The 461,373-nt window shown below is 66.5% G+C and carries 308 protein-coding genes, 2 tRNA genes and 1 pseudogene (2 of these 311 only partly in view); 113 read left to right on the top strand and 198 right to left on the bottom strand.

The window, feature by feature from the left end; genetic code table 11:
* Together SD37_RS10275 and SD37_RS10270 are read right to left on the bottom strand one after the other, a co-directional pair.
* On the bottom strand, positions 1 to 2,126 hold the beginning of the coding sequence (locus tag SD37_RS10275; RefSeq protein WP_044850998.1) for an SDR family oxidoreductase. Its footprint begins 3,400 nt before the window's first position; 2,126 of the gene's 5,526 nt are visible here — the first part of the coding sequence; the start codon lies at positions 2,124 to 2,126; its stop codon lies beyond the left edge, outside the window.
* Complete coding sequence (locus SD37_RS10270; RefSeq protein ID WP_044850997.1) at positions 2,123 to 3,469, bottom strand: acyltransferase domain-containing protein; 1,347 nt, start codon at positions 3,467 to 3,469, stop codon at positions 2,123 to 2,125. The genes SD37_RS10275 and SD37_RS10270 overlap by 4 nt, the downstream gene beginning before the upstream one ends.
* Before the next feature lie 364 nt (positions 3,470 to 3,833).
* On the opposite strand from SD37_RS10270, the gene SD37_RS10265 reads away from it, so the two are divergent.
* The gene (locus tag SD37_RS10265) at positions 3,834 to 5,024 is read left to right on the top strand and encodes a helix-turn-helix transcriptional regulator (protein ID WP_044850996.1); all 1,191 of its coding nucleotides are present in this window, start codon (positions 3,834 to 3,836) and stop codon (positions 5,022 to 5,024) included.
* A 273-nt stretch (positions 5,025 to 5,297) separates the two neighbouring features.
* On the opposite strand, the gene SD37_RS10260 is transcribed toward SD37_RS10265, so the two are convergent.
* From SD37_RS10260 to SD37_RS10245, 4 genes are read right to left on the bottom strand one after another with little or no spacing between them, the layout of a single operon-like run.
* On the bottom strand, positions 5,298 to 7,526 hold the full coding sequence (locus SD37_RS10260) for an SDR family NAD(P)-dependent oxidoreductase (protein ID WP_044850995.1): 2,229 nt from the start codon (positions 7,524 to 7,526) through the stop codon (positions 5,298 to 5,300).
* A gap of 8 nt (positions 7,527 to 7,534) precedes the next feature.
* A complete protein-coding gene (locus SD37_RS10255) occupies positions 7,535 to 8,209 on the bottom strand; it encodes an O-methyltransferase (RefSeq protein ID WP_044850994.1) in 675 nt (224 codons plus the stop codon).
* The gene (locus SD37_RS10250; protein WP_236725320.1) at positions 8,206 to 9,024 is read right to left on the bottom strand and encodes an L-tyrosine 3-hydroxylase; all 819 of its coding nucleotides are present in this window, start codon (positions 9,022 to 9,024) and stop codon (positions 8,206 to 8,208) included. Before SD37_RS10250 ends, SD37_RS10255 begins: the two co-directional genes overlap by 4 nt.
* Positions 9,009 to 10,529, bottom strand: a complete 1,521-nt coding sequence (locus SD37_RS10245; RefSeq protein ID WP_236725319.1) for an HAL/PAL/TAL family ammonia-lyase — start codon at positions 10,527 to 10,529, stop codon at positions 9,009 to 9,011. The genes SD37_RS10250 and SD37_RS10245 overlap by 16 nt, the downstream gene beginning before the upstream one ends.
* Before the next feature lie 300 nt (positions 10,530 to 10,829).
* Between SD37_RS10245 and SD37_RS10240 the strand changes: the two genes are divergently transcribed.
* Positions 10,830 to 11,780, top strand: a complete 951-nt coding sequence (locus tag SD37_RS10240; RefSeq protein WP_044850993.1) for an ATP-grasp domain-containing protein — start codon at positions 10,830 to 10,832, stop codon at positions 11,778 to 11,780.
* Positions 11,781 to 11,929: 149 nt separating this feature from the next.
* On the opposite strand, the gene SD37_RS43650 is transcribed toward SD37_RS10240, so the two are convergent.
* Positions 11,930 to 12,115, bottom strand: a complete 186-nt coding sequence (locus tag SD37_RS43650; protein ID WP_236725504.1) for a hypothetical protein — start codon at positions 12,113 to 12,115, stop codon at positions 11,930 to 11,932.
* A 6-nt stretch (positions 12,116 to 12,121) separates the two neighbouring features.
* On the opposite strand from SD37_RS43650, the gene SD37_RS10235 reads away from it, so the two are divergent.
* On the top strand, positions 12,122 to 13,060 hold the full coding sequence (locus SD37_RS10235) for a sedoheptulose 7-phosphate cyclase (protein ID WP_335622506.1): 939 nt from the start codon (positions 12,122 to 12,124) through the stop codon (positions 13,058 to 13,060).
* Here SD37_RS10235 and SD37_RS10230 read toward each other — a convergent pair whose 3' ends face one another.
* On the bottom strand, positions 13,061 to 13,825 hold the full coding sequence (locus SD37_RS10230) for an SDR family NAD(P)-dependent oxidoreductase (RefSeq protein WP_256376590.1): 765 nt from the start codon (positions 13,823 to 13,825) through the stop codon (positions 13,061 to 13,063).
* Positions 13,826 to 13,969: 144 nt separating this feature from the next.
* On the opposite strand from SD37_RS10230, the gene SD37_RS10225 reads away from it, so the two are divergent.
* On the top strand, positions 13,970 to 15,139 hold the full coding sequence (locus SD37_RS10225; RefSeq protein ID WP_044850991.1) for a M24 family metallopeptidase: 1,170 nt from the start codon (positions 13,970 to 13,972) through the stop codon (positions 15,137 to 15,139).
* Positions 15,136 to 15,891 (top strand): HpcH/HpaI aldolase family protein, encoded by a 756-nt coding sequence (locus SD37_RS10220; protein WP_044850990.1) that lies wholly within the window; start codon positions 15,136 to 15,138, stop codon positions 15,889 to 15,891. Before SD37_RS10225 ends, SD37_RS10220 begins: the two co-directional genes overlap by 4 nt.
* A gap of 332 nt (positions 15,892 to 16,223) precedes the next feature.
* Here SD37_RS10220 and SD37_RS10210 read toward each other — a convergent pair whose 3' ends face one another.
* Positions 16,224 to 16,610, bottom strand: coding sequence for a hypothetical protein (locus tag SD37_RS10210; RefSeq protein WP_044850988.1), 387 nt, complete (start codon positions 16,608 to 16,610; stop codon positions 16,224 to 16,226).
* A 417-nt stretch (positions 16,611 to 17,027) separates the two neighbouring features.
* Here SD37_RS10210 and SD37_RS42525 point away from each other — a divergent pair, with 417 nt between their 5' ends.
* The gene (locus tag SD37_RS42525; protein WP_145926575.1) at positions 17,028 to 17,255 is read left to right on the top strand and encodes a hypothetical protein; all 228 of its coding nucleotides are present in this window, start codon (positions 17,028 to 17,030) and stop codon (positions 17,253 to 17,255) included.
* A 212-nt stretch (positions 17,256 to 17,467) separates the two neighbouring features.
* Here SD37_RS42525 and SD37_RS10205 read toward each other — a convergent pair whose 3' ends face one another.
* The 21 genes from SD37_RS10205 to SD37_RS10105 form a co-directional block, all read right to left on the bottom strand.
* The gene (locus SD37_RS10205) at positions 17,468 to 22,420 is read right to left on the bottom strand and encodes an SDR family oxidoreductase (protein ID WP_044850987.1); all 4,953 of its coding nucleotides are present in this window, start codon (positions 22,418 to 22,420) and stop codon (positions 17,468 to 17,470) included.
* A 21-nt stretch (positions 22,421 to 22,441) separates the two neighbouring features.
* Complete coding sequence (locus tag SD37_RS10200; RefSeq protein WP_083254920.1) at positions 22,442 to 25,414, bottom strand: SDR family oxidoreductase; 2,973 nt, start codon at positions 25,412 to 25,414, stop codon at positions 22,442 to 22,444.
* Entirely contained in the window at positions 25,411 to 26,664 is a 1,254-nt protein-coding gene (locus SD37_RS10195) for an acyltransferase domain-containing protein (protein ID WP_044850985.1), read from the bottom strand. The genes SD37_RS10200 and SD37_RS10195 overlap by 4 nt, the downstream gene beginning before the upstream one ends.
* Positions 26,665 to 26,838: 174 nt before the next feature.
* Positions 26,839 to 33,156: a non-ribosomal peptide synthetase gene (locus tag SD37_RS10190; RefSeq protein ID WP_236725317.1), complete on the bottom strand. Its 6,318-nt coding sequence runs from the start codon at positions 33,154 to 33,156 to the stop codon at positions 26,839 to 26,841.
* The gene (locus SD37_RS10185; protein ID WP_044850984.1) at positions 33,153 to 34,733 is read right to left on the bottom strand and encodes a (2,3-dihydroxybenzoyl)adenylate synthase; all 1,581 of its coding nucleotides are present in this window, start codon (positions 34,731 to 34,733) and stop codon (positions 33,153 to 33,155) included. Before SD37_RS10185 ends, SD37_RS10190 begins: the two co-directional genes overlap by 4 nt.
* Positions 34,730 to 35,932 carry a cytochrome P450 family protein gene (locus tag SD37_RS10180; protein WP_044850983.1) on the bottom strand — a complete coding sequence of 401 codons (1,203 nt, stop codon included), beginning with the start codon at positions 35,930 to 35,932 and terminating at the stop codon, positions 34,730 to 34,732. Before SD37_RS10180 ends, SD37_RS10185 begins: the two co-directional genes overlap by 4 nt.
* Before the next feature lie 25 nt (positions 35,933 to 35,957).
* Positions 35,958 to 37,799, bottom strand: coding sequence for an asparagine synthase (glutamine-hydrolyzing) (gene asnB, locus SD37_RS10175; protein ID WP_044850982.1), 1,842 nt, complete (start codon positions 37,797 to 37,799; stop codon positions 35,958 to 35,960).
* A 12-nt stretch (positions 37,800 to 37,811) separates the two neighbouring features.
* Positions 37,812 to 40,106: a class I SAM-dependent methyltransferase gene (locus SD37_RS10170; protein ID WP_052674868.1), complete on the bottom strand. Its 2,295-nt coding sequence runs from the start codon at positions 40,104 to 40,106 to the stop codon at positions 37,812 to 37,814.
* Entirely contained in the window at positions 40,103 to 41,101 is a 999-nt protein-coding gene (locus SD37_RS10165; RefSeq protein ID WP_044850981.1) for a hypothetical protein, read from the bottom strand. Before SD37_RS10165 ends, SD37_RS10170 begins: the two co-directional genes overlap by 4 nt.
* Complete coding sequence (locus SD37_RS10160; RefSeq protein WP_044850980.1) at positions 41,098 to 42,843, bottom strand: ABC transporter ATP-binding protein; 1,746 nt, start codon at positions 42,841 to 42,843, stop codon at positions 41,098 to 41,100. The genes SD37_RS10165 and SD37_RS10160 overlap by 4 nt, the downstream gene beginning before the upstream one ends.
* Entirely contained in the window at positions 42,840 to 44,561 is a 1,722-nt protein-coding gene (locus SD37_RS10155) for an ABC transporter ATP-binding protein (protein WP_044850979.1), read from the bottom strand. The genes SD37_RS10160 and SD37_RS10155 overlap by 4 nt, the downstream gene beginning before the upstream one ends.
* The gene (locus tag SD37_RS10150; protein ID WP_044850978.1) at positions 44,558 to 49,756 is read right to left on the bottom strand and encodes a non-ribosomal peptide synthetase; all 5,199 of its coding nucleotides are present in this window, start codon (positions 49,754 to 49,756) and stop codon (positions 44,558 to 44,560) included. The genes SD37_RS10155 and SD37_RS10150 overlap by 4 nt, the downstream gene beginning before the upstream one ends.
* Positions 49,753 to 51,270, bottom strand: a complete 1,518-nt coding sequence (locus SD37_RS10145; protein WP_044850977.1) for an ABC transporter ATP-binding protein — start codon at positions 51,268 to 51,270, stop codon at positions 49,753 to 49,755. Before SD37_RS10145 ends, SD37_RS10150 begins: the two co-directional genes overlap by 4 nt.
* Complete coding sequence (locus SD37_RS10140; RefSeq protein ID WP_044850976.1) at positions 51,267 to 52,055, bottom strand: ABC transporter permease; 789 nt, start codon at positions 52,053 to 52,055, stop codon at positions 51,267 to 51,269. The genes SD37_RS10145 and SD37_RS10140 overlap by 4 nt, the downstream gene beginning before the upstream one ends.
* Positions 52,052 to 52,999, bottom strand: a complete 948-nt coding sequence (locus SD37_RS10135; protein WP_044850975.1) for an ABC transporter permease — start codon at positions 52,997 to 52,999, stop codon at positions 52,052 to 52,054. Before SD37_RS10135 ends, SD37_RS10140 begins: the two co-directional genes overlap by 4 nt.
* Positions 52,996 to 54,549 carry an ABC transporter substrate-binding protein gene (locus SD37_RS10130; RefSeq protein WP_044850974.1) on the bottom strand — a complete coding sequence of 518 codons (1,554 nt, stop codon included), beginning with the start codon at positions 54,547 to 54,549 and terminating at the stop codon, positions 52,996 to 52,998. The genes SD37_RS10135 and SD37_RS10130 overlap by 4 nt, the downstream gene beginning before the upstream one ends.
* 20 nt (positions 54,550 to 54,569) lie before the next feature.
* The gene (locus tag SD37_RS10125; protein WP_065912785.1) at positions 54,570 to 55,214 is read right to left on the bottom strand and encodes a VOC family protein; all 645 of its coding nucleotides are present in this window, start codon (positions 55,212 to 55,214) and stop codon (positions 54,570 to 54,572) included.
* Entirely contained in the window at positions 55,211 to 56,281 is a 1,071-nt protein-coding gene (locus tag SD37_RS10120; protein ID WP_044850972.1) for a Gfo/Idh/MocA family oxidoreductase, read from the bottom strand. The genes SD37_RS10125 and SD37_RS10120 overlap by 4 nt, the downstream gene beginning before the upstream one ends.
* On the bottom strand, positions 56,278 to 57,615 hold the full coding sequence (locus SD37_RS10115) for a salicylate synthase (RefSeq protein WP_044850971.1): 1,338 nt from the start codon (positions 57,613 to 57,615) through the stop codon (positions 56,278 to 56,280). The genes SD37_RS10120 and SD37_RS10115 overlap by 4 nt, the downstream gene beginning before the upstream one ends.
* Positions 57,612 to 58,298 carry a thioesterase II family protein gene (locus tag SD37_RS10110; protein ID WP_236725316.1) on the bottom strand — a complete coding sequence of 229 codons (687 nt, stop codon included), beginning with the start codon at positions 58,296 to 58,298 and terminating at the stop codon, positions 57,612 to 57,614. Before SD37_RS10110 ends, SD37_RS10115 begins: the two co-directional genes overlap by 4 nt.
* A 791-nt stretch (positions 58,299 to 59,089) precedes the next feature.
* The gene (locus tag SD37_RS10105) at positions 59,090 to 59,770 is read right to left on the bottom strand and encodes a TetR/AcrR family transcriptional regulator (RefSeq protein ID WP_044850969.1); all 681 of its coding nucleotides are present in this window, start codon (positions 59,768 to 59,770) and stop codon (positions 59,090 to 59,092) included.
* A 74-nt stretch (positions 59,771 to 59,844) separates the two neighbouring features.
* Here SD37_RS10105 and SD37_RS10100 point away from each other — a divergent pair, with 74 nt between their 5' ends.
* Positions 59,845 to 61,029, top strand: coding sequence for an FAD-dependent oxidoreductase (locus SD37_RS10100; protein ID WP_044850968.1), 1,185 nt, complete (start codon positions 59,845 to 59,847; stop codon positions 61,027 to 61,029).
* A 939-nt stretch (positions 61,030 to 61,968) separates the two neighbouring features.
* Positions 61,969 to 78,321, top strand: coding sequence for a toxin glutamine deamidase domain-containing protein (locus tag SD37_RS10095; RefSeq protein WP_145926574.1), 16,353 nt, complete (start codon positions 61,969 to 61,971; stop codon positions 78,319 to 78,321).
* Between the two features lie 647 nt (positions 78,322 to 78,968).
* Here the strand turns inward: SD37_RS10095 and SD37_RS10085 are convergent.
* From SD37_RS10085 to SD37_RS43050, 3 genes are all read right to left on the bottom strand, one after another.
* Positions 78,969 to 81,293 (bottom strand): hypothetical protein, encoded by a 2,325-nt coding sequence (locus SD37_RS10085; RefSeq protein ID WP_236725315.1) that lies wholly within the window; start codon positions 81,291 to 81,293, stop codon positions 78,969 to 78,971.
* Positions 81,294 to 81,311: 18 nt separating this feature from the next.
* Complete coding sequence (locus tag SD37_RS10080; protein WP_236725314.1) at positions 81,312 to 81,686, bottom strand: SsgA family sporulation/cell division regulator; 375 nt, start codon at positions 81,684 to 81,686, stop codon at positions 81,312 to 81,314.
* Between the two features lie 121 nt (positions 81,687 to 81,807).
* On the bottom strand, positions 81,808 to 81,966 hold the full coding sequence (locus SD37_RS43050; protein WP_167369625.1) for a hypothetical protein: 159 nt from the start codon (positions 81,964 to 81,966) through the stop codon (positions 81,808 to 81,810).
* Positions 81,967 to 82,539: 573 nt separating this feature from the next.
* On the opposite strand from SD37_RS43050, the gene SD37_RS10075 reads away from it, so the two are divergent.
* Complete coding sequence (locus SD37_RS10075) at positions 82,540 to 83,883, top strand: amino acid permease (RefSeq protein ID WP_236725452.1); 1,344 nt, start codon at positions 82,540 to 82,542, stop codon at positions 83,881 to 83,883.
* A gap of 50 nt (positions 83,884 to 83,933) precedes the next feature.
* Here the strand turns inward: SD37_RS10075 and SD37_RS10070 are convergent, their stop codons facing one another.
* Together SD37_RS10070 and SD37_RS10065 are read right to left on the bottom strand one after the other, a co-directional pair.
* Entirely contained in the window at positions 83,934 to 84,677 is a 744-nt protein-coding gene (locus SD37_RS10070) for a GntR family transcriptional regulator (RefSeq protein WP_236725313.1), read from the bottom strand.
* A 25-nt stretch (positions 84,678 to 84,702) separates the two neighbouring features.
* A complete protein-coding gene (locus SD37_RS10065; protein ID WP_145926500.1) occupies positions 84,703 to 85,983 on the bottom strand; it encodes an IS701 family transposase in 1,281 nt (426 codons plus the stop codon).
* Between the two features lie 436 nt (positions 85,984 to 86,419).
* On the opposite strand from SD37_RS10065, the gene SD37_RS10060 reads away from it, so the two are divergent.
* The 3 genes from SD37_RS10060 to SD37_RS42515 all read left to right on the top strand — a co-directional run bounded on the left by SD37_RS10060 (position 86,420) and on the right by SD37_RS42515 (position 88,003).
* A complete protein-coding gene (locus SD37_RS10060; RefSeq protein ID WP_044851438.1) occupies positions 86,420 to 87,055 on the top strand; it encodes a helix-turn-helix transcriptional regulator in 636 nt (211 codons plus the stop codon).
* 92 nt (positions 87,056 to 87,147) lie between these two features.
* Positions 87,148 to 87,768: a response regulator transcription factor gene (locus SD37_RS10055; RefSeq protein WP_044851437.1), complete on the top strand. Its 621-nt coding sequence runs from the start codon at positions 87,148 to 87,150 to the stop codon at positions 87,766 to 87,768.
* A 58-nt stretch (positions 87,769 to 87,826) separates the two neighbouring features.
* Positions 87,827 to 88,003, top strand: a complete 177-nt coding sequence (locus tag SD37_RS42515) for an Lsr2 dimerization domain-containing protein (RefSeq protein ID WP_145926573.1) — start codon at positions 87,827 to 87,829, stop codon at positions 88,001 to 88,003.
* 670 nt (positions 88,004 to 88,673) lie between these two features.
* On the opposite strand, the gene SD37_RS10050 is transcribed toward SD37_RS42515, so the two are convergent.
* Positions 88,674 to 88,907, bottom strand: coding sequence for a hypothetical protein (locus SD37_RS10050; protein WP_236725312.1), 234 nt, complete (start codon positions 88,905 to 88,907; stop codon positions 88,674 to 88,676).
* A gap of 730 nt (positions 88,908 to 89,637) precedes the next feature.
* On the opposite strand from SD37_RS10050, the gene SD37_RS10045 reads away from it, so the two are divergent.
* The 3 genes from SD37_RS10045 (at position 89,638) to SD37_RS10035 (ending at position 97,067) form a co-directional block, all read left to right on the top strand.
* Positions 89,638 to 90,075 (top strand): hypothetical protein, encoded by a 438-nt coding sequence (locus SD37_RS10045; RefSeq protein WP_044851436.1) that lies wholly within the window; start codon positions 89,638 to 89,640, stop codon positions 90,073 to 90,075.
* Between the two features lie 216 nt (positions 90,076 to 90,291).
* The gene (locus tag SD37_RS10040) at positions 90,292 to 93,402 is read left to right on the top strand and encodes a BTAD domain-containing putative transcriptional regulator (protein ID WP_052674933.1); all 3,111 of its coding nucleotides are present in this window, start codon (positions 90,292 to 90,294) and stop codon (positions 93,400 to 93,402) included.
* On the top strand, positions 93,399 to 97,067 hold the full coding sequence (locus tag SD37_RS10035; RefSeq protein WP_044851435.1) for a BTAD domain-containing putative transcriptional regulator: 3,669 nt from the start codon (positions 93,399 to 93,401) through the stop codon (positions 97,065 to 97,067). The genes SD37_RS10040 and SD37_RS10035 overlap by 4 nt, the downstream gene beginning before the upstream one ends.
* Here SD37_RS10035 and SD37_RS10030 read toward each other — a convergent pair.
* From SD37_RS10030 to SD37_RS10005, 6 genes are all read right to left on the bottom strand, one after another.
* Positions 97,028 to 98,416 (bottom strand): GH1 family beta-glucosidase, encoded by a 1,389-nt coding sequence (locus SD37_RS10030; RefSeq protein WP_044851434.1) that lies wholly within the window; start codon positions 98,414 to 98,416, stop codon positions 97,028 to 97,030. The two genes, SD37_RS10035 and SD37_RS10030, sit on opposite strands and share 40 nt — an antisense overlap.
* 10 nt (positions 98,417 to 98,426) lie before the next feature.
* Positions 98,427 to 99,269 (bottom strand): carbohydrate ABC transporter permease, encoded by an 843-nt coding sequence (locus tag SD37_RS10025; RefSeq protein ID WP_044851433.1) that lies wholly within the window; start codon positions 99,267 to 99,269, stop codon positions 98,427 to 98,429.
* Entirely contained in the window at positions 99,269 to 100,126 is an 858-nt protein-coding gene (locus SD37_RS10020; protein WP_052674932.1) for a carbohydrate ABC transporter permease, read from the bottom strand. Before SD37_RS10020 ends, SD37_RS10025 begins: the two co-directional genes overlap by 1 nt.
* A 46-nt stretch (positions 100,127 to 100,172) precedes the next feature.
* A complete protein-coding gene (locus SD37_RS10015; RefSeq protein WP_044851431.1) occupies positions 100,173 to 101,441 on the bottom strand; it encodes an ABC transporter substrate-binding protein in 1,269 nt (422 codons plus the stop codon).
* 39 nt (positions 101,442 to 101,480) lie between these two features.
* Positions 101,481 to 102,107 carry a helix-turn-helix transcriptional regulator gene (locus SD37_RS10010; RefSeq protein ID WP_044851430.1) on the bottom strand — a complete coding sequence of 209 codons (627 nt, stop codon included), beginning with the start codon at positions 102,105 to 102,107 and terminating at the stop codon, positions 101,481 to 101,483.
* 117 nt (positions 102,108 to 102,224) lie between these two features.
* On the bottom strand, positions 102,225 to 103,052 hold the full coding sequence (locus SD37_RS10005) for a GntR family transcriptional regulator (RefSeq protein WP_236725311.1): 828 nt from the start codon (positions 103,050 to 103,052) through the stop codon (positions 102,225 to 102,227).
* Between the two features lie 524 nt (positions 103,053 to 103,576).
* Here SD37_RS10005 and SD37_RS43635 point away from each other — a divergent pair.
* Positions 103,577 to 103,729 carry a hypothetical protein gene (locus SD37_RS43635; protein WP_236725310.1) on the top strand — a complete coding sequence of 51 codons (153 nt, stop codon included), beginning with the start codon at positions 103,577 to 103,579 and terminating at the stop codon, positions 103,727 to 103,729.
* Position 103,730: 1 nt separating this feature from the next.
* Here the strand turns inward: SD37_RS43635 and SD37_RS09995 are convergent, their stop codons facing one another.
* Positions 103,731 to 104,678 (bottom strand): alcohol dehydrogenase catalytic domain-containing protein, encoded by a 948-nt coding sequence (locus SD37_RS09995; RefSeq protein WP_236725309.1) that lies wholly within the window; start codon positions 104,676 to 104,678, stop codon positions 103,731 to 103,733.
* Positions 104,679 to 105,012: 334 nt separating this feature from the next.
* Between SD37_RS09995 and SD37_RS09990 the strand changes: the two genes are divergently transcribed.
* Entirely contained in the window at positions 105,013 to 105,699 is a 687-nt protein-coding gene (locus tag SD37_RS09990) for a hypothetical protein (RefSeq protein ID WP_044851427.1), read from the top strand.
* A gap of 518 nt (positions 105,700 to 106,217) precedes the next feature.
* On the opposite strand, the gene SD37_RS09985 is transcribed toward SD37_RS09990, so the two are convergent.
* On the bottom strand, positions 106,218 to 107,129 hold the full coding sequence (locus SD37_RS09985) for a lipoprotein (RefSeq protein ID WP_044851426.1): 912 nt from the start codon (positions 107,127 to 107,129) through the stop codon (positions 106,218 to 106,220).
* Positions 107,130 to 107,291: 162 nt separating this feature from the next.
* Positions 107,292 to 107,582, bottom strand: a complete 291-nt coding sequence (locus SD37_RS09980; protein ID WP_236725308.1) for a hypothetical protein — start codon at positions 107,580 to 107,582, stop codon at positions 107,292 to 107,294.
* 224 nt (positions 107,583 to 107,806) lie between these two features.
* Here SD37_RS09980 and SD37_RS09975 point away from each other — a divergent pair, with 224 nt between their 5' ends.
* Entirely contained in the window at positions 107,807 to 110,626 is a 2,820-nt protein-coding gene (locus SD37_RS09975) for an AfsR/SARP family transcriptional regulator (protein ID WP_044851425.1), read from the top strand.
* A 58-nt stretch (positions 110,627 to 110,684) separates the two neighbouring features.
* Here the strand turns inward: SD37_RS09975 and SD37_RS43630 are convergent, their stop codons facing one another.
* Together SD37_RS43630 and SD37_RS09965 are read right to left on the bottom strand one after the other, a co-directional pair.
* Positions 110,685 to 110,864: a hypothetical protein gene (locus SD37_RS43630; protein ID WP_236725307.1), complete on the bottom strand. Its 180-nt coding sequence runs from the start codon at positions 110,862 to 110,864 to the stop codon at positions 110,685 to 110,687.
* A gap of 491 nt (positions 110,865 to 111,355) precedes the next feature.
* On the bottom strand, positions 111,356 to 112,117 hold the full coding sequence (locus tag SD37_RS09965; protein ID WP_052674931.1) for a DUF1996 domain-containing protein: 762 nt from the start codon (positions 112,115 to 112,117) through the stop codon (positions 111,356 to 111,358).
* A 263-nt stretch (positions 112,118 to 112,380) separates the two neighbouring features.
* On the opposite strand from SD37_RS09965, the gene SD37_RS42510 reads away from it, so the two are divergent.
* Both SD37_RS42510 and SD37_RS09960 read left to right on the top strand, forming a co-directional pair.
* Positions 112,381 to 112,617 (top strand): hypothetical protein, encoded by a 237-nt coding sequence (locus SD37_RS42510; RefSeq protein ID WP_145926571.1) that lies wholly within the window; start codon positions 112,381 to 112,383, stop codon positions 112,615 to 112,617.
* 33 nt (positions 112,618 to 112,650) lie between these two features.
* A complete protein-coding gene (locus tag SD37_RS09960; RefSeq protein WP_044851422.1) occupies positions 112,651 to 113,676 on the top strand; it encodes an alcohol dehydrogenase catalytic domain-containing protein in 1,026 nt (341 codons plus the stop codon).
* Positions 113,677 to 115,040: 1,364 nt separating this feature from the next.
* On the opposite strand, the gene SD37_RS09955 is transcribed toward SD37_RS09960, so the two are convergent.
* The 6 genes from SD37_RS09955 to SD37_RS09930 form a co-directional block, all read right to left on the bottom strand.
* Positions 115,041 to 116,285 carry an aminotransferase class III-fold pyridoxal phosphate-dependent enzyme gene (locus SD37_RS09955; protein WP_044851421.1) on the bottom strand — a complete coding sequence of 415 codons (1,245 nt, stop codon included), beginning with the start codon at positions 116,283 to 116,285 and terminating at the stop codon, positions 115,041 to 115,043.
* Positions 116,286 to 116,309: 24 nt separating this feature from the next.
* Positions 116,310 to 118,409, bottom strand: a complete 2,100-nt coding sequence (gene tkt, locus SD37_RS09950) for a transketolase (protein ID WP_044851420.1) — start codon at positions 118,407 to 118,409, stop codon at positions 116,310 to 116,312.
* A gap of 2 nt (positions 118,410 to 118,411) precedes the next feature.
* Positions 118,412 to 119,173 (bottom strand): SDR family NAD(P)-dependent oxidoreductase, encoded by a 762-nt coding sequence (locus SD37_RS09945; protein WP_044851419.1) that lies wholly within the window; start codon positions 119,171 to 119,173, stop codon positions 118,412 to 118,414.
* A gap of 361 nt (positions 119,174 to 119,534) precedes the next feature.
* A complete protein-coding gene (locus tag SD37_RS43045) occupies positions 119,535 to 119,861 on the bottom strand; it encodes a hypothetical protein (RefSeq protein WP_044851418.1) in 327 nt (108 codons plus the stop codon).
* Positions 119,862 to 119,908: 47 nt separating this feature from the next.
* Entirely contained in the window at positions 119,909 to 120,889 is a 981-nt protein-coding gene (locus SD37_RS09935; RefSeq protein ID WP_236725306.1) for a LysR family transcriptional regulator, read from the bottom strand.
* Positions 120,890 to 120,966: 77 nt separating this feature from the next.
* A complete protein-coding gene (locus SD37_RS09930; protein WP_083254918.1) occupies positions 120,967 to 121,734 on the bottom strand; it encodes a helix-turn-helix domain-containing protein in 768 nt (255 codons plus the stop codon).
* 242 nt (positions 121,735 to 121,976) lie between these two features.
* Between SD37_RS09930 and SD37_RS09925 the strand changes: the two genes are divergently transcribed.
* Genes SD37_RS09925 through SD37_RS09915 form a run of 3 tightly spaced genes read left to right on the top strand, consistent with a single transcriptional unit; the run spans position 121,977 to position 125,706 of the window.
* Positions 121,977 to 122,642, top strand: a complete 666-nt coding sequence (locus tag SD37_RS09925; protein ID WP_044851416.1) for a response regulator transcription factor — start codon at positions 121,977 to 121,979, stop codon at positions 122,640 to 122,642.
* Entirely contained in the window at positions 122,639 to 123,856 is a 1,218-nt protein-coding gene (locus SD37_RS09920) for a sensor histidine kinase (RefSeq protein WP_052674930.1), read from the top strand. Before SD37_RS09925 ends, SD37_RS09920 begins: the two co-directional genes overlap by 4 nt.
* 32 nt (positions 123,857 to 123,888) lie before the next feature.
* Positions 123,889 to 125,706 (top strand): glycoside hydrolase family 9 protein, encoded by a 1,818-nt coding sequence (locus SD37_RS09915; RefSeq protein WP_052674929.1) that lies wholly within the window; start codon positions 123,889 to 123,891, stop codon positions 125,704 to 125,706.
* Positions 125,707 to 125,900: 194 nt separating this feature from the next.
* On the opposite strand, the gene SD37_RS09910 is transcribed toward SD37_RS09915, so the two are convergent.
* Positions 125,901 to 126,800, bottom strand: a complete 900-nt coding sequence (locus tag SD37_RS09910; RefSeq protein ID WP_044851414.1) for a LysR family transcriptional regulator — start codon at positions 126,798 to 126,800, stop codon at positions 125,901 to 125,903.
* A gap of 62 nt (positions 126,801 to 126,862) precedes the next feature.
* Between SD37_RS09910 and SD37_RS09905 the strand changes: the two genes are divergently transcribed.
* The 5 genes from SD37_RS09905 (at position 126,863) to SD37_RS09885 (ending at position 131,658) form a co-directional block, all read left to right on the top strand.
* Complete coding sequence (locus SD37_RS09905; protein WP_472239611.1) at positions 126,863 to 127,978, top strand: alcohol dehydrogenase catalytic domain-containing protein; 1,116 nt, start codon at positions 126,863 to 126,865, stop codon at positions 127,976 to 127,978.
* 72 nt (positions 127,979 to 128,050) lie between these two features.
* Complete coding sequence (locus tag SD37_RS09900; RefSeq protein WP_236725305.1) at positions 128,051 to 129,118, top strand: glycoside hydrolase family 26 protein; 1,068 nt, start codon at positions 128,051 to 128,053, stop codon at positions 129,116 to 129,118.
* A 275-nt stretch (positions 129,119 to 129,393) separates the two neighbouring features.
* Positions 129,394 to 130,182, top strand: a complete 789-nt coding sequence (locus SD37_RS09895) for a 2OG-Fe dioxygenase family protein (RefSeq protein ID WP_044851412.1) — start codon at positions 129,394 to 129,396, stop codon at positions 130,180 to 130,182.
* Complete coding sequence (locus SD37_RS09890) at positions 130,179 to 131,093, top strand: DMT family transporter (protein WP_044851411.1); 915 nt, start codon at positions 130,179 to 130,181, stop codon at positions 131,091 to 131,093. The genes SD37_RS09895 and SD37_RS09890 overlap by 4 nt, the downstream gene beginning before the upstream one ends.
* Before the next feature lie 130 nt (positions 131,094 to 131,223).
* Complete coding sequence (locus SD37_RS09885; protein ID WP_044851410.1) at positions 131,224 to 131,658, top strand: hypothetical protein; 435 nt, start codon at positions 131,224 to 131,226, stop codon at positions 131,656 to 131,658.
* A gap of 362 nt (positions 131,659 to 132,020) precedes the next feature.
* On the opposite strand, the gene SD37_RS09880 is transcribed toward SD37_RS09885, so the two are convergent.
* The 4 genes from SD37_RS09880 to SD37_RS09865 all read right to left on the bottom strand — a co-directional run bounded on the left by SD37_RS09880 (position 132,021) and on the right by SD37_RS09865 (position 138,449).
* Positions 132,021 to 134,528: a helix-turn-helix transcriptional regulator gene (locus SD37_RS09880; protein WP_236725304.1), complete on the bottom strand. Its 2,508-nt coding sequence runs from the start codon at positions 134,526 to 134,528 to the stop codon at positions 132,021 to 132,023.
* 142 nt (positions 134,529 to 134,670) lie between these two features.
* Positions 134,671 to 136,125: a pyridoxal phosphate-dependent decarboxylase family protein gene (locus SD37_RS09875; RefSeq protein WP_083254916.1), complete on the bottom strand. Its 1,455-nt coding sequence runs from the start codon at positions 136,123 to 136,125 to the stop codon at positions 134,671 to 134,673.
* Positions 136,125 to 136,847 (bottom strand): tryptophan 2,3-dioxygenase family protein, encoded by a 723-nt coding sequence (locus SD37_RS09870; RefSeq protein ID WP_044851408.1) that lies wholly within the window; start codon positions 136,845 to 136,847, stop codon positions 136,125 to 136,127. Before SD37_RS09870 ends, SD37_RS09875 begins: the two co-directional genes overlap by 1 nt.
* Positions 136,848 to 137,594: 747 nt before the next feature.
* On the bottom strand, positions 137,595 to 138,449 hold the full coding sequence (locus SD37_RS09865) for an alpha/beta fold hydrolase (RefSeq protein WP_052674927.1): 855 nt from the start codon (positions 138,447 to 138,449) through the stop codon (positions 137,595 to 137,597).
* A gap of 421 nt (positions 138,450 to 138,870) precedes the next feature.
* Between SD37_RS09865 and SD37_RS09860 the strand changes: the two genes are divergently transcribed.
* Positions 138,871 to 139,092, top strand: coding sequence for a hypothetical protein (locus SD37_RS09860; RefSeq protein ID WP_065912782.1), 222 nt, complete (start codon positions 138,871 to 138,873; stop codon positions 139,090 to 139,092).
* 195 nt (positions 139,093 to 139,287) lie between these two features.
* On the opposite strand, the gene SD37_RS09855 is transcribed toward SD37_RS09860, so the two are convergent.
* The 4 genes from SD37_RS09855 to SD37_RS09840 all read right to left on the bottom strand — a co-directional run bounded on the left by SD37_RS09855 (position 139,288) and on the right by SD37_RS09840 (position 142,902).
* Complete coding sequence (locus SD37_RS09855) at positions 139,288 to 140,067, bottom strand: S1 family peptidase (protein WP_083254915.1); 780 nt, start codon at positions 140,065 to 140,067, stop codon at positions 139,288 to 139,290.
* A gap of 58 nt (positions 140,068 to 140,125) precedes the next feature.
* A complete protein-coding gene (locus SD37_RS09850) occupies positions 140,126 to 140,308 on the bottom strand; it encodes a hypothetical protein (protein WP_044851407.1) in 183 nt (60 codons plus the stop codon).
* A gap of 110 nt (positions 140,309 to 140,418) precedes the next feature.
* The gene (locus tag SD37_RS09845) at positions 140,419 to 141,420 is read right to left on the bottom strand and encodes an aldehyde dehydrogenase family protein (protein WP_145926569.1); all 1,002 of its coding nucleotides are present in this window, start codon (positions 141,418 to 141,420) and stop codon (positions 140,419 to 140,421) included.
* A 177-nt stretch (positions 141,421 to 141,597) separates the two neighbouring features.
* Positions 141,598 to 142,902 carry a nucleotide disphospho-sugar-binding domain-containing protein gene (locus SD37_RS09840; RefSeq protein ID WP_044851406.1) on the bottom strand — a complete coding sequence of 435 codons (1,305 nt, stop codon included), beginning with the start codon at positions 142,900 to 142,902 and terminating at the stop codon, positions 141,598 to 141,600.
* Between the two features lie 241 nt (positions 142,903 to 143,143).
* On the opposite strand from SD37_RS09840, the gene SD37_RS09835 reads away from it, so the two are divergent.
* Positions 143,144 to 145,675 carry an alpha/beta fold hydrolase gene (locus SD37_RS09835; protein ID WP_167369623.1) on the top strand — a complete coding sequence of 844 codons (2,532 nt, stop codon included), beginning with the start codon at positions 143,144 to 143,146 and terminating at the stop codon, positions 145,673 to 145,675.
* Positions 145,676 to 145,678: 3 nt separating this feature from the next.
* Here SD37_RS09835 and SD37_RS09830 read toward each other — a convergent pair whose 3' ends face one another.
* The 4 genes from SD37_RS09830 to SD37_RS09815 are packed head-to-tail and all read right to left on the bottom strand — an operon-like array spanning position 145,679 to position 149,045.
* Positions 145,679 to 146,305: a LysE family translocator gene (locus SD37_RS09830; RefSeq protein WP_044851405.1), complete on the bottom strand. Its 627-nt coding sequence runs from the start codon at positions 146,303 to 146,305 to the stop codon at positions 145,679 to 145,681.
* Positions 146,302 to 147,030 carry an HAD family hydrolase gene (locus SD37_RS09825; protein WP_044851404.1) on the bottom strand — a complete coding sequence of 243 codons (729 nt, stop codon included), beginning with the start codon at positions 147,028 to 147,030 and terminating at the stop codon, positions 146,302 to 146,304. The genes SD37_RS09830 and SD37_RS09825 overlap by 4 nt, the downstream gene beginning before the upstream one ends.
* A complete protein-coding gene (locus SD37_RS09820; RefSeq protein WP_236725451.1) occupies positions 147,023 to 148,048 on the bottom strand; it encodes a beta/alpha barrel domain-containing protein in 1,026 nt (341 codons plus the stop codon). Before SD37_RS09820 ends, SD37_RS09825 begins: the two co-directional genes overlap by 8 nt.
* 46 nt (positions 148,049 to 148,094) lie before the next feature.
* A complete protein-coding gene (locus SD37_RS09815; protein ID WP_044851445.1) occupies positions 148,095 to 149,045 on the bottom strand; it encodes a dihydrodipicolinate synthase family protein in 951 nt (316 codons plus the stop codon).
* Between the two features lie 650 nt (positions 149,046 to 149,695).
* Here SD37_RS09815 and SD37_RS09810 point away from each other — a divergent pair.
* Positions 149,696 to 150,889, top strand: a complete 1,194-nt coding sequence (locus tag SD37_RS09810; RefSeq protein WP_044851444.1) for a phthiocerol/phthiodiolone dimycocerosyl transferase family protein — start codon at positions 149,696 to 149,698, stop codon at positions 150,887 to 150,889.
* Positions 150,890 to 151,150: 261 nt separating this feature from the next.
* Here the strand turns inward: SD37_RS09810 and SD37_RS09805 are convergent, their stop codons facing one another.
* Complete coding sequence (locus tag SD37_RS09805) at positions 151,151 to 151,447, bottom strand: WXG100 family type VII secretion target (protein WP_044851403.1); 297 nt, start codon at positions 151,445 to 151,447, stop codon at positions 151,151 to 151,153.
* Between the two features lie 44 nt (positions 151,448 to 151,491).
* A complete protein-coding gene (locus SD37_RS09800; RefSeq protein ID WP_145926568.1) occupies positions 151,492 to 151,821 on the bottom strand; it encodes a hypothetical protein in 330 nt (109 codons plus the stop codon).
* Between the two features lie 280 nt (positions 151,822 to 152,101).
* Here SD37_RS09800 and SD37_RS09795 point away from each other — a divergent pair, with 280 nt between their 5' ends.
* The 3 genes from SD37_RS09795 to SD37_RS09785 are packed head-to-tail and all read left to right on the top strand — an operon-like array spanning position 152,102 to position 155,095.
* Positions 152,102 to 152,923, top strand: a complete 822-nt coding sequence (locus tag SD37_RS09795; protein ID WP_044851401.1) for an SDR family NAD(P)-dependent oxidoreductase — start codon at positions 152,102 to 152,104, stop codon at positions 152,921 to 152,923.
* Entirely contained in the window at positions 152,895 to 153,866 is a 972-nt protein-coding gene (locus tag SD37_RS09790) for an aldo/keto reductase (RefSeq protein ID WP_044851400.1), read from the top strand. Before SD37_RS09795 ends, SD37_RS09790 begins: the two co-directional genes overlap by 29 nt.
* A gap of 20 nt (positions 153,867 to 153,886) precedes the next feature.
* Positions 153,887 to 155,095 (top strand): cytochrome P450, encoded by a 1,209-nt coding sequence (locus SD37_RS09785; RefSeq protein ID WP_044851399.1) that lies wholly within the window; start codon positions 153,887 to 153,889, stop codon positions 155,093 to 155,095.
* 87 nt (positions 155,096 to 155,182) lie between these two features.
* Here the strand turns inward: SD37_RS09785 and SD37_RS09780 are convergent, their stop codons facing one another.
* On the bottom strand, positions 155,183 to 155,770 hold the full coding sequence (locus tag SD37_RS09780; protein WP_044851398.1) for a DinB family protein: 588 nt from the start codon (positions 155,768 to 155,770) through the stop codon (positions 155,183 to 155,185).
* 56 nt (positions 155,771 to 155,826) lie between these two features.
* On the opposite strand from SD37_RS09780, the gene SD37_RS43440 reads away from it, so the two are divergent.
* Positions 155,827 to 156,657, top strand: a complete 831-nt coding sequence (locus SD37_RS43440; RefSeq protein WP_201788879.1) for a helix-turn-helix domain-containing protein — start codon at positions 155,827 to 155,829, stop codon at positions 156,655 to 156,657.
* 522 nt (positions 156,658 to 157,179) lie between these two features.
* On the opposite strand, the gene SD37_RS09770 is transcribed toward SD37_RS43440, so the two are convergent.
* The 4 genes from SD37_RS09770 to eccD all read right to left on the bottom strand — a co-directional run bounded on the left by SD37_RS09770 (position 157,180) and on the right by eccD (position 163,123).
* Positions 157,180 to 159,588: a large repetitive protein gene (locus tag SD37_RS09770; protein ID WP_236725503.1), complete on the bottom strand. Its 2,409-nt coding sequence runs from the start codon at positions 159,586 to 159,588 to the stop codon at positions 157,180 to 157,182.
* Positions 159,589 to 159,771: 183 nt separating this feature from the next.
* Positions 159,772 to 160,095 carry a hypothetical protein gene (locus SD37_RS09765; protein ID WP_044851396.1) on the bottom strand — a complete coding sequence of 108 codons (324 nt, stop codon included), beginning with the start codon at positions 160,093 to 160,095 and terminating at the stop codon, positions 159,772 to 159,774.
* Between the two features lie 212 nt (positions 160,096 to 160,307).
* Positions 160,308 to 161,729: a type VII secretion protein EccB gene (gene eccB / locus SD37_RS09760; RefSeq protein ID WP_044851395.1), complete on the bottom strand. Its 1,422-nt coding sequence runs from the start codon at positions 161,727 to 161,729 to the stop codon at positions 160,308 to 160,310.
* Positions 161,729 to 163,123 (bottom strand): type VII secretion integral membrane protein EccD, encoded by a 1,395-nt coding sequence (gene eccD, locus SD37_RS09755; RefSeq protein ID WP_065912781.1) that lies wholly within the window; start codon positions 163,121 to 163,123, stop codon positions 161,729 to 161,731. Before eccD ends, eccB begins: the two co-directional genes overlap by 1 nt.
* 71 nt (positions 163,124 to 163,194) lie before the next feature.
* On the opposite strand from eccD, the gene SD37_RS09750 reads away from it, so the two are divergent.
* On the top strand, positions 163,195 to 163,449 hold the full coding sequence (locus SD37_RS09750) for a Smr/MutS family protein (protein ID WP_044851393.1): 255 nt from the start codon (positions 163,195 to 163,197) through the stop codon (positions 163,447 to 163,449).
* Between the two features lie 20 nt (positions 163,450 to 163,469).
* Here SD37_RS09750 and SD37_RS09745 read toward each other — a convergent pair whose 3' ends face one another.
* Entirely contained in the window at positions 163,470 to 163,961 is a 492-nt protein-coding gene (locus SD37_RS09745) for a YbaB/EbfC family nucleoid-associated protein (RefSeq protein ID WP_044851392.1), read from the bottom strand.
* Positions 163,962 to 164,190: 229 nt separating this feature from the next.
* Here SD37_RS09745 and SD37_RS09740 point away from each other — a divergent pair, with 229 nt between their 5' ends.
* Positions 164,191 to 166,914, top strand: a complete 2,724-nt coding sequence (locus SD37_RS09740) for an AAA family ATPase (RefSeq protein ID WP_044851391.1) — start codon at positions 164,191 to 164,193, stop codon at positions 166,912 to 166,914.
* 21 nt (positions 166,915 to 166,935) lie between these two features.
* On the opposite strand, the gene SD37_RS09735 is transcribed toward SD37_RS09740, so the two are convergent.
* Entirely contained in the window at positions 166,936 to 167,490 is a 555-nt protein-coding gene (locus SD37_RS09735) for a type VII secretion system-associated protein (RefSeq protein WP_044851390.1), read from the bottom strand.
* 25 nt (positions 167,491 to 167,515) lie between these two features.
* Positions 167,516 to 167,986, bottom strand: coding sequence for an SsgA family sporulation/cell division regulator (locus SD37_RS09730; RefSeq protein WP_236725303.1), 471 nt, complete (start codon positions 167,984 to 167,986; stop codon positions 167,516 to 167,518).
* A gap of 649 nt (positions 167,987 to 168,635) precedes the next feature.
* Between SD37_RS09730 and SD37_RS09725 the strand changes: the two genes are divergently transcribed.
* A complete protein-coding gene (locus SD37_RS09725) occupies positions 168,636 to 170,036 on the top strand; it encodes a DHA2 family efflux MFS transporter permease subunit (RefSeq protein WP_052674935.1) in 1,401 nt (466 codons plus the stop codon).
* Here the strand turns inward: SD37_RS09725 and SD37_RS09720 are convergent.
* The 8 genes from SD37_RS09720 to SD37_RS09685 all read right to left on the bottom strand — a co-directional run bounded on the left by SD37_RS09720 (position 170,026) and on the right by SD37_RS09685 (position 178,023).
* Entirely contained in the window at positions 170,026 to 171,096 is a 1,071-nt protein-coding gene (locus SD37_RS09720; RefSeq protein WP_236725302.1) for a cytochrome P450 family protein, read from the bottom strand. The genes SD37_RS09725 and SD37_RS09720 overlap by 11 nt on opposite strands.
* 47 nt (positions 171,097 to 171,143) lie before the next feature.
* Positions 171,144 to 171,452, bottom strand: coding sequence for a MoaF-related domain-containing protein (locus SD37_RS09715; protein WP_044851388.1), 309 nt, complete (start codon positions 171,450 to 171,452; stop codon positions 171,144 to 171,146).
* Positions 171,453 to 171,627: 175 nt separating this feature from the next.
* Positions 171,628 to 173,157, bottom strand: coding sequence for an FAD-binding oxidoreductase (locus SD37_RS09710; protein WP_044851387.1), 1,530 nt, complete (start codon positions 173,155 to 173,157; stop codon positions 171,628 to 171,630).
* Complete coding sequence (locus SD37_RS09705; RefSeq protein WP_044851386.1) at positions 173,154 to 173,477, bottom strand: MoaF-related domain-containing protein; 324 nt, start codon at positions 173,475 to 173,477, stop codon at positions 173,154 to 173,156. The genes SD37_RS09710 and SD37_RS09705 overlap by 4 nt, the downstream gene beginning before the upstream one ends.
* Positions 173,474 to 175,138: an aromatic amino acid ammonia-lyase gene (locus SD37_RS09700; RefSeq protein WP_044851385.1), complete on the bottom strand. Its 1,665-nt coding sequence runs from the start codon at positions 175,136 to 175,138 to the stop codon at positions 173,474 to 173,476. The genes SD37_RS09705 and SD37_RS09700 overlap by 4 nt, the downstream gene beginning before the upstream one ends.
* A gap of 26 nt (positions 175,139 to 175,164) precedes the next feature.
* Entirely contained in the window at positions 175,165 to 176,343 is a 1,179-nt protein-coding gene (locus tag SD37_RS09695; protein ID WP_044851384.1) for a cytochrome P450, read from the bottom strand.
* On the bottom strand, positions 176,340 to 177,038 hold the full coding sequence (locus SD37_RS09690) for an O-methyltransferase (RefSeq protein ID WP_044851383.1): 699 nt from the start codon (positions 177,036 to 177,038) through the stop codon (positions 176,340 to 176,342). The genes SD37_RS09695 and SD37_RS09690 overlap by 4 nt, the downstream gene beginning before the upstream one ends.
* Before the next feature lie 16 nt (positions 177,039 to 177,054).
* The gene (locus tag SD37_RS09685) at positions 177,055 to 178,023 is read right to left on the bottom strand and encodes an aldo/keto reductase (protein WP_044851382.1); all 969 of its coding nucleotides are present in this window, start codon (positions 178,021 to 178,023) and stop codon (positions 177,055 to 177,057) included.
* 137 nt (positions 178,024 to 178,160) lie between these two features.
* Between SD37_RS09685 and SD37_RS09680 the strand changes: the two genes are divergently transcribed.
* Complete coding sequence (locus tag SD37_RS09680; RefSeq protein WP_052674922.1) at positions 178,161 to 179,339, top strand: cytochrome P450; 1,179 nt, start codon at positions 178,161 to 178,163, stop codon at positions 179,337 to 179,339.
* On the opposite strand, the gene SD37_RS09675 is transcribed toward SD37_RS09680, so the two are convergent.
* From SD37_RS09675 to SD37_RS09665, 3 genes are all read right to left on the bottom strand, one after another.
* Complete coding sequence (locus SD37_RS09675; RefSeq protein WP_044851380.1) at positions 179,248 to 179,961, bottom strand: response regulator transcription factor; 714 nt, start codon at positions 179,959 to 179,961, stop codon at positions 179,248 to 179,250. The two genes, SD37_RS09680 and SD37_RS09675, sit on opposite strands and share 92 nt — an antisense overlap.
* A complete protein-coding gene (locus SD37_RS09670; protein ID WP_083254913.1) occupies positions 179,958 to 181,211 on the bottom strand; it encodes a cytochrome P450 family protein in 1,254 nt (417 codons plus the stop codon). The genes SD37_RS09675 and SD37_RS09670 overlap by 4 nt, the downstream gene beginning before the upstream one ends.
* A gap of 318 nt (positions 181,212 to 181,529) precedes the next feature.
* A complete protein-coding gene (locus SD37_RS09665) occupies positions 181,530 to 183,212 on the bottom strand; it encodes a WXG100 family type VII secretion target (protein ID WP_044851378.1) in 1,683 nt (560 codons plus the stop codon).
* Between the two features lie 252 nt (positions 183,213 to 183,464).
* On the opposite strand from SD37_RS09665, the gene eccCa reads away from it, so the two are divergent.
* Positions 183,465 to 187,448 (top strand): type VII secretion protein EccCa, encoded by a 3,984-nt coding sequence (gene eccCa / locus SD37_RS09660; RefSeq protein ID WP_065912780.1) that lies wholly within the window; start codon positions 183,465 to 183,467, stop codon positions 187,446 to 187,448.
* Between the two features lie 690 nt (positions 187,449 to 188,138).
* On the opposite strand, the gene mycP is transcribed toward eccCa, so the two are convergent.
* The 9 genes from mycP to SD37_RS09615 all read right to left on the bottom strand — a co-directional run bounded on the left by mycP (position 188,139) and on the right by SD37_RS09615 (position 267,591).
* Positions 188,139 to 189,380: a type VII secretion-associated serine protease mycosin gene (mycP, locus tag SD37_RS09655; RefSeq protein ID WP_044851440.1), complete on the bottom strand. Its 1,242-nt coding sequence runs from the start codon at positions 189,378 to 189,380 to the stop codon at positions 188,139 to 188,141.
* A gap of 115 nt (positions 189,381 to 189,495) precedes the next feature.
* Positions 189,496 to 190,149, bottom strand: coding sequence for a type VII secretion system-associated protein (locus SD37_RS09650; RefSeq protein WP_044851376.1), 654 nt, complete (start codon positions 190,147 to 190,149; stop codon positions 189,496 to 189,498).
* Positions 190,133 to 217,966: a hypothetical protein gene (locus SD37_RS09645; protein ID WP_145926567.1), complete on the bottom strand. Its 27,834-nt coding sequence runs from the start codon at positions 217,964 to 217,966 to the stop codon at positions 190,133 to 190,135. The genes SD37_RS09650 and SD37_RS09645 overlap by 17 nt, the downstream gene beginning before the upstream one ends.
* 62 nt (positions 217,967 to 218,028) lie before the next feature.
* A complete protein-coding gene (locus SD37_RS09640) occupies positions 218,029 to 258,645 on the bottom strand; it encodes a hypothetical protein (RefSeq protein ID WP_065912778.1) in 40,617 nt (13,538 codons plus the stop codon).
* A complete protein-coding gene (locus SD37_RS09635) occupies positions 258,597 to 259,073 on the bottom strand; it encodes a hypothetical protein (RefSeq protein ID WP_065912777.1) in 477 nt (158 codons plus the stop codon). Before SD37_RS09635 ends, SD37_RS09640 begins: the two co-directional genes overlap by 49 nt.
* Positions 258,979 to 262,239: a WXG100-like domain-containing protein gene (locus SD37_RS09630; RefSeq protein WP_065912776.1), complete on the bottom strand. Its 3,261-nt coding sequence runs from the start codon at positions 262,237 to 262,239 to the stop codon at positions 258,979 to 258,981. The genes SD37_RS09635 and SD37_RS09630 overlap by 95 nt, the downstream gene beginning before the upstream one ends.
* Before the next feature lie 61 nt (positions 262,240 to 262,300).
* Positions 262,301 to 262,654 (bottom strand): WXG100 family type VII secretion target, encoded by a 354-nt coding sequence (locus SD37_RS09625; RefSeq protein WP_044852750.1) that lies wholly within the window; start codon positions 262,652 to 262,654, stop codon positions 262,301 to 262,303.
* Between the two features lie 54 nt (positions 262,655 to 262,708).
* Positions 262,709 to 265,135: a hypothetical protein gene (locus SD37_RS09620; RefSeq protein WP_044852749.1), complete on the bottom strand. Its 2,427-nt coding sequence runs from the start codon at positions 265,133 to 265,135 to the stop codon at positions 262,709 to 262,711.
* A 56-nt stretch (positions 265,136 to 265,191) separates the two neighbouring features.
* Complete coding sequence (locus SD37_RS09615; protein WP_044852864.1) at positions 265,192 to 267,591, bottom strand: right-handed parallel beta-helix repeat-containing protein; 2,400 nt, start codon at positions 267,589 to 267,591, stop codon at positions 265,192 to 265,194.
* A gap of 518 nt (positions 267,592 to 268,109) precedes the next feature.
* Between SD37_RS09615 and SD37_RS09610 the strand changes: the two genes are divergently transcribed.
* From SD37_RS09610 to SD37_RS09565, 10 genes are all read left to right on the top strand, one after another.
* Positions 268,110 to 269,150 carry a beta-ketoacyl-ACP synthase III gene (locus SD37_RS09610; RefSeq protein WP_044852748.1) on the top strand — a complete coding sequence of 347 codons (1,041 nt, stop codon included), beginning with the start codon at positions 268,110 to 268,112 and terminating at the stop codon, positions 269,148 to 269,150.
* 43 nt (positions 269,151 to 269,193) lie between these two features.
* Entirely contained in the window at positions 269,194 to 269,430 is a 237-nt protein-coding gene (locus SD37_RS09605; RefSeq protein WP_044852747.1) for an acyl carrier protein, read from the top strand.
* Positions 269,427 to 270,647: a beta-ketoacyl-[acyl-carrier-protein] synthase family protein gene (locus SD37_RS09600; RefSeq protein ID WP_174567830.1), complete on the top strand. Its 1,221-nt coding sequence runs from the start codon at positions 269,427 to 269,429 to the stop codon at positions 270,645 to 270,647. Before SD37_RS09605 ends, SD37_RS09600 begins: the two co-directional genes overlap by 4 nt.
* Positions 270,648 to 270,671: 24 nt before the next feature.
* Positions 270,672 to 272,651 (top strand): acyl-CoA dehydrogenase family protein, encoded by a 1,980-nt coding sequence (locus tag SD37_RS09595; protein WP_044852746.1) that lies wholly within the window; start codon positions 270,672 to 270,674, stop codon positions 272,649 to 272,651.
* A gap of 55 nt (positions 272,652 to 272,706) precedes the next feature.
* Positions 272,707 to 277,953, top strand: a complete 5,247-nt coding sequence (locus SD37_RS09590; RefSeq protein ID WP_044852745.1) for an ATP-binding protein — start codon at positions 272,707 to 272,709, stop codon at positions 277,951 to 277,953.
* An 826-nt stretch (positions 277,954 to 278,779) separates the two neighbouring features.
* A complete protein-coding gene (locus tag SD37_RS09585; protein WP_044852744.1) occupies positions 278,780 to 280,138 on the top strand; it encodes a cation:dicarboxylate symporter family transporter in 1,359 nt (452 codons plus the stop codon).
* 131 nt (positions 280,139 to 280,269) lie between these two features.
* Positions 280,270 to 281,676, top strand: coding sequence for a helix-turn-helix transcriptional regulator (locus SD37_RS09580; RefSeq protein WP_044852743.1), 1,407 nt, complete (start codon positions 280,270 to 280,272; stop codon positions 281,674 to 281,676).
* Positions 281,677 to 282,678: 1,002 nt separating this feature from the next.
* The gene (locus SD37_RS09575; protein ID WP_044852742.1) at positions 282,679 to 282,933 is read left to right on the top strand and encodes an ATP synthase subunit c family protein; all 255 of its coding nucleotides are present in this window, start codon (positions 282,679 to 282,681) and stop codon (positions 282,931 to 282,933) included.
* Between the two features lie 370 nt (positions 282,934 to 283,303).
* The gene (locus SD37_RS09570) at positions 283,304 to 283,987 is read left to right on the top strand and encodes a response regulator transcription factor (RefSeq protein WP_044852741.1); all 684 of its coding nucleotides are present in this window, start codon (positions 283,304 to 283,306) and stop codon (positions 283,985 to 283,987) included.
* Complete coding sequence (locus SD37_RS09565; RefSeq protein ID WP_044852740.1) at positions 283,984 to 285,435, top strand: HAMP domain-containing sensor histidine kinase; 1,452 nt, start codon at positions 283,984 to 283,986, stop codon at positions 285,433 to 285,435. The genes SD37_RS09570 and SD37_RS09565 overlap by 4 nt, the downstream gene beginning before the upstream one ends.
* A gap of 17 nt (positions 285,436 to 285,452) precedes the next feature.
* Here the strand turns inward: SD37_RS09565 and SD37_RS09560 are convergent, their stop codons facing one another.
* A complete protein-coding gene (locus SD37_RS09560; RefSeq protein ID WP_044852739.1) occupies positions 285,453 to 287,600 on the bottom strand; it encodes an MMPL family transporter in 2,148 nt (715 codons plus the stop codon).
* A gap of 176 nt (positions 287,601 to 287,776) precedes the next feature.
* Between SD37_RS09560 and SD37_RS09555 the strand changes: the two genes are divergently transcribed.
* Together SD37_RS09555 and SD37_RS09550 are read left to right on the top strand one after the other, a co-directional pair.
* The gene (locus tag SD37_RS09555; RefSeq protein ID WP_201788878.1) at positions 287,777 to 288,988 is read left to right on the top strand and encodes a monooxygenase; all 1,212 of its coding nucleotides are present in this window, start codon (positions 287,777 to 287,779) and stop codon (positions 288,986 to 288,988) included.
* A gap of 13 nt (positions 288,989 to 289,001) precedes the next feature.
* Positions 289,002 to 290,021 carry a Rieske 2Fe-2S domain-containing protein gene (locus SD37_RS09550; RefSeq protein ID WP_145926566.1) on the top strand — a complete coding sequence of 340 codons (1,020 nt, stop codon included), beginning with the start codon at positions 289,002 to 289,004 and terminating at the stop codon, positions 290,019 to 290,021.
* 16 nt (positions 290,022 to 290,037) lie between these two features.
* Here the strand turns inward: SD37_RS09550 and SD37_RS09545 are convergent, their stop codons facing one another.
* From SD37_RS09545 to SD37_RS09490, 12 genes are all read right to left on the bottom strand, one after another.
* Positions 290,038 to 290,703 carry a response regulator gene (locus tag SD37_RS09545; protein ID WP_044852737.1) on the bottom strand — a complete coding sequence of 222 codons (666 nt, stop codon included), beginning with the start codon at positions 290,701 to 290,703 and terminating at the stop codon, positions 290,038 to 290,040.
* Between the two features lie 696 nt (positions 290,704 to 291,399).
* Positions 291,400 to 292,719, bottom strand: a complete 1,320-nt coding sequence (locus SD37_RS09540; RefSeq protein WP_052675030.1) for a helix-turn-helix transcriptional regulator — start codon at positions 292,717 to 292,719, stop codon at positions 291,400 to 291,402.
* 52 nt (positions 292,720 to 292,771) lie between these two features.
* Positions 292,772 to 293,947, bottom strand: coding sequence for a serine hydrolase domain-containing protein (locus tag SD37_RS09535; protein WP_236725300.1), 1,176 nt, complete (start codon positions 293,945 to 293,947; stop codon positions 292,772 to 292,774).
* 20 nt (positions 293,948 to 293,967) lie between these two features.
* Entirely contained in the window at positions 293,968 to 294,660 is a 693-nt protein-coding gene (locus SD37_RS09530) for an ABC transporter ATP-binding protein (RefSeq protein ID WP_167369622.1), read from the bottom strand.
* 82 nt (positions 294,661 to 294,742) lie between these two features.
* A complete protein-coding gene (locus tag SD37_RS09525; protein WP_044852734.1) occupies positions 294,743 to 295,741 on the bottom strand; it encodes an ABC transporter ATP-binding protein in 999 nt (332 codons plus the stop codon).
* The gene (locus tag SD37_RS09520) at positions 295,731 to 296,600 is read right to left on the bottom strand and encodes an ABC transporter permease (protein WP_052675028.1); all 870 of its coding nucleotides are present in this window, start codon (positions 296,598 to 296,600) and stop codon (positions 295,731 to 295,733) included. Before SD37_RS09520 ends, SD37_RS09525 begins: the two co-directional genes overlap by 11 nt.
* The gene (locus SD37_RS09515) at positions 296,597 to 297,532 is read right to left on the bottom strand and encodes an ABC transporter permease (protein WP_052675027.1); all 936 of its coding nucleotides are present in this window, start codon (positions 297,530 to 297,532) and stop codon (positions 296,597 to 296,599) included. The genes SD37_RS09520 and SD37_RS09515 overlap by 4 nt, the downstream gene beginning before the upstream one ends.
* 75 nt (positions 297,533 to 297,607) lie before the next feature.
* On the bottom strand, positions 297,608 to 299,125 hold the full coding sequence (locus SD37_RS09510) for an ABC transporter substrate-binding protein (protein WP_145926565.1): 1,518 nt from the start codon (positions 299,123 to 299,125) through the stop codon (positions 297,608 to 297,610).
* Positions 299,126 to 299,537: 412 nt separating this feature from the next.
* On the bottom strand, positions 299,538 to 300,812 hold the full coding sequence (locus SD37_RS09505; RefSeq protein ID WP_065912774.1) for an FAD-dependent oxidoreductase: 1,275 nt from the start codon (positions 300,810 to 300,812) through the stop codon (positions 299,538 to 299,540).
* Between the two features lie 79 nt (positions 300,813 to 300,891).
* Positions 300,892 to 302,034: an amidohydrolase family protein gene (locus SD37_RS09500; protein WP_052675026.1), complete on the bottom strand. Its 1,143-nt coding sequence runs from the start codon at positions 302,032 to 302,034 to the stop codon at positions 300,892 to 300,894.
* Positions 302,035 to 303,540: 1,506 nt separating this feature from the next.
* Positions 303,541 to 304,464: a phosphotransferase family protein gene (locus SD37_RS09495; RefSeq protein ID WP_236725449.1), complete on the bottom strand. Its 924-nt coding sequence runs from the start codon at positions 304,462 to 304,464 to the stop codon at positions 303,541 to 303,543.
* A gap of 130 nt (positions 304,465 to 304,594) precedes the next feature.
* On the bottom strand, positions 304,595 to 305,353 hold the full coding sequence (locus SD37_RS09490) for an SDR family oxidoreductase (protein WP_065912773.1): 759 nt from the start codon (positions 305,351 to 305,353) through the stop codon (positions 304,595 to 304,597).
* Positions 305,354 to 305,612: 259 nt separating this feature from the next.
* Between SD37_RS09490 and SD37_RS09485 the strand changes: the two genes are divergently transcribed.
* Positions 305,613 to 306,404, top strand: a complete 792-nt coding sequence (locus SD37_RS09485; RefSeq protein WP_044852729.1) for an enoyl-CoA hydratase/isomerase family protein — start codon at positions 305,613 to 305,615, stop codon at positions 306,402 to 306,404.
* 11 nt (positions 306,405 to 306,415) lie between these two features.
* On the opposite strand, the gene SD37_RS09480 is transcribed toward SD37_RS09485, so the two are convergent.
* The 3 genes from SD37_RS09480 to SD37_RS09470 are packed head-to-tail and all read right to left on the bottom strand — an operon-like array spanning position 306,416 to position 309,836.
* Entirely contained in the window at positions 306,416 to 307,627 is a 1,212-nt protein-coding gene (locus SD37_RS09480) for a CaiB/BaiF CoA transferase family protein (protein ID WP_044852728.1), read from the bottom strand.
* Positions 307,624 to 308,697 carry an acyl-CoA dehydrogenase family protein gene (locus SD37_RS09475; protein ID WP_052675024.1) on the bottom strand — a complete coding sequence of 358 codons (1,074 nt, stop codon included), beginning with the start codon at positions 308,695 to 308,697 and terminating at the stop codon, positions 307,624 to 307,626. Before SD37_RS09475 ends, SD37_RS09480 begins: the two co-directional genes overlap by 4 nt.
* On the bottom strand, positions 308,691 to 309,836 hold the full coding sequence (locus tag SD37_RS09470) for an acyl-CoA dehydrogenase family protein (protein ID WP_044852727.1): 1,146 nt from the start codon (positions 309,834 to 309,836) through the stop codon (positions 308,691 to 308,693). The genes SD37_RS09475 and SD37_RS09470 overlap by 7 nt, the downstream gene beginning before the upstream one ends.
* 374 nt (positions 309,837 to 310,210) lie before the next feature.
* On the opposite strand from SD37_RS09470, the gene SD37_RS09465 reads away from it, so the two are divergent.
* The 6 genes from SD37_RS09465 (at position 310,211) to SD37_RS09440 (ending at position 319,035) form a co-directional block, all read left to right on the top strand.
* Positions 310,211 to 311,872 carry a flavin-containing monooxygenase gene (locus SD37_RS09465; RefSeq protein WP_065912772.1) on the top strand — a complete coding sequence of 554 codons (1,662 nt, stop codon included), beginning with the start codon at positions 310,211 to 310,213 and terminating at the stop codon, positions 311,870 to 311,872.
* A 43-nt stretch (positions 311,873 to 311,915) separates the two neighbouring features.
* On the top strand, positions 311,916 to 313,382 hold the full coding sequence (locus SD37_RS09460) for an aldehyde dehydrogenase (RefSeq protein ID WP_044852725.1): 1,467 nt from the start codon (positions 311,916 to 311,918) through the stop codon (positions 313,380 to 313,382).
* A gap of 86 nt (positions 313,383 to 313,468) precedes the next feature.
* On the top strand, positions 313,469 to 314,194 hold the full coding sequence (locus tag SD37_RS09455; RefSeq protein WP_167369621.1) for an IclR family transcriptional regulator: 726 nt from the start codon (positions 313,469 to 313,471) through the stop codon (positions 314,192 to 314,194).
* A gap of 154 nt (positions 314,195 to 314,348) precedes the next feature.
* Positions 314,349 to 315,692, top strand: coding sequence for an aspartate aminotransferase family protein (locus tag SD37_RS09450; RefSeq protein WP_052675022.1), 1,344 nt, complete (start codon positions 314,349 to 314,351; stop codon positions 315,690 to 315,692).
* Entirely contained in the window at positions 315,689 to 316,918 is a 1,230-nt protein-coding gene (locus tag SD37_RS09445) for an acetyl-CoA C-acetyltransferase (protein WP_044852724.1), read from the top strand. Before SD37_RS09450 ends, SD37_RS09445 begins: the two co-directional genes overlap by 4 nt.
* Entirely contained in the window at positions 316,915 to 319,035 is a 2,121-nt protein-coding gene (locus SD37_RS09440) for a 3-hydroxyacyl-CoA dehydrogenase NAD-binding domain-containing protein (RefSeq protein ID WP_044852723.1), read from the top strand. The genes SD37_RS09445 and SD37_RS09440 overlap by 4 nt, the downstream gene beginning before the upstream one ends.
* 24 nt (positions 319,036 to 319,059) lie before the next feature.
* Here SD37_RS09440 and SD37_RS09435 read toward each other — a convergent pair whose 3' ends face one another.
* A complete protein-coding gene (locus tag SD37_RS09435) occupies positions 319,060 to 319,542 on the bottom strand; it encodes an Lrp/AsnC family transcriptional regulator (protein ID WP_044852722.1) in 483 nt (160 codons plus the stop codon).
* Positions 319,543 to 319,851: 309 nt separating this feature from the next.
* Between SD37_RS09435 and SD37_RS09430 the strand changes: the two genes are divergently transcribed.
* The 6 genes from SD37_RS09430 (at position 319,852) to SD37_RS09405 (ending at position 326,221) form a co-directional block, all read left to right on the top strand.
* Positions 319,852 to 320,634, top strand: a complete 783-nt coding sequence (locus SD37_RS09430) for an IclR family transcriptional regulator (RefSeq protein WP_052675021.1) — start codon at positions 319,852 to 319,854, stop codon at positions 320,632 to 320,634.
* 442 nt (positions 320,635 to 321,076) lie between these two features.
* The gene (locus tag SD37_RS09425; protein ID WP_044852721.1) at positions 321,077 to 322,060 is read left to right on the top strand and encodes an alpha/beta hydrolase; all 984 of its coding nucleotides are present in this window, start codon (positions 321,077 to 321,079) and stop codon (positions 322,058 to 322,060) included.
* Positions 322,061 to 322,099: 39 nt separating this feature from the next.
* Positions 322,100 to 322,474 carry a RidA family protein gene (locus tag SD37_RS09420; protein ID WP_083254910.1) on the top strand — a complete coding sequence of 125 codons (375 nt, stop codon included), beginning with the start codon at positions 322,100 to 322,102 and terminating at the stop codon, positions 322,472 to 322,474.
* Entirely contained in the window at positions 322,471 to 323,445 is a 975-nt protein-coding gene (locus SD37_RS09415; RefSeq protein ID WP_052675019.1) for a threonine ammonia-lyase, read from the top strand. The genes SD37_RS09420 and SD37_RS09415 overlap by 4 nt, the downstream gene beginning before the upstream one ends.
* 77 nt (positions 323,446 to 323,522) lie before the next feature.
* The gene (locus SD37_RS09410) at positions 323,523 to 324,737 is read left to right on the top strand and encodes an amidohydrolase family protein (RefSeq protein WP_052675018.1); all 1,215 of its coding nucleotides are present in this window, start codon (positions 323,523 to 323,525) and stop codon (positions 324,735 to 324,737) included.
* Between the two features lie 119 nt (positions 324,738 to 324,856).
* Positions 324,857 to 326,221, top strand: a complete 1,365-nt coding sequence (locus tag SD37_RS09405) for a helix-turn-helix transcriptional regulator (protein ID WP_145926563.1) — start codon at positions 324,857 to 324,859, stop codon at positions 326,219 to 326,221.
* A gap of 511 nt (positions 326,222 to 326,732) precedes the next feature.
* On the opposite strand, the gene SD37_RS09400 is transcribed toward SD37_RS09405, so the two are convergent.
* The 4 genes from SD37_RS09400 to SD37_RS09390 all read right to left on the bottom strand — a co-directional run bounded on the left by SD37_RS09400 (position 326,733) and on the right by SD37_RS09390 (position 329,320).
* Positions 326,733 to 327,101 (bottom strand): hypothetical protein, encoded by a 369-nt coding sequence (locus tag SD37_RS09400; protein WP_044852718.1) that lies wholly within the window; start codon positions 327,099 to 327,101, stop codon positions 326,733 to 326,735.
* Between the two features lie 39 nt (positions 327,102 to 327,140).
* Positions 327,141 to 327,764: a helix-turn-helix transcriptional regulator gene (locus tag SD37_RS09395; RefSeq protein ID WP_044852717.1), complete on the bottom strand. Its 624-nt coding sequence runs from the start codon at positions 327,762 to 327,764 to the stop codon at positions 327,141 to 327,143.
* Between the two features lie 544 nt (positions 327,765 to 328,308).
* Positions 328,309 to 328,446, bottom strand: coding sequence for a hypothetical protein (locus SD37_RS43040; RefSeq protein ID WP_167369620.1), 138 nt, complete (start codon positions 328,444 to 328,446; stop codon positions 328,309 to 328,311).
* 88 nt (positions 328,447 to 328,534) lie between these two features.
* The gene (locus SD37_RS09390) at positions 328,535 to 329,320 is read right to left on the bottom strand and encodes a response regulator transcription factor (RefSeq protein ID WP_052675017.1); all 786 of its coding nucleotides are present in this window, start codon (positions 329,318 to 329,320) and stop codon (positions 328,535 to 328,537) included.
* A 711-nt stretch (positions 329,321 to 330,031) separates the two neighbouring features.
* Here SD37_RS09390 and SD37_RS41890 point away from each other — a divergent pair.
* Positions 330,032 to 330,736 (top strand): sigma-70 family RNA polymerase sigma factor, encoded by a 705-nt coding sequence (locus SD37_RS41890; protein ID WP_083254908.1) that lies wholly within the window; start codon positions 330,032 to 330,034, stop codon positions 330,734 to 330,736.
* A 240-nt stretch (positions 330,737 to 330,976) separates the two neighbouring features.
* On the opposite strand, the gene SD37_RS09380 is transcribed toward SD37_RS41890, so the two are convergent.
* From SD37_RS09380 to SD37_RS09320, 13 genes are all read right to left on the bottom strand, one after another.
* Positions 330,977 to 331,561 carry an NADPH-dependent FMN reductase gene (locus tag SD37_RS09380; RefSeq protein WP_044852716.1) on the bottom strand — a complete coding sequence of 195 codons (585 nt, stop codon included), beginning with the start codon at positions 331,559 to 331,561 and terminating at the stop codon, positions 330,977 to 330,979.
* 37 nt (positions 331,562 to 331,598) lie between these two features.
* Entirely contained in the window at positions 331,599 to 332,378 is a 780-nt protein-coding gene (locus tag SD37_RS09375; RefSeq protein ID WP_052675015.1) for a class I SAM-dependent methyltransferase, read from the bottom strand.
* Positions 332,375 to 333,055, bottom strand: a complete 681-nt coding sequence (locus tag SD37_RS09370) for an antibiotic biosynthesis monooxygenase (RefSeq protein WP_044852715.1) — start codon at positions 333,053 to 333,055, stop codon at positions 332,375 to 332,377. The genes SD37_RS09375 and SD37_RS09370 overlap by 4 nt, the downstream gene beginning before the upstream one ends.
* Entirely contained in the window at positions 333,052 to 333,912 is an 861-nt protein-coding gene (locus SD37_RS09365; protein ID WP_201788877.1) for an NAD(P)H-binding protein, read from the bottom strand. The genes SD37_RS09370 and SD37_RS09365 overlap by 4 nt, the downstream gene beginning before the upstream one ends.
* 340 nt (positions 333,913 to 334,252) lie before the next feature.
* Positions 334,253 to 335,557, bottom strand: coding sequence for an MFS transporter (locus SD37_RS09360; protein WP_236725447.1), 1,305 nt, complete (start codon positions 335,555 to 335,557; stop codon positions 334,253 to 334,255).
* Positions 335,558 to 335,610: 53 nt separating this feature from the next.
* The gene (locus SD37_RS43625) at positions 335,611 to 337,890 is read right to left on the bottom strand and encodes an SDR family oxidoreductase (RefSeq protein WP_044852712.1); all 2,280 of its coding nucleotides are present in this window, start codon (positions 337,888 to 337,890) and stop codon (positions 335,611 to 335,613) included.
* Positions 337,891 to 337,892: 2 nt separating this feature from the next.
* Complete coding sequence (locus SD37_RS09350) at positions 337,893 to 339,389, bottom strand: FAD-dependent monooxygenase (protein ID WP_044852711.1); 1,497 nt, start codon at positions 339,387 to 339,389, stop codon at positions 337,893 to 337,895.
* A gap of 54 nt (positions 339,390 to 339,443) precedes the next feature.
* Complete coding sequence (locus SD37_RS09345; RefSeq protein ID WP_065912770.1) at positions 339,444 to 340,388, bottom strand: aromatase/cyclase; 945 nt, start codon at positions 340,386 to 340,388, stop codon at positions 339,444 to 339,446.
* Positions 340,389 to 340,421: 33 nt separating this feature from the next.
* A complete protein-coding gene (locus SD37_RS09340; RefSeq protein ID WP_044852709.1) occupies positions 340,422 to 341,204 on the bottom strand; it encodes an SDR family NAD(P)-dependent oxidoreductase in 783 nt (260 codons plus the stop codon).
* A gap of 34 nt (positions 341,205 to 341,238) precedes the next feature.
* Complete coding sequence (locus tag SD37_RS09335) at positions 341,239 to 341,508, bottom strand: acyl carrier protein (protein ID WP_044852708.1); 270 nt, start codon at positions 341,506 to 341,508, stop codon at positions 341,239 to 341,241.
* A gap of 39 nt (positions 341,509 to 341,547) precedes the next feature.
* Positions 341,548 to 342,777 (bottom strand): ketosynthase chain-length factor, encoded by a 1,230-nt coding sequence (locus SD37_RS09330; RefSeq protein ID WP_044852707.1) that lies wholly within the window; start codon positions 342,775 to 342,777, stop codon positions 341,548 to 341,550.
* The gene (locus tag SD37_RS09325) at positions 342,774 to 344,051 is read right to left on the bottom strand and encodes a beta-ketoacyl-[acyl-carrier-protein] synthase family protein (RefSeq protein WP_044852706.1); all 1,278 of its coding nucleotides are present in this window, start codon (positions 344,049 to 344,051) and stop codon (positions 342,774 to 342,776) included. The genes SD37_RS09330 and SD37_RS09325 overlap by 4 nt, the downstream gene beginning before the upstream one ends.
* Entirely contained in the window at positions 344,048 to 344,374 is a 327-nt protein-coding gene (locus SD37_RS09320) for a TcmI family type II polyketide cyclase (RefSeq protein WP_044852705.1), read from the bottom strand. Before SD37_RS09320 ends, SD37_RS09325 begins: the two co-directional genes overlap by 4 nt.
* Before the next feature lie 557 nt (positions 344,375 to 344,931).
* On the opposite strand from SD37_RS09320, the gene SD37_RS41885 reads away from it, so the two are divergent.
* Positions 344,932 to 347,610, top strand: coding sequence for a helix-turn-helix domain-containing protein (locus SD37_RS41885; protein ID WP_145926562.1), 2,679 nt, complete (start codon positions 344,932 to 344,934; stop codon positions 347,608 to 347,610).
* Entirely contained in the window at positions 347,552 to 347,878 is a 327-nt protein-coding gene (locus tag SD37_RS44270; RefSeq protein WP_418189807.1) for an SDR family oxidoreductase, read from the top strand. Before SD37_RS41885 ends, SD37_RS44270 begins: the two co-directional genes overlap by 59 nt.
* A gap of 177 nt (positions 347,879 to 348,055) precedes the next feature.
* On the opposite strand, the gene SD37_RS09315 is transcribed toward SD37_RS44270, so the two are convergent.
* The 5 genes from SD37_RS09315 to SD37_RS09295 form a co-directional block, all read right to left on the bottom strand.
* The gene (locus SD37_RS09315; protein ID WP_044852848.1) at positions 348,056 to 348,319 is read right to left on the bottom strand and encodes a hypothetical protein; all 264 of its coding nucleotides are present in this window, start codon (positions 348,317 to 348,319) and stop codon (positions 348,056 to 348,058) included.
* A 357-nt stretch (positions 348,320 to 348,676) separates the two neighbouring features.
* Complete coding sequence (locus SD37_RS09310; protein ID WP_044852704.1) at positions 348,677 to 349,456, bottom strand: helix-turn-helix domain-containing protein; 780 nt, start codon at positions 349,454 to 349,456, stop codon at positions 348,677 to 348,679.
* A gap of 1,998 nt (positions 349,457 to 351,454) precedes the next feature.
* Positions 351,455 to 352,198, bottom strand: a complete 744-nt coding sequence (locus SD37_RS09305) for an SDR family NAD(P)-dependent oxidoreductase (protein WP_044852703.1) — start codon at positions 352,196 to 352,198, stop codon at positions 351,455 to 351,457.
* 9 nt (positions 352,199 to 352,207) lie between these two features.
* Positions 352,208 to 353,281, bottom strand: a complete 1,074-nt coding sequence (locus tag SD37_RS09300) for a threonine aldolase family protein (RefSeq protein ID WP_044852702.1) — start codon at positions 353,279 to 353,281, stop codon at positions 352,208 to 352,210.
* A gap of 2 nt (positions 353,282 to 353,283) precedes the next feature.
* A complete protein-coding gene (locus SD37_RS09295) occupies positions 353,284 to 354,297 on the bottom strand; it encodes a TauD/TfdA family dioxygenase (RefSeq protein WP_201788875.1) in 1,014 nt (337 codons plus the stop codon).
* A gap of 882 nt (positions 354,298 to 355,179) precedes the next feature.
* Here SD37_RS09295 and SD37_RS09285 point away from each other — a divergent pair.
* From SD37_RS09285 to SD37_RS09270, 4 genes are all read left to right on the top strand, one after another.
* Entirely contained in the window at positions 355,180 to 356,394 is a 1,215-nt protein-coding gene (locus SD37_RS09285) for a cytochrome P450 (RefSeq protein WP_044852846.1), read from the top strand.
* Between the two features lie 33 nt (positions 356,395 to 356,427).
* Positions 356,428 to 357,663, top strand: a complete 1,236-nt coding sequence (locus SD37_RS09280) for a cytochrome P450 (RefSeq protein ID WP_052675013.1) — start codon at positions 356,428 to 356,430, stop codon at positions 357,661 to 357,663.
* Between the two features lie 82 nt (positions 357,664 to 357,745).
* Complete coding sequence (locus SD37_RS09275; RefSeq protein ID WP_044852701.1) at positions 357,746 to 358,201, top strand: PaaI family thioesterase; 456 nt, start codon at positions 357,746 to 357,748, stop codon at positions 358,199 to 358,201.
* On the top strand, positions 358,198 to 359,187 hold the full coding sequence (locus tag SD37_RS09270; protein WP_044852700.1) for an aldo/keto reductase: 990 nt from the start codon (positions 358,198 to 358,200) through the stop codon (positions 359,185 to 359,187). Before SD37_RS09275 ends, SD37_RS09270 begins: the two co-directional genes overlap by 4 nt.
* Positions 359,188 to 359,203: 16 nt before the next feature.
* Here SD37_RS09270 and SD37_RS09265 read toward each other — a convergent pair whose 3' ends face one another.
* Positions 359,204 to 360,061 (bottom strand): LLM class F420-dependent oxidoreductase, encoded by an 858-nt coding sequence (locus SD37_RS09265; RefSeq protein ID WP_044852844.1) that lies wholly within the window; start codon positions 360,059 to 360,061, stop codon positions 359,204 to 359,206.
* A 310-nt stretch (positions 360,062 to 360,371) separates the two neighbouring features.
* Here SD37_RS09265 and SD37_RS09260 point away from each other — a divergent pair, with 310 nt between their 5' ends.
* Entirely contained in the window at positions 360,372 to 361,469 is a 1,098-nt protein-coding gene (locus SD37_RS09260; protein WP_044852699.1) for a phenylacetate--CoA ligase family protein, read from the top strand.
* The gene (locus tag SD37_RS09255) at positions 361,469 to 362,854 is read left to right on the top strand and encodes an aldehyde dehydrogenase family protein (RefSeq protein WP_044852698.1); all 1,386 of its coding nucleotides are present in this window, start codon (positions 361,469 to 361,471) and stop codon (positions 362,852 to 362,854) included. The genes SD37_RS09260 and SD37_RS09255 overlap by 1 nt, the downstream gene beginning before the upstream one ends.
* 489 nt (positions 362,855 to 363,343) lie before the next feature.
* On the opposite strand, the gene SD37_RS09250 is transcribed toward SD37_RS09255, so the two are convergent.
* The 8 genes from SD37_RS09250 to SD37_RS42490 all read right to left on the bottom strand — a co-directional run bounded on the left by SD37_RS09250 (position 363,344) and on the right by SD37_RS42490 (position 368,519).
* Positions 363,344 to 364,987 carry an ATP-binding protein gene (locus SD37_RS09250; protein WP_044852843.1) on the bottom strand — a complete coding sequence of 548 codons (1,644 nt, stop codon included), beginning with the start codon at positions 364,985 to 364,987 and terminating at the stop codon, positions 363,344 to 363,346.
* Positions 364,987 to 365,439 carry a hypothetical protein gene (locus SD37_RS09245; protein ID WP_145926561.1) on the bottom strand — a complete coding sequence of 151 codons (453 nt, stop codon included), beginning with the start codon at positions 365,437 to 365,439 and terminating at the stop codon, positions 364,987 to 364,989. The genes SD37_RS09250 and SD37_RS09245 overlap by 1 nt, the downstream gene beginning before the upstream one ends.
* Positions 365,436 to 365,681: a hypothetical protein gene (locus SD37_RS09240; protein ID WP_044852697.1), complete on the bottom strand. Its 246-nt coding sequence runs from the start codon at positions 365,679 to 365,681 to the stop codon at positions 365,436 to 365,438. Before SD37_RS09240 ends, SD37_RS09245 begins: the two co-directional genes overlap by 4 nt.
* A gap of 8 nt (positions 365,682 to 365,689) precedes the next feature.
* On the bottom strand, positions 365,690 to 366,586 hold the full coding sequence (locus tag SD37_RS09235; RefSeq protein ID WP_236725299.1) for a conjugal transfer protein: 897 nt from the start codon (positions 366,584 to 366,586) through the stop codon (positions 365,690 to 365,692).
* Entirely contained in the window at positions 366,583 to 366,828 is a 246-nt protein-coding gene (locus tag SD37_RS42495; RefSeq protein WP_145926560.1) for a hypothetical protein, read from the bottom strand. The genes SD37_RS09235 and SD37_RS42495 overlap by 4 nt, the downstream gene beginning before the upstream one ends.
* Positions 366,829 to 366,892: 64 nt before the next feature.
* Positions 366,893 to 367,726, bottom strand: a complete 834-nt coding sequence (locus SD37_RS09230) for a helix-turn-helix domain-containing protein (protein WP_044852696.1) — start codon at positions 367,724 to 367,726, stop codon at positions 366,893 to 366,895.
* Positions 367,727 to 367,900: 174 nt separating this feature from the next.
* Positions 367,901 to 368,101, bottom strand: coding sequence for a ubiquitin-like protein Pup (locus tag SD37_RS41870; protein ID WP_145926559.1), 201 nt, complete (start codon positions 368,099 to 368,101; stop codon positions 367,901 to 367,903).
* A 13-nt stretch (positions 368,102 to 368,114) separates the two neighbouring features.
* Positions 368,115 to 368,519, bottom strand: coding sequence for a hypothetical protein (locus tag SD37_RS42490; RefSeq protein WP_145926558.1), 405 nt, complete (start codon positions 368,517 to 368,519; stop codon positions 368,115 to 368,117).
* Positions 368,520 to 369,193: 674 nt separating this feature from the next.
* On the opposite strand from SD37_RS42490, the gene SD37_RS09220 reads away from it, so the two are divergent.
* The gene (locus tag SD37_RS09220; protein ID WP_145926557.1) at positions 369,194 to 369,442 is read left to right on the top strand and encodes a hypothetical protein; all 249 of its coding nucleotides are present in this window, start codon (positions 369,194 to 369,196) and stop codon (positions 369,440 to 369,442) included.
* A pseudogene (locus SD37_RS43620) lies at positions 369,439 to 370,506 on the top strand (recombinase family protein); the annotation flags it as partial. The gene SD37_RS09220 and the pseudogene SD37_RS43620, both read left to right, overlap by 4 nt.
* Positions 370,507 to 370,755: 249 nt before the next feature.
* Here the strand turns inward: SD37_RS43620 and SD37_RS43615 are convergent.
* The 4 genes from SD37_RS43615 to SD37_RS09195 form a co-directional block, all read right to left on the bottom strand.
* The gene (locus tag SD37_RS43615) at positions 370,756 to 371,025 is read right to left on the bottom strand and encodes a hypothetical protein (RefSeq protein WP_044852691.1); all 270 of its coding nucleotides are present in this window, start codon (positions 371,023 to 371,025) and stop codon (positions 370,756 to 370,758) included.
* Positions 371,026 to 371,339: 314 nt separating this feature from the next.
* Positions 371,340 to 371,412, bottom strand: a tRNA-Glu gene (locus tag SD37_RS09205).
* Positions 371,413 to 371,543: 131 nt separating this feature from the next.
* Positions 371,544 to 371,615 (bottom strand) — tRNA-Gln (locus SD37_RS09200).
* A 51-nt stretch (positions 371,616 to 371,666) separates the two neighbouring features.
* Positions 371,667 to 372,401: an HAD family hydrolase gene (locus SD37_RS09195; protein ID WP_044852840.1), complete on the bottom strand. Its 735-nt coding sequence runs from the start codon at positions 372,399 to 372,401 to the stop codon at positions 371,667 to 371,669.
* 558 nt (positions 372,402 to 372,959) lie between these two features.
* Here SD37_RS09195 and SD37_RS09190 point away from each other — a divergent pair.
* Positions 372,960 to 374,198 carry an FAD-dependent oxidoreductase gene (locus SD37_RS09190; RefSeq protein WP_044852690.1) on the top strand — a complete coding sequence of 413 codons (1,239 nt, stop codon included), beginning with the start codon at positions 372,960 to 372,962 and terminating at the stop codon, positions 374,196 to 374,198.
* A gap of 72 nt (positions 374,199 to 374,270) precedes the next feature.
* On the opposite strand, the gene SD37_RS09185 is transcribed toward SD37_RS09190, so the two are convergent.
* From SD37_RS09185 to SD37_RS09160, 6 genes are all read right to left on the bottom strand, one after another.
* Positions 374,271 to 375,041 carry a fumarylacetoacetate hydrolase family protein gene (locus SD37_RS09185; protein ID WP_037304895.1) on the bottom strand — a complete coding sequence of 257 codons (771 nt, stop codon included), beginning with the start codon at positions 375,039 to 375,041 and terminating at the stop codon, positions 374,271 to 374,273.
* Between the two features lie 9 nt (positions 375,042 to 375,050).
* On the bottom strand, positions 375,051 to 376,685 hold the full coding sequence (gene cimA / locus SD37_RS09180) for a citramalate synthase (protein ID WP_044852689.1): 1,635 nt from the start codon (positions 376,683 to 376,685) through the stop codon (positions 375,051 to 375,053).
* Positions 376,686 to 376,987: 302 nt separating this feature from the next.
* Positions 376,988 to 378,031, bottom strand: a complete 1,044-nt coding sequence (locus tag SD37_RS09175) for a 3-isopropylmalate dehydrogenase (protein WP_037304890.1) — start codon at positions 378,029 to 378,031, stop codon at positions 376,988 to 376,990.
* A 235-nt stretch (positions 378,032 to 378,266) separates the two neighbouring features.
* Positions 378,267 to 381,671, bottom strand: a complete 3,405-nt coding sequence (locus SD37_RS09170; RefSeq protein ID WP_044852688.1) for a S8 family serine peptidase — start codon at positions 381,669 to 381,671, stop codon at positions 378,267 to 378,269.
* A 312-nt stretch (positions 381,672 to 381,983) separates the two neighbouring features.
* Positions 381,984 to 383,582: a phosphoglycerate dehydrogenase gene (serA, locus tag SD37_RS09165; protein ID WP_044852687.1), complete on the bottom strand. Its 1,599-nt coding sequence runs from the start codon at positions 383,580 to 383,582 to the stop codon at positions 381,984 to 381,986.
* Between the two features lie 140 nt (positions 383,583 to 383,722).
* A complete protein-coding gene (locus tag SD37_RS09160; protein WP_044852686.1) occupies positions 383,723 to 384,289 on the bottom strand; it encodes a TetR/AcrR family transcriptional regulator in 567 nt (188 codons plus the stop codon).
* A 95-nt stretch (positions 384,290 to 384,384) separates the two neighbouring features.
* Here SD37_RS09160 and SD37_RS09155 point away from each other — a divergent pair, with 95 nt between their 5' ends.
* The 6 genes from SD37_RS09155 (at position 384,385) to SD37_RS09130 (ending at position 390,326) form a co-directional block, all read left to right on the top strand.
* Entirely contained in the window at positions 384,385 to 385,293 is a 909-nt protein-coding gene (locus SD37_RS09155) for a TIGR03620 family F420-dependent LLM class oxidoreductase (RefSeq protein ID WP_044852685.1), read from the top strand.
* Positions 385,290 to 386,126, top strand: coding sequence for a TIGR03620 family F420-dependent LLM class oxidoreductase (locus tag SD37_RS09150; RefSeq protein WP_044852684.1), 837 nt, complete (start codon positions 385,290 to 385,292; stop codon positions 386,124 to 386,126). Before SD37_RS09155 ends, SD37_RS09150 begins: the two co-directional genes overlap by 4 nt.
* Positions 386,110 to 387,066 carry an ankyrin repeat domain-containing protein gene (locus SD37_RS09145; protein WP_044852683.1) on the top strand — a complete coding sequence of 319 codons (957 nt, stop codon included), beginning with the start codon at positions 386,110 to 386,112 and terminating at the stop codon, positions 387,064 to 387,066. The genes SD37_RS09150 and SD37_RS09145 overlap by 17 nt, the downstream gene beginning before the upstream one ends.
* Positions 387,067 to 387,216: 150 nt before the next feature.
* Positions 387,217 to 388,158, top strand: coding sequence for an NADP-dependent oxidoreductase (locus tag SD37_RS09140; RefSeq protein ID WP_044852682.1), 942 nt, complete (start codon positions 387,217 to 387,219; stop codon positions 388,156 to 388,158).
* A gap of 58 nt (positions 388,159 to 388,216) precedes the next feature.
* Positions 388,217 to 389,344 (top strand): hypothetical protein, encoded by a 1,128-nt coding sequence (locus SD37_RS09135; protein ID WP_044852681.1) that lies wholly within the window; start codon positions 388,217 to 388,219, stop codon positions 389,342 to 389,344.
* A 100-nt stretch (positions 389,345 to 389,444) separates the two neighbouring features.
* Entirely contained in the window at positions 389,445 to 390,326 is an 882-nt protein-coding gene (locus SD37_RS09130; RefSeq protein WP_044852680.1) for a nuclear transport factor 2 family protein, read from the top strand.
* 8 nt (positions 390,327 to 390,334) lie between these two features.
* On the opposite strand, the gene SD37_RS09125 is transcribed toward SD37_RS09130, so the two are convergent.
* The 4 genes from SD37_RS09125 to SD37_RS09110 all read right to left on the bottom strand — a co-directional run bounded on the left by SD37_RS09125 (position 390,335) and on the right by SD37_RS09110 (position 394,107).
* On the bottom strand, positions 390,335 to 390,598 hold the full coding sequence (locus SD37_RS09125; protein WP_044852839.1) for a DUF397 domain-containing protein: 264 nt from the start codon (positions 390,596 to 390,598) through the stop codon (positions 390,335 to 390,337).
* Between the two features lie 75 nt (positions 390,599 to 390,673).
* Positions 390,674 to 391,687: a ketol-acid reductoisomerase gene (gene ilvC, locus SD37_RS09120; protein WP_037304787.1), complete on the bottom strand. Its 1,014-nt coding sequence runs from the start codon at positions 391,685 to 391,687 to the stop codon at positions 390,674 to 390,676.
* A 42-nt stretch (positions 391,688 to 391,729) separates the two neighbouring features.
* On the bottom strand, positions 391,730 to 392,236 hold the full coding sequence (ilvN, locus tag SD37_RS09115) for an acetolactate synthase small subunit (RefSeq protein ID WP_034315713.1): 507 nt from the start codon (positions 392,234 to 392,236) through the stop codon (positions 391,730 to 391,732).
* Positions 392,233 to 394,107, bottom strand: a complete 1,875-nt coding sequence (locus SD37_RS09110; protein ID WP_044852679.1) for an acetolactate synthase large subunit — start codon at positions 394,105 to 394,107, stop codon at positions 392,233 to 392,235. The genes ilvN and SD37_RS09110 overlap by 4 nt, the downstream gene beginning before the upstream one ends.
* Before the next feature lie 321 nt (positions 394,108 to 394,428).
* Here SD37_RS09110 and SD37_RS09105 point away from each other — a divergent pair, with 321 nt between their 5' ends.
* Complete coding sequence (locus SD37_RS09105) at positions 394,429 to 394,899, top strand: PH domain-containing protein (RefSeq protein WP_044852678.1); 471 nt, start codon at positions 394,429 to 394,431, stop codon at positions 394,897 to 394,899.
* Positions 394,900 to 394,970: 71 nt separating this feature from the next.
* Positions 394,971 to 396,815 carry a dihydroxy-acid dehydratase gene (gene ilvD, locus SD37_RS09100; RefSeq protein ID WP_044852677.1) on the top strand — a complete coding sequence of 615 codons (1,845 nt, stop codon included), beginning with the start codon at positions 394,971 to 394,973 and terminating at the stop codon, positions 396,813 to 396,815.
* 134 nt (positions 396,816 to 396,949) lie between these two features.
* On the opposite strand, the gene SD37_RS09095 is transcribed toward ilvD, so the two are convergent.
* The 3 genes from SD37_RS09095 to SD37_RS09085 form a co-directional block, all read right to left on the bottom strand.
* On the bottom strand, positions 396,950 to 397,492 hold the full coding sequence (locus SD37_RS09095) for a DoxX family protein (RefSeq protein ID WP_044852838.1): 543 nt from the start codon (positions 397,490 to 397,492) through the stop codon (positions 396,950 to 396,952).
* 89 nt (positions 397,493 to 397,581) lie between these two features.
* Positions 397,582 to 398,406, bottom strand: a complete 825-nt coding sequence (locus tag SD37_RS09090; RefSeq protein WP_044852837.1) for a DUF72 domain-containing protein — start codon at positions 398,404 to 398,406, stop codon at positions 397,582 to 397,584.
* 42 nt (positions 398,407 to 398,448) lie between these two features.
* A complete protein-coding gene (locus SD37_RS09085; protein WP_044852836.1) occupies positions 398,449 to 399,354 on the bottom strand; it encodes a 2-hydroxyacid dehydrogenase in 906 nt (301 codons plus the stop codon).
* Positions 399,355 to 399,416: 62 nt separating this feature from the next.
* Between SD37_RS09085 and SD37_RS09080 the strand changes: the two genes are divergently transcribed.
* The gene (locus SD37_RS09080; protein WP_044852676.1) at positions 399,417 to 400,643 is read left to right on the top strand and encodes a PQQ-dependent sugar dehydrogenase; all 1,227 of its coding nucleotides are present in this window, start codon (positions 399,417 to 399,419) and stop codon (positions 400,641 to 400,643) included.
* Positions 400,644 to 400,687: 44 nt separating this feature from the next.
* Here SD37_RS09080 and SD37_RS09075 read toward each other — a convergent pair whose 3' ends face one another.
* The 5 genes from SD37_RS09075 to gatC all read right to left on the bottom strand — a co-directional run bounded on the left by SD37_RS09075 (position 400,688) and on the right by gatC (position 405,987).
* Positions 400,688 to 402,088 carry an alpha/beta hydrolase family protein gene (locus SD37_RS09075; protein ID WP_044852675.1) on the bottom strand — a complete coding sequence of 467 codons (1,401 nt, stop codon included), beginning with the start codon at positions 402,086 to 402,088 and terminating at the stop codon, positions 400,688 to 400,690.
* Between the two features lie 84 nt (positions 402,089 to 402,172).
* Entirely contained in the window at positions 402,173 to 402,679 is a 507-nt protein-coding gene (locus tag SD37_RS09070; protein ID WP_044852674.1) for a hypothetical protein, read from the bottom strand.
* Positions 402,672 to 404,177, bottom strand: coding sequence for an Asp-tRNA(Asn)/Glu-tRNA(Gln) amidotransferase subunit GatB (gene gatB / locus SD37_RS09065; RefSeq protein WP_044852673.1), 1,506 nt, complete (start codon positions 404,175 to 404,177; stop codon positions 402,672 to 402,674). Before gatB ends, SD37_RS09070 begins: the two co-directional genes overlap by 8 nt.
* Positions 404,174 to 405,691, bottom strand: coding sequence for an Asp-tRNA(Asn)/Glu-tRNA(Gln) amidotransferase subunit GatA (gatA, locus tag SD37_RS09060; protein WP_044852672.1), 1,518 nt, complete (start codon positions 405,689 to 405,691; stop codon positions 404,174 to 404,176). The genes gatB and gatA overlap by 4 nt, the downstream gene beginning before the upstream one ends.
* Positions 405,688 to 405,987 (bottom strand): Asp-tRNA(Asn)/Glu-tRNA(Gln) amidotransferase subunit GatC, encoded by a 300-nt coding sequence (gene gatC, locus SD37_RS09055; protein ID WP_044852671.1) that lies wholly within the window; start codon positions 405,985 to 405,987, stop codon positions 405,688 to 405,690. Before gatC ends, gatA begins: the two co-directional genes overlap by 4 nt.
* Positions 405,988 to 406,245: 258 nt before the next feature.
* On the opposite strand from gatC, the gene SD37_RS09050 reads away from it, so the two are divergent.
* Entirely contained in the window at positions 406,246 to 406,899 is a 654-nt protein-coding gene (locus SD37_RS09050) for an ACT domain-containing protein (RefSeq protein ID WP_037304773.1), read from the top strand.
* A 132-nt stretch (positions 406,900 to 407,031) separates the two neighbouring features.
* On the opposite strand, the gene SD37_RS09045 is transcribed toward SD37_RS09050, so the two are convergent.
* The 5 genes from SD37_RS09045 to SD37_RS09025 all read right to left on the bottom strand — a co-directional run bounded on the left by SD37_RS09045 (position 407,032) and on the right by SD37_RS09025 (position 411,745).
* Positions 407,032 to 407,217, bottom strand: a complete 186-nt coding sequence (locus SD37_RS09045) for a PIN domain-containing protein (protein WP_044852670.1) — start codon at positions 407,215 to 407,217, stop codon at positions 407,032 to 407,034.
* A gap of 112 nt (positions 407,218 to 407,329) precedes the next feature.
* Positions 407,330 to 407,830 carry a GNAT family N-acetyltransferase gene (locus tag SD37_RS09040; RefSeq protein ID WP_044852669.1) on the bottom strand — a complete coding sequence of 167 codons (501 nt, stop codon included), beginning with the start codon at positions 407,828 to 407,830 and terminating at the stop codon, positions 407,330 to 407,332.
* Positions 407,823 to 410,000 (bottom strand): NAD-dependent DNA ligase LigA, encoded by a 2,178-nt coding sequence (gene ligA, locus SD37_RS09035; RefSeq protein ID WP_418189806.1) that lies wholly within the window; start codon positions 409,998 to 410,000, stop codon positions 407,823 to 407,825. Before ligA ends, SD37_RS09040 begins: the two co-directional genes overlap by 8 nt.
* Complete coding sequence (locus SD37_RS09030) at positions 409,981 to 410,685, bottom strand: hypothetical protein (RefSeq protein ID WP_044852667.1); 705 nt, start codon at positions 410,683 to 410,685, stop codon at positions 409,981 to 409,983. The genes ligA and SD37_RS09030 overlap by 20 nt, the downstream gene beginning before the upstream one ends.
* A 22-nt stretch (positions 410,686 to 410,707) precedes the next feature.
* Positions 410,708 to 411,745, bottom strand: coding sequence for a methionine synthase (locus SD37_RS09025; protein ID WP_044852666.1), 1,038 nt, complete (start codon positions 411,743 to 411,745; stop codon positions 410,708 to 410,710).
* A gap of 121 nt (positions 411,746 to 411,866) precedes the next feature.
* Here SD37_RS09025 and SD37_RS09020 point away from each other — a divergent pair, with 121 nt between their 5' ends.
* The 3 genes from SD37_RS09020 to SD37_RS09010 all read left to right on the top strand — a co-directional run bounded on the left by SD37_RS09020 (position 411,867) and on the right by SD37_RS09010 (position 414,350).
* Positions 411,867 to 412,673, top strand: coding sequence for an LURP-one-related family protein (locus tag SD37_RS09020; protein WP_044852665.1), 807 nt, complete (start codon positions 411,867 to 411,869; stop codon positions 412,671 to 412,673).
* A gap of 199 nt (positions 412,674 to 412,872) precedes the next feature.
* Positions 412,873 to 413,910, top strand: coding sequence for an MBL fold metallo-hydrolase (locus SD37_RS09015; RefSeq protein WP_044852664.1), 1,038 nt, complete (start codon positions 412,873 to 412,875; stop codon positions 413,908 to 413,910).
* Positions 413,907 to 414,350: a GNAT family N-acetyltransferase gene (locus tag SD37_RS09010; protein ID WP_044852663.1), complete on the top strand. Its 444-nt coding sequence runs from the start codon at positions 413,907 to 413,909 to the stop codon at positions 414,348 to 414,350. Before SD37_RS09015 ends, SD37_RS09010 begins: the two co-directional genes overlap by 4 nt.
* Here SD37_RS09010 and mnmA read toward each other — a convergent pair.
* The 4 genes from mnmA to SD37_RS08990 all read right to left on the bottom strand — a co-directional run bounded on the left by mnmA (position 414,347) and on the right by SD37_RS08990 (position 419,506).
* Positions 414,347 to 415,438, bottom strand: coding sequence for a tRNA 2-thiouridine(34) synthase MnmA (gene mnmA, locus SD37_RS09005; RefSeq protein ID WP_044852835.1), 1,092 nt, complete (start codon positions 415,436 to 415,438; stop codon positions 414,347 to 414,349). The two genes, SD37_RS09010 and mnmA, sit on opposite strands and share 4 nt — an antisense overlap.
* Before the next feature lie 5 nt (positions 415,439 to 415,443).
* Positions 415,444 to 416,640, bottom strand: coding sequence for a cysteine desulfurase family protein (locus SD37_RS09000; protein ID WP_044852662.1), 1,197 nt, complete (start codon positions 416,638 to 416,640; stop codon positions 415,444 to 415,446).
* 157 nt (positions 416,641 to 416,797) lie between these two features.
* Complete coding sequence (locus SD37_RS08995; protein WP_044852661.1) at positions 416,798 to 418,216, bottom strand: MFS transporter; 1,419 nt, start codon at positions 418,214 to 418,216, stop codon at positions 416,798 to 416,800.
* A gap of 33 nt (positions 418,217 to 418,249) precedes the next feature.
* Positions 418,250 to 419,506 (bottom strand): helix-turn-helix transcriptional regulator, encoded by a 1,257-nt coding sequence (locus SD37_RS08990; RefSeq protein WP_044852660.1) that lies wholly within the window; start codon positions 419,504 to 419,506, stop codon positions 418,250 to 418,252.
* Positions 419,507 to 419,641: 135 nt separating this feature from the next.
* Between SD37_RS08990 and SD37_RS08985 the strand changes: the two genes are divergently transcribed.
* On the top strand, positions 419,642 to 420,532 hold the full coding sequence (locus tag SD37_RS08985) for an NADP-dependent oxidoreductase (protein WP_044852659.1): 891 nt from the start codon (positions 419,642 to 419,644) through the stop codon (positions 420,530 to 420,532).
* Between the two features lie 87 nt (positions 420,533 to 420,619).
* On the opposite strand, the gene SD37_RS08980 is transcribed toward SD37_RS08985, so the two are convergent.
* From SD37_RS08980 to SD37_RS08965, 4 genes are all read right to left on the bottom strand, one after another.
* Positions 420,620 to 421,504 carry a lysophospholipid acyltransferase family protein gene (locus SD37_RS08980; protein WP_044852658.1) on the bottom strand — a complete coding sequence of 295 codons (885 nt, stop codon included), beginning with the start codon at positions 421,502 to 421,504 and terminating at the stop codon, positions 420,620 to 420,622.
* Entirely contained in the window at positions 421,501 to 422,283 is a 783-nt protein-coding gene (locus SD37_RS08975; protein ID WP_044852657.1) for a GNAT family N-acetyltransferase, read from the bottom strand. The genes SD37_RS08980 and SD37_RS08975 overlap by 4 nt, the downstream gene beginning before the upstream one ends.
* A gap of 171 nt (positions 422,284 to 422,454) precedes the next feature.
* Positions 422,455 to 423,414: an electron transfer flavoprotein subunit alpha/FixB family protein gene (locus SD37_RS08970; protein WP_044852656.1), complete on the bottom strand. Its 960-nt coding sequence runs from the start codon at positions 423,412 to 423,414 to the stop codon at positions 422,455 to 422,457.
* Between the two features lie 26 nt (positions 423,415 to 423,440).
* Positions 423,441 to 424,226 carry an electron transfer flavoprotein subunit beta/FixA family protein gene (locus SD37_RS08965; protein WP_016336566.1) on the bottom strand — a complete coding sequence of 262 codons (786 nt, stop codon included), beginning with the start codon at positions 424,224 to 424,226 and terminating at the stop codon, positions 423,441 to 423,443.
* Positions 424,227 to 424,469: 243 nt separating this feature from the next.
* Between SD37_RS08965 and SD37_RS08960 the strand changes: the two genes are divergently transcribed.
* Positions 424,470 to 425,321: a DegV family protein gene (locus SD37_RS08960; RefSeq protein ID WP_083254903.1), complete on the top strand. Its 852-nt coding sequence runs from the start codon at positions 424,470 to 424,472 to the stop codon at positions 425,319 to 425,321.
* Here SD37_RS08960 and SD37_RS08955 read toward each other — a convergent pair.
* Positions 425,302 to 425,724, bottom strand: coding sequence for a hypothetical protein (locus SD37_RS08955; protein WP_044852655.1), 423 nt, complete (start codon positions 425,722 to 425,724; stop codon positions 425,302 to 425,304). The two genes, SD37_RS08960 and SD37_RS08955, sit on opposite strands and share 20 nt — an antisense overlap.
* Before the next feature lie 171 nt (positions 425,725 to 425,895).
* On the opposite strand from SD37_RS08955, the gene SD37_RS08950 reads away from it, so the two are divergent.
* From SD37_RS08950 to SD37_RS08930, 5 genes are all read left to right on the top strand, one after another.
* Positions 425,896 to 426,669: a class I SAM-dependent methyltransferase gene (locus tag SD37_RS08950; RefSeq protein ID WP_044852654.1), complete on the top strand. Its 774-nt coding sequence runs from the start codon at positions 425,896 to 425,898 to the stop codon at positions 426,667 to 426,669.
* Entirely contained in the window at positions 426,666 to 428,177 is a 1,512-nt protein-coding gene (locus tag SD37_RS08945; protein ID WP_044852653.1) for a 1,4-alpha-glucan branching protein domain-containing protein, read from the top strand. The genes SD37_RS08950 and SD37_RS08945 overlap by 4 nt, the downstream gene beginning before the upstream one ends.
* A gap of 13 nt (positions 428,178 to 428,190) precedes the next feature.
* A complete protein-coding gene (locus SD37_RS08940) occupies positions 428,191 to 428,679 on the top strand; it encodes a glutathione peroxidase (RefSeq protein ID WP_044852652.1) in 489 nt (162 codons plus the stop codon).
* A 281-nt stretch (positions 428,680 to 428,960) separates the two neighbouring features.
* Positions 428,961 to 430,022, top strand: coding sequence for a chymotrypsin family serine protease (locus SD37_RS08935; RefSeq protein WP_083255258.1), 1,062 nt, complete (start codon positions 428,961 to 428,963; stop codon positions 430,020 to 430,022).
* Positions 430,022 to 430,243 carry a hypothetical protein gene (locus tag SD37_RS08930; RefSeq protein WP_044852651.1) on the top strand — a complete coding sequence of 74 codons (222 nt, stop codon included), beginning with the start codon at positions 430,022 to 430,024 and terminating at the stop codon, positions 430,241 to 430,243. Before SD37_RS08935 ends, SD37_RS08930 begins: the two co-directional genes overlap by 1 nt.
* A 1-nt stretch (position 430,244) precedes the next feature.
* Here the strand turns inward: SD37_RS08930 and SD37_RS08925 are convergent, their stop codons facing one another.
* A complete protein-coding gene (locus tag SD37_RS08925) occupies positions 430,245 to 432,008 on the bottom strand; it encodes a glycoside hydrolase family 2 protein (RefSeq protein ID WP_044852832.1) in 1,764 nt (587 codons plus the stop codon).
* Between the two features lie 119 nt (positions 432,009 to 432,127).
* Between SD37_RS08925 and SD37_RS08920 the strand changes: the two genes are divergently transcribed.
* Positions 432,128 to 433,381, top strand: coding sequence for a glycosyltransferase family 4 protein (locus tag SD37_RS08920; protein WP_044852650.1), 1,254 nt, complete (start codon positions 432,128 to 432,130; stop codon positions 433,379 to 433,381).
* A 137-nt stretch (positions 433,382 to 433,518) separates the two neighbouring features.
* Here SD37_RS08920 and SD37_RS44085 read toward each other — a convergent pair whose 3' ends face one another.
* The 3 genes from SD37_RS44085 to aceA form a co-directional block, all read right to left on the bottom strand.
* Positions 433,519 to 433,650: a hypothetical protein gene (locus tag SD37_RS44085; RefSeq protein ID WP_256376574.1), complete on the bottom strand. Its 132-nt coding sequence runs from the start codon at positions 433,648 to 433,650 to the stop codon at positions 433,519 to 433,521.
* A gap of 357 nt (positions 433,651 to 434,007) precedes the next feature.
* Positions 434,008 to 435,612, bottom strand: coding sequence for a malate synthase A (gene aceB, locus SD37_RS08915; RefSeq protein WP_044852649.1), 1,605 nt, complete (start codon positions 435,610 to 435,612; stop codon positions 434,008 to 434,010).
* Between the two features lie 102 nt (positions 435,613 to 435,714).
* The gene (aceA, locus tag SD37_RS08910; protein ID WP_037304722.1) at positions 435,715 to 437,001 is read right to left on the bottom strand and encodes an isocitrate lyase; all 1,287 of its coding nucleotides are present in this window, start codon (positions 436,999 to 437,001) and stop codon (positions 435,715 to 435,717) included.
* Positions 437,002 to 437,229: 228 nt separating this feature from the next.
* On the opposite strand from aceA, the gene SD37_RS08905 reads away from it, so the two are divergent.
* Positions 437,230 to 438,657, top strand: coding sequence for a short-chain fatty acyl-CoA regulator family protein (locus tag SD37_RS08905; RefSeq protein WP_044852648.1), 1,428 nt, complete (start codon positions 437,230 to 437,232; stop codon positions 438,655 to 438,657).
* Positions 438,658 to 438,732: 75 nt separating this feature from the next.
* A complete protein-coding gene (locus SD37_RS08900; RefSeq protein ID WP_044852647.1) occupies positions 438,733 to 439,557 on the top strand; it encodes an NAD(P)H-binding protein in 825 nt (274 codons plus the stop codon).
* A gap of 82 nt (positions 439,558 to 439,639) precedes the next feature.
* Here the strand turns inward: SD37_RS08900 and ilvA are convergent, their stop codons facing one another.
* On the bottom strand, positions 439,640 to 440,896 hold the full coding sequence (gene ilvA / locus SD37_RS08895; protein ID WP_065912766.1) for a threonine ammonia-lyase IlvA: 1,257 nt from the start codon (positions 440,894 to 440,896) through the stop codon (positions 439,640 to 439,642).
* A 93-nt stretch (positions 440,897 to 440,989) separates the two neighbouring features.
* Here ilvA and SD37_RS08890 point away from each other — a divergent pair, with 93 nt between their 5' ends.
* Entirely contained in the window at positions 440,990 to 441,556 is a 567-nt protein-coding gene (locus SD37_RS08890) for an NADAR family protein (RefSeq protein ID WP_174567828.1), read from the top strand.
* 54 nt (positions 441,557 to 441,610) lie between these two features.
* Here SD37_RS08890 and SD37_RS08885 read toward each other — a convergent pair whose 3' ends face one another.
* Positions 441,611 to 442,369, bottom strand: coding sequence for an acyltransferase (locus tag SD37_RS08885; RefSeq protein ID WP_044852646.1), 759 nt, complete (start codon positions 442,367 to 442,369; stop codon positions 441,611 to 441,613).
* 53 nt (positions 442,370 to 442,422) lie between these two features.
* Between SD37_RS08885 and SD37_RS08880 the strand changes: the two genes are divergently transcribed.
* The 3 genes from SD37_RS08880 to SD37_RS08870 are packed head-to-tail and all read left to right on the top strand — an operon-like array spanning position 442,423 to position 445,056.
* Positions 442,423 to 443,382, top strand: a complete 960-nt coding sequence (locus tag SD37_RS08880) for a nucleoside hydrolase (RefSeq protein WP_044852645.1) — start codon at positions 442,423 to 442,425, stop codon at positions 443,380 to 443,382.
* The gene (locus SD37_RS08875; protein ID WP_044852644.1) at positions 443,382 to 444,506 is read left to right on the top strand and encodes a C40 family peptidase; all 1,125 of its coding nucleotides are present in this window, start codon (positions 443,382 to 443,384) and stop codon (positions 444,504 to 444,506) included. Before SD37_RS08880 ends, SD37_RS08875 begins: the two co-directional genes overlap by 1 nt.
* Before the next feature lie 19 nt (positions 444,507 to 444,525).
* Positions 444,526 to 445,056: a hypothetical protein gene (locus SD37_RS08870; protein WP_044852643.1), complete on the top strand. Its 531-nt coding sequence runs from the start codon at positions 444,526 to 444,528 to the stop codon at positions 445,054 to 445,056.
* Position 445,057: 1 nt separating this feature from the next.
* On the opposite strand, the gene SD37_RS08865 is transcribed toward SD37_RS08870, so the two are convergent.
* Complete coding sequence (locus tag SD37_RS08865) at positions 445,058 to 446,194, bottom strand: FAD-dependent oxidoreductase (RefSeq protein ID WP_044852642.1); 1,137 nt, start codon at positions 446,192 to 446,194, stop codon at positions 445,058 to 445,060.
* 117 nt (positions 446,195 to 446,311) lie between these two features.
* Complete coding sequence (locus SD37_RS08860; protein WP_044852641.1) at positions 446,312 to 446,683, bottom strand: VOC family protein; 372 nt, start codon at positions 446,681 to 446,683, stop codon at positions 446,312 to 446,314.
* A 57-nt stretch (positions 446,684 to 446,740) separates the two neighbouring features.
* Here SD37_RS08860 and SD37_RS08855 point away from each other — a divergent pair, with 57 nt between their 5' ends.
* The gene (locus tag SD37_RS08855) at positions 446,741 to 447,196 is read left to right on the top strand and encodes a MarR family winged helix-turn-helix transcriptional regulator (RefSeq protein WP_044852640.1); all 456 of its coding nucleotides are present in this window, start codon (positions 446,741 to 446,743) and stop codon (positions 447,194 to 447,196) included.
* Between the two features lie 10 nt (positions 447,197 to 447,206).
* Here the strand turns inward: SD37_RS08855 and SD37_RS08850 are convergent, their stop codons facing one another.
* Positions 447,207 to 447,641, bottom strand: a complete 435-nt coding sequence (locus SD37_RS08850) for a hypothetical protein (RefSeq protein WP_044852639.1) — start codon at positions 447,639 to 447,641, stop codon at positions 447,207 to 447,209.
* 128 nt (positions 447,642 to 447,769) lie between these two features.
* On the opposite strand from SD37_RS08850, the gene SD37_RS08845 reads away from it, so the two are divergent.
* Together SD37_RS08845 and lexA are read left to right on the top strand one after the other, a co-directional pair.
* A complete protein-coding gene (locus SD37_RS08845; RefSeq protein WP_236725298.1) occupies positions 447,770 to 448,231 on the top strand; it encodes a nuclear transport factor 2 family protein in 462 nt (153 codons plus the stop codon).
* The gene (gene lexA, locus SD37_RS08840; RefSeq protein WP_044852637.1) at positions 448,209 to 448,865 is read left to right on the top strand and encodes a transcriptional repressor LexA; all 657 of its coding nucleotides are present in this window, start codon (positions 448,209 to 448,211) and stop codon (positions 448,863 to 448,865) included. Before SD37_RS08845 ends, lexA begins: the two co-directional genes overlap by 23 nt.
* A gap of 10 nt (positions 448,866 to 448,875) precedes the next feature.
* Here lexA and SD37_RS08835 read toward each other — a convergent pair whose 3' ends face one another.
* Positions 448,876 to 449,223, bottom strand: a complete 348-nt coding sequence (locus SD37_RS08835) for a DoxX family protein (protein ID WP_044852636.1) — start codon at positions 449,221 to 449,223, stop codon at positions 448,876 to 448,878.
* A 135-nt stretch (positions 449,224 to 449,358) separates the two neighbouring features.
* Between SD37_RS08835 and SD37_RS08830 the strand changes: the two genes are divergently transcribed.
* From SD37_RS08830 to SD37_RS08810, 5 genes are read left to right on the top strand one after another with little or no spacing between them, the layout of a single operon-like run.
* On the top strand, positions 449,359 to 449,988 hold the full coding sequence (locus tag SD37_RS08830; RefSeq protein WP_044852635.1) for a TetR/AcrR family transcriptional regulator: 630 nt from the start codon (positions 449,359 to 449,361) through the stop codon (positions 449,986 to 449,988).
* Entirely contained in the window at positions 449,969 to 450,625 is a 657-nt protein-coding gene (locus tag SD37_RS08825; protein ID WP_044852634.1) for an enoyl-CoA hydratase/isomerase family protein, read from the top strand. The genes SD37_RS08830 and SD37_RS08825 overlap by 20 nt, the downstream gene beginning before the upstream one ends.
* Positions 450,626 to 450,642: 17 nt before the next feature.
* Positions 450,643 to 451,671, top strand: coding sequence for a sigma-70 family RNA polymerase sigma factor (locus SD37_RS08820; RefSeq protein WP_044852633.1), 1,029 nt, complete (start codon positions 450,643 to 450,645; stop codon positions 451,669 to 451,671).
* 58 nt (positions 451,672 to 451,729) lie between these two features.
* Complete coding sequence (locus tag SD37_RS08815; protein WP_083255257.1) at positions 451,730 to 452,581, top strand: DUF4436 family protein; 852 nt, start codon at positions 451,730 to 451,732, stop codon at positions 452,579 to 452,581.
* Positions 452,582 to 452,594: 13 nt separating this feature from the next.
* Positions 452,595 to 453,389, top strand: a complete 795-nt coding sequence (locus tag SD37_RS08810; protein WP_044852631.1) for an alpha/beta hydrolase — start codon at positions 452,595 to 452,597, stop codon at positions 453,387 to 453,389.
* Between the two features lie 5 nt (positions 453,390 to 453,394).
* Here the strand turns inward: SD37_RS08810 and SD37_RS08805 are convergent, their stop codons facing one another.
* The 5 genes from SD37_RS08805 to SD37_RS08785 form a co-directional block, all read right to left on the bottom strand.
* Positions 453,395 to 454,381: an acyl-CoA desaturase gene (locus SD37_RS08805; RefSeq protein WP_174567827.1), complete on the bottom strand. Its 987-nt coding sequence runs from the start codon at positions 454,379 to 454,381 to the stop codon at positions 453,395 to 453,397.
* A gap of 459 nt (positions 454,382 to 454,840) precedes the next feature.
* Positions 454,841 to 455,698: a nitroreductase/quinone reductase family protein gene (locus tag SD37_RS08800; protein WP_044852630.1), complete on the bottom strand. Its 858-nt coding sequence runs from the start codon at positions 455,696 to 455,698 to the stop codon at positions 454,841 to 454,843.
* A 340-nt stretch (positions 455,699 to 456,038) separates the two neighbouring features.
* Entirely contained in the window at positions 456,039 to 456,929 is an 891-nt protein-coding gene (locus SD37_RS08795) for an aminoglycoside phosphotransferase family protein (RefSeq protein ID WP_044852829.1), read from the bottom strand.
* A 55-nt stretch (positions 456,930 to 456,984) separates the two neighbouring features.
* Positions 456,985 to 457,419, bottom strand: a complete 435-nt coding sequence (locus tag SD37_RS08790; RefSeq protein ID WP_044852629.1) for an acyl-CoA thioesterase — start codon at positions 457,417 to 457,419, stop codon at positions 456,985 to 456,987.
* Between the two features lie 27 nt (positions 457,420 to 457,446).
* Entirely contained in the window at positions 457,447 to 458,223 is a 777-nt protein-coding gene (locus SD37_RS08785; RefSeq protein WP_044852828.1) for a helix-turn-helix domain-containing protein, read from the bottom strand.
* A 67-nt stretch (positions 458,224 to 458,290) separates the two neighbouring features.
* On the opposite strand from SD37_RS08785, the gene SD37_RS08780 reads away from it, so the two are divergent.
* Positions 458,291 to 459,010: a hypothetical protein gene (locus SD37_RS08780; RefSeq protein WP_044852628.1), complete on the top strand. Its 720-nt coding sequence runs from the start codon at positions 458,291 to 458,293 to the stop codon at positions 459,008 to 459,010.
* Positions 459,011 to 459,299: 289 nt separating this feature from the next.
* Here the strand turns inward: SD37_RS08780 and SD37_RS08775 are convergent, their stop codons facing one another.
* The 3 genes from SD37_RS08775 to SD37_RS08765 all read right to left on the bottom strand — a co-directional run.
* Positions 459,300 to 459,674 carry a DUF427 domain-containing protein gene (locus tag SD37_RS08775; RefSeq protein ID WP_044852627.1) on the bottom strand — a complete coding sequence of 125 codons (375 nt, stop codon included), beginning with the start codon at positions 459,672 to 459,674 and terminating at the stop codon, positions 459,300 to 459,302.
* A gap of 64 nt (positions 459,675 to 459,738) precedes the next feature.
* Positions 459,739 to 460,503 (bottom strand): HAD family acid phosphatase, encoded by a 765-nt coding sequence (locus SD37_RS08770; protein ID WP_044852626.1) that lies wholly within the window; start codon positions 460,501 to 460,503, stop codon positions 459,739 to 459,741.
* An 11-nt stretch (positions 460,504 to 460,514) separates the two neighbouring features.
* On the bottom strand, positions 460,515 to 461,373 hold the 3' portion of the coding sequence (locus tag SD37_RS08765) for a class I SAM-dependent methyltransferase (protein ID WP_044852625.1). The gene runs 311 nt beyond the window's last position; only the last 859 of its 1,170 coding nucleotides appear in the window; its start codon lies off the right edge, out of view; its stop codon occupies positions 460,515 to 460,517.

The raw sequence follows: 461,373 nt of genomic DNA, 5'->3' as shown, positions 1-461,373 counted from the left end.
AGATGTCCGTTGGTGCCGCCGAAGCCGAACCCCGAGACACCCACGGTGCGCGACGACGCGGGCAGTGGCGTGTCCCGTACCGGGACGGTGACCCGCCGCGCCGCGAGCAGCTCGGCTTCGTCGGCGATGGGCCGTTGTGCGGGTACGACGCCGTTACGCAGACCCAGCACGGCATGGATCACGGAGACGGCGCCCGCGGCCCAGCCGGTGTGCCCGACCAGCGTCTTGTTGGAGGTGCACAACACCGGAACCGCTGGGGCGGCCTCGTCGAGAGCGGAGAGTTCGACGGCGTCGCCGGCCGCCGTACCGGTGCCGTGCCCGACGATCCAGCCGATCTCTTCCGCGGGCACCCGCGACGCCGTGCCCGCCCTGGCCACCGCCAGTCCCTGGCCACGCGCGTTCGGCGCGGCGATGGCGCGGCCCCGGCCATCCGCGGCGGCACCGAAGCCGGCGACGACGGCGAGGACTTCGTCACCGTCGCGCCGGGCGTCGGAGAGCCGCCGCAACGCGACGACGGCGGCACCGTCGGAGAACAGCGTCCCGTCGGCCGACCGCTGGTAGGCGGCGACCTTGCCCGTCTTGCTGAGCCCGGAAAGCTTGCCGAACAGCACGTTGAAGCGTGGAGTGACCATGAAATACCCGCCGCAGAGGGCCAGTTCGGACCGGCCGTCGAGCACCGCGGACATACCTTGGTCGAGCGCATAGAGCGACGACGAACAGGCCGTGTCCACCACCGTGTACGGAGTGTTCCCCGGAAGAAGGCCGTCGATCGCGTGCCGGACGATCCCGTCCGGCAGATGTCCCGCGGCGGGCCCGCGATCGAGGTCGTAGCGGGTCCGCAGCGCGGCACGGAGTTCGTCGAGTGAGACCGGATCGTCGCCCGGCCATTGTTCGGCGAGCCGCCGGGCGTAGCCCTCCACCACCATCGCCTGTTCGAAGTGCTGGTCGCCGTCGGAGCAGGCCCCGATGTGACAGCTGGTCCTCAGGCCACGGGCCGCCGAGGCGGGCATGGCTTGCCGCAGGGCCCTGCGCAACCAGGACGCGGACAGGCTCGACTCCGGTGCGAGGTCGTCGGACCGCCCGGCCCGGACGAAACCGGACACACCGGCGTAGGTGCGGTCCCGTTCTCCCGGCGACGCCGCCCAGAAGGTCTGCTCCGGGTAGCGGTCGCCCGGTGCGGAGAATGCGGGTGTACCGGTCCGAAGCAGATTCCAGAACTCGTCCGGAGACTCCGCTCCTGGGACGACCATGCCCATGCCCACGATCGCGACGCAGTCGTCCTCGGCCTCCTCGGTCACCGGCTCGGTGCGTGCCGGGGCCACGACCCGCGCTCGTCCGCCCCAGGTGCCACCGGCGCGGATCAGCGCGCCGCCCAGCCGGAGACCTCCGTCGTTGACGACCTCTTCGCCGGTCATCCAGGACGACTGATCCGACGCCAGGAACGCGACGAGTTTGGCGTTCTCGTCGAAGGTGCCCAGACGGTTCAGTGGAGTACCCGCGACGGTGGCCTCGAGCACCTTCTCGCTGTCGGGGAAGAGCTCGACGGTCCTGCTCTCCAGCATTCCGGCGGACGCCATGTTGACCCGGATGCCGTACGGCCCGAATTCGACGGCGAGATACCGGGTGAGCTGTTCCAGCGCGCCCTTGCAGACGGCCGGGCAGAGGTAGTTGTCGATCACCACGCTGGTGCCGATCGAGCCCAGATTGACGATCGCGCCGCCGTGTTCCCGCATCAACGGGAAAGCGGCCCTGGAACAGCGGCGGGGCCCGTGCACGTTGGTGTCGATCGCGCGTTCCCAGTCGCGTTCGGTCAGCACCTCCGGCGGTTCGAAGACGCCGCGGGCGGCATTGTTGACCAGAACGTCGAGGCGGCCGTGGCGCTGCCCGATCTCGGCGAACATCGCGTCGACGGACTCGGCCTTCGCGACGCTGGCGCGCAGGCCTTCCGCCGAGCCACCGGCGGAGACGATGGCCTCGACGGTTTCCTCGGCCGCGTCCCGGTCATGGAACCAGTTGACGATGACGTGGGCACCCCGTCCGGCCAGTTCATGCGAGATCGCCCGGCCTTGCCCCTTCGAACCGCCGGTGACCAGACAGATCTTGCCGTGGAAGTCCCGATCGTTCACACCCGCTCACCCTGGCCTTTCAGTTCGACGATCAGTCCGGCGATGGATTCGAGGGTCGTGTAGTCGGTGATCCGGATGTGGTCGGCTTCGGGAACGTCGTAACGTTGCCTGGCCCGTTGCAGGAGTTCGGTCTGGCGGATGGAGTCGATGCCGAGATCGGCCTCGAGTTCCACGCCTGTCTCGAAGACGTCGGCGGGATAACCGACGGCGTCGGCGTAGAGGGTCTTGAGCTCGTCGAGTACGTTCGGCGCGGAGAGTTCCCCTCCCCCGTCATCGGTTTCGATCGACACCGAGGTGTCCCGCTGAGTGGGCAGCGGTTCGACGAACGCCGCCTCGACAGGCCTCGGCTCGGCTGGTGTGACTGGAACAGGCGCGAGCCGGCGCACCTCGTCCAGTACACCCGCGTCATCGGCACGGCGGCGGAACGGAGCACTGGTGCTGGTCCCGGCCACCGTCGCGTTCACCAGGTCCACCAGCGTCGACCGCGCGCCGCACTCCACGAACCGGGTGACACCTTCCCCGCGGATCTCGTGCAGGGCGGCGAGGAAGCGCACCGGCCGGACCAAATGGCTCGACAGCACCTCTGAGACGTCTCCGGGCGTTTCGACGCGACGTCCGAGCACCGGCGAGAAGACGTCGACACGCGGAACGCGGGGATCGACCGTGGCGACCGTACGAGCGAACAGTTCGTTGGCTTCGCCGAGGAGCCGCCGATTGTGGAACGGGTAGGGCACCCGGAGAACGGTGGCTTTGACACCCAGCGCGCCGGCGACGGACGCGAGACGGGCGACGGCCGGCTCGGCTCCGGAGACCACCACCTGGTCGTAGGCGTTGTCCGCGGCGACGGCGAGGCTGCTGTCGGCCGTCGCGGCGACGAGGTGTTCCACTCGTCGCAGGCCGGCTTCGATGGCGACCATTCCCCCGGACACGCCAGAGGCCCGTAGCGCGCGGTCGCGTGCCACCACGAGGGTGACCCCTTCTTCCAGGGTCAAAGCGCCGGAGACCACCAGAGCCGCGAACTCGCCGAAACTGTGGCCCATGAGCAGTGCGGCCGAAAGGCCGAGCTCCTCCCGGTAGAGCCGTGCGGCCACGATCTGGGAGGCGAAGATCGCCAGGCTCAGGGCCGGGACGTCGCTCTCCAAAAGCCGGTCCAAGGTGGGGGAAGCGGGATCGGTGAGCAGGGAGGTCACCCCAGGACCACCTGCTCGCAAAGAATACTCGTCCACTCGGGCGAGTTCGGCGGCGATGCCGGGAAAGGCCTGCCGACTGGCACTGAAGACGCCGGCCAGGTAGGCGCCTTGGCCCGGAAAAAGGAATGTCGAGGGAAGGTGGTCTGCCTGCACGGGGGTCTCCGATGGCTCGATTTACGCATTTCACACCAAAGGGAGCGCTCGGCTCGCACAAAAGACGTTAACACCGTGGCGTGATGAAGGAAATTTTCAGATCATTCTGTATACCGCCAAAGGAAAAACGTGCAACCGTGTTGCATCGTCACCGCGGCGCATGCCACGGCGTCTCCCGTGGTCACAAGGCGCCAGCCAGCCGACGCGGCGAAGAATTTTACACGCGGATCATTTCTTCGTCAAATCACGAACAGGGAACACCGGGTTCTGCGAATCGTTCCGCGAAGCCCTCGAACTTCACCCGAATAGACACCTGAGAATGCGCTCGGTCGTGAAGAATGGCCCGAGAGAGCCTGGAGGCCACATGACGCTGGAGCACGCGGGACCCGATGCGCCTGGTTGCCAAGCCAGGACGGCGTTGGAGATGCTCTCGCGGGGGACCGATCGGCTGGGGACCGCCTCGCAGGCGGAACTCGTGTTCACCGACAAGGCCTGTTCGCAGGATGTGCGCTGCGTTTGGCACGGGATGACCATTCTCCTGCGTGCCGGTGAACTCGAGAGCGCGGACGAACACCTGTGGAGGCTGGAGCACGATCGACGGGGTTGGTGGGACGATCACGTCACCTTGATGCGGGCCGAACACGCGATGCACGCCGGGGATCTGGTGGGGTCACGGGCGGCTTTGGCACGGCTTACCGCTACAGCGCTCCCCGAAAGCCTGCGCGACCTCGCACTCCCCTGCTACCTCGAAGTGCTCGTCGCGGTCAACGAGGCCGAGCTGGCGAACCAGGTCCTTCGTCAGCACGACTTCGATCTGCTTCAACGGAAATGGCCGACCCTGTACCCTCTGCTACTGGCAGTACGCGGCTGGCTTCATCTGATCTCAGGACGGACGGAGCAGGCTTACCGGGATTTGCGCAAGTGTTCGCGGCTTCCCGCCACCGAGGTGGCAGCCACGTACTCGGTCGCACGCCGCAGAGGTGTGCTCGCCCTGGCGGCCGCCGCCACCGGCGAGCACGAAGTCGCCCTCGCCGCGGCCACGCAGGAGTACGAGGTCGCGAAGGCGTGGCGGTCCCACGCCCATCTGGCGTGGGGGCTGTATGTCCTCGAGATGATCGAGGACTCCGATCAACCGTCCGACCGCTTCAGAGATGCCATCGACCTGCTGGAACTCGCCAGATCCCCGTCCGGCATCGCGACCGTCTGTTACGAACAAGGCAAGAGACTGCTGGCATCCGGTGAGCACAGCAAAGGAAGGGCTCACCTCCTCCGAGCCGAAAAGTCGGCTCGGAGGATCGGTGACGCGGTCTTGACGGAGAAGATCGAGAAGCTGCTCTGCGAACTCACCAATTCGGAACAGCGAACCCCGCTGACCATGCAGGAACTGCGGATCGCCGAATTGACACAGAATGGCTACAGCAACAAACAAATAGCCGATCGTCTGGTCCTGACCGTGCGTACGGTCGAATTTCACCTTTCCAATGTTTACCGGAAGCTCGAGATCCCCGGGAGACGCGCGCTGGCCGCCGAAATCCTGCCGTCACGACTGAACTGAAGGGCGCTTTCCCCGCACCGCATGACGCTGTCGGGAAAGTCGGATGGCGGTGACACCGGAGTGACTGCCGGCGGCGACCAAGTGTCCTTTAAGGACTTAAATCGTGACCCTTATGACCGTTTTACCCGCGAATATCCTGTTATGGAGGTCCGTGAAGGCCTCCTTCCCTACCTTGAGAGTAGGGAAGGAGGCCTTCACGGACTTGACGAGGGAAGATCACCGAACCCGCCACCACTTTCCCAACAGCGTCATCGCATGCGGTGAAAGTCCCCCTCACCCTTCAGCACGGCGGACAGGCCGGGAAATCACGTCCTCCACGGACACATAGCCGCCGTTCAGGTGATCCGCCGCTCCGGTGACGACGGCGACCAGCGCACCGGCAGCGTCCTCGGTGGAGGTGAATTTCCCGGCTTCGCGGGCTTTCAGTGTCCACGCGAGGATTTCGTCCTCCCAGTGGACACCTGTCCGACCACGGTCCAGATGAGCCCTGGTGATGCCGGCGTCCACCAGTCCCGGGTCGAACGCGACCGAGACCCGGCCGGTTTGGCCGAGTTCTCCTGCCAGACTGGCGGTCAAGGAGATCAAAGCCGCTTTCGACGCCGCGTAGGCGCTCGCGTTCGGCCAGCTGGTCCGGCCGGCCCGGCTCACCACGTTCACCACCCGACCGGTGAGCGCGGGGGTCACGGCCCTGGTCACGATCGCCGAACCGAACAGGTTGACTTCGACCGTGCGCCGCCACTCCCGCTCGTCGACCATCGACAAGGGGCCGGTCGGACCGGGGATACCGGCGTTGTTGACCAAGACGTCGAGGCCGCCGCACTCATCCAGCATTCGGGTGACGCCGCGGTTCACGTCAGCCTCGTCGGTGATGTCGAACGCCACGTGTGTAGCGGTTCCACCGGCCTCATGGATCTCGAGGACGGTCTTGACCAGGGCATCCTCATCGCGGCCGGCGACGATCACGTTCGCGCCCGTGGCGCCCAGTGCGAGGGCGAATATCCGCCCGAGCCCGCGCCCTCCGCCGGTGACCAGCACGCGCACAGCCGGTGGCCGCACCCGTTTACCGGTAGAGGATCGCGGGATCGCTTGGACCCGTTCGATCGCCCGCACACGTTTGTGCGGAGCGACCCGCTCGGCGACGTATGAGGTGATAGCCGAGAGCGCGACGCTCTCGGCGAGGACGACGAAAGCCTTCGGAATCTCGCCCGCGACCGCGTCGGGCACACCCACGACGTGGGCTTCGGACACGGCGGGGTGGCTCGTCACCACCTCTTCCAGCTCCGCCGGTGAGACCTGATGGCCCTTGTACTTGATCAGGGCCTTCGCTCGCCCCGTGATCCGCAGGAAACCGTCCGCGTCGCGGGTCACCAGGTCACCGGTACGCAGCCAGCCGTCCGCGTCCGCCGAACCCGGGGCGATCTGCGGTCCGCGCAACCACAGTTCGCCGGACTCGGTCCCGTCCTCGGAACCGAGGAACTTGACCTCGGTGCCCGGAACCAGTACGCCGGTGGAACCCTCCGGCACCTCCACACCGTCCGGGCTGAAGCTCACGCACCCCGCTTCGGTCATCCCGAAGCCCTGCACCACCGGCGTGCCGAGGGCCTGGGCACAGCGGGCCCCGTCGGTCGAGGGAAGTGGCGCGCCCCCCGAGACGATCGTCCGCAGCGACGGAAGCGGCCGTCCGGTCTTTCCCAGCTCGGCGATGACGCTGGGGACCAGATAGGCCAAGGAGACCCCTTCTTCCGTGACGGTCCGATGGAAGTCTTCGGCCGAGAACGGGGTGGCACCGATCACCAGGGTCGCCCCGGCCCGCAGTGACGGGTTCATCGCCATTTGCATTCCGTAGACGTGCCGCAGCGGCGGCACCGACAGCACCACGTCGTCACCGTGTACGCGGTGCAGGTGGTCGATCTGGCCGAGGTTCGAGGTGAGGTTGCGATGGGTCACCCGGACGAGTTTCGGCACGCCTTCGGTACCGCTTGAACTCATCAGTACCGCTGTGCGATCACCCCCGGGTGGGTGCTCCGACACCGGTTCGGCCGCGATCGCGTCTTCCCAGGCCGTACCTCCCGGAGTCGACGCGCCGACGCAGACGACCGGCAGCGCGGACTCCGGCGGTCCCAAGGCCGGTTCGGCGATCAGCGCCTTCGCGCCGCTGGAGTCGATCGTGGCCCGCCAGCGGTCCGGGGTGTCCCGCGGGTCGAGCGCGAGCACCGCCCCGCCCGCCGCCAGGATCCCGTGATAGGCGATCACGAATTCGGCACTGTTCTCGGTCAGCACCACCACGACGTCGTCGTCGGTGATCCCGGTACGCCGCAGCCAGCCCGCGAGCCCCGCGACGGCCGCCCGGAACCGCGCGTATGTCCATTCGCGGCGGGAACCCCGGGAGAGATCCACTATCGCGAGATGATCTCCCTTCGCCGCGGCGGACCGCACGACGTGATCATGGAGATTCACGCAGGCGTCCACTTCCCACGCCGCGACCTCCTGTGCCGTTTCCACGGATCTCCTCAATTCTTCTTGCGTGCCAGGGTCAATCCGTCCGCGACGGTGAGCATGACCGACTCGACCCGGTCGTCACTCAGCACGTGCTCGTTGAACGCGCGGATCGCGCGGGCGTTGCCTTCGGCGTCGCGTGACGCCGCCTCGCCCGCGTAAAGCACGTTGTCGGCCGCGATGAGTCCGTTCGGCCTGATCCTCGGTACCAGCGCTTCCCAGTAGCCGATGTAGCCGACCTTGTCCGCGTCGATGAACGCCAAATCGACGAAAGGCTCGTCGGGAAGCTTCCCGAGGGTCTCCTGCGCGGGCCCGACCAGGGTTTCCACCCGGTCGGCCACGCCTGCCTTGGTCCAGGCGCCGACGGCGATCTCCAGCCAGCTGTCGTTGATGTCGCAGGTGATCACCTTGCCGTCCGCACCGACCCCCTCGGCCAGCGCGAGCGTCGAGTATCCGGTGAACGTGCCGACCTCGACGGCGACGCGCGCCCCGGTGAGCCTCGCCAGCAAGGTCAAAAGTGCGCCCTGTTCCGGTGGAACCTGCATCTCCGCCACTCCGCCCAGCGCGAGTGTGGCGTCGATCAGCTCCCGCTGGACGTCGGTGAAGGGCGGCAGCTGGGCACGCACGTATTCGAGCACTTCGGGGGTGAGCAAGACCGCCTTCTCCGGCTGTGTCCCTGCACTCGTCATGCGTTGACTCCTTCCAAGAGTGTCGCCTCGGCGATCGAGACAACGCGGCTGATGTGCTCCGGCAGGTCTTCCTGGAAACGGTTCACCACTTGCCGGTCGTAGATTTCCGTCACCGGGTTCAAGCGTGCGTCCGCGATGATCGCCGAAATCCGTGCTCGCAGAGCAGCCACGAAACCGGCCACGCAGTTCGGGGCCCGGTCCATCAGAAAGAAGTCGTCGACGATCTCCTGCTCCTCCTCGGTTGGCGCCTCGTGGACGTCGTGGCCGGCATCCCGCAGAAGAGACTTTCCGATCGGCACCAGGCGATGGGCGACCGTCATGTGCACAAGCCGGTTGAACTTCAGCGCTTCTTTCAGCGTCGAGCCGCTTTCGGGAACGAATTCGGACAGCTGCGCGGTGATGTGGCGATAGTCGCGCGCCCACGTACCGCTCATCGCCGGGTGCCGCGCCATCATCCGGGGCCGGATCACCGTGGCATAGACCGCCGGTGTACAACTGCCGGCATAAAGAAGCAAGGCCGAGTAGGCGTCGAAGAGGGCGGCGGCCTCGTCGGTGTCGCGACGATCGAGCGCCGAGGACAGCAGCCGCCAGGCCACGAAGGATCCGTGATGGCCGAGAATCCAGCGGTACCAAGCGAACTCGGCCTCCGAGCCGGAGGGCGGTGGTGGCACGGGCTGCACGTTCAGCGCCGCCGGGCAAGTGGCCGCACGCTGGCGTGGCAGCGCACCCGCCGGGATGGCACTTTCCGCCTGACACGGACCGAACTCGTCGAGCGGCAGCGGAACGACGAGCCGAGGGATCACCGGTACGACCATGGCTTCGTCTCCACCTGTCTGTCGAGCACGTCCGCGGCGATCCGGATGTCCTCGTCGAGCGGCCGGTCGTGGATGATCGGATCGATCCGTTCGGACAAGGCGGCCACCAGGTCGGTGCAGCGCGAAGCGGTCGAACCACGATTGTCGAGGTGAGCGGCCTGCCGCAGCGCGACTCCGAGGGCCCCATGCAGCAGGCGTAGCTTCTGGGCCTGCTCGTAGGCGGTCACCGCCGCCTGGGTGCCGAACGGGACCACGTCCTGGTTGTGCAGATTGGTGGGCAGGCTCTGCATGGCCGCCGGTGTGCAGGCCCGCCGCATCGCCGCGACGAGCGAGGTCGACATCACCTGCAGGCCCTGGATCGAGTGCTGCCTGCCCGGCTCGGAGGCGAGCATCGGCGGCCGTCCGCCGTTACGCCCCGGGTCCACCAGCATGTCGATCTGACGCTCCGCGAGGTTGCCGACCTGCGTCACGGCCGAGCTGAGCAAATCGGAGGCGAACGCGGAGGGCTGGCCGAAGAAATTGCCACCGTGGGCGACGAGATCCTCGTCCTCGAAGAACAGCGGGTTGTCGCTTACTCCTCGCAGGTCGTGCGAAACCGTCTCGATGGACCACCCGATCGCCGACCGTGCCGCTCCCAGCAGCTGTGGTGTACAGCGGACGCTGTAGGGCTCCTGCAGGGGCCGGTCCGGGGACGGCGTCGTCCCTTCCAGCCACCACGCCAGTTCCTGTCCGGTGGTCGCGACATCGGGGTGGCCGAAGGCCTTCAGCAGAGAGGGTGCGACGAACGCGGGCGTGGCACCGAGCAGGTCGGCGAGGACCGCGGTCAGCGCGGTCGCGACCTGGAGCGAACGCCGTGCGGACAGCGCCGCCAAGCCGGCCGCGGCCGTCGTCACAGACGTGCCGTTGACCAGGGCCAGTGCGTCACGGCCGTCCAGTTCCAGTGGTGTCAGCCCGGCGACGCCCAGCGCGTCCCGCGCGGGCATCCGCTCGCCGTCGACGTAGGCGTGTCCGACCCCGCGCAGGCTTTGGACCGCGTGGGCGAGCGGCACGAGATCCCCGCTCGCCCCGACCGAGCCCCAGATCGGGATGACGGGCGCGAAACCCGTGGAAAGCATCCGGCATAGCGCATCCACCGTGGACAGAGACGCGCCGGACAGCCCATGAGCCAGCGACCGGGCACGCACGAGGATCGACGCTCGCGCGATGGGGATCGGCAGGTCGGCCCCCTGTCCGACCGTGAGATGCTGCAGGACGTTGTCGCACTGTTCGGTGGCGCTGTCCCGTCCTCCGAAGACGACCAAGGGGCCGAAGCCGGTGGTCGCGCCGTAAACGGGCCGTCCATTGCGGCGGAGCACACCCTCGACGAACTCGCGCCCGCGCGTGACTTGCGCGATCGCATCCTCCGACAACTCGATCGTCGTCGGACGTCCGATGAGGTCCAGCTGCTCCAGCTCGAACGGAGTGGAAGGGTCAAGGACTATGGCTGCGGTTTCAATCGGGCTCATCTGATCAGTCGCCCCTAGCGCTCTCGAAGTGGTCCCTGACCAGATCTTCTGCCAGGATTACCGGCTTTCGCGCAGATCCGCGCGTTTCGTCCAAGGCGATTGCCCGAACAGCCTCACCGGGCCTGTCGGGCGGGCTTTCGGTGTAGCTTCACGCCGAACGAGACGCTCCTGACCGCCCGCCGAAGCCAAGGTCCGAGCGATGTTCCAGTTCGTGGAATCGGGGTTGCAAACCGCTTCCGCAGGTGAACACCTTCGCCGTTCGCCGAGCAAGGCGATCATGAACATAGGGAGAGGCAACCCGTGGACATCGCACTCGTGACCTCCGGCGCTTTTCCCGGCAAAGACTGGTCCGACCGGGACACCCCCTTGCTTCAAGCCTGTCTGGAAGAACAGGGATGCGGCACGCGGATCCTCTACTGGGACGATTGCGCCGGCGTGGACTGGACCGCCTTCGATCTGGTCGCCGTGCAGTCACCCTGGAGCATGTGGCTCAAGCTGGATCAATTCCGCGAATGGGTGGAATCCCTGCACAGCCAGGGTGTGCGACTGGCGAACCCGTATCAGGTCATCGTGGGCGGAATGAGCAAGGAGTACCTGCCGCTGGTCGAGCAGCACGGAGCCAGGACCATCCCGACCACGGTCGTCCGGCCAGGCGAAAGCCTCGGCACGGTCGCGGCGGAGGCGATCGCCGGCGCGGAACGTGACTTCGGCGAACGAGCCGTCGTCGTCAAACCCATCTCGTCCGGAGGCACACTCGGCGCCGCGCGGGTCACCGACGAGCGCGAACTGGTCGCGAAGCTGGCGGACTTCGATCGGGCCGGGGTGACCGCGTGTGTGCAGCCCTACATCCCCAGCATCGACTCCTTGGGCGAACACGGGATCATCATGATCGACGGCGAATTCTCCCACGCCATCACCAAGGACGCCATTCTCTCGGCGGGGCGCGCCGGGACACAGTTCCATCCGAACGCCCGCGCGGGCTATGCCTCACACAGCGAGGATGGCGCCGATATCGACGCCACCTACGAGGCCTATTTGAAGACCGTCCCGGTTCACCCGGTATCGGTACGGCTGGACTTTCTCCGTCATCCCACCACCGGCAGGCTGCTGCTGTTGGAAGTCGAATCGGTCGCACCGGTGAAGTTCTTCCATCTCTACCCGGCCGCGGTGGCACGCTATGCCCGGTCCCTGATCGCCGTCGCGGCCGAGCGCCGAGCCTCGTCCGGACTTGACCGGGCAACTTTCGCTTGAACTCACAAGAAGACCAGGGGGCGAAAATGCCTAATCCATCGAGGTATCACGAAGGCTCGCCGAGCATCATCGCACCGCCTGCGCAGCGGAAGCCGATCAGGAGGAAGTTCAGTCCCAACGCCGGGAATCCCTCTTGGCACGTCAAGGCCTCACAGCCGGTCAACTACGAGGTACGACTGTGCCACCGGGTCTTCGATCTGCGCCGCACCGACCTCCTCGAGGCCGGCGGCCCAGGCGATGGCCGAGCTCGCCGCTTCGTCGTGGTGGACGAAGCCGTGGACAGGGCGTACGGAGCAGAACTCCGGCAGTACCTGGATCACCATGACGTCACGCACGAGATAATGGTCGTGCAGTCAGGTGAGGTGCGCAAAGAAGTCGATATGGTACTGCGTCTCGTGGAGCGGCTCGACACGTTCGGGATCGATCGAAGACGTGAACCGATCATCGTCGTGGGTGGCGGCGTCCTCATGGACATCGTGGGACTCGCCGCGAGCCTCTACCGGCGCGGCACACCCTTCGTGCGTGTCCCGACGACCCTGATCGGTCTGGTCGACGCCGGGGTCGGGGTGAAGACCGGAGTGAACTTCAACGGCCACAAGAATCAGCTGGGCACCTACGCGGCCGCGGAACTCACCTTGCTCGACCGGAGCTTCCTCTCGACACTGAGCCGCCGTCACATCAGCAACGGTCTCGCGGAGATCTTGAAGGTCGGTTTGATCAAGGACGAAGCACTTTTCGGCCTTCTCGAGCGCCACGGCCGGCTCGTCCTGGACGAGAACTTCCAAGGTCTCTCACCCGAGGGAGACGGTGCCGCCACCGCGATCCTCGAAAGGGCGATCAGCGGCATGCTGGAAGAACTCGAACCGAATCTGTGGGAAGAGACGCTGGAACGCAGCATGGACTACGGTCACACCTTCAGTCCCTCGGTCGAAATGCTCGGCCTTCCTTCGATGCTTCACGGTGAAGCCGTCTGTCTCGACATGGCACTGAGCACCGCGCTCGCGTGCGGGCGCGGACTCATGAACGAGGACGAGTGCGGCCGTGTGTTCGCGGTGATGTCCGATCTCGGCCTGCCCACCTGGAGCCCCTTGCACACGCCGGAGGTGCTCGGGCGGGCCCTCCACGCGACGGTCCGGCGGCGCGACGGGCAGCAGCGGCTGCCACTGCCCGTCGGCATCGGGAAGACCCTGTTCGTCAACGATGTCCGCACCGGGGAACTGGCCTCGGCCATCGCGTTGCAACGGGAAATGGCCCTGCGCGGTTCCCTGGAAGCAGCGTGACTACCACAAGGTCTGGCCGCCCTCGATCGCTAGGTTGTGCCCGGTCATGTAGTCGGAGACCTCGCCGGCCAGGTAGACGACAGCGCCCTGAAGATCGGCGACCTCGCCCAGGCGTCCGGCCGGTATGTTCGCGACCCATTCGTCCACCAGGGGAGCGAGCGCCTCGGATTCCTCGATCAGGGCGGTCCTGATGATTCCCGGCGATATGCAGTTCACCCGGATCCCGCGGTCGGCCCATTCCGCGGCCAGGGTGCGGGTCAGACTCACCACCGCGCCCTTGGAAACGTTGTACGACACCTGTTTCTGGGGGTGAGGAACTATCAGCGAAGCCATCGACGCCGTATTGATTATTTTTCCATATCCATTCGGGAACATCGCCTTCGCTTCGTGCTGACAGGCGATGAACACGCCCCTCAAGTTGAGGTTGTGCACCATGTCCCATTCGTCGAGCGTTGTTTCCTCGGCCGCCGAGTTGAGGTTGATCCCCGCGTTGTTCACCGCGATATCCAGCCGGCCGAACGTCTCGACCGTGGTACGTACGAAGTCTTCGATGGAACGTTCGTCGGCGGCGTCGCCGTGGACCGGGATCGCTTCCGCGCCCTTGTCCCGCAACTCGACGGCGACCTCCGCCGCACGCTCCGCGCTGAGGTCGACGACCGCGACCTTCGCACCCGCCTCAGCGAGGGCATGCGCGAAGGCACGGCCGATCCCCTGTCCCGCTCCGGTCACCATGGCGGCCCTGCCGGTCAGCCGGAATCGGTCCATGATCGATCGGCCCGCGGAAGTGGCCTGCGCGCCACCGGATGATTCGTTCATATCTGCACTCGATTCTCGATCGAAGGGTGAACTGCCCGGTCGAACTATACCGAGACGCCGCGCTTTTCCACAGGAATTTCTTTGAGGAGTGTCATGGACCTGCCTTTCGATCAGAGCCGCATGGACGCGCTCATGGACAATTCCGGCGCCGAGGCGATGATCGCCACCACTCGCGTCTCCATCCAGCACTTGCTCGGCGGATACCGGTATTTCTTCTTCGCCAATTTCGATGCGATCGGCGTGTCGCGGTATCTCCCGGCACTCGTCTACTTCAAGGGCGCACCCGAGAAATCCTTTTACGTCGGCTGCGGTAATGAGGAATGGGGGACCTCCGTTTTCCCGCTCTGGGTTCCCGACGTCCGACATCTGTCCTGGTCGAGCGTGGACACGGCCCACTCGATCGTCGACGGGTTGCGGGAGCGCGGGCTCGAGGGAACGACCATCGCCCTGGAGAAGGCTTTCCTTCCCTTCGATGCCGGCGAAGTGCTTCGAACCGAGCTGCCGGGGGCGACCTTCGTGGACGCTCATCCGATCCTCGAAGGTGTCCGCGCGGTCAAATCCGCTCAAGAGCTCGATCTGGTGCGGACCGCTTCGATCGGGATCATCGATTCCATGGCGGCCACCTTCGCCGCATCCCGTCCAGGTGAAACGAAGGCTGAGATCGTCGAGCGGTTTCGCCGGGAACAGACCGATCGTGGACTGGTGTTCGACTACTGCCTGGTGTCGTGCGGCAATGAGTTCAACCGCGCGCCCTCGTCGAGAGTCTGGCAGGAGGGTGAACTGCTTTCACTCGATTCCGGCGGTATGTACCAGGGGTACATCGGCGATCTGGCCCGGATGGCGGTGGCGGGTGAGCCGACCGGTTTGATGCGGGATCTGCTGGCCGAGGTCGAAACGGTGCAACAGAGTGTGCGCGCCGCGGTGGCACCCGGCAGGCGGGGTGGTGATGTCTTCGCCTTGGCGGACAAGGCGCTGGCCGAGTGTCCCCACGCGAGCGAGATGTTCTTCGTCGGCCACGGCATGGGCCTGATCACGCACGAGGTACCTCGGTTGACCGGCACCGGCCCGGTCCCCTACCCCGCCGATCACGCGGAAGCCCCGCTCGAACCGGGGATGGTCCTGTCCTTGGAGACGACACTGTCCAATCCCGAAGTCGGCATCGTCAAATTGGAGGACACGCTGATCGTCACGGAGGACGGCTGGGAAGCCCCGGGTGACGAGGCACGTGGCTGGAACCGTCCGCTTCCGGGCGGCACACGGTGAGTCTGCGCTCCCGCGTCGTCGACGGCGAGCCACTACTCGGCCTGATCCTCAAGATCCCGTCTCATTCCGCGGTGGAATTGGCCGGGTATCTGGGTTTCGACTTCGTATTGCTCGACACCGAGCACGCGTCCGCCGAGACGGTCGAAGTGGAACACCACGTCCGGGCGGGCGACGCCGCCGGTATTCCCCTGCTGGTGCGTGTCGCCGGAAGCGACCCTTCGTCCGCGCTGCACGCGCTGGACGCGGGCGCGGCGGGCATCGTCGTGCCCCATGTGTCGACTGCCGCCGACGCCGAGGCGGCTGTCCGCGCCGCGCACTACCCGCCCCGGGGGACCCGCAGTCTCGCGGTGAGTACGCGGGCCGGCCGCCACGGCACCTCGACCCTGGACGAACATTTGGCCAGAGCCGCGAGCGACACCGTCGTGGTGGTTCAAGCCGAAGACCGGCACTCTGTCCGGAACTGCGCCGCGATAGCCGCGACCGAGGGCGTCGACGCCGTCTGGATCGGCCCGACCGACTTGTCGCTCTCGCTGGGCATACCGGGGGATTTCGAGCATGCCGAGTATCGATCGGCCGTGGACCGGATCACCGAGGCGGTGAAGTCCGCGCCTCGGTGTTCCTTGTGCGCCCTCGTGCATCGGCCCGAGCAGATCAAGGAATGGCGAAAGCGCGGGGCCGGCATCCTCCTGTTCAACTACAACACCGTGGTGGTGGACGGTTTGCGGGACATCGTCGACCGCGCCCGGCAATAGCGGGGTGTGTTACCGGTCAGTGGCAACCACTTAATCATGTTCATGCCACCACATCTCGAGCAGGCGATCAGCGCGGCCGGTCGGTGTGGGAGCCGTGCCGCTGTCGTGCTTGGAGGCGGATCTCGCGTGATCGGACGCCGAACAACGCGAGATCCGCTTCCAAACACGTGAGTCCCGTTTCCACGGTCCCACGAAGACGACACGTTCGGCTTTCGGCTCAGAACATCGGTACTCGGTGAAAATGCCGGTCGCCATCGACGACCAGATCCGCGGCATCGTCCCCCAGTTTCCTCGGCTCAGCCGAGGGAGGGGGCCTTCACGCGCGAAGACGACTATCGTGAGTTCGAGTGCAAGACTCGAACCGCACCGTCCAAAGAGGTGGGCCATGCCTTGATAACGGCCTCCCATGCCCACCTCAGTGGAACCCGTCCGGCCAGCAGCAGAAGCGGCGGATCCCCCCATCGGGTCGCCACGACGGAACCGACACGGTCCGGCTCACCGGAGATCGGCACGTCGTCCGGCAGGAAGTCCAAAGTGTACTTCTGACCACTGACGGTCAGATCGTCCCACAAGCCCGCCGCCGCGCAGGTGAAGCTGCGCACACCACCGCGAGCGTCGCCCGGACAGGGCATCCGCGCGTAGGGATACGCGACGTTGTACTCGCCGATGGTTTCGAACACCACGAACGACGCGTTCTTTTCCTGGTACGCCACAACCATCGGCCGAGCATAGAAGCGACGGCCGCGGGACGCGGAAGGCTGTGCAGGTTCTGCCCGAAGTGGACACCCGTCCTGACCTAGAACACCAGAAGTCCCGATCCGGATGGGCCGAAGGCGGATGCGGACGGCGCGGCAGGCGAGGCGACGGCTCAACCATCTTCGGCTTCGGGTCGAGTTCGACGGAGGGGCCTGCGACCAGCGCGGTTCTGTTCGATGCCAAGAACAGGTGTGGCCTGCCCTTGGTCCATCTCGGTCTTATGGCCGGTAGTTATTGATCTCCACATCTCCCGCTCATGAGTGAAAACCCGACAAGATCGAGGTGTTGGGACAACTTTTCGCGTAGGGGCAGTACGTCATGACATCGTTTGATTCACACAGGGATCATCGCCCTGTGCTTGTCGACACAACGGAGAGACAATGATCAAGAAATCACTCGCCGGAATTCTGCTGGCCGTCGCAGCGTTGGCCATGGCGGCTCCCAGTGCCTCCGCCACGGAAGAAATGGTTTCTCGCGGAACTTACCCCAGTCAAGCGGTGGCGGAGGCAGCCTGTGAAGGTGGAATCCGGGACGGTGCGTGGGATCTGTGCCGCTACCGCATGGCGAATCCGCAGTCCGGAACCGTTGAGTTGCTGACCAATCGCTGATCGGCACCTGGCGAATATCGGCGCCGCGATCACCAACCGGCTGGAACATCATCACGTTCGCCAGAGGCGGCCAGGTGGTGTTCCAGCCGTCGGTCGCGTGTCGTCCATCTGATCACGTGTGTCGTCCCTGAAGTCACGCGAAACCGCCCGACTGCAGGTAATTCGGCTCGCCAACGCGGCGCCGCCAGCACGACGCGAAGGGGCCCGTCAATTTAGTAGTCGATCCCATGGAGCTCCAGCACCGCACGTCCGTCCAGAACCGCGCTTCCCCTGGACGTACCGGTACGCACGAACCTGGCTCCCCGGCATCCCGGAGTGGCAACGAGCCTGGCGATCCGCAGTTCGTCCGGGAGCCGCCCCACCGGTGCGGCGGCCGCGAGAATCGCGGACAGCGCCGGATGTGGCAGGCACGCCGCCGGGGTCGGCGTTCCGCACCACAGATCCTCGTCGGCGTGGGCTCGCACCGCTGTCGACGGCCCCTCGGGAACGGAGGACGGCTCCGGCGGGCGCTCACCGTACTCGAGCACCGCGGTCGCCACCGGGCCGAAGTCGCCGGTCACGGTCACCCGCACTTGCCAGACATTGTCGGCCCATCCGCCGCAGGCATCGAACTCCAACGCCAGCGATTCGCCTTCCGGCCGCAACCGGGCGAGTCGTACGTCCACATCGGACACCGAGAGCAAGTGCTGACGCGGGTGTCCCTCCGGGCGCACCCAGTCGGCGGCGGCGAGGACGTACTCGAGGAGCATGGGCACCGAGAGCTCACCGTCACTCAGGTGCGGGTGTTCGGCCACGAACCACCGATGGCTGGCCCGGAATCGTTCGTGCTCGACGAATCGGTCGACCTCGCCGAGGAACGCCAGTCCGGTGTCCACCCGGAGCCGGTCAGGACTGCCCGCCGGCCAGGCCATCGCGCGCAGTTGATGCGGCCGGGACATCACGCCGAGCCTGCCGAAGTAGCCGGACTCGCCGCTGTGCCCGGTATTTCGACTCACCTCGGCCATTTCGGCGAGCCAGTGCGTGGTTCCCTCCACCGGGTCCATTGTGGAGCCGTACCGGGCGGCGCCGAGGTAGTGCACTATATTGCCGGTGCGTTCCCAGGTCGGCCAGCTGACCGTGTGGATCGGCACACCAGTGCGCCGTGCCGCCCACAGTCCGAGCCTGCTCAGCGCGCCACTGCCCGCCGCGTACGCGGTGTGCCCGACCATTCCGCCGCTCGCCGACATGGACCCCGCACAGGAGACGAAGCGCAACGGCCGCTCCGTGGACGCGCGGGCCGACACTGCATCGAACAGGGTGGTGAAGCCGGTGACCTTCACCTCGACCGCCCGCACCACCTCCTCCGGCGAAAGCCGCGAAAACCGGACTCCTCGGTAAGTGGCGGCGTTGTGCACGAGCACGGTCGGACTCCGTTCCAGCCCGGCCACCAGCCGCTCGACCTGATTCCGGTCGGTGACGTCACAGGGTTCATAGCGGATCAGCGCCCCACGGCCGGCAGCGGCGGCGAGGTTGGCCAACGCCGTCCGTACGAACTCCGCGTCCTCGACGGCACGAAGGCCTTCACGCACGCCACTGGCTGACCCTGCCGCTTCGAGCAGCCGTGACTTGCGCCATGCGGAGAAGCCGGCATCGTCCAGCTCCGCACCGGGTCCGGTCAAGGGGCGCCTGCCAGTCACCACCACGTCCGCCCCGAGCCGAGCAAGTTCTTCGGCCAGTGCGAACCCGACACCTCGGCCGCCGCCGGAGATCAGCACGCAATCGTCCGGGCCCACTGGCGGCTCAGAAGTGGGGTCCGGAAGCGAGGCGGTGATGAGAACGCGCTGAACGTGACGGACGGAATCGCGATAGCCGACCTCCTGCTGTCCGGGCAGACCGGCCTCGATGTCGAGCACCCGGACGATCTCGGCGGGGTCGGCACGGTCGAGATCGATGCTTTTGGTGACGAGCCCGGGCAGCTCGACCATGAGGTTCCTCGCCATCGCTCCCCAGGCGCCTGCCAACGGCTGCGGCACTTCGGTACCGGATCGGCCGAACAGACCATCACCATGGCCGACCGTCAGGTACTGGAAACGGTCCGCCCGCGCCGAGCCCAGCCAGTGGTCGTAGACCGCCTGGAGCGCGGCGGTGGTGGTCGAAAGTGCCTCCCTCCACGCCCCATCGCCCAGCTCGTAGTCCGGCAGACCGGTGAGTGTGAGGTCGACGATGACGTCCCACTCGGCCGCCTCCGCCGACAACTCGTTCACTCGCACGGCCGACCCGGCCGAGGTCACGATGGCTCCGCGGGCCGTGAGCCGCTCCATCACCGCTTCGGTCGTGGGTGTGTGCGCTCCCAACAGAAACACTCTTCGCCCACGGAGACCGCCGGAGACCGGTTCCATCGGGCACGGCACCGGCTCGGTCACCCAGCGCTGCACCGGCCGGGAGAACGAGGTCGTGTCGTAGGCGACCAAGTGTGGGCGTACGGCCGGTTCGTTCTCCTCACCGTCTTCGGCAGGCCGGATTTCCGGCGGCGTCGAAGGAACGGGGTGTTCGTCGAGCGTCCGTACCAGCCCGCTTTCCTGGTGCACGTAACCCAGCACTTCGCCGGTCGCACCGGCGATCCGCAGGACGAGCCGCCCGTCGGCGGCGAACACCGCGCCCCAAAGCCCGGTGTCCGGTCCGGAAGTGGCGCGTAGAGTCAGCTCCTCCCCAGCCAGCGCGACGTCGTTGAGCCCGCCGTAGAAGTCGATCCGACGGACCGCTCGCGGCACCGCTACCGGGCTCCATCCGTCCTGGGCCGTCGTAGCCATCACCTGCGCCAGTGCGTCACAGGCCGCGGAGGGCAGTGCCGCGTGCTCGAACCACCGGCCCACCTCGCGGGCGTCGAGCGTCATTGTGGCCAGCTTCCCCTCAGGACCAGCCTGGACCTGGTTGTTCGCAGCGAAGATCCCGGACAACTCGATGAACGGGTTCGGCAGCTGATAGGGATTGGCCAGCTCCTGTGCTCCGGCGGCACGCGGAAGCCGATCCGCCGCCGGTCGCGGGCACTCGCGTGGCCGGTCACGGAGCACCACCGACATCCGGCAGTGCTCGCGGTCAGTGGCCAGCACCGTCCCGTCCGGAGCCACCACGTCGGTCAGGATCCGGACCCGCACCAGGGTTTCGCCGTACTCACCCGGCACATCCTCTTCGATCTCCGCCACGATCTTCTTCCGCTGTGGTCGCGCCGAAGACCGGAAGACGCGGATGAAGCGGTCCAGAACGAGGTCTCGCACGCCGACCGGCACCCGTCCCGGCACCAGGGCCTTCGCCGCCTGCGCGGCGAGTTCCAGTGCGACCATCCCCGGCACGGTCGGATGGCCGCCGACCAGGTGGTGCTCCAAGTACGAATCTCGACCGATGTCGAAGTCCCGGTAAGCGGAAAGGTTCCGAGGGCCACGCTCGACGATCTCGTCGAACGGCGGCTCCGGTTCGGATTCTCGTTCCGCGGCCGCCCAGATCGCCGTCCGCCGCGGACGCCGCTCGCCCATGACGCGGCGTTCCACCGCACCGAAGTAGGCGAGGGTGGGCACGGCTTCCGTCCTGCTCAGCTCGGCGAGGAAGTGTGCGATGCCCTCCTCCACAGGCATCCGCGACAGATGCCGGTCGAGGACCTCGGCCACGAGTGGTTCGGTGGATCGGGTCGTCCCGTCCCACAGGCCCCAGCCGAAGGTGGTCTCGACCGTCCCCTCCGAGACACCCGCGGCGGTGTAGAGGAAGTCGTTGGCCGCGGCGTAGTCGGTCTCGCCCTGGATGCCGAACAATCCGGCCCCGGACCCGGCGTTGACCCAACGTAGTGGTGGCTTTTCGGCGAAAGCATGTTTGAGCGCGTGATAGGTGTCCACCTTGATGTCCCGCACGGCGCGGAAGTTCTCCAGCGTCTTCGCGGGCAGCTCGGCCGAGCGGATCAGCCCGGAGAAGTTCAGCAGCAGATCGACCGGTCGTCCGCCGTGCGTCGCCAGGAGTTCCTCAGCCACCTGCCGCACCTGAACCGGATCCCCGGAGTCGCACACGTGGTAGTGCACCTTGCCTTCGCCACAGAGCGCCGTGAGACGGGCCAGGGAAACGTGCACCTCCCGTGCCTGGGAGAGCCTTCGCAGCCTGGCGTTGACCGCCGGGACTCCCCCGTTCTCGCCTCGCGCGGCTGCCATCAATACCGCCCGGCGACGGAACCGGTGCGCTTCGTCGTCCTCAGTCAGTTCTTCGTTCTCGTAAAGGGAAAGGTCATTGGTGCCGAGGATGTGGATGACGGGACGGCAGGTCTCGGCGAGGGCGAGCAAGGTGACCATGCCGATACCCCGGCTCGTACCGGCGCCGAGCACGATGGCGTCCGCACCCAGTACCGGCCCTCGCGCCGGCGGCACCGGGGCGAGCCGCGCCCGCTGCACCCAGCGCTGGCGATCGCCGAGTACGACTCCCGGCAGGGCGTGCCACACGCGCATCTCCTCGGCCAGCTGCGCGATGGCCGCGCCCGCCTCCGCGGCGGTCAGGACCACGCAGAAGCGTGCCGTGGTCAGCACCGGCTCCAGCTCCAACGCCTTGACCAGGCCGGTGAACAGGCCCGCATACGGGTGAACCGCACCGTTCCCGTCTGCGCCACCGGCGAGGGCGATGCCGTACGTCTCCAATCCCACGGCGGCTTTGGCGGTCAGGAAACAGGCATCATGCAGCCGGCGTACGGCCGCCGGAGCGGATCCGCGCGCGAGCCAGTCGCTCCACGGCTCCAGGGTCGCGAGAACGCGCACGTGACGGTAGGACCGCCCGGCCAGCATCGCGAGCAGCTCCTCGCCGTCGGTCAGCCGTCGGCCGTCGAGCCACCAACCCGTGTCGTCGCAGCGGAGGACGACCGCGTCTTCCGGCATGGCCTCCGGCACCGGCGCGTGCTCGTCGAGGACCACCAGCGTGCCGGCGGGGAACAGCGGTCCGGCCGGCAGTTCTCGTCTGCGCTCCTCCTCCTGCCAAGACAGCTCGTAGCGTTGCAGCACGGTGTCCGGCATCGACGGCGAGCTGACCCGCAAGCGAGCCGTCCGGCCGTCCGACTCGCGGGCGATGAGCTGCTCGGATGCCTTGCCTGCCAAAACGTCGAGCAGCTCGCGCGCCCCCTCCGCGCCGTAGAGACGAGGAACGCCCCGGTCCCGAATGGTCATGACGTCTCCCAGCGATCTGCGTCAAGGTTCGATGTGAGCGAGCGCGGGAAGAGACCATTCCCGGGCCTTCTGCGACGACGTGACGGCGAAGAGGTAGGCGCCTTCGGCCTCGTCCGTCTGTTCCGACGACCGGTTCCGGAGTGATCGGATCCACGCCGGGTGCGGGTTGGCGCTCACTCCCCCGACCAAGGCCAGCTCCAGGTCACCCACCTCGAGGAACCGGGCGGCGGTTTCGAAGGACCGCAACAGGGACGCCTCTCCCGCGTCGACCACCAGGTTCAGGCCCCGCAGATCGAACTGGTTGGCGATCCGTGAAGCGATCACGTTCGGCATCACCCCTGGCTGGGTGTCCGCGCTGATCGCGGGCCAGGTGCGGTCCACCTCCGACCACATCTTGTCGAGGAAGTCCGCCACCGCGGGCGAGGCTTCCTCGCCCACCGCGGCGCGGATGTCGTCGAAATGGACTCTCAGTTGGGCGCCGTGCATCGCGGAGGTCTGGCCCATGACCCCGAACACGACCCCGGTGTGGTCGCTGTGTCGCGCACACAGTTCCCGCACCGGCTCCGGCAGCCGCGACATGCATTCGAGTGCCAGCAGCTGCGCCCGGTCGATCCGCCTCATCATCGGTGGCGGCAGCGCGACCCCGGCTATCGGGTGAACCGGATAGACCGAGCCGAAAGATGTCTCGCCGTCGGCCGGCTCACACGCCGACCAGCCGATCACCACCAGGGGCTCGGCCCGGGCGGGCTCCGGGGCGGTGGCACGCGGTCGCCACCGCGCGGGCAGGTATTCCGAAACCACGGCCGTCGCGTTCGTACCGCCGAAGCCGAAGGCGGCCACCGCGCCGGTCCGCGCCCGATCACCGGGCCGTGGCCGCCAGTCCGCGATCTGTCGCGGCACCTCGATCATCGATGTCCGCTCCGAAACCCGGGCGGGCAGGCGTTCGAATCGGTGTTGCGGCGGAATCCGGTCGTGACGCAAGCACAACAGGAGATGGATCAACGACACCACACCGGCGGGCCAGCCGGTGTGCCCGATGACGGACTTGTTGGACACGACGGTGACCGGCCTGTCGGCCGCGTACACCTCCGCGAGACCGAGCAGTTCGGCGGTGTCCCCCGCGGGGGTACCGGTCGCGTGGGCGATGACGACGTCGACCTCGCCCGGGCGGGCACCGGCCTTGGCCAGCGCTCGCCGGGCCGCCATGACCTGGCCCGTGGTGGCGGGTGCGTTGATGGCTTTACCCTTGCCATCCGCGGAGAGACCCACTCCACGGACGACGCCGAGAACCGTGTCGCCGTCGGCCAGTGCCCGGGACAGTTTCTTCAGGACCACCAGGCCCGCGCCGTCGGAGAACAGCACACCGTTGGCTTTTTCGTCCAGCGAACGGACTTCGCCGGTGGGCGAGAGGCCGCCCATCTTCGAGAAGGCGACCATGTTGGTGACCTGCATGACCGCCGAGCCACCGCATACGGCGACGTCGCAGCGCCCGGAGGTCAGCTCCCGGATGGCGCGGTCCAAGGCGTACAACGACGACGAACAAGCGGTGTCCACCACATGCACGGCGGAGTCGCCGGGAAGAATCCCCTCGATCGCCTCCTTGGCGATGGAATGCGGCAACGACCGTCCGGCCTCGCCACCGCCACGCCGGAACCGGTCGAGGACACTGCGCTCCACCCGGCCTTTCTCCTCGGCGGTCAAGCCTTTCGCGTGTGGTCCGCCGAGCGCTTCCCGCACCGCGGACACGACCTGCGTCTCGGACAGGTGCTGGCTGCCGTCCGCGGTGAGCCCGACGCAAAAGGCGACGCTGTCGCTCGGACCGATGCTGGTGTGCTCGAGAGCCTGATACAGGCTGTGCCGCAACCACAGGACGCTGTAGTCGGTCGCCGTATCGTCCGGTGCCTCGGCCGCGAGCCGGGGATGCGGACGGAAGCCGGTGATGAGCCCGGATACAGGTTGTTTTCCCTTGTCGGGCACGTCCTCGCGATCCGGGCTGAACGCGGCGGTCACCCACCGATCCGGAGTGGCTTCGGTGAAGAGCTTCGGCCCTTCGACCAGCACGTCCCAGAACTCGTCCGGACTCGACGCACCGGGAACCGCCATCCCCATCCCCACGACGACGACCGGGTCTTCGGTGCTTGCTTCGACCTCCGACGGTTCCATCGGAAGTGGAGGACTTTGCGGCGTCGCCCAGGTTTCGGTGCCCTGCCCCGGCAGCGGACCGCAGACCAGGTCGGCGCCGCCGTCGGCGCTGATCGTCTGCCCGGTGATCCATCGGGAACGGGGTGAGGCGAGAAAGGCGATCAGCTCCGCGAGCTCGTCGGCCTTGCCGAGCCTGCCGCCCAGTGGTGTCCGCGAACGCATCGCCGAGGCGAATTCGGGAAAATCTGGGAACATCCGGCCGCCCGCGGTGTCCAGCAGCCCACCGGAGGCGGTGTTGACCCGGATTCCGGCCGGCCCCAGTTCCACCGCGAGGTACCGGGTCATCGCCTCGAGCGCCGCCTTGGTCACTCCGATCGCGAGATAGTCCCGCATCACCGAGCGAGCACCCACCGAAGACACGTTGACCACGCTGGCCCGGCCGCTCGCGGCCAGCAGCGACCGTGCCCGCTGCACGCAGCGCAGCGGGGCTTTGACGTTCATCGTGAGGGCACGGTCGAAATCCTCCTCGCTGATCCCCGCCGCGGTGCCGAAGATTCCGAGGGCGGCGTTGTTGACCAGGATGTCGAGACGTCCTTCGGCCGCCCCGATTTCGTCCACGATCCGTCCGACGTGCTCGTCCTTGGCCACCGAACCGCGCGCGAGCCGGACGTCCAGCCCCTCCGCCGTCAACCGCCCGACGATCTCTTTGCCTCGCTGAAAGGAGTGGAAGCAGTTGAGATAAACCACCGCCCCCCGGCGCGCGAGCAGGTCCACGACAGCGGAGCCGACCCCTCCCGCGCCACCGGTCACCAGGGCCACAAGGCCCCGTAGCTCCCCCTCCGGAGGAATCATCTACTGCCACTCGTCACGTAGTCGGTGACCTTGGCGAGGGTATCCAGATCGGTACTGCGGAACCCCGGCGCCGGCGCGGGCAGGTCGAACAGCATCCTGGCCTTGGTCAGCAACTCCGTCTGGCGCATCGAGTCGACCCCGAGGTCCGCCTCCAAGGCGGCGTCCTCGGTCAGTACTTCGACCGGATACTCCAGAGCCTCCGCATACAGCTCCTGCAGGCGGGAGAGGACTTCGTGCCGACCCTGGCGCGGCTTCGGCACCGGCATCCCGGCCTGAGCCGTCACCGGAATCGGCAGCCGCGGTCGAGGAACCGGAGCGGGCTGCTCGATGTTCACCAAAGTGGTCACCGCGGACGCGAGCGGAAAGGCGGCACGGACCAGTTTGGTGAGCGTGTCACCCGCGCCCAGTTCCACGAAATACCGTCTTCCCTCGTGATAGAGGCCCAACAGCGTTTCACGGAAAAGGACCGGATGAGACAGATGGAGCCCCAGCAAAGTGGCGAGGTCATCGTCATCGCGGTACCGGCGGCCGAGGATCGGAGAGTGGACCGGTGTGGTGAATGGTGCCGTCTTGTACTCGGCGATTTTCCCGGCCAGCGCCCGTCCCGCCGGCACGAGAGCATCATTGTGGAATCCGTAAGGGGACGAAACCTCGCTGACGCCGATTCCGATCGCTTCCGCCACCGCACGTGCGGTGGCCAGCTCTGCCGAAGGCCCGGACAGCACAGTCTGCTCGGCGGCGTTGTCGACCGCGAGAGCCAACCCCGGCCTTCCCAGGAGCGAAAGCAAGAGTTCGCTCCTGGCCTTACCGCACCGTAAGGCCAGCATCGCCCCTTCCGCGGCGAACGAACGCAGGACATCGCCTCGATCGCAGACGATCGAGGCACCGTCGGCCACCGAGTAGGCTCCCGATGCCACCAGGGCCGCGATCTCGCCGAAACTGTGCCCTACCAACAAATCCGGACTGGTGCCCTGGGTCGCGCGCAGGCGATGAGCGGTGACGGAGACACCATAAATGGCCAACTGGAGTTCGTCGGGATGGCGCTCGAGCATTTCCGCGAGCGAAGGCGCCTCTGGAGCGAATACCACCGAACTGACCGTGCGGCCGGTGCGGAATCGATAGACCTCGTCGATGGTGTCGAACACCTCGCGCACCGTTTCCTCGCCACGCTCCCATGACTCGGCGAGTGTGCCGGGGCGGTAGGCTCCTTGGCCGGGAAACAAACCGACTTCATTCTGTCCGAGATTCATCGTCCGAATCTTCCTTCCGACCGACGCGCGTACCGCAAAGCAGGAAGGCGCGAGACCTTCGATGGTCGGACGGTATCGGACAGCTCTCCACTCCACAGCGATCCATGCCCGAAGAGCGCACCGGATCGCCCTTTCGTCACGCTGTTTCCCGCAGTCGGACCAGCCGGGCCGCACTCAAACCATCCTTTCTTCCATTTCCGCGTCGAGCGTGACCTGAGCGGAGACGGCGCGCGCGACGCCCTCGACCGTCGGCGCGGCGAACAGCGCGGAGAAGGTCGGGGTCACGCCGAGCATGGTCCGTAGCTCCGCGATGAGCCTCGTAGCACGAAGGCTGTCCCCACCGAGGCTGAAGAAGTTCCGGTCACGGCCGACATGGTCGAGGTGAAGCACCCCGGCCCAGATCTGGCCGATCGCCATTTCCACCGCACCCGTGGGCGCCGGTGAATCGTCATGATCCCCGGGCCGGGCGAGCGTCGCGATCGCGGCGCGGTCGACCTTGCCGTTGGCGGTGAGCGGCAGGCTCGCCACCTCGGCCACCCGTTCCGGGAGCATGTGGGCGGGCAAGAGCGTCGCGACGTGAGACCGGATCCGGTCACCGGGAGCGCTGGTCACCACGGCGGCGACCAGCCTGCGTTCGGCGGTCACGGCGGCGGCCGCGCGACGGACCCCCGGCGCGGATTCGAGCGCTGCTTCGATTTCGCCGAGTTCGACGCGGTGGCCGCGGATCTTCACCTGCTGGTCGGCCCGGCCGAGGAACTCCAAAGTGCCGTCCGGCCAAGAACGCCCGAGGTCTCCGGTGCGGTACCAGCGCTCCCCCCGCCGATCGTCGACGAAGCGGGCGGCCGTCAGTTCGGGCGCGCCCCGGTAGCCTTCCGCGACGCCGTCACCTCCGATCCACAGTTCGCCGGTGACCCAGTCCGGGCAATCCCGGCCGAGGTCGTCCACGACGCGGAACCGCTGGTTGCGCAGCGGCGTTCCGTAGGGAATCGAAGTCCAGGCGGGGTCGATCCGACCGACTTCGAACCAGTTCGACCAGATCGCCGCCTCCGTGGCTCCGCCGAGCGCGATGAACCGGCAGTCCGGCGCGGACGCGGCCAGACGTCCCGGAAGGTCGAGCCCGACCCAATCGCCGGACACCAGCACGACTCGCAGCGGCAGGGCCTCACTGGTGGCGGTGAGGAGCATGTCGAGCAGCGCTGGGACGGTGTTCCAGATGGTAACGCCGTGCGCGGTGACCAGCTCGCGCCAGCGGTGCGCGTCACGGCGGTCGTCCTCCTCGATCGTGACGACGGCCCCACCGACCGACAGCGGACCGAAGATGTCGTACACCGACAGGTCGAAGTCGAGCGCGGACACGGCCAGCACCCGGTCCTCGGGGCCGACGGCGAAGCGCTCGTTGATGTCGGCGATCGTGTTCAGCGCCGCCCGGTGGGTGGTCTCGACGCCCTTGGGCTCGCCGGTCGAGCCGGATGTGAAGATGACGTACGCGAGATCGGCCGGAGGCAGGCAGGCGGGTAACGGGTCCGCTCTCGTGGTGAGCAGTTCGGCGGTGACGACCAGGCAGGTTCCCGCCAGGGCGAGCACCCGGTCCCGGCGGGCGGGTGGCTGGTCGATCCCGATCGGCACGTAGGTGCATCCGGCGGCGAGCACCCCGAACACCGCCACCAGCTGGTCCGGTCCCTTGGGCAGCGAGATCGCCACCGTGTCACCGGGCTTCACTCCCCGCGTTCCCAGCAGGGCCGCCAGCCGCAGCGCCCGGTCGGCGAGTTCGCCGTAGGTCAGCGCGCCGACGACCGCGACCCGGTCCGGCGATTCGGCGGCCAGGCGGAAGAACTCGCTGTGCAGCGCGCCCTCGGGCACCGGGCCCGCGGTCGCGTTCACCGCGGCGCGCACCTCCCGCTGCCGGGAGGGCAGAAGATCCGGGACCGGTTCCTGCCAAGGGATTACGGCGAGCCGGTCCACCAGCGACACATAGGCCTCGAACATGTCGTCCAGCAGGCCTGGCGGGAACAGCTCTTCGACCGCGTCCCAGTTCAGGTGGACACCGCCGTCGACCTCAGTGACCTGGTGATCGAGCCACACCTGCGGTGTCTGGGAGACACCCCATACGTTGTCGGCGAAGAGCGTGCTGTCCTCGGGCGGGTCCGCCGAGACGCCCAGGGCGCTGGTGAACACCACCGGCATGGTCGTGTCCGGGTCCCCGCCTGCCCGGGCCAGTTCCCGCAGCACCCAGACGGCCGAGACGTCGCGATGGTCCAGCGCCCCCCACAGCTCCTCCTGGACCTGGCGCACCCGGTCGAGCCAGCCGCCGTCCGGGCCGGGCCGGTAGGCGACCAGCAGCAGCGACGTGAAGTCGCCCAGTACCCGGTCGATGTCCGGATGGACCTCCTTGCGGTCGAACAGCGTGATGTTCAGGGTCAGCTCCGTCCGGGCGCTCCACCGGCCGAGTACCTCGGCGAACGCGGTCAGCAGCACGGCGGACGGCGTCAGCCCGTGCTCCCTGGCCCGATCCACGATCACGCGCCACCTTGCGGGCTCGACGCGCGCGAAGCGCCGCTCGAACCGGGGAGCGGTCACCTCCGCCGGATCCTTGGCCAGCGGGAGCCGCGGCGCCGGCGGAAGGTCCGGCAGCAGCCGACTCCAATAGGCCTCGGCTTCGGCCGTCCCGGCACGTTCGACGCCGAGCACGTAGTCACGGAACGACACCCCGATCGCCGGGAGTTCGAGGTCCGGGTTTTCGTACAGCGAAGCGAGTTCGGCATAGAAGATCAGGATGCTCAGCGCGTCGAGCACGAGATTGTCCATACCGATGGCCAGCCTGGTCCGCCTGCCCGAACGGGCCGCGCGCACGGTGAACAACGGCCATTCGGCCGGATCGAACACGGTATGCGAGGTCGTGTCGCGGAGTTCGTCGAATCCACCGTCGATCAGCTCCACCCGGAACCACGGCACTTCGGGCAGCACCCGCTGATCACCGCGTTCGTCGAAGACGGCCCGCAACATCTCGTGCCGCCGGACGAGCCGGTTCACGGCGGCCTCGAGCCGGGGAAGGTCCAAATCGTCGACGTCGTACTCGCGGTAGAAATGGCACCCGACTCCGCCGAGGGTGAAGCCTTCGTCGCGGCCGAGCCAGTACGCACGCTGGACTTCCGTCGGCGGAAACGGTTCGTACCGCTTTGCTGGGTCGGCCACGAGCGCGAAGCAGGCGCCGTCCACTGAGGACAGTGTGAGCCCGGCGGCGAAATCGGCCAGCACAGGCCGGGCGAACAGATCGCTCAGCGACACACCGGACAGCCCGGCCGTCCGCAGCTTGCCGATCAACCTGGTCGCCAGCAATGAATCGCCGCCGAGGGCGAAGAAGTCGTGCTCGCGCCCGACTTCGCGGCCTTGCAACACCTCCGACCACACGGCCGCGACCGAACGTTCGACCTCGCCGACGGGTGCGGTGATCGACATCCGTTCGCCATCGTGATGATCGTCCAGCGTGCGGGAAAGCAGCGCACGATCGATTTTGCCGTTCGGAGTGAGCGGCAGCGACGGCAGCACCGCGACGACTTCGGGCCGCATCGGCATCGGCAACCGGTCGATCAGGAAGTCCTTCAGCGACGAAGGGTCCGCCGTCCCGGTCACCGCCGCGGCCAGCCTGCCTCCGGTGGTCAGGACCACCGCGGCGGCGGTGACGGAGGGGTGCGCGATCAGCGCCGCCTCGACCTCGCCGAGTTCGACGCGATGGCCACGGATCTTGACCTGATGGTCGTCGCGGCCGAGGAACTCCAGGCATCCTTCGGGTGTGTACCGCACGCGGTCACCGGTCCGGTACCAGCGCGTGCCCGCGAACTCGACGAACTTCTCCTTGGTGCGCAAGGGATCACCTCGATAGCCGCGTGCGACACCCGCGCCGCCGATCCACAGTTCTCCGGGAACCCGGTCCGGCCGGTCACGACCGAGCGGATCGACCACACGGCACCGGACATTGTCCAAAGGCATGCCATAAGGCACACAAGTCCACTGTGGATCGACGACGTCGACCTCGCAGACCGTGGAGTGGATGGCGGTCTCGGTGGTGCCGCCCAGCCCGGCGAAACGGCAGTCCGGCGCGTACTTCGCCAGCCTCCTGGGCAGGTCGACGGGGATCTTGTCACCACCGAGCAGCACCACGCGCAGCGGCAGCGGTCCGTCCGCGACGGTCAGCACCATGTCGAGCAGCGCGGGGGCACAGTTGAGCACGGTGGCCCGATACCAGGTCAGCAGGCCGACCCACGCGGAGGCGTCGCGACGGCCGGAATCGCGGACGCACACCACGGCGCCGCCGGCCGAAAGCGGACCGAACAGGTCGTAGACCGACAGGTCGAAGTCCACAGAGGACAGCGCCAGCGTCCGGTCGTCCGCGGCCATCCCGAAGCGGTGATTGAGGGCGTCGACGGTGTTGACCGCCGCCGCATGAGTGATCTCCACCCCCTTGGGCTCACCGGTCGACCCGGAGGTGTAAATGACGTAGGCGAGCGCGGAAGCGTTGCCGCATACGGGTTCCGAGAGTGGCCGGATCCACTCGACCGGTTCGAGGTCGTCCAGCACCAGGCTCACCCCGGCGGTCTCCAGGATGCGCTCACGGCGTGCGACGGGCTGGTCCACGCCCAGCGGCAGGTACGCCGCGCCCGCGGCGAGCACACCGAGGACGGCGGCCACCTGGTCCGGGCCCTGTGGCAGCGAGACCGCCACCAGATGGCCGCGCCCGGCGCCCTTGGCGATCAGATGCCCGGCGACCCGCAGCGCCCGCGCAGCGAGTTCACCGTAGGTCGTGGATCCCTCCTCGGCGAACAAGGCCGGCGCGTCGGGGCACGCGGCGGCGTGGGCGAAGAACGAATCGTGCAGGGTCCGTGGCCGCCGGACGACAGTCGTGTCGTTGACCTCGGCACGCACGAGCAAGTGCGCTCGCGGGACCAGGTCCACCGGCTCCGACCAGGCGGCTTCGTCTTCGATGAGCCGGTCGAGCAGCGCGCAGTAGGCGGCGAACATGGCGTCCGGCACCCCTGGCGGGAAGACGTCCTCGCGGACGTCCCAGTTCACCAGAAGGCCGCCGTCGAGTTCGGTCACTTGCGCGTCCAGCCACACCTGCGGACCCTGGGAAATGATCCACGCGGGCTCGCCGAAGGCTCCGGTGACCTCGGGGGCGAACAGTTCGCCGAGGCCGAGTGCGCTGGTGTAGACGACGGGAGCGAGGATCTGCTCGCCGTGCAGGCGGGAAAGATCGCGCAGCACCTCGACGCCGGAGTAGGCGGTGTGCGCCACGTCGGCGTGGAACCGCTGCTGCAGCAGGGACGCGCGGTCGGCGAAGTGGCCGGGAGCGGCCCCGTCCCATTCCAGCAGTACCGACGAGGTGAAGTCACCCACCAGCGAGTCGACCTCGTCGTGCAGGGGTTCGCGGTCGAACAGCGGCAGGTTGAGCAGGAAGCGCGGTTCGGCGCTCCAGGCGGTCAGCGTCTCGGCGAACACCGCGGCCAGTGCCATCGCGGTGGTGAGCCCGTGCCGTCGTGCCGAACGCTCGACCGCTCGCACCATCGATGGCCCGAGCCGGCGATGGCGCCGCACCACGGTGGGCTCACCGTCCGACTCCGCGACCGGAAGCCGAGGAGCTCCGGGCAGCGTCGGCAGCCGGGCCGCCCAGTGGTCCCGCGCCGTCTCCTTGCCGTCGTGCCCCCGCTCGGCCAGGTAGCGGGGATAGCTGTAGCTCAAGGGAGGCAGTGTCTCTCCCGCGTAGGCGCGGGAGAGGTCGGCGAGCAGGACGCGCAGGCTCAGCGCATCCGCCGCGATCATGTCCAGGTTGACGTGCACCCGCGTGCGGCCCTCCGGCAGCAGCGAAAGCTGAACGTCGAAGACCTCACCGGAGGCGACGTCCATCCTGCGGTGTGAAAGCGAGGTACGGCGTGCGTCCAGTGTGGACTGATCCGTCCAAGGGTGGACGCGCAGCCCCGGCCACGGAGTTTCGTCGAGCACGCGCTGGGTCCCGTCGTCCAGTACGGCCACACGCAGCATCGTGTGCCGGGCGAACACCGCTCGTACGGCGTTCTCCAGCCGCTGCGGGTCGACCTCGGCGCCGTCGAACTCGTGGTAGAAGTGCGCGTCGACGCCGCCGACCCGCTGCCCCGGCGCGCGGCCGACCCAGTAGGCGTGCTGCATCAGCGCCAACGCGAACGGCGCGGTCTCGTCGATTTCCGCTTCCGCTCGGGTGGTCTGGCCGGTGTCGACGGCCAGCAGGGCACTCCACGCGGCGAGCGTCGGCGTGGCGACAAGATCGGCGAAGGTGACGCTTGCACCCGCCTTTCGCCAGGCTCCGGCCAGCCTCATCATGGTGATCGAATCCAGCCCCAGCTCGATCAGGTTCTCGTGCTCACCGATGGTCTCGCCGGACAGGTCGAGGAGACCGGCGAGCAGCTGCGGGAGATCTCGCGGCGAGATCCGGCCTGGACGGAGGTGGGAACGGTTCACGGTCACGATCGGATCTCCAGTGTGGACAAGGATTCGCGGTCGACTTTGCCGACGGCGGTACGGGGGAACGACTTCAGGACGCGGACCTTGTCGGGCAGTTTGAAAGCCGCGACACCGTGTTCGCGCAAATGTGCCAGGAGTTCCTTGCGGGTGGGTGACGTGCCGCGCGCGATCACGAAGGCACAGCTGCGTTCGCCCATCACGTCGTCGGGGATTCCGACGACCGCGACGTCGTGCACGGCAGGATGACACAACAGGAGGTTCTCCACCTCTTCGACGGGGATCTTGTCGCCGCCGCGGTTGATCACGTCCTTGACCCGGCCCTCGACGACGAGCTCCCCGCTCGGCAGTCGGCGGACGAGATCCCCGCTGCGGTAGAAACCGTCGGCGGTGAACGCGGCTGCGTTGTGCTCTGCGGCCCTGTAATAGCCGCGAATGGTGTACGGACCCCGGACGAGCAGTTCGCCGGAAGCGCCCGCGGGGACCGGCTCGTCGTCCGCGGTCACGATCCGCACCTCGTCGTCCATGCAGAGCGGCCTGCCCTGCGTTTCGTTGACGATGGCTTCCGGATCGCGGAAGCGCGTGTAGTTCAGCAGCCCCTCGGCCATGCCGTAGACCTGCTGAAGGACACAGTCCAACACCGGACCGACCCGGCGCGCGGCTTCAGCCTTGAGCCGGGCACCGCCCGCTTGGAGGAGGTTCAGGCTCGAAATATCCGCTGTCGCTTCTTCGGACTCCTCGGCCGCGTCAAGCCACACCAGTACCAGCGGAGGTACGAGAGCCGTCGCGGTGACACGCTCCGCCTCGATCAGCGGGAACGCCGTCCGTGGGTCCGCGTCCGCGCACAACACGACCGTTCCCCCGGCCGACAAGGTTCCCAAGACGCCGGGACAGGCGAGGGGGAAGTTGTGTGCCATCGGCAGGGCCGCCAGGTAACGCGTATCGCTGTCGAAACCGCACAGCTTGGCACTCGCCCGCAGATTGAATTCGTAGTCGTTGTGAGTACGCGGGATCAGCTTGGGAAGTCCCGTCGTGCCACCGGACAGCAGCAGCACGGCGACGTCGTCCGGCCCGGGTCCGGGGCCCGGATCCCCCTCGTCCGCCACGTCGTCCAGTGCGGTGAACTCGCCTGGCTCGCCGACGACGAACACGTGCTCGATCTCCGGGACTGCGTGCGCCAGGTCCCGGAATTCGGAGGCCACGACATAAGCCACCGGGGTCGCGAGCCGGGCGAGATGCACGATTTCGGTCCGTCGATGCGGTGGCAGCGCGAGTACCGGGATCGCGCCGTTCCGGAACAGCGCGAACATCAGCGACAGGAACTCGGCCAGGTTGGGCAGGTGCACCAGTACCCGGTCGCCATGCCCGATCCCGCGGGCGCGGAGGCCGGCGGCGAGCCGGATCGCCTTCTCGTTCAGTTCGGCATAAGTCCAGCGGCGGTCACCGTCGACGACCGCCGTCCGGGTGGGCCACCGACGCACACCATCGTCGAGCAGCGTGCCGAGGGTGCGGTCCCGCCAGTATCCCCGTGCCCGATAGCGCTGGGCGAATTCAGGCGGCCACGGTGTGAAGTCGTCGGTCATCGCAGCCTCAGCACCAGCGATTCGAGACCGTGCATGGCCGTGCTGTCACGCCAGCGCAGATCCTCCACGGCGGAGAGCACCTCGATGTCGGCGAACCGGTCCAGCAAGCGCCCGAAGGCGATCTCGCCCTCCATCCGGGCCAGCGGTGCCCCGAGGCAGAAATGAATTCCGTGTCCGAACGCGAGGTGACCACCTCGTGGCCGGGTGATGTCGAGCCGGTCCGGGGCAGCGAAGCGGGCCGGGTCTCGGTTGGCGGCCAGCCACGACACCATGACGAAGCCGCCCGCCGGGATCACCACACCGGCGATCTCGACCTCTTCGGTGGTGTAGCGGGGTGAAGACAGGATGTTCGGGGTCTCGTGCCTCAGGAACTCCTCGATCGCGGTCGGCATCAGGCTTCGGTCCGCCCGCAGCAGCGCGAGCTGACCGGGGTTCCGGGACAGGCTGAGGACACCGCCACTGATCAGGTTCACCGTGGTCTCGAAACCGCCGATGAGCAGGACGACGGACACCGCGATCAACTCCGACGAGGAAAGCCGTTCGCCGTCCTCACCTTCGTGCACGAGCTGGGAAAGCAGGTCGTCGCCGGGATTCTCGCGCTTGGCCGCGACCAACGAGTGCAGGTAACCCGCCATCCGCATGGTCGCCGCGCCTGCCTCCTCGGTCGCTCCGCCGTCGACCATCGTCTTCGACCACGCTGTGAACTCGTCGTGGTCCTCGAACGGCACCCCCAGCAGTTCGGTGATGACCCGGATCGGCAGCGGGTAGGCGTAGGACTCCAGCAGTTCCACTGAATCGCGGCCCATCATCGCGTCGAGCAACTCGTCCGCGATCTGCTCGACACGCGGTCGCAGCGACTCGACGGTCCGGCCGGTGAACGTCCTCGCGACCAGTTTGCGCAGCCGGGTGTGGTCCGGTGGATCCAGGTTGAGCAGGTTCATCGCGAAGTCCTCGGAGAACGGGCTCTCCTCGTCATCGCCCAATGCCATCCGATGCATCCGGTCGTATACGCGGTGGCTGCTGAAGCGAGGATCGGCCGCGACGGCTCTGGCTTCCTCGTACCCTGTCACCAGCCAGACGGGCATACCGCTGGGCAGCACGACAGGGCGGATCGGTGCGCTATCCCGTAACTTCGCTCCGACGCTGTGCGCATCTTGGACGAAATCGTCTCCGAGCACGAGCGGTCCGGTTGTGGTCATCACATTCTCCTTGTCCGGCAACGATTCAGCCGAGCCGGAGCTCGGGTCGGTAGAGGTCGAACCAGTGGTAGAGATCCAGTACCCGTTCGAGGCCGGTGCGCAGCCTGCCGGTGACCGCGGCGGGTGCCAGGGCGGCCGCGCCGCGGACCCACCCCGCGTCGAAGATCTCGAACAGCGGATGCCCGGCTTCGGCGAGCACGTCGTTCGCCTGCCGTTGCAACGCTTCGGCGTAACCCGTGTCCTGTGTGGACGGATACGGGCTCTTGACGCGCTCGACGACCACACGGGGCAGCAAGCCGGCGACCGCGCCGCGCAGCAGGCTCTTTTCCCGGCCGCCCTCGGCTTTCATCGACCATGGCGCGTTGTAGACGTACTCGATGAGGCGGTGATCGGCGAAGGGCACCCGCACCTCCAGCCCGACGGCCATGGACATCCGGTCCTTGCGGTCGAGCATCGCGCGCACCAGCCTCGTCACGTGCAGATGACTGCTGCGGCGCATCCGGCGCTCCAGGGCGTCCTCGGTGTCGAGATGGTCGATGGCGGCGACGGCGGTGCGGTATTCGTCGGCGACGTAGGTGCCGATGTCCAGGTCTCGGCCGAGTTCGGGTCGCAGCATTTCGGTCCGATCGCCGGTGTAGGCGTTGCTGAACGCCAGCCAGGGGAAGGTGTCGGCGTCGCGGGCCGCCGGGTGATGGAACCAGGCATACCCGCCGAACAATTCGTCGGCGAACTCGCCCGACAGCGCCACCGTGCACTCGGCCCGGATCGCCTGGAACAACAGGTACATGGAGGAATCGATGTCACCGAGCCCGATCGGCATGTCCCGCGCCGCGACGACCGCGCGCCGCAGGGCGGGATCGGCCAGGGTACGAGAGTCGAGCACGATGTCTCGATGCAGCGAGCCGACATGCGCCGCGACCTCACGGACGTACGGCGAGTCCGGCGTCTCCCGCAATTCGTCCGGGCGGAAATTCTCCTCGTACCCGGCGAAATCCACCGAGAACGTGCGGGCCTTCTCCCCACGCATGCGCAGTTCAGCGGCGGCGAGCGCGGTGACGGCGCTGGAGTCCAGACCGCCGGAAAGCAGGACGCACTGCGGCACGTCGGACACCGTCTGCCGCCGCACCGCGTCTCCGAACAACTCGCCGACCTTCTCCACGGTGGTCGCGAGGTCGTCGGTGTGCGGCGCGGTCTCCAGCCGCCAGTAGGTGGCGTGCCGGATGCCCGCACGGGACACCGTCACGACGGTCCCCGGCTCGACCTCGTGCATGTCCTTCCACAGTGACCAGCCGGGGGCCTTGGTGAAGCCGACCAGCTCACGCAGGCCGCCGGTGTCCACCACGCGCGGGAAACGCGGATTGGCGAGGATCGCCTTCGGCTCGGAGCCGAACAACACCCCGTCGGAGGTGCGGTGGTAGTAGAGCGGCTTCACGCCGACCCGGTCGCGGATCAGCACCAGCTTGCCGTGGCGCTCGTCCCACAACCCGAAGGCGTACATGCCGTTGAGTCGCTCGGCGACCGCCTCGCCCCACTCCAGGTAGCCCCGCAGCACTACTTCGGTGTCGCCGCGGGTGGTGAACCGGTGCCCCCGGCCCTCGAGTTCGGCGCGCAGGTCCTGGAAGTTGTAGACCTCGCCGGAAAACGTGAGCGCGACGGTCCCGGACGGGGCCCGGGCCTCCATCGGCTGTGTCCCTCCTGGCAGGTCGATGACCGCCAGGCGGCGGTGCCCCAGCGCGACATGGGTGCGGATCCAGATCCCGCCCGCGTCCGGGCCGCGGTCGCTCAGTGTCTCCGTCATCGCCTCGATGACGGGCACGGTCGTGGTGAGGTCGCTGTCGAAGGCGACCCAGCCGGTGATTCCACACATGGTTCGTCGTCCTCAAAATCGGTTCGGCACGCGTGCGACGAACACGCGATGGCCGAGGGGGGTCAGGGGATGGCCGTCGCCGGGCAGGCCGAGCACCCGGTCGAGTCCGGCGTTGTCGAGAACGTCGTTCCACTGCGGCAAGGTCAGGAAGGTCGCCCCGGTCGCGGAACGACCGTCACCGGCCTCGGCCATCAGGAACGCCTGCGAGGTCAGGATCCAGAATTCCTCGACGGTGGGTTCGGTGAGCACCAGCCAGCCACCGGAGTCCAGCAGGCCCACCAGCCGGCGCACCGAAGCGTCGGTGTCGGCGGCCGCGTTGAGGACACCGCCACCGAGCACCACGTCGAACGAACCCGGCGGCAGGTCCGGGTCGACGTCGATGTCGAATCTGCCGAACCGCACCCACGGGTACTCGCGCGACCGGATCGCCGCCTGGTCGAGGAACGCTTTCGAGACGTCCGTGTAGAGGTAGTCGACCTCGATCTCGGCCGACGCGAGAGCGGGCAGCACCCGTTCGGTGGTCGCGCCCGTGCCCGCGCCGACCTCCAGCACCCGCAGCGGCCGGTCGGCGGGCCAGCGCCGCGCCAACCCGCCGATGAACGCGCTGACGGCGCGGTGCTGGTACCGGCCGGTCACGTTCTCCCGGTAGACCGCTTCGGCGAGATCCGTGCGCCCTTCGGGGAACAACAGGGTGACCGCGTCACAGGAGCCGTCGAGCAGGTCGGGCAGGCGTTCGGCGTTGGCTCGGGCGTACTCGACGGTGCCGTCCGATCCGGTCGTCTCCCGCCAGGCCCGAGCGGCCTTCGTCCAGGCCCGGTCGAGCGCGGCATCGGAGTAGTCGTCAGCGGAGGGCACCGCGACCAGAAGGCCGTTTTCGCGGCGCAGCAAGCCTTCCGCGATGAGTACGTCGAGCCACCGGCGGATCAGCTTGGGGTGGGCGACGCCCGCCAGCAGTTCGTCCTCGGTAGCGCCGCGGCCGGCGATGGCCCCGCGTCGGCGCAGCGCGTTGAGCATCGACAGCAGCGCGGTGCGACCGAACTCGTCCACCGCGGCGACGGCGGCCGGCAGATCGAGACCGGCCAGTTCGAGGTCGGCTTCCCTGGCGATCCCGGCAAGGAAGTCCTCACCGACATCGACCGGTTCGATCCGTTCGAGTTCGACGCCGAGCGCGGCGCGCACCCCGTCGTCGACCTCGCCGCCGTGATAGCGGACGCGCGTCAGCGCCGACAGGTCGGCGAGCGGGAGCGACGGTTCACCGGCCAGCGCGCGCACGACGGCGGCCGACAGTGTCACTTCGGTGGCACGAGTGCGTTCCAGATGGGCCAGCACCTTGGCGGCGGGCCAGTCCACGGGGATGCCGACCGCCGTCGCGGAGAAGAGTTGCTGTCCCGCGACCGCGAGCGGGGACGACGGATCCGGCAGCGTCGGTCCCGGTGCGAAGCCCGCCTTCACCAGCGCCGCGCGCCATTCCCCAGCGCTCAGGAACGGAGTGCGGTCACGAGGTTCCCGACGGGACAACAGGAACTGCACGGAAGTGAGTGTCGTCGCGGTGTCACGGATCGATTCGGTGAAGACCAGCAGCCCACCCGGTGCGAGCACCCGGCGGATACGGCGCAGTGTCCGGTCGAGATCGGTCGCGTTGTGCAGGACGTTGCCCGCGAGCACCACGTCCACGGTTCCGTCGGCGAAACCCTGTCCGGCGAAACCGGCGTCGATGTCGAGCGGACGGCACGAGAATCCGGGGTCGTCGCCGAACCGTGCGGCGGCCGCGCGGACGGCCGACGGGGACAGATCGGTGAAGGTGTACGCATACTCCTGACCGTGCAACGCCGCCAGCGCGGCCGCGGTACTAAGCCCCGCTCCGCCACCGAGTTCGAGCACCCGCGGCCCCGCCTGCCGGACGATCTCGGCGCACGCGGCGTTGAGATACCCGGTGAACACATTGTCCTGATAGGCGGCTTGCACGTCGCCCGCGCGCAGCATCAGGTCCCGTAGGGGAACGCTATCGTCGAGCAACTGGGGAAGCCGCGCCAGCGTCTCGCGGTGGAAGCGGGCCATCACAGGCGGGAACCCGAGGTCCGCGTAGGCGCGCTCGAACTCCTCCCCCGGCTCGCGGTACTCGCCGGGCGTACTTTCCGGCAGCGCCAGCCGCCAACGGTCCACGAGCCAGCCGTGGCGGGGTGCGACGGCACCAGACGCCGCAGCCATGGCCCGCAGGCCGGCTTCCTCCAGGATCTCCATCGCGGCACGGAAGGTGCCGGGGTCCCGGTCGCCGAGCGCCACGAGCCCGGCCTCGTGGGCGCTCACAGTGCCCCCACTTCGACCGAGGGCACACCGTCGACCACGAAGGGTTCCGCCACACCGCACTCGGCGAGGCGGCCGATCGTGACCTCGGGATCCAGGACGTCGGCCGCGAAACGCCTGCCCTCGGGCACCTCCCGCCGGATCACCGCGAGCACGGCCAACGCGGTCAGCGCACCGGTCAGCGCACCGTTTCCCCTGCCGCGCAGAACGGCCGTCCTGGTGACCGGCTCGCCCGCGCGCACGCCGTCCATCCGCGCCGTCAGGACGACGTACGGTTCACGCCCGGCGAGGTCGAGCTCGCCGGCGCGGCACAGCGCCGCCACGGCGTCGGCCCGGCCGAGGGAATGGACGCGGTCGAAGGCGGCCCGGACATGCTCGCCGGACACCACCGAATACCAGTCGCCCTTGGCCAGCCCCAGCTCTTCGGCCATCCGGACGTTTTCGGCGTCGAGGTAGGGCAGCAGCGACACTTCACCGGGGAAGAACGGCAACGTCATGCCGGTTCGCCGGGTCAACACGCCCGGACGTTTGCCGTGGCGCCACGCGGCCAGCGCCTCACCGTCCCCCACGGCCGCCAGATAGTCGTCGGCGGCGGTGCGGGTGAACCGGTCAAGCACCCCGAGATGCGCGACCAGGCCGTGCACGGTGTCGAATTCCCTTCGCGCCAGCCAGCGTGGCAGCACTCCGGTCAGCCCCGGGCGCAGTCCCGCCCCGAGGACCACGCGGCCGTCGTCCGTCGTACCTTCCGGCTCCGACGCGTCCACGTGGTCGGCTCCCGCCCGGGCCGCGGCCTGGGCGACCCGATCGCCGACCAGGCGGGCGGGCCCGGCGCAGTTGACCAGTACCCGGCAGCCCTCGGCGAACCTGTCCAGTGACGTCTCGTCCCGGTAGTCCACCTCCCGGCTTCCGCCGGTCCGCAAGGGCCCGAGGCCGAGCGTGCGCAGCGTCCGGACGGCGTGCGAGCCGACTTCCCCGGTGGCTCCGACGATCCCGATCATTTCGTCTCCTCTGTGGACACCAGCCGCCAGCCCTGGGTGCGGCGGCGTTCGGTCCAGAACTCGGTGTAACGGCCGTTCGCGGCCAGCAACTCCTCGTGCGTGCCTGCCTCGGCGACACCCCCGTCGTCGAGCACGAGGATCCGGTCGGCGGCGACCACGGTCGGCAGCTTGTGGGCGATGACCAGCAAGGTTGATCGGTCCATCAGGGTGCGCAGCATTTCCTGCACATACCGCTCGTTTTCCGGGTCGAGGGCGGCCGTCGCCTCGTCCAGCAGCACGATCGGCGCGTCCTTGAGCACAGCCCTGGCCACGGATACCCGCTGCCGCTCACCGCCGGAGAGCGACGCGCCCCCCTCGCCGACCTTGGCCGACCAACCGCCGGGCAGCCTGGCCACGATCTCGTCGACGCCCGCGATCCGGGCCGCCTCACGGACTTCTTCGACGGTGGCCCAGGGCTTGCCCACGCGGATGTTCGCCTCCAGCGTGTCGTCGAAGAGGTACACGTCCTGCAGCACGACCGAGAGCTGGGCCATCAGGTCCTTTGTGGACTGTTCGCGCACGTCCACCCCGCCGACGGAGACCGTTCCGGAATCGACGTCGAAGAGCCGCATGATCAACCGTGTGACGGTGCTCTTGCCGGAGCCGGACGGTCCGACGATGGCGGTCATCCCGCGGGCGGGTACGCGGAACGAGATGCCTTTGAGCACCGGAACGCCCGGCTGGTAACCGAAGTGCACGTCCGTCAGCTCGATCTCGCCGGGTTTCGTCGCCGTCCGGGAGACGGCGGGTTCGTCCGCGGGCCGCTCGTCGAAGATCGAGGCGAGCCGCCGCAGATCGTTGGCGGCCATGCGGGTCATGCCGCTGTGCGCGGCGACTTCGGCCAGAGGCCCGACGAACCGGGCGGCCAACGCGATCAGCGCGATCAGGGTCACCGGGTCGAGGACACCGTTCACCGCGAGCACGAGACCGAACGCGATCACGGCCACGAACGCGAGCTGGACACCGAGCCCGTTGGCCAGCAGCCGCGGTGCCGCCATCAGCAGCAGCCTCCGGCCGGCGGTCTTCTGCCCCTCGATCGCCTCTTCCAGTGGCCGGTATCCCTCCGTGGTCCGGCCGAAGGCACGCAGCACCTGCTGGTCGCGGGCGAACTCCACGACCCGGTTGCCGGCTTCGGTCCCCGCGGCGTCGGTGAGTTCTTCGCCGCGTCCGACCGAGTTCACCGCCCACCTGTGCGTGAGCCACAGCACCGGCGCGCACGCGCAGGTCGCCAGCCCCAGGCGCCAGTCGAGCACGAGCATCGCCGCGACGACGACGGCCGGGGTGAGGATCCCGCTCACCAGCGGGGTGAGCATATGCGCGGTCACGTTGGTGACCATCAGCGTGCCGGTGGTGGCGCTGCGGGACAGCCTGCCCACCTTCTCGGAGGTGAACCAGCCCAGCGGCAGCGACGCCACGTGGTCGCCCAGCCGGTGGTGAAGGCTGGTCAGTGTGACCAGCGAGAGGGTGAAACCGTGCATCGCCTGCTGGTAGCGGGCGACGCAGGTGGCGATGACGGCGGCCAAGACCACCGCCAGCCAACGCCACGCCGTGTCGACGTCACCGGTCAGTAGCGCTCGCAGCACCGGTACCAGCGCGACCATCGCCACGCCTTGAAGCAGCGAGTAGGCCAGAAGCCAGCTCAAGTACACCTTCACGGCACGGTGGTGTTCCGGGCCGAGGATCTTCATCAGGTCCCGGATCATCGGGTGCTCCCGTCGGTGTAGGCGTCCCACATCCGGGCGTAGCGGCCGTTCGCGGCGAGCAGTTCGTCCTGGGTTCCCTGTTCCACCACGACACCGCCGTCCAGCACGACGATCCGGTCGACGCCGGCGATGGTGGAGAGCCGATGCGCGATCACGAGGACCGTCCGGCCCCGGGCGAGCACGGACAACGCGTCCTGGATCCGCGCCTCGGATTCCGGATCGGCGTAGGCGGTGGCCTCGTCCAGTACCAAAATCGGCGTGTCGGCGAGCAGGGCTCGCGCGATCGAGAGCCGCTGCGCCTCACCGCCGGAGAAGACGGCGTCTTCGCCGACGACGGAGTCGTAGCCCCTGGGCAACGCCAGGAGGCGGTCGTGGATGCGGGCGGCCGTGGCGGCGGAAACCACCTCCACGTCGGTCGCGTCCGGACGGCCGAGGCGAAGGTTCTCCGCGACCGTGCCATGAAGCAGCCGCACGTCCTGGAGCACGAAGCCGACCTTGCGGTACAGAACCTCGGGGGCGATGCGGCGTACGTCGACACCACCGACCCGGACCTCGCCCGAATCGACGTCGTAGAACCGGGGCACCAGCTTGGCGAGGGTGGATTTCCCTGCCCCGGAGCCGCCGACCAGCGCGGTGACCGTGCCGGGCAGGCAATGCAGGCTGACACCGGACAGGACCGTGTCCGTTCCCTCGTAGGCGAACGACACGTCGACGAACTCGACGTCGTGGCCGAGGGGTTCCAGGGGTTCGTTGGGCACGGGCAGTGGCGGGGTGTCCAGCAGTGCCGCGATCCGGTCCGCCGCGGCGATCGCCTTGCGCTGCGCGGTGATCCCTTGGTTCAGCACGAGCAGGGTGGACGGGATGATCATCGCGACCAGGACCTCGGCCAACGCTTCGACCGGCGTCACCCAGCCCTCGGTGACGAACCAGATCCCGCCCGCGAGGCTGACCAGCGCGACCACCGGCGCGGACAGCGCCAGGGAGGTGAGGGCCTCGAGCCTGAGCATCGGCCGCACCCAGCCCGCGTACTTGTCGCCGAACTCGCCGACGGCGTCGTCATAGGCGCGGTGCGCCCGGTTGACCTGCCCGAACACCTTGATCACGGTGATGCCGTGCACGAACTCCACGATCGCCGCGCTGACCCTGGCCACCCCGGCGTCCAGTTCGGCCATCTTCCGCCCGAAACCGCGCATCATGGAGCCGTAGGCCACCAGGTAGACCGGCAGGGTCGCGACGGCGAGCAACGCGAGCCGCCAGTCCAGCCAGCACAGGTAGGCGATACCGCCCAGTGGCAGCACGACCGCACCGGTCATCTCGACATCGTGGTGCGCCACCAGGTGGTGCAGGTCGTCGATGTCGTCCTGGGCGGCTTTGCGGACCAGACCGGAACTGGTGTCGGAGTACCAGCCGAGCGGCACCCGGCCGAGCCGGTGCACGATCCGGCGGCGCAGCATGGCCTGGAGCCGGTGATCGGCGACATGCGTCACCGACAGGCCGCCGCCGTTGGCCGCCCACCCGATCACCAGCGCGAGGGCGATGATCCCGGCGATCGACCAGACCTCGCCATCGTCGACTGGCCCGGGGGCCAGTAAAACCCGGCCCAGTTCGGCGATGCCGACGAACGGCACCAGCGTGGTGAGCGCGCCCACGGCGGCCAGCACGACGCCCAGGCGGGTCAGGCCCGCCACCGGCGCACGCAACTCGCGCAACGCGCTCATGTGCGTGCTCCCCGGCTGATCGCGGCGCCGAGGTGATGCGCCACGGTATCGACATGGGGCGGCTCGATCACGCTGAAGTGGTTGCCGGGTACGTCGAGCACCGTGAACTTCCCGAGGCAGGTCTCCTGCCAGAACGGTGCGGCGAGGTGGCCGACCCCCGCGGTGATCCCGAACGACTGCTGTTCGGTGGCACGCAGGAAGGTGATGTCACCGGCGTAGGGCTCGGGGTCGAACCGGGCGGCCCGGATGCTGTGCCGGCTGACTTCGAACAGGGCGGGTACCAGTTCCGGGCCGATCGGGATCCCGGCCTGATGCGCGGCGGCCTCGGCGTAGGAAGCGAGCCGTTCGGCCTGGGTGCGTTCGTGTTGCCGTCGCACGGCGGCGGCGACCTTCTCCAGACCGGGGTCGCCGGTCAGCGCGGCCATGGCCCCGGCGGGCACCATGCGGTCGTGCTCGGTCATCAGCTTGTCGATGGCGCGATACACGTCCGCACCGTCCACATCGGACCCGAACACCGCGGCGACCGGATCGAGGTTCAGATTGGGCACGAAAATGGCCTCGTACGCCAGTTCCTCGTCGGTCTCGAGGAACATCGGGATGCTGTCGACCAGGGTCAGGTCCGCCACCACCGCGCCACGTTCGAGCAACCGCCGGGCGACTTCGGTCGCCAGCAGCCCGCCGAGGCAGTAGCCGATGAGCTGGAACTCGGTATGTCCTTCGGCCAGCAACCGGCCGGTGTAGTCGTCCGCGAGCCGCCCGATGAGTTCCTTGGCGTCGATGGACAGGTAGCCGTCGGTGTCGGCGACGGCGATACCCACGACCGGCCCGAGTTCCTGCGCCACCAGCGCGTTCGCCAGCGAGTGGAAATAGTCCATCGTGCCCAGCGCCGAGTGGAAGAGCACCCGGACCGGCCCGTCACCGCTTCCACCGAACGGCACCAGCAGCGAGTTCCCGTTGTCACCGCGCGACGCGATCGACGCCGGGCGGTCCTTGGCGCGCAGGGACGCGGCGAGCGCCGCCACCGTCGGCTCATTGAGCATCTGCCGGAGCAACGTGTCGTAGGCGACGTCCGCCGCTTCCGGCACCTCTTCGCGCAACCGCCCCGCGACACGCGCCAGGATCAACGAGTCGGCGCCCCGCTCGTAGAAGTTGTCGCGCCGCCCGATCCTGGCCAGGCCGAGAGCCTTCGCCCACAGCGCGCCCAGCCGGTCCTCCAGTTCGTCCGGGGTCGCGCCGCCTTCGTCACCCGCGTCGCCGGTGGCGGCGGGACGCCAGCCCGCCAGCGTCTTGCGGTCGACCTTGCCGTTGCCGGTGAGCGGCAGTTCGTCCACGACCTGCAGATGCGAGGGCACCATATGCGCGGGCAGCCGCCGGGCCAGGAACGAGGCCAGTTCGTCCGCCGCGACCGGCGCGCGGTCGGCTTTCACCCGCTTCGCGAACAAGTGGATGCCTTGTGCCGCCTGCGGATGGTCGTCGCCGGGCAGACACAGGTCCACGCCGCCGACCAGGTCGAGCCATTCCTGACGGCCACGCAATGCCGGGCCGTCCATCATGAAACCCTGTGTCAGCAGGATATGCGGATGCTCGACGGTGGGTTCGGTGAACACCAGCCAGCCGCCGGGTCCCACCAGGTCCAGCACCGCTTCCGGCCGCCGCACGCTGTTGAGCACGCCGGCGCAGAGCACGACGTCGAACGAGTTCGGCGCGAAGCCCTGTGACCGGTGGTCCTGGTCGAGATCGAACAACCCGAAGCGCACACCGGGTCGCTCACCGAAGCGTTCCCGGGCCTCGGCGAGGAAGAACGGTGACACGTCGGTGAACAGGTAGTCGACTTCGTGGCCGGCGAGCATCGGCAGTACGGCGTCGGTGGTCGACCCGGTGCCCGCGCCGACCTCCAGTACCCGCAGCGGTCCGCCGGTGTGCGCCGTGGCGATCCGGTTGAGCAGCGCGGCGACGGCGGCGTTGAGGTAGCGGAAGATGGGGTTGTCCCGGTAGATCGCTCGTGCCGGGGCCATGTCGCCCTGGGGGAACAGCAGCTCGAACGGATTCTGCTCGTCGTCGAGCAGTTCGTGCACTCGCTCGACGTGAGCTCGATGGAACGCGAGGAACTCCGGCGTGCACAGGGGATCGTCCTCGAGCAGCCCCCACGCCTCTTCGGCGCTGATTCCCAAGGCGTTGATCTCCGGCGCTTCGCCGAGCAGGTCACGCCAATGGCGAGCCAGCCACTGATGCCGTTCGTGCACCTCGGGGTGACACGCAAGCGCTTCCCGCATCGACGCGAGCGCGGCCTGGTGCAGAAGCCGGACGTGCCTGGCGACCTGAGCGGCGTCGAAGTCCGCGACCTCCCGGTCCGCGAACCGGCCGACCATGGCGAGATCCGGCGTGGCGACCGGTTCCGTCAGTCGGGCGGGTTCGACGAACGCGAGCAGCGCCCGCTCACCGTGACGCTCCCCCGCCACCACCGCCGCTGCCGCGCCCACGGCGTCGTGGGCCAGGAGCGCGGCCTCGACCTCGCCCAGTTCGACGCGGTGGCCCCGGATCTTGACCTGCTCGTCCTCGCGGCCGAGGAACTCGATCTCACCACCGGGGAGATACCGGCCGAGGTCGCCGGTGCGGTAGAGCCGCTCCCCCGCGACCGTGACGAACCGCGCCGCGGTCAAGGTTTCGTCGCCGAGGTAACCCGTCGCCAGTCCGGCGCCGCCGATGTACAGCTCGCCGGTGGTCCACACCGGACAGTCGCGATTTGCCCCGTCCAGCACCCGGAAACTCTGGTTGCCCAGCGGGACACCGTAGGGAATGGAGGTCCAGTGCGGCGGCACCCGGTCGATCGGATGGTGAATGGACCAGATCGCGGCCTCGGTCGCGCCGCCGAGACCGATCACCTCCAGCGCGGGGGCGAACGCCCGGATCTCGCCGGGAAGCGTGACCGGGATCCAGTCACCGGACAGCAGCGCGAGCCGCAATGCCGGAATCGGCACCGACTCCGACGGCAGATAGTGCGCCAGCATCTGCAGTTGCGCGGGCACCGAATTCCAGATCGTGACGCCGTACTCGGCCACGAGCCGCGCCCAATGCGACGGGTCGGCCGGGCGGGCCGGGTCGGGCAGGACGAGCGCGCCACCCACGGCCAGCAGGCCGAAGATGTCGTAGACCGAGAGGTCGAATCCGAGCTGCGCCAGGCCGAGCACCCGGTCGGACGCGGTGACGCCGAACCGGCGGTTGACGTCTTCCACGGTGTTCAGCGCCGCCCGGTGGGAGATCATCACCCCCTTGGGATCGCCGGTCGAACCGGAGGTGTGGATGACGTACGCGAGCGAATCCGGATCGCCCGCGGCCGCCGAGGGGATCTCCGCGGCGGGTACGACGCCGTCGAGCCAGGTCCGGGTCACGACGTGGCCGGCCGCTCCGATGAGCTTGTCCCGCCGCAACGGCGGCTGGGTGGTGTCGACCGGCAGGTAGGCCCCGCCCGCGAGGAGAACCCCGAGTACCGCGGCGATCTGGTCCGGCCCCTTGTCCAGGTTGACCGCGACCGGTTCGCCCGGTGTGACGCCCTGGGCTCGCAGCGCTTCCGCGATCCCGCCTGCCCGGCGGGCCAGTTCGCCATAGGTCACCGTGCCTGCCGGTCCGGTGACCGCGACGGCGTCCGGGGTACGAGCGGCCTGGTCGAACACCTCGGTGTGCAGCAACGCCGACGGCAGCGGAGCGGCGGTGTCGTTGACCCGCGCGCGTTCGCCGGCCTGCCATCTGGGCAACGGCACCAGTTCGGTGCTCAGCCACGCTTCGGGCGATTCCGCAAGCCGGAGCAGGGTGACGTCGAGCGCGGCGAACATGTCCTCGATCAGGCCGTCGGGGAAGATGCCCTGCCGGACGTCCCAGTTGACTTGGAGGCCGTCCGTGTCGTCGGTGACCTGGCAGTCGAGGAAGACCTGCGGGGTCTGGGTGATGCCGGAGCCGGTGCGGCCGCCGAGACCGATCGCGCTGGTGAACACGACCGGCATCAGCGCGGCGTCGCGATCACGGCGGCGGGCGATCTCACGCATCACCTCCACCCCGGAGTACAGCCGGTGGTCGAGGTCCTCGAACACTTGCGCGCCGGTTCGCGCGGCCCATTCGCCGAACGGGATACCGGCCGCGTCCTCCACGGCCAGCAGGCTGACCGACGTGAAGTCGCCGACCAGCCTGTCCACCTGCGGATGCAAGGGGTGCCGGTTGAGCAGGGTGAGGTTGAGGCCGAATCGGGGACGGCGGGACCACCGGCCCAGTACGGCGGCATAGGCGGCGAGGACCGCCGTCGACGCGGTGACGCCGTGGAGGCGGGCCTGCTCCCTGAACGCGTCCCACCGCGACGCGTCGAGTCTCGTGTGATGACGGCGAAAGCGGACCGGCCCGGTCTCGGTGGTGCCGAGCATCGGCAGTTCGGGCGCCGCGGGCAGGTCGTCGACCCTGGCTTGCCAGTACTCCCGGTCCTCGCGGTAGCGGGCGGTTTCGCGCAACCCGCGTTCGGCGAGCAGATAGTCGCGGAACGTGATGTCCAGCGCTGGGAGGACCGCGTCCGGGTCCGCCAGCAGGAGGTCCAGTTCGTCCAGCAGCACACCCGCGCTGGCCCAGTCCGCGATCAGGGAGTCCATCGAGATGTGCAGCAGGTCGCCGTGCGGCTGCCGGGTGACGCGCAGCTGGAACAACGGCCAGACGTCGGTTTCGTAGTGGCGGTGCCCCAGTTCGGCGCGGACGGCTTCCGGTGAATCGGCCAGCGGGACCGGGCATCGCGGCACCTCGGGCAGGACGTGCTGATAGCCGTCGCGCTCCACGACGGCGCGGAGCATGTCGTGCCGTCGTACCAGCTTGTTCCAGGCCTCCTCGACCCGCGCCGGATCCAGCTCGGGGTAGAACACCTCCAGGTAGCCGTGGCAGGCGACGCCGCCGTGACCGAACGATTCGCGCCTCCCCAACAGGTAAGCCGTCTGCACGTCGGTCAACGGGAACGGCTCACAGCGGGCGTCCGCGTCGTGGGTGACGGCCGCGGTTTCGCCGTCACGGGCGAGGAGATCCACGATCTCGTCTTTGTGCGACCGCAAGGTGGCGCGCCACTCGTCGGTGAGCACCCCTCGGGGAGCGCGGAAGCGGATCCGGCCCGCTTCCTGCCAGAGGTCCACCCCCAGCGTCCGCAGCTCGGCCACGATCTCGGATGCGCTCATGCCGGTAGAACTCCTTCGGGGATAGAGGGAACGAGCAACTGGGTGACGAGCACTTCCGGGTCTTCGCCGGAGGGCAGCAGCTCGGCGGTCGGGCCGGACGCGACGACGCGACCACCGGCCAGCACCAGAACGCTGTCCGAGGACGTCGCGGCGACCCACGGGTCGTGGGTGATCAGCAGGAGCGCGAGGCCGAGTTCGGCGCGCAGTCCGGCGAACAGGTCCAGCATTTCGGCCTGGGTCACGGTGTCCAACGCGGACGTGGCTTCGTCGCAGATCAACACCTGGGGGCCGGCCGCGAGCGCCCGTGCCAGCGCGACACGCTGGCGCTGGCCGCCGGACAGCTCGGCGGGTAGCCGGTCCGCCATCCCCGATGGCAGACGGACGGCGTCGAGCAGGCGGGCGATCTCGGCGGCCTGCCCGGCCCGCGAGGTAATGCCCCGCAGCCGCCGCAGGGGTCGGGCGAGGGCGGTGCGGACGTCCTGGCGTGGGTGCAGCGCCTCGGCTGGATTCTGCGGCACCGAACCGATCGCGGCCCGTTCCGCGGTGGACCGCCGTCGGACCTCGGGCGGCAGCTCGGCACCGTGCAACAGCACGGATCCGCTCTCCGGGCGATGCAGCCCGGCCAGGCACCGGGCGAGCGTGCTCTTCCCGACGCCGGACACCCCGAGCACGGCGAGACATTCGCCGCCGCGGACGTCGAAGTCCACATCGGACAGAACTCGTCGACGACCGTAGCCTGCGGTCAGCGACCGTCCACTGAGGACTGCTTCGCGACCGGCGATGCTGTTCCCTCGAGTGGCCGGCAATACTGGCGCGATCGGCATTTCGGCGACGGGGCGGCCCTCGGCGACCTTGCCCCCGTCCAGCACCACGACCCGGTCCACCAGCGCGCGCACGGTGCCCAGGTCGTGGCTCACCCACAACAGGGCGACCCCGGCGGCGCGCAGCCGCCGGATCTCGTGCAGGACCTCGGCTTTCGCGACCAGGTCGAGTGCCGTGGTCGGCTCATCCAGAACCAGCAGACGCGGTTCGCGCGCCAAGGCCGCCGCGAGGGCCACCCGTTGCTGCTGGCCACCGGACAGCTGGTGCGGGTAGCGGCGAGCGAACTCGTCCTCCTCGGGCAATCCGACCCGGCCCAGCAGACCGCGAACCCGTTCGGCCCTGGCGGCGCGCGGGGTCGTACCCGCCGCCGTGAGCAAAATCGAGGAGATCCGGGCGTAGGGATTGAGCGACGCACCGGGATCTTGCCCGAGGTAGCCGATCGTGTCACCGCGGACACCCGGCGCCGGTTCGGGCAGCATGTCCTTTCCCCGCACCGAAATCCGTCCGCCATCGTGCCGGACGCCGGACCGCAGGTGTCCCAGCACCGCCAGAGCGAGCGTCGTCTTGCCGGAACCGGACGCGCCCACCAGGCCAACCGATTCCCCTTCCGCCAGTGCGAGATCGACGCCGTCCAGCACCGGCCGGTCACCGGCCAGCAGCCGCAGACCGGTGATCTCCACGAAAGCGTTCATCCGAGCAACCCCCTGGATCGCCGGGTCAGCGCGTCGGACATGAGGTTGGCGGTCACCGCGACCAGTGCGATCCCGGTGACCGGGGCCAGCAGTGCCCACGGTTGCAAAGCCGCCCCTGGCAACGCTTCCACGATCAGCAGGCCCCAATCCGAAGCCGACGTGCCCAGCCCGAGGAAACCGGCCGCGGCGACCAGGTACACGGCACCGACGAAACGGATGCCGAAATCGGCCAGTACGGTGCCCGCCACCAGCGGCAGCACCTCACGGCCGAGGAGCCACGCCCAGCTTTCGCCACGGGCGACGGCAGCCTCGACATGCGCACGGCCCGTCACCTGTTCCGCCGCCGCACGGGTGATCCGCGCCGACAGCGGCAGACTCGAAAGCGCGACCGCCAGCACGAGCCCCGCCCGGTTCGGCGCCGCGGTGAGCACCAGCAGCAGCACCAGGATCGGCGGGACGGCGGCGAGCAGGTCCAGCGGACGCGCGAAGACCGCTTCCACCCAGCGCCTGCCGGGTGCGGCGAGCGCGGTGAACAACCCCGTCGCCACGCCGGCGCCCGAGCCGATCAATGCGGCGAGCACGCTCGTGAGCAGCATCGGGCTGCCACCGTGCAGCAGCCGCGACAGGACGTCACGGCCGAGCTGGTCGGTGCCGAGCAGGCCGCTCGTCCCCGGCGGGGCGTACGGCGGACCGACCGGCGCCGTCGGCGCATACGGGGCCAGCCAAGGTCCACAAAGGATGATCAGGGCCGCGAGGCCGAAGACGGCCCACTTCGTCTTGGTCACGAGGCGCTCGTCCGCAGTCTTGGCGTCAGCAGCACCACGGCGAGATCCGCCAGCACGAGTGCCGCGAGCATCGCCGCCCCGAGTACCAGCACCAGGGCCTGAACCACCGGGAGATCTCCGGACTGTACGGACGCGACCAGCGGTTCGCCGATTCCCGGATAACCGAAGACCTTTTCCACCAGGACAGCCCCTCCGGCGAACGCGACCCCGGTCACCAGCCAGACCTGCACCGCGACCGGCAGGACCGCTGGGACGACGGCGCGGCGCAGCACAGTCCCTCTCGAAGCGCCGCTCAGTCGCAAGCACTCCACATGCGGGCTGTCCAGCACGCTGCACGCCGAGGCCCGGATCACCCGCACTGCGTAAGCAAGTCCCACCAGCAGCAGGCTGAGCACCGGCAGCACGAGCACGTCCGGATGATTCAGCGAGCTCTCGCCCACCGGAACCAGTGACACCGCGGGTACCAGCCGGAGGCTCACCGCGAAGACCAGCACTAGCGCGCTCGCCACGACGAATTCCGGCACAGACACCAGTAGCAGAGCGCCGGCCGACAAGACCTTGTCCGCCGTCCGGCCCCGCCACGAGGCCGCCGCCAGACCGAGCACGAGGGACAGCGGGACGAGCAGCAGCACCGAAAGGGCGGCCAGGACGGCGGAATTGCCGATCCGGCCGGACAGAATGTCCACGACCGGACGCCCGGACGCGGAGGTGCCGAGGTCACCGCGGAACAGGCCGGTGACCCATTCGCCGTAGCGGGTGAGCACCGGCCGGTCGAGCCCGAGGTGCTGTTTCAGTTCGGCGACGCGGTCGGGAGAGGTGTTCGGGCCGAGCCTGCTGGTGACCGGATCACCGGGCAGCAGATCGACTCCGACGTAGACGACGAACGTCAGCAGCGCGAGCAGCACCGCGCCGGTCGCGAGCCGTCTCGGAATCGATCGGATCACGCCGGCCCGGCCTTACCGAGGTAGGGATACTTGGCCTGATCACGGATCTCGATGCCCGCCACCGTCTTCCGGGCGAGGCTCAGCACGTCGGCCAGTCCCCACACCACGGTGTTGCCCCGGTCCGCCATGACGTCCTGGACGACGCCCCACGCCTTGGCCCGTTCGGCCTCGTCGGCGCTGCCGATGGCCGTGCCGAAAGCGGCGGTGAACTCGTCGTCGGCCAACGCCAGCGGCGGATAGGCGCTGAGCCTGCCGTACATCACGGCCAGGGGAACGGCGCCGCTGGAGAACGCGACCGCGTTCGCCGCCTGGACACCGTCGGGTTCGAAGAACTCCGTCGGACTCACGATGTCCGCGCGAGCCTTGAGCCCGATCTCCTTGAGCTGCTCGACCAGCAGCTGGGTCGAGACGTTGTAGCCGGCCTCCCACTCCGCCGTGCGCAGCACGATCTCCTCGGCGTCGGCGCCGGATTCCTTGACCAGCCTCCTGGCCTGGTCGAGGTCGCGAGCGAGCGGCTGACGCGGCGTGAAGTACTCGGCACCGGCGCACAGCAGGTCGCTGCCAGGTGTCCCGAACCCCAGCAACACGGTGTCCACCAGGGCCTGCCGGTCGATCCCCAGCCGGACCGCCTTGCGGGCCCGCGGATCGTCGAACGGCTTGATGGTCGAGTTGAGCACCCAGCCGTACGCCGTCCGGCTCTGCTCGCCGGCGGTGCGCACCTCGAAATCGTCCCCCGCGACACCGGTTTTCCCTGTGGTGAAGGGAATGTCGCTCGCGTAATCGGCCTGGCCAGTGAGGACCGCATTCACCTTGGCCTGCGGATCGGACAGGCTGAGCAGCACGATGCCGTCCGCCGGAGACTGACCCGCCCAATGCTCGTCGAACCGTTCGAGCCGCGTTTCACGACCCGCCTCGAACGCGGTCACGCGGTACGCGCCGGTCCCGACGGCGGTGGCGCCGCCGAACGTCGCCCCGTTCTTCACCATCTTTCCGGGGAACGCGGCCAGGAACAGTGCGGGGTCACCGACCGGTTTCCGGGTGGGCACCACGAGCGTGAGCGGATCACGAACCCGCACCGCCTCGAAGTCGAAGTACGCGGAGAGCTGGCTGGGGTAGGCACGGTCGGGAGAACTCATGAAGCGGAAGCTGTAGGCGACGTCCTCCGCGGTGAACGGCGAGCCGTCGTGCCATTTCACCCCTTCCCGCAACTTCAGCACGAACGAGCCGTCCCTCGGGCCTGCCTCGACCCCGGTCGCGAGCGCGGGCACGACCTCGCCGCCCCGCAGCATGAACAGCGAGTCGAACACGACATCGCTCCGGACGAGGTCGGCGGGCGAGCCGCCGCCGAACGGATCCAGGCTTTCCGCGGCGCCTCCCCCGGTGAAGACCGCGCGCAGCGTGCCTCCCCGGCGGGCAACGGCCGGTCCGGTGTTCCGTACCGGCCCGGAGGCGGGGGCCGCCGTGCCACAGGCGTTGAGGAAGACGCCCGCTCCTGCCACGCCGGACGCGAGCCAGGCGGTCCGGAACAGGACGCGACGATTTATCGACATGGGATTCTCCTCCGGGTGGCTCAACGAGGCAGGAAACAGGCGCCGTGCAGCAAGGCAGGATCGAGTTCGGCCTTCAGACCGGCCAGTTCCACGGCGCGGATCGCCGTCACGTCCGCGGTGCGGAGCTCGAACTCACCGCCGGCCGTGAGCCGGTCGAACGCGGCGCTGTCCGCGGAAGCGACATCGACGATGACGCGGCTCACCGCTTCGGCGCCGTTGGCGTGCACGACCTTCTCCGGATGTTGCGGCGGCTCGTACGGGGGGACCAGGAACGGCGCCCGATCCTCACGCGGGTAGGTGAACGCGAACTTCGTCGTGGAACCGTCCGGTTTGGTGCGCTTCCAGTCCACGACCCGCCCGGCGCGCCGGAGTTCCTCACGTCCGGCGAGCACCGCGGCGTCGCAGAACCCTTCCGCGGCACGAGCCCAGCGCGTCATCCTCGGCCCCCCGCCCCGGCCGAAGGCCAGGTTCAGCGGCAGCGCCATCAAGGACGCTCCGGGGGGCGTGGTGAGCAGCTCCACGATCGGTCCCGTACGAAACCAGATATGGGCGTGCCGGGCCTTGCGCTCGGCGGAGGCGTAGTCGACGGTGAACCCGAGTTCCCGGAAGTCCCGCACCGCCTGGTGCAGGTCGTCGACCTTCAGCAGGACATGGCTGCACTTCATGCGGGGCCCTTCGAGCCGAGGAGATCGGCCAGCGGGATCGGTTCCGGCTCCGGTGGTTCCACGAGTTCGGGTAACCCGATCCGGGCGGTGAGGTCACTCCACATCCGGGAGACGCCCAGTGCCCACTGCCCTTCTGCCATCCGCCTGCCCGGCTCGGTGGCGTCCTGGCGAAGGTTTCGCAGGCTTCGCGCGACGGCGTCGGGCCAGAGGTCGGCGAACACCTGGTGATAGGTGCCGGGCGGCTCGTCACCGACCACGACCGTGCTGGGCACGTCGAGACGTTCGGTACCCGGCCCGGCCATCACCAGCCTGCCGGTCTCGTCACGGGGCGAGTGCAGGCGCGGATTCCACAGCACCGGGCCGTGGGTGTCGGCCAGCGTCAGCACTCCGCCTTCGCAGCCCACGGAAATCCGATGGAACAGATGGGAGTGATTGTCCGGATCGCCGGGGTGCACCTGGTTCTGCACTCGCACCGTGACCGGCACCCCGCCGACTTCGGCATGCAGACTCACGAACGGTTGCCGCCGCGCGACGTGCACGTCGCCGAACGTCCACGGCCGCAGCCCGCCGGTCATCCGGCCGAGCACGTCCAGCAGCGGGTAGGCGACCTGGCTGTTGCAGGCGGCGTCGATGAAGTCGAGTCGCTGCCTGCTCCGCAGCACGCCGACGGCGGCCAGGAATCTCCGCACCGGCCGGAGGTTCGGGTACAGGGTGTTGACCGCGTAGGCGGCATCGCCCGCTCGCGCGACCCGCAGGTTCGCGGCGATTTCGTCGGCGTGCACCGGATGTTCCTGCAGGACGTGTACACCCCGGCGCAGAAACGCCTGCGCCAAACCGGTTCCCGGCCCGCCGAGCGCACCGGACCGGACGACGACGCAGGCGATTTCCACGTCGTCGGGCACCTCCTCGGCGGATCCGAACAGTGGCACGTCGTAGCGCACGGCACAGGCCCGCGAGTGGTCGCTGCCCCGCGCCAGCACTCCCGCCAGGGTGAAGTCGGGCGCCCCCACCACCGCTTCGAGGTAGATCCGCCCGAACGACGTCCCCGCCACCACCACGCGGGTCACGAAACGCGAGCCGGGACGCGGGCGGGCACCGACGGCACGAGAAAGCGCGACACACTGCGCAACTTCTCCGCCGTCTCTTCGAACTCGCGGTCCGGAGTGGACTGAGCCACGATTCCCGCTCCCGCGCGCAGCCACGTACGTCCGTCGCGGCGGAAGACAGTGCGCAGCACCAGAGCGGCATCCAGCGAGCCATCGGAATCGAGGGTGAGCACGGCCCCGCTGTAGAGCCCGCGGGCGCCGGATTCGTTGCGGCGAATCGACTCGCAGGCCTCCGCCTTCGGGATTCCCGACGCGGTGACCGCCGGGAACAATGCGGCCAGAGCGGCCCACGCCGTCCGGCCCGCCGTCAGCCTTCCGGCCACTTCCGAGGCGAGGTGCTGCACGCTTCCGCGTTCCTTGACCGCCATGAAATCGGCGATGTGCACCGATCCCGGTGCACAGACCCCGGCCATTTCGATGGCGGCGAGCCGCACGGAAATGGCGTGTTCGAAGACTTCCTTGGCATCGCGGTACAACTCGTCACGACGTGCCGAATCGACCGGCGTGTCGCCGTCGAACGCTCGCGTCCCGGCCAGCGGCTGGGTGCGGACGATCCCCTCGGCGCCGACCGCCGCGACGATCTCCGGACTGAACCCGGCGGCCTCCCAGCCACCCGAACGCAGCAGGAAAGAACGCGCGGGCGCGTTCCCCCGGCGACCGGCCACATAGGTGGCGGGCAGGTCGAGTTCCTGCTCCACCGGCACGACACGGGACAGGATCACCTTGTCCAGCAGACCCGACCGGATTTCGGACACGGCCGCCGCCACCGCTTCCCGGTACCCGGACGAGTCCTCGTGTTCGTCGATCGCCACCCGGTCCGGTGTCACCGGGGCCGCCGCCGCGGTCACCGCGTCGGCAAGCCGTCGCTCCAGTATGTCCACTTCGGACTCACTCGCCGCTCGCAGCGTCGCCACGCCGTTCGAGAACCGGATCTCTCGGCGCGGCACCGCGAGATGGGCCAGCTTGCCGTCCGTCTCGGCGGGTTCACCCCCGTGCAGCAGGTGACTCCATTCGTAACCGGCCCACCCGTAAGCCCGCCACCGCGGAACGGTGATGGCGCCGAGCGCCGCCGCCACCGCCGCGTGCGGCCGGTCCTCCGGGAATGCGCTCCGCTGTCCCTCGACGGTCAGTGTCGCGCCCGACGCGTGCACGCTGACGACCGCGGACTCTCCTTCGGCCCAGCTGACCGAGTTCTCGTTCTCGTAGACCATGTGGGGTTCGGTGGAACCGGCGGCCAGCGCGGCCGCGATCTCCACGTGGTCCGGCTCGATACGGACCCGGCGTTCGAACGTCACGAATTACCTCTCTTCGCGGGGAAGGGACGGGCAAGGAGATCCAGCACGGCCGCGGCTTCCTCCAGCAGATAGAAATGCCCTCCCGGCAACACGTGCAGGTCGAACGACCCGGTCGTGTGCGTGGCCCAGCGCTCCGCCTGTGCGGCGTTCACTTCGCTGTCCTCACTCCCGATCACAGCGGTGATCGGGTTGCTCGGCTCCCCACCGGGCAGGTGCCGGTAGGTCTCGGCGAGCCGGAAATCCTCACGAATCGCGGGCAAGAAGACCGACCGGGCGTCCGGGCCGGCCAGCAGAGCACCGTCCGTACCCCCTAGCCCGACCAATTCGGTCACCACCGCGTCATCGGACATCCGATGCACCGCTCCACCCGGTGAATCCGACGGTGCCCGCCGTCCGGACACCACAAGCCGCGCGGGGGTGACGCCGTGGCGGAACTCCAGGGTTCGCGCCACCTCGTACGCCACGAGCGCGCCGAGGCTGTGTCCGAAAAGGACGATGGGTCGATTGTCATACGAGACCAGCTCCGACGCGATTTCCTCGGCGAGAGCGGACATCCCGGTCGCGAACGGATCACCCAGCCGGTCTTCACGGCCCGGATACTGCACGGTGACGACCTCGAAGGCCGGCGTCATGGCGGCCGCCCAGGAATTGTAGAAACTGGCCGCGCCTCCGGCGTGCGGCAAACAAATCACCCGTGCCTCGGCCGCAGGACGAGGCAGGCGGCAGCGTAACCACCTGGACCTCACGCTCATGACTGCCCTCTCGTAGGTCACACACAGTGTCCAGGACTTCATCCGGCCGTCAGCTTATTAACAACGATTATCAGTTTCGATAGAGTGTGGCGACTGACACCATCCCACTCGTCGACTCAGCCTCGCTGGAGAATGTCTTTGCACGCCAAAGACTGACGCGCTCAACTCGAGCGTGCCAGTTGTGGCTCACCGTTGAAGTTAGGCTCCCCTAAGCATGAGAGCAACTAGTTACACTCCGTCAAGTACCTTCGGGCAGAGATCGCCACCACGAAGGCACGATGCCCAAGAGGTCCGTTGGACCGAATGGCGTATGCCTTACCGTCCGGCCGCCGTGAAATGACGTTTCGAATGCGCGCGGACGGGCCCCGTGTACACCCGGATCGACAGAAGCGGTGCGGCGTCTCTCTTCGCGGCGGAGCTGGACCGTCCATCGCAATGAAGGTCGAATCCGTTGACTTACAAAGAAAGGAGAACATCACCTACGTGCGCACCGCCGGCGGCGTCCCCCAAGCGTTGCGAAAGCCACTTTCGCAACCTTCAACGTTGCGAAAGTGGCTTTCGCAGCACCCGAGGCGGCGGGCGAGCGACCCACCCGAGAACACGCCACGTTTGCCTTGCCTCTCTATAACAACCCTGGCGTTCCGCGAATCGCGACCTGGGATCCCGCCGCCGATCGGGCGTTTCGCGAGTCTCGCACAACTGGTCATTGGCGAGAACGCCGGCTACGGCGCCTGGCGCTGTGCCGTGACGCCCGCGAGGATGAGGTCGATTCCGGCGATGAACTGTGCGCGGTCGTCGTGTCCGGGCAGTTGTGAGGCGATATCGGTGACGAAGGGGTACTCGGAGGGATTGAGCTGCTCCCAGCGCGCGGCCTGCTCGCCGAGGAATGTGGACGGGTCACCGTGCTGCAGGACCAGGCGGGCGCCCGCGGCGTACTGGCATGCCAGGCCGAGGACGTGGTTGAGAAGAGCCGTTGCGACGTTGAACTGCGACTCCGGTGGGACGCCGAGTGCTCTGATCTGCTCGCCGAGGCTGTCGAAGATGCGGAGCATTGCGGGCTGCCACGGCTCACGGGCGAGTTGTGCGCCGATCCAGGGGTGGGCCGCGATGACGTCGAACACCTCGGAAGCGATCGCGAACAGTGCCTCCCGCGGGGTGACGCTTCCCGCGACGCCGGTCACGGCTCGCCCGACGACATCGGCGGTCACGGCGGCCAGCAACCCGTCCTTGTCCCCGATGTGCCAGTAGATCGCACCTGATCCGGTCGCCAACCGCGCAGCCAGAGCACGCACTGTCAGCCCACGCTCACCTTCGGTGTCGAGAATGTCGATTGCCGCATCGACGATGCGCTCCCGAGACAGCGCGTCGGTGCGCCTCGTGGTCCGTCGCCCGGTCGTGGTCATGGCTTCATCTTGACACGTATGGAACCGTGCTCCAATATGGAACACGGTTCCAATGCCTAGGAGATGGAGACGTCATGGCTGACTTCGACACCGCAACGCCCTCTTCCGCGAGTCCCGTGACGATCATCGGGGCGGGCCTCGGTGGGCTCACCCTCGCCCGTGTCCTGCACGTCCACGGCATCCCGGCGACGATCTACGAGGCTGAACCGTCGGCGGATGCCCGCACCCAGGGCGGCCAGCTCGATCTGCACGAGTACAACGGACAGCGTGCGATCGCTGCGGCCGGTCTCACCGATGAGTTCCGCGCGATCGTCAACCTCGGCGGCGAAGCATCACGGGTGGTCGACCCGAACGGGGTGATCTTGCTCGACGAGCCCGACGACGGCACGGGCGAGCGTCCTGAGGTCCTGCGTGGCGATTTGCGTCGCATCCTCCTCGACTCCCTGCCCGACCAGATGATCCAGTGGGGCCACAAGGTCACCAGCGTCCGCTCGCTCGGTGAGGGCCGCCACGAGCTGGGCTTCGCCGACGGGTCCACCGCGACGACCGGTTTGCTCATCGGCGCGGATGGCGCCTGGTCGAGGGTTCGTCCGTTGCTGTCTGCGGCCACACCCGAATACACCGGCATGGTGTTCATCGAGACTTACCTGCATGACGCTGACGAGAAGCACGCTGCCACGGCCAAGGTGTTTGGCGCGGGCAGCTTCCTGGCCGTCGCGCCCGGCAAGGGCATCGTCGGGCACCGGGAACGCGACGCCGTCCTGCATGCCTACGTCGCGGTGACCAAGCCGCAGGAGTGGATCCGCGAACTCGAACACAGTGATACGGCGACGATCATCGAGCAGGTCGCTGCCGAGTTCGCCGGGTGGGCGCCGGAACTCACCGCGTTGATCACCGACGCCGACACCGCACCTGTTCTGCGGGCGGTGAACAAGCTGCCGATCGGCCACCGGTGGGACCGGGTCGCGGGTGTCAGCCTGCTGGGTGACGCCGCCCATCTCATGTCGCCCTTCGCCGGGGAGGGTGCCAACCTGGCCATGTTCGACGGCTCCGAACTCGCAGCAGCGATCATCGCGCACCCCGGCGATGTCGAGGCTGCGCTCGCGGAGTACGAGAAGGCGTTGTTCACTCGCAGCGCGCAGTTCGCCGCCGACTCCGACGGCAACCACAAGCTGATGTTCGCCGACGACGCGCCCCAGGGTCTGCTCGCGCTGCTCACCGGCACGGCTGCGTCGGTGATGTCCAGCGCGGACGAATAAATCGCGCAGGTGACGGCCAACTCGTTGAACCCTTCGGCCTCGTTCGTGATCGCGGTGATCTGCTCCCGCAGCTGCAGATCGTTCAGAAAACGCCGCAGCGTGACCACCCGAGTCCGCGAACGCACGATAGAGCCGGTTCTTACGCGAGCGATGTGGCCCGCCGTCGCATCGGGCCGGTGGAAATTCAGGTCCGCCCAGCTCCGAATCCTCGGCGACAGATCGAACCCGAGCAGGCCGGCGAGCCCGGACACCGGGCAGCGACTGCCCTTGCGTTTCGGCGTGAATGGTGTCGGGGTCGAAGTCGTTGTTCAGCAGCCCGTCGACGCTGTGGATCGCCTCCCACGTGGTTTTCCTACCTGTCGATCTGCGAACCGTCGACCGTCCCGTCACCCCCACCCCCGCGACGTCCAGCTCCGCGAGCGCGTTTTTTTCCACGGTGGAGATCTCGTGCGCCGATACGGCGCCGGCCGGTCAGATAGGCGATCCTGACGACGCCGGCATCGGGTGGTCTCGGCGGCGACGTGGGGAACACGCACACCGCTAGCTGCCGACGTGCCACCATGCCTGGCTTGTGCTTGTGCAGAAACACTTTCCGCTACGCGTGGGACGCGAAGGTCCTACGCGACCTGGACGGCGTCCGGGATCCACTCGGCACGCTTGTCCCGCGTGGACCGCACGAACTCCAGGGCGTCCAGCACGTCCCGGTCCGCGCTCGTGGCGACTAGCGCCGGTGCGGCGGAGAGAACACGAGCTGCCGACAGATTAGCGCCATTACCAGGTGTTTGTGGGTAATACGATGTCACGCGGGCAAGGTGGTTGTCAGTTCGCACCTGTCTTTTCCAGGTCTGCTTGTGATGATGAGCGATCTTTGGCGACACTTGGTGGTGCTCTTTCTCCGTCAGGCTGTTGTCGGCCGTTGCAACTGTGGGTAGGTGACCGTTGCTGCTGAGTGGCCTGCCGGTTTTGACGGGGCTTGATGGCAGGGATGTCACGCTCTTCTCCTGGAATGTGGGGGAGGTCGTCGTGCATGCTTCTTTGCCTGAGTTCGCTGGCGTTGCAGGGATGCCGGCTCCTGGTTCCGCGGTGTACGGTGCCGGCGGTTACTACCGTGTTGGGCCGCTGCCGGCGGTCTCGGTTCCATGGGCCGCGGGGCAATCCCAGGTGCGTGTGGTGTGGCGGGCGTGGCCGTGGTTGCCGGCGCTCAATCCGTTTCTTCTCATGGCGCATTCGTCTCCGGCGGACAAGCTGTTCCTGGTGGTGGATGGTGTGGCGCAACCGGTCACGGATCGGGCACTGGGTTCGTGGTTGCGGCTGTTGCCGGAGCTGAGTGTGTCGGTCCGGCCGGTCGAGGACCCGCTGGTGCTGCTGACCTGTAGCAGTGGTTTGCTGCGCCAGCGGCTCGCGAATCAGGTCGGACGCGTGGTCTGGTTCCCGCATGGTGGCATGACGGTGGGTCCCGGGCCGCAAGACCCGGCCGGTGGCGCGAGGTGGGTCACGCCACGGATAGACCTTCACTCGGGTCCGGATGGCCGTGGTGGGCGGTTCAGGTCGGTCTATCCGCAAGGTCCGGCCGGTGACCGAGTGCGGTGGGCCTACCGATCCCGGTTCGGCTCCGATCCCGCCGGCTGGCTGGTCGAGCACTCCGCCTCTCCCGGCAACCGGGCCCCGGCCCGGTCACGCCCGTATTTGTTCGGTGGTGGGAGTGTCCGCGGTCTGTGCTATTTCGACCGGCGTGACTACCAGTCCCGTTCGTCCGCTTTGAACGCACCGCTTGTGGGGTCGTCCCATGTGGCGTGGACGCCGGATGACGCCTACCAGCCGGGGACGGGAACGTCGCGTGCGGTTACGGGTCCTTGGCACAGCCGGGAGCTGGGTCCGCTGCCGTTCGGTCTCGGGAATGTGGCCGTGGTGGTCGGCTATTTCGCCGGTGGCCGGTTCGCCGTCGCCGACCGGCGGGGTGTCAGCTATTGGGAGACGCCCGAGGCCTTCGGCCGGCGTGCGCGTCAGGATCTGGCCAGGACCCGGGGGCCGCTGCCGTCGCGGGTGCTGCTGCTGACCGATTTCGACACCCTGCCCGCGATGGCGCGTGAGCAGGTCGCGCGCGGCCTCGGCGGTGCGGAGCTGATCACCGTGAACGCGCCGTCGACCCTGTTCCTCGACGAAGACACCGGCGGCGTTCCCGCCGCGCGTATCGCGTTGTTGCCCGCGACCAGCGGCGCCACCTCGCCGGCATGGACGGTCACGACCTCTACCGGCAGGTCCACCACACTCTCCCCGGCCCCAGACCGCCGGCGACCAACGCCTTCCACCCAGACACTGATCCAGGACACCGCAAACCCCCAGCCCCGGAGAGTGGGCGGTGCCGGGATACCGGCCGCGCAGCGGCTGCTGGCATGGGCCCCGAAACGCGCCGAACAGCGGCAGGCGGCGCTGGCCCGCGGCGCGGATCTCGCCGATGATTGCGTGCCACTGGCGGCGGAAGGGTTCGCGGCCGCGTACGGACGGACAGGGAACCGCCGCGCGGAGGCCGAGGACGTCACCGGCCAGCAGGTGATCGCCAGCAAGAACTGGCTCGGGCTGATGAACCTCCTGCAAGCCGTCCCCGAGCCCTGGCCCGATCCAGCCACCGTGATCAAAACCTTGGTACAGGGCCCGGAAAGGCTGGCGGTGGTACGCCTGGCCCGGCCAAACAACCATGACCACGTGATCCTGGTCGTGCACGGCAGAGACCCCGAACACCCAGACCGGACAGGGATCTGGCAGGTCGATTTCGCCACCGCACCCGCGGAACGCCGCATCACCCCGACGGAACTGGCCACACTGCTCAGCCACGCATCCGCCGTGGCGTTACTGGACGGCAACGGCCTGCCACTGAGCCTCTCCGACACCGCAGACCGGAACATCCCCGACCGGGCCGCACTCCCCGACCCCGGCGCAAGCCCGGCCGCAACCGGCAACCAACCAACCCCCAACCCCCACGACAACACGGAAACGCCCTCCACCCACACACCGGACGATGCACCAGCCCACACCGGCCCCCCACAAAACAAAGAGCGCCTCAAGCGGCGGCTGGTGGCCTGGCGAAAAGGCACGGACGGCTTCCAAACCCTGAGCGAATACATCACCGCCGACAAAGAACTCCGCACCGCCTTCCCGCTGACCAAGAACAAGAAAAAATTCACCATCCCTGAAACAAGGGAAGCGGTAGAAGAATGGATCCTAGAATTTCTAGAGACACTGCACCCCGGAACTCAACACCCGATCACCCAAAAAGATGTTGCAGCCTGGTCGGGAGGCATCATCTCGAAGGCCACCGTGGGGAGGACATGGACGGCTGCCGACGGACCGGCGACGGAGGCGCCGCCTGAGTTGGTCGCGCGGTTGGTGGCGTGGCGAAAAGGCACGGACGGCTACGACACTCTGAGCGAATTCATTACCGGAGAAGAAGAACTCCGCGCCGCCTTCCCGCTGACCAAATACCAGAGCGGCAAACTCAAAAGTTCTGCAACAAGAAACGCAGTATACAAATGGATTCTCGAATTTCGGGGAATGGAGAAGGACGAAGTCGGCAGCGTGATCACCCGGGACGAAGTCGTGGAATGGTCCGGGGGCCTCATCTCTCAGGACACTGTGTCGACGGCGTGGGCGGCTGCCGGCGTGGCAGGGGCGGAGGCGGCGCCTGAATTGGTCGCACAGTTGACGGCTTGGCGAAAAGGCGACGGCGACTTCGACACCCTGCCGGCATTCATCAAGGGCGACGACCAGCTCCGTGCTGCCTTCCCGCTGGACAAATTCGAGAACGGCATGTTCGTCAGCTCTGCAACAAGAAAGGCAGTACACGAATGGCTCCTCGCATTGAAAGGATGGGTGGTTGACGCCGAAACCGAACGCGAGATCACCCAAGAGGAGGTCGTGGCCTGGTCCGGGGACCTCATAGTTCAGCGCACCGTGTCGAACGTGTGGCAGGCTGCCGGTGGGTCGGACGCGGAGGCAGCGCCTGAATTGGTCGCACAGTTGGCGGCTTGGCGAAAAGGCGACGGCGACTTCGACACCCTGCCGGCATTCATCAAGGGCGACGACCAGCTCCGCGCCGCCTTCCCGCTGAACAAATTCAAGAACGGCATGTTCGTCAGCTCTGCAACAAGAAAGGCAGTACACGAATGGCTCCTCGCATTGAAAGGATGGGTGGTGGTCGACCCCGAAACCGAAACCGAACGCGAGATCACCCAAGAGGAGGTCGTGGCCTGGTCCGGGGACCTCATAGTTCAGCGCACCGTGTCGAAGGTGTGGCAGGCTGCCGGTGGGTCGGACGCGGAGGCAGCGCCCGAGTTGGTCGCGCAGTTAGTGGACTGGCGAAGAGTCAAGGGCGGCCGGCGCACTCTGCGCGCATTCATCACTCGTGACGAAGAACTCTGCGCCGCCTTCCCGCTGGCCAAAAACAGCAAGGGCATATTCACCAGCCCTGCGACAAGAAAGGCAGTACGCGATTGGATCCTCGCATTGAAAGGAATGATTGACCCCGAAACCGAACGCGAGATCACCCCGGAGAAGGTCGAGGAATGGTCCGGGAAGGTCCTCGTGTCTCGCCACACCGTGTCGGAGGTGTGGGATGCGCAGTCGGCGGCAGCGGCGGAGTTGGGCTTGCGTCTGGTCGATGTGGCGCTGGATGGTGATTGTTTTTATGCGGCGGTGCTGCGAACGGTACCGCGCTCGATGTGGGGGCCGCGGTTGGAATCGCTGGACAAGGAGCAGTCGCCGGCGGGCTTGCGTCAAGCTGTCGCGGATGCATATCGGCGGTCGCGTCCTTACGATGTGGCGCTCATTGCCGTGGACGGTCCCGGTATCGAGGACAGAATCCGGACGCCGGGGCACTGGGACAGCGAGAGTGGCGACATCGCGGTGCGACTCGTTCCTGACGTTCTAGATGTGAACCTGAAGACGATCACTCGTGCGGGCGATGTGTCGACCGAGGACGTGACAGTCCACGCCGACCGTTCGACCTACTATCTCGCCCACAACGGCGGCAACCATTATCTCGGCACCGAGCCTCTGACACCGGCCACCGACCAGGCCTCTCACGCAACCAACCCGCGCGAGCCGATCATGGCTGAGCACATCGAGGGGGTGGTGCCGTCGTTGGCCGGTGGCGTTGAGTCTGAGGTGGGCTCGGGGTATCCGCCTTTGCCGGTGGAGGGGGGGAGGATGCGGCGGGGCACCGTTGAGCCTGCCGTAGACGTGGACAAGTGGGTGACCGGGCCGCCGTTGTCCGAAGTGAGCGGCGATGAGTGGGAAGAGTTCAAGAAGCGTTATGCCGCCACGGTTAAAGCCGCGGTCAAGGGCGATGAGGCGGGTAGGCCGCTGGAACTTCCGGACGTGCGCTTGCACCGCTATATCAAGGCATTTCCGGATTCCCATGGCGATGCCGACTTCACACGGGTGGAGGAGCAGTTACGTGCCGCGGCCGAACTCGGCAGTCGGGGGCTTGACACGCGGAAGCTGACCTTCGACCGGCTGACGACTACCAAGCGCGGCGGCAGGCTATTCGAGTTCAAGGTTTACGCCTCGAACAAGAGCGAGCAGTTCTACCGGGCGGCGCGTGAGTTGAATCTGCCCCTCGCTGACCCGAGACAAGAGCATGTGCTGCCTCCCGTCGAAAAGCGTCGTTTGCGGCTGCTGGTTGAAGGGCTTGTTCAGCGGGTGCCGGACAACGCGGACTCGAGGGCGCAGGTGCGTCTCGAGTTGGCTCTGGTGACACTGGCAACCGTCGGAGCGGCTGAGCGGCGGAGGTCGGGGGTGACGGCGGAGGTCGGGGTGACGGCGGAGGTCTATGAGGCGGTGAGGGCGGCTTTGACGGGGGACGCGCCCGACGAGGTACCCGATGCGGAAATAGTGGCGTTCGTTGCGGGGCATATCGCGTTGCAGGTGACCACCACGGAACACAAGGACAAGGTCGGTCTTTTCGCCACGGTCACCGGCCCCTGGCATGAACTGGATGCTCACGTCGAGCCTGAGACGCAACAGGCGGGAGACACGCAACTGAAGCTGCTGCCCAGCAAATATTCCGACCGGGCCTATAATCACCGCGCCGCCCCTCCAGTCGTCGCTCGTCGGAAATTCCCGGCATCTGCGCTGGATTCCCCGATCCCTGATGATCTTTCCTCATTTCTTGATGCGCTGGCAAAAGAGATCAAACGCCGCGATAAGCACGATTTTCAAGCCGTGGATATCAGGTTGCACGTGTCGAGATGGGGTGTACTTATGCCGCCCGATGCTCGCCTGGCTGAGCACGCCCGGCTAGAAGAACTGGTGCTGCGGGCGGCGGGTAAGCATGACGAGGGCGCACGTAAGCTGAACTTCACGTACATTTTTCATCGTCTTGATAAGACGATGCCGACACAGCTGGAAATCGCCAGGCATCTGACTCCGGATTTGAGGGAGGCGCATTATCGGGCGGCTACGTCTTTGACCGAGGGTTTCGTTCCGAAACATACCTTCTTGCCGGCAGCGGGCAGTGAACGAATCGCTCTGCTGGTGTCGGGTTTCGTCGACGGGCTCCGGCGCCAGCAGGCCACCCCCAAGAACCTCCGTATCGCGGTCGTCAACAGGGCCAGTGTAGGTGTCGAAGCTCGTGTCAAGAGTGTGCAGAAAATCGTCCGGGCCGCAGTCGAGAAGATGCTGCCCGGCCCTGAGAACGCTCCCTCTGTCAACCGGATCATGACTGAGTCGGTTCAGATCACCCCGTACCTGGCTGAGCAGAAGGTGGCAGCCGTGGTTTTGGTGGATGTGGTGGCTGATGACGGGGTGGGGGTTTCACCTGGCTCGCCGCTTGCTGGGGTGCAGGACCAGCGGGCACCTTTTGACCGGGAGCATCGTGCCACTGGTCTTCCTGCGGGAGAGCCGACCGAAGTGGTGCCGTTGTCGGTTGATGATATTGAGTCCGAGTTGGGCGCGATGGTCTTCGCGTCACTGCCGGCCGAGGATCCGGCGGGGTGGCGTCGTGGTGAGGATGAGGCGAGTGCGCCGATGTCGGTGGAGGATTTGGGCTTGCCGCCGGTCCCGGATGGTCATGATGGTGCGCTGGAATGGCTGGGCGTGGCGAGCCAGTGGGCTTTGAAGGTTTTTGGGAAGCGGCCTGAGGAGGAGGTTCGGCCTCACTTTGCGACGGCTCGTGGGATTGTGTCGCAGTATCACCGTCTCCTGGCCGCGGAGGAGAACCCGGTCCTGGACGACGTGGAAGTCGACACCCTGACCGGGGCACTGACGAAAGTCATGACAGGCCTTCTGGTCAAGCGCCTTCCTGAGATGCAAGCTCGAGGCGTGTCCGAGACACTCGCACACGCGCTGGGCACATCACGGATGTCCCCAGTCGCGGACCCGTCGCGAGCAAGAAATACATCAGCCGCAGCACCGGCTTCCGCGTCGCAGGGCGCGACCGTGTCGTTCACGGGTGCCGGCAGACCGGTGCCGGTTCAGACGGGGCGGCCCGCGTTCGCGGGGAGCGTCGGACGGCAGCGGCAGGCTTCGGAGGAAGCGTTGTCGTTGGCGCCGGACTGGGTGACGGAGTGGTGGCCTGATTTGTCGCCGGGCTCGCCGACTACGTTGATCGAGTTCCTCGTCGCCAACGACAACATGCTTCCTGAAGACGTGTCGCCGGTACCTGATGAGAACGGTGTTCTTCAGGGGACGGTGCTGATCTGGATACGTGCCTGGTTCCTGAAAGCGCTGAAGACCAGGGGCGAGGAGATCGGCTGGATTGATGCACGCGATGTTGCGGCCGTCATAGAGCTTGTTTCCGCGCAGCCGGTGACGGGCGTGCTTCCAGGCGGAGAGGACGTGTTCTCGGTTCCGGGATCGTTGTTACACGCTGCTCCTGACTCGTCCGTGGTGCCACCGGGAACTCGCGCGGAGGCGCAGGCGGCGATGGCGCGAGGCCGGCAGGAATCGCGGGCTCGTGTCGAGGACAGCGATGATGTGGAGATGGTGGATGCGCCGGCGATGGACGCTTCGCCGCGGGACGGGACAGGCGGTGACACGGATGCGGACACGGGTGGATCGCCTGTCACGGGGGTGCTGGGGTTGCTGAGGGCGTTGGGAGAAGCGGCGGAGGGCGGGGCGACTCATGAGCTGGTCCTGCCTGGGCACGCGCCCAGGCTTGTGGAATGGGCTCCGGACAGGGCGGGGCGGATCATTTTGTCCGGGGTTGGATTGGAGTGGGTGGTGGACGCTTCCGGGCGGTTGCTGTCGGAGGAAGTGGACCTTCCCACGGAGAAGACTTATGGGCATGACCTGGTCGTGCGATGGAATGGCGGCACGGGTGAACTGGTGGTGACCGATCATGGCGAGCCCGCACATGGCTTCACCGTTGCCCGGTATGGAGGAGGGTGGTTGCTTACCGAGACCGGTGGGGACTTCGCGGGCAGCGTCAAATTGTATGACCGGGTGGGGCGGTCTCGCCCGATCGGGGTGGTGGCCGGGACGGTGTTTTCCGGTGCGCGACAGTCGTTGGATGAGGTCCGCGTGTATGGCGAAGGTGGGGTGCGGCCGGTGCCGGACACGTATCAGGCCAGGCTGGAGAACGCTTTCCCGCAGGGGAAAGATGGTTTGTTCCGGGTGCACGCGCGGATACGCACAGCGAAGAAAAACCCAGCTCCGTGGCTGGCGCGAATCAACCCCAAGAGGGATAACTTCACGTTCCGCCGGGATAATTGTTACGATACGGCGTTGGCGCTTGAGCAGACGTGGCGAGGTCAGCCGACGGTCGCGGCCGCTTTATACGCCGAAAACGACGAGCAGGGAAATCTGGTCTTTCCGGAAGAGCCGGTGTCGAAGCTGGATCGTTTCGCCGGTAAGCATCAGGACTTCGAAGGTGAAAGCCTGCGTGATCTGCGCCAAGTGGGTGTCAAGCTTGAGCGATTGGGGCCCGGGGCCAGCGCGGTCGTCACCTTCGATTACGAGGACGCTGAGGGCGAACGGCACGGGCATGCGATCAACATCGTCAACGATGAGGGCACGCTCGTGTATCTCGACATCCAGAATGGTGACATCTGGGCCGACCAGCCCGGGCTTCCTGAAACCCTGTATGCGCAAAGCGAGTACGCGTCATGGGAAATGTATAATCTCAGTGGTTTCTACTCCCACGTGTTCGATCGTGATGGCAACACGATGCTCTACGTCCCGCCTGGGACGGCCATCGTGCCGGGTGAACTGGCCACGCTGCCAAGTCACGCCTCCGCCGTGGCGTTACTGGACGGCAACGGCCTGCCGCTGAGCCTCTCCGACACCACGGACCGGAACATCCCCGACCGGGCCGCACTCCCCGACCCCGGCGCAAGCCCAGCCGCAACAGGCAACCAACCCACCCCCCACGACCACACAGAACAGCCACCCACCCACACACCGGACGAAGCACCAGCCCACATCAGCCCCACACAAAACAAAGAGCGACTGAAACGACGACTGGTGGCCTGGCGAAGAGACACAGACGACCGCTACCACACCCTGAGCGAATACATCACCAACGACGACGAACTCCGCACCGCCTTCCCACTGACCACGAACAGGGCCGGCATACTCAAAGACCTCGAAACTAAAAAAGCAGTAGACGAATGGGCCCTCGCATTACGAAAGACAAGGAACCTCGAAACCAAAGGCCTGATAACCCGCAGGGACGTCGTAGCATGGTCGGGAGACATCATCTCGGAGACCACCGTGTGGAGGATATGGAAGGTTGCGGATGCGGATGCGGATGCAGCGTCTGACTTGGTCGCGCGGTTGGTGGCCTGGAGAAGAGGCACGGGCCCCTACCGCACCCTGAGCGATTACATCACCGGTGACGACCAGCTCCGCGCCGCCTTCCCGCTGGCCAAACACGGTAACGGCGCACTCGTCAGCTCTGCAACAAAGAATGCAGTAATCGAGTGGGCCATCGCATTGAAAGGAATGGCGAGCGAGGCGGAGATCGAGGTATGGTCCGGGTACCTCATAACTCGCTACGCCGTGTGGACTGCGTGGAATACCTCTGCTGGTGGAGGAGCGCGGGAGGTTTCGGGTGGGGGTACTGATGTGGGTGAGGGGGGCAACCATTATCTCGGCACCGAACCTCTTACACCAGCCACCGACCAGACCGCTCACGCAACCAACCCGCCCGCGCGGTCCGTCAGTGGCGCTCCACGGCCGGCCTCAGCCAGGCCGGAACCGGGAAGTTCGGAATCGGAGAACGTTGTCGTTGCTGGGCCGATCACGGCTGAGCACTTTCAGGTCACCCCGGACGTTCGCGAGGGGTATGCAGCCGTGGCTCCGGTGGATGTGGTGGCTGCTGCTGACGGGGCGGGGGTTTCACCGGGCGCCGAGGAGACGGCTGGGGCGGATGTGGTGAACCGGATCGCGGTGTTGGGCTCGCCGCTTGCTGGGGTGCAGGACGAGGGGGCGCCTTCTGTCCGGGAGCGTGGTGCCGCTGGTCCTCTTGCGGGAGAGCCGCGTGGGGTGGTGTCGTCGTTGGTTGGTGATGTTGAGTCTGAAGCGGGCTCGAGTTATCCGCCTTTGCCGGTGGAGGAGGGTGCGGTGCGGTGCGGCACTGTTGAGCCGGCCGTAGAGGTGGACAAGTGGGAGACCGGGCCGCCGTTCTTCGAAGTGGACGGCGAAGGGTGGAACGATTTCAAGAACCGTTATGCCGCCAGGGTTAAAGCCGCGGTCGAGGGCGATGGGGCGGGTAGGCCGCTGGAACTTCCGGTCGTGCGCTTGCACCACCGTTACAGGACAGTTCCAGTTTCCGGCGATGCCGACTTCATACGGTTCGAGGAAGAGTTACGTGCCGCGGCCAAACTCGGCAGTCGGGGGTTTGACGCGCAGAAGCTGACCTTCGACCGGCTGGCGACTACCACGCGCGGCGGCAGGCTATTCGAGTTCAAGGTTTACGCCTCGGGCAGGACTGAGCAGTTCTACCGGGCGGCGCGTAAGTTGGATCTGTCCCTCGCTGACGCGAGGCAAGCACGCGAGTTGGATCAGTCCCTCGCTGACGCGAGGCAAGCACAGGTGCTGCATGCCGTCGAGGTGCGTCGTTTGCGGCTGCTGGTGGAAGGGCTTGTTCAGCGGGTGCGGGACAACGCGGGCTCGAACGACCCGAGCGAGCAGGTTCGTCTCGTGTTGGCTCTGGTGACAAAAGCCGGACCGCTTGAGCGGCGGAGGTCGGGGGTGACGGCGAAGGTCTATGCGGCGGTGAGGGCGGCTTTGCCGGGGGAACCGACCGATAAGGTAATAGTGGCGTTCGTTGCGCGGCATATCGCGTTGCAGGTGACCACCACGACCAACAACGACAAGGTCGGTCTTTTCGCCACAATCACCGGCCCCTGGCATGAACTGGATGCTCACGTCGAGCCTGAGCCGCAACAGGCGGAAGGCACGCAACTGAAGCCGCTGCCCAACCAATTTTACCGCCGGGTCAGCAATCGCCGCCCCGCCCCCCCAGGCGTCGCTCGTCGGAAATTCCCGGTATCTGCGCTGGATTCCCCACTCTCTGATGATTTGTCTTCATTTTTAAAGGCGCTAGCAGCGGAGATCAAACGCCGCGACGAGTACGATTATCAAGCCGTGGATATCAGGTTGCACGTGTGGAGCTCGGGGCATGTAGAGCCCGATACTCGTCTGCCTGAGCACACCCGACTTGAAGAACTGGTGCTGCGGGCGGCCAAGCGTGACGAAGGCGCCCGCAAGCTGAACTTCACGTACGTTGCCCATCGCGATAAGAAGGTGCCGGAGACGCAGCTGGAAATCGCCAGGCATCCGACTGCAGATTTGGGGGAGGAGCATTATCGGGAGGCTACGTCTTTGACTGAATATTTCGTTCCGTATACTTATTTCTTGCCGGCAGCGGGCAGTGAACGAATCGCTCTGCTGGTGTTGGGTTTCGTCGACCGACTTCTGCACCCGCAGGCCACCCCCAAGATCCTCCGTATCGCGGTCGTCAATCCGTCCAGAGTGGGTGCCGACGCTCGTGTGGATGATGTGCAGACAATCGTCCACGCCGCAGTCGAGAAGAGGTTGCCCGGCACTGAGAACGCTCCCTCTGTCAAGCGGATCATGGATGAGTCGGTTCAGGTCATTCCGTACGTGGATCGGAAGGCCGTAGGCGCGGTTTTGGTGGATGTGGTGGCCGATGACGGGGTGAGGGTTTCACCGGCTGTCGACGAGACGTCTGCGGCGGAACGGATCTTGGCGGATGCCGCGGTGTCGGAGCATCGGGAGCGGGAGCCGCTGGGCATCCCGTTGAGGTTGGCTGAGGGGGCTGATGTCGAGCCTGAAGCGGATGTGGTGGGGTGGCGCCCCGATACTGGCGGAGCGAGCACATTGAAGGAGTTCTTGACGAAACCGGGTCAAACGGATGTGGCGGTGAACCCAAGCCTGTTGCGTCAATGGGTGGAAAGTGTGCAGCGGGAGTCTGTGGAGCAGACCGGTACGCGTCTGCCAACGGCCATAATTATTGCCCTGTCCGGCAATCTGGTAAACCGCGGGCAAGTATTGAAATGGAACGAGACCGTTCCCGCGTCCAAATCTGATGATGAGATCAGATTGAATCTTCCCCCTCTGGTCGAGAAGTTCCGACCAGGGAAGGGAGCGGGACGCGTCTCTGATCTGTGGACTTTCTTTCGCAAGAAAGAGGCCGACCTGCCCTTGGCCATCCGACTGGGCCTCGAGAAAGGTCATCGGAACGAAGGGCCGATATTTCAATGGACCCTTGCATGGGCGAGAATTGTCCAGGAAGAGTCCATAAGGCTGACCGGAATGCGAATTCCGACTAATAGGCTTTCGACTTCAATCGGCGTACCCATCGACCTGGGCGTGTTGAAGAAATTGTCCGCCAGCGTGAGGAAAAGTGATTCTGTCAAAGCGTTGGAGATGGCTCCAGATTGGGTTAAGAAATTCCGGCCAGGTCGCGATTTCCGTCACCTGCTGTCTCTGCTGAAGTCGAAGGACGCAGCCGGCGAGTTGCCGCTCGCTGTCTCGCCGGACCCCGATAACGAGAGAGGACGATACTCGCAAGCAACGATGGCGTGGGCGCGTGCGTGCGTTCTGGCTGTGGCCGAGGAAGATCGGCAGAAAGGCCGACCAAGGCGCTCTACGGAGGCGCTGTCGAAGCTGACCGGGGGCATCGCGAGCCCGGGGGCTGTGAACGAGTGGCTGCAAGCCGCGGAAAGGGTGACAGCGGCTCGTGTGGGGGAAGGCTCTGGGGAACCGCTCAAAACCCTCGGGCCCGTCGGGGCTCAGGGTGGAGGAGGTGCTTTGGGTGCAGTCGGGGGCAGCAGGCTGGGTCACACCGGTTCGGTGTCTTTCGGTTCGGTGTCTTTCGGTTCCGACGGTGCGCCGTTTGCGGTCGACCAGGCGAGGGAGGATCTGCAGGTATCGCAACCTGAAGCCATCGTCAGCGCAGGAAGCGATCACGATGTGGAGGACCAGCGGACGTCCTCTGACCGGGAGCATGGTGAGGGTGAGTCGAGTGCGCCGATTTCACTGGAGGATTTGGGCTTGCCGCCGATCCCTGATGCTCATGACGGTGCGCTGGAATGGCTGGGCGAGGCGAGCCAATGGGCCCTGAGGGCGTACGGGAAGCGGCCTGCGGAGGAGGTTCAGCCTCACATTGCGACGGCTCTTCGGATTGTGTCGCAGTCTCACCGTCTCCCGGCCGGTGAAGAGAACCCGGTCCTGGAAGAGGTGGAAGTCGACACCCTGACCGGGGCACTGACGAAAGCCATGACAGGGCTTCTGGTCAGAGGCATTCATGAGATGCAAGCTCGAGGCTTGTCCAAGAAACTCGCACACGCGCTGGGCACGTCACGGGTGCCCCAGGCCATCCAGGACCCGTCGCGAGCAAGAGACACGTCAGCCGCAGCACCAGCTTCCGCGCCGCAGGACACAGCCGTGTCTTTCACGGGTGCGGGCAGACCGGTGCCGGTTCAGACGGGGAGGCCTGCGGGAGAGAACCGCGGAGCAGGGGCGGTCGTGGAACCCACGGAGCCTGCCACTGTTGCCGTGGCAGCCGTCGAGCCTGCGGACGTGGTGAGGTGGCGTCCTGGTGATGGCGGGGTGGACTCGTTGAAGGCGTTCTTGGAGTCCACCGGCCGGTCGGCCAGCGATTCGAAACTGCTGCTGCGTGAGTGGGTGCTGAGTGTGCAGCAGGAGTCTGTGGAGCGGACTGGTATGCGGGTGCCCGAGTGGGTTGTGGTGGCGTTGTCGGGTGGGGTGCTCACCTTTGCGAAGGCGAGGGCGCACAGCATTGACGCTCCACAGGAGCGGCCGGGCTCGATTGCCGAACTGGTTCCGCAATGGGTCAAAGACTTCCGGGCAACCTCGGGAACGACGCAGCTCTTCGATCCGTTCTTGGATTTCCTGAAAGCGAATAAAAAAAGCTTGCCGATCAGCATCTGGCTGGAGCCCATCAAGGGGCAGTATTCGAAGCCGTTGATGCGGTGGTACCGGGCGTGGACGAGGTGGCTGCAGGAAGAGCAACGGCGCCTGGAGGAAGCGTTGTCGCTAGTGCCGACGTGGGTGACCAGATGGGGACCTGGTTCTCAGCATGATCGGCTGATGGATTTCCTCGTGACGAACAAGCATAGGCTCCCCGACAGTGTTTCACTGGTGGCGGATGAGAACGGTGTTCTCCCTGAGCCGACTTTGATCTTGATACGCGCTTGGTTCCTGAACGCGCTGGATCATGGTATCGACGAGAACGGCCAGATTAGCCGGGAGGACGTTTTCGAGCTCCGGGAACTCGTCTCCGATCAGCCTGTCAAGGGACAGCTTCCCAACGGGGAGGATGTGTTCTCGATTCCGGAGTCACTCTCAGCGATCGGACCAAAACGTCGTGCGGAGGCGCAGGCGGCGATGGCGCGAGGCCGGGCGCGATCGCGGTCTGGTGCCATCGGAGAACGCGATGTGCCGATGCGGGATGCGCCCACCCTGGTCGCAGGCGCTGCCACCGCTGGGCCCGCGAACGACCCGGCGACGGTCACGGATGTGCCGACCGAACTGGCGCACGGCTCGCTGACTGACATCGGATCCGCTCCAGAGGATGCGGATGTGGTGGGGTGGCGCCCCGGCACTGGCAGAGGGAGCACATTGAAGGAGTTCTTGACGAAACCGGGTCAAACGGATGTGGCCGTGCAGCCGAGCCTATTGCGTCAATGGACGGAAAGTGTGCAGCGGGAGTCTGTGGAGCAGACCGGTACACGTCTGCCACCGGCCGTAATTATTGACCTTTCCGGTGATCTGGTAGATAGCAGACAAGTAGTGAAATGGAACCTGAACGTTGCCAAGTCCAAATCCGACGATGAGGTCAGATTGAATCTTCCCCCTTTGGTCGGGAATTTCCGGCCGGGGAAGGGGGCGGGACGCTTTTCTGATCTGTGGAAGTTCTTTCGCGAGAAAGAGACCGACCTGCCCTTGGCTGTCCGGCTGGGTCTCAGGGAAAGTTATCGGAACGAAGGGCCGATATATCGATGGACCCTTGCATGGGCGAGAATTGTCCAGGAAGAGTCCATACGCCTGACCGGAATGCGAATTCCGAATAATAGGCTTTCGGCTTTACTTGGCACTTCCATCAACCCGAGGGTGTTGTACAAATTGTCCGCCAGCGTGGGGTCCAGTGATTCTGCTAAAGCGTTGGAGATGACTCCAGATTGGGTCAAGGAATTCCGGCCAGGTCGCGATTTCTCTAACCTGCTGTCTCTGCTGGCGTCGAAGGACGCAGCCGGCGAGTTGCCGTTCGCTGTCTCGCCGGAAAGCGATAACGAGGGGGGACGATACTCGCAAGCAACGATTACGTGGGCGCATGCGTACGTTCTGGCTGTGACCGAGAAAGATCAGCAGGAAGGCCGACCAAAACGCACCGCGGAGGCGCTGTCGACGCTGACCGGGGGCATCGCGAACCCGCGTACTGTGAGCGATTGGCTGCAAGCCGCGGAAAGGGTGACAGCGGCTGGCGTGGGGGAAGACCCTGGGGCGCCGCTCGAAACCCTCGGGCCCGTCGGGGCTCAGGAAGGAGGTGCTTTGGGCGCAGTCGGGGGCAGCGACCTGGGTGACACCCGTTCGGTGTCTTTCGATTCCGACGGTGCGCCGTTTGTGGTTGGGCCGGTGAGGGAGGATCTGCAGGTATCGCGATCTGAAGCCAGTGCAGGAAGCGATCACGATGTGGAGATGGAAGATGCGCCGGATGCTTCGCCGCAGGACGGGACGGCCATGATGGCGGGTGAACAGTCCGGTGCCGGTGACGTCAGCGGAAGTGTTCCGGTTCCCGTTGAGCACCGGGTCCTTGACAAGGGCAGGCAAGAAACCGTGTGGGGCGGCTCCGGGCTCGAGATCGACGAGGGAGCGTACATGTTGCGGGCGGTGAGGCACCAGGTCGAACCTTTCCCGGGCATGGACGACCTGTTCGTCTTGCGTGATAGCCGTGATACGAGCCGGGTCGACGAGCCCTACGCCGACGACAACGGTAACGTGCATCCCACAGTAAAAAGAGGCGCCAATCGGATCACCGCCAAGATGGCGGAGGGCATGTCAATGCTCAGAGGCATCGCCGAGAACGAAGACGGTTCCCGGTTGCCCAAGAAGCTGGCGCAGAAGATGCCTGCCGTGCAACAATTCCTGGAAAAAGGGGTGAAGGAGGAACTGAAAAGGGTGGTTCTGGGTAAATCGTTAAAGTCGCCCCGACTCGAGGTGAGCCTGGTGCTGGAGAAACATGTCAAGAAGCACAGCCGGGGGCTGGCCGACGGGAAACAGCGAGGGGTGCAACTGAGCGCCACCGAGGCGGCCAAGCCCGGGAGGCGCGCCCTGGCAGGGAGCAGAATCGCCGTGAAGGGTTTGTACCTGGGCGGGGTGTTGAGAACACTCGAAGCCCAGAGAAAGTGGCCAGAGAGATACCTGCAGGCCCCGCACTATACTTTCGCCACGCGTTCAAGGGGGACGAACGTCCCCTACATCGCCGGGGAAGGGATGACCAACTCCGTCGGTTTCATCAACGCACCGACCGTACCGGACGTGTTTCCTCTGGAAATCGACCACAGTGCGGTCAACTCACTGCTCATCCCCTTCCAGGTCTTCATCCCGGACAAAAACGACAAAGACCGGGAAGACATGGTCATCGCGTTGATCGTACTGGACAACGCATACGACTCCGTGGATAACGAGGACCGCGTGCTCTGGGCCGAGTACAGTCACGAATTCTTCGACGGGCATCCAGACATCGACGAGGACAGGCTTCCAGTCATCAAAGAGGAAGAGGAATCCGAAGAGGAATCCGAATAAGCCAGGACATCGACTCTGGCATCTGGAAACACCGCGGTTACCGGTGCGCGACGACACCACCCTGCCCGGCTGGGCGCGACGGCTACTGAAGCGCCAATCCCCTGACACCCAACAGCAAGGACAAACCCGAACTGGCTCACCGTGTGTCCTCTGTGGTGAGTTTTCGGAGTTTCGTGAGACGGATGATGGCGTCTCCGAGTTGGAGGAAGGCGAGGAAGTGTTCGGCTTTGCGTTCGCCATGCGGGCGATCCGCACGCCGATGCGCTGCCGCCCGGCGTCGCAGCGCGGGCTGGTCGTAGGCCTTGTCCGCGTGCAGCTCGCCAGGCCGGGCCCCGCCGGGGACCATTGCGGGATCTCACCGCGGGGATGGCCATCATCAGCGGTTTGAGGGCGAGCGGGTCGTGGGTGTTCGCGGCGGAGATCGCGACCGTGACCGGTCAGAGATCCCCTTTTTTGCGCGAACACAGGCGCCGTCCACGATAGCGCGACTCCGGCCGAGCAAACCTCTGTTCCCGAGTTCGTCCAGGCCCCCAACACCGGGATCAACGGCTCACCGAGCCGGTGGACGTGGCTTAGCGCGAAAGAGTTTCCCTTCACCAATGACCTGCAAAGCGAAGGGACGTGCCTCGCGCGCTTGCCACTCAAAGTCACTGAGCCAGCGGCAAATCCTGTGCCTGAGCTTCGTACTTCCGATCCGGCGGGTCCACGATTCCCGGGATTCGGCCCAGCCGGTTCGCCCTGTTACCGGGCGCCCGTCGAGACCTAGTGCCGCCCGAACGACTCGCGAACCGCCGCAACGACGCCCGGATGAGGTCGTCCCGGGCCTGGGAACCGGCCTTGCCACCGTCCGCGCCGAGTTCCGATTCCGCCAGTTCTCGCATCAGGATTCGCCCCCGCTTCTTTTCCTCGGGTTCGACGACTTCGAGTACTTTGAAGGCCGTGCCGGGCAGGAAGACCACCCGGTGCGACAGCCCCTCCTTCGGCTCGATCGACGCGGTGAGCCGTCCGGTCGCCGACCAGACGACCAGATCCGTAGACCCCGTCTCCTCGTCATCGGGCGCGGTCAGCAGGTTGAGAAAGCTCCATTCCGTCAACACGACGCCGTCGTGGAGCAACTCCCACGATCCCGGCACAGGGTCGACGACCGTCGTCGCGACGTTCCGATGCACCGGAAGCTTCTGCAGACCCGCCGCGACGCAGCGGCCGAAGTCCACGTGGGGTCCCTCCGCTCCCCCTCGCAACCCCTCATCGAGGTCAGGATCGTCACCGGCCAGGTACAACCCGGCTGCCACCGCCTCGGTCAGCCCGCTCTCCGACATGGTGCGGTTCGGCGCGAAGCGACGCCATGTCTTCTCCATCTGCTCGGACAACACATCGAATGCCTGCTCCCTTCCCGCTCGTACCGACTCGGGGTCGGCAACGAACTCGGAGGGCAGAGGCCAAGCACGTGCTTCGGGTCGTGGTGAGGGTTGAACGGTAGGCCGGCCGACCTCGACCGAAGGCCCGGATTCGGTTTCGGTTCCGGGCTCCATTTCCGGAACAGGCTCCGCGTCCGGAAGGTCGGGCGGCGATACCGCGTCGGCGGAAAGTTCCACCGGGAGATAGGGGACGTCCGCCGCGGGCTCCGGTGGCTTGGTCTCCTCGGCGAGGTTCCGCAGGAGACGGGAAAGCCGGGGCAACGGCGTCAGCGGTGTGGTGAGATCCGCCGCGAACGGAAGCTCCGCTCGTCGCGATTCCGGTGCCGACGGGACTGGGAACAGCTTTGCGCCGGCCCGGATCGAACTGTCCAGACGATCGAGCAGCTTCGCCGCGAGCGCGTCGTGCCCGTCCAGCGTGGGGTCGAAGAAGACACGGAAAGCTCCGGGGTCGCACGACATCAACCTGACCTCGGCCGCCCGCGCCGGTTCACGATCGGTGCGGAGCCACAACCCCGCCTGCACGACCTCGACGACCGAATCCTGCTCGTACCAGTAGACCCCCGACCCGAGTTCGATCAGTCCGGGGAAAGGCAGACGACTTCGGCGGATCTGCGGAGCCGCGGCCTTGTCCGCATTCCGCCGCGGTGAGAAGGTGATCTGCTCGGCGAAAGTCCGGTAACTGTGCGAGCCGTCTTCGCGCAGCGTGAAGAACTCAGGTGTCTCGGGCGGCCCCACCGGGAGACCGCCGCACAGCACGATCTCCTCGCCGAGGGCGTCCGCCAGTGCCTGCCCGAGTGTCGTATCCGAGGGCACCGAAACATCCCCAAAGCTCAAGAAACGCGTCCTGGCCTGGGTTTCCGGAGGTACCAGAGCCCACCACCCGACGACGTCCTCCAGCGTCACCGGCGGTATACCGTGCCCGCCGAGGACGGCGGTCAGTTCCCGGGGACGTACGCTGAGCCATCGGGTGAGCCGGGCACGATCGGCGTCCAGCCACCGCTGCGGACCATCGGAACGCAGCCAGACTCCCGCGGGCAGCGGTTCGACCAGGAGAGACCGTCCGGTTCGGAGGGGGTCGACGGTGATCGGCACTTCCCACTCCGGCGCGGGGTATCGCCTGCCCAGCCGGGCCGGTTCCCCGCCCGGTCCGCAGCCGACCCAGCCGTTGGCTTCGAACGGCGGCAGGAAGCACCCGCCCGAGCCGTGCGTCAGCACCATCCCATCGGCGTAGATCACCGTCCGGTCGATCCGATCCGCGAGTTTTCGCGCGGTGTCGAGGGTGATGCCCCCGGCTTCGGCGGAGGGGATCAAGCGAAGAGGCCGCGCCTCTTCACCGAGTACCGTCCTCACCGCGTCCGCGATCGAGGGGGCACTGGCACCGGGGTGATCCACGACGACGACGGCGTACTCGGGATCGGCTGCGATCGACGACGCCAGAACCCGTGCCTGCGCCGTGACCTCCCCCGGCCCGTGCACGACCAGCGAGGCACCGATACGCGTGCAGGCCAGTCGCGTCTTGCGTCGGCGGAGGCGGGGCAGCTTGAGGGCCGGCATCGGATTCACCTTTCAAGGTCAAGTCTTGGGAAGGTCATCAGGGCCTTCGGAGAAGAACCGGGCGATCGACGCGTCGATCTCCATCCACTCCGTTTCCTGACCGAACGGCACCAATTCGACCGTGCAGTCGAGAAACTCGGTCAGCTGACGACGGCAGCCGGTCAGTACCGCTCGCCCGCCGGGTGTTTCCAGGTGCAACCACACGAGTCCGGGGTCGTCTTCGCCCGGGTAAATACGGACGTCTCCATCACCCACCAGGAGCGTCATGCCTCCCGCCAAGAGATCGCGCCCCACCACCCAGTCGATGATCCGATCGACTTCGCCGCGGCGAAAGCACAGAGTGACGACCAGTGGGTCCTTGGTGTCATAGTTCAGATTCGCTTCGACCGGCACCGGAGCACACCCCGGGGACCGAACCGTGAAGTCGGCGCGGTGAGAGTGCCTGGAGTGGCCGAGCCGCCCGGCCGCGAGCACCTCGTCCGGCCGACTCCCGTGCCGGTGGCAGCCAGAGCCCTCAGGCGCCGATGACATCGGATCGCCGTTCCTGATTCGACGGCTTGCCGCTGCCCGGCAGACCGGACACCACGGTCGGGCCGGCGGCACGACGATCCTCGAGGCGGCTCGCGAGTTCCGTCTTCCGTCCCGGCTGTCCGCCACGTCGTCGTCGCACCATTTCGCAGTCCCTCCGACCTCGGCCTTCCCGGAATAGGACCGATTTCAGCAAGGACGACTCAACGATTTCTTTATCCGCGCCGTGCATGGGTATCTTCGGGCAGCGGCGACGGACAAGCGCGCCGACCTCGGACCCGCGCTGTTCCGCGAGTGGTAGGGGAACCCGGCTCACGTGACAGGGGTCGCGGGGCGCGCGGTCCCTGGCTGCAACGGCTTCACGAACGTCGAATGCGACCTGACTCACAATAAACCTCAAGTCTTCCTTAAATCGAACTCGAAAGTAGCTCCATCGCTTCCCCTGGAAACTTCTCTTGTTATCCAGAAGTTCAGATTGTCGGCCGAGGCATTGACCCGGCATTCGCATGGCTTCACAGTTCTCTCGCGAGCCACCGACAAGCTCGCCGGCTTGGCACCTTCAATGCTCAGCGGGGCGGCCAGGCCGTCCGTAACCACAGGACAAGAGGCTGAATCCCTGATGCGAACCTCAGGAAAAGAGGGCGTGGCCGCTGCCGGCGTCTCCCACGATGCAGGCGACGAAGGCTATAGCAAATCCCTGAAGCCAAGGCATATCAGCATGATGGCGATCGGTGGCGCGATCGGCACCGGCCTGTTCCTCGGCGCGGGCGGCAGGCTGAACTCGGCTGGCCCCGCGCTCGCGATCGTCTACGCTGTCTGTGGTCTATTCGCCTTTTTTGTGGTTCGCGCCCTTGGCGAACTGGTGCTGCATCGTCCGTCGTCCGGCGCCTTCGTCTCCTATGCACGTGAATTCCTGGGCGAGAAGGGCGCCTTTGTCGCAGGCTGGATGTACTTCTTGAACTGGGCGACGACCGGAATCGCCGACATCACCGCGATAGCGATCTACGCGCATTACTGGTCGATGTTCTCGGATATCCCCCAATGGATCTTGGCACTCGTCATGCTCGCGGTCGTGCTGATCTTGAACCTCGTCTCGGTGAAGATCTTCGGTGAGATGGAGTTCTGGTTCGCCATCATCAAGGTCGGTGCCGTGGTGGTGTTCATGGCGATCGCGATCTTCCTGCTGGTCACCGGCACGCCGGTCAACGGGCATACGCCGGGGCCCCAACTGATCGCGGACGGCGGCGGCATCATGCCGCACGGTCTTCTACCGCTGGTCCTGGTCGTACAGGGCGTTGTCTTCGCTTACGCCGCGGTAGAACTCGTGGGCGTCACCGCGGGTGAGACCGCCGAGCCGGCGAAGGTGATGCCGAAGGCGATCAACTCGATCATGTGGCGGATCGGCGTGTTCTACGTCGGTTCGGTCGTGCTGCTGTCCATGCTGTTGCCGTCGGACGAGTACCGCGCGGGTCAGAGCCCCTTCGTCACCGTCCTGTCCAGCATCGGCGTACCAGCCGCCGGCGACGTGATGAATCTCGTCGTGCTCACGGCCGCGCTGTCCAGCCTGAACTCGGGCCTCTACGCCACTGGCCGCATCCTCCGTTCGATGGCGAAGACCGGTTCCGCGCCCGGGTTCACCGGCGTGATGAACAAGAGCCAGGTGCCCTACGGCGGCATTCTGCTCACCGGTGGCGTTTGCGTGCTCGGCGTCGGCCTGAACTACCTGGTACCGGCAAGCGCGTTCGAGATCATTCTCAACTTCTCCGCGGTCGCGATCGTCGCCACCTGGGGATTGATCGTCATTTGTCACCTTGTCTTCGTGAAGCGCTCGAAGACGGGCTCGGTCGATCGCCCGGGCTACCGGCTGCCGTGGACCCCAGTGACTCAGTACGTCACCCTCGCCTTCCTGGCATCGGTGCTCGTGCTGATGTGGTTCGACGAAGGCGCCGGCCGGGTCACCCTGCTGTGCCTGCCGATCATCGCGGCCGCACTCGTCGTGGGCTGGTTCGCCAGCCGGCGCAAGCGTGAGCAGCTCGCGGGAACCAGCGAGGAACCGGAGTAGCCGTGAGGAGCCTTCCCGGCCTCTGTGCTGGGAAGGCTCCTCACGCGGTATCAGCCAGGCCGCCGATCGACGTCCACGGGCGCCGATCGGTCCCGGTAGACCGTCTCACTCAAGGCGACGACGCGGCCGCGGGTGTCACGGCTCCGCCGCTCGACCCGGAGAACGGGCGCACCGACTTCGACGTCCAGGAGTTCGGCCTGCGATGGTTCGGCCAAGCCCGATTCCGCCGTCTCTCGTACGGTCCGTACGACTATCCCGAACCGTTCTCGCAGCAGCGGGGAAAGGTCGGGAACCGCCAGGTCGGCGGGCACAAGGCCGGGAAGGAGGCCCTCCGGCAACGCGAGATGCTCTATCGCGACCGGTGCGTCCCCTTGGCGCAGGATCCGTACGACGTTCAGTACGGGCGCGCGGTCCTCGAGTTCCAGCCGCGCGGTCCGGGACGGCGTGGCGAAGGGACGCGTGAATGCGAGCACCCGGCTCGACCATCCAGCCTCGCCGATCTCGTGCACCGCACTCGGGGCGGCGACGGGCGCTTCGGCGGCGTCAAGGTTCGAGCCGACGAACGTGCCACGACCGAGCCGGCGGATGACCACTCCTTCCTCGGCCAGTTCTTCGATGACGGCGCGGACGGTGGGACGGGACACCCCCAGCTCGGCCGCGAGGTCACGTTCGGCGGCCACCACGAAGCCGGGGACTGTGTCTTCGAGGAGCCTTATGACATGGCGGCGCACCCGCTCCCGTTTCGGGGAGTAGCGCCGGCTCGATGCCTCGCCGCCGACGGTCACGACAGACACTCCTGCATCGGAGGTCGTGATGGTCTTAATACTCCAGCTGTAGATCGTGATCTTGGTGTCGTCGCTGGTAGTGGCTTGTTTTGGCTCGGTGCTGGTGTCGGCGTCGCCATTGCGACCAGCCCAGGGTGTCGATGGTGGTGTAGGCCGGTTCGATGACGAGTTTGCTGTAGAGGTGCCTGATCTCGTTGCGTGTCAACGAGATCAGGCCCGGGGTGGTGTCGGCGCGGGCGTGAGCGCTGGCGATGGCGAGGAAGGCGTGCGCGAGCATGACCAGGGTGGTCCAGCGATACCAGGAGGTCCAGGTCCTCACCTGATGCTGGTCGAGGCCGGTGAGTTCTTTGCCGGTCTGGAAGGTTTCCTCGATGGTCCAGCGGCGCCCCGCGATCCGGGCGAGCTCGGGCAGCGACGCCGGATGCGGGCTGTAGCAGCGGTAGAACGCGGTCTCGCCGGTCCGCTGGTTCCGGCGCATCAAGGCCCAGTGATGCCCGGATTTCCCGGCCGGGTTCAGTCGGATCCGTGTCCAGAGGTAGTAGCGATGTCCTTTCGCGCCGGGCCCGGCGGAGAGTTTCTGCCACGCTCGTTTCGGGAGCCGGCCGGCCAGCTCGTCGACGCGGACGTTGCTCGGGCCGGGAACACGGTGGTCACAGGCCACGGCCAGCACATAGGCCTGTTCCCGGGTCTCGAGCGGATCCCGCAGCCCAGCGCCGTCTTTGCCGTAGGCCTCGTCCCCGGTCACCCATTTCGCGGGCGTGCCCGCGTCCAACGCACGGATGATCATCGACAAGGCGAGCGCCGACTTCGTAGCGAACCCGGTTCCGGCCGGGACACCCGCGCGTTCCCGCCGCACCGGGTCCTCGGCCCAGCTCTGAGGAAGGTAGAGCTCCCGGTCGATCAGCGTGTGCCCACGCCGCGCGGAATAGGTCAGAAACACCGACATCTGCGAATTCTCGATCCGCCCCGCCGTGCCGGTGTACTGCCGCTGCACCCCGACCGTCTCGGTGCCTTTCTTCAGATCCCCGGTCTCGTCGATGACCAGCACCGCATCCGAATCGGCGAGGTGCTCCAGCACCCAGCCACGCAGGTCATCACGGACGCCGTCGGCATCCCAGCTCGCCCGCGACAGCAGATGCTGCATCCCGTCCGGGGTCCGTTCCCCGACCCGCTCGGCGATCGTCCAGCAATTCACCCGCGACAGCCCCGACAACAGGCCCGCCACGAACCGGCCCGCTCGCCGACGCGGCTCCACCCGCGCGAACCGGCCCGCAACACGACCTAAACCCTCACCCAGCAACGCCTGCCACCGCACAACCTCTACGCTGACAGCCGCGGCCACCACACGATCTTGAGTTGTCCTCACAAACACCCATGATCACTGCGGTGGCCGCACCCATCTCAGCGGGTCACCCAGCACCATCACGAACTACAGCTGGAGTATTAAGACTCGAAGAAGGGAGAAGTTCACATGACTACTCTCCGCCACCATGCTGTGGAGCTGCCAGAGTCTTCGAGGCAGAATCCAGTGCCGAAACTCTCTCGCTCACGTTTGCCGCGATATACCGTTTGATCAGCGCCTAGACTTGCCTTCAAGACGCGGCCGGCGGCGTCGTAGGCGGCTCCGGCAAGGGGATTCCCGCCAACGACGTGCCGATGATCAAGGTCGCGAAGGGTAATAAAGCGCTTATGAAGTAGACGGAGTCACTCTTCCTCATGTCCTGAGACGGGCGGGAGAGAAGGTCGGCACCATGGAAGCCGTGAAAGTCCTGGTACACGCGAGTGACGAGTTCACCGCGGCCGGAGCCAAGACCATGCTGGGCGCCAGTGAGCAGCTTCACCTGCTGCCCAGCGCCCAGGCCGGGACTCCGGACGTGATCGTGGCGGTCGTGGACGGGGTCGTGGGAAGCAGCACCTTCGCGTTTCTGCGTCAGTTCCAGGGCGCCGGCGTCACATCGGCACCCCGTGCGGTGGTCGTCGCCGACCGGTTCCGCGCGGAAGATCTCCTGGTCGCGGTCGAATGCGGGGTAACGGCGTTACTCTCCCGGGCCGAGATCAAAGAGGGCACTTTGCCGTCGGCGGTCCTCGCGGTGGCCCGCGGCTCCGCGCTGATGTCCCACCGGCTTCAAGGCATTCTTCTCGACCAGCTCACCCAGCTCAGGTTCCAGGTACTGGCACCGGCGGGTCTGACGCTGTTCGGGTACGAGACGAGGGAGCGTGACGTGCTCCAACTTATCGCCGAGGGCTACCAGACCGACGAGATCGCCAAGAAACTCGCCTATTCCGAAGGCACGGTCAAGAACGTGCTGTACGGGCTGATGAACCGGTTACGGCTCTCCACCCGATCCCAGGCTGTCGCCTATGCCATGCGGGCCGGCCTGATCTGACCTGCGCGCCAGGGGCAGGGCGTCTGCCGCTGGCCCGATCGAAGTACGAACAGCGACCCGATAGAGGTCACGGCTGATGATGGAGGGTCGAAATGGAACCGGTACGGGTAGCCGTCCAAGCGACGGATTCGATCACGAAGACCGGGTTGACGAGCTTCCTCGAGACCCGTTCCGAGGTCGTCGTCACCGAGGTCGACGAGGTGACCGAGCAGGACGTGCTCATGATCCAAGCGGACCGGATGACCCCCCAGATCGTCGCGGGCCTTCGGCAGGGCTCGTTGGCGCTGATTCCCAAAGTGCTCCTGGTCGGCGAGTTGCGCGAGAACGACGTCCTCAGTGCCGTCGAGTGCCGCGTGGTCGCGGTGCTCCCGCAACCACGCACGTCCGGTGATCGGCTGGTCGAAGCCATCGTGACCGCGGGTTCCGGACGCGGCCTGTTGCCGCCGGACCTGCTCGGCCACCTGCTGGACAGCGTGCGTCGGCTGCAGCACGACGTGCTCTCCCCCAGGGGCCTGAGCTCGGCCGGCCTCACCTCGCGGGAGGTCGATGTCCTCAGGCTCATGGCGGATGGCTGGGATACCGGGGAGATCGCCGAGAAACTGTGCTACTCCGAGCGCACCGTCAAGAACGTGATCTACGAGTTGACCAGCAGGCTCAACCTGCGCAACCGGCCGCATGCCGTCGCCTACGCGATGCAGGCAGGCATCATCTGACCCGGTACGCGTCCGGCGGCTTCGGCCGTCGTCCCCGTCACTCGAAAGCAGGTTAGCGATGAACGAAGCGGGTACGCCTCCCGGGATCATCGAGACAGTGCCGTTTTCGCTCGATGACGTCGACTACGAAATCGACCTTCCCGCCGACCGTGCGACCTGCCTGCGTGAACTTTTGGAGCGATACATCAGGGCGGGGCGACGCAAGCCGGGCTATTACTTCTCTCGCAAGCTGTGACTTCTTTCTTCGGGACCGAGCCGCCACTTGCCAGAGCGGGGCCGTGAATGGCATTCGCAGACTGTGAATGGTCGGTGATGTTCCAACCAGAATAAGGCGACGGTGCAGTGTTCGCAATCGTGGCCGGTCGCTCAGAGCGTGAGCCTCCCTTCTCGCCGTCTGTTGCGGAGACGGGAGCCTTCAGCCCTGGTCAAGCAGGGTCGCGAGTGGCAATGATCGTTCTATTGAAGGGGTAAGCAAGGTGCGTGTCGCGAAAGCCACTTTCGCGACGTCTGATGTCCCGAAAGTGGCTTTCGCGACACGAGCGCGGCCGGGTCCGCCACGAGCCGTCCGCCTGGACACGCGTGTCGTCCGTCTGATCACGTGTGTCGCCCCTACAGTCACGCGAAACCGTCCGACTGTAGGTCGCTGAGACACGGTTGGTTCTCTTGCCCCTAGGGCAAAGGTGGCGCCACGATCGGTGGCGCCACCGGAAAGACGCGAAGGGGCCCGTCACCGCATCAGACGCAGTGAAAGCCCCCTCAGCCCAGCTGACGAGCACACTACCCTTGCCTTACCCCTCGAGTATCCGTCCTTGCCGCTCTCGAACCCGACCAGCGTTAATGCGACTGAGCCGAATCCCCCGTCGGCCACCGACACGGCCATTGCTTCCGGCGCAGAGGTCGCGAACCTAATGAGCGGCGTACGCGAACCGCTCCAGGTCGACCCCCTCCAGGAGGTGGAGCGCCGACCGAAGCATCTCCTCGGCGGATTCGTGATCACAGCGCTCAGAAGTGCGAAGCGCTTCGGCGGCGTTCGACAGGCCGACCATGAGATCCACACGCTGATCTTCGGCCAGCGCGTCGGACTTCCCGGTATCAGCGCGCACCAGCCTGTCGACGTATCGCTCGAGCCAACTCGCCAATTCCAGATGAGGCAGCAGCGCACCCGTGGGCCTGGGCGGGGCCACGGGCAGCTTTCGATTGCTCTTCAAAGGTCGACTACCGATCCCCTGCGAACTCACGATATCCATCCCTCATTGTCGTCGTCCCCGGGCAGACCGAACCCTGTTGTAGAGCAAGGACTTCCTGCCCATGCGGTCGTTCACGACCATTTGCTGTATTGGCAGGTTAGCAGAAGGAAGAACGACTTGAGCCGGAAAACATGTCAACTGCACTAAACGGTGAACAATCCGACGGATATCGAACCATTTCGCCGGATTTAGTTGTCGCACCAGTAGGTAAGACACTTTTCCGCGGCAAGCCAAAGGGACCGGCATCCTGACCGGAACGGAGTAATACAATAGAGCTACTGTGCTACTTCCCATCCTTCCACTCGGATATCAAGAAGTAGCACTGAACCCGACAGAAAACCCGCCGGTACCGAACATTCCATCACCATTTGCCACTCGGCGGACGAGCTCCACGGTTCACGGTGACCGTCGCCCCGGGCCGCGCATCACACTTCTCGCGCGCGAGCAACAACCCGATCGACTGAATGACGCTACGCGCTCACCCCGGCACGCACGCCACGAATCCGAGTGTTCCTCCCCGTGACGCCGGGCCTCGGACCGGCATGAAGAAAATCTTAAGACTGAACATGGAGCCTTCGTCTTGTCCGCACCGACACGGCCCACGAGCGAAAGGGGCGCGATCATGACGAGCTCCACACTGTCCTTGGCCGGAACCGCCAAGGATGTCCGCGACGCCGCCTTGCACTACTGGAGCTGCTTCGGCTGGCCGGTACGGACCAGTTACACCGAAGTTCTCCTCACCCTCCAGCGAGACATGCTCGCGGTGGTCATGGACACCGACCGCGGCGGACCGCTGCTCCGGGAACTGGAGGCAGCGGGGTCGCGTGGCTGCGTGCTGAGCCTGCGTGGCAACGGGGAACCGTGGTGGGCCTTTCTCATCACCGCGCCGGAATCGCGGCGAGTCGCGCTGCCGCCGGGCGTGTGGGTATTGAGCGAAGGCACGGATCTGCCCCTCCCCCAGGGTTCGACCCCGGCGAACGGTGTCGGCTGGATACGCGAGCCCGTCCCCGGCGGAACGCTCTTCGACGGCGACTTGTTACTGGACACCGCAGCCGTCTGAACCATGACAAAACGGCAGGTACGCGAAGGGACCCCGGGCAACCTGGGGTCCGACCACAGTATCTCGCCCAGAAGTTTCGCTTACAGGGCGTAATCGGCAGATCATCACTTCAGGTCATCAGGCCGATCGGGTGAGTTGGTTGGCAAGGCGGCCCTCGAACGACCTGCGGTAGCTGACTCAACCATCGGTACTCGTGAGCACACGGCGGAGGCGAAGATGCACTTGCAACTCGACCTCTTCGGTCCAGTACGAGCCTGGCGCGGCGGCGACGAGATCGTGCTCGGGTCGGCCCAGCGCCGGACCTTGCTCGCGGTACTGGCGTTTCAGGCGAACCAGGTCGTCACCCGGCCGGACCTCATCGACGCGATCTGGGGTGACAAGGCACCGGCGAGCGCCAACGGCAGCATCTACACCTACGTATCCTCGCTCCGTTCCGCCCTCGACCCCTCTCGCACGCTCCGTGACGCCGCCGATGTCCTGGCTTCGAGTGGTCCCGGCTACTGCCTGCGTGTCGACGCGGACGCGATAGACGTCGTCCGATTCGAGAACCTCCGCGAACGAGCCCGGCTCTGCCTGCGCGGGCAAGACGTCGACGGCGCGCTCGCCGCGTTGGACAATGCGATCGGACTCTTCAAAGACGAGCCGATGGCCGGCTTGTCCGGCCCGTACGCCGAAAACCAGCGTGAACGGTTGAGGGAACTCCGGCTCGACGTCGTCGAACGCCGCGCAAGGATCATGCTCGACGTCGGTGAGCATCAGCAGGTGCTCACCGATCTGACGCCGGTCGCCGCCGCGCACCCTGTGCGTGAAGGCCTGCAGAGTCTTCACCTGCTCGCGCTCTACCGTTGCGGGCGCCGCGACGAGGCGCTGGGCGCGTTCGAGCGGCTCCGTGCCACCACGATCGATGAACTCGGCGTCGAGCCGGGCAGCGAGCTCACCACACGTTACGAGCAGATCCGAGCCGATGACCCGGCGCTGTGGAACGGGCAGGTCACCACTCCGCGCGCGACGGTCAGCGCCCCGGCACCCAGTCCCGAGCCTCGCGAACCCTTCGTGGGCAGGCACTGCGAACTGGCCGCTATCCAGACAGCGGTACACGAACTCGGTGCGGGACACGGCTGTTCCGTGTGGCTGGAGGGCGAACCGGGCATCGGCAAAACCGCGCTCGTCGCCGAAGGGCTCGCGCAAGCCGGAGCCGGCAATGTCGCCATCACCGGAGCGGACCGGTTGGAGCAGGACGAACCGCTCCAGGTGGTGTTCGACTGCCTCGACGTCAAAGAGAGCTCGGTGGACGGTAGACGCCGCAAGGTGGCGCGTGCGGCCCGCGATCTCGTCGAAGGGGATGAAGCGGGGGCTGACGAGGTGATCGATCTTGTCGTCGGCCTCGTCGGAGAGTTGTGCCGTGAACGGCCCTTGGTCCTGGTGATGGATGACCTCCAATGGGCGGATCCGGCCAGCCTCGAAGCCTGGCGACGCCTCGCGCTCGAGGCCGACCGGCTCCCCCTTCTCCTCGTCGGTGTGAGCAGGCGGGTGGCCGCCGATCACCGGCTCACCGCGTTGCGCACCCGTGTTTCCATGATGGACACGCACATCCACAAGCTGGCGCCACTTTCGCAGCAGGAGGTCCACGATCTCCTCGCCGCCCGTACCGGTGCCGTCCCGGGCCCGGCGCTGCTCGAACTGGCCGGTACCGCGGCGGGGAACCCGCTCTTCGTGCGGGATCTCGTCACCGCATTGGCCGGGAACGAACCGGCGGAGACCGCGTCCACCGAGGGCGTTCCGGTCGTCCCCCAGCCCGCGCTGGAAGCGGTCGGCCGCCGTCTGGGCTTCCTCTCCGCCGCCGCCTCGGAGCTGCTCCGGTGGGCTGCGCTCCTGGACGGGTCGTTCACTCGCGACGATCTCGCCGCGGCGTTGGGCAGGCCCGCGGCCGAGCTCGATCATGTCGTCGCCGAGGTGGAGGCGGTCGGCCTGATGACCTGCACCCGGGGCAAGCTCGGCTTTCGGCATCCGATCGTCCGCGAGGCGCTCTACGCCCGGACTCCGACCGCGATCCGGCTGGCCTTGCATCGGCAGCTCGCGGAAGCGCTCGCCGACGTCGGCGCCCCCGTGGAACGCGTGGCGTTCCAATTGCTCGCCGCTCCCATCCCGGTCGACAATTGGTTCTGTACCTGGGTGGCGCGTGAGATCTACCAGCTGGCGCCGCGATCGCCGCTGGCGGCGATCCGGCTGCTCCAGCGGGTGAACACCTCCGGGAGCATTCCCCCGGCCCTGCGGGAACCGCTGGGGATCGCGACGGCGCGGATCAAGCTCTGGCTCGAGCGGGACCTCACCGCGGAGGCCGGCCAGGTCGCCGCCCGGACCGAAGACCCCGAAGTGCTCGCGGAGATGCGCTGGCTGCTCGCCTTCTCTCGGCTCCTCCGGGGCAATACCGACCAAACCGTGCAGGGTGTCAAGGAGGCACTGGAAGACCACCGGCTCCCCTCGGCTTGGCGTGCCCTGAACGAGGCCATGCTGGCGCGGGTCCGGACCGGTGGCTGGCCGGCGGACGGGAATCCCACCGAGGAACCGTCTCCTGCCTTGATTCCCTACCAACGGACGATGCCCGCCCTCGATCCCGTGGAGTCCTACTGGCTCGGCCGCTGGGACGCACCACAGAAGGACCTCACACGCCGGCTTCGCAGCGGGGTGACCCTCGCGCGGCACACGCTCGAGAGGTCCGGGGCTTTGCGCCGTCTCTCGGGTGTCGCCGCGGTGATCGCCGCACATCGGGGCAAGCCGGACGACGCGCGTACGCATCTGATGTCCGTATGGGCCTTGGCTCCCGCCGGCGCCATGGGTCACGACGGTGCTGAATTCATGCTGGTGGCCAACGCGATGCTCGCCGAGGCGGAGGGACGGCCGATGGCCGCGTTCGACCTGTTGTCGGGGCTGTTGGAGTTCGAGGACGAAGCACGCTGCCCATGGCTGCCCGGCCTGGTGCGGATCGCGATGGATCTCGGTGAGTACGAGGTCGCCGAGCTGGCGACTTCGTTGTGCGAAGGCGCGCCGGGATACCGAATCGAGGCCCTTCGGTGCCGAGCCCTCGTCGACGGGGATCCCATGACCGCGTTCGCCGCCGCCAAACACCTGCGAACGGCGGCGAACCGTTTCGGTCAAGCACAAGCCTTGGAAGACGCCGCCGCTCTCCTCGTCCGGCAAGGCAAGACGGTCAAGGCCGACGCGGCCTTACGGATCGCTTTGAGCGGTTACGACGGCCTGGGCGCGATCGCCGACATCCAGCGGGCCGAGAAGCGCTTCAGCCACGGCCGCGAGCGGGCCCGCCGATGAGCGAAAAGCCGTTCAGGGTGCAGGCGCTCGGCTCTCTGCGTGCCTGGCTCGGCGACGACGAACTCGAGCTGGGGCCGGCCCGTCAGCGCGCCGTCTTCGCCGCATTGGCGACCAGGGCGGTGACCAGGCCGATCACCAGGGCCGAGCTGATCCAGGCGGTCTGGGGTGACGCCGCGCCGGCCAGCGCGAACGGCAGCGTGCACACCTACATCTCGGGGTTGCGCCGCATCCTGGAACCGAGCCGGACCCGCTGGTCCACCGATGGTCTGCTGGTGTCGGACTCCGCGGGCTACCGGCTCCGGCTCGCTCCCTCGGCACTGGACATCGGCGAGTTCGACACGCTGCGCGAGACCGCTCGCGCGCACTGGCAGGAAAACGACGCCGCCGGCACGGTCGAAACGCTGGACCGCGCGCTGGCACTGTGGAGCGGGGAAGCGCTGACCGGTGTCCCCGGGCCCCATGCCGAGTCGCTGCGCGCCGGTTTGGCCGAACAACGGCTCGCCGCACTCGAACTCCGGGCGGCCGGCCTGCTGGCCTTGGGAGCCCACGAGGACCTCGTCTCCGAACTGACCCTTCTCGTCCGCGAGCACCCGTTACGGGAGCCGCTCTGGCATTCCTTGATGATCGCCCTGCACCGCGGTGGCCGGACCACCGAGGCGCTGGACGCCTTCCGCATGGCTCGCGAGATCCTGCGTGACGAGCTGGGTGTCCAACCTGGACGGCAACTCGTCGAGATCCACCAGCGGATCCTCGTCAACGATCCGGAACTGGCCCCGCCCGTCGCACGTGCGGCAGCCGTCGAGACACTGTCGGTGCTCCCGGGCCCGGTCGCTCACGCTTTCGAGACCCGGAGCGAGACATCGCCCGTCTGTCACGGTCGCGAAGAAGAAGTCGCTGTTCTTCGGCAGCTGGCCGAAGACGTTCTCGACGGCCGCGGCCGGACGGTGTGGATCGAGGGCGAACCCGGCATCGGGAAGTCCGAACTGCTCACCTGTGCGCTCGCGGACGTCCGGGATCGCGGCTGCCATGTCGCCTGGGCCGCCGCCAGTGAACTGGAGCAGTTGTTCCCCTTGCAAGTGGTCCTGGGATGTCTCGGGATGGACGCGAAGCGTATCGGAGGGGAGGCGTTGGCGAACGGCGTTGACCCGGTGGCGGCGACCGCGGACCAGATCCTCGCCCACGTCGACCGGCTGTGCGCCACCGCGCCGCTGGTGATGGTCATCGATGACCTGCAATGGGCGGACGAGGCGAGCGTGCTGATGTGGAACCGGCTCTCCGCGGCCACGAGGCAACTTCCGCTGCTGCTGATCGCCGCGTCACGCCCGGTGCCACGGCGGGAGGAACTGGTGCAGGCGCGCAATGCCGCGGAGGCCCGCGGGCTCGAGATGATCACCCTCGGTCCGCTCACCGTGCCCGCCGCCGAAGACGTCCTCGGTGACCTCATCGGCGCACGTCCCAGCAAGGAACTGTGCTCGCTCATCATCAAGGCCGCGGGTAATCCGCTCTACCTTCGCGAGGTGACGGGTGCCCTGATCCGCGAAGACGCCCTCACCATCGTCGACGGAGTCGCGCACGTGCGGGCGGGTACCGACTTGAACGCACCGGAATCCCTGCGGGACGCGGTCGCCCGGACGCTGGACCTGCTCGGAGACCTCTCCAGGGAGACGGTGCGCCGGGCGGCGGTGCTGGGCATGGAGTTCGGCCTGGCGCAGGTGGCCGCCACGATGGGAAAGATGCCGTCCGAACTGCTCGGTGTCTTCGAAGAAGTGATGGAGCTGCGGATCATCGTCGACACAGGGACACAGTTGGCGTTCCGGCATCCGATGCTCCGTTGGGCGCTGTACAACGAAATTCCCGAGAGAGTCCGGGCCGAGTGGCATCGCCGCGCCGCCGAGTCGCTGGCGAAGATCGGTTCGGGGGTCGAACAGGTCGCCCAGCAACTCGCCGCCGTTCCCGCGGCGGTCGACGACTGGGTGATCAGCTGGCTGGCCGACCATCACGAGTCCCTCGCCAACCGTGCTCCTTCGATCGCCGCCGTCCTCCTGAACCGGGTAGTGGACGAATGTCCGGCCGACGACCCTCGGCGCGAGGCGCTGCTCTCCGCCTACGTTCTCGTCTTGTTCCGGCTCGACCAGGAGCCCTTCGAGCTGGCGCGAGAAGCCATGCTCACCAGCCGTGACCCGGACCGCGCCGCGGAGATGCGTCACCTCGCGGCGGCGATGGCGTACCGCCGCGGGGATACGGAAGCCGCGACGCTTCTTCTGGAGCGCAACGCATCCGGGGAAACCCCGCCGATCTGGCGGGAACGGCGACGCGCCCTGCTGGCGAACTTCGAGCGCGGGACCCTCGACGATCTCGAAGAGGCTTTCAGCAAGGCCTTGCGTTCCTATCGGCGGGCGCTCGCGGTCGGCGAGCCCTATCCGATCGGACACGCGCTGCAGACACTCTGGCTCGTGAAGTCGATCGAGCGCGACCACGAAAGCGCGCTGCGCCATATCGAGCACGCCATCGAAGCCGTGGACGGTCATCGAGAGCACGCGGGGTTCTACTTCGACCTGCTCGACAACCGCCTCTTCACCTTGCAGAATCTCGACCGGCTGGACGAGGCGGGTATGACGCTGCGCATTGCCCGGCGCGCGGCCGCCAAGTATTCACTTCCTCATGGGCTGCAGGTCTCTTCCGCCGTTCACGATTATTGGATCGGCGAATGGGACGACGCGCTGGCGGAGCTGGACACCGTCACCGAGGACGGGCCTGCGATCACCTTCCACGGTCATCGGGAACCCGGCGCGGCCGCCTTGTTGCTGCACGGTGTCGCCGGGTTGATCCACGGACGCCGAGGTGAGCCCGAGCAGGCAGCGGCCCATCTGTATGCCGCCGAAGAGCACATTCCGGTCACCGACTCCGAACGGGAGAGTTGCGACTTCCTGCTGATCGCCCGTTCCATCCAGGCCGAACAGCGTGGCGACCCTGGTCAGGCCGTCGCTCTCCTCAGCCCGATCATGGACACCACCTACGCCGCGATGATGCTGCGGCATCAATGGCTTCCGTGGCTCATCCGGCTGGCCACGGCCCAGGGCGACGACGAAATCGTCACGAGGGCCCTCGGCGTCTGCCGGGAAGAGGCCGCGAAAGAGGGCGTGCCCGCACGTGCGACCGCGGCCGCATGGTGGTGCGAAGCCCTCGTCTCCGGCGACCCCGAGCCCTTGCTGAACGCCGTCGACCACTATGACAAGGTCGGTCGACGGATGGAGCTCGCGTCGGCGCTGGGTGACGCCGCCGTCCTGCTCGCCGGAAAAGGCAGGCTGGACGAGGCGCAGGCGGCGGCCAACGACGCTGTGGCCGGCCTGGACCGTTTCGGCGCGCAATGGGACGTCGAGGCCCTCGAACAGCGCCTGCGAAAGTACGCGATCGTCCCCGGACGGCCGGAGAAAGCCGTCGCGGCGGGCTGGTCTTCCCTGTCCGCCATGGAGCGGGCGGTCGCGACCTTGGCGGGACAAGGCCGCTCGAATCCGGAGATCGCCACCGCGCTGGCGCTCCCCCGCCGCACCGTGCAGGCGCACGTCACTCACGTCCTCGCCGAACTCGGCCTGAAGTCGCGCAACGGTCTCGCCGGATTCACCGATCAACCAGGCAACGCGTTCATCTCGATGACACGCGCGTAGTAGCGGGCACTGTCCTTCACGGTTCGGCGCAGTCCATTGTCGAAGTCGACTCTGACCAGCCCGAACCGCTGCGAGTACCCGAGCGACCATTCGAAGTTGTCCAGGAGCGACCAGACCACGTAACCGCGCACATACGCTCCCGCCTCGATCGCCGCGTGAATCGCGTGTAAATGATCGTGGAGGTACTGCTCACGCTCGATGTCCCGGATCCGGCCGTCCTCATCGACCCGGTCTTCGAAGGCTGCGCCGTTCTCCAAGACCTGTGTCGGCAGTCCTCCCGTGTGCTTGTGGAGCCAGACGAGGAGATCCGTCAACGAATCGGGCGACTGTTCCCACCCGATCGACGTCAGCGGCCCCCTCGGCGGGGTCACATCCACCCCGCGCAGGCTCGGCAACCCGCAGTTGCTCACGGCGTTCACGTCCTCCAGCGGGGTGACCCGGGCCGGGGCGTAATAGTTGACCCCGAGCCAGTCCATCGGCTGCGCGATGGTCTCGAGGTCACCGTCGTGAATGACCGACGTCCAATCACCGAGGTGCCGGCTGTCGGCCAGGACATCCTCCGGATAGCCGCGGCCCAGGGCGGGGTCGAGGAAGAAACGGTTGTGCAGGCCGTCGAACTTCCGCCTCGCCTCGCGATGCCGTTCATCGTCGACGTCGACGAGCGCGGGGGCGAAGTTCAAGGCCAGACCGAACTCCTGCCCCGGCCTGGCCCCCGCGCGCAAGGCCTGCATGGCGAGGCCGTGGGCGAGCATCAGGTGGTGCGCGGCACGCATCGCGAGCACCTCGTCGGTGTGCCCGGGAGCGTGCAGCCCGGTGCCGTAGCCCAGGAACGCCGCGCAAAACGGCTCGTTGACCGTCGTCCAATGATCGACCCGGTCGCCGAGCAATTCCTGGACCAGCGCCGCGTAGTCGGCGAAGCGATAAGCCGTGTCCCTGGCAGGCCAACCGCCGTCGTCCTCGAGCGCCTGCGGCAGGTCCCAGTGGTAAAGCGTCACCGAAGGAGTGATTCCCCGGTCCAGCACGGCGTCCACCATGCGGTCGTAAGCCCCGAGCCCGCGCGCTTCCAGGGTGCGCCCGTCCGGCATCACGCGCGGCCACGAGATCGAGAACCGGTAACCGGGGATACCCATCCCGGCGATCAGTGCGAAATCTTCTTCGTAGCGGTGGAGGTGGTCGCAAGCCACGTCCGCGACATGCCCGGAGTGGATCTTGCCTTCAGTCGCCGTGAAGGTGTCCCAAACCGACCGGCCACGCCCGTCTTCCGTGACACCGCCCTCGATCTGGAAGGCCGAAGTGCCCACCCCCCAGCGGAAATCGGGTGGGAAACGGTACGGCTGCGCATCGTTCATCGGGGTCCTCTCATCTCTTCAAATCCGGGTTCGGCACGCCGCGTAAGGCGCCCTGGACTATGTGCCGCGCCAGCAGGACGAACAGCGCGATCACCGGGATCACCCCGAGTGTCGCGCCGGTGAGCATCAGCGCGTAGTCGGTGTAGTAACCGCTGGCCAATGTCGACAACGCCACCTGGACGGTGGGACTGTCATGCGGGTCAAGGACGACGAGCGGGAAGAAGAAGTCGTTCCAGGCCGCCATGAACGTGAGCATCGCCAGTACGGCCGCCTGGGGCCGGATGGCGGGCAGCCCGACATGCCAGTAGCCCCGGAGGATCGAGCACCCGTCCATGGTGGCCGCGTCGAGCAATTCACGGGGAATGGCTTCTTCGCAGGCCTGACGCATCCAGAACACGCTGAACGCGCTCACCAGGCCCGGCACGATCACCGCCGGGAGCTCGCCGTACCAGCCCAGTTCGCTCACCACCATGTACAGCGGGATGATCCCCAGCTGGGTCGGCACCATCACGGTGCCGATCAGCAGCAGGAACAGCGTGTCGCGGCCCCGGAACCGCAGTCTGGCGAAGGCGAATCCGGCGAGGCTCGACAGCACCACGTTGGACACCGTCACCGTGCCCGAGACGATGAGCGAATTCTGCATCGCGAGCCAGAAATCGACCTTGTCGAAGACCTCACGCACGTTGTCCAGGAGATGTCCGCCAGGAGTCAGCGGCGGAGTCCGCTCGGCGATCGCGGATCCGTCCCTGGTGGACACCACGAACGACCAGTACAGGGGGAAGACCGATCCGGCCACGACCGCCAGCAGCGCACCGTAGACCAAGAAGCCGGGCCGGCGGCGTCGTTCCGCCATCACGACCTCCCGGGGATCCGGCGGGCGAGGACGACACAGGCCGCCGCGAGCGCCGCGCAGACGAGGAACACCACCCAGGCGATCGCCGCCGCGTAACCGGCGTCGAACTGCCCGAACCCCTTCTCGTACAGGTACATCACGATCGTCTGGAACTGCCGGTCGTCGCCGCCGATGCCTGCCACACCGTTGGTGTCGAACAGCTGGGGTTCGACGAACAGCTGCATTCCGCCGATGGCCGAGACGATCGCGGTGAACAGGATCGTCGGCCGGATCGACGGCAACGTCACGGAGAAGAACTGCCGCAGCCGGGAAGCGCCGTCGAGTTCCGCGGCCTCGTACAGCTCCGCGGGCACGCTCTGCATCGCCGCCAGGTAAAGCAGCGCGTTGTAGCCCGCCCACCGCCAGACGACGATCAACGCGATCGCCGCCTGTGCGGACCACCCCTGGGCGTGCCAGTCGAGGGGTGGCACACCGACGAGGCCCAGCAGCCAGTTGATGACGCCGAAGTCGCGTCCGAACAGCTGCCCGAACACCAAGGCGACCGCGGCCACGGAGACCACGTTCGGCAGCAGGACCGCCGATCGCCAAAAGGTCTTGGCGCGCAACGGCCGGTCGAGCAGGGCCGCGATGCCGAGCGCCAGCACTATCTGTGGCACCGTGGCCAGTAACAGCAGGGTGAGCGTGTTGCCGAGCGCGTTGTAGAACTTGGCGTCGCTGAACAGTGCGGAGTAGTTGTCCAAGGCGACGAAACCTTCGTCGCCGTTGATCAACTGCCAGTCGTGCAAGGACACCCAGAGCGTGTAGAGCAGCGGGAACAGCCCGAACACCGCGAAAAGCGCGAAGAAGGGCATGACCATCAGGATCGGCGTGACCCGCCGATCCCATCGAGCCGAGAATCCCCGCTCACGAAGCTGCGGCACGGGCTTCCGTGACCGCTTGGTCCCAAGCCGCGTCGAGTGCCTGCTTGCCGGATTCCACCCGGCCCAGCGCCGTGCCGAACGTCGGGCGCACCTTGGCGTCCTTCAAACCGCGGTAGTTGGGCTTCAGGCTGTCGGCCGACGCCGCGTAGATCCGGCCGATGGGCGCTCCGCTGAAGTACGGGTCGGTCTTGCCGAGGACCTCCGGCGCACCGTAGGCGACCGGTTCGCTGGGCAGGATGTTGGACTCGGTGAACAGTCGTATCTCCTGCGCCGGCTCGGTCAGCCACTTCGCCAGGTCATAGGCCTCGCGCTGATGTTTGCTCTGCGTGGGCACGGTCAGGAACGATCCGCCGTTGTTGCCACCGCCGCCGGGCACCGCGGTGACGTCCCACTTGCCCGCGTTCTCCGGGCCGCCCGCCTCCTGGATCTGCGTGAGCATCCACGCGGGACAGGCGATGGTGGCGAACGAACCCTGTTTGATGGCGACGTTCCACGGTTGGGTGAACGGGGTCACCCGCGCGGTCTGTCCCTTCGCGCCGATCTGCCCGGCGATGGTGAACGCCCGGCGCAAGGCGGGGTTCTGGTCAGCGATGAAGGAGTCGTCCTTGGCCGAGAAGAAGTTCTCCGGTGACTGGTTCAGGATCGCGGTGTAGATACCGCCCGCCGAGTCGGCGAACTTGGCCGAAGGAACCTTGCCCGAGAACAGGTCCCCCGTCTTCGCGTAGTCCTCCCACGTGGGCCATAACGCGGCCACGGCGGCACGCTCGGTCGGCAGGCCCGCCTGGGCGAAGTAGTCTTTGCGGAAGCACATGGCGAGTCCGCCCATGTCCGTGCCGAGGCCCATCACGGTGCTGCCGCCGTTCGCCAGCCCCTGTTCCCACTTCCACTGCGGCCACTGGTCACGCAGCGCGGCGGCGCCGAAACCGGTGAGGTCGACGAACTTGTCCGCCGACTGACGGAACTGCGGCATGTACTGCTCTTCGATCGCCACGACGTCGGCAGCGCCGCGACCCGCGGCCAGCTGGGTCGCGATGCCCTTGTGATGCGCCTCGAAATCAGCGACCCGGCTCTGGATCTTGACCCCGGGATGAGCCGCCTCGTACTCCTTGAGGAGAGGGCCGTAGCCGAACTCGCCGAAGGTGGCGATGCTCAGGTCGATCTCCTTGTTCTCGGGCGGGCTACTACACCCGGCACCCACCATGCCCGCGAGGGCGACGACCACGATGAAGCGTTTACGCCAGCCGGAAGTCATTCCGTTCCTTCCCTGTCACCACGTCACCCGAAAAGACCTTCAAAGCACTCCGGCACGCATCGCGTAAGCGACCGCGTGCGGACGGTTCCGCAGCTTCAGACGGTTGGTCAGCCCGTAGATCACGTTCTTCACGGTCCGCTCCGAGTAACAGAGCTTGTCCGCGATCTCGACGGTGTCGTGACCTTCGGCCATCAACCGCAGGACATCGACTTCACGCGGCGTCAGACCGGCGGAGTCCGGCCCACGCGAGACCAGTGCCTCCCGCTGCAGCCGCCGCACACCATCGAGCAACTGTCCGAGCAGGTCCGCCGGCAGCCGACCTCGGCCCGGCACGACGGACAGAATCGTTTCGACGAGACGATCGCCCGAGGTCTGCGCTCTCGCCAGTACCGCCACCACCCGGCACTCGACCGCCGACAAGATGTCGTTCTCTCTCAGCTCGCTCGCGACCAGCACCTTCGAAACGTGGCCAATGACCGGGTCACCTCGAAGTTCGGCGGCCGTGTGCTGGGTCATCCGGTCGATGTGCACGACCAGGACGTCACACTCGGTCAGCTCGTGCCGGCCGACCACCATCAGTTCGGGGCGGGTTCGCAGGAAACTCGTCAAGCCCGCTTGCATGATCGTGTCGGTCGCCTGCACCGCGACACGTACCGGTTCCGCCATGTGTCCCTCCGAGTTCGGTACCCCGTGCGTGATGAGGATGCGAAATCGGACTTCACGATCTCTTAACGCCCAGGCCAGAGCATGTTTCGAGCACCCGGTCGAACTTCGCGCGGTACCCTAGCCCCCGTGCGGACCACCGTCGGCCAGCCCGTCGAGCAGGCCACGCAGGCCGAGGTCGAAGAGCACATCCGCGTCGTTCACCCAGGTCTGCCCGAGGCACGTCAAGTACCATGCCCCGTCTGGTCCCGCTCCGTCGCCGAAGAGGTCCGCTGCCAATCCGCGGACGAGCGCGTGCAGCAGGACGCGGTGGTGCAGCGCGGTCGACGAACCCTCTTCCTGCTTGACCGGTTCAGTGACCTCCTCGCCCTGCTCGGCGAGCCACGACAGCGGCCCTAAACCGCTCACATCGAACCGCGTCAGCCACGGATACCGCCGATACGCCGCCCATAGCGATCGTGCGGACGATTCGAGCCGGGACCGGCCTCGCAGACCTTCGTCCACAGGCGCGATCCCGGCCAGAACGGTCTTCGCCATCAGGGTGACGAGCTCAGAACGGCCTTTCACGTGGTTGTACAGCGACATCGTCGCGCCACCCAGCCTGGTCGCGACGGCTCGCATCGACACCGCGTCCAGGCCTTCCTCGTCCGCGATCTCGAGCGCGGTGACGACGATGCGCTCACGGGAATTGTCCCGCCTGCGCCCGCTGCCCGGCCCACCGGCGACCACGGTGTACGCGCCGGGGATGGTTTCGACCAGCCCTTCCGTACGAAGGATGGCAACGGCTTTGGTGGCAGTGGCATGCGCTACCTGCCACTCTTCCGCGATCTTCCGGATCGACGGCACCCGGTCACCGGGCTTGAGCTCGCCGTCGCCGATTCGGCGTCGGATCCCGTCGGCGATCTCCCCCGACCACGTTCTCGGCGCCGTCCCTTTCCGCTGCTGCAAAACGCTCCCATACGCCACGATCGACAACGAGTATCCAACAGACAGTTGTGTTTCCGTCCTGGCTCGGTAAAGCGGTTTCGGGAAACTCGGGACAGCAGGGCACAAACACAGACGACCAGGGCAACACCGATCCTTTTCCGGCAGGGGCCCGGGTGTGCCGCGTCAAGGCCCATAAGTCACGGATTTCCTGCCTCGACAGGAAGGCCGGGCTTCTGAAACCTTGAAAGGTGCCCAGCTTCTCGACGACCCGAAATTCGCCTTCACCGATGAACTCGACTTCTCCGGCAAGTTCGCCTCCGAGTACTGACGAAGCCGGCAGGCCGCACTGCAGATGCCTGTCTCGTTCCGGTCGCGCTTGCAAGGGTGTCGTCCGCTATTCCGCGCCCCTGCGCCGTTACGCGCCCTCATGTCGGCAGCACATGCCGCACGAGGAGCGAACCGCTTTCGACCGAGATCCTTTGTGGTCCTCCGTCGGCCAGGTGATCTGGTTGCTCCGGCAAGCCGAACAAGACCATCGTCCTCCGTTGCGGACGATCGAGGTGGCCGGCGCGATGCGGATCCACCACAGCCGCGCGTCCGAACTGCTCAACGATCTGCAGAAACTCCACCGGGTGAGCGCGAAGAAGACGGGCCGTCACGTCAGATGGTCACTCGGCCCCGTGGAACTGCGATCCTGATTCAGGGCCGAAGCAGCAGTCGGCGCGGGTCGTCCTCGTGCTCGCGCACCTTGGTGAGCCCTTCCGCGATACGCGTCAGTGGAAGAATCGCGCCGATGGAAGCAGAGACGTCCAGCCGCCCGCGCTCGGCGAGTTCGACCAGGTCCCGCAGATGACGGACGCGGTATCCGGTATGGGCGATCACGGTCCGGCCTTCGTCGCCCTCGGAGAACGTCCGCATGCCGAATGATCCCTCGGACGCCGTCTTCACCATGACCAGCCGTCCCCGTGCGCCGAGGGCGGCATGCGCCTGGTCGAACGTCGAATCGCTGCCCACGAAATCGAAGGCCACATCCAGCCCCCGGCCTTTGGTGATCGCCCCGATGTAGGAGGCGACACGGTTGTTCGCCGGATCCAGAGCGACGTCCGCACCCTGTTCGAGCGCCCGTTCGCGACCCTCGGGGCGCCGGTCAAGGGCAAGGATCGGCGAGGCACCGCAAATCCGGGCCAGCCGGACCAGGTGATTGCCGATTCCGTCCGAACTCCAGACGCCGACGGCTTCGGCAGGCCGCAGCCCCGCGGCGTCGATGGCACCGTACGTGGTGGACAACGCACCGGAGAGAACCGCCGCGTGCTCGAGCGGCATGGCACCGGGAACGGCGACCAGCGCCGTCGCCGGAGTGACCAGATATTCTGCCAGCGCCCCGTCGTAGTGTTCGCCCATGAACCGCAGGTCGGAGCAGTTGTCCGCGCTGAGACCCTTCCGGCACTCGGGGCAGTTCCGGCATGCCCGGCCGTCCGCGACGACCACCCGGTCGCCGGGTGCCCACAACGCCACGTCTTCCCCGACCTCGGCGATGACACCTGCCGCGCCATGACCCGGCGTATAGACGGGCGTCCGTGGTGCCGGGGAAGCGTCGAACCAGGCCAGATCGGATCCACGGATCCCGCAGGCGGCGACCCTGACCACGACTTCATCGCGCCGTCGCGCCGGCACTGGGACTTCCGCTACTTCCGGATTCCCGGTGACGGGACTGAACCGGACCGCCCGCATGGTGAGGGGAAGTCCATGCTGGATACTCACGGCTTTCGCAGCCCTGCCGCGCCACGCGGGAGGAAACTCGTCAAGGTCACCGGCGCTCCCCTCGATATGGCGCAAAGCCGACGATTCCCAAGTTCGTCAGCGGGCAACTGGCACGGTAACACAGGGAAGACCTGCCATCCGCACGGAAGAAAAGGCACGACGGTTGACCGTTGGGACATTCGGCCGGGCAAGACCCCCAGCCCTCGTCGTACCGTGGGGCATGGCCACGGAAACCAGTGAATCACTCGATCACCTACGCCGTTGCGCCATCGACGGATGCGCCTGGCGCGGTTTGTGTCCCGATCATGACATCGACGTTCACATCGACGCCGACCTCAACCGGCTGATGCGGCTCAGGCCCTTCGGCGCGGGACGCAAGCACCAGCGCTCCGCCGCCCACTACGCCCAGAGCCACCGGGGCAAGTTCGCCGTCACCGTGACCACCATCGAAGAGCGCCGGAAGAATCCGCCGGTGACCGTCCGGCGAAAGCGTCGCATCGTACATCCGGACACGCTCGCGGCAATTCGTGAGCTGACCGCGTCTCTCCGCTATCAGCGCACTGACCCGAGTGCTTCTCCGCGCACTGAAGCGCAGCAGGTAGCCGAAGAGCGAGACCAGGTCTCTCCTGCCGTCGAACCGGTGTTCGTGGAAAGTCAGCCCGACTCGATGCAGGAGCCGGAGCCGGTGAAGCCGAGTCCCGCTCTGCTCGCCCACCTGCGACGGCCGGTCGCGGACGAGCCGGCCCCCGCTCCCGCACCCGCGCCCGCCCCGATCGCGCTTCCCCCTGAGGTTCGGTTCGAGGAACCCGCTTCACTCTTGACCCTCGCCGGTTCGTCCTCGTCCGCCGCGCTGAAGTCGGCGATCGCGGCGATGCGCAAGGCCAGGACGCAACCGAAGCATTCCTGAGCCGCAAAGCCGTAAGCGGCGTTCCAGAGCACGCGAGTGCGGCACTGCCTTTGCCGCACTCTCAGGGCCCCGGCAAAGTCGTTATGGCTGGTCGGCGGGTGAGATTAAGGGGTACGTCAAATCTGGCACACCTTCCCCGGTACATGATGGCCTCCTTCCTTGCGCCAGGCGCAAGGAAGGAGGCCATCATGTACTTCGAGGGATGCCTTCACTACCGTCTGGGCCGACCACCCCCCAGCTGACGTTGCGAAGAGGTCTTTCGCAACCTGCCACGTTTGCCCTACCCCTCAAGAGAACCCTCATTACCACTCACGACCCAGTCGCAAAGCCACGCAAAGCACCTGGATCGGGCACTGCAGCCTCGGAGAGTGTCCCTTGTGGACAGCCGAGAACGCGTCCCCAGGCGTCGCCCGACCAGCGGCAACGACTTTGCCGGGGAGGTTGCCCCACTCGCCGGTATCCGGCAGTCGCCCGCCACGGAAGCCTTCGGATCCGTGGCGGGCGATCTGGTCCATCCGTCAGCCGAAGAAGACCGATGCGACCGCGTTGTCGAAGCCGACGCCGGCGAGGTCGGCGACATCACCGTCGATGACCAGTGATTTGCCCTTGCAGTCCCTCGCGCTCCAGATCTTCAAGGAACCCGCGGCGGCGATCGACGAGGCGACCCCTACTCGGGCGACATTCTTGCAACCGCTTCCGGCCACCCCCTGCGAGGCTTCGTTGTCACTGAAGTCCTTGGCATCGAACAGGACCGCACTGGTCGCCGGCTTCTGCCCCTCCGACGCCGGCGGGGGCGTCTCGCCTGCCGGGGCGCCTTGTCCCGCCGCCTTCCGGCCGTCAGGTGCGACACCGAACCAGGTACCACCGACACCCTGCCCCTTCGTATCACCGGGTGCGGTGTCCTTGGCGAACCGGTACACCGGCCAGCCGCCGATGGTCACCTGCAGGGAACCGTCACTCCGTCGAACCGTGCCCACCGCGGACTTCTTCACTCCGGCGAGAAAGACCTTGCTTCCGGCAGTCACCAGAACCGGCGGCCAGGTCTTCGCGCATTCACCGTCACAGGTGGACTTCGACGGCTTCGCGGTGTCCTTGTCGAAACGGTAGAGCGTAAGGCCGGCACCGTTCACGACGACCGGGCTCAGGTCGCCTGCCTTGGTGGCCTTGAGCTGCACCCACTTCCGGGCGGTGGTCCGCTCCGCGGTGTTCGGTGTCCCGTCCGAGCCGGTGGCCCAGTCCCCCGTCTTCTCTTCCGCGTTGTTCGCCTTGGCCGTGCCGGCCAGCAGCGTGGGGCCGCTGCCGCCTTCTTCGGCCTGCACGGGTGCGGCCGGGGCCGGCGCGGGCTGCGGCGCCGGTGAGCCACAAGCCGCCAACGAAAGCGCACCCACGGTCATCAAGACGGAAATCGACACGAGTCGTTTGCTGAACAATTTGATCTCCCTACACCTGTCCTCCAGGCCTTCCGGAGGAACCCATGCCACCCACACGGATCGATGACCGCGGTGGTTCAAAGGAATTTGACTTTCTCGCGATGATTCCAGCCTGCGACACTGTCAAGAAATCAGTGACTCAGGGGAATGAGCTCGATATTTTCAGGCACCGGATGCCCGGCGAGAGTGTTCCGTGGCTTCGGCGAGCACGGCTTCACCCAGTCTCGTGATCACCGCGGGGGTCGGCTGACCGTACGCCACCTGGTGTTCTTTCTCGATGAGTCCCGCGGCGAGGAGATTGTGCACCGCGGCGTGATCACACCAGCAGCCGTCGATCGTGAGAGCCGGTTCACAGCTGGAGACGAGAACGCCACGCCCGGCAGCGACGGCCCGTAGCATCGCCCGCTCTCGCCGGTTCAATTCGATGCGGACACCGGTCATCACGATCACCATCCCACGCGGTCACCTTTACATTGCTCCAGCTTGAGACGAAAACCTTCATTCTTTCTTCACCAGCCGAAAAGAAGATCACGAGCCTGCTCCGGCATTCGTGACCACGCGACTCCAGGGTGAACGAAAGTCCAGAATCCCGGGTAAGAAGGGGCACACCAGGCCGCCATCGGCCCGGCTGGCCCATAGGGATGCGCGACTCTGGTCCTGCGGGAGGTTTGAGTGCCGTGGCCGGTGTAGAGCAGACCATGTGGATAGAGCTACTAGGTGAGGTGAAGGCCCAGGCGGGAGACCACGAGATCGTGCTGGGGCCACCCCGGCAGCGTGCCGTCCTCGCCATTCTCGCCCTGCGCGCCAACCAGACTGTTTCGCGGGCGCAGCTCATCGACGGAGTATGGGGCGATGCCGCGCCCGCCTCCGTCGAAGGCAGTGTTCACACTTACATTCACGGCCTCCGCCGGGCCCTGTCGATCGCGGACGACGTAGTTCTGACCCGATCCGGGGCGGGCTATCAGCTTGCCGTCGGGGAGCACGAGCTCGACGTGTCCGTGGTCGAGTCCCAGCTCTCCGATGCGCGCGAGCTCGCGCGAGCGGGGCGAGGGTCCGCGGCGGCCGACCTGATAGGTCGCTGTCTCGCACTGTGGCGAGGGAACCCGCTGTCCGGCTTGCCTGGGCCGTTCGCGGAGTCGGAACGGGTCCGCCTCTCGGAACTGCGCTACCAGCTCGTCGAAGAGCGGGCGGAACTCATGCTCGCCTGCGGAAGGCATCGCGAACTGATCTCGGAGCTCTGCGAGGCCGTGGAGGCCGCGCCCTTCCGCGAAGGCCTGCGCGCTCAGCTCATGCTGGCCCTCTACCGCAGCGGCCGGCGCGCGGACGCCTTGACGGAGTTCGAGGCGGCTCGCCGCGTGCTCGCCGACGAGCTTGGTCTCGATCCCGGCCCCGCTCTCACGGATCTGCATCTGCGCATACTGCGCTCCGAGCCGGAACTGGACACGCCGACGGAGACACCGGCGCGGACTCGATCCCCGGTTCCCGCTCAGCTCCCGCACGAAGCGCCGGACTTCATCGGCCGGACGGAAGAACTGGACCAGCTCGAGCAGTGGTGCTCGACCACCCGAGCGAGCGGCAAGGCGCTCGTCATCTCGGCGATCGACGGCGCGGGCGGGATCGGCAAGACCACTCTCGCGGTACGGTTCGCCAGAACCGTCCTCGAAAACTACCCGGACGGTCAGCTGTACCTCGACCTCCGGGGTTTCGACCCCAATCGCGCGCCGCTCAGCACCAGTGACGCGCTCGGCCATCTACTCTGGGCTTTGGGCAGCGCGCGCCGGCGATCCGAACCGGATGCGCTGGCCTCGATGTACCGGACCCTGCTCTCCGACAAGCGGGTGCTGATCCTGCTGGACAACGCCGTCTCGACCGAGCAGGTACGTGACCTGCTCCCTGGCACGTCGAACAGTCTGGTGCTCGTGACCAGCCGCAATCGGCTCAGTGGCCTGGTCGCCAGGGACGGGGCACGCCGGCTGACCCTGGGCCTCTTGACCGAAGCCGAAGCGCTGGAGCTCCTTCGGAATACGATCGGCGGTCAGCGAGTCGACGACGAAGTGACGTACGCTGCCGAGCTCGTGCGTTTATGCGGTTACCTGCCACTGGCCTTGCGGGTCGCGGCCGAAAAGATCTCGGGAGATCCTGACACGAGCCTGCGCGAACTCGTCGAGAACCTGCACGCCGTACAGGACCGGCTGGACAACCTCCACGTCGATGACGACGAGATGACCTCCGTGCGCAGTGTCATCTCCTGGTCGTACACCACTCTCGATACCGAATCGGCCAGGGCTTTCCGCCTGCTAGGCTTGGTCCGCGCCCCGCGGATCGACGTTCACGCGGCGGCCGCCCTGATCGATCGTCCGCTCACCGAAACCAGCGAGATCCTCCATGCGTTGAGCGAACAACATCTGCTCGAACCCGACGCGAACCGGTACGGATTCCACGACCTGATCAAGGTCTACGCCGGTGAGATGGCCGAGATCGGGGAGACGGCGGAGATGCGCCGCCGAGCAAGCCGCGAACTCATGGTCTGGTATCTGCACGCCATGCGCGCGGCACTCCTTCGGCTCATCAAGGACTATCCGCTACCCGCTCTGCGGATTCCGCCATCGGCGCATTCGTTGCCGGAATTCGAGACACGTGAGTCGGCACTGACCTGGTACGAGTACGAAACCAAGAACATCGTCGCCTTGATCGAACATGCCGCAGAGCTGGGTGAACATGAGCTCGTCTGGCAGCTGGCCTGGTGCACCTACAACAGCTTCTATTCGACAGGGCTGATGTCGGAATGGATCCAGCTTCTCACCATCGCACTTGCATCCACCGAAAAACTGCCGAACCCCGGAGCACGGGCTCGCATCCTGATGTTCCTCGGCATCGGAAACTCCCGGCTCGGACGGAACGATCTCGCCGTGGCACATCTGAAACGTGGACTTGCGGCAGTCCGCGAGATCGACAATTCCCACCTGCATTCCAGCATGCTGGCCAATCTGGCATCGACACTGCGCGAAATGAAAAGATACGAAGAAGGTATCGCCTACGCCCTCGAGGCGGTCGAATTGACGACGCACGAATCATCACATTACCAGAAGGCCGGCTGCATCGACTCACTCTGCGAACTTTACGTCGAGTCCGGGCGACCGGAACAGGCGTTACCGTACGCGGAAATCGGCCTGCGAGCCGCTCGCGCCTGCGACGCGGTCTTGCTCGAGGCCAACATGATGGTCAACGTCGCCCACGCGTACCGGGACATGGGCGACTCCTCGAAGGCAATGCATGAATACGAAGCGACACTGGAACTCTGCAGAAGATTGGGTGATCGGTACCACGAAGCTCTCGCCCTGCTGGGAACCGCAGAACTGCACCGCCGGGCGAATCGCTACCCGCCGGCCAGGAAATTCGCGCTTCTGGCATTGGACATCTTCGTCGAGCTCGACGGGGAAGAGGCGGACGTGGCGCGCGAACTCCTCTCTTCCCTTGACGCAGAAGCAGCGTCCTGACCGATCAGGACGGAGATACGGTCACTGAAACGGGCTCACGACCGCCCAAGAGGACGCCTCAGACGCCCAGGTTCAAGTCCGCGACGTACCAGGCCCCATCCCGCTTCTCCACGTTCAGCGTCAGAGTGAACGACTTGCTGTCGCCACTGCCACCGATGAGTTCGAGACTGCGCAGGGTGCGGCCGTCCAGGGTGATCGCCGTGTCCGGAACGGTGATCACGGGTCCATCACCGGTCACACCGATCACCTCGACCTTTCCCCGTGGCGGCAACTCGACACCCGGCTTGGCCCAAGCGTCGCGCAAGGACTTCGCCGTTTCCAAGACAGCCGGGTCATTACACGAAGTTTCGGGATCCTGGTCCGGGGAAGCCACGGGTGCGCTCGCAAGGCAAGCTTCGGTGAAACGCCCCGCCAGAATCAGCGTGACCCAGCGCTCGACCGCGGCTGCAGGACTTCCCGCCCCGGCGGAACTCGAGGATCGGGAGGCGCCGCTTGTGGTCGCGGACGCCTGAGTGGTCGCGCCGGCCGCGCTACTCGCGCCTCCCTTCGCCTGGCCATCGGTTTGGGCGGTTCCGCAGGCGGCGATGCCGAGTGTCATCGCCAACACGGCCCATAGAGAATTCCACCGCGGGGTACCGCGCGTTGAGCCCTTCATTGCACAGAAGCCTCTCTAGTCATACGTACCTCGACCTCGCCATGTTCGCGGGTGACCGGCGCCCCGTCCCTACCTCAACAATTCAGCCCTTCGTTGAGGCACCGGACGACTTCCGCCATCAGGGCATCGGGCATCACGTTGATGAAATCGGCATGGTCGCTCGAGGAACTGCCTTGTTCTTCGCGGAAAGTGTCGATGACATAGTTGGCGTCGACCGGAATATCGTAGGCTACCTCAAGATGCAGCTGAGGGACCGCCAAAGTGTTCGCCGGGCAAGCGCCCGTGGCCATCGGATACACGACATGCGCGCGATGATTCGCGCTGTCGACGGCCGTCCCGTTCCAGCAGCTCGGAAAGTCGAAGACTCGCACCACCTGCTGGCCGGCGGGACAACGTGGATACAGCGTCGTCGTACGTTCACGGCTTCCCGAGCAGGTCCAGTTGGCACTGGCGATCGTCTTGCCCGGCTGGGTGTACGCCTGTGGGTTGCCGACCACGATGCGCAGGAAGGGCGGCATGGCCACGACTGCCGTCGTGAGATTTCCCCGGTACTGGACAAGAACGGAGGAGGGAGTCAGGACGGCCTCCGGATCCTGGTGCCCATGATCACCCGGGACGCGCAACACTGGCCAGTAGTAGCTGGATCGGTCGTTGTCTTGGCAGGTCGTCGGCGCGATGGTGAGGCTCTGTTCTGTCGCGAAGGCGTTCGAGGCCATGTTGCCGACGTAGTCGTGCAAGTGGTGCGCTCCGCCGGCGACACCGGGTCGCGTGATCAAGTTGTCGGAGTTGCGTACGCCCTCGGCGTTGCGCCCGCAGTCGAAGCGCCGGGTCCCCATGGACGCGCCAGGTCGTGGCCGCGCGAGCACGGCCGTCGGTTGCGCCGCGGCTATGGCCAGGAATCTCGCTCCGGCAGGCCGGGCATGCTCCGCGCTCGACCGGCCTGGAAAGCCGAAACACCAACCACTCACGGCGATGGCGGCGAGCACCACGACAACGGCGCCCGCGAGCCACGTACGCCTTGGCCGCTTTTCACCCTGTCGACCACTCACCATTCGACTATGCATGACGGCCGGGAAGAGGGCGCCTCGATTCTGCCTCAATGGCCTGCAAACTTGTCGGACCGACCAAGTTCGAGCGGGAAACCGATGCCTGGCTCGAAAGTCCGGTGGATTCGTCTACCATCATCGCCCGAAAGGACTCCGAGGCCGACGGGAACTACTGGCCGCAGGTCACAGGACAAACACAGGTTTCGCGGGCTGGAACGTACCTGACCTTCGGCCACGGGATTTCCTATATTCCTCATATCACACCAAACGTCACCTTGCCGAAAGGGTGACGACCGGCCGGTTCCGCCTCAGGAGGCAAGAGCATGAGGGCAGCGGTACTTCGTGGAACCGGCCGGGTGACCGTGGATCAGGTACCCGACCCCAAAATCGAGGAGCCTACGGACGCCGTCGTGCGCGTAGTTGCTTCCGGGATCTGCGGGACCGATCTGCGTGGCTATCTCGGCAGGCCAGGACCGGTACGGGGACCGCGTTGCGGACACGAGTTCATCGGCGTGGTGGCCAACGTGGGTTCGTCGGTCCGGTCGATACGTCCGGGAGAACTGGTGGTGGCACCGTTCATGTTCTCGGACGGTGAATGTCACCGCTGTGTTCACGGAGCACAAAGCTCGTGCGCGCGGGGCGGGATGTTCGGTGTCGCGGCGGGTGGCGCACAGGCGGAAGGGGTACGTGTGCCGTTCGCCGACGGCACTCTCGTGCCTGTGCCGTTCGACGAGCACGACGAGCGGATTCCGGCCGTGCTGACCCTCGCGGATGTGATGGCGACCGGCCAGCACGCCGTGCACGCCGGTGGACGGCCCACACCCAAGACGATGGCCGTCGTAGGCGACGGCCCGGTGGGATTGTGCGCGGTCCTCGCCGCGAGTCGGCTGGGCATCGAGCGGATCTTCCTGCTGGGGCACCACGAAGACCGGTTGCGGATCGGACAGAAGTTCGGTGCCACCGACCTCGTCAGCTTGAGAGGCGCCGAGGGCCGGGCCCAGGTGATCGAAGCGACCGAGGGCGCCGGGGCCGGTCTGGTGGTGGAAGCCGTCGGTGAGCAGGACGCGCTGGACACCGCCATGGCGATCTGCGTCGACGGCGGCGCCATCAGTGTGGTCGGAGGGCCACATGGCACCTTGGACTCGATGGCCTGTTCATCGCGGAACATAACCGTCAGCGGCGGCCCGGTCCCCGTCCGCGCCTACCTCCCGGCACTGCTCGGCGAAGTCGTCACCGGCAAGCTGGATCCGAGCGCGGTCTTCGACCGGACCCTCAAACTCGCCGACGTCGGCCACGGTTACCAAGCGATGGTGGACCGCCATGCGACCAAGGTCCTTATCACCTTGTGAGCGTTGGTGAAACCTCGGCCAGAAGCCGCACAGATACGCATCGGACACATATTCGCCTGTCATAGGCACGACGAGCTCGGCAGGACAGGGGAAAAGGGGGGCAAAGACCTTATCTTCATGTACATGAGATCGCCCGATGGGGTTCCACCATGGCCTCGACTATCGGGTATGACAGTGGCCCGCTCCTGCAAGCCGGGGTCCGGAGCGCAGGAGCGGGCCACTGGTTTTCCTTCACTGTCGCGTGACACCTCAGGACGGGCGCTACCTCGGCAAGAGCAACCGAGGGCCACGCTATGCCCACATTACGTCACCGAGACGGGGGCGCGTGGGCAGACAATGTGGACGACAATCCCTGTGGTGTGGGATGAGGAAGCCCCCGACTAGGGCAACGACTCCCTAACCGATCGACGCGGGGGCTTCCTCGCTCACCACTCTCCGGCGCCACATACGAGGTAGTCAAGAGGAAACTGGCCCGGCTGCCCATAGTGATCGACGCTTTGCCCGGGCATGCCCTGCCCCGAGCGTGGTCACTTCAGCCTGAAGTTGACCGTCACCGCTGAACCAGGCGAGAAACGGCAGCGGCCCGCTCTGCTAGCCGGGGCCTTCCGGCGAGAACGGACCGCTGCCCTCCCTATCTCCTCCACGTGGCTACCCCCGAGTGTGGGTGTGCAAGGGGGGCATGCCCGCCACGTGACAATCACCCTAACCCAACCGCCAGTGTCAATATGGGCAGAAAATCATGGCAGACGTCCCTTCCCGGCAGCGCCAGGAAGGGGCGCGAGATCACGGTGCCCGGGTGGGTCGTGAGTGGCGATTCGTGTTCTATAGAGGGGTAAGGCAAACGTGGCGTGATCGGGTCGCTGCCGTGAAGGTCCCCCTTGTCTGCCCTCACGGTAGCGAAGAGGGCTTTCACTACCGTGTGCCCGGCGAGGGGTTACCCGAGGAGGCGGGGCGCGCCTCCTGACTGTCCATAAAGGACAGTTTCCGGCGAATCGCTGTCCGATTGGTGCTTATTCGTCCGGTCCTGGACGGGGTCGTGAGTGGCAATGAGGGTTAGAACGCTATTTGCCACTCACGACCACCTTGCGATACCGGGCAAACTGCTCAGGTCGGACATTTATCGCCGGGAAAGTGTCCCTTGTGGACACCCGGTCGTGGCCCGGCTTCCGTCAGCCAGTCCGGACCCGCACCGGGACGCGCCACATTTGGCTTACCCCTCAATAACGCGACTTGCCACTCACGACCAACCCGACCCAGGCCTCGCCGCCGCCTCCCCTCTGGTACCTGCGGTCGCTCAGAGTCGAGGGGTTTCCACATCGGACGCGCCACCGGCCTCCGATGTGGACTGTGCTGCCTTCGGGCGGTCAGCCCTGGGACAGCAGGCTGCCGAGATCTCGTGAGACGACCGCGAACGCGTCCTCGGTGCGCTCGAGTATTTCGTCGATGTCAGCCGCGGTGTGTGCCGCGGAAAGGAACCAGTTGTGCGTGGGATGCAGGTACACCCCGCGCTGCACGGCCTCGCGGGCCCAACGCGTTCCCACCGAAAAGTCGGTGTCTCCGGCGAAGGTCAGCAAGGGCATCTGCACCGGGCCGGTCTGATTGACTTCGAAACCGTGCCGCGCGGCCTGGGCGTCCAGGCCTGCCCGTAGCCGCTGCCCCGCGCTCTCCATCCTGCTCAGCGCATCGGTTTCCCGAAGCTCGGTCAGCGTCGCGATCGACGCCGCCATCGAAACGGCCGAGTACCAGAAAGAACCGGTGACGTAGACTTCGGACGCCGCTTCGCTGAGTGCGCCGATCCCGGTGACGGCGGCGAGCGCGTAGCCGTTCGCCATCGCCTTCGACCACGCCGCCAGGTCCGGCCGCACCCCGAGTGGTTCCCAGCTGCCACCGAGACTGAGGCGGAACCCGGCACGGACGTCGTCGAGGATCATCGTCGCGCCGGTGCGGTCGCACAGGGTGCGGACGGCACGCGCGAACTCGGGATCGGCCAGCTCCTGGTCCTGTCGCACGTCGTGCCGGAATGGACAGACGACGATCGCCGCGAGGTCGTCGCCCGCCCGGTCTACGGCTCGCCGAAGTGAAGCGATGTCGTTGTACTCGAAGTGGTCGACGTGTGCCCTGTCCTCGGCGGTGACACCGCTCGATCCGGGAGTGCACCATGGGACCGCGCCGTGATAGGCGCCGTGGGCGGTGAGTACCTTGCGACGTCCGGTGGCCGCCCGCGCGATCGTCACACAGGTGGTGGTCGCGTCGGTGCCGTTCTTCGCGAACATGGCCCAGTCCGCGGACGGAATCGTCTCCACCAGCAGCTCGGCCAGTTCCACCATCACCGGTGAAGCACCGTTGACACAGTCGCCGAGTCCCGCCTGAATGTCGGCGGCCCGCCGCACCGCAGGATGGGCGTAGCCGAGCACAACCGGCCCCCAGCCGCACATGAGGTCCAGGTATTCCCGGCCGTCCGCGCCGGTGAACCGGCAGCCGTCCGCGGCCGTCACGTACTGCGGATGGTCTTCGCTGAGCAACGCGCGCGTCATGTGGCCGTACATGCCACCGGGAATCACCGCCGTCGCGCGGCGGCGCAGCGACGTCTCCAGGATTTCGTTCGTCATTGGCGTACTCCGCTCCGGAACGTTTCAGATGGTCGTGTGGACACGTGCGGCTTCGATGGACTCGCGTGCGTTGGCGACCACTGCCTCCGGTGTCAGGCCGAAGTGCCGGTACAACACCTCGTAGGGACCGCACTCGCCGAACCGATCGATGCCGATGATCCGGCCGGCATCGCCGACGAAGCGATGCCAGCTCAGTGTGGCCGCGGCTTCGATCGCGACGCGAGCCCGCACCGCGCTCGGCAGGACGGATTCCCGGTACTCGGCGGGTTGCTCATCGAACCATTCGACGCAGGGCATCGAGACGACACGCGCCGGAGTTCCCTCGGATTCCAGGATTTCCCTCGCCAGCAGAGCGATTTGTACCTCGGATCCAGTGGCGATCAGGATGACCTCGGGGTCTTCGCTCGCCTCGCGCGCCACGTAGCCGCCGCGCGCCGCGTCAGGGTCGAACGGCAGCACCGGAGTGGGTTGCCTGGTCAGCGCGATGCCGTGCGGTGCGGGGTCCTCGAACTGCCTGCGCAGCACCTCCTGCCACACCAACGCGGTTTCGTTGGCGTCAGCGGGCCGCACGACTTTGAACCCTGGCATGGCACGCAGTCCGGCCAGCTGCTCGATCGGCTGGTGGGTCATACCGTTCTCACCGACCCCGATCGAATCATGCGACCAGAGGTGGACCACCGGAAGCCCCATCATCGCCGCCATGCGCAACGCGGGCCGCATGTAGTCCGCGAAGACCAGATACGTACCACCGTAGATCTTGGTGCCGCCGTGCAACGCGACGCCGTTCATGATCGCGGCCATCGCATGTTCCCGTACGCCGAAGCTGACCGTCCGGCCGTACGGGTCGGCGCCCGTGAGCGGACTGCCCGCCGGGAGGAAATGTGAGCCGTCGTCGATCGTGGTGTTCATCGAGGCGGCCACGTCCGCGGCGCCACCCCACAGTTCAGGCAGCACCCCGCCAAGCGCCGCGATCACCCTGCCGGAGGCCACACGCGTAGGAATGTCTTGGCCTGGCTCGAAAATCGGCATTTCGGTGTGCCATCGCCCAGGCAGCCGCCTCGCCTGAACGCGGTCGAACTCCTGCGCTCGCCGCGGCTGGTCCTGACGCCACTGCTCGAACCGTTGTTCCCACGACCGTCGCATCGCGCGGCCGCGTTCACGCGCGCGCCGGGTATGCTCGAGCACCTCTGCGTCGACGTTGAAGTGCCGGTCGGGATCGAAGCCCAGCAGCCGCTTGGTGGCCGCCAGCTCGTCGGCCGAAAAGGGTGTGCCGTGCGCGGTGGAAGTGCCGCCGACGGTGGGAGCGGGCCAGCCGATGGTCGTGCGCAGGACGATCAGCGACGGCCGATCGCGCACGGACTTTGCCTCGGTGAGCGCGGCGAACAGCTCCCGCGGGTCGATGTCCCCGGATGGCGCCGGTCCCACTTCGCGCACGTGCCAACCGCACGCCTCGTGTCGCGCGACCACGTTCTCGGACCAGGACGCGAGCGTCTCGCCGTCGTTACAGATCCGGTTGTCGTCGTAGATCACGACCAGATCGCCGAGTTTCTGATGGCCGGCGAGTGAGGTCGCTTCCAGGTAGACACCCTCCTGCAGGTCGCCGTCGGAGGCCATCGCCCAGATGGTGTGGTCGAAGACCGACTCGCCGGGTTCCGTGTCCGGATCGAACAGACCACGCTCGTAGCGGGCGGCCATGGCCATGCCGACCGCGATCGCCGCGCCTTGGCCGAGCGGACCGGTGGTGGTCTCGACTCCGGCGGTGAGGCCGAATTCCGGATGGCCGGGTGTGACGCAGCCCCAGGTCCGGTAGGCCTCGATGTCGGCCAGTGCCAAGCCGTACCCGGTCAAATACAGCTGGATGTACTGACTCAAGCAAGCGTGACCCGCCGAGAGCACGAACCGATCTCGCCCGCTCCAATCGGGCTGTCCTGGATCGTGCCGCATCACGGCCTGAAACAACACGTGGGCCGCCGGAGCCAGGCTCATGGCGGTGCCGGGATGGCCGCTGCCTGCCCGGTTCACCGCGTCCATCGCCAGTACCCGCGCCGTGTCGACGGCCCGGTGGTCCAGCGCGGACCAGCTCAATTCCTCCACGATTTCCTTTCTCGACGAGAGTGGGATCATGGTCAGCGCAGGTAGAGCCCGCCATTGATGTCGATCGTCGCGCCGGTGATGTACCCGGCTTCGGAGCCGCACAGGAATGCGACGGCCGCCGCGACTTCTTCCGCCGTGCCCATTCTGCCGACGGGAATACCGCTGACCACTTCGGCGATGAGCGCTGGATCGACCTCGCCTCGGATATCGGTGTCGATCAATCCTGGTGCCACGGCGTTGACGGTGACCCCCGCGTGCGCGAATTCCCGGGATACGGCGCGGGTCAGGCCGGCCACCGAACTCTTGGCGGCCGCGTAATGAGCGCCGCCGAACACCCCGCCGCCATTCTGCGCGCTGACCGAAGTGATGTTGACAATGCGGCCGGAATTTCGGCTGAGCATGTCCGGAAGCGCCCTCCGCATCATGTTGAACGTGCCCACCACGCTGACGTCCACCACGGAACCCCAAGTGGCCCCGCCGATGTCGAGGAACCTGCTCGGGTCGGTCGTGCCCGCGTTGTTGACCAGGACGCCGATGGGCCCCAGCCGTGCACTCGTCTCGCGGACGGCTTCGTCGACCGATGCGGGGTCCGTCACATCACAGTGCAATCCCAGTGCGGGAACCCCGTATTTGTCCGCGATCTTCGTCGCGTAGTCGTGGGCGGCGGCCGGGTTCCGCCCGAGCAGCGCCACCGGATGACCGTTCTCGGCGAGCCTCACCGCGATGGCACGACCGATGCCGCGGGCCGTGGTCGCTCCAGTGACTATCGCCGTAGGAATTTCCGTGACGTCCACCGCGTTTCTTCCTTTCCGTGCGTTGGGGACTTTTTCGCCCGGCTGAGGATCGCACGAATGGAGAGACGGAAAAAGCTTTCATTCCGTTTAGCGGAACAGCGGACTCTTGGCGTTCTGAATGGTGGAACAGTGGCTTGGCAACTCGATTCTTCAGTGTCACTGTGCACCGTGTTTAGCGACGTTTCATGAACAGGAAAGAGCCCATGTCAGTCACCGACCTCGTCGGCTATGCGGCTGGAGTCAGTACCGCGGCATCGCTCGTACCGCAGATTTTCCGCATCATCAGGACGACGCGCAGCGCCGGCCAGTTGAGCAGCGCGTTCCTTGTCGTCCAAGGCGTCGCGATCGGCTTGTGGCTGGTCTACGGGCTCAGATTCGGGCAGGCGCAAGCCTTCCAGTACGCGCAGATCGCCGCGATCGGGCCGGTCTTGATCCTCGTGTACCTGACCGTCCGATTCGGCACCCGGTCGCCAGGGAAGGCGATGTCGGACATGGCGGCGATACTCGGGCTTCCCGCCGCCGTGCAGGTGGCCGGGTTGCCGACCGGACAGCTCGGCTGGATCGCGGTGACGGCGACGGCCACCGCGCTGGTGCCGCAGGTGATCCGACTGCGATCCCTCGCGAGTTCGGACGAGATCTCCGGGTACTTCATGGCTTTGTTCGGGGCGAGGCTGTCACTGTGGTTCATCTACGGGGTTTCGCTGGGAAACACGATCTTGTGGGTCTCCCAGCTGGTCACCGCGCCCGCGCTGCTGTACTTCGTGCTGCTGGTCGCGCGCCGGCGGGGCCTGCCGGTCTCCCGTACCCGGCGGCGGGTGGGCGCGGGCCAGGGCAGATCTCGTCGAGCACCGCGAGCACGGCCGACATCATCGGAGCCGTCTGTGCCTTCCGCCAGGCCAAGGCCAGCTGAACGGGCGGCACCCCGGTGAGATCCCGGAACGCGATGCCCGGTATCGGCAACGCTCGCGCCGATGCCGGTACGACGCCGACTCCCAAGCCGCCCGCGACGAGCGCGAGCAACGCCGCCGTGCTGGACGCGCGATGCCCGTCTCGGGGAGTGAAGCCGGCATCCGAACACCCGCGGGCCACAGCCTGGTCGACCGCCGGATCCGCTTCTCGGTAGCTGACGAAATCTTCGTCACGCAGGTCGGACATCAGCACTACCGGCCTCCCGGCTAGCCGGTGGTCCGCACGCATCACCACGATCAGCGGCTCGCTCGCGATCACCTTGGTTTCAAGACCGTCGCCCGCGAACGGCGGGTGGAGCATCCCGATGTCCATCGTATCGTCGCGCAGCCTGTCACACTGGCTGGAACTGGCGAGATCGTCGTGGATCTCCACCTTGGCCTTCGGCAGTCGCCGCTTGACCGCTTGGATGATCGTGGAGAGGTAGAGGAGAGCGGACATTCCGGTGAAACCGATCCGGACGAGTCCCAGTCTGCCGTCGCCGATCAGCCGGACACTGCGGATGCCCAGATCCACCCCTCGGAGTATTCGTTGCGCTTCAGTCAGGAAGAACTCGCCCGCCGGCGTCAGGCGGACCTGCCGTGTGGTGCGGGTCAGCAAGGACACGCCTAGTTCGTCTTCCAGCTGGCGGATCGCGAGGGACAGGGTGGACTGGGTCATGTGCAGCAGCTTGGCCGCCCTGCCGAAGTGACACGTGTCCGCCACCGTCGTGAAGTAACGCAGGTGCCGCAGTTCCACCTTGGTCCTCATCGGTTCCGCCCTACCTCCTGGCCGTGCGCCAGGAGGCACATTTCTCCGGGGCGGGCGAAGGAAGCAAGGAATTTGCCTCAAAAGGCAGTGACGGGATGCGTTTTCGCCAGCGCGAAGCCGCCGGAAGTGAGTCGACAGGCCAATCGTCTGTGTTCGTATTCACACCGGCGTGAGATGGAAAGCATCTTCTCCCGTATTTCGGCCCGCGACATCGCCGCACGCGGTCCTGAAAGTGAAATGGCGGCGAGTCCGCCGCCGCGGATCGTGATGGGTACAGCGGCGGTGAGCAGGCCCGCATTCGTCATGCCGTCATCGTAGGAAAGCCGGAGTGCGGAAGGTTCGGCCTCGGGACGCGGAGACCCGGCGAACAGCAGGACTTTTCCGGAAGCCACCCGCAGTGCGGGCCACCGCCGCCCGAAATCGATCGGCAGGCTGAGCATGCTTTCACCCGGTGGCTCGAACTGGTCGATGCAGCGAACCGAGTCGGCCTCGACGACCATCAGCTGCACCAGCATGTGCGTCGACTCGTACAGTGAAAGCATTCCCTTCAGCGCATGACGGCGCACGATCGCGTGACCGTCGCCTGCCAGGCCCATGGTCGAGTGTCGTTCGCGCAGTTCGTAACCAGCGCTGGTGCGGCGTACTACTCGCTCGGCCTCGAGGGCGCGCAGGAGGCGGTGCGCCGTTGTCTTGGCCAGGCCTGCCTCCCTGGCCACCTCGGCGAGTCCGCATGGAATGTCTTTCCCGCCCAGAAAACGAATTACCCGAGTCACCTTGCCTATGACGCCACGCGATCTCTTCGCTGGATCAGAATCCTTGAGAACGGTCGTGTCCGCGATGGGCATACGGGTATCCGACAATTTCGCTCCCGGTGATTTCGCGCATGAGGCGCTCGCCTGGCGCGGCGCCTTACGACCGTAACATGCGGCCGACAAACGAAGCCAGAGTGAAATATCGATACATTGACGAGAGCGATCAACCGATATTCATCGCCGAAATATGTCCCACTCGTGCTGTGCGGGACAGCCGGATGCCGCCGCGACTTGCCGAGTGGCGGGTCCGCGCCGGGCGCTATTAGTGTGGCGGCATGCGTGTGCTGGTCCTGGAGGACGGCCCGGAACTCGGTGCGGAGATCGCCGGAGGCCTGCGGTCACTCGGGTATGCGGTGGACCTGGTGGCGACGATCGCCGATGCCGATCTCTCGGTCACCGTCAACGACTATGACTGTCTTGTGCTCGACCGGGTCTTGCCGGACGGCGACGGGCTGAAGCTGGTTCGCGCGCTTCGCGGCGCGGGATCGAGGGTGCCGGCGCTGATGCTGACCGCGATGGACACGGTCGGCGACCGCGTCGGCGGGTTCGCCGACGGCGCGGACGACTACCTCGTCAAACCCTTCGCGTTCGCCGAACTTGCCGCCAGGGTCGGCGCGCTGTGCAGACGGACCGAGCAGCCGCGGCCCCCGGTACTGCGCGCCGGCGGTCTGGAAGTGGATACCGCACGCAAGCGTATCCGCCGTGACGGCGTCCTTCTTTCCGTCGGCGCCAAGGAGTTCGCGGTTCTCGAGCTGCTGATGGTCCGGGCGGGTCAGGTCGTCTCCCGCGCTGAGCTGATCGAACACTGCTGGGACGAGCAGGCGGATCCCCTGTCGAACGTCGTCGACGCGGTGATCGCGCAGCTGCGCCGCAAGCTCGGTGCCCCGGTGATCAGCACGGTCCGCGGCGCCGGATATCTGATCGACGGCCCGGCCACGTGACCACCCACGCCCGCATCCGGCTGCGACGGCTGCGGTGGCGGCTCACCGGCTTGTATGCCGTCGGCACAGCGGTGTGCCTCGTGGTGCTCGCGGGGATCGCTTCGGGCATCGACGCGGATTCACGTTCGTCCGAACTCGACAAAGACGTCGACCGGACCGCCACGGCGTTGTCCCGCGCGCTCTATTACGACGACGGCGGTTTCCTGCATCTCGAACCGTTGCGTGAGGATGTGCTGGCAGCGGGTTCGGTGCCCGTCGCCGTGCTCGAGTGGACCACCGGCGGACTGGCCGAACGGTTCCCCGGCGGTGGCGCGGTGGCGCCGGACGTCGCCGCCGTGGCCGAGGGCGCGCGCGGTGGGGAAACAGCGCTGGGCGACGTCAGTGTGAGCGGACAGAGCCGGCGCCTCGCCGCGGCAGGCGTCTGGAACGGTGACCGGATCGGCGCGGTGGTCGTCGCCTACGGTGACCCGGCGGCCGGGCTGCGCGATCACGACGTGCTGGTCCGATGGCTGATCTTCGGCTGCGCGGGCTTGGTGCTGCTCGCCGCGGCGGCAGGCCACCTGCTTTCCGGCCGGAGCATGAGGCCGGCGGTACTGGCCCTCGACCAGCAGGAGCAGTTCCTGGCCGAGGCCGCCCACGAACTGCGTACGCCGTTGGCCACGCTCCAGCTGGTCACCGAAAGCGGCCTGCGTGAACCTGAGCGGGCTACCGAAGCACTGCGCCGGTCGGCCAGGCTGACCGCGGAACTCGGCAGGCTGGTGAGCGGCTTGCTCGTCCGTGCCCGGCTGGCGGCGGGCACGGTCACGGCGGAGCGAGAGCCGCTCCGGCTGGACCTGCTGGTCGAGCAGATCCTCGAAGGTTACGCGGTCCACCTCGTAGCCGAACCCTGCATTGTCCTCGGCGACCCGGATCTGCTCGGGCAAGCGGTGCGAAACCTGGTCGACAACGCCGTGCGCCACGGCGGCGGTACCCCGGTGTCGGTCACGGTCGCCGAGGGGCGGACCTCGGTTCGCGACCACGGCCCCGGCGTCGCCGCGGCGGACCGGGAGCGGATGTTCGAGCGAACCGTGGCGGGAGAGGGCGGTGGTACCGGTATCGGTCTGTCGATCGTGCGCTGGGTGGCCGAACTGCATGGTGGTTCGGCGCGCCTGCTCGCCGCGGACGGCGGCGGCACGGTGGCCGAGCTGGTGCTGCCCGTCCATGCCGTCTCATGATCTTCTCATCGAGGTCTTGCCAAACTCCTGCCATGTCCAAGCTCGCGTTGTCCCTGGCCGCTGTCCTGCTCGCAGCCTGCACCACGGCGTGCGTCTCGCACGTCAGCGCCCCGCCGCCGACCGGCTTCGTCCGAGTCGACCAGGTCGGCTACCGCGCCGACGAAGCCAAGCATGCGTTCCTGATGGGCACCTCCGGCGACACGACGTTCCACGTCGTCGACGAGTCCGGGCGGAAGGTGTTCGCCGGTGTCGCCGGTCCGCGGACCGGCGACTGGAACGAGGAGTTCGCCACGGTGCGGGCGCTGGACTTCTCGGCCTTGACAACCCCTGGCAGCTATCGAATCCTGGCCACCGGAGCGGCGCCGTCGCCGGTGTTCCGCGTCGGTTCGGGGGCCGAGCTGTTCGGTACCCAGGTCGCCGCCAATGTCCGTTTCTTCCAGGCACAGCGTGACGGCGCGAACGTTCTTCCGTCGACGGTGAACCGGAAGCCATCGCACCTCAACGACGCCACCGCGACCGTCTACGCGGTGCCGCGTTATGACGAATCCGGGGGTGAATTGCTCGACGAGCGGCTCACCCCGGTCGGTGGCCCGGTCGATGTCGCGGGCGGCTGGTTCGACGCCGGCGACTTCCTCAAGTTCACCCACACGGCCGCCTACAGCACGGCACTGCTCCTGCTGGCACAGCGGGACGCCCCGGTGGCCGGTCCCGGCCTGGCGGCCGAGACCCGGCACGGCATGGCATGGCTGGACAAGATGTGGGACGACAAGACCGGCACGCTGTACTCCCAGGTCGGCATCGGCGCGGGCAACGAGAACGTGCGCACCGACCACGACGTCTGGCGCCTGCCCGAAGCCGACGAGGCGCCGGGCGCGGACCCCATGCTGGCGCGCAGGCCGGTGTTCCGTGCCGCCGACCCGGGCAAGCCGATCAGCCCCAACCTGGCGGGGAAGGTCGCCGCGGCCTTCGCGCTGACGGCCCAGACCACCACCGGCGACGCCGCTCGCCGTGCGCTCGACAAAGCGGCGAAGATGTACGAGCTGGCCGATCGCGAGCCGGACGCGCTGGTCACCGCTTACCCGCACGCGTTCTACCCCGAAGCGTCCTGGCAGGACGATCTCGAGTTCGCCGCCACGGAACTGGCCTTGGCGGGCAAGGCACTCGGCGACCCGCGCACGGACGGCTGGGTCCGCGACGCCGGGCACTGGGCGACGGCCTACCTGAGCTCGGACACGCGCGGCACCCTGGGTGTCGGCGACGTCAGCGCTCTCGCCCACGCCGACCTGGTCAAGCTTCTCGATGGCGGCGGCACGGCCGTCGAGACCACCCGCGACCGCCTCACCGGCGATCTCGCCCGCCAGCTCGACGACGGCAGGACACGGGCGGACCGCGACCCCTTCCGTGCCGGTGCCGATTACCTCGAGTTCGACGCCGTGCCGCACACCTTCGGCCTCGCCACGACGGCGCTGCTGCATCAGCAAACCACCAAGAACGACACCTACGCCGCATTCGGCACTCAGCAACGGAACTGGGCGCTCGGCGCCAACGCGTGGGGATCGTCCTTCGTCATCGGAGCGGGCAGTGTGTACCCGCGCTGCCCCGAACACCAGGTCACGAACCTCACCGGGCAGCAGCTGACCGGCGCGGCCGTCAACGGACCGAACGGGGCGAACCGATTCGCCGAGCTGAACCGGTTCCCGACCATGCGCCCTTGTGTGGCTGGAGACTTCGCCCGCTTCGATGGTCATGGCGCGCGCTTTCTCGACGACGTCGGCGCCTGGCAGAGCGTCGAACCCGCCGACGACTTCACCGCCACGGCGTTGCTGACGTTCGCGCTCGCGAGCCGCTGATCTCACGAGCCGTGCGACACGGCCGCCCCTTGGGTGGCCGTGTCAGGTGGATGTGAGCGGAGCTCCAAGAGTCGACGATGTCCCCAATGCCACATTGGAGACGCTCAGTGTCTCCAATGTGGCATTGGGGACATCGGGCCGCACCGCGGCGCCGCCGCCATACCGCACCCGTAGAACCGCGCTCAGGCCTGTCGTCACGGGCGGACGGCCATGGCGATCGCCTGAGTGACCTCTGTGATCGCCGGCGTGGCGGTTCCGGGGAGCCGGGCCACGAGAACCCTGCGGATCTCCGGTGGCGCGCCCTGGACCCGCAGGGAAATCACGTCGGGCGAGGCAACCGGCGTCAGGCCTTCCGGAATCGTGGTGACGCCGAAACCTCCGGCGACCAAGTGCAGCTTCGTCAGCCAATCCCTTGCCGTGTGGGCGATGCGCGCTCGGCCCGGCAGGCCCGGCCAGACACCGAGCAGTGGCTCCGAGCTCGATGAGGGGCCGGCGATCCAAGGTGCGTCGACCAATTCGTCGGCGTGTACGGACGTGCGGCCCGCGAACGTGCCGGTGGCCGACGCCGCCACGAGAAGCTCGATGTCCTGAACGGCCGTGATGTGCAGGCGTGGTGACTCGCCGTCCGGTGGCCGGTGCGGTGGGCGAGAGGTGAGCACGGCAACGTCGATCGAACCGGCGCGCAGGGCTCGAGCCAAACTGGGCGTGGTGCCTTCGCGGGTGGAGACCCGAATCCGTGGCGCTGTCCTGGCGAGCCGGGCGAGGGCGGCGGGCAGGATCACCGGTCCGGCGCTGAGAACCGACCCGAGCCGCACCTGGTCCGTACCGCAAGTCTCACCGGTCAGCTCGCGCTCGGCCACGTCGACCGACTCCAAGATCGTTCGGGCATGGCGCAGCAGCGTCAGTCCGCGCTGCGTGAGCCGTACCCCGTCGGTCCGCCGCTCGAACAGCGTGGCTCCGACGCCGCGTTCGAGCGCGATCGCCTGGCGTGAGACCGCGGACTGCGTGTAGCCCAGTTGCGCGGCGGCCGCGGTGAAGCTGCCCGACTCAGCGATCTGACACAGCACCCGGAGGCTCGCACTCGACACGTCCATGCTGACTACGCATACCAGATATGTCAGATCATCGCTTCCCGCATGCCTCCGCCGTGCCTAGCGTGGTGGAGGACGAGACAGAAAGGCTTTCCATGCGAGCAGCGACACTTACCGCGTTCGGCTCCCCGCTCACGGTGCACGACGTACCCGACCCGCGAACCGGTACTGGCGAGGTACTGGTCGAGGTCCTTGCGACCTATGTGCCGCCGTACGCGGCCGAGGTGTTCAGCGGTGAACGGCGCTATCCGTTGGAACCACCTGTCATACCGGGAGTCGGCGGCATCGGCCGAGTGGTGAACGTGGGACCGGACGCGACCAAGCTGAAGAAGGGCGACCTGGTGTGGTGCGACTCGACAGTCCGCGCCCGCGACGACGCCCTGACACCGGATGTCACGCTGCAGGGCTGGAGCTCTCGTGGCGAGGGTGGCGCCAAGCTGGCCCGATACCTGCATGACGGACCATTCGCCGAACTCATGCGGGTTCCCACCGAGAACGTGTATCCCCTACCGGCGGGGACGGCAGCCGATCCCGCACGGTGGTCCGCACTGAGTGTGCACACCATTCCGTACGGAGGGCTGCTGGCCGGCCAACTCGCGGCCGGAGAGACGGTGTTGATCAGTGGGGCCACCGGTAATCTCGGCAGCAGCGCGGTTGCCGTCGCGATCGCCATGGGTGCCGGGCACGTCGTGGTCCCGGGCCGTAACCGGGCCGTCCTCGACCTGCTCGCCGACCGATTCGGCCCGCGGGTGACCCCAATCGAGCTCAGCGGAGACGAAGACACCGACCGCTCCGCCATGGCCGCGGCCACCGACGGCCCCATCGACATGGTGCTCGATCTCCTGCCGCCCCAGGCCCCCAGTTCGGTGACACGCGCGGCAGCCATGACCGTGCGCGAGTACGGACGGGTCGTGCTGATGGGCGGCGTCGGCATGCTCGGCGGCGCGGATCTCGCCCTTCCCTACCCCTGGCTCATGCGCAATTCCGTAACCGTACGCGGCCAATGGATGTATCCGCGCACGGCGAACGTCGGCATGATCCGGCTCATCGCGACGGGTGCGCTGGACCTCACCCCCGAACACCTCACCCGATTCGATCTCGACCAGGTCAACGACGCGATCACCCACGCGGCCGAACACGGCGGGCCCTTCGACCGCACCGTCCTCACGCCACTGGTCTAAACCCTCGCAAAAGCCGTGGCAGCCTACTGGTGACGGGGCCACACTGCCGTTTCGGGCAGTGTGGTTGCCGCCGTGTCCCCACTCGGCCCGAACCTCGGCTCTCTTTCGACGATCGCGCCTAAGCTCACGATTCCGCGCGGCATCGCCCGTGCCTCCGTGGTTCTATCGCAGCAGGGGTCAGTGATGAGAGCGGTCCACCGAACCGTCGTCCTCGTGTTGTCGTTGGTCGCCATCACCGCCGGATGTTCCGGCACCGACGATCTGCCACCCCTCCCGGCGCCGCCGGCCAAGAGCGCAGCCGACCGCGGTGACATCCTGGTGCCCCCGCGGGGTGTGCTCCTGGGGCACTACTACGGCACCGGGAGTATCGAGGAGACCGACGCGCGGATCGGGCGAAAGCCGGCCATCCACCTGTCGTACTACGACTGGTCGACTGATTGGGCCACGTCCGCGGCCACGCGGGCTGATCTCGCCGACGGCCGGATACCGTTGATCAACTGGGAGCCGTTCGGCGTCTCCTTCGATGACATCGTCGACGGAAAGCTGGACGGTGACATCGAGGCGCGTGCCGACAGCGCGAAGGCTCTCGGCAAGAAGGTACTGCTCGATTTCGCCGCGGAGATGAACGAGAGTGCGAGCTGGGGTGGCCACTCCCCCGACAAGTACATCGCCGCCTACCGGCGGGTCCACGATATCTTCGTGAGCCGCGGCGCAGAGAACGTCGTGTGGATCTGGTGCCCCAACAACACCGACAGCCCGAACAGCCCGCCCGCGATGTCCTACTACCCCGGCGACGGTTACGTCGATTGGACAGGCGTCGACGGATACAACTGGGGTACCTCCGAAGAAGGCTTTTCGTGGCAAAGCTTCGAAGAGGTCTTCGCCGCCGCGTACGAGCAACTCGCAGGCTTGCGAAAACCGATCATCATCGGGGAAATGGCTTCCGACGAGGTCGGCGGCAGTAAAGCACAGTGGATCAACGAGGTGGCGCCCACCTTGCGGCAGAGGTTCCCACTCATCAAAGCGGCGGTATGGTTCGATGTCGCCAAGGAGCGGCACTGGCAGGTCAACTCGTCACCGTCTTCCCTCGCGGCCTATCGAGACCTCGCGAAGGACCCATACTTCAACCCGCGCGGGTAAGAGCTCAGCGAGAATTCCTTTCCTGACAGCGAACGAACACGTTGGGCCGTGACACGTTTCACAAATCCGGTGTATACGGAAATTCTTCTCTGAACGTTCGGGCACAGACCGTCACGAGCGGCCAATCGGCTGGTAAAAATAGTCTTTCCACTCGATGCCCGCCAAGGGAACGCTGGCAACCGCCGCGATTTACTATGCGTGTTCACCTTGTCACGACTTTCGGTGGCAGTCAAGCGTCGACGCCCCAGCGCCAGCAATTCAAGGAAGGAACAGTAATGCAATCCAGCCTGCTCACCTCGAAACTCCAAGACTGCGGCTACGAACGCTATAGCCTGGGCTCGATGCTCGACACCGCCTTCACAGACGAGCCACTTCACGATCTGACAGCGCAGTTCGAACAACTCCCGGTGGATCCGTACTCGAAGAACGAAGGCCGTTACCGTCGCTATGGCCGAGGAGTCCTGCTTCCCTGGAACAACCGGTTTTACTGGATGCCCGATGCGGTCGCGGACATGCCGGACGGTTCGAGCGTCAGCTTCAACGACTACCAGCAAGGGCGGCACAACCCGGAATTCGCCGGCGTGGTGAGGCACATGCCTGGACTCACCGAAGCGATCAAGCGGAATTCCCTGCTGACCGAGCTGATCAGGTTCGACTTCGCGCGAACGACTTGGGAAGAGGCCGAACTCTGCCGGCCGTTCCAGGTGGGTGTCCATCTGCTCAAGCTCTCGGTGGACGACCCGGGTGGCCGAGCTGTCGCGTCTCCCGACATGCTGCATCAGGACGGGGAGCCTTACACGTTCGCGCACTTGATCTACCGGCGCGACGCGGAAGGTGGCGAGAACGTGATCGCGACTCCGGCGTCCGCCGGGAGCTCCCCGGACGACGTCGCGACGGAAAATGTACTGGACCGGTTCGTGCTACGCCGACCCCTGGACTCGTATGGGGTCAAGGACGATCTGGTCAGCCATTACGTAGCGCCGATCACTGTCGCGGCCGGCGCTGAGTCGGCTGAGCGCGCGGTACTGCTGATCGACTTCACTCCGATGACGCAGCGCACATGACGAAGCCGCTCGCGCTGGTCGCTCTGGTGGTGGTCGCAGCTGTCTGGGGCGGGACATTCGTCGTCGTCAAGGACGTGACGCAGCAGGTACCACCGATGGACTTCCTGGCCGTGCGGTTTCTTCTCGCGGCAGGCCTGCTGGCGCTGTGGCGTCCCCACCGCTTGCTGACGTTGAGCCGAAAGCAGTGGGGATACGGTGCCCTTTCCGGGCTTTTGCTGAGCATCGCCTACATCGCGCAGACCTTCGGCCAACAGCACACATCGGCTTCGATGTCCGGCTTCATCACTGGAATGTCCGTGGTGTTCACGCCGGTGATGGCGGGCCTGCTGCTCAGGCAACGGCTCGGAACGGCGACCTGGGTCGCCGTGATCGTCGCCACCGCCGGGCTGGGAATCATGACGATACGTGGATTCGCGATCGGTCCCGGCGAGGGACTCACCCTGCTGTGCGCGCTTTTCTTCGCGCTGCACATCGTCGCGCTGAGCAAATGGTCCACCGCCGACCGCGCCTATGCGCTGACCGTGGTGCAGCTGGGCGTGGTCGGAGTGGTTTGCCTCATCCTGGGTGCGCCGAGCGGCATCGACCTTCCGGGTGATCGGAGTTTCTGGATTCCGGTCATCGGGCTGGCGGTGGTGGCGACAGCGGGTGCCTACCTGGTCCAGACTTGGGCACAGGCCAGGCTGCCCGCGGTCGCCGCAGCGCTGGCCCTGACGATGGAGCCGGTCTTCGCCAGCTTCTTCGGCGTCCTGTTCGACAACGACGAGCTGACGATCCGCATCGTGCTCGGGGCGATCCTGGTTGTCGGCGCCATGGCGCTCACCGAGTTCCGCGCCGTCGCGCCGAGCGCGAACCCCCTCGCGGTCGAGCCGGACGCGGCATCGGACGCCGCGGAACGGCGTGACCGGGTGTAACACCGCTCGCCACTGGTGAAGGATACCCCTCCGAATTCTTGACGAGGATCAACTGTCGCGATCAGAAGCGGACAACGCGTTACCGTCAACTGGGGGCACAGCCATGGCAGTAAGCAGCTAAGGAGTTCCAGTGGCCACGAAAATCGATGCCAACGCCGTCCGCGGGGTGGCCGACAACATCCTCAAGATCATGGCCGAGCACAGGGCGACCTTCGAGGCGCTGAAACGCCATTGGCCGAATGCGGGAAAGTTTCCGCTCGCGGTGTGGCTTGAAAGGGTTGCCGATGACCGGCGCAACGCCGTTGGCGCGCACGCTGAGCACCTTGAACTCGCCTTCTTTGGCATGGGCGCGAAGCTGAAGACTCTCGCGGACAAGTTCCAGAACACCGACGGTGAAAACGCGACGGCGATCAAAAATCTGCTTTCCGGTCTTGAAAAGGAGGTTTCCGGGATGATCTCGACCTCCGACCAGAAGACCGAAGAGAAGCAGAGGAACTACTCCGGAAAGGGAACACCTTCGGACGGCGACGGCTACAATGACAATCTGAGTCAGGAAGTCCGTTAGCCCGGAACAACGAACAATGTGAATCACAATCCCAAGCCGAATGCGAACGGCTGGGTTTCGTGGACATGCCTCCAGCAGCCTGTATCCGATCTGTTCGGCAGGAGGTCGACCGCGCTGAGCCGCCCTTCGGTATCCGTACCGAAGGGCGGCTCAGCGCGTTGGACGGGTCAAGTGAGGCCATAGCCGTAGCGCGCGAAGAACACCGCCATGTCCTTGCTCGAAGCTTCGCCGTACAGATTTCGGCTCAGCTTGTCCGCCGCTCGAAGTGCGGACCGATGAGTTCCTCGCACTCAGGTGCCGGCTCAGGTTCGACCGTGTCGTCGAAGCCGCGTGGAAGCCGAGACCGGCGGCAGCCGAAACCCTCAGGCGCCGATGACATCCGAGTGCCGCCCCAGCTTCGACGTCGCCAGGCCGTACCTGGTCTGGCAACCCGCTTTGACGAACAACCTCGTCAGGTGCTTCTCGACGGTTTTCTCGCTGATCCGGACCGCGCGGGCGATCTGCCTGTTGGTCCGTCCGGTACGCACCAGCGCGAGAATGCCGAGCTCGGTCTCCGACAAGGGTTCGCGACCGACTGGCCCGGCAGCCGCCGTGTCCCTGTCGTTTTCGCGCCGCGGTTCCGTGGGGACCTGGCCCAGTTCGGCGAGCACCCGCTCAGTGGAGGTGGCCCCCGCTTCGCCGCTTACCAGCGTCCGCACTGCCTCAGGGAGCGCGGAGAAGCGCGGTGTTCCCTTGCGGGCGAACCATTTTTCCGCCGCTTCGACGACCTCGTCGTATCGAGAGACGTCGCGGTCGCGGTGAGCAAGGCGGGCGAGCCGCAGAAACAGCCGCGACGCACCCAGCTCGTCGCCGGAATCGCGGTGAGTCCGCAGCGCCCGCCAACCGAGTTGGAACGCGTCCTGACCTTCTCCTGTTTCGTAGAGGGCGCCGACCTCGACCCAGGCCCGCAGCAGCGGAAGGTCGCCGTTCGTGGGAACCGTGGCCAGCCACCCGGCAGCGCTGCCTGCTTCGCCCTGCTTGGCGCAGGCCTCCGCCGCGAGCAGCCGAGTGTGCTCGCGCACCAGAATATCGACCGTTGGGTGTGCTTCGAGTTCTTCCACCGCGTCCAGCACCTCCGCCCAAAGACCTTTCGCGTGGGCGGTCCTCGCCCGGTGGTGCGCGGCCAGCGGACCGGCGTGCGGGGTCTGATAGTCCCGGCCCAGCACCGCACGGAACAGGGGCACGAGGTCGCGAACGGCGCAGGCTTCGGCGAGTTCGTCTTCCGGCAGCCTGCAACGCCTGCCCGGCGCGGGCGCCGCGAAGCTGACCTGCCGCCAGATCGGCAGCAGGGAAAGCTCCACGTCCTCCGGTACTATCCGCCTGCCGTCGAACCAGCGGTCGGCGAACCCCACCGTCGCCTCGTCACTCACCAGCATGTCCCTGACGGGTACCGATACCGGACGCCCGAGATGCACGGCGGCAAGGACCGCCGCCACGGCGAGTTCGGCGCGCTCGCCCGCTCCCGGCTCGCCGGCCAGTGCCTCGTGGGTGAAGGTCTCCAACCTCGGGTAATCGGCGGTGCGGACCAGGTGACGGAACAGTTCGGTCTGGCTCTCCGCTCGGTCGGCCGTCCGGCGGGTGTGCCACCAGATCGCATGAAGGTGCGTGGCGCGCTCGGTCGAGTCGGCGGTGAGCGCGCACTCGGCGGACCGCAGCACGCCGACGTGGTCCGCGTCGGGCGGCATTTCACCGCCTGCCGCGGCGATGTGGCCGGCGAGCGGTTGCCGATGCGGGCCGGTCACCTTGCCACTACCCAGCATGCCTTCGGCGACACGGCGATGCAGCCGCCGGACATCGAGTCCACTATGGACCATGGAGGAGCCGATACCGGGTACTCGGCACCGGATACGCCCGTCCGGAGCGCTGTCCAGCAACCCGGCCCTGATGAGCGTGTCGGCCGCGCGGCCCGCTTCCTTCCCCTCCTGGTCACCGTCTTCGAGATGACGGACCTCGTCGAGGAGCACCCCTGGAGGACTCGCCGCGAGCGCGACCAGACGCTTGCCGACCTCCCCGAAGCCCTCGATCAAGTCGGAGAAGGGATGGCCGTCCGGCACCGCGATGGGGCATTCCTCGTCTCGCAAATGGACGAGACCATCGACGACCTCGAGCCGCTCGTCGCGGCGCAGGCCACTCACCGTCGAAAGGATCGCCGCGGGATGCCCCCACAGCGGTCCCAGCGCATGCTGGACCGCCTGCGCCAGCGCGGGCGCGACTCGCGCACCGGCCGCCCGCCGCAGCAAGGCCGTAGAGTCGTCCGGCGAGAGCGGGCCCAGCTCGAGCGTGCGGCACTGTGTCCCGCGGAACGGATCTGAACGGCCTGGCGGCGGCGTGCGACACGACGCGATGACCGTGTGGCCGGCGCGGTGCATCGGCGCCACGGCGAGCGCGGGATCCGGAAGATGGTCGGCGCCGTCGAGCAGGACCGTCACCGGCGCGATGGTTTCGAGCCGGGTGAACAGCGTGCTCATCGCGTGCAACAAGCAGAAGCGCGACCACGGATCGGCGTAGGCCTCTTCCGTGCACGACCCGCCCACGCGCTCCAAGGACTCCGGCAACCTCGAATCGGTTTCGAACTGCTCGTACTGCTCGCGGATCGCCGCGAGCACCGGCCGGAAGCCGAACAGGTCCCACTCGGGCCGCTCGGCGGGGAACGACACGCTGAGCACGGGTGTGCCGCTCGCGGCGAGTGTCCGGCGCACTTCGTCCAGCAGGGCCGACTTGCCACTGCCCGGCGGCCCGGACACCACGGTCAGGCCCGCGGCACGACGGTCCGCGACGATGGACGCGAGTTCCGCTTTCCGTCCCACCAGTCCGCCACGTCGTCGCGACATTTCGCAACCCCTCCGGCCTCGGCATTTGTGGATATCGCCGATTCCAACAAGGACGACTCAATGATTTCTTTATCGGTCCCGCGGGCCGGTGTTTCCGGGCAGACGCGATGAACGGACGCACCCGCCCGGAAAGCGCTCACGCTCAACGACCGAGCGTGGCACGTGCTGCCACCACCGCCTCGACGAGTGCGTCGACATGTTCGCGGCGAGTGGTGTGGTTGTTGATCGCCACCCGCAGATAGACCTCGTCATTCGGGCGACAGACCGTGAGGTGGAAGTCACCGCGCCGGATCAGCTCACGGTGCAGTGCCGTGTTGTAATCGTCGCTGTCAGCCCCCGGGGGCGGAGTCGCCCGGAAACAGCAGATGGGAAGCACAGGGTCGGCGAAGAGTTCCAGACCGTCTGTCGCGAGCACCCGCTCGGCGAGCCGGGCCGCGACGTCGAGATTGCCCATGAGCAGGCGCTCGTAGCCGTCTCGGCCCAGGTGCCGCAGTGCCAGCCACAACCCGAGTGACTTCCACGGGCGAGCGCCCTCCGGGCCGAGGTGGACGAAGTCGGTACGACTGTCATGGCTCCAGTAGTGTGCTTGGTCGGAGAAGCTGCCCGAAAGCCGATCCGGGTCGCGGACCAGCAGGCATCCCAGCCCGTACGGCAGGAACAGCCACTTGTGGGGATCCAAGGTCACCGAATCCGCCAGCGAGAGACCGTTGAACCGCGCCCTGGTCCGCGCGAGATCGGCGAAGACGGCCGCAGCCGCACCGTCGATGTGGAACCACATGCCGTGCTCGGCCGCGATCGCGGCCAGTTCGGTCAGCGGATCGATCGCGCCGGTGGCGGTCGCGCCCGCCATGCCGACGACCGCGACCGGCCGGTGCCCGGCGCGCCGATCGTCGCGTATCCGCTCGAGCAGGGTGCCGACGAGAATTCGCCCGGCCCGATCGGTCGGGACGAGCCGGAGCGAGCGTCTGCCCAGGCCCAGCATGTCCATCGCCCGGGAAAGGGAGTAATGCGCCTCGGCCGAGGCATACACCGTGGCGCGGGGGCCGTCACCGCTGATGCCCCTCTCCCGCACTTCTTCCCCGAGCACGGCGTCTCTCGCCAGCTTCAACGCCGAAATGTTAGCCAGCGTCCCACCCGAGGTGAAGATTCCCGCGGGCAGTGCCGAACCCACCGCGCCCCGGTACCCGATGAAGTCGGCCACCCAGGCAAGGGTCCGCACTTCCATCGCGGTCGCGGCCGGGCCCATCCGCCATGCCGCCGGGCTCTGGTTGAGCAGGGAGGCGATGCTGTCCCCGAGGACGGCCACCGGCAGCGGACGCGGGTGGAAATAGCCGAAGTAGTGCGGATGCGCACCGTTGAGATAGCCGCGGTCCAACACATTCGAGATGATCTCGTCCAGCAGTCCCGGCAAGGGCGTGCCCACTGCGGGCACGGGTCCGGGCACCCGTGAACTCTCATAGAAGCTGTCGTCGTCGGTGAGGACCGGCCGGGCGTTTGGCGTGCGCTGCGTGTCGACCAGCGTGCTGAGGTAAGGACGCACGGCCTCGATGAGATTCTCCCAGTCCACCGCGGACGCGGGTGAAGGTCGGTCCATCATCAACCCTGCTGCTGGCGCGGGACGAGGCCCGGTGAGGTGAGCCGCTTGCCGGCCTCGTCGGTGAGCTGTGACCGGATCCGCCAGAGGTCCGGGTAGAACTGCCGTGTGGTCAGTTTCGCCATGACCTCGATCGACGTTCCGGCCAGCCCGATCGCTTCGGCTCCGATGGTGCGCTCGATGACCTTGAGGTGCCTTGTGCGCCACAGCATGCAGTCGGAGTCGAGATCGACAAGGCCTTCAGTGAGCTGGTAGAGATCTTCGAAACGGCTGTGGTGGACGTAAATCTCACGTAGCGAGACACCCCGCCTGCTCAGCAGCGCGAAGAACTCCGTGCCCAGCAGGCGGGCGACTTTCCGGGTCGCCGACCAGCCGGGCGAGGAGAAACCCGAGCCGTCTTCCAGCTGCGTGCGGATGTGCTGATACGACCACGGCGGGATGTGATCGAGTACATCGAGCTGCCCGATCAGGTGCCCCAGACAGGAATGTGCCCGGCGGAGGTGGCGGATCGCGGACAATGTCGAGCCGGTCCTGGTCGAGACCACAGCGGACTCGAGTTCGTGGGTCAGCAGCTTCAGCCACAGCTCCGACGACTGCTGGACGACAAGGAAGATCATTTCGTCGGGGTGGACGAGCTCACCTGACCGCTGCAGGCTCAACAGCCGATCCGTCTGCAGATATCGCTCATACGCCGTGGACACCTGCCCGTCTTCGACCGGCGTCATGTTCGCTCCTCCGGGAATCGGCGCCCCGCGGCGACCCGGGGCAGGGCCGATCAGGCTTCTGGCGCCACGCTAAAGAGCCCTGAACTGGCCGGGCAAGGCGTGTTCCACCTGAGGGAACGACTTCGGAAACCGATTTCCGCCGTCCGGCAAAGGATACGCGGCTACGACGACGAACCGGGGACTCCGGCGCGGCCACACCCGTGGATCACACGGTCGGCAACGGCCTTGCCTGGTGGAGCCGACCACGCGCCCGATCGGTGACCGGCTGCGCCACACCATCCACCATCAGGAACAGCTTGTCCGCCGGAGACGAATGCGCCATCGGAAGAAACGGATTGAGCGCCGGACACCGTGGAACCAGGATCCGGCATTCCCGTAACGCCAGCGAACTCAGGCAGAGACGTATGCACGACAACCTCCCCCAATTTCCAGGAGAAGAGCGTGACATCCCTGCCATCAAGCCCCGTCAAAACCGGCAAGCCACTCAGCAGCAACGGCCACCTACCACAGTTGCAACGGCTCAGAACAGCCAAAACGGAGAGACAACGATCAAGTGTCACTAAAGGCCGCGCACCATCACAAGCAGACCCAGAAAAGACAGGTGCGAACTGGCAACAACATTGCCCTCATGTGGCATCGTATTACCCACAAACACGTGGTATTGACGCACCTCTGCGAGCTTCTCACCGCTCGATCCGGCGGGTGAGGACGGCTATCCAGACACCAAGATCGCTCCACCTTCGATCTTTAAGCTGCGAAGTGGCTGGGGTTGGGCGTCTTGTCTGTGGCGACCCGTGTAGTCCCGGTGAGGGCGGCAAGTTCCTCGACGACGGCGTACAGGCTGGCTGGGTCCCAGATCAGTCCGCCGTGGCTGGTAGTGACCTCGTGGTGGCGGGCCGCGGGATCAAGGCAACTCCGCCAGTCGACGATGCGATCGTCTCGAGAGTAGATCGACAGGAACGGCACCGTGTGAGGAAACGGGCCGGTGAGGTCGGCTCGTAGTCGCGCGCAACACGCGCCCCACAGGCAGCCAGGGCGCAGCAGGCCCGGCGCACCGATAGCGCCGACGGCACCCAGTGCGGCGATGTGGGCCTTGAGGAGCGGATGCACGGCAAGCATCCGTGTCAGCGGAGAGCCCAGAGTGATCAGGCCACGCAGCAGTTCGGGTCGGCGGACCGCGACAGCGCGGGCGAACTGCCCACCCCGGCTGTGCGCGATCACCACGACTGGGGTCGAGGCGGACTCGACCAAGTCCGCCAGGGCGCCCTCGACCATGCTGGTGGTGGCTTCGCCGCAGCCGACGCCGAACCGGACGGGAGCCACCCGCACCCGGCACTCGAGCCGCCTCAGCAGCTCCTGAAGTGGGGATAGCAGCGTCGGGGTGCTGCCCATGCCGCCGACCAGCAGCACCGGCAGCCCGGCCACCTCCAATGGCGGGATGTCCCACAGGGGATGCCGCTCGACCTCGCGCCGTTGACGGAAGGCCTGCGCCTCGTGCCACAACGGGACCCGTAGCGCGGCCGCCAACCGGGAGAACACGCTTGTGCCCACCGCCGCACTGATCTGCGATGAGCACGGCACCATGATGTTTCGCGTCACCATGCTTGCCTCCTCGACGTCGACTGCCCGATCTGCGTCACACCGACTGGAAACTCTTCATCGGGACACCCACAGCAACAGTGACAGGTTCGCCCCCATCGCAAAACGCAGCAAGCGACGAGGTGCGCAAACGTGAGGCGACCCTGCACCAATGTCACATTCGTGACGACACGCCACCGCAGCGGTCTCGGACGGACGACCTTCGCACCGGAGTCCACACTGAAGTACCGACGGTCGCGCGGAATAGAGCGCCGCCTTGTGGAGAGCAAAGACAACGTACTCGCGTGGAGCGCGGGAAGACGGCTCGCCGAACAATTCCCGCCGCCAGGACACCGGCCCTTGCTACGACACCTTCAACCGGTTCGAAACGGTGCTGCTAGAGCGCCGCCCGAGCACGCCTCACCAATACGGTGCGCTGGTCGCCGTGCGGTCCACGGACCGTAACAAAAGAGCCGGCTCCCGGCTGCTCGACCACCACCATCGAATCCTCGACGAGCGCGGTCAAGACGTGTACGGCGAAGCCTCGAGCAAGGAACTGGTAGGTTTCTTCGCCCGGCACGGTTACAGCAAGCTCGGACAGCCAGTCACTCTCGACAGACAAGACCTGGTCCAGCCGATCTGGCGCGAAGCCCGCCGCACCGACTGACCATGACAGAGCACTCGTACACCGTCGGCGCCGATGGCGAACTGACCTGGACACGGCAAAGAACCACGGACAAGCCGAGGAACATAATCTCGAACCTGCACAAGGCGTCACTGTCCTCTTTGGAGGAACTCGCGCCCCGATGACCGATCGCGGCGAACGGACGAGGACGGTCGCGTCACCGTCCCCGCCCGTTTGTCACGCCACGCTGCTCGCCTGCTGCTCGGCGATCCAGTCCCGGTACACCGTCACGTCGGTCCAGATGCCCAGACCGCTGGCGCACTTCGGGTCCGCGTCACCGTCGCGGCTGGTGGCGCCCACCAGTTCCCACTCGCCCGGCCTGCCCTTGATCTGCGGTCCGCCCGAGTCGCCGTAGCAGCCCATCGCGTCCGGCGTGTCGGAACCGGTGCAGATCTCCTTGCCCGTGGCCAGATTTCGGCAATCCTCCCCCGGCCTGACCTTGGTGTCCAGCTCCTGGAGGATCTCCGGCACCCCGCAGTTCTCGTCGGCGCAGTGCTCACCCCAGCCGAGGATCCGGGTCGCCGTCCCCGTGCCGCCCACCGCCCCGGCGATCTTGATCGGCTTCTCGGTCACGGGTTTGTCCAACCGCACCAACGCGATGTCCCCGCCCGGCGGGTTATGCCCGGCGAAGTCGGGGTGCACGATGATCCGGCTGACGCCGGTCTCGGTGCCCCCGCTGTTGTGCTTTCGCGCCCCGATCCTGGTCCTGATCTCCCCCGGCTGCGCTTTCCTCACGCAATGCGCCGCGGTCACCACCCAGTTCTCGCTGATCAGCGAACCGCCGCAGAAATGGTTCCCGCCCTGTTGCAGCGACACCATGAACGAGTAGTCCTCGGTCGCGTCGTGCCCGCCGATGACGAAGGGCGTCGGCCCATCGGCTGCCGAGGCGACCCCCGGGATCAGCATCGCTCCCGCCGCGGCCAGCCCGACCGCCAAAGTCCCTGTTTTGCGAAGCATTGTCGCGACCTCCCCGCAGACGACGACTTACTACGTTCATCACACTATAGGGCGAAGATCATGACCGGATCGGCTCAGCGGCCGGGTCGATATCGGCCGAATAGTCGACCCGGCGTGACCGCTCCGCACGACTCGGTGTCCCCTTGCAGTCCGCCGCGACGGGCTTGCCACCGGCATCGGCGCCGACCGCGCCGTCGGGGAGAAAGTCGTGGCCGTCCGGACGCCGGGTCGCCGCGTCCAACCGGGCGTTCCTCCGCCGTGCTCCTTGATGTCACCGGCCCCGCCCAGGAAGGCGGCTTCGCCCATCGGGCGGATGGTCTCCCAGATGACGTCGCCGTGGAGGCGGCACGCTCATGCCGTCTCGCGTCGCTCGGAACCCTGCCGCAGGTAGTCCGCGACCGCCTTGGAGACGAGTAGCGGCTCGGCCGTGCGCCTGCCACCGAAGGCCACGTAGTTCGCGATGATCCCACGTCCGCCCATCGGCGCGTTGCCGTTCTCGGTCTGCAGCAACGTGGTGTCGAGGCACACCTCGTGACGCTTGGCGAGCAGTTCGACGGTCTCCGGAAGGTCGCCATACACCATCGCGCCCATCGCGCGTTCGTCGAAGAAGGGCGAGGAGAGGACGGCGTGCAACTCCTCCTGACCGGTGTACCGCAGCACGTTGAAGATCGGCGCGAACAGCTCCTCGAAGTTGGTCTTGACCCCGGCGAGGTCCCGGCTGAGCACGGTCGGTTCCAGGTGCCGCCCGCCGACGTCGACGCGCCCGCCGCGCACGATGTGCGCCGCGTTGCCGTGCAGGTATTCCAGCGCGTAGCCGAACGCCTGCTCGTAGTGCATCGGGCCGTAGTCGGCGTCCGGGTCGTCGTTGGCGCCGAACTTCAGCTCGTCGATCCGCTTGGCCGGCAGGGAGTGGAACTCCTCGCTGACCGATTCGTGCACGAAGAAGACGTCCGGGCCGAAGCAGTCCTGGCCCGAGTTCAGCAGGCGGATGTCCACGGCGTCGCGGGCGGCCAGGTCGATGTCCGCGCCCGGCCCGACGATCAGCGGGTTGATGCCCTGTCCGAAGTAGACGAACAGCTGGGCACCGGCGATCCGGGTCCGGATCTTCTCCGCGTTGGCGTTGGTGCCGGTGAACACGACGAGGTCGGCTTCGGCGACCGGGCCGGAGACGAACTCGCGCTGTGTGCTGACGGAAAGCTGGATCGGCAGTCCGTGCACGGCCGACAGCAGTTCGTGCAGGCGGCCCAGCGCGCCGCGGATGTGGCTGGATGGCCGGAAGACCACGTTCTCGCTGTACAGGCTGGGGATCAGCAGGTACAGCACGCAGGCGTAGTGCGGGATGTTGGACGGCATGAACACGGCCGTCCAGTGGGCGAGAACTCCGTTTCGACCGGCTCGCGCAAGGCTTTCATGTCGACCTTTCCGGTGCGGTCCGATTGAATGGTCCGCGAGATTCTGGACAGCGTGACTGAGCCCGTTTCCTGACACAGGGAAGGAGCGGAGGCGGAGACCTGGATCGCGAGCCGTGCGTCAGCCGCGCCGCGCCCCGGCCAGGAATCGTTCAATGGTGGCCTGGACCTGGTCCAGAGCGTCCCGTTCCTCATACTCGCGTTGGATCCGGCACGCGGTCCGCCGGTAGGCAGGGTCACCGAGGACGGCGTCCACCGCGTTCTTGAGGTCCTCCGGCGCCGGGTGGCCCGTCCGCAGGTTGACGCCGGCACCCGCCCACTCGACCCTGGCGGTCACATCGGGTTTGTCTTCGGTCTGTCCGGCGACGATGAGTGGCACCCCCGAGGAGAGCGCGGTGTGCACCCCGCCGAAGCCGCCGTTGCTGATCATCACGTCGGTGAACGGCAGGACCGCGCGGTAGGGCAGGTAAGACGCGACCCTGGCGTTCGCGGGAACCACGAGCGATCGCGGGACGGGCCTGCCGCCCAGCGTCACGACGACCAGCGCGTCCTCTCTTTCCAGAGCCGTCATGGCGGGTGTGATCAGCTGGTCGAGATCGCTGTTGTTCACTGTCCCCTGTGTCACGAAGATGACCCGCTCGGCCTGCTCGACGTCAACCCACCAGTCCGGTGGGGTGAACTCGCCGACCGTGTCGGGAACGCGCCCGATGAACCGGATGTGCTCGGGCATCCCCGCACGGGGATATTCGAGAGCGGGCGGTCCCATTTGAAGGGTGGCCTGTGGCAGCAGGGAATGCCCGTCCCAATAGAATGGCGCTTTTCTCGTGGCGCCGAGTTCGGCGAGGGTTCGGTCGAGTATCTCCTGAACCGGAATGTACTTCTGGTACTCCGCTTCGTAGAGACGCTTGTTTCGCTGAATTCCTTTCGCGGAGGTGTCCGGCAACATGCCGAGACCGTACGGCGCGGTGTCCTCACTGCCCAGAGCGAGAACGGAAACACCCAGGCCGATCACCCCGGCAGGCCGGATACCAGGGGCACCGAGCAGAGTGGGCCACGTGCCGTGGAAGAAGACTTCGTGGGCGACGACCGTGTCGGCAGGGTCTCCCTCAGCGAGGATGTCCTGCAGTGCCGTGAACTGGTCGGGAATCGGCGGGATGAAGATGTCTTTCGCGGCGAAGTCGTTGTTGTCACCGGATTCGCCGGCCCGCACGAACGCGGGGAAGAGCTCGGGCACGTTGTTCCCGTCGAAGTCCGCCACACCGGGCAAGGCCCGGAAGCGGGCTCCGGTCGGTTCGATGTGATCACGCATGACCCTGCCACTGAGAAAGGTTACGTCGTACCCGAGTTCGACCAGGCCGCGGCAGATCGGCAACAGCGGGAGCGTATGCCCCAGCAGAGGAGTGGACGCCATGATCACTCTACTCATCGTCAGCTCCAGATCGCCTCGGCCGCCGGTTTCCGCGAGGTGGCCTTCACCATCATCGAGTTCGCCATCCGTCAGCGCAACATCACGCGTTTCCAGGCAGGTCGCCGATCGAGATTCAAGGCACTTTCGGATAATCATCTTGACCTTAAGTGCATATCAATTTTCCGCCCTTGCCGCGGTCTGACGGATCACGAAGTATCAGATCCCTGCGGGCACGCGAATTCTCGACGGGCGGGTAATGATGGCGATCACCAGCTCCGACTATCTCCTCGAGCCGCCTCGGACCTCTTTGCTGGGATTGACGTTGCCAGGCCTGCTCGCGGCCAGGGCCGCGAGTGCGCCTGCCGCGCTCGCGGCGACGACCGGCGATCGGCACTGGACGTTCCGGCAATGGCAAGTGGAAACCGACACGCTCGTGGCTGGGCTGCAGCGGCGCGGCGTGCGTCCTGGTTCCGTGGTGGCGGCCCGGCTGCCCAACAGCTGGGAGTTCCTGACCCTGCATACGGCCGTGGCCGCGGCCGGGGCGGTACTGGTGCCACTGCACACCGCATACGGGAAGGCCGAGGTCGACTCGTTGCTCGACCGGGTGACTCCGGAACTGTTCGTCGACCAGCAGGTCTGGTCGCAAGTGCTGGCTGACGGGCAGGGTTGCTCAGCGCGCCCGGTCGAAGTCGACCCGAGCTCGCCGCTCTTGGTCGTGCCTTCCTCCGGTACCACGTCCAATCGGCCGAAGTTGTGCTTGCACAGCCATGACGGCCTGCTGTCCAACGCCGCCGCGGTCGCGGCCGACGCGTCGGTGGACGGCTCGGACGTCGTGCTCAGCGCCGGCGCTTTCAGCCATCTGTTCGGGCTCAGCGCACTGCACGTGAGCCTGGTGGTGGGCGCCGGGCAAGCACTGCTTCCGGCATGGGACGTAGCCCATTTCGCCACGCTGGCCGCAGCCGCCGGCGCCACCGCGCTGTACGCCGTCCCAGCCCAGGTGGCCGACCTGATCACCAGGCAGGCCGAACTGGCGCAGGTGCGCCTGCGAAGCGTGCGCACCGCGGGTGCGGCGACGCCGCCGAAGCTGCGCGACGATGTCCGCCGGACGCTCGGAGCCGAGTTGATCGTGCAATGGGGCATGTCCGAGGTCGGCGCCGGCACGTTCACCCGCACGGAGGACCCCGACGTGTCTGGCTATGTAGGCAAGCCGATCGACGGTGCTCAGGTGCGTGTCGTCGAAGGCGAGCTGCAGTTCCGAGGCTCGTCGCTGTTCCACGGCTACCTCGGCGAGCCGGAGATCACCGAGGTGGCCATCACCGCGGACGGCTGGCTGCGCACCGGTGACCTCGCCCGGCTGGAGCCGGACGGCGGCGTGGTCTGTCTGGGCCGGTCGAGCGAGCTCATCAACGTGGGCGGGCGCAAGTTCGCCGTCCGCGAGGTGGAGGACCTGCTGGCGGAACTGGATCTGGGGCGCATCGCCGTGGTGGGCAAGGCCGACGACCGGCTGGGTGAGTACCCATGCCTGGTCGTGGAACAGCCCGGCGTCGAACTCGACGACGTCGCCGGCGCCCTGCGCGCCGCGGGTCTGGCCGAGTACAAGATCCCGCTCGAAGTGGTCACCGTGGACGAGATTCCGACCACGCCGACGGGGAAGCTGCGCCGCAAGCTGCTCGCGAACCTGATCGCCACCACCCCGGACAATGCCTCCCGCCCGGCTCCGGTGCCGGATCCGCTGACACTCGTTCGCACCTGCGCCGCGCGCGTACTCGGCAGGACCGACCTCATCGCACCCGGCACGACGTTTCACGACTACGGATTCGATTCCGCCGACGCGATCCGGTTCAGCATCGAGTTGAGCAGGGCAGGCGGCAGGTCGCTGCCGACCAGCGTCGCGTTCGACCACCCGACGCCACTGGCGCTGGCGAACCGGCTGCGCGTGGGCGAGCGGTCGGAACTGCCCGAGGATTTCGAGCAGGTCTACCGCCTTTTGACGGACACGAATCCGACGGCCGCCGCCTCGCTGCTGCTGGCCGCGGCGCGGCTGCGGGAGGTCTTCACCGAGGACGAAGCGGCGACGTCTGAGGTGCAGTGTCTCGCCGAAGGGCCGGACTCGCCCATGGTGATCTGCTTCCCGCCCATTCTTCCCCTCAGCGCTCCCACCGACTATGCGGAGTTCGCCGAAGAACTGGCCGGAGCCCACACCGTGTACGCGCTCGAGAACCCCGGCTACACGGTGGGACAGCGGCTGCCCGCCGACCTCGCCGCGCTGGCGGCGGCTCACGAGAGAGCGGTCACCGGCCTGGTGGACGGCGGCCGTCCGTATGTCTTGTGCGGACATTCCTCCGGCGGATGGATCGCCCAGCTGGTCGCCACGCGTCTGGGCGAACGGCCTCCCGTGGGCGTGGTGCTGCTCGACTCGCCTTGGCCTGCTCCCGAGGTCTTCCGTGAAGAGTTCCCCGTGGTGCTGAACATCGCCGTCGACCGGGAACGGTCGCTGGGTGTCAGCGCGGTGGGCATGACGAGGTTGAGTGCGACGGGCAGCTACCTGCGACTGCTGCGTGAGTGGGCCTCGCCCGCCCTCTCGGTGCCGATCCTCTACGTATCGGCCGAAGACTCGCCTTTCGACTGGTCACCGGCACAGCCACATTCCCGCACCGTGGTACCGGGCCACCACATGACAATGCTCCGGCCTGCCGCGAGAGCGATCTCGGATTGGCTCGGTCGTCAGCCGAACCAGGGAGTGCCCGTCGGGCGCGTGCCGACCGCGACCTGTGCCCCAGCAGGCGACTGAGGTTCAGGCGATGGATGCGACGAGGGCGACGCCGAGGCCGACGAGTACCGCTCCGAACACTCTGTTCATGAAAGGTTTCAGCCGACTGTAAAACGATTGGACAGCGGCAGTCGAAAAGATCACGGCAACGAAAGAATGCCAGCACAGCGAAGACACGACGATAGCCAGTGTCGCGGCCACGCGGAGCGCTGAGGACGCCGATGGCGGCACCAGTGTGGTGAGCACGCTGCCGAAGAAGATCACTCCCTTGGGGTTACTCAGCACCGTGACCATACCTGTCAGATAAGTGCGCTGAGGCGAGGCGCCCTGCTCCTTATTGAACTCTGTCACGCCCCTGCGCGCGCCGCGCCACAATTTGACACCCAGATACGCGAGGTAAAGCCCGCCCGCCGCGTGCAGCACGACGTCGAACACCGGCGACCGTCCCAGCAGAGCGGCTGTTCCGAGTGCTCCCAGGCTGGCCAGCACCAGTGTGCCGGTGGTCATTCCGAGGGCCGCGCTGAGGGCAATTCGTCGCGGGCTCGTTGAGGCGATACTGGTCAAGTAGACGAAGTTCGGCCCGGGCGTCATGGTGGCCGCCAGATACACGAAGGTCACCGAGAACAAGGTGGCCGACGTCGAGGTGTTCATGCCCGCCCCGGAGTGTGCCGGCCACGAGGCGGGACCGGCGCGTCCGGGTCGAGGTCGGCGACGACGAGATCGTCGCGTCCGGCGCGGCCCCGAAGGACCTCTTCGGGCGGGAAGAATCCATACCGCGAGACGAGCACGAAGTCGCACCCTGCCTCGTCCGCGGCCAGCGCGTCCTGCCGCGTGTCGCCGAGCAGTACGGCCTCGCCAGGCGCCACGCCCGAGGTTGCCAGGATCTGCTCGATACGCCGGGCCTTGGGCTCTTCGCCCCCGAGAACCGAGTGGAAGGCGGCTCCGAGGCCGGCATGCTTGAGAACGGCGTTCGCCTCCGCAGTGAGTGTGCCGGTGGCCACGTGAAGCGGGACTCCGCGGGTTGACAGGCGAATGACCAATCGGTCCGCGTGGGCGCATAGCGGCGCCCTTGGGTAGGAGGTGGCCAACAGGTTCGCGTAGATGCCGGCGTATGTCAGGTAGAACTCCTCGGCGTTTGCCTCGGCGAGCCCGTGCCGGATGCTTCGGGAGTGGAACCACGAGAAGTGCTCCCGCCGTGATCGGCCGAAGGTGCGGCGGAACTCCTCAACGAACTCGCCGACAAGTTCTTCGGGAAAGGCGGCGAACGTCGCGCGTATGCACTGCGCTTTCATTTCGTTGGAGTCAACGAGAACCCCATCGAGATCGAATATGACGACAGCATGGGCGGCCAGTACATCCTGCAGGCTGTCAGTCACGAATGGACCCAAGCGCGTAATCCAGCGTATCGACGGTGAAGCGGTGCGCCGCCGAACCGGCCAAGAAAGCCATCGCCCGCAATTTCTCTTCGGGCCCGAGGGTAGCGTTCCGCTCGATCCGCTGGACGTATGTGGGGTGTATCCGGTGAAGCCCCGCGAGGACGTACAGTCCGCTCGCACCCCAGCGGTAGTCCTCCATGAGAGGGTGGAAGTGGCGGACGATCAGGTCCAGCAGCGGCTGCAGCTCGTCCGGGCCTGATCCGAGCAGAACCAGGAGCTGTTCGGTGCGAGTGTTGCCCGCGCCGCGCCCCATCCCGTGCACCGTCCCATCCACCCATCGCGCACCTGTTTCAATGGCGACCTGAGTGTTGTGCAGCGCGAGGCCCTGATTGTCGTGGGCATGGATGCCGACCGGTGCGGCTTGCCCAGCGCAGAAGGCACTGACGAGCTCGATCGTGCGTGCTGGGGTCAATGAACCGAGTGAGTCGGCAAGGTAAAGAGCCTCCAGCGACCCCATGTCGCGGGTCGCAGCCAGGCACTGGACGACTTCCCGGGTCGAGGCGAGGTCGATCTGCATGAGGTTCAGACAGACGCGGAAACCGGCGTCTCGGACAGCGGCGACCGCCTCGGCTACAGCTGCCATTTTGTCGTACCGCACAGCGATCCGCACCACGTCCACGGGGAGCGCTCCAGTGGCGAGCTTTTCGGCGAGTCTACGACCTGCCTCTGCCCCAGGCACGCACGCAAAGTCCTCCGCGTCGACCATCGCCGCGAAGCGCAGTCGGTGGTCTGTGGGGAGCGCGGTACGCAGATTCGCGGTGAGCCCCTTGGGCAGCTGTCCATATGGCCCCGCCCGATTCGCAGTGAACCGCACGTAGCCCAGCTCGACCACGTCGATCCCGAGGCGCGGGCAAACAGCCAAGTACTCCTCGACCAGGGAGCGACCAAATTCCCAATTGGTGTGATAGCCACCGTCGCGCAGAGTACAGTCCACAATGGTCAGTGACTCTCGCGACATCTCAGTCACTTCCCCTCCATGTCAGGGAGCAGTCCGGTGAAGGTTGTCACCGGAGCTCCTCGGCGGTCGCCAAGAGATCTGTGTAGGTGCGATAGGTCTCGGCCCACGTCTCGTCGTCCACGACGTGCCGGCTGGGCCCGCGGACGTGCGTGGAACGGATCAGCCCGCGCTCTTTGAGAAAGCGCTTGGCCAGGGCCAGGTAATGGTCAGTGCTGTTCAGCATGTGACACATGAGGTAGGCGAGCGGATGGCCAAGACGTTCCGCATCCCGGCGTCGGCCCTCGTGAAGCAGCCGCCACAGCGTCACCGTGATCTCGGCGATCTCGGTGGCCGGGATCACGCCCGCCAGGCCGCGCCGGTGGCTGTCGAGGAGCATCATGCCGCCATCGCCCTCGAAGATCCGTGCCCGGCCGGCGGTGGCGTCGCGCAGGGCACTCACCCTGGGTGGCGTTGGCTGCGCCTCGGGCTTGAACATCACCCGCTCCTCGCCGTACCGCTCCAGCAGGCGCACCTGCGCGTTGATGGTGAGGGGCCGCTTGGCGAGATTCGGGGCGTGGAAAACCAGCACCGGGATGTCCACAGCCTCGATTACCTGGCTGTAGTAGTCGACCATGCCGTCGTCGTCGAGGGCGACGGTCGCCGGATGCATCACGAGGAGCGCGTCAACCCCGGCGTTCTGGGCGTGCCGGGAGTACTCCACAGCCGCTTCAGGACTTTCTGCCCCTGTACTCATCACTGAGACGCCCCGCCCCTGAGTGGCCATGCCGCACAGTTCCGCGACGCGCAGACGTTCGGTGTGGGTCAGCCGGAGCACCTCGGATACCTGGCCCACGACGAATCCGTCGCAGCCCACGTCGAGATTGTGTGCGGCCTGAGCGAGAAAGTCGTCCTCATCGACCGCGGAACCGTCCTCGGTGAAGGGCATCAGGAGAACGGGTAGCACCCCTGCGACCTTCTGGATGCTCTGGACAGCCCTGTCAGGCAACTCGACCGCCATATCGGACATTTGACCTCTCAAAGTATTTCCGCTCTGGCACGAGACGTCGCAGCAGCATCGAAATGCGCTGCGCCAGAGGTACGATGACCGGTCAAGTGTTCGACAGCGGACACCGAGAGGTCAATGATCGCGCTGGTAATGTGCACCTTCCACCAAAGAGAAAGAACAAAAGCCCGTGTAGTTGATGCAAAGTCAAGAAATGAAAACCTGCTACCCCAAGGGTTCGGCACCTGATCACCAGATTCATCGCCCGGGGTCGCCGACGCTGCCCAGTACTCCAGTCACAGTTCGTGACGATCATGGTTCGTGGGTCGACTATCACTGGTACTGGCCTTGTTACCCGGATACTTCAAAGCGGCGTGACGTCACGGACGGCTTCTACCGAACCGGCGACATCATGGCCGAGGCCGGACCGGACGAGTTGGCCTGGGTCACAGGACAGTAATTCAGAATAAACCCAGGCCCCGGGGAGCGAAGGCAATTTTACCCTTTCGTTCATTTCCTTTGGACGAACGCTCACGCGGGGCCGACACGACTGGTCATCCGTTCGGGAAAACCGGGCAGGTTTCAGCCAGGGGCGTTGCGAGTGCCTCGGCATTGGGGGAGGTTCCAGCCGGCGGCTGCCGGCCATGAGCGACAAGAAGGAACCGATGACCACCACCGAACGGGCGCTGACGGTCAGCGAGACGGCCTTCATCCTCGCGGGGTTCGGCCCGGTCGTGGTCCGCACCTCGTTCACCGGGCATTTCGAGCCGGTGGTGCTCGAAAGCGCGTGGCAGCGGCTCAGCCACGAGTACCCGCTGTTGCGCTGCGGGATTCTCGGAGGCCCAGACGGTTTCCGGCTCGCACTGCGAGACAGCATGCCGAAGGTGGCCAAGGGCGCTGACACGTTCGAGTACGACATCGCTCAACGTCACGAGGACGGTGCGATCAGCCGGTTGTCGCTGTACGAAACGGCTGACACGACGGAACTGACACTCGCCGTCGACCATGCCGTTTCCGACGGGCGCCTGGTGCACATACTGACGCGCACTCTTCTCGACATCTACGGCGCCTTACTGCGCGGCGAAGTCCCGCGGTCCGCACCGCGCCCGGTGTTCGAACCTGGGTTGGAAGAACGCTTCTACGGGCACTACCCGCACGGATGGCCGGAGCCTGCCGGTGTGCCCGGAGAGACAATGGTTCTTTCCGGCAGTGCCGCCACCCCCTCGTCCGGCTTCGGAGTACACCACATCGAATTCGATCCCGGACCGACGGCCGAGGTCGTCGCACTGGCCCGCGCGAGCCGGATCTCGGTCACGGATCTGTTGTGCGGAGCCGTGTCCACCGCGGTGCGAGCACGGCTTCGGGCAACCAGCGACCCCCAGCCTGCGACCTTGTGCATCCCGGTGGATCTGCGCGAACGGCTTGTCCCGCCGATAGAACCGGACGCCCAGCTCTGCGGCGCACTGCCTTGCCTGGTCACCGTCCCGGTCACCACGGACGACCTGCCTGCCGACGTCGGGTCGCGCGTGGCCGAAAGCCTGCGCATGGCTCTCGAACGGGACGAACCACAACGCGCCCTGCTGGCGCAGTGCGTCGCACCCGCGCCCCCGCCGCCCATGACGTTCATGGTGTCGAACATCGGTGTCGCGGAGGATCCCGTGCTGCCCGACGGCCTGCGCCTCACCGGCAGCCGCGTCGCCGCCACACTGCACGGCCCGGTGCCCGCCATGTTCGCGGCCACGGTGAGCGGGCGGCTCATGCTCGATGTGGTCTACGACCGCGCTTTCCACGATCCGGTGGAGATCGGCGCGGTCGTGTCTTCGGTCGAGGCCGCGCTGCGCTCACGCGTGAGCAGCTGACGAGGCGGCGACTACGCCACTCGCCCGGCTTGCCCGAACGAACGTTCCGATGCCGATGATCGGGCAGGTTTCGGTGGTCAGGCGTTGCTTGGCACTTTTCCGCTGCTGGTCCGCGCGCGCAACGCGCTGCAGGCCGACATGTCGTCCATCATCCGCCCGAGCAACTGTCGGCAAACCGGACCATAAGGGGAAGACACGGCGCCGGGCGACGGAAACGCCCGATGCCGTGTCTTCCTGGACAAGTTCAGATGCGGCGTGTCATCAGAGGGAAACCCTCTTCGAGCCATCGGCGTCTGCCTGCTGCATACGCGCGGCACCTTCATGCGCGGTCTTCTTCAGGACCAACAGCGATTCCAGGTTGCCGTCCATGTCCTTGTCGAGGTCATTGCACAGCGACTGGTAGGCGTCCGCGGTGTTACCGTGCCAGTCCGCCATCACACTCCGGACCTGGGAACGCTGGTCGTCGAGGGTCTGTTCGACCTGCGCCACGATCTTCACCAGCTCTTCGAACGCCAATTCGAGCTTTTCGTAGTCATACTTGATAGCGTCGTCAGCCATCGATATTTCCTTTCAAAGACCTGTGCGTCGTTGGGTAGGGGCTCTTAGTTGCCCAGGAAGGCCGACGTGGCGATCGGGAGGTTGTTGACCGCCTTCACGTTTTCCTCGTCGGCCTGGTTCTGATCGGACGCTGCCCTGCGGATGTTCTCCGCCATCGCGGTCATGTGCGCGAGCACCGACTTCCGCACCGCCGTGGTCCACCTCTCGCCCGCCTCCGCAAGCGCCATCGTCAGGCCACTGCGGCTCGACGCCTTGACCTCGTTGATGGTGTGGAGGACGTTGTTGAGCCTGTCGCCGATTTCGTCGCGCTTGGCCTCGTGCATTTGTGCCTGCGCATTGACTGTTGTTTCGCTTACCTGTGTTCCCTTGGGCATGATTCTCCTTGGTGTTCGGTGCGAGACACGTCTACAACCGTCACGTTAGATTTCGAAGTGCCGTGTGGGTGACCATGCGAGTGGAGAGCGGCGAAGGGGCGGAACTCCCCCCATGAACCGCCGGCCCTGGAATCGGCCGAGCGTCTGACGTGCCCGAACGAACGTTCCGATGCCGATGATCGGGCAAGTTCGGTTGCCTGGCGCTTTTTCCGCTGTGAGGGTCACCCGGAACGGGATCGAACCTGGCCGGCCCCACCGACACCGACGGAGGCCTCATCTCATGCGGGACTCGACGGTGCTGATCACCGGTGGCGGCAAGGGACTGGGCCGCGCGTTCGCCGAGGCGCTGGGGCAGGCGGGCGCGCGGGTGTTCGTCACCGGGCGGGATGCCGTGGCGCTGGACGAAACCGTCGAAAAGCTGACCGGGGACGGCATCCTCGTCGAGGCGATCCGCGCCGACGTCGCGGACGGCGGCGCCATGCGTGACGTCGTCGCACGGATCATGGACGGCACCGGCAGGCTGGACGTGCTCGTCAACAACGCCGTCGACCCCGGGCCGGTCGGGCCGACCGCCGAGGTCGACTTCGACGCCTGGTGGCGTGCCCAGCAGGTCAACGTCGCCGGTCCGCTGGTCAGTGCGCAGGCCGCCTTGAAAGTGATGATCCCGGCGCGCCGAGGCCGGATCATCAATCTTGTCAGCCCTGCCGGAATCAAACGCTGGCCATACGCCACCGCCTACTCGGTGTCCAAGGCAGCCTTGGTGAAACTCTCAGAGAACCTGGCCGCCGAACTGCGCTCCTCGGGTGTCACGGTGCTCAGCTACAACCCTGGGATGGTCGACGCCGGGCTCACCAGCGCGGGCATGCGGTTCGCCGGTGACGCCGATCCCTGGCTGAACCGAATCGCCCGTTGGGCGATCGAAGCCCGCGACTCCGGCGCCTTCGTCCCGCTCGAAACCGTCGTCGGTTGCTTGGTGCGCTTGGCACGCGGGGACGCTGACGTTTTGACCGGACACGTCATCAACGCCGAGGACGACCTCGACGCGCTGGTTCACGAGCGAAGGGCTTCGTCAGATGGAAAAGTCACGCAGGCTCGGCGGTAGCGACCTGATCGTCTCGCCACTGGGTCTCGGCAGTTCGACCTGGGGCACGACCACCGACTACGACTCCGCACGTAGCCAACTGGCCGCCTACCTCGACACCGGCGGCAACCTGCTGGACACGGCGGACGTCTACGGCGCCGGTGAAGCCGAACGGATGATCGGCCGGATGTTCGGTGCAGGTGTACCCCGGGATTCCCTCGTTCTGGCCACCAAATCCGCGGGCGTCATCATCGACGGGAGGCCGTCCGCGAACGCCTCGAGCGCTTACCTGCTGAGTGCCTTGAACGCTTCACTTTCCCGGTTGGGCACCGATCACGTCGACCTCTGGCAATTGCACGCGTGGGACAAGAAGGTCCCGATGGAAGAGACCCTCGAAGCCGTCGACACGGCGATCATCTCGGGAAAAGCCCGCTATGTCGGGGTGTGCAACTATTCGGGCTGGCAGACGGCCGCCGTCGCGGTCAGCCAGGCGGGCAAGAACACCGGTCCGCTGGCCAGCGCGCAGGTGGAGTACTCCTTGCTCGAACGAGGCGTCGAACGGGAGGTGGTGCCGGCCGCGACGAACCTGGGTTTCGGCATTCTCCCCTGGGCTCCGCTGGGCAGGGGCGTGTTGAGCGCGAAGTACCGAGACGGCGTACCGGAGGAGCGGACGAACAGCCGGTACTTCAAGTGGTACGTGGGCAGGCATCTCAACGATCGAGCGGCCCGCATCGTCGAGGCCGTGGTGTCCGTCGCCACCGAACTCGGCGTGAGCCCGGTCGTCGCGTCCTTGGCCTGGCTTCGTGATCGTGCGGGCGTGGTCGCCCCGCTGGTCGGCGCGCGGACGACCGAGCAACTCGATGAGACGCTGGCCGGCGCGGACTTCTGCATGCCCGAGGAGCATCGGCGCAGGCTCGACGAGATCTCCGCGCCGCGGAGAGGCTATCCAGAAGTCAGCATCTGACCTGTGGGCAGGACATCGTCATGGCAGAGAACCGACCGAAGTACCTCGCGACATCCCAATACACCGCCTGTCCTTATGCGGTCTTCGACGGACTGCGGGACACGGCTCCCGCAGTACCCGTCCAGGTCAACGGGTTCCGGATGTGGGTCGTCACCGGATATGCCGACGCCCGCACGAGTCTCGCCGATCCCAGCGCGTGCAAGGACATCGTGCAGCACCGGAAGAGAGTGGTCCCGCAGTCCATTCTCCGGCCCGACCACAGCGCCAAACTCGCGCACCGGTCCCGTCGCAGCCTGCTCGATCGCGACGGCGCCGACCACCGCAGGCTCCGGGCGCAGCTGAGCGGAGAGTTCAGCCCGACCCGCGTGGCCCGCCTGCGGCCTGCCATCGAACGCACCGCCACGGCACTGCTCGACCGCCTTCCACTGGGCGAACCGGTCGACCTGATCGCGGCTTATGCCCGGCCGCTGGTCACCACCGTGCTCGCCGACCTGCTGGGACTACCCGCACACGAGCGCGAGGGGTTCCCTGATTGGCAGATGTCGATGCTGACCGGCAGCAGCGTCGCCGAGGCGGAAGACGGCGCCCACCGCCTCCACGAACTCGCACTCCGCATGATCGAACTGAAGAAACACGAGCCGGGAGACGATCTGTTCACCCGGCTGCTGCGGATACACGAGGCGGAAGGCACCATGGACGCCGACGAGCTGGCCTCCACGTTCGTGGTACTGCTCATCGGCGGCTCCGAACCGGCGACCGCCATCGGGACCGGGCTCGCCTTGCTTTTCGACCGGCCGGGCACGGTGCGGAAACTGCTGGCCTCGCCGGATCTGTTCGGCCCGGCCGTCGAAGAGATCGTGCGCTACGAGTCACCGTTCAAGCTGCTGCCCCCGCGATTCTCCGAGAAGCCCCTCGAGTTGAGCGGCGTGGCGATCCCGGCCGGTGAGATGATCGCGGTCTCCCCCGGCGCGGCGAATCGTGACCCGGCCCGGTTCCCGGACCCGGACAACTTCGACATCGAACGCGAAACGCGCGGGCATCTGGGGTTCGGCCATGGGGCGCATCGCTGCCTCGGCGCCGGCTTAGGCAGGCTGGAAACCGAAACGGCGCTGCGGACGCTGCTCACCAGATTCCCGCGAACCCGACTCGCGAAGCCTTTCGCAGACCTGACCTGGCGGCCCGGATCGTTCATGCGCCGCCTTGACGGGTTGCCCGCGATACTCGACTGATCCAGCGACTTCGCGTGCGCGCGACCAGCAAGACGCGAAGGGGCCCATCACCGCATCAGAAGCGGCGAAAGCCTCCTTCAGCCCAGACTACGTGTCCAACGCGCGGTCGCCGGTGATACGGGCCGCCTCACGTGCCGCGATCTCGACACGATCGTGGAACTCGGACCACCCGTCGGGAAGGTTGCTGACCGTGGGGTGGAAGCCGGCGCGGCCATCGATGAGCTCGCGGACGATGTCGGCGTGACCAGCGTGCCGGCAGGTCTCAGTGATCATGTGGACGAGCATCCACTGCAAGGTCACATCGCGCATGCCTTCGGGAAAATGGGGCACCTTGCCGGGTGAGTCGAGATCGAGTGCCGCGATGGTGGCGTCAGCGTGCTCCCACGACCGTTTGTACTCCGCGATGATGTCCTCGCGTGTCTCCTCGGGACGGGCGAGGAAATCCTCTGATTGAGCGCGGTCGACCAGCCACTCCCCCGCGTGGGCGGGTCGGTCGAACACTTCGCCGAAATAGCCGAACTCGTTGCCCGTCAGGTGTTTCACCAGTCCGAGCAGATTCGTTCCGGTCGGGGTGAGCGGACGGCGCGCGTCGTACTCGGACAGGCCGTCGAGTTTCCACACCAGGACGTCGCGCACCTGCTGCAAGTACAGGTGTAAATAGATTTTCGGATCCACGTCTCGACCTTACCTTCCGCGACGGCTGGGAAGCACAGATCGGCGACGGTTTCACGTTGCCCGCTTTCCAGCACGAAGCCACAGCCGGAGCCGCCGTTCGTGGCCTCACCTCCCGCGTCGGGGACTCAGTCATCACAGACTTCGAAACCGCCACGCGCGTACGGGTCGATTCCGCCTTTCCCGACACCGGCGAACTGCGGCTCTACGTGGTGCATCGTGGCACCTACATCCTCAAACGTGAACGCGACACGATAACTGTCGACGCCGGCCAGTTCCTGCTGAGCCGCTCGACCGGGTTCACCGGCTACGACGTCGCCGCGGGCACGACCGCCCAGGTGATCGGGCTGCCCGCCGAGGCGCTGGGCTTGTTCGCCGACGGCACGCAAGCGACCGGCCCGGCCGCCGCCGCGGAAGTTCAAATGCTGCTGGCACACACGAGTGTTGTCCACGCGACACGCGGCGACCTCAGCGATGGTGGCGTCCACGCCAGCCGCAACGCATTGGTGGAGCTGGTCCGCGGGGTTTTGCACGGATATCTCGACGGCGCCGAACCCGGTCTGGCCGTCCCGCTGGTCCACGCGGCCGGCAACCTCGCCGATCAGCTACTCACCGACCCGGACCTGACACCAGCGCTGCTGGCGCGCCACCTCAAGGTCTCGCTGCGAACGTTGCATCGGGCCTTCGCGTCAACCGGCGAGCCTGTCGCGGCGTACATCCGCCGACGTCGCCTCGAGCAGGCGCGTCGCGCACTCCTCTCGCCGTCCCACCCCACGGTTTCGGAGATCGCGGCACACTGGCAGTTCGCCGACAGCAGCCACTTCATCCGGATGTTCCGTCGCCACTACGGCCAGACGCCGGCCCAGTTCGCCCGCGATCACCATCACTGAGCGTTTTCCCCAGGCGCGTATTTCACGCTTTGAGACCTAGCGTCCTGCACCGGAAATTCGTTCTGTAAGTCTGCGGGGGTCGTGAGCGGTTCGCCAGGAGACAGATGTGCCCGATTTGAGAAGTTTGCGTGGTTTCAGGAAGGGTCGTGAGTGGCAATGAGGGTTAGAACGCTCATTACCACTCACGACCGTGCTCAAAAACCGTACACCTAGGCATAGAACAGGCATTTCGTCGTGAGTAGACGTCCTTGGTAGACAGTCCGCGGGATGAACCCGGCCCGAATAGGCTCCTGCCGCGTTTAGTCGACTACCTGCGTCCACGAGGCGGGCCCGGACCTAGACCACGAATTGACGACGCAGGATACTGGACCGCCGCCATTCAGCTGTATTTCCACGCTCGCACATGACCGGCTGAACACCCGGCGCCACGAACAGCCGAATGGGGCGGACCTCCACGGCCCGCCCCATTGACAACCCGACACGCACGAAGGCCGCGAAAGCCTCCTTGAACGCGGGTGCGAATCAGCTCCTGCCCAGTACGTGGCTTTGCGAGTCGTCGTCCTCGCCCCAAGCGCCCTTATCGGCCTGGATCCAGATCTGCGGTTCCCGTTCCTTCTCCTCCTGACCGCCGGGGCTGCCACCCATTCCGCCACCCATGGGTCCCATCGGACCCATCGGCATACCGCCCTGCTGGCCCGTGCCCAGCCCGGCGGGAGCGCCGGTGAGAGTCGGACCACCCTGCGTGCTGATCGGTGCGGCCGCGGAAAGTGGCTGGGTGTCGAACTTGGCGGCCGGGGCCCCGCCCGAGGTCGCGGTGCCCCCGCCGCCGGTCGCGCCGCCGCCGGTCGCGAGGCCCTGCCCGGTCGGCGTGGACGGCGCCAGGAAATCGCGCGTCGAGCTGCCGCTGCCACCACCGCTGCCACCAGCGGTGCTGCTGCCCCCGATGGCGTCGATGGCCTTGTTCGCCGCGGTCTTCGCGTCGGCGAGAGCCTGGCGTTCGGCGGGGCTGTCGTCGGGCCGGGACAATCCGTCGATCGCCTTGGCCGCGTCCTCTTTCGCTTGCGCCAGTGCCTTGTCGTGCTCGGGACCGGTGAGCTCGGGTGAGTCGTTGATCCGGTCGATCGCGTCGTTCGCGGCCTCCTTGGCCGCGGCGAGTTGCTCCTGCCGCTGTGCGTCGTCACCCGGCGAGCCGAGTCCGTCGATCGCCTTGTCAGCGGCGAGTTTCGCGTCCTGGATCTGCCCGAAGTGTTCCGGCGCGGCCATCTTGTCGATCGCGGAATTCATCGCGTCCTTGGCGTCCTCGAGTGCCTGCTTGCGCTCGGGGTCGTCGGTTTCGCAGATGAGGTCGTCGATCGCCTTGTTCGCCGCCTCCTTCGCGTCGAGCAGCTGCGCACGCTCGGCCGAGGCGGCGGGGTCGGTGCCCTCCTGGCCCAGGATGCCGTCGACGGCGTCCGAAGCCGCATCCTTCGCGTCGTCGAGCGCTTGCTGCCGTGCTTCGGAGTCATCGGGCTTCGAGAGCCCATCGATCGCGTCGGCGGCGGCGTCCTTGGCGTCGGCCACGGTGGGTTCGCCGGGGCCGCCGGTGAGGCTGCCCGGCGCTCCCGGGCTGGTCAGCCCGTCGATCGCCTTCTCAGCGGCCCTCTTCGCGTCGTCCAGCGCCTGTTTCCGCTCCGGGTCATCGGTCTTCTTGCCCAGATCATCGATCGCCTTGCTCGCGGCCTTCTTCGCGTCCGCGAGCCCTGCCATCGACGGCGCGAGCCCGCCACCGGCGCCTGTACCCGGATCCGGCGCCCCTCCAACGCCACCCGCGCTTCCAGTGCCGCCGGCCTCGCCCGGCGCGCCGCCGGTCAGGCCGTTGATGGCTCCCTGCGCGGCGTCCTTCGCGTCTTGCAACGCTTGCTTGCGATCAGGGTTATCCGTTTTCGCGGCCAGACCGTCGAGTGTGTCGCCGACGGCCTTCTTCGCGTCGCCCAGCGCAGCGCTCGCGTCCGGTGACAACTTGCCGCCCCCTGTGGGAGCGGCACCGGAGACGGGCGGCGTTCCCGTTGCCGGCACCGGCTCGACTGGTCCCGAGGCGAAGCCCGACGGCTGTTCGCCCTGGCCTGGCTGCGTTCCTTTGGCCGGTACCGGCTCGACTGGTCCCGAGGCGAAGCTCGGCTGCTGATCGCCCGGGCCTGGCTGCGTTCCCGTGGCCGGCACCGGCTCGACTGGTCCCGACGCGTAGCCGGAGTCCCCCTGGGTAGGCCCCGACACGACCGGATCAGGCAACTTGCCCGGGTTGTTCTGGTTGTTCTGGTCGCTGTGGCGATTCCTCGTCTGCGCCTGGTAGCTGTCACCGGGCGCCGCAGTGGTCGTGTCGCCATCCGAGATGTAGAGCGGGACGAGATCCGCGCCGCGGGCGTTGTAGGCGTTTCCGAGCGTGCCCAGAGCGTTCTGCAGATCCTTCAACAAGGCCGCGTCCGACGTCTGCTTGATCTGGATCACCTGGAGCGGCAGCTGCGCGACGACCGCCGCGGCCGCGGCCTGATCCGTGGCGGCGTCGATTTTCCGCTGGGCGTCCGCCTTGAGCGCGGCCACTCGCTGTTCGTAGACCTGTTTCCCGGCTGCCTGAACCTGCCACCAGGTGTTCACGAAAGCTTGCGAAGCACGGCCGATGTTTCCCATGGTCACGTCGAACTGCTTGCCGGTCAGGGTGTCGTACACTTCGTTGCTGGTGTTCAGAATCGAGGTGGCGTATTTCGTGAACGCCTCACCCGTTTCGCCTTCCAGGGCGTCCCCGACGGCCTTGATCTGCTTCGCGAACTTCTCGTTGATGGCCGAGATCGCCCCCATGGCCGCCTTCATGTCCTTTTCGAGATTGTACCAAGCGGTGGTGGCCGAACCGTCCTTGGCGTTGATCAGATCGCTGACAGCAGCCGTGAGCGATTCCAATGAAGTGTATTGTGCAGGGTCGAGCGCGGGCGGAGCAGCCGCGTACTGACCGACCATAGGAGTCTTAGCTTGAGAAGCGGACATACTTAGAGATCCCTGTCTAGACAGCCAGCACCGAGGTCGTCGAACGCGGATTCACGCGGACCGCCCGGTTCCGTTCCCGGCGAATGGTTCATGTGTTGACTACGTCGCGTACACAGTACCTTCGAGACCCGCGATCACGTTCTGGATCTCTTCGGCGTTCTGTCCGTCGGTCTTCTTGTAACGGCTTGAGATCTCCTTGAGTTTCGTCTCCATGTCAGCGAAAACGGCCTTGAGGTGATCTGCGTGCGCGACCACGGCGCCGCGCTGTCCGTCCATGATCCGCTCCAGCCGGGCCGCCGGTTCGAACTTCCCCGCGGTCGGCCAAGGCTGTTTCAGTGCCTCGAAGGCACTCGTGTCGTTCAGCAGCAAGCCGATGTTCTGGCCGGCGGTCGCGATTGCTTCGGCATCGAACTTCGTCGACACGTCAACTCCTTGCTCTCGGGACGGCACTGGCCGTCAAACTCTGTTCACCGTTTCCTTGCACTTGGCGGCCTGTTCGAAGATTTCCTGAACATTTGAGCTTTGCGAAAGCACGACCACTGTTCAAGGATAAATTCCGGACGTCGACCGGAATTCGGTTTTCCGATTTTGGGCGCACACGATAGGGATTCCCCTTGCGAGCGGGCGGTCTGCGATCACGGCCGCGCACCCTGGGCCTGACGCGCCGCGTCGGCACTGAGCACCGGGCCGGTCGGCAGCAGGTCGAGCAGCCGCATCGGCACCCCGACCGCGGCGGACTCGCTGTAGCCGAGCGCGGTGATCGTCGCAGCGTCGGCCAAGGGATACTTCTCCCCCACTTCGGTCACCAGATACGTCACGCCGGCGGCGGCACCCGGTGCGGACTGATCATGTGCGAGCACGCCCCTGCCCGCCGGTATCGCGACCCGGTCTGCCGTCGTCCCTGCCTCGTGTGTGCCCAGTGGAACCGAGGCCTGCGCGACCTGACCGTCGGGGAGCCACTCGGCCACTGTCTGTCCCGTACCCGGGTCATGACGAGCGCAGGGTTGCGAACCCGGCGGCGGGGCGACGATGTCAGGGGGGCTCGGTGGCAGGTCGTTCGCGATACCGGTCGTGGTGGAGATCGCGAGGCCGGTCAAGGCATCCGGGGTGATCTGGATGGCCTCGATCGGCCCATCCGGATAGGCCTGCCGGGTACTCGGCGCGGTCAGCAGGAGTGCCGCGGCGGTGCGGCTGAGCGCGGCCAGGCCGTCCTGGCGCACAAGGTAGTTCTGTTCGGTGCCGATCGCCGGGTTACGCGCCTGGTAGATCTGCCCCACCACACTGGGCCGCCCGCCGATCGGCGGTCCCGGCCGGCCGAGGCCGGGCACCGGTGGCGCGACGAAGTCCGGGCCTTGGGGGATCGTGTTCAGCCACAGCGAAGGCACTTCAAGTGGACGTAGCGCGCCATAGCCGAGGGCGACCGCGGCCGAATCACTCGGCAGTTTGAAGCGCTTCCCACGCGTCACCAGATAGAGCTCCCCGCCGGGAGCGGACACGTAGTACGCCTGACTTTCGGAAAGCGCAGCACCAGGCGAATGTCCTAAAAGGACGCTGACGACCACGTTCTGCGTGGTGGAAGCGGAACCAGGACGCTGCGTGCACACCGTCCACGGAGCGCCGGTCACCTTGTCGGCCGCCGGCAGCGAATCCGGAGCTCCCGCGATCCCGACCGGCTGACCGACCGGCGTTCCGGCGAGTGCCGCCGGTGAGACCGAGGTGAGCTGGCCGCCGGAATTGCCCGCCACCAGCCGGGCGGACGAATAGTTGAGGACGGGGCGAAGCTGACCGGCGAGGTACACGTAGCGGGCACCGCTCGTCTCGTCCATCACGATCGCGCCATCCTGCTTCCAGGAGGAGTTGCCGGAGGAGGGCACGAACAGGCCGAATATCCCGAACACGCCCATGGTCACCGCGGCCAGCACGAACCCGAGAACCATCCCGGTCGTCATCCGCTTGCTCGGCGACTCCAGGTTGTCCGGCTTGCCGTGCGTCACGGCGGCCGCCAGCCGTCCGACGACGAAGAAGTAGGCCTGTACCTGGTCTTTGCGTGATTTCATCAGCCGGCCAGGTGTCGCATGACGCTGTAGACGCCGAGAACCTGCAGGAGGATGGGCAGCACCGCGATGGCCGTGAGCAGTTCGAAGATCTCCACTGCGCGGCCCCAGTAGGGCCGGAACCGCCTACCCGGCAGGCGTTCGCCGCCGAGCAGCAGCAGTCCGGCGACGAGTACCAGCGGGACCACGATCACGAAGCGAGACTCCACCGGCCGGGCCAGACCGAGCCAGGCGGCGACGAGAAGCACGACGAGCGCGGCGGGGGCCAGCACGGCCCAGCGCTGGATCATGCCGCTCGGGTGGCGGGACCGAAGCACCAGCAGCAGGGAGACGACCAGTGCGAACGTGAGATGCCAGCCGTCGGCGCCGCTGTCCAGCATCGGCAGGAGCACGACCTGCGCCGCTCCTCCCCCGACATGCAGTGCCGTCGAGTAGCCGAAGGTCGCCGCTCCGCGATCCACGACCACCTTGTGCGACACCGCGTCGATGTCTTCGTGCAGTTCCTCGGCGCCCGTCGGCAGCATCGGCAGGCTCAACCCGGAAAGGCGGAACGCGGTCGTCGGGATGAACAACATCAAGATCAGCGAGATCACCAAGCCGATGGCGCAAGCCTGCCCGGGGGAGGCCGGGGTGACCGAGCCGATCAAGCCGGTGACCAGCAGCACGACGGTACACAGGATCGCCCCGGCGAACACCGCCGCGCCGTCCGCGACCACCATCACCCCGGCCAGCAGAGCCAGCAGAGCGCCCGCCGCCGCGCCGGTGCCGCCCGTCATGGCGGTGGCCGACGGATCGAGCAGCAGGATCAGATAGTAGCCGGACACCGTGGCGAAACCAGCACTCGCTCCGGCGAGGATCACCGCCGGCACGGGCTTGGCGGCACCACGAGCGACCAAGGCCGCCGCGGCGAGCAGCACCACCGAGAGCCCGGCGGAGAGCAGCACCTGAGCTCCTACAGGCGCGTCGGCCTGCACTAGCCACCAGGCGACCAACAGTACCGCGACGGCGCCCAGCCGGAACATCCAGCCGACCCGGGCCGGAGTCAGCGCGCCAGGGTGCTCGCGCACCTGCTCCGCCAAACCGTCGACCAGGTCGTCGTAGTCGATCGCGGCGAGCTGCTCGGCGCGGGGACGTAAATGAAGGCTCTCGCCGTCCACGGCGCTCAACTGGAGCAGGGTTCGGTCTCCGTCCAGCGCGGCTTCGCCGATTCGCTGAACGATCCAGCCCTCGTGCTCGGCCCCCTGCTCGATCGTCTCGGCGCCGAACTGCGCGAGAATCGCGGGCAGCAGATCGGCGAGCGGAACCTCGACGGGCAGCGCGAGATCCCTGGTCTGTCCATTGAGGACGAATCGTAGGCGCGCCGAACTCGTTGTGCGATACTGTGTTTGCTCTTCCATCAGGTCTCAGGCCCTTCCTGCCGGGTATAGACCCGTGTCCAGCACAACCATTCATCAGGAAAGAAGGTTCCATGCCGGAGAAGCTGACCGTGGATCTGCACCCGGTCTTCCGCAGCGACAGGGACATCGACAAAGCGGTGCGCAACGCGCTGCTCCGTGGAGCCGCGACGCGCGTGGCGGTGGTGGAGATCATTCCCGGCAAGGGGTCGGGCAAACTCACGAACCGGGTGCTCGCGATGCTGCGGCAAGCACATCTGAAGAAGCTCTACCGGCGAGTGGAGATGGCTCCCGGAAACGACGGGAAGATCCTGGTACACCTGTCTTGACAAGCGAATCCCGGAATGGGTCAGCCGCTCTTCTTGTCGCTCTTCTTGCCGCTCTCCGGCTCGGTCTCGTCGAAGGAAAGGGGAACCTTCATGCCGAGACCGTCGAGCCCTTCGATCATCGGCCCCAGCAGCGAGTTCACCATCTCGATCGGGTCGACCTCGCCACTGGCGACCGCGGAGAAGTCCAAACCCGTCATCCCGCTCGTGCCCATGACGCTTTCCACCTTCGCCATCGCCTCGGCGCGGCCTTGGCGCATGACGGCCACGATCTGATGGGCCAGCTGGGCGGGCGCCAGTGAACGATACTTCGATCCGTGGAACGACAGCTCCGACACTTCACCGCGTCCGTCGAACGTCATCGAGAACGAATTGTCCTTCGCGCGGACGGTGGTCGTGCTCTCCTGCCAGATCTTGCTGACCTCGCGCAGCCTTTGCTTTTCGCGCTCGAGGTCGGCCAACGCCTGCTCGACACCCAGATCAGCGTCGTTCAAAGCCGCTGCCCAATCCGTCATCGCCGCTCCTTGCTCGTGAATACCGATTACCTCTTCACGATCGCAGACAAGCCGTTCGAACCGATCGCCATGCCACGGACACGGCCTTTTTTACGGCGATCGCTGCCCTGGGACCCCTTGGTTCAGGCGCATCGCCGGTACCCGGCGCACAGGGGAACTTCGGGCACGATGCCGGGCCGGTTGACCTTTCCGGCTCGGCTCACCGTTGATCCGCCTCGATGATGAAGACGTGGAGAACCACCTCAACGCCGTTCTCGAGGCGGAGAAGCCACTGGTCCTGGTCACCGGGCTCACCGGCACCGGTCGGACGACCCTGCTCGCCCGGCTTTCCGAACGCTATGAGGCCGACCACAGGCACGTCTCGGCGATGCGTTTCACGCCGAGCGGCGACGCCGTTCCGGCCCGGTTCGTTCTGCCGTCCGACGACCGTCGGGGTGAGCCGGCCACCAGGCTTCGGGGCCCGGTGTCCGGCGAACCCGCCTGGGCGACGATCGGCCCGGTCGCGGGTGCTGCCGTGGAACCGGCAGTGGCGCGGCGCGCGGCGCGCGCCGCGACTGCCGCCCTGCATCGCGCAGGCGACAGAACCGTACTGCTGCTCGACGACCTGCAATGGATCGACCGTGACTCCCTCGCGGTGCTCGCAGCTTTGATCCCCTTGCTCGACGGCCGCCGGTTCTCTTGTGTCGGCGCGCTCCGGATTCCCGCCGGTGACGTCGCCGCCCGCTACGGTCCCGAAGCTTTGAACGCCCTCCGCAAGGAGAACCTGGTGCACACGCTCCGGCTGCCTCCGCTGACCAAGGATTCGCTGGCGGACAAACTGAGAAGGTCGCTGGGCGCCACCCCCCACTCCTCGCTCGTCGACCATGTGCACGCACTGACTCGCGGCGTGCACAGTGCGGTCGCCGAGGCGATGGACATGCTGCGCCAGTGCGGCGCGATCCGCGTGGTAAACCGATGCGCGTACTTCGTCCCGGCGATGACGGCGAAGAATTCGACCCCGGCCTGTGAAGCCGTCATGTCGGCATACGCGCTGGGCGAGGCGGAGTGGGACGTGGCGAAGGTCATGGCCTTGCTGTCCCCACTCGGCGATCGCGCGCCCCGGTTGACGGGCACGGTGATCGGTATACCCGAGCAAGACGTGCTGGATCGTCTGGAAGTCCTGCGCCGCGCGGGTGTGCTCCATCGGGCGGGCACGAGCTGGCGCTTCGCCATCCCGCTGCACGCATCCGTGCTGGCCGAGGCCTGCGGGCCGTTCGAACGACGGATGGTGGCCACGCACGCTGTCGAAGCGCTCTGGTCGGGCACCGCGACCTGCGCCGACCTCGAACACCGGGCGAATCTGCTGGCCGCGGCCGGCCGGTCCGTGGATCCGGGGCGGGCGGCGGAGGAACTGATCCACCGGGCGATCGAAGCCGCGGAGGACCAAGCGGCGTCGACGCTCCACTGGCTCGACGCCGCGGTCGAACTGGCCGGTGACAGAGCACAGCGGGCGAAGACGCTTTTGCTGCTCGCCACGGCCTATCACCACAACGGCGACTATGAACAGAGCCTGCGCATACTCCGGCTGGTGCTCACCGACTTCGCGGACGTGGTGAACGCCGACGCAGCCTTCGAGGCTCGCACGCTGCTCCTCCGCGGCCTCAGCGGCTGCGAAGACACCGAACCGCTGCGCGAAATCGCCGACGGCGACCGCCGCGCGCCCGGGGATCCCGGCTTCAGGGCCGCGCTCAGGGCGACCGCCTGCACACTGCTCGACCGGTGGGCGGAAGCCGTGCGCTGGGCGGATACCACTACGCCTATTGTCCACCATGGACGTTCTCACGCCGTTGCCTCGCGTCTGGTCACAGCGCTCGGCGGCCTCTGGCAAGGGCAAACGGAGTTCTTCGAGCGGAGCCTCACGGAACGCGGGCAGTGGCCACTGCGTGAGGTCGCGCGGTTCCACCTCGAACAGGTCGACGCACATCTCACCGGCCTGCTGCTGAACGGCGATCTGGTCCGGGCCGAGAAACTGCTGGCCGACGAGGGGCTTTCGTGGAACGACGCGGGGCCGGCGAACCGGGCGACGGGCGCCGTGCTGCGCGGCGACTTCCCAACCGCGACCGAGCTGGCCTGCCGGAGTGTGGCTTGCCGGTCGGCTCCCGGCTTCGCGGCCGCGACGACCGGGATGTTCTACGCGACGGTCTCGGCTGTGGTCTCCCAGGGCCGCCTCACGACCGCACGCGAGCTGGTGAGCGCGGCCAGGGAAGGCTCGCCGGTCCTCGGCCACTTGGTCGACTTCGCCGAAGCGCTGATCGATCGTGCGCTCGGCGACACAGTGCGAGCGGCCGACAAGCTCCGAACCGCGTTGCGCAAGGCCGACAAGCGCGGCTTGGTGGTCGGCTGCGATGTCGCCCGCGCGGAACTGGCCGACCTGGCTCTCGAACTCGATGACACGAAAACCGCCGAGCGGTGCCTTGTGGAGGCCGACCGGCTGGCGCACACCTTGCGCACGGGCAGGGCCGCACTCCTCGCGTCGTTCGTGCGCGCGGCGGTCACCAAGGACCCGGACGCGGCGACGGAGAGCCTGCGTTCGGCCCATGTGCGCGGTCAGCCATTCGAGCTGTCGGTCCTCATCACGCGGCTTGTGAAGCACGAGATGGCGGACCCTGCTCAGCTCAACGAAGCCTACGAACTGATGGCCGGTCTTGACGCGCTCATGCACCGCGCGAACACCCGCACTCTGATGCAGCTCAAGGGCATCGTCGTTACAGGCCGCCGAAACACACTCGAGGAGAACGAGAGGTTGCTTGCGACGCTCGTCGGCGAGGGGCTGAGCAACAAGCAGATCGCCGCGGCGCTGGTCACGAGTGAAAAGAGCGTCGAAGGGCGGCTGAGCCGGCTGTTCATCCGCAGCGGCTACCGTTCCCGCATCGAACTGTCGAACGCGATCGTCAACGGCGAACGACGCCTTTGACCGGCGGCACCGCCCGGCCGATCACTGATCCTCCGCTTCGGCCGCCGCACGGATCGCGTCGGCCAGTACCCGCATCGACGCCGGTGAACCGGGGTTCAGCAGCACGTCGACCCCGTGCTGGGGCAGCGCGTCGGCCAACTCCTCGACAGTGACGTCCAACCAGCGCACGTCGTCCCCGACTCGCGCGCGATGACCGAAGGAAGTGGCCACCTGGACCGACGGCACGCCGTCAGGGGCAGGTTTGATCAGCGCCGAGCCCTGCTCGTCCGTGGCGATCCCGAGCACGGTGTCACGGAGCACGACGGAGAACTGGTCAGCGACGTCCTGGCCGTCGGCAAGGGCGCGGAGCACGGCGTCCACGGGGTCGAGCGGGGAGCCGGGTGTGCTGGGACGGTACTCCGGATTCGGATGGAAGCGGCTCGGGGCGCCGGTTTCACCGACGATCCACGCGCCAAGGATGACATGCGGTGGCAGGTCGCGCTGCTCCTCGTTCATCCGGAACTCGGGATCGAGCAGCAGCAGCAAACGGGAGTCAGTGGCGTCAGCTGACGCGCTCTCCTCGGATCCTTCGCTCATGAGTTTCCTTTCCCAGCGGTCGCGGTCAGTCGAAAACGTGACGATGGAGCTCGAATTCGAAGTCGATCCACAGGTCTTCGTGACCGCGCGGCACCATCGTGTGACTGCACTCCAGAAAGTCCGTGAAGTCCTCGGCGCAAGCTGTGAAGTGTGCCGCGCCGTCGGGCGTGTTCAGGTCGATCTGCACCGTTTCGGGCGAGTGCGCCGACGGGCTGATCCGGACGTCGCCCTCCCCCACGGGCGCGTCCAGGCCCGCCGTCAGGAGTTCGCGTGAGAACAACCATGTGATCTGATTCGGGGTGTCACGCAGGAAGCATGCCTTGATCGCGAACGGGTCACTGGTGTCGTAACACAGTTCGACATCGACGAGCACATCATCACCACCCGGGATCGCCCGCACGATAACAATGTCGTGGCTGTGTGTCACGTGCTTGATCGAGTGGTTCCGGGATGTCGACGGGGTTGCCTCGTTGTTCATGGTGCCCAGTGTTCCCACCGAGTCTTCATTTCCCCTAAACACGCCGCTCCTGGCCACAGAACCGCCAAATGGTTACCCATGATCGTCACGCTGCGTCACGACCCTGCTCAGCCGCTGCCCCAGCCGCCTGGACCCGACCGGGACCGGCCGCGCCCGATGGACGATGCGCTGGATGCCGGTCGTCAACGCGGGGTAAGTCAAACATGGCGTGGTCGGCGCCGGCGTGGTCGCGAGTGGCGTTTCGGGTTCTATCTGAGCGGTAAGGCAAATGTGGCGTGTTGCGTGCCGGGGACCGGCCAGTCGGGCTGATCACGACCTCAACCGTCCACAAGGGACACCAAGACTCCCCTGATTGCCCGATTTGAGTGCTTTGTACGGGGGTCGTGAGTGGCAATGGTCGTTCTAACCCTCTTTGCCACTCACGACCTCCACCAGAACCGGACATTATGGCACCAATCGGGCACGCAATCGGCGTGAGATGTCTCTTGTGGACACTCCGCACCCCGGAGTGAGCTCGCGCGGCCTGTGCGACAGGGTTCGATCACGCCAGGTTTGCCTTACCTCTCTAAAGTCGGGAAAGCTGTTTCACCTGGCGGTACGAAGCCTGCGGACCGTGCTCGACCGCCACTACGGTTTCGGAGCCGATCCACTAGTGTCGAGGGGCGACGTGACCGACTCAGAGGGCAAGCCGTGGGGCGCCTTGGCCGCGCTGTGCTCGGGGGTGTTCCTCTTCATGCTCGACACGGCGATCGTGCCGGTCACTGTTCCTGTCATGGTTCGCGAGTTGTCGGCAAGCCTGAACTCCGTGGTCTGGGTGACCAGCGTGTACCTGTTCGCGTCGGCGGTGCCGATGCTGTTCACCAGCAAGCTCGGCACGCGTTACGGGCCCAAGCGGGTGTTCGTCGCCGGCCTCGCTCTGTTCACCGCGGCCTCGGTCGTCTGTGGTGCCGCCACATCCATCAGCACGCTCATCGTGGCCCGCGGCTTGCAGGGTTTCGGTGCGGCGCTCATGACACCGCAGACCCTGACGCTGCTCACGCACCTCTTTCCGCCGTCGAGCCGCGGTGTGGCGATGGGTGTCTGGGGAGCGGTGTCGGGTCTGGCGACCGTGACGGGCCCGTTAGTCGGCGGCACACTGGTGGATTCTCTCGGCTGGCCGTGGATCTTCTACATCAACGTGCCGATCGGTGGCCTGGCGCTGATCCTCGCGGTGATGCTGATACCGGACTGGCGACCGCGCGACACCGGACGTTTCGACGTGCCGGGAATCGTGCTTTCCGGGGCGGGTTTCCTGTTGTTCGTGTTCGGGGTGCACAACGGGCAGCGATTCGGATGGGGTGAGGTGTGGGGCGGGGTCACCGTGTCGCAGGTCATCGTGACCGGGCTGATCCTGTTGGTCGCGTTCGCCTGGTGGCAACGAGTAGCCCGGTTCCCCTTGATGCCACTGAGGATGTTCGCGAACCGGGACTTCTCCGTCGGCGTGGTGACGTTGCTCCTCTTCAGTTTCGCCGTGACCGGCATGTTCTTTCCGTTGATGATCTATTTTCAGACCGTGCTCGGTCTCTCGCCTTCGACCGCGGGGATGTTGACGGCGCCCATGTCGTTGTTGTCCGGCACGGTCGCACCGCTCGGCGGTTGGCTGGCCGGCCGGTTCGATGCGAAGATCCTATTGGTGGCCGGTCTTACGCTGGTCGCCGGTGGGTTGACGGTCATCGCGACGATGGTGGCCGCGGGCACAGGCCCCTGGTCGCTTTTGCCAGGGCTCCTCTTGTGCGGGACTGGCATGGGAATCGTGTTCTCGCCGATGAGTACCTTGACGATGGGTTCGGTCCGGCCTGAATTCCTCGGGCCCGCCTCCGGCACTTTCAACATGGCCTTCCAGGCCGGTGGCGTGCTCGGCAGCGCCACTGTAGGCGTGTTGTTGCAGGCGAGGATCGCAGCGGTCCACGAGACCGATCTTGCGACGGCGGTAAAGGAAAGCTTGTGGCTGCCGGTCGGAGTACTGCTGGCGGGTGCGCTGGTCGCGACCGGACTACGCTCCGCCCGGCAGCGGATCGTCAGTCCGTAGAAACGAACCGGACCGGCAGCGAAGTGAGCAGATGCATGATGCCGCCCGGTTGCCACCGGACTCCGTCCTCTCGCACCGTGATCGCCGAACTGGATTGGCGACGAAGAAGGGCGGAGACGGCGGCTTCCGTCTCGACGCGCGCCAGGTTGGCGCCCAGGCACCGGTGGATACCGAAGCCGAACGACAGGTGCGCGTTGTCCATGCGACGGATGTCGAAGGTGTCGGGATCGGGGAATCGGTCCGGGTCGCGATTGATGGCGGGCATCGAGCAGATGACGATTTCCCCGACCGGGATGGTGACGCCGTCGAGTTCGAACGGTTCCGTGGTCATGCGGAACGCGGTGACGTCCAGTGGCGATTCGAACCGCAGCGCTTCGTCCACCATGCCGGGCAGCAGTGACTCGTCTGCCCGCACCGCGGCCAGCTGATCCGGATGTGTCAGCAGCAGGTGCGCCGCTTTGGCGATCAACTGGCTCGCGGCGGTCTGTCCCGCGATCAGCAGGACGAACACCATCGAGCTCAACTCGTCGTCGTCCAGTTCGGCGGCGATCAACCGGGACAAGAGGTCGTCGCCAGGGGCAAGGCGTTTACGCCGCACCAGTTCGGTCGCGTACTGGCTCAACCACTCCGCCGACGCCTGCAGCTTGTCACTGATCAGCAACAGCTCCGAGACGAAGGTGTCCGACCAGTACTGGACGTCCGCGCAGTCCTCTTCCGGGATCCCGATCAGTGCGCCGAGAACGAGAGTCGGCAACGGCTGCGCGTACTCCGGGACGAGATCCACTTCCGTCGAAGTATCCACTTTGGACAACAGGCGGTCGGCGATCTCGTTCGCGAGCGGCCTCATTTCCTGCACACTGCGAACGGTGAAGTTCTGCGCGACCAGCTGCCGCAACCGGGTGTGCTTCGGCGGATCGGTGTTGAGCATGTCCTTCGCCATCACTTCCCGCACGGAAGCGGGAAGCGCGGCAAGCGGAGCCTTCTCGCCCATCCGTGAAGTGTCGTTGGACAGCGTGGTGTCGCTCAGCACCTTCTTCGCGAGGGCGTACTTGGTGACCATCCAAACACTTCGCCCATCGGGGAGTTCGATTTGGCTGACCGCCGACATCAGCCGTCGACCCTGCTGATCTTGCCGGTGAAGTTCATCATGGAACTGTCGTGGTGGACGAACATCGTCGTGTTGACGGTGTTCGCCGCAAGGTCCTCGATGGCGACCATCGACGCGTACCCGCCGTCTTCGAACCGGAGCAGATAGAGGTCTTCTCGTAGTTCGGTCACCGCCAGATCGACCGTCATGGTCGAGCCGTCGGTCGGCAGCACGAAACTGAGCTTGCCCGGTACCCGGTAGTCGTGCTCGAAGGCGATCTCGCCGTAGTCGATACGCCAGATCTGGCCGGTCAGCGGGAAGTCGTTCATGATTCTCTCCCAAAGGGTTGTCGGTGTTCAGGACTGTGGTTTTCACCTGCGGTGGGATCTCGTTTCCACACCAGCGCGAACGAGCCGAAAGGCAGGATCCACACCCACGCCTCGATCTCGTCCGCGCGCCGCGTGGTCGACGTTGTGCGCCGAGCGCAGCGGCGCCTGGGCACGATCATGAAGACTCCTCCGCCGTGGCGTGTACGGACAACCTGTGCCGGAACACGTCGTTGGGGTCCCAGCGTGCCTTGACCCGTTGCAGCCGTGCGTAGTTCTCCTTGTGGTACAAGGCGTGCCAGGGCACACCCGAGGTGTTCCACACCGGATCGGCCAGATCCGCGTCCGCGTAGTTGATGTAGGCTCCGTCGCTCACCTCGCCCGGCACCGGTACTCCGCCTGTCTCGCGGTAAACGTCCCGATAGAACTCGCGAACCCACCGCAAGTGAGAGTCGTCCTCGTCGGGCTGTGTCCAGTTGACTCCGAAAAGGACCTTCAGCACGGAGTCGCGCTGGGCCAGAGAAGTGGCCGTTGGGGCGACCGCGTTCACCCTCCCGCCGTAGGACACCAGACAGAGGTAGGCCTCTGGGTGGGCGTAGTCCGCTGTGGTGAGGTGCGCGTGAACGGTGGCGAACTGGTCGTCGGTGAAGCTTCGGCGCAGATACCCGGATTTGACCTTGGCCCGACTCTGGGCGTCCTGCGGGATCGGATCCTTCGAGACCGTGGTGGCGAGCATGCCCTGCCACCACGACCGGACGGCCCGTATCCGCAGGCTCGGCTCCGCCACCCCCGACGCGAGCGCGTCGACCAAGTCGTCCGCGAGCTTTTCCGCTCCAGGCGCCGAAGCGTCAGTCTGCACATCGAGAACGATCTTGCCCGCGGCCTGATGCGGAATCATCAGGACGCTGTGCAGGGCCGTGGCGGCGGAATCGGGATCGCTGTTCCGCTCGGACCATTTCCCGTGGTTGGCCATGAAGCGCACGAACACGTCTTGGGCAGCCAGATCCGGCCAGTCCCACATCACCAGGTCGCACTGGATCGCCGACGGCGGGGCGGGTAGCGATCGTGCCGGGGCCTCATCGGCCGCGGTCGCCGACCGCAACCAATATCGGGTCACCACACCGAAGCTGCCACTCCCCGCACCGGTGTGGGCCCACCAGAGATCGTGGTGAGGGTCCTTCGGGTCGCGTGTGGCGACGACGGCGCGGGCCTCGCCTTCGTCGTCGACCACGACGACTTCCACCGCCTCGATGTACTCGGCGACCGTGCCCAGGCTCCGAGACAGCGCCCCGAAACCTCCTCCGCCGAAATGCCCGCCGGCGCCCACCGAAAGACAGACGCCCCCGGGGACCGTCACACCCCAGCCGAAGTACAACGTCCGGTAGACCTGTTCCATCGTCGCGCCCGCCTCCACCATGAAGGCACGACGCTCGTGGTCGAAGTCCACATGCGACATCTGCGAGATGTCGATGAGCACCTGGACAGCCGGGTTGTCGACGAGATCTTCTCCGCAATGCCCTCCGCTGCGTACCGCGATCCTCCGGCCCGCCCGTACCGCGTCGGCGACCACCCGGACCACCTCATCGGTCGACCGCACCGGGTGGACCTCGTCCGGACGGTGCGCGAACCGCGGGTTGTGGCCCCGCCGGATCAGATCCTCGTAGCGCGGGTCGCCGGGGACGACCGCGGAGGTGGTGAAGGCGGTCACGGTTCCACCTGGCTCAGTACGCCGCTCATGTGCAGCAGCGTGTGGTCGCGCAGGATCATCGTCGAGGAGACTCGATGTGTCGACAAATCCTCGACCGCGACCACCGACGCGTCCGCGTCCTGGAAGGCGAGTACGAACACATCATCCCTGACGCGTGTCACCGTGAGATCCACCGTGAGCCTCGTGCCGTGTTTCGACACGAAACTGATCTTGCCTGGCTCCCGATAGTCGTGCTCGATCACCAGATCGCCGTAGTCGGCCTGCCAGATCTGCCCAAGGAGAGGGAACTCGGCCTGTGCCGTCGCGTCGATCTCGGTCATCGTCCGCCTCCGTGTCCGTTGAGTCCGGCAGCGGCCGGCGACGTGACGTCGATGAGCGCACCGGACCTGATCAGGTCGACGACCGCGTGGATATCGCTCTCCATCGCCCGGTCGTTGTCGACGAAGGGCGCCCGTTCACGGACCAAGGCATGAGCGGCCTTGGTCCGGCTCGACGCCAGTGCCAACCCACGCAGATCCAAGGCCTGGCACAGGGCGAGCAGGTGGATCGCGGCGACCTCTTCGGCCATCGAGACGACCTGGAAGGCATCCCGCGCGGCGATCGCGGACATGCTGACCTTGTCCTGGTTGTGCGCCTCGGTGGACCGGGAGAACACACTCGCGGGAGCGCTGGTCTTCAAGGCCTCGGCGGTGATCGAGGAGCACGCGATCTGCATTCCCTTGAACCCGTGGTGCAGTCCGGCGCGCCAGTCCGACGAGGTGTGGCGGGGGATCAGGTTCGGCGTCAGCCCGTTGTTGAACTTCTCGTCCACGACGAGTTCGAGCTGGCGGTCCAGCAGGTCCGCGATATTCGCCACGGCCACCTTGAGGGAGTCCATCGCCTGCGCGACATGCCCGCCGTAGAAGTTGCCGCCGCTGTGCACTTCCCGTGCGGCCACGTCGAACAGCGGGTTGTCGTTCGAGGAGTTGATTTCGATCTCCACCCAGCGACGTGCCCAATCAAGCGTGTCCCGCAGGACTCCGACCACGTGTGGAGCGCACCGTACCGAGTACCGGTCCTGAATGGACCTCTTCAGCTCCGCGTATTCCTTGTCTCCCAACCCACCGGTCAGCTCGATGACCTGGCTGTGGTCCAGCGCCAGGTTCGAATCGGACAGCAGCCGGGCGATTTCTCGCGCGGACGCGAGCTGGCCGGGATGTGGCTTGGCCTGATGGATGAACTCCGCGAAGTGTCCTCGGTTGCCCAGCAACGCCTCGGAGGCCATCGCCGTGCTCAGCTCGGCGATCCGGGCCAGCCGGGTCGCCCCCAGGCAGGCCAGCGCCGCGAACGCCGACGAGAACGACGTTCCGTTGATCAGCGCCAGACCTTCCTTGGCCTCCAACGTCAACGGAGCGAGGCCGACCTCGGCGAGCACGTCGCCGGTCGGTCGCAACCGCCCTTCGTAGGTGACGTCCCCCTCGGCGAGCAGGCTGGCGGCGAGGTGGCACAAGGGCACCAGATCACCGCTGGCGCCGAGTGAACCTCGCTGCGGCAGGCGGGGCAGAATCCCCAGATTGAGCTGTTCCACCAGGCGTGTGACGACCTCCGGCCGGACTCCGGAGTTGCCCTTGGCCAGGCAGTTGGCCCGGATCAACAGGGTCGCGCGTACCACGTCGGGCGGCGTCGACGGCCCTGTTCCGTTCATGTGATAGCGAATCAGATTGTGCTGCAGTTCCGCCGACTTCACCGGCGCGACCTGCCGGATCACGCTGTCCCCGAAACCCGTGGTCACGCCGTAGATCGCCTGACCGCCGGCGACGAGATCGACCTTCAGATCGCGTGACCGGCTCATCGCGCGGACGGACTCGTCCCGCAACTCGACGCCACCGCCTTTCACCGCGACAACGTGCAGGTCTTCGAGAGTCAACGTGCTCCCGTCGATCACGGTCGGCGCGCCGGCTTCCCAGGTTCCGTCGAGGGCCGTCTTCACATCCACAGTCATCGAAGCTCCGTTCACTGATGCCGCGCTCACCATCCGACTGGCAAGGCTCGTAACCCGCGTATGCCCATCTCGGTGTTCCACACCGCCTCCCCTGCCGGACGAAGCGTGGGTATTCGCCTGATCAAGGCGCTCAGTTCCTCGTACAACGCCATGCGGGCCAGTTGGGCGCCGAGGCAGAAATGAATGCCGTGCCCGAAACCCAGGTGGCGGTTGTCCTGCCGGTCCAGGACGAGGCCGTCCGCGCCCGCGAACACCGACGAGTCACGGTTGGCCGACGCCATCGATACGAGAACAGGTTCTCCGGCTCGGACGAGTACGCCGCCGACCTCGATGTCCTCGGTGGCGTATCGGGGGAATGGCGCGCCCTCGACGAGTGGCACGAACCGCACCAGCTCTTCGATCGCGCTCGGAAGCAGGTGCGGTTCGGCGACCAGCTTCTCCCACGCACCTGGTTGCCGCATCAGCGCGGTGACGAAATTCGGTACCTGGCTCTGGTAGGCGGGTAGCAGGATGTCGATGCATACGTTGACCAGTTCTTCCTCACTGAGCCGGTCCTGGAGATCACGAGCCGCGATCAGTGCGGTCATGAGATCGTCGCCGGGTTCGTGCCGGCGACGGTGCACCAACTCGGCCATGTAGCCGTTCAACTTGACGTGGTTCGCCCCGAACTCCTCCGCGGACATCGCACCGGTGGAAAGCACGCCCTCGCAGAGCCCTCGGAAACCGTTCCTGTCTTCCGGCGGGATGCCGAGCAGTTCGAAGATGACGGTCGACCGTGCCGGTTTGGCGTAATCCTCGACGAGGTCGATCGGCGGTGTCCTCGAGGCGATCCTCTCGGCCAGGGTGTCGGTGAGCTGGTGGACTTTCGGCCGCAATGCGGCGACCTGCCGCATGGTGAACGCCTTCGCCACCAGCCCGCGGATGCGGGCATGGTCCTGGCGGTCCATGAAGAGAAGACCGCCCCGCTGCACTCCTTCTGTCGTCCGTGGACAGTTCTCGGTCATAGACATGGCTCTGGAGAAACGGGGATCCGCGAGCACGAACCGGACGTCCTCGTACCGGGTGGCCAGCCAAGCGGCCTCTCCATAGGCTTGTTGCACGCGGACGAGGCCTTCGGCGGTGCGAGCCCGGCGATAGGACTCGTTGAGTTCCAAGCCTTCCTCGTCGAACGGGAAGGCCCACACGTCCGCATCCACCGCTGTCATTCCTGGTCCTTCTTGCGGGCGATGGTGAGACCGTCGGACAGCGGCAGCATGACGGTTTCGAAGCGATCGTCCGCGGCCAGGCGCGTGTTGAGATCGCGCAGGGCGGCCGACGCACCCCGGATCAGTTCCGAGGGCGCCAGTTCCGGTGCGAGCACGTATCCGTTGAACAGCGCGTTGTCGACCAGAAGCAGGCCGCCAGGGCGCAGCATCGGCTCGATGAGGTCGAAGTAGACCCCGTAGTTCTCCTTGTCCGCGTCGAGGAACGCGATATCGATCCGGGTCTCCTCCTCGGCGAGTGCTTCCAGCGTCGCCGCGGCCGGGCCGAGCCGGAAATCGATACGGTCGTCGACGCCGGCCCATTCCCAATGGTGACGCGCCACGTCGAGGTGCTTGTCACTGATGTCGCAGGTGATCACCCGGCCGCCGGCGGGGACGCCGCGGGCGAACGCGAGCGCCGAGCAACCGGTGAACGTTCCGAGATCGAGTACGGTCTCGGCCGAGTGCACCTTGGTGAGCAGGGTCATCAGATTCGCCTGCTCCTCGGGCACGAGCATGATCGAAAGTTCGCTCACCTCCTGGGTTCTGTCCACCAGGCTCGTCATCACCGGATCCAGTGGTGTGCCGCTGTGCAGGACGTACTCGCGCAGCACCGGGCTGATGGGAAGATGTTTGAATTCGCCGAATCGACGGCCCATGGTCGCTCCCTAGTAGTCAGACAAGCCGCTCGGGATAGCCGATGTACGGTGTCGAGACCTCGTCCAGCCGGGTCCTGATCTCCTCCGGCAACTCGAGTGATTCGGCGGTCAGAGAGTCCCTGAGCTGCTCCACGGTCCGCGCTCCGACCACGGGAGCGACCACCGACGGCCGATCCCGGACCCACGCCAGCGCGATCGCGACCGGGGCGACATCGAGCTCGGCGGCCGCCGACGCGACGGTGTCGACGATCTCACCGGTGCGAGGCGCGTTGAGGTGATGGCCGACGTACCACCGGAAGAACGAGCTCTTGGTCCTCTCCTGCGGCACACCTGACCGGTACTTGGCGGTGAGCACTCCCCTGCCGAGTGGGGCCCACGGCAACACGCCCAGCCCCAGCGCCGCGGCAGCGGGGACCACCTCGCGCTCGGCGCCACGTTCCAGCAATGAGTACTCGACCTGTGTGCTCACGAGAGATGGTCCGCCACCCAGCCGCTTCCTGGCGGCGAGAGCGGTTTGCCACCCCGCGTAGTTGCAGATTCCGGCGTGCCGGACGCGTCCACTTTGGACTGCGGTTTCGATCGCGGACATCGTCTCGTCGATCGGTGTCCGGTCATCCCATACGTGCATTTGCCACAGGTCGACGTAATCCGTCCTGAGCCTGGTGAGTGACGCGTCGAGCGCGGAAAGCAGCGATTCCCTTCTGGTGTCGGCATCGCCCGGTTTGCCTCCGGCCACTCCGCCGGATTTGGTGGCGAGCACCACCGACGAGCGTGGAACGACCGCTCCGAGCAGTTCGCCGATCACGCGTTCACTCGCGCCCTCGCCGTACACGTCGGAGCTGTCTACCAGGTCCCCGCCCGCTCCCACGAATTCTTCGAGCTGTTTGGCGGCTTCGTCGCGGTCTGTGGTGAGCCCCCAGGTCGCCGTGCCCAACCCCATCCGGGAGATCTTGAGTCCGCTGTGTCCCAGCTCTCGTCGTTTCATGACGGCTCCTGTTGTGGAGTGTTTTCTGTGCCTGAACCGTATCCGTAGCTCCACCGGCGCCGTCGATAGCAAATCGGCCAGTCTGAAGTAGACGAACGGCCAATGAATGCGACGGCCACCTCGGCGATACTGAGCCGATGAGCGCTGCGACGGTGAGTTCGCCCGGTGTCACTCGTGTGGAGCTGCCGGATGGCCGTACCGTGTGGATGGTCACGAAGCACGGCTTGGCGCGGCGGTTGCTGAGCGACCGCAGGCTCACCAGTGATTCGTCCACAATGGGCGCGATGGCTCCACTCGCGTCGCTGCCCACCGATGTCAGGCGGATCATGGAACGCGACATGCTGAGCCAGGATCCGCCGGTGCACACCAGGATGCGCAAGCTGGCGGCGCCGGGTTTCACGACGGGTGCGGTCGCCGCGGTAAGACCCGCCATCGAGCGTATGTCGAGGGAGCTGGCGCAGCGGCTGCGGACGGGGGCGGAGGTGGACCTGGTCGCCGACTTCGCCGTGCCGCTCCCGACCTTGGTGCTGGGCGAGATCTTCGGGATCCCCGCGGACGAGTGCGCACAGGTGCGCAGCTGGTCGGACGTCTTCGCGGCCGGGCTTCTCCCGATCAAGGACACCCTGCGGCCGTCGATCATGTGGCTGAACGACTACGCGAAGAACCTCGCCCGGCAACGGCGGGTGGACCCGGACGACGGCCTCATCACGCGTTTGACCGCGGACCTTGACGACGACGAGGTCAGTTCGATGGTGTTCCTGTTACTGGTGGCGGGCCAGACGGCGACCACGCAATTGATCGCCAAAGGTCTGAGTCTGCTGCTGACCCATCCCGATCAACTCGACCGGTTGCGTGGCGACAGGGCCGTCTTGTCCAGTGCGGTCGACGAGATGCTGCGCTACGACCCGCCGTTGCGCGTGACGGCGTTCCGGATGGCTGTCGAGCGTATCGAAATCGAAAGCGTCGCCATCGACGCCGGCGATGTCGTGATGTGTTCCCTGACGGAAGCGAATCGTGACGGAGAGCGGTTCGCCGAACCGGACCGGTTCGACCTCGGCCGTCAGGACAACCAGCACTTGGCGTTCGGTCACGGCATTCATCGGTGCCTTGGCGCGAATCTCGCCAAGGCAGAGGCCGAGATCGCCTTCGCGACGCTGCTCGACCACTTCGATCGGATCGAGCTCGCGGTGCCGGTCGGCGAATTGAAATGGGAAGATGTGGGAATCATGAACCAGTTGACCGCGCTGCCGGTTCGGCTTCAGAGGAGGAACGCTGATCGGGAACGGGCTCGAACAATCCCGAGTCGCAGGCGATGATCGCCGCTTGGACACGGTTGGCGCAATTCAGTTTGGTCAGCAAATGGCTCACGTGTGCCTTGACGGCGCCCTCGCTGAGGTACAACCGCTGCGCGATCTCCGCGTTTCCGCACCCCTTGGCGAGATGAGCCAGCACTTCACGTTCACGGCTGGTGAGCGCGTCGATCCGGTCTTGGGCGTGGGAGACACGGGTCCGGTTGTACCGAAGAAATCCGTCGGTCATGCGCTGAGCGATGGACGGGGAAATGATCAGCGAGTCCCCGGCGACGACCGCCTTGACGACGTTGATCAGTTCCCGCGGAGGTACCGGCCCCTCGAGCAGGCCTGCCACCCGCCCGGTCAGCGAGAAGTACGCCACCTCGTTGGTCCCCACCGGAGTGATCACCACGATGCGCGTGGCGGGTAGTTCGCAGCGCAGGTTGCGAACGGCGCGCGTCAGCATTCTGTCCTTTGTGGTCAGATCGACTATGACCACATCAGGTCGATGGGTGACGACGAGAGCCGCCAAGCGGCTCGTTCTTCCGGTCTGTGCCGCCACCTCGATGGTGCCGGGGATGCTGAGCACGGCGCACATTCCGGCGCGAAAGATCTCGTCGCCGCCGGCGATAACGACCTTGATCATGTGACTCCCAGTCCGAATTCCGTACTCGCCTGTCGTGGTCGTCCGACCACGACAGGCAGTGAGTCGAGCCTCCGCATGAACATTCCTGGCCGCCAGCGGATCTCGTCGTCCGACGCGGCCAACTGGATTTCGGGGAAGCGGGCGAAGAGTGCCGAGAGCCCGATCGCGGTCTCCAGCCTGCCCAGTTCGGCTCCGAGGCACCGATGGCTGCCGTGGCTGAAGCCCAGGTGCTTGGCCGTGTCACGGGTGATGTCGAACCGGTCCGGATCGACGAACTGAGCAGGGTCGCGATTGGCGGCCCCCGTGGAGATCAGAAGGAGTTCGCCCGCGGGGACGGTGACGTCGTTCAGTTCCAGTGGGTGGTCGAGATAGCGCGGCGTGAGCATCCGGAACGGTGTCTCGAACCGGAGGACCTCCTCGACGCAGGCGGCGATGAGATTCGGGTCGGCGCGCAACCGATCCAGCTCGTCCGGATGTCCCAGCAACACGCGAACGCCACTGCCGATCGCACTGGCGGGTTCGAGTCCGGCGATGAGCAACAGCGTGATCATGGAGATCAGTTCGGCGTTGCTCAGTGCGCCGTCCGAGCCGGCTTCGACCACCGTGGTGAAAAGGTCGTCCTTCGGTTCCGATCGTTTGAGTGCGATCATCTCCTCGGCGAAACTCCGCATCCGGCGTCCGGCGTCCTCCACCTCGGCTTTGGTCGGCGCGGTGAGGATCGCTGTCTCCCATACCGGGAACTCACCACGTGAGCCTTCGGGAACGCCGAGCATTTCGGACAGACAGGTGGCTGAGAGGGGCCGCGCATACGCGTCGATGATGTCGACGGGTTCGCCTACCGGCAGCCGATCCAGCAACTGGTCGGCGACCTGCTGGATCCTCGGCCGCTGTGTGGCCAGCCGGGACGGAGTGAAATACCGTGCCACCACGGAACGCATCCGCCGGTGATCCGCACCGTCCTGATCGAGCATGCTGCGTCGCAGTTCGCGTGGCAGCTTCGGTTTACGCTCGGCGTCGACCAGGTTTCGCCCGACGACCTCGTGACGGTGTTTGACCAGATCGCGATGGAGGGTGGAATCCGCCAGCAGGGTTCGCGCATCCTCGTATCGAGTGATCACCCACATCCGGAAGCCGCCGTTCTCGACGGGCACCGCCGCGTGACTCTTCCGCAGAGCCGCGAGCTTGGGGTAGGGGTCGCGCATGAAGGATCGGCTGAGCAGCGGCATTGGATCCTTGTCCAAGACGGTCACTCCCTCTCGGCGCACGCGCCTGGACTGGATGGTCCGAGTCCACGTGACGTGCAGGACTGCCCGGACTCTACCGAGGCGGCCTTCTCGTACTTGGCGAGGTTTCACCCCTCGGAACTCAGGAAACGTCGAAGTCCGCGACTTGGCCTGAAGCCCGATGTGTCCGTGCTCGACGTTCGGTCCGGTTCAGTCGCTCACCCGCCGCCTCGGGTGCTGCGAAAGTGGCTTTCGCAACGCTTGGGGGACTCCGCCACCCGCGGGCAGAAGTCCGACAGGACACCTTTGCCCTACATTTCGCCGGCGGCTCGCGGCACGCCGTTCTCACTCGGCGGCTGGATCGTCTTCCTTGTGCTCTGAGCGGCCCAGCACGGAGTCCACCATGTCCATGGCCTTCTTCTTCGCGGCGTCGAGATCGGAGGACTCCGCCAGTGGTGCCGAGGCCCGGCGCCCCAGCACATGGGGCACACTGCCCGACCCCTCCCAGATCTTGGGATCGACTCCGAGCAAGCCTGCCGGCTGCCGATCATTGTCCGTTTCGTGGGCACCGCCGAGCATCGGTGCCATGAAACCGCCTGCGGCGCCGTGCATCGTCTCCCCCGGTATCCGGGCAGGCCCGCCTCCGCCCGGGATCACCGGTGTGAGCCCGATCGTGGAACTGGCGTCGAAGGCGCCGGTCACGGGGCGGAAGGCAGGTGAGGCGGGCAACGCACCAGGCAGCGAGGCGTCGCCCACCGGGACACCGGGCGTCACCGGAGTGGCATTGCCGGGAAGCCCCGCACCGGAACCGGGCGGCAACGGGTGCGTTTTCCCGATCTCGGCCGGCGTCGTCGCCGTTCCCGGCAACGCGGACGGTGCGGCGGGTGTGGCAGGTGCGGGTGGGGATGCCACCGTCGCGGTGGCGTGGGCCGGAGCCTTCACCGGTTCGGGGCTCGCGGGCACCGTGGCCGGGGCGTCCGCCGGGATCGGCCCGGCGCTCGCCGCGACCTCCACCTTGGGGACGGACCCCGCGCGGGTCGAAGGGCCATGGGAGGTGATGTCCGCGTTCGGCGCCTTCGGAGTCACCCGTGACTCGTCCGATTCAGAAGCCGTGCTTTCGCCCTCAGACCTTTCCCTCGGCTTTTTCCGCCCTTGATCACGCGTAGCGGCTTGGGTTCCGCCCGGCCGGCCGAGCACCGCGACCAGCGCCCCGGCTTCTCGCCCGTCAAGTGTCACGTCACCCGTTTCGCCCGGTACGACCGGCGCGACCGGCATGCCCTTGCCCAGCACCGCGGGCACCACGTGCTGGGATGCGCAGTTGTCTGAATCGTCCAGCGCCCCCGGCCGGGCGTCTCCGTGCCGATCGGCCTCTCCTGCCGGCAAGGAACCATTCGACGGCACCGTGGCCATGAGGGGCACGATCGCACCGCCACCGTGGGTGCCTGCGCTGTCACCGAATCGGCCGGCGTCACCCTCGATCGGGAGCCGAACGCCGCCCATGACCGGCGTCGCACCGGTCGAAGCGGCCGGAAGCACTCCCTGGTCATTCGCGGCGATACCGATTTCCGCGCCGGGCAACGGAGTGATCGCCGCGCCGACTTCCTGATATGCGATACCGAGTTCGTGCACGATCTGACGCGCGGCCTGGAGATCGCCTTCGCGCTTCTGCGCCTGCAGATCACGGATACGTTGCTGGGCAAGGGTGAGCGCTTCACCCGCCCGGCGAAGTGTCGCGCCGCAGCCAGGGCTGGCCAAGGCCTGGATCACCGTGTTGCCCTGCGCGGAGACTTCACGAACGGCTTCGGCGAACGAGTCGGCGCCCGCGCCCCGCCATGCGTCCCACAGCTCACGGGTCGCGTGTGCGAGGTCGTCCTGCACCTGCTCCAGCCGTGTCACCGCCGCGTCGAAAGCCCGCGCACGCTCGTAGAAGACCTCGGGACTGATCTCGTTGACCAGCTGCGCTAGCTGCTCGAAGGTCAGTGTTTCGAGTGCCGGGTCCACGGTCGGCACCGGTTCGGACGCCGTCACTGATCAGCCCCTGTCAGTACGTTTTCGATGTCGGCCGGAGAACCGGCCGGCTTTGTCCTGTCCTCCGAAATGGACGGTGGCTTCACCGCGTTCGTTGTGCGATGCTGTATTCGCTCTTCTTCAGATATGGCCCTTCCCGCCAGGTCCAGGCCTCATTCCCGGCATCGACGTTAACGTCGGCCGCACCGCGGACGGCCGCGCCGTATCGAGATCCCCGCGATGGGGGGAGAACCACTCACCAAGGGAGAGCCTGTGAGCACCACCCTGTTCGCCCGGCGCGCGCGGCGACCGAAACCGCCTGCCCCCGAGACCGAAACCGAACTTCAGCCACCTCCCGGCGTGCCCGAGAACGCCGGTGGTGGCATCAGCAGCATCTTGATGTACGCGCCGATGGCACTCGGCTCCCTCGCCATGGTGATGATGTTCGTCCGTCCCGGCGCGGGCGCGTTCGCCTACATCGGCGGTGGCCTCATGGTGGTGTCGGCGCTCGGCATGCTCGTCACACAGATGATCCGGAACTCGGTGACCCACAAGCAGAAACTGAACGGGCACCGGCGCGACTACATCCGCTACCTCGGCCAGCTCCGCAAACAGGCCCGCGACGCGTTGAGCGCCCAGCGGAAAGCCGCGCGCTGGATCCACCCGGATCCGCACGCACTGTGGTCGATGGCGATGGGCTACCGGCTGTGGGAACGGCGCCCCGCGCACGACGACTTCGGTGAGGTCAGGCTCGGCCTGGGTACCCAGCGCTCGACGTTCAAGCTCGTCGCCCCGAACAGCCAGCCGATCGAAGACCTCGAACCCCTCGCCGCGCACGCGCTGCGCCGGTTCATGCGCGCGTACAACACGCTCCCGGACGCGCCGATCGCCGTCTACCTACGCGGTTTCGGGCAAATCCAGTTCTCCGGTGACGATGAAGCCGTACTCGGCCTGACCCGGGCGATCCTCGCCCAGCTGGTCACCGCGCACGCTCCCGGCGACGTGCGTGTCGCGGTCTGCGCCACCGACGAGCGCCTGGACCGCTGGGACTGGCTCAAGTGGCTACCGCACCACCAATGCACCGAAAGCCGCGACGCCGCCGGGGCCCGCAGGCTCGCCGCCGGCGAGATCACCCAGGCCGAACTCCTGCTCGGCGGCCCTTCCTTCCCCGGGCGGCCGCGTTTCGAGGCCGACACGCCGATCACCGCGTCCGAGCCTTTCGTCATCCTCTTGCTCGACGGCGTCTCGGTGCCTGCCGACCACCGGCTCGCCGACGAGGGTTATCGCAACACCGTGGTCGTGGACGTCTCCGGATCGCTGCCATGGCAACAGCGGGCCGGGGCGTTGTTCCTGGAGGTCGACGCGGACGAGGTCAGGACCGTCTCGTTCGACCGGGTCGGGAAGCAGCAGACCGCCCGGCTCTGCCGCCCCGACCAGCTGAGCGAGATCGCCGCGAACGCGCTCGCCAGGACGATGGCCCGGTTCCGCATCGGTGAGGTCTCCGAGGACGACGAGCCCCTCGCCGTCGACTACGACCTGGCCACCCTGCTCGGCATCGGCGACGTCGCCACCTTCGACCCGGTGAAGTACCGCCGCGACCGGATGACCGCCAAACGGCGGCTGCGCGTGCCGATCGGGATCGCCGGAACGGGCTCCGCGCTGGAACTCGACATCAAGGAGTCGGCCGAAGACGGTATGGGGCCACACGGGCTGTGCGTCGGCGCCACCGGCTCCGGCAAGAGCGAGCTCCTGCGCACGCTGGTGCTCGCGCTCGCCACCACCCATTCCCCGGAAGACCTGAACTTCGTACTGGTGGACTTCAAGGGTGGTGCTGCGTTCCTCGGTTTCGATCAACTGCCGCACACCTCGGCGGTGATCACCAACCTCGCCGAAGAGCTCGAGCTGGTCGACCGGATGCAGGACGCGCTGACCGGCGAGATGAACCGGCGCCAGGAACACCTTCGCGCGGCGGGCAACTACGCCTCACGGCGGGACTACGAGGCCGCCCGAGCACAAGGCGTGCCGCTCGAGCCGATGCCCGCACTGTTCATCGTGGTGGACGAGTTCAGCGAGATGCTTTCGAGCAAGCCCGAATTCATCGACGTGTTCGCCATGATCGGCAGGCTGGGCCGCAGTCTCGGCGTACACCTGCTGCTCGCTTCGCAGCGGCTGGACGAAGGCCGGATCCACAAGGTCGAGACCCACCTTTCCTACCGGATCGGTCTGCGTACCTTCTCCGCGATGGAGAGCCGCAGCGTCATCGGCGTACCGGACGCCTACGAACTGCCCAACAGTCCCGGAAACGGCTATCTGCGACCGGACACCCAGACCCTGGTGCGGTTCAAGGGCGCGTTCTCCTCGGCCCCCTACCGGCCGAAGCGGCGGCAGACCGGACTAGCCGTCGAGCAGCACATCGTCGCGTTCGGACAGCGGTACATCGAGCCGACGGTGGCCCCGGCTCCCGAGCCTGTCGAAGAGGACCAGCCCAACGAAGCCACCGAGACCATGATCGATGTGCTGATCGGCAGGCTGCGCGGCATCGGCCCACGGGCGCACCAGGTATGGCTGCCGCCGTTGAAGACGTCGGCGACACTGGACCAGTTGCTACCACCGCTGGTGGACCATCCGACGTACGGTCCACGGCCGGTCGGCAACCTGGACACCGCGAACCTGGCCGTGCCCGTCGGGCTTATCGACCTGCCCGCGCAGCAACGGCGTGAACTGCTGGTCGCCGACCTGTCGGGCAGCAGGGGCAACGCGGCCGTGGTCGGTGGACCGCAGAGCGGCAAGAGCACGATGCTGCGCACGCTGATCTGCGGGCTCGCGCTCACCCACACCGCCGAGCAGGTCCAGTTCTACTGCCTGGACTTCGGCGGGACGCTGTCCTCACTCGCGGCGATGCCGCATATCGGCAGCATCGCCAACCGGCTCGACCGCGACCGCGTGACCCGCACCGTACTGGAGGTCACCAACCTGATGGCACGGCGTGAGGGCATCTTCGCCGAGCACAACGTCGACTCGATGGCCACTTACCGGCGGGCGCGGGCCGAGGGCCGCTTCCGTGACCTCGACCCCTATGGCGACGTCTTCCTCGTGGTCGACGGCTGGTACACGATCCGCCAAGACTTCGAGGAGATCGAGGACAACTTCACGGAACTGGCCGCGCGGGGGCTGAGTTTCGGGATCCACCTCGTCGTCGCGTCCAACCGCTGGTCGGAGATGCGGCCGTGGCTGCGCGACGTCATCGGCACCCGGTTCGAGCTCAAGCTCGGTGACCCGGTCGACTCGGAGATCAACAGCCGGTTCGCCGCGACCGTGCCGTCGATCCCCGGCCGCGGCATCACCCCGGACCGGCTGCACTTCCTCGCCGCGCTCCCCCGGATCGACGGCGACGCTCGCACCGACGACCTCGCCGAGGCGACCATGGAAGTCGCTGAGTCCTTGGCGATGCCCACGGCACCGCGCGCACCGCAGGTGCGGCTCCTGCCGCAGACACTGCATGCCCGCGAGCTCCCGTCACCGCACGCCCCCTCGGCAGCGGCGGAGATGCGGATGGCCCTCGGCCTCGAGGACCAGCATCTCGAGCCGGAGTGGCACGACTTCGACGCCACACCGCACCTGCTGATCTACGGTGACGCCGAGTCGGGCAAGACCAACATCCTCAAACACGTCGCCCGCTCGATCGTGGCACACCACAGCAGCGAAGAAGCCCGGATCATGTTCGGCGACTTCCGCCGGGAACTGCGGGACTCCATCCCCGCCGAGTACCAGCTGGAGTACGCCGTGGGCGCCGAAGCGCTGACGACGTCGATCACCGGCGTGGCCACGCTCATCGAAAAGCGCATACCCGGGCCGGAAATCAGCCCGAGCAGGCTGCCACTGCGAGACTGGTGGACGGGCGGGCGGCTCTACATCATCATCGACGACTTCGAGCTGACGGAATCCGCCGGCAGCTACGGCCCGTTGCAGGCGTTGATGCCGATGCTCGCCCAGGCCGCCGACGTCGGCGTGCACATCATCCTCGCGCGCAGCACCGCGGGCGCGAGCCGGTCGATGAGCAACCCGGCGATCCGCCGCATGTGGGAGCTCGGCACGCCCGCGCTGCTGCTGTCCTGTCCCAAGGATGAAGGATCCTTCCTCGGCAACCTCCGGCCCAGGGTGCTGCCGCCGGGACGCGCGCAGTTCATCAACCGCCGCCGGTCGGTCCGGCTCGTCCAGACACCGCTGGTGGAGGACGGCTCACCGGCGACGGGCTGACGTTATGGAGAGGTAAGGCAAACGTGGGGTGTCGCGTACCGGAGGCCGACCAGCCGGACCGATCGTGACCCGCTGGGTCGTGAGTGGCAATGGTCGTTCTATTGAGGGGTAGGCAAAGGTGTCCTATCGGATGCCAAGTCCGTGAAGGCCTCCTTGAGGGACTCTGGGTCTCTCAAGGAGGCCTTCATTTGTGTACGTACGTCCGACCTGCGTGGGAGCGAGAGTCCGGCTGTCGTCGTGGTGGCTGTCCTGGTCTTGAACCTTGATCGTGCCGGTCGTGCCTCGGGGTGGACGACCGAGTGGGGAAGATCCTGGACGTTGGACGGCCGGAATCTTCCCCACTCGCCCAAGACGACAGCCGGCATCAGTTTCACTGCCCGCTTGCCTCACCGGCGGGTCAGCAAATACAGGTTCACCAAGGAGGCCTTCACGGATTTCTGCTCGCGGTGATCAGCGGGGCGAAGGGGACTTTCCCCTCATCGCACGACGGGAAAGTCCCCTTCACCGCAGCTCTTGCGTCCTCGCGGGCGGCGGAGTCCCCCAAGCGTTGCGAAAGCCACTTTCGCAACCTTCAACGTTGCGAAAGTGGCTTTCGCAGCACCCGAGGCGACGGGCGAGCGACCCGCGCTTGACCAGGACCGGAGGCTCCCTTCACCGCATTAGACGCGGCGAAGGGAGCCTTACCCCACGTCAAATACCCGTGCGACGCGAGAACTCGACCACCCGGGCCCGCTTCCACCGGCGGCGCTTGCCGCCGGTGAAAAGGCGGAACACCAGCATTCCGAACAGCGCGATCACCGGCACGGAGACCGCGGCGGTGACCGCGACGGCCTCGCCGGGCCCCTCGGGCCGGACGGGCACCGGAAGCGGCGCGGGCTCGGCCGCGACGACCGGCCCGGCGGTGCCGGCTTCCCCGGGTAGCAGCATTGTCACGGCGGCCAGAGCGTTGACCGTTCCCCAGCCCAGTTGGGCGTCGGGCAGTGCCGCGGCGGGATGGTCCGCGGTCGCCTCCAGCCTGCGCTTGACCTGCTCGGCGGACAGCTCAGGCCGGTAGGCGCGCACGAGCGCGGCGACGCCCGCCACGAACGGCGCGGCGTAGCTGGTGCCGCTGCCCACCCAGTGCCCGGCGCCGCCGGGGCCGATGCTCGTGACCGCGACGCCGGGAGCCATCAACGAGAGGAACTTGCCGGTCTGCGAGAACTCGGCCCTCTTGCCCGTCATGTCGATCGCCCCGACGGCGATGACGGTCGGGTACGACGCCGGATAGGTGACCGGATCTCCTTGCTGTGCGCTGTTCGCCGCCGAGGCGACCAGCACCACGTCGCGACGGGCGGCGTAGCGCACAGCATCGGCCAGGCCTTCGTCAGGGGTATCGGTACTGGCCGAGATGTTGATCACCCGGGCGCCACCGTCGACGGCGGCACGGATGCCGTTGGCCATCTCGACCGCGGTCAGCACGGGTGGCGAGCCGTCCGCCGTGGTGACCGCACAGCGGATCGGCAGGATCGTGGCTTCGGGCGCGACACCGGCGAATCCGGTGCCCGGCCGGACGGCGGCACCGATGATCCCGGCGACGAACGTGCCATGACCGAAGCAGTCGTCGTTCGCCGGCTTGCGCTCCGCGGTGGTGACGTCGACACCGGGTTTCACGCGTCCACCGGACAGCTGCGGACTGTCACCGTCGACCCCGGTGTCGACCACCCCCACGGTGACGCCCGCGCCTTTCGTCAGCGACCACACCCGGTCGACGGCCATCCGCTGCTGAGCCCACGGCACGCCGGTCTCGGAGCTCGCGGGCGGCGGGAGGCACCCCTTCTGCGCGGTCGGCAACGGGGCGGGCGGCTGCTGCGCGGCGGCGGGCGACGTCCACATCGGACTCGCGGCCAGCATGAGTACCAGAACGCCGTAGCGTCCCGCCTTCCCGTTGCCCATCGGAAGTCCTCTCGAGTCCGCTTCGCCGCACCGGTCCCGGACGGCGTACTGGTCCACTACACAGTGGACCCGACGGGACTCAAGGAAATCTTCATCCTCGTGCAGCGCACGCCGCTCACTTGTCGTCCGCCGGCGCGGGCTCGGCCGTCGGATCCCAGGTCACCACGCGCAGGCCGGAAGGGTCCTGGATGTTCTTCGCATAGAGCGCGGTGACCTGCTCGTCGTCCATCTCCAGCGTCTCGCGCATGAACTCACCGGTCAGCCGCACCGCGGCCGGGCCTGCCGGGTTGAACAACACGTCGACCTCATCGGCGAGCAGGCCGACCAGCTCGCCGAGGTCGATCCGCCGCCAGTCCGGCGAGGCGATGCGCTGACGGTGCGGCTCGCCGGTCGCCACGACGACGCAGGGGATGTCGTCCGGCGACCTCGTGACCAGCGGGTTGCCGTCACCGTTCATCGCGATGTCGAACAACGTGTCCCGCAACATCAGCTGGATGTGCTCGGCCTCGGCCTGGCCGCGCATGACCAGCCGCAGTACCGCGTCCAGCGGATCCGACGGCGAATTCTCGTCCGTCGGCACATAGTCCGGGTTGGCCCGGAACTTGCCGAGCTTGCCCTCCTCTTCCACCGGCCACAGGCCGACGACGGCCTCGATCGGCGGCGGGTCGTTCTCGGCGGCCGGACGCCACGCGGGGTCCATCAGCAGGAACCAGTTCTCCAGCGGCCCCTCCGCCTGCGTGCTGTCCGTGGCCTCAGTCATCGTGACCATGATCTCCTTCGTTCTCGGGTGTGCTTTCCGGCCGGTGATCCGGATCGAGTGCGGAATCGTGACGTTGGACGGGCTTCGGCTGGGCGCTGCCGGGGCCGGTACCCGTCCGGGAGCGGTCGGCCGGCACGGTATCCACGTAGGGAGCCGTGGCCGGGTTGTTCGCGAGCTGTCCCGGCGCGAGGGGCGCGAACACCTCGTTGAGCGCTCGAATGGCCGCATATCCCTTGTCCGTCGCCGTCCGGGCGATCTCCTTCTCGCCGAGTTCCGCGGGCGGAAGCAAGACGTCCAGCGTCGCGCAGTCCGCGTCCAGCACCGGGTGCCGAGTCCCACCGGCCGGAACGACGTGGACGATGACGTCCTTATGGCCGATGGGCAAGCCCAAACCGGTCATCCGCAGTGCTTCGGACTTGGCTTCGGCCGAGAACACGGCGACGATGTCAGCACGATACTGGCCGTCGAATCCGGCGATCGTCACCTCGGGCAGGGCGACTCCGTTGCGTCGCCGCCATGCCGCCGCCCTGACCACCCGCCGGGCCATGTCGCGGACGTCTTCGTCATCGGCGAGCTTTCCGACGTCGCCGATGAATCCGACCATCACCGGCCCGATCGTGCTCGCCGCGAGATCACCCAGCGGTATCGGCGGGTCTGCTTTCTCGCCGTCCGCCAGTGCTTCGGTGAAGAAACCGCCGTTGCTCACAGTGCGGGTGCTGGTCTGGTGCGCCACGCGGACTATCTGATCGGCGCCGAAGGTCTTGACCGGCCGGTTGACCAGTCGCCCCCACTCCACCCCGTATCCTCGGGCGACCGTTTCGGATTCGCCGCTCACCAGCACGTTCACCAAGCACTGCCCGAGCGCGGTCGGGCTCTCGGGGTCCGGGTCTGCCCGGCGATAGACCTCGCTACCGTACACGATACGTGCGGCCGACCTGCCCGATAGAACTACGATGTCCCCGATGTGCTGCGGCCGATCGGTCTTCAGCGCGACCAACATCGACGTCGCCAAGCCATGGCCATCGACGTGCCACGGCCGGTATGTGCTGCCGACCCATGGCGAGAGATATGGCGTCCACCGGGTGATCGTCGCGCCAGCCGCGTCCCGTTCGGTGGTTTCTCGGAAGAAGTACGACTGCCGCACCGCGGAGTCGTTGAAGGCAGGCAAGAACATCTCGTGCGCGTCTTTTTCGTCGAGTGGGAAGAACTGTCCGTGGACACCGAGAATGTCGTTGGTCATGGCGTAGCTGAGCACTTCGTCCGTTGTGAGAGGGAGCGGTTTCTGGACCTCGAATACGCTCCCGGCAACAGTGATTCGTCCGGTGGACGACAGTTTCACCCAGCCTTGGGGCTGGTAGATGAACCGTGCGTAGCCTCCGCGCCGCAGACCGCGGGCGATCTCCGCCAGCCCGACGGCCGTGCCGTTCAGTGCGGCGACCACCAGCGGCCTGTTCGTGGCGGCCGCCTCCCCCCGGCCCAGCATCTTCCGCAGGGTGGTGTCGGCACCGAAGATCTCGGCCAACTCCGCTGGGGTGAGCGACAGGCGCTTCCCGTCCTTGCGGAGCGCCTTATACCCCTGCGGACCCGCCCCGGTCAACAGGAACCCCGGAAGCCCCTTCCATGGGGAGTTCTCCGTGTAGGGGGCATGATGACCGTTTTCGACAAGGAATTGTTGCAGGACGTCCGCGGTGGCGCTGGCGGCCCACCGCGCGGCGCGCGCGTAATCGGCTTCGTCGCCGGGGAAGCGAACGAACAACGCGACCGTTTGGCCGTCGACATTCTTCAACACCGCGGTCCGCAGATCCCCGGCCCGCAAACGCGACACCTTCACGAAGCCGGACTGATCAGCGGTGGCGATCCGATCCGCTTCCACCCGCGAGTCTCCCGTGGTCGCGTACACGTCAGGGTACAAACCGCTGTCGTGCAGGGCTCCTGCGAGGTCGAAGCCCAGCCCGCCGAAATTCACCCGCTTACCGCCGTCCCGCGCGACCAGCACCACCGGCCTTGCCGGGTTCGTCTTTATCGCATACCGGAACAGTGGGTCGCTCAACAGGAGCCGCCCGAGTCCTCGGCCGTCCAGCTCCAGCAGCGCACCGGCGTTACCGCGAATCCTGGCGAAGGTGCCGTCCGGTGAATCGACAGCCACGATCAGCGGTTTCTCCGTGCCCCATACCCCGTTGGGACGATCTATACCGCTGTCCGCGGCGCCGAGGAATTCCTCTAGCACCGCAGTTTCCAGCACACCACCTGGCACCGGGAAGCCCCATACCGATTCCGACGCCACGAGCGTCACGTCCCGCCAGGTGGGCACACCGCTTTCGGTGATCTTCCCGCCCTGGGGTAATTCCACCATCATGTTCCTCGCGAAATCATAGGTGCCTGCGTAGTCGTAGGCCTCCCACGGTCCGGCCAGCTCACGCAACCTCGCCAGCAGCCGGGCGTTGGCCCTGCTCGACCTGCCGATCGGCGCTCGCGGGTTCTTCGTGAACAAGAGGAGGGGCGGACGAACCACCTCCCCTGTCATCCGCCGGAACATCGAAGACCCGTAGAGCAGTTCCCCCACCATCGACGGGCTGACCTGCTGGAGGCTGCCATCGGTCAACGGAGTGCCAAACCTGGAATACTCCTTGTCGAGCAGAACCATGATCGGACGGGTCCGGACTCCGTCCGTCGCAGGCGCCCACGGCTGCATCGTGAACGTCGAACTGCCTCCGCTGACCTCGGCCGTGGAGCGCAGGGTGTGGTCGTTCATCACCAGCACCTCATCTCGCAGCCCCCTGGCGCGACGGCCTTTCGAGGCGAAGGCCATACCGAACTGACGCCTGTCCGCGCCTCTCAACGGAATCCACTCGACGTCGTCAGGCCGGATTTCGGCCACCAAGGCGATCTCTCCACCTTGTACGGGCATCGCCCACCCGGTGGCGTCGATGGCCAGCGGCCGGGAGGCCGCTCGCACGGTGCGGAACCGCCCGTCACCCCGCAAAGCCTCAGCGAAGTCCTTGGCCGCCCGCTCGGTGGCGTCCGGGTTCGCCGGATCCGCACCGATCAGCGTCACCGGTACTCTCGGATCCTTAGCGAGCGCACGGAACTTCGGCGTGTTCATCACGTGCCTGGCCAGCGTCGCGCCGTCGACGACGGTGCCGTTGAGAACGAATCCGCCGCCACGCCCCTCGACGAAGACCCGGAACGTCTTGCGGTCGTCCTCCGCCGGCATCGCCTGGTGCAGGCGCTCCCAGCGGACGCTTTCCGACGTGGCCGCCGAGTCGAAACCGACCGCGCCGACGGACGACGCCGTGGGCCTGTGTGCCGATCCGTTTGGCGCGGTCCGCACCGTCACATCGACGGTGACCACGCCCAGCAGGGCATGCACGGCCATGACCTGGGGCATCGGCTCGACACCGGCCAGTTTCCCGCGGAGCAGGCCTGCGACGTACTCGGCTCCCGGCCCCCGGATCACCACGCGCGGCAGCGGTAGTCCGTCGGCGCGCTGGAACCCGATGGCGGTTTTCAGTGCGCTCGCCAGGGTTTCCAGCTCATCCCGAGCACCGGGGCCGTTCAGGCACAGAGGCCGGCCACCCACGTCGAACACGTGCTGACGTCCGAGTTCGGCGTATACCGCGTCGCGCCGGGCCTGTTCGCGGTCTACAAGCGGCTGAACCGACGAGGCCACGCCGGGGGACAAAGCCGGGGACAGCAGGGCGGGCCTCGACGTCACGCCCAAATCGGCGATGTCCCGCACCGGCGCGGACCTCGACGTCACCGTCGTTGGAGGGTGCGCCTCAGGCACACCGACAACGTTCGCGCCGGCCACGAGCCGGATGCCTCCGCCGCCGCGCGTGGGATACACGGTGCCGGTGTACTCGACCGGTGTGGGCGGAGCCTGCCCCGGACGCAGCACCTCGGTGAAGTCACCGCGGCGGACCTCGATCGCGACGGTATCGCTGTGGCCGACAAACCCGTTCGACGCGAAGACGGAAACCGGACCCTCGCCCAGTTGCCAAGCGAGCTTCAGCAGATACGCGGGCGTCCTGCCGCCGGAGGCACCCCGGGTGTCATGCGTCGAGCATTGCAGCAGCAGCAGGTCACTCGCCGGGGACGGATTGTGCGCGCGGTAGATCTTGCTCTGGTACATCATCCGCGCCATGTATTCACCTGAAACCGCCAGTACGTCACCGCGCACGAATTCGTCGTGGGTCTGCATCGCCACGGCGTAGGCGCGTGCGCTGCCGTGTCCCATCGAGATCCAGGTCCGGCGCCCGGCCCAAGGCGATCGGAACAGTTCACGCAGCATGCGAACGCCGTCCCAGGTGACCTTGGTGTAGTAGTCGTGCATTCGGGCATCTCTGGTGTGAAGGCCGAGCAGTTCCATCGCTCCCGCGTCGAAATCCTCGCTGGGGAAGTACTCGCCGAAGGTGCCCCGCCGGGAATTGGTCAGCGAGCGGCTGACCAACTCCCGGGATTCGGGCATCTTCGGCTGATACCGTTGAACCTCACCGCTGATCCGGATCTCTCCATTGGGCAGAAAAGAGACCGGCCCGGTGATGCGGTAGAAGACGCGCCGGTAACCACCGGGCACCATCCCGTCGGCGAACGTGACCAAATCCGCACGATCTGAGCCTTGATCGATCAGCACTACCGGGGTCTTTGCCCCCGATAGCCCGGCCTCTCGTCCCAGCATTGCACGCAAGGCCTTGTCGTCGCGCTGTGAGAGGGCGAGTGCGCCGGCTGGCAATGCTGCCGACCGAGCGTCACTCCGGACGAACAAGTACCCCGCTTCCGGGTGCCGGGCGGCCACCAAGAGCAACGGTGGTTCGCCCGAACCCCAGGGTAGAGGCACGGGCATACCGTCCGGGCCGATGAATCGCAGGGTTTTGGCGGTGACGCTGTTCGCCCAGATGAGAAGGCGTGCCATGGCCGCCTCGTTATCCGGCCAGTGGACGACCCGTGCGAGAGGGCCACCGTCGGCACCATGAAGCGAAGTGACTTTCACGTCACCCGCACGCAAAACCGACACCCGGGTGAACCCCTCACCTGGCGGAAGACGCAGGCCATTGCCCTCCACCGACACCGCGGAGGTAGGGGCGAAAACCTGGTTGAAGAACCTGTGCTTTCTCAGCATGCCGGCGAAGTCGAACCCGAAACCGCCGTGGTCGACCCGGCGTCCGGTGCTGTGCCCGAGCAGGACGACAGTCCGGTTCGGATCCCGTATCAATGCCCTGAATTGGGGAAGCTCCAGCAAAATCGTCGCCGCCGACGCACCGCCGACCTCGCTTGACATCCCACTCTTCAATTTCAGCCTGGCGTACTTCACGAGCGCGTCGAGCACCACGAACACCGGCTCCTGGTCACCCCAAGGGCCCGCCGGCCTTGTTCCCGCCAGCACGCCCGCAGCGAACCTGCGCACCGCCTGTGCATGCGCGTGGCCCATATCGGACACGAACTCGAACACCGGCCCGTACTGCTCGATGCGAACATCCGACGCACGGACGGGATGGGCGGTGAAGCCATTGCCCGCCACCACCATGCTGGTGCCGTATCCGGCAGGCACGAAGGGACCCGAGGCGCTGAAGGCCTGCATGGGCCCGGCCAGCCGGCGCACCGCGGCGAGGAAGCGCTGGTTGAGTCGGTCCGCGGCCGAGGGCACCGACGTCACGGTGTAAAGCACCAGTGGAGGACGCACGCCCCCCATCGCCTGGGAGAAGAAGCCGCTGACGAGCACCGAATGCGCCATTTCGACCGGACCGCGGAGAACTCCGTGCTCCCCGTCATCCCCGGCTGAGAAGGACGGGAGCCCGGCTCCGTCGCTTTCCAAGAACAGGTAGCGCGGCCTGACACGGCCGCCGGTGGTCGCCGGTGCCCACTCCTGCACCTGCTCGACGATCACCGGTTTGCCCGCCCCGTCGAAGCCAGGCCGTCCCACACTCCGTCCGGAAACGTCGGTGGTCAGCAGCATCATGTCGGACACGGCTACGGCGCGGCGGTCATCGGTGAAGAACCCGGCACCTCTCTCCCGGCCGTGCGCGTCGATCAGCTTCTTCTCGCGCAACCGCGAAGGTGGTGTGGAGACGATCCTGCGATCCGCCACATTCAGCGGACGCGGACCGCCGTCGTGGTCGGCGCCGGGCGAAGCAGGGAGGAACGAAACGAGCCGGTATGGCCCGCCGCGATTCAATTCCGTGGCGAACCTGCCGGCCTCGGTCAGGAGAGTCGAAAGAGCCACAGCGGTGCTGTGGACGACGAGCACGACCTCGGCATCCGGATCCGACACCAGCATGTCCGAGTAGCTGCCTGCCCCTTGGACCAGCGCGACCAGAGCAGGTGTGTCGACCACCTCGCCGTCCACGACGAACCCCTGCTCGTTCGCCGTCGCGAAGACATAGAACGACCTCGCCTCTGAGGCGGCCTCCACCGGTAGTGAAGCGTAAAACTCCTCCCACCCGCCGACATCCGCAGAATCCGCCGCCAGCAGCAAGCCACCTGCGGCCGCAGGCCCTGCCGGGAGATAGACGACCGGATTGATGCGCGCTTCCTGGCTGTTCCAGGCCGAGGCCGATTGCACGGAAGCGCGGCTGCCATTGTCGATGCTCGACTCGCTTGCCACCATTTGCCCGGCTGCCGACGGAGCGAAGACCACGCCCCCGTCTTCGGGGTCTGCGCCATCGGGCAACGGCCGCACCGTCCCGTCCAGCAGCACCTCCACCCGGGTGTCGAAGCCTTGCACGCGACCTCGGAAACCGGCGTCATGGAGCAGTTCTGCCAGTGTGACCATCCGGGTGCCGTACTGAGGGCTGCTCACCCGGCAGCTGATGAACACCAGTGACGACCGCTGCCGCCAATCCTGATCACCCAGCAGGTCGAGGCTCGAGAGCAGGCTCACCACCGCACGCTCGTCGAGCGACACTGCCCGACCGCTCTTGGTACGAACCGAGAAACCATTCTCGCCGTGGTGAAGCGCAACCCCGAACTCGCCCTTCACCACGGCACGGTTCTCGAACGCCTCCACCAGGACTTCCCGCTCCTGGTCGCTATGGGGGAACCCCACACCCACCAGCACACCGGAACGCGAACGCAACGGGACGAAGTCCACTTCGGACACATCGAGCTCCCGCGTCGGCCCCGGATCCGGTCGCGCCGCGCGCGGAACGTCCGACGACGGCCTGTCCGATGGTGTTTCGGCATAGGACCTCGCGACGGTGAACATGTTCCGCAGCACGTCGTAGGCGTCGTCCGCGACATGGTGTCGGCCGGCCGCGGCTCCCAGCGTTTCGTCGATGCCTCGCTTGTCGAGCAGTGCGCGAAGCTGGGCGCGCTCCAGCCCGGCGCCGGGCTGGTCACCATACCGGAACGTGTGGCAGGCGAGCGCGCTCAACATGAGGTTGTGCAAGGGGAGCCGTCGGGTGAGTTCGTCCGGCGTCAGCCCCTCCGGCGGCATGACGGCGGACAACAGCCGAGTCCGCAACGCGGTGATCTCGCTGTGTGGGAGCTCGGTGAGCAGTCCGGATGTCTGCTCCACCTGATAGGCCAGCGACACCTGCGAATCCTCGTCGGGCTGTGTGAGGGTGTCCTCGTAGGCCGGAGGGCCGGCGACGCCCGCATGCTCGCTGTAGGCAGGTGCTCCATCGGAGTGCCGTGTGGCCTCGGAATCCTGCGCTTCGGCGTAGGTCGGCAGGTGTTCTTCCCACAGGTCTTCGCTGTAGAACCCCGCGCCCGGCTCGGGGAACCGGCCGAACGGCGTTTCCGGGGTGGCGTCGCGCAGGTGACGGCTGCTCAGCCGGACGGCTTCGGCCGCCTGCCGCACGTCGCCCAGTTCAGTCCAGGCGAATATCGGGTGTTCCTCGTGAAGGAGCAGGTCGGTGAGCATCGTCGTGATGCCTTCGTGGAACGACCGCCGGATCCACTCGGGTGGTCCGCCCGGCACTGTCGGCGGCAGCTCACCCAGCAGGTGCTCGGCTTCCTGCCGGCGCAACTGTTCCCGCCACCGCAGTCGTTCCTGCCACTGTTGCCGGTCATGTTCACCGTATTGTCCGGTTTCCTGGTTCTGCGTTTCCCGGGCGGCGGGCACTTCGCTTCGCCGTTCGTCCAGGCGCGCCTGGGCCTGCACCATCCGTTCCCGGAACCGCGCCAGCTGAGTTTCGGCCCACGCGGCGAGATCATCGAACACACGCAGCCGCTCGAACCCGGCCCGCAATTCCCATGCCAGGTCCTCCGCGTCCGAACCTCGCGACGACGCCGAGGCCACCGAGTCGATCATCGACTGCCACAACCGCTGCTGCTCGATGGCGGTGGGCCCATAGCCCGGCATGGGAGCAGGACGTTCGCCCAGCAATGCCGTCGCCTCTTCCCGCGACGACGTCACCTCCACCCCCGTTTGCCGGTCGTCGACGGGCAGCTGAGCCTCGAACTCCGCCACCGCCTCGGACAGCCGGCCCGGTTCGGCGACCAGCCCGCGTTCGGGAATGGGGGCGGCCGGCCACTCGACCGGCTCTCGCCTGTCCGCCGGATCGTGCCCCAGCGGCACGTCCTCGTCCTGGACACGGTCGAGCAGCTCGTTCGCGTCCGGAGCGGACAGCTCCGTGCGCACCGACCCGGTGGGCGATTCGGGCAGGACGACAGCCTGCGCGGGAACGGGCAACGAAAACGATCCGGGCAACCGGGTCAGCGCCAGCGGCATGCCGGTGTAATGCGTACGGACGCCGGTCAGGCCACGTGCCGACTCGGCGATCTCGCGCAGCGCCGAGACTTCCGGGTCCTCCCAGGCCTCGCGAGGAGACGCGCCCGCGGAGATCAGGTCCGTCAGCAGCGTCGCGATCCCGTCGTGGATGAGCTGCCGGGCAGTGGTGTCAGCGCCGGTCGCCGCGCGGGGCAGCCCGCCGATCAGGGACTCGACGACCTGCCGGGCCGATTCCACCAGCGGCGCCGCGGTCTGCTCACGCTGCCGTGTCCGCTCCGCGGCCGCCTCGACCCGCTCTTCCCACTTCGTCCACACCCGATGGGCGCTCGTCCGGGCCACGGCGGGTGTGGGCTCGTTCACCGGTCCGGCAGCCGCAGCACGCTCGTGCCTTCTGATGGACCGGGCCTGTCCCAAAATCTCCAGCGCGGTCCGGGTGTAATGCGCGCTTTCCGCCGGACCGCGCAGGTCCTCCAGGGCTGTGCGCAACCGCACCACATCCGGACGGTGCCAAGCGACCCGTGGCGCGATTCCCCCGGCGATGCGCGCCGTCAGAATCGACACCAGGCCGTCGTGCAGCAACTGACGCGTCTCCTCGTCAGCCCCCTCGACCGCCGACGGCAACCCACGTGCCAAAACCTCCGCCTCGCCCCGCGCCCGCTTGACCGCTCCCGCGGACTCGGTTGAAGCCTCCTCCAGCTCCTCGATCAGCCCCGACGCCTCCACGATCGCTGTGATCCAGCTTTCCAACACCCGTTCGGAATCGGCGATCAGATCACGAGGCGCCGCAAGTGTCTGCCCCAAGATCTCGGCAGCACTCAACGTGTAGTGCGTGTTCTCGGCAGAACCGCGCAATCCGTCCAGCGCAACACGCAGACGTGCGACATTCTCGTCCTCGTCCCAGGCGTCCTGCGGAGTTCGGCCACCGGCGATCAAATCAGTCACCATGGCAGCCAGGCCGTCGTGCAGGAACTGAAGCGCGTCTTCGTCCATGTTGGACGGCGTGGACGGTAGTTCGCGCACCAGCCGCCCAGCGTCGGCCCGCGCCTGCTTGACAGACACCACGGAGGGACGCAGACCTTCCTCCCGCTCCGTCACCCTCTCGGACGCATCCATGAGCAACTCCGACCAATCCGCCGCCAGGACGATTTCGGCCATTTCGCGCTCGTCGGACAACGCCGACTCTGCCGCTACTGTGGTTCGGTCGTCCACAGTGGACGAGATGTTCGGGCCCAATTCGACTGTCCGCGGCTTCCCCGGAACCCCAGTGGTAGCGGGTGTCACGTATGTCCCGCGCGTCACCTGCCCACCGTGGCGCCAGTCTATCCAGCCTGCGCCGTTCTGCTTCCACTCTGTCCGCGGAGAGCCGTCGACATACTCAATCCGCCCGACCCGCACCTTCAGCGTGCCGCCGGCAACCTCGATCATCACCTGGTAAAGCGGATAGGACACCGGAATGTTGTTTTCCTTGAATTCCTTGTATTCCTCGTCCAACGCCTCGGCCAGCTTCGCCAGGTCCTCCTGACGATTCTGACCGCAGACGAACAACCGCACCGCATCAGCCTTGTTCCACCCCCCTGACTCAAGCGCCTTCTTCACCACCTCGAAGCCAGGAACATTGTGATCGGTCGCCACGACGGCGAACACACCCGGCTCATGCCCCAGCCACCGCGCAACCCCAGCCACATCCGACTCCGCATCACCCAGCACCACACCGGCCCGGGACCCCCACACACCCTTCTCGAGCTCCACCAACACACCACCCTCCAACACCCTCTCGAGGACGGCCTCAAAGCCCTCGTAACTCACCGGCTCAACATCCACCGGCAACCTGTTGTCCTGCTGTGGCCCCTCAGGCGGCGACAAAGGCTGGCGATCCGTCTCCGCTGGGCCGTCGAAGGCCTCGCCATCACTGGTGGCCGGCGGAGCTCCTAGCGCTACCGCGATCTTTTTGACGAACCGTCCGACGCCTTTCACGGGAAATTCGTTGGCCAAATAGCCGGCGGCAACACTCTCCACCACACCCACATCGCTGTCGGCGAAATGATGCAGCGACACGATATTTGTGGCCGTTTCCTGATGACGCGCGAACTCCTCCGTGGACCACGTCCCGTAGTGCTGCTGAGCCTGAGACAACCCACCACCGCCCCGCAGCCACTCCAACGCGGCACGAGGCACCTTCGGGAAGACCTTGTCGTCCAGTTCGGTGTCTCGCCAGGACAACTCCGGTTCCGGCTCGGTGATCGTCTCGCCCAGCACATTATGGTCCGGGTCGTCGACTGTCAGCTTGAGCACCGGCTCCACCGCCGACGCGCCATAACTAACTTCAAGGTGCGTACCCATGAATGTCCACACCTGCTTTTGTGTGGGCCAGTCTGGATCCTGTGTGGCCTGCGGCATCTGATTCCGCATCGCCGCCCGCAACGCCTCGAACACCTGATTCCCCACCTCGGCACTCCGTGGGGACACCTCTCCCGCGGCCACCTCCTCACCCGGCCCCGGGTGAAGCACCAGGAACAGACGAACAGGCCTGTGCCCGGCGCTGCGTGCCACGCGCAGGACGAGTCCCTCCATCAACCATTGCAGCTGCCGCTGCGAAGCCTGCGAGAACAACAAACTGCCGTCCGGCAGGAACGGGATGGTCATCTCCCGCGCCGCCCGGTACGACCGCACAGAACGGCCCGGCGACCGGCGCACCACCACCTCGACCCTGGGCGACTCACCCTCCGCCGCCACCAAAGGCACCCAATCGAAACCGAACCACACCGAGTCCGCATCCACCGCCCAAACCCGCAAACCATCCCGCAAACGCCCATCCAGCTCCCCGCGCAACCCCTCGCCGTACTCCGCCAGCCGATCAGCCGAATCAACAAACCGAATCTTGATCTCCAACGGCTCCCACGACACCGCCTTGAGCGCCACAGCATTCGCCGCGACCTGGTCCACCAGCCCCCTCAGCAACACCTCAGCCGCCCCGGACCACACCGGCCGACCGGACACCGGCAACCCAGCACGCCACGAAAACACCACCTCGGACACCACATCCACCAGGATCATGCTCGTATGCCCCCTACGGATGTAGGGGGTGAGACGGACGTAGTCAGCCATGATCCTATTGACAAGGTCGACGTTCCCGGGCAGCCGAGCCTCGAGCGCGGCGCGGACGATGGCCTTCACTCTGCCCAGACGACGCTCGATGGCACCCGATTCGGACGGGGCGACCACCGCGATGACGAGGACATCACCATCCCCATGCCCGCCCACATGCCGGCCGGCAAAGCCCGTTACCAGCAAGGTGATCCTTTCCCGCGCCGCTTCCGGCACGAGGGAACTATTCAGAACGAACGGCTCGGTCAAGGACCTGGCTGCCCGGTAATACGGCCCACCTTTGTCCTCGGTCCGATGTCTGGTGATACCCACCCGCGTCTGCGTCCCCGCAGGGAGGCTGTGGGTCACGTACGTGAACTTCAGCGCGCTTGTGTCCAGTTTCAAGGCTTTCGCCTTCGCCACCACCACCTCTTTGAGCAAGAGGTGTTCGCGCGTGGGATCACCCGGCAAACTATTTTTTTTCGTTGTCCATACGTGCAAACGGACATCTTCTAATTGATACTTGCCTTTGCGCCTGCCCCACTCCCCGAGAAGCTCGTCGAAGAATTTTTCCGAACCTGCTGCATCATTTTCGACGATCGAGCCCGATTCGTCATCCCACTCTCTTTCCCAACGGGCGCGTTCGGTATCGACACGGTACTCCTCGACCCGGCCGACGAGACGAGTCGGCAACTGGCCAGGCTTTTCCGTTCCAGGTTCGCGGTGATCGTTCGGTTCGCGCTGAAACTCGACGATACTGGTGAAAAGACCGTGGAGAGCAGCCCTCGAATCCGTCTTCTTCGCCAGCACGAAATGCCGCTGGACGTACTCCTCGACATCAGCGTTTGTGTACCTCTCCGGCAGGGCCGCTTTCGCTGCCTCGTAAACCATGGCCGTCACCGCAGACTTCCGCTTACCGAGCGTCTCGAACGTCGTCACCAGCGACAATCCGAAGCGCAGCGGCCGACCAGAGTCCTTATTCGCCCTTTTTTCCTGCAGCTCGACGAACCCGTCCACCTGCAAGAAAAAACGGCGAACATCGACTGCATGCAGCCCACCGTTATACCGAGCGCCAGCGAGGGAGAGGTCCAGTTGATGCGCCTCCCGGTAGTGCTCTTCCGTCTCGTTCGGCGACTCATAGATCCTGACCACTACGTTTTTATCATCTTCGGTTCTGCGCGCTGTACGGTCGAAAGTGAGCTTCTTCCTGTCGACATCACCGCGGGCGGCCTGGGCGGCGTCGCGGAGATTTTCCTCCAGCGTTGCCAAGTCTGCTTTGTCGCTCCTGGATAGCGGCTTACCGGGGTAGTGGCTGTGCAGGCGCGTATCCGGAAGCTCCCGCTTCGGCTGGCTCTTGACCGCGGCCTCGACCAGCTCGGCGTAAGACTTCTTGAAATCGACCCACGCAGGATCCGTGTCATACCCTGGGGTCAACGGCAACGCAACGATCACACTGTCCACTTCTTCGCCGAGCGCGGCCACCTTGCCCTGCCGCAGGGCTCCACCCTCCGGCAAACTCTGATACTCGGCCCCGCCACCCGACCCCGACGCCCGCGCGCCGGCCGAAGAACCAACGTCCACAGTGGACGAGATGTTCGGGCCCAATTGGACTGTCTGCGACTTCCCCGGAACCCCAGTGATAGCGGGCGTCACATATGTCCCGAGCGTCACCTGCCCACCGTGGTGTCTGTCTATCCAGCCTCCGCCGTTCTGCACCCGCCGGATCTGCGGACGACCTTCGGCATCATGCCCAGCCTCCCCGACCCACACCTCCAGCGTGCCCCCGGCAACCTCGATCACCACCTGGTAAAGCGGATAAGACACCTGAATGTTGTATTCGTTGTCCAACGCCTCGGCCAGCCGCGCCAGCTCTTCCTGACGATTCTGACCGCAGACGAACAACCGCACCGCATCACCCTTGGTCCACCCCCCTGCCTCAAGCGCCTTCTCCACCACCTCGAAGCCAGGAACATTGTGATCGGTCGCCACGACGGCGAACACATGCGGCTCACGCCTCAGCCACCGCGCGACCCCAGCCACCTTCGACTCCGCATCACCCAGCACAACACCGGCCCGGGACCCCCACACACCCTTCGCGAGCTCCACCAACACACCACCCTCCAACACCCTCTCGAGGACGGCCTCGAAGCCCGAGTAACTCACGGGCTCAACACCCACCGGCAACCTGTCGTCCTGCTGTGGCCCCTCAGGCGGCGGCAAAGGCCGGCGATCCGTCCCCGCTGGGCCGGCGGGGGCCTTGCCATCACTGGTGGCCGGCGGAGCGCCTAGCGCTTTCGCAATTTTTTTGACGAACCATCCGACGCTCTTCACGGGAAATTCGTTGGCCAAATAGCCGGCGGCGACACTCTCCACCACATCCACATCGCTGTCGGCGAAACGATGCAGCGACACGATATTTGTGGCCGTTTCCTGATGACGCGCGAACTCCTCCGTGGACCACGTCCCGTAGTGCTGCTGAGCCTGAGACAACCCACCACCGTCCCGCAGCCACTCCAACGCGTCACCAGGATTATCAGGCACCTTCGGGAAGACCTTGTCGTCCAGTTCGGTTTCTCGCCAGGACAACTCCGGTTCCGGCTCGGTGATCGTCTCGGCCGGCACATTACGGTCCGGGTCGTCGACTGTCAGCGAGATCCCCGGTGTCTCGGTCGGCGCGCCATCACTAACATCAACAAAGTGTTTGTCGTAGAATTCCCGCACTTGACCCAGCGTGGGCCACTCTGGATCCCACGCCCGCGGCATCCGATCCCGCATCGCCACCCACAGCGCCTCACACAACTGAAACCACACCGCGTCAACCCGCGCATCCCCTTCGTCCTCATGTGCCGGGTGAATCACCATGGTCACCTGAACAGGCCTGTGCCCGGCGCTGCGTGCCACGCGCAGGACGAGTCCCTCCATCAACCATTGCAGCCACCGCTGCGAAGCCTGCGAGAACAACAAACTGCCGTCCGGCAGGAACGGGATGAACATCTCCCGCGCCGCCCGGTACGACCGCACAGAACGGCCCGGCGACTTTCGCACCACCACCTCGACCCTGGGCGACTCCCCCTCCGCCGCCACCAAAGGCACCCAATCGAAACCGAACCACACCGAGTCCGCATCCACCTCCCAAACCCGCAAACCATCCCGCAAACGCCCATCCAGCTCCCCGCGCAACCCCTTGCCGAACTCCGCCAGCCGATCAGCCGAATCAACAAACCGAATCTTGATCTCCAACGGCTCCCACGACACCGCCTTCAGCGCCACAGCATTCGCCGCGACCTGATCCACCAGCCCCCTCAGCAACACCTCAGCCGCCCCAGACCACACCGGCCGACCGGACACCGGCAACCCAGCACGCCACGAAAACACCACCTCGGACACCACATCCACCAGAATCATGCTCGTATGCCCCCTACGGATGTAGGGGGTGAGACGGACGTAGTCAGTCATGATCCGATTGACAAGGTGGGCGTTCCTGGGACCGGGCAGCCGAGCCACGAGCGCGGCGCGGACGATGGCCCTCACTTTGCCCAGACGCTCCCTGACGCCCCATTCGGTCGTGGAGACCACCGCGATGACGAGGACATCACCATCGCCATGCCCGCCCACATGACGGCCGACGAAGCCCGTTACCAGCGAGGTGATCCTTTCCTGCCCCGCTCCGGGCACCAAGGCATTCTTCGGAACGAACGGCTCGGTCAAGGACCTGGCTGCCCGGTAATACGGCCCGCCCTTGTCTTCGGTCGTATGCCTGGTGATACCCACTCGCGTCTGTGTCCGCCCAGGGACGTTGTGGGTCACGTACGTGAATTTCAGCGCGCTTGCGTCCAGTCCCTTGGCTTGAGCCTTCGCCACCACCGACTCTTCGAGCAAGACGTGTTCGCGCGTGGGATCACCCACCAAAGTATCGCGGTTCGTTGTCCATACGTGTAAACGGACATCTTCTAATTGATACTTACCTTCACGCCTGCCCCACTCCCCGAAAAGCTCGTCAAAGAATTTTTCCGAACCTTCCTCATCATTTTCGACGATCGAGCCCGATTCGTCATCCCACTCTCTTTCCCAGCGGGCGCGTTCAGTATCGACACTATACTCAGCGACCCGGCCGAAGAGCTCGGCCGGCAACCGGTCGGGCTTTTCCGTTCCGGGTTCGCGGTGATCGTTCGGTTCGCGCTGAAATTCGACGATGCTGGTGAAAAGACCGTGGAGAGCGGGCTTCTCCTCCTCCTTCTTCGTCAGCACGAAATGCCCCTGGACGTACGCCTCGACTTGTTCTTCTGTGTAGTTCTGTGGCAGGGCCGCTTTCGCCGCCTCGTAAACCATGGACGTCACCGCAGACACCCGCTTAGCGACCGCCTTGGACGTTGTCACCAGCGACAATTCGAAGCGCACCGGCCGGCCAGAGCCCTTATTCACCTTATTTACCAGCTCGACGAACCCGTCCACCTGCAAGAAAAAACGGCGAACATCGACTGCATACAACCCGCCGCTGTACCAAATTTCAGCGAAGGGGAAGTTCAGTTCACGCGTCAACCGGTAGTACAGCTCCGTCTCCCTCGGCGACTCATAGACTTTGGCCACTACTTTTTTCTTGCCATCTTTGGTTTTGTGCGATGGACGGTCGAAGGTGAGCTTCTTCCTGTCGACATCTTTGCGGGCGACCTGGGCGGCGTCGCGGAGATTCTCCTCCAGCTTTTCCAAGGCTTCTGTGCCGCTCTTAGACGGCGCGGTAAAGCCGTAGAAGTGCAGACGCGCATCCGGAAGCTCCCGCTTCGGCTGGCTCTCGTCCGCGGCCTTGACCAGCTCGGCGTAACGCTCCTTGAACGCAATCCAGTTCGCATCCTTGTCATACCCTGGGACCAACGGCCACGGGACGGTCACGCTGCGCTCTTCGGCGGGCGCCTTCCCCTTGCCCTGCCGCAGGGCTCCACCCTCCGGCAAACTCTGATACTCGGCCCCGCCACCCGATCCCGGCGCCCGCGCGCCGGCCGAAGAACCAACGTCCACAGTGGACGAGGTGTTCGGGCCCAATTGGACTGTCTGCGACTTCCCCGGAACCCCAGTGATAGCGGGTGTCACATATGTCCCGAGCGTCACCTGCCCACCATGGTGTCTGTCTATCCAGCCTCCGCCGTTCTGCACCCGCCGGATCTGCGGACGACCTTCGGCATCATGCCCAGCCTCCCCGACCCACACCTCCAGCGTGCCCCCGGCAACCTCGATCACCACCTGGTAAAGCGGATAAGACACCTGAATGTTGTATTCGTTGTCCAACGCCTCGGCCAGCCGCGCCAGCTCTTCCTGACGATTCTGACCGCAGACGAACAACCGCACCGCATCAGCCTCGTTCCACCTCCCTGCCTTAAGCGCCTTCTTCACCACCTCGATGCTAGGCACATTGTGATCGGTCGCCACGACGGCGAACACACCCGGCTCATGCCCCAGCCACCGCGCAACCCCAGCCACATCCGACTCCGCATCACCCAGCACCACACCGGCCCGGGACCCCCACACACCCTTCTCGAGCTCCACCAACACACCACCCTCCAACACCTTCTCGAGGATGGCCTCGAAGCCCTCGTAACTCACCGGCTCAACATCCACCGGCAACCTGTTGTCCTGCTGCTGCTCCTCAGGCGGCGACAAAGGCTGGCGATCCGTCTCCGCTGGGCCGGCGGGGGCCTCGCCATCACTGGTGGCCGGCGGAGCGCCTAGCGCTTTCGCGATCTTTTTGACGAACCGTCCGACGCCTTTCACGGGAAATTCGTTGGCCAAATAGCCGGCGGCAACACTCTCCACCACTGCCACATCGCTGTCGGCGAAACGATGCCGCGACACGATATTTGCGGCCGTTTCCTGATGACGCGCGAAATCCTCCGTGGACCACGTCCCGTAGTGCTGCTGAGCCTGAGACAACCCACCACCGCCCCGCAGCCACTCCAACGCGGCACGAGGCACCTTCGGGAAGACCTTGTCGTCCAGTTCGGTGTCTCGCCAGGACAACTCCGGTTCCGGCTCGGTGATCGTCTCGCCCAGCACATTATGGTCCGGGTCGTCGACTGTCAGCGAGATCCCCGGTGTCTCGGTCGGCGCGCCATCACTAACATCAACAAAGTGTTTGTCGTAGAATTCCCGCACTTGACCCAGCGTGGGCCACTCTGGATCCCACGCCCGCGGCATCCGATCCCGCATCGCCACCCACAGCGCCTCACACAACTGAAACCACACCGCGTCAACCCGCACATCCCCTTCGTCCTCATGTGCCGGGTGAATCACCATGGTCACCTGAACAGGCCTGTGCCCGGCGCTGCGTGCCACGCGCAGGACGAGTCCCTCCATCAACCATTGCAGCCACCGCTGCGAAGCCTGCGAGAACAACAAACTGCCGTCCGGCAGGAACGGGATGAACATCTCCCGCGCCGCCCGGTACGACCGCACAGAACGGCCCGGCGACTTTCGCACCACCACCTCGACCCTGGGCGACTCACCCTCCGCCGCCACCAAAGGCACCCAATCGAAACCGAACCACACCGAGTCCGCATCCACCTCCCAAACCCGCAAACCATCCCGCAAACGCCCATCCAGCTCCCCGCGCAACCCCTTGCCGAACTCCGCCAGCCGATCAGCCGAATCAACAAACCGAATCTTGATCTCCAACGGCTCCCACGACACCGCCTTCAGCGCCACAGCATTCGCCGCGACCTGCTCCACCAGCCCCCTCAGCAACACCTCAGCCGCCCCGGACCACACCGGCCGACCGGACACCGGCAACCCAGCACGCCACGAAAACACCACCTCGGACACCACATCCACCAGAATCATGGCCGGCTGCCCCGCACGGGCGTACGAGATGGGACGGACGTAGTCAGCCATGATCCGATTGACAAGGTCGACGTTCCCGGGCAGCCGAGCCTCGAGCGCGGCGCGGACGATGGCCTTCACGCTGTCCAGACGCTCGTTGGCGCCCGAATCGGACGGGGCGACCACCGCGATGACGAGGACATCACCATCGCCATGCCCGCCTACATGCCGGTCGGCAAAGCCCGTTACCAGCCAGGTGATCCTTTCCCGCGCCGCTTCCGGCACAAGGGATCTCCCCGGAACGGGCGGCTCGGTCAAGGACCTGGCTGCCCGGTAATACGCCCCGCCCTTATCCTCGGTCCAATGTCTGCTGATACCCACTCGCGTCTGCGTCCCCGGACGGAGGGTGTGGGTCACGTACGTGAACTTCAGCGCGCTTGTGTTTAGGTTCAAGGCTTTCGCCTTCGCCACCACCTGCCTTTCGAGCAAGACGTGTTCGAGCGTGGGATCACCCGTCAAAGTAGTTTTTTCCGTTGTCCATACGTGCAAACGGATATCTTCTAATTGATACTTGCCTTTGCGCCTGCCCCACTCCCCGAAAAGCTCGTCAAAGAATTTTTTCGAAGCCTTTTCATCATTTTCGACGATCGAGCCCGATTTGTCATTCCACGTTCTTTCCCAGCGGGCGCGTTCAGTATCGGCATGGTACTTCTCGACCCGGCCGACGAGACCAGTCGGAAACCGGCCAGGCTTTTCCGTTCCGGGTTCGCGGTGATCGTTCGGTTCGCGCTGAACCTCGACGATGCTGGTGAAAAGACCGTGGAGAGCAGCCCTCGAATCCGTCTTCGTCGCCAGCACGAAATGCCGCTGGACGTACGCATCGACCTCAGCTTTTGTGTAGCTCTCCGGCAGGGCCGCTTTCGCTGCCTCGTAAACCATGGACGTCACCACAGACACCCGCTTACCGAGCGTCTCGGACGTCGTCACCAGCGACAATTCGAAGCGCAGCCGCCGACCAGAGTCCTTATTCGCCCTTTTTTCTTGCAGCTCGACGAACCCGTCCACCTGCAAGAAAAAACGGCGAACATCGACTGCATGCAGCCCACTGTAGCTCCGAGCGTCAGCGAGGGAGAGGTCCAGTTTACACGCCTCCCGGTAGTGCTCTTCCGTCTCGTTCGTCGACTTATAGACCCTGACCACTACTTTTTTCTTGCCATCTTTGGCTTTGTGCGGTGTACGGTCGAAGGTGAGCTTCTTCCTGTCGACATCTTTGCGGGCGGCCTGGGCGGCGTCGCGGAGATTCTCCTCCAGCGTTGCCAAGTTGTCTTTGTCGCTCCTGGATAGCGCCCCACCGGGGTAGTAGCTGTGCAGGCGCGTATCCGGAAGCTCCCGCTTCGGCTTGCTCTCGTCCGCGGCCTCGACCAGTTCGGCGTAAGACTTCTTGAAATCGACCCACGCAGGATCCGTGTCATACCCTGGGGTCAACGGCAACGCAACGATCACACTGTCCACTTCTTCGCCGAGCGCGGCCACCTTGCCCTGCCGCAGGACTCCACCCGCCGGCAAACTCCGATACGCGGCCCTGCCACCCGATCCCGGCGCCCGCGCGCCGGCCGAAGAACCAACGTCCACAGTGGACGAGCCTGGGGTATTCGGGCCCAATTCGACTTTCTGCGGCTTCCCCGGAACCCCAGTGGTAGCGGGTGTCACGTATGTCCCGCGCGTCACCTGCCCACCGTGGCGCCAGTCTATCCAGCCTTCGCCGTTCTGCTTCCACTCTGTCCGCGGAGAGCCGTCGACATACTCAATCCGCCCGACCCGCACCTTCAGCGTGCCCCCGGCAACCTCGATCATCACCTGGTAAAGCGGATAGGACACCGGAATGTTGTATTCCTTGAATTCCTTGTATTCCTCGTCCAACGCCTCGGCCAGCTTCGCCAGGTCCTCCTGACGATTCTGACCGCAGACGAACAACCGCACCGCGTCAGCCTTGTTCCACCCCCCTGCCTTAAGCGCCTTCTTCACCACCTCGAAGCCAGGAACATTGTGATCGGTCGCCACGACGGCGAACACACCCGGCTCATGCCCCAGCCACCGCGCAACCCCAGCCACATCCGACTCCGCATCACCCAGCACCACACCGGCCCGGGACCCCCACACACCCTTCTCGAGCTCCACCAACACACCACCCTCCAACACCTTCTCGGGGACGGCCTCGAAGCCCTCGTAACTCACCGGCTCAACATCCACCGGCAACCTGTTGGCCTGCTGCGAACCCTCAGGCTGCGGCAAAGGCCGGCGATCCGTCTCCGCCGGGCCGCCGCGGGCCTCGCCATCACTGATGGCAAGCGGAGCACCTAGCGCTTTCGCAATTTTTTTGACGAACCGTCCGACGGCCTTCACGGGAAATTCGTTGGCCAAATAGCCGGCGACAACACTCTCCACCACATCGCTGTGGTCGAAACGATACCGCGACACGATATTTGTGGCCGTTTCCTGATGACGCGCGAAATCCTCCGTGGACCACGTCCCGTAGTGCTGCTGAGCCTGAGACAACCCACCACCGCCCCGCAGCCACTCCAACGCGGCACGAGGCACCTTCGGGAAGACCTTGGCGTCCAGTTCGGTTTCTCGCCAGGTCAACGTCGGTTCCTGCTCGGGGATCGTTTCGCCCAGCTCATTATGGTCCGGGTCGTCGACTGTCAGCTTGAGCACCGGCTCCACCGCCGGCGCGCCATAACTAACGACAAGGTGCGTATCCATGAATGTCCACACCTGCTCCTTCGTGGGCCACGAAGGACCCCACATTTCCCGCGACACCGGATCCTGTGCCATCGCCGCCTGCAACGCCTCGAATACCTGGTTCGACGCCATGTCACCCCGCGCGGACCCCTCTCCCGGGGCCCTCTCCTCATCCGGCCCCGGGTGAAGCACCAGGAACAGGCGAACATTCCCGGGCTCGGCGTTGCCTGCCACGCGCAGGACGAGTCCCTCCATCAACCATCGCAGCTGCCTCCGTGAAGCCTGTGAGAACTCCAGGCTGTCCGGCAGGAACGGGATGGTCGTCTCCCGCTCCGCCCGGTACGACCGCACAGAACGGCCCGGCGACTTTCGCACCACCACCTCGACCCTGGGCGACTCACCCTCCGCCGCCACCAAAGGCACCCAATCGAAACCGAACCACACCGCGTCCGCCTCCACCCCCCAAACCCGCAGACCATCCCGCAAACGCCCATCCAACTCCCCGCGCAACCTCTTGCCGAACTCCGCCAGCCGTGCAGCCGAATCAACAAACCGCACCTTGATCTCCAACGGCTCCCACGACACCGCCTTCAGCACCACAGCATTCGCCGCGACCTGCTCCACCAGCCCCCTCAGCAACACCTCAGCCGCCCCAGACCACACCGGCCGACCGGACACCGGCAACCCAGCACGCCACGAAAACACCACCTCGGACACCACATCCACCAGAATCATGCTCGTATGCCCCCTACGGATGTAGGGGGTGAGACGGACGTAGTCAGTCATGATCCGATTGACAAGGTCGGCGTTCCTGCGACCGGGCAGCCGAGCCACGAGCGCGGCGCGGACGATGGCCTTCACTCTGTTCAGACGCTCGTTGGCGCCCGAATCGGACGGGGCGACCACCGCGATGACGAGGACATCACCATCGCCCTGCCCGCCTACATGCAGGCCGGCAAAGCCCTTTACCAGCCAGGTGATCCTTTCCCGCGCCGCTTCCGGCACGAGGGAACCCTCCGGAACGGTCGGCTCGGTCAAGGACCTGGCTGCCCGGTAATACGCCTCGCCCTTGTCCTTGGTCCGATGCCTGCTGATACCCACTCGCGTCTGCATCCCCGGACGGAGGGCGTGGGTCACGTACGTGAACTTCAGCGCGCTTGCGTCCATGTTCAAGGCTTCCGCCTTCGCCACCACCTGCCTTTCGAGCAAGAGGTGTTCGCGCGTGGGATCACCCGTCAAAGGACGAGCTTTCGTTGTCCATACGTGCAAACGGATATCTTCTAATTGATACTTGCCTTTGCGCCTGCCCCACTCGACGAAAAGCTCGTCGAAGAATTTTTTCGAAGCCTTTTCATCTTTTGCATTGTTTTCGACGATCGAGCCCGATTCGTCATTCCACTCTCTTTCCCAACGGACACGTTCGGTATCGGCACCGCACTCCTCGACCCGGCCGACGAGACCAGTCGGCAACGAGCCGGGCTTTTCCGTTCCAGGTTCGCGGCGATCGTTCGGTTCGCGCTGAAACTCGACGATACTGGTGAAAAGACCATGAAAAACATACCTCGACTCCACCTTCTTCGCCAGCACGAAATGCCGCTGGACGTACTCCTCGACATCAGCGTTTGTGTACCTCTCCGGCAGGGCCGCTTTCGCTGCCTCGTAAACCATGGCCGTCACCGCAGACTTCCGCTTACCGAGCGTATTGGACGCTGTCACCAGCGACAATTGGAAGCGCAGCGGCCGACCAGAGTCCTTATTCGCCTTATCTACCAGCTCGACGAACCCGTCCACCTGCAAGAAAAGACGGCGAGCATCGGCTGCATCCGGCCCACCGTTGTACCGAGCGTCAGCGAGGGAGAGGTCCAGTTCAAGCGCCTCCCGGTAGTGCTCTTCCGTCTCATTCGGCGACTTATAGACCCTGACCACTACCTTTTTCTTGCCATCTTTGGCTTTGTGCCATGTACGGTCGAAGGTGAGCTTCTTCCTGTCGACATCTTTGCGGGCGGCCTGGGCGGCGTCGCGGAGATTCTCCTCCAGCGTTGCCAAGTTGTCTTTGTCGCTCTCGGATAGCGCCTTACCGCTGTAGTAGCTGTGCAGGCGCGTATCCGGAAGCTCCCGCTTCGGCTCGCTCTCGTCCGCGGCCTCGACCAGCTCGGCGTAAGACTTCTTGAAATCGACCCACGCAGGATCCGTGTCATACCCTGGGGTCAACGGCAACGCAACGATCACACTGTCCACTTCTTCGCCGAGCGCGGCCACCCTGCCCTGCCGCAGGACTCCACCCGCCGGCAAACTCCGATACGCGGCCCCGCCACCCGATCCCGACGCCGGCGCGCCGGCCGAAGAACCAACGTCCACAGTGGACGAGCCTGGGGTATTCGGGCCCAATTGGACCGACTGCGGCTCCACCGGAACCCCAGTGGTAGCGGGTGTCACGTATTTCCCGGACTCCCTCCGCCGCCCACCGTCGCGCCATTCTATCCAGCCTCCGCCGTTCTGCACCCGCCGGATCTGCGGATGCCATTCGGCGTCATACCCGGCCTCCCCGACCCAAACCTCCAGCGTGCCCCCGGCAACCTCGATCATCACCTGGTAAAGCGGATAGAACACCTGAATTTTGTATTCCTCGTATTCCTCGTCCAACGCCTCGGCCAGCTTCGCCAGCTCCTCCTGACGATCCTGACCGCAAACGAACAACCGCACCGCATCAACCCCGTTCCACCCCCCTAAATCAAGCGCCTTCTTCACCGTCGCGATGCTAGGCACAAGATGATCGGTCGCCACGACGGCGAACGCACCCGGCTCACGCTCCAGCCACTGCGCAACCTCAGCCACATCAGAATCCGCCTTACCCAGCACAACACCGGCACGGGACCCCCACACACCCTCATCGAGCTCCACCAACTCACCAGCCGCAACATCAGGGCCCATCACGTCCTCAGCCGCAACATCAGGGCCCATCACGTCCTCGAGTTTGGCCATGAGTTCCTCGTGACTCACCTCAGGCTCAACATCCACCGGCAACCTGTCGGCCTGCTGCGGCCCCTCAGGCCGAGCGTCCATCACATCCCCGAGGGTGGCCATAAGGTCCTCGAAACTCTCCACGGGCTCATCCACCAGCAACCTGTTGTCCTGCTGCGGCCCCTCAGACTGACCGTCCATCACATACGCGAGGAGGTCCTCGAAACTCGCCTCAGGCTCAACCCCCGGCTGCACGACGTGCACCGTGCTCGTTTCCCCGGCCAGAGCCATCGGATCATCGGCACTCACGTCATCGACCGGTGCTCTCTCCTCCCCCTGTGAAACAGGCGGCTGTCTGACCTGCGCACCGCCGGGCTGAACGCCGGCCGATCCGGATGCCGGAATCCCGCTCGCCGGCGGAGCCGCAGGCAGAAGGGCCCGCAAAGCCATCGCCCTCTGCGCCTCGGCTGAACCCGGCGCGTGCAGAATGGACGCGTCGACGGACGGTTTCTCGATAGTCATGTCGACGACGTCCAGGAATCTGTTCGTGTTACGTTGCATGGAAGGTTCGACCTTCACCCCACCAAGGAACGTGTCGATATCGCGTTTTTCACCTGCGACCTGCTCCCACGCAGCCAAGACCGACTCCGCGGCAGCCTTGACCAAACCCCTCAAGTGGGTCTCACGCTCCCCCGCAAGATCCCGCAAACCGCGAGAGTCCTGAACCAGAAGAAACGCAACAGGGCTCATGGAAGGCTTTCTGGCGAGAAGGGCACGCACAGCCTCACCCTGAGCGGCCAGATAAACCTGCTCCAGGTACGCCGCAGGCAAGGCCGCCTCCCTTCTAGCAAAGGCAACAACCAGGACCGTCGAATTACGACAATCATAGATTGTCAACTCATGATCGGCATGCTGCACCAGCTCGAAATATTTCGGCTTGCCCTTGTCGGCTTTCAGTATGGAGTGAATTTCCAAATCTATCTTCACCGGAAGATTCGACACGAAGGAGAAGGCATCATCGCCGGCCACCGCCGACGACGCGATCTTTCTGTCGAGCATCTTCCGCAACTCCTCCCCTTTCGCTTTCAGGCTCGACTTATCTGACTTGGTGGCCAGATGGGCTTCACGGACATAGAGGCGCAGTCGCAGATCAGGATCCATTATCTGTTGCTCTCGGCGCCTCTCGAACTCCCTGCCCAGATCGTCCAGGCCGCCCACTTTCTCTGAATGACCAGACGTCAGGACCTCTGTCCACTTAACAGTCGGCGGCTCATAGACGAGTTCCGTTTTACTTCCCGCCACTTGCTGCGGTTTCCCGAGGGCCTCTGCCAGCCTGAGCTCCAATTCTCGCGCCCCGGCATCCTCGCGCAATTTCCACAGAGTAGGAATTCTGTCAGCCTCAACCAATCCGCCGGACAACCAGGCAATTTCACCAGAAAAGTAGGAGTTCTTCCGATTGTAGAATTTCGCCGCCCAAATGTGCGCCCAAATAAGGGCAATCCCGTCCGAGACTTTCTTCCCGGTCAGGTACTCTTTCAAGTTCTGCGATTTGTTGTTATCCTCGTCAGGCATCCACGAAAGTACCTCTTGGGGAATCAACGTATAGTTCAAAGCGTAGAACCCGTCTAGCACCGCCGCGATTGCCTCGACGAACTGTTCGACGGCCGTCACGGGAAATTCGTTGGCCAAATAGCCGGCGGCAACATTCGTCACCACCTCTACAATGCTCTCGGCGAAACGATGCCGCGACACGATCCCTGCGGCCGTTTCCTGATGAGGCGCAAGTTCCGCCGCGGGCCTCTTTCCGTGCCGCCGCTGCGACAAGCCCCCGCCGTCCAGCAGCCACTCCAACGCGGCACGAGGATCATCAGGGACCTTCGGGAAGACCTTGTCATTCAGCTCGGCGTCTCGCCAAGTCAGCACCGGTTCCTGCTTGGTGATCGTCTTGTCCAGCTCATGAAGCGGTTCGTCGGCTGTCAGCGAGATCGCCGGTATGTCGGTCGGCGCACCACGACTAGCCTTGAAGTGCTTGTCGTGGAATGCCAGCACTTGAGCCGGCGTGGGCCACTCTGGATCCGGCGTGGGCCACTGATTCCGCATCGCCGCCCGCAGTACCTCATACACCTGTTTCCACACCGCGGCAACCCGCGCGTCCACGTCGTCACCATGTCCCGGGTGAATCACCAGGTTCAGAAGAACAGGCCTGTGCTCGTCGTTGCCTGCTACGCGCAGGACGAGTCTCTCCATCAACCATCGCAGCAACCGCTGCGAAGCCTGCGAGAAAAACACACTGTCCGGCAGGAACGGGATGGTCACACTCTTCTCCGACCGATACGACCGCACAGAACGGCCCGGCGACGTTCGCACCACCACCTCGACCCTGGGCGACTCACCCTCCGCCGCCACCACAGGCACCCAATCGAAACCGAACCGCCGCACCGCGTCCGCGTCCACCCCCCAAGGCTGCAAACCATCCCGCAAACGCCGACCCAGCCTCTCGCGCAACCCCGGACCGAACTCCCTCAGACGCGCAGCCGAATCAACAAACCGCAACCCGATAACCAGTGGCTCCCGCGACGACGCCTTCTCCAGCAACGCAGCATTCGCCCCGACCTGGTCCACCAGCCCCCCCAGCAACACATCATCCGCCTCAGACCACTCCGGCTGATCGGACACCGGCAGCAACTCAGCACGCCACGATTGCTGCCCCAGATCGGCCTCCGACCCGGCTTCCCGCGCGGAACTGGAGGGTCCGCCTGTCTCCGGTTCCTTGCCGGGTCGTGTGCCGCCGGGGGCGGTTGTGGTTGGTTGTGGGGTGGGGTTTGTGCTCAGGTTCAGGCGTTCGACGATCGCTTTCGCGAGTGGCCGTACGGTCTCTGTCGGGTTGTCGAGGCTGCTGGTGAGGATGTGCAAGGCCGAGGCGACCAGATCGACCGCGTAGTCGTGGTAGTCGAGGCGAACGTGGGCCCCAGGCGCTGTCGCCCGATCGGGCAGCGGGTCCTCGAGGAACCCGCCCACCAGGGCACGAGCCCGCTGGAAAACACTGTCACCGCGGTCCACCCCCGCCAGGACAGCGCGCGCCACCCGAAGCTCGGCACCCAACCGCCGCTCCCAGTCCGCACCCTTCACACCCTCCACGATGTTCTCCACCCAGGCCCGGCCCCACCCGTCAGGAACCGAATCCGCCCCCACCTCCGCCAGCACCCTGTCCCGCAACGTCCGCGGCCCCGTCCCATCCACCGCCGGCCGCCACCCGGCAACCTCCACCGGAACAACACCAGCAACGACCTGCTCACCACGCTCACCGGCACGCTCAGCCGGAACCGCACCGGAAACGTCCCGGTCCTTCCGGAGCAAGGTCCGCGACGTCCCGAGCTTCACCGACAGGTCCCGAGCCAGCTCGCGCGCGCGCTCCTTGGGCAACCCTTCGGCCAGATAACGAGCGACGATCACCTTGACCGCATTGTTCAGCCGGACAGCGTCCTTCTGCTCAGGCTTCGGCTTCTCGATCCACACCGGCACCCGATGATAAAGCGACACGATCCCCACGGCATCCGCCATGAAATCCTCAGCCGACCGCCCCTTACCCCGATCAGACAACCCACCCCCGTCCTCCACCCACTTCACCGCACCCACACGATCCTTCGGAATCGGCGGCCACCCCCACACCACCCCCCGACACGAACCACACCCCCACCAGAAGAACCCACCTCAGAACCGGCTTCACGCCGCAAACCACCAGGCAGCACAGCCCCGACGACCGGAACCGCGCGCCCCCTGCCCAACGCCGTCAAATCCCATGGCATGGTCTGACTCTCGCCCGCGGGATCGAAGCCAGTCGCCGCGAAAACGTCGGGATCAACCCAATCCCCGCCCCGTGCCCTGTCCACTCCCCCAGCCGTTTCCGCCTCCTGAGCCGCACGCGAACGCTCCCGCGCCTGCCCGGTGTGCTTCCGCCATTCGGCCAGCCGGTCCGGCGGCACGCCACCGGCGACATCATCGAGTTGATCCCCCCACTGGATCAACGAATCCCGCTCAGGGTCCAGCACCCCGAGCCACTCCTCTATGCGGAACGGCTCCCCGGGCCACTCCTCACCCACAACCTCAGCGCCATGCGGCACGTCACCACCGACCTCGGGATCCGCGTGAACCGCCACGGGAGAACCGAGATCGCCCTCACCTCCAGAGGACCGCGCGGGCACAACACGACCACGCACCTCGCGGATCCAGTCCTTGACCGTCGGGCGTTTGAGTAATCCCTCACCGCCAAGCTCGACAATGTCGTCGAGGTCGTAACGCCATTGACGCGATTCGCCCGGTTCCGCAGCCAGTCTCTTCACCCACGCCCGCAACCATTCATTGGAGTCGTTGTTCAGGTGCTGCCCATCAGACCTGTCGAAGGAGATGCCCTTGGGCAAGGTGAGCGTATCCAGGTGATCCTGCAATGTTTTTGAGCCGAACAGGTCGTCTGGATCCGGCCGCCACCGCACCATATCCTCAATCGTCGCGACCGTAACGAACTCGCTGACCGGCTGCCCCGTGCCCGACGAAGCATTACGCGCCTCGGCAACCCTGCGGTTGACCGTCCCCGGGGCGAGGAGTCGCTCATCGCCAAGCGTGACAATGGCCTCCGCCGTATAACGCCACCGGCCTCGCTTGTCCTTCTGTGTGGCCATGCTCTCCACCCAAGCCCCCACCCACAGGCCGGCGAGACGCGTCAACTGCCCGTTCTCCCTGACGAAAGAGAGACCGTCAGGCAGCGTGAGCGTGTTCAGATACTCAAGCAGTGTTTGAGGGCCGGCCAAATCGGCTGGGTTCGGCCTCCACGGCGCGACATCCTCAACCGTCGCGACAGTCCGGAGCCCACCACCCGCCTGCATCGGAGGTACCGAAGTCTCACGGGCTTCAGTCATCCAGCGGGCGACTGCCTTGGGGACGAGGAGGTCCTCACCGCCAAGCTCGACAATGTCCTTCTTCCGGTAACGCCACCCACCTTGCTCATTCTTCTCCATTGCCAGTCCGTTCACCCACGCCCGCAACCATTCATTGGAGGCGCTGCCCAACTTCCTCCCCTTAGACCTGTCGAAGGAAATGCCGTCAGGCAGGTGCAGCTCAAGCGTGTCCAGATAGTCCCGTAGCTTCTTCGGCCCCGGAGCGCCGGCTCGGCCCGGGCGCCACCGCGCCACATCCCCCAACCTCGCGACAGTCCGGAGCTCACCACCCGTCGATGCGGACGGTGGCGCAACTCGGCGAGCCTCAGTAACCCAACGGCCGACTGTCTTCGGAACGAGGAGGCCCTTACCGCCGTGCGCGACAATGTCCGGCGCCTGGTAACGCCATTTACCCTTCTCGTCCCTCTCACTGGCCATGTTTTTCACCCATGCCCGCAACCACAGGTCGGACTCTCGGCTCAACTTCGTATTCGTATCAGCCCTGGCAAAAGAAATACCTTCAGGCAGCGGGAGCGTGTTCAAATAATCACTAAAGAATTTCAGAGCATTCGGGTCCTTTGGATCTCGCCGCCACCTCATCACATGCAGCGGAACACCGGCCGCCTCAAAGTCAGATTCCACCTCCAGCTCTCGCGGCCGTTCATCAAGCCCCTCAGGCAGCCGCGCCGCCGGATCGCGTGCATCACCACGCCCGTTGAGAACACCCACATCCGCCGCCAGCACCTCGGGCATGCCCGGCTCACCCGCCGACTCCTGCACCGGCGCACCGCCACCGGCGACATCATCGAGTTGCTCCGAGGCGTCTACTTGAACCTCCGCCCGCCCCTGCTCAAGATCCGTCCGCCCCAACGGAGACCTTTCCGGGGAGGTGTCCAGCATCTGCTCGAAGTCGAAATCCTCCATAGACACAGCGTTGTCGATGACCCCGCCATCCGGCACGACACCACCGACATCGGGATCCGAGAGAACCGCCGCGGGAGAACCGAGGTCGCCCTCACCACCAGGGGACCGCGCGGGCACAACACGATCACGCACCTCGCGGATCCACCTCTCGACCGACTTGCGATTGAGTAGTCCCGCCCCGCCGAACGCGAGAATGTCCGTCGCCGTGTAACGCCAGTCACCTTGCTCATTCGTCTCCGCAACCATTGCCTTTCCCCACGCCCGCAGCCATGCCAGGGAGTTTTTGTTCAGTGGCCCCTTAGACCTGTCGAAGGAGATGCCCCTGGGCAAGGGCTGCCTAGCCAGGTAACCCTGCAATGTTTCCGTGTAGAACGGATCCGGCCGCCACCGCACCACATCCTCCAGCGTCAACGGTTTCTCACGCGATGAAGGCCCTCCGCCCAACGCCCCCGACTCCCGAGGCCACATCAACTCCCCCACCAACTCACGGGCCAAACGCTCAGCAGCCAACACTCCCTGCCGAGCGTTCTCATGCCGGTACAGCTCCCACGCGACCAAGGCAACAGCAGCCCGATACCGCGATAGATGAGCACGATCAATCCACGACGACGGCTCCACAAACGACCGAGGCGGCTGATTCCACCGATTCACGATCTCCCGAGCATCCGCGAAAACCGGGTCCGAATCAGTCAGCCCTGCCAGCCAAAGCCGACGTCGTGCCAACGCCAACGCCTTCCGCCGCGCCGGCAACGGATCCGCTGGATCAGAGAACGCCTCCGGACCGAACAACCCCGTCACCGGCCGCTGCCCGTCCACCCGCAACTGCGCCACACCCAGCGATGCGTCCCCCGCCGGCCGCTCGATCGCCCACACCCGCACCCGGCGCAGGATCTCCTTCGCCGAAATCCCGGCCGCACCCGGCGGATACTCGCCCAACCGCGCTCGAACCTCCGACTCCACGAACGCCGACAACGAACCCGTCGGATCCGCCATCCCCGACGACGCGAACACACCACCCTTCAGCGACGGCTCCTCGCCCCGGCCCCGGTGCGCGACCACCGCGTCGACAAAGCCCTGGACCATCAGCGCAGCCGCCCGGCGATCCCCGCCCGAACCGTCCAGACGCCCCTCCCACGTCACCCGGGCCCGCCCGAGCGCGTCCGGGTCGGCTCCTTCCAGCGCGAGTTCCAGGTCCTCCTTGGCGCGCAGCCACACGGACCGCGCAACATCAGCCTCGTGAGCGGCCGCGGTCAGTTCGGTACGCGCTCCGGCGAGTTCCTTCGTGACGGCGACGAGCTCCGCCTGCTCCTTGGCCAAGTCCGCAGCCAGCCGCCGTTCCTCGGGAGTACCGGCGACATTCGCGGTGATCCGCGCCCGCTGTGCGGCGAGCCACGGATCCGTCCCGACGTCGCCTGGCCTGCCTGCCACGTCGAGAAGTCGCTGCTCGGCAGCATGCTGGTTGAGCCACTTCTGGTCGGCGGCTCCCTGTTTCCGGTGGAGGGTGATCTCCTTCGCACGCCACAGCGCTGCGGCGTTCCGCACCCTGTCCTGGGCCCGCGTGACCTTCGCCGGAAGCGGGACACCCAGGGCCTTCTCCACGTCCGCGTTGATCACCCTGGGCAGCGCCGAGGCAGGGAGCCCGACCACCACTGCGCTGGTGACGCCGTCCACTTCGGCCACGATCAAATGCTCGGTGTCGAACCTGATCAGGCCACTGCGACCGGTGTCCTGCAAGGTCACCGAGCGCGGTCCCGACGTCGCGCCGGAAAGCTGGCCGCTCGCCGAGGTCGACTCCGCCGCGGCTCCGCCGGGAAGGTGCAGGTTGCCTTCTCGATCGGTGATGGCTCCGTCATCGGCCACCAACGTGGTACCGGAGGTGCCGGAACGCCAGGTCTCGGCGGTGAAGCGATCCAGGTTCGTCGCGGTCTGGTCGAAGCGGACGTGGTCACTCAAGCCCGCGAGCCGCGCCCCGCTCAGCCGCGAGTAGATCTTGATCTTGGCTTGCTGGCCGCCCGCGAGCGACATCGTGTACAGGTCCGGCAGTGGCAGCGAAGCACCTGACGTCTTGACGAGATTGGCCTTGATGGACGTGTTGGTCACCGACGACGCCAGCGTGTACATCGCGCCGGTTTCACTACTGGTCAGCCCAGACTTCGCGCCCGCGCCCCCGAGCGCCACGATGACGCCTTCCCGGATCTCCGCGGCACCGCGGAAGCCTTCCACGACCGTGTCCGCCGGGAGCTTCGTGCCGGCGCTTTGCCACTCCCGCACACTCGCGTCGGTGTGCAGCCCGAGCGGGACGATCGAATTTTCGTGTTTCCCGCCGACACGGCCCGCGAGCCGCTGGTCGTCGGCGTTGACCCGGATCCCGATGGTGTCCGCCAGCGTGCTCGAGGCGATCTCGCGGCCTTCCCTCTCGATCTTCAGCTCCCACCGCAGCCGGACGCGGTACCGGGCTTCGGGCCCGGACGCGGTGGTCGCGCGCATCGAGACGAGGCCCGAACCGGTGACGCGTCGGTCGGTGCGCTCCCGGGTACCACCCATTCCGGCCCCGCCGCCCAGCGCACCGCCACGGTCGGGATCACCGCTGGAGAAGAGGGACCGCCAGCCGGGCCGCAGCCAGCCGCCCCTCGCCTTCGACCGTTCTTCGACGGACTTGTGCTCGACCGAATTGGTGAGCACCTGCTCGATCTCGCTGCCGATGTTCTCGTACCCGTCGAACTCGACTGTCTCCACGGTGGCGCTGAGAAGCACGTTGTAGTCGTCCGACCACAGCACTCCCGGCCGGTGGACACGCAGCGGCACGCCACCGTCGAGCGCGTCGTCGAGCAACGTGCTCGCGCCGTCGGCCAGCTCGTGCAGCCTTTCGGCGGTGCCCATCGCGTCGTCCAGCACGGATTTCGGGATCAGCTCCCGGTGCTTGGCATCGAGATTCGCGCGCAGGGCGGGCACCAGCCGGGAAAGGTCCGGCTGGTCCTCGAGGACGTAAGCGCCGAGCGACCCCGAGGAACCGAACGCCAGTTCCGGAGCGCCGAGCTTCGGCGCCGGCTCACGCGGTTCGGCGGCGGGAAGCAGCCCCTGCGCCCTCGCCTGCCGTTCACTCATCCGGACGAAAAGGGAACCCGGCATGTACTTGTCGGCCCCGGCGGCGGAGACCGCACCGTCGACGAGGCTCTTCTGCCTGCTCTCGACGACCATACGAGCACGAACGTCGTACCGGACGAGCACGGTGCGGCCGTGCTTGGCCGTCTTGTCCTTGTGGTCGGCCATGGTCGCCTGCGCGGTCGCCCGGCTTCGTTTCCTGCCCCAGAACCTGGCCGAGCCACCGAGTGCGATCCGCCCGCCCGCCGACACTGTGTCATGTGCGAAGAAGTTGAGGTTCACGCTCGGCCCCAGCGCCTTCACGCGCGAGGACAACGACGTCGCCTTGGTGCCGCCACTGAAAGTCACCTTGTCGCGGCCCGCGTCGGACACCTGCACCACCACCGGCTTGGTCAGTTCCAGCCCCAAGCCGATGGCTCCGACCCGTGTCATGGTACGACGTCCGTGGCGCAGGCCATTACGACTGAAGGCCAACACCGACGAGGGCTTGAGCAGGGCCCGCACCGTCTCGGGCGCGAACCACTGGTGCACGAGCTGATGTCCCTTGCTGCCCGGGAGCACCAGCACCTCATCGCCGTTCGTGGCGCGGTTGGACAGGTCGACGGCCAGCTCGCCCAGTTCTCCCGCGTGGGCGAACGCCTCCACGTACAGGAAGTCGGGCGCCGGAGTGGCCTTCACGGACAGCTCGTCGATGGTGGGCGTCTCTTCGGGGTCGAGGTGGACGACTTGCGAAGGACCGGGAGCGAACCGCGACGGATCGGTCTTGAAGGCCACGGAGTCGCTGACCCACAACTCGGTCTTGCCCGTCAGCTGCGGCAAGTGCAGCGCGGCGTCAGGTTTGGAGCCCGCGAGGGTGCGTACCTCCGGGGTGGAGCGGAAGGGAGATCCCGGCGTGAGCCGCCGCACCCAGGGCCGAGGGCGCCGGTGGCTGCGGACCTCGACTTCGAGGGCGAGTCCGTGGCTGAAGACCTGAGCCTGATCGGCACCCACCTGTTCGACGGTCACGGCGCTCCCGGCCGCCCCCGCGTTCTTCCGCGACCGGCTGTCCGCGAACCTGACCGGTGTCACCGCGAGGTTGGTGAGAGCGCCAAGGTCCGCCGTACCCACGAAACCGACCCTTGCGCGTGCCTCCGGCCCGACCGCCCAGCCACGCTCCACACCGGCGTTGCCACCGAGCGTGGTGCCCGTGGTCTGGATTCCGGCCACCGTGCGCCCGGCCGCCTGCCCGAGGTGAGTGCCGGTGCCGAGCGTGCCCTTGACTCGTACGCTGATGAACTCGTCGAAGAAGACGCCGCGGCGTTTGACCTGCGCGAAGACACCCGCCCCGAGCAAGCTGTCCAGCCTGCTCATCAAGGGGGTCGCCGAGAACACCGATGCCAGCTTTCGCTGGTTCGACAGGCGTTCTTCCATCTTGTCACCCGAGCCTCGGGTGGTCTTCGCCTCAGCACTGGACCACTTGGGCAGTAGGTCCTCCAGACCCGGGATACGTCGCAGCGCGTTCTCGATCCGGGGCAGGACTTGGGCGGCGATCGGGGTGGCCCCTGCGTGGATGTGCCCACCGGCCGCTGCGGCCGCCAGATAAGGAGGCTCGAAGCGCGGCCCCACGTCGACGAAGCGCTTTTCATAGCCAGGGGGTACCGGCAGGTTCTCGGCAACCGCCTCGTGCAGGTCCAGCCGGACGTACTTCGTCGCGGGCTCTGTGACCCATTCGCCATGGGTGGTCTCCACGGTGACCTCACCCGTCACCCGATAGAGGCCGACGTCGCCCTTGACGTACATGCCGGTCCCTGTGGTGACCGACCGGCCGCTGACCGCGGTGTCGGAAATGCTCGCGGCGACGGTGCCGGTCAACCCGCCATACCCGGCCGCCACCCCGGGAATGCCGCCGCCACCACCGAGGCCGGCGAGCACGTCCGGCCCCGCCTGCGAGGTGAACTCGACCGATTCCTCGGCCGTCGCCGTGTCCTGCGTGCGGGATTCGCCCTCGGCGGGCGCCACTCCGATGAACTCCACGTCGTGCGCCCTGAATTTCATCCGGGCCGCTTCGCGGTAGGCGCCGTGAGGACTCACCAGGTCCCCGGATACCGAGGCCGCCCCTGTCCACATCTCCTTCGACACTGCGCGCACGTACTGGGGGGACGCGAATTCGCGCAAAACGGCGCGGCCGGGTGCCGACAGTTTGGTCACCGACGGATGCAGCTTCGCCTTGACCTTTTCGAACAGCGCCCGCTCGTCGAGCATCACCGCTTCGACGGCAAGGTAACCGATCCGCTTTTCCCAGCCGTTGCGGGGTTTTCCGGACGAAATCGCGCCCGGCTCGGTGATCCCGCTGACCGAATCGGGAAGCAGCAGGGTGACCTCGCCGTCGGTGGTGTCTCGAAGGACACCGCCGTCTTCGCCGGTGAGGGTGATGTAGTACTTCACCGGAACTCTCGCGCTGCGCACCTCGGAATGGGGCCGCCAGATGGTCTGCGCGTTCGAGGACGTGTCGGAGTTGCGCAGTCCGGCCGGCCGCGCCAATTTCACGCCGGCACCCCCGATGGGCAGCCAACCGGCGTTCATCAGCGAGATCGTGGAAAGGCCGAGCCGGTGGAACAAACTTTCCGTGCGAGACTCCTTGTGCCCGAGCACATGCTGTTCCCGTACTTCGCGGACACCCCGGTTGCCCTCACCCGGTACCGCGGCATCGAAGTCCGGCACAGCGGCGACGTGCGCCTCGAACCACTTCTCCCCGACCCGGACCGGGAAGCTCCGGCCGCCCTGGCCCAGCGCGTCGGCCTGGCCGGACGCGTCCGGCCGCGCCCCGAGGAAGGACTCGAATCGCGCGCGGTTCAGCTTGCCGACGATGGCGCTGACTCCCTGGTGCTCCTCGCCGAACGGCGCCAGCATCCCGGCGATGCGTAGGCCGACCTTGTCGCGCCCCTTCACCTCGCTCACCGTGACCAGGCCCAAAGCCCGCCCGTCGCGGGCATACTCCGGCAAGGCCTCCCGGAACGAGCTTCCCGCCGCCTTCTTCTCGCCCACCCGCACATCGGCGGGTCCTGGCGGTGCTTTCGCGGTTTCCCCGGCGGACGGCGATCGGGGCGCCCCCGCGGCGCCTTCCCCGGGCTCGTCCTCCTCTTCGATCGAGGTCAGGCTCGTGTCGTCGTCGTCCTCCTCGGTCGAGGACAGGCTCGTGTCGTCGTCCTCCTCGACGACGAGCCGCTCCCGGTCCTCGTCGAGCCAGATCTCGACGACCGTGTTCCCGTCACCGCGCACGATCGTGGGGGCGGTGGCCAAGCCGAGGTCAACCCGCTGGAGCTGATCCCTGTAGGGAACCCGCAGCTGCTCAAGGCTGGCCAGGTTGTCCAGTTTGGCCATGACCAAGGCACTGAACTGCGGTCTGGACGTCGCGGGATCGCCGATCACGCGATAGCGCACCCAGGGACGGCGGCCTTCCTTGTGCGCGGCGATCAGCTCCCGAACGAGCTCGGCCAGTGGTTTCCAGTATTCGACCGGCACGGCCTCGGCCCCCGCCGGGATCTCCATCCGGACAACGCGCCGCCCGACGCGGAGGGCCGGATCCGCCTGCGCGGCGGCGAGTGCCTTGTCGTACGCCCCCTTCGCACCCCAGAACTTCGCCGCGGCGCGTCGTTCGAAGAGGGGCTCGGCGACGGTTCCGCTGGCGATCTTCGCGGTCAGCGACCTGGCCTTACGTCTGGCCTCAGCCCACTCCTTGTCCCGGCGTGCCAGCTCGAGGAGGCTGTTCTTGAACGATGCGGGCAGCCGGTGGTTCTGATCCTTGCGGCGGATGTGGTAGCCCTTGTCGTAGTCGACCTCGGCCACCTGTGGCTCGCTACGGGTCAACGGGCCGGCCGACTTGCGTTCGGCCACCAGCATGAACCGGGTGGCGTAGGAGAAGGTGGCGGTGATCGGGTCGGTCGCGCCGGGAACGCCGGGCGCCGGCAGCGCGCTGCCCCCCGACTGTCGGGCGCCGTGGTGCTCGTGGCCCGTACCGATGGCACCGCGGACGTCCACTCCGAAGAACAAGGCGCTCATCGCGCCGAAGGTCTGGCGTCCCTCTTCGTAGGTGGTGTGCCCCGGCGCTTGGGGCACCCCCGCGCCCCAGACCGGCAGGGTCATCGCCACGTGGGAGGTTTCGCTCCCTCCGCTGAATTCCTTCGTCCGCGTGGTCTCCGGGTTCCCCTTCAGGGTGATCCGCGCGCTCCCGTGTTCGAGGGTTCCCGGCCCGTCGATCATGGCGTGGAGGGTGAGCTTCACCCCCAGCTCGTCCGGGACGATCAGCTCGGCGCCGGTGGCATCGGCAGGCGAGGTCGTGGCGCTGCCGGCTCCGAAGAGCAAGGGAGCCAAAGCCTTCACGTTGCCGAGTGTGAGCTGCTCCCGGACCAGGGCCAGTGTCCGCGAGTCGAGCTTCCCGCCGATCGCGGCCTCCAGCACCTTGCGGGCGGCGTCGCGCAGATCCTCGATCCGGCCGTCGAAATGGGTGATCCGGAAGTCCGCGGGGTCGTCCGGAAGCGTTGCGGCCCCTTCCGGCTTCCGCCATTTGTCGAGACGATCCTTGCCGGCTTCGCTCGCCGGGCGCCGTGTCACGACGCCTTCGTGCGGCAGGCCGTCCCCGCCCCTTTCTTCCACCGCGGACCGGGTGAGCACCTTGCGCTCGGCGGAGATGTCGGCGATGCGCTCGCCATGCCGTTCGAAGCGGATGTCGAAACCGAGTTCGACGCTGCGCTCGGCCAAGGCACCGCTGACCGTCTCGGTCTGCGTCACCGTATCGGTACGGGTGTTGGTCCGGCTCCGGAACTGACTCAGCCAGTCGACGATGTGCCCGACACCGTAGCCCAGCGTCGTGGCAGGAGCGCCGTGCTTGCCGGGCTCGCGCTCGGCTTCCTGCGCGTCGGATTCCGACTGGAACATCATCGCCGCGGCCGGGACGGTCATGAGTTCGAGGAGGTTGCGCTTCACGGTGCGGCTGGTCGCCGCCCACGCTGACACCACCGACGTCTTGGTGAGGCCACCGTGCACGATGCCGTTGGCCGTCGGCTTGCTCTTCGGCCAAGCCTCGACGACGAGGTCATAGTTCTCACCGGAGAGTTTGTTCTCCAGGCGCAATCTGGCACTGGCGCCACCATTGGCGAGATCGCCCATCGATGTCTGCAAGTTGGACAGGAACATCTCGATCGCGCTGCGGTTGTCATGTCCGGTGTCCGAGGCCGCTGTCCGCATAAGTCGCTCGAACTTCTCAGGGGTCAGCGCGCTCTCCAACTGCGCGTAGAGGCCCGCCGTGCTGCCCGCCGCGTCCGGTTTGTCGGCTTGATGCAGCAGGCCGGTGAGGTCCACTGGCTCGATGATCCCGTCGGCCCAGTTCGAGCCACCGAGGTCGTGGCCCTTCGGGACCTTGCCGATGTGACCGGCAGGCCGGGGAACCACCAAGCCGAAATTGAAGCCACTGCGGCGCGCGTCTTCGGCGGCCTGCTGGATCCGTACCTCGTGCAGTTGCTCGTCGGTCAGCTCTACCCAGATGGCACCCGGCTGCTCCGAGCGGTATGCCGCCGTCTTGACCGGCCGAGTCCCGAAGAAATGCCACCGGTCGATGAGGCCACGTCGGCCCGTCTCCACCGAGACCGTCGTCTCCAACGTGGCTTCGACCTTGTGCAGTTGGCGACGTGGCTCAAGGGTCTGTGACGTGTTCGTCCCTACCTGGATCTTGCGGCTGACGCGCTTGCTGAAGGTGGAGCGCCAAAGGTTCAGCTCCGCGAGGATCGGCCCCACCCCACGCATGACGGTTCCGGGTGGGTGCGCCACCCCTTCGCCGACCACGAAGACCGCGGGTTCGAACTCGTTCGCGAACCCCGCGCTTCGTTCCTTGTCCGACGAGGTCGAGGTCGAAGTTCCCGCTCCCTGCTGCGGTTGGTGCCAATAGGTATTGTGCACAACCGGGTCGCGAAGCCGGTAAGACACCGCCACCGTGGCGATCCGGGTCTCCTTCCTACGCTTCCACCGCAAGCCGCTGATCCACTTCGGACGGTTGAACCTGCGCGAGTCCGACTTGAATGCCGCGACCGAGATCGCCTGGTCGATCAGTGCGGAATTGTCGCCGTCGCGGTACTTCCAGATCGCGTCGCCGTCAGCGCGCTTGAGTGTCCTCCTGACGTCCTTGCGCACTCGGGCCAGCGCGCCCGCGTTCACCGAAAGCACCCGGACACGGTCGAGCGCACGGGACGTGCCGGTCCGGAGATAGTCGGCCTTGTGCAACGGTTTCGACGGCAGCCGCTTCCCCTCGATCGCCGACCCCACCAGCATGGCGTCGCGTTCCGCCTCCGTCAGCTCCAGGACCACGTCGGCGACGATCGTGCGAGGAGCACGGCCGTCGGCGGCGGCCCGCTCGTCGATGATGGGGAGATGGTGGCCCTCGGGGACGTGTTTGCCCCGCTTCCCGATGGTGAGACTCCGAACCAGATCGTTGTATCGCGACCAATACGAACCCGAAACCTTCAGTTCGACCTTCGCGGCGTAGCGATACTTCGGCTCTGGGACGACCGCGCCGGACTCGTCCAGTTCCTTGCCGACGGTGCCGCCGCTGACCAGCTCGGTGTCCCGCGTCCGACCGGTGTCCTTGGTCTTTCCGAAGAACAGCTTGTGGGTGCCGGTCATCATGACCGTGTTGCCCGCCCATGACCCGTAGATTCGTTCCCGGACCCCGCCGGCGACCATCCAGCCGCGACTGGTCGTGTCGCCACTGTGTTCGGTGTCCTTCAGCGTCGTGGTACCCGTGCCACCCTGGACCGGCCCCAACGGTTCCCCGAGTGGGGCCAGCAACCGCGCTTCGATCTCGAAGCCCGCGTGGTACTCGTGGCCGCGGCCCGGCTCGGGCGCCAGCTCGACGATCTGCCGCTGGTCGGCGAGCATATCCGGCAGCAGCCGGGCGAGGTTGTCCTCCGAAACCGCCTCGTCGATGGCCTTCCAGCGTTCGACCTGGCGTTGCAGTTTCCCGGTCAACCCCTTCTTCAGTTTCGGGTCGCCGAACGGCGTCGCGAGCCCCGCGTCCCGCCATGCCCACCGTTTGTGCCCGGGAAGCGTCTTCGCGGAGTCGTGCAACATCGTCTTGAGCCGCGCACTGGCCTCGCCGAGATTCAGCGCTGCTGCCGTTGTGCCGGCACCCGGCTTGGAAAGATCGTTCGCCGCGGCTTCGGACAGAAGACCGGCTTGCCGCGCGTCCTCGCGCTGAGCCCAGCGGATCGCTTCCGCCGCGTCGCGGAACGTCAGCGGCGCCTGCCCCTGCACCCGCACTTGCAGGTCGTATTCCGTCTTGAAGCGGACCACGCTGTCTTCGTAGGAGCGCTCCACCGACAGCTCTGAATCCTGGCCATGCGTGGTCGTCCTGCTCTTGGTGTGTCCAGCGTTGATGGAGGGCCCGGCTCCCGCGCTGACCATGCCGTAGTCGAAGCCCGGTCCGCCCGCGATGAACCCGGTGACGGCTCGGCCCGTCGTGCTGGACGCCGTCGTCGAGCTGCTCTCGGACTCGTGTACGCGGAACTTCGCGCCCTCGATGGTGTCCAGATAAGCGACCTTGCGGGCGACCGCGCGCATCTGCACGTTCTGCGACCGTGAGGAGACGACCCGGGTGAACGGATTCCCGCCGCGGACCAGCGCGTGCGAGGTGACCCAACCCGCGTCCGGGTCGGCCTGCGGCGTCACCGTCATGCTCGGCAGGTTCGCGGCGATGGTGTTCGCGTCGATGAACTCCCACAGCGCTTCGCGCGAGTCCTTGTCCAGTGCGCCGAGGCGGATCAGGAGCTGGTCGAAAATGGCCTGCGACATTCCCTTCTTCACCGTGACGGCTTCGGTGCCCGCCGGGGGCAGGACGTCCGGCATCGGCACGAGGCGTCCCTCGTCACGAAGCCCTTCCGGCACACTGAACTCCGCGGCGACCGGCTTGTGCAACCGGCTGTCACCCCGGAGTTCGATCCTCAGTTTCGAGTCGCCGCTGTCAGGGGTCACGGGCTCGATGATCACCGTCATCGGCAGTCTGACCGAGCGCGTTCCCTGGTAACCGCTCGTGCCCTTCCCGGGCCGCTCCGGCAGCGAGACACTGATCTGTTTCGCGCCACCCAGCTCATGGCCGTGAGCACGGCTGGTCGAGACGTTCGTCGGCAAGGACACGAGCCCCGTGGTGAACATGCCTGGCACCATCGGTGTGAAGAAGATCCAGGTGGTCTGCGGGTTCGTCGTGGTTCCGGTACGAGCACTGGTGTTCCCGGAGCTTCCCCGGACAACCGGATTCGTCGTCCCCGTCCGGTCTCCCGCCTTCTGCGCGTGCCAGTGAAGCTTCTCGACCCGGATGCGGATCAGCCTGCCGCCCATCCTGAACACGCGGCCCTCACCGAAGAAGGAACCCACGTCGGAGCCGAAGGCGTGCTCGAGAGCGGCGAGCTCCGTCGCGGTCGGTTGCTTCGGGGCGAACGAGCCGGCCGAGGCGACGACCTGGTCCACTTCTTCGGTCCGGCTCAGCTGCCCGACGATCCCCTTCGCCTTGGCCTGGAGGAAGTAGGCCGGCACCGCCTGGGCGGTCGCCGGGAGCACCTCGGTCGCCGCAGGCGGCGTCAAGTCTTTCAGTTCGATCGCGGCAGCGGTCGTTACTGGCAAAGTTGGGTGCTTGGCCTTGCTGCTCGATCCCGATGCCCGTGGGCGGGACGGCCCGGCGCCCGAATCATCAACACCAGTTCGGTTGGACCGCGCGCCACCTGGCGTGGGGGGTGTTTTCTGCCTCTGCGTTCTCAAGGTACCCAGCGCCACCGCAAGTTTCAGGGACATCTTCGCGGCACCCCGCTTGGACAAACCCTGCGCCAGATACCGCGCGACAACGTCCTTCACCAGGTTATTCACCTGGAAGGCTTCTACCGCGTGCGGCGGCGGCTCCCCGATCCACCCCGGCACATAGTGATACAGCGAGACGATCTTCGTAGCCAGATCAATATGATCCTTGAAATCCTGCGCCGGCCTCTTCCCGAAGGCACGGGACAACCCGCCACCATTATCCAACCACTCCAACGCCCCCGCACGATCCCGCGGAATCGTGCGCCACGCCTCCTCCACACCAGAACCCGGAACAACATCGTCGTCCACCTCCTCACCGATCATGCGCAACAGGGAATCGACATCCATATCAGCCGTGCCGAGCGCCGACGCGAGCTTCTTTGACATCTCTTCGACAGTCTCCACCGAAAAATCGTTGGCCAGATAAGTCGCGAGGGCAACGTTCAGTTCGTCATTCGGTACGAGATGAGTACGCGACACAATGTCGGCGGCTGTTTCCAGATGGAGTCCGGCATTCGCTTCGGCCGTACTCCAGAGACTCCACTCGTCCAGCCGGCCCCCATCGGCTATCCACGCCAGCGCACCCTCACGATCCTTCGGGATCGTGAGCAACTCCAGCACCGCCGGCATACGCGGAACGTCCGCCATCACGGCATCGTCCGTCACGCTCAGGTTCAGGCGTTCGACTGTCGCTTTCGCCAGTGGCCGTACCGCCTGTGCCGGGTTGTCGAGGCTGCCGGTGAGGATGTGCAAGGCCGAGGCGACCAGATCGACCGCGTAGTCGTGGTAGTCGAGGCGAACGTGGGCCCCGGGCGCTGTCGCCCGATCGGGCAGCGGGTCCTCGATGAACTCGCCCACCAGGTCACGCGCTTGCTGGAAAACGCTGTCGCCGCGGTCCACCCCTGCCAGGACGGCGCGCGCCACCCGAAGCTCGTCACCCAACCGCGCCCCATCCGCGCCCGCGTCCTTGACACTCGCCACGATATTGTCCACCCAGGCCTGGCCCAACCCGTCAGGAACCGGATCCGCCCCCACCTCCGCCAGCACCCTGTCCCGCAACCCCGCAGGAAGCTCCTCCAGCGGCGTCGCCCCGACCAATTCCTTGTCCGCGGCACTCACGTCAGCCCGCGCCAGCCATTGCCTCAGGCCACGCTCCACCACGAACCCGCGCAACGTCCGCGGCCCCGTCCCATCCACCGCCGGCCGCCACCCGATAACCGAGGCGACGACCTGGTCCACTTCTCCGGTCCGGCTCAGCTCCCCAGCCGCAACAGTGTCATCTCCGCCCATCACGCCCTCGAGGGCGGTCAGGAAGTCCTTGGCACTCGCCACGGGCCCAACATCAGACTTCAGCCGAACGCCAGCCACTCCGGAGAACAGTCCCCTGATAGCCTCAGATAGGAGAGCCTGCAATTCCTTCGCCGTCCGCGCCTCGGCTGAATTCGGCGCGTGCGGAATGGGAACGCTGGCGGACGGGTTCTTGAGAATCACCTCGACGAGGTCCGGGCCTGCCAGCTTGGGATGTCGAGCGGAAGGTTCGACCTTCACTTCATCAAGGAAAGTGGCGATATCGACTACGACACCTGTGAGCTGCCGCCACGCATCCAAGACCGACTTCGCTGCAGCCATGACCGAATCCGTCAGGTAGTTCTTACGCTGCTGCTCCAACTTCGGCGAACCGGCGTAGACCGGAGCCAGAAGAAACCTGACAGGACTCATGGAACGCTTTCCAGCGAGAAGGGCTCGCACAGCCTCACCCTGAACAGCCAGGTAAACGCGTTCCAGATGCGCCGCAGGCAAGGCCAATTGCCCTTTCCCGAAGCCGACAACCAGGACTGTCGACTTACGACAATCATCGATCGTCAACCTCTGATCGGCACGCTGCAGCAGTTCGTAACATTGTTTCTTCTTATCATTCGAGCTCAGTATGATGTGAATTTCCAGATCTATCTTCGTCAGAAGATCTGACACGAAGGAGAAGACATCGCCGCCGGCCAACGCCTGCGTCCCGATCCTCTCGTCAAGCATCTCCCGCACCATCGATCCCATCAACTTCAGCTTCACATCATATAGGCCGTAAGCCTTGGCGGAACGATGTACATAAAGACGTAGTCCCAGATCAGGATCCTGTCTCCGTTGATTTCGGCGCCTCACGACCTCCTCGCTCAACGGGAGCAACTTCGACCACAAAAGATCGCGCTCCTGCTCGGTCACTAGCGGTTTTTTAGAACCAGGCGACATGCGCCCCTGCCATATCTCAGCCGGCGGCATCAAGACGAGTTTCTCTTGAATTCCCACCGCTTGCACTGCCGCGTCCTCGCCGGCCTCCGCCAGATCAGACTCCAGTACTTCTCGCGCCTCGCCATTCGTGCGCCTTTTCCACAGAATTTCGATTTCGCCGGCGGTAACAAGCCAGCCGGTCATCCGGGAAACTTCACTAAGCTGGTAACGCTTACCCCAGGGGTCGATCCGATTGTAGAATTCCGCTGCCCATACCCGAGCCCAAATCTTGGCAGTCGCCTCCGAGACCTGACGCTCGGCCAGGAGGTATTTCAAATTCTGCGGCTTGCCTTTATCCCCGTCGGGCATCCACGAACGCACCTGTTCCGGCATCAATACATATCCCGAGATAGCCCCGTCATTCGCAGACCTCTTGTAACTCACCTCGGGCTCACCAACAGACAACTCCCCACCCACACTGAGAGCCACGGGGAGAAGAGCCTGCAATTCCTTCGCTCTATACGCCTCGGCTGAATTCGGTGCGTGCAGATTGGACGCGTCGACGGACGGGTTCTTGAGAATCATCTCGACGAGGTCCGGGCCTGCCTTCTTGGAATGTCGAGCGGAAGGTTCGACCTCCACTTCATCAAGGAAAGTGGCGATATCGACTACGACACCTGTGAGCTGCCGCCACGCATCCAAGACCGACTTCGCTGCAGCCATGACCAAATCCGTCAAATGACTCTCACGCTTTTGCTCCAACACCGGCGAACCGCCGAAGATCGGAGCCAGAAGAAACGTGACAGGACTCATGGAACGCTTTCCAGCGAGAAGGGCTCGCACAGCCTCACCCTGAACAGCCAGGTAAACGCGTTCCAGATGCGCCGCAGGCAAGGACAATTGCCCTTTCGCGAAGGCGACAACCAGGACTGTCGACTTACGACAATCATCGATCGTCAACCCCTGATCGGCATGCTGCACCAGTTCGAAACGTTCTTCCCCACCCTCATCCGCTGCCGATTCCAGCATCGACATGATGTGAGTTTCCAAATCTATCTTCGACGGAAGTTTCAACACGAAGGATAAGGCATCGTCCCCAGCCGCCCGCGTCTTGATCTCTTCGTCGAGCACTCTCCGCGACTTCTCTCCTTGCGAAAGCAGCCTCTCCTTGGATTTCTTGGTGATCTTGCCGCCCAAACGAAGATAATGACGTATTCGCAGATCAGGACCCACTATCCGCTGCGTTCGGCGCTCCACAACCTCTCCGCCCAACTTGGACAACTCCGGCCACAACTTCTCCTGGTCGAGCACTTCCTTCTTTTGACCAGATGTCAAGAGCCCTGTCCATTTCACCGTCGGCGGCCTCAAGACAAGTTCCTCGTTACTTCCCACCAGTTGCAGCGGTTCCCCGTCGGCCTCTACCAGGGAGAACTCCAGCACTTCTAGCGCCTCGCCACCCCTGCGCCTTTTGAACAGAATGCCGATTTCGTCAGCGGTAACCAGCCCGCCGGACATCAGGGACATTTCACTTTGGCCGTAAAGTCTGCCCTTTGTGTTCGTCTGATTGTAGAACTGCGCTGCCCAGACCTGAGCCCAAATCTTGGCAGTCGCCCGCGAGACCTGACGCCCGGCCAGGTAGTCGTTCAAATTCTGCGATTTGATCCTATCCTTGTCGGGCCTCCACGAAAGCACCCATTGCGGCGTCGACGTAGACCCCACTAACACCGCTGCGATTTTTTCGACGAACCGTTCGACACCCTCTGCAGGAGATCCGTTGACCAAATAGTCGGCGGCAACACGTCTTACCACATCTACATCGATCTCGGCGAAACGATGCCGCGACACGATCCTTGCGGCCGTTTCCTGATGAGGCCCGAGCTCCACCGCGGGCCTCTTTCCGTGCCGCCGCTGAGACAACCCAGCGCCGTCCAGCAGCCACTCCAAAGCAGCAAGAGGATCACCAGGGACTGTCGGGAAAGTCCTGTCATCCTGCTCGGTGATCGTCTTGTCCAGCTCATGAAGCGGTTCGTCGGCTGTCAGCGAGATCGCCGGTGCCTCGGTCGGCGCACCACGAGTGACCTTGATGTGCTTGGCGCCGAATTTCTGCACTTGATCCTGCGTGGGCCACTCTGGATCCGGTGTGGGCCACTGATTCCGCATCGCCGCCCACAGTGCCTCAGCCACCTGATACCACACCGCGGCAACCCGCGCGTCCACGTCGTCACCATGTCCCGGGTGAATCACCAGGTTCAGAAGAACAGGCCTGTGCTCGTCGTTGCCTGCTACGCGCAGGACGAGTCTCTCCATCAACCATCGCAGCAACTGCCGTGAAGCCGGAGAGAACAACAAACTGCCGTCCGGCAGGAACGGGATGGTCACACTATTTTCCGCCCGGTACGACCACTCCGGCTGACCGGACACCGGCAGCAACTCAGCACGCCACGATTGCTGCCCCCGACCGGCCTCCGACCCGGCTGCCCGCGCGGAACTGGAGGAGTCGCCTGTCTCCGGTTCCTTGCCGGGTCGTGTGCCGCCGGGGGCGGTTGTGGTTGGTGGCGGGGTGGGGTTTGTGCTCAGGTTCAGGCGTTCGACGACCGCTTTCGCCAGTGGCCGTACCGCCTGTGCCGGGTCGTCGAGGCTGCCGGTGAGGATGTGCAAGGCCGAGGCGACCAGATCGACCGCGTAGTCGTGGTAGTCGAGGCGAACGTGGGCCCCAGGCGCTGTCGCCCGATCAGGCAGCGGGTCCTCGAGGAACCCGCCCACCAGGGCACGCGCCCGCTGGAAAACACTGTCACCTCGGTACACCCCCGCCAGAACGGCGCGCGCCACCCGAAGCTCGTCACCCAACCGCGCCCCATCCGCACCCGCGTCCTTGACACTCGCCACCATGTTCTCCACCCAGGCCTGGCCCAACCCGTCAGGAACCGGATCCGCCCCCACCTCCGCCAGCACCCTGTCCCGCAACCCCGCAGGAAGCTCCTCCAGCGGCATCGACCCGACCAGCTCCTTGTCCGCGTCACCCACGTCAGCCCGCGCCAGCCATTGCCTCAGGCCACGCTCCACCACGAACCCGCGCAACGTCCGCGGCCCCGTCCCATCCACCGCCGGCCGCCACCCGGCCACCGAGGCGACGACCTGGTCCACTTCTTCGGTCCGGCTCCACGCCTCCTCCTCCACACCAGCACCCGGAACAACATCGTCGTTCAACACCGCATCGGCCATGCGCAACAGGGAATCGGAATCCATGTCAGCCGTGCCGAGCGCCGACGCGAGCTCCTTCGACATCTCTTCGACAGTCTCCAACGAAAAATCGTTGGCCAGATAAGTCGCGAGGACAACGTTCAGTTCGTCATTCCGCACGAGATGAGTACGCGACACAATGTCGGCGGCTGTTTCCAGATGGAGTCCGGCATTCGCTTCGGCCGTACTCCAGAGACTCCACTCGCCTAGCCCACCCCCATCGGCTATCCACGCCAGCGCACCCTCACGATCCAACGGGATCGGGCGCAACTCCAGCACCGCCGGCATACGCGGAACGTCCGCCATCACGGCATCGGCTTTCACATCCACGAGGATCATGCTCAAACCCCCACGGGTGTACGGGATGGGGCGGACGTTGGCAGTCATGATCTGCTCGACGCTGTCGGCATGCTCGGTACCGGACACCCGAGCCACGAGCGCGGCACGGACGATGGCCATCACTCTCTGCAGACGCTGGTTGGCACCCTGAGGGGTCGAGGCGACCACCGCGATGACGAGGACGTCACCCTTGCGCTGCGGGCCCAGAAGCCCGTCGAAAAATTCCGATGCCAGCCAGGTGATCCTTTCCTTCCCCGCTTCCGGCACGAGGGCGAACGTCGGAACGAACTGCTCGGTCAAAGACCCGGCTGCCCGGTAATCCAGCTCGCCCTTGTCCGCGGTCCAATGCCTGGTGATACTCACCCGCATCGGCATCTCGGCAGAGATGGCGTGGATTATGTACGTGAACTTCAGCGCGTCTGCGGCCACGCGCATGCGACTGGCCACCAAGTCTTTGAGCAAGTCGTGTTCGGGCGAGGGATCACCCAACTCAACACTCCAGCTAGTCGCCCATACGTCCAAACGGACATCTAATTGATACCCGCCTTCGGCGCACCTGTCCCACTCCTTGCGAAGGTCGCGGAAGAATTCTTCCGAACCTGCTGCATCATTTTCGACGATCGAGCGCGATGCAGCATTCCACTCTCTTACCCAGCGGGCCCGTTCGGTATCGGCACTGTGTCCCTTGACCCGGGCGATGAACTCAGGCGGCAACGAGACGGGCTGCGGGATTCCGGACAGTTCCGTTTCGGGTTCGAAGTAACCGTCGAGTTCATGATCGGGCCCATCGATCCTGCTGAAAAGACCCTGGTATGCCATGGTCGTCGTCTTCTTCTGCAGGGAGAAATACCGCTGAACGTACGCCTCGATATCACCGTTTGTGTAGTGCGCCGGCAGGGCCTCCACCGCCTCGTAAACCTGGGATGTCACCGCCAGCTCCCGCCGCTCGACCGCCGCGGACCCCGTTACCAGGAGCAACCTGAACCGCACCGGCTGACCAGAGTCCCCATCCGCCTCATTTGCCCATGCCCGCTCGGCGAACCCGGCCACCTGCAAGCTAAAACGGCGAAAGTCGGCTGCAGACAGCCCAGGATTTTGCCGCGGGTCACCGAAGGAGAAGGCCAGGCGACGCGCCGCCAGGTAGAACGCTTCCGTCTTGTTCGGCGACTCATAGAGTGTGACCACTACGTTTTTGCCTCTGACAGTATACGATTCACCGTCGAAGGTGAGCTTTTTCCTGTCAACACCATCGCCGACCGACGCGGCGGCTGCGTCGCGAAGATCTTCCTCCAGTCTTGCCAAGTTGCCGCGCTGGGATTCCGTTTGCGTGTACTCGACCAAGCGCACATCCGGAAGCTCCCGCTTCGGCTTGCTCTCGACTGCGGCCTTGACCAGCTCGGCATAAAGGCCCTTGAACTCGACCCACTCAGCATCCTCTTCGTACCCTGGTGTCAACGGCAACACGAGACTCACACTGCGCCGTTCGACGAGCGCATTCGGCCTGCCGAGCCACAGGCCCTTCACCCTGATCTGCGGCAGCCCTTCAGGCGACGGCAAAGGCGGGTGCACGGTCTGGCCGCCCGGCGAAACGCCCAGCACCGCCGCGATATTTTCGACAAACCGTTTGACGCCCTCTGCAGGAGATCCTTTGGCCAAATAGCAGGCGACAACACGCATTACCGACTCTGCATCGCTCCAGGCGAAACGATGCTGTGACACGATCCTTGCGGCCGTTGCATGATGAGGTCCGAGTTCCCTTGCGGTCCTCTTTAAGTATTGCTCCGGAGTCAACCCAGCACCGCTCTTCAGCCATTTCGACGCAGCACGACGACCAACAGGGACTTCCGGGAAGACCTCGTCGTTCAGCTCGGTGTCTCGCCAAGTCAACACCGGTTTCGGCTCGGTGATCGTCGCGTCGAGTACAGGATGGTTCGTCGGTACCTCGACTTTCAGCTTGAGCACGGGCTCCGCGGCCGGCTCGCCATAACGAACCTTAAAGTGAGCCTTCATGAATTTCGACACCTCATCCTGCGTGGGCAACGCCGTCTGCCCCCCTCTGGCCCACATCGCCGCCCGCAGTGCCGCAAACAGCCGCAGTGACACCTCGTCACCCCGCGCGGTCCCTTCCCCCTCGGCCCTCTCCTCACCAGGCCCTGGGTGAAGCACCAGGTTCAGAAGAACACGCCTGCCCTCGTCGTTGTCCTCCACCCGCTGGAGGAACCCCTCCATCAACCATTGCAGCTGCCGCAGTGAAGCTTTCGAGAAAAGCACACTGTCCGGCAAGAACAGGATGGTCAGACTCTTAGCCGCCCGATAGAACCGCACAGAACTGCCCGGCGACTTTCGCACCACCACCTCGACCCTGGGCGACTCACCCACCGCCATTACCGAAGGCACCAGATCGAAACCGAACCGCACCTCGTCCTCGTCCACCCCCCGCTCCCGCAAAACATCCCACAAACGCCCATCCACCTTCCTGAGCAACTCCTCGCCGAAGTCCCTCAGCCGATCAACCGAATCAACAAGCAACAACTTGATATGCAACGGCTCCCACGACGCGTTCTTCAGCACCACAGCATTCGCCGCGACCCGCTCCAGCAGCCCACTCAGCAACACATCATCCGCCTCAGACCATTCCGGCCGATCGGACACCGGCAACTCAGCACGCCATGAAGCCGCCACATCGGGCACCACATCCACCAGGATCATGGCCCTCTTCTTATGGAAGTACGGGATGGGGCGGACATAGTCAGTCAGGATCTGCTCGACACGCTTGGCGTTTCCGCGGCCGAGCCGATTCTCGAGCGCGGCGCGGACGATGGCCAGCGCGCTCTCCACATTCTCCATGGCGCCCGATTCGGACGCGGCGACCACCCTGATGACGAGGACATCACCATTGCCCCGCGGGCCCAGAAGCCGGTCGAAAAACTCCGATGCCAGCCAGGTGATCCTTTCCTGCCCCGCTTCTGGCACCCAGGCAAACCTCGGAATGAACGGCTCGGTCAAGGACCTGGCTGCGCGGTAATACGCCTCGCCCTCGTCCTCGGTCGGATATCTGGCGATACCCACCCGCATCGACCCGTCGGTGACGCTGTGGGTCATGTACGTGACCTTCAGGTCGCCTGCTTTCACGCCCAGGCGCCGGGCCATCAGGCTTTCGAGCTCGCCGTGTTCGGGCAAGCGATCACCTATCGCAGCACTCGGGTTCCTCATCCTTACGTACAAACGGACATCTTCGCGTTGAACCTCGCCTTCGACCCGCCTGTCCCACTCCTTGCGAAGTTCGCGGAAGAATTCTTCTGAACCTGCTGCATCATTTTCGACGATCGAGCGCGATGCAGCATTCCACTCTCTTTCCCAGCTGGCGGATGGGGGAGCGACACCACGCTCCACGATCCGGGCGACGAACTTGATCGGCAACGGAACGGGCTGCGGGATTCTGGTCTGTTCCGGTTCGGGTTCGAGGTAACCGTCCAGTTCATGCACGGGCCCGTCGACCTTGGTGAAAAGACCGTATAATTCACCACCCTCTACCTCTTTCTTCTCCAGCACGAAATACCGCTGGACATACCCCTCGATATCACCTGCCGTGTAGCGCCGCGGCAGGGCTTTCACCGCCTCGTAAACCTGCGATGTCACCGCCAGCTCTCGCCACTCGACCTCCCCGGACCGCGCCACCAGGAGCAACCCGAACCGCACCGGCGGACCAGAGTCCTTATCTGCCTTCTCTTTCTTGTCTTCCTCTACTCGCTCGGCGAACCCCTCCACCTGCAAGCGAAAACGGCGTTCATCGGCGGCAGACAGCCCACTGTGCCGATTGTCAGCGAAGGGGAGGTTCAGTTCACGCTCCGCCCGATAGAACTGTTCAGTCTTGCTAGGCCCATAGACCCTGACCACTACTTTCCTGGCCCCGCGATGGATACGATGTAATCCACGCCCGAAGGTGAGCATTCCCCTATCGACACCATCGCTGGCGGGCTCGGCTGCGTCGCGAAGATCTTCCTCCAGCGTTGCCAAGGCGTCTGCGTCGGACTTAGATATCGCTGCAACGCCGTAGTGGTGCAAGCGCGCATCCGGAAGTTCCCGCTTCGGCTCGCTCTCGGCCGCGGCCTTGACCAGCGTGGCGTAACGCTCCTTAAAGTCCTTCCACTCCTTGTTATCCGCTAGGGCCAACGGAAACTTGACGGTCACACTGGTCTCTACGACGAGCACATCCACCTTGCTCTGCCGCGGGACCTTACCCTCCGGCAAACTCCGATACTCGGCCCCGCCACCCGGTCCCGACGCCCCCGCGTCGGCCGAAGAACCAACGTTCACGGTGGACGAGCCGAGGGTGTCACCGCGCTCCACCAACACACCAGCCCCAAGAGTGTCATCAGGGCCCATCACCTCGTTGAGGGCGGCCTCGAATTCCTCGTACCTCATGTCACGCGCACCATCAGACGACTCAATCTGCGGCGCGTTCTCCTCCTGCGGTGAAACAGCCGGCCGATCGATCTGCGCACCGCCGAGCCGAACGCCGGCCAATCCGGAGACCAGTCCCCCGATGTCCTCAGGCAGACGAGCCTGCAAATCCCTCGCCTTCCGCGCCTCGACTGAATTCGGTGCGTGCAGATTGGACGCATCGACGGACGGGTTCTTGAGAATCACCTCGACGAGGTCCGGGCCTGCCCGCCTGTAACGTCGACCGGAAGGTTCGACCTTCACCCCATCAACGAAAACGGCGATATCGACTACGACACCTGTGAGCTGCTGCCACGCATCCAAGACCGACTTCGCTGCAGCCGTGACCAAATCCGTCAAATGACCCTCACGCTGCCGCTCCAAGTCCGGCGAACCGCTGTAGACCGTAGCCAGAAGAAACGTGACAGGACTCATGGAACGCTTTCCAGCGAGAAGGGCTCGCACAGCCTCACCTTGAACAGCCAGGTAAACCTGCTCCAGGTGCGCCGCAGGCAAGGCCAATTGCCCTTTCGCGAAGGCGACAACCAGGACTGTCGACTTACGGCAATCATCGATCGTCAACCTCTGATCGGCATGCTGCACCAGTTCGAAACGTTCTTCCCCACCCTCATCCGCTAACGATTCCTCCAGCGACATGAAGTGAGTTTCCAAATCTATCTTCGACGGAAGTTTCAACACGAAGGATAAGGCATCGTCCCCAGCCGCCCGCGTCTTGATCTCTTCGTCGAGCACTCTCCGCGACTTCTCTCCTTGCGAAACCAGCCTCTCCTTGGATTTCTTGGTGATCTTGCCGCCATAGCGAATATGATGACGTATTCGCAGATCAGGACCCACTATCCGCTGCGTTCGGCGCTCCACAACCTCTCCGCCCAACTTGGACAACTCCGGCCACAACTTCCCCTGGTCGAGCACTTCCTTCTTATGACCAGATGTCAGGACCCCTGTCCATTTCACCGTCGGCGGCCTCAAGACTAGTTCCTCGTTACTTCCCATCACTTGCAGCGGTTCCCCGTCGGCCTCTAGCAGGGAGAACTCCAGCACTTCTAGCGCCTCGCCATCCCTGCGCCTTTTGAACAGAATGCCGATTTCGTCGGCGGTAACCAGCCCGCCGGACATCAGGGACATTTCACTTTGGCCGTAACGCCTACGCTTTGTTTTCTTCTGATCATAGAACTGCGCCGCCCAGACCTGAGCCCAAATCTTGGCAGTCGCCCGCGAGACCTGACGCCCGGCCAGGTAGTCGTTCAAATTCTGCGATTTGCTTTTATCCTTGTCGGGCCTCCTCCACGAAAGCACCCATTGCGGCGTCGACGTAGACCCCACTAACACCGCTGCGATTTTTTCGACGAACCGTTCGACACCCTCTACAGGAGATCCGTTGACCAAATAGTCGGCGGCAACACGTCTTACCACATCTACATCGATCTCGGCGAAACGATGCCGCGACACGATCCTTGCGGCCGTTTCCTGATGAGGCCCGAGCTCCACCGCGGGCCTCTTTCCGTGCCGCCGCTGAGACAACCCAGCGCCGTCCAGCAGCCACTCCAAAGCAGCAAGAGGATCACCAGGGACTGTCGGGAAAGTCCTGTCATCCTGCTCGGTGATCGGCTTGTCCAGCTCATGAAGCGGTTCGTCGGCTGTCAGCGAGATCGCCGGTGCCTCGGTCGGCGCACCACGAGTAACCTTGAAGTGCTTGGCGCCGAATTCCTGCACTTGATCCTGCGTGGGCCACGACTCTTGATCCTGTATGGCCGACGGCATCTGATTCCGCATCGCCGCCCCCAGTGCCTCAGCCACCTGATACCACACCGCGGCAACCCGCGCGTCCACGTCGTCACCATGTCCCGGGTGAATCACCAGGTTCAGAAGAACAGGCCTGTGCTCGTCGTTGCCTGCTACGCGCAGGACGAGTCTCTCCATCAACCATCGCAGCAACCGCCGTGAAGCCGGAGAGAACAACAAACTGCCGTCCGGCAGGAACGGGATGGTCACACTATTTTCCGCCCGGTACGACCACTCCGGCTGACCGGACACCGGCAACTCAGCACGCCACGATTGCTGCCCCCGACCGGCCTCCGACCCGGATGCCCGCGCGGAACCGGAGGATTCGCCTTCCGGTCGGGCCCGGTCGTATCCCGCGCCGCCGGGGGCGGTTGTGGTTGGTGGTGGGGTGGGGTTTGTGCTCAGGTTCAGGCGTTCGACGATCGCTTTCGCGAGTGGCCGTACGGTCTCCGCCGGGTTGTCGAGGCTGCTGGTGAGGATGTGCAAGGCCGAGGCGACCAGATCGACCGCGTAGTCGTGGTAGTCGAGGCGAACGTGGGCCCCGGGCCCTGTCGCCCGCTCAGGCAGCGGATCCTCGAGGAACCCACCCACCAAGTCACGAGCCCGCTGGAAAACACTGTCACCGCGGTCCACCCCCGCCAGAACGGCGCGCGCCACCCGAAGCTCGGCACCCAACCGCCGCTCCCAGTCCGCACCCTTCACACCCTCCACCATGTTCTCCACCCAGGCCCGGCCCCACCCGTCAGGAACCGGATCCACCCCCACCTCCGCCAGCACCCTGTCCCGCAACGTCCGCGGCCCCGTCCCATCCACCGCCGGCCGCCACCCGGCCACCTCCACCGGAACAGCACCAGCAACGACCTGCTCACCACGCTCACCGGCAGGCTCCGCCGGCACCGCACCGGAAACGTCCCGGTCCTGCCGAGACAAGGTCCGCGACGTCCCGAGGTTCACCGAAAGGTCCTCAGCCAGCTTGTGCGCGCGCTCCTTGGGCAACCCTTCGGCCAGATAACGAGCGACGATCACCTTGATCGCATTGTTCAGCCGGACAGCGTCTTCTTGCTCAGGCTTCGGCTTCTCGATCCACACCGGCACCCGATGATAAAGCGACACGATCCCCACGGCCTCCTTCATGAAATCCTCAGCCGGCCGCCCCTTACCCCGATCAGACAACCCACCCCCGTCCTCCACCCACTTCACCGCACCCACACGATCCTTCGGAATCGGCGGCCACCCCCACACCACCCCCCCGACACGAACCACACCACCAGCAGAAGAACCCACCTCAGAACCGGCTTCACGCCGCAAACCACCAGGCAGCACAGCCCCGACGACCGGAACCGCGCGCCCCCTGCCCAACGCCGCCGACAACTCCGTCAACAGATCCCGGGCACGTTCTTCGGACAGGGCACGTTCTTCTTCTTCGGACAGGGCACGGTCTTCGAACAGGCCCCCGGTGAGATAGCCCGAGACAACTTCGATCACCTCGAGGGTCAACCTCGCACCCCACACGCGGTCCAGCTGCTCATCAGACACGAAGCCACGGGCGATCCGATAGTTCTCGGTTCCATGTTTATGCTCCGCCCCATAGAGATTCTCGAAGCGCTCGGCTTCCTGGCGAACCCAAACCAGCGCCTCCCCACGCGCCGACGGAATCGGCGGCCAGCCCAGCACCGTGCCCAGCGCTTTCGCAAGCTCCTTCGCCAACTCGTCCGCCCCGCCGGCAGAAAGACCCCTGTCCAGATAACCCTCAACGACTGCTGTCATCTCCGCGATCAGGTCGCGGTCCGGCGCACCGGCGAATGGCCCCGGAATCGTCGCCGGCCCACGGTAATACCGCGAAACCAGCTCCTCGGCTAACGGGTTGAGGTGACGATACGGACTCGCGTCCCGTTCGCGATGGGCCAGATCACTTTCGACGTACAACCACCTGAGCGCACCTTCCCGACCCTCCCGAAGTGGTCCCCAATCCGGTTCCGTCAGCGCCCCGGAGTCCCGTAGTTCACCACCCAGCACACCCCTCTGACGAGGCAAGCCGACCGTTTTACTGAAATTCTCCGCACGTTGGAAAGCAGTTTCTAATATAGACGCGTGAATGAAGCCACGGCGCAAGTCAGACGCTATTGACCCGGCAACCAGGTCGGTCAGGGCTTCATATCGCTCCCGGTGCAGATCATGCAGCTTCGGGACCTCACCGTCGAACGTTCGCGGCTCCTGATTGAAGATATTCACCAGCCGGCGAGCCCACCCGTCGACCGTTTGCCACCCGAATTCCGTCTCCTCGTGCTCCCATTCCGCCGATTCCTCACGCGCGAGCCTCAGAAGATTATTCACCTCCGAGTCGGAGTCGGAGTCGGGTTTCGTCGGCCCGTACAATCCGCCTGGGCGCTGCTGCCCTTCCACGCGCACCTGCACCATGCCGACCTCGGGAGCGTCCGCGGACACCTCAATGCGCACGACATGTATCCGGTCCAGCAATTCATTTTCCGATATCCGGTCCAGCAATTCATCGTCCGATATCCGGTCCAGCAATTCATCGTCCGATATCCGGTCCAGCAATTCATCGTCCGACAGCGAGGTGCCATTCACCCTGTATTTCATGAGCTCGTCGCTCGCTTCGAAATTTAGCAGATCGTGCAATGCCTTCAGACTCGCCCCGTGTTCCCCTTGTGCACTGAAAAGCCATGCTCGAACTCTCGGCAAAGACTCGTTCGCGGACGACACAGCGGCGGCACCGACAAATCCCTCCATCATCCCGTGGACTACGAATTTGTCGGACCATGACAGCGTGCCCTCCGCGGTCAGTTTCCCGACCCACTTCTCCCGGGCGACCGTCCGCAGTTTCTCGACAAGCCACCCGTCGACCACACCGCCGGAAAATTCCACAATCTTGCGAGGTTCATACAGCCATGGGGCGCCGAGCATGTCGTCCACGCCGTCGCGCATGTTGTCGATGATGTTGTCAAGCCACGCCCGTACCCACACAGCAGGAACAGGGTCAAGCTCCAGCTCTCGCGCGATCATCTCGAGCAACTCTTGCGGCAGCTGCCCCAGTGGGGTTTCTTCGAGAAGCGACTCGATCTCCGCGTTAGGTTCCCCATACCGGCGTGCTGCGAGCTGCGTCGCTATCCCACGCCGGACCACGAACTCACGCAAATTCTGCGGCCCCGTTCCATCCGCCGCCGGCCGGAACTTCACCACATCGAGCGGCGCACGCCAGAACTTCGTCGCGATCTCATCGGAGAGTTCCTGAGCATCACCTTCCAACATCCCCCCGGTGAGGTACCCCGAGATAACTTCGATCACCGCACTGGTCAACCCCACGCCCCCCACGCGGTCCAATGCCGGGTTATTTTTCCCCATCTCCGGGATATCGATGGAATTCGACACCAAGCGACGGGCGATCTGATAGTTCTCGGTCCCCTGCCTATGCTCCGCCTCATAGAGCCTCCGGAAGCGCTCGGCTTCCTCACGAACCCAGTCCAGCACTCTCCGACGCTCAGACGGAATAGACGGCCAGTCCCGCGTCGTACCCAGCGCTTTCGCAAGCTCCTTCGCCAACTCGTCCGCCCGGTCGACCGAAAGACCCCTGTCCAGATAACCCTCAACGACTATTTTCGCCTCGACGATCAGGTCGCGATAGACCAGCCTATCGTCGGAGCTGAGTTCTACAAACTTCGCTGAACCACGGTAATACTTCGAAACCAGCTCTTCGGCCTTCTCGAAAAACGGGTTAAGATGACGATAGGGACTTGCGTCTCGTTCGAGTTGGGCCAGCCTACTTTCGACGTACAACCACTTGAGCACATCTCCCTGGTCCTGCGGAATTGGTCGCCAATCCGGTTCCGTCAGCGACTCGGTAGGCCGTGGTTCGCCACCGAGTACGCCCACTTGACGACGCAATCCGACCACACTGGTGGCTTCTTTCACATAATCGAGAGCAACTCTGAAGATTTCCTCGGAAGATAAAAATAATTCTTCTGAAATGAGCAAGTCGGACGCTATTGACCAGGTGATCAAGACCTTCAGGGCGTCATATCGCTTCTGGTGCGCCTCATGCCGAGGCGGCACTTCACCGTCGAACGTCCTCGGCTCCTGATTGAAGATATTCACCAGCCGACTAGCCCACCCGGAGATCGTCGGCCACCCGAAGGCCGTTTCCTCGCGCTCCAATTCGGGCAATTCCACACGCGCCTGGGCCAGGTCATTGTTCATGTCCTGGCCAAGTGGCGGCATATCGGGTTTCACCGGCTCGTACAATCCGCCTGGGCGCCGCTGCCCGTCCACGTGCACCTGCACCATGCCGGCCTTGGGATCATCCGCGGACACCTCAATGTGCACGACATGTATCCGATTCTGCAATTCCTTGGCCGACAACCAGGTACCTTCCACCTCGTAGTCCGGGAGCTTGGCCAGCGCTTCCTTGGTTATCAGATCGCGCATGAACTCCGAGCTTGCCCCGTGTTCCCCCTGCGCGATGAACAGTCTCGCCCGGACTCTCGGCAAAGAGTCGTTCGCGGACGACACTGCGGCGGCACTGACGAATCCCTCCACCATCAAGCGGACCAGCTCCTCGTCCGACGGCGCTAGCTCGCCCTCCGCGGTCAGGTTCCCGATCCACTTCTCCCGGGCGACTGTACGCAGTTTCCCCACAAGCCACGCGTCGACCAAACCGCCGGAACGTTTCTCTACCCCGGAGGGTTCATGCATCCATCTGTTGTGTGTGCGAAGGTCGCTGATGTTGTCAAGCCACGCCCGTACCCACACAGCAGGGAAGGGGTCAAGCTCCAGCTCTCGCGCGATCATCTCGAGCAACTCCGGCGGCAGCTGCCCAAGACTGGGGACTTTTTCAAGAAGCGACTCGATCTCCGCGTCAGGTTCCCCGTCCCGGCGTGCTGCGAGCTGCCTCGATATCCCGCGCAGGATCAAGAACTCACGCAAATCCTGCGGCCCCGTCCCATCCTCCGCCGGCCGGAACTTCACCACGTCGAGTGGTGCACGCCAGAACTTCATCGCGATCTCATCGGAAAGTTCCTGGGCACGATCTTCGGACAAGCCTCCCGTGAGGTAGCCCGAAACAACTTCAATCACCGCGCTGGTCAAACCCACGCCCCCCACATGATCCAAAGCCGGGTTTTCCCTCATCTCCGGGACGCCGAGGCTCTCGAACACCAAGCGACGAGCGATCCGATAGTTCTCGGTTCCCTGCTTGTGCTCCGCCCCCTCATGGAGCTCCCGGAAGCGCGCGACTTCCTTACGAACCCAGGCCAGCACCTTCCCACGCGCAGACGGGATCGGCTTCAAACCCAGCGTCGGCAGCCCGTTCCAACCGTCATAATCCTTGGCCGTCACCGCGAACACGTTCGGCACCACCACACCACCGGGCGCGTCCGTTTCCGCCGATGGCTCCTGACGGGAACCAGGCACGACACGCCGCATAGAGTTTTCCCACGCCACCTGCCAAGCCGGCGTCACACCACCCAGCGCGGTAAAGGTCTCCTGAAAACCCGACAAGTCGAGAAACTCAGACAAACTATCCTGAGGTGCCTTCACCGACGAAGAACCAACACCGAAGGGTTCGTCTCCCCATATGGTCTCGTCGTGTCGTGTGTCGCCGGAAAGATCAGGCGATACGGTTTGCGGGCCCAGGTGGAGTGGCCGGGACAATCCCAGCAGCCGCGGGGCCTTGGCGGATGCGGACAGCACATACGTGCCCTGGTTCGAGTTCCCGCTCCGATCTACCTCGATCCATCCCCCGCCGTTGCCGACCAGCTTCGGCCGCGGTTTACCGTCGACGTACTCGATTCCCCCCACCCCGGTCGCCGGACCACCTGCCACCCCCAACCACACCTGCTTCTCCGGATAGAAAACCGTGCCATTGAAGGAGTTCGCCAGCCCTGTGGCAAGCTCCGGCAAACCCTCCTGATAGCAGAGGAAGAACCGCACCGCGTCCCGCTTGTTCCAACCGGCGGCATCGAGAGCCTTCGTCACACTCTCCAGATCCGGCACGGTATGACTCGTGACCACCACACCGAACACACCCGGCTCATGCCGCAACCACCGCGCAGCCTGCCCCACCTGCGAACCCAGATCACCCAACACCATCCCGGCCTCGACCACACCCACACGAGCACTCGCCGGAACCAACCAACCCGACCCCGGCTCAACCCTCTCACCGGACACAGCACCCAGAAGCCTCCCCGGACGACGCAAACCCACCCAATCAGACAGATCGCGCGCAATCAGAAGGGGTGGTCTCCACCCCTGTCCCCACAGGAAACCAGGGTTGTTGATCTTCGCGGCGACTACGATGACCGCGGCCTCGTACCGGGCATCGCGCAAGGCGTACAGCCTCCGCATCAGCGGATTCCGCCCGGTGTACTTCACGGGCTCTCGGTTGTACCGATTCACCAGTTCGCGAGCCCGGCCGAAGACCGCGTCATCAGAAGACACCCCGGCCAGCAGCCTCTGCGCCTCCTGTAGCGCGCGGTATATAGGCGAGGACTCGTTGTCGGGATCGTCGTAAACTCCAAGGCCATAAAGGTCGCCCGGACGCTTCTGCCCCTCTACGTGCAGGTGCACGAGACCGATCCGCGGGTCACCAGCCGGTACCGCACGGGTCCGGATGTCTGTCCGCGCCAGCAGATCCTCCACCGACTTCGCGAACCACGCCGTCCGCTCGCGATGACGCATCAGCCCAGGTGTCACTACCTTCTCTATCAGCTGGTGCACTGGGTCCGGGTCCTGCTGTACTGGGGCCGGGTCCCGCGGAAAGACCCGTTTCACGGCCGACCAGGCGGCGGTGTGTTTGGACGGCACCATCGACTTCACCAACGACCGCCGCGTGCCGCCGCCCCTGCCTGGGGCCTGCTCCGCGACGTAGCGCACCCCCAACAGGCGCGGCAACAACCCAGGCTCAGCCTGCATCGCGGCATCGGCGAACCCAACCAGCATCGACCGGACATTCACTGTGTCGAGAATCCCCGCTACGTCGGAGCCGTTCAGCCGGAACGTCCAGTCCGTCCGGGCATGCCTCCTCAGCTGCTCCACCTCCCATGCGGCGACCCACCCACCAGATATCGCCTCCACATCAACTGCCGTATAGGCGTACGGCCCATAGCCGCGTTCAATGGCCGGATCAATTTCGCCCGCAATGGACTCAAGCCATTCCATGATCCATTCCTGGAAATGCTCAATGGACAGGGGATCCCGCTCCTGCCGGGCCACCTCCTCCCGGACCATCTCCAGCAATTCCGCAGGAAGGTCCCCGACAGGCGTGCCGATAAGTGGCCTGACGTGCTCACCCAGACCGCCCTTGAAGTTTCTGGGACGCAGCCAATTCGCGACCCCGCGCTTTTTGAACTTCCGCATGAACTCCGGCAAAGTCTGCGGCCCGATGGGCCCCCCGTTAGCGTTCGTCGCGGGCCGCCACCCCACCAGTTCGGCGCGGCCCGGCGGAGCGGGAGGCAGCGACCTGCCGGAAACCTTGCCGACGGAAGTGTCGGGATCGCCGGTTCGTGGGCCCAGGTGGAGTGGCCGGGACAATCCCAGCAGCGGCGGGGCCTTGGCGGATGCCTTCAGCACATACGTGCCCGGCTTCGGGTTCCCGCTCCGATCTACTTCGATCCATCCCCCGCCGTTGTCGGCCAGCTTCGGCCGCGGTTTACCGTCGACGTACTCGATTCCCCCCACCCCGGTCGCCGGACCACCTGCCACCCCCAACCACACCTGCTTCTCCGGATAGAAAACCGTGCCCCTGAAGGATTTCGCCAGCCCCGCGGCAAGCTCCGGCAAACCCTCCTGATAGCAGAGGAACAAACGCACCGCGTCCCGTTTGTTCCAACCGGCAGCCTCGAGAGCCTTCGTCACAGTCTTCAGGTCCGGAACGGTATGACTCGTGACCACCACACCGAACACACCCGGCTCATGCCGCAACCACCGCGCCGCCTGCCCCACCTGCGAACCCAGATCACCCAACACCATCCCGGCCTTCACCACACCCACACCAGCACCCACCGGAACCAACCAACCCGACCCCGGCCCGACCCTCTCACCGGACACAACACCCAGAAGACCCTCCGGACGACGCAAACCCACCCAATCGGACAGCTGGCCCGCAAGCTCGTCGGCTGAAATCGGCGCGAAACCAGTGTTGTGGATCTTCGCGGCGACTAGCGTGACCGCGCCCTCGTACCGGGCAAAGTGCAAGTCGTACAGCTTCCGCATCAGCTGATTCCGCCCGGTGTACGCCACGGGCTCTCGGTTGTACTGATTCACCAGTCTGCGAGCCTCGACGAAGACCGCGTCATCACGAGGTACCCCGGTCAGCACACTCTGCGCGTTCAGTAGCTCGCGGTACTTAGTCGAGGAGTCTTTGTTGGGATTGTCGTAAGCTTGAAGGTAATGAAGGTCGCCCGGAAGCTGCTGCCCCTCCAGGTGCAAGTGCACGAGACCGATCCGCTCGTCGCCAGCCGGCACCGCACGAGTCCGGACGTCCGTCCGGGCCATCAGATCCCTCACCGACACCGGGACCGACGACGCCCGCTCGCGATGATCCATCAGCGCAGGTGTCACTGCCTTCTTTATCAGCTGGCGCAGTGGGTCCCGCGAAAAGACCCCCTCCATGGCCGACCAGGCGGCAGTCAGTTTGGGTTGCTCCGCGACGTAGCGCACCCCCAACAGGCGCGGCAACGACCCAGGCTCAGCCTGTACCGCGGCATCAACGAACCCCCGCAGCATCGACTCAACGGCTTGGTTGCCGATATGCCCCTTTACTTCACCGGAGTCGTTCAGCCGGAACGTCCAGTCCGTCCGGGCATTCGTCCTCAGCTGCGCCACCTCCCATGGGGCGACCCACCCACCGGATATCGTCGCCACGTCATCTGCCCAATAGCGGTATCTATCGAGAATATCGCCCGAAATAATGTCGTCCATAATGGACTTAAGCCATTCCCCGACCCAAGCCCTGGTCCATGCGCGGAAGTATTCGACGGACTGGGGATCCATCGTCTCTTCCTGGTCGACCACGGCCTTCCGGACAATCTCCAGCAATTCCTTCGGAAGCTTCTGCCCCAAAGGTGTTTCTGCCAGAAGGCGCTCGACGTCCTCACCCAGCCCGCGCTTGAAATCTTCGGGACGCAACCGATTCGCGATCCCTCGCCGGTGTATGGACTCCCGCATGAACTCCGGCACGACCTTCGGCACGAACCCCGGCACGAACTCCGGCTTGAACTCCGGCAAAGTCCGCGGCCAGGTTCCGTCCCTCTTGGGCCGCCATCCCACCAGGTCGGCCGGGGCCGGCGGAACGCGAGGCAGCAGCTTGCTGGTTCGTGGGCCCAGGTGGAGTGGCCGGGACAATCCCAGCAGCGGCGGGGCCTTGGCGGATGCCTTCAGCACATACGTGCCCGGCTTCGGGTTCCCGCTCCGATCTACTTCGATCCATCCCCCGCCGTTGTCGGCCAGCTTCGGCCGCGGTTTACCGTCGACGTACTCGATTCCCCCCACCCCGGTCGCCGGACCACCTGCCACCCCCAACCACACCTGCTTCTCCGGATAGAAAACCGTGCCCCTGAAGGATTTCGCCAGCCCCGCGGCAAGCTCCGGCAAACCCTCCTGATAGCAGAGGAACAAACGCACCGCGTCCCGTTTGTTCCAACCGGCAGCCTCGAGAGCCTTCGTCACAGTCTTCAGGTCCGGAACGGTATGACTCGTGACCACCACACCGAACACACCCGGCTCATGCCGCAACCACCGCGCCGCCTGCCCCACCTGCGAACCCAGATCACCCAACACCATCCCGGCCTTCACCACACCCACACCAGCACCCACCGGAACCAACCAACCCGACCCCGGCCCGACCCTCTCACCGGACACAACACCCAGAAGACCCTCCGGACGACGCAAACCCACCCAATCGGACAGCTGGCCCGCAAGCTCGTCGGCTGAAATCGGCGCGAAACCAGTGTTGTGGATCTTCGCGGCGACTAGCGTGACCGCGCCCTCGTACCGGGCAAAGTGCAAGTCGTACAGCTTCCGCATCAGCTGATTCCGCCCGGTGTACTTCACGGGCTCTCGGTTGTACTGATTCACCAGTTCGCGAGCCTCGACGAAGACCGCGTCATCACGAGGTACCCCGGTCAGCACACTCTGCGCGGCCTGTAGCTGGAGGTACTTAGTCGAGGAGTCTTTGTTGGGATTGTCGTAAGCTTGAAGGTAATGAAGGTCGCCCGGAAGCTGCTGCCCCTCCAGGTGCAAGTGCACGAGACCGATCCGCTCGTCATCAGCCGGCACCGCACGGGTCCGGATGTGCACCCGGGCCATCAGCGCCCTCACCGACACCGGGACCGACGACGCCTTCTTGCGATGACCCCGCAGCCGAGATGTCACCGCCTCCTTTATTTTCTGGTGCACTGGGTCCGGCGAAGAGACCCGCTCCATGGCCGACAAGGCGGCGGTGAGTTTGGACGGCGCCAGCGATCGCTGCGTGCCGCCGCCCTGGCCTGGAGCTTGCTCCGCGACGTAGCGCACCCCCACCAGGCGTGGCAACGACCCAGGCTCGGCCTGTACGGCGGCATCGACGAACCCGTCCAGCATCGTCCCGACAAACTCCCTGTCGAAACGCCCCGCTATGTCGGAGCCGTTCAGCCGGAACGTCCAGTCCGTCCGGGCATTCGACCTCAAGTCCATTACCACCCATGGGTCGACCAACCCACCGGATATCTCCGCCACTTTACGCGCCGTATAGCGGTGTCCACGGACCGGATCAAATTCGTATATAATGGACTTGAGCCATTCCCTGATCCAGGGATGGAAAAATTCGATGGACAGGAGATCCAGCTCCTGCTGGACCACTTCCAGCCGGACCATCTCCAGCAATTCCGGCGGAAGCTTCTGCCCCAAAGGGGTTTCTGCCAGAAGCCGCTCGACGTCCTCATCCAGCAGGCCTGCCTCGCGATCGCTAAGACTAATCCGCTCCGCGATCCCGCGCCGCGATATGAACTCCCGCATGAACTCCGGCAAAGTCTGCAGTCCGGTGGGCTCCCCGTTTTCGTTCGTCGCGGGCCGCCACCCCACCAGTTCGGCGCGGCCCGGCGGAGCGGGAGGCAGCGGCTTGCCGGAACCCTGGCCGGCGCGCGCCGCGCCGGCGGTCGAGGACTCGCCTACTTCAGGAACGCCGTCGATACGGGCTCCGCCGGGCAGGGGGACCGGGTTCCCGGGCAATCCCCGGCTGGTACCGAGTTTCACCGCGAGTTCCGCGGACAGCTTCTGCGCGTCGGGTTCGGACCATCCGTTGGCCAGGTACCGCGCGATGAGGTCTTTCACCGCGCTGTTCAACCGGACGGCTTCCACGTCCTCCAGATCCGGTTGTTCGACCCATACCGGCACTCGATGAGACAGGGACACGATTTTCGTGGCCTGCACGATAAAGGGCTCGAAGGCCTTGGCCGGGCTCTTGCCGAACCGCCCTTGAGAGAGTCCCCCGTCGTCGTACACCCAGGCACGGGCTTCCTCACGATTCGACGGAATCCACGGCCACTCCCGCACTGCCCCGCCCGGGGTGGTGTCCGCGGGCCTGGCGGGCATCTCGTGGTCGAAGATGTCGTGCAAACCGGATGCGGCCTGGTCGAGCCAGGACTGCCAGTCCTGCTTCCCGGTACTGGCCGGAGCCGTGTACGCGGCCCGGAAATCCGTCAAGAATTTGTCATTCAACCCGATGACCTTCGCCGCCGGCACCACCGTGTCGGGGTGGCCGTCACGCCACGTGTCGAGTTGATCGGTGAAGGCGTGCCGCGCGGTGTAGAGCGCGGCGGCCAGATCCCGTGTGGCGTCGGTGTCCAGGGAAGCAGGGCGTTCCGGCGCGGCGGAAGGCACGTCCAGAGGGCGGGTTCCCGGTTCGCCACCCGGGGTGGTGTCCGCGGGCCTGGCGAGGATCTCCTGATCGAAGATGTCCCGCAAACCGGAGGCGGCCTGCTCGAGCCAGGACCGCCAGCCCTGCTGCCCGGCACCGGCCGGAGCCATATAGGCGGCCCGGAAACCAGCCAAGAACGCATCATTCAGCCGGATGCCCACGGTCGCCGGCACAATGACACCGAGGTGGGCGGCACGCCAGTCGTCGAGTTTCCCGATGAAGGCCGCTTGCGCTGTGTCGAGCACATCGGCCGGGACCTCGACAGCGTCCTGCTCCTCGTCGAACAGGGAGTCACGACGTTCCAGCGCGGCCGGGGGGCGAGTTTCGGGTTCGTCGCCGGGAGCGCGTGGGTGTGCGCCGGGGTCGGTGGGCGGGGCGTTGGGCCAGGCGCCGGTGACGTCGATGGTGGGATGCTCGGTCTCGAGGAGAGGATCGAGACGTGTCCCGGGGGTCTGCGGGGTGACGGACTCGTCCTCGACGTCGCTGCGAGGGGCGGCCGGCGGGGCGTCGGTGTTGTCGCGGGGGGTGTCCTGGTACTGGATGACGTCCGCGGTGATCTCGGGGTCCAATGAGTGCTCAAGGTCGTCGCCGGGGTAGCGGTAGGTGTGCACCTCGCCGTCGTTGCCGCTGCGGCCGGTGCGGGTGAAGGTCTGTGTCCGGATGTCCGGATCCTCGTCCCATCCCGTCCGGACGATCAGTTTGTGTTCCAGGGCGGGGGTGAGGTCCATCCCCCGCCCGCCCTGCTTGTTCATGAGCAGCACGTCGCCGCCTGCCACGGTCTCGGCGAGGATCCGTGCGCGTTCCGCCTCGAAGTTCTTGTCCTGCGCGACCTGCCATTCCGAGTCGAGGGCATGGTGCTTGACGCCCAGTTCAGTGAGCATCTCCGACAGCATCGCCACCTGATAGTTCTTCAGGAGCACGATCAGCTGCGGCTGCCCCTTTTCCGCCGCTATGTCCTCGGCGTACTTTTGCAGCATGCCCTCCTCGGTGAGGGCCCAATTGGTCTCGAAGTACTCCACACGCTCCTTGTAATAGCGCGGTATTTCCTTGACCACCGGTGACAGACCCGCCATGGCGAACTCGAGGCCGTGGCCTTTCGCCGTGCCTGAGGCCCCCACTTTGTGCACGATCTCCTTCCTCGCCAGCAACTCCTGGAAGGTCACGTTCGAGCTGCTCTTGGTGTCGGCCCGCACCCGCAGGCCGAGCGAGTGCTCGATCGCCTGCGCCAGCCCGTTGTTCCACCGGCTTTCGGAGTTGGTCTCCGGATCGAACATCACCTCATGGGTTTTCGGGTCGATGATCAGGATCCCATCCCCTGCCTTGTTGAGCACGAAATGGTCGCCCTTGCGGTAGACCCATCGCGCGAGAGCGGCGTTGTCCAGCCGCCGCACGTCGTCGTCGGTCAGCGCCCGCCCCAGCAGAAGCTCCAGCTTGTCCCGGCCCTGCTCGGTGAGCCGCGCGCTCCCGCCCCGCTGCCCCTCCACCCGCCCGAAATCAGCGATCTCCAGCCAGCCGTTGTCGAGAGTGTTCGTCAGCAGATCGTGCGCGTCCTTGACCAGCTCGGCCACCTCCGGCGACGCCGCATCCCGCGCACCCTTACTCATGATGTATTGCTTGTTTGTATCGCGAGCGCCTTCGTCGACCTCGTCGACAGCCACTCCCATCCGGTATTCCTTATCAAGGCTTTCCTGCCCCGGGAACTTTCCGCCGTTCTTCAGGTTGTAAAAGGCGGCCTGCCCTTCCGAGGTATAGAAGATCGTGTGTTTTCCTTCTTGTAGCTCCGTGATCGGGTTGTCGGAGTTCACCCGGTGCACATCCACCCCCAGGTACCCCAGCACATTTTCATAGAGATCCATTTCCTTCTTCACCAACGCTTCGCGCGACGTCATCACCATGAACGCGTCCAGGGCCGCCATCGCGTTGGCCACCGCCGAGTGAATGAGGAACAACCAGGATTTACCCTCCCCCGCCGCCATCTGGTTGTTGTGCCCCTCGTTGAACGCGTGCGCCGCCGAGACCTGCGTCCAGCGCGCTGTGACCCCCTCCTCCCGAAACATGGACTCGAGCACCGCCGCGAACGAATCCGCCTCGTCCCGGCGCTGATACAACTCCGCCAGCGCCGCGGCATCCAGCTCGGTCAGCCGCCGATGCTCAGGAATCAGCGGGGAAGACCGCTCCACATAGTCATTGAGATACCAGGCCGCGTCATCCGCCTTGTTCGCACTCGCCAGCCACTGCTCGAGCACCGCGGCACCGACCGGTTGCTCGACCCAGCCGGATTTCCCGTCCGGCACGAACGTCACAGGCTGCGGCAGCCGCTTGCCGGTCGAGTCCGTCAGCTGCCGGTAGGCCACCACCGTCTCCACCCCGCCATGGCTGTCGACGACCCTCTCGCTCTTCGTCGGCAACATCACCTGTGTCCCGTCCGCGCGAGTCACCGGACCGACCGCGACCGCCTCGGCCTTGGTCATCTTCGTCGCCTGCACCTCCCCGCCGCCGTACGCGGCGCCGACCACGCCCCATCCCACGCACGACGCTCGACACTCAACCCCTCCTCCACCACCTGCCACCGCAGATCAGGGCCGACCAGGTCATAGACCTCGTTCTTCAGCACCACATACCGCACCTCACCACCGAGATCGAACAACGCCCGCGCACCCTCCGGCACCACCACCGGGCCCCCGGCAGCCGGCACCGTCCCCTCACCGTCCGCCCGGTACCACCCGTTCCTGTCCCGCGACCACGACGTCCCCAGAGCGGTGAACCGCTTCGGCCACAACACCGTCCCCGGCGGACCCGCGACCACCCCCGGCCGTCCCGGATCCGCGGGCGGCGGCATCTCCCGGGCGTCACCCGCGGTGTCCCGGATCGTGTCCTCGATCGCCGCGAGATCCTCCGCGTCCAGACGGATACTCCGCCCCTCCGCCGCACCACCCAGACTCACCGGCTCCGCCGATTTCCCCTCGACCCGATGAACCGCAACAGTTTCCCCACCGCCGCGTCGACGTCCCCGGCCCGCCACGACAGCTGCCCACCCCCGCCTTCGTGCCCACCTCCACCGGAACCCGCCGCAAACCGTCCCGCTCCCAGCCCGGACGAGGCGGCGCCTCCGACACCCACGCGTCGAGCACCACATGCAACTGATCCCGGCCCGGAAGCCGGTACCGGCCATTGACCTCCTGATCCAGCTTCTCCTCGATGGCGCGCGCGAAGGCACGGCGCGCGTTCCCGTCCACCCCACCCTTCTTCGACACCAGCTCCACCGGCACCGACAACTCCCGCACCCACTGCGCCGGCGCCACCTCGCCCGGCCACTCCGCGCCACGCCGCTCACTGAACCGGAGCTGCGTGATCCCGTCCTCGCCCCCGGTCGAGGCTTCCCGCCGCTCACCCCAGTGCCGCGTCGCCGGAACCGAGTCCCGCACGGCATCCCAGGCCGCGGTGGTGACGAACTCAGCCACCGGACCGGCCGTGTGTCCGTCCTCAAAGGACCGCGCCGCGTGGTCGGGGCGGGTCGTTCCGAGCTGCGCCGCCAGAACCGCCGCCTGCACAGCCCCGGAATCGACACCCGAATCCGCCCGCGGCTTGTCCTCCCCGGTCCTGCCAGCCGGCTGCTGCTTCTCCGGCGTTCCCGCCTCACCGGAAGGCCTCAGGCCACGTTGTGCCGCAACCGACTCCGTTGCGGGGCGGGCGTTCTCACCCGGCGGCCGGGCAGGCTGCGGTACATCACCCTTCGACGACTGGGCGGCGGGCGACGCTTCCGTCCGCGCGGGCCGGTCTCCGCCCGGCTGGGCCTCGCCGCGCACCGGCTGCTGCGCGGGCGAACCACCACTCTCCGGACGGCCGCCCGACACCGGTCGGGCGGCGTCCTGCGAACCCGGCGCGTTCGCGGCGGAATCCGCGCGACCAGCCTGATTCGCCGCAGACTGACCGGACGCGGGCACCGGCCGCTTGTCCTCGACCACGACGGGCTGCCGCGCACCATCCTTGCCGTTTTCCGGAACCGGACGCTCCGCCTCGGGCTGATCCTTGACCGGTCCGGCTTCCTCAAGCTTCGGCGCGGGTGCGGCACCGTCGACCTTCGGCACGGGTGCGGCACTGTCGACCTTCGGCGTGCCCGGCGCTGCCGGGGAATCGGCCTTCGGCACAGGCGCAGCACCCTCGACCTTCGGCGTGCCCGGCGCTGCCGGGGAATCGGCCTTCGGCGCAGGCGCAACACCCTCGACCTTCGGCGTGCCCGGCGCAACACCCTCGACCTTCGGCGTGCCCGGCGCAACACCCTCGACCTTCGGCACAGGTGCGGCACTGTCAGCCTTCGGCACAGGCGCAGCACCCTCGACCTTCGGCGCAGGCGCAACACCCTCGACCTTCGGCGTGCCCGGCGCTGCCGGGGAATCGGCCTTCGGCGCGGATGCGGTGCCGTCAGTTTTCGAGGTAGCGGGCTGAGTCGCGCCTTCGGCCGGGCCGGTGTCGCCGGTCTTCGGCGCTCCTGGCTGCGCCGGACCACCGGCGGTGGCCGCGGCCGGCTGACCCGGCGAACCCGCGTGCGCCGAAGCCGGCTGCCCACCAGCACTCGCGGCCGCACGCGACTCACCACCGGTGTGAACCTGGCCATTACCCGTGACCGGGCCACCGGTGCTCGTCGGCACCGAACCGGCGGAGGACGACTGTCCCGACGGCACCTCGCCAGAGGTGCGGCCGGTCGCGGGAGCGGTGACAGTGGAGGGCTGACTGGTGAACAGCTGCCCCACCGGTTTACCGCTGCTACCGCTGATCGACTGCGCGACAACGGGCTGTCCCTCGGACACCTCCCGAGTCTCTGAACCCCGGGCACCTGGGGCCTGGCTCTGCGGGCTGCGCGCGTCGGCCCCGGCCACTTTCTCATCCGGCAACGGCCGGATACTCAGCGCCGGTCGCTCGGACTCGCCCTTCTCCGACACCACACCCTTTTCACCGAAATCGCCGCTCTTCTCGTCGGTATACGACGGCGCCTTTTCATCCTCCACATAGGACACATAGGACGGTGGCCGCTCCGACGACACCGAACCCCCGTCACCGGACCCTCCCGGCTTCTCCACACCACCCGTCGACGGCGCGTGAAGATCGGCCACATCGATCTTCATGTCCTCCCCGCCACCGGCCTCGCCCGGCCGATGAGGACGACCGAAAGCCGACATCCCCCCCAGGAACCCACCCCAGACCGCGTCCGGATTTTTCAACAACTCGTTGATGATCGCGTTACTCAAGGGCACCATCGCCACCTGAAGGCTCGCGAAGCTCCCCTGTCCCAAGAGCACCAATCCCCGCGGGATCTTCTTCCCCAGATCCCGCGCCGCCGTCTGCGCCGAATGCACGAAAACCCGGGCCCCGCCCATCACCATCCCCGCCGCGGCACCCCCGATCGCACCCCCGACCGTGGCCTTCCACACCGATTCCTTGTCCAGCTCATCCCGCTTCCCGCTGCCCATCTGCCCCAGCTGCGTGAAGTAGTCCACCGACGTCAGCAGGGCCGCACCAAACCCCGCGGACACCCCGACATCGATCGCCCCCCGCTGGACGAACGGCGCGATCCGCACCATCGCCTGCTTCACACCCTCGAACGTCATCTTCTGCAGCCCCAACGTCGACAGCTTCAGCAGCAACTGCTGAACCACCATCCGCAACGTCAACGCCGTCGCGGCCTTCACAATCGGAACCATCCACGAAAGAATCAAAGTAGACAGCAGGTAAATAATCTGGATGATCGCCAACGCAGCCGCTACCCACAACAGAATCTGCGCTTTCTCCACATTCGCCGCGGCAGTCCTCAAAGTCTTCGACAGACTCTTCGCATACCCGATAAGCTCATGCAAAGCCTTCACGGCAGACCCGGTCAAATACTCGGCCATCGCCTGCGCGTACTCGCCGTCCATCGACCGGTCCAGGTCAGCCGCCCGCGCCCGCACATCCCGCGCGAAATCCTCCGCCACCGGAACGAAATCCCACCACGCCTGCGACATCGCCCGCATACTCCGGACATTGCCCTCAGGCCACTCCATCCCCGCCAAGGCCTTCAAAAAACCCTGCAGCTCCTTGGGCGGCTTCACCGGCCCATCACCAGACTCGAGCACCGCCCACCTCCCTCGCTACAGAGTCAGATCACCCTACGAAACAAAACCATCGATCGAGAATCTACTTACCGGACTCGTTCTTCTTCTCCCGAATCGCCTCTCCGAGCCGATGGTCGAACGATTTCGCGTTGTCCTCGTCCAGATCACGGAAATCATTCACCGTGTCCTTGACCCCGTCAGACATCTCGCCCACACCTGTCGACAAATCATTCACCCCCTTCTGCACATCTTTCGCGCTGGGAACATAACCTTTGGCGATCATCTGGCCTGCCTTGTCATGACCCCAGCACCCGTCGAACCGTTCCAGAACACGATTCAAATTGTCCATCGCAGCCGAGAACTCGGCGTTGTCGGACTTCAACCTGCCCAGCATGTCCTGCATACCCGCAGGATCCAGACGAAACTCTTCAGCCATTGTCCTACCTTTCCTTGAACGATGTCCCGGGTCGAACAGCTTCCGGCGAACCGGTCACGAAGCCAGCGTGAACGTCCGGCCCGCCGGGGCCGACACCTCCTCGTGCCACTCCTGGAGAGAACTCGTCATGCGGTTCATCAGGTCGCGTTCCTCGATCACGCGCAGCGCACCACGGCGCCTCCGTTCGAGCGCCCGGTCGAGTTTCGCCAGCACCGCCAGGTCCTGGTCATCCAGCTCACCCGGGGCCGAAACCTCTTCACCGGGCGCGAGTTCACGGAACAACGCGGCCAGCCGAGGCGCGGTCAGCTCGTCCTCCGGCTCGTCACCGATGGCTTCGGCCTCCCGCAGGGCCAAGGCCTTGAAACGCGCACCGGCGAAGAACACGACCTCGTTCACCGGCTGCCCGATCAGCAGTTCCGACGTCCGCCGGGCCGTCGCGGGCCAGATCAGGACATCGAGATCCGCCTCCGCCAGGGTCACATCGAGATCCATGCTGCCGACAAGGAACCCGGGCTCGGTCAGGATCGAGCCCGGCTCGATCGCCCGCTCGAGCCCCAACGCGTCCTTGCCCTGCCGGAGCACCGGCCGCCGGTGCGTCGGCAACCGCCGCAACCCCGAGGCAAGACAGTGGACCTGCCCGTCGATCTCCCCGGCGGCTCCGCCCCGCACAGCGGTGTTCAGATCGTCGAAACCGCCACGGCCACGACCCAGATACAAACAAATCGCGACATAGTCCGCCTTCACCGCCGCATCCGCCTGACCACGCATCGACGGCCACGTCGCCAAAGCAGCGTTCACCGAAGCGAGCGCCTCGCCATACACATCACCGGCAGCCGCGGCGAACCGAGACTGCTCGGCCGCCGTACTCGCCCGGTCGGCAACGACGAGCGCGCTCCCCGGCGCCGGGCGAGGAGTGGCCGGACCGGCAGGCTCCGGCGCTCCCCCGGACTCGGCCGGCTCGTGGTTCAGAGGCGATTCCCCCGCCGGCACGGTATCGCCCAGTTTCTCGGAGGCGGTCCCAGAGAGCTCGGCCAGGGCCGGCGGTTCCGCCTCGACCGGCGCGGGCGGCGCTTCCGCTACAGGCTCCTGCTGGGGGAGAGCGGAAGCCGAGCCGGACACCGTCGGCACCGGCGCGGAAGACACCATGAGCGCGGACGGCATGACCGGGCCACCCTGCGGACGTGCGACCTCGGCGACCGGAATGGCCGGTGCAGGCTGGGAAATCGCCGGCGATGAAGGCGCGATCGGGGTTTCCGGGCGCTGCTCCGGCTCGGCAGCGGGTACGGGCCGGGTGGCGATGGCCGGTCTGCGATCGATCAGTTCGCGGGTCTTTTCGTCGAGTACACCCAGCAGCCGCAGACGGGCCACCCTGCGGATTTCCGGGGCGAGTTCCCCGAGAAGTGCTTCCGCTGCGGAAAGCAGGTCCGGCCCGATCAGCTCGCCGGCGGTCCCGAGGTACAGCGTCCAGCCTTCGGGGTCGAACGGCGGCACCGAGGCCGAGGGGTCGCCGGCTCCGGTTCGCAGGACGAGTCCCGACGGTACGACGTCGGCCAGAACCCGGCCACGCCGGTATCGGAGGGCTTCACTCTGCTGCCATCCCTTGGGCGGGGCGGCGGCTTCCGAGACTTCCTGGGTTCCGTCCACACGCTGGAGAAGTTTCACCACGAACGGCCGATAGCGCTTCTCGGCCTCCCTTGGAGATACTGTCACGGTGACGTTCCGGCCGAGGGATTTCACGAGTTCGCTCAACCACGCATGCGCGCTGGTCACTGTGGACAGTGACACCAGCCGAGTCCGGATCGAGGCCAGCCGAACGACCACAGTGGACACGGCGCCGACGTCAGGAGCGATGTCTTGCGCTCCCACGACAATACTCACGGCGGCGGCATCGGCAGGCACCGAGAAAGCCTCGTCGCCAGGGGCTGCGGGACGTCCTTCCGGACGCCGCACCAGCAGGCCTGCCGGTATCGGCTCGACGACCGCGTGCGCCATGGCGACCGGGTTATCCGGAAGCGCCGCTTCCCAAACTGGTACCGGATACCGCTTCCCGCCGAGACAAGCCGGCACTCCCGGGCCGAATCGAAGCCAGCCGGTGCCGCCGGTCCCGTGTCCCGCGTACAGGAACGCGCCAGGGGCGACGACGAAAGAACCGTCCGGGACGTGAACCTCGATCTTCAGCGCGTCCGCCAGCGCCTGCGGGAGGAAGGGATCCCTGCCGAACCCGGGCAAGGCGATCCGTACGGCCTTGACCTCCTGCGCGACCACGAAACGGTGCAGCAAGCCCGGCAACGCGGTGGTCAGCGAGGCATCCTTCGCCGCGTCGGGGGAAACCAGGACGAAAACGTGCCCGTCGACGGCCTCCGGCCAGCCGATCGGCCCACGCCCGGCGTCCGCTTCGCCGATCCGGCGGACCACCACGTGGGCACCGCGCCGTTCGACGACGAAATCACCGGCACCTTGATCCACGATGTCGCGGTTCATCTTGTCTCCCACTCGATCGCTGCGCGTGGACGGACCGGATGGGCCGAGTGTGCGGGTCATCGCACACCCGTTTCCAGGTCACTCGCCGTCAGCAGGGTGAGGTCGGCCGCGGTCACCTCCGGAGTCTCGGCGAGGCGGGACGCCTGCCTGTCCGTCATCCGCTCGAACACACGCCGGGCGGTGCGGCCGTTGCCGAAAGTGCCGTCCTTCGGAATCGCCTCGAAGTAGTCCAGCAGATCACCTGCCGCCGCTTCGTCGAGGCGGTAGTCGTGTTTGGCGCACTGGGTCCGGACGATCGTGACGAGTTCGTCCGCCGTGTAGTTGGCGAACTCGATCGTGCGGCTGAACCTCGATTCCATACCGGGGTTCGATTCGAGGAACTTCGCCATCTCGTTCGAGTAACCCGCGGCGATCACGACGACGTCGTCGCGGTGGTCCTCCATGAGCTTGACCAGGGTGTCGATGGCCTCACGTCCGAAGTCGGGCCCCGTGCCCCCCGAGCCGGAGCTCAAGGTGTACGCCTCGTCGATGAACAGGACACCACCGAGCGCGGTGGTGAAGGCCTCGGTGGTCTTGATCGCGGTGCCACCGATGATCTGCGCGACCAGGTCGGCCCTGGCCACCTCGACCAGATGCCCTTCACGCAGCACGCCGAGCTGGGCGAGCACCTGCCCGTAGAGGCGGGCGACCGTGGTCTTGCCGGTGCCCGGAGCACCCGCGAACACCAGGTGGCGGGCCATCGGCGGGGCCGAGAGTCCCGCGTCCTGGCGACGCTTGGCCATCTTGTTGAGGTTGATCAGCGAGGTGACCTCGCGCTTGACCCCGTCCAGTCCGACGAGTGCCTGCAGTTCCTTGAGCGGGTCGCCCGAGGTCTCGGCACGAGCGGGCGGCGCGGCGGGCGCGGGCCTCGCCGATTCGGCCGAGGCGGACGTGCCGAAAGCGTCAGGGCGGAGGTTGCCGCTCGTGATCAGGTCCAGCACTTCGATCGCCGTGCTGGGCCTGGTCTGCCGCACCCCGCTGCCATGGTTGTCCCGGACGGTGCAGGCCGAAACCCGCACCGCCTCCCTGGTCTCGAGCCGGACGCCATCGGCCTTACCGCCGGAAAACTCGGAATCGGTGACGCTGCCGGAGGCGCCGTCGGAGAACTGGCAGCCCGAGCCGCCACTGCTGTGCACCCGGCAGCGAACCACCGACAGGTTGGCACCGGCGCCGGCGTGGACACCGTCGCCACCCGAGCCGGTGACCGCGCTGTCCGCCAGCGCCAGCGCGGCGTCGACGATCTCGACCCCGGCGGCCCTGGTGTTCCGCACACTCAGCCCGCTCGCGGTCAGCCGGGAGCCGCCGACGATGCGCAGCCCCACCTCGCCGCCTTCGATCTCGACGTTCTCCATCGTGCCCCGGCCCGCGTCGTCGACCTCGACACCGGCGCCGTCCGAGCCGAGGACCCGCAACCGACGGAAGAACGGGTCGGCGGCGTCGGACACCCGGACACCGGAGCGCTTGCTCCCGGCGACGAGCAGCTGGTCGAATTCCGGGGTGGACCGCTCGGTCACCTCAACGCCGATCCCGTCCACTTCCGCGATCTCGCAGTCGACGACCTTGCCGCCCGAGCGCGCGGCGAAGTGCACACCACGGAATCCCGCCGCCCGGACGCGGCACGCGCGCAGTTCCGGCTTGCACCCCTCGGCCACGAAAATACCTTCGGCGCCGACGCGTTCGACAGAGCAATCGTCGAGGACGACGGCGCCCGTGCTGGCGAGATAGAAGCCGATCCCGTCCGCGGCGGAAACGGACAGGCGCCTGGCCTTCATCACGGCCTGCTGCTCTACGGCGATCGCGGGCTTGCCCGTGCCGGTGATGGTGGTGTCTTCGACGGACAACGTGCCACGGCCGTTGAGGCAGATGCCGTTGCCCTGTGCCTTGTCGACCGCGCAGGCACGCATCATCAGCGCGCCGTCGTCGGCCACGACAACGGCGGAAGTTCCCATGCCGGTGAACCGGCAGGACTCGAGCACTCCCCCGTCGGGGGCGGTGACCACGACGCCGGCGCCCACCGCGTTGCGCACCTCGCACTCGCGCATCAGGATCTTGCCTTCGCCGGAGGCGAAGACCGCGGACCAGCCTGTGCCCTCGACAGCGCATTCGGTGAGGCTCAGCTGTCCCTGGGCCACGAAGACCGCGGGGTTGTCCTTGTCGGTCGACACGACCGAAATGCCGGAGAGCGCGGCCGAACTGGTGGCCACCGAAACCGTCACGCCTGAACCACTCAGGACGGTCACCGTGCCGATGCCCTCTTCGGCGGTGATGGTCACTGGTTTGGACAACACGAGATTTTCGCTGTACCGGCCGGGCGCGACCACGATCAAGGCGCCATCGGGCGCACCGGCCACCGCGTCACCGATGTGCCGGTAACCATGCCCAGGCGTCTGGGTGACCATGATGACGTTCTGGCCCACGTTCCGGCTTCCTTTCACGTCTCTCGTTCGTCCCGGGCTTGAGCACACCCGCACGGCCTCAACGAAATCTTCATCGGCTCCTGGGCCGATGATCGTGCACGTGGGCGACAGGGTGAGCGCACTGGAGAACTTCGGGCAACAAGTCGGACAGAAACGCCGCCACCGCCGGCCGCGGCGGCGGGGCACACCCAGCTGGATCGGGGAAGACCGGTTCATACGCCCATGGTGCGGGGCGGAACTTCATTCCGGCTCAATCGCTCGGACGGCGACGGCGGGCATGATACGCGCACGACACTACGACTTCTGCTCGCCGCCGCGCACGGACCGGGGAATTACGTCCACGCAAAGTGCCCTCGATGGACAACGATGAGTCTGAATAACCAACCGTGTGCTTAGCCTGCTTAAACGATCGTAGTCACTACCGGTAGTTCACTGGTCGCCACGCTGGACCTGTGCGGAGTCCCACAGTGTCACCGCCAAAGGAGTCCGATCATGCAACTTTCCGTCGAGGACCTTCGATGACAGTTCGGCAGAAGAATCGTGGTGCCGCGGCCGTGCTCGCCGGTGTCGGCGCGTACGTGCCGCCGAAAACGGTCACGAACGCCGACCTCTCGGCCCATCTGGACACTTCACCCGACTGGATCACCTCGCGCACCGGAATCGAGGAGCGGCATGTGGTCAGCGCGGGCGAGTCCAGTGTCGACCTCGCGGTGGAGGCCGGGAACAGGGCGTTGAAATCCGCCGGGACGGGCACCGTCGACATGGTGGTCCTGGCGACCACGTCGCCGGACCGGCTCTGCCCCGCGGGTGCCCCGGAAGTGGCTCATCGCCTCGGTCTCGGCATCGTCCCCGCCTTCGACCTGACATCGGCCTGCAGCGGGTTCCTCTTCGGCCTCGCCACGGCCCAGGGCCTCATCGCCTCGGAAACCGCGGAATCCGTGCTGCTGGTCGGCGCCGAGGCGTTCACCACCTTCGTCGATCCGGCGGACCGCGGCACCGCGGTGATCTTCGGGGACGGCGCGGGCGCGGTCGTGCTGCGCGCGGGCAGCACGGACGAACCGGGCGCGATAGGACCGGTGAGCCTCGGCACCGACGGGTCGCACGCCGACTTGCTCCACATTCCCTCCGGCGGGTCCCGGCAGCGGTCGGCGACGGGCCTCGGACACGGGCTGGACGTTTCGTCTTGGTACCTCCAGATGGCGGGGAGGACCCTGTTCCAACAGGCCGTCGCACGCATGACGGAGGCTTCGCGTTCGGCGCTGGAGCAAGCCGGTTGGCCCGTGGCCACAGTGGATCGTTTCGTCGGCCATCAAGCCAACCTGCGCATCCTGACCGCGGTCGCCAAACGCCTCGAGATTCCGGCCGAACGGCTCTTCGTCAATATCGATCGGGTGGGCAACACGCTCGCCGCCTCCATTCCGCTCGCTCTCACCGCCGCCGCCTCCGGGGGTGAACTCACGTCCGGCGACCGAGTCCTGCTGAGCGCTTTCGGCGCGGGACTTTCCTGGGGAGGGACCACGCTGGTGTGGCCGGACCTAGTGACCGACGCTCCACTGTGAACCGGTACTCGGCAAGCAAACGAAAGAAAACAAGGAGACCGTCATGACTGTTTACGAGCGCGTCGAAGCAATGCTGACCAAAGCCTTCGGCGTGGAACCCGAGGCCATTTCGAGGGAAGCGACCTTCGACGAGATGGACCTCGATTCCCTGGCGCAGGTCGAGTTCAGTGAAGTCCTGTCCGAGGCGTTCGGGTTCGACCTCGATTCGGAGGAGTTCGTCAAGCTGGAGAACCTGGGCGAGCTGATCGACATGCTCGAGCGGCAGGAGGCACGTGCGTGACTCCACCTTTCGCGGCGGCGGTGACCGGCATCGGCTTGGTGACGCCGGCCGGCATCGGCGTCGACGAAAGCTGGAACTACGTGCTGAAGGGTGAGTCCGCCACGGCACTCGACCCGGATCTGGCCGGATTGACCGTCGATCTCTCGTGCCGGGTGCCCGGGTTCGACCCTGTCGCCGCGGTCGGCCCGAAACGGGCGTGGCGCATGGACCGCACGCAGGCGCTCGCCATCGCGGCCGCTCGGCAAGCGATCGAAGACGCGGGACTGTCCTCCGGCGGCTGGGACGACGCCAGGGTAGGTGTCGTCGTCGGCACGGGCTTGGGTGGCATGGCGACACTCGAAGCACAGCATTCGGCCATGCTGGAAAAAGGCGCCGCCAAGGTTTCCGCACTGACGATGCCGATGTTCCTGACCAATATGACCGCGGGGCAGCTTGCCATCGAATTCGGGGCCCGCGGTCCCAATCTGACCGTGTCCACCGCTTGTGCCTCGGGAGCCACGGCGATCGGCGTGGCACGCGACCTGCTGCGCTCCGGCGCGGCCGACGTGGTCGTCGCGGGCGGCGTCGACGCCGGCGTCACGCCCATGACCGTGGCCGCGTTCACCAAGATGAACGCCCTCTCGGCAAGGCGATCGGACCCGCGCACCGCTTCGCGGCCTTTCGACGCCGGTCGGGATGGGTTCGTCATCGCGGAGGGTGCGGGCATGGTCGTGCTCGAGCACGAAGGGCACGCCCGTGCCCGCGGGGCGCGCGCCAGGGGAAAAGTCGTCGGCTACGGCGCGTCGGCGGACGGACATCACGTCACCGCCCCGGAACCTGGGGGAAGAGGTGCCGAAAACGCGATACGCACAGCGCTCGCCGACGCGGGGATGACGCCCGCGGACGTCGGCTACATCAACGCACACGGGACGTCGACACGACTCAACGACTCGGTCGAGGCGGCCACCATCAAGCGGGTCTTCGGCAACGGACCCGCTGTCAGCTCGACAAAGGGATCGATCGGCCACACGCTGGGCGCGGCCGGAGCGATCGAGGCCATCTATTCGGTACTGGCGCTCGAGCACGGCGTGGCACCTCCCACCGCCAATCTGGTCTCCCTGGATCCGGAGATCGATCTCGATCTGGTCCGCTCGGCGCGCACCGGCACGTACCGGGTCGCGATGAGCAATTCATTCGGGTTCGGCGGAGCGAACGCCGCGCTCCTGTTGGCCTCCTGACAAGGAATTCGAGGAACGAGCCGTATGACTGCACCCACCGCATCGGACACCACCGCCGACCGCTGCAAGGAAGACCTCGTCCGGATCGTCTACGACGGCGAGTTCGCCAGGATCCACCGAGACCTGCGTGCCGTCTTGGCGGACCCGGTCTTCGATCCACGGGAGAACCTGACCAAACGCGAAGCCGGACTCCTGTCTTACGAGCGGACGTTCCGCATGCAGCGCGCGCTGGGCCCGGCGGTCGACCTGGTCGCCGATCCGATGCGGCTGTTCGCGGTGACCGAGTGGTCGAGCCTGCTGGACACCACGACGACCGCGCTGCTGAACAGTCACTACAACCTGTGTCTCGGCGCGATACTGCAGCACGGTGCGGGCCGCACGGATCTGGCCGACTACATCGAAGAGCTCAGCACCATGTCCTCGGTCGGCATGCTGATGGTCACCGAGCTCGGGTACGGCAACAACGTCGCGAACCTCGCCACGACCGCGGTCTACGACCCCGCGACCGAGGAGTTCGACCTCAACACACCTCATGCCGGAGCACAGAAGTTCATGCCGTACACCGGGATCCGGGACATACCCAAGATCGCCATCGTCATGGCCCGGCTGAGGGTGGGCCACGAGGACCACGGCATCTTTCCCTTCATCGTCCCGCTCAGTGACCACAATGGACTGCTTCCCGGGGTGCACGCCGCGCCCTGCCCGGAGAATCCGGGGCTGGCGCTCGACAACGGCATGACGTGGTTCGACCATGTCCGGCTGCCACACCGGAATCTGCTGTCCGGGAAGATGGGGCACCTGGCTCCCGACGGCACCTTCCACAGCGCCGTCCGCGGCCGCCGCAAGCGTTTGACCGAGGCGCTGGACAGGGTGAATCCCGGTCGTGTCAGCCTGGCCGGGTCCATCGTCGCGGCGGGCAGGGCGAGTGCCTACCTCACGGTCACGTATTCGCTCAACCGTCGGACGGCGGCACCGGGACACGGCCGCGAGATGCCGATCATGGGGTACCGCACGCATCAGGTCGCGGTGCTCGGAGCGCTGGCGAAGGTCTACGCGATGACGTGCCTGGTGAACCACACCAAGCGCCGGTTCGCCGAAACGCACGCCGCCGACGTCACCTCACTGGTCAACATCACCAAGGCGCTGGCAGGCTGGGAAATGTCCGAGGTCATCAACACCTGCCGTGAACGGCTCGGCGCCCAGGGCGTGTTCTCGGTGAACCGGATCGCGGACTACGTCGGCATGGCACAGGGGGTGGTGACGGCAGAGGGCGACGCACTGCCCAGGATCGCCACCACCGCGTTGGAGTTGCTGCACCAGACGCCCAGGGTGCCACTGCCCGAACCGCCGGCGACCGGCGAAGGTGACCTGACGGACCCCACGCTGCAGCTGGACTTGATGCGCTACCGCGAGACGCACCTGCGGGAGACCTTCCGCACGAACATGCGGGGATTGGCCGCCTATGAAGGGGAAAACCCCTTCGCGTCGCTGTGGAACGACAACATCACCACCGCTGTGGCGATGGCTCGTGGCCGTGGCGTGCGTGTCGCCATGGAACAGTTCTGCTCCGCCACCACCGACGCGCGAGAAGAGCGAGTCGGCGAGGCCCTGCGCCTGCTGTGCTCCCTGTACGGCTTGCTCGAGATCAATCGCGAGGCGGGCTGGTACCTCGCGGAGGGTGCGCTGACCCCCGCACAGGTCAGGCGGATCCCCGCGCTCATCGACGAGACCGCCGCGGCGCTGGTGCCCTTCTCGGCCATGCTGGTCGGCGGATTCAACCTTTCCGGCGAGCTGTTGCGCGCGCCGATCGCGGCGGACGACTACCTCACCGCGGTGGACCGGTACATCTGGTCTCGGGTGTCGCCGGAGGAGCAGGCGAAGGTGGCGGCCATCCGGCAACGCGACAGCGTCTTCACACTCACCCCGCGCGCCCCGAAGGACGCGGAAACCACCGACGACACGGTCCCCGACAAGAGCGAAACACCAGTTCTGGACCTGGCCTGAGACAACGGCCCGGTCAGTCCCCGTTCAGCCACGACCAAGTTCTGGGGTGAAACGCATGTCGGATCAGGGGCTTTCCTTCGGACGTGTCGCCATCGTCAACCGCGGCGAGGCGGCGATGCGGTTCCTCAACGCCGCCCGCGACCTCGTCGCGGAAACCGGGGCGCTGATCGAGACGGTCGCGCTCTACACCGATGTCGACCGGGACGCCCAGTTCGTGCGGGAAGCCGATATGGCGCACTACCTGGGACCTGCCGCTGCCAAGCCTTACCTCGACTTGAGCGTGCTAGAACGGGCGTTGGTCACGACTCGCGCGGACGCCGCCTGGGTCGGCTGGGGATTCGTGGCCGAGGACCCGCTGTTCGCCGAACTCTGCGACAGGCTCGGCGTGACCTTCATCGGCCCGAGCGCGGCCGCCATGCGCGGACTCGGCGACAAGATCGGCGCGAAACAGGTCGCGGAGGCCGCCGGTGTCCCGGTCGCGCCCTGGAGCCGTGGTGCCGTACCTGACCTCGGCTCAGCGGTCCGGATGGCGGACGAGATCGGCTATCCCCTGATGCTGAAGGCGACCGCGGGCGGCGGTGGGCGTGGCATCCGGATGGTCGCCGATCGAGCCGAGCTGGTCGAGTGCTACGAACGCACCAGGATCGAGGCGCGGCACGCCTTCGGGCACGGTGACGTTTTCCTCGAGCGGCTGGTGACCGGAGCGCGGCACGTCGAGGTCCAGGTGATCGCGGACGGCCAGGGCAACGCCTGGGCGCTGGGCGTGCGCGACTGCTCGATCCAACGCCGCAACCAGAAGATCATCGAAGAATCGGCATGCCCGCTGTTGTCGCCGGAGCAGGAAAACGAGCTCAAGGCCGCGGCCGAGCGGCTGGTACTCGCGGTCGATTACCAGGGCGTCGGCACGGTCGAATTCCTCTACCAGCCGCAAGACCGCACGTTCGCCTTCCTCGAGGTCAACACCCGGCTCCAGGTGGAACACACGATCACCGAAGTCACCACGGGTTTCGATCTCGTACGAGCGCAGTTGCGGGTGGCACTCGGCGGAACGCTCGCGGGGGATCCACCCCCGGCGGTGGGACACGCCATCGAGGCCAGGCTCAACGCCGAGGATCCGGACCGCGACTTCCTGCCCGCACCCGGCAGGGTCGCCAGGTTCACCGTGCCGACCGGCTTCGGTGTCCGGGTGGACACCGGGGTGGCGGAAGGTGATTCGATCCCGGCCGACTTCGACTCCATGATCGCCAAGATCATCGCGTACGGACGGGACCGGGACGAGGCGCTGGGCCGGTTGCGCCGGGCGGTGGCGGGCACCACGGTCGTCATCGAAGGGGGCGCGACCAACAAGAGTTTCGTCCTCGATCTGCTCGACAGGCCCGAGGTGATCAAGGCGTCGGCCGACACGGGCTGGGTCGATCGCGTGCGCGCGGCCGGGCAGCTGCGTGACGATCGGCATCGCGGCGTCGCGCTGCTGGCCGCCGCCGTCGACACTGCGGAAGCACTAGAGGCACAGGACCGGCTGCGGTTCCTCGAGTCCGCCCGTGGCGGACGTCCTCGTGAACACCAGGAAGCCTGCCGTCCGATGGACTTCACCCTGCGAGGAGTCTCCTATCGCGCCCGGGTCGCGCGTACCGCGCATCATCGGCACCTGGTGCGGCTGGAGACCGGCACAGAAGTCCTGACGGCCGAAGTGGAGCTGAAGCGGTTCGACCGCCACACGGGAAGTCTCCGGGTCAACGGGCACAAGTTCCGCTTCGTGATGCACGCCCATCGCTCCGTCCACCTCGTGGAGGTGGACGACATCGCGCATCGGATCAGCCGCGACGACGGCGGAATGGTACGAGCGCCGTCGTCGGCATTGGTGGTGGCCACGCCGGCGGCTCCAGGAGCGGAGGTCGAGGCAGGTGCCGCCTTGATCGTGCTGGAAAGCATGAAGATGGAGAACGTGCTGCGCGCCCCGTTCCCGGCTCGGGTACGGGAATGCCTCGCCGAGGTGGGCGGGCAGGTGGAGACGGGCACGCCGCTGATGCGGCTCGAACCGTTGACCGGGCCCGGCCCTGCCACAGTCGAGCCCGGTCCGGATCTCGCCGGGCTCGAACTGCCTCCGGCTCCGGTCCACGGCACCCTATCCGCACGGATGGCGGCCGCCCTCGGAGATCTTCGGAGCGTACTGCTCGGCTTCGACGTCGACGACTCTCAACGGCGAACCGCGCTGGCGGAATACCTGGCGGTTCGGCCGGAACTCGCCGCGACAGGCCAGTACCCCGTCGAACGGGAAACCGCGCTGCTCAAGATATTCGGCGACATTTCGGCGCTGAACTCCGACAGCTGCGACAGCCCGTTCGAAGCAGCGAGCACGGCACACAGTCCGCGCGAACAGTTCCACCGGTTCTTGCAGACACTCGACGTCGAGAAAGCCGATGTCCCCAGCACGTTCCGGCAGCGACTGACAGAGGTTCTCGGGCACTACGGGATTGACACCCCACAGCGGACGAACGCGCTGGAGGACGCGATCTTCCGGATCTCGGTGGCCGCCCGCCGCGCGACGGAACCGGTGGCCGTGGCAATTCTGCGGCAATGGCTGGTCACTCCGCCGCCCTCAGGACCGGCCGCGGAAGCCGCGTTACCCGTGTTGGCTCGGATCAGCACTGTCACGCGATCTCCGGAAGTCCGTGACTTGGCCGGTTCAGTGCGTTTCCGTTGGTCCGTCCGGCCGGCGGTACGGGAAAAGCGTCTGCTCGTTCAGCGACTCCTCGAGTCCGATTCGGATCCGGCTCCGGTACTGGAAGCGTTGAGCCGCTGTCATGACGAACGGCTGCCGGAGCGCGCACAGGTCCACCGCAGCACCGACGGCACCTTCGTCGTCGTCGCGGACCAAGGGCGCCGGCTTGTCACGGCGCACACGTCCTTCGCGAAGTTGCGGCACGCGGTCACGACGATCAGCGAGAAGGTGCCAGAAGGTCCTTGCGACGTCGACATCTATCTTCGCTGGCCTGGTGAGCCCGAGGACGACGACGTGGTCGCGGCCGAACTCCGCGAGACACTCGCGCCACCGCTGGAAGCGAACCGGCTGAGCCGGATCACCGTGATCCTCGTCGGCCACAACGGCGATCATCATCGCGTTTTCACATTCCGGCCGCCGTCCACACTGGAAGACAGGCATCTGCGGGGTATCCATCCGGACGCGGCCGATCGGCTGGGCTGGGATCGCCTGCGCGAGTTCGACCTCACTCCCCTGCGCCCGCGAGACGACGCCGTCGTCGTCGTTCGTTGCGTCGCCCCCGAGGATTCCGCTGACACCTGGCTACTCGCGGCCGCGCAAGCGTCCATCGCGCTCCCAGGTCTGGACCACGTGGTCGCACTCTGCCTGGACGAGATACGTAGTGCGCGCCGGTCCTGCGCGCCGCCGAAAACCGTGACACGAGGAGACCGGATCTTCATCCACCTGCGGCCACCGGTCGGGCTGACCGTCGCGGAGCTGCACGCGGCCGGGGAGCGGATCCGGGGGACGACCATCGCCACGGGGCTGGAAGAAATCGTGGTCGATCTGCGAACGAAGGCCGAACCGACGGGCTCGCGGCTGCGAATCGTTTTCGACGGTCTCAGTTCGCGGGTGCTGGTCGAAGAACGCCTGGCGGAGCCCGTGCGGCGGCTGGACGACTACCGTCAGCAGGTGCTGCGTGCCAGAGCGGCAGGAGCGGCCCACCCGTACGAAGTGGTGGATCTGCTCACCGGCCCCGGCGGGACGTTCGTCGAACACGACCTCGACGAGGCCGGCTCGCTGGTGCCGGTCGACCGCCCACGGGGGCGGAACTCGGCCGCTGTCGTGGCCGGGGTGGTCTCCGTGCCCACCGAGCGCCATCCGGAAGGCCTCACGCGGGTCGCACTGTTCGGCGACCCGACCAAATCGCTCGGCGCGCTGTCCGAGCAGGAGTGCGCGCGGGTGATCGGGGCGCTCGATCTGGCTGAGCGGCGGAGAATTCCACTGGAGTGGTTCTCCGTCTCGGCCGGTGTCCGGATCTCCATGACCTCGGGCACCGAGAACCTCGACTGGGCCGCGGCGGTGCTGAAACGGATCGTCGAGTTCACTCAGCGCGGTGGCGAGATCAACGTCGTGGTCGCGGGTGTCAACGTCGGCGCTCAACCGTACTGGAACGCCGAGGCGACGATGTTGATGCACACCAAAGGCGTTCTCGTGATGACGCCGTCCTCGACGATGGTGCTGACCGGCAAGAAGGCCTTGGACTTCTCCGGCGGTGTGTCCGCGGAGAACAACCTGGGAATCGGCGGCCACGACAGAGTGATGGGGCCCAACGGCCAAGCACAATACTGGGCGCCGGATCTCGCTGCCGCCTGCGCGATTCTCATGGCGCACTACGCGCACACCTATGTGGCGCCCGGCGAGTCCACGGCTCGCGCCACGGTGACCGCGGATCCGCATGATCGTGACATCTCGCGCTTCCCGCACTCTTCCGCCTCCAGCCGCTTCAGCACGGTGGGCGAGATCTTCTCCGCGGAGGCCAACGGTGACCGGAAGTCCCCCTTCGACATCCGCGCCGTGATGCGGGCCGTGACCGACCAGGACCACCCGGTGCTGGAGCGGTGGGCGGGCATGGCCGACGCGGAGACGGCGGTGGTGCAGGATGCCCATGTCGGTGGTCTTCCGGTGTGCCTGATCGGCGTCGAATCGCACAGTGTGGCCAGGCGCGGTCGGCCGCCCGCCGACGGTCCGGACACGTTCACGTCCGGCACACTGTTCCCGTTGTCGTCGAAGAAGGTGGCCCGTGCGATCAACGCGGCCAGCGGGAACCGGCCACTCGTGATCATGGCGAATTTGTCCGGTTTCGACGGATCACCCGAGTCGTTGCGCAGGCTCCAACTCGAGTACGGCGCCGAAATCGGCAGGGCGATCGTGAACTTCACCGGCCCGATCGTCCTCTGTGTCCTTTCGCGTTACCACGGCGGCGCTTTCGTGGTGTTCTCGAAATCGCTGAACCCGAATATGACGGTGCTCGCCGTGGAAGGCGCGTTCGCGTCGGTCATCGGCGGAGCTCCCGCCGCGGCGGTGGTCTTCGACTCCGAGGTGCGGCGCCGCACGGCGAACGACCCCAGAGTGCGCGCGGCCGCAGACCGGGAAGCGGCGAGTTCCGCCGTACAAGCGGAAATTCGCGCGGAGGTGGCCGCGGAGTTCAACAGGGTGCACAGCATCCAGCGCGCCGTCGACGTGGGTTCGGTCGACGCGATCGTCAGCGTCGCCGAGGTGCGGCCGCGCATCATCAAGGCGATCACCGAGCCTCGTTGAACCGACCCGGCCTGCTTTGTGGACGCACAGCCGTCGGACCGACTGTCGACCTGACCTCGTTCAAAATGTCCACAAGGGACAATTCGTGCCGATTGAACGCCCGGTCTATGACTTTATGTCCGATTCTGCGCGGGGTCGTGAGTGGCGAAGAGGGTTATTGACGGGTAGGGCAAACGTGGCAGGTTGCGAGAGTGGCTTGCGCGACGTCAGCGGGGGCGTGGTCGGCCCAGACGGTAGCGAAGGCCTCCTTGAGGGACTCAGAGTCCCTCAAGGAGGCCTTCACGGACTTGGAAATACGGGCAGATGATACTCAAACGGACAATTTGCCACGGTAAGCGTCCTTTATGGACGATCAGGGGAACCTCAGGCACTGCCGCTTAAGTTCCTGGCATTGACCTTCAGAGTAGGGAAGGGGGCCTTCACGCGGCAGCACAGGGCCCGGGCACGCCACCTTTGACTTACCCCTCAATAGAACGACCATTGCCACTCACGACCCCCAGGCAAAGCACCCAAACCGGACGCAAAGCGGGGCCTGGTGTCCTTTATGGAGGATCGGCGTCCTGTTCCGCGTGCGCCACGAAGCCCCTGCCTTGCCAGCCGACGGGAACAGCCTGTGCCACAGGGCTCGCACCACGACACGTTTGACTTACCACTTTTGCCTTACGACTCAGGACACAAGCCTCGCTTGTCCGGCGATGCACTTTTTTTCACGATGTACGGCCGTTCGTCTCCGATGTGCGAACTCAATGACCAGAACGGTTCCCCTGGCCCCCCGCCTGGGCGATAGTGACCGGCGATCCCGGACATACCCGATCTGGAGGCAACGGTGCCTACGACACCCGAAGCGGCGCCCCGTCGACGCGACAGAACGCACTACCTGTATTTAGCCGTATTGGCCGCCGTGGTACTCGGCGTCCTGGTCGGCTTCGTCGCACCCGGGTTCGCCAAGGACCTCAAGCCGCTCGGCACCGGGTTCGTGAACCTGATCAAGATGATGATCTCCCCCATCATCTTCTGCACGATCGTACTCGGCATCGGCTCGGTCGCGAAGGCGGCGAAGGTCGGCAGGGTCGGTTTGCTCGCGCTCGGCTACTTCGTGCTGATGTCCACCTTCGCACTCGCCATCGGACTGGTCGTCGGCAACCTGCTGCACCCCGGCTCTGGGCTGCATCTCGACCCGGCCGCCGCGAACAGCGCGCACAAGCAAGCCACCACCGCGGCGGGCGGCACCGAGTTCCTGCTCGGCATCATCCCGACGAGCTTCGCGTCGGCGTTCACCAGCGGCCAGGTGCTCCAGACGCTGCTCGTCGCGCTGCTCGCCGGCTTCGCGCTGCAGAAGCTCGGCGCGAAGGGCAAGCCGATCCTGAACGGGATCGAGCACATCCAGCGGCTGGTGTTCCGCATCCTTTCCATGGTCATGTGGGCCGCCCCGATCGGCGCGTTCGGCGCCATCGCCGCCGTCGTCGGTGAGACCGGCTGGGGCGCGCTGCGGAGTCTCGCGGTCATCATGATCGGCTTCTACCTGACCTGCCTGGTGTTCGTGTTCGGCGTGCTCGGCGCGGTGCTGTGGATCGGCGCGCGGGTCAACATCTTCAGCCTGCTGAAGTACTTGGGCCGTGAATTCCTGCTGATCCTGTCGACCTCGTCCTCGGAGTCGGCGCTGCCGAGGCTCATCGCGAAGATGGAACACCTCGGCGTCAGCAAGCCGGTCACCGGCATCACCGTGCCGACCGGGTACTCGTTCAACCTCGACGGCACCGCGATCTACCTGACAATGGCGACGCTGTTCATCGCCACCGCGCAGGACAAGCCGCTGTCGCTGGGCGAGCAGATCTCGCTGCTGGTGTTCATGATCATCGCGTCGAAGGGCGCGGCGGGCGTCAGCGGCGCCGGCATCGCGACTCTGGCCGGCGGCTTGCAGTCGCACCGGCCGGAACTGGTCGACGGTGTCGGCTTCATCCTCGGCATCGACCGGTTCATGTCCGAAGCCCGCGCACTGACCAACTTCGCCGGCAACGCCGTCGCCACCGTGCTGATCGGTTCATGGACCAAGGAATTCGACCGCGCCCAGGCCGGCCGCGTGTTCGCCGGCCAGGCGCCGTTCGACGAGACCACTTTGCTCGACGAGCATTCCGGACCTCCCCCGGAACGGAAGGAAGAGCGGGAGCCCGCGGCGACCGGCTGACGCCGCACGGAGCCGTCCAGGTGAACGCCGCTTCCACAACGTTTCACCGTGGATGTATCCAAGGGATTACGGTGAGTAAAGGTAGTGTCACCGCAGTCAGGGAACGCCCCGCCAAGAAGGATCAGGAAGGCATGACCGAACTGGACAAACCGGATAGTACCGCGGCCGCACTGAAAGCCCTTGAGGCCGCGCGAATGGAACGGGCGCGCCTGAGCGAGCTGGGCCGATGGACCGAGGCGGGCGAAGCCGCCATAGCCGCTTTGCGTCAAGTCCTCTCGCCCGCCAACCCCGACATCGTCGGGCCGGACCTCGGTGGCCTGGTCTATGTGGCGGGAAGCCCCAGACCCGGAGTGCAGACCTCCGGCAGGCACGGGCACCCGGTTCCACCGGAGCGTTTGGTCGCGACGCGCGCGATGTTACTGGTGAACAACGGCAACGACCCGCAGGCGGCCGCCGAGTTCGCCGACCGGGCCCTGCAGTCGTTCAACTGGCGCGACGTCGGCACCTTCTGGTATTCGATCCTGTCGCTCGTCTACCTCGACGACCGTGTCACGGCACTGCGGCACTGTGAGCGCGCCATGACGCGCTCGGGCTGGGCGGCCACGTCGGCGTTGATCGTGCTCCGAGCCCGACTGGCGGGACTCAGCGGCGATCCCCAGTCCGCCGTCCGGCTCCTCATTCCCGCCATCACCCAGGGCCCCAGGGACCAGTTCACCGATGTCGGAGTGGCCTGGGCCGTCGAAGCCCTGGTCGATCTCGGCGACCTCGATCGCGCAGACGACCTGATGCGCACGCATGGTCTCAGCGGCAGCCTGGACGCCGTCACAGACCGTGCCGAAGTCCTCTCGGCGCGCGGTCTGCTGAGCCAGGCGATCGGGCAGTCGGAGTCGGCCTACAAAGACTTCATCGCCTGCGGCCGGGAGCTCGCCGGCTGGGGTGTCACCAATCCGGCCGTCATCCCGTGGCGGTCACGCGCGGCGCTCTGTGCCGCCATCGCAGGCCGGGAGGCCGTCGCCCTCCCACTCGCAGAAGACGAACTCAGCAACGCGACACGGTGGGGCACCGCCCGCGCGATCGGTACCGCATTGCGCACGGTCAGTCTGCTCTACAGCAAGGAGCACGGCGTCAAGCTCTTGAAGAACGCGATCGAACTGCTGACCCGCAGCGGCGCCCGGACCACTTTGCTGGAAGCCCAATATCAGCTCGCGATCAAGCTGAGGCTCGAGGGACGTCATGATGAGGTCCGGTCAGTCCTCCGGAATTTCCGGGAAACGGCGCTTTCGACGTGCAACAAGCACTGGCAAACCCGTGCCGACGAAGCCATACGGCAGTGGGCCGTGGCAGGCGACACTCCGACGGTTACTTCGAAAGAGCGCAAAGTCGCCAACCTCGCCCAAGCAGGCCTGAGCAACGGAGAGATCGCCAAGCGCCTGAGCCTGACGACCTCGACCGTGGAATTCCATCTTTCGAACATGTACCGCAAACTCGCCATTTCCGGCCGAAGCGAGTTGCGTTCGATACCAGTTCCCATCCTCTAGTTCCCCAGGACGGAAATCTCGGTGGATCGTTCGTCCAACGACTCGAACCGGGCCCCGGAACGGGGCAAGGATCTGGAACGTTGATCGCCTTGTTTCCTCCACGCTCGGTTCCGTTGATGAGGAATTTGGGACATCGAACGTCCAGAATCCTTCATGGACGGAGTCTTGGTTCGCACTGGTGCCGGGTGCCGGTGCAATCGACGATGAAGGAATGGGGAAGGTCGCGCAGCATCCCACCGAAGTCGGCGGCAAGGTGGTCGACCACGAGCAGGATGGGACGGCGTTCGAGGATTCGCGCGAGATTGGCCCGCTCCCGGCCGGCGCGGTCGGCCGCGGGGCGGATGAGCCAGCCGGCCAGGTCTGGATGAGCCGCCGCACCGTTCGTGCGCTGCCGCGGTATCCGCGGCGGGCCCGCCGGCCCTCAGCGGGCACCGACGTCGGCACCTCGAGCCGAGTGACGGCGTTGGCGGCGGGCCGATCCTGCAGGCGGTTGAGGCGGGCGCGCACGATCTTGTCGATGGCTTCGGTGAGGTTCGGGAACTTCGGGCAGCCTTTCGCGCCGAAAGGCCGGACTTCAGCGTCCGACTCTTGCCGATCTGGGTTGAACGAGTGCGGCCCGGGCAGTTGTCGGCCACCACACATTCGGTGCGATTCGGCAACTCCGACCTGAAATAGGTTTGAGGGTCGGGTAAAGTCAGTGTTGGGCAGTCTTCACGCCAACTAGCGGCCGCGGGAGTGACTGTGGTACTGAAATTCCGCGGCGGCGCGCACCAGGACGAGAGGTGATGCCGGCGATTACGCAAACCCCCGAATGATGCTATCCGCAGATCGCAGTTCTTGCTCCGCTTCAAAGCTGCGTTTGCGGCTGTACTTCCGGGGTGGTATCCAGTCCATATGAGTGGATAGACGAGGTCGACGGCACCACACTGACATCGGAGCACCGAGAACACTGAATCCCCTGGTCCACATCAGTCGCGCGGACCGAGTCCGAAGGGAAACGCCATGAACAACATCGTTCTTGCGCAGGCAACCGTATCCGCCGGCATCAACCCTGGCCTCGCCGCCATCGGTTACGGCCTGGGTGCGATCGGCCCTGGTATCGGCGTGGGCCTGATTTTCGCCGCCGTCATCAATGGCACCGCACGCCAGCCGGAGGCCCAGGGAAAGCTTCAGACTATCGCCTTCTCGACGTTCGTGCTGACCGAGGTGCTCGCGCTGATCGGTATCGTTATTTACTTCCTCGCCTCCCGTGGCTGAATTTCACCGGCTCGCCATGCCTTAGAAGCCGTTGCACTGAACACCGGATTGGCGATGCCACCGGGAAGGCAACGGAAGTCCACATCGGACGCCCGCGCGGCGTCCGATGTGGACGAGCGAGCCGCGCCGATCGACAACATGGGCGAAGCCGACGGAGCACACTGGATCACCAGGTGCAGACCTTGATCCCGAATCCGCCGTTCGACCGTTCACCCAAGCGGCCGTGTCCGTTCATCGCATCGGAGTTCCCGATCGGGCACAGGTCGAGACCCGCGGTGGGCCGCAGTCACCGGGGCGGCGATGCTTAATCCTGGCTTCAGGTTGACCGGGGAGAATGACCGGCAAAAGCATCGTTGGGAAGGGGCGGGGCGTGCGGATCATGATCGCGGATGACGAGGCGGCCATCCGTGAGTCGCTCGAGCGGGTGCTCCAGGTCGAGGGTTACGACACAAGCACCGTCGCCAATGGTCTCGCCGTGCTCGACGGAATCGATGGCGACGCACCGGATCTGCTGATCCTCGACGTGATGATGCCCCGCCTCGGCGGGCTGGAGACCTGCCGGCGGCTGCGCGCGGCGGGCCAGGATCTGCCGGTGCTGATGCTGACCGCCCGGGATCAGGTCTCCGACCGGGTCGCGGGGCTGGACGCGGGCGCCGACGACTATCTGCCCAAGCCGTTCGCCACCGAAGAGTTGCTGGCCCGGGTCCGGGCCCTGCTGCGCCGCCGTGCGCCGGGCGACGACGAGTCGCAGATCCTGACGTTCGCCGACGTCCGGGTCGATCCCGACAGGTTCGAGGCGTGGCGGGGCGGGCGGGCGCTCCGCCTGACCCGGATCGAGTTCTCCCTTCTGCACATTCTCGTGCGCAACGCGACCCGGGTGTTGCCCAGAGGCGTGCTGGTCGAGGCGATTTGGGGCTACGACATGAGTGTCACCGCCAACAACCTCCAGGTGCACGTGAGCTACCTACGCCGCAAGATGGAGGCCGAGGGTGAGCCGCGATTGCTCTACACCCTCCGTGGCTTGGGGTACACGTTGCGAGAGACTGCTCCGTGAGCGGGCCCGCCGGCCGGGCCCGGGGCCGACTGACCGGTTGGTGGCGCCGGCGGTCCCTGCGGACCAGGCTGACGGTGATCGCCGCGACAGCCATCGCGGTCAGCGTGTTCGCGTCCTTCCAGGTGGCCAGTGAGCTGCTGGCCTGGGAGTTGCAGGACACCGTGGAGGATCAACTACGTGCCGACTCCCGCGTCCTGGCGACGAACGCGGAGCGCGCCGGTCTGGCGCAGGCCGAGCTACCGCCATATCCCGGATCCGGTCGGCTGGTACGGGTCATCCTGCCCGACGGCTCGACCCGGACGCCGGACGGCCAACCCGCGCTTCCCCCGGTCAGCGAGCACGCCGGGCGCGTGGCGCAGGGTGCGTCGGCCGACCTGATGGAGTCGGGTGACCTCGACGACGACGGCTACCTCGTCTACACACTGCGGGCGGGCGGCGGCGCGATCCAGGTGGCCCGCGCCGCCGACGACAGCCCGATCAACGGGTTCGGGTTGGGCATGCTGTTGATCGGGCTGCTCTGCGTGGCCGGCGGCGCCCTTGTCGGGCGGACCGTGGCGCGGGCCGGGCTGGCACCGATCGACCGGCTGACCGCCGCGGCGGTCCGAGTCGCGCACACCCGGGATCTCGACGCCGACATCCCGGACGAGGGTGGAGGGGAGATCCGGCGGTTGATCCAGTCGATCAACGACATGCTCGCCGCGCTCCGGGACTCCCGCCGGGCCCAGCGGCTGCTCGCCGAGGACGCCGCCCACGAGCTCAAGACCCCGCTCACCAGCCTGCGCCTCAACGTCGAACTGCTGATCCGGCTCGATCGGCGCGGCACCTTGGACAGCGCGCTGCCTTCGGAGAGCCGGACCCGGCTGCTCGACGATCTCGGTGCGCAAGTGGCCGAGTTGAGCACCCTGGCCGCCGAGCTGACCGATCTGGCGCGCGGTGACGTCAGCGACGAGAGCACCGAGGTGCTCGACCTCGCCGACGTGGTGATGGCCGCCGCGGCCCGGGCGCGTTCCCGTGTGCCCGACGTCGAGATCGCGCTCGACGTGACCTCCGTGTGGATGAGCGGGCGTCCCGCCGGCCTCCAACGAGCGGTGCTCAACCTCATCGACAATGCCGGCAAATGGTCTCCCGCGGACCAGCCGGTCCAGATCCGGCTCCGTGCCGAAGGCGCGTCGGCAGTGCTCGAGGTCGACGACGCCGGTCCGGGCATCGACGCCGCAGACGTGCCGCGGGTGTTCGACCGGTTCTATCGTGCCGACAGTGCCCGCGCGTTGCCGGGATCCGGTCTGGGGCTGTCGATCGTGCAGCGGGTCGTCGACGCCCACGGCGGCCGGGCCACCGTTGCCCGATCCGCGCGCGGTGGAGCATTGCTTCGAGTCGACCTTCCGGCCGCGGCCCCGCCCGCCCCGATCGCGCGGCCAACCGCCGGGGAGGACACCGCGGTGCGGTGACCTCCCCGGCGGCGCGCTCACCGTTGCAGCGCGGGCTCCTCATCGTCGACGGGCGGCCGTTGACCGTCGGGCCGCTCCACCGGCCGGGACAGCCGGCTCGGCCACCACATCCGCCGGCCGATCAGCAACGTGAGGGCGGGCACCAGGACCGACCGCACCAGCAGGGCGTCGAGCAGTACGCCGAAGGCGACCAGGAACCCGACCTCGATCAGCATCACCAGCGGAAGCGTGGTGAGGACCGCGAACGTGGCCGCAAGGACAATGCCTGCCGAGGTGATGACGCCACCGGTGGCGGAGAGGGCTTTGAGCATGCCCTCTCTGGTGCCGAGACGCACGGTCTCCTCACGGGCCCGGCTGGCCAGAAAGATGTTGTAGTCGACGCCGAGCGCCACCAGGAACAGGAACGCCAGCAGCGGCACCGAAGAGTCGATCCCCTTGAACCCGAGGATCGTGTCGAAGACGAACACGCTGCCGCCGAAGGCCGCGGCGAAGGAGACGATCACGGTCGCCATCAGGATCAGCGGGGCCGCGATCGCGCGCAGCAGCAGCCCGAGGACGAGCAGGACGACGGCGAGCACCAACGGGATCACCAGCTTCTCGTCGCGGCTGGTGGTCTCCTCGGTGTCGAGGTGCTCCGCGCTCGGACCGCCGACGATCGCCTCAGCCCCGCTCACCGCGTGCACCGCGGTGCGCATCCGCTTGATCGTGTCGTACTCGGCGACGGTGTCCGGCGCGTCCGTCGGGAACACGGAGATTTCGGCCCAGCCGCCGCTGGTCTGGCCCGGGACGGCCTGGGCCACGCCGGGAGTGCCCTTGGCGACGTCGAGCACCCGCTCCTGGTACGCCGGCCGCGTGAAGATCGTCATCGGCTGGCCGCCGAGCTCCGGGAAGTGCTGGCGGAGAACGGTGAAACCGGTGACCGACTCCGGTGCGTCCAGGAACTGGTCCTGCTGACGCAGGGCGCCGGTGTTGCCCGCCAACCCGACGGCGAGCACGCCGAGGACTCCGAGCGAGGCGAGCGCCGCCACCCACCGGCGGCGGCTGATGGCGGTGCCAAGCCGTCCCCACAGCCCCGGCTTCTCCGCCACGGCCGTGCCGAACCGCGGGATGGCCGGCCAGAAGATCCGCCTGCCGAGCACCACGAGCAGCGCCGGGAACAGTGTCAGCATGGCCACCAGCGCGCACAGGATGCCGGCCGCACCGATCGGGCCCAACCCGCTGGTGCTGTTCAGGTCCGCGACGAGCAGGCAGAGCAGGCCGGCGACCACGGTGGCCGCGGACGCGACGATGGCCGGCGCCGCGCTACGTAGCGCGTGGAGCATCGCGACCCGGACGTTTTCGTGGTGGTGCAGTGTTTCCCGATATCGAGCGATGAGCAACAGCGCGTAGTCCGTGCCGACGCCGAACACCAGGATCGTCAGCAGTGCCGAGTTCTGGTCGTTGACCACGACGCCGAAGCCCTTGACGAGCAGGTAGACGGTCGCCATCGCGGTCAGTGCGGCCGCGCCGACGGCGACGAGCGGGATGAACCACAACACCGGACTGCGGTAGGTGAGGATGAGCAGGAGCGCGACGACGATGATGGTGATGAGCAAGACCTGCAGGTCGATGCCGTCGAAGACGGATTCCATGTCGCCGTCGATCGCGGCGGGGCCGGTCACGTCGAGTTCCAAGCCGGCGGGGCGGTCCTTCGCGGCGTCACGCACCGGGCCGACGATGGCCTCCGGTGCGCCGTAGGTCTTGCTCACGTCGAGGGTGAACATCATCGCCTTGCCGTCGGTGGAGGGTCTCGTCGGTGGGCCCTCGTCACCCTCGCCGGCCGGGGCCGCCACCTTCGGCGGGTACCGCTTGGCAAGGGTCTCGTAGTGGCGCTCGACCGTCGCGCGGTCGGCGTCGGTCATGCCGCCGGCGCGGTGGTACACGAAGACGAACGTGTTGTCTTCCCCGCCGGGGAGACTGCCCTCCAGCACCGCGACCTTGGTGGACTCGGCGCCGGCCGGCAGGGTGTCGGCGGCTCTGTCGGTGGTGACCGAACTCAACATTCCGCTCAGCGGCACCATGACCACCGCCAGCGCCACCCACAAGCCGATCACCAACCACGGCACCCACCGGCCTGCCAACCGACCGGACGGCGCTTTCCCGGACGGCGCTGCGTTGACTGCCATCACTGGCCTCCTACGTTACATCGCTTATGTGACGCCGACTTCATACCGAGCGAATCTGAAAGGACCGTTAATGACTCCACTGTGGACATAGAGAAGTACCGTGGTACCACCACCCTCCCGAGAATGACGACCGCAGTACGACGAAATGGGACGGAATTAGGCCTAGCGTTCAGACCATGACGAAACCTGATAGTCCACTGTGGAGACTTGGGGCGGCCACCATGGCACTCGCGACGGCGTTCGCCGTCGCCGCCTGCGGGTCGAACGCCGACAAAAGCGCGGCGCCCGCCGCGGCCGGCGCACACAGCGCGCACGCGGGCGGGCCGGCGGCTCCGCCACAGCCGCTGCGCGCCGGTGAGCGGTTCGTCGACCTGAAGATGGCCGAGGCCTACACGCCCACGCCGTCGGGGGACAGCGGCACGGACGAGTACCGGTGCCAGGTGATCGATCCAGGCCTGACCAAGGCGGCGTTCCTGACCGGGACCCAGGTCACGCCGGAGAACGTCGCCCTCGCGCACCACGCCATCGTGTACGCGGTGCCGCCGCGCGGCGCTGCCCTGGTGCGCGAGCAGGACGCGAAGACCCCCGGCGTCGGCTGGCAGTGTTTCAGCGGGACCGGCGTGAAGGGCGCCGACGTGGAGGAAGACGAGCCGGGCGCGACGTGGGTGGACACCTGGGCGCCCGGCGCCTCGGAGACGCTGTTCACCCAGGACGTCGGCTTCAAGCTGGAACCGGGCAGCCTCATCGTCCTGCAGATGCACTACAACCTGCTCGCGAGCGACGGCAAACCGGCCGGGTCGGACCGCTCGGCGGTGCGGCTGCGGCTGACGGACGGCACGCCGCAGACCCGGGAACTCGACACGTTCCCGCTCGACGCGCCGACCGACCTGCCCTGCGCCGCCGACGAGTCGGGTCCGCTCTGCGACCGGGCGGCCTCGATCGCGGACGTGACGAAGCGGTTCGGGCCGGAGGTCGGTGGCACCGCGGACGAGCAACTGGAGGAGTGCGGCCAGAGCGCGCCGAAGCCCGGTAACACCCAGACCTGCGACCAAGAGGTGCCGGCACCGATGACGCTGTTCGCCGGCTTCGGCCATATGCACCTGCTCGGGCGTTCCATCAAGGTCGAACTCAACCCTGGCAAGCCGAACGCCAAGGTCGTGCTGGACGTACCGCAGTTCGACTTCGACAACCAGCGGCTGGTGAAGCTGCCGTCACCGGTGGACATCGGTCCGGGAGACACGCTGCGGGTGACGTGCACGCACGACGCGGGGCTGCGCAAAAAGCTGCCGCAGCTGAGCAAGCTTCCGCCCCGCTACGTGGTGTGGGGCGACGGCACCAGCGACGAGATGTGCACGGGCATCATGACGGTCTCCCCTCGCAAGTCCTGATGAAGCGTCGAACGTGTGTGAGCTCAACGACTCTGAGCTCACACACGTACACGTGCGATATGAAAGGCGACTTCTCTTGTCCCCCAAGCCTTCCCCTGGCGAACCAACGCCACGGGACGATGCACCACCACGGACACCGATCTGGGCATTCCTGCCGCTACGCATCTTCCTCGGCGGCACATTCCTCTACGCAGGCCTCTCCAAAATCCTCGACCCCCACTACCTGGACCACACCTCACCCCTCGGCGTCCACGCTCAGATGCTGCACGCCGCGACCACCTCCCCGATCGGCCCGCTGGTGTCCTTCGCCGCCGAACACGCGACCGTCACCGGCCTTGTCATCGCCTTCGGCGAGATCGCCGTCGGGCTGGGTACTCTGCTCGGCCTGTTCGCCCGTACCGCCGCGGTCGGCGGGATTCTCCTCGCGCTGAGCTTCTTCCTCACCGTGAGCTGGACGACCCGCCCGTACTACTTCGGCGCCGACATCGTCTTCGCAGCCGCCTGGACCCCGCTGGTGATCGCCGGCGACGCGGGCCTGTTCTCCACGACGGCACACCTGCGTGCCGCGATACGCCGTCGCCGCCGGCCGAACCCCGGCCCGGACGACGTCAAGCGACGTATTCTGCTCTGGGGCGGCCTGATCACCGCGACGACCGCTGCCATCGGCGGCGTCGTCGCCCTTACCCGTCGCACCACCACCGACTCGAAACCAAGCCGGCCGACAGACCCCGGAACGAACTCCCCGACGGTGATCGCCGCGGTTTCGGCCGTCGCCGTCGGTTCGTCGACAAGCTTCACCGCACCGAATGGTTCCCCGGCGTACCTGTTACGCCCCTCGACCGACACCTTCATGGCATTCGTCGCCACCTGCACACACCAGGGTTGCCCCATCACACCCGCAGGCTCCGGCTTCAGCTGCCCATGCCACGGCTCCACTTTCGACGGCACCGGACAAGTCACCGGCGGACCTGCGACGAAGCCCCTGACCAAGGTGCCGGTGCACGTCGTCGACGGGCAGGTCACCACCGCATGAACGGCCCAAGCGCTGGCTAAACCGGCCGGATGAGTCTCAGGTCGTAGGCGAGGATGACGGCCTGGATCCGGTCCCGTGCGCCGATCTTGGCGAGGACCCGCCCGACGTGGGTCTTCACCGTCGACTCCGACAGAGTGAACCGTTGCGCGATCTCGCCGTTGGTCAGGCCGCGGCCGATGGCGACGAGGACCTCGCGCTCGCGGCCGGTCAGGGAACCCAGCCGGGGATCCTCCCGCACGGGCCCGCAGAGGTCATCGCCGAGCCGGTCGGCGAACGCGTCGAGCAGCCGCCGGGTCAGCGCCGGCGCGATCACCGCGTCCCCGGCGGCGACGGCCCGGATGCCGGCGAGCAACTCCTCCGGACGGGTGTCCTTCAGCAGGAAACCGCTCGCCCCCGCCCGCAGCGCGGCGAGCGCGTACCGGTCCACGTCGAACTTCGTCAGCACCAGGATCCGCGAACGCCCACCGGCGGCGACGATGCGCCGGGTGGCCTCGATCCCGTCGACGCCCGGCATGCGGGTGCCCATCAGCACCACGTCGGGATGCAACTCGGTGGTCCGCCGAACGGCCTCGGCGCCGTCCTCGACCTCGCCGACGATCTCGGTGTCGGAGGTACGCTCCAGCAGCATGCGAAACCCGAAGCGCCGCAGCGGCTGGGCGTCGACCACGAGCACAGAGATCATGAGCGGCTGCCTTTCAGAGTCGTGTACACGGTCCAGCCGCCGTCCGATGCGGAACTGGCGCTGACCGTGCCGCCGTAGAGCGCGGTGCGTTCGGCCATGCCGGCGACGCCTACTTCATACTTGGCGAACCTGAAACGACTGTTAAACGGCGCGCAGTCCGGTTGGCCACCAGTGCGGGTTTCGCGCCTACTGGCTGCCGAACTGGATGGCTACCGACTGGACGAGTTCCGCTCCCAGTCACGCGAGTTCCGCCTCTGGACACGTGGTATCTGGGCGCAGGACGCCCGTGTCCAGAGAGGTAACTCGCGTGACCAGAGGGGCAACTTACGTTATTGGAAGGGGAACTCGCGTGTTCGAGGCGGGCACAGACTTCCGGTACGAACTTCCGGCGAGCGACACTGAGCCCCCAGGGCCGGATGCGTCCCGCAGACTGTCCACAAGGGATACTCCCTGACCACGAGATGTCCACTCTATGCCTAGATGCACCGTTTCGCGGAGGGTCGTGAGTGATAAAGAGGGTTCTAACCCTCTTTATCACTCACGACCCCTCTCGCGAAACCGTGCGAATTTCTCAAATCGGGCACGTCCATCGCTGAAACTGTGCCTAATGGACAGAAGAGACCAGCTCAGGCAGATCTAGGCTGTCACCCAGCCGCGTGCCCCGGCTGACGAGGAAAGCTCATCCGGCGTCAGCTTTCACAGCGAATCATAGGCCTTCGCATTTTTGAGTTCCCGCCGTCCGGAAACCCCCAACTTCCGGTAGACATTCGACAGATGGAACTCTACGGTTCGAATCGTCAGACAGAGCTTCTCGGCAATCTGCTTGTTCGTATATCCGGTCCGCGCGAGTTGGGCGATCTTGCCCTCCTGGGCGGTCAGTTGGTGCGCCAAACCACTTGAAGTGGCCCCGCTTAACGCATCCTTCGCCTTCTTGATAAGGGTTGCATTGCCGGTCTTCTCAGCCCATTCCACAACGCGCTCGAAATCGCGTCGAGCCGAAGAACCATCCTTCGCGTCGGCGGATTTCAGTCCCGCTTGATAACCTGCCGCAGCGAGCTCGACCCTCGAGTAGGCGACCTCCAGCAAATCGACCGCGTCGGCGAGTGCGTCCACGGTCGCACTGGAGTTCTCGGTCATCGCACACACGAAGAGCGCCCAGCCGACGGCCGACGGGGATCCCCAGGCCATCGCCGAGGCTTTCTCCTGCTCCGCAAGACCCGAGGCGAGCTCGCCAAGCCCGACTCGTGCCGCGGCCAGCGCGGCCAGCCCGCAGCGGTGCATCACGGCGAAATTCGCCGAAAGTTCAGCACCGGGGTAGTGCATACTTTCGAGAAGGTCGACAGTAGCCTGTTTCAATCGCTCCAGCCGAAGCTCATCAGGGCCTGAATCATAATTCGCCAGCGCCAAGTACACCGACCCGCGGACCACCAGGTTCAGCGGGAGGGTAAAAGTTGAATCTGCGATGATTTCATCGAAATTCACTTCGGAAAGAAGCGCGTAAGCCTCCTCCGCGTCATCTGTTGCGACATAAGTGGCAACAAGGAAAGGTATGGCAAGCTGACGAATGAATGCCGAAGGCTCGGCAGCGAGTACAGCCTTGATGATCTTTCGGCCCTCAGTCGGATCGCCGACCAGTCGCGCGTACTGTGATCGCAGCAGAACGATCAGGTCGCCACTCAAACCTGTGCACGTGCTTTCCAGTTTGCGAATCTGAGCGTCCGCGTGGATCAAATCGCCTGAGCACAGCAAAACCGTCACCGCTCGCCAAAGGCACCTCGGGTGCGACCCGCAGCGCTTGTCGTCCAAGGCGAAATCGGCCCATCGAACGGCTCTCAGCCGATCCACCCCCTGCGCCAGCAGCGCAAGGGCGGTCGCCGCAGGGCATTGACCCTCGTGCGAGGCGGGCATACCAGGCCAGGGCGAGTCGAGTTCCGCAGGTAGACGAACGTGCTCACCGGCCAGTCCGCTGCCATCCATGTCAACCATCCCCGTCTTGCGGCCTGCCTGCTCGATCATCGACTGCGAAAGATACTTCCGAACTCTCGTGACGTAGCATAGCGACGGCCGGTCATGCACCGATCACACGATGTAATTCATCGGTCCACGGTACCCAGCGCGCGTCTGGGCCGACGACCCCGTCCCAACACATGTTGGTGCAGGTGTAGCCCACCGCCAGGCCGTGATCAGGATCGGCATACGCGAGGCGGCCACCGGCCCCGGCGTGACCGAACGACGCGGGGCCGAACTGAGGCACGGCCGACCGCGGGAGCTCGAAGCCCAGGCCGAAGCGAAGAGGATGGGGTTCTGGCACGCGGTCGAGCGGCACCGGCAAGGTCAGGTCGTCCGTCTGCGGTGACTTCAGACGATCCACCGACTCGCGCGTCAGCAATCGCACGCCGTCGACAGAACCGATCATCGCCGCATATGTCTTCGCCAGGGAGCGCGCGTTGCCCACGGCATTCACGGCGGGCAACTCCGCCTGGCGACCCGCCGCGCTGTTCAATACCGGGACCATGTCGGCGAGCGACATCGTCCGGTCCACATAGGATTTGACGATGGCGTCGGATTCCCGGAGTCCGAACCCGGCGAGTTGTTCGACGAGTTCCGCTCGTGTGGGGTACTCGATCGTGCGGAACGTCGGCAGGACTCTCGGCTCTTCGGATGTCGGGAGGCCGATCCACAGGTCGAGGCCGAGGGGACGCGCGACCTCGCTGGCGAAGAAGGCGCCGAGCGACTGGCCGGCGACCCGCCGGACGACCTCTCCAACCAGGACACCGTAGGTCACCGTGTGGTACTCATAGGCTGTCTTGGGCGCCCACATGGGCCGCATTCGTGCCAGAGCATCGACAGACGCATCCCAGTCGAGGAGCTCTGAAAAACGTCGTTCGGGTTCGAATCCGGGGAGACCGGCACGGTGCGCGAGAAGGTCGCTCACCCTGATACCGGCTTTGCCGTTCACACCGAACTCGGGCCAGTATTCGGCTACGGGCGCTTCGATATCAAGGAGCCCGCGCTGGGCGAGCAAATGGGTGCACAGCGCCGCCAGCCCCTTGGTGACCGACATGAGTACCACCAGCGAGTCCACGTCGACCGGTCGGCCGCGTATCGGGTCGGACCCCGCGCACAGGTCGACGACGCACTGACCGTCGATGTAGATCGCGAGCTGAGCTGCACCCTCATCCTGCGCCTGAGCGGACTCGAAGGCATCCCGGACGCCTTCCCATCCGCTTGCCACCGTTCCCACCACTGATCCCATCGGCCGCCCTAACACGTTGTACGCCTCGACAGAGTGGGCATGGAGGCCAGGAGCTGCTGGGTGTAGGGGTCGGCCGGCGCCTCGAAAATGGCCGCGGTCGGTCCGCGCTCGACCACGCGCCCCTTGTGCATGACGGCAACGTCGTCGCAGAGGCGCCGTACGACACCGAGGTCGTGCGTGATGAACAGTACGGCGAGCCCGAGAGACTCGGCGAGCCCGCGCAGCAGGTTGAGGACCGTCGCCTGCACCGAGACGTCGAGCGCGGAGGTCGGCTCGTCCGCGACGATGACCTCCGGATCGGTGGCCAGTGCCCGGGCGATGCTGGCCCGTTGGCGCTGTCCGCCGGACAGTGCCATCGGTTTGGCGTCGAGCGTGCTCGACGAAAGACCGACCATGTCGATCAGTTCGGCTGCACGAGTACGCGCCGCTGTTCGGTCCATCCCGCCACGCCGCAGGAGCTCCACGATGGCCTGTCCGACGGTGAGCGAGGGGTTCAGGGCCGACGACGGATCTTGGAACACCATCTGCATACGTCGTCTCACCTCGACCGGACGTTTGAGCGGAAGCACCTCCCCACCCAGCCGGATCTCACCGGACTGAGGCTCGATGAGCCCGACCACCGCCTTCGCCAAGCTGGACTTCCCGGACCCGGACTCGCCGACCACGCCGACGATCTGGCGCCGCTCCGCAGTCAGGCTCACGTGTTCCACCGCCGTATGTGACGTGTCCGCCCTGCGGAGAAACCTGTTGCCTCGGCCATAGGTCACGCAGACGTCATCGATCTCAAGAAGCGGCATGGTCCACTTCCAGGCTGCGTGGCCAACCGCCGTGCTCGACGCCGAGCGAGAACGCCGCCGCCACCTCGTCGGCGCGGACACAACGAAACGTGTGCCGCTCACCTTGCTCACCCCAGGGCACCGCTGCCTGCGTGCATTCCAAAGCAGCCCAGGGACACCGGTCGGCAAAGCGACATCCGACGATTTCCGCAGGTCGCTGCGGAGGAATTCCCTCGATGGCGAAGAGAGGCTCGCCCGGTGGACCGGCAGAAGGACTCGACCTGAGCAGGCCGGCCGTATAGGCGTGGTGCGGGGAGCTCAGGATCTCGTCCGTGTGACCGACCTCGACGATCTGCCCCGCGTACATCACGGCGATACGGTCGGAGATCTTGGAAATGACGGCCAAGTCGTGTGACACGAAGAGCATCGCCAGATTCCGTTCTTCTCGCAGCCGGTGGAGCAGATCGAGGATGATCGCCTGCGTGGTCACGTCCAGCGCGGTGGTCGGCTCGTCACAGAGCAGGATCTGCGGCTCGCAGGCCAGTGCGGCGGCGATCAGGACACGCTGTCTCAAGCCACCGGAGAGCTGGTGTGGATGGCATCCAGCGACGCGCTCGGCGTCGCTGATCCCGACATCCTTCATGAGTTCGAGCGCACGACGATCGGCCGCCTTCCGAGACAGTCCATGATGCTGGACCAGCGGCTCACGCATGGTACGTCGAATGGTGAAGGTCGGGTTGAGCGCCCGCATCGGGTCCTGGAAGATCATCCCGACCCGGCCTCCACCCGTGTCGATCCGGCCGGCCGCCATTTCGATGCCCGACGGGAGAAGGCCCGCGATGGACCGGACGGTCAGGGTCTTACCCGAGCCCGACTCTCCCACCAGGCCCAGACACTCGCCGCCCGTGACGTCGAATGCCACGTCGGTGACGAGTGTGCCCTGCGGCCCCGACAGGGTGAGGCCGGAGACTTCCACAGCCGGCCGGTCATTGGCATCAACGGTCATCGAGACGTTCTCCGATCAGCATGAGGCCCGCGCCGATGAGCCCGATCATGAACCCCGGCGCTGCGATAAGCCACCACTGTTGCTGCATGTACGGCTGGGCATCGGCGATCATCCCGCCCCAGTCGGCTGTCGGCGGCGGTATGCCGAGTCCCAAGTAGGACAGCGACGCCAGACCCAGCAGGACGAACATCATGTCGGTGACCAAGAGGGTCAACGAACTCCTGATCGCATTCGGCCAAATGTGACGGACCAGGATGCGTAGATGGGAAACGCCTCCCAGCCTCGCCGCGAAGATGTAGTCCTCGTTCTTGATTCGAAGTACCGTCGAGCGTATGAGGCGCGCATATCCGACCCAGCCGACGAGAGTGAAGACGACAAGAAGCGGTTTGACGCCGCCCCCGGCAATGGCAACGAGCGAGATGATGAGCACATAGAGAGGAAACGAAAGCACCAAGTCGACCAAACGCGTCACGGCAAGGTCCCAGATCGAGCCGAAATACGCGGAGACGCCTCCCAGCACCGTCCCGACGATGAACGGGATGAAGGCCCCGAGAAACGCCACCCCGAGGTCCACACGTGCCGCGACGATCAGGCGAGAGAACACGTCTCGGCCAAGTGCGTCCGTGCCGAGCCAATGGCTCCACGAAGGGCCGGCAAGCCGACCCAGCAGATCTTGCTCATTGGGATCATGAGGGACGAGGTACGGACCCACGGCAGCCATCAATGCCGCCGCGATCACGATGGCGAGACCGAAACGGAAGCCAAAACGACCGACCGGCATCTTGGCGGAGGAAACCACCTCCTCGATTGCTTGAGTCCCGCCCGTTTCGGCCGACGTGCCGGCCTTCGGATCGGTCATGATGCCCTCACTCTGGGATCGATGAGCGCCGTTAACGCGTCGGACATCAGGCTGAACGAGATCACTACGGCGGCGAACACAAGGGTGATTCCGTTGATCATCGGATAATCGCGCTGATTGACGGCCAGCACCAGACTGGATCCGAGGCCCGGCAATTGGAACGTGTTTTCTATCATCACGGCGCCGAACAGGAGATAGCCGGCTTGAACGGAGACGATCGCGATCGCCGGAGCCGCGGCGTTGGGCAACGCGTGCCGGAGCAACAGTCGCCGACGCGGAACCCCCCGCGAGGCGGCGGCCTCCACGTAACCCGATCCCAGCGACTCCACGAGGTTCGTGCGGAGCACCCGGATCTGGATCGGAGCCAAGAAGATCGCCAGGGTGATCGCGGGCAACACGATGCTCTGCACATGTTCGAGCGTGGTTTCTCCGAAACCGCCGACGGGCAGCCAGCCCGTCGGCAGCGCTATCAGTCGGATGAGCATCAAGCCGCTCCAGAACGTAGGAACCGCGATCGATGCGACGGTGAAATTCCGGATCCAGGCGTCCACCCATGTGCCTCTACGGCCGGCGGCAAGAGTCGCCAGGGTGACTGAGAGAACTATCGACAAGCCGAGACCCGCCGTCAGCAACCAGGCCGTGACCTCGGATCGGTCGGCGATCAGACTGCCGACCGACCTCGAGCTGCTGTACGAGCGACCCAAGTCGCCATGCAACACATTCCACACATATTCGAACCACTGGACCAACAATGGGCGGTCGAGCCCGAGCTCGGCGTTCATCGCATCCACAGCCTCCTGAGAAGCCTGGATGCCCAGCAGCAGACGGGCCGGACTCCCCGGAGCCAGCTGTCCCAAGGTGAATGACACGGCCGTGGCTCCGACGATGAGCAGAAGCGCGCTTGCGAGTCGCTTCATGGTGCCGACCAGCATGTCATCTCCGTATCTGTCGATTCCCCCGCGAACAGCACCCCGCCGAGGTCACGATGCCACCGGCCCGGCTACGTCCTAGGACCCGGTGAGCCAGAGCCCGTCGAACGGCAGTGCTTGTTGGGTCACCGTCTCGAGTCCCTGGTAGCCGGCGACAGTGCCGCTGAGCGCCAGGGAAGGGCTCAAGGACACGGTCGGGATGACCGGCAGCTCCGCGTTGATCCAGTTCTGGAACTTGTCCAGCGCCGCGGCCTGATCGCCTGTGCTCTTCGCGCCCTGGTACTCGGTGAGTGCCGTCTTGGCGACGTCCATGGTCCATCCGCCACCGAAGGCCTTCGTGGCGATGAAGCCCTGCAAGGGGGCGTCTGCCGTGGTTCCGTGGGCACTGATGTTCTGGTAGGCCAGCTCGTACTTCCCAGCGAGAACGTCGTTCACCCACACGCCCTGATCGACTGCTTGCAGATCCAGCTTGATACCGATCTTGGCCAACTCGGCTTGCATGGACTGGACCGTGTTGGCCAGGGTGTCGTCACCGGTCGGGTAGATCACTTTGAGCGTGGCCCCGTCCTTGTAAGACGATGCGGCGAGCAGTTGTTTGGCCGCTTCGATGTCGCCGCGCCTGATCGACGCGGGACGGGCGGAACCGAGAACGCTGGCGGGGACGTAGGTCTCGGTCGGTTTGTCGCCAGGGCCCCTGAGGCTCTTGACGATGGTTTCACGATCGATCGCCGTCGAGATGGCTTGGCGGACCTTCAGGTCGCTGAGCGGTCCCTTACTGCCGTTGATGAAGAACATTTCGGTCGCGGCCCCCGCGGTGTTCACGATCTTCGCGCCGGTGAGGGTGGGGACCGACACCGTCGGAACGAACGGGATCGCCTGGATGCTCTTGGCTTGGTACGCGGACGTCAACGCATTGTTGCTGTTGAACACCTTGAATTCCAGCGTGTCGATATACGGCTTGCCTGTGTCCCAGTAGTTCGGGTTCTTCTTGAGTTGCACGGAAACACCCGGCTGCCGACTACTGAAAAGGTACGGCCCCGCGCCCACAGGCTGCTGAAAGAATTCGCCCTTGCTCTTCCCCTTGAAGTTGGCGGGGATGATGGACGCCTGAGGAATGGACAACATCGCTTCAAGATTCAGCGTAGGCCTGGAGAGCGTGAGCACGACCTGGTCCCCGCTTGCCTTTTCGGAGGCGATGATCTCCTTGTAAAGGGATCCGTAATTAGCGCCCGCCTTGGCCTGCTGGATCGAGAACACAACGTCCTCGGGCGTGATCGGCGTACCGTCGGAGAACTTCGCGCCCTTTCGGAGCGCGATCGTGGCCGTCTTGCCGTCGGCGGACCGCGTCACACCCTGCCCGAGAGCGGGGACCATCTTGTTGTCAACGTACTTGAACAGCTGACCGTTGATGTTCGCGAGGACCAAGGACGTCGTGTCGCCCATTCCGTCGTACGGATCCAGGGAAGTGATGTCGATGGTCAATCCGACATCAAGAGTTCCACCTGGAACCGGCTTGTCATTGCCGGCGTTCGTGCCGGCACCGGAGCCGCCTGTGCAGGCACTCACCAGGCCAACCACAAGTGTCACGATCGCCACGAACAGCGGAATTTTTCGCTTCGAACTCCCGAGACCGCCTAGGGGTCGGCACAGTGGACGCCTGGGCTCGATTTGATTCTCAGTCACGGCCGATCGACCCTGCTTTCCTTGGAACAGGTACCCGGGGATCCGGCTACGGCTAGCAATGGGGGAAGCGCACACACCTCACCGCCGGCTGGCTCTCGTGTCGAGCCGCCAACCGTAAGTCCCTTGGTCAGGGATCCCGCGGTTCTCCGACATGCCGCGGACTCTACTCTCAGACTCAGATAATCCGCAATAGCGGAGTCCGTTACTTATATGCGTAACATCGAGGTCGCCGCCGACCTTCTCGCCGCCCTCCGAGCGGGTCGGGAACGCAGGGCGCGGTGGAGGCGATGTCGGGTACCCGGATGTCGGAGCCGAGTCGGGTCACTCATGCAGCGGCCCGCCCGTTCAGGCTGGAGTTGAAGTGGTGAACCGCCGCGGCGGCGCTGAGGCCGAGTTCGGCGAGACCGCGAAGACCGGGCCGGTCGAGACGGTCGACACGGGACAGCCAACGCAACGGCAGCATGGAAAAGCGGATCGCGGCGGGCGCGTAACCGGCCATCTCGCGATGGAAACGGTGGGTTGCCAGGGCGATGGTGCTGTCTCCGTCGCGAGCGGCGAGCAGCTCGCGGGCGAGGTGGTCCGCGTCGATGATCGCGGTGGCGGCGGCGCGTCCGCCGGTGGGAGGCATCGCGTGCACGGCGTCGCCGAGTGCGGTGACCGGTCCGGCCGGCCACGGCGTCAGGTCCGCATCGGGGTCGGCGGCGTAGAACCGGAACCCGGCTGCGGAGCCGGGGTCGGTGGCGGCGATGAGCTCGAGCACGGCCGGAGGCCAACCACGAACAGTCGACAGCGTGAACTCGACCAGCTCCGGCCCGGTCATCCCCTGCACGGTGACGGGAGGCAGCACCGTCTCGGTGGCACTCAATCCCCACACCAGGGACGGGGCCTCCGTGATGGCCGGGACGGTGGTGCAGGAGGCCGGATCGATTGCCGGGCCACCACTCGGGTCATGGACCTGCATGAACACCGACGCGCCCTTGAGGCCCAAGGCGAGCACCGGCCCATCGTTGACGATATCGGGCAGCAGGGCGCGGGTGCGTGCGGTGAGCGGAGTGCGGGCGGCGATGCCCCCGAACCCGATGGGATCGGCCAGCTCCCGGCCGGCGAGCGAGGCCGCTACCCGGGAGCGGGTACCGTCGGCGCCGACGAGGACATCCGCGGTGTCGGTACTACCGTCAGCGAAGTGGGCGGCGACCCGGCCGTCGGACAGAACCTCGTGAGACACATATTCGGCCCCGAACCGCACCTGATCGTCCAGGCCGTGGGTCAGCAGGGTTCGCAGCGGCACTCGTCCGATCATGAGAGTGTCGGTGCCCTGATCGGAGGGGCGGGTGACCAGCGGGCGCAGGTGGTGGTCAGCCCAGGTGTAGCGGCGAAGCGACGCACGGGAGACCGAGCTTGCCAACAGGGCATGGTAGTGCTGCGGGCTGAGGTGACGACGCAGCACTTCACAGGCTCGGTCGTCGAGATGCAGCCGGTAGCCGCCGGTAGCCCCCACCTGGGGGTCACGGTCGTGGACGGACACCTCGATACCGCCGTGGTGCAGGGCCTGGGCGAGGGTCAGCCCACCGATCCCCGCCCCGATGATCATGACCCGCATGTTGCTCCCTCTTTTAAGTCACATAACGTGATATCAGTCAATGCCGTGCTCGCTACTGGCGCCGACGCCGCGCGTCACTTCACGGGCATTTCATTTTGAACAGTTTCTCTGCATTTCGGAAAGCAATCTTTTCCTTGTCTTTGCGTGGCAAATCGACTCCACGGAACCAGTCGGTCTGCGCCTTTATGTCCGCGAACGGGTAGTCGGTTGCGAACATCACTCGATCCACGCTTACGAACTTCAGCAGGAGATCGAGCAGTTCAGTCTGAGGGAATGCGCTGGTTGTGATCCAGAAGTTGTCCTGGAAGTATTGCTCGATAGGCTTCTTGAGCGAGTTTTTGGTCGGCTCCCCCATGTCTTCGATGATCCGCTTGTAATAGAAGGGAAGACCTTCGCCCATGTGACCGATGATGATTTTCAGTTTGGGGAACCTGTCGAAGACCCCGTACGTGATCATGCGAATGCATTGGATCAGCACCTCTTGGTGCCAGCCATATCCAGACCCACTGAAAATGTAGTCTTGGAACTCTTCCGTGTATTTAGACCGTGTGGTGCTGTAGTAAACCTTGAAGACGTCGTCAGCCGGATAGCCGGGATGCAGGTAGATCGGCACATCGAGCGCGACAGCACGTTCCAGCACAGGCTCGAATTCGGGATGATCGAGATACTTCTTCGCAATGTGTCCGTTGGTCAGCGCGCCCACGAAGCCGTCTTTCCGAACCGCGCGTTCCAGTTCGTCCGCCGCCGCCTTGGGGCTCTGCAGGGGCAAGGTGGCGAAAGCCTTGAAGCGGCCCGGATATTTGGCGATCGGCCCTTCCACAAGTTGCCGGTTGAGACGATAGGCGAAGTCGATGCCCTTTCGCCCAGGGACGTTTTGCACGGACGGTGTATGAGCAGAGAGGATTTGAACGTTGAGTCCCCCCGCGTCCATATCACCGATGCGGCGTCGACCCAGATCCGAAAGACCGATTTCCTCAAGGAACGCTATGTGATCCTCATTGATGGAGTTCAGCTTCAACAACGCGGGAGTCGAAAATGTCTCCTCCGTGCCGATGAAGGGCAGGTCTCGGTCTCGCCGGTAAATTTCCGCGGTCTTGTCCGCGTTCCGGTTCGGAGTCTTGCCGTCGCCCGCTGCCGAGGCAACGGCATGCGTGGAGATGCCGGCGCCGATGCCGAGTGCCGTGGCGGCGGTCAGGAAGCTGCGGCGTCCCAAGGGTTTCATGTCAGTCTCTTTTCAGGTGTTCGCGTGGTGTGATATCCGTACGGCATCCGTCTGCGAGCTGCTTGGATCGAGCCTTCGTCGCCCAGGTCTCCGCCCGTGCATCCACTGCCATGACTGGCCTCCTGCCGACGGGTTACCTCGCTTGTCTGCCACCGACTTCGTACCTAGCGAATCTGAAGCGAACGTTAATGTGGTGCTCAGGCCGGTTGTCCGGACCAGATGCCCGGCGCACGCGTCAGCGTGGTGGACTTCTACGCCTGTTTGACCGCGCGGGTCCGGGCTGGTGCAGCCTCGCGGACCTGCTACGGAAGTAGCGTGCGCTCCTGCTGAACGGCGCACTGGAGCCGAAACATGTGAGCGACCCGATGTGAACACGCCTATACCTGGCGGGTGGACGAGGCGTAACGCCGAGGCGTCTGGGGCCGCCTGAAATCGAGCTCCTCACGCCGGTGCGTGAGGTACCGCAACCCGGCGTTGGCAGAGTCGTGACTTATTGAGGGGTAGGTCAAAGGGGCGTGACCGAGCCCTGCGCCGCCGCGTGAAGGCCCCCTTCCCTCGGCTCAGCCGAGGAAACTCGACCTTCACACCTTCCCCGGTACATGATGGCCTCCTTCCCTACTCTGAAGGTCAATGCCAGGAACCTACTGAGGGGTAAGGCAAATGTGGCGTGTCGTGTGCCGGGGACCGGCTAATCGGGCTGATCACGACCTCAACCGTCCACAAGGGACACCAGAACTCCCCTGTTTGCCTGATTTGAGCGCTTTGCGCGGGGGTCGTGAGTGGCAATGGTCGTTCTAACCCTCTTTGCCACTCACGACCCCTACCGGGACCGGACATTATGGCACCAATCGGGCACGCCATCGGCGTGAGATGTCTCTTGTGGGCACTCCGCGCCCCGGGGTGAGCTCGCACGTCGGTCCGCAACCCTGCTGTCCAGGGTGATCAGCTCATTTCGCCACGGAGGTCGATGGTGTAGATGGTCCGTGAAGGCCTCCTTGAGGGACCCAGAGTCCCTCAAGGAGGCCTTCACGGACTTGATAAAGCGGGCAAAAGGTGATCAATCGGACGAATCGCTCCTCACTGAATCCTTTATGGACAGTTAGAGCCTCAGGAACCGCCGCTTAAGTTCCTGACATTGACTCTGAAGGTAGGGAAGGAGGCCTTCACGACCGTCTGGGTCGACTCACGCCCCCGCTGACGTTGCGAAGGGGCCTTTCGCGATCTGCCACGTTTGCCTTACCCCGCAATAGAACGACCATTATCACTCACGACCCCGCACAAAGCGCTCAAATCGGGTACACAGGGGAGTCCTGATGTCCCTTGTGGACGATGCAGTCCTGATCGGCCCGACACCATTCTTTGTGCACCTCGTCCGGCCCGTCGACAAAGCGCAAGCCGCGAACTCCTGCGAACGTCGCGACCAAGGACCGTCCTGCGAGAACCGGCAACCCCGTGGACCTGGATTGATTTGTCGAGAAATCCACTCCGCTGTGAAGGCGATGTCCGTCAGTGGTGCTCATCGAGTGCGGTGAGTCCGACCTCCAGCAGGGGCTCGACCATCCCGGTGAACTGGTCGAAGCCGGGTCCCACGGTCCGGCCCTGGAGATGGCGGACGTTGATGCCCTGGATGATGGCGGCCACCTTGAAGGCCGCGAGTCCGAGGTGGAAACCCAAGGGCGACGGATCGCGTCCACTCCCCTCCGCGTACCGGTGCACCATCTCGCGTCCCGTGAGGAACCCCGGAGCGCTGGAGGCGTCCGCCACCGCCTCTCCGCCGAACATTTCGCCCAACTGCTGATAGACGACCAGCAGTGCCAGATCTGTGAGCGGGTCTCCGAGCGTGGCCATCTCCCAGTCCAGGATCGCCGCGGCGCGGTGACGTTCATCGATCAGGACGTTGTCCAGGCGGTAGTCGCCATGCACGATGGCGGGCGCCCGATCCGGCGGAACCCGCGCCGCGAGTCGAGCAAGGAGCTCGTCGGCCGCGGGAAGGTCACCCTCGTACGAGGCGCCGAGCTGCCGATGCCACCTCCGCACCTGTCGCTCGAGGAAACCCTGCGACCGGCCGAAATCGCCGAGTCCCACCGAGGCGGGATCGACCTCGTGCAACGCGACGAGGGTGTCGACGAGCTCGGCGGAGATGGCCCTGGTGACGTCCGCCCCGAAGGGTTCGAGCTGTGCCGCCCGGCGGTACGGTGTGCCTCCGACCCGCGCCATCACATAGAACGGCGCTCCGATCACGTCAACGCTTTCGCAGAGGGCGAATGTCTCGGGCACCGGCACCGACGTGCCCTGCAGGGCTGCCATGACCCTGTACTCACGTGCCATGTCGTGAGCCGTCCCGGTTCCTTGACCGAGGGGCGGTCGACGAACGATCCACGTCGACACACCGTCCGTGATCTCGAACGTGAGGTTCGACCGGCCACCCACGAGCAGGCGTCCTGTCAGCGGCCGGCCCTCGGCCGCCAGGGTCGCGGAAAACCACTCGCTCAGCCGCGTGATGTCCAAGCCTGGCAACGAATGCTGTTCCGGCATCAGACGGGCCCAACGTCGACCATGGTCACCCCACACCCGACCCCAGGGTGACGCCGCCGTCGACGACCAGGAGCTGGCCCGTGATCCACGACGAGTCCTCGGACAACAGAAAGGCGACTGCGCTGCCGACGTCATCGGCCTCGCCCAGGCGCTTCAGCGGGTAGGTCGCCGCCACCTCGTCCTCGCGGCCCTCGAAGAGCGCGCTCGCGAACTTCGTGCGCACGAGGGCCGGCGCGACAGCGTTGACCCGGATCCCGGGCGAGAGCTCCAGCGCCATCAGTTCGGTGAGCGAGGCGAGCATGGACTTGCTCGCACCGTAGAAGCCGATTCCGGGCTCCGGCCGGATTCCGGATACAGAAGAGACATTGACGATGCCGCCCCCGTGCTGCTTCATCCAGGCGTGGTACACCTGCTGCGCCCAAGAGAGCGCTGCGATGCAGTTGACCTCGACCACCTTGCGAGCGGCACCGAGGTCAAGGTCCATGATCGGGCCGAACGCGGGATTGATCCCGGTGTTGTTGACGAGCATGTCGACACTGCCGAAGGTCTCGATGGCTCGGCGAACCGTCTCGGCTTGATGGCCGAGGTTGTCGGCCTTGCCGGCGACGCCCAGCGCGACCCGGGCACCACCCAGGCGATCGACCGCGTCGTCGAGCGCCGACGGCGTCCGGGCGGTGATGACCCCCCGGGCGCCGTCGGCGACCAGCCTCTCGGCGATGGCGAGACCGATGCCGCGGCTGGCGCCGGTGATCACCGCGGTCCTGCCCTCCAGTCGCCCGGTCATCGTCGCCTCCGACCGCTCATCGCCCGGTCCTCGGGAGCAGGAAACATGGGGCCCTCCAACAGGTTTTGGGGTATTTACCGTCCGACCGGTCAGGTATAAGGTGGCACACACGGAAGGGACGGCGCAATGGCCCCGTCCGAGGATCCGCCGTCCCAAGGCATTGCGCAGCAATGCGGGAAACCCTGATACCACCGCAGTAGTGGCTCGGCGCTTGCCGTGAGTTCACGAACTCGGCGGGTCTGTCCAAAAAGGAGAATCGATGAGCAATTCGCCTGTTCTGGTCGACCGCGAGGGGGCGGTGGCGATCGTGACGATCAATCGCCCGAGCCGCCACAACGCGTTGACGTTCGAGACCAAGGAGGCGCTCGTCCAGGCGCTCGACGAAGTGGCCTCGGATCCCGAGGCGCGCTCCGTCGTCCTGACCGGTGCAGGCCGGTCGTTCTGCGTGGGACAAGATCTCGCGGAGCACGCCGCCGCGCTCGAGGAGGACCCGTCGACGACGTTCGACACCCTGGACCGGCACTATGCACCGCTCGTCACCTTCCTCACGACCATGCCCAAGCCGGTCGTGGCCGCGGTCAACGGCACGTGCGTCGGCGCGGGCCTCGGTTTCGCGCTGGCCTGCGACCTTCGCGTTTTCGCGGCGGGAGCCACGCTCGGCACAGCGTTCTCGGCGATCGGGCTCACCTGTGACTCCGGGCTCGCGAGCACCCTCCCCCATGCGGTGGGCGCCGCGCGTGCCCGAGAGCTGGTGCTGCTCGGGCGAAGCTTCTCCCCCCAGGAGGCTGTGTCGTGGGGCATCGCCGGCGAGGTCGTGCCCGACGAGGAGGTGATGACCGCCGCCATGGAGTTGGCCGAGCGGCTGGCCGCCGGCCCGACGGTCGCCTACGCCGAGTCCAAGAGGTTGCTCGCGGTGGGCCTCGATCGCACTCTGACCGAGACCCTCGCCGAGGAGGCAAAAGGTCAGATCCGGTGCATCACGACGCGTGATCACCGTGATGCCGTCGCCGCATTCCTCAACCGGGAGAAGCCGACATTCCATGGGCGGTGAGCGGGCGGACGTCACACCTGGGAGGGGTCGACAGTCTGCTCCGTCGTCCCCTCGCCACGGCCGTCGGCAGGCGCGTAGGCCGCGCGGATCGTCTCGGAGTCCGCGCCCAGCACGACCGCCGGAGCGGCCTCACGAGGCGGGGTCCGGCTGAAGGTGACCGGCATGCCCGGCTGCCGAAGCCTTCCGAGCAAGGGATGGTCCACGGACTCGAAGATGCCACTCGCGACCGTCTGTGCGGCGGTGGGAATCTGCTCGATGCCCATGACCGGCGCGGCCGGGATGTCCAATGAATCAAGGACTTCCAGCCACTCGTCGGTCGTTCGAGCCGTCAGGGCATCGGCCACCAACGAGTAGAGCTCGTCGGTGTTGTCGGTCCGTCCACCGATGGTGAGCAGCCGGTCGTCGGCGAGCAGGTCCTCGCGTCCGACCAGCCGGTAGAAGCTGGCCCATTGGCGATCGGTGTAGACCATGACCGCGAGGTAGCCGTCCGCCGTCCGGTACGGCCTGCGGTGCGGGGACTCCATGCGGGCGTACCCCGGCGGCCCCAACGGGGGCTCGAACACGGTCCCGCCCAGCTGGTCCACGGCATTGAAGGCGACCATGGTCTCGTACATCGGCACCGACACCTCTTGCCCCAGACCTGACGCGGCCCGCTCGTGCAGGGCCGCGAGAATGCCCACCAGTGCGAAGACCCCGACGGTCTTGTCCGCGATGGGACTCTTGACGTACGTCGGGACGCCGTCGGCTGTACCGCCCTGCATCGTCGCGATCCCCGCGGCGGCCTGGATGGTGTCGTCGTAGGCGGGCTTGTCCCGCCACGGGCCTCGCTGGTCGAACCCGTGCATCGAGCAGTACACCAGGCCCTGGTTGAGCGGTGAGAGGTCGTCGTAGGCGAGACCGAGCGTACGAGCGGAGGTGGGCCGCAGGTTGTGGCTGAACACATCCGCGTCGGCGATCATCCTGCGGAAAATCCCCGCGTCCGAAGAAGCGGTCAGGTCGAGGACGACGCTTCGCTTGCCGCGGTTGAAGTTCACGTAGAACTCGCCGAGCCCATACCCGGCTCGATCGCCGATGTTCCTGGTGATGTCCCCGCTCGGGCGCTCCACCTTGATGACGTCGGCCCCGAGCTGCGCGAGCAGCAGACTGCAGTACGGGCCCATCAGGGTCGTGCTCATATCCACCACCCGCAAGCCCTCGAGAGGGCCGCGGCTCCGGGCGGTCATCGCGATCCCACAGGCTCGGCCGCGGCGGCGACGGCATCCCCGGCGATCAACGGCCAGTAGCCCTCGGCACCTCCCGCGACCAGCCTCTCGCCCAGTCTGCGCGACCACACGGCCTCGGAGCCGCACTCGTCCCTCCAGCTCCAGAGCTTGAGGGTGAGGTGACCGAGCTCGTACTCCTTGGTCATCCCCATGGCTCCGGTGGCCTGGTGGGTCGCTGCCGCGACGACACCCGCGGCATGCGACGCAACGATCTTGGCCACGGCGGCCTCGACCTGACATTTCTCCGGCTCGAACGTGGTGACCATGGCCGCGCTCCTGGTCGCGACCTGGGCGGCCCGGACCTGCTGGGCCGCGGTGACCAGGTGGGCCTGGACGGCCTGGAAACGCCCGACCGGCCGACCGAACTGGTGACGCTCCTTGGTGTAGCGGAGGGTGAGCCCCACCGCCCTGGCCGCGGCTCCACAGATGAGCGCCGCACGGGTCAGCGCCGCGCGCGCCTCCAGCTCGTCGAACCCCGGCGCCGGTGCCTGCTGGATGACGGCCGCACCGTCGAGGGTGATCGTGTCGCGTCGTTCGCTCGCGAGGTTGCCGCCCGCCTGGATCGCGAGTTCCCGCGGGTCGATCATCGCGACAGCGGGGCCGTCCGGCGAGTCGACGAGCAGCACGATGCGGTGCACATCCTGTGCCCAAGGCACCCGCGGCACCGTGCCGAACAGCCGTCCTCGGTCCTCCCGCACGCCGGGCGCGGGTGCGAAGGTCAGGGGGCCCTCCGGAACCGGCAGCCCGGCGCGCTCCAGCACCCATCCGGCGAGGATCCCGTGCTCGGCGACCGGCCCTCGCACGGCGTGCCGCCCGGCCTCCTCCACCACGGCCAAGGCCTCGGCCAGCGTTCCTCCCTCGGCAGGGTCAGCGGGCACGAAGAGGTATCCGCCCTTGACGAGCGCATCCCATCCGGGGCCGAACCCGTCTGTGGCGTCGACGCCCGCGGGGCCCAGGTCGGTGAGGATCGCCGACACGGCGTCCCGCACGTCGTCGACGTCCTGTTCGCATGAACTCCACGCAGTCACCATCGGGCGTTCTCCAATCCCTTGGCCGCCACACTTCTGAGCACTTCCGTGGTGCCTCCTCGGATCGTGAACGACGGTCCGGTCGAGACGGCCTCCGCCAAGAGGTTCGTGAAGAGGTCAGCCGAGCCGTGCTCGAGCTCGATCTCGGCGGCGACGCGCAGGGTCTCGATGATCTCCTGCTCGAGCTCGGTGCCGAAGTTCTTCACCAGCGCGGCCTCCGCCGACGGCATCGCGCCCTCATCGAGCGCCCTCGCGATCCCGAGCGCCAGTTGTCTCCCGGCTCGAAGCTTCGCGCTGACCTGACCGATCGCCGACGTGTCACGCGCGTTCGCCCCGCGATCGGCGCACCGGCGCACGAACTCGACCAACGGTCCCATGACCGTGAGGAACCGGTCGGGGCCGGAACGCTCGAAAGCCAGCTCGGATGTCGACTGTTTCCACCCGGCACCGAGCTCGCCGAGGACGTTCTCCTCCGGCACGTGGACGTCGTCGAGAATGACCTCGTTGAAATCGTGGGTCCCGTCGATGAACTCGATGGGGCGCGCGGTGACACCTGGGGCGGAGAGGTCGATGATCAGCTGCGTGAGACCTTGGTGCCGGTCTTCATGGATGGAGGTCCTGCAGAGCGTCAGCATGGCGTGGTTCAGGTGCGCGTGGGTCGTCCAGACCTTGGTCCCGTTCACCCGCCATCCCCCGGCGGGGTCGCGTCGCGCTGTCGTGCGCACGGACGCGAGGTCCGAGCCGGCGTCGGGCTCACTCATCCCCACGCAGAAGTAGAACTCGCCGGCGGTGATCCTCGGCAGATACTTCTTCCGCTGCTCCTCCGTCCCGTACCGCAGGATCATCGAGGCGGTCTGCCTGTCCGCCGCCCAGTGGGCGCCGATGGGCGCACCGGCCGCCAGTAGCTCCTCGGCCACGATGTATCGGTCCATGACCGGGGCGCCGGCGCCTCCGTACTCCTTGGGGATGGTCATGCCGACCCAGCCACGCGCCCCGATGGCACGGGAGAACTCCGGGTCGTGAGCCGCCGCGAAGCCGAGCTTGGGCCGGTAGCCGGGCGGGAGAGCCGTTCGCAGGAACTCCCGTACTTCCGACCTGAGGCGGCGCTCGTGGTCGGTCGGTTGGATCGGGCGAAAGATCATTGGCGACGTCCTCGGTCGAGCGAGTGTGAGAGCGGCGAGCGGGCGACTTCGGCCGTCGCCGGCCGGTCGACGACAGCCTCACCGGGGCGCGAGCGGGGAGTGCTCGGCGCGGTGCTGTCACAGTAGGTCAACTTGGCACACTTACGCAATACAGTAAATAAATCCTTATTTACGTACAGCCGCAGCGGTTAAGATACGTAAATGCGTAAATCCATCCTCTATTGCGGATCCGCAGATGCTGTGCTTATGCTCTGGGTCACACTGAAGACGCCCAAGTCGCTCAGCTCAGAGCTCGAACCCCCCACGCGCCCTTCCGAGACGAAGCGACCGTACGCACGGCAGTCCAGGTGAGAACGTCTCGAAAGGAACCAACAATGACGCCCAGTTCCGGCCCCCGCGACGAGGCAGCCACCGCTTCGCGACTCTCCCACGACGTCGTCATCGTAGGCGCCGGGTTCGCCGGGCTGAACCTTCTTCGCCGGCTCCGCGAACGCGACTTCACCGTGGTGCTGCTCGAGGCAAGTGACGACATCGGAGGGATCTGGAACACCAACCGCTACCCCGGCGCACGCGTCGACACCGAGGGTGCTCTCTATCAGTTCACCGACAAGGAACTCTGGGAGGGCTGGGACTACTCGCAGTTGTTCCCCGACTCCGCCGAGATCCGCGCCTACTTCGATTACGTCGACTCCAAGCTCGACCTGCGTAAGGACTGCCGGTTCAACACGCTGGTCACCGCCGCGGAATTCGACGCGACCACCGACTCATGGCGGGGTGAGACCGAGGCAGGCGAGGCACTCACCGCGAGGTTCCTGGTGATGGCGACCGGCACGACCGTCACGCCCTACCAGCCCGACTTCGCCGGCATGGACCGCTACCGCGGCACGCTGGTCCACACGGCGTGCTGGTCCGACGACATCGAACTGGCCGACCGGCGCGTCGCCGTCATCGGCACGGGAGCCAGCGGGGTCCAGATCATCCAGTCGGCAGGGCCGATCGCCAAGACCCTCACCGTCTTCCAGCGCACCCCGAATCTGGCATTGCCCATGTACCAGCAGGACTTCGACGAGGCCGCTCGCGCGGAGATCAAACGTGGCCTCCCTGATCGGTACGCCATGGTCCCGAAGACGTTCGGCGGGATCGACTACCAGTTCGAGCCGGGCAACGCGCTCGACGCCACGCCCGCGGAGCGCGAGGACCTCTACGACGCTCTCTGGGCGAAGGGCGGCTTCAAGTTCTGGATGGGCAACTACGCCGACACCATGGCCGACCCGCAGGCCAACGCCTACGCCTACGAGTTCTGGAAGAAGCAGGTCCGCCGTCAGATCACCGACCCGGCCAAGGTGGAGCTGCTCGCCCCGACGGTGGCCCCCCACCCTTTCGGTGCGAAGCGACCCTCGCTGCAGCAGAACTACTTCCAGGTGATGTGCCGGCACAACGTGGAGATCGTGCCGGTCAAGGAAAACCCCATCCAGGAGTTCACCGAGCGCGGGATCCGGACGGCCGATGGAGTCGAGCGAGAGTTCGACCTGATCATCCTGGCCACCGGGTACGACAACAACACCGGCGCGATGAACGCGATCGACATCCGCAACGCCGACGGCCGCCGCCTCAAGGACAAATGGGCAGGCGGCGTGAACAACTACCTGGGCACGTTCACCAACGACTTTCCGAACTTCTCCTTCCTGTACGGGCCGCAGAGCCCCGGCGGCTTCTCCAACGGACCGACGTCGGCCGAGCTGCACGGAGGCTGTCTCGCGGAGTTCTTCGAGTTCCTGCGCGACGAGTCGATCAGCCGGTTCGAGTCGACGGAAGAGGCGGACCTGGCATGGACCGCGAGTATCGAGGAGATCATCGGAGACATGCTCTTCAGCAAGGTCGACAGCTGGTTCAACGCGGGCAACATTCCGGGCAAGCATCGTCAGCAGCTCCAGTACCCCGGTGGCATACCCACCTACCTGGAGCACTGGGCCGCCGAGCGCGCGTCCGGCTACAGCACCGGCTTAGTGCTCGGCAGCCCGATCCGCGAGCCCTAGGTATCACGGCCGGCGACGGAACGGCCCCCAGCAGGAGTGGAACATGATTCGCAGCGAACTTCTGGACCGGACCGCGTTCTTCATCGACGGAGGCTGGCAACGGGCGGACGACCGCCCCCGGCACATCCAGTTCGAAGCTGCCACCGAGGAGGTTCTCGGGGTGGTCTCCGTCGGAGGCTCCGATGACGTCGACCGTGCCGTGGCGTCGGCGCGAGCCGCGCTCGACAGCGGGCCCTGGGGTCGGACCTCGCCCCCGGAACGCGCGGAGTTCATGCGGCGCCTCGCCGATGCCCTGGAGCGTCGCGGCGCCGAGACCGCCGAACTGGTCAGCCGGGAGAACGGCACCCTCAAGAGCCTCTCCCACGCGGCGAACGTCGTCGGCGGCACATCGATGCTGCGGACGCTGGCCGACTTCGTCGCCTCACATGAATTCGAGGTCGTGCGGCCCAGCCGAGCGGGAGAGACACTCGTTCGTCGAGAACCGGTCGGGGTCGTCGGGGCGATCACGACGTGGAACTATCCCGTGCTCGCGGTGATCTCCAAAGTGGCACCGGCGCTGGCTGCCGGATGCACCCTGGTCGTCAAGCCACCGCTCGACTGCGCCCTGGACGCGTACGTCGTGGCCGATGCCGCCGAGGAGATCGGGCTCCCACCCGGCGTGCTGAACATCGTGGTCGGCGGCCAGGACGCCGCGCAGGCCTTGGTGGCCCACCCCGACGTCGACATGATCGCCTTCACCGGTTCGACCGCGACCGGCCGGGCGATCGGCGAAGTCGCCGGCCGCATGTTCAAGAGGATGACGCTCGAGCTCGGCGGCAAGTCGGCAGCGATCGTCCTCCCCGACGCCAACGTCGACGACTTGGTACGGACCGCCGAGACGGCGCTGTTCAAGAACGGCGGTCAGACCTGCACCACCCACTCTCGCGTGATCGTCCACCGGTCGCGGCGTGACGAGGTCATCGACGCCCTGCGCGGTCTCGCTGATGGCTTCGTGATCGGTGACCCCCTGGACTCCGGCGTCACTCTCGGCCCTATGGCCACGGAGCATCACCGCGACCGAGTCGAGGGCTACATCCGCCTCGGGCTGGCGGAGGGAGCCGGCATCGCGAGTGGAGGTCCGGGCCGGCCAGAGGGCGTCCCACGAGGATGGTTCGTCCGGCCGACCGTGTTCACCGGCGTCTCCAACGACAGCCGGCTCGCGCAGGAGGAGGTGTTCGGGCCGGTCATCGCCGTCATCGAGTACGACGACGAGGACGATGCGGTCGCCATGGCCAACGCCACCCCGTTCGGCCTCGCCGGGATGGTCCTCACCGGTGACGAGGCCCATGGGCTGGAGGTCGCCGGACGCATTCGGAGCGGCACGGTCGGCGTCAACTACTACTCGCTGGACACCGGTTCCCCGTTCGGCGGGGTCAAGAGCAGCGGGATAGGTCGGGAATTCGGTCCGGAAGGGTTGGATGCCTACCTGGAGTACAAGTCCATCTACGTTCGTCCGAAGACCGCGGACTGACCGGGGTGGTCGTGGACGACGACGACGCGGGCGCGACGGGCTCGCGAGCGTCCGGACCTCCGTTGAAGCACCGGATGATCGGCCGAGTGGCCGAGATCCTTGAGATCGCCGCTCGCGAGAGCGACGGCGAAGGTGTCAGCCTCACGGAGTTCTCGCGTCGGTTGTCAGCACCGGTCAGCACGGTGCAGGGCCTGGTGAACGGCCTGGTCGAGACCGGCTATCTCTCCAGGTCGGGTCGCACGTACGTGCTGGGACCCGCCCCCTACGTGCTGCACCTCATCGCTCGCCGCCCGCTGATCGACGTCGTCAGGCACGCCGACATCGAGGCACTGCACGAGGCGACCGGCCGCACGGCTTACCTCGGGATCAACCTGGCCGGAAGGGTCATCTACCTCGACCACGTGACGGGGGACCCGGGGTTCGCCTTCCTGGCCGAGACGCACGCGCCGCGGCCCTTGCTGCGCACCGCCGTCGGCCGCGCGTTGCTGGCCAACATGGAGAAGCGCCGGCTTTTCGAGATCCTCCGCAACGTCGACGAGCAGGACGAGCCGTTGGTGGCACCGTTCCTCCAGGAGAGCCCGGCGATCCGCGAGTCCGGCTATGCGGTCACCAAGGGGCTGGCACTGACCGGGCACTGGGCGGTCGCCGCGCCGGTCCGTGAGCACGGGAAGACCGTGGCCGCCGTCGGGCTGAGCGGCACGCCACAAGAGATGGAGAACGACCTGGACCGCCTGGGCGTCATGCTGAGCGAGTCCGCTCGGCATTGGGAACACCGCGCGTCCCCACGCCCTGATCGGGACCACGGCGATTGAGGACTACGGGAGCGCAGGAAAATTGCGCGTTGCCAGGTTCGCTCGGCAATATCATTGCGACAGCGCCTCCCCGTGCGCAAGATTCGCAACCATTCGCCTCGTGGCTTGACCTAACGTTGGTCAACACGTTCGTTGCTCCCCGAGAGGCGCCACCATGACCAATGTCGACAGGTATTCCACGTCCCCCGAGCTCTCGACGGAGCAGTTCTGGGACACCGCTCGGCGTCATCTCATCCGTTACGGTCCGGCCGGTTTCGTCCCGACGATCATCGAGCGTGCGGAGGGGTGCCGCATGTACGACGAGAACGGGCGGCCCATCCTCGACTTCACGTCCGGCCAGATGAGTTCCCTCCTGGGACACGGGCACCCCGCGGTCGTGGAGACGGTCTCGCGCTCGGTCGCCACCCTCGACCACCTGTTCAGTGGCATGGTCACCCGCCCGGTAGTGGGCCTTGCCGAGGCACTGGCACGGACGCTTCCGGAGTCGTTGAGCAAGGCGATGATCCTCACGACGGGCGGCGAGTCGAACGAGGCCGCCATCAAGATGGCCAAGCTCTACACCCGAAAGCACGAGATCGTCTCGTTCGACCAGTCGTACCACGGGTCGACCCACGCGGCCGGTGCCGCGACCTACAGCCTGACCCGCGCGGGATACGGTCCCGTCGCTCCCGGCAACCTCATCATCCCGACACCGAATTCCTACCGTTCTGTCTTCAGGACGCGGAACGGGGAGCACGACTGGCAAGCCGAACTCGACTTCGGATTCGCGATGGTCGACCGCCAGTCGGTCGGCAGCCTGGCCGCCTTCATCGCCGAACCCATCTTGGGCACCGGCGGTTTGATCCCCCCGCCTGAGGGCTACTTCGCCGCGCTCCGCAGGAAGTGCGACGAGCGCGGCATGCTCCTGATCCTCGATGAGGCGCAGACCGGACTTTGCCGTACAGGAGACTGGTATGCGTTCCAGCACCAGGGCGTCGCCCCGGACATCCTGACGCTGTCCAAGACACTCGGCGCGGGTCTCCCGGTCGCGGCGGTCGTGACCAGCGAGGAGATCGAGGCGACCTGCGCCGAGCGGCGGTTCATGTTCACCACCACCCACGTTTCCGACCCACTTGCCGCCGCGGTCGGCCTGACGGTCGTCCGTACCCTTGAGGCCGAGAAGTTCGACAGCGTCGCACGCAGGCTCGGGGAGCGCCTGACCAAGGGACTGCGCGAGCTGCAGAGCCGTCACGAAAGAATCGGTGACATCCGCGGCCGGGGCCTGTTCCAGGGCGTCGAGCTGGTCATGGACCGTGACACCAAGGAGCCGGCGGACGATTACGGAACCGCGGTCACCGCGGCCTGCTTCGATCGTGGCCTGCACTTGAACATCGCCCAGATGCGCGGGGTCAACAGCATCCTGCGCATCGCACCGCCTCTGACGGTCGCCGAGGAGGACATCGACCTCGCGCTGGACATCCTCGACCAGTCGCTGAAAAGCGCCAAGGACGCCGCGTGACTTCCGAGGCCTACCTCTACGAGGCCATCCGCACACCCCGGGGCCGAGGCCGGGGTGGGGCACTGCACTCGGTGAAGCCGATCTCCTTGGTCACCGGCCTGCTGGCCGAGCTCCGCCGACGGTTCCCCGACCTCGACGAAAGCCGGATCTCCGACGTCATCCTCGGTGTGGTCTCCCCAGTGGGAGAGCAGGGCGGGAACATCGCGCGGACGGCCGTCCTGGCCGCAGGGTTGCCCGACAGCGTGGGAGGCTTCCAGGTCAACCGGTTCTGCGCCTCGGGATTGGAGACGGTCAACCTGGCCGCCCAGAAGATCCGGTCCGGCTGGGACGAACTCGTGATCGCGGGGGGCGTGGAATCCATGTCCCGCGTGCCCATGGGCAGCGACGGCGGCGCCTGGTCGATGGATCCCGTGACGAGTTACGACAGCTACTTCGTGCCTCAAGGGATCGGCGCGGACCTCATCGCGACGATCGAGGGGTTCGGCCGCGAGGACGTCGACGCCTACGCGGCTCGATCGCAGGAGCGCGCCGCGGCGGCGTGGTCTGGCGGGTTCTTCACCAAATCCGTGGTGCCCGTCTGTGACCAGAACGGCCTCACCATCCTCGATCACGACGAGCACATGCGTCCTGGTACGACGGTCGAGTCGCTCCGGAAGCTGAAGCCGGCCTTCGCCACGATCGGCGCACAAGGCGGGTTCGACGCGGTCGCCCTGCAGAAGTACCACGGGATCGAGGAGATCGACCACGTCCACACCGGCGGTAACAGCTCCGGCATCGTCGATGGCGCGGCGCTCGTCCTCGTCGGGACCGAGCGGGCCGGCCAGGATCTCGGTATGGCGCCGCGGGCACGGGTCGTCGCGACCGCCACCTCCGGTGCGGATCCCACCATCATGCTGACCGGCCCGACGTCGGCATCGAGGAAGGTGCTGGCGACGGCGGGACTCGACATCGGCGACATGGATTTGGTCGAGCTGAACGAGGCGTTCGCGTCAGTCGTCCTGCGCTTCCAGAAGGACATGGACGTCCCCGACGAGAAGCTCAACGTCAACGGTGGCGCCATCGCCATGGGGCACCCGCTCGGTGCCACCGGGGCCATGATCGTCGGCACGGCGCTCGACGAACTCGAGCGGCGCGGAGCCCGGTACGCGCTGGTGACGATGTGCGTCGGCGGCGGCATGGGCGTCGCCACGATCATCGAACGAGTGGGAAGACGGCGGAGAGCATGATCGAGTGCAAGCAGGGAGCCGACGGCATCGTCGTGCTGACCATGGACGACCCCATTCGCGGCGCCAACATGATGAACAAGCGCTATCGGGAATCCATGGGCGCCGTGGTCACGCGGCTCGAGACCGAAAAGGACTCCATCACCGGGGTCGTGCTCACGTCGGCCAAGCGGTCGTTCTTCGCGGGGGCTGATCTCGCCGGGCTGCTCACGGCGACGCGGGCCGACGCCCGTCGCGTGTTCGACGAGGTCGAGGAGGTCAAGGCCCAGCTGCGTCGCTTGGAGAGGCTGGGCCGTCCCGTGGTGTGCGCGATCAACGGATCGGCCCTGGGCGGTGGGCTCGAGATCGCACTCGCGACGCAGTACCGCGTCGTCGCGAACGTTCCCGGCGTGCGGCTCGGCCTGCCCGAGATCTCGTTGGGCCTGATGCCCGGGGCGGGTGGGGTCGCCCGTATCACACGGATGCTCGGCGTCCAGCGCGGTGTCGAGCTGCTGTCGCGGAACACCCGGTTGGGCCCCGCCGAGGCGCTGCAGCTGGGTCTGGTGGACGAGCTGGTGGACAGCGTCGACGACCTGCTGCCGGCCGCCAAGCGGTGGATCGTCGCCCACCCGGAAGGTCAGGCGGCGCCGTGGGACCTCGATGATCACGTGATCCCGGGCGGCCGTCCCGACGAGCCCGAGCTGGCCACGACGCTGCCGGCGCTGGCGGCGAACCTTCGCCGACAGCTCAAGGGTGCGCCGTTGCCCGCACCGCGCGCCATCTTGGCTGCGGCTGTGGAAGGGGTACAGGTCGGCTTTGACGACGCCTCGACGATCGAGTCGCGCTACTTCACGGAACTGGCCTGCGGCAGGGTATCGACGAACATGATCCAAGCGTTCTTCTTCGACCTGCAGGAGATCAACACGGGTGCGTCGCGCCCCGTCGGCCTCGAACGCACCACGTTTCACAGGGTGGCCGTGCTCGGTGCCGGAATGATGGGAGCGGCCATCGCCTACCTCTGCGCGAAGGCCGGCATGGAGGTCGTGCTCAAGGACGTGACGATCGAGGCTGCGCAGCGAGGCAAGGAACACGCCGGCCAGATCGCGGCCAAGGCGCTGAAACACGAGAGAAGCCCTCAGGAGCGCTCGGAAGAAGTCCTCGCACGCATCTTGCCGACGGCCGACGTCGCCGACCTCGCCGACGCGGACCTCGTCATCGAGGCGGTGTTCGAGTCCGAGGAGCTCAAGCGGCAAGTGTTCCGTGAGGTCGAGGACGTCGTCCACCCCATGGCGTTGCTGGGCTCCAACACCTCGACGCTACCGATCTCGAGCCTGGCCCGGGGTGTGAAGCGTCAGCAGGACTTCATCGGGATCCACTTCTTCTCGCCGGCCGAGAAGATGCCGCTCGTCGAAATCATCCGCGCCGAACAAACCTCCGACGCCGCGTTGGCCAAAGCGTTCGACCTCGTTCAGGCCATCGGCAAGACTCCGATCGTCGTCAAGGACGGTCGCGGTTTTTTCACGTCGCGGGTGATCAGCACCTTCCTCTACGAGGCGCTCGGGATGCTCGTCGAGGGCGTCGAGCCGGCAACGATCGAGCAGGCGGCATTGCAGGCCGGGTACCCGGCCGGGCCTCTCCAGCTGCTCGACGAGCTCACGCTGCCGCTGATGCGGAAGATCCGCAAGGAGACGCATGACGCCGTCCGGAAGGCCGGGGGTGTCCCGCCCGACGATGGAGCCGGCGTCGTTTTGAAGACCATGGTCGACGTGCTCGGCCGCCCCTCGAAGGCAGCAGGCGCCGGCTTCTACGACTACGTCGACGGCCGACGGACCCGGCTTTGGCCTGGACTGCGCGGCGCATTCGGGACATCCCACTCCGCGCCGCCGTTGGGAGACCTCATCGATCGCCTGCTGTTCATCGAGGCCATCGAAACCCAGAAGTGCTTCGACGAGGGCATCCTGTGCAGCACCGCGGACGCGAACATCGGCTCGATCTACGGAATCGGATATCCCGCCTGGACCGGCGGGGTGCATCAGTTCGTCGTCGGGCACGAGGGCGGACCTGCTGGGTTCGTCGCCCGTGCCGACGAGCTGGCCAAGCAGTACGGGGAACGCTTCGCGGCCCCGGACTCACTGCGGTGAAAGGCTCGCTCAGCGCGGCCGAGATCAAGTCCCGCTGGGCCAGTTCAGGGTGCGCTCGGCCAGGCGGGTGACGTCGGACTTGATCGTGACCATGGGAAAGCGCGACTGGAGCCTGCCGATGCCGGGGAGCGCCATGAGCTTGGTGGTCAGGAACCGCTCGTACGCGGCGAGGTCCTTCGTCGCGGTGAGTACGTAGAAGTCCGGCGAGCCGAACATGCGCCGCGCCTCTACCACCTCGTCGTAGGCGATGAGCTCGGCCTCGAACCGCTTACTGCCGGCCGGCGTTTGGTCTTGCACGTCGATGTCGACGAGCACCTCGAACGAGCGATCGATGGCAGCCGGCGCCACGGCTGCGTGGTAGCCCGTGATGATGCCCTCGTCCTCGAGCCGCTTGACCCGCCTCAGACACGGTGACGGGGTCAGCCCGACGGCATCGGCGAGCTGGATGTTGGATTGGCGGCAGTCGCGCCGCAATTGGTCGATGATTGCGCGATCGATGGAGTCCATGCGCCGATTATCACCCTGAACGAGGATCTCACGCACTTTTGAGCCATCCGAGGGCCGACGGTGGCGTGAAGGCTCCCTTCACGGCGTCTGATGCGGTGAACCACCCACTCGCGGGGCGCGTGCAGCACATCCTCCGCCTGGCCGAGGCGGAGGATGCCCGTATCGTGTGCGGCGGCACCGGGCGGCAGGCGAGGACGCATTCGGGGCGGGACGGTCGGCGTAAATTACTTCTCGTCGGACGTTGGCGGGCCGTTGGGTGGGTTGACGAGCAGCAGGATTGGCCGCGAGTCGGGGCCGGAGGGAATACGGGTGGAAGTGGAAGCCGAGACCGATGCCGTCGTCGCCCCGGAAGCGCAGGGCCCGCCCCTCAAGCACCGGATGATCGCCCGGGTGGCCGAGATCCTCGAGCTCGCGGCCCGCGAGAGCGAGGGGGTCAGCCTCACCGAGTTCGCCCAACGGTTGTCCGCGCCGGTCAGCTCCGTGCAGAGCCTGGTGAACGGACTGGTGGATACGGGCTACCTTTCCAAGTCGGCCCGCAAGTACGTGCTCGGCCCGGCCCCCTACGTCCTTCACCTCATCGCTCGGCGGCCGCCGATCAGCGTCGTCAAGCACAGCGACCTCGAAGCGCTGCACGAGGCGACCGGGCTCACCGCCTACCTGGGGATCAACTTGGCGGGCAGGGCGATCTATCTCGACCATGTCACCGGAGACCCGGCGTTCGCCTACGTGGCCGAGACGCACGCGCCGCGGCCGCTGCTGCGGACCGCTGTGGGCCGCGTCTTGCTGGCCAATATGGACAAGCGTCTGCTGTTCGACATCCTTCGCAACGCGGACGCTCGGGAACAGCCGTTGGTGGAGCCGTTCCTCCAGGACATCCCCGCGATCCGGGAGGCCGGCTACGCCGTCACCCGAGGTCTGGCGGCGAGCGACCATTGGGCGGTGGCCGCGCCGATCCGAGAGAACGGGATAACCGTGGCCGCGGTAGCGCTGACCGGAACCCCGGAGGAGATGAAGGACGACCTCGACCGCCTCGGCGCCCTTCTCCGCGATCGGGCACAAGAGTGGACGAAGCGGGGCCCCGACCCGAGCTGAACCTGGCTGCCCCGGTTCGGCGACGTATGCCCGCCGCGACCATTTGGCAGATTATGTCGCCGCATAGCCGGTTTGCGCACCATCCGTGCTTCCAAGTGGCCGGTCGACGCACATTTCGCAATCATTCGCCGAGTGGTCTGAGCTAGTCTGACTCGTAACTTCGGGTAACTGCGGGACAACAGATGACCACTACCGTCAGGCGGGCGCCAAGGCCAAGGATTCCCGACGGGCGACCGGGCGTGTCGGCTGTCGTGGTGCCGGCCCTTACCGGCACGCTCCTCGCGCCGCCGAGTCGAACCATGATCCACAGCACCAGCAGTGGGTCGAAAGAGTCCGCCACCGCGGCGAGCGAGAACTGCGGCGGGCGCCAACGTCAGAGATCTCCCCGCCGAGCTCGGCCGATAACCGATGTACCTGCATTTCGAACTCGCTGAGGAGAACCATGGCTGAATTTCCGAATCTGGACCCGGAGTTCGCGGACGCGGTCGCCTTGCTCCCAGATCTCGACCTCTCCGACCTCGCCGCTGCGCGCGCGCTGCAAGAAACGGTCACCCAGCCGCTCATTGCCAACCTGTCGTATGAAGGGGTCGACGTCCGGGAGGTTTACGCACCGGGGCTGGGCGACGCTCCTGACGTTCCGATCCGGCTTTTGACTCCGGAAGGCGCGGCTGCCCCCCTTCCGGTCTTGGTCGCCCTCCATGGTGGGGGTTTCGTCCTCGGGAACGCTCAGGAGTTCGACTATCTGTGCCTGGACGTCGTTCGGGAGCTCGGGATCGCGGTGGCGAACGTGGAGTACCGTCTTGCACCGGAGAATCCCTTCCCCCGTCCCCTGGATGACTGCTATGCGGCCCTGAGGTACGTCTACACCAAAGGCAGCGATCTGGGTCTCGATCCGTCGCGCATCGCCATCGGCGGATCGAGTGCGGGCGGGGCTCTGGCCGCTGGTACCGCCCTGAAGGCGCGCGACACTGGCGAAGTTCCCATAGTCTTCCAGTTGCTCATCAGTCCGGCACTCGACGACCGCCTTGGCTCGCCGTCCAGTCTTGAGCTCTTGAACACTCCCGTAGCGCAGCGGCAAAACGGCCTTCTGGCCTGGCAGGCGTACCTCGGTACCGAGTACGCCGGGCCCGCTGATCAACAGGTCTCGATCTACGCTGCGCCGGCACGCGCGGTGGACCTGAGCGGCCTGCCGCCGACATACATCGCTGCGATGGAACTCGATCCTGTGCGCGACGAGGCCTTCGAGTTCGCGCTCAAGATGCTGCGCGCGGGTGTCAGCGTGGAACTTCACTCCTACCCAGGCACCTTCCATGGCTGCATCGAATTGGTGCCGGCCGCCGAGGTCAGTATTCGGGCACAGCGGGAGATCATCGGCGCGCTGGGTAGAGGTTTGCGTGTCCCGGTGGCGGCTCGGTGGCAGCGGTGAAGTGGCGGCATCACATCAAGTCAGGAAGAGGAATGTGTCGTGCTGGAAGTTCTTGATCAACAAGGTGCGATGGGACCCTACTCGACCGCGATTCGTTCGAATGGCTTTGTCCACCTGTCCGGACAGGGAGGACTCGATCCGGCGACCGGCGAGCGGGTACCGGGGGGCATTCAAGCCGAGACAATGCAGACCGTTGCGAACATCGAGGCCTTACTCGGTCGCGCCGGGCTGTCGCTCATGGATCTCGTAAGCGTCACCTGCTATCTCGTGGATTTGGGTGAGTGGGAAATGATGAACCGGGCCTATTCAACAGCTCTCGGGGACGCGCGGCCGGTCCGGACGGCAGTCGGGGTGAGTGCACTTCCGTTCGGCCTGCGGCTCGAGATGACCGCGATCGCAGACGCAGCACGATGACGGGCTCCACGGCCGAGTCGCGTGCACTCGTCGACGGGTTTCACCCCGGCACCGAGGCGCTGAGAGCAACGCGTGAGGCGCTCGACAGCATGGTCGAGAGGTTCCCCCTTCTTGACGCACGGCTGGAAGACCGGGTGTTACGGCTGCAACCTGAGTCATTGCAGCCGTTCGGATCATTCAAGGTCCGAGCAGCACTCACCGCTGTCGACTGGGCCGTCCAAAGCGGGGCAACCCGCATAGTGACCGCCAGCGCCGGCAACTTCGCCCAAGGCCTGACGTTCGCTGCCCGCCGCGCCGGCTTGCCCGTGGACGTGCACGTTCCTGATTCCGCGGCCGCAGGCAAGATCGCGGCGTTGCGCGGACTGGAAGCGCGAGTCATATCGCACCCATTCGACGAATGGTGGACGATCATGTGCAATCGCGACACGGGTGACAACGGTGCGACGTTCGTGCACCCAGTGGCCGAACACTCGGTTCTCCTTGGCAACGCCACGATCGGCCTCGACATCCAAACGGCATGGTCCGAGGTCGAGATCGTCATCGTCCCGTTCGGCGGCGGCGGGCTGTGCGTCGGCGTCGCGGCCGCGCTCGAGGCTCTCGGAAGCCGAGCAGAGGTTGTCACCTCCGAGGTCGCCGGGTCCGCTGCGCTCTCCGCCGCCCTCGCTGCCGGCCACCCCGTCGAGATCCAACGACGGCCGTCCTTCGTCGATGGAATCGGGTCCACGCGAGTTCTGGACGAGATGTGGCCTCTCATCAGTTCGTGCATCACCCGATCCATAGTCGTCAGCGTCGACGAGGCCGCCGCGGCGGTACGCGAACTCGCATTGCGCCACAAGCTCGTCGTCGAAGGTGCGGGCGCCACCGCATTCGCTGCCGCGTGTCGACCGGAGTTCGCCGGGCGTAGAGTCGCCGCAGTGCTGAGCGGTTCCAATATCGACGCTCCCACACTCGCCGGAATCTTGTCCGGGTAACCCCGACTATTTCGCTATCTCGGATTCATTCATACGCAGGCATCCAGGCGGCAAGTCAAGATCAGAGGAAACTCTTAATGGAAGACCACCTGATACTGTTCGGCCGCGTGCTGCCGATCTCCTCGCCTCCCATCGCCGATGGTGCCGTCGTCGTGCGAGCAGGAAAGATCGAATATGTGGGGAGTGCCGCTCGCGCGCCGCGATATAGCAACGCCGAAGAGATCGAAGTGACGGGCGCAATTCTTCCAGGGCTTATTGACGCCCATGTGCATCTCGTCGCAAGCGGCGGTTCCAATTTCAGGGCCGAAGTGGACGGGTTCACCCGCGATGAACTTGTCACCAAAGCGAAATCCAACGCTTGGCGATCCCTCCAGTCGGGAATCACCACCCTGCGCGACCTCGGCGCCCCTCAGGGCGTTGCGGTGAGTATTGCCCGGAGCGGATTCGATTTCGACCCGGAAGGCTCGGACGTCGTTGCGGCCGGGCGCGCCATCACCGCCCCGGGCGGGCATATCGCATATCTAGGTGTAGAAGCAAAGGGCACCGCGGAATTGGCGGACGCAGCGGCTCACGAGTTGAGAGCCGGGGCTGACGGGATAAAATTGGTCGCCACCGGCGGAGTCCTGACGCCCACGGGCGTCGCTGTAGAAGCTGCGCCGTACGACGAAGATGAGCTTGCGGCGGCCGCAGAGGTCGCACTGTCCGAGGGAAAATGGGTCGCCGCTCACGGCATCGGACTCGAGGGAACCAAGAGCGCGATCAAGGCTGGGGCCACGAGCATCGAACACGGCATCTTCCTCGACCGCGAGTCCGTTGACTTAATGGCTACGCACGGCACCATTCTTGTCTCGACACGGATAGCGATCGTACGAATGCTGGAGCACCGGGATCACGTTCCGCCCGACTATCTGCACCGGGTAGCGTCAATCGGCGACAGGTACGTCGAATCGCTGAAGCTGGCCGCAAAGGCGGGTATTCCCATAGCCGGGGCAAGTGACGCAGGAACCCCGTTCAACCCGCACGGGGGCGTTGCCGGCGAGGCGGAACTTCTCGTCAGGGATGTCGGCCTGACAAATGCATCAGCGCTGGAATCGGTCACTTCCATCGCGGCACGGGCACTGCGCCGCGACGACCTGGGGCACATCTCCGAAGGAGCTCCGGCGAATCTCATTGCGACGGCGGAAGATCCATTGGACGATATCACCGCCATCGCGCACGTAGTCAATGTGGTGAAGAACGGCCGGCTGATCCGCAGTACTCGGGACCGTAAATACGCTGACGCAGACGAATAGCCGGCCGCGCTTGGTTACCGTCGACCAGAGTTACACCGTTCGCTTGACCGACCTGCGGAGGGAGTGAAGTGGAAGGTAACACGAGAGCCGACGAGGACACGGTGCGGATAGTCCGCGCCTTGGAGAAGGCGAAGACCAGGCGTGCGGAACTGTCTGGCTTATGCCGCTGGAGTGAAGCCGACGAAGCTGTTCTAGTGGCTCTGCGCGATGCGCTCTCGATCGAGAATGTCGTCGACGCGGATCTGGGCGGACTTGTCTACGTCGCAGGAGGCTCTCATGTGATGAAGTTGCGCGTTCGCGACGAGCGGAGTCAGATATCAACCGCTCGGCTCTACGCCGCAGGAGCCATGTTGCTCGTCAACCGAGGCCGCGAGCCACAGACCGTGGTGAAGCTTGTTCAGCGGGCACTCGAGTCTCTCGACTGGCACGACATGGGGACGCTCTGGTATTTGGTTCTTTCGCTTATCTACGCGGACGACTTGCAAGCTGCCCGCGAACTGATCGATCAGGCGACAACACGAGGAAGCTGGCTCGGATCGCGGGCGCATGCCGCAGCGCTCACACTACTTCGAGCGCGGCTATTGTCGATCAGCGGAGAACCGCATGCGGCGTGGCAGTCGATCGATGGCCTCCTGCGGCAAGATCTGGACCAACAGTTCGGCGAACTCGCGGTGGCCTGGGCCGTGGCCGCGCTGGTGGACCTCGACAGGTTCGATCGCGCCGAAGACCTCCTGATTTCACGCAGACTCGACGGCATCCTGGAGGGCACTGAAGGTCATGTGGAGTTGCTGGCCGCTCGCGGAGCACTCCGCGCAGCCGAGGGACGCCCGCGACTGGCCTATGAGGATTTCAGCAGTTGCGGACGTGAACTTGCGGCTTGGGGTGTCACCAATCCTGCCGTTGCGCCGTGGCGCTCCGAGGCGGCGTTGTGCGCCGCCGCGACAGGGCGACACAGTCTTGCCTATTCACTCGGGAATGAGGAGCTGTTCCGTGCGCAAAATTGGGGTACTCCCCAGACGATCGGGGCGGCCCTTCGCGCTTTCGCGTATTTGTCCGAAAGGGGAACCGACGTCGAACTGTTCAAGGAATCCGTTGAGCACCTCTCAGGCAGTCGACTGAGGTTGATGTTGGTTCGAGCACAGTACGAACTCGGCATAAAACTACTCTTTCGCGCTCGCCCGGAAGAAGGATGGGCGGCCTTGAAAGCCGCGAAGACCGAAGCGCTTTCCATCAGAAGTGTCGCGTGGGCGCATAGAGTAGACGAGGCTGTACGACGATGGGGCCAGGCACCCATGAGAGCGGAGCTGACCTCTCAGGAGGTTCGAGTTGCGAACCTGACTCAGGCAGGCTTCTCGAACAAGGAGAGCTCAGTGCGACTCAAGTTGAGTGTGAGTACGGTGGAGTTCCACCTTTCGAACATCTATCAGAAACTTGCCATTTCCGGCAGGAACGAGTTGCGATCGCTGAGAATCCCTATCTGGTAGAGCACGAAACGATCGAACGCGGGAACCCGGCCGTTGGATCGCTCCGCGTAGGAACTGCACCCGACTGGCTACCGGGTACTACCTCCGGTCCGGTTTCACGATCGCGCATGAACGCCTCCGTGGTTGCCACCACTGGATGTTCCACCACCGGCGATCCACCTGTCGTACTACGACTGGTCGACTGATTGGACCACTTCCGCGCCTACGCGGGCTGGAGTGGCCACTCCCCCGACAAGTACGTCACCGCCTACCGGCGGGTTCACGAGATCTTCGTGAGACGCGGCACAGAGAACGTCGTGTGAATTACAGGCAACTCTCAGGCTTGCGTAAACCGATCATCATCGGGGAAATGGCTTCCGACGAGGTCGGCGGCAGTGTGCGTGCTCTGTGTCGCCTTGAACCACCTGGTGCTACGCCTGCCGATCGTCGCTGCGTGCGGTCCCCTCGGCAGCGTACGGCCACTGCAGCACGACGTGCTCTCCCCACGAGGCGGGCAGCGAAAGCCAGGCGCCTACGTCTCTCGCGAGCGGTGACCGACTTGCGCGCCCTCCTCGAGCGAGGCCCGTGGCGATGCTCGGATTCCCGTCTGGTTCTCGGTGAAGAAGCCTTGGTTCGCAGGGGAAATCCGCGGGCTTCCCCGCAGAGCGCGCCGGAAGACAGCCTCGGCGTCATTTCCGACCGTGCTGCGCAAAAGATCGGTCATCCAGTGCGAGAACTGTTTGCTCTGGGTGAGCCTGGTCGTGATGCCCCAGTTGCCCGCGTTCTCCGTGCCGCGCGCCTCCTGGATCTGCGTGAGTGCCCGCGGCAGGACTGCAGCGGCACTCACCATGCCCGCGAGGGCGGCCATCACGATGAAACGTTTACGCCAGCCGGAAGTCATTCCGTTCCTTCCCTGTCACCACGTCACCCGAAAAGACCTTCAAAGCACTCCGGCACGCATCGCGTAAGCGACCGCGTGCGGACGGTTCCGCAATTTCAGTCGGTTGGTCAGCCCGTAGATCACGTTCTTCACGGTCCGCTCCGAGTAACAGAGCTTGTCCGCGATCTCGACGGTGTCGTGACCTTCGGCCATCAACCGCAGGACATCGACTTCACGCGACGTCAGACCGGCGAGATCCACGCCCCTCGGGTCGACCGAGTCGCATCGCAGCCGCCGCACTCCGTCCAGCAGCTGTCCGAGCAACTCCGCAGGCAGGAGACCACGTCTGGAAACCACGGAAAGGATGGTCTCGACCACACGATCGCCACACGTCTGCGCCCGGGAAAGCACGGCGACCACCCGGCACTCGACCGCCGACAAGATGTCGCTTTCCCGCAGCTCACCCACGATGAGCACCTTGGAGACCTGTGCCGTGACAGGATCAGCTCGCAGGTCGGCCACGAGTTCCTGAGCCATCCGATCCGTATGGACGAGCAGGATATCCTGCTCGGCCAGCTCGCTTCGGGCCACGACGACCAGCTCAGGGCGGCTCTGCAGGAAACTCGTCAGACCCACCTGCATGATCATGTCGGTCGCATGCACCGCAACACGTACCGGTTCCATCGTGTCCTCCCGAGCTCGATACCCGTGAGTCATGAGCATGTGCAACCGGACTTCACGAACTCTCAACTCCCAGACCAGGGCGCTCCCTCGGCGTCATCGATGAACTCGAACATCCCGGCGAACCGGCCGATTGCCGCTCTCAAACCGCCACGCTGCTGATCCGGCAGACCGAGCCAACGCGACGCGGAAAGGCCGTCAGGTCATCTGCCCACTCGGCCAGCGGAAGGATCGCGCTGTCGACGCTGAGACGTCCAATCGGCCGCGCTCGGTGAGTTCCACCAGATCCCTCAGGTGGCGGACGCGGTATCCGGTGGGACCGACGGCGGTCCGTCCGACCGCACCGCCGGAGAACCAGCCCTCGACCAGCGACCCTCCGGAGCCGTTCTCACCAGCCCCAAACGGCCTCGTTCCCCGAGTACCGCGTGCGCCTGCTCGAAGGTCGAGGGGCGACCGATGAAATCGAACGCCATGTCCAATCCGCACCCCTTTCGTGATCTCTTTGATATAGGAGGACACGCGTTTGTTCGAGGGGCCCAGCGCAGCGTCAGCGCCTGGCCAGCGAGTTCCTCGCGCCGTACCGGGACGCCTGGGCCGGACGCCGATAACTCGCGATCCCGCCGGCGACCGCGTTGAGGTCGTCGACGGGGGAAGCGGCCGGGTGTACATCGACAGCGTTGACCACGGGTCCACGTTGGTCCTCGACGGCTGCCCCAGGGTCCGCCTCACAGGCTTCCGACCGCCCCGCAGTCATCCGGCAGTCCGACTTGCACTCACGATCCCACGGGCGACCTGGGCTGGAGGTTCCCTTCGCCGAATTCAGATGCGACGAAGGGACCCTTCTGCCCGCCACCGCGACCGAGTTGCCCCCCTTGACCGACGCCGGAAACCTGAAGCTTCAGGCCTCTGCCGTAGACGGTGTGCAGGAAACGCGGCCTTTCCGCTATCTCACCCAACTTTCGACGAAGCCGGGAGACGTAGGCGTTGACATTGGCCCTCCCGGAGTTATGCGCCCCCCACAACACCTTTTGGAGGTCATGCCGATCGAAGGTGTGCCCAGGACGCCTGGCCAGCGCGAGCAGGAGGTCGAACTCACGCCCGGCGAGTTTCAACAGGCAGCCGTCCAAGGTCGCCACTCTGGCGGCAGGATTGATCCGCAATGCACCGACAACGATATCCGCCTCCACCGGCGGACGTTCCGCTTGCCTGCGAACCATCGCCCTGGTCCTGGCCAGCAGTTCGACTCCGGGCACAGTCGGCGGAAGACATTCATCGGCACCCGCATGAAATATTCGCACGATGTCAGTCTCGTCTTGGTGAACCGTAAGAACGAGAATCGGTATCGACCGAGCCGCGACCAGCTCCTTGACCGTCGCAGCAACCCGTTCCCGACCGGCGGACTCCATATTCAAGATCACACCGACGTACTTGCCGCCACTGATCGCGAGCTTCGCTTCCTTCAGCGACATGACACGATCGATCAAGTAGCTTCTCTGAAGAATCGTCGCCGCACGGCTCCCCGCTTCGACACCATCGCTCAAGACCAGAATCATGTCCATGGGTCTGAGTATGAGCCGAATTTAGCCCGCGACGAAAGCGATCGGAAGCCTCGGATCGACTCCCCCCTGACATCTGCCCAATTTTCGCCACGGAGCGCGTTCTAGGGCACTTCGGATACAGAATAACGACATGGACCAAATCCCGGCCTGCGATTCCCACCTTGGCTACCGTCGAGTACCTGGGCGCTGGGGGTCCCCACGGGGGATCCCCTCCGGCAGGGCGGTTTCTCTCGGTGATTCCTCGACAGCATGGCGTGACAAACGCGAACTCGCGGCCCTCGGTCTTGCCCATCCAGGTATCAAACGTCGAGGAAAGGGCAGATTGCTTGCGGGAAACGACGGCGTCATGACGAAACTGATGGATACCGAATGCTTGCGACGGTTGTCACCGAGACTGTTCGCTCGCGACCCTACCGATGATTCTTCCGACTCATGAGAGGTAAGAGGCTCATGCTGAAGAGATCATCGCGGGCGCTGTGGGTGGCACCACGCTCGCCGCCTCCGCCGTAGGCACACGGCGGGCAGGTGTCGTGGCCGACCGTCCGCGGGACAGGCCTGCTCTGCCAAGGCCATTCTGATGCCTGGCCACAAGCCCGGATCGCTGGTAGTTCTCGTTTGCAACGGAATCCCCATCCGCAGGCGAAGTGCCTATCGTGTTCCTCGCCTGATCATTTCGACGCGGATCGTCACCGACTCACCGCGGAGCTTGCCATGACCGTCGCCCCCGCAGCAAAGCAACTTTCGCCAGACCGCGCAACTCGCACCGAACCCGAACTCCTTCTCGATCTTGTGAAGGCGGCACAACATGAAATGCGTCAGAGCAGGCGCGGTGGCAGAGCCACAGACCGATTGGTGAGCCAAATCTATCCGAGTATCGAAAGCTACTGTCGTCGGCGGCTAGGCGGACACGATCAGCGGTTCTCATCCGCGGAGGATCTCGCCCAGGAAGTCGTCATCGCCGTGCTTCGAGCCATACCGACGTACGATGACAGAGGTTTTCCTTTCATGGCTTTCGTCTACGTCCTCGCCGAACGGAAGCTGATCGACCTCTGGCGAAAGAATTCGCGCGACCGGAGCAGCCCGGTGGCGTCGACACCTGATGGCCCCAGCGGTTCCGTGCTGCCGGAGGAACACCTGGTCACCCGTGAGATGGGTTCCTACCTGAGCAAGCTGCTCGAGATCCTTCCCGACAAGCAGCGTCACGTCCTGTGGCTGCGCGTCGCCGAGGACTTGTCGGCCGCTGAGACCGCCATGCGGGTCGGATCCACGCCGAGTTCCGTCCGAGTCATGCAACATCGCGGTCTGTCCACGCTGCGGAGCCGGCTCGCCGAGCAACGTGAGCTGTCAAGGAACGCCAACGACAGTGCGCCGAGACAAGACGTCCTCCGTCAGCCGCGGCCTACGCGAGTGGCATGAGGGGGAAGCGCCTCGACGACGTCGTGTTCCACGTTTCGACGTCGTCGGGGACAACAGGAGCTCCGCGCCTCAGCACACTGCGTGGCCCTTGATGATCCCGGGACAGTACGAACGTGATCCCGTACCGGCCTGCGGGTCACCAGGCGCCATCCACTCCCACCGTCGTCTTGGTGCGCTCGTTCAGCGCCGACCGGTCGCCGACGCTGATCGAGCCACAGGACCATCGACGGTCACCGTCGTTCAGAAGCCGTACGGGCTTTTCTCGCGCGCCTCGCGAAGAGCGATACCCCACCACAAAAGCTCATCCAGCATGGTCTTGGCAGCTGTGACCGATTCGCCTGGATTCATGAGCTCTCCCTGTCCGTCGAACTGCTCCCAGGCCATATGGAAGCTGACGGTGTCACGCACCGTTACCGTGTGCAGCTCGGCGAAGACCTGGCGCAATTGTTCTACGGCGCGCAATCCGCCGGCCAGACCGCCATAGGAAACGAAACCCACTGGTTTGGCCTGCCATTCGGTGCGGTACCAATCAAGCAGGTTCTTGAGCGAAGCCGGGAAGCTGTGGTTGTACTCGGGCGTCACCACAGCGAACGCGTCTGCTCGCGCCAGGCGAGACGAGATCTCCGACAGCTTTGCCTCCTCCTCCCCGCTCAACCGGCCGGACAGAGTCAACGGCAAGACGTTGTCGGCCAGGTCGAGGTAATCGACCACTACCCCGGTATGTGACTCCACCTGCCTGACGAACCATGCGGCCACTGTCGGGCCGAACCTGCCGTCCCGGACGCTGCTGTTGATGACGGCGAGCCGCATCGCTTTGTCGGTCATGAATTCTCCTTTGTGTGATCTTCGAATACGGCGCTGTTCAGCGCGTCGCGGGCTGCTGTCCCCAAACGGAGAACAAGAGTGTGGCGACGTCGCGTGATCGGGGGTCACCCAGCCCGGCGACGAAGCTGTCCAGATCCGCCGCGGAAACCGCGCCACGCCGGACCAGATCCGGGCCTTGTAAACGCATCCGTGTCCGGATCAGTTCGTCACCCAGTGCGTGTTGCCCTGGGCCGAGCGGGGTTACCCGCAGATCCACCGAATGCAGGCCTGCCTTCGCCAATGTCGAAGGCAACCTCCGCCCCCAGTGCATGTCAGCGTCAGTCGACCGCAACTGGTGAAGATAGGCGTTGGTGACGGCTCGGGCGTGGTCACTGGGAACGTGCTCGGTGGGCAGGTAGTAGAAATCTTCCACAACGATCCAGCCGCCGGGGGCCAGCCAGCGCAGCGCGCGTTGGAGGGCTTCCTCTGGACGTCGCAGGTAGCCGAAGACCGCTCTGGCGAGGATGAGATCAAAGGAATGGGGTTCGAATTCCAGTTCGTGGATGTCGGCTTCGCGCACGGTGAGATTGGGACTTCGGCTCACGTCAAACTGGCGAGTGTCGACATCGACGGCGAGCACGGTCCCCTGATCAACCACGTTCGCAAGCCAGTACGACATCGACCCGGCGCCGGCTCCCACGTCGAGGCAGCACCAGTTCGACTGAACCGGCAGGTTTCGGATGGCTTGCTGTGTCCCGGGATCATAGATGCTTTCCCACAGCTGCGTCAGAACCTCATCGGGTCCCTGCGATTCGCGGCGACGGGCGGCACTTGTCATCGTCTGGCCCCTTCGTGGAGCGAAGCTTCGCTCGCTTCGATTTGCTCGTCAAGAACGCACACGACGACATCCGGCGGCGCCGCCTCTTGCACGACGACTTCGTGGCGCGCTTCAGCGATCCTGGGGTCTGCCATCCACGCGTCGAACGCCCGCTCGTCAACCCACATCGGGCAGTTCACAAACGTCTTACCGTCCTCGCTGACGTACGGTGTCGCCGAAATGAACCCCGGGAACCGCCGCTTCCACTCGCCACTCTTTGTGAGCAGGCCGAGCACCGCGCGGGCCGATTCATGACCCGAGAGATGCCGGGTGGCGACGACGACGATCCCCGGAGTATCGCCGAGAGCAGGTCCTTCGATCCCAACCTTGGGAGCGCCCTCGAACACGCTGAGAGAGTGGACACCCGGACAATCGGACAGACTCCCGCGAGAGCGCGCAGTCGCGAGAAACGCACGGTATGACGACTCGTCGGCCCAATGACTTCGGCGGACGACGGTCGTGCTGTCCAGACTCACACAAATCTGCGCCGAGATGAACCCGCGCGCGAACACGTCGCACGCATGGACTTCGTGCGCCAGAAGATCGACGAACGTCCGCAGTTCGCCCGAGTCCACGATTCTCAGCGTTTCGATGGATGCGAAGCCGACCGGGGAAGCCCCCGGTTTGACCGATGTCACAACGAAACCTCCTGAGGATCGAACTTGCTCTTGTGTTCTTCGGCCCACTCACGAAATGTCCGAGCAGGCCTTCCGAGAATCTCAGCCACGGTCGATGACATGACTTCAGGCTCCCGGGTCAACCTGCCGAAGTAGTCGAGCGCACCGTCCGCATAAGCTGGTGGCCAACCGGTTTCCACCATCTTCGCTCGTGCGACCTCAGCATGGACGTCTTCCCAGCGCAGGCTCCGGCCCAGCACATCGCCGATGATGGAGACCTGCTCACGCTGGGTCAGCACCTCCAGCCCGGTCACCAGATACTTCTTCCCGGCGTGCCCGTCGCTGGTCAGTGCCCGCACACCGATCGCGGCCAGGTCGTCCTCATGTATCGAGGTGCGGGCCGCCTCGCCGTAGGGGAAGCGAACGACGTCACCATTGCTGATCTGGCCGGCGAACCCGAGCGCGTTCGCCATGAAACCCGTGGTACGCAGAAAGGTCCACTCGAGACTCGTTCCTTCGATCAATTCCTCGAGGTAGGCATGACAATTGTTGTCACGACGCTCGAGACCGATGTGGACCCCCACGGATGACACCAGCACGATCCGGGTCGCTTGAGCCTCGATCTTCGCCAGGACGGCAGGTGCCGTATCGACGCTGAGCGTGAAGAAGGGCCACATCCAGAACACGCCGGTGACGCCGTCCAGCGCGGCGTCCAGACTATCCGGGTCAGCAAGGTCGCCATAGCAAAGCTCGACGCCGTCCGGCAGCTTGTCGATACCGGGGTCCCCGGGAAGCACGAGCGCGCGAACCGCGACGCCGGCGTTCAGAAGGTGAACCGCCGCATGGGGCCCCACGTTCCCGGTGGCGGCCGTGATCAATACACGACAACTCATTCTTGTACTACCTCTCTGTTTCTCTTTGAAGGGTGAATCAGACGTGGCGTGTTGTGGGCCAGCGACCGGGTAGTCGGCTTGACCGTCACCCCACCATCCACAAGGGACACCAGAGCCTGCTCGCATGCCCGATTTGAGTGTTTTGTGCCGGGGTCGTGAGCGGCAATGATCGTTCTAACCTTCTTTGCCACTCACGACCCGCGAGCGAACCAGACATTATGACGTAAATCGCACATTTGATCGGTAAGTCGCGTCCCTTGTGGACACCCTGCAGCGGGTCGGCTCGCGCTACGGGGGTTTGATCACGCCACATTCGGCTTACCTCTCAAATATGTTTACGCAGGCCGATCGCCGCGTTGACCAGGCCAACTGCACCGACGCCGGTAACGAGCCAGAACGCAGCTGATGCGGAGAGGGCAAGCAGAGCCGTGACGGCCGCCGTCATCACCACCGCCGCGACTTGGACCACCGTCTGGTAGAGACCGCTGGCGGACATCCGGTCCTCCGCGGCGATTCCGTGCAGCACTTGGCTGTTCAAGGCGGCGAAGCCGAGCGCGAAACCGATACCCACCAGCAGCACGGTGGGCAGCATTCCGGTGAGATACCCCGGTGACGTGCTTGAACTCAGGCTCACCACATAGCCTGCAAACGCAGGGACCGAACCGGCTGCGATCAGCGCCCTCGTCCGGAACCGGTTGAGTAGTCGACCGGTGAAAGGGGCTAGCAGGACCAGCGGGATACTGGCCGGCAGCAAAGCGAGCGCGGCGTGCCAAGACGACCAGCCGGGCAACGTCGACAGCCGGATCATGAACACCAGGAGCAGGCCGATGAACGAGCCGTTGAGGCAAGCGGCACCCACCATCGCGTGAAGTCGCGGGCCGCCGGCGAAAATCGGGCCTCGCACAAGCGGCCGTGACGCCGAACGTTCGACGACGAGCATCGCTCCGACGAGCAGGACGAACAAGACGAATGAACCCGCCACCGGGACGCTACGCCAACCCCGTACGGGGAGATTCACCATGGCCTGGACCAAAGCCGCGAGTGCTCCGGTCAGGCAGCCCGCGGTGAGCGCACCGGAGCCCGGGCGAACTTCGCGGTCTCCACGGTCGGCCGGCACGAGCCTCCATCCGAAGACGAGCAGGACCAGCACCACAGGAGCCGGAAATCCGAGAGCCCACCGCCAGCTCTCTTCGGTCAAAGCTCCAGAAATGAGCAAACCCACCGAAAATCCGCTCGCACCGACCAAGGTGTACACGGACAACGCCCGGTTTCGTTCCGCGCCTTCGCGGAAGGTGGCGCTGATGATCGCCAAGCCGGTCGGCGCGGTCAGGGCGGCGCAGGCACCCCGGCCGATTCGGGAGGCGATCAGTAGCGTTGGGTCACTGGCCAAGGAACTCACCCAACAGAGGGACACGTAGCAGAGCAAGGCCGCGAGGTAAGCCCGGCGGCGGCCGAACCGCTCGACGACGCGATGACCGAACAGCAAGAGACCGCCGAATCCGAGGGCAAAGCCACTGATGAGCCACTGGGCTTCGGCCGTCGGCAGGCTGAGGTCCTTGCCGACGGCGGGCATCGCGACCACGGCCACCGACACCTCGAGCGCGTCGATGAGCATGTTCCCCGCGAGCACGAGCAACAGTCCCCACCGACGGCGATCCGATGGCACGGAAGTGGACCCCGGCATCAGCCGAGCAGTGTTCCGCCACTGGCGTCCACGAACGCTCCTGTCATCCAGCGGCTCTCGTCGGAAGCCAGAAAAGCCACGATATCCGCGACGTCTTGCGGTTCACCTACCCGGCCGAAAGGGGACAGTCGTGCCATCTGCTCGACAGCCTCGGGGATATCGAAGACCGGGTTGCCATTCCGGGTGATCCCCGGAGCGACACTGTTGATGGTGATGCCCCGTTCCGCGAGCGGCTTCGCGAGGTGTAGCGCCAGTTGCTCGACAGCACCCTTGCTCATCGCATAAGCGACCTCGTCGGGATTGGCGAATCGGGTGAGGCCGGACGAGATGTTGATGACCCGTGCCCCGGATGTGAGATTGGACAACGCGCGCTGGATGAGGAAAAAGGGCGCCTTGGCATTGACGGCGATGAGACGGTCGAACTGTTCGGCCGTGGTCTCGTCGGCAGGCACCCCTCCCATCACGCCGGCGTTGTTGACCAGGACGTCGAGTTCGACGGATCCGGTCCGTTCCTTCAGTCCCGCCTCCAAGCGAAGAAAAAGTTCGTGGGCGTCACCGGGCGCACCGAGTTCCGCTTGAACGGCGAACGCACGGCCGCCGTTCTTTTCGATGGTCGCGACGACGTCTTCGGCCATCTGTGTGTTCGCCGCGTAGTGCACAGCCACCAAGGCGCCCTCGTCCGCGATCCGGATGGCGATCGCGCGGCCGATGCCACGGCTCGCTCCGGTGACAAGAGCGGTCTTTCCGGCCAGCCTGTCCATGAGTTTTCTCCGTCCGAAAGAGGTGCTGTCTGGGAGGTCGAGGTGGGTGTCGATGGTTTTGCCCGGCGATCCGAACCACCGCTCGAGCGCGTCGGGCAGTCCGCTCAGACCGTCGTCGCACCAGGCGACATAGCCGTCCGGGCGAACCAAGACGCCACTCGCGGTTCCTGCTTCGGCGACCACTGTGTCGATCCGGTCCGCCCAGGGGGCGGCGTCCCGGCGCAGCCGGGCCAGCCGGTCGGGGTCACCGAGGCGAAGCACCAGCAGCCCTCGGCCGCCGCGGAGTAAAGCCGAGGTACTGGTCTTTCCTTGGTTCACGGTCACGTTCTCGGGGATCGAACGCCGGCCAAGGCGCTCGTCGTCACCGGCTCCGGCGTCGTATCGGACGTCCAGACCGGAGATCATTCCGGCGAGCTGTTGCCGCACCCGAGCGTGACCGAGCAGCTCGCCGAAGAAGACACGGGTCGCATCGACCTCCGGACCGCCGAGCAACAGGGTCGCCTGTGCCTTGATGTTGCCCAGCACTCGTACACCGACCGCGTGTCGTTCGGTGTGGTAAGTGTCCAGCAGTGTGCTCGGTGCTTTTCCTCGCACGTGCAATGCCAGCTTCCAACCCAGATTGGCCGCATCCTGGAGACCCAGATTCAGGGCCTGTCCACCGATCGGCATTTGTGCGTGTGCGGCATCCCCGGCCAGCAGGATCCGGCCTTTGCGGTAACAAACGGCTTGCCGCGAAACATCCGAGAAGGAGTTGATCCACAAGGGAACCCCACCGCCGATGTCCTCACCGGTGACCTGCCGCCACGCTTCGCGGATCTCGGAGAAGACCGGCGGCCCGTCGCGCCGCCCCGGTTGGCTGCCGAACACATGCACCATGATTCGAGTGACGCCGTCCGCCCGCCGAGCCGCGATCGCCAGCCCAGCGGGCAATCGCTCGAAACGCCGGTCGGGAACGTCGATGCCCTCGACGTCGGCCCGGAGAAGTTCGCGGGTGGCGTGCCGGCCGACAAAGGGGATCTCCGCGAGCCGCCGAACGGTACTCTGTTCGCCATCGCAGCCGACAACGAAGATACTCCGAACACGGACCGGCGCACCCTGCCCGGTGACCTCGGCAAGGACCCGACCGGGTCCGACGATGAGGCCGGTGACTTCATGGCCGCGCAGGATCGGGACGCCCAGGGAGGCGGCCCACTGCTGAAGAATCCGCTCCGTCTGTGTCTGTGGGGCCTTCCATTGGCCGGGAAACGGGCCATCCAACGTCAGGTCGAGAGGAACGCCGCCGAAGTGACCCTTGACATCGCCGGGAAGCTCTCCGAACTGTTCCAAGAGTCCCCGGCTGTCCAGGAACTCCATTGTGCGCGCATGCAAGGTGGAGGCCCGCGATTCGGTCGTCGGCTGTGGCAGCCGCTCGATCACGACGACATCCGCTCCGCCGAGGCGCAGCTCGCCGGCCAGCAGCAGACCGACCGGGCCGGCACCGACGACGATCACCTGCGTGTCAAGGAGCACCGAGGACATGATCAGGACGCCCCGGCCAGGCTCACGCACTCATCCGGAGCCCCCAGCCAGCTTTCCAACGCCATCCGAAGGTCACCGTGACTGCCCGGCGCGGCCCAAGCCACGTGACCATCCGGGCGCACCAGAACGGCAGCGGTCCCCGAAAGCGGGTTGTTTGCGGTGTCCCCATGGATTTCCGCGGTCACGACATCCACCTGGGCCGTCCAACCCGCCACCTTCCGGCGGAGCCGCGAGTTGTCCTCGAAGTCGAACAGCACGGTCCGGCCGGTTCGCAATGCCTCGGTACTCGTTGTCCGTCCACGTGAGCCGACGAGGTCGGTCCGGGGCATCCTCCGCCCCAGCAGCGAATGTGTGCCACCGCCTACGCGGTACGTGATCTCGAGGCCGCTGACCATTCCGGCCAGATGACGGCTCACCTCGTCGAACGTGATGAGTTCGGTCAGCACGTCCCGCAGCGGCTGCATCTCACGACCACGGAGGAACAGGAGCCCCTGTGCCTTCGTGTTCAGCAGCAGCCGCTCGCCCACGGGGTGACGTTCACTGTGGTATGTGTCCAGAAGTGCGGGAGAAGCAGTCCCCTGAACGACTCGGGCGAGCTTCCAGCCCAGGTTCACCGCGTCCTGAATGCTGGTGTTCATTCCCTGCCCGCCGGCGGGCAAATGGATATGTGCCGCATCGCCCGCCAGCAGGACCCGGCCGCGGCGGTACTCGGTCACCTGACGGGCGGCGTCACCGAACGCGCTGACCCAGACCGGCTCGCCGTGCGAAATGTCGTCACCGGTAAGCCGTTTCCAGGCTTCCGCCACTTCGCTGTAGTCCGGCGGCGTGATCCGGCGCCGCGGCGGTGCTCCGTGTTCACAGACGATGATCCTGGTGATGCCGTCAGGCAGCCTGCCGACCATGACCATGCCCGCGTCGAGGGTCTCGCCGATCATGCGTGGTTCGAGGTCAAGGCCACGGACGTCGGCGAGGAACATTTCCATGGTCGCCGCGGTACCGGGAAAGTCGAACCCCACTGCTTTTCGCACGGTGCTACGGCCTCCGTCGCAGCCGACCAGATATGGCGCGGACACCCGCTCCGTTCCGTGCGGTCCTCGTACCTCCGCCGTGACGCTGTCACCGTCGTCGGTCAGGGTGAGGAGCTCATGCCCCCGCCGGATGTCGGCGCCGAGTTCGGTGGCCCATTGCTCCAGTACGAGCTCGGTCTGGGATTGCGGCACCGCTTTCGCCGCCTGATGGCCACCGTCGAGCAGGCCGAAATCCACCGGCAATCCACCGAAATGCCCTGCTGTGCTCAGTTCGATGGGACCGAACCGGGGCAGCAGACCCCGTTGATCGAAGACCTCCATGGTGCGAGCGGTGAATCCGAGCCCTCGGGACTCGCCACTGCGGTGCGGCATCCGCTCCAGCACGATGACGGTCGCACCTCCCAGGCGTAACTCGCCGGCCAGCATCAGGCCCGCGGGGCCCGCGCCGGCGATGATCACGTCAGCATCCATTCCTACACATCCCTGGGTCGTCGAAGGAGAACCACACGTGAATTCCGGTCCGGGTCAGCGCCTTGCTTCCGCGTAGCGTTTGGCGTGCTCGAGCGTTGCCCGGCTATTGGCGCCCAATGCTTCACGAATGTAGGCACGTGCCTCGGCTACCCCGGCTTCGGATCCGAGCACCTGTGTGATGGTCTCCGGGTTGATCACCACAGTGTGTTGAGAACTGGCGGTCGTGCCGCCGGTGGCGTTCTCCTCGAATTGCCAGTATCCGGTGTGCAGGGACATCAAGGCAGGCAACGTGGTCTGCTTGTAGTGAATCCTGTCGTGCGGGAAGCAGACTCGGACGGACTCCGTGGTATGCGACGATCCGTCCCTGGTGCGGGTTTCCATCCGCAGTACCTGCAGCCCGGGTTCGTCCTCGGTGAGCACGACACTCGGTACGTGAGGTAGCCGCTCGGCCCACAAGCCGGCCTCGTTGATGAAGTCGTACACGTCCTTCGGGGAACCTGCCACCTCAACCGAGTCCACAAAGGACAGGGTGAGGTCGTCGTCTTCGGTCATCGACTCGATGGTCTTCTTCAACGACGCCAGTTCGCTGCGGCTGTTCCGGTCCACCGCCTCGTCGATCCACGCCAACCCGGCCGCGTCGTCGTCCACGGCGCGGTAGGTGTGCAGCAACCGCAGACGGGTGCCATCGCCGACCGGCTCGACGATCCAGGTGCCACTCATCCGGGCGACCGGTGGTGTGGTCACTTCCTGCCGGAAGGTGATCCGCTGGGCCACTGGGTCCAATCCCCGCCTCGACGTCCAGGTCTTCGGTTCACCGTTGGCGGTGGCCCAGATCCGGATCGTCTCCGCGTTTCCCTCTCGGTCGACACAGTCGACGTGCACCGACGGTGGAAATACTCGCGGCCAGTTCTCCACGTCGGCGATGAGCCGGAACACCGCGGCGGAGTCGGCTCGGATGGTGATTTCATGCGCCACCTCGCGCTCTGGGGCGTTACTCATTTCGGTCTCCTTATCGTCAGAGGCGAGCACAGGTCAGAAGTTGCCCAGACCGCCGCAGACGTTCAACGCTTGAGCGGTGATCGATCCGGCGAGGTCCGAGGCCAGATAGCCGACCAACCCGGCGACCTCTTCGGGTGTGGAGTACCGGCCGAGCGGGATCTTGGCGGTGAACTTGGTCATCACGGCCTCCTCAGTGGTCTGCCAGGCTGTCGCGTAGCCGGCCCGGACCCGTTGCGCCATCGGCGTTTCCACATATCCAGGGCAGACGGCGTTGACGGTGATGCCGGTAGGCGCCAGCTCATTGCCCAGTGCCTTGGTGAAGCCGACCACTCCGTGCTTCGACGCGGAGTAGGGTGCACCGAGCACAACGCCCTGCTTTCCCGCGGTGGATGCGATGTTGATGATCCGGCCACGGTCTTTGGCTCGCATGCCGCCGGCGTTGAGCGTCTCCTTGGTCATCAGGAAGACACTGGTGAGATTGGTGGCGATGACGTCCGACCAGAGGTCGTCGCTGATGTCGGCCGTGACACCGCCACCACTGCGGCCGGCGTTGTTGACCAGCAGATCGATCGGACCGTACCGGGTAACCGCAGCCCGTACCACCGCCTCGATGTCCTTTTTGGACGTGACGTCCGCGGTGCCGCCATCCACCTCCAAGCCATCGGCCCGCATGCCCTCGACGGCCTCGTCCAAGGCCTCCTTACCACGGGCACACAGGAACACCCGGTGGCCCTGCTTCGCTAGGAGTCTGGCCGAAGCCAGGCCGATCCCGCTGCTGGCCCCGCTTACCAACGCGACTTTTCCTTCTTGGAGCATCGTCTTCGCAACTCTCTTTCAGCGATCCATCAGGTCAGGGGGTCTTGGCGGACAGATGTGCGTTGACGAGCGCGACCAGCTCACGTGGCGTACTGGCCGCGGCCATCGCTTGCTCGTCCAAGGACACACTCCACTCCCGCTCGATCCGGCTGGTGGTCTCGAGCAGCGCGATCGAGTCGTAGCCCAACGAGACGAACTCGGTGTCGTCGATTGCGCCCTCAAGGCTCGAGATGTCATCAGCTCCGGCAGCTGCGCGCAGGGTGGCCCGCAGGTGGTCGAGGGTGAACGGGGAAGATCCGGGCATGAAAAGGTTCTGCCTTCCTGATTTGTGCGGGTCTGGTGATCAGTCGAAGGCGCGGACGACCACGGCGGAGTTGAATCCGCTTTGGCCGCGGGCGAGCACGAGGGCGCACCGCACGTCGACAGCTCTGGGCGTCCCGGTGACGAGATCGATCTCATAACGCGGCGACAGAGAGGTGCCGATGGTCGGTGGAACGACACGATCGCGGATGCTCAGAAACGCCGCGGCCAGGTCGAGCGAGGCGGCACCGGAGTACAGGCGGCCGGTTGTCGCCTTGGGCGCGGTCACCGGGACTCCACCGGGACCGAATATCGCCACCAGCGCGTCGGCCTCTGCCTCGTCCAGCGATCGCACAGCCGCCGCGTCCGCGAAGACCACATCGACGTCTTCCGGCTCGATGGTCGCGTCCGCCATCGCCTGCTCGATCGCCCGGCGCAGGCCGGACGGCCGGTCACTTCCCGGCGGCGGATCCATCGTGGCGGCGTGCCCCGCTATCTCGCCGTAGATCCGAGGCGCACCACGATCCCGCGCGTGCCGCTCATCCTCCAGCACCAACAGCGCCCCACCCTCACCCGGCACATGGCCGGCCGCACGGTCGTCGAACGGCAGGTACGCGTTCTTCGGATCCTTGCCAAGGCTTAGCCTGCCGCCGGTCAGCTGCGCGACCCAACTCCACGGGCAGATCGACGCGTCGACCGCCCCACAGACGACCAGTGACGTTCCCCGCCGGATCTGTCTACGAGCTTGAGCGACCGCGTCGAGACCGCCGGCTTGGTCGCTCACCAGCACACTGCTCGGTCCGCGGAGGTTGTTGCGAATGGAGATCTGGCCACTGTTGACCGCATAGAACCAGGCGAACGACTGATAGGCGCTGACATACTGGCTGCCCTTGCTCCATAACGCTTTCAATTCGTTCTGGCCGAACTCGAACCCGCCTGAATGGCTGGCCGTGATCACTCCCGCCTGGAACTCGGGCAGGTCGGCCGGTGCCAGCCCGGAATCGAGGAATGCCCAATCGGCACTGACGAGCGACAGCTGCGTCATCCGGTCGGTCTGCGGCAGCAGGCGGCCAGGCAGATGCTCTTCCGCGGTGAAGCCGCGGATCTCTCCCGCCAGTTGAGCCGGGTAGGGAGCCGGGTCGAAACGGGTGATCCGGTCGATGGCGCTGTGCCCGGCGAGAGTGGCCGCCCAGTATTCGTCGATCCCCAGGCCGGTCGGCGCGGTCACACCCAGACCGGTCACCACGGCCCGGCTGGTGGTCGGAAGGCTCATCGTGCGGCTCGTTCCGGCTTGGCCAATACCATCGCACTCTGGAAACCGCCGAATCCGCTGCCCACGGAAAGCACCGCGTCCGTACGCCAGTCACGTGCGGTCAGTGGCACATAGTCCAGGTCGCACTCCGGGTCCTCGTTGTGCAGGTTCGCCGTCGGTGGCACAACGTTGTGCGTCATACTCAGAACAGACGCGGCCACCTCGATCGACCCGATCGCACCCAGTGAGTGCCCGACCATCGATTTGATCGAGCTGACCGGTGTGCGGTAGGCGTGGTCGCCGAGGCTTCGTTTGAACGCGGCCGTTTCGTGCCGATCGTTCTGTTTGGTGCCGGAGCCGTGCGCGTTGACGTAATCGATGTCCTCCGGATTGAGCCGTGCCTCGGCCAGCGCGACCCGAATCGCTTCGGCCATCTCCTTGCCGTCCGGGCGCAGCCCGGTCATATGGAAGGCGTTGGACCGGCTCGCGTATCCGGCGATCTCCGCGTAGATCCGAGCACCCCGTCGGCGGGCCGCTTCCAGCTCTTCGAGCACGAAGAACGCCGAGCCCTCCCCTAGAACGAACCCGTTGCGGGTGGCATCGAAAGGCCGCGATGCGCCCTCTGGGTGATCATTACGCGGTGTAGTTGCCTTGATGGCGTCGAAGCAGGCGACAGTGATCGGCGAGATCGGTGCATCGGTAGCGCCGGCCACCATCACGTCCGCTGAGCCTTCGGCGATCAAGCCCGCGGCGTAGCCCACCGCGTCCAGGCCCGAGGTGCAGCCAGTGGAGATAGTCGTCCCTGGCCCTTCGGCGCCTACCGTCCAGGCCACTTCGGTGACGAACGAACTCGGAGCGAGGAAGTTGTACAGGTGCGGAACGGCATACTCGTGGTCGACGAGATCAAGACGACCGCCATCGCTGACCGTCCGGTATTCCTGATCCAATCCCATGGTGGCGCCGACCGCGCTGCCGACTGTCACGCCGATTCGTGACGGGTTGACGGCGCCGAGATCCAAGTCGCTGTCGTACACCGCTTCGCGAGCGGTCACGACGGCGAACTGAGCGGCGCGGTCCATTCGCCGGGTCTCCTGAGGGCTCAGTCCGGCTGCCTCGCCGTCGAAATCCACCTCGGCGGCGACTTGGGAGCGGAATGCCGATGCGTCGAAGAGTGAGATCGTCCGAGTGGCGGTCCGGCCGTCGGTCAGCAATTGCCAAAAACTCTTGGCGCCGGCTCCACCGGGTGCGGTGACGCCGACACCGGTGATGACGGCTCGGCCATAGCGTCTGCTCATGGCTGCGCCCAGTCATAGAACCTGGTGGCCATCGCGTCGGCGGGAGACCGCCAGGTGGCGGGGTCATAGGCGGTGATGAATCGCTTGAGGTCATCGCTGATCCGCATGAACCTCGGGTCGGTCTTCGCCCCCTCGATCAGCTCGCCGCCGTTGTCCGCGTCGAAGTCCTGCAGGTGGAAATAAAGCCCGCGGTACTCGAACAATTGGCGCCGTCGGGTGCCCATCAGCTCGGGCATTTCCGTGTTGTCGAAAGCCTCGAACAGCCCGGCCACATCCCGGGCTGCACCAGGCGCGATTTTGGCCACGATCAGTGTGCTGTGCATTGTCTCACATTCCAGTATGGCGTTAAGCTAGTCCGAACCAATGGTCCAAGGCTGCCCGCAGCGGTGCGCTGGTTGTTTGCGCATCGATGACTCGCCTCGATTGCTGCGGCATCGCGAGGACCGACTATGACACGGACAGCGGGCGACCGGAAGGCCTTTGTCCCCCATATAGGGGTAGTTCCACAGGGTATGCCAGCTTCGCGCTCACACGATGCGACCGAGCATTCGACCCAACCTGCCGAGATGGAGTATTGCCCGGGCCCGCATGGGCCCCTAAGCACATCAATGCGACCTCGCCGACAGCTCGGGTCGAACGAATGCGAATGACTATTCGGGCAAAGACTACTTTCTTTAGGTCCAACGCTGTTGACAGCCTTAGATGACAGTCGTAGTAGTTGACAAATCGGCAGCGAGTCGGCTGCCTTGAAGGAGAAAAGCATGTCCGGGTCTCTGCTCTTTGCGACCGGTTACCCTTGCGCGATCATTGGGCGTCCCATTGGCAGCTGCCGACTGTCGTCTCGTGAGCAGTTCGCATCCGATCCGGCCTGGGGACGACCGTGAGCGACGTCGGCAGCCGTCTGACTGGGCGTGAGACGCTCGTCGGAGAAGACGAATGGGGCGGACCGAACGATCCGACTGTGGCATATGCGCCAGGTTTGCCGAAGATCACCGCCTCTCAGCACGGCCCGGCCGACTCCGCACGCCGAAGGGCCGTAAGGGGACTGACATTGAGCAACCGAGGCGCCAACCGGCAACAAACGGTGGCACTTGCGCAAGAAGCCTTGGAAATGTCGGACAACCAGGATGTCGTTTGCTTGTGGTCGGCCGTGATCACCCTTATCCAAGCTGAAGAACTGCAACTGGCCGAGCGGCAGGTCGAGGCTCGGGCCGTCACCGCAGGCAGACAGCGAACGCAGCCACATCAGGCGGCACTAACACTACTTAGAGCGAGGATTCTGGCGCTGACCGGCCAAACCGTCGAAGCCCGCCGTATCCTGACCGGAATGCTCGCCGCCGGCCAAAGGGGTCATCTGGCCGAGGTCTGCGTGGCCTGGCTGGTGGAGATCATGGCAGATCTAGGCGACATCGAGCAGGCTAAGCTGACACTGAAGAACCAAGGCTATTTCGAGCCGGGAAAAGTGGTCACAGACTATTCCTTAGTACTGGCAGCCATGGCCGCTTTGGAATTCGCCGCGGGTTGTTTCGGACGTAGCCTGGACGATTTCCTGGCGTGCGGCAAACTGCTCACGAACATGGCCGTCTTCAATCCTTCGGCCATCAGATGGCGATCGCCGGCCTCGTTGTGCTCAGCCGCACTGGGATACCGGAACCTGGCGCTTTGCCTCGCTCAGGACGAACTCGAAGTCGCCAAGGCCTGGGGCGGAGAATACAGTCATGGGGTCGCTCTGCATGCCCTCGCCATCGCTCAATCGGACAACCGCACTTCCAGAGGACTGCGTGTGGCCACCACGCTCCTGGCACGCTCACCGATCCGGCACGGACAGGTGCGTGTACATTATGATTTCGGCACCCACCTCGCGGAATGCCACCGTCCAGCGGAAGCGCGGAAGATGTTCGACGCGGCTCGCCGGATGGCAGAACTGCACGCGAGTCCGGTTTGGTCGGCCAGGGCGGCCGACGCTGCCGATCGCATGCTCGAGCTGACACCCGGCTCAGCCCTGACACGCGAGGAGATAAGCGTGGCATCGCTCGCGCGCAGCGGGCTGACCAACCGAGAGATATCGCAGCGGTCCAACATCACGGTGAGCACCGTCGAGCAACACCTTTGCAAGGTCTTCGACAAGCTGGATGTAGCGAACCGCAAGGACCTCGCATACGCGATGTTGAACCCGAAACGCCGTCGGGCGCACCTCAAAGCAAGCCAACGGAGGCTACCGCGCGAATCGCTGGCACTGCACGCGCCGTCGTTAAGATCAAAGGTAGCGGCCGCAAACGAACATGCAAAGCCAAGCGTACGTGGCCTCCAAACTGAGCTAATCGGCTTGGAGAGACTGTTCGGCTATCATACTGCCGACCATCGCGGTGTCGATGGATTGTGCTCGGCGGCACGAGCAGCCCAGTTGCTTGCAAGCGGCGAGTCCCGACTGGAAGCCGCCGCGCGAGCGGAATCAGCCCTGAAAGATGAGGGTTGCCTCGAATATGAGGCGTGTGTCTTCTACTCATTGCTGACCTTGATCTGCGCAGACAAGCCAGCCGTGGCAGGATTTTACGCAGCGCGTGTTTCCTCACATTCCGATGGCCGTGACAGTTCGTCGTTGATGCAGATGGTCGCCGTGCTACGTGCGCGTATCCAGCATTTGACCGGAGCGAAGTCCGCCGCACTGGATAATTTCGCCACGATTGTCCCCAATCTTCCGGTATGCACCCTTTCGTCGACAGCGACAGCGTGGTGGGCGGAAGCCCTGGTCGACGCCCACCGCCCGCAGGACGCAGCGCGCATATTGGCCATTCGGGACGGAGAGACGTCGCGCACACTCCTGCCCGGCGGTGACCGGACGTTACTCCTCGTCGCTCAAGCCGCAACAAAAGCCGCGTTGGGAAATCCAGCCGCCGGAATTGATGACTACTTGCAATGCGGGAAAGAGCTGCGCCGCTACGGCTTGACCAATCCCGCGATCGCCTCGTGGCAGAGCGGCATCGCACTGGCCACTCCACATCGGCGCGACAGGGACCAGGCAGGAATGCTCGCGATGGCAGGGCTGACGGCTGCGCGCCGTTGGGGTTCGGCCGCGGCGGTCGGCCGCGCGTTGTATGTCTCCGCCGTGACCTGTTGCACTGGAGAAACGACCGACGTTGTCAAAGAGATCCTCGGGCTGCTGCGAGCGTCGGAGTCAAGGAACGAGCTACTGCGTACCATCGTCCCTCTTGGCTTGCTGTTGACCGAACAAGGCCATTCGACCGCGGCACGCAACATGTACTGTGAAGCGATCCGGCTGAGTGCCGAGTACCGTGATGTTCACGTCGCGAACCTGGCCAGAGCCGCTCTGCAGGACATCAGCTCGCCGAGAAGACTCACTACTCAGGAATTCCGGGTAGCCCGCCTGGCGGCAGCCGGATTCGGCAACGATATTGTCGCCTCCTCACTCTCATTGTCGCGCAGGACAGTTGAAACCCACCTTTCGACAACATACCGAAAGCTCGGCTTATCAGGCCGACGTGAGTTGGTCGGCAGCATGCCCTCAAGCTTCGATCACCGGGGACAGCTGTGGAGCTGAGTTGCCGGTCGACCATTGCGGGGCTGCTTCAACGGCGATCACCTCCCACGACGCACCGTCCCCACGGCGCCGGCAGGACCCTTTCGGTGCTGGCGAAGTCCTGGCCAACGGCTACTGCCAGAGCAAATGGGTAGCCGAGAATGTCGTTCGGGTCGCACGGAATCCCGGGCCGCCGGTCTCCGTGTACCGACTCGACACGATCTCCGGCGCCAGGACAACGGCGCCTCCCAGACCCGCGATTTCGTCTGGCATGCTGTCAAGGACATGATTCAGGCCAGTGCCGTGCCCAGCAGCCTGACAGTCCGGCCCCTGCCGATCTCGTCAGCGCGTGGTGAGTTTCTCGACTGCCTCGGCACCTGCATCAACCGCAAGGCCGAACAGCCGCGCGACGACCTGCTGAGCCGGTTGGCCGCGGACGAGCCGGGCACATCAGGCAAGTCACCGCTCAGGCGGCGAACTCCACGCTTCCGGCGAGCACGGCCTGCCCTGCCGCCGTCACCACGGCAAGTGTCGGCTGCCCGTAGCCGACCTGCCGCGCTCCCTTGATCAGCCCCGCTCCGAGCAGGTTGTGAACGGCGACGTGGTCACACCAGCGACCGTCGACGGTGAGCCCTGGCTCGCAACTTGAGATGAGGACGCCGCGCCCGGCTTCGACAGCCCGCAGTATCGCCCGCTCCCGGCCACTCAATTCGATTCGGACACCGCTCATCACGATCACCGTCCTGATTCGGCTGCTTTGCCAATGACAGATTGCGACGGCGGTCTTCATTCCTTCTTCATCGGCCCACCGAACCTGTCGCCTGTGAGATCAGGTGACGCTTCGTGACGCGGCGAACACGAGGGAGGCTTTCGCTGTGGGCGAAAGTCCAAAGTTACGAGCACGAAAGGGCAGACCAGTCCTGGCTCAGCCGGCTCGGCTACACCGAGTACGCAATTCTGGCCTCGACTGGAGGCTGGAGAGTCATGGCCGTTCGTCGAAGAGTCGGACGTGACGCGCGACTTCCTCGAAAGCCTTGATGCGGAACCCGCGTCGTGATTCCGACGGGCGGGAAGGACGGATCAAGCGTCAGCACTCGGAGGCGGCTCGCTCGATCTGGTTCATGACCGCCCGGTGCGCCAGCAGCATCCTGCCGAATTCGAATGCCACTCGCCTGAGGGCCCTCGCCGCGATCAAGATGTTCACCTGCTTGAAATGTCCGGTCAGTGCCAGCGCCGTCGGACGCTGGGTGCCTGTGAGCGGAACCGCGATGCTGGTGACTTTGTGCACGGCATCGTCGACATGCGCGAGACCGATACGGCGGATCTCCGACAATTTGTCGGCGGCCGGATCGGAAGGGCCCCTGGCGCTCTGCCCCGCCGCCCCGTAGGCGTGAAGCACCTGCGCGATGGCCGTCGAGGGAAAGGTCGAGGTGACCGAGGCCATGCTCGGCAATCTCGGAGTCCGATGCCCGAAGATCTGATTGACGTGTTGCGCCGAGTCGCAGGTCAGCACGCTGATGCTCGCGGTGTGTCCGGTCAGCTGATGGAGATCGACCAGGTACGGCGTGGAGTGCTGCTGAAGCAGCGCGACAAGACCATCCTCACCCCGGCGGGCAGACAGCACCATGCCGCCCGGCCGGTATCTGTCCCCGCTCCTGACGATCATGCCGTGAGCCTGCAGCACCGCGAGAACCCGGTGAACGGTCGCTTTCGCCAGCCGGGTGCGATGGCTGAGTTCGGTAAGGCTGAGCGCCACCTCGCTCGTGATCAGCGACGCCAATACGATCATGGCCTTGTCCATGGCCGTCCTGCCCACGCCACCAGTCAAGCCGTCCAGTTCCTGCTGAGTTGACAAAGACACGTTCATGGGCAAAGTCCAATGGCTCGGCGATCGACATACCTGCCTACCGCCAAGGATCGTATGTCTGTGCCGGATCTTCGGAACCATGGCAGGCTTCTGCCGAGCCTCTTCGTCTAGCAAATCTGCCTCGACCGCCCCCGCACATCGAGCACGATTGACATCTCGGCGCGAAGGCTGTCCAGATCCCGGACCCGCGCCGGCTATCACGCTGTGCCACTGGGCAGCTTCGGGCAGTCATCCGGCACGAATGACTCCGCGTCGTGACGTGCGCAGCCATACCGACCCGCGGCGGTTCCGAACGTGGTCGGCGAATCGAGAATCGTTCCACTCGAACCAGTTCCCCGCACCGTGACCCCTCTCGGGATGTCGCATTTCTTGCACCGGCTGAGGTTCTCCCTGCAGGTGCCCGCGCCCTGGGCGATCGAACTCGACGAACCGGTCCGCACCTGGGGCCGCCGTGGCCACACCCCGCAGACCCCGGTGTCAGACAAGGGCTCAGGGCGGGTCTCAGTCGCTAGGCTGGTATGCATGCGGCCCGGCCGGCTGATCTACCGCACTCTGACTCACCGCGGCCGCAAGGGTGAGCGCCGCAGCTTCGCCGAAACCGACTACGCCGACGATGGCGCTACACGTTATTCGGCGACCAGCCAAGATCACGACCAGCGAACGCGACGACTTGGTCGATCGGTGAAGACTCTTGGCGGCGCCGGGGTGATCCTGGCCACCCCTGACTCGTCTCTCTTGACGACAACGGGGTCCCGATCAGCGACAGCGAAAGCGAAAGCGAAAGCGAATGATTTTACTTCTCCAAAGAAGGGATGACCAGAACAAGGACAACGAATGCGTTCGACGCAATAGAGGAGGCCCAACGTTTTTAGACGCACGCCTTTGGCAGAATTTTACCAGGGACACCGCGCGAATGCCGACTCCGTCAAATACCGACAGCGGGCCGCGGCACGGCCCGCCTGGACGCGACATCCGCACCACCTGGCGTTCCCCGAGACGAACCGCCGCAGCACCCGCCACCTTGCCGTTCGGATCACAGTCCCCGAATTCACCTGTGGCTGGTGATAGGCACCGAGATTCCTGCGTCCCGGCAAGTACCGGCTTCACCTCTCCGGCAATTCAGCACAATCAAGAAATCGCCCCATTTGCGCCGAAATGCCTAAGGCAGATGACAAGAAGATCAGCTAGGTGCCGCGCAACAGGAGAGATATTCCCGGCACTATCAGTTCCAGGCAGCTTTACCCGAGGAAGCCACCGAGACGCAGGAGTCTCCGCGAGAGCGAAGCTCGATCCAGCCGTTAACCCGCGGAACTGTCCAACCCGAGCATTGCAAGCAAGACAGCGCCGTCGGCGTCATCATGCGCCATGCGGCGGACGGTCTGAACAGCGCGAGCGCTGATCGCTCCGTCGGGAGGGCCTGAAACTCCCAGCCCGGCACCGTCCACAAGGGGCAGACCGACAACGGAAGTTTTGGTCCGGAGCGGGTTCTTCTCAGCCATTTACACCTCTTGGCCACGTTCATGCGGTTCAGGAAAGCGGAAAGACTCAGTGTCGCAGTTACGAACGCTCGCTTGCCACCATATGGGTCGGCCCGTCGCCCCGCTGTGCACTTTCGGGCAGCGAAAGGCGTTCCGTGGGGTCGCGGGTTCCCACGCGGTGCACAGGGGAGACCTAGCAAGAACCCACGACCCGCGCCTCAATTTACGCCACCAGGCCGCCCGTTGCTCAGTTCTTTAAAGTGATAAGCAGGCGCACACCCGTGAGCTTCTCGGCGACAGTCGTTCACCGTGGGGCCAAGGAGTCTTAACCGAGGGTGAGGAAGGCTTCGTGGATGTCGTCACGGATCTCCTACCGGATGCGTAGGCGCCGGAATCGCCAGTCGATCGTAGCCGAAGCCCAGTCGGTGACCGCGTGCACACAACGACACACCTAACCGAGCACTACTGGCACCCCTCCGTATCACGGTCGCCGCAGTGCGGCGGTCGGAGTCGACTTCAGCTACAGCGCCTCCGCCTCCTGCTTCATGATCAAGTCGACGCCCGTGTAGCCGCCGTCCACAAGGTAGTTGGCACCGGAAACGAACGACGACGCGTCACTCAACAGGAACTTCACCACTTCGGCGACCTCCTCCGGGCGGGCGTTCCTGCCAAGCGGCGTCATCCGCCCCGCCTCCAAGGACGGGTCCGTCGACATGCCCGTATCGGCCCACCCTGGGGACACCGCGTTCACCCGGACACCCGACGGGCCGAGCACGTTGGCCAGGCTCTTGGTGAGGTTGAGCAGCGCGGCTTTGCTCGCGGAGTACGAAATGGACGAGTACGTCCCGATCATCCCGTCCTTGCTGGCGATGTTGACGATCGAGGAACCGCGCGGCATCGAACCGCTCAGCGCTCTCGTGACCGACAGCACGGCGCGTAGGTTGACGTCGAAGACCCTGTCCCAAGATTCCAGGGTGATCTCGTCCCATTTCTCGAATTCAATGGCGCCCGCGTTGTTGACGATGCCGTGGAAGGGAGCAGACGCCGCGAGGTCGGCGAGCGCCCGGGCCGTCACTGCACGATCGGCGAAGTCGACCTGGACCATCTCGTCGATCCCCGACGAGAGGAGCTCGGCGGCTTCGCGCTTCCCGGTGTTGAAGGTGCCCACCACCTGAGCACCGGCCTGTGCCAGTAGCAGGGCCACGGACCGGCCGATTCCACGCGATGCCCCGGTGACCAGAACACGTCTGTTGTCGAAGTCCATTTACACCATTCACCCTTCCAAAGCGAAGCCGATTTCTTCAACAGGTTCTGCGACGGCGATTCCAGCGCTGATCCGGACCAACACATCCTCGATTCCGGAATGGGTGATGTCGCGATGAGTCACGAATCGCACCTGCCCCGCGATCTCCGAAGCGAGAATGCCGAGTCGCGCCAGTTTCGTGAGCATCACCGGTACCGAGGGCACGGTCGCGAGGACGATATTGGTTTCGGGCCGGTTCACGGCCCAACCCAGCCTTGCCAGCCCGGACGCGAGCGTGCGCGCCTTACCATGGTCTTCGACAAGCTCGTCGATCCGGTCGAGCGCGACGAGACCGGCTGCGGCGAGGACGCCGCCTTGGCGCACACCGCCACCAAGCATCTGCCGAACCCGGCGACCGGCCGCGATGAACTCCTCATTGCCCGCCAACACCGAGCCGACTGGCGCGCCAAGGCCCTTCGAGAGACAGACTTGGACCGAATCGACACCGGTCGTCAGTGCCGATGGCGCGACGCCGAGCGCGACGGCCGCGTTCCACAACCGGGCGCCGTCAAGATGCACCAGAAGCCCGCGATCACGCGCGGCCATGACCAGGCGTTCGTGCTCATCCGGTGAGGTGACCGCTCCTCCGGCCGCATTGTGCGTGTTCTCCAGGCAGAGCAACGTGGTGCGCAGTTCGTTGTAAGCCGTGCCGGTCGGCGGGCACGCGGACCGCACCGCCGATGGCGACGGTCGACCCGGCCCACCGTCATGCGGCATAGGCTCGGGCATGCCGCCTGCCAACCACGCCGCCCCACCCAATTCGTCCGCCAAGATGTGTACGTCACGCGGCGCGAGGAAACGGTCGCCGCGCTGGAGATGAACCATCAGCGCGACAAGATTCGCCATCGTGCCGCTGGGCATCCACAGTCCGGCGGGCATGCCGAGCAGAACCGCGATCCGGCGCTCCAAGACGGCCATCGTCGGATCGGTGTCAATGACGTTGTCGGCCACCTCGGCGCGCTCCATCGCCGCGCGCATCGCCCGGTCGGGCCTGGTCACCGTGTCGGATCGGAGATCTATGGCGCCCTCGCCCGGTTCGGCCACGGCTACTTGATCACTCTCGACCGCGTGCCCAACTTGCGGTATGTGCGCCGGATGTCCCGCGCCAAATTGACCCGCTTGAGCCAGCGATCCGTGCCGTCGTAACGCGGGACGAACGAACCCCGCCCGTGCACCACGCGATAGTTGTCGAGAAAGACGACTTCACCGGGTTCGAGAACCAGCTGCTCGGTGGCAGCCTGGAAGCATTTCGCGGCATCGCGGACAGCATCCTGAGCGACGTCGTCCTTCCCGGAAACGAAGTCGGCGTCGAAGCGCACATAGGGCCGCTCCTCGGGGCCGAAGAACACCGGCCCCTCGTCGACGGCTGATCCCGCGTCACGCCCACTGCCGGTGTGTGAGTCGTCCGGATGGAACTCGAACCGCTGCTCACGCAACAGCCGACGGATCTCCGGTGCCAGTGCGACGGCGTCGGCCCTGACCACAGAGGTGGCGACCGCGTCCGGATTCCGCAGGCACAGCAGTGCGACATAGTCACCACGGCAGGCGTGGTGTACGTCCTCGGTGTGCAATGAGAGAGCAGCGAGGCTGCTGGCGCTGGTGAGCGATCGCTCCGCGTCCGGTGCGGGACACACGTCGTGGACCAGCCGGCCGTTCTGCTGTGTGGCCCAGGTGAACGGATCGCCGACGAGCGAGCCGCACAGGAGCAACACCATCTGCTCCCGCAGTCCGGCACCGGTCCGCTGGGCGGCCGTCCAGCCCGCGGGGGTTGGTGGAAGATCGGATCCGATGGGCAGGCCGGAGACCGAGAAGATTTCGGACTCGGTCACCCGTGATTCGATGAGAAAACTTCTGAGACGCGATGGCAGATTCTCCGAAGCCACCCGAACTTCGTCCAAATGACCGACCAGCTCTCCATCGCTCATCGCGCCCAGCGTGCGATCGGCAAGGCTTGCCACTTCGGAAGACTCCGCCGCGGTCAGTGAAAATCGACGAACCCCCTCCGCGGTCCTCGGTCGAACCGCAGGTTGAAAATTCTCCGGTGTAGTGAGGATCGACATTCGCAGCTCACTCCTATCCTGCCCCAAGGAAGGAACCTTCTCTCCGGTTTCGATGCCGGATCCGGCCAACGAAGCGTAGGGGCGCAAGCCGAAACGAGGACCGGCTCTTTGTCTCAAAAGTCAGCCGGTCTGCCCTCGCGCACCCTCGAACGCGCGGCGGCGGGGACTGCCCGTTTTTCGGTGCTTTCTGCCCGACATGCCGGAGTGAAGACGCCGGCGTGGAGGTGAGGCTGGTGTTGGCACCGGAGGAGGCGCGGCGACTGGTTTAGATCTCGAGGTCGGCGAAGGACTGGGTGCGACAGCCCGGCATCGTGCCGACCTCGTCGCAGGTTCGGTCGGCGCCGGAGTCGGTTCGTTTCGTGACGATTGAATGAACGATTGATTCCTGTGGGCGAGGTTCCGACCCGATGCAGCGGTACAGAGACGCCGAGGGGACCTCGCGGCCTGTGACCGGCCGCTGGGCTGGAAACCTTCGGTCAGCATCAGGAATCCGGACGTGCAGAACCCCGCGCCGCGGGCCGTGGTGCTCGCCAAGCCCCTGCAGATCGGAAAGTTCCCGTCGCGCCTCAGCGATTCGACCGTGCGGATCTCGGCCGTCGCCGCCTGGGCGGCGAACTCCGGGCACGCCTGTGGGATTCGACGAGCCCGCTGCGGCTCTGACCTGGCGCACTCCAGCTTCGGCATCATCGACTGCGACGCCCTCGCACCACGTGACGGTTCCATCTTACTCTCCGTGGTACCACGCGAGGTTCCACCTCTTGGAATCTCGCGTGGTACCACGGAGAATCCCTCGCTAACCTTGTCCTTCTTACTCATGGCCACTGGCTCCGGGCGCTGCAGGCATTCGACGATCACGCGCGGAATCAGCGGCGAGGAGGTGTGGTGAGCAATAGCGATGTATTCCGGCCTGATCTCAACGTCAGGCCCGAACCGTTGGACTACCCGTTCAACAACCACGAGTCACTTGAGGTGTCCGCCCGGTACAAGTGTCTGCGCGATTCACCGACCCTCAGCAGGGTGCGCCTGCCGCGAGGCGACCCTGCGTGGCTTGTGATCGACTACGATCTCGCACGTATCGTCCTGAACGACCCCCGCTTCAGCAGCGCGGCGATCCCTGGGCGTTCGGTCCCGCGCCAGTCGAACTTCCCGGCTGATCCAAATCTGTTGACTCTGAACGATCAGGATCACACGCGGTTGCGCGGCCTGATCACCAAGAACTTCACCAAGAAGCGCATCGAACGCCTGCGCCCGCAAGTACGCGCCCATGCGCGACAGCTCATCGCCGGCATGAAGGATTCAGGCCCACCGGCGGACCTCGTGGAGAACTACGCGATTCCCCTGACCCTGCATGTGATCTGCGAGATCCTCGGAGTTCCCAGACCGGACCGTGCTCGGCTGCGCTTGTGGAGTGAGGCCCAATTCTCCACCAACTCCCTGGCCGCGGAGGAAACCGAGCTGCGATCGCGTCAGCTCAACGATTACCTCGTCGGCCTGGTGGCCGCACGACGTGCCGCTCCGAGCGACGACCTGTTGACAGACCTGATCAACGCACGCGAGGACGACGATCGGCTGTCCGAAGCCGAGTTACTGGTGGTGACCAGGGAGCTGTTGTTCGCCGGGTATGAGACGACCTCGAACCAGATCGCCAACTTCACCAACTTCCTGACGGATCGACCGGATATCTGGAGATCGCTTCGAGATGAGCCGCAACACCTCGAAGCCACGATCGAAGAGTTGCTGAGGTTCGTACCGGTCATGGCCGGGGCCGGCTCGATGCCACGCTATGCCCTGGTCGACGTCGTACTAGGCACGACACAAATCGCGGCCGGTGACGTCGTTCTCGTCTCGATCGGCGCCAGCAACAGGGACGGGCAGGAGTTCCCCGCTCCTGACGTCTTCCGTGTCGACCGTGACCGTAATCGTCATCTGGCCTTCGGCCACGGGCGGCACCACTGCTTGGGAATCGCACTTGCCCGGCTCCAACTCCAGGAGGCCCTCTCCGCGCTCGCGCTCTCCTTCCCGAATCTGAGCGTCGGGGAAATCCATTGGAAGAACCAGGTGATGCGAGGCCCGCGAACGATGATGGTCAACTGGTAGTCGAGACATCACGGCGAACGAGGACTGTTGGCAATGGACGTTAAACAGAAAAGCAGCGGCGAGGTCCCCACAGAACTGGGTCGTATCAAGTCCCGCGACTTGATGACAGATCCTTACGGGACACTGGCCAAGGTCCGTGAATCAAGCCCGGCGTATCCCATAGAAAACAATGGATACCGCATGTGGGCCATCACGCGGTACGAAGACGTACGAAAAGTCCTCGCCGATCCGACCGTTCTTCGTGACCTCGTCGCCCATCGGCATGCGATCAACAGTCACTGCCTGATCAAGGAGCAGCAGCGCGCGCATCTTCCGCACGGGTCCCGACGGAGTTTCTTCGACCGGGACGGTGAGCACCACCACCGCCTGCGTGCCCTGGTCGGCAACGTTTTCACGCCGGCGAAGCTCGCCGAACTCCGCCCCAGGTCCCAGCGGCTCGCCGACGAACTGACGAACGCACTGCCGGTCGGTGAACCGGTCGACATCGCCGCCGATCTCGCCCGTCCCATGGCCGGGACGATCATCTGTGAGCTGCTGGGTATTCCGACGACCGAGGTGAACCTGCTCGCCACACAGGTCACGGAGATGATCACGTCGCCGATCATCAGCGAGATCGAGAAGGCGGCCGAGGAGTTGCACACCTTTTCCAAGGACCTCCTCGCCCTCAAACGGCGCGAGCCCGCCGACGACCTGTGCACCACTCTCATGCACTTGCACGACCAAGGCCAGTTGACCGAGGATGAACTGACCTCGACCTACGTCTTGGTACTGGTCGGCGGCATGGGACCGTCGATCGCGATCGGCAATGGCGCGTTCACACTGCTGAACAATCCAGAAGAACTGGCGAAGCTACTCGCCGATCCCACCCTGTTCGAGAAAGCCGTCGACGAACTCGTCCGATACGAGTCGAACTTTCGCTTCGTGCCACCACGCTATACCTCCGCGCCGATCGAGGTCGGCGGGGTGACCATCCCGGCGGGAGAACTCTTGCTCATCTCTCCAGCGGCGGCGAATCGCGACCCAGACTTCTTCGATGATCCGGACGTCTTCGACGTCGACCGCTCCACAAAGGGACATCTCGGCTTCGGTCACGGTGCGCACCGGTGCCTCGGGGCGCAACTCGGCAAGATCGAGACCGCGACCGCGCTTCGGACTCTTTTCCAACGCTATCCCCGGACCGAGCTGCTTCTTCCCCCTGAGGAGATCCAGTGGCGTCCAGGGAAGTTCGTCCGACGACTTCAGGCGTTGCCTGTGATCCTGAAGGGCTGACGGAGATTGCGGCGCGCACCCGGCGGCGAGCGCGTCGAGGCCTGGCTTACCGACCAAAGATCCGAAGCAGAGGCAGACATCCATGTTCCAGACCGGGCAAGGCTCGATCGACAGTGTCCGCGGGGAGCGCGGCAGCTTGGCCCACATCATGGGTATCGAGATCATCGACATGAACATGAACCGGCTCGTCGGCTCGATGCCCGTAGCCGGGAACCAGCAACCGTGGGGCCTGCTGCACGGCGGCGCGAGCGCGGTGCTCGCTGAAACCTTGGGTACCGCGGCGGCCGCTCTCCACGCGGCAGGACACGGCCGGATCGCCCTGGGTGTCGAGCTTTCGTGCTCACACCACCGCGGTGTCGCCGAGGGCGTCGTCACCGGAGTGGCCACCCCGCTGCATCTCGGCAGAACGATGTCCACCTTCGAAATCAAGATCACCGACGACGTGGGCAGACTGGTCTGCTCCGCCAGGCTCACCTGCGCACTACGCGAGAAACGTCACCAGCCGACCAAGCGGGAACCAGGAGCGCAGAAGGAATGAAGAAACGCGGCATCCCTGGCACTGACATCGAGGTGTCGAGACTGGGACTCGGTACCGCCACTTGGGGCTTCCCTGGCACCGAAGACGACTCCGCCGCCCAAATGCGACTGTTCGCGGACTTGGGCGGCACCTTCCTGGACACCGCCAACGTGTACGGAAACACCCGCAGTGAGCAGGTGATCGGCGATCTGCTGTCAAAGAGCTTCAACCGACGTGACTTCGTGATCGCGACCAAAGCCGGCCTCGTTCCCGGTCGGCCGCCACTGCGCACCGATGCGTCACACGGCCGGCTCCTGAACGAGCTCGACGACTCACTCCGGCGACTCGGCACCGAACACGTCGACCTCTGGCAGATCCACGCCTGGGACTACGAGACGCCGGTCGAAGAGACACTCACCGCAATCGACAAGGCCGTATCCTCGGGAAAGACGCGAGCGGTCGGGGTGTGCAACTATTGCGGCTGGCAGACGGCGAAAGCCGCGACTACACAACAGATACGTGGCCAGGCGGCTTTGGCGACGCTCGAGGTCGAGTACTCCCTGCTGCAGCGGGGGATCGAGCGTGAAGTTCTCCCTGCTGCGGAGGAGTTCGACCTGGGCATCCTGCCCTGGGCGCCCCTCGGGCGCGGAGTACTGACCGGAAAATATGTCGCCGGGATCACCGACGAAAAGGCGAAAAGCAACTTCTTTCGCGGGTATGTCCAGAAGTACGTGGTCAACGACCGTTGTTCCCGCATCGTCCTCGAAGTGGTCGAGTGCGCCCGAGCACTCGGGGTGACACCGGGCAGTATCGCCCTGAGCTGGGCCCGGGACCGGCCTCGTGTGGTCGCCCCTCTCGTCGGTGCCCGGACTGTCGATCAGTTGGAAGAGTCACTTCGTTCCGAGTCGGTCGAACTTCCGGTCGAGCTACGGCAACGCCTCGACGAGGTCTCGGCAGTCCCGATCACGTATCCCGAGCATCGGAATCCGGTCATGTCCAGCAGCTGATCCAGTCCCCCGCTCGCTACCAGGTCGATACAGCAGGCTGCACCTGCGCCAACGTTTCGACCAGCGCGCGCGGATTCGAATGCTTGGCCAGCACATAGGCCACACTGAACCCCAATGCGTGCAGCATCTCCAGCTGTTCGACGATTTCCGCGGACGTCGTTTCTGGAGTGACCTGCATGGTCACGGTCTTCTCGATGTCGTCGTAATCGCGGCCTTCTCGTTCACAGTGCGCCCGAAGAACGTCCAGCTTGCCGGCTGCCCCTTGACGCGCCAAGTTGCACGCGTCGGCGTATCGGGCGACCATGCGAAGCGTTTTCTTCTCTCCACCACCGCCGATCATCAAGTACGGTCGCGGGCGCCTCAGAGGTTGCGGCGAGTTCAGCGTTCGCCCCAACGAATAGTGCTTTCCCGTGTAGGGCGCGTCACCGTCAGCCCACATCTCCAGGCAGATCTGCACCGCTTCTTCAAGGCGCTCGAACCGCTCGGCTGTCGCGGGAAAGGGCACACCGAGTCCTTCGGCCTCGTCCTGGTACCAGGCAGCACCGATGCCGAGGCCTGCCCTCCCACCGGACAGTACGTCGATCGTGGACACCAGTTTCGCAAGGAGACCTGGTTCGCGATAAACGACCCCGGTGACCAGGGTGTGCAGCAAGACCCGCTTCGTGCAGGCGGCCAGGAACCCCAGCGTCGCGTACGCCTCGAGCATGTAGTTTTCGGGCGGACCCAGCGGGGCTATCTGCCACAGGTGATCCATGACGCTGATCCGGGAAATACCGGCGGACTCCGCCTCCTGAGCGGTTACCGTGAGTTCCGCGCCGAGTCGCGCGGTTCCGACCTTCCAGTTGAAGTCGGCGATTTGAAGGCCAAGTTCCAAAGCGATCACTCCGCGGTTCAGTGACGTTGCCGGCCAAGATCGACCCATCCTGCCTTTTGCGGGACTGTACTCCAGTTTGCGCTCCATCCGGCCATGAGAACAAGGTATTCGAACGGGCGTCGTTCCGTCCCGTGGAACGCCTGCTAAGGCCGCTCCAGACGACGTGGTTACAGTTGACGGCGGAGCAAGCTCGACCGACGGCCGACTCGATTGCACGTTCTGGCTCGCCTCGGCGAGCCGACCTTGTGGAGGTGCGGTGATCCCAGCTCGGGCTGCCTCGAAGTCGCCTCCGTCCGAGAGGAACACCGTCGTGAACGACGCCGCGGAAATCCTGGACTACTCCTTCGATGCCCCTCCCGACCCGGACCAGTTCGTTCAAGCCGCGATGAAATGGCACTTCACCCCGGAGACGGGCTCACCTTTCTGGCTCGACCGCCGCACCAAGCTGGACTTCGACCCACTAGCCGACATAAAGAGCTTCGACGACTTGCGATTGTTTCCCAACGTCGTCGACGACCTGCGCACGGCGCGGGTATCAGACCTGGTGCCCCGCGGATACGGTGCGCACCCGGACGTGGTCGGCGTATTCGAAAGCGGTGGCACCACCGGCGCGCCGAAACGTATCGTCTTCCTACGAGACTGGCTGAACCGAGCCCTGACCATCAGCACCAGGGAGTTCGCTGGACACGGCGTATTTCCCGGCGGAAATTGGCTGGCATTGATGCCCGGGCGTCCGCATATGGTGGGCGGCTTTTCCGATCACGAGGCCGTGCACATGGGCGGGCTGAAGTTCTCGATCGACATGGACCCACGTTGGGTCAAGAAGCTCATCGCCGCCGACGATCCCGGCGGAGCCGCCGCTTATTCCGAGCATCTCGTCGAGCAAGCCACCCACGTACTGGAATCGCAGGACGTCTCGGTTCTGCTGCTCTCGCCACCGATGCTCGATCGTATCGCCGGTCGACCGGATCTGGTCGATCTGATCAAGGCCAAGGTCGAAGTCATCATCTGGGGTGGTACCCATATGGACGCCGAAAGCCGCTTCTTCTACCGCACCGAACTCTTCCCGGACAAGAAGATCATCGGCGCTTACGGAAGTACGACGTTCCTGGGCGCGGCCAAAGAACGTCCGGGACTGAGCGCCGACGACATGTGCGTGTTCGACAGCTCCAGCCTGCACCTGACGTTCTCGGTGGTCGACGCCGACACCGGACGATCGGTCGAACCCGGTGCCCGCGGTCGCGTTCTGGTCAATCACATCAGCAAGGCGATGTTGCTGCCCAACAACCTGGAACGGGACACCGCACTCCGATGCGCCCCCTTGTCCGGCCAGCCCGGTGACGCGGTCGCCGCCGTCGAACCGACCGCGTCTCACGACGGTGAAGACGTGATCGAGGGTGTCTACTGATGACGACGACACAGGACCTGCTTCCGATCGACGCCGTCGGCGTCACCGGCCCCTATCGGACATTGCGGCCATACCCACTCCACGACGTCACCGGCCAGCCGGTCGCGGCGCTCAGCCTGGTTCCCACAGGCTACGTGAACCGGACAATGACCGCGCTCCGCGCCACGGACAAGGTCGCCCCTCGCGCGGAACGGCTGTCGGCGATCGAACGGGCCGGCCGGATGTTCGCCGAAGACGTCTTGGGCGGCCTCGGACCGGCCGAATACCAGCACCTGGTGAGCCGAACCGCCGGACTCCCCCTCTCGACGGTCGTCGAGTCCTCCCACAGCATCGCCTTCGCCGCCGCGGGTATCGGCGAGTTCTCCACGGCCGGCCGCCCCACCACGGCGGTGACCGACTGGCAGGACTCGACCACCGGGGAGGGACGGGCTCTGTGGTGCCGCCGAGGCGAGATCCTGACCGTCATCGCCGCCGGTAACCACCCCTCGATCCACACCCTGTGGCTGGAGGCTCTCGCACTGGGATATCGCGTCGTCGTACGACCCTCGACCCGGGAACCCTTCACCCCACAGCGACTGGTCGCCGCGTTGCACGCGGCCGGAATCGAGCGACGGCAACTCGTCTTCCTCCCGACCACCCATGCCCAGGTCGACCAGCTGACCACCTTGGCCGACCTTGCCGTCGTCTACGGCGGCGACGAGGTCGCCCGAAAGTATTCGGCCGACCCCAAGGTGCTCGTCCAGGGCCCGGGACGCTCCAAGATTCTCATCACCAGCGACGTCGCCTGGGAGAAACACCTCGATGTCGTGGTCGATTCGATCGCCGGCCACGGCGGAACAGCCTGCATCAACACCACCGCCGTCCTCACGGAACACGACCCCGCCGAACTGGCCGACGCGGTAGCCCAACGTCTGAGCCTGCTGCGGGACCTACCCCCGCAAGACGTCGAAGCAACCCTGCCAGTCGATACCGAAACCGGTGCCGCACGCCTGGCGGCCTACCTCGAACGGGCCGCCCGAGACGCCAGGCAGATCCTCGGATCGGACGGAGTCGCCACGCCGCTCGGTGATGGGAGCGCGGTACTGCGCCCCGCGTTGCACCTGCTCGAACACCCTCGAGCCCGTCAACTCGGAACCGAACTCCCCTTTCCCTGCGCCTGGTTCGCCCCCTGGAAACCCGCCGACGGTACAAGGCCTCTGCGCAACTCTCTGGTCCTCACCGCACTGACCGAACGAGAGGACTTGATCGGCGCACTCGCCGAGGACCCCACCATTCCCAACCTCCACGTCGGCGCCCGCCCGACGTGCTGGCACCGACCCGGCCTGCCACACGACGGATTCCTGTCCGATTTCCTCATGCGGGCCAAAGCCGTCTCCCGCGCCTGAACCGACCACGAACCCTCGGGATCGGGTCCGAGCGTAGAGAATCGCGACCCCGCAGCGTGCTTTCCGGGCGTTTACGCTTGATCGCGAAATGGATGTTCGACGAACTCAACAGCCGCCGGGAAACTCGACGAGGGTCCCGCGGACGATCAGCTACTCGAATTCGTTTCAGCCTTTTACGCCGACCGACTCTTCAGCCCCGCCAGGAGGGCCACCATCGAGGCCGATCTGGCCACTGTGGACGACAGCGCAGCTCAGGAGCGTCGGGCGAACGTGAGCGCCTCAACGTCAACTGGCAGAGGTGGCCCGCCGACAGGAGACGGTTCTCCGGCACCCGACATCCATATGGTCTAGCTCATCGCGACTGACGAAGGCCCGTTCCTCCTGTCCTGGCCAGCACCATCGCTCCAGCCAGTGAAGCGTGCGCGCCGAACACCGCCGTCGCGACGACGGGCAGCCGATGTCCCAGCCTGCCCCAGGCGCGCGATCGCTCTACGAGTGCCGCAGCTCGGCATTCAAGGCGCGTTCGCTGTCGAGCGTGGGATCGACGATGTCGACCACCTGGCAGTTGCCCGGGAGCGCCTTCGCAACCGGTTCCCATTCACGGCTCCGGGTGCGGTCGATGGCGATGACGCGACCGTCGAGCATCAGCCGTACGACGGCAGCAATGTTCTTCAGTACCACCGATTTCCCGGAGCCGAGTTCGCCGATCACCGCGACGCCGCCGGACGAGTCGTGGGTGGGCCCGTACGTGGGGTCGAGCAGGAACGGCGTGATCGCACCGCCGTCAAGGACCATGCCGAACAAAGCGCCGCTGGGATCGCCGAAGTCAGCGGACGACATCGGGAGCAGCATCGCGCAGTCGCCGGCGAGGAGGTTCTGGCTGCATTCCCGTACGACGAGCGGCGTCCGGTAGCCAGGGAGCAACGCCTGATAGAGCTGCTTCTGCCCACCGAGCGGCCTCTCCCACTTGTACTCGCCGCCCAAGAACATCTGCCGCAGCGTCTTGGCCCGTGCGTCGCACTCATCGGCGGTGTCACCCCACACGCACGCGACGACGCCGACCTCGAGTTCGATTTCGGTGGTGCTCGCGCCCAGTCGGGCGTTCTTATGCTGGATCTCCTCCTGGGCTGAGTGAACGTCCGCGGGTACGCCCGCGGTGTCTCCGCTGTGTTCGTCGTCTTGGCTCATCAGATCGCGGGTGCGGCGCCGGTTGGCCGCGCGAGCCTCGTCGTTCGTCTTCGCCGCAATGCGCAAGGCGTAGTCGACTCCGAAGCCGATGTTCGCCAGCCGCGACAAGATCTCGTGCCCGGGGAAGGTGAACGCGCGGGGCATCTCCGCGAGCACCAGAAAAGCCTGGTAGCTCTCGATCAGTCCCTCGTCGTCCGGGGTGATGCACTTGAGGAACCGCTTGTTCAAAATCTGTAGCGGATTTCCCCGCCGCTTGCCTTCGTCGCTGCGGCCGCCTTCGTCGAACACGGTCCCGCGCAAGGTCACCAGCCGAGCACGACTACGGCCGCGTGACAGGGTCGCGCCGGTGTTGTGCACAGCCGACGCGCGTTCGAGTTGCGGCTCACGAACGCCCCGGACAGGAGCACGACTCAACCACCACAGCAGTTCGGCTTCGGTCGCGGGTCGAAGCGGGATCGCGCCGCCGAGTTCGCGCTCGACGACACGCGCGAGTTCCTGTGCCTCAGCGACGCCGTGAGGCGACGCGGGCCGCGGCGGGAGACCGAGGCCTGCGCTCAGCGCCGCTCCCGCGGCTCGCAGCAGAGCGCGGCCTCCGTCGCCGGCGAGGGGTTTGGCGAGCCAATAGCTACGGCCGAGCACGTCGAGGTCGTCGAGCTGGTCCCACGCGTTGTGCACCGTTTCCGCCCAGTGCGGGTTCTCGTCGAGGTCGATACCGCCGAGGCAGCGCCGGATGATCGCGTGAGGCTGGACCTGCTCACACAGCGACGCCAACATCACCTCGCCGCGCAGGGACTTCATGAACGTGACGGTGCGGTCGTAGAGCTCGTGCAGCTGCTTTCCCGCCGAGCGAGCGCTCTCGCGCGGGTGCGCCCGCCACACCGCCCAGACCGACCCGTCCGCGCAGAACACCAGGTTTCCGCTGATGTCTTGGATCTGGTTCTCCATCACCGGGCTCCGGCAAGCAGCCGCTGCAGTGACGACTCAGGCGCGGAGTTATCCACCGACTTGCCCACAGTCGCACCATGCATGTGGAAACGCGGCGTACACGACACCGGCCGCGCTGGCCGATAGGGCCGTCCGGCCAGCATGCCCGACGACGGCGCGAGCAGGTGTGCCAAGAGGCCGATCAGCCAGCTGGCGGGCGTCCGCGACTCGATCCGCGCGCGGCGGACCGCGATCGCGAACAGCGGCACGCCCCAACGCGCCGGGCCGAGCCAGTCCAGAAGCGGCAGCTTCCACACGATCAGCAGAAGAACGAGGAAGACCACGCCCTGAGTGAGCGTGTACGGGCCACCAGGCAGGTAACCGCCGTCCCGGCCGGGCATCCGCCCGAACATCCTCGGAAACCGGCGCGACCGCGTGTACGACCGTCCGATGAGGACGTCGCCGCGGGTCATTTGGTGAACCAGGCGCCGAACATGCCGGACACGCCGTCGAGGTTGAGCAGGATCCCGAGGAAGATCGCGGCGATCACGCCGTACTTGATCGAGCGGGTGAAGTTGCCCCGTGTCCCGATCAGCAGGCCGATGCCACCCACGACGGCCGCGAGCAGGATCAAGCGGCGAACGGCCTGGTCTCCCCAGGCGAGGTTGGTGTCGATCCAGGTCTTGACGTCGGCTGCGAGCACGATGGTCGACATCTCTTCTCCTATTCCCCGGCCGGAAGCGGAACGGGGTCGATCCGGCTGATTTCCCAGCGGCCCGCCCGCGCGACGAGAGTGAGGGCATAGTCGATCGTGGTGACCTGCCCAAGGCCGTCGTATCCCCAGGCCCGTGCGGTTGCGTGAACCTCGGTTCCGTCCAGCGGCCGGGCCGCCTGGCCAGGCTCGAACGGCTCGTGTGTACGCAGCTCCAACAACTGGACCTCGGCGTACAGTGGAGGAACGATCGCACCGATGTTCGTCCCAGGCGCGACGTAGCGGTTCAGCTCGCCTCGGCCGACCAGGTAGGCGAGCAGAAAACCGTGCACGGACTGACCGATCGGCCCGTTCGGTTCCGCGGTCTCCGGGTAGTCGAGCTCGACCGCGGCGAGCGTGCGCGGACACGCCACTGGCGTCGGAAGCGATGTCGCGACATAGCCCTCGCCATTTCCGACGAGGCTGGCCTCGGCGCAAACCAGCCTCGCCCGGTGCTTGCCGTCGGGTTGCTGCACCAAGACGTCCGCGGCGACCATCACCGACCACGCGCCCAGTCGCGGCGACCAGACCGACAGCGTGCTGGTGTCGACCGGGATCTGCGTGCCGACCGCACGTGTCGACTTCATCCCCGCCGGATAGAAAGCCTCCAGCCCAGCGGAATCGCCACGGTGGGCCGAGAGCCACGATCGGACGTACATCTCCGCCCAGCCCTGCGGCTCGTCAGCCTTGAGCAGCCGCTCGGACTGCGGGGCTTCAGGCGGTGGGCTCGGACGCAGCACCACCAGGCCCACGATCACCGCCAGCGGGCTCGCGATGATCACACACCACCCCAGTACCCTGCCGATCCGGCGAGCCGCAGTGTGAACGATGGACTCCAGCCGGGCATCGGGGATCGCCTGGTTCGTCACCGCGCCTCGATTCCCAGCACCTGGTGCAAGCGTTTGCGCAGCTCTCGATCGTCAGAACCGGCGAGCCCGTCGAGTGCGTCGCAGGCCGGGAACCCGACCTCGTCGAGGAAACGCCGGAGCTCGTCGTACAGCTGCCGATCGAGCATCGTCGACTCGAGCCGCCGCCCCAGACCCCTCGCTCGAACACGAGCGTGGGCAATGAGCAGTTCGCTGGTGGAGAGGTCGGCACGGGGTCCGGTCACGGAAGCTCCCTGAGGTCGGACGGGTCACGGTGTTCAAGACACGCGTGACCCGTCGGCCTTTGATTCACGCCTGACCGGCACGCTGCCATTCACGGCCGGCCTCAGCCAAGGCGCCGAGCGCCCGAGTTCGCCTCCGCGTCGCCGTCGGCTGGCTCACCCCGAACAGCGTCCCGAGCTGGCGATCGGTCGCGACCCCGTCCCGGCCCATCTGTTCCCCGAAGTACCGAGCCGCCAGGATTGCCGCTTCCTCTTCGTCGAGCCATTGCTGCTCGGCCGCCCAGGACAGCAGCTCCAGCAACTCTTCCGACGCGTCCTTGTCAGCCGGCGGCTGATGCACCGCGACGTGGTCCATGGTCACAACGTCGGCGGCGGCTTGCCTGACATCGACACCGAGTGCGCGAAGCGTGGCACTCTGGGTGTCAAAGACCAGGTTGGCCGCGACGTGGTGCCGTCGCTGAAGGGGGTAGCAGCGAATCTGCTCCCACAGGTGCCCGATGACCCCGGCTTGGACATCGGTCTTCGCCTCGTTCGCCGAGACCCCGGCCCCCGTGACACCACGGCGGGCTCCGAAGGTGCCGATCGCCGCCCGGCTCGCCCGGATCACGCGTCCGACGATGCCGGGCACCGCGGGCAGCATGGCGTCCAGCACGACTTCGCCGGCTACGACGCCTTCGTCGCCCGCGAGCGCGGACCGCTGCAATAACGCGTACAGCACTTCGTCGTGGCGCACGTAGTCACGGGTGGCAAGGACCTCCGAAAGCCGTTCGTGAGTACCAGCATCTGCCAGCGCGGGATCTTGCGCCGACCAGGAGCGAAGAGCAGCGTCGAACCGCAAGCGCGACTTCGGGTGAGTGAGCTGACGTTGGAGCGCGGTGAGCGGACTGGAGGTGACGGACATCGTGGCGGCCCTTCGAGTGACGACAAGATCGCCACGAGGCTCGAAGCCGCCCCTCGCTCTTTTCCCTGCTCAGATCCTTGCTCCAGGCCTGGGGCAAGCCATCATTCACCCGATCGGAGTCCGCCGAGACACCGTCGCGAGACCAGGTCTCGGCCGGCCTCGATCCCGCTCGCTCTACTGCCCTCCCTTTTGAACATATTCCCGAACGATGACATCCGCCTCCTCTTCCGTAAGAGGCAACAGTTCGTCCATTTCGTCGATCAGACGATCAAGGTCATCGTCTCTCGTTTTTTTCGCCGCAGCCCGCTCTTCCTGCTGAACTACGGGTTCATCGTCATCATCGCCCCCGTTTGGGCGAACCTGCTTCCTTGACACGTTTACCTCCTCGTCAAGCACGCCTTGGATAAGGACTGAAATTACCGATCCCGAGAGGGAGCTCACTCAAGCCGACCACTTCGTCGACCATCTGCCTCAACCAGGTCATCAATTTTCCCGCCGCATCCGAATGACGCTTTTCGCCGAGTCGCACCGACAACGCCATTTGCAATTCATGCAGGACCCACACCCAAGACCATCGTACTTCGTCGTCTCGAAGTTCGACGGCACCACCACGACCCGGCAACGATTCAAGCACTGTCGAGACCTTCACGCTCGCATCGACGAGACACGTACCGGTATCGAGCAAACCACCAGCCCGCCGGGACTCGAGGACAGCGGAAACCACAGGGTCATCCAAGTCACCTTCGAGCGCACGAGAAATCCGGCAGTGGTAGTCGTTCAGATTTTTCCTCAACCAACGGATTTGCCGCGGGGTGAGAACTCCGATGACGACGTCGCCACATCGATCCCAGCAAATCACTTGATCACCCTCATCGACTCTCCGAATCCACGATTCGACCTGAAGGAACCTGCCTGCGGCTTCACCATTGAATTCGGAAGGCAACCATCAGCCGACGAACTGTCGCGCTCGTTCAAAGCTACGGATGCACGAGAAACTCACAAGTCACTGCTTTAGACTATCACTCGCCTGGCCGACCAGGCTTGCCCATAGAGGCACGCAAGCCAGCCGAAAGTGCCCGGCAATTCTTTTATCGTTACGCTCGAGCATCCGCCCGGGTGCGCCCATATAGCGCGTAGTCGCGGCATTGGAGCGCGGTGATTGACCCAGCTGCTTTGCCCCGATCACGGGGCAAGTCGATCATCACTCGATCGGGGTATCCGCTACCTGATCAAGCCTCCGAGACGAAGTCCAGGCAGGTCTCGACGCTCGAGACCGAGGTCTCGCCCGATCTCGCTCGCTCCGCCACGAGCCCGAGACCACTGCCCCGGCCGACGCGCCATGTCCGCGCTGCATGGAACCGGGCGCCCAAGAACATGTCTCTGTCGATCTCGTTGGATTCGCCGCCTTCGGGCGACGTGTCTCACCGACAGCCGAGCATGTCTCGGCAGAACTGGGGCGGGTACGACATGGACACTGCCGACAACTTAGACCTTCCGGCACCGCGCGAGCCGCTCGAAGCGTCGTCCGACCAGCCGGTTTGGTGCTACCATCAACCACTCAAATCTGGCGATCGCCGATATTCTGGTTACGTCACAACGGTTTCCGCGACCGAGGGCGATCGTCTCCACCGGCGGCTCAACGCCCTGATCGACGAGCTGCTCCTCTGGGCCGTGCATCAGCCCGACCCGGTGACCCCCGAGGACGAATCGACATGACGACCTTCGAACAAGAGGCCGCAGCCCCTCCAGCGCCAGGACGCTACGTTTCCGGCCCCTCCGGACTGTCTGACTACGCGGTTTCGCCTCTAGGCATGCCCGCCGCCTTGCTCCGCGACGAAGTACGCGTCGCGTTCCTGGGGCGAACGTCCACAGAAGACCTGCAAGACCCGCGCCAATCGATGCTTCGGCAGCTGGCCAACTGCAAGTCGGCGATCCCGGACTCGTGGGTCATCGTCGCGCACTTCTACGACGTCGAGTCCGGCCGCATGGAACTCGGGGACCGGGGGCAAGGGGCGGACTACGACCGCTTCGACATCCCCGTCCCACGCGCAGGCGGAATCGCGGACTTGCTCAACCAGGCGCCGAGCCGCACACGAACGTTCGACGTAGTGATCTGCGAAGGCATCAGCCGCGTGGCACGCAGAGCCTTCGAGGGCCTGTCGGTCGAGCGGGAACTCGAGCGGGCGGACGTCCCGCTGTTCGCGTCGAACGAACCGATCACGCTCTCCGGCAGCCGCGCTCAGCGCGTCCTCCAGCGCCGCATCAATCAGTCCATCGCCGAGTACGAGGTCCTCAACACCCTCGAACAGTCCTGGGGTGGGCTGTGCACCCACGTGCGAGACGGCTGGAACATCGGCAAGCCGCCGTACGGCTACAAGGCCAAGGTCGTCCCTCACCCGAGCCCGGCGAAAGCGGAGAAGGGCAAGACCAAGTCTCGTCTCGAACCGGACGGCATACGCGCCGAGACCGTGACCCAGATCGCTCTGTGGCGATACCACGAAGGTCTCGGCTACAACACCATCGCGGACCGTCTCAACGCCGACCTCGAGCGCTACCCGCCGCCGACCGCGCCGAGCAAGTCCCGCACCCGCGGCGCCTGGAGCAAGAGCTCCGTAGCCGGGATCCTGCAGAACCCCAAGTACACGGGCTATCAAGTCTTCAACCGACGCGCCACCACGTCGAAGCGAGGCAAGGTCAACGAGCCGTTCAAGTGGGTGTGGTCACCAAAGCCGGTCCACGAGCCCTTGATCGCGAAGTGGATGTTCGACGAACTCACCAGCCGCCTCGAAGCTCGGCGAGGGTCGCGCGCGGACGCCCAGCCGAACGCCAACCCCAAGGCAGAGCGCACCTACCTCTTTCGCGGAATGGTCTTCCATAGCTGCGGACGACGCATGGCCGGTGACACAAAACACAACAGGCTCTTCTACTACCTGTGCTGGCCGGGCAAGAACAACCGCGGTGACTCCGGACCCCACGCCGGATTGCCGGCAGCCATCCGGCTCCGCGAGGACGAACTGCTCGCAGCCGTTTCAGCTTTCTACGCCGACCGACTCTTCAGTCCAGCCAGGAGAGGCATCATCGAAGCCGATCTGGCCACTGTGGACGACAGCGCAGCTCAGGAGCGTCGAGCAGAACGTGAACGCCTTCAACGCCAACTGGCAGATGTGGCTCGTCGGCAGGACTCGGTTCTGCGGCAGGCGCAGGACGGCGCGCCGGATGATCCGTTCGCCAAGGCGCTTCGACAGAACTACAACAAGCTCGAGGAAGACAAGTCCGCGGCACTGGCCTCGCTCGCTCATCTCGACGCCGAGGACAAAGTCCAGCCGGCGAAGCCCACCTCATCAGACCTGAACCGCCTTGAAGGGCTCCCGCATCTCCAGCTCAATCTGGCCAGAGCGCCTCAGGCGCTGCTTCGCCAACTCTTCGAAATCACCCAGCTCACCGTGAAGGTCCATGGCGCAGGTGACCAAGTGACGATTACCATAAAGCTACCGGTCGATCAGGTACCGGGGACAGCCGTCGCCGCAGAAAGGATCAACGACGCGATGACCTCCACCGAAATGCAAGAAGTCCCGACCGCTACGGTCGGGACTTCTTGGGTGGAAGCTGCGCGTACCCCCGATGGGATTCGAACCCACGCTACCGGCGTGAGAGGCCGGCGTCCTAGGCCGCTAGACGACGGGGGCTAGGATCTTTCTCCTGCTAGAGGAGATTTTCAGTTGTTCACCTGCTGTGTTGCTGCGGAGAAACTTACCAGACCGGGTTTCCCGCCTTCGCAGGGGGGTCACTCTGTGTTTCACTCCGGAGAGTTCTCCAGCTGGGGTACCAGGACTCGAACCTAGACTAACTGGACCAGAACCAGTCGTGCTGCCAATTACACCATACCCCAGTGAGGTACCGTTCCGATCTTGACCGGCTCGGTGCCGCACGAGAAAGAATACTAGAGCACGCTGTTCCGCACCGTGAAAGCGGGGGTCTCCGTAGCGCGCTGAGCAGGGACGCCGAGCTTCGCGAACTCGGAAACGAGCAGCTCAGGCAGCTCGTCAAGGCCGGAGATGGTGTGCACACCCGCCGGGGCGCGCTCGGCGATGCCGTCCCGGTCGAGCCAGACGGCGCCCAGGCCGGCGTCGCGTGCGCCGATGGCGTCGGTGTCGAGCTTGTCCCCGACGTGGACGGCTTGCGCCGGCTCGCAGCCGAGGCCGAGACAGACCGAGTGGAACATCGCCGGGTCCGGTTTGGCTACTCCGAGTTCACCGGCGATCGCCACGTGGTCGAAGAACCGGGCGAGGCCGAGATCGGCGATCTTCTTGCGCTGATGTATGCCCGAGGCGTTCGTGACGGCCGCCACCAGGACACCGGCGGCCCGCAGCCATTCCAGGCATGGGAGGACATCTTCGAACAATTGCCACGAACGGGTGAGGATTTCACGACGACGTCTTTCGAAGCCGGCGACCTGGTCTTCGTCGGCCAAAATGCCGATCTCCGCGAGGAAGCATTCAGTACGCTTGTGATGCATGGTCGCGTAGTCGATTTCGCCCGCGACCACCAGCGCGACATGCTCTTCGGTGATGAGATCCCACAGTGGCCAAAGGTCGTTTTGGCCGGTGAGCGCGCGCAGGCTGAGCCGGATCGCCGCCGTGCAGTCGATCAAGGTGTCGTCGATGTCGAGACACACCAGCCGCAACTCCGGGGGCTCCCAAGGGGCCTCGTCCGCAACGGTCGGCGTGGTTCGTGACGGGGTCCGGGGCACGAGAGCGAAATCCACCAAGTGAGGCTAGGGCACTCAGCGCGATCGCGACTCTGCCGATGAGGTGATTAAGGCTGGTCTGTTCCGGCGCGGGCACTCTACTCCCAGTTGGCGAGATGACCTGTTTTAGTTACCAGGCAACGCCGAACGACGGGCGACCGGGTGAAAGGTCACCGTTCGGCGACACTTCCGGTTCGCCGTGTCACACGCCCCGTGACCGGCGGCGAAAGCCTTACAGGACTTGAAACCCGGACCGTCCACAAGGGCGCGCCGACCTGTCCCTTCCTTTCGACTGTCCTTCCGGGACCGTTCCGGCGCAACCGAAGTCCTGTTTGGACAGTCATCCCGGGTCGTTCACAGGTCGCCGCGGCCGAGCGGTGCCCTCATCGGCGGATCCGTCCGGATGGCGCTTGACGCGACGGCCGGGCAGGTGCATGCTGAGCTTATTCAACAAGTGATGAATAAGGGTTCGAAGGGGTGGGACGAATGCACGAACACACGAGCTGCGTGGTCGTCGGCGGTGGCCCCGCGGGGATGGTCGCCGGGTTGCTGCTGGCCAGGGCCGGGGTCGAGGTCACGGTGCTGGAGAAGCACAAGGACTTCCTGCGGGACTTCCGCGGCGACACCGTGCACCCGTCGACGTTGACGCTGCTCGACGAGCTGGGGCTCGGCGAGAAATTCCTCAGCCTGCCGCACAGCCAGATCACCTATGCCGGCTTCCCGGCCGAAGACGGCACGATGATGCGGCTGGCCGACCTGACCCGGCTGAAGGTGGCGCATCCCTTCGTCGCGATGGTCCCGCAGTGGGACTTCCTGGACCTGCTCGCCGACGCGGGGGCGAAGGAATCCACGTTCACGCTGCGGCAGAGCACCGAGATGACCGGGCTGATCCGGGAACAGGGCCGGGTGACCGGCGTCCGCTACCGCGACGTCGAAGGGAAGACCGGCGAACTACGCGCCGACCTGGTGATCGCCGCCGACGGCCGCTGGTCGCTGGCCCGGCGGGAGGCCGGCCTGGTGCCGAAGGAGTACAACACCCCCTTCGACGCGTGGTGGTTCCGGATCTCGCGGCGAGAGGACGAAATGGAGGGCGGGCTGACCCCGAGGATGCGGAATCGCCGGTTCGCCGTGCCGCTGCCGAGGAAGGGCTACTTCCAGGTCGCCTACCTCGGCCCCAAGGGCGAGGACCTGCGGACCAAGGGCATCGAATGGTTCCGGGAGAACGTGGCCGACGTCTGCCCCGAATTCGCCGATCGCGTGGACGAACTGAAGACGACCGACGACATCAAATTCCTCGACGTCAAGCTGAACCTGCTGCGCAAATGGCATCTCGACGGGCTGCTGTGCATCGGTGACGCGGCACACGCGATGTCACCGGTCGGCGGGGTCGGCATCAACCTCGCGGTGCAGGACGCGGTCGCGGCCGCCACCCTGCTCGCCGAACCACTGCGCCGGGGCAGGCCGTCGGTGGCCGACCTGGCGAAGGTGCGCAGGCGCCGTCTCGCGCCGACGATGCTGGTGCAGGGGCTGCAACGGATGCTGCACAAGAACGTCATGCGGCCGGTCATGGAGGGCAGGCGCAACGGCCCGCCCGCGCCGATGGTGAAGCTGTTCCGCCGCTTCCCGGCGCTGTCCTACTTCCCCGCCCGGCTGCTGGGCCTCGGCCTGCGGCCCGAGCACGCCCCGTCCTTCGCGCGGCGGGCGATGGAGCCGGCCGGGAGCTGAGTGCCCCGAACGCCATGAAAGGTCCTTTCCTTGCGAAATTTGCAAGGAAAGGACCTTTCATGGCACGTGAGGTCAGACGGCCTGCACCGGGTTCGTCAGGGTGCCGATACCGTCGATGGTGATCGAAACCGACTGGCCGTCCTCGATCGGGCCGACGCCCTCGGGGGTCCCGGTCAGGATGACGTCGCCGGGCAGCAGCGTCATCACGCCGGACACGAACTCGACCAGCTCGGGGATCTTGTGCACCAGGTCCGACGTACGGCCGTCCTGCTTCAGCACACCGTCGACCTCGGACCGGAGCGCGAGGTCGGCGGCGTCGATCGAGGTCTCGATCCACGGCCCGAGCGGGCAGAAGGTGTCGAAACCCTTCGCCCGGCCCCACTGGCCGTCGGCCTTCTGCAGGTCACGCGCGCTGACGTCGTTCGCGACGGTGTAGCCGAGGATCACGCTCGCCGCGCGGGCGGCGGGCACGTTCTTCACCGGCTGGCCGATGACGATCGCCAGTTCACCCTCGAAGTCGACGCGGCCGATGCCGTCGGGACGGCGGATGGGCGCGTGCGGGCCGATCACCGTGGTCGACGGCTTGATGAACAGCATCGGGTCCGCCGGGACCTCGTTGCCGAACTCGGCGGCGTGCTTGGCGTAGTTGCGGCCGACCGCGATCACCTTCGACGGAAGGATCGGCGCGAGCAGCCGGACGTCGGCGAGCGGCCACCGCTTGCCGGTGAAGTTGGGGTTGCCGAAGGGGTGCTCGGCGATTTCCAGTACCTGGGCGTCGTCGCCGTCCCCTTCGATCGAAGCGAACGCGACACCACCGGGATGAGCAATTCGGGCTAGGCGCACTCCCCCACTCTACGACCTGTGCGCGGGTGCCTCACTGAGGGACTTGTGCACGAGCGCGTCGCACAGCGCGAGCCAGCTCGCCTCGACGATGTTGCCGTGCACACCGACCGTGGTCCATTCCCGTTCACCGTCGCTGGTCTCGACGAGCACGCGCGTGACGGCGTCGGTGCCCGGATGCCCTGGCAGGATCCGCACCTTGTAATCGGCCAGCTCGACACTGTCCAACCAGGACAGGTGCGGGCTGAGTGCCTCGCGCAGGGCGGCGTCGAGCGCGTGCACGGGGCCGTTGCCTTCGGCGGTGGCGATCACGCGCTGCCCGGCGACGTGTACCTTCACCGTCGCCTCCGAGACGACCTCGCCGTCGGAGCGGTGGTCCAGTACGACCCGGTACGACTCGAGTTCGAACGGCGGTTCGTCGAGGACGTCGCTTTGCGGGCCGTCGGCCTCCCGCCGCAGCAACAGTTCCAGTGAAGCGTCCGCGGCTTCGAAGGACCAGCCCTCGGATTCGAGTTGCTTCACCTTGCGTACCGCGCTTGTCAGCGCTTCGGGCTGGCCGGCAAGGTCGACCCCGAGCTCACGTCCCTTGAGCTCCAGGCTGGCCCTGCCGGCCATCTCGGTGACCAGTACCCGCATGTCATTGCCGACCGAAGCTGGATCGATGTGGTTGTACAGCAACGGATCCACCTTGATCGCGCTCGCGTGCAGTCCCGCCTTGTGGGCGAAGGCCGACGCCCCTACGTAAGCCTGGTGGGTGTAGGGGGCGATGTTCGCGATTTCGGCAAGAGCATGGGAGACCCGGGTGAGCTCGGCGGCGCCTCCGGTCGGGAGCACCTCCATTCCGAGCTTGGTCACCAGATTTCCCGTCACGGCGAACAGATCGGCGTTACCAGCCCGTTCGCCGTAACCATTGGCGGTGCACTGGACGTGCGTCACGCCGGCCTGCACGGCGGCGACGGAGTTCGCCACCGCGCAGGAAGTGTCGTCCTGACAATGGATTCCGAGCCGGAATCCCGTCCTTTCCTTGACCTCGCGGACGGTTTCCGCGAGGCCGAGCGGCAACTGGCCGCCGTTGGTGTCACACAGCACGGCGACGTCGGCACCGGCATTCACCCCCGCGTCGAGCACCTTCAAAGCGGTGTCCGGGGAGAACGCGTAGCCGTCGAAAAAGTGTTCCGCGTCAAGGAAGACGCGGCGTCCTTCGCCGACGAGGAACGCGACGGTGTCCCGCACCATCGCGCAGGCTTCGTCGACATCGACCCGCAGCGCGCGCTCGATATGACGAAGGTCCGATTTGGCCACCAGCGTGATCACCGGTGCCTGGGAGTCGAGCAGGGCCCTCACCTGCGTGTCCTGCTCCGCTTTCGTGCCCGCCTTCCGCGTCGCCCCGAAGGCCACGAGCGCGGCGTGCCGGAGTTTGACCTCACCGGAAGCGACGCGGGCGAAGAATTCCGTGTCCTTGGGCAGCGCGCCCGGCCATCCGCCTTCGATGAACCCGACCCCGAGGTCGTCGAGCAGCCTCGCCACCGCCAGTTTGTCCGTGACGGAGTAGGAGATCCCCTCACGCTGCGCGCCGTCGCGCAACGTCGTGTCGTAGAGGTGGAATGCGTCGCCGAGCGGGGTGTCGGCGGGCTCCGTGCGAGTCACGGGGAACTCCTCATGGTGGCGGCAAAGCTGGTTCGGGCACAAAAAAACCTCCCGCATGGGTGCGAGAGGTTGCGCGCCGGGGGCTCTTGTGGAGCGGTTATCCGGCGCGCTCGGCGATAATGATGGTGCAGGAGGTCACGAACGCATCATGGCACATGCTCCGCCGGGCGTCCACAAGCCGGGCCTCCTATCCCATCCCCTGAGACGTCGCAGGGGCCCCGAACGCCATGAAAGGTCCTTTCCTTGCGAAATTTGCAAGGAAAGGACCTTTCATGGCGCGCTAGGGAATTCGCGCTGGAGAACTACTGCGTGACCGTGCGCACGTTCGACGACACGAGCGCCGCCAGCCGGTCACCGATCGCGTGCGTCGCACCGGGCGACGCCTGGTCGCGGGTGGCGAGGTCGAAGGCCACCGAGGCCTCGATCCGCCGTGCCGCTTCCTTCTGTCCCAAGTGGTCCAGCAGCAACGCGACCGAAAGCACCGCGGCGGTCGGGTCGGCGAGACCCTGCCCCGCGATGTCCGGGGCGCTGCCGTGCACCGGCTCGAACATGCTCGGGTTCCGCCGCGTGATGTCGAGGTTCCCGCTCGCCGCGAGCCCGATGCCGCCGGTCACCGCCGCCGCGAGGTCGGTGATGATGTCGCCGAACAGGTTGTCCGTCACCACGACGTCGAACCGGGACGGATCGGTCACCAGGTGGATGGTCGCGGCGTCCACATGGGAGTAGGCGACCGTCACCTCCGGGTGCTCCAGCGAGACCTCTTCGACGATCCGCGACCACAGCGAACCCGCGTACTCCAGCACGTTCGTCTTGTGCAGCAGCGTCAGGTGCTTACGCGGCCGGGCCTCGGCCCGGTTGAACGCGTCGGTCACGACGCGCCGGACGCCGAACGCCGTGTTGACGCTGACCTCCGTCGCGATCTCGTGCTCGGTGTCCTTGCGCAGCAAGCCACCGTTGCCCGCGTACGGGCCTTCGGTGCCTTCCCGCACGACGACCATGTCGATCTCGCCCGAGTCGGCGAGCGGGCCGCGCACGCCCGGGTACAACCGCGCGGGGCGGAGGTTCACATGGTGGTCGAGCTCGAACCGGAGCCGCAGCAGCAGCCCACGCTCCAGAATGCCGCTCGGCACCGTCGGGTCGCCCACCGCGCCCAGCAGGATCGCGTCGTGCTGCCGGAGTTCACCGAGTACGGACTCCGGGAGCAGCTCGCCGGTGGAGTGCCACCGGGCGGCGCCGAGGTCGTAGTTCGTGATCTCCGCCGCCGGGACGACCTCACCGAGCACCTTGAGCGCCTCGGAGACCACTTCGGGCCCGATCCCGTCTCCTGGGATCACCGCGAGCCGCATCCACACACCTCCGTAGACCAGGCCACCGGCAGTCCGGATGGCCCATCCGCAAGAAAACGCCAGCAGCGGAAGGTTACCGGCTGTAGCCCGGTAGCCGTAGCCGCACCACCCTTATGCCGGAACCTCCCACAGAGCGAGACAGCCGAAAGGGTGAAAACAAGAAGGGACGCCCTGGCGGAAAGCCTGCCGCCAGGGCGTCCCTCACCTCATCGAACGCGGATTACCGCACCGTGGATCAGCCGACCCCGATCGGCTGACGTCCGGTGTGCCTGCCGCCGTTGCCCGGCCGGTCGACACCCGCGTTGCCGCCACCGGCGTTCGCCTGGATCTTCACCACGTTCGCCCGGTTGCCCGAGGCGTTGTGGTGCTCGATCGCCAGCAGGCCCAGGACGGTGTCCTGCGCGGCCGTGTTGCGGTTGACCACCAGCGCGGTGCCCGGCTTCGCGACGTAGCCCAGCGCGGAGTCGCCGCCGCCCTGGACCGAGTACGCGGGAGCCAAGGCGTCGAACGAAAGCGGCGTGCCGACGTAGTCGATCGTCGACGAACCCGCACCCGGCGCCGCGTAGAACCCGGAGGTCCCGACGGTGTAGCTGATCTTGTGCGACGCGGCGTTCGGGTCGATGCCCAGTGCCGCGATGCTCACCGGCAGCACGACGACGTTGGTGTCGTACACGTTCGTGTCGACGTCGCCGAGCTGGCCGTTGACCGGCTGGATGTCCACCTGCGGGAAGCCCGGCTTGAGCGCCACGGTGACCGCCACGAGGACGTCGGTGGACGTCACCTTGGTCACATAGGTCTCGAAGTCCGGCTGCCCGTCGCCCGTGGTGTCGATGTCCACGAACGGCGAGGTGTTGCTGCCCATGTTCGCCAGGTCGCTCCAGGTGGTGAGACCGAAGGCCAGCAGCGCGTTCTCCGGCGTGCCCTGTGCCTTGGCCAGCGGAGCCGTCGACGCCGCGCCGACGTAACGCAGGTCGCCGCCCTTGGCGGTCTGGTTCAGCGTGCAGTCGGTGGTGACGTCGCCGTCGCACTCGGGCAGCTGCGGGGATTCCGCCTGCAGTTCGAGCACGCTGATCAGCGAGCGGTACCGCTGCGGGCCGGTGCCCTGGTCCACGCCCTTGCCGGTCAGGTTCAGCACGGCCTGGTCCTGGCCCGCGCCGAAGTTGACGTTGCCCGGGGTGTTGATGGACGAGACGGGCTTGGGCGCGGAGTACACCGAGAGCCGCAGCGGAACGGTCGTGCCGCTCTTCGGGGTGAACGCGATCCGGCCGGAGGCGTCCGCCACGAACTGCCGGGCGAGGCCGACCTGGGTCGCCACCATGGTCGGGTCCATGACCTTGCGGAGCGCCTTGGGGTCGGCGATCTTCAGGGTCACCTTCACCAGCGCGACACCGCGCGGGCTCAGCTTCACGGTCGGCTTGTCCACTGTGTACTCGACACCGGGGAGCGAGTTCACGGCTTCGTAGCCAACCGAGTACTCGACTGGCTTGATGCCCTTGTTGACCACCTTGACCGTCTTGGTCAGGGTGACCGGGCCGCCCGCTTCGACGGTGCCGAAGTTGACCGTGACGAAACCGGGGTTGTCGACGACGTAGGCCAGGACCTGGTTGTCCAGCGCGGCCTTCGCGTCGATCCGGCCGCTGCCGACGCGCTGCGGACCGTAGACCCGGCCCGAAGCGTCGTGGATGTCGTGCCCGGCGGTGTTGATGACCGAGGCCTTGACCTCCTCGACCGACCAGTCCGGGTGCGCCTGACGGATCAGGGCGGTGATACCCGAGGTGTGCGGAGCCGCCATCGACGTCCCGGAGATGACCAGACGGCCCGCTCCGCTGCCTGCCAGCGCCGACGAGATCGAGTCACCGGGCGCCGCGACGTCCGGCTTGACGGCCGGGCCACGCCCGCCACGCGAGGTGAACGAGCTCGGGGTGTCCACAATGGACTGATCGAAGGTCGGCACGGACACGCGGCCCTTGCCGGTCATACGGATCTGCAGCGTGCCGGCGGTGGCCGCCGGGCGGATCGAAGCGGTCGCGCTGCCGGTGAACTGGAAGGTCGGCAGGGCCGCGTTACCGGCGATCCCGGCCGAGAAGTGCTCCAGCGTCGAGGTGAACAGCGCGCCCTTGGCACCGGCCGCCTGCGCGTTGTTCGAGCGAGCGCCCGAACCGCAGGCGCGGGTCGCGTCGTTGTCGTCCCATTCGAGCAGGACGATCTTGCCCGCGGCCTTCGCCTTGTCCGCCGCGGAGTACGGCTTGCAGCCGGCGGCGTTCTCGGCGGAGAGGGTGACCACCGGCGCGGTGACGTCGAGCGTCTCGTAGGACGCGTAGTTCTGGCTGAACTGCCCGGTCTTCGGGCCCTTGACGCCGTCGGGCGCGACAGCTTCGACGGCGTCGCGCAGGACGGACGCGTCACGGCTGCTGGCGACGGTCAGCGCCTCGGGCGTGTTGCCCGGCGCGCCACCGACGTCGTTGAGGTCGCCGCCGTTGCCCGCGGAGAACACCGGGACGACGTTGTTCGCGGCGATCTTGCGCACGAACAGCGAGTCCGGGTCGTCCGGGGTGGCGAAGTCGCCGCCCAGCGACAGGTTGACCACGTCGAGGTGGTCGGTGAAGTCGCCGTCACCGTCCGGGTCGAGCGACCAGTCCAGCGCCTGCGAGGTGACGTTGGTCGAGCCGTCGCAGCCGAAGACCTTGATCGCGTACAGCAGGGCCTTGGGCGCGGTGCCCGGGCCGATCTGCATCGCTTCGAGCTTCTTCTTGTTGAGCTTCTTGTAGTCGCCCGTGAAGGTCTTGCCCGCTTCGTCGACACCGAATCCGGCGACCGTGCCCGCGACGTGCGTGCCGTGGTGGCCGCAGGCGAGCGGGTTGGGGTCCGGCTTCGGGACCTTGAGGGCCGGGTCGTCGCTGCCCGAGTCGTAGGCGTCGCCGACGAGGTCCACGCCGCCGACGACCTTGTCGGTCGGGAACGCCGGGGTGGCCTGGTCGCGGTTGATCGCCTTGTACGCCTCGGCGGTGCCCGGACCGCCGAAGTCGGCGTGGGTGTAGTCGATGCCGTCGTCGATCACGCCGACGCGGATGCCGTCGCCGTAGCGGCCGGTCTGCTGCCACGAGGCGAGCGTGTTGGTCAGCTGGACCGCGCTGGAGTTGGTGCGGGTCTTCGGCACCACCTTCTTGACCGAGACGACGTCCGGGCGCTTCGCCAGCTCGCGGATCTTCGCCGCGTCGGCCGTGACGACCGCGCCCGCGACCGCGTTCGAGGTCTGGGTGACCAGCTGGGTGCCGGCGTCGGCGGCCTTGAGCTGGCCGACGACCGAGTTCACCGTGGCGGCGGCGTCGGCCTTGGCGACCTTCGCGGCCTGCTTGGCCTTCTCCTTGCCGGCGCCCTTGTTCTGCTCGGCGTTGAAGGCGTCGACGGCGGGCTGCTTGGCCAGTTCGACGAAGGCGGTGATCTGGCCCTGAGCGGCCTTGAGCTTCGGTTCGACCTTGCCCTGGAATCCGTTACGGTCGATCTTCGCCGGCTTGACACCGTCCGCGAGGGGGACATCCTGCGCGGAGGCGGTGGCCCCGGTCACGGATGTCGCGAGCAGTGCGGCGAAGACCGCGGCCGATGAGCGGATGGCCCATCGGGGAACGCGGGATCTGTTCATGAGTATGTGCCCTCACTCGAGGCCTTGACTCGGAACCTGCCTGCCGCTCGAACACACCCCCGACGGTGAGCCCCGGCGCCGCGCCGTGCCCTTGACGACGCGATGGTTCGGCCTCGCCGCAAAAACCTATCGGCCCATCCGCCCGACTTCAGTAGGCATTTTTCACCGTTATTGAATCTTGCTCGCGTTCGCGAACCCTGCACCTACAACGACCGCAGTTGGTCGACTAATCGCGAGGAAGCGCGTGAAGGCCCCCTTCCCTCGGCTGAGCAGAGGGAAGGGGGCCTTCACGCGCTTTTCAGGGCTTGCGGGTCAGCCGAAGTTGACCGCGCGGATGGTGTGCGCGCCCACGGTGGCGCCGATCGGCTCCAGCAGGTGGGAGTCCACCGAGCGGTCCACGCGCAGCAGCATCACCGCGTCCGCGCCGTCGGTGGTCTGGCTGATCTGCGCGGCCTCGATGTTGATGCCCGCTTCGCCGAGCAGCGTGCCGACGCGGCCCATGATGCCCGGACGGTCCGGGTACTCGAGCAGCAGCACGTTGCCCTCGGCGCGCAGGTCGAAGTGACGGCCGTTGACCTCGACCAGCTTCTCGACCTCGTCCTTGCCGGTGACCGAACCGGACACCGAAAGGGTCGCGCCGTCGGCGTAGACCGCGCGGACGGTGACCAGGCTGCGGAACTTGGGGCTTTCGGGCTCGATGACCAGTTCGACCTGGACACCCAGTTCCTCCGCCACCCGCGGCGCGTTCACGAAGGTGACCTGGTCCTCGACGACGCCGGAGAACACGCCGCGCTCGGCCGCGAGCGGCAGCACGCTGACGTCCTCAGTGGACAGCTCGCCCTTGACCACGACGGTCACCGAGGCCGGGGCCTTCGGGTTGAGCGCGGTCAGCACGGTGCCGAGCTTCTGGGTGAGCGAGAGGTACGGCCGCACGTGCTCGCCGACCGTGCCGCCGCCCGCGACGTTCACCGCGTCAGGCACGAAATCGCCGCGCAGCGCCAGCAGCACGGACTTCGCGACGTCGGTGCCCGCACGGTCCTGCGCCTCGGCGGTCGACGCGCCCAGGTGCGGCGTGACGACGACGTTCGGCAGGCCGAACAGCGGGCTCTCGGTGGTGGGCTCGGTGACGAACACGTCGATACCGGCGCCGCCGACGTGGCCGGAGCTGACCGCGTCCGCCAGCGCCTGCTCGTCGATCAGGCCACCGCGCGCGGCGTTGACGATGATGACGCCCGGCTTGACCTTCTTGAGCGCCTCGGCGCCGATCAGGCCCTTGGTCTCCGGGGTCTTCGGGAGGTGGATGGAGATCGCGTCGGCGCGCTCCAGCAGCTCGTCCAGCGTGACCAGCTCGATGCCGAGCTGCGCGGCGCGGGCGGCCGAGACGTAGGGGTCGTACGCGATGAGCTTGGTGTCGAAGGCGGCGAGCCGCTGCGCGAACAGCTGGCCGATCTTGCCGAGGCCGACCACACCGATGGTCTTGCCCTGGATCTCGACGCCGGAGTAGGCGCTGCGCTTCCACGCGCCGCCCTGGAGGCTCTGGTCGGCGGCCGGGACGCGGCGGGCGACCGCGAGCAGCAGCGCGACCGCGTGCTCGGCGGCGGAGACGATGTTCGACGTCGGCGCGTTGACCACCAGCACACCGCGTTCGGTGGCGGCGGGGACCTCGACGTTGTCCAGTCCGACGCCGGCGCGGGCGACCACCTTGAGCGAGGTGGTGGCGGCGAGGACCTCGGCGTCGACCTTGGTGGCGGACCGCACGAGCAGCGCGTCCGCCGTCTTCACGGCTTCGAGCAGCGCGGGGCGGTCCGTGCCGTCCACATGCTGGACCTCGACCTCATCGGAGAAGACACTCAGCACGGAAGGCGCGAGCTTCTCGGCGATGAGGACGACGGGCTTGTTCGGCTTGGTCACGATACGGCTCCCACTATCTGGTCTGTGCCTGCGACTCGGGGTTGATTGGCTTCTCGGCGGGAAAAAGTGCCTCGAAGCGGTTGACGGTCACGCCGTTGTGCCCGGTTGCGCCGCAGTTTAGACCTGGTGACAAGGGATTGTTAACTCGCCCGTAATCCGGCGAAAACGAGGTCGAGGAGCCGTTCGAGGCGGTTGTCACCCGAAAGGTGTTCGCTGGCCCAGGAAAGCGCGTGCAGCACCACGAGGATTTCGCTCACTGTGACGTCCGCCCGAAGCTCCCCCGCGGCCTTCGCACGTTCCACCAGCTGGGACACCTGATCACGCATGGCGTGACAGGAGGCGTACAGCGGCGACGTCTCGTCGTTGAGGACGTCGACCATCAGCTCGGGCAGTCCGCGGTAGCGCGCCGACTGCTCGCCCATCCCGGAGAGCCAGGCCTTCAGCGCGTTCAGCGGCTCCGGGGAGTCCAGGAGTTCACGGGCCACCGCGGCCTGCGTGTCGAACCCTTCGCGGAGCACCGTCTCGATCAGGGCCTCCCGCGTCGGGAAGTGCCGGTAAAGCGTCCCGATGCCGACGCCGGCCCGGCGCGCGATCTCTTCCAGCGACGCCTCGACCCCGTGCACGGCGAAGGCGTGCCTCGCCTCTTCGAGTAGGCGCTCGTAGTTGCGCCGGGCGTCCGCCCGCATCGGCTTCTTGTCGGTGTCCATCGCGCTCCCGAGCCTAGTCTCGACAAATCGGAGGCAGCCTCCGTATATTCGGCGGCGTAACCGGAGGCTGCCTCATGTTAGCTGGAGAGACGAGAATGAACCTGATCGAAGAGACACGGGACCGGCTCGGGCCGGTCGGTATCTGGTTGCCGCTGGGCCTGGTCCAGCCACCGCCCGACGAGGAACGGCGGGCGACGCGACGACTGGAAGAGCTGGGCTACCGCACCGTGTGGGGTGGCGAGGGGCCGGGGAACCGGGAGCTGTTCGCGCACAGCGCCCTCGCGCTCACGGCCACCGACCGGGTGGTGATCGGCACCGGGATCGCCAACATCTGGTCACGGCCCGCCTACACCACCCACGCGGGCGGGCGGACGCTCGCGCACGCGTTCCCCGGCCGGTTCGTCCTCGGCGTCGGGATCGGGCACGCGAGCCAGGCGGCGAAGACCGGTTCGGACTACCGGCCGCTCGAACAGACCCGTGAGTACCTCGCGAAAATGGACGAGGCCGCGGCCGAGTTCCCGGCACCCGTGCCGTTCCCGCGGATCCTCGCCGCCGTCGGCCCGAAGATGCTCGAACTCGCCAGGGATCTGACGGACGGCGCGCATCCGTTCGCCCAGCCCTTCGAGCACACGCCGTACTCCCGCGAGATCCTCGGACCGGACAAGCTGCTCGTCCCGACCCATTCGGTCCTGCTCGGCGACCGGGAGCAGGCGCGAGCGAGTGTCGCGAACGACATCGCGCTGATGAAGCGGTACGACGTCCCGCACTACTTCAAGGGCTGGAAGCGACTGGGTTACACCGAAGCGGACATCGACGGCGTCAGCGACCGGCTCGTGGACGGACTGGTCGCCTGGGGTGACGAGGAGAAGATCGCTCGGCGGATCAAGGAACTCGTCGACGCCGGCGCGGACACCGTGCTCGTCAGCCCGGTCGGCCACGAACTCGATGTACTGGTTAAGCAGCTGGAACGGCTGGCCCCTGCCTTGACGGCGGTGACCAGGTGAGCGTCGGGATCTGGACGTTCTCGTTCGACGGCAAGGAAATCGGCGAAGTCCGCGACGCCGCCTCGGAGGTCGAAGAGCTGGGGTTCGACACGTTGTGGTTCGGGGAGTACCTGGGACGCGAGGCCTTCACGCAGGCGGGTCTGCTGCTCGCGGCGACCTCCCGGCTGAAGGTCGCCACCGGGATCGCGCGGTTCGACCAGCGCGAACCGGCCACTGCCGCGGCCGCCGGACGCACTCTCGCCGAGGCCTATCCCGGGCGGTTCATCCTCGGCCTTGGCGGGCACCGGCGGGGCACGAAACCACTGGAAGCCATGCGCGGCTACCTCGACGGCATGGACGCTGCCGAACTGTCCACACCGGACTCCCCGCATCGGCGGCTGCTGGCCGCGCTGGGACCGAAGATGCTCGCCCTGGCGGCGGAACGCGCCGACGGGGCACATCCGTACTTCGTCCCGGTCGAGCACACCGCGCAGGCGCGGGAGGTCATGGGGCCGTCGGCTTTCCTGGCCGTCGAGCAGGCTGTCGTCCTGGGTTCGGACCGGGAACTCGCGCGGCAGCACGTGTCGGCGTACCTGGGACTGGCGGCCCACCATCAGGCGAATCTGCGGCGGTTCGGCTTCACCGAGGAGGACTACGGCTCGGATCGGCTGGTCGACGCGCTGGTCGCCGTGGGGGAAGAGGCGATCTCCGCGCGGATCCAGGACCATCTGGACGCGGGCGCGGACCACGTCTGCCTTCAGGTGCTGACCGGGGACGAGGAGATCCCGCTGGCGGAATGGCGGATTCTGTCGGGGGTGGGCGGTAGCGTGCGGAAGCGTGACGTCACCGGCTGAACTCGCCTTCGAACAGGCACGGCAACTGATCGACGCGCGAGACCTCTCCGGGCTCGCGCGCCTGGTCGGCGACCTGCCCACCCTCGTCCACGCGCACGGGAAGAACGGGAACGACCTGCTCGGCATGGCCGCCGCGACCCGTGACGAGCGGCTGTGCCGGATCCTGCTCGACCACGGGGCCGATCCGGCGTCGGCCAACGTGCACGGCTGGACGGCGTTGCACCAGGCCGGGTACGTCGGCTCGCCGCTGCTGGTCACGATGCTGCTCGACGCGGGCGCCCCGATCGGCGTCCCGGCTCGCGGCGACGGCGGGACGCCGCTCGTGGTCGCGCTGTTCTGGGGCCACCGCGAGGCTGCGGAACTGCTGGCTTCGCGCGACCTCGCTCCCGGCAACCTGCGCGTCGCCGCCGGTCTCGGCCGGGCCGACCTGCTCGACGCGTTGCTCGCGCCGGACGGCACGCTCTCCCCGGCGGCGGGCGCGCATCGCGAATTCCACCGGCCGCACAGCGGTTTCCCGGAATGGCGGCCGAGTGACGATCCCGCCGAGATCGTCGACGAGGCACTCGCGTGGGCCGCGCGGAACGACCGCTCCGACGCGGTGCGGACGCTGGTGGAGCGCGGCGCGAAGGTGGACGCCGACGTCTACCGCGGGACCGCGCTGACCTGGGCCGCCGCCCAGGGGAAGGCCGAGGTGATCGGGACGCTCGCGGAACTGGGCGCGGACGTGAACCGTCAGGGCACCTTCGGCGGGCTTTCCCACGGCGAGGGCGTCACGGCGCTGCATCTGGCCGTGCAGGGCGGGCATGTGGACGCCGTCCGGGCCCTGCTGGCGGCGGGAGCGGACCCTTCCCTTGAGGATTCGTTGTACTCGTCGTCGGCCGTGGGGTGGGCCGAGCACTTCGGGCAGGCGGAGATCCTGTCGCTTCTTCGGGAGGCCTGAGCGCGCGCCATGAAAGGTCCTTTCCTTGCAAATTTCGCAAGGAAAGGACCTTTCATGGCATCCCGGCACCCGCCACCCCTGTCCCGATCCTGACGACGCTTGGCCCTCCCGAGCCTCGCCGAAGTACGACGCCCGCCGAACAATGGGCCCATGCGAGCCATCAGCCAGAACCGCCTCGGCGGACCCGAAGTCCTCGAACTCGTCGACGTCGAGCGACCCGTCCCCGGCCCGACCCAGATCCTGGTCCGGGTACACGCCGCCGGCGTCAACCCGGTCGACTGGAAGACCCGCGAGACCGGCGGGATCGGCCCGATGGGCGACCCGCCGTTCATCCTCGGCTGGGACGTTTCCGGCGTGGTCGAGGAGGTCGGCGCGGGCGCGTCCCTGTTCTCCCCCGGCGACGAGGTCTTCGGCATGCCGTCGTTCCCGTTCCAGGCCGGGGCCTACGCCGAGTACGTCGCCGCGCCGAGCCGCCACTTCGCGCGTAAACCGTCCACTTTGGACCACGTACACGCGGCCGCGGTCCCGCTCGCGGGGCTCACAGTCTGGCAGAGTCTCGTCGACACGGCGGACATCCAGCCGGGACAACGGGTCCTGATCCACGCGGCGGCGGGCGGGGTCGGTCACCTCGCGGTCCAGATCGCCAAGGCACGCGGGGCGTACGTGATCGGCACGGCCAGCGCGGCCAAGCACGATTTCCTGCGCGGCCTCGGCGCGGACGAACTCATCGACTACCGCACCGCGGATTTCGCCGAGGAGGTCCGCGACGTCGACGTCGTCCTCGACACGATCGGCCTGGAGTACGGGCCGCGGTCGCTCAAGACGCTTCGCCGCGGCGGCAGGCTGATCCAGCTGACCCGCACCATCGACGAGCGGCTGCCCGAACTGGCCGCGGCCGCGGGCGTCATCACCGCGTTCACCCTCGCCGAGCCGGACCGCACCGGCCTGCTGGCACTGACGGAACTGGTCGAAAGCGGACGGCTCAAGCCGACCATCGACACCGTGTTCCGGCTGGAAGAGGCGGCGAAGGCGCAAGAACTCGTGGCCGCGGGCCGGACCACGGGGAAGGTCGTACTCGCCGTCGCCGACTAGGGCCGAGCGTGTACTCGACCTGTACGTTTACTGGACAGGGCAGTGCACGCTCACGAACATGCGAAGTACTGGCGAACAACTCAAACGCGCGGCACTGCACACGCTGTCCGGCGGCTTCATCACCGTGGCCTTCGGCCTGCTGGGAGCCGCGGCCGCCGAAGCCAAGCCGGAACTGATCAATGACGACGGCAAGGTGGTCAAGCTCGCCCCCGATACGGCATCACCACCGCCGGCGGCGGCGGAAGTGCGGCGGTCGGCAACCAACGCCGACGCCCGCGAAGACAGCCCCGCCGCACCCGGACACGCCGACACACCCGAACAAAAGAACGCCCGCCGCCCCTATGAACCACCAAAAGCCGACCAACCCGCACCACCCCCTGTGAAAGCGACGCCACCTCCGGCGACGCAGCCGTTCGTGGGTCCGGTCGGCCCGGGGAAAACCCGGCCGAACGCGCCGGTCCCACCGACGGCCAAACAGAGGGATCATGAAAAGTCGCCCGAGAAGTCGCTTATGCAGAGAATCGTGTCGGACGCCGGTGAGAGCGCCAACCATCCCCTCAAGGTCGGGGCGGCCGCGGCGGGCGGCGTCGCCGACGCTGTGACACATATGGTGAAGACGGCGCCGAGGCACGCTTTACCCGGCGGCCAGAAGGTCAATATCCGGAATCCCTATCTGGAAAAGGTGCGGGCCGAGGCGGCCGCCAGCAGGGCGTATACCGACGAACGGCGCAGCCTGCGCCGTCAACCAGGCGGCATGACCGCCAAAGACCGCGCGCGAGTGAACCGTCTCGACCAGGATGCGCAGAAAGCGGTCGACAACGGCAAGAAAGCGTTCCCGGCGCGGCCGGAGCCGAGCAAAACGGCCAACCTGATCAAGAGCGCGGCGAAAAGGACGCCCGTCGTTTCGCCTCTGATGGCGACCGGCGTCGGTATCTATGAGGCCGCGGTGGAGGGCAAGCCGTGGGATGAGGCGATCGCGGGCGCGATCGGCGCGATCGGCGGCGGTATCGCGGGCGCGGTTGTCGGAGCCCCCGCCGGGCCGCCAGGTGTCGTGGGCGGGTCGATGGCAGGCGGATTCTTCGGGAGCTCCGTAGTCGAAAACCTGTACAAGGAGGCCAAGAAGCAACCCACGGATCCCATGATCTCGCAGGGGATGATCCGCTACGGAATCGGAGGCCGCCGCTAGCCTCGGCGTTGTCCCTCCGGAGCACAGGTAGACAAGTGGAGTCTGCAGTCCGTATCGTCAAGGCGGACTACAGACTCCGTTTGTCTGACTGGGAGGATCCATGACCACACCCCGCGACGTCTTCGACGAGCTTTCCGAACTCGTTACCACCCGACGGTGGGACGAACTGTTCGAGCTCTACGCGGAAGACGCCGTCGTCGAGAATCCCCAGCGCCCGCCCGTGCCGTCCCGGTTCGAAGGTCGCGAGACGCTGCGGAAGATCTTCTCCGGAGGGTTCAACGTCCGCATGGAGCGGGCCGATGTCCTGATTCACGGGACAACCGACCCAGAGGTGATCATCGCCGAGTACCGCAACATCGGCGAAGTACTCGACACCGGGAAATCCTTCGACATCGCCAATGTCCAGGTCCTCCGCGTGCGCGACGGCCTCATCGCCCACTCACGGGACTATCACGACTACCTGCGCCTCACCGCGGCGCGCGAGGGCCTGGAGGAACTGGCGAAGAGCTTCGAAACCGCGGAACGGGAACTGACACCTGTCCCGCCACGGCCCACGTCGACGGCGGATCCGAAGAGCCCTCGCGGGGTTTTCGAGCGGCTCGTCTACGGCGTCGCGGACGGGGCGTGGACTGAGTTGTCGGCGCTCTACGCCGAAGAAACCCATGTGACGCACCCCTTCCTGCCCGGCGCGAAGACGCTGAGGAGCAGGGCGGATCTGCATGAGCATTTCAAGTTCGGCGAGGAGGGCGAGGTCCGCTTCCAGGTCCGGGATCTGGTGATCCACGAAACCCTCGACCCCGAAGTGGTGATCGGCGAGTTCGACTATCAGGGCACGGCGGGCGAAAGCCCGGAATTCCGCGTCTCCAACATTTTCGTGCTGCGCGTACGCGATGGGCTGATCGTCGAATCGCGTGACTACGCCGACCATATCGCCATCGCGGCCGCCACCGGACGCCTGAAGGAACTGTTCGCCCTCGTTTGAGGCGAAAGCTAGCCGGGGAGGTTGAATTCGCCGTCCCGGACGCCTTTCACGAAGGCGTCCCATTCGGCGGGCGTGAACACCAGGACGGTGCCGTCCGGATTCGAGGACTGGCGCATCGCGGTGTAGGTGACGCCGTCGGTGTGCGGCACGAAGGCGTACTCGACGCAGTCGTCGAGGTCGGCGCCTTCCGGCTCCGCCCGGATCCACTTCGCGTCGCTCATGTCCAGTTCGTGCCGGATGTGGGCCTTGTCGTCCACCGGTTGCTTACTCATGGTGTCCACAGTATCGCTTTCCGCTGCGCAAAACGAAGGGGCCCTTCGAGATGAAGGGCCCCTTCGCGGTGACAACTAGGCGGTCTCGGTGATCGGCCGGTCCACCCACGACATCAGGTCGCGCAGCTTCTTGCCGGTCTCCTCGATCGGGTGCTGGTTGCCCTGCTCCTCGAGCTTGGTGAAGTTCGGCCGTCCGGCCTCGTCCTCGGCGACCCATTCGCGGGCGAAGGTGCCGTCCTGGATCTCACCGAGGATCTTCTTCATCTCCTCCTTGACCGCCGGCGAGATGACGCGCGGGCCGCGGGTCAGGTCGCCGTACTCGGCGGTGTCGGAGATCGAGTAGCGCTGGCGCGCGATGCCGCCCTCGTACATGAGGTCGACGATCAGCTTCAGCTCGTGCAGCACCTCGAAGTAGGCGATCTCCGGGGCGTAGCCCGCCTCGGTGAGCACCTCGAAACCGGTCTGCACCAGCGCGGAGGCGCCACCGCAGAGGACGGCCTGCTCGCCGAAGAGGTCGGTCTCGGTCTCCTCGGTGAAGGTCGTCTTGATGACACCCGCGCGGGCGCCACCGATGGCGGCGGCGTAGGACAGCGCGAGCGCCTGGGCGTTGCCTGAGGCGTCCTGCTCGACCGCGATGAGCGCCGGGACGCCCTTGCCGTCGACGAACTGGCGGCGGACCAGGTGGCCCGGGCCCTTCGGGGCGACCATGGCGACGTCCACGTTCGCGGGCGGCTTGATCAGGTCGTAGCGGATGTTGAAGCCGTGGCCGAAGAACAGCGCGTCGCCGTCCTTGAGGTGCGGCTCGATGTCCTTCTCGTAGATGGCGCGCTGCTTGGTGTCGGGCGCGAGGATCATGATCAGGTCGGCTTCGGCGCTGGCCTCGGCCGGGGTGAGCACGCGGAGACCCTGCTCCTCGGCCTTGGCCCGCGACTTCGAGCCCTCGGGCAGGCCGATGCGGACGTCGACGCCGGAGTCGCGCAGGCTGAGCGAGTGCGCGTGGCCCTGGCTGCCGTAGCCGATCACGGCGACCTTGCGACCCTGGATGATCGAAAGGTCCGCGTCGTCGTCGTAAAAGATTTCCACTGCCATGAGGGGTACTACTTCCTTTCCTGACTTACTGACTAAAGACTTCTAACGGGCGGAGGTGGCGGTGATGGACCGGGCGCCCCGGCCGACCGCGACCATTCCGGACTGGACCAGTTCGCGAATGCCATAGGGCTCCAGCATCCGCAGCAGGGCACCGATCTTGTCCGAAGTGCCGGTGGCTTCGACGGTGAGCGCCTCCGGGGACACATCCACCACTTTCGCGCGGAAGAGCTGAACCGTCTCGAGGACCTGGCTGCGCACGGTGTTGTCGGCCCGGACCTTGACGAGCAGCAGTTCGCGCTGCACGGCTGTGGACTTTTCCAGTTCCACGATCTTGATGACGTTGACCAGCTTGTTGAGCTGTTTGGTCACCTGTTCGAGCGGTAGCTCCTCAACGGCGACCACGATCGTCATCCGGGACACCTCGGGATTCTCCGTGGGCCCGACGGCGAGGGATTCGATGTTGAAACCACGCCGGGAGAACAGTCCGGAAACCCGCGCGAGGACACCGGGTTTGTTCTCCACCAGAACGCTCAGGGTGTGCACGCTCATCGGGCGTCTCCTTCTGTGGCGGAGTTCAGCTCTGCCTCGGCGGCGACCTCGTCGTCGTCGAAGAGCGGGCGGATCCCGCGCACGGCCATGATTTCGTCGTTACCGGTGCCCGCGGCCACCATGGGCCACACCTGGGCATCCTTCCCCACCACGAAATCGATCACGACGGGGCGGTCGTTGATCTCCATGGCGCGCCGGATGGTGGCGTCGACGTCCTCCTTGGTCTCGCAGCGGAGCCCGGCGCAGCCGAGCGCCTCCGCGAGCAGGGTGAAGTCGGGGATGCGGTGCTTGTGGGTACCGAGGTCGGTGTTGGAGTACCGCTCCGAGTAGAAGAGGTTCTGCCACTGGCGGACCATGCCCAGGTTGCCGTTGTTGATGACGGCGACCTTGATCGGCGCGCCTTCGATGGCGCAGGTGGCCAGTTCCTGGTTCGTCATCTGGAAGCAGCCGTCGCCGTCGATCGCCCAGACCTGCTTGTCCGGGACGCCGAACTTGGCGCCCATCGCGGCCGGGACGGCGAAGCCCATCGTGCCGAGCCCGCCGGAGTTGATCCAGGTGCGCGGGTTCTCGTACTTCACGAACTGCGCGGCCCACATCTGGTGCTGGCCGACGCCCGCGGTGTAGACCGCGTCCGGGCCGACGAGCGAACCGATGCGCTCGATGACGTACTGCGGCGAAAGGGTTCCGTCCTCGGGCCATTCGTAGCCGGCCGGGTAGTCGTCACGCCAGGAACCGACCTGCGTCCACCAGTCCTTCAGATCCGGCTTCGCGGACTTGTCGGTCTCGGCGCGGACGGCCTCGATCAGCTCGGTGATGATCTCCGCGCAGTCGCCGACGATCGGCACGTCCGCCTTGCGGTTCTTGGAGATCTCCGCCGGGTCGATGTCGGCGTGGACGATGGCGGCGTCCGGGGCGAAGGAGGACAGCTGCCCGGTGACGCGGTCGTCGAAGCGGGCGCCGAGGGCGATCAGCAGATCCGCGCGCTGCATCGCGGCGACGGCGGCGACCGAACCGTGCATCCCCGGCATGCCGAGGTGCTGCGGGTGTGAGTCGGGGAACGCGCCGCGCGCCATCAGCGTGGTGACGACCGGGATCCCGGTCAGCTCCGCCAGTTCCATCAGCTGACGCGAGGCGTCGGCCTTGATCACGCCACCACCGACGTAGAGGACGGGGCGCCGCGACTTGCTGATCAGGCGGGCGGCCTCGCGGACCTGCTTGCCGTGCGGGCGCAGCGTGGGCCGGTAGCCCGGCAGCCGCATCTCCGTCGGCCACGAGAAGGAGGTCATCTCCTGGAGGACGTCCTTGGGGATGTCCACCAGGACCGGGCCGGGGCGGCCGGTCGAGGCGAGGTGGAAGGCCTCCGCGATGGTGCGCGGGATGTCGATGGGGTCGGTGACCAGGAAGTTGTGCTTCGTGATCGGCATCGTGATGCCGCAGATGTCGGCTTCCTGGAAGGCGTCCGTGCCGATCAGCGCGCGGGACTGCTGACCGGTGATGGCGACCACCGGGACCGAGTCCATGTTCGCGTCGGCCAGCGGGGTGACCAGGTTGGTCGCGCCGGGACCCGATGTGGCCATGCACACCCCGACCTTGCCGGTGGCCTGCGCGTAGCCGGTCGCGGCGTGGCCGGCGCCCTGTTCGTGGCGGACCAGGACGTGGCGGACCTTCGTCGAGTCGAGCAACGGGTCGTACGCCGGGAGAATGGTGCCGCCGGGAATACCGAACACGACTTCGGCGCCCACCGCCTCGAGCGAACGGACGAGCGACTGCGCGCCCGTGACCCGCACCGGGGTCCCGGCGGGCGGCGCCGGCTTGGGTCGTGCTCCGGCGGTACCGGAGTTCGCATCAGCTCGCGAGGTGGCACTAGTCATCGCTGTTTGCCTCGTCTTGTCTAGTCACTCGTTCGGGTATTCATTGGCTGGTTCGGCGATTGAAATTGTTCCAGGCAACAAAAAACCCCCGCCGACCGGAGTGGTCGCACGAGGGTCGCGCGTCGACGCAGCGGAGACTTCCCTAAGCGTCGACGCGCTTGGGAAGTACGAGGCCGGTCTGCGTTGTCACGAGAGTGAAGCTAGTCGGTCGCCGTCAAGAGTGTCAACTCTGCGGGACGGCGATTCCGCATGCTGGACACCTCGGGGGCGTGGCGCGACCCGCGTTCGAGGCCCGGAAGGCGGCGGTGCACCATCTTTGACGTGGCAGAAGAAAAGCAGCGGGAACAGGCGAACGAGGACCGCAAGGCCGTCTTCAAGATCCCGAACACGGCGTTGCTGGCGATCGCTTTCCTCGTCGTCTGTGTGACGCCTGTCGCGTTCGGCGACGTGCCGTACCTCCAATGGCTCTACCTCTTTCCCATCGCGCTGGCGGTGTTCGTGATCCGGACCCGCACGACCGCGACGGCGAAGGGACTGGAAGTCCGCACGATGTTCGGGCGGCGGGACTTGCCGTGGACCGCCCTCAAGGGCCTCGCCATCACCGACAAGGCGAAGGTGCAGGCGGTGCTGAAGGACGAGACCAAGGTCGCCCTCCCCGCCGTGCGCACCCGTCATCTTCCGGTGATCTCGCTGGTCAGCGCGGGCCGGATGGCCGATCCTTCCGGGCTGACGGACGACGTCGCCGAGGCCGGGGAGAAGGCTCCGGAAAAGAGCGGGGGTTCCGGGGAGTAGGATTGGTAGGACCAGTTTGGCGCCGGTTCGCCCGGCAGCGCCTGGTCCCCTCTCACACCTTGGAGTCAGCCGTGCCTCAACTCCGTTCCCGGACCACCACCCACGGCCGCAACGCGGCGGGCGCGCGCTCACTCTGGCGCGCCACCGGGATGACCGACAGCGATTTCGGCAAGCCGATCGTCGCCATCGCGAACTCGTACACCCAGTTCGTGCCGGGACACGTGCACCTCAAGGATCTCGGCGAGATCGTGGCCGACGCGGTGAAGGAGGCGGGCGGCGTCGCCCGCGAGTTCCACACGATCGCCGTCGACGACGGGATCGCCATGGGACACAGCGGAATGCTCTACTCGCTGCCCTCGCGCGAGATCATCGCGGACTCCGTCGAGTACATGGTGAACGCGCACCAGGCCGACGCGCTGGTCTGCATCTCCAACTGCGACAAGATCACCCCGGGCATGCTGAACGCGGCCATGCGGCTGAACATCCCGGTGGTGTTCGTCTCCGGCGGGCCGATGGAGGCGGGCAAGGCCGTGGTCGTCGGCGGGGTCGCGCAGGCGCCCACCGACCTGATCACCGCGATCGCCGCGTCGGCCAGCAGCGAGGTCGACGAGGACGGCCTGTCCATTGTGGAGCGTTCGGCCTGCCCCACCTGCGGTTCGTGTTCGGGGATGTTCACCGCGAACTCGATGAACTGCCTGACCGAGGCGCTCGGGCTCTCCCTGCCGGGCAACGGCTCCACCCTCGCCACGCACGCCGCCCGCCGGGCGCTGTTCTCCGACGCCGGGCGCACGGTCGTCGAACTCTGCAAGCGCTGGTACGAACAGGACGACGAAACCGCGCTCCCGCGCTCGATCGCGTCGAAGAAGGCGTTCGAGAACGCGATGGCCCTCGACATGGCGATGGGCGGTTCGACCAACACGGTGCTGCACATCCTCGCCGCCGCGCAGGAGGGCGAGGTCGACTTCACCATCGACGACATCGACGCCATCGGCCGCCGGGTGCCGTGCCTGTCGAAGGTCGCGCCGAACTCGGACTACCACATGGAGGACGTCCACCGCGCCGGCGGCATCCCGGCCATCCTGGGTGAGCTGTACCGCGGCGGGCTGCTGAACACCGACGTCCACTCCGTGCACTCACCGGACCTCGAATCCTGGCTGTCCACTTGGGACATCCGCGCGAAGGAACCGTCGGCGCGGGCGATCGAGCTGTTCCACGCGGCGCCCGGCGGGGTCCGGACCACGGAGGCGTTCTCCACCGAGAACCGCTGGTCCTCTTTGGACACCGACGCCGAGAACGGCTGCATCCACGACGTCGAGCACGCCTACACCAAGGACGGCGGGCTCGCGATCCTGCGCGGGAACCTCGCCGAGAACGGCGCGGTCATCAAATCCGCGGGCATCGACGAGGAACTCTGGCATTTCGAGGGCCCGGCGCGGGTGCTGGAAAGCCAGGAGGAGGCGGTTTCGGCCATCCTCAAGAAGGAGATCCAGCCCGGTGAGGTGCTGGTGATCCGGTACGAAGGGCCGGCGGGCGGCCCCGGGATGCAGGAGATGCTGCACCCGACCGCGTTCCTCAAGGGCTCGGGCCTCGGCAAGAAATGCGCGCTGATCACCGACGGCCGGTTCTCCGGCGGTTCGTCGGGCATCTCGGTCGGGCACATCTCGCCCGAGGCCGCCGCGGGCGGGACGATCGGCCTGGTCCAGAACGGCGACCGGATCCTGCTCGACGTCCACGAGCGCCGTCTCGAACTGCTCGTCGATGAGGACGTCCTCGCGGAGCGGCGCGCGAAGATGGAGGCGAGCGAGCGGCCTTGGCAGCCGGTCTCCCGGAACCGGCCGATCACCGCCGCACTGCGGGCCTACGCGCGGATGGCGACTTCCGCCGACACCGGCGCCGTGCGCGACCCGAACAAGTAAGCCGGTACTCGGTACATCCGGCTGCCATGAAAGGTCCTTTCCTTGCAAATTTTGCAAGGAAAGGACCTTTCATGGCACGCGCGGTGGGCGGAACGAGCGCATTTAATCCTCTGGATGCGGCTCGTTCAGAAGCCTCAGCGGCACAGGACGATCACCACGACCGAAGCCGCGGCCGTCAGCAGGAGCCCGATCAGCCCGAACGAAAGCGGCCGCTTCCGCCACGGCGTGTTGACGTCCAGCGAGATCCGCCCGGCGCCCGCGAGCAGGACGGTCAGCGAAGCCGCGCCCAGCAGGAGTTCGAACTCGAAGCCCTGCCCCTCCTTCTGGAAGAACCCGCCGCCGAACTTCACGAACACGATGTTCGCGCACACCCCGAGCAGCGCCGCGGCGCCGACCGGGGTGAACAGGCCCACCAGGACGAGCGCGCCGCCGAGCACCTCGCTGATCCCGGTGATCCACGAAAGCAGCGTGGTCTGGCTGGTGTACCCGAAGTTGCCGAGCACCCTGGCGAAGCCGCCGACCCCGGGCCCGCCGAAAGCGCCGAAGAGGTGCTGGAGCCCGTGCGCGCCCATGGTCACGCCGAGCACGACCCGCAGGACGAGCAGACCGAGATCGATCCCGCCCCTGGTCTCCACCGGGTTCGGGCCGCCGTCGGGGTCGGCCACGTCCGAGATCATGCTGGTCTGGTAGTCATCGCTCACGCGCGAAGGGTAGGGGAAACAGGCCCGTCAGGCGACCGAGACGCGGCGCGATCCGGCGTGACGACTCAGAACAGGGTCGCCGGCCCGACCGGTTCGGGCTCGGGTAGCGGGTCGAGGCCGGGCACCAGGGCCCGCACGTCGTCGTGGAACCGGCGGGCGAGCGCCGGGGCGTCGTCGTTGTCGGGGGTGTGCACGAAGATCGTCGGCGACCGGCCCTCGCGCAGCCATCCGGCGGCCACCTCAGTCCACGGCCGCCACCCCTCGACGGTCTCCTCGACCGAGTCCCTGCCCAGGTAGCGCACGATCGGCCGGTCGGTCAGCGCCCGCGTCCGGCGCGGCAGCCGGGGTTTCTTGGACCAGGTCTCCCGTTCGATCTCGCTGGTCGGCGGGCGCTGGAAGAAGACCGTGGTGTCGAACGGCACCCACTCGGTGCTCACGGCGGCGAGGGTCCGCTCCAGCACCGAAGTCGACTGGGCGTCGGTGTAGAAGCCGGGATGACGCACCTCCACGGCGCGCCGGACGCCCACGGGGAGACGGCGCAGGAAACGCCCGAGCGTGTCCACGTCCGACGGGCCGAACGAGGCGGGCAACTGGGTCCACAGGACCGCCCGGTCGCCGAGTGGTTCGACCGCGTCCAGGAACGCCCGCATCTCGGTCTCGACACCGGTGAGCCGTCGCTCGTGCGTGACGGTCTTGGGCAGCTTGACCACGAACCGGAAGCCGGGGCCGGTCTGCCGCGCCCATGTCGCGACGGTGTCCCTGGCCGGGGGCGCGTAGAAGGTGGTGTTGCCCTCGACCGCGTTGCACCAGCCGGCGTAGGCCCGCAGCCGCTCCCCGGTGGGCAGCGATCGCGGCAGGAACCGCCCGGCCCACGCCTTGTGCGTCCACATCGCGCAGCCGACATGAAGATCCGCCACGCCCGTCACCCCCGTTCAGTACTCGCCATGGACCAGGTTCTTCGGCAGCTCTCCACTCAGATAGTGGCTCAGTTCCCGGGCCACCACCGCGTAGGCGCGCTGCCGCACCCCGCTCACCGCGCCGCCGACATGCGGCGTCAACAGCAGTCCCGGCACCTCCCAGAGCGGATGGTCCTCGGGCAGCGGCTCGGGATCGGTGACGTCGAGGGCGGCGCGGAGGCGGCCGGAAGCCAGTTCGGCGACGAGCGCGTCGGTGTTCACGACCGGCCCCCGCGACACGTTGACGAGGATCGCCCCGTCCGGCATCGCGGCCAGGAACTCCGCGTCGACCAGGCCGCGGGTGTGCTGGGTGAGCGGCACCATCAGGACCGTGACGTCGTGCTCGGGCAGCAGGCCGGGAAGTTCGGCGACGCCGTGCACACCCTCGCGAGCGGTCGTGCCGACCATCGTGCAGCGCACGTCGAACGTCTCCAGCCGACGGCGCAGATGCCTGCCGAGGTCGCCGGCCCCGATGATGAGCGCCCGCTTGCCCTGCAGGGTGTCGGTGGTCCGGCGTTCCCACCGGCGCTGTCGCTGGCCGTCGGAGAAATCGTGGAGACCGCGGTAGATCGCCAGGAGGACGGCGACGACCCACTCCGCCGAACTGCCGCCGTGCGCGCCGCGGCAGGTCGACAGCAGGACACCGTCCGGCATCTTGCCGATCCAGTCCTCGGCCCCGGCCACCAGCAACTGCACGAGTTTGACGTTGGGCAGGGCGCGCCACAGTTCCTCGCTGGGCCGGTCACCGGTCACGAGGACCTCGGCCTCGGCGGCTTCGGCGGGCGCGGGCTCTCCCCGGCGGTACACCACCGGACGCACGCCCTCGATCTCCGAAAGCGCGGCCACACCCTCTTCGTCGGGCACCAGGACGGTAACGGTCATGATCACCACGGTATCCAGTGCCGCTTACCCGTGGCTCACGCGTGCCCACCTAGGCTGGACCCGTGCGTACCCGGTACCGGCGGAAATGGACTTCGCCGCTGGCTCTGCTGGCCTGCGGCGCGCTTCTGCTTTCCGGCTGCGCCAAATTCGACAATACGGCCGCCGGGCAGAACTTCACCCCGGTGAACCCGCCATCCCCCGAGGTCCCGCCGCAGGTCGGCCCCGGTGGCGAGGCGGGCGATTCCGGCCCCGGCCGCGGCAACGGCGGCTCCAACCAGACCCCGACGCCGGTACCGCCGCCGCAGGGCTGCAAGGACTTCGACAAGGCGGTCCTCGCGACCTGCCTGGACACCGTCGCCGCCGTCGCCGGGATTCCCGGTGACGGCAGCGCGCCCAGCGCCCTCGCCGGTGAACGCAAGAGCGGCCGGATCCTGCTCGCGGCCGCGGAGAAGGAGCCGGCGGCCTGGGCGACGATCCCCGTCGACGGCTCCGGCGACGGTGGGCTCACCTCGCTCGCGGTGTCCCCCGGCTTCGCGGAAGATCAGCTCGTCTTCGCCTACATCACCACCCCGGCCGACAACCGGGTCGTCCGGCTGGCGAAGGGGCAGGCGCCGAAACCGGTGCTGACCGGCATCCCCAAGGGCCCCACCGGCAACCGCGGCGCGATCGGCACCGACGGCAAGGGCGCGCTCCTGGTCGCCACCGGTGACGCGGGCAACCCCGGACTGGCGGCCGATCCCGCGTCGCTCGCCGGGAAGGTCCTGCGCATCGACACCTCCGGCAAACCGGCGCCGGGCAACCCGACGGCGGGTTCGGCGGTCTTCTCGACCGGCGTCCACTCCCCCGGCGGATTGTGCCGCGATCAGGCCGGTTCCCGCCTCTGGCTGACCGACAGGCTGGCGGACAAGGACGTCGTCTACCGCCTGAGTGCCGGCCAGCCGCTCACCACCCCGGCGTGGAGCTGGACCGACAAGCCCGGTGTGGCGGGCTGCGCGGACTTCGTCGGCGCTGTCGGCTATCTGTACGTGACGACGTCGATCGCGGGGAACCTGCAGAACCTGCCGGTCACCCCGGACGGCGCGGTGACCGGCAAACCCAGCCTCTCCCTGGACGGCAAGACCGGGAAGCCGCCGAAGACCTTCGGCCGCCTGGCCGGTATGAGCATGATCAGCCCGCAGCTCGCGGTGGCCGGAACCGTCAACAAGGACGGCGGCGCGCCGGTGTCGAGTGACGACCGCGTGGTCCTCATCTCGCCGACCATCGGCCGCAGCGGCGGCGGCAAGGACTGAGCGACCCTCCCCGCGCATCCAGAGGACTGAACGCGGGGGCGCGGTCAGGTGGTCGGCCGCGGGAACTCCGGCGGGGTGAACCGCACGAACGCCGGTGCCATCGGCTTCTCGTCGAAGTTCTCGCTGAACAGCTCCGGGACCAGCCGGTAATCGGGACCGAGTCCGTTCGCCGCGGCGTTGAGCGGACGCGGGCCGGTGGACGGCCAACGTCCACTGTCCACACGGGACACCAGGGTGCGCAGCAGGACGATCTCCTCCGCGGCGTTGAACGAACAGTGGCCGCCCCGCTCGACGTAGGTCCGGCGCAGCCGCTCCGGATCACCGTTCCGGCGGACCTGGTCGGCGTACCAGCGGGTCTGATCCGAAACGGCGCCGCCGTCACCGGTGGTGTGCACGGTCAGCACGGGTGACGGCGTGGTGCCCGCGGCCACGGCGTGGCGCCGCAGGTAGGCCTCCGCCGCCGGATCCGCGGAGATCCTCGGCGCCGCGGCGAGCCGGTCGAGGTCGGCCGCCAGCTCCACGCCACCGGCCTGCCGGTAGGCGTGCCGGACAAGGTCGCGCCGGGCGGAGCCGTCGAGCATGCGACGGTAGTCGATCCCGGTGTTCCACGAGGGGTTCCCGCCGGCCCGGCGCTCGATTTCGGCACGTGCCGCCGGGCCGTACCCGTTCACGTAGGCCGCGGTGACCCAGATCGCCTGCTGGGCGAGCCGGTCCGACGGCGCGGACGGCTCCGGCTGGTGCGCGAAGACCCAGCCCGGGATGTTGCCGAGTGCCCCGGCCAGCGCGATCCGGGCGCGTCCCGAGTCGGTCTTCTGTGCTTCCGCCACGATCGCCGACAGCGCGGCCTGGGCGGCTTCGGGGTCGCGCGGCCTGACCAGGTCGATGTCCGCGTCCGGCGCCAGGAGGGTCTTGAGGACGAAGAGCATGTCCAGCGCGCTGTTCCAGGTGCCGTTCGCGTCGTATTCGCCACACTGCGTCAGCACGCCGTCGAAACGTCCGGGGTTGTCCTCGGCCAGCTTCAGTGAGATCACCGCGCCCATGGACATCCCGCTGGTGATGGTCCGCCGCGGCTTCCCCACGTTGGCCTGGAACCAGTCCAGCAACGCGACCTGGTCGATGAGCGCCTCCTCGATGACGTACCCGAACACGCCCTTGTAGTTCGACGCGGCGAGCGCGTAGCCCTGATCGAGCAGCCAAGCCTCGGTCTCCGGCCGGGTGGCCAGCTGGATCCGCTCCGGCGGCCATTCCTTCACATAGAGCCCGTGGCTGTACAGCACCAGCGTGCCGTTCCAGCGTTTCGGCACTTTGACCAGGTATCTCGCGCCGTCGATCGTTCCTTCGTGTGTTCGCCACGGCTCCTTCGCGGCAGCAGGGGCCGCGGTCAGCGCGCTGCCGAGAAGGAGCGTGACGAGGACGGTGACGAAAGTCTTCAGCGATCGGTTCATGAACCCATGATATGTGACCAAAAGGTCACGTATCAAGGTGCGACGAACCCTTACGCATCCAGAGGACTAAACGCGGAAGGGTGGTCAGCGGCGGGTGCGGGTTTCGGCGCGCACGAGCCGGACGTCGAAGAAGGCGACGACGGCCGAACCGACGGCGGCGAGCAGACCGAGGTAGCGGCCGAGGCCGGTACCGATCTCGATCCCCGCCGCGGAGAGGATGCCCCGCTGGTCGGCGTCGAACTGCCAGTCGAGGGTGACCCAGCCGAGCACCATCAGCAGCAGCGCGCCGATGGCCGCCATCAGCCAGAGATGCGGCAGACCCGCCCGCCGGACCGCGTCGACACGGCCGAACAGCACGACGGCGAGACCGGGCAGGAACACCAGGAAGAGCGGCGCCCAGGCGAGGAATCCCGCGTGCCACGCGTCTCGCGTGACATCGTTGGCGGGCAACGACGTCAGCGCGTCCTCGATCTCCGGGCGCGACGCGGTCAGCGTCGTCCACGGCAGGAACAGGGCCACCAGCGCGAGCAGCCCGGCCGCGAGGCCGAGCCACTCACGCCAGGTGACCTTCTTGAGTGCGAGCTCAGGCACCGACTCGCTCGACGATCAACTCGCGGACTCGCTTCGCGTCGGCCTGGCCCTTGGTGGCCTTCATGACCGCGCCGACGATCGCCCCGGCCGCGGCCACCTTGCCACCGCGGATCTTCTCGGCGATGTCCGGCTGCGCGGCCAGCGCCTCGTCGACCGCCGCGATGAGCGCGGAGTCGTCGGAAACGACCTTCAGGCCGCGCTTCTCGACGACCTCGGACGGCGAACCCTCGCCGGCGAGGACGCCCTGCACGACCTCCTTGGCCAGCTTGTTGGTCAGCTCGCCCGATTTCACCAGCCCGATGACCTCGGCCAGCTGCGCCGGGGTGATCGCCAGCTCGGCCAGTTCGACCTCGCGGGAGTTGGCCTCCTGCGCCAGCGTGTTCACCCACCAGCTGCGGGCCTCGTCCGGCGTCGCGCCCGCTTCGACGGTCGCGGCGACCAGATCGACCGCGCCGACGTTGAGCAGGTCGCGCAGCGCCTCGTCGGTCAGGTTCCACTCACGCTGGATGCGCTTGCGGCGCTCCGACGGCATCTCCGGCAGGGTCTTGCGCAGTTCCTCGACCCATTCGCGCGACGGCGCGATCGGCACCAGATCGGGCTCCGGGAAGTACCGGTAGTCCTCGGCGGTCTCCTTGGTGCGGCCGGGCGACGTGGTGCCGTCGGCCTCCTGGAAGTGCCGCGTCTCCTGCTTGATCGAGCCGCCCTCGGCGAGGATCGCCGCCTGGCGCGTCATCTCGTACCGCACGGCGCGTTCGACGCTGCGCAGCGAGTTGACGTTCTTGGTCTCGGTGCGCGTGCCGAACTCGGTCGCGTCCTTGGCCATCAGCGACACGTTCGCGTCGCAGCGCAGGGAACCCTGGTCCATGCGGACGTCGGAGACGTCCAGCGCGCTCAGCAGATCCCGCAGCGCGCTCACGTACGCCCTGGCGACCTCGGGGGCGCGCCCGCCGGTGTGCTCGATCGTCTTGGTGACGATCTCGATCAGCGGCACGCCGGCGCGGTTGTAGTCGAGCAGCGAGTGCTCGGCGCCGTGGATCCGCCCGGTGGCGCCGCCGACGTGCAGCGACTTGCCGGTGTCCTCCTCCATGTGCGCGCGCTCGATCTCCACGCGTACGACCTCGCCGTCGTCCAGCGTCACGTCGAGGTAGCCGTTGAAGGCGATCGGCTCGTCGTACTGCGAGGTCTGGAAGTTCTTCGGCATGTCCGGATAGAAGTAGTTCTTCCGGGCGAACCGGCACCACTCGGCGATCTCGCAGTTGAGCGCGAGGCCGATGCGGATGGCGCCCTCGACGGCCTTGCCGTTCACGACCGGCAGCGAGCCGGGCATGCCGAGGCAGGTCGGGCACACCTTGGTGTTGGGCTCACCGCCGAATTCGTTGGCACAGCCGCAGAACATCTTGGTGTTCGTGTTCAGCTCGACGTGCACCTCGAGGCCCAGCACCGGGTCGAACCGCTCGATGACGTCGGCGTAGTCCATCAACTCAACCACGGCGGTCACTTCTTTCCTCCCAGCTCCGGAACCTCGTGCACCAGCGAGCCACCGTTGGCGGCGTCGCGCGCGACCTCGTAGGCGGCGCCGACGCGGTACAGCCTGTCGTCGGCCATCGCCGGGGCCATGATCTGCAGGCCGACCGGCAGGCCGTCCTCATGCGACAGTCCACTCGGGACACTCATCGCGGCGTTGCCCGCGAGGTTCGACGGGATGGTGCACAGATCCGCCAGGTACATCGCCATCGGGTCGTCGACGCGCTCGCCGATCTTGAACGCCGTGGTCGGGGTGGTCGGCGAGACCAGCACGTCCACCTTTTCGTACGCGGCCTCGAAATCGCGCGTGATGAGCGTGCGGACCTTCTGCGCCGAGCCGTAGTAGGCGTCGTAGTACCCGGAGGACAGCGCGTACGTGCCGAGCATGATGCGGCGCTTGACCTCGGGGCCGAAACCCTTCTCCCGCGTCAGCGACATGACCTCTTCGGCGCTGTGCGCGCCGTCGTCGGAGACGCGCAGGCCGTAGCGCATTGCGTCGAACCGGGCGAGGTTCGACGAGCACTCGCTCGGCGCGATCAGGTAGTACGCGGGCAACGCGTAGGTGAAGTTCGGGCACGAGACCTCGACGACCTCGGCACCGAGCGAGCGCAGCTGCTCGACCGCGGCTTCGAAGGACCGCAGCACGCCGGGCTGGTAGCCGTCACCGGCGAATTCCTTCACCACGCCGACGCGGACGCCCTTGAGGTCACCGGTCAGGCCCTGGCGGGCCGCGGCGACCACCGGCGGGACCGGCGCGTCGATCGAGGTCGAGTCCATCGGGTCGTGCCCGGCGATGACCTCGTGCAGCAGGGCGGCGTCGAGCACCGTCCGCGCGCAGGGACCGGCCTGGTCCAGCGACGACGAGAAGGCGATGAGGCCGTAGCGGGAGACACCGCCGTAGGTGGGCTTCACGCCGACGGTGCCGGTGACGGCGCCCGGCTGGCGGATCGAGCCACCGGTGTCGGTACCGATCGCGATCGCGGCTTCGAAGGCCGCGATGGACGCCGAGGAGCCACCCCCGGATCCGCCGGGGATGCGGGCGTGATCCCACGGGTTGTGCGTCGGGCCGAACGCGGAGTTCTCCGTGGAGGAGCCCATCGCGAACTCGTCCATGTTGGTCTTGCCGAGCACCACGACCCCGGCTTCGCGCAGCTTGCGCGTCACGGTGGCGTCGTACGGCGGGATCCAGTTCTCCAGCGTCTTGGAACCCGCGGTGGTGGGGATGCCCTTGGTGGTCAGCACGTCCTTGAGCGCCAGCGGCACCCCGGCGAGCGGCGACTTCGGCGCGTTGCCCTCGGCGACGTCGGCGTCCACCGCGCGGGCCGCGGCGAGCGCGCCCTCGGTGTCCACGTGCAGGAACGCGTTGATGTGCTCGTCGACCTCGGCGATCCTGTCCAGATGCGCCTGGGCGACCTCGACCGCCGAGACCTCACGGGCCTGGATCTTGTCCGCCAGCTCGGCGGCGGTCAGCTTGATGAGTTCGGTCACTGCTCTTCTCCCAGAATCCGCGGCACCCGGAAACGACCCTCTTCGGCGGCCGGCGCACCGGCCAGCGCCTGCTGCTGGGTCAGCCCCTGTCGGACGACGTCTTCACGGAAGACGTTGGTCAGCGGCACGGCGTGCGACGTGGGCGGGACGTCCTCGCCTGCGACCTCGCTCACCTTGGCCACCGAGTCCAGGATCTGGTCGAGCTGGCCTGCGAAAACGTCCAGCTCTTCTTCGGTGACGGCAAGCCTGGCCAGCTTGGCGAGGTGTGCGACCTCGTCGCGGGAAATGTTGGGCACGCGGGTGACTCCCGGGGTGTGCTGTGCGGGTTCTGTCGGAAGCTGCAAGTCTATGGTGGCGGCGTCGGCGGACTCGACTGGGTTATGCCCGCGGCCGGCACTCCGGCTCGGGCAGGGCGCTTCGGGTAAGGAGTGGCTGGTTCGTTATCCCGTGTCACGGACGTCGGGTCCCACGACGCCGTCCGGTCTGTCACAATCGGCGCCCGGCGTAGCGCGTTCCACGGCGAGGCTGGAACGCCTGAGGCGAGAGGGGCGCGTGTGTCGTTCCTGATCCGGGTCCAGTTACCGGACACCCCGGGGACCCTCGGCGCGGTCGCCACCGCGCTCGGCACCGTCGGCGCCGACATCCTGAGCGTGGACGTGGTCGAACGCGGCGGTGGCATCGCCGTCGACGACCTCGTCGTCGAAATCCCCTCCGGCAGGCTGCCGGACGCGCTGATCACCGCCGCCGAAAGCGTCGACGGCGTGGAGGTCGACGCCGTCCGCCCGTACGCCGGGGTGCTGGACACCCACCGTGAACTCGAACTGGTCGAGGAGATCGCCGCGAAGCCCGCTTCGGGGCTGGAGATCCTCGCCGAAGGTGTGCCTCGGATCATCCGGGCGGGCTGGGCCGTCGTCGTCGAACACGCCGAATCCGGCGCTGTCCGGCTGGCGTCGTCCAACGCCGCGCCCGAGACGCCGATCACCGATCTGCCGTGGCTTCCGCTGGAACGCGCCACCATCCTCGACGCGGAGGAGGCGTGGATCCCGGAGACGTGGAAGGAACTGGGGACCGAACTCGCGGCCACGCCGCTGGGGAAGCCGGGGAAGGCGCTCCTGGTCGCGCGGCCGGGCGGGCCGAACTTCCGCGCGGCCGAGGTGGCGCGGTTGGCGCACTTCGCGGGGATCGTCGCCGTGGTGCTGGACAGCTGAGGCTCGCGTTTCGTCCTCTGAATGCGGTAGTTGGCAGCGCGAACTACCTGGACCCTCACGCGCGCTATGAAAGGTCCTTTCCTTGCAAATTTTGCCAGGAAAGGACCTTTCATAGCGCATCGGCAGGGCGGCTCACGAGTCGAAGATCGCCTCGGCGTTCGCTCCCGCGAGCAGTTCCATCACGATGGGCTCAGAGGTGACGATCATCTTCGGCTGCGCGGCAAGCTCGACGACCAGATCCCGCGCGCGCGTCGCCCCACTTGCGAAGGAATCGATCCACACCGAGCTGTCGATCAGGCAGCGTTGTTCACGAGGCATCGCGTACCTCGTCCAGATCCGCTTCGTGGCCGATCCCTTCCAGCGCCAGGATGTCGGCGGCGGTGATCACCGGCGGCGACCAACTCCTCGTCGATATCGATGTTGGTCCGGCTCATACGCCGAGTTCCAGGCCGTAGGCGACCAACGTGACGCCGGGATGCGGCTCCCAGTCCCGTTCGGGCAGCCGCGTGAAACCGAGCCGCTCGTAGAGCCGGTGCGCCCGCTCCATCGTGACCATGCTGCACAGCACCACCCGGTCCACGCCCAGCTCCCGCGCCCGCTCGATGACCGCCCTGGTCAGCGCTTCGCCGATACCGCGTCCGGTGGCCGACGGCAGCACGCCGAGCATGCGGAACTCCAGTTCGCCTTCGCGGGACAGCTCGGCGAACGCTGTCCCCGGCCGCGCGATGGTGACCGTGCCGACCAGGGTGCCGTCGCCGTCCACCGCGACGAGCAGTTCGGCCAGCTCGGCGCGCCGGGCGGCGTCGAGGAGTTCGGCCGCGTAGCCGACGCCCTCGACGAGTACCCGGTCCGCGGCGTACGCGGCCAGGGTGAGTTCCCCGACCGCCTCCAGTTCGCCGGCGCGCGCGGGCCGGATCTCCAGGTCACTCACCGCTGTCCTCCTCGTCGGTCGGCAGCGCGAGTTCGGCGGCGGCCTCGGGGCCGCTCTCCAGCAGCACCCGGAAGCCGTTCTCGTCGAGCACCGGCACCTTCAGCTGGACGGCCTTGTCGTACTTCGTCCCCGGCGCGTCGCCGACGACGACGAACGCCGTCTTCTTCGACACCGAACCGGCCGCCTTGCCGCCGCGGGCCATGATGAACTCCTTGGCCTCGTCACGGGAGTAGTCGTTCAGCGAACCGGTGACGACGATCGACAGGCCTTCGAGGTTGCGCGGGATGGACTCGTCGCGCTCCTCCTCCATCCGCACGCCCGCCGCGCGCCACTTCTCGACGATCTCGCGGTGCCAGTCGACGGCGAACCATTCCGCCGCGGCGCGCGCGATGGTCGGGCCGACACCGTCGACGCTGGAGAGTTCCTCCTCCGAGGAGTTCTCGATCCGTTCCAGTGAGCCGAATTCGCGGGCGAGCGCCTGCGCCGCCGTCGGGCCGACATGCCGGATCGACAGCGCGACGATGACCTTCCACAGTGGACGGTCCTTCACCGTTTCCAGGTTGTCCAGCAGTTTGCGCCCGTTGGCCGACAGCTCGCCCGCCTTGGTGCGGAACAGGTCCACCTGGAGCAGCTTTTCCTCGTCCAGGTCGAAGATGTCGCCTTCGTCGTGCACGACACCGGCGTCCAACAGCGCGACGGCGGCCTCGTAGCCGAGTACCTCGATGTCGAACGCGCCCCGGCCGGCCAGGTGGAACAGCCGCTCCCGCAACTGGGCGGGACAGGACCGCGAATTCGGGCAACGGATGTCGATGTCGCCCTCCTTCTGGTACGCCAGTTCGGTGTCGCAGTTGGGGCAGCGCAACGGCATGATGAACTCGCGCTCTTCACCGGTGCGCGCGTCGGCCACCGGGCCGAGCACCTCGGGGATGACGTCGCCCGCCTTGCGGATCACGACCTTGTCCCCGATCAGCACGCCCTTGCGCTTGACCTCTTCCTGGTTGTGCAGCGTCGCCATGGACACCGTCGACCCGGCCACCTTCACCGGCTCCATCACCGCGAACGGGGTGACCCGCCCGGTGCGGCCGACGTTGACCTGGATGTCCAGCAGGGTGGTGATCGCCTCTTCCGGCGGGTACTTGTAGGCGATCGCCCAGCGCGGCGCGCGCGAGGTCGTCCCGAGACGGCGCTGCAGGGCGACCTCGTCGACCTTGATGACGACGCCGTCGATCTCGTGCTCGGCGTCGTGGCGGTGCTCGCCCCAGTATTCGATGTGCTCCAGCAGTTCCTTGCCCGAACCGAGCACCTTGCTGTGCGGAGAGACGGGCAGTCCCCAAGCGGCGAGCGCGTCGTAGGCCTCGGACTGGCGCTTCGGCTCGAACCCGTCACGTTTGCCGAGCCCGTGGCAGATCAGCCGCAGGTTCCGGGACTTCGTGATCTTCGGATCCTTCTGCCGCAACGATCCGGCGGCGGTGTTGCGCGGGTTCGCGTACGGATCCTTGCCCGCCTCGACCATCTTCGCGTTGAGCGCCAGGAAGTCCTCGACCCGGAAGTACACCTCGCCGCGGACCTCGACCAGCGCGGGCACCGGGAACTCGTCGGTACCCGTCAGCCGCTCGGGCACCTGCTCCAGGGTGCGGACGTTGAGCGTGACGTCCTCACCGGTACGGCCGTCGCCCCGGGTCAGCGCGCGGGTCAGGCGGCCGTTCTCGTACAGCAGGTTGATGGCGAGCCCGTCGATCTTCAGCTCGGCGAGGTACTTCGTCGTGCCGATCTCCTTCTGGACCCGCTCGACCCAGGTCTCGAACTCCCCCGTGTCGAAGACGTTGTCCAGGCTGAGCATGCGCTCAAGATGGTCGTGCGCGACGAACTCGGTGGAGAACGTGCCGCCGACGTTCTGCGTCGGCGACTCCGGCGTCACCAGTCCCGGATGCTCGTCCTCGATGGCCTGGAGTTCGCTGAGCAGCGCGTCGAACTGGCCATCGGACACGATCGGTGAATCCAGCACGTAGTACCGGAACTGGTGCCCGCGGATCTCCTCCGCCAGCGCGGCATGACGTTCACGAACCTCGGCGGGGACGTCGGTGACGTCCTGCGCGGGCTCGGGGTTTTCGAGATCCGAGGGGGTAAGTTCGCTGCTCACGGTACTGAGCCTAGTCGTCGGCACCGACATTTCCGGACGTCCCGCCGCCGAGTCGGCCGACCAGTTCGCGCAGTTCCAGCAACGTCAGCTGCCCCTCCTGCGCCTCGGTCACCAGCTCGACCCGGCCCAGCCGTTCGGCCGCGACGCGCTCACCCAGCGTGGCGTCCAGCGGCAGGAAGGTCATGGTCGTCCGGGTCTCCGGCCGCAGTTCCTCGATCAGCGGATGGAACACCGTGACGTCCACTCGTCCGGCTGAATCGTCCACCTTCGCGGTCACCCGGACGTCGGCGAGCGCGATCCGGGTCTCGCCGAGATTGACGGTGACCTCACTCGGATCGGGGACCGGCGGTACCGAGTCGTGGTACTCCCAGATCGCGTCCTCCGGCGGCGCGGCGGCCTTCCACGCGTCGGTGTACGGGCGCAGTTCCGGATCCTCCTGACCGGTGAGCACCAGCGAATAGATCGCGCGATGCCCACGATCGAGGGAGAAGTGCAGCCTCGGATGCAGCGCCTCGACGATGGTGCAGAGGTCGTGTTCCACCCGGTGCGGCTCGCGGTCGCCGAGTGCGGCGCTGACCTCCGGCAGGAGTTCGGACCACGCCTCCCAGAACCTCACCGCCGCGGCGGCCGCGTCCTCGGGAATCGGCTGCTCCGGCCAGGCGGTGCGGGGGTCGGGAACGTCCTCGGACTTGCGGGAGCGGCGGAACAAACGCATGGAGGGCACGCTACCGCGCCGGTCACCAGCCTTCAGGGGGTTCGACGAAAGCCTTGCCCGCCTCCCGGCTGAGCGTCAGCGCGCGGCGCATCCACTCGGGGGTGGCACCGGCCAGACCGCAGGCCGGGGTCGGCACGACGCGTTCCGCGAGGAGCTCGCGGGAGAACCCGAGCCGGTCGAAAAGCTTGAACACGGGCGCGACCAGGTCGCGCAGGACCACCGGAACACCGGGCTCGGCCGTGGGGACGAGGCCAAGCATCAGCGTCGTCCCGGCGTCCAGCGCCTCGCCGATTTCATCGAGCTGGGCGGGCGAAGCGCCCTTCAAGAGGGAGAAGTCGAACGCGATCGCGTGGGCGCCCGCCGCGCGCAGCAACGAGATCGGCGGCTTTTCGGCGCAGCAGTGCACCGCGACCGGCTGCCCGGTGACGCGCTCCGCCCCGGCGACCACCGTCGAGAGCAGCTCGCGGGCCTCGGGCGCCGGGACGGCGGGGACGGTGCCGTATCCGGACGCCGTCGGCAGATCGCCGCCGAGGACCGCCGCCAGCGACGGTTCGTCGAACTGCACGACCACCGGCGCGCCGACGCGCGACTTCAGTTCCGCGACATGTTCGGCCAGCCCGTCCAGCAACGACGCGGTGAAGTCGCGCAGCGCGCCCTTGTCGGTCAGGATCCGGTGCCCGCGCGGGAGTTCGACGTTCGCGGCGAGCGTCCAGGGCCCGGCGACCTGGATCTTGAAGACCGGCGGCGCGGCACCCGCCTTCTCCCTGGCCTCCTGGACGGCGTCGAGATCCCAGTTCATCAGGTCGACGGCACGGCGGTGGTCGTGCCCGGGGCGGGCCGCGACCCGGTAGCCGCTCGGCACCACCTCGACGGCGAGATCGACCAGCAGCGCCGCCGTCCGGCCGATCACGTCGGCGCCGACGCCGCGCGCGGGAAGCTCGGGCAGACACGGGAATTCGGGCAGTTCACCGAAAACGATGGACGCCGCTTCGACCGGATCGGTTCCCGGCAGGGAACCGATCGCGGTCGCCGCGCCCAGAGGCCAAGGTCGTTCGTTCACACCCGGATTCTCCCCTTGGTCGGCGTCCGGCGGGGAGGCGGGGCACGCCGAGACACGGACATTCGACGCAATTGCCGTCGGCGGGCCCGCGGGGGCGCCAGGCGCATTACGCTGACCTGCCATGACGAGCTCTCCCCAGCCCGCCGGCTGGTATCCCGACCAGCAGAACCCCCGGGTCTACCGGTGGTGGGACGGGCAGGCCTGGACGGCCGACACGCGACCGTCCCACGACGCCGAGATGATCGAGCTGGACATCGAAGGCGCGCATGCCCCGGACAAGGTCCGGGCGCAGGTCGCGAAGGGCACCCAGGGCCGGGGTGGCGGGGTCACCGGGGGCGGGACCCTGTTCTCGGAACCGGTGCTGGTGGTCAACCAGCGCGCGAAACTCATCGAGATGGCAGCCGAGTTCGGGGTCTTCGACCAGAACGGCAACCGGCTCGGCGGCGTCGTCCAGGTCGGGCAGAGCACGCTGAAGAAGGCCATCCGGCTGCTGACGAACTACGACCAGTTCCTGACGCATCGCTTCGAGATCCGCGACGCGAACCACAGCACGGTGCTGAAGGTGACGCGGCCGGCGAAGGTGTTCAAGTCCCGGTTCCTGGTGACGAAGGCCGACGACTCGCCGATCGGGGAGATCGTGCAGGAGAACGTCTTCGGGAAGATCCGGCTGGGTTTCGTGGTCGACGGCCAGAAGGTCGGCGGGATCTTCGCGGAGAACTGGCGGGCGTGGAACTTCGCGATCAAGGACCACGCCGACGTCGAGATCGCGCGGATCACGAAGACCTGGGGCGGTTTCGTGAAGGCCGCGTTCACCACGGCCGACAACTACGTCGTCGAGATCCACCGGCCGCTGCGGGATCCGCTCGCCTCGATGGTGGTCGCTTCGGCGCTGACCATCGACACGGCGCTGAAGCAGGACGATCGCTGACGCCCCGCGTTTGTCGAGGCCCATGCGTTTAGTCCTCTGGATGCGGTAGTTGCCCGCGCAAGGACCGCATCCAGAGGACTAAACGCATCAGGGGCGAGTGACACGGGTCTCACCCCGCACAAGTGGACACTCGGCTTCCGGCGGCTCAAGGTGGAAGAACTGGGCGGCACGCTGGAGTGCGTCCGGGACGGAGGTCACCATGGAGCCGTTGCCCGAAGACGGCGAACGGGACTGGGCCGAGCCAGGCGTCTACACGGTTTCGCCGGGGGTTCACCGGATCCCGCTGCCCCTGCCGCACGACGCGTTGCGCGCGGTCAACGTCTACGTCGTCACCGACGGCACCCGCCTGGTCCTCGTCGACTCCGGCTGGGCGCTGGAGTCGGCCCGCGAGCGGCTTTCGCGCGGGTTGAAGGCGCTCGGCGCCGACCTCGGTGACATCGACGAATTCCTGATCACCCACGTCCATCGCGATCACTACACGCTGGCCGTGGAGCTGCGCCGCGAGTTCGGCGGCAAGGTCGGGCTCGGGAAGCTGGAGGAGGCTTCCCTGGTGCGCTCGGGCGATCCGGACCGCTTCCCGATGGAGGCGCAGGTCGGCCTGCTCGAACGGTGTGGCGCGGGCCCCGTGGTCGAGGAGCTCGCCAAGGCCTTCGGCGGCGTCCGGCACACCGAGGCGCATCTGTGGGAACAGCCCGACGAATGGCTCTCCCCCGGCAAGCGCACGATCGTGCCCGGCCGCGAGTTCGACATCGTGCCCACCCCGGGCCACACGGCCGGGCACGTCGTCTTCGTCGACGACGAGGCGGGACTGGTGTTCTCCGGCGACCACGTGCTGCCGCACATCACGCCGTCCATCGGGTTCCAGCCGGTGCCGGTCGCCCTGCCGCTGAGCGACTACCTCGACTCCCTGCGCCTGGTCCGCGAGATGCCGGACCGGCGCATGCTCCCCGCGCACGGCCGGGTGACCGACAGCGTCCACGCCCGGGTGGACGAACTGCTGGAACACCACCGCGACCGGCTCGAGGTCATGGGTGCCGAGATCACCGCGGACGTCACGACGGCGTACGAGGTCGCGCTGCGGCTTGGCTGGACGCGCAGGCTGCGCAAGCTCGGCGAAATGGACCCGTTCAACCAGATGCTCGCCGTCCTCGAGACCGGTTCGCATCTGGATCTGCTGGTGGCGCAAGGGAAACTCACCGCGACCGAGACCGAGGGCGTGCGACACTACGCCGCATGATCATCCGTCCAGCGCGCCGGGAGGATGTCGCGGCGATCGTGGAGATGCTCGCCGACGACCAGATCGGCGCGACCCGCGATTCGACCGACGACCTCACGCCGTATCTCAAGGCCTTCGAGGAGATCGACGCCGATCCCGGGGAGCTGCTGATCGTCGCCGACGACGACGGGGAGGCCGTCGGCACGCTTCAGCTGTCGATCATTCCCGGCCTGGCGAGGAAGGGCGCGCTGCGCGGGCAGATCGAGGCGGTCCGGGTCCGGGCGAGCCATCGCGGCTCCGGGCTCGGCGGTGAGCTGATGACGTGGGCGATCGACGAATCCCGGCGGCGGGGCTGCGCGCTCGTGCAGCTGACGTCGGACGTCACCCGCGAGGACGCGCACCGGTTCTACGAGCGCCTCGGTTTCGTGGCGAGCCACACCGGCTTCAAGCTCAAGCTCTAACGGGTGCCCGAGATCTTCGCGCTGCCCAGGACGAGGTCGCCTTCGGCCGCGTCGGGGCGGTACAGCACGACGACCTGACCGGGTGCGACCCCGCGCAGCGGCTCACGGAGCTGCACGGTGACCGAGTCACCCGAAACCTCGGCGACGGCCTCGACGATCCCGCCGTGCGCGCGCACCTGGACGACGCATTCGGTGGGCCCGTCCAGCGGGCGCTCGCTCGGCCAGATCGGGCGGTCCGCCTCGATCACGTTCACGCCGAGGTCCCGCGCGGAACCGACCTTCACGGTGCCCGAAACCGGCTCCAGCGAAAGCACGTAACGCGGCCGCCCGTCCGGCGCCGGCGCCTCGATGCCGAGGCCCTTGCGCTGGCCGACGGTGAACCCGTGCACGCCGGTGTGCTCACCGAGCACCGCGCCGGTCTCGGCGTCGACGAGCTGCCCGGGACGCTGGCCGAGCCGCTTCTCCAGGAAGCTCTTGGTGTCCCCGTCGGGGATGAAGCAGATGTCGTGGCTGTCCGGCTTGTTCGCCACCGAGAGGCCGCGGCTTTCGGCCTCGGCGCGGACGTCGGTCTTCCACGAATCGCCCAGCGGGAACAGCGAATGCCGCAGCTGTTCCGGGGTGAGCGAAGCCAGGACGTAGGACTGGTCCTTGCCGGAGTCGACGCTGCGCCGCAGCTCGGGGACACCGTCCACAAGGGACAGCCGGGCGTAGTGCCCGGTGGCGACGGCGTCGAACCCGAGTGCCATGGCCTTGTCCAGCAACGCCTCGAACTTGATCTTCTCGTTGCAGGTGACGCACGGGTTCGGCGTCCGGCCGGCGGCGTACTCGCCGACGAAGGTTTCGATGACCTCTTCGGTGAAACGCTCGGCGAAGTCCCAGATGTAGAAGGGGATGCCGAGGATGTCCGCGGCGCGCCGCGCGTCACCCGAGTCCTCGATCGTGCAGCAGCCACGGGATCCGGTGCGCAGCGTGCCGGGCTTCGCCGACAGCGCCAGGTGCACCCCGACGACCTCGTGCCCGGCGTCCACGGCGCGCGCGGCGGCCACCGCCGAGTCCACTCCCCCGCTCATCGCGGCCAGTACGCGCATCTTCCTCACACCTCTTGCTTCTGCGTCTGCTTGCGCATTCCGGCGAGTCCCGCCTGCCTCGCCCTGTCGACGACGCCCGCGATCTCCCTCGAAACCGCTTCGACGTCTTCCGGCGTCGACGTGTGCCCGAAGGAGAACCGCAGCGAACCGCGCGCGGCCGCCGGATCGGCACCCATGGCCAGCAGCACGTGGCTCGGCTGCGCGACCCCCGCCGTGCACGCCGATCCAGTGGAACATTCGATGCCCTTGGCGTCCAAGAGCATTAACAGGCTGTCACCGGCGCACCCGGGGAAGGTGAAGTGGGCGTGCCCCGGCAGGCGCTCGCCCTCGCCGCCGTTGAGCACCGCGTCCGGCACCTCGCGCCGGACGGCCTCGATCAGGTCGTCCCGCAGTTCGGCGACGCGTTTGGCGTACTCCTCACGGCCTTCGACCGTGGCCTTCACCGCCGTCGCGAAGGCGATCACCGCGGGGACGTCGAGGGTGCCCGAACGCACGCTGCGTTCCTGGCCACCGCCGTGCAGGACCGGCACGCACGCGGTGTCGCGGCCGAGCAGCAGCGCGCCGACGCCGTACGGGCCGCCCAGTTTGTGCGCGGTCAGGGTCAGCGCGGCGGCCCCGCTCCCGGCGAAATCGACCGGTACCGCGCCGACGGCCTGGACGGCGTCGGTGTGCAGCGGGATCTCGTGCTCGGCGCAGACGGCGGCCAGCTCGCCGATCGGGTTGACCGTGCCGACCTCGTTGTTCGCCCACATCACGGTGGCCAGCGCGACCGTCTTCGGGCTGTCGCCGATGGCTTCGCGCAGCGCTTCCGGCGTCACCCGGCCCGTCCGGTCGACCTCGACCCAGACCACCTCGGCACCCGCGTGCTGCTCCAGCCATTCGACGGAATCGAGGACGGCGTGGTGCTCGACGGCGCTGCACAGCACCCGGCGCCGCCGCTGGTCTTCGCCGTTCCGGGCCCAGAAAATGCCCTTGACCGCGAGGTTGTCGCTCTCCGTGCCGCCGCCGGTGAAGATCACCTCGGACGGCCGGGCGCCCAGCGCCTCCGCGATCACCTCGCGGGCCTCTTCGACCCGGCGGCGGGCCCGGCGTCCCGAGGAATGCAGTGCCGAGGCGTTGCCCACAGTGGACAGCGCCTCGGACATGGCCGCTACGGCTTCGGGCAACATCGGGGTGGTCGCCGCGTGGTCGAGATAGGTCATCGCACCCACCAGGGTAGACCGCTCCGGGCCGTGACCAAGCCCACCCTCACCTGGCGGTGGCGGCGCTCATAGGAACCCGCGTCCGTGATCGCGTCGACAGGGCGCTCGTCAACGAATTCACCGACCTGAACGCGGGCCGGGTGCCCTGCCCCCGCGATCACGGGGCCTGCGGCCGGAGCGGGTTCGCAAGATCAGCTCCGCGATCAGCGACGGTCATCCCCGACGGCCATCGGCCGGTCAGCCGCACACCCAGCAGCGCGAGCCCGGTCAACAGCAGCGAGAGCACCAAGATCGCCACCGAAGGCTCCTTCGCCGAGGCGATCGAGGCGAGCAGGACACCGCCCAAACCGATGGTCAGCGCCGAGCCGACCCAGTCCCCGAGCTGCAGCGCCGAGGTGTTGAACCCGCGTTCGGCCTCGGGTGAGTAACGCAGGAGCAGGACCGAGATGGCGGGCATCGCGATGCCCATCCCGGCGCCGCCGACCGCCGACGCCACGAAGGCCATCCAGCCGGGGAACGAGGGCAGCGGAACGAAGGCGAAAATCGCCAGACCGGCCGCCACCAGCGCGAACCCGGTCCGTAGTGACGCTTCGCGAGACCAGTCGAGGTGTCGGCCCTGCAGCAGCGACCCCGCCGACCAGCCCAGCGCGGTCACCGTCAGCGGCAGGCCGGCCAGCGCGGGGCTGTAGCCGTGAACCTCGCTCATCGTGAGCGGCAGATAGGCCTCCATCCCCGCGTACGCGCCCGCGATCAGCGCGCGGGAGGCGATCACCGTCGGCAACCCCGGCCGCGACGTCAGCGTGCCGGCGGGCAGGAGTTTGCGGAGCGCGTACGCCAGGGCGATCAGCCCCGCGGAGCCGTAGGCCAGCGCCGGGAGCGACGGATGCTGCGCCGCCCAGGTGAGCGCGGCGACCCCGAGGGCCGCGACCACCGCGGGCACCACCCCGGCGCGGTTCGCGGACGTACCCGGCACGTGCCTCGGCAGTTTCCGGGTGACGAGGACCAGCAGGGCGAGCCCGATCCCGGTCAGCGGGATCAGCCCGAGGAAGACCCAGCGCCAGCCGAGGCTCACCGTCACCACTCCGGCGATCGAAGGCCCGATCACCGCGGGCAGCACCCACGCGGCGGCGTTGGCGGCGTAGATCACCGGACGTTCGCGGTCGCTGAAGGTGAGCGCGATCAGCAGGGACACCGAGACCAGCAGGAGACCGGAGCCGAACCCCTGCAGCCCGCGGCCGAGCAGGAGCGACGGCATGTCGTGCGCGAGTCCCGCGACCAGCAGCCCGGCGGCGAACAGCGCGGTACCGGCGAGCAGCGCGGGCGCCGGGCCCCTGCGGTCGCCGATCCGTCCGGAAAGGACGGTCGCGACCACGCTGGCGACCAGGAACGTGGTGAAGGGCCACGCGTACAGCGCGAGGCCGTCGAGGTCGGCCACCATCGTCGGCATCGCGGTGGCGACGCCCATGCTTTCGAACGCGATGAGCGTGACCATGAGCAGCAGCCCGATCGTGGTCACCCGGTGCTCCGGTGTCCAGAGCACACCCTTCGGCTTCGCCTTGCCCCCAGTGATCGTCATGCCACGATCCTGCTACCTCCAGTCCGGTGGAGGTCAAGCGCCGACGGACTCCAGGCGCAGCTCCCGCGCCAGGATCGCGGCTTCGCCCCGCGACGTGACTTCGAGCTTCCCGAGGATCTTCCGCACGTGGAATTTCACCGTGTGCTCGGTCAGCATCAGCTCTTCGGCGATCTGCCGGTTCCGTTTCCCGCGCGCGATCCCGGCGAGGACTTCGAGTTCACGCGGGTTCAGCCGGTCCAGCGGGCGCAGGTCCGGCGTTTCCTGGACACCCAGCGGCAGGACGGCGGTGATCGTGGCGCCCCAGCCGGGTACGGCGTCGATCTCCCAGCGGCCGCCGAGCGGGGTGATCCGTTCGGTGAGACCGGTGGCGGGCACGGCGTCGGCGACGTCCTGGCCGTCGTCGCGCACGGTGATCCGGAGGGTCTGGCCGTCGAGCCGCCAGGACGCCCGCACGCGCGTGCTTTCGCGTTCCAGCGCGGTGAGCACGAGGCCGCGGGTGACCGTGCGCGCGGTATGCGCGATGTCCTGCGGCAGCGGCCGCTCGTCGCCGGGCCCGGCGAGGTCGACGGTCACGTCGTTGTGGCGCACCAAGGGATCCAGCTGCGCGGCGAGGGTGTCGAACGCCGAGGACGCCGGTTCCGCCGAGAGTTCCTGATCCCGGTCGGCGGTCGAGCGCAGTTCGACGAGCGCGGCGGCGGCGAGATCGGTCGCGGTGCGCCGGGCGACGGCGTCGTCGAGCCGCCGGGACCGCAGCACCGAAAGCAGGGACGCCAAGGTGGTCGCGTGGGTCTGCCCCAGATCGGTGATCGCTCTGGCCCGCGCGGTCGCCGCCGCGATGTTGCTCTCCAGGACGGCGGGCTCGGGGTCGGTGGCGCGCTGGGCGGCGTTCACACTGACGATGTCCCACAGCTTGGCGACGAATTCGAGCGCGCCGCCCTCGATGTCGTCCCCGTCCGGGACGAGCGCGATCATCGCGCCCTTGCCGATCACCGGGGCCGAGGTCAGGACGACGAGTTTCCGCCGCTTGCCGCCGAGCGTCCCGTCGGCCACGACCGCCTGGCCGGGGACACCGAACGCGGCCAGCCCGCGCAGCTCGGCACTCGTGACCAAGCCGGTGATCTCCGGATCACCGTGGACCTTGACCGGCAGGCGGGAGCAGTCACCGGTCTCCATCGCGGCGGCGCGATGCGGCAGGACGGCCGCGGCGGTCTCGGAGAAGCGCGGCAGCAGTTCGGGGCGCGGGGCGGCGAGCATGTACTCGACCTGGCCCAGCACGGACAGCGGATCCATGACTCCACAGTAGGCGCGTCCCGGCGCGGGGCCGCTGCTCTCCCGGCTAGTGAACACTGCTCGTCCGAGCGGTTCGGGCGGGACGCGCACACCGGTTGACTGATCGTCAGCGAAGAAATCCGACAAGGAGTGAACATGCGAGCGATCACCATCACCGAGTACGGCGACACGGACGTCCTGCGGTCCGCCGAGGTCCCGGTGCCGGAGCCCGGCCCGGGTCAGGTGCGGGTCGCGGTCAAGGCGGCGGGCGTCAACCCCATCGACTGGAAGATCCGGTCCGGTGGCATGGCGGAGGTCCGCCCGGTCGAGTTCCCGCACATCCTCGGCCTGGAACTGGCCGGCGTGGTGGACGCGGTGGGCGAGGGCGCCGGATTCGCCGTCGGCGACGAGGTCTTCGGCTGGTCCGACACCGGGACGTACGCGGAGTACGCGCTGGCGACCAAGGTCATCCGCAAACCCGCCGGGCTCTCGTTCGCCGAAGCCACCGCGCTGCCCATCGCCGGGGAGACGGCGTTGCGGGTGCTGGGCGAACTCGAGGTCAAGCCGGGCGAGACGGTCGTGGTCCACGGGGCGAGCGGCCAGGTCGGCCGGTTCGCGACCCAGGCCGCTGTCGCGCTGGGAGCCACGGTCATCGGGCTGGCGGGCGCCTCGTCACTGGATGAGGTGAAGGCGCTCGGGGCGATCCCGGTCCAGTACGGCGAAGGCTGGGTTTCGAGGGTTCACTCGGCCGCGCCGGACGGCGTCGACGCGGTGTTCGACGCGGCGGGCTTCGGTGTCTTGGGTGACTCCGTCGCGCTGCTCGGATCGCCCGACCGGCTGATCACCATCGCCGACCCGGCGGCGTTCGCCCAGGGGCTGAAGTTCTCGGCGGGCGGGGAGGAAAGCGCCGCGGTGCTCGAAGACCTCGTCTCCCGTGAGCTGAAGATCAAGCTGGGGCGCGGTTACGCGCTCGACGACGCCGCCGCGGCGCACCGGGAGAGCGAGACGGGGCACGCGGGCGGGAAGATCACGCTGACCGTGGGGTGACGCTGAGCTTTGTCAACCCCCACGCGCCATGAAAGGTCCTTTCCTCGCAAAATTTGCGAGGAAAGGACCTTTCCTAGCGCGCGCTGGTTACTGAGAGGGCACTTTCACGACCGGAGCCGGAGCGGAAGCGACGCGACGCCGCCGCTGCGCCGGGATCTGCACCCGCCCGAGCGCCGCCTGTACCGCGGATTCCGCCAGCGCGGCCAGTTCCCGCCGGTCGGCGGCGCGGCCCGGCGCGATCTCCGGGCACACGTGCACCTCCAGCACCAGACCACGCAGGGCCGCGACCCGCCGCAGCGAGGCGATCAGCGACTCCGGTCCGATGAACGCCGGCTGCGTCGTTTCCCGCCCGTCGGCGAGCCGGAAGCGCAAAGCCAGCGGCCGCACCGGGACACCGCCGTCGATCGCGGCCTGGAACGTCGCCGGGCGGAACCGGCCCGAGCCCAGACCGCACCAGGTGGTGCCCTCCGGCGTCACGCTGACGAGTGATCCGCCGCGCATCGCGTCGGCCAGTTCGGCCATCGTGGCGGGCAGGGTCCGCAGGTTCTCGCGGTCGAGGAAGATGCTGCCGCCGCGGCGGACCAGCAGGCCGAGTACCGGCCAGGTGCCGACCTCCCGTTTCGCCAGCGCCCGCATCGGCTGGATCGCGTTGATCGCGATGATGTCGAGCCACGAGATGTGGTTGTTCACCACCAGCGCGCCACGGCCGGGCACCGCGCGGAACCGTTCGTCACCGAGTACGCGCAGCTTCACCCCGAACGAGCGAAGGATCCCCGTGAACAGCAGGCGCACCAGCCGTTCCCGGGGCATGCCGCGCAGGACGAGCACCAGCGGCGCGCTCACGAAGGCGCCGAAGATGACGCCGATCGCGGCGGTGAACCGCAGGACGCGGCGCGGGAACGGGACCGTCGGCGCCCCTTCGCTCAGGCAGCCGTCGCCGCAGGGCGACTTCGGCATCCAGGCGTGGCTCATCCCTGCACTCCCAGGAAGAACTTGAGGTACCGCTCGTCGACGTTGTGCAGATCCAGCACGACGAAGAAGTCCGCGACGCCGAAATCGGCGTCCAGCGCGGGCGGGCCGTAGGTTTTCGCGCCCAGGCGCGTGTAGCCCTTGATGAGCGGCGGGAGGATCGCCCGCGACGGCCGCTCGACGTCCTCATACCGCCACGGGTTCAGCGGCGTCACCCGGTGCGCTTCGTCCGCGTAATGCTTGGTGCGCAGGACATCCCAGACACCCGCCGCGTAGGCGCCGCCGTCGGTCAGCGGCACGGACGCGCAGCCCGCGAGGTACCGGTGCCCGGCCAGCAGCATGTAGCGCCCGATCCCCGCCCAGACGAGGCTCACCACGGCACCGCTGCGATGGTCGGGATGCACGCAGGAGCGGCCCGTTTCGACCAGCGAAGGCCGCAGTGAATCCAGCGCCGTCAGATCGAATTCACTGTCGGAGTACAGCTTTCCCGCCAGTGCGGCCCGATCGGGCGGCAGCATCCGGTACGTGCCCACGATCTCGCCGGTGTCGTCGTCCCGCACGACCAGGTGATCGCAGAACTCGTCGAAGTAGTCGACGTCGAGGCCGGGTTCGAGCGAATTGAGCTTCGCCCCCATTTCCTCGGCGAACACCTGGTGACGGAGACGTTGCGCGGCAACGACTTCTTCGTTTCCGTTGGCCACCAGAAGGGAGTACCGCGGCGCGTCGGCCGGGAGTGCGGCACCTGCCTGGTCAGTACTGACGAGGAGCTGTGACGTCGTCATAACCAAGGTCTACTCCTTGGTTGGTACCAACGACAATGCGCCCGATGGCCGATTAGTGCACGTTCAGTTAAATGCGGGTTCTCAGGCTTCTCTCAGGATGGAAGATCACTTCCGGGTAACAGAAAAGGGCCGTCCGGGACGAATCCCGGACGGCCCTCTTCGAGCGGAAGATCAGCCCTTGCGCTTCTGAACCTCTTCGGTCAGCTGCGGCGCGACGTTGAACAGGTCGCCCACCACACCGAAGTCGGCGATCTCGAAGATCGGCGCTTCGGCGTCCTTGTTGACCGCGATGATGGTCTTCGAGGTCTGCATACCCGCCCGGTGCTGGATCGCACCGGAGATGCCCAGCGCGATGTACAGCTGCGGCGAGACCGTCTTACCGGTCTGGCCGACCTGGAACTGCGCCGGGTAGTAGCCCGAGTCGACGGCCGCGCGGGAAGCACCGACGGCGGCACCGAGCGAGTCGGCGAGCGCCTCGACGACGTCGAACTTGTCGGCCGAGCCGACACCGCGGCCACCGGAGACGACGACCGAGGCCTCGGTCAGCTCCGGCCGGTCGCCGCCGACGATCGGCTCGACTCCGGTGATCTTGGCGGACTTCGCCGGGTCGCCCGCGGGGACCTCGACGGTCTCCTCGGCGGCGGCACCTTCGGCCGGGGTCGCCTCGACCGCGCCCGGGCGGACCGAGATGACCGGGACACCCTTGGTGGACTTGGACTTCACGGAGAACGCGCCACCGAAGATGGACTGGTCCACGCTGCCGTCGCCGTTCACGCCGACGGCGTCGTACAGCAGACCGGAGCCGAGGCGGACCGCGACCCGGGCGGACACCTCCTTGCCCTCGGCGCTGGCCGCGACGAGCACGGCGGCCGGGGAGGTCCGCTCCGCGAGCGCGGTGAGGACGTCCACCTTCGGGGTGACCAGGAAGCCGGTGGCGTTGTCGCCCTCGGCGACGTACACCTTCGCGGCGCCGTGCGCGGCGAGGGCTTCCTTCGCCTTGGCGGCGGTGCCGGTCGGGCCGACGACGACCGCGGACGGCTCACCCAGTTCACGAGCGGCGGTCAGCAGCTCGAGCGTGACCTTCTTGACTTCACCGTCGACGTGGTCGACGAGGACGAGTACTTCAGCCATTTCCCTATTCCTCCTCGAAACCTGTCTCAGATGAGCTTCTGCGCGACCAGGTAGGCGGCCACCTTGCTGCCGCCGTCACCCTCGTCCTCGACGCGCTCACCAGCGGTGCGCGGCGGCTTCGGGGAGGCTTCGAGCACCGACGACCAGGCGTTGCCGAGGCCGACCTCGCCCGCGTCCACGCCCAGGTCCGCGACGGTCAGCGTCTCGACCGGCTTCTTCTTGGCGGCCATGATCCCCTTGAAGGAGGGGTAGCGCGGCTCGTTGATCTTCTCGCCGACGCTCACCACCGCGGGGAGGTTCGCCTCGAGGTGCGTGACGCCGTCCTCGGTGTAGCGGTCGGCCTTGATCGAGGTGCCGTCGACGGTCAGCTCGTTCACGTGGGTCAGCTGCGGCAGGCCGAGCAGCTCGGCGATGATCGCCGGCACGGCGCCACCGCGGCCGTCGGAGGCCTCGTTACCGGTGATGACCAGGTCGAAGCCTTCGACCTTGGAGATCGCGGCGGCCAGCACCTTGGCGGTGGCGATCGCGTCGGAGCCGTGGAGAGCCTCGTCCGAGACGTGGATGGCCTTGTCGGCACCCATGGACAGCGCCTTGCGGATCGCGTCGGTCGCGCGGTCGGGACCCACCGAGACGACGGTGACCTCGCCCTCTCCGGCTTCCTTGATCTTCAGGGCTTCTTCGACGGCCTTCTCGTTGATCTCGTCGAGCACGGCGTCGGCGGATTCGCGGTCAAGAGTGTTGTCGGCACCGGAGAGCTTCCGCTCCGAGTAGGTGTCCGGTACCTGCTTGACCAGGACAACGATGTTCGTCATGGGTCTACTTCGACCTCCCGTTGGTGGCCGGCGTCGGCCACGGGGCAACAGCTCTACTGGCCGGTAGATTAGGGCCATTTCACCGCCGCGGCCCGCCGAGGTGACCTCATTCACCTGGATGCACGTTTTAATGGGACCATCGTCCAGGTAGTTCACCCAGAAGTGAGTGTAACCGGCCGACTAACCCGAACGGCCGTATTCCGGGGTACTCCCGGCGGGGGCGACGGGCTAATCTGCCGCACCATGCGTTCCATTCCCGGCCCTGTCGCCGTGATCACGGACTCGACCGCCTGCCTTCCCACTTCGGTCGCCGAACGCTGGGGGATCCGGATCGTTCAGGTCCAATTGCAGGTCGGAGACCAGTTCGAAGACGAGAACCGCTGCGACCGCGAAGACATCATCCGCGAACTGCGCGCCGGGACGCCGGTGAAGACGGCGCCTCCCGAGGTCGCCGCGTTCTTCTGGGCGTTCCAGGACGCCGCGAGCAAGGGTGCCTCGGCGATCGTCAGCATCCACATCTCGGGGCGGATGTCGGAGACGGTGAACGCCGCCCGCGAAGCCGCCCAGCAGGTGAGCGTGCCCGTCCACGTCCTCGACAGCGGGACCACCGGGATGAGCCTCGGCTTCGCGGCGACCTCGGCGGCCAAGGTCGCCGCCGCCGGCGGTCAGGCCACCCGGGTCATCGACGCGGCCGAGCGCCGGTTCCGCGCCAGCCGGGAGATCCTGTACGTCGACACCCTGGAGTTCCTGCGGCGCGGCGGCCGGATCGGCGCGGCGCAGGCGTTCCTCGGCTCCGCGTTCTCGATCAAGCCGCTGCTGACACTGAAGAACGGCGAAGTCGCGCCGCTGACCAGGGTGCCGGGTCAGCGGCGGGCACTCAACAAACTCGTCGACCTCGCCGTGGAATGCGCGGGCGACCAGGAGGTCGAGGTCGCCATCACCCGGTTCGGCCCGGACGAACGCGACCTCGAAATCGGCGGACGGCTGCGCGCGCGGGTGCCGCATATCGTCGACAGCACCCTGGTCGACGCGAGCATGATCCTCGGCGCCCACCTCGGCCCCGGCGCCATCGGCATCACGGTGTCGCCGGTGTAGCCCGCCTGCCCGGGATCAGGGCCACCACCAGCGGCAGCACCGCACCCAGCGCGGTCGTCACGATGATGAGCACCTGGTCCACCGGCTCGAAGTGCGAGACGTGGCCAAGGTGGTAGAGGAAATGCGGCAGTCCGAAGAGGAAGGTCGCGAGCGCCGCGAGCCTGGCCACGGCGGTCGTCCCGATCACGGCGGCGCCGAGCAGGATGGCGGAAAGCGCCAGGTTGAGCCCGCCGAAGTCGCGGAGCAGGTGTTCGTTGAAGGGGCCGTCCATCGCCACCCAGCCGGTGCGGAAGCCGGGGAAGTCCTGGTAGAAGCCGCTGGGACTGAGCAGTGGCCACAGCCCGACCGGCAGTTCGATGAGGCCGAAGACGACGAGCAGTACGCGGGTGATTGTCCGTTGCATACCCCCTGGACAACGCGGCGCCACGAAACGTGACACGCGCGTTTAGTCCTCTGGATGCGTTTCGCCCCCCATGCGTTTCGTCCTCTGGATGCGGTAGTTGCACGCGCAAGGACCGCATCCAGAGGACGAACTGCGGCGGAGCGGGAAGTGACCGGCCGGTAGGGTCGCGGCGTGACCACCCCAGCCACCAGGGCCGAAGCGCTGCACCTCACCGGTGAGCGCACGGTGCCCGGCATCGCCGAGGAGAACTATTGGTATCGCCGCCATGAAGCGGCGTATCACCAGCTCCTGCCGCTGTGCGCGGGCAAGACCGTCCTGGAGGCGGGTTGCGGCGAGGGCTACGGCGCCGGGCTCATCGCCACCGTCGCCGAACGGGTGCTCGCCCTCGACTACGACGTCCCGACCACCGAGCACGTCGCCCGCCGCTACCCCGGTATCGGGGTGGCCAGGGCGAACCTGGTGTTCCTGCCGCTGCGGGACGCCTCGGTCGACGTCGTCGCGAACTTCCAGGTGATCGAGCACCTGTGGGACCAGGGCGCCTTCCTCGCCGAATGCCACCGCGTGCTCTCCCCCGGCGGACGGCTGATCGTCACCACCCCCAACCGGCTGACCTTCACCCCGGACAGCGACACCCCGCTCAACCCGTTCCACACCAGGGAACTCGCACCGTCCGAATTGGACGAACTGCTCCGTGATGCCGGTTTCGAGGTCGAGACACTGCACGGTCTGCACCACGGCGAAGGGGTCCGCCGACTCGACGTCAAGTACGGCGGCTCCATCATCGACGCCCAGCTCGACGTCGTCATGGGGCAGCTGCCCGGCCAGGCGACCTGGCCGCCGGAACTGCTCGCCGACGTCGAAGGCATCCAGGCGGCGGACTTCGCCATCCACGGCGAAGACCTCGACTCCAGCCTCGACCTCGTGGCCGTGGCGGTGCGCGCATGAGCGAGTACGAGGGCACGTTCTGCCTCGTCGTGCACAGCCATCTGCCGTGGCTGCCGCATCACGGTTCCTGGCCGGTCGGCGAGGAATGGCTCTACCAGGCGTGGGCGCATTCCTATCTGCCGATGGTCGATCTCCTGGACCGCTTCGCCGACGAGGGCCGCGAGGACGTCCTCACCCTCGGCATGACACCGATCCTCGCCGCGCAGCTCGACGACCCCTACTGCATTGGCACCTTCCACGACTGGCTCGGCCACTGGCAGCTGCGCGCCTGGCACGCGTCCACGCTCTGGCGCGGCGACCCGCTGCTCCGCGAACTCGCCGCGAGCGAGTACCGGACCGCGATCACGGCGTCGGAAGCACTCGAAACCCGCTGGCGCCATGGTTTCTCGCCGATTCTCCGGTCCTTTGTGGACTCCGGGACGATCGAACTGCTCGGCGGCCCGCTGGCGCATCCGTTCCAGCCACTGCTCGACCCCGCCGTCCGCGACTTCATGCTGCGCGGCGGCCTGGCCGACACCGCCCTGCGGATCGGACAGCGCCCCGAAGGCATTTGGGCCCCGGAATGCGGTTACGCGCCGGGCATGGAGACCGGTTACGCCGCCGCCGGAGTCCAGCGCTTCATGGTCGACGGCCCGTCCCTGCACGGCGACACCTCGGCGGCGCGCACCGTCGGCGATTCCGACGTCGTCTGCTTCGGCCGGGACCTCGAAGTCACCTACCGCGTCTGGTCGCCGAAGGCCGGGTATCCCGGCCATGCCGCCTACCGCGACTTCCACACCTGGGCGCACGAGGTCGGTCTCAAACCGTCCCGGGTGACCGGCAAGACCATCGAGCCGCCGGACAAGGCCCCGTACGACCCGGCGATGGCGGCGGGCACACTCGGCGGCCACGTCCAGGACTTCGTCGACACCGTCGTCGCGCGGCTGCGCTCGCTGAAGGCCGAGCACGGCCGCGAGTCGCTCGTCGTCGCCGCGTACGACACGGAACTGTTCGGGCACTGGTGGCACGAGGGGCCGGCCTGGCTCGAAGGCGTCCTGCGCGCGCTGCCCGAAGCCGGGGTCCGCGTCACGACACTGAAGGGCGCGCTCGAAGCGGGCCACCTCGGCGGGAAGGTCGACCTCCCGGCGTCGTCGTGGGGTTCGGGCAAGGACTGGCGGGTCTGGGACGGCGAACAGGTCGCGGACATGGTGCGGGACAACACCGCGCTGCAGCACCGGATGCTCGACCTCGTCACCGGAATGGACACCACGCGCCGCGACGCCGTCCGCGACCAGGCCGTCGCCGAGGCGATGCTGGCGCTTTCGAGCGACTGGGCGTTCATGGTCACCAAGGATTCCGCCGCCGACTACGCGCGCCGCCGGGCGAAGGTGCACACCGACCGGTTCGACACACTCGCCGCGCTGCTCCGGGAAGGCGCGCACGAGCGGGCCACGGAGACCGCGGCCGCGTTCCGGCGCGACGACGGCCCGTTCGGGCATGTCGACGCGCGTGACCTGCTGAGGAAATGACGAAAGGGGAACCATGGGGATCCACGACATTCCACTGAAGACGCTGGCCGGCGAGGACACCACGCTCGGCGCGCTCGAGGGCAAGGCCCTGCTGGTGGTGAACGTCGCCTCGAAGTGCGGGCTGACGCCGCAGTACACCGGTCTGGAGAAGCTGCAGGAACGCTACGCGGACAAGGGTTTCTCCGTCGTCGGGTTCCCGTGCAACCAGTTCGCGGGCCAGGAACCGGGTACCGCCGAGGAGATCCAGACCTTCTGCTCGACGACGTACGGGGTTTCGTTCCCGCTGTTCGAAAAGCTGGACGTCAACGGGGAAGGCCGTCACCCGCTCTACGCCGAGCTGACCAAGGCGGCCGACGCGGAAGGCGCCGCCGGGGACGTGCAGTGGAACTTCGAGAAGTTCCTCGTCGCCCCGTCCGGCGAGGTGGTGGGCCGGTTCCGCCCCCGCACCGAGCCCGAAGACGCCGAGATCACCAAGGCGATCGACGCCGTGCTCGGCGCCTGAATCACGATTTCCCCCGGCAGCGGGCGGTTCACCGGATTATTCCGATGAACCGCCCGTTTCCTTTTCCACGAAAGAAGGGACCAAAGTCCCTAAAATGCCTCGCCGGCTCCCACGATGGCCGGTGGATCGATCACAAACCCTTGTCCTGAAAGGAAAACACAGCATTCGACGGTGGACTTGTCCACCCGATTGCACTATGGCGCCACTGTGGGCACTGGAGAAGACTCGCCCAGCGGGGCTCCCTGTAATCCGTCCGAAAATCGCGGGAAAGTGTGGCCGACGTGATCGAAAACAATATGATCCCGGATGAATTCCTCTCACTGGCGAGCGTACAGGCGGCCGAGGAGGACGCACTGCTGGGCAGACAAAACGTCGTGGGTGTCGCACTCGGCACCAAATGGACGGGTGGCAGGGACACCGGCGAGAAGGCGATCACGGTACTGGTCGACACGAAGATGCCCCACGAGATGCTCCGCGACGACGACCTCATCCCCGCGACACTGGCCGGGGTGCCCACCGACGTCCAGGAAGTCGGCGTGCTGCAGGCGGGCCGGAGCATCGCCCCGCCGAAGGTGAACGGTTCCGCCACGATGCTCGAAGAGCCCCAGTCGCCGTCGCTGGCCCGCCCTGACGAACTCGCCCGTGAGCAGGTCGGCCCGTTCACGCTGGCCAAGCGGTTCCGCCCGGCCTTCGGCGGGCTGAGCGTCGGCCACTTCAAGATCACCGCCGGCACGTACGGCACCGCCGTCTACGACGCCACCGCGCTGCCCGGCAAACCGCCCAAGTACTACATCCTGAGCAACAACCACGTACTGGCGAACTCGAACGCCGCCGCCATCGGCGATCCGATCCTGCAGCCCGGCCCGTTCGACGGCGGCATCGTCCCCACCGATGTCATCGCCAGGCTGAGCCGGTTCGTGCCGATCAAGTTCATCAGCCCCGGGCAGCCGGTGCCGCTGAACTTCGTCGACGCCGCCATCGCGGAAGGCCAGTTCCACGACCTCGACCGGCGGATCTTCTGGGTCGGCGATCTCAAGGGCACGAACGTCGCACCCGGCGTCGGCACCGTCGTGCAGAAGACCGGCCGGACGACGAACTGGACGACCGGGCGGATCACGAACATCAACGCCACCGTGGACGTCAACTACGGCGGCGGCCGGGTGGCCCGGTTCGCGCAGCAGCTGCTGACCACCGACATGTCCGCGGGCGGCGATTCGGGCAGCCTCGTGGCGGACCTGAGCGAGAATGCCGTCGGCCTGCTGTTCGCGGGTTCGCCGGTGGTGACCGTGCTCAACCGGATCACGCTGGTCGAGGCGTCGCTCGGGATCAAGGTGCACCCGTAGTGGCGGACGATTCCGATGTCGAGGCCGCGCTCGTCTCGGCGGCGCGGTGGCTCGACGATGTCCCCGGGGTGGTCGGGGTCGGGCAGGGCGAGGCCGAGGGGTCTCCCACGATCGACGTGTGGATGACCCCCGGTCACGACCCCGGGCAGCTGCCTTCTCAGCTGCTCGGGGTGCCCGTCCGGGTCCGGGACCCCGGAGGTCCGGTCGAGGCGGGCGGCTGACCTATTTCGCGCCCGCTTCGAGCACGGCGGCGGATCTGGCGGCCACGACCGCCGGATCCGCCTTCACCACCCGCCGGTCGTAGGTGAGCAGGCCGTTGACCTCGTTCTCGACGTCCGTGGTCTGCGTGTAGATCGCGCCGGAGAGCCCGTTCCGGGCGATGAGTCGTTCGAGGGCCTCGCTGACCTCGGCATAGCGCTTGGTCAGCTCCGCCCGGGTCGGCGTCATCTCGTAGGCCTGCGGTTTCCCCGGCCAGCGGTGTTCGTCGAGGACCAGGCCGAGACCGCCGTACTCGCCGTCGACGAGCACCCGATGGTCCTTCACCGCGGGTTTGCCCGGCCCGACGTAGGTGTGGTCGTCGTAGACGTCGCCCGCCCCGCTGTCCGGCCGGGAGAAACAGCAGTTCACCCCGCTGTTCGCGACGACGAGCCTGGTGGGATCGAGTGCCTTCACCAGCGCGGCGACGCGGGCGGTGTCGAACTCGCCCCAGCCCTCGTTGAACGGCACCCAGCCGACGATCGAGGTCACCCCGCGCAACTGCTCGATCATCTCGGTCAGTTCGGCTTCGAACCGCGCCTTCGCTTCCGGCACCGGGTCGGGCGCGGGCCCGGGCGGGCCGTCGAAGGAGACGGTGAGCGACGGCATGTCCTGCCAGACGAGCAGGCCCAGCCTGTCCGCCCAGTGGTACCAGCGCTCCGGCTCGACCTTGACGTGCTTGCGGACGAAGTTGAAGCCGAGCTCCTTGGTCTTCTCCAGGTCGTAACGCAGGGCCTCGTCGGTGGGCGCGGTGTAGATCCCGTCCGGCCAGTAGCCCTGGTCGAGCGGGCCGTGGAGGAAGGTGATCCGGCCGTTGAGCGCGATCCGCGGCCTGCCTTCGGCATCGGTGACCGTCCCGATCGTGCGCAGGCCGGTGTAGGACTCGACGACGTCGAGCACGGTGCCGCCTTCGTCGAGCAGGCGGACTTCGAGGTCGTAGAGGTACGGGTCGTCAGGCGTCCACAGACGCGGCGAAGGCACCTCCGCGCGCAGAGGGTGTCCCGCGTCCCCCGCGACGCGCGTCACCTCGCGGCCGTCGGGCTCGCTGACGAGCACCTCCACCCGCACGCCACCTGTGACCTTGGGCACAACCGTCACCCCGGTGAGGTCCGGGGTCAGGCGGAGATCTTCGACGCGCGCGGACGGCACCGGCTCCAGCCAGACGGTCTGCCAGATCCCCGACGCGGCGGTGTAGAAGATCCCTTTCGGGTCGTTGCGCTGCTTGCCGACGGCGTGCGTCGAGGCGTCGGTGCGGTCCTTCGCGCGGACGGTCAGTTCCTGCGATCCGGACGGGCGCAGCGCGTCGGTGATGTCCGCGCTGAAGGCGGTGTACCCACCTTCGTGCACGGCCACCTCCTGGTTGTTGACCCAGACCGTCGCGGACTGGTCGACGGCGCCGAACCGGAGCATCACGCGCTGACCGTCCCAACCGGACGGCACCTGGAAAACCTTGCGATACCAGAGGGTTTCGTCGTGCCGCCCGATACCGGAGAGGGCCGACTCCGGCGGATACGGCACCAGGATCCGCTCGCCGTACCCGTCGCGGCCGGGCGAGCGGCTCCCCGCGTACTCCCAGACGCCGTTGAGGTTCAGCCAGCGTTCGCGGACCAGTCGCGGGCGCGGATATTCGGGCAGGGCGTTACCGGGTCCGACCTGCGCGGACCACGGGGTCGACAGCACCGGTTCGACGGGTTCGAAGGCCGGACCGGCCGCGTTCACCGAGGACGTCATCAGCCCGATGGTGGCAAAGATCGCCGTCGCTGTCGTCCTCACGAAGACCATGATCGACTTTACCGCCGTGGGTGATCGCCCCGTCCCGGCGAAGACCGACTCACGAGTAACCTCCACCCATGCGCGTGCTGATGTTGTCGTGGGAGTACCCACCCGTGGTCGTCGGCGGACTCGCACGGCACGTCCACGCCCTGGCCAGGCACCTCGTCCGGCAGGGGCACGACGTGGTCGTCCTGTGCCGCCACACGGCCGGTACCGACGCCGAGACCCATCCGCGGACCGATCGCGTGGTCGAGGGCGTGCGGATCATCCGGGTCGCCGAGGACCCGATGCACGTGACCTTCGAACGCGACCTCGTCGCGTGGACGCTGGCCATGGGGCACGCGATGATCCGCGCCGCGACCGACCTGCTGCGAACCTGGCAGCCGGACGTCGTGCACGCGCACGACTGGCTGGTCACCCACCCCGCGATCGCGATCACCGAGGCCGCACGGGTACCGCTGGTCGGCACGATCCACGCCACCGAGGCCGGACGGCACTCCGGCTGGCTCTCGCATCCGCTCAACCAGCAGGTTCACTCGGTCGAATGGTGGCTCGCGAACCGCTCGGACGCGCTGATCACCTGTTCGCAGGCCATGCGCCGCGAGGTGGCGCACCTGTTCGAGGTCGACGGCGACGCGGTCACCGTGATCCACAACGGCATCGAGGAACGCAGCTGGCAGGTGCCCGCGGACGAGGTCGCGCACGCGCGCGAGGCCTACAGCCCGTCCGGCGCGCCGCTGCTGCTCTACTTCGGACGGCTGGAGTGGGAGAAGGGCGTGCAGGATCTGCTCGCCGCGCTCCCCCGGATCCGTCGTGCCAAACCCGGGACCCGGCTGGTCGTCGCCGGCAAGGGCAGGCATCTGGAGGAACTCATCGAGCAGGCGCGCAAGCTGCGCGTCCGCCGCGCGGTGGACTTCGTCGGGCATCTGTCCGATCGCGAGCTGCGTGCCGTGCTGGCCGCCGCCGACGCCGTCGTGCTGCCCAGCCGGTACGAACCGTTCGGGATCGTCGCGCTGGAGGCCGCCGCCGCCAAGGCACCACTGGTGGCTTCGACCGCGGGGGGGCTCGGCGAGGTCGTCGTGGACGGCGAGACCGGCCTGGCGTTCAGCCCCGGCGACGTCGATGCCCTCGGGGACGCCGTCGAGGCCGTACTGGACGACGAGGTCGCCGCGGCCCGGCGGGCGCTGACCGCGCAATCGCGCCTCGCCGCGGACTTCGACTGGGGCCGGATCGCGGAGGCGACCGTCGCGGTCTACCGGCGGGCTCGCGTCGGGGAACCGGTGGAGCTGGGCCGTCCGAAGATCGCGACGGGGAACGCCTTCGAGCCGTGATCGGCCCGCCCGCGTTTAGTCCTCTGGATGCGGAGAAACGCATCCAGAGGACTAAACGCGGGCGGTCGGGCGGTGAGGCGAGCAGCACCCTCGGGTCGCGAGGGGCGCGACCCCGGGGCTGCTCCAGGTGACGAAGATCAGAAGTGGCAGGGCCGGACGCAGTCCGGCTGCGCCGAAACCGCCACCGAGGCGGACACCGCCGGTGCGGCGACGGCGAGGGCGAGGACGGCGAAGGCTGCGGCCAAGACGGTTCTCAACTGCTTCTTCATGGTGGCTCCTCGGGAATCCGGGCGGGAAGTGCACCCGGGCAGAGCATCCGCGCGAGGCGTCCCCGAAACAACGGGGGTATCAGTAGGTACCCGTACCTATTCGCGGTCCGTGACCGGTTCGTCCTGGTCCCGGGCCGGGAGCTCCCGCACGTCATGAGGGGTCCCCATAGGACGAATTCCGTCCTATGGGGACCCCTCATGACACTCGCGCGCCCGACAGCGCCACCGGAAGAGCGCGCGTGAAGCGGGGTCCGGCGACGGGGAGCCTCCGCCGCCGGACCCGATGGGCCACACCGTCCCAAAACCGGTGTGGAACCCGGCCGCCCCGCGTCAGGTAGGGGCGGCCGGAGCCTGGTGTCAGTGCGTGGTCAGGTACCGCGCGTACGCGCCGGTGGTGAGGAAGCTCGGCAGCTTCTCGCCCAGCGCGGTCTCGGTGAAGATCTCGTAGGCGTCCCCGAGCCGGTTGTCCTCGCCCAGTTCGGAGCGCACCGAGGCCAGCTCTTCGTCCAAATAGGACACAGTGAGTTCGCGGGTGAGCGCGGTGCCGTCTTCGAGCTTCGTGCCGTTGCGGATCCACTGCCAGATCTGGCAGCGGGCGATCTCCGCGGTGGCGGCGTCCTCCATCAGGTTGTGGATCGCCGCCGCCCCGGTACCGCGCAGCCAGGCGTCGATGTAGCGCAGCGCGACATTGATGTTGGCGCGGACACCGCCTTCGGTGACCTCGCCGCCCGCGCTGGCGACGTCGAGCAGGTCCTCGGCGGTGACGACGACGTCCTCACGGAGCTTGCCGAGCTGGTTGGGCCAGCCGCCGAGCACGCCGTCGAACACCTCGCGGCAGACCGGGACGAGGCCGGGGTGCGCGACCCAGGAGCCGTCGAACCCGTCGTTCGCCTCGCGTTCCTTGTCCTGGCGGACCTTCTCCAGCGCGGTCGCGTTGATCTCCGGGTCCTTGCTCGGGATGAACGCGGCCATCCCGCCGATGGCGTGCGCCCCGCGCTTGTGGCAGGTGCGCACCAGCAGTTCGGTGTAGGCCCGCATGAACGGGACGGTCATCGTCACCTGCGCGCGGTCCGGGAGCACGAAGTCCGCGCCGTGCGAGGAGAAGTTCTTGATGACGCTGAAGATGTAGTCCCAGCGGCCGGCGTTCAGCCCGGCGACGTGCTCGCGCAGTTCGTAGAGGATCTCCTCCATCTCGAACGCGGCGGTGATCGTCTCGATCAGCACAGTGGCCCGGATGGTGCCGCGCGGGATACCGAGTTCCCGTTGCGCCAGCAGGAAGACGTCGTTCCACAGCCGCGCTTCGAGGTGGTTTTCGAGCTTCGGCAGGTAGAAGTACGGGCCGCTGCCGCGGGCCAGCAGCTGGCGCGCGTTGTGGAAGAAGTACAGGCCGAAGTCGACCAGGCTCGCCGAAACCGGGCGGCCGTCGATGCGGATGTGCTTCTCCACCAGGTGCCAGCCACGGGGGCGGGCGACGATGGTCGCGGGATCGTCACCGATCGTGTAGCGCTTGCCCGCCTCGGTGGTGAAGTCGATGTTGCGGCGGATCGCGTCGAACAGGTTGAGCTGCCCGTCGATCACGTTGTGCCAAGTCGGCGAGGTCGCGTCCTCGAAGTCGGCGAGCCAGACCTTCGCGCCGGAGTTGAGCGCGTTGACCGTCATCTTGCGGTCGGTCGGGCCGGTGATCTCGACGCGGCGGTCTTCGAGACCGGGCGCGGCCGGGGCGACCGACCAGCTGCTGTCGTCGCGGATGGAGCGCGTCTCGGGCAGGAAGCCCAGCGGCTTCTCACCGGACTGCAGCTCCTCGCGGCGGGTGCGGCGGGCGTCGAGCAGCTCGCGGCGCCGACCGGCGAACGCGTTGTCGAGCTTGGCCACGAAGTCCAGTGCGGCCGGGGTGAGGATCTCGTCGAACCGGTCACCGGTGGGTCCGCAGACGTCGATCCGGTAGTTCAGCTTCTCAACCATGGTGTGCCTCCGCTGGGCTTCGCGAGAGTTCGGAGAGGGAAGGTGGTGGCGGTCTCCCGCTGGGGGTCGGGAGACCGCCACCTGGCACCTACTTGCGAGGGATCAGAACTGTTCGGCCTCGGTGGAGCCGGCGAGCGCGGTGGTCGAGCTGGCCGGGTTCAGCGCGGTCGCGACGTTGTCGAACCAGCCGGTGCCGACCTCGCGCTGGTGCTTCGTGGCGGTGTAACCGCGGTCCTCCGAAGCGAACTCGCGCTCCTGCAGGTCGACGTAGGCGGTCATGCCCTCGCGGGCGTAGCCGTGCGCCAGGTCGAACATCGAGTAGTTCAGCGCGTGGAAGCCGGCCAGGGTGATGAACTGGAACTTGTAGCCCATGTGGCCGAGTTCGCGCTGGAACTTCGCGATCGTCGCGTCGTCCAGGTGCTTCTTCCAGTTGAACGACGGCGAGCAGTTGTAGGCCAGCATCTGGTCCGGGTACTTCGCCTTGATGGCCTCGGCGAACTGGCGGGCGACCTCGAGGTCCGGCTTGGAGGTCTCCATCCACAGCAGGTCGGCGTACTGCGCGTAGGCCAGGCCGCGGTCGATGCAGGGGTCGATGCCGTTGGTGACGGTGTAGAAGCCCTCCGCGGTGCGCTCACCGGTGGTGTACTTCTGGTCGCGCTCGTCGACGTCGCTGGTCAGCAGGGTCGCGGCCTGGGCGTCGGTACGGGCGACGATCAGCGACGGCACGTTCAGCACGTCCGCGGCGAGGCGGGCGGCGTTAAGCGTGCGCTCGTGCTGCTTGGTCGGGATGAGCACCTTGCCGCCGAGGTGGCCGCACTTCTTCTCGGACGCGAGCTGGTCCTCCCAGTGCACACCCGCGGCACCGGCGGCGATCATGCCCTTCATCAGCTCGAACGCGTTGAGCGGGCCACCGAAGCCCGCCTCGGCGTCGGCGACGATCGGGGCGTACCAGTCGGTGTCGGTGTTGCCCTCGGCCCAGTTGATCTGGTCGGCGCGGCCCAGCGCGTTGTTGATGCGGCGGACGACGGCGGGCACCGAGTTGGCCGGGTAGAGACTCTGGTCCGGGTAGGTCTGGCCGGAGAGGTTGGCGTCGGCGGCGACCTGCCAGCCGGACAGGTAGATGGCCTTGAGGCCGGCGCGGACCTGCTGCACGGCCTGGTTACCGGTCAGGGCGCCCAGCGCGTGGATGTAGTCCTCGTTGTGCAGGAGGTCCCACAGCTTCTCGGCGCCGCGACGGGCCAGCGTGTGCTCCTCGACCACGCTGCCGCGCAGCTTGACCACGTCAGCCGCGGAGTACGACCGCTGCACGCCCGCCCAGCGGGGGTCGGTCTCCCACTGCTTGGTCAGTTCGGCGGCCGCCTGCTCCAGCTGCTGCGCGTGCTCAGTCATCGGATTCTCCCGGTGTTGCGAAGTTTGCGAGTGATCGCCTTGCCTGACCAGACCCTGACATGACAGGGGAAATCCGATCCAGGCCTCCAATTTGCCAATTTCTGCGAAGCTTCCGTAGCATCTTGCAAAGGTTGCGAATCACTGGTTCGCAAGCTGAACGAAAATCCACGGGCTTGACCGTTCACTGAATCGTTCAGGCCCGGAAACCTTGCGGACAGAGAGGCCTGCGTGGACAAAACCTTCGCCGGAGCGAAGCTTCGGCATCTGCGCGAAAGCCGGTCGATGAGCCAGGCGGATCTCGCCCGTGTGCTGGAGATCTCACCCAGTTACCTCAATCAGATCGAGCACAATTCGCGTCCGCTGACCGTTCCCGTGCTCCTTCGCATCACGCAGGCGTTCGGAGTGGACACCGAGTTCTTCGCGAACAACGACACCGCCCGGCTGGTCGCGGACGTGAAGGAAGCGCTGCTCGACGAGGTCCTCGGCGTGGACGTCACCACCAGCGAACTGAACGACCTCGCCACGAACCTGCCGACGATCGCCCAGGCCCTGGTCAAACTGCATCGCAGCTACCGCAACGCCGTCGAGAACACCGCCGCGCTGACCACGGAGAACGGCCTCGGCCTGCACGGCAGCGCGGCGACCGCCCTGCCGCACGAGGAGGTCCGCGACTTCTTCTACGAACGGGAGAACTACGTCGCCGAACTGGACGAACGCGCCGAGCGGATGGCACACGACATGCCGCTGCAACGCGGCCAGGTGCTCGCGGCGCTGAAGGAGACGCTGATCCAGCGCTACGGCGTCGACGTCACGAGCGAAGGCATCGACGAGGCCAGCGGCGAACAGCACCGGTACGAACCGGGGCCGCGGGTGCTGCGGCTGGCGCCGAGCCTGCGCGTCGGGCAGCAGGCGTTCCGGATGGCCTCGCAGATCGCGCTGCTGGAATACGACGACCTGATCACCGAACTCGCCGACTCGTGGGCGTTCTCCGGGCCCGCCGCGCGTTCGCTGGCGAGGGTCGGGCTGGCGAACTACTTCGCGGGTGCCCTGATCCTCCCCTATGGACCGTTCCTGGCCACGGCGGAGCGTTTCCGCTACGACATCGAGCGGTTGTGCGACCATTTCGGCGTCGGCTTCGAGACCGTCTGCCACCGGCTCTCGACCTTGCAGCGGCCGAAGAACCGTGGCGTGCCGTTCTCGTTCGTGCGCGTCGACCGGGCGGGGAACATGTCGAAACGCCAGTCCGCGGCCGGTTTCCACTTCTCCCGCGTCGGCGGCGCCTGTCCACTGTGGAACATCTACGAGGCGTTCACCCAGCCGGGCAAGATCCTCTCCCAGATCGCGACCCTGCCGGACGGCAAGAGCTACTTCTGGATCGCGCGGACGGTGTCCCGCAACATCGGTGGCTACGGCAGTCCGGGGAAGACGTTCACCGTCGGGCTCGGCTGCGAACTACGGCACGCGAAACGGCTCGTCTACTCGACCGGTCTCGACCTCGACGACCGCGCCGCCGCCACCCCGATCGGCATGGGTTGCAAAGTCTGCGAACGCCCGGCGTGCACGCAGCGCGCGTTCCCCACGATCGGCAAGCAGCTGACCGTGGACGAGAACACGAGCACCTTCGTCCCGTACCCGGCGGTGCCCAAGACACCTTGAGCCGCCTTGATCTCCCTGGCAGGGTTGCCGACGACGGCCGCCTGCGACGGCGGCCACCGCACTGGGGAGAACAACATGATCTTGGTGACCGGGGCAGGCGGGAACGTCGGCTCGGAACTGACCGGAATACTGGCCCGCGGCGGACATCCCGTCCGGGCGCTGGTCCGCACACCGCGGCCGCTGCCCGACGGCGTCGAAGGCGTGCCGGGCGATCTCAACGAACCAGCGAGCCTGAAGACCGCGCTGGACGGCGTCCGGGCGGTCTTCCTGCTCGGCGGCTACGACGACATGCCGGGCGCGCTCGCGGTGATGCGGGACGCGGGCGTCGAGCAGGTCACGCTGCTCTCGTCGCGGTCGGTCGCCGGCGGGCACGCGGACAACGCCGTCGCCGGGATGCACATGGCGGCCGAGGCGTCGGTGCGCGCGTCCGAACTGGCCTGGACGTTCCTGCGGGCGAGCGGGTTCATGTCGAACACGCTGCAGTGGATCCCGCAGCTGAAGGAGGGCGACGTCGTCCGCGAGCCGTTCGCGAACGTGCCGGTGGCGACCATCGACCCGTACGACATCGCGGCCGTCGCGGCGGAATCGCTGACCACGCCGGGGCACGAAGGCCGGGCCTACGCGATCACCGGACCGGAGGCCCTCCGGCCGGCCGAGCGGCTGCGGATCCTGGGCGAGCTGCTGGGACGCGAGCTACGGCTGGCGCCGCTTTCCGACGAGGAAGCCCGGGTGAAGATGAGCGCGGAGATGCCGGAGAAGTACGTCGACGCCTTCTTCCGCTTCTTCGCCGAGGGCGAGTTCGACGACTCCGAGGTGACTTCCGCCGTCCGGGACCTCACCGGCCGGGAGCCGCGTCCGTTCGCGGACTGGGCGCGAGCGCACCTGGCCGCCTTCCGCTAACCCGCGTTTAGTCCTCTGGATGCGGGGGGTGCCCACGCAAGTACCGCATCCAGAGGACGAAACGCGGGCGAAAGCGGGCGCGTCAGACCAGGAAGTGGAAGAGCGGGCTGCCCGGTTCCACCCGCTCCACCTGCAGCGGGCTCACCTCCAGCCGGTGCAGCAGCCCTTCGAGGTCACCGGCCCGCGCGAGTTCGATGCCGATCAGCGCCGGACCGGTCTCGCGGCTGTTGCGCTTCACGTACTCGAACCGCGTGATGTCGTCGTCCGGCCCGAGGACCTCGTCGAGGAACCGCCGCAGCGCGCCGGGCTCCTGCGGGAACCCCACGAGGAAATAATGCTTCAGTCCTTCGTGGATCAGCGACCGTTCGAGCACTTCGCCGTAGCGGCTGACGTCGTTGTTGCCGCCGGAGACGACGCACACCACGATCTGCCCGGGGTCGATCTTCACCGTCGCGCCCAGCGCCGCGGTCGCGAGCGCGCCGGCGGGTTCGGCGATCACGCCGTCGGACTGGTACATCGCGAGCATTTCCGTGCAGATCGCGCCCTCGGCGACGTCGGTGAGTTCGACGCCGCCGTCGCGGACCAGCGGATACGTCACCGATCCGGCCAATGCGACCGCCGCGCCGTCGACGAAGGTGTCGACGGCTTCGAGCCGCACCGGCTCACCGGCGGCCAGCGCGGCCGCCATACAGGCCGCGCCCGCCGGTTCGACGCCGACGATCCGCATCTCCGGCGCGCGTTCCGCGGCCCACGCGGCGATACCCGCGAGCAGCCCGCCACCGCCGACCGGCACCACCATGACGTCCGGGATGAACCCGAGCTGCGCGACGACCTCCATCGCGACCGTGCCCTGTCCGGCGACCGTCTCCGGCGCGTCGAACGCGGGGACCAGCGTCGCGCCGGTGCGCTCCGAGTCCTGCTTCGCGGCCGTGAAAGCGTCTTCGTAGGTCTCGCCGACGACGATGACCTCGATATGCGAACCGCCCAGGGTCGCGATCCGCTCACGCTTCTGCCGGGGAGTCGTGCCGGGAACGTAGACGCGGCCGTTCGCGCCGAGACGGCGGCACGCGTACGCGACACCCTGCGCGTGGTTGCCCGCGCTCGCGCAGACGACGCCGCGCTCCCGCCGGTCCGCGTCGAGCTGGACGATGAAGTTGTACGCGCCGCGGATCTTGTACGAACGCACGGTCTGGAGATCTTCACGTTTGAGCCAGACCCGGGCGTCGACCCGCGCCGAGAGCCGCTCGTTCGGTTCCAGCGGCGTGCGGGTCACCACCCCGGCCAGTCGTTTCGCGGCCTCTTCGACCGTTCGGGCGCTCACCGTTTCGATCCCTTGCACGGATGCTGAATGTACTGACCGCCCCGGCCCACGACGGAGAGTGGTCCGAGTCCAGTGCACGGCTTGTCGGTGGTCTGTGGTCCACTGGTCGCCATGGTGAGCAAGGTCGACGGAGTCCGGAGTCTCGATGCGTTGCGCGAGCTGGTCCACAGTGGCGCGGAGCCCGAGTACCAGCTCTTCTACGGCCACACCCCGCTCAAGAGCGGCCGGGTCAACGCGGCCTGCCTGAGCCAGTGGTGGCACGCGCCGTTCGTCGCGGGCGGCGAGCGGTACCCGACGGCCGAGCACTACATGATGGCGAGCAAGGCCGAACTGTTCGGCGATTACGAGGCCGCGGAGACCATTCGTCAGGCGCCGGACCCCAAGACCGCCAAGATCCTCGGCCGCGAGGTCGCGAACTTCGACGCGGAGAAATGGGAACGGCACCGCTACGACATCGTCGTCGACGGCAATCTGGAGAAGTTCCGCCAGCACGCCGAACTACGTGAGTTCCTGCTGAGCACGGGCGACAAGGTGATCGTCGAGGCCTCGAAGATGGACCTGGTCTGGGGCAGCGGCGTCGCCCGCGACGACAAGAACGCCACGCGCCCCGACTACTGGCGCGGGCAGAACCTGCTGGGCTTCGCGCTCATGGAGGTCCGGGAGCAGCTGCGCGGCTAGTTGCGGGCCCCTGTCTCCAATGTGGCATTGGAGACACTGACCGGTGACGCGCTGTCAGGAATCGACGCCCAGCGTCTTCTGAAGCGCCTTGTTCGCCTTACGCGCCATGTCCGCGACAGCCTCGCGACGCGCGGCGTCGGCGGCGTAGTCGTCTTGCCGGTTCCGCACCACACGGGCAGGCGAGCCGACGGCGATCGAGTAGTCCGGGATGTCGCCCCGCACCACGGCGTGCGCGCCGAGGACGCAGCCGCGGCCGACCCGGGTGCCCTTGAGCACGGAGACCTTGGTGCCGATCCAGGTGTCGGGCCCGATCCGCACCGGCGATTTCACGATGCCCTGATCCTTGATCGGGACGGTGATGTCGGTGGTGACATGGTCGAAATCGCAGATGTACACCCAGTCCGCGACGAGCGTGGCCGCGCCGAGTTCGATGTCGAGGTAGCCGTTGAGCACGTTCTGGCGGCCGAACACCGCCTTGTCCCCGATGCGCAGCGAACCTTCGTGGCAGCGGATCGCGTTGCCGTCGCCGATGTGCACCCAGCGGCCGATCTCCAGGCGCCCGTAGCCGGGACGGCAGTGGATCTCGACGTCCTTGCCGAGGAACACCATGCCGCGCAGGATGATGTGCGGATTCGCGATCCGGAACTTCAGCAGCCGCCAGTACCGGACCAGGTACCAAGGTGTGTACGCGCGGTTCCGCAGCACCCAGCGCAGCGAATCCGCGGTCAGGAACTTCGCCTGCCTCGGGTCGCGACGGGCCTGGCCCCAAGCGCGGAGCCTCGACAACGCGGGCGCACCCCACATGGACGTCATACCGGTGACCGTAACCTGTGATCAGGCCGCCGACCGCAAAGGGGAGCACGCGCATGGGCACCAAGCTGATCATCGACACCGACCCGGGGGTGGACGACGCCTTCGCGCTGGCACTGGCCACGCAGTCCGAAGACGTCGACCTGCTGGGCGTGACCACGGTGTTCGGCAACGTCCCGCTGAGCCACACCACCGCCAACGCGCGGCGCCTGCTGCGGCTTTTCGGCCGTGACGACGTGCCCGTCGCCGCCGGTGCGGCGCGGCCGCTGGTCTACGACAACGCCAAACCCGCCGGCTTCGTCCACGGCGAGGACGGCCTTTCCGGCCACGCGGACACGCTGCCGGAGCCGACGCGCCCGCTCGACGAACGCGGCGCCGTCCGCCTGCTGGCGGATCTGCTCGAAGCCGCCGATGAGCCGGTGACCATCGCCCCGATCGGCCCGCTCACGAATATCGCGCTGCTGCTGGCCGCCCATCCGGAACTCCGCGGGAAGATCGGCCGCATCGTCATCATGGGCGGCGGCGTGACCAGGGGGAACTCCACCACGGCCGCCGAGTTCAACATCTGGAGCGACCCCGAGGCCGCGCGCCGGGTGCTGGCGGACGAGGACGTCCCGACGGTGCTGGTGCCGCTGGACATCACGCACCAGTGCTCGATCGACACCACCTGGCTGGCCAAGCTCGCCGCGTCCGGCCCGCTCGGCGCGGCGCTCGAAGCGCTCACCCCGACCTACGTCAAGCATTACAGCCCGATCCTGGGTTTCCCGGGGATGGTCATGCACGACGCGGTCGCGGTCGCCGAGGCGATCCGGCCGGGCATCCTCGACACCGAGGCGTACCCGGTGGACGTCGAATGCGGCTTCGGCCCCGCCCGCGGCGCGACCCTCGTGGACCGGCGAAGGCTGCGAAGCACCGATCCGCAGGCCGTACCGGGCCGCACCATCGACGTCGCGCTGACCGCCGATGTCGAAGCCGTCCGCGACTTCGTCCTCTCTCGCCTCACCGGGGGTCTCTGATGGAAGAAGCTCCCTCCCGCCGCCGCAGGCTGCCGGTGATCATCGCCGCCGTCGTCGTCGCGGGCGCCGCGCTGGTCGCGGCCATCACCTTCGCGCCGAAGGACGGGCCGAAGCCGGAAGCCGCCGCCGTCCAGTCGTCGGTCCCGCCCGCGCCGCCGACGTCGTCCGCGCCCGCGGAAATGCCGAAGGAACAGCCGAAGGTCCCGCAGCAGATGGGCCAGGAATTCGACGCCTGGGTGTCGAAGACGAGCGGCTGGCTCGACATCCCGCTGCGCGCGATGACGGGCTACGCGAAGACCACCGTGGCGCTGAGCAAGGAAACGCCGGGCTGCCGCCTGTCCTGGGTGACGCTGGCGGCGCTCGGGAAGATCGCTTCGGACCACGGCCGGGTCACCGGTTCGAGCCTCGGCGCCGACGGCGTGATGACCGCGCCCCTCGGCGCGGTCGAGGTCCGCGACTTCTACAACAAGGTCGTCTCGTCCGCGAACGCGAGCGGACCGCTGCAGCTGACGCCTGCCGTGTGGAGCCGGTTCCAGGCCTCGGCGAGCGGCGGGAAGCCGAACCCGCAGAACATCGACGACGCCACCCTCACCGCCGGACGCGCCCTGTGCGCGGGCGGGCGCGATCTCGGCCAGGGCCAGACGTGGTGGAACGCGGTGAGCACGCTGCAGCCCGCGCCGCTGCTGATGCACCGCACCCTCGCGACGGTGAACGTCTACGGCACGGTCGGCCAGAGCCCGCAGCCGCCGAACGCGGCGGCGCTCAGCGCGGTCAACTTCGCCATCGACAAGATCGGCCTGCCCTACGTCTGGGGCGGCAACGGCACCGGCGGCGGCGACCCCGGCTTCGACTGCTCCGGGCTGACAACGGCCGCGTACGCGAGTGCCGGCGTCAAGCTCATGCGCACCGCCCACACGCAATACCACAGCGTGAGCAAGGTGACCGATCCCCAGCTGGGCGACCTGATCTTCTACGGCGAGCCGAACACGAAGATCCACCACGTCGGGCTGTACATCGGGAACCAGCAGATGATCGACGCCCCGCAGACCGGGCAGGCGGTGCAGGTGCACACCTACCGGAAGCGGGGCGACGATTACGCCGGAGCGGGCCGCCCGACGGCCTGATCGGCCGTAGGGTGGCCGCGTGTATTCACCGATCCCCGTCCTGAACGAGCTGAAGGACCTCCACGACTCGGCCGGTGACTTCCTCGCCGACGGCTTCGAGCTGTACGACTACGACGACAAGGGCCAGTTCCCCGCAGAACTGAGCGACCCCGAGTTCCTGTCGCGGGTCATCCCGTTCGCCCAGGCGAACGGGAGTGGCTCGACCTACGGGATCTGGCGGTCCTCCGACGAGCCGGACCTCGCCCTGCTGCCCGTGGTGGTCTTCGGCGACGAGGGCGGTGAGCAGGTCGTCGCCCGCGATTTCCGGGAGTTCCTGTGCCTGCTGGGTTTCGACGCCGAGATCACGGTCGACCACGACTCGGCCTACTACTACCGGGACGAGAACGACGGCCACAGCGGCTCGCATGAGGACTTCGTCGAGTGGCTTCGGGAGCGCGGCCTGACGCCGTCCGAGGATCCGGACGGCGTCGTGGCCGCGGCTCAGAAGATCCACGGGGAGCGATTCCGCGCGTGGATCACGCCGTTCTACGAAAAGGCAGGCTGGGCCTGACTCAGGACTTCCGCTGCGCGTTCTCGAACATGGCGAGCAGCCGCTCGGGGACTTCGTCGCCGAAGATGCTTTCGATCAGGAAGTCCTCCTGGACGGGCGTTTCACTGCGGACGAACATGGCCAGTTCGTACTCGGCCAGTGCGGCCTCGACGTCGTCGGGACGTGCGGCGAGGGCTTTGCCGAGTTCGGCGCCGTCGAGCATCGCCAGGTTGGCGCCCTCCCCGTTGGCCAGCGCGAGATGGGCGGCGTCGCCGAGCAGGGTCACGCCGGGAACGCGCTCCCACCGGCATCCGGACGGCAGGGCGAAGGCGGGGCGGTGGATCGGCGCGCCGTCGCTTTCGGTGATCAGCGCGGTCAGCTCCGGTGTCCAGCCGTCGAACTCCGCCGCGATCCGCGCCTTGGCCGCCTCGGCATCGGCGAAGTCGATGTCGTCGAACCAGTCCAGCGGCTTGGTGAGTTCCACGTACGCGTGCAGGGTGTCACCGCTTTCGCGGTGGGCGTTGATGCTCTGGCCCGCCGTGGTCCCGGCGCCGAACATCGATCCGCCGCCGACCGTCTTCGCCACGGCGGTGTGCCGCGTGTCGGCTTCGTACAGGTAGGTCTCGATGATCGACGTGCCGCTGTACTCGGGGACCGCGTCGGTGAGCAACGGCCGGACCCGCGACCACGCGCCGTCCGCGCCGACCAGGAGCCCGGTGACCACGGTGCCGCCGTCGGCGAAGGTCACCTCGTGGCGGCCGTCGCCGAGCGTCCGGGCGCCGACGACCTTGTGTCCCCAGCGGACGGTGCCTTCGGGGAGCGAATCGAGCAGCATCCGCCGCAGATCGCCGCGCTGAGCTTCGGGACGGCCGCCCGTGCCGTCGTCGCCTCGCTCGAACAGGACGCTGCCGTCGAAGTCCAAGACCCGCAGTGCCTGGCGGCCTTCGAGGATGATGCCGCGGAACTCGTCCATCAGTCCCGCCGCCTCGATGGCGAGCTGGCCGTTGTAGTCGTGGATGTCCAGCATCCCGCCCTGCAGCCGCGAGGTGGGCGACGCTTCCGTCTCGTAGACCTCGGACGGGATGCCGTGGACGTGCAGGACGCGGGCCAGCGTGAGGCCGCCGAGACCGGCGCCGATGATCGTGACAGGGGTGTGCATGGTGGCTCCTCGGTCAGTACTGGAATGACATTCCAGAGACTGCCGACGGCCACTGGCAGACAGCGCACACGACGCTGGCACCGGTCTGGCACGCCCTGTCAGCCGAAGAACTCCGAGTCAGGCCTTGTCGTGCACGGTGACCACATAGCCGTCCGGGTCCGAGAAGGCGAACGTGCGGCCGAACGGCCCGTCGAACGGTTCGGTGAGGATGGTGACGCCTGCCGCGACCAGCCGGTCGTGCACCGCCTGCGCGTCGTCGGCGTGGAGCCAGAGCGCGACTCCCGCCCCCGGCCCTGGCGAGAGGGCGTCGAGATCCATCCCCGGCATGGGTTCCCGCACCGCGAACGGGATCGTCTCGGTGCCGAACACCACCGCGTGCGGCGGCGCGACGGGCAGTCTCCGCAAGCCGAGCTGCGTCTCGTAGAACGCGGCCGCGCGGTCGAGGTCGCGTACCTGCAGCGAAAGGAAATCGGGTCCGGCCACGGTCATGTCGTCCTCCATCAATGTCAGCGTGTTGACATCAACAACGTATGTCATGATGCTGACATGAGTCAAGACGAGACGGTCGGCCCACTGGACCAGGCGGTGGGGTACATGCTGAAACGAGCGGCGACGGCGCTGCGCGTGGCCATGGAGACCGCCTTGCGCCCGCTCGATCTCACCGTGCCGCAGTACTCCTGCCTCGAAGTGCTCTCGCAACGACCGGGGCTGAGCAACGCGGAACTGGCGCGAGCCGTCTTCGTCACCCGGCAGTCGATGAACCTGGTGCTGCGCGGTTTGCAGGACCGCGGCCTGGTCACCCGTCCGGCGACAGCGCCCCAGGGCCGCGCCCTGCCCAGCACGCTCACCCCCGCCGGGCAAGCCCAGCTCCGCACCGCCAGTGGCCTCGTGCGAGCGGTCCAGAACCGGATGCTCGAACCGTTTTCGGCGGGCGAGCGAGACAGGCTGCTGCACGATCTCATCGCCTGCGCCGACGCGCTCTCACCTCCGGACGCCGAGTGACCGGTGTGGCTCAGGACCTCGGACTCACCAGCGTCTCCGGTTTGAACGCGTAAACGTCGGCGCCCTGGACGAGGACATGCCATTCACCGCAGACCTTGTCCGTCCGGCTTTCCTGGCCCTTCGGCCACCAATGGGCGACCAGCGTGGCCGCCTGCGTCGCGGCGGGGCCCGGTGCGCAGACGGCGGGCAGGTTCCCGCCGGTGAACCGCAGGAGCCGCTCCGAACCCGTGGTCCGGATGACCTCGGTGATCGACGCCGCCTCGTCCGGCACCCACTCCGGCAGCCGGGCGTCCTTGTCCCGCTTGCCTTCCGCGCCGGTCGTGTAGCCGACGGTCTTGACGTGACCGTTCGCCTTTTCGGTCAGGCCCTCTTTGAGTCCGCATCCGGTCAGCGCGACCGTCGCCGTCGCGGCGGCGAGTATCGCCGCGGTGCTCTTCGTGTTCATAGGATCGAGTCAAGCGGGTGCGAGCGGCCGGGGGATCGGTCTTTCGGTTCCCGCCGGGCGGCCATCCGGCCGATCTTCACGGCGGATAACCGCCAGTGTTCGCGGCCGCCTTACCCGAAAGTGTGATCGTGACCCGAACAAGTGATGCCCTGTCCGTCCTCAAAGGCATGTACGCGGCGGAAGCCGGTTACTTCGCCGCGGGCGGCCCCGGCAAGTCGTCCTTCGCCCCGCTCGCCCCGTTCTTCTCCCCCGATGTGGTGCTGCGTCAGGCGGACGGCCTGCCGTACGCCGGAACTTGGCGCGGCCACGAGGGAATGGAGCGATTCTTCCTCGCCATGAGCGACACCTGGGAGGTGTTCGACATGGTGGAGCAGAGCTTCCTGAGCGACAACAGCCCACTGGTCGTCCTGACCCACGTCCACGTCCGGGCCAGGGCGACCGGCCGCGAACTGGACTTCCCGATCCTGCAGACGATCACCGTCGAAGACGGGCGCATCACCGAGGTGTGGCCGTTCTACTGGGACACCGCGGCGATCGCGGCGGCCTGCACGAACTACCATTCCGCGGATGACCGCCTACCACGATCTTGACCTGTTCGAGGAAGCCGCTTCCCTGCCGGAGCGGCAGCAGAAGATCCTGCTGACCATCCGGGAATGGGTGGTCGAGCACGGGTACTCGCCGAGCACGCGCGAGATCGGCGAAGCGGTCGGCCTGCGGTCGACGTCCACGGTGTCGAAGCATCTGGCCGCCTTGGAGGAGAAGGGTTTTCTCCGCCGCAGCAGTTCGATCTCCCGCCCCATCGACGTACGCGCGTTCTTGCACGGCACCACGTCGCGGGAATCCACAGAGGACTCCGTGCCGGTCCCGGTCGTCGGTGACATCGCCGCGGGAACGCCGATCTCGGCCGTCGAGCACGTCGACGACGTGATGACCCTTCCGCGGGAACTCACCGGCCGGGGCAACGTCTTCGGACTGCGGGTGCGCGGTGATTCGATGATCGACGCGGCGATCTGCGACGGCGACATCGTCGTGGTGAAACAACAGCAGGAGGCGCATTCCGGCCAGATCGTCGCCGCGATGATCGACGAGGAGGCCACGGTCAAGGTGTACCGCCGCCGCGACGGCCATGTGTACCTCGAACCGCGCAACCCCGCCTACGACGTCATCGACGGGGATCGCGCGGCCGTACTGGGTGTCGTGGTCTCGGTGCTTCGCAGCGTCTGAGGCTTCCACCTCAGGCGGCGAATCCGAGCACCAGCGACGCGGCCACCGGGGCCATGTACATCAGCGGGAACGCGACGTGCGAAGGCCAGTGCGCGCGGAGCACGGTGATCACGGCGCCGGCGAAGTACAGCACCAGGCCGATCCCGGCCGCGACCCCGATCGCGGGCACCCACAGGCCGACGACCAGGCCGAGCGCGCCCGCGGCCTTCGCGACGCCGAGCCGGTTCCACCATGCCCGCGGGACGCTGTAGTCGGCCAGCGGCTGCACGACCCACTTGGCGCGGAAGAAGATCGAGGCGGCCGAGAAGGCGGCCATGAACGCTCCGACGAGGGTGACGATGACGTAAGCGGTGGACATTTCGTTTTCTCCCTTGGTTTCCGGTGCTTCGTCGGGTTGACCCCCGCCCCCGGAACGATGTGACAGCGCGGCGCGTGAACCAGGTCACATCCCGGCGGGCAGGTTTTGGAGCAAGTGCTCTGTTACTGTCGCCCCATGGCCCGCCCCCGTGTGCACGATCTGGACCGGCTGCTCGACGCCGCCGAGCGGCTCGTCGTCGAGGTCGGCGCCCCCAGGGTCACCGTCCGGTCTCTCGCGGCCGCGGCGGGCGTCCCCAACGGCACGATCTACCACGCCTTCGGCTCCCTCGGCGCACTGCTGGCCCGCGTCTGGCTCCGCGCGGCGGGCGGCTTCCTCGACCTCCAGACCGAACTGGTGGACGATGCGGAAGATCCCGTCTCGGCGGTCGTGGCCGCCGCGGGCGCACCGGCCGAGTTCGCCGACCGGAGGCCGGAAGCGGCTCGGCTGCTCCTCACCGTCAAGAAGGAGGACCTGCTCGGCCCGCAGGTCCCCGACGATCTCGCCGGTGCACTCCTGGCTCTCGACAAACGCCTGGTCGCGCTCCTGATCAGGCTCGCCGAGGGGCTGTGGGACCGACGGGACGCCCAGGCCGTCGAGGTACTCACCACCTGCGTGGTCGACCTGCCGACGGCCCTGTTCCGCCGCGCGTTCACCGCGGGTGAACCGATCTCCGAAGACTCGCGTGCCCGGCTCGCCGCCGCGGTCCGCGCCGTACTCCTGCTCCCACCCCGAAAGGACCGCGCTGATGCCCGCGCTGCGCACTGAAGCCCCGGTGTTCGTACTCGACCTCGGCGACGACGAGAACCGCTTCTCGCCGTCGTGGCTGGAGACCGCGCACTCCCTGCTGGACACCGTCGTCGCACATCCGGACCCGGCGGTGCTGGTCACGACGGGCTCCGGGAAGTTCTATTCGAACGGGCTCGACCTCGAATGGCTCACCGCCCACAGTGACCAGGCCGGGAAATACGTCGCCGACGTCCACGAACTGCTGGCCCGCGTGCTGACCCTCGGCGTGCACACGGTCGCCGCGATCAACGGGCACGCGTTCGGCGCCGGGGCGATGCTGGCGATGGCGCACGACTTCCGGGTGATGCGCGCCGATCGCGGGTACTTCTGCTTCCCCGAGGCGGACATCAACATCCCGTTCACACCGGGGATGGCCGCGCTGATCCAGGGCAAGCTCACCCCGGCCGCCGCGGTCGCTTCGATGACCACGGGACGCCGTTTCGGCGGCACGGACGCGCGCGATCTCGGGCTCGTGGACGCCGTCGCCGAGGAATCCGCCCTGCTCGAGTACGCCGCCGACGTGGTCCGTCCGCTCGCCGGCAAGGACCGCGGCACCCTCACCGCGATCAAGACGACGATGTTCACCCCGGCCGTGACAGCACTTCGCTCCGAGTAAGGGCACAATCATCGATTGTGAGCGAAGATATTTTGCGCGCCGAGGATCCGGACGTCGCCGAAGCCCGCAACGGGGACGACGCGGCGTTCAACCGCCTGGTAGAGCCGCTGCGCCGCGAGTTGCACGCCCACTGTTACCGCATGCTCGGCTCGACCCACGACGCCGACGACGCCCTGCAGGACGCCCTCCTGCGGGCCTGGCGGGGACTGGAACGGTTCGAGGGCCGCAGCTCGATGCGCACCTGGCTCTACACGGTCGCCACCCGCACCTGCCTCGACACCGCCGCCGCGCGCGGCAAGCGCGCCCTGCCGATGGACCTCGGCCCGTCGAGTGAACGCGCCATGCTCGAACACGCCCCGGTGACCGAGGTCGCGTGGCTCGGCCCGTACCCCGACGGGGCGCTCGGCCGCGGCCCGGCCGGCCCTGACACCCGGTACGAGCAGCGCGAGGCCGTCGAACTGGCCTTCGTCGCCGCGCTGCAGCACCTGCCCGGCAACCAGCGGGCCGCGCTCCTGCTCTTCGACGTCCTCGGCTTCACCGCCGCCGAAATCGCGTCCACAATGGACACCTCGGTCGCGGCGGTGAACAGCGCGCTGCAGCGCGCGCGGGCGATCGTGGCCGAGAAGGTGCCCTCGCCCAGTCAGCAGCAGACGCTGCGGAAACTCGAAGACGCCAGGGTCCGCGAGATCGCCGCGGACTTCGCCTCCGCGCTGGACCGCGGCGACGCCGACGCGCTCGTGGCGTTGCTGACCGAGGACGTCACCTGGTCCATGCCGCCGCTCACGCATTGGTACCGCGGCATCGAGGCCGTCGCCGACTTCGCCGTCGAGGTCCCGATCGGCCGGTGCCCGAGCTGGCGCAACGAGATCATCACCGCCAACGGCCAGCCCGCCGTCGCCTGTTACGTCGGCGAGTCGGCCGACGCCACGCACCGGGCCTGGTCGATCAACGTGCTCTCCCTCCGGGACGAGCGGATCTGCGAGATCACCTCGTTCCTCGACTCGGCCCTCTTCCCGGCGTTCGACCTCCCGCTGACGAAACCCTGATCACTCCTCAGCATGACAACGGCGGCCGGACCGGGCCCGAACTGCCACGATGGCCGCCATGCTGAAGATCGATCCGGTGGTCAAGGCCGTCGCCACCGTGCTGGCCGTGGTGATCGCCGCCGGGCTCGGCCTGTGGTTGCACGCCGCCGACCGGACCGACGGCGACACCGGGCACTGGGCAGGCTCGCGCGCCCCGGACCGGATCGAGGTCAACGCGTCCGTGCTCAGGGTGGACGCCGCCGCACGAGAAGCGGTACTGCGCGTACTGGTCGTCCCGGTGGGCAGGTTCGGCGAGGACGACGGCGTCGCCCCGGCGGGCGAACTGCGGCTGCTGAACTCCTCCAGCCTCCGCGGCGACCACGTCTTCCCCGCGCATCAGCGGATCTCCAGCCTCGATCTCCCGATCGCGCTGACCGGCGGAGCCGTCACCGACTACCCCTTCGACGGCTACGAGGCGCGGATCGAGTTCGCCGCACTCCACAACGGGGAATCCGCCCCGGTGCTGTTCACACTGGACAAAGTGGACAGTCTGTTCTCGTTCTCCGTCAAGGATTACCGCGCCTGGAACGCACAAGGCGGACTCGACGTCCGGTTCGCCCGCTCCACCAGCGTGCTGGTCTTCGCCGTCTTCATGATGATCACCATGTGGGGACTGGCCATCGCGGTGTTCTTCGGCACGCGGCATCTGATCACGCGACGGCGTGGCCTGGTCTGGCCGTCGTTCGGGTTCATGGCCGCGACGCTGTTCGCGCTCGCCGGATTCCGCAATCTCGCCCCGGGTTCACCACCGATCGGCTCACTGCTGGACTACACGGCCTTCCTGTGGGCGGAGGTCGTCATCGCGCTTTGCGTGGTCGTGGCGGTGGTGACCGGCGCGGTCACCGAAAACGGCAAACCGGACGCCGGATGAGCATGATGGAGGGATGCGCGCGAAGGTGTTGATCAGGCTGGCGGTGGCCGTCACCATCGTCGGTGTGGTCTTCGGTGGCGTGTTCGCCTTCCAGCGCAAGCTGATCTACCTGCCGACCGGCGGTCCACTGCCCGCCGCGGCCGGCGTCCTGCCCGGCGGCCGGGACGTCACACTCACCACGTCGGACGGGTTGAACCTCGCGAGCTGGTACTTCCCCGCCCCGGGCGCGAAGGCGGCCGTGCTCGTCGCGCCGGGCAACGCCGGGAACCGGTCGTTCCGCGCACCGCTCGCCCGCGCGCTTACCGGGCGCGGGCTTTCGGTGCTGCTCCTGGACTATCGCGGCTACGGCGGCAACCCCGGCGAACCCTCCGAAGAGGGGCTGGCGCTGGACGTCCGCGCCGCACGGGACTTCCTGGCGCGCGAGGCCGGGACGCCGTTGGTGTACTTCGGCGAAAGTCTCGGTTCGGCGGTCGTCACCGAACTCGCCACCGAACATCCACCGTCCGCGCTCGTCCTGCGCTCGCCGTTCACCGACCTCGCGGCGGTCGGGCAGCGGCACTACCCGTTCCTGCCGGTCCGATGGCTGCTGCGGGACGAGTTCCCGACCCGGGACACCGTCGCGCGCGTGAAGTCGCCGGTCACCGTCGTCTACGGCGCCGCGGACTCGATCGTCCCGGCCGGGCAGAGCCGCGAAGTGGCGAAAGCGGCCGGCGCCAGGGTGGTCGAAATCCCCGGCGCCGACCACAACGACCTGGTGCTCTCCGAGGGGCCGGAGCTGGTCGACGCCATCGTGGGGGCGGTCCGCTGACTGGCTCAGGCCCGCCGAGCGCTCCGCCGCAGTGACAAGGAGTGACCGGGGTTGAGCTTGCGGCCGAGGCGGTCGGCCTTCGGCCAGCGGACGTCGGTCGCCCAGCCCGCCTTCTCGAACAGCCAGATCAGCCGCGCGGAGATGTCGAGCTGTCCGCGACGGACGCCGTGCCGGGCGCCGGTGGGGTCGGCGTGGTGGGAGTTGTGCCAGGACTCGCCCATCGAGGCGATGGCGAGCGGCCAGAAGTTCGCGGATTTGTCCCGGGCGGCGAACGGGCGGTCACCGATCAGGTGACAAAGCGAATTCACCGACCAGGTGACGTGGTGCAGCAGCGCCACGCGGACCAGGCTCGCCCAGAAGAACGCGGTGACCGCACCCCACCACGACAGCGTGATCACGCCGCCGAGCACGGCGGGCGCGAGCAGCGTCACGACGGTGAGCAGCGGGAACAGGCGATCGATACGGACGATGTCGCGGTCCGCGAGCAGATCCGGGGCGAAGCGCTGCGCGTTGGTCTTCTCGCGATCGAACAGCCAGCCCATATGGGCGTGCCAGAAGCCGCGGGCCAGCGCCGCCGGACTGGTGCCGAAGCGCCATGGGGAGTGCGGGTCGCCCTCACGGTCGGCGAAGGCGTGGTGGCGCCGGTGGTCGGCCACCCAGCCGATGACCGGCCCCTGCATGGCCATGCTGCCGGTGACCGCGAGCGCGATCCGCAGGCCGCGGTTGGCCTTGAAGGCGCCGTGGGTGAAGTAGCGGTGGAAGCCGATGGTCACGCCGAGGCCGGTCAGGAAGTAGAAACCGGCGGCGAGGCCGAGGTCCACCCAGCCGAGCCCCCAGCCCCACGCGAAGGGGACCGAGGCGGCCAGTGCCAGCAGGGGCACCACCGCGAACAGCTTGACGAGGAAGTTTTCGGTGTTGGACTGCTCCCCGGACAACAGGGGCTGTGGCGCCTGCCTCTCGTCGCTGTCCGGGGTACTTAGAACTGAAGTCATTTCGTCGCTTCTTGTCGATTGCCGGGACTGTTACCGGCTGTGTCAGCCGGTGTCACGGCGCGACGCACGGAAGGCGACGCCCGCGACGAATTCTGCGCGAGCGTGCTTGGTCAACACGACACCCAAAACGTTGGACTCGTCTGGTCAACGAACGACGTCGGCCGAAGGTTCCGGTGTGGGATAAGAGGGTTCGCGAAAAAGATCCAGGTATCGCTCGCCCTGAGGGGTGGCTTGGTCGTGTCGCTCGACCTGAGTGTCGAGCGGGTGGCTGAACAGCGCACTGTCCATGCTGTGAGTTTTGACGGTGAAACCTTTCGAATGGGGACCGCTCATCCGCGGTCTTCGGCGAGGCCGGGGGCGAATTCCGCCCGTCTCGTGCCGGATCGGCGTCACGCTGCGAGCGGCGCCGACTCCCAGGGTACACGCCCCGGGGCCGAAACCCCAGGGCGTCACCTCCGATCAGCCCTTCGAGGGCACCGTCACGTTGAGTGCGGTGACGATGGCTTCCTCCTCCGCGGCGAAATGCGCTTCGAGCGTGCTCGCGAGCGCGTCGAAGTCGTCGCGCAAGCGGACAGGGTCACTCTCGCCGTGAACGTACCCCTCGACGAGGTCACGGATCCGCTTCTGCAGCGTCGCGACGACGACGTGGTCTTCGCCGAGCTTCGTCAACGTTGGCGCGAGCACCGGAAACCGTTGCGCCAGCATCGGAAACGCGCCCATGTCCTCGCCGGTATGGTGTTCGGTCAGTGCCTCGCAGAACGAAACACAGTGCGCTCGCAGGGTTTTCCCCATACTGAGCGAATCCGTGCGTCCGGCGACGACGTCGTCGATCCCGGTGCGCAGCGTCTTGAGTTCCCCGCGCAGCCACTCGTGGACCTCCACCACGAAGTCCCCCATCCCCCGCACCCGGTCGTCGATCCGGTGCAGGATCACGACGGGCAGTTCCCTCGACGTTTTCGCCTGGTACTCGGCGAATCCCGGTTCCGCGGCGACGACCTTCGCGAACAACGCGGCACGCTCCTGCGCGGCTGGAACGGCCGCGATCGCCTCGTAGGTCTCGGTTCCCGTCTCGACCGTGACCCGGTGGTCGCGCCGGATGTTGTGGTACCAGCCAGGATGCTTCGGTGCCCCCATGTTCGAAGCGACGACGACGGTCACGCCGTCGATTTCGAGGTATGCCAACGGATTCGTGCGGCGTTCGCCGCTCTTGGCGCCGACGGTGGTGAGCAGGATCAGCTCCTGCCCCTCGAACATCCCGCCGAGCTTTCCCTTGTGCTGCCTGAATTCCTTGATCACCTGATCGTTGAAGCCGGTCAATGCGGTCCTTTCCCGTCGACGTGTCGACAGGAGGGCGGCACCGCCACCGTGAGAAGGGCACGACGACAGGAACCCACTGGTACGCAGGGGTTTTCGAGCACACCGCATGGAGGCGTCTTCCCACCGCGAAGGGATGGGGAATACGAGAGACGGTGTGTGCCGATCTCCGGGTGGCTGAGTAGCCGCTACCTCCATGCGTAGGCCCATACGGGGCTCGAAGACGACGCTAGCACAAGGTCGGCTGCTCGCGCACCTGCCCGACGAGGCCCGGACCACGAGGCATTCCTTAGGTCGTGGCCAGCGAAAACAGCCCTCAGGTGGTATGCCCCGAGTGGGGCTTTCAGCCAGCCTCTTCCAGCACCGCCCGGATCACGTGCCGTGCGTTGTCCGCCATCGTGGGGTTGGTCTTCCGGTAGTACGGCAAGGCGATCAGCGCTTGCGAAAGCGTCCTTCCGCGGCCGCGGCTCCAGGTCGCGTCGTCCACGCGCAACGCGTCGCGGAAGACGTTCCGCTCCTCGGCGGGCAGCAGATTCCATGCCGGAAACAGGTCACAGGCCGGATCACCCACCCCAAGGCAGCCGAAGTCGATCACCGCGGAAAGCCTGCCGTCGTCCACCAGGAGGTTGCCCGGCATCAGATCGGCGTGCAACCACACCGGTGGCCCGTCCCGGTCCGAGGCTCGCAAAGCCTTCTCCCAGAGGGCGGCGATGGCGTCGCAGTCGACGTTCTCCTCCTGAATCACGCGTAACCGCTCGATGGCCGCCCGAGTCGCCGCGTCGAGCGTCACGAGCGGCCCGCCGCGATAGGCCCGTGGTGCCCCCGGCAAGGTGATCCTTCGCATCGCGTTCACGAACTCCGCCAGGTCCTCGGCCAGTAGGCGGGGCCGGCTCAGCGCCCCCGCGCGAGGGTTCTCCCCCGGCAACCAGCGGTACACCGACCACCGCCATGGGTAGCCCTCGGCCGCATGCCCCTCCCCGACCACTTCGGGAATGGAGGTGGGCAACAGAGACGCGATACGGGGCAACCACTCCTGCTCCAGCGCCACGTCCTCGGCACCGCTCTTCCCGAGCGGCAGCCTCACGACGAGGTCGTCACCCAGCCGGAACATGGCATTGACCGTGCCTCCGGACGGCCACCGTTCGATCGGCAGCCCGTCCCAGTGGGGGAACTGTGCCGCGATCAACCTCCGGACGAGATGCTCGTCGACGGGATTCGTCTGTCCAGCGTGCACGAGAACCATCTGACCGCCGGAAGCACTCCTCGTCAAACGTTTTCTTGTTCTCCGATCAGGAACTCCGTGCCAAGCCAAGGATTTCCGGCCGAACCGCGTACTTTCGCCAATGCCGTCCCGGGTCTGGGATCAAGCGCCGATGTTCGAGATCCAGCAACCCGGAGAGACTTTCCACCTCGGCCACCACGACACCGTCCGGCGTGAGGAAGTCCTGGACGACCCGTGACACCTTGCCCGGCTCCCAGTCGAATCGGGTCAGGACGTCGATCCGCGCCCGGGCGCGCAGCTCGCGGCGGAACCGGATCGTCGTTTCGAGGTTGACCGGGCCGAGGTTCCCGGCCTTGAGCGCCAGCGGATCCACCCCGGCCGCCCATACGCATTCCCAGCGCGCGTGATCCGCGTATGCGAGATAGGCGGGGCCGCGCACGTGACCGTTGATGTCGAGATCGTCCGTGCGGATGTCGATGGTGACGCGGAAAGGTTCAGCCACCGCACGATCTTCGCCGCCGCCGTCGGCTCAGTCTGGAACGTTTCGGCCAGTCCAGGATCGCACCAGCGCGCCAGGCGATACTCCGGACAGGCGCCGACACTCACGCCCGAGATGGGACTGATCCGCGTAGCCCAGCTCGGCGGCGACGTCGGCGAGCGACGAACGCTTCCGTGCCACGGCCTCGACCCGATTGAGGAAGCCATGGAACCGCAGCACCCGCTGCAGTTCCTTCGGGCCGACGCCGACTTCGTGCCGCACGTGCCGCCGAAGACCACGTTCACTGACACCCAGATCGGCCGCCACCTGATCGGTACGAGCACCGGGTGAACGCAACGCGCGAGCGGCCGCGACCGGCAGACCGTCCAGCTCGACATCATGGATCCGCTCGGCGACCAGCGCCTCCAGCGCCGCCCGCGCCCCGGCGGGCGTCGCGCATTCGGCCAGCCTTGATTCCGCGCGACGGGCGCTCGCGGCCCACAGTTCGCGCAACGGGGTGGCTCCCGGCGCCAGATCCGTCATCGGCACCCCCAGCACCGCGCCGCCGACGCCGCACCTCAGGCGGAGTCCGACAGTCCAGTCGACCGGCGGCAGCTCATGCCGCAGCACACCGCCCACCGTGGTGACCGCGGTGAGCCCTCGCCCGTCCCAGACGAGATCCACGCAGCCGTCCGGGAACACCCGCAGCGGACGACCGCGGCCGACCCGGCCCGTCCAGGCGCTCTCGACCACCCCGGCGACCACCGCGACCGGCGTGCTTTCGTGGTAGACCGACCCACCCGAACGGCGACGCAGCGGAACACCCACGTCCGGCAGTATGCCCCCGCCCACCGACAAGATGCGCGCCACTTGATCTTGCTGGAGACTGCCCAGCGTGCTGCGGCCCGTCCTCGACCCGTCACCCGCCGAGTGGATCTCCTCCAGGCTCGGCGGGACGTTCGGCGCGGCCAGCCGCACGGTCCCCCGCGACTATGCCGCCTACGCCCGGATCTGCCATCCGGCCGAGCGCGACCGCGGTGGCTGGGCGAGCTGGAGCGAAGCCGCCGCCGAAACCGGACGGCGCGTCCACGGCGCCATGCAATGGCACGCTCTCGTGGGCTCCCCGGATCCGGTGAACCTCACCGGCTCGCTCTGGCGAGGCTCCCCACCCGGCCGCGGCAACCTGCCGTCGCACAGCCTCACCGCGCTGCTGGCCGTCCTCGGCGACCATACGTCCACTTCGGATACCTGGTTCTGCCTCTGGGAAGGCTACGGCTGGGCCGACGAGGCCACCCTTTCCCGCGAGCAGCTGGAAGCGCCACGCCTGCGGCATCCCGGTCGCGACTACCTGCTGTTCACCGGACCACTGACATCGGCGACGGAACTCGGCTGGCGGCCGCGGCCGAACTGGTTCGAGGCGCAGTCGCCCAACCTGTTCTGGCCCGACGATCGCGCGTGGTGTGCGGCCACCGAGATCGACTTCGACTCGACCCTCGTCGCCGGCGAGGAGGCCCTGATCGACGCGCTCGTCAAAGCGCCCGGTCTGGAAGCCTGGCGCATCGAACCCGACACCTCACTCGCCGCGGACGCCGACCGGATCAACCACCTTCCCTGACGGCTACGCGGAGTGATCCCAGGCCGCAATCCAGAAGAACCCCCCGCGCGGGGCTGCGTGCAGCACGAGCGCCCAAGTCACCGGTACCGAGAGAACCGTCGTGAGTGGCGAGTGTCGTTCTAACGGCACTTACCACTCACGACCCCCGGACCCCAGGACGAGGGGGCTGAAGGGGCCCTTCACCGCATGCGACGCGGCGAAGGGCGCTTTCCCCGCATCGCATGCGGGGAAAGCGCCCTTCAGCCCGCGGTGGGCTTCAGCCCGCGGTGGGCGTCAGCGTGGCACGGCGTCAGCGCTCTTCGATCGCGTCCACCTTCGACGGGTAGAACGCCACGTGATCCTTGATCTCGGCGACCGCGTCGTGCGGTGCCTCGTAGGTCCACACGGCGTTCTCGGCGACGCCGTCACCGGTGCGGATGCTGTAGTACGACGCGTCGCCCTTGAACGGGCAATACGTCGAGTGCTCCGTCCGCTCCAGTACGCCGAAGTCGACGTCGGCGCGGGGGATGTACTGCGCCGGCGGGTAGTTCGCCTCCTGCAGCGTCAGCGCGTTCGCACTGTCCGCCACGACCTTCCCGCCGACCGTGACGACCACCCGCGCCTTGTTCGGCGCCACCGTGATCGGGTGGTCCGCGCTGGGCTTCAGCACCTTCTTGTCAGACATGGATCAGCTCCCTCGGGGGTTTCCGATACCGGGCACAGCGACGGCGCCCGCGCGGATATTCCCCTCAGGGCAGGTAGTACATCGGGTTCGGCAGCTTCACCGGGAACTCCGCGTAACCGCCTTCGAGGTCGCTGAACTGGTCGCCGAAGTTGAGCACGATGGTCGCGCCGGTCGCGGCGATGTGCTTCCGCGTGCCCGCCTTGTACTGCACGGTGGTGCAGGTGAGCCCGCACGGCAGGTAGTCCGGCGCGGTGGTCTTCGGCTTGAAGAACGCCCCCGCGGGTGCCGGGAAGCCCTCGTTCGCGAGGTTCTTGAGCGACTGCGGGCCCTGGAACTCGTTACGGCCGGTCAGGAAGTAGATCTTGACGCCGCGTTGCGCCGCCCAGTTCGCCAGTTCCAGCACCGGCTTGTTCGCGACGAAGGTGCCCTTGTCGATCGCTTCCTGCTGCTTCTTCGGGTCGAAGCCGAAGTCGTTGTCGGCCTCCCAGCCGTAGGTGATCTCGGAGGTGTCGTCGACGTCGAGCACGATGGAGGGGTTCTTCACACCGTGGTCGAGCCGCCGGTTCAGGTAACGCTTGGCGTCCTCGACCTGGCGCTTGGTGTCGGAGACGAACCGGCTGGTGTCGGAGTACCGGTGCTTGCCGTCGCTGCCGACGACATCGCCGTAGTAGGCCTTCACGTCGAGTTTGACCTGGCCGATGTTGGCGGGCTCGTGACCACGCCGCCAGGAGGCGTCGTCGGTGTTCGCGACGGCGGTGGCGCCGCCCGCGAGGACGGCTCCGGCGGCCGCGGCGGCGGCCAGTTTCAGCAGACCGGTGAACCGGCTCATGGAAATGCTCCTCACGTCAGCTGTGCGCGGCAAAGGAACGCTACTCCAGAACGACCGATTCTGGTCAGTACCAAAGTCGCTTCTTCACCACCGCGAGGTTTCAGCTTGCGGCGCAAGGCATCCGGGTCTATGTCGAGACCGCGGACGAGGATCTCCAACCGACCGATATCGTGTTTTTTCAGCAATACACGAAGATTCTTCTCACTGTACGGTCCGTACTCGAATACCCGGAACGCCCGGATTCCCGGCGGCGGAGCGTCCCCGGTCAGGTACGCGATGCGTTCGTCGAGCTGCCACAGGCCGTGCCGTGCCGCGTAATGCCGCACGAGTCCGGCCCGGACGACGGCGCCGTCCGGGTCGACGATCCATTCACCCGGGTCTCGCAGGGGAATCTCGTCGGGGTCGGCGTCGGTCACAGTCCACTGTGGACCGTCCGAACGCAACACCGTCGCCCGGCGCGACACCGCCGAGCCAACGCCGCGCCACAGGCACGCCTCGCGGACCTGACCGTCCAAAGAGACCAGTTCGACCTCGTCCGCCCAGGGCGCGATGGAGAAGTCGAGCCCCGGCGCGCATTTGACCGACAGTTCGCGGCCCGGGTACGCCTCGACGAGCCCGTCCAGCGGCGGCAGGAAATCGGCGGGTTTCCACGCCCGGCGTCCGGCGGAGTCACGGCGCGCGGGATCGGCGACGACGACGGAAGACCGGCTGACCGGCCGCAGCGCGTCGGCCCGCACCAGGACCGGCGACACCCCGGCCTCGGCGGCGTTGTGCCGCGCCATCGCCAGCCGGACCTCGTCGAGATCCGAGCCCAGTACCCGGGAGGCGACGTGGGCGATCTCGATCAGATCCGCGCCGACGGAACAGGTC

The sequence above is a fragment of the Amycolatopsis orientalis genome (assembly GCF_000943515.2).
Taxonomy (GTDB): domain Bacteria; phylum Actinomycetota; class Actinomycetes; order Mycobacteriales; family Pseudonocardiaceae; genus Amycolatopsis; species Amycolatopsis orientalis.
Note: the sequence above shows the minus strand (reverse complement) of the source record. Positions and strands in the feature narration are given on the sequence as shown.

Bases quoted from the DNA above. Each gene is read 5' to 3' on its own strand.
- SD37_RS08830 (WP_044852635.1), top strand. From the start codon at position 449,359: ATGGCCCGCCCCCGTGTGCACGATCTGGACCGGCTGCTCGACGCCGCC.
- SD37_RS10100 (WP_044850968.1), top strand. From the start codon at position 59,845: ATGGCTGACTTCGACACCGCAACGCCCTCTTCCGCGAGTCCCGTGACG.
- SD37_RS09590 (WP_044852745.1), top strand. From the start codon at position 272,707: ATGTCGGATCAGGGGCTTTCCTTCGGACGTGTCGCCATCGTCAACCGC.
- SD37_RS08900 (WP_044852647.1), top strand. From the start codon at position 438,733: ATGATCTTGGTGACCGGGGCAGGCGGGAACGTCGGCTCGGAACTGACC.
- tkt (WP_044851420.1), bottom strand. From the start codon at position 118,409: ATGATCCCACTCTCGTCGAGAAAGGAAATCGTGGAGGAATTGAGCTGG.
- SD37_RS10195 (WP_044850985.1), bottom strand. From the start codon at position 26,664: ATGAATCTCGGACAGAATGAAGTCGGTTTGTTTCCCGGCCAAGGAGCC.
- SD37_RS09820 (WP_236725451.1), bottom strand. From the start codon at position 148,048: ATGTCGCGAGAGTCACTGACCATTGTGGACTGTACTCTGCGCGACGGT.
- SD37_RS09095 (WP_044852838.1), bottom strand. From the start codon at position 397,492: ATGATCTCGGACGTGGCCGACCCCGACGGCGGCCCGAACCCGGTGGAG.
- SD37_RS09280 (WP_052675013.1), top strand. From the start codon at position 356,428: ATGGACGTTAAACAGAAAAGCAGCGGCGAGGTCCCCACAGAACTGGGT.
- SD37_RS09645 (WP_145926567.1), bottom strand. From the start codon at position 217,966: ATGGCGGATGCCGTGGGGATCGTGTCGCTTTATCATCGGGTGCCGGTG.
- SD37_RS09310 (WP_044852704.1), bottom strand. From the start codon at position 349,456: ATGAACGTGTCTTTGTCAACTCAGCAGGAACTGGACGGCTTGACTGGT.
- SD37_RS09250 (WP_044852843.1), bottom strand. From the start codon at position 364,987: ATGGAGAACCAGATCCAAGACATCAGCGGAAACCTGGTGTTCTGCGCG.
- SD37_RS09480 (WP_044852728.1), bottom strand. From the start codon at position 307,627: ATGACCGCCCGGAGCCGCGGCCCTCTCGAGGGCTTGCGGGTGGTGGAT.
- SD37_RS09045 (WP_044852670.1), bottom strand. From the start codon at position 407,217: ATGCCTCGTGAACAACGCTGCCTGATCGACAGCTCGGTGTGGATCGAT.
- SD37_RS09705 (WP_044851386.1), bottom strand. From the start codon at position 173,477: ATGACCGAGATCGACGCGACGGCACAGGCCGAGTTCCCTCTCCTTGGG.
- SD37_RS09540 (WP_052675030.1), bottom strand. From the start codon at position 292,719: ATGATCGAGCAGGCAGGCCGCAAGACGGGGATGGTTGACATGGATGGC.
- SD37_RS09170 (WP_044852688.1), bottom strand. From the start codon at position 381,671: ATGAACAGATCCCGCGTTCCCCGATGGGCCATCCGCTCATCGGCCGCG.
- SD37_RS08850 (WP_044852639.1), bottom strand. From the start codon at position 447,641: ATGAACACGAAGAGCACCGCGGCGATACTCGCCGCCGCGACGGCGACG.
- SD37_RS09800 (WP_145926568.1), bottom strand. From the start codon at position 151,821: ATGCCCAAGGGAACACAGGTAAGCGAAACAACAGTCAATGCGCAGGCA.
- SD37_RS09375 (WP_052675015.1), bottom strand. From the start codon at position 332,378: ATGACAAGTGCCGCCCGTCGCCGCGAATCGCAGGGACCCGATGAGGTT.
- SD37_RS08770 (WP_044852626.1), bottom strand. From the start codon at position 460,503: ATGAGCCGGTTCACCGGTCTGCTGAAACTGGCCGCCGCCGCGGCCGCC.
- SD37_RS08860 (WP_044852641.1), bottom strand. From the start codon at position 446,683: ATGACCGTGGCCGGACCCGATTTCCTTTCGCTGCAGGTACGCGACCTC.
- SD37_RS09555 (WP_201788878.1), top strand. From the start codon at position 287,777: ATGACGAAACCTGATAGTCCACTGTGGAGACTTGGGGCGGCCACCATG.
- SD37_RS09255 (WP_044852698.1), top strand. From the start codon at position 361,469: ATGACGACGACACAGGACCTGCTTCCGATCGACGCCGTCGGCGTCACC.
- SD37_RS09245 (WP_145926561.1), bottom strand. From the start codon at position 365,439: ATGACCCGCGGCGACGTCCTCATCGGACGGTCGTACACGCGGTCGCGC.
- SD37_RS08920 (WP_044852650.1), top strand. From the start codon at position 432,128: ATGCGCGTGCTGATGTTGTCGTGGGAGTACCCACCCGTGGTCGTCGGC.
- mycP (WP_044851440.1), bottom strand. From the start codon at position 189,380: ATGGGCAACGGGAAGGCGGGACGCTACGGCGTTCTGGTACTCATGCTG.
- SD37_RS09415 (WP_052675019.1), top strand. From the start codon at position 322,471: ATGACGGGCTCCACGGCCGAGTCGCGTGCACTCGTCGACGGGTTTCAC.
- ilvC (WP_037304787.1), bottom strand. From the start codon at position 391,687: ATGGCAGTGGAAATCTTTTACGACGACGACGCGGACCTTTCGATCATC.
- SD37_RS09305 (WP_044852703.1), bottom strand. From the start codon at position 352,198: ATGGACTTCGACAACAGACGTGTTCTGGTCACCGGGGCATCGCGTGGA.
- SD37_RS09125 (WP_044852839.1), bottom strand. From the start codon at position 390,598: ATGAGTAAGCAACCGGTGGACGACAAGGCCCACATCCGGCACGAACTG.
- SD37_RS09980 (WP_236725308.1), bottom strand. From the start codon at position 107,582: ATGGTGATCGTGATGACCGGTGTCCGCATCGAATTGAACCGGCGAGAG.
- SD37_RS10015 (WP_044851431.1), bottom strand. From the start codon at position 101,441: ATGACTTCCGGCTGGCGTAAACGCTTCATCGTGGTCGTCGCCCTCGCG.
- SD37_RS09475 (WP_052675024.1), bottom strand. From the start codon at position 308,697: ATGGTGACTGCGTGGAGTTCATGCGAACAGGACGTCGACGACGTGCGG.
- SD37_RS09000 (WP_044852662.1), bottom strand. From the start codon at position 416,640: ATGACCTATCTCGACCACGCGGCGACCACCCCGATGTTGCCCGAAGCC.
- SD37_RS10245 (WP_236725319.1), bottom strand. From the start codon at position 10,529: ATGAGCCCGATTGAAACCGCAGCCATAGTCCTTGACCCTTCCACTCCG.
- SD37_RS09425 (WP_044852721.1), top strand. From the start codon at position 321,077: ATGGCTGAATTTCCGAATCTGGACCCGGAGTTCGCGGACGCGGTCGCC.
- SD37_RS09110 (WP_044852679.1), bottom strand. From the start codon at position 394,107: ATGACTAGTGCCACCTCGCGAGCTGATGCGAACTCCGGTACCGCCGGA.
- SD37_RS09960 (WP_044851422.1), top strand. From the start codon at position 112,651: ATGAGGGCAGCGGTACTTCGTGGAACCGGCCGGGTGACCGTGGATCAG.
- SD37_RS09335 (WP_044852708.1), bottom strand. From the start codon at position 341,508: ATGCCCGGATCTTCCCCGTTCACCCTCGACCACCTGCGGGCCACCCTG.
- SD37_RS09915 (WP_052674929.1), top strand. From the start codon at position 123,889: ATGTCCAAGCTCGCGTTGTCCCTGGCCGCTGTCCTGCTCGCAGCCTGC.
- SD37_RS08865 (WP_044852642.1), bottom strand. From the start codon at position 446,194: ATGCACACCCCTGTCACGATCATCGGCGCCGGTCTCGGCGGCCTCACG.
- SD37_RS09020 (WP_044852665.1), top strand. From the start codon at position 411,867: ATGACGAGCTCTCCCCAGCCCGCCGGCTGGTATCCCGACCAGCAGAAC.
- SD37_RS10155 (WP_044850979.1), bottom strand. From the start codon at position 44,561: ATGAGCGCGTTGCGCGAGTTGCGTGCGCCGGTGGCGGGCCTGACCCGC.
- SD37_RS09470 (WP_044852727.1), bottom strand. From the start codon at position 309,836: ATGATCTTTCGCCCGATCCAACCGACCGACCACGAGCGCCGCCTCAGG.
- SD37_RS09175 (WP_037304890.1), bottom strand. From the start codon at position 378,031: ATGCGGCTCGCGGTGATCCCAGGAGACGGGATCGGGCCCGAAGTGGTC.
- SD37_RS08985 (WP_044852659.1), top strand. From the start codon at position 419,642: ATGCGAGCGATCACCATCACCGAGTACGGCGACACGGACGTCCTGCGG.
- SD37_RS09875 (WP_083254916.1), bottom strand. From the start codon at position 136,125: ATGATGGACCGACCTTCACCCGCGTCCGCGGTGGACTGGGAGAATCTC.
- SD37_RS09830 (WP_044851405.1), bottom strand. From the start codon at position 146,305: ATGAACACCTCGACGTCGGCCACCTTGTTCTCGGTGACCTTCGTGTAT.
- SD37_RS09520 (WP_052675028.1), bottom strand. From the start codon at position 296,600: ATGACCGATCCGAAGGCCGGCACGTCGGCCGAAACGGGCGGGACTCAA.
- SD37_RS09845 (WP_145926569.1), bottom strand. From the start codon at position 141,420: ATGCCGTCCAACATCCCGCACTACGCCTGCGTGCTGTACCTGCTGATC.
- SD37_RS09410 (WP_052675018.1), top strand. From the start codon at position 323,523: ATGGAAGACCACCTGATACTGTTCGGCCGCGTGCTGCCGATCTCCTCG.
- SD37_RS10235 (WP_335622506.1), top strand. From the start codon at position 12,122: ATGGTCGTGCAGTCAGGTGAGGTGCGCAAAGAAGTCGATATGGTACTG.
- SD37_RS09380 (WP_044852716.1), bottom strand. From the start codon at position 331,561: ATGACCGACAAAGCGATGCGGCTCGCCGTCATCAACAGCAGCGTCCGG.
- SD37_RS44085 (WP_256376574.1), bottom strand. From the start codon at position 433,650: ATGAAGAAGCAGTTGAGAACCGTCTTGGCCGCAGCCTTCGCCGTCCTC.
- SD37_RS10055 (WP_044851437.1), top strand. From the start codon at position 87,148: ATGGAACCGGTACGGGTAGCCGTCCAAGCGACGGATTCGATCACGAAG.
- eccB (WP_044851395.1), bottom strand. From the start codon at position 161,729: ATGAAATCACGCAAAGACCAGGTACAGGCCTACTTCTTCGTCGTCGGA.
- SD37_RS09880 (WP_236725304.1), bottom strand. From the start codon at position 134,528: ATGTCGCGACGACGTGGCGGACTGGTGGGACGGAAAGCGGAACTCGCG.
- SD37_RS09835 (WP_167369623.1), top strand. From the start codon at position 143,144: ATGGCGATCACCAGCTCCGACTATCTCCTCGAGCCGCCTCGGACCTCT.
- SD37_RS09560 (WP_044852739.1), bottom strand. From the start codon at position 287,600: ATGGCAGTCAACGCAGCGCCGTCCGGGAAAGCGCCGTCCGGTCGGTTG.
- SD37_RS09675 (WP_044851380.1), bottom strand. From the start codon at position 179,961: ATGATCAAGGTCGTTATCGCCGGCGGCGACGAGATCTTTCGCGCCGGA.
- eccD (WP_065912781.1), bottom strand. From the start codon at position 163,123: ATGGAAGAGCAAACACAGTATCGCACAACGAGTTCGGCGCGCCTACGA.
- SD37_RS08805 (WP_174567827.1), bottom strand. From the start codon at position 454,381: ATGACTTCAGTTCTAAGTACCCCGGACAGCGACGAGAGGCAGGCGCCA.
- SD37_RS09750 (WP_044851393.1), top strand. From the start codon at position 163,195: ATGCCGGAGAAGCTGACCGTGGATCTGCACCCGGTCTTCCGCAGCGAC.
- SD37_RS08890 (WP_174567828.1), top strand. From the start codon at position 440,990: ATGGTGAGCAAGGTCGACGGAGTCCGGAGTCTCGATGCGTTGCGCGAG.
- SD37_RS09685 (WP_044851382.1), bottom strand. From the start codon at position 178,023: ATGAAACGACGAGAGCTGGGACACAGCGGACTCAAGATCTCCCGGATG.
- SD37_RS09220 (WP_145926557.1), top strand. From the start codon at position 369,194: ATGGACACTGCCGACAACTTAGACCTTCCGGCACCGCGCGAGCCGCTC.
- SD37_RS09795 (WP_044851401.1), top strand. From the start codon at position 152,102: ATGCGGGACTCGACGGTGCTGATCACCGGTGGCGGCAAGGGACTGGGC.
- SD37_RS09135 (WP_044852681.1), top strand. From the start codon at position 388,217: ATGCGAAGTACTGGCGAACAACTCAAACGCGCGGCACTGCACACGCTG.
- SD37_RS08835 (WP_044852636.1), bottom strand. From the start codon at position 449,223: ATGTCCACCGCTTACGTCATCGTCACCCTCGTCGGAGCGTTCATGGCC.
- asnB (WP_044850982.1), bottom strand. From the start codon at position 37,799: ATGTGTGGAATCACCGGCTGGGTCGCCTTCGACAGCGACCTCACCACG.
- SD37_RS10130 (WP_044850974.1), bottom strand. From the start codon at position 54,549: ATGTCGATAAATCGTCGCGTCCTGTTCCGGACCGCCTGGCTCGCGTCC.
- SD37_RS10125 (WP_065912785.1), bottom strand. From the start codon at position 55,214: ATGAAGTGCAGCCATGTCCTGCTGAAGGTCGACGACCTGCACCAGGCG.
- SD37_RS41890 (WP_083254908.1), top strand. From the start codon at position 330,032: ATGACCGTCGCCCCCGCAGCAAAGCAACTTTCGCCAGACCGCGCAACT.
- SD37_RS08925 (WP_044852832.1), bottom strand. From the start codon at position 432,008: ATGACGTCCTCGGTGAACGCGGCCGGTCCGGCCTTCGAACCCGTCGAA.
- SD37_RS09275 (WP_044852701.1), top strand. From the start codon at position 357,746: ATGTTCCAGACCGGGCAAGGCTCGATCGACAGTGTCCGCGGGGAGCGC.
- SD37_RS10185 (WP_044850984.1), bottom strand. From the start codon at position 34,733: ATGACCGACGACTTCACACCGTGGCCGCCTGAATTCGCCCAGCGCTAT.
- SD37_RS42510 (WP_145926571.1), top strand. From the start codon at position 112,381: ATGGCCTGCAAACTTGTCGGACCGACCAAGTTCGAGCGGGAAACCGAT.
- SD37_RS09505 (WP_065912774.1), bottom strand. From the start codon at position 300,812: ATGCGGGTCATGATCATCGGGGCGGGGATCGGTGGGCTGACCCTCGCC.
- SD37_RS09460 (WP_044852725.1), top strand. From the start codon at position 311,916: ATGATTCGCAGCGAACTTCTGGACCGGACCGCGTTCTTCATCGACGGA.
- SD37_RS10160 (WP_044850980.1), bottom strand. From the start codon at position 42,843: ATGATCCGGGACCTGATGAAGATCCTCGGCCCGGAACACCACCGTGCC.
- SD37_RS09955 (WP_044851421.1), bottom strand. From the start codon at position 116,285: ATGACGAACGAAATCCTGGAGACGTCGCTGCGCCGCCGCGCGACGGCG.
- SD37_RS10145 (WP_044850977.1), bottom strand. From the start codon at position 51,270: ATGAACGCTTTCGTGGAGATCACCGGTCTGCGGCTGCTGGCCGGTGAC.
- SD37_RS09695 (WP_044851384.1), bottom strand. From the start codon at position 176,343: ATGACAGCGGTGGATGCGGACGTGTGGGCCTTCCCGTTCGACGAGGAA.
- SD37_RS09140 (WP_044852682.1), top strand. From the start codon at position 387,217: ATGCGAGCCATCAGCCAGAACCGCCTCGGCGGACCCGAAGTCCTCGAA.
- SD37_RS09270 (WP_044852700.1), top strand. From the start codon at position 358,198: ATGAAGAAACGCGGCATCCCTGGCACTGACATCGAGGTGTCGAGACTG.
- SD37_RS09575 (WP_044852742.1), top strand. From the start codon at position 282,679: ATGAACAACATCGTTCTTGCGCAGGCAACCGTATCCGCCGGCATCAAC.
- SD37_RS08945 (WP_044852653.1), top strand. From the start codon at position 426,666: ATGAGCGAGTACGAGGGCACGTTCTGCCTCGTCGTGCACAGCCATCTG.
- SD37_RS09500 (WP_052675026.1), bottom strand. From the start codon at position 302,034: ATGAAACCCTTGGGACGCCGCAGCTTCCTGACCGCCGCCACGGCACTC.
- SD37_RS09230 (WP_044852696.1), bottom strand. From the start codon at position 367,726: ATGTCCGTCACCTCCAGTCCGCTCACCGCGCTCCAACGTCAGCTCACT.
- SD37_RS43615 (WP_044852691.1), bottom strand. From the start codon at position 371,025: ATGAGCGAGCGAGGCCAGTGCCGCGGACTTGTCTTCCTCGAGCTTGTT.
- SD37_RS10250 (WP_236725320.1), bottom strand. From the start codon at position 9,024: ATGGTCGTACCGGTGATCCCTCGGCTCGTCGTTCCGCTGCCGCTCGAC.
- SD37_RS09815 (WP_044851445.1), bottom strand. From the start codon at position 149,045: ATGGCGGTCGAGTTGCCTGACAGGGCTGTCCAGAGCATCCAGAAGGTC.
- lexA (WP_044852637.1), top strand. From the start codon at position 448,209: ATGACCGCCTACCACGATCTTGACCTGTTCGAGGAAGCCGCTTCCCTG.
- SD37_RS42525 (WP_145926575.1), top strand. From the start codon at position 17,028: ATGATCAAGAAATCACTCGCCGGAATTCTGCTGGCCGTCGCAGCGTTG.
- SD37_RS09790 (WP_044851400.1), top strand. From the start codon at position 152,895: ATGGAAAAGTCACGCAGGCTCGGCGGTAGCGACCTGATCGTCTCGCCA.
- mnmA (WP_044852835.1), bottom strand. From the start codon at position 415,438: ATGCGCGTACTGGCCGCGATGAGCGGGGGAGTGGACTCGGCGGTGGCC.
- SD37_RS09190 (WP_044852690.1), top strand. From the start codon at position 372,960: ATGCACGAACACACGAGCTGCGTGGTCGTCGGCGGTGGCCCCGCGGGG.
- SD37_RS09925 (WP_044851416.1), top strand. From the start codon at position 121,977: ATGCGTGTGCTGGTCCTGGAGGACGGCCCGGAACTCGGTGCGGAGATC.
- SD37_RS10045 (WP_044851436.1), top strand. From the start codon at position 89,638: ATGACGAGCTCCACACTGTCCTTGGCCGGAACCGCCAAGGATGTCCGC.
- SD37_RS09620 (WP_044852749.1), bottom strand. From the start codon at position 265,135: ATGAACCGCGACATCGTGGATCAAGGTGCCGGTGATTTCGTCGTCGAA.
- SD37_RS08880 (WP_044852645.1), top strand. From the start codon at position 442,423: ATGGGCACCAAGCTGATCATCGACACCGACCCGGGGGTGGACGACGCC.
- SD37_RS10060 (WP_044851438.1), top strand. From the start codon at position 86,420: ATGGAAGCCGTGAAAGTCCTGGTACACGCGAGTGACGAGTTCACCGCG.
- ilvN (WP_034315713.1), bottom strand. From the start codon at position 392,236: ATGAGCGTGCACACCCTGAGCGTTCTGGTGGAGAACAAACCCGGTGTC.
- SD37_RS09490 (WP_065912773.1), bottom strand. From the start codon at position 305,353: ATGACCGGGCGACTGGAGGGCAGGACCGCGGTGATCACCGGCGCCAGC.
- SD37_RS09690 (WP_044851383.1), bottom strand. From the start codon at position 177,038: ATGGGCCGTCGATTCGGCGAATTCAAACATCTTCCCATCAGCCCGGTG.
- SD37_RS09720 (WP_236725302.1), bottom strand. From the start codon at position 171,096: ATGGTCACCAAGTACGCCCTCGCGAAGAAGGTGCTGAGCGACACCACG.
- SD37_RS09465 (WP_065912772.1), top strand. From the start codon at position 310,211: ATGACGCCCAGTTCCGGCCCCCGCGACGAGGCAGCCACCGCTTCGCGA.
- SD37_RS09440 (WP_044852723.1), top strand. From the start codon at position 316,915: ATGATCGAGTGCAAGCAGGGAGCCGACGGCATCGTCGTGCTGACCATG.
- SD37_RS09855 (WP_083254915.1), bottom strand. From the start codon at position 140,067: ATGCTTCGCAAAACAGGGACTTTGGCGGTCGGGCTGGCCGCGGCGGGA.
- SD37_RS09545 (WP_044852737.1), bottom strand. From the start codon at position 290,703: ATGATCTCTGTGCTCGTGGTCGACGCCCAGCCGCTGCGGCGCTTCGGG.
- SD37_RS09735 (WP_044851390.1), bottom strand. From the start codon at position 167,490: ATGAGCGAAGGATCCGAGGAGAGCGCGTCAGCTGACGCCACTGACTCC.
- SD37_RS09075 (WP_044852675.1), bottom strand. From the start codon at position 402,088: ATGAACCGATCGCTGAAGACTTTCGTCACCGTCCTCGTCACGCTCCTT.
- SD37_RS09295 (WP_201788875.1), bottom strand. From the start codon at position 354,297: ATGTCGATCCTCACTACACCGGAGAATTTTCAACCTGCGGTTCGACCG.
- SD37_RS10020 (WP_052674932.1), bottom strand. From the start codon at position 100,126: ATGGTCATGCCCTTCTTCGCGCTTTTCGCGGTGTTCGGGCTGTTCCCG.
- SD37_RS08885 (WP_044852646.1), bottom strand. From the start codon at position 442,369: ATGACGTCCATGTGGGGTGCGCCCGCGTTGTCGAGGCTCCGCGCTTGG.
- SD37_RS09745 (WP_044851392.1), bottom strand. From the start codon at position 163,961: ATGACGGATTGGGCAGCGGCTTTGAACGACGCTGATCTGGGTGTCGAG.
- SD37_RS09650 (WP_044851376.1), bottom strand. From the start codon at position 190,149: ATGGTCACGATGACTGAGGCCACGGACAGCACGCAGGCGGAGGGGCCG.
- SD37_RS09715 (WP_044851388.1), bottom strand. From the start codon at position 171,452: ATGAACGACTTCCCGCTGACCGGCCAGATCTGGCGTATCGACTACGGC.
- SD37_RS08980 (WP_044852658.1), bottom strand. From the start codon at position 421,504: ATGAGCCACGCCTGGATGCCGAAGTCGCCCTGCGGCGACGGCTGCCTG.
- SD37_RS08955 (WP_044852655.1), bottom strand. From the start codon at position 425,724: ATGCAACGGACAATCACCCGCGTACTGCTCGTCGTCTTCGGCCTCATC.
- SD37_RS09810 (WP_044851444.1), top strand. From the start codon at position 149,696: ATGACCACCACCGAACGGGCGCTGACGGTCAGCGAGACGGCCTTCATC.
- SD37_RS10150 (WP_044850978.1), bottom strand. From the start codon at position 49,756: ATGAGCGCATCCGAGATCGTGGCCGAGCTGCGGACGCTGGGGGTGGAC.
- SD37_RS09340 (WP_044852709.1), bottom strand. From the start codon at position 341,204: ATGCTCCAAGAAGGAAAAGTCGCGTTGGTAAGCGGGGCCAGCAGCGGG.
- SD37_RS09090 (WP_044852837.1), bottom strand. From the start codon at position 398,406: ATGTGGACGCACAAGGCGTGGGCCGGGCGGTTCCTGCCGCGATCGCTG.
- SD37_RS10030 (WP_044851434.1), bottom strand. From the start codon at position 98,416: ATGAACGATGCGCAGCCGTACCGTTTCCCACCCGATTTCCGCTGGGGG.
- SD37_RS08815 (WP_083255257.1), top strand. From the start codon at position 451,730: ATGCTGAAGATCGATCCGGTGGTCAAGGCCGTCGCCACCGTGCTGGCC.
- SD37_RS09610 (WP_044852748.1), top strand. From the start codon at position 268,110: ATGACAGTTCGGCAGAAGAATCGTGGTGCCGCGGCCGTGCTCGCCGGT.
- SD37_RS08810 (WP_044852631.1), top strand. From the start codon at position 452,595: ATGCGCGCGAAGGTGTTGATCAGGCTGGCGGTGGCCGTCACCATCGTC.
- SD37_RS10200 (WP_083254920.1), bottom strand. From the start codon at position 25,414: ATGATTCCTCCGGAGGGGGAGCTACGGGGCCTTGTGGCCCTGGTGACC.
- SD37_RS43050 (WP_167369625.1), bottom strand. From the start codon at position 81,966: ATGGTGCGACGACGACGTGGCGGACAGCCGGGACGGAAGACGGAACTC.
- SD37_RS09930 (WP_083254918.1), bottom strand. From the start codon at position 121,734: ATGCCCATCGCGGACACGACCGTTCTCAAGGATTCTGATCCAGCGAAG.
- SD37_RS09085 (WP_044852836.1), bottom strand. From the start codon at position 399,354: ATGACCGTTACCGTCCTGGTGCCCGACGAAGAGGGTGTGGCCGCGCTT.
- SD37_RS09390 (WP_052675017.1), bottom strand. From the start codon at position 329,320: ATGGACATGATTCTGGTCTTGAGCGATGGTGTCGAAGCGGGGAGCCGT.
- SD37_RS09010 (WP_044852663.1), top strand. From the start codon at position 413,907: ATGATCATCCGTCCAGCGCGCCGGGAGGATGTCGCGGCGATCGTGGAG.
- SD37_RS10105 (WP_044850969.1), bottom strand. From the start codon at position 59,770: ATGACCACGACCGGGCGACGGACCACGAGGCGCACCGACGCGCTGTCT.
- SD37_RS42515 (WP_145926573.1), top strand. From the start codon at position 87,827: ATGAACGAAGCGGGTACGCCTCCCGGGATCATCGAGACAGTGCCGTTT.
- SD37_RS10180 (WP_044850983.1), bottom strand. From the start codon at position 35,932: ATGACCACAACCGGACCGCTCGTGCTCGGAGACGATTTCGTCCAAGAT.
- SD37_RS09515 (WP_052675027.1), bottom strand. From the start codon at position 297,532: ATGCTGGTCGGCACCATGAAGCGACTCGCAAGCGCGCTTCTGCTCATC.
- SD37_RS09605 (WP_044852747.1), top strand. From the start codon at position 269,194: ATGACTGTTTACGAGCGCGTCGAAGCAATGCTGACCAAAGCCTTCGGC.
- SD37_RS10035 (WP_044851435.1), top strand. From the start codon at position 93,399: ATGAGCGAAAAGCCGTTCAGGGTGCAGGCGCTCGGCTCTCTGCGTGCC.
- aceB (WP_044852649.1), bottom strand. From the start codon at position 435,612: ATGGTTGAGAAGCTGAACTACCGGATCGACGTCTGCGGACCCACCGGT.
- SD37_RS09320 (WP_044852705.1), bottom strand. From the start codon at position 344,374: ATGCACAGCACACTGATCGTGGCCAAAATCGCGCCTGGTGCAGCCCGG.
- SD37_RS09350 (WP_044852711.1), bottom strand. From the start codon at position 339,389: ATGGATGCTGACGTGATCATCGCCGGCGCGGGCCCCGCGGGCCTGATG.
- SD37_RS08825 (WP_044852634.1), top strand. From the start codon at position 449,969: ATGCCCGCGCTGCGCACTGAAGCCCCGGTGTTCGTACTCGACCTCGGC.
- SD37_RS43045 (WP_044851418.1), bottom strand. From the start codon at position 119,861: ATGAACCACAGTGACAGCCTCGCCCCGAACAAAGCCATGAAGTACCCG.
- SD37_RS10075 (WP_236725452.1), top strand. From the start codon at position 82,540: ATGATGGCGATCGGTGGCGCGATCGGCACCGGCCTGTTCCTCGGCGCG.
- SD37_RS09450 (WP_052675022.1), top strand. From the start codon at position 314,349: ATGACCAATGTCGACAGGTATTCCACGTCCCCCGAGCTCTCGACGGAG.
- SD37_RS08960 (WP_083254903.1), top strand. From the start codon at position 424,470: ATGCGTTCCATTCCCGGCCCTGTCGCCGTGATCACGGACTCGACCGCC.
- SD37_RS09130 (WP_044852680.1), top strand. From the start codon at position 389,445: ATGACCACACCCCGCGACGTCTTCGACGAGCTTTCCGAACTCGTTACC.
- SD37_RS09400 (WP_044852718.1), bottom strand. From the start codon at position 327,101: ATGACTTCCGGCTGGCGTAAACGTTTCATCGTGATGGCCGCCCTCGCG.
- SD37_RS09805 (WP_044851403.1), bottom strand. From the start codon at position 151,447: ATGGCTGACGACGCTATCAAGTATGACTACGAAAAGCTCGAATTGGCG.
- SD37_RS09935 (WP_236725306.1), bottom strand. From the start codon at position 120,889: ATGAGGACCAAGGTGGAACTGCGGCACCTGCGTTACTTCACGACGGTG.
- SD37_RS08970 (WP_044852656.1), bottom strand. From the start codon at position 423,414: ATGGCTGAAGTACTCGTCCTCGTCGACCACGTCGACGGTGAAGTCAAG.
- SD37_RS09155 (WP_044852685.1), top strand. From the start codon at position 384,385: ATGAACCTGATCGAAGAGACACGGGACCGGCTCGGGCCGGTCGGTATC.
- aceA (WP_037304722.1), bottom strand. From the start codon at position 437,001: ATGACTGAGCACGCGCAGCAGCTGGAGCAGGCGGCCGCCGAACTGACC.
- SD37_RS09965 (WP_052674931.1), bottom strand. From the start codon at position 112,117: ATGGGGACCCGGCGCTTCGACTGCGGGCGCAACGCCGAGGGCGTACGC.
- SD37_RS10255 (WP_044850994.1), bottom strand. From the start codon at position 8,209: ATGACGAGTGCAGGGACACAGCCGGAGAAGGCGGTCTTGCTCACCCCC.
- SD37_RS09030 (WP_044852667.1), bottom strand. From the start codon at position 410,685: ATGCGTTTGTTCCGCCGCTCCCGCAAGTCCGAGGACGTTCCCGACCCC.
- SD37_RS09890 (WP_044851411.1), top strand. From the start codon at position 130,179: ATGACGAAGCCGCTCGCGCTGGTCGCTCTGGTGGTGGTCGCAGCTGTC.
- SD37_RS09865 (WP_052674927.1), bottom strand. From the start codon at position 138,449: ATGGTGACGCGAAACATCATGGTGCCGTGCTCATCGCAGATCAGTGCG.
- SD37_RS10010 (WP_044851430.1), bottom strand. From the start codon at position 102,107: ATGGCGGAACCGGTACGTGTCGCGGTGCAGGCGACCGACACGATCATG.
- SD37_RS09785 (WP_044851399.1), top strand. From the start codon at position 153,887: ATGGCAGAGAACCGACCGAAGTACCTCGCGACATCCCAATACACCGCC.
- SD37_RS09525 (WP_044852734.1), bottom strand. From the start codon at position 295,741: ATGACCGTTGATGCCAATGACCGGCCGGCTGTGGAAGTCTCCGGCCTC.
- SD37_RS09840 (WP_044851406.1), bottom strand. From the start codon at position 142,902: ATGAGTAGAGTGATCATGGCGTCCACTCCTCTGCTGGGGCATACGCTC.
- SD37_RS10210 (WP_044850988.1), bottom strand. From the start codon at position 16,610: ATGGTTGTGGCGTACCAGGAAAAGAACGCGTCGTTCGTGGTGTTCGAA.
- SD37_RS08995 (WP_044852661.1), bottom strand. From the start codon at position 418,216: ATGACGATCACTGGGGGCAAGGCGAAGCCGAAGGGTGTGCTCTGGACA.
- SD37_RS09910 (WP_044851414.1), bottom strand. From the start codon at position 126,800: ATGGACGTGTCGAGTGCGAGCCTCCGGGTGCTGTGTCAGATCGCTGAG.
- SD37_RS09580 (WP_044852743.1), top strand. From the start codon at position 280,270: ATGACCGAACTGGACAAACCGGATAGTACCGCGGCCGCACTGAAAGCC.
- SD37_RS10225 (WP_044850991.1), top strand. From the start codon at position 13,970: ATGGACCTGCCTTTCGATCAGAGCCGCATGGACGCGCTCATGGACAAT.
- SD37_RS08875 (WP_044852644.1), top strand. From the start codon at position 443,382: ATGGAAGAAGCTCCCTCCCGCCGCCGCAGGCTGCCGGTGATCATCGCC.
- SD37_RS09990 (WP_044851427.1), top strand. From the start codon at position 105,013: ATGGCCACGGAAACCAGTGAATCACTCGATCACCTACGCCGTTGCGCC.
- SD37_RS09595 (WP_044852746.1), top strand. From the start codon at position 270,672: ATGACTGCACCCACCGCATCGGACACCACCGCCGACCGCTGCAAGGAA.
- SD37_RS09625 (WP_044852750.1), bottom strand. From the start codon at position 262,654: ATGGCTGAAGAGTTTCGTCTGGATCCTGCGGGTATGCAGGACATGCTG.
- SD37_RS10230 (WP_256376590.1), bottom strand. From the start codon at position 13,825: ATGGACCGATTCCGGCTGACCGGCAGGGCCGCCATGGTGACCGGAGCG.
- SD37_RS10085 (WP_236725315.1), bottom strand. From the start codon at position 81,293: ATGCCGGCCCTCAAGCTGCCCCGCCTCCGCCGACGCAAGACGCGACTG.
- SD37_RS09485 (WP_044852729.1), top strand. From the start codon at position 305,613: ATGAGCAATTCGCCTGTTCTGGTCGACCGCGAGGGGGCGGTGGCGATC.
- SD37_RS09325 (WP_044852706.1), bottom strand. From the start codon at position 344,051: ATGAGCAGACGCTATGGCCGAGCCGTCATCACCGGTGTCGGCGTCACC.
- SD37_RS10040 (WP_052674933.1), top strand. From the start codon at position 90,292: ATGCACTTGCAACTCGACCTCTTCGGTCCAGTACGAGCCTGGCGCGGC.
- SD37_RS08965 (WP_016336566.1), bottom strand. From the start codon at position 424,226: ATGACGAACATCGTTGTCCTGGTCAAGCAGGTACCGGACACCTACTCG.
- SD37_RS09160 (WP_044852686.1), bottom strand. From the start codon at position 384,289: ATGGACACCGACAAGAAGCCGATGCGGGCGGACGCCCGGCGCAACTAC.
- SD37_RS09015 (WP_044852664.1), top strand. From the start codon at position 412,873: ATGGAGCCGTTGCCCGAAGACGGCGAACGGGACTGGGCCGAGCCAGGC.
- SD37_RS10265 (WP_044850996.1), top strand. From the start codon at position 3,834: ATGACGCTGGAGCACGCGGGACCCGATGCGCCTGGTTGCCAAGCCAGG.
- SD37_RS43625 (WP_044852712.1), bottom strand. From the start codon at position 337,890: ATGTCCTCGGTGCTCCTTGACACGCAGGTGATCGTCGTCGGTGCCGGC.
- SD37_RS08990 (WP_044852660.1), bottom strand. From the start codon at position 419,506: ATGGATCCGCTGTCCGTGCTGGGCCAGGTCGAGTACATGCTCGCCGCC.
- SD37_RS08940 (WP_044852652.1), top strand. From the start codon at position 428,191: ATGGGGATCCACGACATTCCACTGAAGACGCTGGCCGGCGAGGACACC.
- SD37_RS09330 (WP_044852707.1), bottom strand. From the start codon at position 342,777: ATGAGCCTTCCGACCACCAGCCGGGCCGTGGTGACCGGTCTGGGTGTG.
- SD37_RS08855 (WP_044852640.1), top strand. From the start codon at position 446,741: ATGAGTCAAGACGAGACGGTCGGCCCACTGGACCAGGCGGTGGGGTAC.
- ligA (WP_418189806.1), bottom strand. From the start codon at position 410,000: ATGTCGGTGCCGACGACTAGGCTCAGTACCGTGAGCAGCGAACTTACC.
- SD37_RS10025 (WP_044851433.1), bottom strand. From the start codon at position 99,269: ATGGCGGAACGACGCCGCCGGCCCGGCTTCTTGGTCTACGGTGCGCTG.
- SD37_RS09435 (WP_044852722.1), bottom strand. From the start codon at position 319,542: ATGGACTCCATCGATCGCGCAATCATCGACCAATTGCGGCGCGACTGC.
- SD37_RS09240 (WP_044852697.1), bottom strand. From the start codon at position 365,681: ATGTCGACCATCGTGCTCGCAGCCGACGTCAAGACCTGGATCGACACC.
- SD37_RS08775 (WP_044852627.1), bottom strand. From the start codon at position 459,674: ATGTCTGACAAGAAGGTGCTGAAGCCCAGCGCGGACCACCCGATCACG.
- SD37_RS08975 (WP_044852657.1), bottom strand. From the start codon at position 422,283: ATGACGACGTCACAGCTCCTCGTCAGTACTGACCAGGCAGGTGCCGCA.
- SD37_RS09700 (WP_044851385.1), bottom strand. From the start codon at position 175,138: ATGACTGTGGATGTGAAGACGGCCCTCGACGGAACCTGGGAAGCCGGC.
- SD37_RS09895 (WP_044851412.1), top strand. From the start codon at position 129,394: ATGCAATCCAGCCTGCTCACCTCGAAACTCCAAGACTGCGGCTACGAA.
- SD37_RS09870 (WP_044851408.1), bottom strand. From the start codon at position 136,847: ATGACGCCGGTCGAAGACGGGCAGGTGTCCACGGCGTATGAGCGATAT.
- SD37_RS09345 (WP_065912770.1), bottom strand. From the start codon at position 340,388: ATGAGTAACGCCCCAGAGCGCGAGGTGGCGCATGAAATCACCATCCGA.
- SD37_RS09395 (WP_044852717.1), bottom strand. From the start codon at position 327,764: ATGGAACCGGTACGTGTTGCGGTGCATGCGACCGACATGATCATGCAG.
- SD37_RS10165 (WP_044850981.1), bottom strand. From the start codon at position 41,101: ATGATCGGGATCGTCGGAGCCACCGGGGAAGTCGGCTCGCACGCCGTC.
- SD37_RS09315 (WP_044852848.1), bottom strand. From the start codon at position 348,319: ATGAGCGGTGTCCGAATCGAATTGAGTGGCCGGGAGCGGGCGATACTG.
- SD37_RS09680 (WP_052674922.1), top strand. From the start codon at position 178,161: ATGAGCGCTGCGACGGTGAGTTCGCCCGGTGTCACTCGTGTGGAGCTG.
- SD37_RS10205 (WP_044850987.1), bottom strand. From the start codon at position 22,420: ATGACCATTCGGGACCGGGGCGTTCCTCGTCTCTACGGCGCGGAGGGG.